Source organism: Myxococcus dinghuensis, from assembly GCF_024198235.1.
Lineage (GTDB): Bacteria > Myxococcota > Myxococcia > Myxococcales > Myxococcaceae > Myxococcus > Myxococcus dinghuensis.
Genome location: NZ_JAKCFB010000001.1, coordinates 230,687 through 692,059, shown reverse-complemented (window position 1 = coordinate 692,059; position 461,373 = coordinate 230,687). Strand labels below are relative to the sequence as shown.

374 protein-coding genes (2 of these 374 only partly in view) are annotated in these 461,373 nt (G+C 71.3%); 195 read left to right on the top strand and 179 right to left on the bottom strand.

All coding sequences use genetic code 11. The features are described 5' to 3' along the window. From LZ198_RS02595 to LZ198_RS02530, 14 genes are all read left to right on the top strand, one after another. A protein-coding gene (locus LZ198_RS02595) for a hypothetical protein (RefSeq protein ID WP_253970235.1) crosses the window boundary here: on the top strand, window positions 1-266 show its end. Its footprint begins 322 nt before the window's first position; only the last 266 of its 588 coding nucleotides appear in the window; its start codon lies off the left edge, out of view; it ends in the stop codon at window positions 264-266. 213 nt (window positions 267-479) lie between these two features. Continuing rightward, a complete protein-coding gene (locus LZ198_RS02590; protein WP_253970234.1) occupies window positions 480-1,811 on the top strand; it encodes a hypothetical protein in 1,332 nt (443 codons plus the stop codon). Between the two features lie 17 nt (window positions 1,812-1,828). Further along, a complete protein-coding gene (locus LZ198_RS02585; RefSeq protein ID WP_253970233.1) occupies window positions 1,829-2,542 on the top strand; it encodes a VTC domain-containing protein in 714 nt (237 codons plus the stop codon). A 6-nt stretch (window positions 2,543-2,548) separates the two neighbouring features. Further along, window positions 2,549-4,261 carry a dTMP kinase gene (gene tmk / locus LZ198_RS02580; protein WP_253970232.1) on the top strand — a complete coding sequence of 571 codons (1,713 nt, stop codon included), beginning with the start codon at window positions 2,549-2,551 and terminating at the stop codon, window positions 4,259-4,261. A 13-nt stretch (window positions 4,262-4,274) separates the two neighbouring features. Beyond that, window positions 4,275-4,979 carry a DUF4956 domain-containing protein gene (locus LZ198_RS02575; protein ID WP_253970231.1) on the top strand — a complete coding sequence of 235 codons (705 nt, stop codon included), beginning with the start codon at window positions 4,275-4,277 and terminating at the stop codon, window positions 4,977-4,979. Continuing rightward, a complete protein-coding gene (locus LZ198_RS02570; protein ID WP_253970230.1) occupies window positions 4,976-5,746 on the top strand; it encodes a hypothetical protein in 771 nt (256 codons plus the stop codon). Before LZ198_RS02575 ends, LZ198_RS02570 begins: the two co-directional genes overlap by 4 nt. 128 nt (window positions 5,747-5,874) lie before the next feature. Further along, a complete protein-coding gene (locus LZ198_RS02565) occupies window positions 5,875-7,554 on the top strand; it encodes a metallophosphoesterase (RefSeq protein WP_253970229.1) in 1,680 nt (559 codons plus the stop codon). Between the two features lie 141 nt (window positions 7,555-7,695). Then, window positions 7,696-9,120 carry an RsmB/NOP family class I SAM-dependent RNA methyltransferase gene (locus tag LZ198_RS02560; protein ID WP_253970228.1) on the top strand — a complete coding sequence of 475 codons (1,425 nt, stop codon included), beginning with the start codon at window positions 7,696-7,698 and terminating at the stop codon, window positions 9,118-9,120. A gap of 32 nt (window positions 9,121-9,152) precedes the next feature. Beyond that, window positions 9,153-10,934, top strand: coding sequence for a M61 family metallopeptidase (locus LZ198_RS02555; RefSeq protein WP_253970227.1), 1,782 nt, complete (start codon window positions 9,153-9,155; stop codon window positions 10,932-10,934). Between the two features lie 12 nt (window positions 10,935-10,946). Further along, entirely contained in the window at window positions 10,947-12,422 is a 1,476-nt protein-coding gene (locus LZ198_RS02550) for a hypothetical protein (protein ID WP_253970226.1), read from the top strand. A 115-nt stretch (window positions 12,423-12,537) separates the two neighbouring features. After that, complete coding sequence (locus tag LZ198_RS02545) at window positions 12,538-12,849, top strand: carboxypeptidase-like regulatory domain-containing protein (RefSeq protein WP_253970225.1); 312 nt, start codon at window positions 12,538-12,540, stop codon at window positions 12,847-12,849. A 279-nt stretch (window positions 12,850-13,128) separates the two neighbouring features. Beyond that, window positions 13,129-14,010: a ribonuclease HII gene (locus LZ198_RS02540; protein ID WP_253970224.1), complete on the top strand. Its 882-nt coding sequence runs from the start codon at window positions 13,129-13,131 to the stop codon at window positions 14,008-14,010. After that, a complete protein-coding gene (locus tag LZ198_RS02535) occupies window positions 14,007-14,642 on the top strand; it encodes a hypothetical protein (RefSeq protein WP_253970223.1) in 636 nt (211 codons plus the stop codon). Before LZ198_RS02540 ends, LZ198_RS02535 begins: the two co-directional genes overlap by 4 nt. Window positions 14,643-14,704: 62 nt before the next feature. Further along, on the top strand, window positions 14,705-15,334 hold the full coding sequence (locus tag LZ198_RS02530; RefSeq protein WP_253970222.1) for a histidine phosphatase family protein: 630 nt from the start codon (window positions 14,705-14,707) through the stop codon (window positions 15,332-15,334). A gap of 51 nt (window positions 15,335-15,385) precedes the next feature. Here LZ198_RS02530 and LZ198_RS02525 read toward each other — a convergent pair whose 3' ends face one another. The 3 genes from LZ198_RS02525 to LZ198_RS02515 form a co-directional block, all read right to left on the bottom strand. After that, on the bottom strand, window positions 15,386-16,672 hold the full coding sequence (locus tag LZ198_RS02525) for an aminotransferase class I/II-fold pyridoxal phosphate-dependent enzyme (protein WP_253970221.1): 1,287 nt from the start codon (window positions 16,670-16,672) through the stop codon (window positions 15,386-15,388). Between the two features lie 344 nt (window positions 16,673-17,016). Next, window positions 17,017-18,972, bottom strand: coding sequence for an acetate--CoA ligase (gene acs, locus LZ198_RS02520; protein WP_253970220.1), 1,956 nt, complete (start codon window positions 18,970-18,972; stop codon window positions 17,017-17,019). A 68-nt stretch (window positions 18,973-19,040) separates the two neighbouring features. Beyond that, on the bottom strand, window positions 19,041-19,520 hold the full coding sequence (locus LZ198_RS02515; protein ID WP_253970219.1) for a hypothetical protein: 480 nt from the start codon (window positions 19,518-19,520) through the stop codon (window positions 19,041-19,043). A 70-nt stretch (window positions 19,521-19,590) separates the two neighbouring features. On the opposite strand from LZ198_RS02515, the gene LZ198_RS02510 reads away from it, so the two are divergent. The 3 genes from LZ198_RS02510 (at window position 19,591) to LZ198_RS02500 (ending at window position 23,372) form a co-directional block, all read left to right on the top strand. After that, on the top strand, window positions 19,591-20,013 hold the full coding sequence (locus tag LZ198_RS02510) for an NUDIX domain-containing protein (protein ID WP_253970218.1): 423 nt from the start codon (window positions 19,591-19,593) through the stop codon (window positions 20,011-20,013). Between the two features lie 16 nt (window positions 20,014-20,029). Next, window positions 20,030-21,943 carry a site-2 protease family protein gene (locus LZ198_RS02505; RefSeq protein WP_253970217.1) on the top strand — a complete coding sequence of 638 codons (1,914 nt, stop codon included), beginning with the start codon at window positions 20,030-20,032 and terminating at the stop codon, window positions 21,941-21,943. 772 nt (window positions 21,944-22,715) lie between these two features. Beyond that, window positions 22,716-23,372 carry a hypothetical protein gene (locus LZ198_RS02500; protein WP_253970216.1) on the top strand — a complete coding sequence of 219 codons (657 nt, stop codon included), beginning with the start codon at window positions 22,716-22,718 and terminating at the stop codon, window positions 23,370-23,372. Between the two features lie 3 nt (window positions 23,373-23,375). Here LZ198_RS02500 and LZ198_RS02495 read toward each other — a convergent pair whose 3' ends face one another. From LZ198_RS02495 to LZ198_RS02440, 11 genes are all read right to left on the bottom strand, one after another. Continuing rightward, window positions 23,376-24,050, bottom strand: a complete 675-nt coding sequence (locus tag LZ198_RS02495; protein ID WP_323381838.1) for a molybdenum cofactor biosynthesis protein — start codon at window positions 24,048-24,050, stop codon at window positions 23,376-23,378. After that, a complete protein-coding gene (locus LZ198_RS02485) occupies window positions 24,047-25,879 on the bottom strand; it encodes a PKD domain-containing protein (protein ID WP_253970215.1) in 1,833 nt (610 codons plus the stop codon). Before LZ198_RS02485 ends, LZ198_RS02495 begins: the two co-directional genes overlap by 4 nt. A 6-nt stretch (window positions 25,880-25,885) precedes the next feature. Then, window positions 25,886-26,626 (bottom strand): MXAN_2562 family outer membrane beta-barrel protein, encoded by a 741-nt coding sequence (locus LZ198_RS02480; protein ID WP_253970214.1) that lies wholly within the window; start codon window positions 26,624-26,626, stop codon window positions 25,886-25,888. After that, window positions 26,623-27,519, bottom strand: coding sequence for an MXAN_2561 family MXYO-CTERM-anchored protein (locus LZ198_RS02475; RefSeq protein WP_253970213.1), 897 nt, complete (start codon window positions 27,517-27,519; stop codon window positions 26,623-26,625). The genes LZ198_RS02480 and LZ198_RS02475 overlap by 4 nt, the downstream gene beginning before the upstream one ends. Window positions 27,520-27,644: 125 nt before the next feature. Beyond that, on the bottom strand, window positions 27,645-28,673 hold the full coding sequence (locus LZ198_RS02470; RefSeq protein WP_253970212.1) for an aspartate-semialdehyde dehydrogenase: 1,029 nt from the start codon (window positions 28,671-28,673) through the stop codon (window positions 27,645-27,647). Window positions 28,674-28,728: 55 nt separating this feature from the next. Next, a complete protein-coding gene (tsaB, locus tag LZ198_RS02465; RefSeq protein WP_253970211.1) occupies window positions 28,729-29,466 on the bottom strand; it encodes a tRNA (adenosine(37)-N6)-threonylcarbamoyltransferase complex dimerization subunit type 1 TsaB in 738 nt (245 codons plus the stop codon). 10 nt (window positions 29,467-29,476) lie between these two features. Next, the gene (locus tag LZ198_RS02460; RefSeq protein ID WP_253970210.1) at window positions 29,477-29,959 is read right to left on the bottom strand and encodes a septal ring lytic transglycosylase RlpA family protein; all 483 of its coding nucleotides are present in this window, start codon (window positions 29,957-29,959) and stop codon (window positions 29,477-29,479) included. Between the two features lie 7 nt (window positions 29,960-29,966). Further along, entirely contained in the window at window positions 29,967-31,607 is a 1,641-nt protein-coding gene (gene rseP / locus LZ198_RS02455; RefSeq protein ID WP_253970209.1) for an RIP metalloprotease RseP, read from the bottom strand. A gap of 84 nt (window positions 31,608-31,691) precedes the next feature. Then, window positions 31,692-32,522 carry a phosphatidate cytidylyltransferase gene (locus LZ198_RS02450; RefSeq protein WP_253970208.1) on the bottom strand — a complete coding sequence of 277 codons (831 nt, stop codon included), beginning with the start codon at window positions 32,520-32,522 and terminating at the stop codon, window positions 31,692-31,694. Next, window positions 32,519-33,310 carry an isoprenyl transferase gene (locus tag LZ198_RS02445; protein WP_253970207.1) on the bottom strand — a complete coding sequence of 264 codons (792 nt, stop codon included), beginning with the start codon at window positions 33,308-33,310 and terminating at the stop codon, window positions 32,519-32,521. Before LZ198_RS02445 ends, LZ198_RS02450 begins: the two co-directional genes overlap by 4 nt. A gap of 155 nt (window positions 33,311-33,465) precedes the next feature. After that, window positions 33,466-34,458 (bottom strand): SDR family oxidoreductase, encoded by a 993-nt coding sequence (locus LZ198_RS02440; RefSeq protein ID WP_253970206.1) that lies wholly within the window; start codon window positions 34,456-34,458, stop codon window positions 33,466-33,468. A 58-nt stretch (window positions 34,459-34,516) separates the two neighbouring features. Here LZ198_RS02440 and LZ198_RS02435 point away from each other — a divergent pair, with 58 nt between their 5' ends. Further along, window positions 34,517-35,530: a helix-turn-helix transcriptional regulator gene (locus tag LZ198_RS02435; RefSeq protein WP_253970205.1), complete on the top strand. Its 1,014-nt coding sequence runs from the start codon at window positions 34,517-34,519 to the stop codon at window positions 35,528-35,530. Here the strand turns inward: LZ198_RS02435 and LZ198_RS02430 are convergent. Continuing rightward, entirely contained in the window at window positions 35,509-37,509 is a 2,001-nt protein-coding gene (locus tag LZ198_RS02430; protein WP_253970204.1) for a serine/threonine-protein kinase, read from the bottom strand. The genes LZ198_RS02435 and LZ198_RS02430 overlap by 22 nt on opposite strands. A 131-nt stretch (window positions 37,510-37,640) precedes the next feature. Between LZ198_RS02430 and LZ198_RS02425 the strand changes: the two genes are divergently transcribed. Further along, a complete protein-coding gene (locus LZ198_RS02425) occupies window positions 37,641-38,765 on the top strand; it encodes a serine/threonine-protein kinase (protein ID WP_253970203.1) in 1,125 nt (374 codons plus the stop codon). Beyond that, the gene (locus tag LZ198_RS02420; RefSeq protein ID WP_253970202.1) at window positions 38,762-39,724 is read left to right on the top strand and encodes an RluA family pseudouridine synthase; all 963 of its coding nucleotides are present in this window, start codon (window positions 38,762-38,764) and stop codon (window positions 39,722-39,724) included. Before LZ198_RS02425 ends, LZ198_RS02420 begins: the two co-directional genes overlap by 4 nt. Before the next feature lie 57 nt (window positions 39,725-39,781). Here the strand turns inward: LZ198_RS02420 and LZ198_RS02415 are convergent, their stop codons facing one another. After that, window positions 39,782-40,195 carry a secondary thiamine-phosphate synthase enzyme YjbQ gene (locus LZ198_RS02415; RefSeq protein ID WP_253970201.1) on the bottom strand — a complete coding sequence of 138 codons (414 nt, stop codon included), beginning with the start codon at window positions 40,193-40,195 and terminating at the stop codon, window positions 39,782-39,784. An 85-nt stretch (window positions 40,196-40,280) separates the two neighbouring features. Between LZ198_RS02415 and LZ198_RS02410 the strand changes: the two genes are divergently transcribed. After that, window positions 40,281-40,877, top strand: a complete 597-nt coding sequence (locus LZ198_RS02410; RefSeq protein ID WP_253970200.1) for a hypothetical protein — start codon at window positions 40,281-40,283, stop codon at window positions 40,875-40,877. Window positions 40,878-40,920: 43 nt separating this feature from the next. Here the strand turns inward: LZ198_RS02410 and LZ198_RS02405 are convergent, their stop codons facing one another. Continuing rightward, a complete protein-coding gene (locus LZ198_RS02405; protein WP_253970199.1) occupies window positions 40,921-42,144 on the bottom strand; it encodes an MFS transporter in 1,224 nt (407 codons plus the stop codon). A 93-nt stretch (window positions 42,145-42,237) separates the two neighbouring features. Between LZ198_RS02405 and LZ198_RS02400 the strand changes: the two genes are divergently transcribed. Beyond that, window positions 42,238-43,119 (top strand): LysR family transcriptional regulator, encoded by an 882-nt coding sequence (locus tag LZ198_RS02400; RefSeq protein ID WP_253970198.1) that lies wholly within the window; start codon window positions 42,238-42,240, stop codon window positions 43,117-43,119. Window positions 43,120-43,126: 7 nt separating this feature from the next. Here the strand turns inward: LZ198_RS02400 and LZ198_RS02395 are convergent, their stop codons facing one another. Next, entirely contained in the window at window positions 43,127-43,729 is a 603-nt protein-coding gene (locus LZ198_RS02395) for a hypothetical protein (protein ID WP_253970197.1), read from the bottom strand. Between the two features lie 139 nt (window positions 43,730-43,868). Between LZ198_RS02395 and LZ198_RS02390 the strand changes: the two genes are divergently transcribed. Beyond that, window positions 43,869-44,882 carry a hypothetical protein gene (locus LZ198_RS02390; protein WP_253970196.1) on the top strand — a complete coding sequence of 338 codons (1,014 nt, stop codon included), beginning with the start codon at window positions 43,869-43,871 and terminating at the stop codon, window positions 44,880-44,882. Window positions 44,883-44,946: 64 nt separating this feature from the next. On the opposite strand, the gene LZ198_RS02385 is transcribed toward LZ198_RS02390, so the two are convergent. Both LZ198_RS02385 and LZ198_RS02380 read right to left on the bottom strand, forming a co-directional pair. Then, window positions 44,947-45,300, bottom strand: a complete 354-nt coding sequence (locus LZ198_RS02385) for a hypothetical protein (RefSeq protein ID WP_253970195.1) — start codon at window positions 45,298-45,300, stop codon at window positions 44,947-44,949. 142 nt (window positions 45,301-45,442) lie between these two features. Then, window positions 45,443-46,087 (bottom strand): HAD-IA family hydrolase, encoded by a 645-nt coding sequence (locus LZ198_RS02380; protein WP_253970194.1) that lies wholly within the window; start codon window positions 46,085-46,087, stop codon window positions 45,443-45,445. A 186-nt stretch (window positions 46,088-46,273) separates the two neighbouring features. Between LZ198_RS02380 and LZ198_RS02375 the strand changes: the two genes are divergently transcribed. Both LZ198_RS02375 and LZ198_RS02370 read left to right on the top strand, forming a co-directional pair. Continuing rightward, complete coding sequence (locus LZ198_RS02375; RefSeq protein ID WP_253970193.1) at window positions 46,274-47,233, top strand: quinone oxidoreductase family protein; 960 nt, start codon at window positions 46,274-46,276, stop codon at window positions 47,231-47,233. 218 nt (window positions 47,234-47,451) lie between these two features. Beyond that, window positions 47,452-48,663 carry a DNA polymerase IV gene (locus LZ198_RS02370; protein WP_253970192.1) on the top strand — a complete coding sequence of 404 codons (1,212 nt, stop codon included), beginning with the start codon at window positions 47,452-47,454 and terminating at the stop codon, window positions 48,661-48,663. A gap of 11 nt (window positions 48,664-48,674) precedes the next feature. Here the strand turns inward: LZ198_RS02370 and LZ198_RS02365 are convergent, their stop codons facing one another. From LZ198_RS02365 to LZ198_RS02330, 8 genes are all read right to left on the bottom strand, one after another. After that, complete coding sequence (locus LZ198_RS02365; protein ID WP_253970191.1) at window positions 48,675-49,592, bottom strand: DMT family transporter; 918 nt, start codon at window positions 49,590-49,592, stop codon at window positions 48,675-48,677. Next, window positions 49,589-51,307: a polynucleotide adenylyltransferase PcnB gene (gene pcnB, locus LZ198_RS02360; protein WP_253970190.1), complete on the bottom strand. Its 1,719-nt coding sequence runs from the start codon at window positions 51,305-51,307 to the stop codon at window positions 49,589-49,591. The genes LZ198_RS02365 and pcnB overlap by 4 nt, the downstream gene beginning before the upstream one ends. A 598-nt stretch (window positions 51,308-51,905) precedes the next feature. After that, window positions 51,906-52,949 carry a phosphatase domain-containing protein gene (locus LZ198_RS02355; RefSeq protein ID WP_253970189.1) on the bottom strand — a complete coding sequence of 348 codons (1,044 nt, stop codon included), beginning with the start codon at window positions 52,947-52,949 and terminating at the stop codon, window positions 51,906-51,908. Further along, a complete protein-coding gene (gene plsX / locus LZ198_RS02350; RefSeq protein ID WP_407667372.1) occupies window positions 52,946-53,992 on the bottom strand; it encodes a phosphate acyltransferase PlsX in 1,047 nt (348 codons plus the stop codon). The genes LZ198_RS02355 and plsX overlap by 4 nt, the downstream gene beginning before the upstream one ends. 1 nt (window position 53,993) lies before the next feature. Continuing rightward, window positions 53,994-55,289: an MFS transporter gene (locus LZ198_RS02345; RefSeq protein WP_256559211.1), complete on the bottom strand. Its 1,296-nt coding sequence runs from the start codon at window positions 55,287-55,289 to the stop codon at window positions 53,994-53,996. 84 nt (window positions 55,290-55,373) lie between these two features. Then, window positions 55,374-57,431 carry an adventurous gliding motility protein GltC gene (gltC, locus tag LZ198_RS02340; RefSeq protein WP_407667371.1) on the bottom strand — a complete coding sequence of 686 codons (2,058 nt, stop codon included), beginning with the start codon at window positions 57,429-57,431 and terminating at the stop codon, window positions 55,374-55,376. Beyond that, on the bottom strand, window positions 57,428-58,222 hold the full coding sequence (locus tag LZ198_RS02335; protein ID WP_253970186.1) for an outer membrane beta-barrel domain-containing protein: 795 nt from the start codon (window positions 58,220-58,222) through the stop codon (window positions 57,428-57,430). Before LZ198_RS02335 ends, gltC begins: the two co-directional genes overlap by 4 nt. Next, window positions 58,219-59,043: an outer membrane beta-barrel domain-containing protein gene (locus tag LZ198_RS02330; RefSeq protein ID WP_253970185.1), complete on the bottom strand. Its 825-nt coding sequence runs from the start codon at window positions 59,041-59,043 to the stop codon at window positions 58,219-58,221. The genes LZ198_RS02335 and LZ198_RS02330 overlap by 4 nt, the downstream gene beginning before the upstream one ends. A gap of 268 nt (window positions 59,044-59,311) precedes the next feature. On the opposite strand from LZ198_RS02330, the gene cglC reads away from it, so the two are divergent. The 5 genes from cglC to ybaK all read left to right on the top strand — a co-directional run bounded on the left by cglC (window position 59,312) and on the right by ybaK (window position 64,127). Beyond that, entirely contained in the window at window positions 59,312-59,839 is a 528-nt protein-coding gene (cglC, locus tag LZ198_RS02325) for an adventurous gliding motility lipoprotein CglC (protein WP_253970184.1), read from the top strand. An 84-nt stretch (window positions 59,840-59,923) separates the two neighbouring features. Further along, window positions 59,924-61,357, top strand: a complete 1,434-nt coding sequence (locus tag LZ198_RS02320; protein ID WP_253970183.1) for a vWA domain-containing protein — start codon at window positions 59,924-59,926, stop codon at window positions 61,355-61,357. Between the two features lie 649 nt (window positions 61,358-62,006). Then, window positions 62,007-62,504 carry a 5-(carboxyamino)imidazole ribonucleotide mutase gene (gene purE / locus LZ198_RS02315; RefSeq protein WP_253970182.1) on the top strand — a complete coding sequence of 166 codons (498 nt, stop codon included), beginning with the start codon at window positions 62,007-62,009 and terminating at the stop codon, window positions 62,502-62,504. After that, the gene (purK, locus tag LZ198_RS02310) at window positions 62,501-63,646 is read left to right on the top strand and encodes a 5-(carboxyamino)imidazole ribonucleotide synthase (RefSeq protein ID WP_253970181.1); all 1,146 of its coding nucleotides are present in this window, start codon (window positions 62,501-62,503) and stop codon (window positions 63,644-63,646) included. Before purE ends, purK begins: the two co-directional genes overlap by 4 nt. A 4-nt stretch (window positions 63,647-63,650) precedes the next feature. Beyond that, window positions 63,651-64,127 (top strand): Cys-tRNA(Pro) deacylase, encoded by a 477-nt coding sequence (gene ybaK / locus LZ198_RS02305; RefSeq protein ID WP_253970180.1) that lies wholly within the window; start codon window positions 63,651-63,653, stop codon window positions 64,125-64,127. Between the two features lie 6 nt (window positions 64,128-64,133). On the opposite strand, the gene LZ198_RS02300 is transcribed toward ybaK, so the two are convergent. Next, window positions 64,134-65,162, bottom strand: coding sequence for a zinc-binding dehydrogenase (locus tag LZ198_RS02300; protein WP_253970179.1), 1,029 nt, complete (start codon window positions 65,160-65,162; stop codon window positions 64,134-64,136). 74 nt (window positions 65,163-65,236) lie between these two features. Between LZ198_RS02300 and LZ198_RS02295 the strand changes: the two genes are divergently transcribed. Both LZ198_RS02295 and LZ198_RS02290 read left to right on the top strand, forming a co-directional pair. Next, a complete protein-coding gene (locus tag LZ198_RS02295) occupies window positions 65,237-66,439 on the top strand; it encodes a hypothetical protein (protein ID WP_253970178.1) in 1,203 nt (400 codons plus the stop codon). A gap of 134 nt (window positions 66,440-66,573) precedes the next feature. Beyond that, on the top strand, window positions 66,574-67,785 hold the full coding sequence (locus LZ198_RS02290; protein WP_253970177.1) for an EAL domain-containing protein: 1,212 nt from the start codon (window positions 66,574-66,576) through the stop codon (window positions 67,783-67,785). Window positions 67,786-68,357: 572 nt separating this feature from the next. Here the strand turns inward: LZ198_RS02290 and LZ198_RS02285 are convergent. The 4 genes from LZ198_RS02285 to LZ198_RS02270 form a co-directional block, all read right to left on the bottom strand. After that, window positions 68,358-70,025, bottom strand: a complete 1,668-nt coding sequence (locus tag LZ198_RS02285) for a hypothetical protein (RefSeq protein ID WP_253970176.1) — start codon at window positions 70,023-70,025, stop codon at window positions 68,358-68,360. A 29-nt stretch (window positions 70,026-70,054) separates the two neighbouring features. Continuing rightward, a complete protein-coding gene (locus LZ198_RS02280; protein WP_323381827.1) occupies window positions 70,055-72,406 on the bottom strand; it encodes a PhoX family protein in 2,352 nt (783 codons plus the stop codon). A 150-nt stretch (window positions 72,407-72,556) separates the two neighbouring features. Then, window positions 72,557-73,120, bottom strand: a complete 564-nt coding sequence (locus tag LZ198_RS02275) for a DUF192 domain-containing protein (RefSeq protein WP_253970175.1) — start codon at window positions 73,118-73,120, stop codon at window positions 72,557-72,559. Then, entirely contained in the window at window positions 73,117-73,518 is a 402-nt protein-coding gene (locus LZ198_RS02270; RefSeq protein WP_253970174.1) for a TIGR02266 family protein, read from the bottom strand. The genes LZ198_RS02275 and LZ198_RS02270 overlap by 4 nt, the downstream gene beginning before the upstream one ends. Window positions 73,519-73,543: 25 nt before the next feature. Between LZ198_RS02270 and LZ198_RS02265 the strand changes: the two genes are divergently transcribed. The 3 genes from LZ198_RS02265 (at window position 73,544) to LZ198_RS02255 (ending at window position 77,038) form a co-directional block, all read left to right on the top strand. Then, window positions 73,544-75,904 (top strand): tetratricopeptide repeat protein, encoded by a 2,361-nt coding sequence (locus LZ198_RS02265; protein ID WP_253970173.1) that lies wholly within the window; start codon window positions 73,544-73,546, stop codon window positions 75,902-75,904. Window positions 75,905-75,971: 67 nt separating this feature from the next. Further along, the gene (locus LZ198_RS02260; protein WP_253970172.1) at window positions 75,972-76,499 is read left to right on the top strand and encodes a DUF2505 domain-containing protein; all 528 of its coding nucleotides are present in this window, start codon (window positions 75,972-75,974) and stop codon (window positions 76,497-76,499) included. Between the two features lie 71 nt (window positions 76,500-76,570). After that, window positions 76,571-77,038, top strand: a complete 468-nt coding sequence (locus LZ198_RS02255; protein WP_253970171.1) for a DUF4440 domain-containing protein — start codon at window positions 76,571-76,573, stop codon at window positions 77,036-77,038. A gap of 12 nt (window positions 77,039-77,050) precedes the next feature. On the opposite strand, the gene LZ198_RS02250 is transcribed toward LZ198_RS02255, so the two are convergent. Continuing rightward, on the bottom strand, window positions 77,051-78,022 hold the full coding sequence (locus tag LZ198_RS02250; RefSeq protein WP_253970170.1) for a homoserine kinase: 972 nt from the start codon (window positions 78,020-78,022) through the stop codon (window positions 77,051-77,053). A gap of 91 nt (window positions 78,023-78,113) precedes the next feature. Between LZ198_RS02250 and LZ198_RS02245 the strand changes: the two genes are divergently transcribed. Continuing rightward, the gene (locus tag LZ198_RS02245; protein ID WP_253970169.1) at window positions 78,114-79,694 is read left to right on the top strand and encodes a tetratricopeptide repeat protein; all 1,581 of its coding nucleotides are present in this window, start codon (window positions 78,114-78,116) and stop codon (window positions 79,692-79,694) included. A 3-nt stretch (window positions 79,695-79,697) separates the two neighbouring features. Here the strand turns inward: LZ198_RS02245 and LZ198_RS02240 are convergent, their stop codons facing one another. Genes LZ198_RS02240 through LZ198_RS02230 form a run of 3 tightly spaced genes read right to left on the bottom strand, consistent with a single transcriptional unit; the run spans window position 79,698 to window position 83,711 of the window. Next, window positions 79,698-80,192 (bottom strand): hypothetical protein, encoded by a 495-nt coding sequence (locus LZ198_RS02240; protein ID WP_253970168.1) that lies wholly within the window; start codon window positions 80,190-80,192, stop codon window positions 79,698-79,700. A 7-nt stretch (window positions 80,193-80,199) separates the two neighbouring features. Further along, the gene (locus LZ198_RS02235) at window positions 80,200-81,531 is read right to left on the bottom strand and encodes a cyclic nucleotide-binding domain-containing protein (RefSeq protein WP_253970167.1); all 1,332 of its coding nucleotides are present in this window, start codon (window positions 81,529-81,531) and stop codon (window positions 80,200-80,202) included. 50 nt (window positions 81,532-81,581) lie between these two features. Further along, window positions 81,582-83,711 carry an FHA domain-containing protein gene (locus tag LZ198_RS02230; RefSeq protein ID WP_253970166.1) on the bottom strand — a complete coding sequence of 710 codons (2,130 nt, stop codon included), beginning with the start codon at window positions 83,709-83,711 and terminating at the stop codon, window positions 81,582-81,584. 173 nt (window positions 83,712-83,884) lie between these two features. On the opposite strand from LZ198_RS02230, the gene LZ198_RS02225 reads away from it, so the two are divergent. The 19 genes from LZ198_RS02225 to LZ198_RS02135 all read left to right on the top strand — a co-directional run bounded on the left by LZ198_RS02225 (window position 83,885) and on the right by LZ198_RS02135 (window position 105,836). Continuing rightward, complete coding sequence (locus LZ198_RS02225; RefSeq protein WP_253970165.1) at window positions 83,885-85,366, top strand: TldD/PmbA family protein; 1,482 nt, start codon at window positions 83,885-83,887, stop codon at window positions 85,364-85,366. A 24-nt stretch (window positions 85,367-85,390) separates the two neighbouring features. Continuing rightward, a complete protein-coding gene (locus LZ198_RS02220) occupies window positions 85,391-86,737 on the top strand; it encodes a TldD/PmbA family protein (RefSeq protein ID WP_253970164.1) in 1,347 nt (448 codons plus the stop codon). 129 nt (window positions 86,738-86,866) lie between these two features. Then, window positions 86,867-87,883, top strand: a complete 1,017-nt coding sequence (locus LZ198_RS02215) for a ParB/RepB/Spo0J family partition protein (protein ID WP_253970163.1) — start codon at window positions 86,867-86,869, stop codon at window positions 87,881-87,883. Between the two features lie 31 nt (window positions 87,884-87,914). After that, window positions 87,915-89,306 carry a sigma-54-dependent transcriptional regulator gene (locus LZ198_RS02210; protein WP_253970162.1) on the top strand — a complete coding sequence of 464 codons (1,392 nt, stop codon included), beginning with the start codon at window positions 87,915-87,917 and terminating at the stop codon, window positions 89,304-89,306. Between the two features lie 197 nt (window positions 89,307-89,503). Continuing rightward, a complete protein-coding gene (gene gspC / locus LZ198_RS02205) occupies window positions 89,504-90,415 on the top strand; it encodes a type II secretion system protein GspC (RefSeq protein ID WP_253970161.1) in 912 nt (303 codons plus the stop codon). Between the two features lie 23 nt (window positions 90,416-90,438). Next, a complete protein-coding gene (gspD, locus tag LZ198_RS02200) occupies window positions 90,439-93,021 on the top strand; it encodes a type II secretion system secretin GspD (protein WP_253970160.1) in 2,583 nt (860 codons plus the stop codon). Continuing rightward, on the top strand, window positions 93,018-94,832 hold the full coding sequence (gspE, locus tag LZ198_RS02195; protein ID WP_253970159.1) for a type II secretion system ATPase GspE: 1,815 nt from the start codon (window positions 93,018-93,020) through the stop codon (window positions 94,830-94,832). The genes gspD and gspE overlap by 4 nt, the downstream gene beginning before the upstream one ends. A 40-nt stretch (window positions 94,833-94,872) precedes the next feature. After that, the gene (gene gspF, locus LZ198_RS02190; RefSeq protein ID WP_253970158.1) at window positions 94,873-96,129 is read left to right on the top strand and encodes a type II secretion system inner membrane protein GspF; all 1,257 of its coding nucleotides are present in this window, start codon (window positions 94,873-94,875) and stop codon (window positions 96,127-96,129) included. 10 nt (window positions 96,130-96,139) lie between these two features. Continuing rightward, window positions 96,140-96,295: a hypothetical protein gene (locus tag LZ198_RS02185; protein ID WP_253970157.1), complete on the top strand. Its 156-nt coding sequence runs from the start codon at window positions 96,140-96,142 to the stop codon at window positions 96,293-96,295. Between the two features lie 64 nt (window positions 96,296-96,359). Continuing rightward, window positions 96,360-96,785, top strand: a complete 426-nt coding sequence (gspG, locus tag LZ198_RS02180) for a type II secretion system major pseudopilin GspG (protein WP_253970156.1) — start codon at window positions 96,360-96,362, stop codon at window positions 96,783-96,785. Window positions 96,786-96,823: 38 nt separating this feature from the next. After that, the gene (locus LZ198_RS02175) at window positions 96,824-97,276 is read left to right on the top strand and encodes a type II secretion system protein GspG (protein ID WP_253970155.1); all 453 of its coding nucleotides are present in this window, start codon (window positions 96,824-96,826) and stop codon (window positions 97,274-97,276) included. After that, on the top strand, window positions 97,261-98,004 hold the full coding sequence (locus LZ198_RS02170) for a type II secretion system protein (protein ID WP_407667373.1): 744 nt from the start codon (window positions 97,261-97,263) through the stop codon (window positions 98,002-98,004). Before LZ198_RS02175 ends, LZ198_RS02170 begins: the two co-directional genes overlap by 16 nt. Continuing rightward, on the top strand, window positions 98,001-98,912 hold the full coding sequence (locus tag LZ198_RS02165) for a type IV pilus modification PilV family protein (RefSeq protein ID WP_253970153.1): 912 nt from the start codon (window positions 98,001-98,003) through the stop codon (window positions 98,910-98,912). The genes LZ198_RS02170 and LZ198_RS02165 overlap by 4 nt, the downstream gene beginning before the upstream one ends. Then, entirely contained in the window at window positions 98,909-99,580 is a 672-nt protein-coding gene (locus LZ198_RS02160) for a type II secretion system protein GspJ (RefSeq protein WP_253970152.1), read from the top strand. Before LZ198_RS02165 ends, LZ198_RS02160 begins: the two co-directional genes overlap by 4 nt. 3 nt (window positions 99,581-99,583) lie before the next feature. Further along, the gene (locus LZ198_RS02155) at window positions 99,584-100,966 is read left to right on the top strand and encodes a type II secretion system minor pseudopilin (RefSeq protein ID WP_253970151.1); all 1,383 of its coding nucleotides are present in this window, start codon (window positions 99,584-99,586) and stop codon (window positions 100,964-100,966) included. A gap of 1 nt (window position 100,967) precedes the next feature. Beyond that, window positions 100,968-102,572 (top strand): pilus assembly protein PilM, encoded by a 1,605-nt coding sequence (gene pilM / locus LZ198_RS02150; RefSeq protein WP_253970150.1) that lies wholly within the window; start codon window positions 100,968-100,970, stop codon window positions 102,570-102,572. A 2-nt stretch (window positions 102,573-102,574) separates the two neighbouring features. Then, window positions 102,575-103,129, top strand: coding sequence for a type II secretion system protein GspM (gene gspM / locus LZ198_RS02145; protein WP_253970149.1), 555 nt, complete (start codon window positions 102,575-102,577; stop codon window positions 103,127-103,129). Between the two features lie 3 nt (window positions 103,130-103,132). Then, window positions 103,133-104,107: a type II secretion system protein GspN gene (gene gspN, locus LZ198_RS02140; protein ID WP_253970148.1), complete on the top strand. Its 975-nt coding sequence runs from the start codon at window positions 103,133-103,135 to the stop codon at window positions 104,105-104,107. An 88-nt stretch (window positions 104,108-104,195) separates the two neighbouring features. After that, the gene (locus LZ198_RS02135; RefSeq protein ID WP_253970147.1) at window positions 104,196-105,836 is read left to right on the top strand and encodes a sigma 54-interacting transcriptional regulator; all 1,641 of its coding nucleotides are present in this window, start codon (window positions 104,196-104,198) and stop codon (window positions 105,834-105,836) included. 74 nt (window positions 105,837-105,910) lie between these two features. Here the strand turns inward: LZ198_RS02135 and LZ198_RS02130 are convergent, their stop codons facing one another. The 4 genes from LZ198_RS02130 to LZ198_RS02115 all read right to left on the bottom strand — a co-directional run bounded on the left by LZ198_RS02130 (window position 105,911) and on the right by LZ198_RS02115 (window position 115,229). Continuing rightward, window positions 105,911-106,162 (bottom strand): hypothetical protein, encoded by a 252-nt coding sequence (locus LZ198_RS02130; RefSeq protein ID WP_253970146.1) that lies wholly within the window; start codon window positions 106,160-106,162, stop codon window positions 105,911-105,913. A gap of 108 nt (window positions 106,163-106,270) precedes the next feature. Beyond that, the gene (locus LZ198_RS02125; protein ID WP_253970145.1) at window positions 106,271-106,702 is read right to left on the bottom strand and encodes a hypothetical protein; all 432 of its coding nucleotides are present in this window, start codon (window positions 106,700-106,702) and stop codon (window positions 106,271-106,273) included. Window positions 106,703-106,728: 26 nt separating this feature from the next. Further along, window positions 106,729-113,544, bottom strand: coding sequence for an RHS repeat-associated core domain-containing protein (locus LZ198_RS02120; protein WP_253970144.1), 6,816 nt, complete (start codon window positions 113,542-113,544; stop codon window positions 106,729-106,731). A 119-nt stretch (window positions 113,545-113,663) separates the two neighbouring features. Beyond that, the gene (locus LZ198_RS02115; RefSeq protein WP_253970143.1) at window positions 113,664-115,229 is read right to left on the bottom strand and encodes a hypothetical protein; all 1,566 of its coding nucleotides are present in this window, start codon (window positions 115,227-115,229) and stop codon (window positions 113,664-113,666) included. A gap of 348 nt (window positions 115,230-115,577) precedes the next feature. On the opposite strand from LZ198_RS02115, the gene LZ198_RS02110 reads away from it, so the two are divergent. Continuing rightward, window positions 115,578-116,123, top strand: a complete 546-nt coding sequence (locus LZ198_RS02110) for an RNA polymerase sigma factor (RefSeq protein WP_253970258.1) — start codon at window positions 115,578-115,580, stop codon at window positions 116,121-116,123. A gap of 225 nt (window positions 116,124-116,348) precedes the next feature. After that, complete coding sequence (locus LZ198_RS02105) at window positions 116,349-117,323, top strand: lytic transglycosylase domain-containing protein (RefSeq protein ID WP_253970142.1); 975 nt, start codon at window positions 116,349-116,351, stop codon at window positions 117,321-117,323. Window positions 117,324-117,400: 77 nt separating this feature from the next. On the opposite strand, the gene LZ198_RS02100 is transcribed toward LZ198_RS02105, so the two are convergent. Genes LZ198_RS02100 through LZ198_RS02090 form a run of 3 tightly spaced genes read right to left on the bottom strand, consistent with a single transcriptional unit; the run spans window position 117,401 to window position 120,550 of the window. After that, window positions 117,401-117,700 (bottom strand): hypothetical protein, encoded by a 300-nt coding sequence (locus tag LZ198_RS02100; RefSeq protein ID WP_253970141.1) that lies wholly within the window; start codon window positions 117,698-117,700, stop codon window positions 117,401-117,403. Between the two features lie 10 nt (window positions 117,701-117,710). After that, window positions 117,711-118,373 (bottom strand): high-potential iron-sulfur protein, encoded by a 663-nt coding sequence (locus tag LZ198_RS02095; protein ID WP_253970140.1) that lies wholly within the window; start codon window positions 118,371-118,373, stop codon window positions 117,711-117,713. After that, on the bottom strand, window positions 118,373-120,550 hold the full coding sequence (locus LZ198_RS02090; protein WP_253970139.1) for a S46 family peptidase: 2,178 nt from the start codon (window positions 120,548-120,550) through the stop codon (window positions 118,373-118,375). The genes LZ198_RS02095 and LZ198_RS02090 overlap by 1 nt, the downstream gene beginning before the upstream one ends. Before the next feature lie 134 nt (window positions 120,551-120,684). Between LZ198_RS02090 and LZ198_RS02085 the strand changes: the two genes are divergently transcribed. Then, a complete protein-coding gene (locus tag LZ198_RS02085; RefSeq protein WP_253970138.1) occupies window positions 120,685-121,422 on the top strand; it encodes a M50 family metallopeptidase in 738 nt (245 codons plus the stop codon). Window positions 121,423-121,510: 88 nt separating this feature from the next. After that, window positions 121,511-123,664, top strand: coding sequence for an InlB B-repeat-containing protein (locus LZ198_RS42820; protein ID WP_256559172.1), 2,154 nt, complete (start codon window positions 121,511-121,513; stop codon window positions 123,662-123,664). Between the two features lie 63 nt (window positions 123,665-123,727). On the opposite strand, the gene LZ198_RS02070 is transcribed toward LZ198_RS42820, so the two are convergent. Both LZ198_RS02070 and LZ198_RS02065 read right to left on the bottom strand, forming a co-directional pair. Further along, window positions 123,728-124,360 (bottom strand): CHRD domain-containing protein, encoded by a 633-nt coding sequence (locus LZ198_RS02070; protein ID WP_253970137.1) that lies wholly within the window; start codon window positions 124,358-124,360, stop codon window positions 123,728-123,730. A gap of 126 nt (window positions 124,361-124,486) precedes the next feature. Next, the gene (locus LZ198_RS02065; protein WP_253970136.1) at window positions 124,487-125,143 is read right to left on the bottom strand and encodes an MBL fold metallo-hydrolase; all 657 of its coding nucleotides are present in this window, start codon (window positions 125,141-125,143) and stop codon (window positions 124,487-124,489) included. Between the two features lie 103 nt (window positions 125,144-125,246). Between LZ198_RS02065 and LZ198_RS02060 the strand changes: the two genes are divergently transcribed. The 12 genes from LZ198_RS02060 (at window position 125,247) to LZ198_RS02005 (ending at window position 143,740) form a co-directional block, all read left to right on the top strand. Further along, window positions 125,247-125,918 (top strand): hypothetical protein, encoded by a 672-nt coding sequence (locus LZ198_RS02060; protein WP_253970135.1) that lies wholly within the window; start codon window positions 125,247-125,249, stop codon window positions 125,916-125,918. 450 nt (window positions 125,919-126,368) lie between these two features. Then, on the top strand, window positions 126,369-128,744 hold the full coding sequence (locus tag LZ198_RS02055) for a DNA gyrase/topoisomerase IV subunit A (protein ID WP_253970134.1): 2,376 nt from the start codon (window positions 126,369-126,371) through the stop codon (window positions 128,742-128,744). A gap of 12 nt (window positions 128,745-128,756) precedes the next feature. Further along, window positions 128,757-130,688 carry a DNA gyrase/topoisomerase IV subunit B gene (locus LZ198_RS02050; RefSeq protein WP_253970133.1) on the top strand — a complete coding sequence of 644 codons (1,932 nt, stop codon included), beginning with the start codon at window positions 128,757-128,759 and terminating at the stop codon, window positions 130,686-130,688. Between the two features lie 109 nt (window positions 130,689-130,797). Continuing rightward, window positions 130,798-132,315, top strand: coding sequence for a PEGA domain-containing protein (locus LZ198_RS02045; protein WP_253970132.1), 1,518 nt, complete (start codon window positions 130,798-130,800; stop codon window positions 132,313-132,315). 56 nt (window positions 132,316-132,371) lie between these two features. Continuing rightward, a complete protein-coding gene (locus tag LZ198_RS02040; protein WP_253970131.1) occupies window positions 132,372-133,583 on the top strand; it encodes a PEGA domain-containing protein in 1,212 nt (403 codons plus the stop codon). Between the two features lie 48 nt (window positions 133,584-133,631). Further along, window positions 133,632-136,109 (top strand): signal peptide peptidase SppA, encoded by a 2,478-nt coding sequence (gene sppA, locus LZ198_RS02035; RefSeq protein WP_253970130.1) that lies wholly within the window; start codon window positions 133,632-133,634, stop codon window positions 136,107-136,109. 260 nt (window positions 136,110-136,369) lie between these two features. After that, a complete protein-coding gene (rho, locus tag LZ198_RS02030; protein WP_253970129.1) occupies window positions 136,370-137,935 on the top strand; it encodes a transcription termination factor Rho in 1,566 nt (521 codons plus the stop codon). 52 nt (window positions 137,936-137,987) lie between these two features. Next, a complete protein-coding gene (locus LZ198_RS02025; RefSeq protein ID WP_253970128.1) occupies window positions 137,988-138,254 on the top strand; it encodes a hypothetical protein in 267 nt (88 codons plus the stop codon). A 3-nt stretch (window positions 138,255-138,257) separates the two neighbouring features. Then, window positions 138,258-140,159: a DUF4129 domain-containing protein gene (locus tag LZ198_RS02020; RefSeq protein WP_253970127.1), complete on the top strand. Its 1,902-nt coding sequence runs from the start codon at window positions 138,258-138,260 to the stop codon at window positions 140,157-140,159. Next, window positions 140,152-141,441, top strand: coding sequence for a DUF4350 domain-containing protein (locus LZ198_RS02015; RefSeq protein ID WP_253970126.1), 1,290 nt, complete (start codon window positions 140,152-140,154; stop codon window positions 141,439-141,441). The genes LZ198_RS02020 and LZ198_RS02015 overlap by 8 nt, the downstream gene beginning before the upstream one ends. Continuing rightward, the gene (locus LZ198_RS02010; RefSeq protein WP_253970125.1) at window positions 141,438-142,436 is read left to right on the top strand and encodes an AAA family ATPase; all 999 of its coding nucleotides are present in this window, start codon (window positions 141,438-141,440) and stop codon (window positions 142,434-142,436) included. The genes LZ198_RS02015 and LZ198_RS02010 overlap by 4 nt, the downstream gene beginning before the upstream one ends. After that, on the top strand, window positions 142,433-143,740 hold the full coding sequence (locus LZ198_RS02005) for a DUF58 domain-containing protein (protein WP_253970124.1): 1,308 nt from the start codon (window positions 142,433-142,435) through the stop codon (window positions 143,738-143,740). Before LZ198_RS02010 ends, LZ198_RS02005 begins: the two co-directional genes overlap by 4 nt. 13 nt (window positions 143,741-143,753) lie before the next feature. Here LZ198_RS02005 and LZ198_RS02000 read toward each other — a convergent pair whose 3' ends face one another. Both LZ198_RS02000 and LZ198_RS01995 read right to left on the bottom strand, forming a co-directional pair. Next, the gene (locus tag LZ198_RS02000) at window positions 143,754-144,191 is read right to left on the bottom strand and encodes an inorganic diphosphatase (protein ID WP_253970256.1); all 438 of its coding nucleotides are present in this window, start codon (window positions 144,189-144,191) and stop codon (window positions 143,754-143,756) included. A 59-nt stretch (window positions 144,192-144,250) separates the two neighbouring features. Continuing rightward, a complete protein-coding gene (locus LZ198_RS01995) occupies window positions 144,251-145,267 on the bottom strand; it encodes a stage II sporulation protein M (RefSeq protein ID WP_253970123.1) in 1,017 nt (338 codons plus the stop codon). 72 nt (window positions 145,268-145,339) lie between these two features. On the opposite strand from LZ198_RS01995, the gene LZ198_RS01990 reads away from it, so the two are divergent. Beyond that, window positions 145,340-146,875 (top strand): tetratricopeptide repeat protein, encoded by a 1,536-nt coding sequence (locus LZ198_RS01990; RefSeq protein ID WP_253970122.1) that lies wholly within the window; start codon window positions 145,340-145,342, stop codon window positions 146,873-146,875. A 69-nt stretch (window positions 146,876-146,944) separates the two neighbouring features. Here the strand turns inward: LZ198_RS01990 and LZ198_RS01985 are convergent, their stop codons facing one another. After that, entirely contained in the window at window positions 146,945-148,504 is a 1,560-nt protein-coding gene (locus LZ198_RS01985) for a bifunctional metallophosphatase/5'-nucleotidase (RefSeq protein ID WP_253970255.1), read from the bottom strand. A 209-nt stretch (window positions 148,505-148,713) separates the two neighbouring features. On the opposite strand from LZ198_RS01985, the gene LZ198_RS01980 reads away from it, so the two are divergent. Continuing rightward, window positions 148,714-150,531, top strand: a complete 1,818-nt coding sequence (locus LZ198_RS01980) for a coiled-coil domain-containing protein (protein ID WP_253970121.1) — start codon at window positions 148,714-148,716, stop codon at window positions 150,529-150,531. A gap of 9 nt (window positions 150,532-150,540) precedes the next feature. Here the strand turns inward: LZ198_RS01980 and LZ198_RS01975 are convergent, their stop codons facing one another. After that, entirely contained in the window at window positions 150,541-153,666 is a 3,126-nt protein-coding gene (locus LZ198_RS01975) for a cyclic nucleotide-binding domain-containing protein (protein ID WP_253970120.1), read from the bottom strand. A gap of 180 nt (window positions 153,667-153,846) precedes the next feature. Here LZ198_RS01975 and LZ198_RS01970 point away from each other — a divergent pair, with 180 nt between their 5' ends. Continuing rightward, window positions 153,847-154,644, top strand: coding sequence for an RDD family protein (locus LZ198_RS01970; RefSeq protein WP_253970119.1), 798 nt, complete (start codon window positions 153,847-153,849; stop codon window positions 154,642-154,644). A gap of 3 nt (window positions 154,645-154,647) precedes the next feature. On the opposite strand, the gene LZ198_RS01965 is transcribed toward LZ198_RS01970, so the two are convergent. After that, window positions 154,648-155,166 (bottom strand): hypothetical protein, encoded by a 519-nt coding sequence (locus tag LZ198_RS01965; RefSeq protein WP_253970118.1) that lies wholly within the window; start codon window positions 155,164-155,166, stop codon window positions 154,648-154,650. A 102-nt stretch (window positions 155,167-155,268) separates the two neighbouring features. Between LZ198_RS01965 and LZ198_RS01960 the strand changes: the two genes are divergently transcribed. Then, on the top strand, window positions 155,269-156,330 hold the full coding sequence (locus LZ198_RS01960) for a tetratricopeptide repeat protein (RefSeq protein ID WP_253970117.1): 1,062 nt from the start codon (window positions 155,269-155,271) through the stop codon (window positions 156,328-156,330). Window positions 156,331-156,361: 31 nt separating this feature from the next. Then, a complete protein-coding gene (locus LZ198_RS01955; RefSeq protein WP_253970116.1) occupies window positions 156,362-157,411 on the top strand; it encodes an FHA domain-containing protein in 1,050 nt (349 codons plus the stop codon). A gap of 64 nt (window positions 157,412-157,475) precedes the next feature. Here the strand turns inward: LZ198_RS01955 and LZ198_RS01950 are convergent, their stop codons facing one another. From LZ198_RS01950 to LZ198_RS01815, 28 genes are all read right to left on the bottom strand, one after another. Next, window positions 157,476-158,012: a tetratricopeptide repeat protein gene (locus tag LZ198_RS01950; protein WP_253970115.1), complete on the bottom strand. Its 537-nt coding sequence runs from the start codon at window positions 158,010-158,012 to the stop codon at window positions 157,476-157,478. A 51-nt stretch (window positions 158,013-158,063) separates the two neighbouring features. After that, a complete protein-coding gene (locus tag LZ198_RS01945) occupies window positions 158,064-159,191 on the bottom strand; it encodes a DUF1521 domain-containing protein (protein WP_253970114.1) in 1,128 nt (375 codons plus the stop codon). A gap of 140 nt (window positions 159,192-159,331) precedes the next feature. Next, a complete protein-coding gene (gene sctV, locus LZ198_RS01940; protein ID WP_253970113.1) occupies window positions 159,332-161,455 on the bottom strand; it encodes a type III secretion system export apparatus subunit SctV in 2,124 nt (707 codons plus the stop codon). Window positions 161,456-161,568: 113 nt separating this feature from the next. Then, window positions 161,569-162,042 carry a tetratricopeptide repeat protein gene (locus LZ198_RS01935; protein WP_253970112.1) on the bottom strand — a complete coding sequence of 158 codons (474 nt, stop codon included), beginning with the start codon at window positions 162,040-162,042 and terminating at the stop codon, window positions 161,569-161,571. A gap of 90 nt (window positions 162,043-162,132) precedes the next feature. Continuing rightward, the gene (locus tag LZ198_RS01930) at window positions 162,133-162,579 is read right to left on the bottom strand and encodes a hypothetical protein (RefSeq protein WP_253970111.1); all 447 of its coding nucleotides are present in this window, start codon (window positions 162,577-162,579) and stop codon (window positions 162,133-162,135) included. Between the two features lie 182 nt (window positions 162,580-162,761). Continuing rightward, window positions 162,762-162,980 carry a hypothetical protein gene (locus LZ198_RS01925; RefSeq protein WP_253970110.1) on the bottom strand — a complete coding sequence of 73 codons (219 nt, stop codon included), beginning with the start codon at window positions 162,978-162,980 and terminating at the stop codon, window positions 162,762-162,764. Window positions 162,981-163,139: 159 nt separating this feature from the next. After that, window positions 163,140-163,736: a hypothetical protein gene (locus tag LZ198_RS01920; protein WP_253970109.1), complete on the bottom strand. Its 597-nt coding sequence runs from the start codon at window positions 163,734-163,736 to the stop codon at window positions 163,140-163,142. Between the two features lie 116 nt (window positions 163,737-163,852). Continuing rightward, entirely contained in the window at window positions 163,853-164,320 is a 468-nt protein-coding gene (locus LZ198_RS01915) for a SycD/LcrH family type III secretion system chaperone (RefSeq protein WP_253970108.1), read from the bottom strand. A 4-nt stretch (window positions 164,321-164,324) separates the two neighbouring features. Beyond that, entirely contained in the window at window positions 164,325-164,804 is a 480-nt protein-coding gene (locus LZ198_RS01910; protein WP_253970107.1) for a hypothetical protein, read from the bottom strand. Window positions 164,805-164,850: 46 nt separating this feature from the next. After that, window positions 164,851-165,135, bottom strand: a complete 285-nt coding sequence (locus LZ198_RS01905) for an EscU/YscU/HrcU family type III secretion system export apparatus switch protein (RefSeq protein ID WP_253970106.1) — start codon at window positions 165,133-165,135, stop codon at window positions 164,851-164,853. 46 nt (window positions 165,136-165,181) lie between these two features. Further along, window positions 165,182-166,264 carry a type III secretion system export apparatus subunit SctU gene (sctU, locus tag LZ198_RS01900; protein WP_253970105.1) on the bottom strand — a complete coding sequence of 361 codons (1,083 nt, stop codon included), beginning with the start codon at window positions 166,262-166,264 and terminating at the stop codon, window positions 165,182-165,184. Between the two features lie 24 nt (window positions 166,265-166,288). Next, complete coding sequence (locus LZ198_RS01895; RefSeq protein WP_253970104.1) at window positions 166,289-167,107, bottom strand: flagellar biosynthetic protein FliR; 819 nt, start codon at window positions 167,105-167,107, stop codon at window positions 166,289-166,291. Continuing rightward, window positions 167,104-167,367 carry a flagellar biosynthesis protein FliQ gene (fliQ, locus tag LZ198_RS01890; protein ID WP_253970103.1) on the bottom strand — a complete coding sequence of 88 codons (264 nt, stop codon included), beginning with the start codon at window positions 167,365-167,367 and terminating at the stop codon, window positions 167,104-167,106. Before fliQ ends, LZ198_RS01895 begins: the two co-directional genes overlap by 4 nt. Window positions 167,368-167,381: 14 nt before the next feature. After that, window positions 167,382-168,209 (bottom strand): type III secretion system export apparatus subunit SctR, encoded by an 828-nt coding sequence (sctR, locus tag LZ198_RS01885; RefSeq protein ID WP_253970102.1) that lies wholly within the window; start codon window positions 168,207-168,209, stop codon window positions 167,382-167,384. Window positions 168,210-168,222: 13 nt separating this feature from the next. After that, window positions 168,223-169,020: a FliO/MopB family protein gene (locus tag LZ198_RS01880; RefSeq protein ID WP_253970101.1), complete on the bottom strand. Its 798-nt coding sequence runs from the start codon at window positions 169,018-169,020 to the stop codon at window positions 168,223-168,225. A 99-nt stretch (window positions 169,021-169,119) separates the two neighbouring features. After that, complete coding sequence (gene sctQ, locus LZ198_RS01875; protein WP_253970100.1) at window positions 169,120-170,526, bottom strand: type III secretion system cytoplasmic ring protein SctQ; 1,407 nt, start codon at window positions 170,524-170,526, stop codon at window positions 169,120-169,122. Beyond that, complete coding sequence (locus LZ198_RS01870) at window positions 170,523-171,413, bottom strand: flagellar hook-length control protein FliK (RefSeq protein WP_253970099.1); 891 nt, start codon at window positions 171,411-171,413, stop codon at window positions 170,523-170,525. Before LZ198_RS01870 ends, sctQ begins: the two co-directional genes overlap by 4 nt. A 33-nt stretch (window positions 171,414-171,446) precedes the next feature. Next, window positions 171,447-171,935 carry a type III secretion system stalk subunit SctO gene (gene sctO / locus LZ198_RS01865; RefSeq protein ID WP_253970098.1) on the bottom strand — a complete coding sequence of 163 codons (489 nt, stop codon included), beginning with the start codon at window positions 171,933-171,935 and terminating at the stop codon, window positions 171,447-171,449. A gap of 53 nt (window positions 171,936-171,988) precedes the next feature. Continuing rightward, window positions 171,989-173,302 carry a type III secretion system ATPase SctN gene (gene sctN / locus LZ198_RS01860; protein WP_253970097.1) on the bottom strand — a complete coding sequence of 438 codons (1,314 nt, stop codon included), beginning with the start codon at window positions 173,300-173,302 and terminating at the stop codon, window positions 171,989-171,991. Between the two features lie 18 nt (window positions 173,303-173,320). Then, on the bottom strand, window positions 173,321-173,995 hold the full coding sequence (locus tag LZ198_RS01855; RefSeq protein ID WP_253970096.1) for a FliH/SctL family protein: 675 nt from the start codon (window positions 173,993-173,995) through the stop codon (window positions 173,321-173,323). A 24-nt stretch (window positions 173,996-174,019) separates the two neighbouring features. After that, the gene (locus LZ198_RS01850) at window positions 174,020-176,101 is read right to left on the bottom strand and encodes a hypothetical protein (protein ID WP_253970095.1); all 2,082 of its coding nucleotides are present in this window, start codon (window positions 176,099-176,101) and stop codon (window positions 174,020-174,022) included. Between the two features lie 73 nt (window positions 176,102-176,174). Next, window positions 176,175-176,999, bottom strand: a complete 825-nt coding sequence (locus LZ198_RS01845) for a type III secretion protein (protein WP_253970094.1) — start codon at window positions 176,997-176,999, stop codon at window positions 176,175-176,177. A gap of 104 nt (window positions 177,000-177,103) precedes the next feature. After that, the gene (locus LZ198_RS01840) at window positions 177,104-177,655 is read right to left on the bottom strand and encodes an ATP-dependent helicase HrpB (protein ID WP_253970093.1); all 552 of its coding nucleotides are present in this window, start codon (window positions 177,653-177,655) and stop codon (window positions 177,104-177,106) included. After that, window positions 177,537-178,373 carry a sigma-70 family RNA polymerase sigma factor gene (locus LZ198_RS01835; protein ID WP_253970092.1) on the bottom strand — a complete coding sequence of 279 codons (837 nt, stop codon included), beginning with the start codon at window positions 178,371-178,373 and terminating at the stop codon, window positions 177,537-177,539. The genes LZ198_RS01840 and LZ198_RS01835 overlap by 119 nt, the downstream gene beginning before the upstream one ends. 7 nt (window positions 178,374-178,380) lie before the next feature. Beyond that, the gene (locus tag LZ198_RS01830; RefSeq protein WP_253970091.1) at window positions 178,381-178,776 is read right to left on the bottom strand and encodes a hypothetical protein; all 396 of its coding nucleotides are present in this window, start codon (window positions 178,774-178,776) and stop codon (window positions 178,381-178,383) included. A 22-nt stretch (window positions 178,777-178,798) separates the two neighbouring features. Further along, window positions 178,799-179,233 (bottom strand): tetratricopeptide repeat protein, encoded by a 435-nt coding sequence (locus LZ198_RS01825; protein WP_253970090.1) that lies wholly within the window; start codon window positions 179,231-179,233, stop codon window positions 178,799-178,801. Window positions 179,234-179,324: 91 nt separating this feature from the next. Continuing rightward, the gene (locus tag LZ198_RS01820; RefSeq protein WP_253970089.1) at window positions 179,325-179,894 is read right to left on the bottom strand and encodes a hypothetical protein; all 570 of its coding nucleotides are present in this window, start codon (window positions 179,892-179,894) and stop codon (window positions 179,325-179,327) included. 143 nt (window positions 179,895-180,037) lie between these two features. After that, on the bottom strand, window positions 180,038-180,313 hold the full coding sequence (locus LZ198_RS01815) for a hypothetical protein (RefSeq protein ID WP_253970088.1): 276 nt from the start codon (window positions 180,311-180,313) through the stop codon (window positions 180,038-180,040). 276 nt (window positions 180,314-180,589) lie between these two features. Between LZ198_RS01815 and LZ198_RS01810 the strand changes: the two genes are divergently transcribed. From LZ198_RS01810 to LZ198_RS01775, 8 genes are all read left to right on the top strand, one after another. After that, on the top strand, window positions 180,590-181,186 hold the full coding sequence (locus LZ198_RS01810; protein ID WP_253970087.1) for a hypothetical protein: 597 nt from the start codon (window positions 180,590-180,592) through the stop codon (window positions 181,184-181,186). A 252-nt stretch (window positions 181,187-181,438) separates the two neighbouring features. Next, entirely contained in the window at window positions 181,439-181,939 is a 501-nt protein-coding gene (locus LZ198_RS01805; protein ID WP_253970086.1) for a GbsR/MarR family transcriptional regulator, read from the top strand. Next, complete coding sequence (locus LZ198_RS01800) at window positions 181,936-182,685, top strand: ABC transporter ATP-binding protein (RefSeq protein WP_253970085.1); 750 nt, start codon at window positions 181,936-181,938, stop codon at window positions 182,683-182,685. Before LZ198_RS01805 ends, LZ198_RS01800 begins: the two co-directional genes overlap by 4 nt. Window position 182,686: 1 nt before the next feature. Next, window positions 182,687-184,798, top strand: coding sequence for an ABC transporter permease (locus LZ198_RS01795; protein ID WP_253970084.1), 2,112 nt, complete (start codon window positions 182,687-182,689; stop codon window positions 184,796-184,798). 3 nt (window positions 184,799-184,801) lie between these two features. Further along, a complete protein-coding gene (locus LZ198_RS01790; RefSeq protein WP_253970083.1) occupies window positions 184,802-186,103 on the top strand; it encodes an ABC transporter permease in 1,302 nt (433 codons plus the stop codon). Window positions 186,104-186,108: 5 nt separating this feature from the next. Continuing rightward, window positions 186,109-186,891 (top strand): outer membrane lipoprotein-sorting protein, encoded by a 783-nt coding sequence (locus tag LZ198_RS01785; protein WP_253970082.1) that lies wholly within the window; start codon window positions 186,109-186,111, stop codon window positions 186,889-186,891. Continuing rightward, window positions 186,888-188,540, top strand: coding sequence for a hypothetical protein (locus LZ198_RS01780; protein ID WP_253970081.1), 1,653 nt, complete (start codon window positions 186,888-186,890; stop codon window positions 188,538-188,540). Before LZ198_RS01785 ends, LZ198_RS01780 begins: the two co-directional genes overlap by 4 nt. A 172-nt stretch (window positions 188,541-188,712) precedes the next feature. After that, on the top strand, window positions 188,713-190,497 hold the full coding sequence (locus LZ198_RS01775) for a serine-rich family protein (RefSeq protein WP_253970080.1): 1,785 nt from the start codon (window positions 188,713-188,715) through the stop codon (window positions 190,495-190,497). 42 nt (window positions 190,498-190,539) lie between these two features. On the opposite strand, the gene LZ198_RS01770 is transcribed toward LZ198_RS01775, so the two are convergent. Next, the gene (locus LZ198_RS01770) at window positions 190,540-191,994 is read right to left on the bottom strand and encodes an LVIVD repeat-containing protein (protein ID WP_253970079.1); all 1,455 of its coding nucleotides are present in this window, start codon (window positions 191,992-191,994) and stop codon (window positions 190,540-190,542) included. A 192-nt stretch (window positions 191,995-192,186) separates the two neighbouring features. Between LZ198_RS01770 and LZ198_RS01765 the strand changes: the two genes are divergently transcribed. After that, a complete protein-coding gene (locus tag LZ198_RS01765; protein WP_253970078.1) occupies window positions 192,187-195,678 on the top strand; it encodes a tolB protein precursor protein in 3,492 nt (1,163 codons plus the stop codon). A gap of 74 nt (window positions 195,679-195,752) precedes the next feature. Here LZ198_RS01765 and LZ198_RS01760 read toward each other — a convergent pair whose 3' ends face one another. Beyond that, window positions 195,753-196,220 (bottom strand): hypothetical protein, encoded by a 468-nt coding sequence (locus tag LZ198_RS01760; protein WP_253970077.1) that lies wholly within the window; start codon window positions 196,218-196,220, stop codon window positions 195,753-195,755. Between the two features lie 321 nt (window positions 196,221-196,541). On the opposite strand from LZ198_RS01760, the gene LZ198_RS01755 reads away from it, so the two are divergent. After that, window positions 196,542-198,326 carry a CotH kinase family protein gene (locus tag LZ198_RS01755; protein WP_253970254.1) on the top strand — a complete coding sequence of 595 codons (1,785 nt, stop codon included), beginning with the start codon at window positions 196,542-196,544 and terminating at the stop codon, window positions 198,324-198,326. A 74-nt stretch (window positions 198,327-198,400) separates the two neighbouring features. Here the strand turns inward: LZ198_RS01755 and pbpC are convergent, their stop codons facing one another. Together pbpC and LZ198_RS01745 are read right to left on the bottom strand one after the other, a co-directional pair. Beyond that, complete coding sequence (gene pbpC, locus LZ198_RS01750) at window positions 198,401-200,773, bottom strand: penicillin-binding protein 1C (protein ID WP_253970076.1); 2,373 nt, start codon at window positions 200,771-200,773, stop codon at window positions 198,401-198,403. A gap of 1 nt (window position 200,774) precedes the next feature. Next, window positions 200,775-206,510: an alpha-2-macroglobulin family protein gene (locus LZ198_RS01745; protein WP_253970075.1), complete on the bottom strand. Its 5,736-nt coding sequence runs from the start codon at window positions 206,508-206,510 to the stop codon at window positions 200,775-200,777. Between the two features lie 265 nt (window positions 206,511-206,775). Between LZ198_RS01745 and LZ198_RS01740 the strand changes: the two genes are divergently transcribed. Then, on the top strand, window positions 206,776-207,498 hold the full coding sequence (locus LZ198_RS01740) for an RNA methyltransferase (RefSeq protein WP_253970074.1): 723 nt from the start codon (window positions 206,776-206,778) through the stop codon (window positions 207,496-207,498). Here LZ198_RS01740 and LZ198_RS01735 read toward each other — a convergent pair. After that, window positions 207,495-207,743 carry a hypothetical protein gene (locus LZ198_RS01735; protein WP_253970073.1) on the bottom strand — a complete coding sequence of 83 codons (249 nt, stop codon included), beginning with the start codon at window positions 207,741-207,743 and terminating at the stop codon, window positions 207,495-207,497. The two genes, LZ198_RS01740 and LZ198_RS01735, sit on opposite strands and share 4 nt — an antisense overlap. A gap of 98 nt (window positions 207,744-207,841) precedes the next feature. Next, entirely contained in the window at window positions 207,842-208,831 is a 990-nt protein-coding gene (locus tag LZ198_RS01730) for a DUF1028 domain-containing protein (protein WP_253970072.1), read from the bottom strand. Between the two features lie 122 nt (window positions 208,832-208,953). Between LZ198_RS01730 and LZ198_RS01725 the strand changes: the two genes are divergently transcribed. Further along, complete coding sequence (locus LZ198_RS01725; RefSeq protein ID WP_253970071.1) at window positions 208,954-209,121, top strand: hypothetical protein; 168 nt, start codon at window positions 208,954-208,956, stop codon at window positions 209,119-209,121. A gap of 22 nt (window positions 209,122-209,143) precedes the next feature. Here LZ198_RS01725 and LZ198_RS01720 read toward each other — a convergent pair whose 3' ends face one another. Then, complete coding sequence (locus LZ198_RS01720) at window positions 209,144-210,136, bottom strand: hypothetical protein (RefSeq protein WP_253970070.1); 993 nt, start codon at window positions 210,134-210,136, stop codon at window positions 209,144-209,146. 260 nt (window positions 210,137-210,396) lie between these two features. Here LZ198_RS01720 and LZ198_RS01715 point away from each other — a divergent pair, with 260 nt between their 5' ends. Both LZ198_RS01715 and sthA read left to right on the top strand, forming a co-directional pair. Further along, the gene (locus LZ198_RS01715) at window positions 210,397-211,206 is read left to right on the top strand and encodes a pseudouridine synthase (protein WP_253970069.1); all 810 of its coding nucleotides are present in this window, start codon (window positions 210,397-210,399) and stop codon (window positions 211,204-211,206) included. A gap of 331 nt (window positions 211,207-211,537) precedes the next feature. After that, complete coding sequence (sthA, locus tag LZ198_RS01710; protein WP_253970068.1) at window positions 211,538-212,944, top strand: Si-specific NAD(P)(+) transhydrogenase; 1,407 nt, start codon at window positions 211,538-211,540, stop codon at window positions 212,942-212,944. 23 nt (window positions 212,945-212,967) lie between these two features. Here the strand turns inward: sthA and LZ198_RS01705 are convergent, their stop codons facing one another. Together LZ198_RS01705 and LZ198_RS01700 are read right to left on the bottom strand one after the other, a co-directional pair. Next, entirely contained in the window at window positions 212,968-213,258 is a 291-nt protein-coding gene (locus LZ198_RS01705; protein WP_253970067.1) for a hypothetical protein, read from the bottom strand. 61 nt (window positions 213,259-213,319) lie between these two features. Further along, the gene (locus LZ198_RS01700; RefSeq protein ID WP_253970066.1) at window positions 213,320-213,682 is read right to left on the bottom strand and encodes a nuclear transport factor 2 family protein; all 363 of its coding nucleotides are present in this window, start codon (window positions 213,680-213,682) and stop codon (window positions 213,320-213,322) included. Between the two features lie 213 nt (window positions 213,683-213,895). Here LZ198_RS01700 and fusA point away from each other — a divergent pair, with 213 nt between their 5' ends. The 3 genes from fusA (at window position 213,896) to LZ198_RS01685 (ending at window position 219,504) form a co-directional block, all read left to right on the top strand. Then, the gene (gene fusA, locus LZ198_RS01695; protein ID WP_253970065.1) at window positions 213,896-216,010 is read left to right on the top strand and encodes an elongation factor G; all 2,115 of its coding nucleotides are present in this window, start codon (window positions 213,896-213,898) and stop codon (window positions 216,008-216,010) included. Window positions 216,011-216,095: 85 nt separating this feature from the next. Further along, window positions 216,096-218,024, top strand: a complete 1,929-nt coding sequence (locus LZ198_RS01690) for an ABC-F family ATP-binding cassette domain-containing protein (protein WP_253970064.1) — start codon at window positions 216,096-216,098, stop codon at window positions 218,022-218,024. An 85-nt stretch (window positions 218,025-218,109) separates the two neighbouring features. Then, complete coding sequence (locus LZ198_RS01685; RefSeq protein ID WP_253970063.1) at window positions 218,110-219,504, top strand: fibrinogen-like YCDxxxxGGGW domain-containing protein; 1,395 nt, start codon at window positions 218,110-218,112, stop codon at window positions 219,502-219,504. A gap of 49 nt (window positions 219,505-219,553) precedes the next feature. On the opposite strand, the gene LZ198_RS01680 is transcribed toward LZ198_RS01685, so the two are convergent. Then, entirely contained in the window at window positions 219,554-222,031 is a 2,478-nt protein-coding gene (locus LZ198_RS01680; protein WP_253970062.1) for an ABC transporter permease, read from the bottom strand. 301 nt (window positions 222,032-222,332) lie between these two features. Here LZ198_RS01680 and LZ198_RS01675 point away from each other — a divergent pair, with 301 nt between their 5' ends. Next, a complete protein-coding gene (locus LZ198_RS01675; protein WP_253970061.1) occupies window positions 222,333-223,238 on the top strand; it encodes a flagellar motor protein MotB in 906 nt (301 codons plus the stop codon). Window positions 223,239-223,248: 10 nt separating this feature from the next. Here the strand turns inward: LZ198_RS01675 and LZ198_RS01670 are convergent, their stop codons facing one another. The 3 genes from LZ198_RS01670 to LZ198_RS01660 form a co-directional block, all read right to left on the bottom strand. Beyond that, a complete protein-coding gene (locus tag LZ198_RS01670) occupies window positions 223,249-225,135 on the bottom strand; it encodes an OPT family oligopeptide transporter (protein ID WP_253970060.1) in 1,887 nt (628 codons plus the stop codon). 127 nt (window positions 225,136-225,262) lie between these two features. Next, on the bottom strand, window positions 225,263-225,748 hold the full coding sequence (locus LZ198_RS01665; protein WP_253970059.1) for an FKBP-type peptidyl-prolyl cis-trans isomerase: 486 nt from the start codon (window positions 225,746-225,748) through the stop codon (window positions 225,263-225,265). A gap of 67 nt (window positions 225,749-225,815) precedes the next feature. Beyond that, window positions 225,816-227,093 carry a dicarboxylate/amino acid:cation symporter gene (locus LZ198_RS01660; RefSeq protein ID WP_253970058.1) on the bottom strand — a complete coding sequence of 426 codons (1,278 nt, stop codon included), beginning with the start codon at window positions 227,091-227,093 and terminating at the stop codon, window positions 225,816-225,818. Window positions 227,094-227,198: 105 nt separating this feature from the next. Between LZ198_RS01660 and LZ198_RS01655 the strand changes: the two genes are divergently transcribed. After that, window positions 227,199-227,837, top strand: coding sequence for a hypothetical protein (locus tag LZ198_RS01655; protein WP_253970057.1), 639 nt, complete (start codon window positions 227,199-227,201; stop codon window positions 227,835-227,837). Here the strand turns inward: LZ198_RS01655 and LZ198_RS01650 are convergent. The 5 genes from LZ198_RS01650 to LZ198_RS01630 all read right to left on the bottom strand — a co-directional run bounded on the left by LZ198_RS01650 (window position 227,816) and on the right by LZ198_RS01630 (window position 234,160). Beyond that, window positions 227,816-228,595, bottom strand: a complete 780-nt coding sequence (locus LZ198_RS01650) for a DNA-methyltransferase (RefSeq protein WP_253970056.1) — start codon at window positions 228,593-228,595, stop codon at window positions 227,816-227,818. The two genes, LZ198_RS01655 and LZ198_RS01650, sit on opposite strands and share 22 nt — an antisense overlap. A 75-nt stretch (window positions 228,596-228,670) precedes the next feature. Then, a complete protein-coding gene (locus tag LZ198_RS01645; protein ID WP_253970055.1) occupies window positions 228,671-229,579 on the bottom strand; it encodes a DUF2381 family protein in 909 nt (302 codons plus the stop codon). 10 nt (window positions 229,580-229,589) lie between these two features. Beyond that, window positions 229,590-231,629, bottom strand: a complete 2,040-nt coding sequence (locus LZ198_RS01640; protein ID WP_253970054.1) for a serine/threonine protein kinase — start codon at window positions 231,627-231,629, stop codon at window positions 229,590-229,592. 192 nt (window positions 231,630-231,821) lie between these two features. Next, complete coding sequence (locus LZ198_RS01635; protein ID WP_253970053.1) at window positions 231,822-233,018, bottom strand: TfuA-like protein; 1,197 nt, start codon at window positions 233,016-233,018, stop codon at window positions 231,822-231,824. Beyond that, window positions 233,015-234,160 (bottom strand): YcaO-like family protein, encoded by a 1,146-nt coding sequence (locus LZ198_RS01630; RefSeq protein ID WP_253970052.1) that lies wholly within the window; start codon window positions 234,158-234,160, stop codon window positions 233,015-233,017. The genes LZ198_RS01635 and LZ198_RS01630 overlap by 4 nt, the downstream gene beginning before the upstream one ends. Before the next feature lie 363 nt (window positions 234,161-234,523). Between LZ198_RS01630 and LZ198_RS01625 the strand changes: the two genes are divergently transcribed. Then, window positions 234,524-235,006 (top strand): peroxiredoxin, encoded by a 483-nt coding sequence (locus LZ198_RS01625; RefSeq protein WP_253970051.1) that lies wholly within the window; start codon window positions 234,524-234,526, stop codon window positions 235,004-235,006. Between the two features lie 12 nt (window positions 235,007-235,018). Here LZ198_RS01625 and LZ198_RS01620 read toward each other — a convergent pair whose 3' ends face one another. Beyond that, window positions 235,019-235,597, bottom strand: coding sequence for a TIGR02265 family protein (locus LZ198_RS01620; protein WP_253970050.1), 579 nt, complete (start codon window positions 235,595-235,597; stop codon window positions 235,019-235,021). A gap of 174 nt (window positions 235,598-235,771) precedes the next feature. Here LZ198_RS01620 and LZ198_RS01615 point away from each other — a divergent pair, with 174 nt between their 5' ends. From LZ198_RS01615 to LZ198_RS01595, 5 genes are all read left to right on the top strand, one after another. After that, the gene (locus tag LZ198_RS01615) at window positions 235,772-236,407 is read left to right on the top strand and encodes an RNA polymerase sigma factor (protein ID WP_407667370.1); all 636 of its coding nucleotides are present in this window, start codon (window positions 235,772-235,774) and stop codon (window positions 236,405-236,407) included. Beyond that, complete coding sequence (locus tag LZ198_RS01610) at window positions 236,407-236,949, top strand: zf-HC2 domain-containing protein (RefSeq protein WP_253970048.1); 543 nt, start codon at window positions 236,407-236,409, stop codon at window positions 236,947-236,949. Before LZ198_RS01615 ends, LZ198_RS01610 begins: the two co-directional genes overlap by 1 nt. A gap of 2 nt (window positions 236,950-236,951) precedes the next feature. Then, a complete protein-coding gene (locus LZ198_RS01605; protein WP_253970047.1) occupies window positions 236,952-237,455 on the top strand; it encodes a hypothetical protein in 504 nt (167 codons plus the stop codon). A 145-nt stretch (window positions 237,456-237,600) separates the two neighbouring features. Continuing rightward, a complete protein-coding gene (locus tag LZ198_RS01600) occupies window positions 237,601-238,185 on the top strand; it encodes a DUF4136 domain-containing protein (protein WP_253970046.1) in 585 nt (194 codons plus the stop codon). A 92-nt stretch (window positions 238,186-238,277) separates the two neighbouring features. After that, the gene (locus LZ198_RS01595; RefSeq protein ID WP_253970045.1) at window positions 238,278-239,414 is read left to right on the top strand and encodes a chemotaxis protein; all 1,137 of its coding nucleotides are present in this window, start codon (window positions 238,278-238,280) and stop codon (window positions 239,412-239,414) included. Between the two features lie 27 nt (window positions 239,415-239,441). Here LZ198_RS01595 and LZ198_RS01590 read toward each other — a convergent pair whose 3' ends face one another. From LZ198_RS01590 to uvrA, 3 genes are all read right to left on the bottom strand, one after another. Further along, complete coding sequence (locus LZ198_RS01590) at window positions 239,442-240,425, bottom strand: DUF5996 family protein (RefSeq protein WP_253970044.1); 984 nt, start codon at window positions 240,423-240,425, stop codon at window positions 239,442-239,444. 197 nt (window positions 240,426-240,622) lie between these two features. Next, window positions 240,623-241,219, bottom strand: coding sequence for a glutathione peroxidase (locus tag LZ198_RS01585; RefSeq protein ID WP_253970043.1), 597 nt, complete (start codon window positions 241,217-241,219; stop codon window positions 240,623-240,625). A gap of 68 nt (window positions 241,220-241,287) precedes the next feature. Then, window positions 241,288-246,603, bottom strand: a complete 5,316-nt coding sequence (gene uvrA, locus LZ198_RS01580; protein ID WP_253970042.1) for an excinuclease ABC subunit UvrA — start codon at window positions 246,601-246,603, stop codon at window positions 241,288-241,290. 181 nt (window positions 246,604-246,784) lie between these two features. On the opposite strand from uvrA, the gene LZ198_RS01575 reads away from it, so the two are divergent. From LZ198_RS01575 to LZ198_RS01565, 3 genes are all read left to right on the top strand, one after another. Then, on the top strand, window positions 246,785-247,783 hold the full coding sequence (locus tag LZ198_RS01575) for a S1 family peptidase (RefSeq protein WP_253970041.1): 999 nt from the start codon (window positions 246,785-246,787) through the stop codon (window positions 247,781-247,783). A gap of 380 nt (window positions 247,784-248,163) precedes the next feature. Further along, on the top strand, window positions 248,164-250,065 hold the full coding sequence (locus LZ198_RS01570) for a M12 family metallopeptidase (RefSeq protein ID WP_253970040.1): 1,902 nt from the start codon (window positions 248,164-248,166) through the stop codon (window positions 250,063-250,065). A 253-nt stretch (window positions 250,066-250,318) separates the two neighbouring features. Then, window positions 250,319-251,071 (top strand): hypothetical protein, encoded by a 753-nt coding sequence (locus LZ198_RS01565; RefSeq protein ID WP_253970039.1) that lies wholly within the window; start codon window positions 250,319-250,321, stop codon window positions 251,069-251,071. Between the two features lie 10 nt (window positions 251,072-251,081). On the opposite strand, the gene LZ198_RS01560 is transcribed toward LZ198_RS01565, so the two are convergent. After that, the gene (locus LZ198_RS01560) at window positions 251,082-251,726 is read right to left on the bottom strand and encodes a DUF2378 family protein (RefSeq protein WP_253970038.1); all 645 of its coding nucleotides are present in this window, start codon (window positions 251,724-251,726) and stop codon (window positions 251,082-251,084) included. A gap of 289 nt (window positions 251,727-252,015) precedes the next feature. On the opposite strand from LZ198_RS01560, the gene LZ198_RS01555 reads away from it, so the two are divergent. From LZ198_RS01555 to mdoH, 4 genes are all read left to right on the top strand, one after another. Then, window positions 252,016-254,148: a PAS domain S-box protein gene (locus tag LZ198_RS01555; RefSeq protein ID WP_253970037.1), complete on the top strand. Its 2,133-nt coding sequence runs from the start codon at window positions 252,016-252,018 to the stop codon at window positions 254,146-254,148. A gap of 331 nt (window positions 254,149-254,479) precedes the next feature. Continuing rightward, window positions 254,480-256,027, top strand: a complete 1,548-nt coding sequence (locus LZ198_RS01550; protein ID WP_407667369.1) for a glucan biosynthesis protein — start codon at window positions 254,480-254,482, stop codon at window positions 256,025-256,027. A gap of 5 nt (window positions 256,028-256,032) precedes the next feature. Beyond that, on the top strand, window positions 256,033-256,518 hold the full coding sequence (locus LZ198_RS01545; protein ID WP_253970252.1) for a hypothetical protein: 486 nt from the start codon (window positions 256,033-256,035) through the stop codon (window positions 256,516-256,518). Window positions 256,519-256,542: 24 nt separating this feature from the next. Continuing rightward, a complete protein-coding gene (gene mdoH / locus LZ198_RS01540) occupies window positions 256,543-258,567 on the top strand; it encodes a glucans biosynthesis glucosyltransferase MdoH (protein WP_253970036.1) in 2,025 nt (674 codons plus the stop codon). A 16-nt stretch (window positions 258,568-258,583) separates the two neighbouring features. Here mdoH and LZ198_RS01535 read toward each other — a convergent pair whose 3' ends face one another. The 3 genes from LZ198_RS01535 to LZ198_RS01525 form a co-directional block, all read right to left on the bottom strand. Further along, on the bottom strand, window positions 258,584-259,492 hold the full coding sequence (locus tag LZ198_RS01535) for a spermidine synthase (protein ID WP_253970035.1): 909 nt from the start codon (window positions 259,490-259,492) through the stop codon (window positions 258,584-258,586). A 95-nt stretch (window positions 259,493-259,587) separates the two neighbouring features. Continuing rightward, a complete protein-coding gene (locus tag LZ198_RS01530; protein ID WP_253970034.1) occupies window positions 259,588-260,898 on the bottom strand; it encodes a M18 family aminopeptidase in 1,311 nt (436 codons plus the stop codon). 45 nt (window positions 260,899-260,943) lie between these two features. Beyond that, a complete protein-coding gene (locus LZ198_RS01525) occupies window positions 260,944-261,750 on the bottom strand; it encodes a hypothetical protein (protein WP_253970033.1) in 807 nt (268 codons plus the stop codon). Window positions 261,751-261,866: 116 nt separating this feature from the next. Here LZ198_RS01525 and LZ198_RS01520 point away from each other — a divergent pair, with 116 nt between their 5' ends. Continuing rightward, window positions 261,867-262,601 carry a hypothetical protein gene (locus tag LZ198_RS01520; RefSeq protein ID WP_253970032.1) on the top strand — a complete coding sequence of 245 codons (735 nt, stop codon included), beginning with the start codon at window positions 261,867-261,869 and terminating at the stop codon, window positions 262,599-262,601. Window positions 262,602-262,805: 204 nt separating this feature from the next. Here LZ198_RS01520 and LZ198_RS01515 read toward each other — a convergent pair whose 3' ends face one another. After that, on the bottom strand, window positions 262,806-263,753 hold the full coding sequence (locus LZ198_RS01515) for an acyl-CoA dehydrogenase family protein (protein ID WP_253970031.1): 948 nt from the start codon (window positions 263,751-263,753) through the stop codon (window positions 262,806-262,808). A 286-nt stretch (window positions 263,754-264,039) separates the two neighbouring features. On the opposite strand from LZ198_RS01515, the gene LZ198_RS01510 reads away from it, so the two are divergent. Continuing rightward, entirely contained in the window at window positions 264,040-264,327 is a 288-nt protein-coding gene (locus LZ198_RS01510) for a hypothetical protein (protein ID WP_253970030.1), read from the top strand. 84 nt (window positions 264,328-264,411) lie between these two features. Here the strand turns inward: LZ198_RS01510 and LZ198_RS01505 are convergent, their stop codons facing one another. Next, window positions 264,412-265,065 (bottom strand): SET domain-containing protein, encoded by a 654-nt coding sequence (locus LZ198_RS01505; protein WP_253970029.1) that lies wholly within the window; start codon window positions 265,063-265,065, stop codon window positions 264,412-264,414. Window positions 265,066-265,159: 94 nt separating this feature from the next. Here LZ198_RS01505 and LZ198_RS01500 point away from each other — a divergent pair, with 94 nt between their 5' ends. Beyond that, window positions 265,160-265,534 carry a DUF423 domain-containing protein gene (locus tag LZ198_RS01500; RefSeq protein WP_253970028.1) on the top strand — a complete coding sequence of 125 codons (375 nt, stop codon included), beginning with the start codon at window positions 265,160-265,162 and terminating at the stop codon, window positions 265,532-265,534. A 7-nt stretch (window positions 265,535-265,541) separates the two neighbouring features. Here the strand turns inward: LZ198_RS01500 and LZ198_RS01495 are convergent, their stop codons facing one another. Further along, window positions 265,542-265,850, bottom strand: coding sequence for a hypothetical protein (locus LZ198_RS01495; RefSeq protein ID WP_253970027.1), 309 nt, complete (start codon window positions 265,848-265,850; stop codon window positions 265,542-265,544). Window positions 265,851-266,020: 170 nt separating this feature from the next. Here LZ198_RS01495 and LZ198_RS01490 point away from each other — a divergent pair, with 170 nt between their 5' ends. After that, window positions 266,021-267,298: a metal-dependent hydrolase family protein gene (locus LZ198_RS01490; protein ID WP_253970026.1), complete on the top strand. Its 1,278-nt coding sequence runs from the start codon at window positions 266,021-266,023 to the stop codon at window positions 267,296-267,298. Here the strand turns inward: LZ198_RS01490 and LZ198_RS01485 are convergent. Together LZ198_RS01485 and LZ198_RS01480 are read right to left on the bottom strand one after the other, a co-directional pair. Continuing rightward, on the bottom strand, window positions 267,286-268,518 hold the full coding sequence (locus tag LZ198_RS01485; RefSeq protein ID WP_253970025.1) for a glycosyltransferase 87 family protein: 1,233 nt from the start codon (window positions 268,516-268,518) through the stop codon (window positions 267,286-267,288). The two genes, LZ198_RS01490 and LZ198_RS01485, sit on opposite strands and share 13 nt — an antisense overlap. 192 nt (window positions 268,519-268,710) lie before the next feature. Then, window positions 268,711-269,649: a 1-phosphofructokinase family hexose kinase gene (locus LZ198_RS01480; protein WP_253970024.1), complete on the bottom strand. Its 939-nt coding sequence runs from the start codon at window positions 269,647-269,649 to the stop codon at window positions 268,711-268,713. A 215-nt stretch (window positions 269,650-269,864) separates the two neighbouring features. On the opposite strand from LZ198_RS01480, the gene mug reads away from it, so the two are divergent. Beyond that, entirely contained in the window at window positions 269,865-270,365 is a 501-nt protein-coding gene (gene mug / locus LZ198_RS01475) for a G/U mismatch-specific DNA glycosylase (RefSeq protein ID WP_253970251.1), read from the top strand. Window positions 270,366-270,368: 3 nt separating this feature from the next. Here the strand turns inward: mug and LZ198_RS01470 are convergent, their stop codons facing one another. Further along, entirely contained in the window at window positions 270,369-271,202 is an 834-nt protein-coding gene (locus LZ198_RS01470) for a 3'(2'),5'-bisphosphate nucleotidase CysQ family protein (protein ID WP_253970023.1), read from the bottom strand. Between the two features lie 231 nt (window positions 271,203-271,433). Here LZ198_RS01470 and LZ198_RS01465 point away from each other — a divergent pair, with 231 nt between their 5' ends. Together LZ198_RS01465 and LZ198_RS01460 are read left to right on the top strand one after the other, a co-directional pair. After that, complete coding sequence (locus LZ198_RS01465) at window positions 271,434-271,925, top strand: DUF3592 domain-containing protein (protein ID WP_253970022.1); 492 nt, start codon at window positions 271,434-271,436, stop codon at window positions 271,923-271,925. Between the two features lie 174 nt (window positions 271,926-272,099). After that, a complete protein-coding gene (locus LZ198_RS01460; RefSeq protein ID WP_253970021.1) occupies window positions 272,100-272,603 on the top strand; it encodes a GNAT family N-acetyltransferase in 504 nt (167 codons plus the stop codon). A gap of 20 nt (window positions 272,604-272,623) precedes the next feature. Here LZ198_RS01460 and LZ198_RS01455 read toward each other — a convergent pair whose 3' ends face one another. Beyond that, window positions 272,624-273,256 (bottom strand): response regulator, encoded by a 633-nt coding sequence (locus LZ198_RS01455; protein ID WP_253970020.1) that lies wholly within the window; start codon window positions 273,254-273,256, stop codon window positions 272,624-272,626. A gap of 157 nt (window positions 273,257-273,413) precedes the next feature. Between LZ198_RS01455 and LZ198_RS01450 the strand changes: the two genes are divergently transcribed. The 6 genes from LZ198_RS01450 (at window position 273,414) to LZ198_RS01425 (ending at window position 278,564) form a co-directional block, all read left to right on the top strand. Then, the gene (locus LZ198_RS01450; RefSeq protein ID WP_253970019.1) at window positions 273,414-273,806 is read left to right on the top strand and encodes a hypothetical protein; all 393 of its coding nucleotides are present in this window, start codon (window positions 273,414-273,416) and stop codon (window positions 273,804-273,806) included. 109 nt (window positions 273,807-273,915) lie between these two features. Next, complete coding sequence (locus LZ198_RS01445) at window positions 273,916-274,575, top strand: hydrolase (RefSeq protein WP_253970018.1); 660 nt, start codon at window positions 273,916-273,918, stop codon at window positions 274,573-274,575. Window positions 274,576-274,680: 105 nt separating this feature from the next. Next, entirely contained in the window at window positions 274,681-276,537 is a 1,857-nt protein-coding gene (locus LZ198_RS01440) for an amidohydrolase (protein ID WP_253970017.1), read from the top strand. Continuing rightward, window positions 276,527-278,185, top strand: a complete 1,659-nt coding sequence (locus tag LZ198_RS01435) for an MFS transporter (protein WP_253970016.1) — start codon at window positions 276,527-276,529, stop codon at window positions 278,183-278,185. The genes LZ198_RS01440 and LZ198_RS01435 overlap by 11 nt, the downstream gene beginning before the upstream one ends. Next, window positions 278,182-278,409, top strand: a complete 228-nt coding sequence (locus LZ198_RS01430) for a XapX domain-containing protein (protein ID WP_253970015.1) — start codon at window positions 278,182-278,184, stop codon at window positions 278,407-278,409. The genes LZ198_RS01435 and LZ198_RS01430 overlap by 4 nt, the downstream gene beginning before the upstream one ends. Further along, window positions 278,406-278,564 (top strand): XapX domain-containing protein, encoded by a 159-nt coding sequence (locus tag LZ198_RS01425; RefSeq protein ID WP_253970014.1) that lies wholly within the window; start codon window positions 278,406-278,408, stop codon window positions 278,562-278,564. Before LZ198_RS01430 ends, LZ198_RS01425 begins: the two co-directional genes overlap by 4 nt. Window positions 278,565-278,609: 45 nt before the next feature. Here LZ198_RS01425 and LZ198_RS01420 read toward each other — a convergent pair whose 3' ends face one another. Next, window positions 278,610-279,782, bottom strand: a complete 1,173-nt coding sequence (locus LZ198_RS01420; RefSeq protein WP_253970013.1) for a hypothetical protein — start codon at window positions 279,780-279,782, stop codon at window positions 278,610-278,612. Between the two features lie 183 nt (window positions 279,783-279,965). Between LZ198_RS01420 and LZ198_RS01415 the strand changes: the two genes are divergently transcribed. Further along, window positions 279,966-280,184 (top strand): hypothetical protein, encoded by a 219-nt coding sequence (locus LZ198_RS01415; RefSeq protein WP_253970012.1) that lies wholly within the window; start codon window positions 279,966-279,968, stop codon window positions 280,182-280,184. Window positions 280,185-280,370: 186 nt separating this feature from the next. Here the strand turns inward: LZ198_RS01415 and LZ198_RS01410 are convergent, their stop codons facing one another. Together LZ198_RS01410 and LZ198_RS01405 are read right to left on the bottom strand one after the other, a co-directional pair. Then, window positions 280,371-282,059 (bottom strand): glutamine--tRNA ligase/YqeY domain fusion protein, encoded by a 1,689-nt coding sequence (locus LZ198_RS01410; RefSeq protein WP_253970011.1) that lies wholly within the window; start codon window positions 282,057-282,059, stop codon window positions 280,371-280,373. Window positions 282,060-282,209: 150 nt separating this feature from the next. Beyond that, window positions 282,210-283,364 carry a glycosyltransferase gene (locus LZ198_RS01405; RefSeq protein WP_253970010.1) on the bottom strand — a complete coding sequence of 385 codons (1,155 nt, stop codon included), beginning with the start codon at window positions 283,362-283,364 and terminating at the stop codon, window positions 282,210-282,212. A 182-nt stretch (window positions 283,365-283,546) separates the two neighbouring features. On the opposite strand from LZ198_RS01405, the gene LZ198_RS01400 reads away from it, so the two are divergent. Beyond that, window positions 283,547-284,446, top strand: coding sequence for an alpha/beta hydrolase (locus LZ198_RS01400; protein WP_253970009.1), 900 nt, complete (start codon window positions 283,547-283,549; stop codon window positions 284,444-284,446). A gap of 21 nt (window positions 284,447-284,467) precedes the next feature. Here LZ198_RS01400 and LZ198_RS01395 read toward each other — a convergent pair whose 3' ends face one another. Beyond that, the gene (locus LZ198_RS01395; RefSeq protein ID WP_253970008.1) at window positions 284,468-285,229 is read right to left on the bottom strand and encodes an arginyltransferase; all 762 of its coding nucleotides are present in this window, start codon (window positions 285,227-285,229) and stop codon (window positions 284,468-284,470) included. A gap of 217 nt (window positions 285,230-285,446) precedes the next feature. On the opposite strand from LZ198_RS01395, the gene LZ198_RS01390 reads away from it, so the two are divergent. The 3 genes from LZ198_RS01390 (at window position 285,447) to LZ198_RS01380 (ending at window position 288,181) form a co-directional block, all read left to right on the top strand. Continuing rightward, the gene (locus LZ198_RS01390) at window positions 285,447-285,698 is read left to right on the top strand and encodes a hypothetical protein (protein WP_253970007.1); all 252 of its coding nucleotides are present in this window, start codon (window positions 285,447-285,449) and stop codon (window positions 285,696-285,698) included. 177 nt (window positions 285,699-285,875) lie between these two features. Further along, a complete protein-coding gene (locus tag LZ198_RS01385; RefSeq protein WP_253970006.1) occupies window positions 285,876-286,727 on the top strand; it encodes a glycosyltransferase family 2 protein in 852 nt (283 codons plus the stop codon). Next, complete coding sequence (locus LZ198_RS01380) at window positions 286,724-288,181, top strand: type III PLP-dependent enzyme domain-containing protein (RefSeq protein WP_253970005.1); 1,458 nt, start codon at window positions 286,724-286,726, stop codon at window positions 288,179-288,181. The genes LZ198_RS01385 and LZ198_RS01380 overlap by 4 nt, the downstream gene beginning before the upstream one ends. 58 nt (window positions 288,182-288,239) lie before the next feature. Here LZ198_RS01380 and LZ198_RS01375 read toward each other — a convergent pair whose 3' ends face one another. Together LZ198_RS01375 and LZ198_RS01370 are read right to left on the bottom strand one after the other, a co-directional pair. Then, on the bottom strand, window positions 288,240-289,538 hold the full coding sequence (locus LZ198_RS01375; protein ID WP_253970250.1) for a carboxylate--amine ligase: 1,299 nt from the start codon (window positions 289,536-289,538) through the stop codon (window positions 288,240-288,242). A gap of 460 nt (window positions 289,539-289,998) precedes the next feature. After that, window positions 289,999-290,814, bottom strand: coding sequence for a methylase (locus LZ198_RS01370; RefSeq protein ID WP_253970004.1), 816 nt, complete (start codon window positions 290,812-290,814; stop codon window positions 289,999-290,001). Between the two features lie 92 nt (window positions 290,815-290,906). Between LZ198_RS01370 and LZ198_RS01365 the strand changes: the two genes are divergently transcribed. The 3 genes from LZ198_RS01365 to thrS all read left to right on the top strand — a co-directional run bounded on the left by LZ198_RS01365 (window position 290,907) and on the right by thrS (window position 295,279). Beyond that, a complete protein-coding gene (locus tag LZ198_RS01365) occupies window positions 290,907-291,890 on the top strand; it encodes a hypothetical protein (protein WP_253970003.1) in 984 nt (327 codons plus the stop codon). Window positions 291,891-291,950: 60 nt separating this feature from the next. After that, on the top strand, window positions 291,951-293,816 hold the full coding sequence (locus LZ198_RS01360) for an OPT/YSL family transporter (protein ID WP_253970002.1): 1,866 nt from the start codon (window positions 291,951-291,953) through the stop codon (window positions 293,814-293,816). A 260-nt stretch (window positions 293,817-294,076) separates the two neighbouring features. Further along, on the top strand, window positions 294,077-295,279 hold the full coding sequence (gene thrS, locus LZ198_RS01355) for a threonine--tRNA ligase (protein ID WP_253970001.1): 1,203 nt from the start codon (window positions 294,077-294,079) through the stop codon (window positions 295,277-295,279). 73 nt (window positions 295,280-295,352) lie between these two features. Here thrS and LZ198_RS01350 read toward each other — a convergent pair whose 3' ends face one another. Next, window positions 295,353-295,769 (bottom strand): CBS domain-containing protein, encoded by a 417-nt coding sequence (locus tag LZ198_RS01350; protein ID WP_253970000.1) that lies wholly within the window; start codon window positions 295,767-295,769, stop codon window positions 295,353-295,355. 202 nt (window positions 295,770-295,971) lie between these two features. Between LZ198_RS01350 and msrB the strand changes: the two genes are divergently transcribed. Beyond that, window positions 295,972-296,394, top strand: a complete 423-nt coding sequence (gene msrB / locus LZ198_RS01345; RefSeq protein ID WP_253969999.1) for a peptide-methionine (R)-S-oxide reductase MsrB — start codon at window positions 295,972-295,974, stop codon at window positions 296,392-296,394. Between the two features lie 1,195 nt (window positions 296,395-297,589). Here msrB and LZ198_RS42815 read toward each other — a convergent pair. The 6 genes from LZ198_RS42815 to LZ198_RS01320 form a co-directional block, all read right to left on the bottom strand. After that, window positions 297,590-297,724, bottom strand: coding sequence for a hypothetical protein (locus tag LZ198_RS42815; RefSeq protein WP_256559170.1), 135 nt, complete (start codon window positions 297,722-297,724; stop codon window positions 297,590-297,592). 185 nt (window positions 297,725-297,909) lie between these two features. Then, entirely contained in the window at window positions 297,910-301,821 is a 3,912-nt protein-coding gene (gene purL / locus LZ198_RS01340) for a phosphoribosylformylglycinamidine synthase (RefSeq protein ID WP_253969998.1), read from the bottom strand. 256 nt (window positions 301,822-302,077) lie between these two features. After that, window positions 302,078-303,265: a Rossmann-fold NAD(P)-binding domain-containing protein gene (locus LZ198_RS01335; protein ID WP_253969997.1), complete on the bottom strand. Its 1,188-nt coding sequence runs from the start codon at window positions 303,263-303,265 to the stop codon at window positions 302,078-302,080. Window positions 303,266-303,360: 95 nt separating this feature from the next. Next, a complete protein-coding gene (locus tag LZ198_RS01330; protein WP_253969996.1) occupies window positions 303,361-304,659 on the bottom strand; it encodes a phospholipase C/P1 nuclease family protein in 1,299 nt (432 codons plus the stop codon). A 98-nt stretch (window positions 304,660-304,757) separates the two neighbouring features. Beyond that, the gene (locus LZ198_RS01325; protein ID WP_253969995.1) at window positions 304,758-305,603 is read right to left on the bottom strand and encodes a metal-dependent hydrolase; all 846 of its coding nucleotides are present in this window, start codon (window positions 305,601-305,603) and stop codon (window positions 304,758-304,760) included. 34 nt (window positions 305,604-305,637) lie between these two features. Beyond that, window positions 305,638-307,101, bottom strand: coding sequence for a hypothetical protein (locus LZ198_RS01320; protein ID WP_253969994.1), 1,464 nt, complete (start codon window positions 307,099-307,101; stop codon window positions 305,638-305,640). Between the two features lie 717 nt (window positions 307,102-307,818). On the opposite strand from LZ198_RS01320, the gene LZ198_RS01315 reads away from it, so the two are divergent. Together LZ198_RS01315 and LZ198_RS01310 are read left to right on the top strand one after the other, a co-directional pair. Continuing rightward, a complete protein-coding gene (locus LZ198_RS01315; protein WP_253969993.1) occupies window positions 307,819-308,379 on the top strand; it encodes a DUF2378 family protein in 561 nt (186 codons plus the stop codon). Window positions 308,380-308,406: 27 nt separating this feature from the next. Next, window positions 308,407-309,501 carry a hypothetical protein gene (locus LZ198_RS01310; protein ID WP_253969992.1) on the top strand — a complete coding sequence of 365 codons (1,095 nt, stop codon included), beginning with the start codon at window positions 308,407-308,409 and terminating at the stop codon, window positions 309,499-309,501. Between the two features lie 13 nt (window positions 309,502-309,514). Here the strand turns inward: LZ198_RS01310 and LZ198_RS01305 are convergent, their stop codons facing one another. Further along, window positions 309,515-310,312 carry a hypothetical protein gene (locus LZ198_RS01305; protein WP_253969991.1) on the bottom strand — a complete coding sequence of 266 codons (798 nt, stop codon included), beginning with the start codon at window positions 310,310-310,312 and terminating at the stop codon, window positions 309,515-309,517. 188 nt (window positions 310,313-310,500) lie between these two features. Further along, complete coding sequence (locus tag LZ198_RS01300) at window positions 310,501-310,938, bottom strand: DUF2383 domain-containing protein (protein WP_253969990.1); 438 nt, start codon at window positions 310,936-310,938, stop codon at window positions 310,501-310,503. Between the two features lie 729 nt (window positions 310,939-311,667). Here LZ198_RS01300 and LZ198_RS01295 point away from each other — a divergent pair. From LZ198_RS01295 to cysI, 7 genes are read left to right on the top strand one after another with little or no spacing between them, the layout of a single operon-like run. Then, on the top strand, window positions 311,668-312,417 hold the full coding sequence (locus LZ198_RS01295; protein ID WP_253969989.1) for a phosphoadenylyl-sulfate reductase: 750 nt from the start codon (window positions 311,668-311,670) through the stop codon (window positions 312,415-312,417). A gap of 8 nt (window positions 312,418-312,425) precedes the next feature. Beyond that, complete coding sequence (locus LZ198_RS01290) at window positions 312,426-313,079, top strand: precorrin-2 dehydrogenase/sirohydrochlorin ferrochelatase family protein (protein ID WP_253969988.1); 654 nt, start codon at window positions 312,426-312,428, stop codon at window positions 313,077-313,079. Next, window positions 313,076-313,879 (top strand): uroporphyrinogen-III C-methyltransferase, encoded by an 804-nt coding sequence (gene cobA / locus LZ198_RS01285; protein ID WP_253969987.1) that lies wholly within the window; start codon window positions 313,076-313,078, stop codon window positions 313,877-313,879. The genes LZ198_RS01290 and cobA overlap by 4 nt, the downstream gene beginning before the upstream one ends. Further along, a complete protein-coding gene (cysD, locus tag LZ198_RS01280) occupies window positions 313,872-314,789 on the top strand; it encodes a sulfate adenylyltransferase subunit CysD (RefSeq protein WP_253969986.1) in 918 nt (305 codons plus the stop codon). Before cobA ends, cysD begins: the two co-directional genes overlap by 8 nt. Next, the gene (locus LZ198_RS01275; protein WP_253969985.1) at window positions 314,789-316,522 is read left to right on the top strand and encodes a GTP-binding protein; all 1,734 of its coding nucleotides are present in this window, start codon (window positions 314,789-314,791) and stop codon (window positions 316,520-316,522) included. The genes cysD and LZ198_RS01275 overlap by 1 nt, the downstream gene beginning before the upstream one ends. Then, window positions 316,519-318,369 (top strand): assimilatory sulfite reductase (NADPH) flavoprotein subunit, encoded by a 1,851-nt coding sequence (locus LZ198_RS01270; RefSeq protein ID WP_253969984.1) that lies wholly within the window; start codon window positions 316,519-316,521, stop codon window positions 318,367-318,369. Before LZ198_RS01275 ends, LZ198_RS01270 begins: the two co-directional genes overlap by 4 nt. A 25-nt stretch (window positions 318,370-318,394) precedes the next feature. Next, window positions 318,395-320,116 carry an assimilatory sulfite reductase (NADPH) hemoprotein subunit gene (cysI, locus tag LZ198_RS01265; RefSeq protein WP_253969983.1) on the top strand — a complete coding sequence of 574 codons (1,722 nt, stop codon included), beginning with the start codon at window positions 318,395-318,397 and terminating at the stop codon, window positions 320,114-320,116. On the opposite strand, the gene LZ198_RS01260 is transcribed toward cysI, so the two are convergent. After that, the gene (locus tag LZ198_RS01260) at window positions 320,062-320,670 is read right to left on the bottom strand and encodes an HD domain-containing protein (RefSeq protein WP_253969982.1); all 609 of its coding nucleotides are present in this window, start codon (window positions 320,668-320,670) and stop codon (window positions 320,062-320,064) included. The genes cysI and LZ198_RS01260 overlap by 55 nt on opposite strands. Window positions 320,671-320,801: 131 nt before the next feature. Here LZ198_RS01260 and sitA6 point away from each other — a divergent pair, with 131 nt between their 5' ends. Then, window positions 320,802-321,473, top strand: a complete 672-nt coding sequence (sitA6, locus tag LZ198_RS01255) for a SitA6 family polymorphic toxin lipoprotein (protein WP_253969981.1) — start codon at window positions 320,802-320,804, stop codon at window positions 321,471-321,473. 6 nt (window positions 321,474-321,479) lie between these two features. Then, on the top strand, window positions 321,480-322,202 hold the full coding sequence (sitI6, locus tag LZ198_RS01250; protein WP_253969980.1) for a SitI6 family double-CXXCG motif immunity protein: 723 nt from the start codon (window positions 321,480-321,482) through the stop codon (window positions 322,200-322,202). A 21-nt stretch (window positions 322,203-322,223) separates the two neighbouring features. Here the strand turns inward: sitI6 and LZ198_RS01245 are convergent, their stop codons facing one another. Both LZ198_RS01245 and LZ198_RS01240 read right to left on the bottom strand, forming a co-directional pair. Continuing rightward, the gene (locus LZ198_RS01245; RefSeq protein WP_253969979.1) at window positions 322,224-323,276 is read right to left on the bottom strand and encodes an SDR family oxidoreductase; all 1,053 of its coding nucleotides are present in this window, start codon (window positions 323,274-323,276) and stop codon (window positions 322,224-322,226) included. Further along, window positions 323,273-324,463, bottom strand: coding sequence for an MFS transporter (locus tag LZ198_RS01240; protein WP_253969978.1), 1,191 nt, complete (start codon window positions 324,461-324,463; stop codon window positions 323,273-323,275). Before LZ198_RS01240 ends, LZ198_RS01245 begins: the two co-directional genes overlap by 4 nt. A gap of 106 nt (window positions 324,464-324,569) precedes the next feature. On the opposite strand from LZ198_RS01240, the gene LZ198_RS01235 reads away from it, so the two are divergent. Continuing rightward, window positions 324,570-325,475, top strand: a complete 906-nt coding sequence (locus LZ198_RS01235; RefSeq protein WP_253969977.1) for a LysR family transcriptional regulator — start codon at window positions 324,570-324,572, stop codon at window positions 325,473-325,475. Between the two features lie 12 nt (window positions 325,476-325,487). Here the strand turns inward: LZ198_RS01235 and LZ198_RS01230 are convergent, their stop codons facing one another. Continuing rightward, complete coding sequence (locus LZ198_RS01230; RefSeq protein ID WP_253969976.1) at window positions 325,488-326,351, bottom strand: NAD-dependent protein deacetylase; 864 nt, start codon at window positions 326,349-326,351, stop codon at window positions 325,488-325,490. Between the two features lie 144 nt (window positions 326,352-326,495). On the opposite strand from LZ198_RS01230, the gene LZ198_RS01225 reads away from it, so the two are divergent. Both LZ198_RS01225 and LZ198_RS01220 read left to right on the top strand, forming a co-directional pair. Continuing rightward, the gene (locus tag LZ198_RS01225) at window positions 326,496-328,754 is read left to right on the top strand and encodes a tetratricopeptide repeat protein (RefSeq protein ID WP_253969975.1); all 2,259 of its coding nucleotides are present in this window, start codon (window positions 326,496-326,498) and stop codon (window positions 328,752-328,754) included. A gap of 38 nt (window positions 328,755-328,792) precedes the next feature. Continuing rightward, entirely contained in the window at window positions 328,793-329,260 is a 468-nt protein-coding gene (locus LZ198_RS01220) for a GNAT family N-acetyltransferase (protein WP_253969974.1), read from the top strand. 10 nt (window positions 329,261-329,270) lie between these two features. Here the strand turns inward: LZ198_RS01220 and coaA are convergent, their stop codons facing one another. Continuing rightward, window positions 329,271-330,221 (bottom strand): type I pantothenate kinase, encoded by a 951-nt coding sequence (coaA, locus tag LZ198_RS01215; protein WP_253969973.1) that lies wholly within the window; start codon window positions 330,219-330,221, stop codon window positions 329,271-329,273. A gap of 75 nt (window positions 330,222-330,296) precedes the next feature. Continuing rightward, window positions 330,297-331,028: a M90 family metallopeptidase gene (locus LZ198_RS01210; protein WP_253969972.1), complete on the bottom strand. Its 732-nt coding sequence runs from the start codon at window positions 331,026-331,028 to the stop codon at window positions 330,297-330,299. A 138-nt stretch (window positions 331,029-331,166) separates the two neighbouring features. Here LZ198_RS01210 and LZ198_RS01205 point away from each other — a divergent pair, with 138 nt between their 5' ends. From LZ198_RS01205 to LZ198_RS01190, 4 genes are all read left to right on the top strand, one after another. Next, window positions 331,167-332,525 carry a BamA/TamA family outer membrane protein gene (locus LZ198_RS01205; RefSeq protein WP_253969971.1) on the top strand — a complete coding sequence of 453 codons (1,359 nt, stop codon included), beginning with the start codon at window positions 331,167-331,169 and terminating at the stop codon, window positions 332,523-332,525. A 144-nt stretch (window positions 332,526-332,669) separates the two neighbouring features. Beyond that, window positions 332,670-335,741 carry a poly(A) polymerase gene (locus LZ198_RS01200; RefSeq protein ID WP_253969970.1) on the top strand — a complete coding sequence of 1,024 codons (3,072 nt, stop codon included), beginning with the start codon at window positions 332,670-332,672 and terminating at the stop codon, window positions 335,739-335,741. A gap of 119 nt (window positions 335,742-335,860) precedes the next feature. After that, the gene (locus tag LZ198_RS01195) at window positions 335,861-336,349 is read left to right on the top strand and encodes a hypothetical protein (RefSeq protein WP_253969969.1); all 489 of its coding nucleotides are present in this window, start codon (window positions 335,861-335,863) and stop codon (window positions 336,347-336,349) included. A 141-nt stretch (window positions 336,350-336,490) separates the two neighbouring features. Then, the gene (locus LZ198_RS01190; RefSeq protein WP_253969968.1) at window positions 336,491-337,411 is read left to right on the top strand and encodes a hypothetical protein; all 921 of its coding nucleotides are present in this window, start codon (window positions 336,491-336,493) and stop codon (window positions 337,409-337,411) included. 9 nt (window positions 337,412-337,420) lie between these two features. Here LZ198_RS01190 and LZ198_RS01185 read toward each other — a convergent pair whose 3' ends face one another. The 4 genes from LZ198_RS01185 to LZ198_RS01170 form a co-directional block, all read right to left on the bottom strand. Then, window positions 337,421-338,212: a nucleotidyltransferase domain-containing protein gene (locus LZ198_RS01185; RefSeq protein ID WP_253969967.1), complete on the bottom strand. Its 792-nt coding sequence runs from the start codon at window positions 338,210-338,212 to the stop codon at window positions 337,421-337,423. Continuing rightward, window positions 338,209-339,504 (bottom strand): DNA polymerase beta superfamily protein, encoded by a 1,296-nt coding sequence (locus tag LZ198_RS01180; RefSeq protein WP_253969966.1) that lies wholly within the window; start codon window positions 339,502-339,504, stop codon window positions 338,209-338,211. Before LZ198_RS01180 ends, LZ198_RS01185 begins: the two co-directional genes overlap by 4 nt. A gap of 78 nt (window positions 339,505-339,582) precedes the next feature. Beyond that, entirely contained in the window at window positions 339,583-342,357 is a 2,775-nt protein-coding gene (locus LZ198_RS01175; RefSeq protein ID WP_253969965.1) for a PAS domain-containing hybrid sensor histidine kinase/response regulator, read from the bottom strand. A 167-nt stretch (window positions 342,358-342,524) separates the two neighbouring features. Beyond that, window positions 342,525-343,220: an EF-hand domain-containing protein gene (locus LZ198_RS01170; protein ID WP_253969964.1), complete on the bottom strand. Its 696-nt coding sequence runs from the start codon at window positions 343,218-343,220 to the stop codon at window positions 342,525-342,527. A gap of 442 nt (window positions 343,221-343,662) precedes the next feature. Here LZ198_RS01170 and LZ198_RS01165 point away from each other — a divergent pair, with 442 nt between their 5' ends. Beyond that, the gene (locus LZ198_RS01165) at window positions 343,663-346,107 is read left to right on the top strand and encodes an RIO1 family regulatory kinase/ATPase domain-containing protein (RefSeq protein ID WP_253969963.1); all 2,445 of its coding nucleotides are present in this window, start codon (window positions 343,663-343,665) and stop codon (window positions 346,105-346,107) included. A 69-nt stretch (window positions 346,108-346,176) separates the two neighbouring features. Here LZ198_RS01165 and LZ198_RS01160 read toward each other — a convergent pair whose 3' ends face one another. Beyond that, on the bottom strand, window positions 346,177-347,190 hold the full coding sequence (locus tag LZ198_RS01160; protein WP_253969962.1) for a zinc-dependent alcohol dehydrogenase family protein: 1,014 nt from the start codon (window positions 347,188-347,190) through the stop codon (window positions 346,177-346,179). A gap of 76 nt (window positions 347,191-347,266) precedes the next feature. On the opposite strand from LZ198_RS01160, the gene LZ198_RS01155 reads away from it, so the two are divergent. Both LZ198_RS01155 and LZ198_RS01150 read left to right on the top strand, forming a co-directional pair. Continuing rightward, window positions 347,267-348,262, top strand: coding sequence for a cytochrome c family protein (locus LZ198_RS01155; protein WP_253969961.1), 996 nt, complete (start codon window positions 347,267-347,269; stop codon window positions 348,260-348,262). Beyond that, on the top strand, window positions 348,259-349,794 hold the full coding sequence (locus tag LZ198_RS01150) for an NADase-type glycan-binding domain-containing protein (protein ID WP_253969960.1): 1,536 nt from the start codon (window positions 348,259-348,261) through the stop codon (window positions 349,792-349,794). Before LZ198_RS01155 ends, LZ198_RS01150 begins: the two co-directional genes overlap by 4 nt. Here LZ198_RS01150 and LZ198_RS01145 read toward each other — a convergent pair. After that, window positions 349,770-350,243 (bottom strand): putative toxin-antitoxin system toxin component, PIN family, encoded by a 474-nt coding sequence (locus LZ198_RS01145; protein WP_253969959.1) that lies wholly within the window; start codon window positions 350,241-350,243, stop codon window positions 349,770-349,772. The two genes, LZ198_RS01150 and LZ198_RS01145, sit on opposite strands and share 25 nt — an antisense overlap. Window positions 350,244-350,294: 51 nt before the next feature. Between LZ198_RS01145 and LZ198_RS01140 the strand changes: the two genes are divergently transcribed. The 5 genes from LZ198_RS01140 (at window position 350,295) to LZ198_RS01120 (ending at window position 356,025) form a co-directional block, all read left to right on the top strand. After that, on the top strand, window positions 350,295-351,311 hold the full coding sequence (locus LZ198_RS01140) for a serine/threonine-protein kinase (protein WP_253969958.1): 1,017 nt from the start codon (window positions 350,295-350,297) through the stop codon (window positions 351,309-351,311). Between the two features lie 36 nt (window positions 351,312-351,347). Further along, window positions 351,348-352,340: a VWA domain-containing protein gene (locus LZ198_RS01135; protein WP_253969957.1), complete on the top strand. Its 993-nt coding sequence runs from the start codon at window positions 351,348-351,350 to the stop codon at window positions 352,338-352,340. Next, the gene (locus LZ198_RS01130) at window positions 352,337-353,725 is read left to right on the top strand and encodes an adenylosuccinate synthetase (RefSeq protein ID WP_253969956.1); all 1,389 of its coding nucleotides are present in this window, start codon (window positions 352,337-352,339) and stop codon (window positions 353,723-353,725) included. Before LZ198_RS01135 ends, LZ198_RS01130 begins: the two co-directional genes overlap by 4 nt. A gap of 81 nt (window positions 353,726-353,806) precedes the next feature. Next, window positions 353,807-354,712 carry a VWA domain-containing protein gene (locus tag LZ198_RS01125; protein WP_253969955.1) on the top strand — a complete coding sequence of 302 codons (906 nt, stop codon included), beginning with the start codon at window positions 353,807-353,809 and terminating at the stop codon, window positions 354,710-354,712. Window positions 354,713-354,771: 59 nt separating this feature from the next. Beyond that, window positions 354,772-356,025, top strand: a complete 1,254-nt coding sequence (locus LZ198_RS01120; RefSeq protein WP_253969954.1) for a DEAD/DEAH box helicase — start codon at window positions 354,772-354,774, stop codon at window positions 356,023-356,025. Between the two features lie 67 nt (window positions 356,026-356,092). On the opposite strand, the gene LZ198_RS01115 is transcribed toward LZ198_RS01120, so the two are convergent. The 7 genes from LZ198_RS01115 to LZ198_RS01085 form a co-directional block, all read right to left on the bottom strand. After that, window positions 356,093-356,974: an alpha-ketoglutarate-dependent dioxygenase AlkB gene (locus LZ198_RS01115; protein ID WP_253969953.1), complete on the bottom strand. Its 882-nt coding sequence runs from the start codon at window positions 356,972-356,974 to the stop codon at window positions 356,093-356,095. Window positions 356,975-357,340: 366 nt separating this feature from the next. Beyond that, complete coding sequence (locus LZ198_RS01110) at window positions 357,341-358,978, bottom strand: LysM peptidoglycan-binding domain-containing protein (protein WP_253969952.1); 1,638 nt, start codon at window positions 358,976-358,978, stop codon at window positions 357,341-357,343. 265 nt (window positions 358,979-359,243) lie between these two features. Further along, entirely contained in the window at window positions 359,244-359,969 is a 726-nt protein-coding gene (deoD, locus tag LZ198_RS01105; protein WP_253969951.1) for a purine-nucleoside phosphorylase, read from the bottom strand. Between the two features lie 37 nt (window positions 359,970-360,006). Beyond that, on the bottom strand, window positions 360,007-364,266 hold the full coding sequence (locus LZ198_RS01100; RefSeq protein WP_253969950.1) for a coiled-coil domain-containing protein: 4,260 nt from the start codon (window positions 364,264-364,266) through the stop codon (window positions 360,007-360,009). A gap of 52 nt (window positions 364,267-364,318) precedes the next feature. Next, window positions 364,319-368,425, bottom strand: a complete 4,107-nt coding sequence (locus LZ198_RS01095) for a hypothetical protein (RefSeq protein ID WP_253969949.1) — start codon at window positions 368,423-368,425, stop codon at window positions 364,319-364,321. Between the two features lie 34 nt (window positions 368,426-368,459). After that, complete coding sequence (locus LZ198_RS01090) at window positions 368,460-368,867, bottom strand: TonB family protein (RefSeq protein WP_253969948.1); 408 nt, start codon at window positions 368,865-368,867, stop codon at window positions 368,460-368,462. 10 nt (window positions 368,868-368,877) lie between these two features. Then, entirely contained in the window at window positions 368,878-370,011 is a 1,134-nt protein-coding gene (locus LZ198_RS01085; RefSeq protein ID WP_253969947.1) for a carboxypeptidase-like regulatory domain-containing protein, read from the bottom strand. A 160-nt stretch (window positions 370,012-370,171) separates the two neighbouring features. Here LZ198_RS01085 and LZ198_RS01080 point away from each other — a divergent pair, with 160 nt between their 5' ends. Further along, on the top strand, window positions 370,172-370,879 hold the full coding sequence (locus tag LZ198_RS01080) for an abortive infection system antitoxin AbiGi family protein (RefSeq protein ID WP_253969946.1): 708 nt from the start codon (window positions 370,172-370,174) through the stop codon (window positions 370,877-370,879). Window positions 370,880-370,999: 120 nt separating this feature from the next. Continuing rightward, window positions 371,000-372,730, top strand: coding sequence for a CotH kinase family protein (locus tag LZ198_RS01075; protein ID WP_253970249.1), 1,731 nt, complete (start codon window positions 371,000-371,002; stop codon window positions 372,728-372,730). A gap of 13 nt (window positions 372,731-372,743) precedes the next feature. Here the strand turns inward: LZ198_RS01075 and LZ198_RS01070 are convergent, their stop codons facing one another. Together LZ198_RS01070 and asnS are read right to left on the bottom strand one after the other, a co-directional pair. Further along, on the bottom strand, window positions 372,744-373,916 hold the full coding sequence (locus tag LZ198_RS01070) for an alkaline phosphatase PhoX (RefSeq protein ID WP_253969945.1): 1,173 nt from the start codon (window positions 373,914-373,916) through the stop codon (window positions 372,744-372,746). Between the two features lie 133 nt (window positions 373,917-374,049). Beyond that, a complete protein-coding gene (gene asnS, locus LZ198_RS01065; RefSeq protein WP_253969944.1) occupies window positions 374,050-375,450 on the bottom strand; it encodes an asparagine--tRNA ligase in 1,401 nt (466 codons plus the stop codon). 262 nt (window positions 375,451-375,712) lie between these two features. On the opposite strand from asnS, the gene LZ198_RS01060 reads away from it, so the two are divergent. The 4 genes from LZ198_RS01060 to LZ198_RS01045 all read left to right on the top strand — a co-directional run bounded on the left by LZ198_RS01060 (window position 375,713) and on the right by LZ198_RS01045 (window position 379,651). After that, a complete protein-coding gene (locus tag LZ198_RS01060) occupies window positions 375,713-376,741 on the top strand; it encodes a coiled-coil domain-containing protein (RefSeq protein WP_253969943.1) in 1,029 nt (342 codons plus the stop codon). A 91-nt stretch (window positions 376,742-376,832) separates the two neighbouring features. Next, entirely contained in the window at window positions 376,833-377,945 is a 1,113-nt protein-coding gene (locus LZ198_RS01055; protein WP_253969942.1) for a Kelch repeat-containing protein, read from the top strand. A 32-nt stretch (window positions 377,946-377,977) separates the two neighbouring features. Next, window positions 377,978-378,787, top strand: a complete 810-nt coding sequence (locus tag LZ198_RS01050; protein ID WP_253969941.1) for an SAM-dependent methyltransferase — start codon at window positions 377,978-377,980, stop codon at window positions 378,785-378,787. Between the two features lie 162 nt (window positions 378,788-378,949). After that, entirely contained in the window at window positions 378,950-379,651 is a 702-nt protein-coding gene (locus LZ198_RS01045; RefSeq protein ID WP_253969940.1) for a hypothetical protein, read from the top strand. Between the two features lie 24 nt (window positions 379,652-379,675). On the opposite strand, the gene LZ198_RS01040 is transcribed toward LZ198_RS01045, so the two are convergent. From LZ198_RS01040 to LZ198_RS01030, 3 genes are all read right to left on the bottom strand, one after another. Further along, a complete protein-coding gene (locus LZ198_RS01040; RefSeq protein ID WP_253969939.1) occupies window positions 379,676-381,130 on the bottom strand; it encodes a hypothetical protein in 1,455 nt (484 codons plus the stop codon). Window positions 381,131-381,312: 182 nt separating this feature from the next. Further along, entirely contained in the window at window positions 381,313-383,097 is a 1,785-nt protein-coding gene (locus LZ198_RS01035; protein ID WP_253969938.1) for a DUF4215 domain-containing protein, read from the bottom strand. A gap of 253 nt (window positions 383,098-383,350) precedes the next feature. Continuing rightward, window positions 383,351-384,811, bottom strand: coding sequence for a M20 family peptidase (locus tag LZ198_RS01030; RefSeq protein WP_253969937.1), 1,461 nt, complete (start codon window positions 384,809-384,811; stop codon window positions 383,351-383,353). Between the two features lie 199 nt (window positions 384,812-385,010). Between LZ198_RS01030 and LZ198_RS01025 the strand changes: the two genes are divergently transcribed. Further along, on the top strand, window positions 385,011-386,789 hold the full coding sequence (locus LZ198_RS01025; RefSeq protein WP_253969936.1) for a glycosyl hydrolase family 18 protein: 1,779 nt from the start codon (window positions 385,011-385,013) through the stop codon (window positions 386,787-386,789). Between the two features lie 60 nt (window positions 386,790-386,849). Here LZ198_RS01025 and LZ198_RS01020 read toward each other — a convergent pair whose 3' ends face one another. Beyond that, complete coding sequence (locus tag LZ198_RS01020; protein ID WP_253969935.1) at window positions 386,850-389,063, bottom strand: M3 family metallopeptidase; 2,214 nt, start codon at window positions 389,061-389,063, stop codon at window positions 386,850-386,852. 263 nt (window positions 389,064-389,326) lie between these two features. Here LZ198_RS01020 and LZ198_RS01015 point away from each other — a divergent pair, with 263 nt between their 5' ends. The 8 genes from LZ198_RS01015 to LZ198_RS00980 all read left to right on the top strand — a co-directional run bounded on the left by LZ198_RS01015 (window position 389,327) and on the right by LZ198_RS00980 (window position 398,754). Further along, on the top strand, window positions 389,327-390,352 hold the full coding sequence (locus LZ198_RS01015; protein ID WP_253969934.1) for a hypothetical protein: 1,026 nt from the start codon (window positions 389,327-389,329) through the stop codon (window positions 390,350-390,352). A gap of 95 nt (window positions 390,353-390,447) precedes the next feature. Beyond that, window positions 390,448-391,977, top strand: coding sequence for an acetyl-CoA hydrolase/transferase C-terminal domain-containing protein (locus LZ198_RS01010; RefSeq protein ID WP_253969933.1), 1,530 nt, complete (start codon window positions 390,448-390,450; stop codon window positions 391,975-391,977). A gap of 6 nt (window positions 391,978-391,983) precedes the next feature. Continuing rightward, a complete protein-coding gene (locus LZ198_RS01005) occupies window positions 391,984-392,706 on the top strand; it encodes a tetratricopeptide repeat protein (protein ID WP_253969932.1) in 723 nt (240 codons plus the stop codon). A gap of 167 nt (window positions 392,707-392,873) precedes the next feature. Then, on the top strand, window positions 392,874-394,358 hold the full coding sequence (locus LZ198_RS01000) for a DUF5066 family protein (RefSeq protein WP_253969931.1): 1,485 nt from the start codon (window positions 392,874-392,876) through the stop codon (window positions 394,356-394,358). A gap of 201 nt (window positions 394,359-394,559) precedes the next feature. Beyond that, window positions 394,560-395,498 carry an arginase family protein gene (locus LZ198_RS00995; RefSeq protein ID WP_253969930.1) on the top strand — a complete coding sequence of 313 codons (939 nt, stop codon included), beginning with the start codon at window positions 394,560-394,562 and terminating at the stop codon, window positions 395,496-395,498. 9 nt (window positions 395,499-395,507) lie between these two features. Further along, window positions 395,508-396,074: a CGNR zinc finger domain-containing protein gene (locus tag LZ198_RS00990; RefSeq protein ID WP_253969929.1), complete on the top strand. Its 567-nt coding sequence runs from the start codon at window positions 395,508-395,510 to the stop codon at window positions 396,072-396,074. Between the two features lie 412 nt (window positions 396,075-396,486). Further along, complete coding sequence (locus LZ198_RS00985) at window positions 396,487-398,448, top strand: hypothetical protein (protein WP_253969928.1); 1,962 nt, start codon at window positions 396,487-396,489, stop codon at window positions 398,446-398,448. A gap of 156 nt (window positions 398,449-398,604) precedes the next feature. Continuing rightward, window positions 398,605-398,754, top strand: coding sequence for a hypothetical protein (locus tag LZ198_RS00980; RefSeq protein ID WP_253969927.1), 150 nt, complete (start codon window positions 398,605-398,607; stop codon window positions 398,752-398,754). Between the two features lie 3 nt (window positions 398,755-398,757). On the opposite strand, the gene dusA is transcribed toward LZ198_RS00980, so the two are convergent. After that, entirely contained in the window at window positions 398,758-399,756 is a 999-nt protein-coding gene (gene dusA, locus LZ198_RS00975; RefSeq protein WP_253969926.1) for a tRNA dihydrouridine(20/20a) synthase DusA, read from the bottom strand. 158 nt (window positions 399,757-399,914) lie between these two features. On the opposite strand from dusA, the gene LZ198_RS00970 reads away from it, so the two are divergent. The 5 genes from LZ198_RS00970 to thrA all read left to right on the top strand — a co-directional run bounded on the left by LZ198_RS00970 (window position 399,915) and on the right by thrA (window position 406,064). Then, window positions 399,915-400,829, top strand: coding sequence for a LysR family transcriptional regulator (locus LZ198_RS00970; RefSeq protein ID WP_253969925.1), 915 nt, complete (start codon window positions 399,915-399,917; stop codon window positions 400,827-400,829). Between the two features lie 121 nt (window positions 400,830-400,950). Continuing rightward, the gene (trxA, locus tag LZ198_RS00965) at window positions 400,951-401,277 is read left to right on the top strand and encodes a thioredoxin (RefSeq protein ID WP_253969924.1); all 327 of its coding nucleotides are present in this window, start codon (window positions 400,951-400,953) and stop codon (window positions 401,275-401,277) included. Window positions 401,278-401,486: 209 nt separating this feature from the next. Then, window positions 401,487-402,113 carry a DUF47 domain-containing protein gene (locus LZ198_RS00960; RefSeq protein WP_253969923.1) on the top strand — a complete coding sequence of 209 codons (627 nt, stop codon included), beginning with the start codon at window positions 401,487-401,489 and terminating at the stop codon, window positions 402,111-402,113. A gap of 1 nt (window position 402,114) precedes the next feature. After that, the gene (locus tag LZ198_RS00955) at window positions 402,115-403,140 is read left to right on the top strand and encodes an inorganic phosphate transporter (protein WP_253969922.1); all 1,026 of its coding nucleotides are present in this window, start codon (window positions 402,115-402,117) and stop codon (window positions 403,138-403,140) included. Window positions 403,141-403,610: 470 nt separating this feature from the next. Then, a complete protein-coding gene (thrA, locus tag LZ198_RS00950; RefSeq protein WP_253969921.1) occupies window positions 403,611-406,064 on the top strand; it encodes a bifunctional aspartate kinase/homoserine dehydrogenase I in 2,454 nt (817 codons plus the stop codon). Here thrA and LZ198_RS00945 read toward each other — a convergent pair. Beyond that, window positions 405,986-408,523 (bottom strand): PAS domain S-box protein, encoded by a 2,538-nt coding sequence (locus LZ198_RS00945; RefSeq protein ID WP_253969920.1) that lies wholly within the window; start codon window positions 408,521-408,523, stop codon window positions 405,986-405,988. The genes thrA and LZ198_RS00945 overlap by 79 nt on opposite strands. Before the next feature lie 348 nt (window positions 408,524-408,871). Here LZ198_RS00945 and LZ198_RS00940 point away from each other — a divergent pair, with 348 nt between their 5' ends. Together LZ198_RS00940 and LZ198_RS00935 are read left to right on the top strand one after the other, a co-directional pair. Further along, the gene (locus tag LZ198_RS00940) at window positions 408,872-410,479 is read left to right on the top strand and encodes a hypothetical protein (RefSeq protein WP_253969919.1); all 1,608 of its coding nucleotides are present in this window, start codon (window positions 408,872-408,874) and stop codon (window positions 410,477-410,479) included. A 38-nt stretch (window positions 410,480-410,517) separates the two neighbouring features. Next, entirely contained in the window at window positions 410,518-411,018 is a 501-nt protein-coding gene (locus LZ198_RS00935) for a hypothetical protein (RefSeq protein ID WP_253969918.1), read from the top strand. A gap of 413 nt (window positions 411,019-411,431) precedes the next feature. Here the strand turns inward: LZ198_RS00935 and rsgA are convergent, their stop codons facing one another. After that, window positions 411,432-412,526, bottom strand: coding sequence for a ribosome small subunit-dependent GTPase A (gene rsgA / locus LZ198_RS00930; RefSeq protein ID WP_253969917.1), 1,095 nt, complete (start codon window positions 412,524-412,526; stop codon window positions 411,432-411,434). A 317-nt stretch (window positions 412,527-412,843) separates the two neighbouring features. On the opposite strand from rsgA, the gene LZ198_RS00925 reads away from it, so the two are divergent. Further along, entirely contained in the window at window positions 412,844-416,464 is a 3,621-nt protein-coding gene (locus LZ198_RS00925) for a serine/threonine-protein kinase (RefSeq protein ID WP_253969916.1), read from the top strand. A gap of 12 nt (window positions 416,465-416,476) precedes the next feature. On the opposite strand, the gene LZ198_RS00920 is transcribed toward LZ198_RS00925, so the two are convergent. Together LZ198_RS00920 and LZ198_RS00915 are read right to left on the bottom strand one after the other, a co-directional pair. Beyond that, window positions 416,477-416,986: a hypothetical protein gene (locus LZ198_RS00920; RefSeq protein WP_253969915.1), complete on the bottom strand. Its 510-nt coding sequence runs from the start codon at window positions 416,984-416,986 to the stop codon at window positions 416,477-416,479. Between the two features lie 89 nt (window positions 416,987-417,075). Further along, window positions 417,076-418,653, bottom strand: coding sequence for a sigma 54-interacting transcriptional regulator (locus LZ198_RS00915; protein WP_253969914.1), 1,578 nt, complete (start codon window positions 418,651-418,653; stop codon window positions 417,076-417,078). A 217-nt stretch (window positions 418,654-418,870) separates the two neighbouring features. On the opposite strand from LZ198_RS00915, the gene LZ198_RS00910 reads away from it, so the two are divergent. Further along, window positions 418,871-419,455: an RNA polymerase sigma factor gene (locus LZ198_RS00910; protein ID WP_253969913.1), complete on the top strand. Its 585-nt coding sequence runs from the start codon at window positions 418,871-418,873 to the stop codon at window positions 419,453-419,455. Here the strand turns inward: LZ198_RS00910 and LZ198_RS00905 are convergent. The 5 genes from LZ198_RS00905 to LZ198_RS00885 all read right to left on the bottom strand — a co-directional run bounded on the left by LZ198_RS00905 (window position 419,437) and on the right by LZ198_RS00885 (window position 425,923). Beyond that, window positions 419,437-420,798: a TAXI family TRAP transporter solute-binding subunit gene (locus LZ198_RS00905; RefSeq protein ID WP_253969912.1), complete on the bottom strand. Its 1,362-nt coding sequence runs from the start codon at window positions 420,796-420,798 to the stop codon at window positions 419,437-419,439. The genes LZ198_RS00910 and LZ198_RS00905 overlap by 19 nt on opposite strands. 138 nt (window positions 420,799-420,936) lie before the next feature. Further along, window positions 420,937-421,857: a TolB family protein gene (locus tag LZ198_RS00900; RefSeq protein WP_253969911.1), complete on the bottom strand. Its 921-nt coding sequence runs from the start codon at window positions 421,855-421,857 to the stop codon at window positions 420,937-420,939. A 296-nt stretch (window positions 421,858-422,153) separates the two neighbouring features. Then, window positions 422,154-422,957 carry a LytR/AlgR family response regulator transcription factor gene (locus LZ198_RS00895; RefSeq protein WP_253969910.1) on the bottom strand — a complete coding sequence of 268 codons (804 nt, stop codon included), beginning with the start codon at window positions 422,955-422,957 and terminating at the stop codon, window positions 422,154-422,156. 73 nt (window positions 422,958-423,030) lie between these two features. Beyond that, window positions 423,031-424,155: a sensor histidine kinase gene (locus LZ198_RS00890; RefSeq protein WP_253969909.1), complete on the bottom strand. Its 1,125-nt coding sequence runs from the start codon at window positions 424,153-424,155 to the stop codon at window positions 423,031-423,033. A 109-nt stretch (window positions 424,156-424,264) separates the two neighbouring features. Next, window positions 424,265-425,923 carry a M14 family metallopeptidase gene (locus LZ198_RS00885; protein WP_253969908.1) on the bottom strand — a complete coding sequence of 553 codons (1,659 nt, stop codon included), beginning with the start codon at window positions 425,921-425,923 and terminating at the stop codon, window positions 424,265-424,267. 122 nt (window positions 425,924-426,045) lie between these two features. Here LZ198_RS00885 and LZ198_RS00880 point away from each other — a divergent pair, with 122 nt between their 5' ends. After that, window positions 426,046-426,504 (top strand): YaiI/YqxD family protein, encoded by a 459-nt coding sequence (locus LZ198_RS00880; RefSeq protein ID WP_253969907.1) that lies wholly within the window; start codon window positions 426,046-426,048, stop codon window positions 426,502-426,504. Window positions 426,505-426,518: 14 nt separating this feature from the next. Here LZ198_RS00880 and LZ198_RS00875 read toward each other — a convergent pair whose 3' ends face one another. Beyond that, window positions 426,519-427,979, bottom strand: coding sequence for a glycoside hydrolase family 6 protein (locus tag LZ198_RS00875; protein ID WP_407667368.1), 1,461 nt, complete (start codon window positions 427,977-427,979; stop codon window positions 426,519-426,521). 180 nt (window positions 427,980-428,159) lie between these two features. Then, a complete protein-coding gene (locus tag LZ198_RS00870) occupies window positions 428,160-429,830 on the bottom strand; it encodes an amidase (RefSeq protein WP_253969906.1) in 1,671 nt (556 codons plus the stop codon). 192 nt (window positions 429,831-430,022) lie between these two features. Here LZ198_RS00870 and LZ198_RS00865 point away from each other — a divergent pair, with 192 nt between their 5' ends. Further along, a complete protein-coding gene (locus LZ198_RS00865) occupies window positions 430,023-430,919 on the top strand; it encodes a PilZ domain-containing protein (protein ID WP_253969905.1) in 897 nt (298 codons plus the stop codon). Between the two features lie 307 nt (window positions 430,920-431,226). Then, complete coding sequence (locus tag LZ198_RS00860; RefSeq protein ID WP_253969904.1) at window positions 431,227-432,048, top strand: mechanosensitive ion channel family protein; 822 nt, start codon at window positions 431,227-431,229, stop codon at window positions 432,046-432,048. On the opposite strand, the gene LZ198_RS00855 is transcribed toward LZ198_RS00860, so the two are convergent. Next, on the bottom strand, window positions 432,020-433,111 hold the full coding sequence (locus tag LZ198_RS00855; RefSeq protein WP_253969903.1) for a saccharopine dehydrogenase family protein: 1,092 nt from the start codon (window positions 433,109-433,111) through the stop codon (window positions 432,020-432,022). The two genes, LZ198_RS00860 and LZ198_RS00855, sit on opposite strands and share 29 nt — an antisense overlap. 136 nt (window positions 433,112-433,247) lie before the next feature. On the opposite strand from LZ198_RS00855, the gene LZ198_RS00850 reads away from it, so the two are divergent. Then, complete coding sequence (locus LZ198_RS00850) at window positions 433,248-434,138, top strand: LysR family transcriptional regulator (protein ID WP_253969902.1); 891 nt, start codon at window positions 433,248-433,250, stop codon at window positions 434,136-434,138. Window positions 434,139-434,153: 15 nt separating this feature from the next. On the opposite strand, the gene LZ198_RS00845 is transcribed toward LZ198_RS00850, so the two are convergent. Next, on the bottom strand, window positions 434,154-435,095 hold the full coding sequence (locus LZ198_RS00845; RefSeq protein WP_253969901.1) for a hypothetical protein: 942 nt from the start codon (window positions 435,093-435,095) through the stop codon (window positions 434,154-434,156). 427 nt (window positions 435,096-435,522) lie between these two features. On the opposite strand from LZ198_RS00845, the gene LZ198_RS00840 reads away from it, so the two are divergent. Then, window positions 435,523-436,344, top strand: coding sequence for a hypothetical protein (locus LZ198_RS00840; protein WP_253969900.1), 822 nt, complete (start codon window positions 435,523-435,525; stop codon window positions 436,342-436,344). A 97-nt stretch (window positions 436,345-436,441) separates the two neighbouring features. Continuing rightward, window positions 436,442-437,833: a di-heme oxidoreductase family protein gene (locus LZ198_RS00835; RefSeq protein WP_253969899.1), complete on the top strand. Its 1,392-nt coding sequence runs from the start codon at window positions 436,442-436,444 to the stop codon at window positions 437,831-437,833. Between the two features lie 37 nt (window positions 437,834-437,870). Here the strand turns inward: LZ198_RS00835 and LZ198_RS00830 are convergent, their stop codons facing one another. Together LZ198_RS00830 and LZ198_RS00825 are read right to left on the bottom strand one after the other, a co-directional pair. Continuing rightward, window positions 437,871-438,431, bottom strand: a complete 561-nt coding sequence (locus tag LZ198_RS00830; protein ID WP_253969898.1) for a hypothetical protein — start codon at window positions 438,429-438,431, stop codon at window positions 437,871-437,873. Next, the gene (locus tag LZ198_RS00825) at window positions 438,428-438,991 is read right to left on the bottom strand and encodes a hypothetical protein (RefSeq protein ID WP_253969897.1); all 564 of its coding nucleotides are present in this window, start codon (window positions 438,989-438,991) and stop codon (window positions 438,428-438,430) included. Before LZ198_RS00825 ends, LZ198_RS00830 begins: the two co-directional genes overlap by 4 nt. Window positions 438,992-439,234: 243 nt before the next feature. Here LZ198_RS00825 and LZ198_RS00820 point away from each other — a divergent pair, with 243 nt between their 5' ends. Further along, window positions 439,235-439,999 (top strand): RNase H family protein, encoded by a 765-nt coding sequence (locus tag LZ198_RS00820; protein WP_253969896.1) that lies wholly within the window; start codon window positions 439,235-439,237, stop codon window positions 439,997-439,999. Window positions 440,000-440,046: 47 nt separating this feature from the next. Here the strand turns inward: LZ198_RS00820 and LZ198_RS00815 are convergent, their stop codons facing one another. Next, a complete protein-coding gene (locus LZ198_RS00815) occupies window positions 440,047-440,817 on the bottom strand; it encodes an SDR family NAD(P)-dependent oxidoreductase (RefSeq protein ID WP_253969895.1) in 771 nt (256 codons plus the stop codon). 124 nt (window positions 440,818-440,941) lie between these two features. Here LZ198_RS00815 and LZ198_RS00810 point away from each other — a divergent pair, with 124 nt between their 5' ends. Continuing rightward, window positions 440,942-441,352, top strand: a complete 411-nt coding sequence (locus tag LZ198_RS00810; RefSeq protein ID WP_253969894.1) for a winged helix-turn-helix transcriptional regulator — start codon at window positions 440,942-440,944, stop codon at window positions 441,350-441,352. 212 nt (window positions 441,353-441,564) lie between these two features. Here the strand turns inward: LZ198_RS00810 and LZ198_RS00805 are convergent, their stop codons facing one another. Both LZ198_RS00805 and LZ198_RS00800 read right to left on the bottom strand, forming a co-directional pair. Further along, window positions 441,565-442,554 (bottom strand): class I SAM-dependent methyltransferase, encoded by a 990-nt coding sequence (locus LZ198_RS00805; protein WP_253969893.1) that lies wholly within the window; start codon window positions 442,552-442,554, stop codon window positions 441,565-441,567. 110 nt (window positions 442,555-442,664) lie between these two features. Continuing rightward, complete coding sequence (locus LZ198_RS00800; protein ID WP_323381847.1) at window positions 442,665-444,869, bottom strand: M4 family metallopeptidase; 2,205 nt, start codon at window positions 444,867-444,869, stop codon at window positions 442,665-442,667. A 288-nt stretch (window positions 444,870-445,157) separates the two neighbouring features. On the opposite strand from LZ198_RS00800, the gene LZ198_RS00795 reads away from it, so the two are divergent. Next, window positions 445,158-445,997 (top strand): hypothetical protein, encoded by an 840-nt coding sequence (locus tag LZ198_RS00795; protein ID WP_253969891.1) that lies wholly within the window; start codon window positions 445,158-445,160, stop codon window positions 445,995-445,997. Between the two features lie 12 nt (window positions 445,998-446,009). Here the strand turns inward: LZ198_RS00795 and LZ198_RS00790 are convergent, their stop codons facing one another. Then, entirely contained in the window at window positions 446,010-446,906 is an 897-nt protein-coding gene (locus LZ198_RS00790) for a DMT family transporter (protein WP_253969890.1), read from the bottom strand. Window positions 446,907-447,051: 145 nt separating this feature from the next. On the opposite strand from LZ198_RS00790, the gene LZ198_RS00785 reads away from it, so the two are divergent. From LZ198_RS00785 to LZ198_RS00775, 3 genes are all read left to right on the top strand, one after another. Next, on the top strand, window positions 447,052-447,954 hold the full coding sequence (locus LZ198_RS00785) for a LysR substrate-binding domain-containing protein (RefSeq protein WP_253969889.1): 903 nt from the start codon (window positions 447,052-447,054) through the stop codon (window positions 447,952-447,954). Between the two features lie 247 nt (window positions 447,955-448,201). Beyond that, the gene (locus tag LZ198_RS00780; protein WP_253969888.1) at window positions 448,202-449,446 is read left to right on the top strand and encodes a carboxypeptidase regulatory-like domain-containing protein; all 1,245 of its coding nucleotides are present in this window, start codon (window positions 448,202-448,204) and stop codon (window positions 449,444-449,446) included. A gap of 214 nt (window positions 449,447-449,660) precedes the next feature. Beyond that, window positions 449,661-450,275 (top strand): PH domain-containing protein, encoded by a 615-nt coding sequence (locus LZ198_RS00775; protein ID WP_253969887.1) that lies wholly within the window; start codon window positions 449,661-449,663, stop codon window positions 450,273-450,275. Here LZ198_RS00775 and LZ198_RS00770 read toward each other — a convergent pair. Next, on the bottom strand, window positions 450,265-451,221 hold the full coding sequence (locus LZ198_RS00770; RefSeq protein WP_253969886.1) for a LysR family transcriptional regulator: 957 nt from the start codon (window positions 451,219-451,221) through the stop codon (window positions 450,265-450,267). The two genes, LZ198_RS00775 and LZ198_RS00770, sit on opposite strands and share 11 nt — an antisense overlap. Window positions 451,222-451,300: 79 nt before the next feature. Here LZ198_RS00770 and LZ198_RS00765 point away from each other — a divergent pair, with 79 nt between their 5' ends. The 3 genes from LZ198_RS00765 (at window position 451,301) to LZ198_RS00755 (ending at window position 454,123) form a co-directional block, all read left to right on the top strand. Continuing rightward, window positions 451,301-452,782: an alpha/beta fold hydrolase gene (locus LZ198_RS00765; protein WP_253969885.1), complete on the top strand. Its 1,482-nt coding sequence runs from the start codon at window positions 451,301-451,303 to the stop codon at window positions 452,780-452,782. Window positions 452,783-453,023: 241 nt separating this feature from the next. After that, entirely contained in the window at window positions 453,024-453,242 is a 219-nt protein-coding gene (locus LZ198_RS00760; protein WP_253969884.1) for a hypothetical protein, read from the top strand. Then, complete coding sequence (locus LZ198_RS00755) at window positions 453,239-454,123, top strand: hypothetical protein (protein ID WP_253969883.1); 885 nt, start codon at window positions 453,239-453,241, stop codon at window positions 454,121-454,123. The genes LZ198_RS00760 and LZ198_RS00755 overlap by 4 nt, the downstream gene beginning before the upstream one ends. 63 nt (window positions 454,124-454,186) lie before the next feature. Here LZ198_RS00755 and LZ198_RS00750 read toward each other — a convergent pair whose 3' ends face one another. The 6 genes from LZ198_RS00750 to LZ198_RS00725 all read right to left on the bottom strand — a co-directional run. Beyond that, window positions 454,187-454,456 (bottom strand): DUF2277 domain-containing protein, encoded by a 270-nt coding sequence (locus tag LZ198_RS00750; RefSeq protein ID WP_253969882.1) that lies wholly within the window; start codon window positions 454,454-454,456, stop codon window positions 454,187-454,189. A 51-nt stretch (window positions 454,457-454,507) separates the two neighbouring features. Continuing rightward, window positions 454,508-455,950: an FAD-binding oxidoreductase gene (locus tag LZ198_RS00745; protein WP_253969881.1), complete on the bottom strand. Its 1,443-nt coding sequence runs from the start codon at window positions 455,948-455,950 to the stop codon at window positions 454,508-454,510. Next, entirely contained in the window at window positions 455,934-457,727 is a 1,794-nt protein-coding gene (locus tag LZ198_RS00740) for an ATP-binding cassette domain-containing protein (protein ID WP_253969880.1), read from the bottom strand. Before LZ198_RS00740 ends, LZ198_RS00745 begins: the two co-directional genes overlap by 17 nt. A 95-nt stretch (window positions 457,728-457,822) precedes the next feature. Next, window positions 457,823-460,594 (bottom strand): type 2 lanthipeptide synthetase LanM family protein, encoded by a 2,772-nt coding sequence (locus LZ198_RS00735; protein ID WP_253969879.1) that lies wholly within the window; start codon window positions 460,592-460,594, stop codon window positions 457,823-457,825. 129 nt (window positions 460,595-460,723) lie between these two features. Further along, window positions 460,724-460,912 carry a DUF6229 family protein gene (locus tag LZ198_RS00730; RefSeq protein WP_253969878.1) on the bottom strand — a complete coding sequence of 63 codons (189 nt, stop codon included), beginning with the start codon at window positions 460,910-460,912 and terminating at the stop codon, window positions 460,724-460,726. Window positions 460,913-461,167: 255 nt separating this feature from the next. Beyond that, window positions 461,168-461,373, bottom strand: partial view of an RNA polymerase sigma factor gene (locus LZ198_RS00725; RefSeq protein WP_407667367.1) — the 3' end only. The gene runs 1,072 nt beyond the window's last position; the window shows 206 of its 1,278 coding nt (coding positions 1,073-1,278); its start codon lies beyond the right edge, outside the window; the stop codon is at window positions 461,168-461,170.

The window sequence follows — 461,373 nt, the reverse complement described above, 5'->3', positions numbered from 1 at the left end:
TCGGTTGGGGGCTGGTGGTGGTCGGCGCCGGCGCGGTGCTCGCGCTCGGAGTGCGCGGCGCGGTGCGGCGCCTGCGTCCCGTGGAGCCCCCTCCCCGGGACGCACTCCCGTCCCAGGAGGTGGTGGCCCCCGCCGCGCCCGTGACGGGTGACGCCACGCCTTCCGGACCGGCGACTCCGGAGGCCGCCACCGCGGCGCCTGCGACAGGGAACACCGCCCCGGACGAGGCCCCCGCCCCACCGGCGGATGCCACGTCCAACCGGTAACTCCTTCCACCGCGCCGAAGACATTCGTACAGGCCCGGCTGGTCGCGCCGTGGAACTTTCGTTCCCTGTGACGAACCCGTCACGCCCCGGTCACGGCGATCCACCGGCCCTTCCCGCCCCATTCGTGTCCACCGGCGTCCGCCAGCCGACGTTCAGGGTTCGGGCACCGCAGTTGCACGAGGCCTCTTCCGGCGGCGACGGGGAGGCGGGGACATGGGCGGGTGGCGGTTGGATGAGGTGGGGAGGCGGGGTCTCCTCGTCGCGGTCCTCCTGAGCGGACCGGCGTTCGCGCGGCAATCCGCGGCGGGCGGGGGCACGTCCCCCGACTCCGTCGAGTGGCGCGGCGAGGACGACCTCTCCGGCGGCGTGGTGGATGGCGTGGAGGCCCCCGACAGCGGCCCCCCGGAGGGCGCCGAGCCCCTGGAGCCCGCCGTCGCGGCGCCCGGCGGACTGCCGGAAGAGGCGCTCGCGCAGGCGCTGCCGCCCCGCATCCCCCCGGGTGACGCGGCGGCGCCGGAGACGCCCTCCGTTGCGCCCCCGGGCGCGCAGCCTCCGCCCGAGCCCTCGAAGCAGGGCAAGAAGAAGAAGGCGAAGCCGGGGACGCAGCCGGAGGACTCGCTGGGCGAGGACAGCACCGCGCTCGACGACACGCCGCCGGAGGAGGTGCAGACGGTGCGCGTCTTCGGCCGCGTCTACGCGCGCGCCAGCGCCGACGAGCGCGCCGAGTACCAGCGCAATCTGAGCATCCCGTCCGCGCGCGTGGGCGTGGGCACGTCGCTGCCCAACCTCGAGGCCGAGGTGAGCGCGGACCTGGCGGACAAGTCCCTGCTCAAGGACGCCTTCGTGCGCCTGGCGGACGACAAGAAGCGCTTCCGCCTCTATGGCGGTCAGTTCAAGTCGCCCTTCCTCCAGCGCCGGCTGGAGGGCTCGTGGAACCTGCCCATCCAGGGACGTGGACTGGTGGACGACTACCTGACGGACGTCTACGAGCTGGGCGGTCGGCGGCTCGGGCTCATGGGGGAGGTGCGCCTCAAGGGACTGTGGGACGTGCGCGTGTCCGCGGGTGTCTTCCAGGGCGCCAAGGACGAGCTGGGCGTGCGCACGAAGGAGGACCTCGCCGGACGCATCAGCGTGTCTCCGCTGAAGAAGCGGCTGACGCTGGGCGTGAGCACCTATGTCGCGGAGGCCCTGGACCGCGCGCGGCGGCACGCGGTGGCCGCGGACGCGGAGCTGAGGCTGGGGGACCTCAGCCTCTCCGGAGAGGTCGTCACCGGACGGCTGCCCGTGGGCCCGTTCACCGCGCAGTTGATGCTCGCGAGCTGGCTCATCCCGGTGAGCGCGGCGTGGGCGCTGCAACCCGTGGTGGGCGCCGAGGGGCTCCAGCTCCGGGGCGACGTGGAGGGACGTGGCCACTCCGTCCTCGGGGGCCTCAACGTGCTCCTGGGCAACCGGTTCCGGGGCCAGTTCCAGGTGGAGCGCGCGCTGCGGCCGGGGGACGCGGCACCAGGACTCGAATACTCACTGCAACTCGCCACCCGCTTCTAAGAGTGGAGACACGCGGAATGCTGTCGTTCGCCGAGGGGGAAGTCACCAGGCTGCGGCGTGAGTTCAAGCTGGTGATGGAGGAGACAGAGGCGTTGGCGCTGTGCGCGCGGGTGTCCCGGGAGCTGGGCGGACACGCGCCCCAGCCCACGCGCATCGTGTCCGTGTACTTCGACCGGCCCGGCTGCCCGCTGGCGTTGCGCGCGCTGCGCTCGCCGGAGGATTGCCTCAAGGTCCGCACCAAGGAGTACCAACCAGACGTGGGCGCCGGGGGCGTGGAGCGCGTGGTGCTGGAGGTGAAGCGCGAGCGCCATGGCCTGACGCAGAAGCGGCGCGTCTGGGTGCCGCGCTCGGAGCTGGGGCGCGTGCTGCGGGGTGGCGCGCGGCTGCTGCCGCTCATCACGGGCGGCAGCCTGCTGCCCGTGCTCGCCGTGACGTACCAGCGGCATGTCTACCAGGCGTCACACGCGTGGCGGGTGACGGTGGACCGGGACATCGGCTACCACCAGATTGCCCCGGAGCTGGCGATGTCACAGCTTGCCCTGACGGCGGAGCGGCTGGGGCCGCCGTCGGCCGTGGAGCGGCGCGTGGTGGTGGAGGTGAAGCATCTGGGGCACGAGCTGCCCGACTGGCTCGCGTCGCTGCATCCGGGGGGCGCGCCGGCGTACAGCAAGTTCGCAGAGGGGATGACGAGGGTTCACGCCTTCGTCGTGGATGGGGTCGCGAGGGGATAGGGCACCGTGTTCATCGACTTCGAGGGAATTGACGGCAGCGGCAAGACGACGCTCTCCAACCTGCTCGCGGGGAGGTTGAAGAAGCTCGGCTACCGGGTGGCGCACGCGCGGGAGGGAGGCGAGCTGCAGGCGCCCACGGCGCGGAGGGTGCGGGAGCTGACGCGCGACGCGAGGCTCCTGGAGATGTCCGCGCGCACCGAGTTCTTCCTCAACCTGGCGCGGGACGCCCAGCAACTGGAGGAGGTGGTGGCGCCCGCGCTCGGGCGCGGCGAGGTGTGCATCACCGACCGCTATCTGTACTCGCAGCTCGCGCTCAGCGGCGGCGGGCGCGGCCTGCCCATGGACGAGCTGCGGCCGGCGGTCGAGCTCGCCGCGCAGGGGCTGTGGCCGGACCTGGTCATCCTGGTGGACGTGGACCCGGACCTCGCGCGCTGGCGCAAGCGCCTGGGCAAGGCCCAGGGAGGGCGCGCGTCGGACGGAGACAGCCGCAAGGGGCTCGTGGGCGCGGGGCTCGCGGTCCGCGTGCGCCAGGCCTTCCTGGAGCTGGCGCGCCAGGACCCGCGCCGGTGGATCATCCTGGAGAACGACGACGTGCCGCTGCGCGTGCTGGAGCAGCGCCTGGTGGACGCCGTGCTGGCGCGACTGGAGGGGCGCGAGACGCCCGTGCAGCGCATCGCGCCCCTGCCCGTGGCGCCGCCGACGGGCCCCGCCTGCGTGGAGGACGTGGAGAAGCGCTTCCTCGAGGCGCTCGACACCGTGGAGGCGCGCGAGCCCGCCCTGGCGGCGTGGATGCTCGGTGGCCTCCCCGGGCTCGCCGCGCACCAGCGCCGGCTGGGGCTCGTGGAGTTCTACCCCGGCCTCGTCGCGCGCGGGCTGTCCGACCTGGACGACGCGCCGGCCTGGACGCTGCGCGAGGTGCTCGCGCCGCGGGCCCCCGCCCAGGTGGCCCAGGGGCTGGGGAGCATCTCCGGCCCGCGGGCGATGATGATGCGCGAGCGGCTGTACACACAGGTCCCCGCGGAGGTGCTCACGGGCCTTCGCCGCGACGACTCGCCCCAGGCGTGGGCCCTGCGCGAGCGCGGCGTGAAGGACGGGAAGCTGGCGGAGGTGCTGCCAGGCCTGGGAGGCCTCGACGGCGACGAGGCCTGGCTCCTGCGCGAGGCGGGCATGCAGCGCGGGCTGTACTCCGCGGTGGCCCGCAGCCTGGGGGGGCTCGACTCCGAGCGCGCGGACGCCCTGCGCGAGGTGCTGCTGCCGCAGGATCGGCTCGCGGTGCTGCGCAGCACCACGGGGCTCGACACGCCGGTGGCGCGCGGGCTGCGCGAGGCGTTGGAGGACAAGGCCCTGAAGCTGGTGTTGCGTTCGCTCTGCGGGCTCGTCACCGACGAGGCCTGGGGCCTGCGCGAGCGCGGCGCGCCCCTCACGAAGGAGGCGCTGGACTCCCTGGACGGGCTGGACGATCCGCGGGCGTGGAAGCTGCGCGTGGCGCACGCCGGGCGGTGGCCGGCCACGGCGCTGTCCTCCCTGCGAGGGCTGCCCCTGGGCCCCGAGGCGCGGGCGCTCATCACGCGCGTGCTGGAGGCACATCCACGGCGGCTGTCCGTCCTGCGCAACGCGTACGGCGTCATCGCCACCGCGCGCGCGCTCGCCGCGCATCCGCCCTCCGCCCGCGCCAGCCGCGGGGTGACGGAGTCCTCCGCGCAGCAGGTGGAACGCTAGGAGCCCCCAGGCCATGGATGCCTCGTTTCCGGGACTGCTGGAGAGCGCCAAGGAGGAGCTGGGCGCGCTGTCCATCACGGTGATGCTGCCGCGCATGCTCGCGGCGGCGCTCATCGGCACGGTGTTGTCGCTGCGGCCCTGGCGGCTCGTCATGCGCCGACCGCTGCCGAAGTCGGACATGATCCAGGCGCAGGTGCTGCTGTGCGCCGCGGCGGCGGTCATCACGGCCGTCATCGGCGACAGCGTGGCCAAGGCGTTCGGCCTGGTGGGCCTGGGCGGCTTCGTGCGCTTCCGCTCCGGGCTGAAGGACCCGCGCGACGCGGCCATCCTCTTCCTGATGATCGGCCTGGGCATGGCGTGCGGGCACGGCAGCCTGGGGCTCGCCGCCGTGGGCTCGCTGTTCGTGGCGAGCCTGCTGTTCGTGCTCGACCTGTTCAACCGGGAGCCCGCGCCCGCGCCGAGGCAGCGGCTGCTCGTCTCCGCGCAGGCGGACGACCTGGTGGGCGCGGAGCAGTCGCTCCGCACGGCGCTGGGCGAGCGGAACGTGCTGGTGAAGAGCTGCGCGCTCGACTTCGACGGGCGGCGGCTGGAGTTGGAAGTGGAGGAACCGGTGCCCGGCTCGCTCACGGCGGCGCTGGGCCGGGCGGAGGGCACGCCCCTGCGGGGGCTGCGATGGACGGCGGTGAGCCCCAAGGGGCCTCGGGAGGAGCTGACATGACGCGCAGGTGGAGGGCCGCGCTCGCGGCCGGGTGGATGCTGGTGGGGTGCGGCGGCAGCAGTCTTCCGGCCACGGGCGGCCCGGGGACGGGCACCCCGCCGGACGGGAACGTGGGCCTGCCGCCCACGGGGACGGACGAGCCGGACACGCAGGGCGGCTCGCTCTGGCCGCTGACGGCAGGCTCCGTCTGGGTCTACGACATCCTGGACCCCGTCCATGGCGCGTTCCAGAAGCAGGTGACCATGGAGGGAGAGAAGGAGGTGCCGGGGATGGCCGGGAGCCGCGGCATGCTCGTCCACAGCAGGCAGGACCGCGTGGCCACGGGCGTGCTCTACGAGGAGTACTCGTACCAGGCGGAGCTGCCCAACGGCCTCGTCGTGCGGCTGCGCGAGGAGGACCACCGCGACGGCGTGCTGGTGCGCACCACGACCTGGAACCCCGCCACCGTGAAGTCGCTGGCGCGCGCGCCCTCGGCGCTGCCCTGGTCCTACCAGAGCGCGGTGCAGGAGTTCACGGTCCTGGGCGACGGCTCCCAGGAGGACTCCGACCCGACGTATACGTGGCGCGTCGTGGAGATGGACGTCACCGTGCAGACCAAGGCCGGCACCTTCACCAACGCCATCAAGGTCCGCCGCGACAAGCTGAACGACGCGGGCGAGGTGAAGGACGGCAAGGAGCGCACGTACTGGCTGGTGCCCGGCGTGGGCAAGGTGCGCGAGGAGGGCGAGCGCACCGAGGAGCTCGTCCGCTACGACATCAAGAAGTGACGCCCGGCCGGGCACGCGCGGGGCGCGCGGGCGCTCGCTCCCGCGCCCGCCTCCGGCGGCACGGCAGGATGAACGTCGGAGAATGAACCGTTGGGCCTCCGTCCCGAAATGGCTCGGGAGGAGGCTCAATGCACCGAAAGAGACGCTTCACCCCACTGCCCCTGGCCCTGGGGCTGACGCTGCTGGCGGGCGTGGCATCCGCGGGTGTCCTCGCTCGCGACCCGTACCTCCAGAAGGTCGGCCCGGACACGGCCCTCGTGGCGTTCCGGCTGGCGTCCAGTTGCTCGCCCGAGGTGCGCTACGGGCAGGGCTCCGCCAGCCAGGTCGCCCGCTCGGAGAACACGGGGCGCAACCACGCGGTGGTCCTCACGGGGCTGAAGCCGGGCACCGAGTACACCTACGAGGTGAGCGCGTGCGGGTTGAAGACACCGGCCCGGACGTTCAAGACGGCCCCCGTCCCCGGCACGCGCAGCGTGCACTTCGCGGCGGTGGGGGACTTCGGCACGGGCGGCTCGGACCAGAAGGACGTGTCCGCGGACATGCTGAAGCGCAAGCCGGAGCTGTTCGTGGCGCTCGGCGACAACGCGTACCCGGACGGCACCGAGGCCGACTTCCAGGACCACCTGTTCGCCCCCATGGCGGAGCTCCTGTCGCAGGTGCCGCTGTTCGCCTCGCCCGGCAACCACGAGTACGTGACGAACCAGGGGCAGCCGTACCTGGACAACCTCTACATGCCCACCAACAACCCGGCGGGCTCGGAGCGCTACTACTCGTTCGACTGGGGCCACGTGCACTTCGTGTCGCTCGACTCGAACTGCGCCATCGGCCTGGCGTCGGCGGACCGGTGCTCGCTGGCGGCGCAGAAGGCGTGGGTGGAGGCGGACCTGGCGGGCACCACGCAGCCCTGGAAGATCGTCTTCTTCCACCACCCGCCCTGGTCGTCCGGCGAGCACGGCTCGCAGATGACGATGCGCAAGCAGTTCGGTCCCCTCTTCGAGAAGTACGGCGTGGACCTGGTGCTCACCGGGCATGACCACAACTACGAGCGCAGCAAGCCGATGAAGGGCGACGCCGTCTCGAACGCGGACGGCATCCCCTACCTCGTGGTGGGCGGCGGCGGCGCGGCGCTGCGCGGCTTCGCCACCAGCCGGCCGGACTGGAGCGCCATCCGCGACAACACCCAGCACGGCTTCCTGGACGTGGAGGTCGTCGACGGCGTGCTCACGGCGAAGCTCCTGACGACGTCCAACACCGTGCTGGACAGCCTCACCCTGCGCAAGGACCTGCCCCCGGTGGAGCAGCCGCCCCCGGCGGACGCGCTGTCCGTCACGGTGGAGGGTGAGCGCGGCGTGGCCCCGCACCGCGCCCTCTTCCGCGCCACCACGTCCCAGGACGTGCCGGTGACGTGGGACTTCGGCGACGGAGGCGCGGCCGAGGGCGCCACCGCGGAGCACGTCTACACGAAGGCGGGCCAGTACACGGTGACCGCCACGGCCACCTTCGGCTCCGTCCCCCGGACGGCCACCGCCCTCGTGACGGTGAGCGCGGACACGGGCTCCGGCAACGAGGGGGACGGCGGCACCACCCCGCCGACCACCACCCCGCCGCCGACCACCCCCCCGCCCACCACGACCGACCCCGACCCGCAGCAGCCGGGCACGTCCAACCCCGGCGTCATCGACTCCGGCGCGGACAATGGTGGGGGCGGCGGCGGCTGCGCGGCGACCCCGGCCACGGCGATGCTCCCCGCGGCGGGCCTCTTGCTGGCCGCCCTGCTCCGCCGCCGGCAGCGGGCGTCCCGCGACTGAGCGGGCCCCCACGGCCCCGTCGTTTCCATCCTGCTGGAACGGACCCGGGTACTCCCGGGGGACACTCACGTCCCCGGGATGCCCGGTTTCGTTTTCCCCGCTTGTCATCCCACCCCGGGAATGCAAAGGCCCCTTCCCGCCATGTCCGTGAAACACAAGCCCCGCCCGGCCTCGCGGCCGTCCTCGAAGAAGTCCCCCTCCTCCGCCGGGAAGAAGCCCGCGCCCTCCGAGCGCGAGCGCGCCCAGCGTCCGCTGCGGGAAGACCTGGTGCTCCAGGCGTGCCTGGAGGCATACGGGCTGGTGCGTCACGAGGGGCGCCTGTCGGACCGGGCGCTGGACTTCACCCTCCGACGCAAGGCCAACCTCTATTCGTCGGAGCGCCGCGCCGTCGCCGAGCGCGTCTATGCCCTGCTGCGCCGCCAGCGCACGGTGGACTTCCTGCTGTCCCGGGCGTCCCCGCGCTTCGACGCCCTGGACAAGACGCGCCAGGACGTGTTGCGCCTGGCCGCCTCGCGCGTGCTGCACGGCGAGCCCATGGCCGACGTGGCGAGGACCTCGTCCCTGCATCCCCAGGACGCCCAGGCCCTGAACAAGCTGCCCGAGGCCGCCGCCGCCCTGGAGGCCCTGCCCGAGCACAAGCGCTTCCCCATCGCCGCGTCGCTGCCGGACTTCCTCGCCGAGCACTTCCTGAAGCTGTACGGCGCGGACGCCCCGCGCGCCGCCGAGGCGATGAACGAGCGCGCCCCCCTCACCGTGCGCGCCAACCTGCTGAAGGAGGACCGCGACGCGCTGGCCCGCCGGCTCGCGGCCGAGGAGGTGGAGGCCACGCCCACGCCGCTGTCCCCCCTGGGCCTGCACCTGGAGACGCGCCTCAACGTCTTCGCGCTGGAGAGCTTCCGCGAGGGCTTCGTCGAAATCCAGGACGAGGGCAGCCAGTTGCTCGGCCTGCTCGTGGACGCGCCGCCCACCCGCGTCGTGGACGCGTGCGCGGGCGCGGGTGGCAAGACGCTCCAGTTGGCGGCGCAGATGAAGAACCGGGGCGACCTGCACGCGCTGGACGTGGACGAGCGCCGGCTGGACGACCTCAAGAAGCGCGCCCGCCGCGCGGGCGTGCACAACGTGCGGGCCCAGAAGATTCCCGCCGAGGGTGCGGAGGCCGAGACGGCCCTCGACGCGCTGCGCGGCAAGGCGGACCGCGTGCTGGTGGACGCGCCGTGCAGCGGCACCGGCACCTTCCGCCGCAAGCCCGACGCGCGCTACCGCCTCACGCCCGCGGACCTGGACATGCACGTGGCCCGGCAGAAGACGCTGCTCGAGCGCTTCTGCGCCCTGGTCAAGCCCGGCGGACGCCTCATCTACGGCACGTGCAGCGTGCTGCGCGAGGAGAACGAGGGCGTCATCGAGGACTTCCTCTCGCGGCACCCGGACTTCAGCGTGCGGCCGGTGGCGGAGCTGCTGGGCGCGGAGCTGGGCGGCAAGGTGGGCCCCGGCCCCTACCTGCGGCTGGCGCCGCACACGCACGGCACGGATGGCTTCTTCGGCGCCGTCCTGGTCCGGGCGAAGTAGCCTCCCGTCGCGGAGAGGAGAAAGGCCCGGCCATGTCCCACACCGTCCGTTACCGCGTCTCGATGCCCCGGCCCCACACGCACCTGGTGGAGGTGGAGGCCACCTTCCCCGGCGGCCCCGCGTCCCTCGAGGCGCGGATGCCGGTCTGGACGCCGGGCAGCTACCTGGTGCGCGAGTTCGCCCGCCACGTCCAGGACGTGACGGCGCGCGCGGGTGACGGGACGCCCCTGACGGCGCGGCGGGTGGACAAGCGGACGTGGCGGGTGGACGGCGCCGCCGGGCGGGACGTGACGCTCACCTACCGCGTCTACGCCAACGAGCTGACGGTGCGCACCAGCCACCTGGACGCGTCGCACGCGTACCTCAACGGCGCCACCGTCTTCCTCTACACGGAGGAGACGCGCGGCCTGGAGCACCACGTCGCGGTGGAGGAGCCCGCCGGGTGGCGGACGTCGTGCGCGCTGGAGTGGCGCGACGGCGCCTTCGTCGCCCCGGACTACGACACGCTGGTGGACAGCCCCTTCGAGGTCGGCCCCCACCGCCCGCTGACGTTCGTCGCCGCGGGCGTGCCGCACGAGGTCGTCGTGTGGGGGGACACGCTGGCGGACCCGGAGCGGCTGTGTGGCGCGCTCCAGCGCATCTGCGAGGCGCAGGCGAAGGTGTTCGGCGGGCTGCCCATGCCGCGCTACCTGTTCCTGCTGTACCTGACGGACAAGGGCCGCGGGGGACTGGAGCACCAGGCCAGCACCGCCCTGCTCTTCCCCCGCACCGCGGTGGCCTCCGGGCGTGGGTGGGAGGACCTGCTGACGCTGGCCGCGCACGAGTACTTCCACCTGTGGATGGTGAAGCGGGTGAAGCCCCGGGCGCTGGTGCCCTTCGACTACTCGCAGGAGAACTACACCACGCTCCTGTGGGCCTTCGAGGGCACCACGGCCTACTACGACAACCTCTTCGTGCGCCGCGCCGGGCTGATGTCCGCGCAGCGCTACCTCACCCGCCTGGGGGAGACGCTCACCACGCTGCACTCCACGCCGGGGCGCCGCGTGCAGACGCTGCTGGAGTCGTCGCTGGTGAGCTGGGTGAAGCACTACCGCCCCGACGAGAACTCCCCCAACAGCGCCATCTCCTACTACCTCAAGGGCGAGGTGATGTCGGCGCTGCTGGACCTGGAGCTCCGCCGCGCCACCGGCGACGCGCGCGGGCTGGACGACGTGCTGCGGCTGCTGTGGCAGCGCCACGGCGACGGCTCCGGCGTGCCCGAGGACGGCGTGGAGGCGGCGGCGAGCGAGGTCGCCGGCAAGGACCTGACGCCGTTCTTCGACCACGCGCTGCGCACCACCGAGGAGCTGGACTACTCCGTCTTCGCGCACGTGGGCCTCGAGGCCTGCTTCCGGCCCCGCGAGTCCGCCGGTGACAAGGGGGGAACGCCGCCGCCCAAGGGTCGGGCCGCGGACGCCAAGCCCCGGGGCTGGATGGGCATCACCTTGAAGGGGAACGCCACCGTGGCCACGGTGATGGACGGCTCCCCCGCGCAGGAGGCGGGCCTGTACGCCGAGGACGACGTGGTGGCGCTGGACGGGTGGAAGGTGGATGGCGCGTCGCTCCTGGCCCGGTGCGAGGAGAAGTGGCCGGGCGAGAGCGTGCGCGTCACGCTCTTCCGGCGGGACCGGCTGCTCGAGGTGCCGGTGACGCTGGGCGCCAAGCCCGCCGAGGCCGTCTGGCTGGCGCGCGTGGACAACCCCACCGACGCGCAGAAGGCCGCGTACCAGGCGTGGCTCGGCGCCCCCTGGGACGAGGCCCCCGGCGCGGCATAGGCTGGGCGGGCCATGCCCGCCGCCGAGCCCGTCATCGAAGAACCCATCCTGGGTCCCCAGTCCGCGCCCGTCCGCTGTCGGCAACACCCGGGAGAGCTCGCCGGCTGGCGCTGCCAGGCCTGCGGCGCCGCGCTGTGTCCCGAGTGCGCCGAGGAGCGGCGCGTCCAGACGGTGGAGCTGGTGGCGTGCGGGGCGTGTGGAGGCACCACCCAGCCGTTGCTCGTCCACCGGGGCGTGGTGCCCCTGACGCGGCGGCTGCGCGGCATCTGGCGCTATCCGTTCACGTCATCCGGGCTCCAGTTGCTCGTGGGCGTCAGCCTCTTCCTCGCCGCGGTGGCATGGATGACACGGGTGAGCTTCCCCGTGGCGAGGATCCCCCTGGTGGTGCTCTACGGTGGCGTGTTCTGGGCGACCTTCTTCGGCGTGGTGCGCGGCAGCGCGCGCGGCGACACGTCGCTGGAGGCGCCGGACTTCAGCGACATCTTCCGGGACGCGCTGCTCCCGGGCCTGCGCGGCCTGGCCACCTTCGCCATCGTGTGGCTGCCGGCGCTCGGCTACGCGCTGCTCACGCAGCGCGCCCCGAACGCCGCCCTGGGCATGTTCTACTGGTACATCGAGTGGAGCCTGCCCCCCGCGCTCGTCGCCGACCCGGTGTTCTGGGTCCTGGTGGTCATGGGGGCGCTGTGGCTGCCCATGGCGCTGCTGATGACGGCGGCGGGTCAGCCGCCGTGGGCCATCGTCGACCCCCGCCTGGGCTGGCGGCTGCTCCAGGGGTTGGGCCGCGACTACTGGGTGGCCACCGGCGCCCTGGCGGTCCTGGGGGTGCTGCACGCGGTCGCCCACGGCGTGGCCACCGGGCTGCGCCTGCTGGACCTGACCCTCATCTCCGACCTGCTGGCCGAGGCCGTCACGCTGGTGGTCCCCCTCCTCGCCGCCCACGTGCTGGGCCTCCTGCTCTACGTCCGAGGAGACAGCGTGGGGTACGGCGTGGCGCGCGACTACGTGGAGCCGGTGCTGGGTGGCACGAGACCTCGCCGCCGGGTCGCGCCGCTGGGCGAGGCGATGCCCACGGCCCAGACGGCGCAGGTCGTGGAGGCGGCGACGGAGGCGAGGGCGACGTCCGCCCAGTTGGCGGACCTGGGCGCGGCGGTGGAGGCGCGCGACGTTCCCCGGGCGATGGCGCTGTATGCCGAGCTGGGGCAACTTCCTGCCCTGCGAATCCCTCCCGCGCACCACCTGTTCGTCGGCCAGGTCGCGGCGACGGAAGGAGACTTCCCACTGGCGGTCCAGGCGCTGGAGCGCGCCGCGGACGTGGCGCCCGACGACCCCACCGCGCCCCGCGCGTTGGTGCTCCTGGCGCGCGTGCTGGGCGAGCGGATGAACGACGTTGCACGCGCGGAAGAAGTCTACCGCTACGTGCTCCACCGCTACCCGGACACGAACGCGGCGCGCTTCGCGAGCGAGCGCGTGCGGCCGACCTCCGGATGAGCAGGCATTGCCGCGCGAACATCTCGTCCTCATTTTCCAGGACATGATTCGGGCGCGGTGGTGCGCAGTCCTCATCGGAATCGGGCTCCTGACCGGCTGTGACGACGCTCCCCGCGTGCAGCGGGGCGTCGATGACTGCGAGGCGGAGCTCATGGCGGTCCACGTGGAGGTCGTGTCGGCGGATGGCGCGCGGGTGCGCGGCGCCACCGTCACCGGCACCAACACGAAGTCCGACGCCAGCATCACCGGCGTCACCGACGACCAGGGCGTCACCACCGCCATCAACGAGACGCTGGCCCCCAGCGCCGTGCGCGTGGTCGCCACCGCCGGCACCAAGGTCTCCCCCGCGGCCCGCGTCGAGTGGGTGTGTGACGGCTGCAACTGCCTCCCCGAACCGGCCGAGCTCCGGCTCCAGTTGAGCCCCTGAGGACGGCCAAACTCCTCGACTTTTCCCAACCTGACGTGGAATTCAGGTCGGAAGCGCACCAGGGAGGTTGTGCTCGGGGCGTCGGCTGCGGTACGGCTTGAGGCATGCGCGCGACCTGCCCGCCTGCCCCCCTCCAGTCCCTTCCCGTCGTCGGAGCCAGCCACCTGTCGGGCGCTCCCATGTGTACGGTGCAGGGGACGTGTCGGGGCTGGCGCGGCGTTCCCCCTTCGGGGAGTGCCCCACGTACTACCGTTCCGGTAGGTCCTCGGGTCCGCCAGCATGTCGACCGATAGCCGGGAACATTGGCTCCAGTGCGCGCTCGGGGAGCTGACCGAGCGCTTCGTCACCCAGGCACACCCCGTCCCCGCCGGACTGCTGGAGGCCCTCGAGGCCGACCCGCGGCGCGGCGCCCAGCAGCTCGCCCGGCGCATCCGCGCGCGCCAGGAGCGCAACCGCTCCGAGGGGCAGCGACTGCGGCACCTGCTGCGCTTCGAGACGGATCTGTGGGAGCAGGGGCACACGCACGTGGCCGGCGTGGACGAGGCGGGCATGGCGCCGCTGGCCGGGCCGGTGGTGGCCGCCGCGGCGGTGCTGCCCAAGGGCTTCCGGCTCAAGGGGCTGGATGACTCGAAGAAGGTGCTCGACGCGCGCAAGCGCGAGGAGCTGGCCGTCGCCATCAAGCAGGGCGCGGTGGCCTGGGCGGTGGGACGCGCGGAGGTGGAGGAGATCGACCGCCTCAACATCTACCACGCGGGCCTGCTGGCCATGCGCCGGGCGGTGGAGGGCCTGGGGCTGACGCCGGACTTCGTGCTGGTGGACGCGCGGAAGATCCCGGAGTGCCCCGCGCCCCAGCGCGGCATCATCAAGGGCGACTCGCTGTCGATGAGCATCGCCGCCGCGTCCATCCTCGCCAAGACGACGCGGGACGCGCTGATGGCCGAACTGGACGCGCGCTTCCCCGGCTACGGGCTGGCGGAGCACAAGGGCTATCCGACGGCGAAGCACGTGCAGGCGCTGCGCGACAAGGGGGTGCTGCCCATCCACCGGCGCAGCTTCGGCCCGGTGAGAGAGGCGCTGGGGCTCGTGTCCCCCGCGTCCGACGCTCCCGTGCAGGCGGAGCTGTTCGCCGCCATGCCATCCGCGAAGAAGGGCGCCCTGTGAGCACGGACCGAGACATCGACGGTTGGCTGGCCGAGCGGGGAATCACCCTCGGCGACTCGAGGGCCCGCGCCCGCGCGCTGCTGGAGGCCGCGGGGCTCACCCGCCCCGGCAAGGCGCGCATGAGCGACCCGAAGCTGGCCACGGCGGCGAAGCTCCTCGCGGAGCGCTTCTTCCCGGTGTGCGCGGACGGCGCGTGCCTCAAGGTGGCGCAGGCCACCGGCCGCGAGCCGCTGCGCGTGGAGCCCCGGAGCCACTGCGAGGGCTGCGGTGGCTCCGCGAACCACCGCGCCGAGGTGGCCTTCGTGGAGAGCTGCCACCGCCACGGCGTGCGCAAGGTGGTGGTGGTGGGCGGCTCGCCCGCGGTGCGCGAGGAGCTGGAGGCCAAGCTGGGGCGGCACATCGCCCTGCGCATGGTGGACGGCACCGAGCGGCGCACGTCCGACCGCGCCCGGAGCGACCTGGAGTGGGCGGACCTGGTGCTGGTATGGGGCGCCACGGAGCTGCACCACAAGGTGAGCGGCCACTACACGCACGGCGGCCCGGCCTACAGCCACAAGGTCGTCCACGTCGTGCGCCGCGGCGTCGCGGCCCTGCTCGAGGAGGGCATGACGCACATCGAGCGGGCGCACTGAACCCGTCAGGCCCCGCAGACCGGCCTTGCCCCCGCGGGGGTGGGCCGGTCACGCTGCCGCCCATGAAGACCGAGCTCATCTTGTTGAGGCACGGTGAGACCGAGTGGAACGCCCTGGGGCGGCTGCAGGGCCACCAGGACAGCCCGCTGAGCGCCGAGGGCCTGCGCCAGGCGGACGCGCTCGCCACCCGACTGTCCACCCTGCCCTTCACCGCGCTGTACAGCAGCGACCTGGGCCGCGCGCTGCAGACGGCCCAGCGCATCTCCCACCGCACCGGCCACTCCGTACGCTCGGACGCGCGCCTGCGCGAGCGGGGCCTGGGCATCCTCGAGGGCCTGACGCGCGAGCAGGCCCGCCAGCGGCACCCGGACGTCTTCGCCGCGTACGCGACCAACGCGCCCGACTTCGTCGTCCCCGGCGGGGAGAGCTCGCTCCAGCGGCTGGGCCACGCGGTGGCGTGCCTGGGCGAGCTGGGCGCGCGTCACCCCGGGGAGCGGGTGGTCATCGTCACCCACGGCGGCGTGCTCAGCAGCTTCTTCCGGCACAGCCTGGGGATTCCCGCCGACACGCCCCGCGCCTTCTCCGTGCTCAACGCCTGCTGGAACCAGTTCGACTACCACGACGGCGGCTTCCGGCTGGTGACGTGGGGCGACATCAACCACCTGCGCGACGACAGCCGCGACGACACCTGAGGCGAGGACCGCCCGAGCGCGCACGCGCCCGGGACGGACACGGGCGTGGCGTCAGACGTCCGCCCGCCCCCGCGAATCCGAGGCCCCCATCGCGCCGCGCAGGGGCGCCCGCGTCCGCTCGCAGTCCGACAGGAGCCGCCCGGCCTCCGCGATGGCGTCGAGGACGACGGTGGCGCCGTGCCGCATCTGCTCGACGGTGTGCGACGACATCACCTGCATGCGGAAGCGCGACTCGCGCAGGCGCACCGCGGGGTACTCCACGAGGTTGGGGAACACGCCGCGCTCGAACACCAGCTTGGACGCGATGCGCGCCAGCTTCGGGTCCCCCAGGGGAACGGGGACGACGTTGGAGGGCTCGCCCAGACACTTCACGCCGCGCTCGGCGAACGCGCCCCGCAACGCGACGATGTTCTCCAGGGCCCGCGCGCGCAGCGCGTCTCCCTCCTCGGAGCGGATGATGCGCAGCGACTCCCGCGCCGCCGCGGCCTGCACCGGGAGGATGGCGTTGGAGAAGATGTGCGGTCCGCCCATGACGCGGACGAACTGGCGCACCGCCGCCGAGCGCGTCGCCACGAAGCCGCCGTTGGACGAGAACGTCTTGGAGAACGACCCCACGACGAGGTCCACCTTCCCCAGCATCTCCTGCGCGCCCAGGCTGCCCGTACCCCGGGGGCCCAGCGCGCCCAGGTCGTGCGCCACGTCCACCAGCAGCGTCGCGCCGTACTCGTGGCACAGCGACTGGAGCTCGTCGAGGCGCGGCACGTCCGAGTCCATGGAGAACAGGCCCTCGGTGACGACGAGGATGCCGTTGGACGTGTCCTGCGCGCGGATCTCCTGGAGCTTGCGGCGCATGGCGCGCGCGTGGAGGTGGGGAACCCGCGTCACCTTCTGCGTGGCCGCCATGGCGCCCTGCTGGAGGCTCGCGTGCGCCAGCGCGTCCAGCACCACGTGGTCCTCCGGCCGTACCAGCCCGGCGATGGCGCCGAAGCACGCGCCCCAGCCGGTGGCGAACAGCGCCACGTAGGGCATCTCCAGGTGCTCGGCCAGCGCCGCCTCCAGCTCCAGCGACGGCGGCGTGTTGCCGCTGAACATGCCGGAGCCCGCGCTGTGCAAGCCGAAGTCACGGATGGCCCGGTGCGCCGCCTCCACCACCGCCGGGTGCGTGGACAACGCCAGGTAGTCCTGCGAACCGAAGTTCAATCCCTGTCGCGCCACACCCATCTCGCTGCGCACCGCGCACTCCGCGGCGGGCGCGCCATCCAGGCTGCGCGAGTACGGCCACAACCCTGTCTGCCGTCGCGACTCCTGCCATTGGAAGAACGGCTCTGTTCGACCCAACAGGTCGGGTCCCGTGGGATGGGTGTAATTGGCGATGAAATGGGTAAAGAGGGGGGAGTCGAGTTGATCGCAGAAATCCATGAACACTTCCGAGGGGGGAGGGGACGCTGGAATTACAGGAGCGTCGCGCTCTGGGGGGAGAGCGCGCCTTTAATGCTCTTGCATCTTTCCAGTGTCAATGGCCACGGAGTGTTCAGTTGTTTCCGATTATTTCATCCTGACAGGGTTCACCACGTCGGATGCAATCGCATCACCAAGACAACCTGATTGCTCCTATCGCCGCGCCCAATCCCAGACGGGGAGCGGAAGGCCCGGGTGGGCGCTCCGCTCCCGCGTGGGGAGCGCTACTCGTCGTTCTGGCGCAGGGCCGCGAGGACGTTGAGGTCCTCCAGGGTGGTGGTGTCCTGGGAGGACTGCTTGCCGGCGGCCACGTCGCGCAGCAGGCGGCGCATGATCTTCCCGGAGCGCGTCTTCGGCAGCGCCTCCGCGAAGCGGATCTCATCCGGGCGGGCGATGGCGCCAATCTCCTTCGCCACGTGCTGGGCCAGCTCCTTCTTGAGCTCGGCGGAGGGCGCGTGGCCCTGCTTCAGCGTGACGAAGGCCACCAGCGCGGTGCCCTTGAGGTCGTCCGGCCGGCCCACCACGGCGGCCTCGGACACGCGCGTGTGGGCCACCAGCGCGCTCTCCACCTCCGCGGTGCCCAGGCGGTGGCCCGCGACGTTGACCACGTCGTCCACGCGGCCCATCAGCCAGAAGTAGCCGTCCGTGTCCGTGCGCGCGCCGTCGCCGGTGAAGTACTTGCCGGGCAGCTCGCTGAAGTACGTGCGCACGTAGCGCTCCGGGTCGCCGTACACCGTGCGCAGCATGGAGGGCCACGGGCGGGTGACGAAGAGCAGCCCGCCCTGCCCCTTCGGCACGGGGTTGCCCTGCCGGTCGAGGATCTCCGCGTGGATGCCGGGCAGCGGCAGCGTGGCGGAGCCGGGCTTGGTGGGCGTGGCGCCCGGCAGCGGCGAAATCATGATGGAGCCGGTCTCCGTCTGCCACCACGTGTCCACCACGGGGCAGCGGCCCTGGCCGATGACGTCGCGGTACCACATCCACGCCTCGGGGTTGATGGGCTCGCCCACGCTGCCCAGCAGGCGCAGCGACGACAGGTCGTGCTTGCGCGGGTGCTCGTCCCCCAGGCGCATGAAGGCGCGGATGGCGGTGGGCGCCGTGTAGAGGATGGTGGCCTTGTAGCGCTCGATGATGTCCCAGAAGCGGTCCGCCGCCGGGTGCGTGGGCGCGCCCTCGTAGATGAGGGTGGTGGCGCCGTTCATCAGCGGGCCGTAGACGACGTAGCTGTGGCCCGTCACCCAGCCCACGTCGGCGGTGCACCAGTACACGTCGTCCTCGCGCAGGTCGAACACCCAGCGCGTGGTGAGCGACGCGTTCACCGCGTAGCCGCCCGTGGTGTGCAGCACGCCCTTGGGCTTCCCGGTGGAGCCGGAGGTGTAGAGGATGAACAGCGGATGCTCGCTCTCCACCCACTCCGGCTCGCAGACGTCGGACTGGCCCTTCACCAGGACGTCCCACGCCACCAGCTTCGGGCCGGACAGCGACAGCGCGTCACCGGTGCGGCGCGCCACCACCACCTTCTCCACCGACGGCATGTTGGGCAGCGCGGCCTCCACGTTCTTCAGGAGCGGGACCACCGCGCCCTTGCGCCAGCCACCGTCCGCGGTGAGGACCACCTTGGCGCCCGCGTCGTTCATGCGCTCCTGGAGCGCCTCCGCGGAGAAGCCGCCGAACACGACCGAGTGCACCGCGCCGATGCGCGCGCACGCCAGCATCGCCACCGCGGCCTCCGGCACCATGGGCAGGTAGATGCCCACGCGGTCCCCCTTCTCGACGCCCAGGGACTTGAGGCCGTTGGCCAGCCGGTTCACCTCCACCGCGAGCTCGCCGTAGGTCAGCTTGCGCCGGTCCATGGGCTCGCCCTCGAAGAGGATGGCGGGCTTGTCCCGGCGCGTGGCGAGGTGGCGATCCAGGCAGTTGTAGGCCAGGTTGGTGCGCCCCTCGACGAACCACTTCGCGTGCGGTGGCTTCCAGTCGAGCACCGTGCGGAAGGGCTCCTTCCAGTACAGCTCCTCGCGGGCCCGGTCACCCCAGTACTTCTCCGGGTCCCTGGCGGCCTCGTCCCAGAGGCGCTGGTAGTCCGCCATGCTCTTGAGATGGGCGCGCTGGGAGAACGCCTGGGGCGGTGGGAAGACGCGGGCCTCGGTCAGGACCGAGACGATCTCTTGCTGCGTTTCAGCCATGGGCTCCTCCGCAGAGTGGGTGACGACCCCTCTGTTCTAGGAACCCACGAGCTTCTGCTCAAGCAGACTCAGTCGCAGCGCTGGTCGCCCTTGACCGCTTCGTAACGCATCCACAGCTCGCAGCCGCACTCGGCCGGGCGCAGCTCCGTCGCGTAGCGCACCCGGAGCACGCCGTCGAACCGCGTCTTGCACTGCGTCGTGGCGTCCATGTGGATGCTCACCTCGTCGAGCAGGCACGACTCGCCCCGGACGTCGGCGACGGCGTTGATGATGCTGCCGTCGAGGGAGAAGTCATCCCCTTCCGCGAGGAAGTAGCCGATGAGCTGCGAGTCCAGCAGGCCGAAGTCCAGGCGGACGACGCGCCCGGTGACCTGGAGGGTGCCGAAGAAGCGGTCCTTGTTGGCCTCGAACAGGCCGCACTCGTCGCGGAACACCTCGACGGGCGTGAAGGTGTAATCCCCCCCGTCCTGGTCGAAGGGCAGGCAGCCCGCCATGGCGCTCACGAGCAGCGCGGGCACGAGGAGGCGGAAGCGTCTCACGGTGGACACGGCGCGCACCATAACCCACGAACGAATCGAGTGCAGTGCGCTCGTCGCCGTGGAGGGTAGACTGGGTGGCATGCCCGAATATCGCAACCCCAAGCCCACGGTCGACTGCATCATCGAGCTGCCGGGTGGACGAATCGTCCTCATCCGCCGCGCGAACCCGCCCATCGGCTGGGCGCTGCCGGGCGGCTTCGTGGACGAGGGCGAGCCCCTGGACGCCGCGGCCATCCGCGAGGTGAAGGAGGAGACCGGACTGGACGTGAAGCTGGTGGAGCAGTTCTTCACGTATTCGGACCCGAAGCGGGATCCGCGCCAGCACACCCTGTCCACCGTCTACATCGGCACGGCGCAGGGCGAGCCGGCGGGCTCCGACGACGCGGCGGAGGCGCGGACGTTCGCGGTGGACGCGCTGCCCCAGGACCTGTGCTTCGACCACGGCACCATCCTCTCCGACTACCTGACCTACAAGCGGACCGGTCAGCGGCGGAAGCTGTAGGGAGCCGCGGGTCCGGATGCAATACGCGCTCGTCCTGCTCGCCCTCGGGGCCCTGCTGGCCCTGCACGAGCTGGGGCACCTCGTCGCCGCCCGGCTGCTGGGCGTACGGGTGCCCCGGTTCGTCTTCGGGTTCGGCCCTCCGCTGATGTCCTTCCGGCTGTGGGGGACCCAGTTCATCGTGGGGGCGGTGCCGCTCGGGGGTACCGCGCACATCCAGGGGATGAACCCGCACCGCGCGGACGCGGCGGAGTCCGCGAGCTTCCGCGCGCTCGGCCCCTTGCGGCGTATCTTCATCATCCTGGCGGGGCCGGCGACGAACTACCTGGTCGCGCTGGGCATCCTCTTCGCGCTGTACACGTCGGGCACGCACGTCGTGGTGCCGCTGACGGTGGGCACGGTGACGCCGGGCTCGGAGGCGGCGCGGGCCCAGTTGCTGCCGGGCGACCGCATCGAGACGGTGGATGGGCAGCCGCTGCGCAACTGGTCCGACTTCGTGGAGAAGGTGGCGGTGGGCGTGGGCAAGTCGCTCGAGCTGAAGGTCGAGCGGCACGGCGAGTCCCGCGTGGTGACGGTGCGCCCGCGTGCGGACGAGCGGGGCGAGGGTCGCATCGGCGTCAGCCAGCAATACGTCTACCGCGCGCATTCGCCCCGGGAGGCGCTGGGGCACGCGTTCGTGCACACGACGAAGCTCGCGTCGGAGGGCGTGGCGTTCTTCCTGCGCGTCGTGAAGGGCGAGTCGCGTCCCGGCACCGTGGCGGGCCCCGGCGCGCTGGTGCGGCAGGAGTCCTCGGACGCCATCTCCTCGGGCGCGGACTCGGTCCTGCGCGCGTTGGTGGCGGCGTCGGTGGCGCTCGCGCTCCTGACGCTGCTGCCCGTGCCCGGCCTGGATGGAGGGCGGGTGCTGTTGCTGCTCGTGGAGGCCGCGAGCGGACGCAGGTTGCCTCCGCGCGTGGAGACGGTGGCGCAGACCCTGGGGTTCCTCGCCATCTCCGCGGGCATCGTGCTCGTAGCGGGGACGGAGATTCGCGGCGCGATTCCCGAGCGATTCAGGATGGGAGGAGTCCTTCCCTCGGGGACGTCCGCACAGGCGGGGACCGCGACCACGACGGGGGGCGACGCGGGCACCGCGCCATCGGCGACACCCGGTCCGGTGCCGGGGCCCCCCGTCGTCCCCGCCGCGGGAACACTGCCCACGGGAGTGCTCGCGACCCCCGCCTCGGGCACCCTGCCCGCAGCGACGGGAAGCGCGCTGGTGTCAGCGGATGCGGGGTCGAAGGTCTCTGCGCCCGTCGCGACCGTTGGGCTGTCCGATGCGGGACCAGCAGGGGTCATCGCCTCGGACGCGGGCAGTCTCCCGTCCGTCGCGGTGAGCCAGGACGCGGGAGCGACAGGCCCGACGAGCGGCGGCACACCGGTGTCACCGGACGCGGGCACACAGCAACAACCGCCCAGCACGCAGATGTCCGCGGATGGGGGGACCGTGGCGCAAGCCCCCTCCCCTGTTTCGGTTGCACCGACCTCCGGCACACCGACGGCCTCCTCGGCTGCGGTGACGCCGGAGCGAACCTCCGGCGCGGCCCCGGGCACGACCATGTCCGCGACCTCGGATGAGGGCACTCCGGCGCAACCGCCCAGCCCAACCCCAGGCGCGACCACCTCCGCGACCTCGGACGCGGGGACTCCCGTGCGACCGCCCAGCCCAACCCCAGGAGCGACCACCTCCGCGACGGCGGATGCGGGGACTCCTGTACGAACGTCCAGCGCGGCCCCAGGAGCGACCACCTCCGCGACGGCGGATGCGGGGACTCCCGTGCGAACGTCCAGCGCGGCCCCAGGAGCGACCACCTCCGCGACGGCGGATGCGGGGACTCCCATGCGAACGCCGATCCCGACCCCAGGCACGACGGCGGAGGCAGGGACGCAGCAGTGAGCAACCACGCCGGGCCCAGACACGACCACGCTCGCTGTCTCGAACGCCGGCTCCCTGGTGGTGATGACGCACAGGACGACGGTCCTCGACGCTGAAGCATCGGCCTCGCCGCGTCGACTCGGCCATCCGAGAGTTCCCTCGCGATGCATGGCCACCGTACGCGCTGTCGGTCAGCCATCCGACGAGATGACGGCGCCCTGTCATGGCGCCCCACGGACAAGCTGGGCTCGGCGTCCAGCAAGCACGGTGTCGCGCCCACGCACGGCGCGAGCTGCTCGTCGTTCATGCGCGCCATGCCCCGATGTCCACAGTGGACGAGGAGCACCCAGGCGCGCCCCGAGGCCCACCACGCCGAGGACGTGGACCAGGTAGCACCGAGCACAGGGAGGGATTCTCGGGCGAGCCTCGGGAGTCCCCCAGAGACTCGCGCGACCGCCTGCGGGCACGAGACGCATCGAAGTGCTCGCCCCTCATCGAGGCGTGATGCTCACGCCTGTTGGCGGCGCGAACCGAGCGCGGCGCGACGCTGGATACGTCGCCTGCGACTCCTCGGCCTGGAGCCACGCGCGAGGGGTCCCACCTTCCGTAGTGCTCGCCCCTCGCCTGACCAGGCGGCCGGTCGACCCGCCGCGCCGAGGCCCTGCCCCGTACGGGAACCCGCCGTACATCCGGGGTGTCGGGTAGCCGGGCGGACGTTTCGTGTCGAACATGGACGTTCGAGAGGTCGATGGAGGGGCCGAAAGCCCCCGGGACGCTTATGCTTGCGCGCGCGATGAGCAACAAGGTGGCAGGTGGGCTGTACTTCGAGCTGTATTGGGGCGAGAACCTCGCCGAGGCGTGGAGCTACGGCATCGAGCAGACGAGCATCCACGCCGCACCCGATGAGAAGGCAGTGCTCCCGCTCTACGGCTTCACGCTGCCCGAGGAGCCCTTCCTCATCGCCGAGCGCACCGAGCGGGGTTGGCTCATCCATCTGCCACCCAAGGCCCAGGTCGAGCACAAGACGAAGGGCACGGCCTATGGCCCCGTCCCCGACACGCAGCTCCATCTCCAGCCCGGGAAGACGTCCGTGGAGCTGATGGAGGGCTCCACCCTGCGCCTGTCGGAGGGGCAGCTCTTCCTCCAGGTGCAGGGCTCCGTGGTGAAGGAGCGCATCGGCCCCATCGATTGGAAGGAAATGGGCTGGCTCGCCATCGTCGGGCTGCTGTTCCTGAGCCTTCCGTTGGGGTTCCTCATCGCGGGGCCCTCGCCCGAGCGCGCGGCGGAGAACAACGCTCGCGCCCTCCAACAGGCCGCGGAGAAGGAGGCCGCGCGGCGCAAGGGCATGGGCCTGGACACGCCCATGCGCCCCATCACGGACGCGGAGCGCTCGGCGAAACCGGACGCGGGCTCCGGCGTCAACGTCCCCGCGACGTTCCGCGTGTACTGAGCCTCACGGCCCCAGGCCGACCCACACCTCCCCATCCTCGAAGAACTCCTTCTTCCAGATGGGGACGTCCTGCTTGAGTCGCTCGATGGCGTACTCGCAACCGCGGAAGGCCTCCTGCCGGTGGGGCGCCGCCGCCGCGATGACCACCGCCAGCTCTCCCGGCACCAGCGTGCCCACCCGGTGGACGATGGCCAGCCTGACGCCGGGCCACTTCGCCGTCGCCTCCGCGCCGATCTCCGCGAGCTTCTTCTCCGCCATGGGCGCGTAGGCCTCGTACTCCAGCCGCAGCACGCGCCGCCCCTTCGTCTGGTTGCGCACGGAGCCGCTGAACGTCACGAGGCCGCCATACGCGTCCCCCCCCACCGCCTCGACGACCTCCTCCAGGCGAAGCGGCCGGTCCACGACGGAGAACACCCCCGGTCCTCCCCCCGCCACCGGTGGAATCAAGGCCACCTCGGCGCCCGGACGCACGGGCGCATCCACACCCACGAACGCCTGGTCCACCGCCACGCGCAGGTGCGGCAACAGCCGCTCCAACCCCGGGTGTCGTCCAGCCAGCAGGCGCAGCACCTCCGCCACGCTCGCGCCCTCGGGGACCTCCACCACCTCGCGGGCACACCCCGCCCGCTCGCGCGCGGCGGCGAAGTACAGCACGGTGATGGACGTGCCCGGGCTCACCGCATGGACTCCCAGCCGTCGTCGCGCACCGTCAGCCGCCCCTTCACGCGCGCCCCACCCTCCACGAGCGAGAAGTCCAGGAAGCCGAGCTCCAACGGCGTGAGCTGCTCCAGCAGCGCACCCATGAAGGACTTGGCCGTGACGAGCTCCGCCGTGGAGACGCCGGGCACCGCCTTCGTCGCCCGCAGGTCCGCGCGCAACTGCCCCAGGTCCACCATGAGCGAGACATGGCCCGCGCCGAACGCCTCGCCACCGAAGCGCTCACGCAGCGCGGCGCCCACGTCGCCCCGGGGCCGGCCCTCCAGCACCTCCCCGGCCACCAGCGTCGCCCGCTCCGGGCCCACCTTCAGCTCCACCGGCTGGCCCTTCAGCAGCGTCCGGTAGACCTTGCCGCCCGCCACCTTCTCCGCCTGGTAGCGCAGCGGCGAGGCCTCGAGGTGCTCGTCGATGAGCCGCAGCACCGGCTCCGCCGACGTCAGCCCCGCGTCCACGAGCACCGAGCCGCGCACCTCCGGACTCTTGTTCTGGATGAGGTGCTTCAGGAACGCCGGCGCGTCGAAGTAGACGAGCATCGCCACGTCGCCGCGCAGCGCCTTCAGCAGGGCCTCCGCGTCCAGCCCGCGCTCGCGCCAACGCTCCAGCGTGCGCACCCGCCGCTCCGAGCCCGGTGAACCGAAGGCCAGCTTCGCCAGCTCCTCGGGCGGGATGGAGAGCTGCGCGGCGGCCACCGGACCCAAGGCCGTCTGAGACAGGAGCGCGGACGCCGGGGCGCTCGCGCCCTGGAACAGGGGCCGCGTGGACGACATGAACCCATCCAGGTCCACCCGGTCCGGCTTCACCGACAGCGAGGCGAACACCCCGCGCAGCGGCGGCGGCTCCTCGCCATCGTCCGCGGGAGGCCCCGAGTACAGGTACACGCTGCCCTCGGCCACCTTCGCGCGCAGTTCGTGCAGCAGCGGCTCCTCGGACAACCCCGCGCCCGTCAGGCCCGTCACCACCTGGCGCGGATACGCCATGTCCGTCGTCGGCGCGGGCGGCACCACCGCCATCGCCTGCACCGGCGCGCCGTCCTCCGGCACCTCCGGCGACTCCGGCACGACGAGGTACAGGTAGCCCCGGTCGGTGAAGAGCAGCATCTCCTCGCCGTCCTCGGCGGAGCGCAGCCGCGCGGCGCCATCCTCCAGCGGCGACACCTCGTGGCCCGCCTCCTGGGCCGCCCGGAGCACCGCCTCCATCGCCGCCTCGGGCTCCGTCACGCCCACCAGCGCCACGGTGCCGTCGAACTCCGGCAGGAAGAAGAAGCCCGCGCCCTCGTCGGGGTCCACGACGCTCGGGCCCCCGTCGATGCCGCGCAGCAGCAGCGCCATCAGCGGCGTCGCCTCCAGCTCCTGCCGCGCGTTCTCCGCGCCGATGAGGCGCTCGTAGAAGTCGACGAGCGGCTCCAGGTTGCCGCGCAGTCGGGGAATCCACAGCACCGAGCGCGCCTGGGCGGGCACGGCGCGCAGCACCGGCCGGGGCACCACGGTGAACTTCACCCGCGCCACCTCTTCACCGGAGACGAGCGCCCGCGCGGTGTACGTCCCCGCGCGCGCATAGGCATGGGACAGGCGCGCGCCCTCGAACGTCGGCGTGCCGTCCCCCGGCTCCCACGTCACCTTCGGAGCGCCGGGCTCCTTCGAGCCCAGCTCCACCGGGACGCCCGCCTCGACGGTCCGGTCCTCGCCCAGGTCCACCCGGACGGAACGATGGCAGCCGGTGGCCCAGGGGCCCACGGCGACCATCAACCCCAACGTCACGACAGCGCGGAGACGACTCGGAGCGAGCGGCATGCGCCGCTAATAGTCCAGCGTGAGTCCGAACATCCAGCGCCGGCTGGACAGGTCCAGCCCACCTGCGCCGAAATTGTCCACATCCGCGTAGGAGTACTCGGCGAACAGGTAGCTGTGGTTGACGCCGAGGTCGGAGTCGAAGTCGCGCGCGAAGCGCGGCTGGAGCACATCCAGCAGGAAGGACACCCCGGCCGTGGCGGCCCATCCCCACTTGCCACCCGAGCCCTTGATGCCCTGGGCCGTGTTCGTGCTGTCACCCTTCGTGACCCACCACGGGGTGTAGACAAGGCCCAGCTTCCCGTAGGGAACCAGGGGGATGCCCCATTCGAACGCCGCGTAGTCGAACTTGTAGAAGCCGTTGAGCTGGAGTGGCACCAGCTTCAGCGCCGTCTTCTCCGCCGCGTTGCCGCCGCCCGCCAGCTTCGCCGCTGCGTACTTCTCGCCGTAGCCGGCCGACAGGCCCACGCCCGCCGTGCCGATGCCCTGGTAGAAGAAGCGCTGCATCTCCAGTTCGATGACGAGCAGCGACGACTCGCCGAAGGTGTCCTTGTAGGGCGTGGCGCCGTTCAGCGCCTTCTCCTTGTCGATCTCCGGTTTGTACCCGCCCGCGCGCACGACGATGGCACCGCTGCGAGGGGATTCAATCGGCCCCTCGGGCACCACGACCGCCTGCTCTTCCTGTGCCCAGGCCGGGAGCGCCGCGCTGGCGCACACCAGGGCCACACCCAGGGCTGTTGCCCGCTTCATGACTGCTTCCTCCTCGACGTCACCCAGAAGCCGAGAGCCGCCAGCACCGCCCCCAGCGCAATGCCACCACCGCCCGCCCCACACCCGCCCGTCTCCTTGCCGCCCGCGTCGATATACGCGTCCCAGAACCCGTTGCTCGGGATGGGCGTGCCCGTGGAGAGCGCCGAAGCCGGGCTCTGGTTGCCCGCCTTGTCGAAGGCGAAGGCCCGCACGCCGTACTGGACGCCGTTCTCCAGGTTGTCCATCCGGAACGTGGTGTTGTCCGTCGCCTGATCCTTCGAGCTGACGACATCCCCCGCCGTCGGCGTGCCGCCGTCCTCACCCGCCACCAGCGACACCACCTCCACCCGGAGCTGCGTCGCGGTGCTCGGCACCGACACCGACACGCTCAGCGCGCCGTCCAGCCCCGTCACGCTCGGCGCGTCCGGAGCGACCGGCGGCGAGGGGTCGAAGATGAACGACACGGAAGTCGTCCCGACGTTCGAGTCCGTGTCCTTGCACTGCCCCAAGGTGTCCACGGTCTTCGTCGTCGCGCACAGTTTGAAGGTCTTTTCGGTCGTCTGGCCCTCGCAGGTCAGTCCACCCTTCGTGAGCGCATCACTCATCCGCAAGGTCAACGTGCCGGTCAGCGACACCGTGTCCCCCTGGGAGATCTCCTTGAGGGTCAGGTCCCCGGTGCCCGGGGTCCCGGTGCAGTTCTCGTCGGACAGCCAGATGAAGAGCGTGTCGCAGGCGACGTTCCCCGTCCGAGTCCAGGTCACCTGTTTGGGGGTGGCGCAGTCGGCCTTCGAGACGACGATCTCGTTGCTCTGGATGGCCGTGCCGGAGAAGGACACGGACTGCCCCAGGGCGGCCGATGCGAAGAGCAGGGAGACAGCGAGTGTGAGGCGCATGGGTGAGCGGAGGCTAGCAAGCGGGAGGCCACTCACAACTGCTTCCCGCGGGCCGGGTTTCGGCCACTTCCCGCCGTCTCCTCGCGCCAAACAGGCAGGCCCCCCTCCCGCCGTGTGCCAATTTGTCAGGCGGGGCGCTCGGCCAGCTTGAGGCCGGTCTCCACCAGGTTGAGGGCGGCCCCCCGGGTGGCGTTGTCCACGGCGGCGAACAGCGTCACCCACTCCGGGGCCTGGGGGAACGCGCGCACGCGGCCCACATGCACCGTGGGGTCGGACGTGACGAGCATGGGCATGGGATAGACGCGCTCGCCCGGGGCGTCGAGCACCTTGAGGGCGGGCGACGTCTTCAGGGCCGCGCGCACCTGCTCCACGGGGCCCGCCTTCTTCAACTGCACGTTGAGGGTGAGGCCGTGGCCGTAGAAGCTGGGCACCTGCACCGCCGTGCCGGCGATGACGGGCACCTCGCCGCGGCTCGAGAACAGGCGCGCGGACTCCAGCGTCCAGCCGCCCTCCTCCTCCGTCCACGGGGAGTTCACCATGAAGCCGCCCACCTGGGGCACGAGGTTGAAGCCCACGCGGTGGGGGAAGGCGTGGGGATCCGGCTCCCGCCCGGACATCAGGTCCGCCGTCTGCTTCTCCAGCTCCGCCACGCCGCGCACGCCCGCGCTGGACACGCCCATCAGGGCCGTCAGCTGCGCGCGCGCCACGCCGAAGGCCCGGCGCAGCGGATCCACCACGTGGACCGCGGCGGTGGTGACGGCGCCCGGCAGGCACACCATCCGGCCCTTGAAGGCGGCGGACAGCGCCTCCGTGTTGAAGCCCGGCAGGACGAGGGGGACGTTGCCGTCCCCCCGGAAGGCGGAGCTGGCGTCCACCACCCACGCGCCCGCGGACTGCGCGGCGGGGGCCAGCGTCCGGGAGACCTCCGCGGGGGTGGCCAGCAGCACCAAGCCCGCGCCCCGGAGGGCCTCCGGCGTGGCGCGCTCCACCTCGAGCGAGTCCTCCCCGTACTCCACCTCCAACCCCTTGGAGCGCTCCGAGCCGAAGGCCCGCACCTGCTCGGCGGGGATGTCCCGGGCATACAGCGCGGCCAGCACCTCGCGGCCCACCACGCCGGTGGCGCCCACCACGGCAATCTGAAAATCGTCCTTCATCGGAGTGTCCTTTCGCCTCCCCCGGACGCGCGGGCGCGCGCCACGGACGGGGGCCTCAGTCTTCCTTCAGCCGCGCGGTGGGCACCGGGCCCGGCAGCGGCGGGAACTTGGGGTTGCGCTCCGGCTCCGACGCGCGCACGTAGTGCGGCTCCATGGCGAAGAGCGCCTGGAGCGAGAAGTCCTCCGGGAAGCGCACCAGCCGCGCCAGCTCCACCGCGGACGGGAACGCGGGCCCCGGCAAGAGCCGGTGCGGCGCCACGCCGTGCTTCTCCAGCGCCGCGCGGTAGTCCACCAGCGCCGGCCCCAGCGCCACCGCCCGGGGCTCCGCCGCCAGCCGCGCGGCGACCTCCTGGGGCGACATGGCCGTCTCCGGCTCCAGCGCCTCCACCGCGCTCCCCCGGCGCACGTAGGCGCCCAGGTACAGGTCGTCCTTGCGCGCCACGGCCAGGCAGTACAGCGGCACGTCCTCGGGGCCCTCCAGCGCCACCGCGGCCAGCGACGAGGCGCCGGCCACCTTCAGGCCCGCCGCATACGCCAGCGACTTCACCGTCGCCAGGCCGATGCGCAGCCCGGTGAACGAGCCCGGCCCCAGGCCCACGGCCAGTCCCTCCAGCCGCGCCAGCGTCACACCCTGCCGGGCCAGCAGCTCCCCGACGACGCCGGGCAGCACCTCGCTCTGCTTCGCGGGGGGGCCCACCACGACGTGCTCCACGGTCCGCACGGCACCGTCCGGACCGCGCTCCACCAGGGCGAGCGACAACGTCAGCGTGGAGGTGTCCAGCGCGAGGAACATGGGCGGCTCACTACACCGGCGCGGCCCACATTGCTTGGGGAATCTCCGACACGGCGTCGCGGCAGCGGTACAGCCGCACGCGCACCACGCCCTTGTCCAGCATGTCCAGCTTCGAGGCGGCCGCGCGCGACACGTCGATGATGCGCCCCTCCACGAAGGGCCCCCGGTCGTTCACCCGGACCTCCACCGAGCGGCCGTTCTCCATGTTCACCACCCGCAGGCACGCGCCGAAGGGCGCCTTGCGGTGCGCCGCGGTGAGGGCGTGCTGGTTGAAGCGCTCGCCGCTGGCGGTGGGCCGGCCGTGCAGGCCCGGGCCGTAGAACGAGGCCAGCCCCTCGCCCACGTACGAGCGGGGCATCTGCTCGCGCCGCGTCACCCGGGGCGAGCCGGGCGCCGGCGCGTCCTCCCGGGCCGCATCCGGCTTCGCCGCGCGCGAGGCACAGGCGGTCGTCAGTCCCAGGCCCAGGAGGAGGACGGCGGTGCTCGCGCGCATGAGGCCTCTAGCGGGTCAGGTCGTTCTTGAAGACGAGCAACATCAGGAGGAACAGCAGCGCCAGGCCCACCATGTTCGCCACCTCCCGCACCCGCACGGGGATGGGGCGGCGGCGGATGCCCTCCCAGACGGCGGCCAGCAGCGCGAAGCCGTCCAGGATGGGGATGGGCAGCAGGTTGACGACGCCCAGGTTGATGGAGATGGCCCCCATCAGGTCCAGGAACGCCTCGGACCCCATGGCGGCGGTGCGGGCGGCCAACTGCGCCATCATCACCGGCCCGCCGAGCTGATCCAACGGCACCGTGCCCACGAACAGCCCGCCCAGCGACTTCACCGTCTGGGCGATGAGCTGCGGCACGCGCAGCGAGGCGCGCCGGAGCGCCTCCCCGGGCGAGTACTGGATGGAGACCTTGTCCTCGAAGCCCCGGTCCGCGGACGGCGGCAGGTAGCGCGCCGCGCCGAGGATGAGCGGGGAGGACTTGTTGCCCATCACGTCCTCGAACTCGACGCGCGCCTGGGTGAGCCGCTGCGTCTGCTCCGCGCCGTCCGCGCCCCGCCACGACAGGGTGAAGGGCTCCTCCTTGAGGGTGCTCAGCCTCGCCTGGAGCGAGGAGAACGACTCCAGCTTCTCGCCGTTGAGGGAGAGGATGCGGTCGCCCGCCTGGAGGCCGGCCCTGGCCGCGGCGCTGCCCGGGAAGACGGTGCCGATGTACAGGTTCGAGGACTCCGCGCCCAACGCCGCCAGGCCCGTGCCCGGCTGACGCGCCATGGTCGCCTCGACGACCTCCGGCATCGCGCCCGTCACCGCGCCCGCGTCCACCGGCACCATGCGGCGCACCACCAGCTTCAGCGGCGTGCCCTCCGGCAGGTGGTTCAGCTCCCGGTAGAGCGCGACCTCGTCCGCGACGTGCACGCCGTTGATGGACAGGACGCGGTCGAACGTGCGCAGCCCCGCCGCCTGCGCGGCCGACCCCTGGGGCACACCCACCGTCGGCGGGAAGGGGGCGGGATACACGCCGATCATCCCCCGCTCCACCGTGTCGATGACGGACGTCTCCACCGTCTTGCGCGGCGTCACCGTCAGCGTCAGCGGCTTGCCGTCGCGCTCGACGACCAGCGGGATGGGGCGCTCGAAGCGCCCCTCGAACGCGTCCCGCATGTCCTCGAACGAGCGCACCGCCACCCCGTCCACGGACGTCACCCGGTCGCCCGGCTGCACGCCCCCGAGCGCCGCGGGCATGCCCGGGTCCAGGGAGCTGACCAGCGTGGAGGTCGTCTGGTGGGGGCTGATGAAGACGAAGAAGTAGACCAGGACGGGGAAGATGAAGTTGAAGGCCGGGCCCGCCAGGACGATGAGGCCCCGCTTCCACGGGGGCTGGGCGAGGAAGCCCCGGCTGGCCTCCTTCGGGTCCAGCTCCTCGTGCGGCAGGTCCCCCGCCATCTTCACGTAGCCGCCCAGGGGCAGCAGCGCGATCTGGTACTCGGTCTCACCCTTCGTGAAGCCCACCAGCTTCGGACCGAAGCCGATGGAGAACTTCAAGACCTTCACGCCACAGGCCTTGGCCACGAGGAAGTGGCCGAGTTCGTGGACGGTGACGAGCACCCCCAACAACAGCAAGAACGCCCCGATGCCCTGGAGTGAAAACATGGGGGCAAGAGTAATCGTGCCCCTCGGGCCGGACAACGCACATCTGGGCCCGGCGGGCGTCCGGGCGAGCGAAATCGCACGCTTCTACGGCAACAGGCCACGCACGAACTGCACGTAGACGAACACCAGCGGCGCGTTGAACAGCAGCGCGTCGATGCGGTCCAGCACGCCGCCATGCCCCGGGATGAGGAACCCCGAGTCCTTCACGCCATAGGCGCGCTTGAGCATGGACTCGCACAGGTCGCCGATGGGGCCCAGCACGCCGCCGGCGAGCCCCAGCAGCACACAGTCCCACACCGTGAAGACGGGGAAGAAGAAACCGCGGGCGATGAACATGCCGCCCACCGAGCCCAGCATGCCGCCGAAGAAGCCTTCCCACGTCTTGTTCGGGCTCACCTCCGGGTAGAGCTTGTGCTTGCCCAGGAAGCGGCCGAAGAAGTAGGCGGCGGTGTCGTTGGCCCAGGTGATGGTCAGCGCGCAGATGACCCAGGCCAGCCCGTCCCCGGGGAACAGGCGCAGCGCGGACAGGGCCGTCAGCCCCACCGCGCCGTAGAGGAAGCCGTTGACCAGGTGCGCCGTGCGCGTGGGGGCCTCCGCCAGCGGGCCCTTGAACAGGTGGTAGATCCACGCGAAGAAGGCGAAGACCACGGTGAGCCAGAAGGCCGTCTCCCCCGTGCCCGCCGCGTTCTTGAGCGGCAGGAACGGCATCACCGCGGCGAAGGCCATGCCCACCCAGGAGGCCACCGTCAGGCGCTTCTGGACGATGAGGTAGTACTCGCCCACGCACGCCGCGGCGGCGAACCCGAGCAGGCCCGCGCTCCAGACGCCGCCCAGGAGGAGCAGCAGCAACACGAGCGGCAGGAGCGTCACCGCCGTCACGATGCGCACGACGAGGTTTCTGTTCTTGTCGTTCACGCCTTGGCCTGTTGAGGGGGGTCCTCCCGCTTGACCTGGGCGGAAGTGAGCCCGAAGCGCCGCTCACGCTGCTGGTACTGCGACACGCAGCGGAGGAACTCCTCGGTGCGGAAGTCCGGCCAGAGGGCGTCGGTGAAGCACAGCTCCGCGTACGCCATCTGCCAGAGCAGGAAGTTGGAGATGCGCAGCTCGCCGCTGGTGCGGACCACCAGGTCCAGGGGCGGCAGCCCGTGCGTCCAGAGGAAGGACTCGAAGTCGGACTCCTCCGCCTGCGCCGCGGACAGCTCCCCCTTGGAGATGGCCTCCGCCATGCGCCGGACGGCCTGGAGGATCTCCTCCCGGCCCCCGTAGGAGAGCGCCAGCGACAGCACCATGCCGGTGTTGTGGGCCGAGTCGGCGATCAACCGGTCCAACGGGTCGCGCACATACCGGGGCAGACGTCCGACATCTCCCACCGCGTTGAGGCGGATGCCGTTGTCGAGGATCTCCGCGCGCTCCCCTTCCAGGTACTCACGCAGCAGGTCCATCAGCCCGGCGACCTCCTCGGCCGGGCGGGCCCAGTTCTGGGAGGAGAAGGCGTACAGGGTCAGGGCCTGGATGCCCAGGCGCCGGGCGGTGCGGGTCACCTCCCGCACGCTGGAGCTCCCCTCGCGGTGGCCCTCGAGCCGGTCCAACCCCCGCGACTCCGCCCACCGGCCGTTGCCATCCATGATGATGCCCACGTGGCGCGGCACGGGCCGGGCCTTGACCTGACTTTCGAGGGCGGAAACCACTAGGGGGCGTTCCATTCGAGCCGCGCACCCTACTGGTGACGCCGCGTCGCGTCCACGCCAGCGTGGCTCAACAGTCACTCCGTCCCCCTGGGCGGTCGCCTGGAACCGATGAGTGGTCCCAGGCCCCGCACCCATGTAGGCCAAGGTGGGCAGCGACGGACCTCAGGGCCTCAATAGAGGGGCCACTGGGGCCGGACGATCTCGATGGGGCCGTCCAGCCAGGGCTCGTAGGCGGCCGCGTCGGCCACGCGGTAGGGCTTGCCGTAGGCGCGTTCGAAGTGCTCGGCCCAGTTCGGCTGGCTCCCGTCCAGGTCCGTGAAGCCGTACTCGCGGGCCAGTCCCCAGGAGCTGTGGACGCGGCCCGCCTTCGCGGCGACCCGCGGGTCCGCGGCGAGCGCGGCCACGGCCCGGCCGACGTACGCGGGGGTCTCCGAGGCGATGAAGTCGGGCTCGTTCTTCACGGCGTCGCGCCAGGTGGCCTCCGTGACCCCGAAGTTGTCGAGCATCTCCTCGGAGCGCAGGAAACCGGGCGTCACCGCGAGCGCGGTGAGGTGGGTGCGACGCAGCTCGCGGGACATGGCGAAGGCCAGCCGGATGACGGTCATCTTCGTCAGGTCGTACGGGAGGCTGCCCCGGTAGCCGAACGAGTCCCCGTCCGTGATTTCGATGAGGAGGCCGCGCTCCTGCGGGAGCATGACCGGCACCGCGTAGCGGCTGGTGACCAGGTGGGTGAAGACGGCGCGCTCGAACATGGTGCGCGCCAGGGCCGGGGACTGCTTCCAGAACGGCACGCCGAACTCGGAGATGGCGTCGCAGCCCCAGATGTCGTTGACCAGCACGTCGATGCGCCCCGCGTCCTTCTGGATGCGCTCGCAGAGGGCGGCGACCTCCTCCTCCACCGTGTGGTCCACGCGCAGGGCGATGCCTCGCCCCCCGAGCGCGGTGACCTGCTCCGCGGTCTCCTCCAGGACCTCCGGCCGGTTCGGCCCGGACGCGGGGTTGCCGCGCACGCTGCGGCCCGTGCAGTACACCGTCGCGCCCGCCGCGCCGAGCATGGTGGCGATACCGCGTCCCGCGCCTCGGGTCGCGCCCGCGACCAGCGCGATACGTCCTTCGAGTGGCTTCTCCAGGGTGGACCTCCTCCAGTCAGTGCTGGCGGCCACCCTACGCGGCCAATCCTGACACCTCCTGTCATGATTGCCCCGCTACAGTGGGGGCACCATGCGCGCGGACCGGCTCGTCAGCTTGATGTTGCTCCTGCAGACGCGCCCGCGGATGACGGCGGGCGACCTGGCGCGCGAGCTCCAGGTCTCCGAGCGGACCATCCACCGGGACCTCGACGCGCTCTCGCGCTCCGGCGTGCCGGTGTACACGACGCGCGGGGCCGCCGGCGGCGTGGCGCTCGTCGAGGGCTGGCGCACCCAGCTCACCGGGCTGACGCGCGCGGAGCTGCACGCGCTGGCCGCCATCAGCGGCGCGCCCGGTGGGCTGGGAGCCCTGGGCCTGTCCGCGCCGCTGCGCAGCGGGCTGGTGAAGCTGTCGGCCGCGCTGCCCGCCCTGCAGCAACCCGCGCTCGAGTACGCGCGGCAACGGCTGCACGTGGACGCCGCGTCGTTCTTCGCGCAGGAGGAGGACGTGCCCCACCTGGGCGTGCTGCGGGACGCGACCTGGCAGAACCGCCGTGTCTCGCTCGGGTACCGGGACTTCGACGGGAAGGCGGGGCGCCGCGTCGTGGAGCCCTACGCGCTCGTGCTGAAGGCGGAGCGCTGGTACCTGGTGGCGGGCACGGACAAGGGCCCGCGCGTCTACCGCGGCTCGCGCATCGAGGCCGTGCGCCTGCGGAGGGAGACCTTCGAACGCCCGGCGCGCTTCGACCTGCTGGCCTTCTGGAGGGACTGGTGCGCGCGCTTCGCCGGGCAACGGCCGCGCTACGACGTGACGCTGCGGCTGACGGCCCAGGCGGAGGCCACGCTGCGGCGCATGCGTCCGCCGACGGACACGGCGCGGTTCGACGCGGGACGGAGGGAGCGCGACGGTCGGCGCACCGCCACCGTGGACTTCGAGCGGGAGTCCATCGCGCTGGCCCAGGTCCTGGAGGCGGGCCCCGGCGTGGAGGTCGTGGAGCCCGAGTCCCTGCGCGCGCGCCTCGTCGACCTGGCGCGCGCGGTGCTCGACACCCACGGCAGAGACGCGTCGCACGCGACGCGTCCGCGTCACTCCTCCATGAAGTTGTGACGGATGGGCGTGGTCTTCCCCGCCTTGATCTCGACGACCTTGGTGACGTCCTTGCCGAGGTCGGCGTTGGAGAGCTTCAGCGTGTGCTTGCCCTCGGTCAGCTCGACGGGGTCCAGGGGCGTCTGGCCGTACGACTTCCCGTCGATCTTCACCACGGCGTACGGGCGCACGCGAATCTCCAGGAACCCCTTCGCCACGGGCGCCCGCACCGCCACGCGGGGACGCGCGGGTTTGGTCGAAGGCTCCTCCGACGACTTCGCCGACGCCGCCTCCCGCGCGGGCTCCGACTCGACCGGGGCCGCCGGCTCCACCTTCGCCACGACGACGGGCTCCGGAGGCTTCGGGTCCTCCGGCGGTGGCGCGGAGGGCTGCGTCGGCGCCACCGGGGCGTCTCCCGTCGCGCCCGGACGCGCGGCCTCGGCGACGGGGCGGGCCTCCGCGACGGGAGTCGGCTCGCGCACGGGGGGCGCCCCCTTTCCTCGCGAAGCCTCGCCCGCGCCCACCGGCAGGGGCTTCACGTCGACGCTCGGCGCGCGCTCGGGCCACAGCAGCGCGACCCCCGCCACCGCCAAGACGCCGCCCAAGGCCAGGGCCGCCACGAGCATGCCCCGGCCCTTGGTCACTCCGGAGGAGACCTGCACGCCGGTCGAGATGTGGTCCTCGTCGGGCCCGGCGACCTCCGACTCCGTCCCATCCTTCTTCGCCGTGGCCAGGGGCGTCGTGGCCAGGGGCGCCGTCACCGCGGCCATGCGCGAGGAGTTCCACCCACCCCCTCCGCCCGCCCCCGCCTCCATGGGCAGGCCCGCCTGCGGGGGGAGCGTCGTGCCCTTGCGACGCGCCGGGGTTCGAGCCGGCGCGCCACCTCCCAGCACCGCGTCCACCGCCAGCGGCGCGGGCGTCGTGGGCGCCGTCACGTCCACCGCGTCCGGACGTGGACGCTCCAAGGGCGCGGACGGCGCCGCCATCGACCGCGACGCGCTCAACGGCTTCGGCCCGCTGCCCGCCGGTCGCGGCGCCCCACCGCTGCCCACCACGCCGTGCGCGGGAGAGCCCATCAGCGGCCCCGTCGAGGAGTCGCCCATCACCTTCGTCACGAACTGCGAGAGCTGGTACGCCCCCACCGCCTCGCCCGACGACAGCACGAAGTGCTCGAGGTCGGACTGCAACGCGCGACAGTCCGGGTAGCGCGCGTCCCGGTCCTTCGCGAGCGCGTTGTCGAGAATCACCTGCAGCATCGGCGGCACGTCCGCGCGCCGCGCCGTCACCGGGATGAACGGCTCGAACAGGATGGCCTGCATCGTGCTGGCCTCGGTCGTCGCGTCGAACGGACGCCGCCCCGACAGCAGCTCGTACAGCACCACCCCCAGCGCGTACACGTCCACCCGGCGGTCCAACGGCAGCGTGCGAAGCTGCTCGGGCGGCATGTACGCCACCTTGCCCTTCACCACGCCCGTCTGCGTGCGGTGCCCCTGCCCGGCCACCTTCGCCACGCCGAAGTCCACCACCTTCACCGCGCCCTGCCGCGACACCAGGATGTTGTCCGGGCTCACGTCGCGGTGGATGATCCCCAGCGGCGAGCCCGTCTCCGGGTCGCAGAAGTCATGCGCGAACGCCAACCCCTCCGCCGCCAGCGACACCAGCTTCGCGCACACCACCGGCGGCAACGGGACCTCCGCCGCGCGCTTCACCAGCTTGCGCAGCGTGGGCCCGTCGATGAACTCCATCGCCAGGAAGTAGCTGCCGTCCGCCTCGCCGAAGTCGAAGATCTGCACGATGTTCGGGTGCTCGAGCTGCGCGGCCAGCCGCGCCTCGCCCAGGAACATCTCGACGAACGCCGGGTCCTCGGCCAGATGCGGGAGGATCCGCTTCAGGACGAGCGTCTTCTCGAACCCCATGGGGCCGGCGGCCTTCGCGAGGAAGACCTCCGCCATGCCCCCCGAGGCCAGCTTCCGGACGAGTTGATACTTCCCGACTTGCATGCGCTCCAGCGTTCTCCCAGGTTTTCCCGGAAAAGTGAAATGAGCGCGCGAATGTTCTGCCTTGGACCATGCAACCAGGCGTCACGGAGTTTGACCCTGGTGCGACGTGCTCCGTAGGATCCGCGGCACGCATGCCCCCGAAGGTCATCGGTCCCTACCGCGTCCTGGAGACGCTCGGCAGCGGCGGGGCGGGAACCGTCTATCGGGCCCTGGACCGCCGCACCAACGACGAGGTCGCGCTCAAGCTCCTGTCGGCCGGACCGGCCCTGGACGAGCGGGCCGCGAAGCGACTCGTGCGCGAATTCGAGACGCTCGCCGACCTCTCCCATCCGAACGTGGTGAAGGTTTTCGAGGCGGGTGTACACCAGGGCTGGCCCTATCTGACGATGGAGCTCATCGAAGGGCTCACGCTGCGTCACTACCTGGACATCCGAGGTGACGACCTCGTGTCGCCCAGCAGCAGCAGCGTGCCGCGCAGCCCGCTGTCGGTGCGCCGCACGGAGGACGACGACTTCGGTCCGGGCAGCGACAGCATCTCGGACTCGATGGGGACCTCCTCGCCCGGCGCGGGGCTGTTCAGCCTGGACGCCTTCAACGAGGAGGCGCCGAGCGAGGACATGGGCGGCTTCGGGGGCATGGGAGACGACAGCCCCGACTCCGACGACTCACTGGAGGGCTTCGACCTCCCGCCGCCGCCCCCGCCCCGCAAGCCCGCGGACGACGGGCGCCTGCTGCGCGAGGAGGAGCTGAACCGGCCCGAGCGCATGGGGCGCCTCAAGGACACCATGCTCCAGTTGTGCGAGGCGCTGGCCTACATCCACGGCCACGGGCTGGTGCACCGCGACCTCAAGCCCTCCAACGTCATGGTGGACGAGGACCGCCAGGTGCGGCTGATGGACTTCGGCCTGGCGAAGTTCCTCGCGGACGACGTGGCCATCACGGAGGCCGGCAAGCTGGTGGGCACCTACCGCTACATGGCGCCCGAGCAGATCCTCGGCGAGCCGCTGGATGGACGCTCGGACCTGTACAGCCTGGGGGTCATCCTCTATGAGCTGCTCAGCGGGCGGCCCCCCTTCGAAGCGAAGACGCCGCACGAGTTGTGGCGGCAGGTGCTGGAGACAGAGCCTCCGCCGGTGCTGGCACTGAACCTTCACGGGGACCCGCAGTTCGCGCGCGTCGCCCACCGCCTCATCCGCAAGGAGCCGGACGACCGGTTCCAGACGGCCGAGGAAGTCTACGAGGCACTTTCCGAGTGAGCGCTCCCAAGCTGCACACCTTCGCCGTGGCCGCCGACAAGGCGGGCCAGCGGGTGGACCTGTTCGTCGGTGACGCGCTGAGCCTGTCGCGCGCCCGGCTCAAGCGACTGTTCGAGGCCGGCGCGGTGAAGGTGAATGGCCGCCCCGCGAAGAAGGGCCTGCTGGTGGCCGCGGGCCAGCAGGTCGCGGTGGAGCTGGAGGAGGAGACGCGCGAGGCCGTCCCGGACGAGGACTTCCCCCTCGTCGTCCTGCACGAGGACGCCGCGCTGCTCTTCGTGGACAAGCCCGCGGGCAAGCCGTCGCATCCGCTCCAGTCCGGCGAGACGGGCACCGTGGCCAACGCCCTGGTGGCGCGCTTCCCCGAGTGCGCCCAGGCGTCCGTCGACCCTCGCGAGGGCGGGCTGTGCCACCGGTTGGACGTGGAGACGTCCGGGGTGCTCGTCGCGGCGCGAACGCGCGCGGCGTGGACGACGGTGCGAGATGCCTTCGGGGAGCGCGCCGTGGACAAGCGCTACCTGGCGCTCGTGACGGGGCCGCTCGCGGACGAGGGCGACATCGACCTGCCCCTGCGCCACCACCCGCGACATCCGGACCGCGTGGAGCCGGCTCCGCACGGCGCCGAGGACGCGCGCGAAGCGGTGTCGCGATTCCGGGTGCTGGAGCGCACGGGCGAATACAGCCTCGTGGAGGTGCGCATCTTCACCGGCGTGCTGCACCAGGTGCGCGCGCACCTGGCGGGAATCGGCGCGCCCATCGTCGGCGACACGCTCTACGGAGGGCGCGAAGCCCCGGAGCTGGGGCGCTTCTTCCTGCACGCCCGGGCGCTCGGCCTGGCGCATCCGGAGACGAAGCGCCCCATGCACGTGACCAGTCCCCTGCCCCCGGAGCTGCGCGGGGAGCTGGAGCGGCTGGGACTGCGCGTGCCCGGCCAGCGGCCGGAGCCCTCCAACGAGGCCTGAGCGGCAGGCACTCGACGCCGATGAAGGGGCTGGAGCCGCATCGCGGGGTGGGCGGGACTATTCGCCCATCACCTTCACGATGACGCGCTTGCGGCGCTGGCCGTCGAACTCCGCGTAGAACACCTGCTGCCATGGCCCCAGGTCCAGCTTCCCCGCGGTGACGGGGATGATGACCTGGTGATGGACGAGCATCGACTTGAGGTGCGCGTCGCCGTTGTCCTCGCCGGTGCGGTGGTGGCGGTAGTCCGGCCCCTCGGGCGCGAGCTGCTGGAGCCACGCCCAGATGTCCTCGTGGAGACCAGCCTCGTCATCGTTGACGAAGACGCCCGCGGTGATGTGCATCGCCGACACGAGCACCATGCCTTCCTGGATGCCACTCTTGCGGACGAGCGACGACACCGTGTCCGTGAGGCGCACCAGCTCCCGGCGCTGCTTCGTCTCGAACCACAGGTACTCGGTCAGGGTCTTCATCGGTGCGGGCGACCTCCTCGCCCGATTCTCTCACCGACGCGGCGCCCCACCAGCGCCGTCTGGGCAACCTGCATAGACTGTTGGGATGACCTCACGCGCCTTGTTCGTGTTCATGCTGTGCATGTCCGCGCCGGTGCTGGCGCGGGAGCCCGAGTCCCGCCCCTTCGACATCGTCATCGTCGGAGGAGGCAAGAGCGAAGCCGAGGCCCGAACCGCGCTCGACACACTCGCGGCCCGGGTGACCTGGGTCCGGGTGGCCAACAGAAGCAGCGGCGTGGGGGTGAGGAAGTCCGACGACTTCCCGGGCCTGACGAAGGGCCAGTACGTCGCGGTCCTCGGCCTCTGTCCCCGCGGGGGGAAGGCGAGGCCCGCCCCTCTGCTGAAGGCCGTGCAGGGCCACGCGCCCGGCGCCTACGTCAAGCACATCCAGGGACGGTACGACGACTCCTGCCCTCCCCTGGAGGCATTCCAACCTCCGGGAGCCAAGGAGAAGCCGCTCCTCGACCGCATCCAGCGGGAGCCCACCTCCGCCAAGGCCTATGTCGCGTACGGGGAGTTCCTCAAGGACCAGCGACGCTTCGACGAGGCGGCGGCCATGGCCAGCCACGCCCATGACCTCGACCCGGACGACCCCATGCCTCCGGTCCTGCTCACGCTGATTGAAGCCTCGCGCCCGGACTGAAGCGCTCCGAACCCGCACCAGCCCAGGCGAGGGCTCGACCGCGTCACCCCCTGCTCATCGCGGGCGGGAAACCATGACGCCGCGCCCGCCACACGACCCACGACGTGGGCACGAGCAGCAGCACGAGCGTCCAGGGGAACGCGCGGACCCCCACCGTCTCCAGCAACACACCGCCCAGGAGCCCACCGCCCGCGATGGCGATGTTCCACACCGTGACGAGCATCGACTGGGCGACGTCCGCCGCCTCTCCCGCGGTCTTCGCGGACGCCGTCTGGAGCAGCGTGGCCACGCCCCCGAAGGCGAGCCCCCACGCCGCCATCCCCGCGTAGACCACGGCCGGCGTGCTCCCCCAGAGACCGAGCAGCACGCCCACGCCGAGGAACAGCGCCGTGCTGCCGAGCATCAGCTCCCGGAGCCACCGGTCGATCATCACCCCGATGAGCCAGATGGAGACGAGCGCGGACACGCCGAAGACGAGCAGGACCACGTCGATGCGCTCCGCCAAGCCGGACGGGACGATGAAGGGCGCGACGTACGTGTAGAGGACGTTGTGCGCGAGCACGAACGCGAGCGTGGCGAACAGGACGGAGCGGACTCCCGGCAACGTGAAGACGCTCGCGAGGGACAGGCGCTGGTCCGCCGCCTGCCCCGGGAAGTCCGGGAGCTTCGCGAGGACCCAGCCCACGAGGAACACCGTGAGCACGCTCATGATGCCGAACGTGGAGCGCCAGCCCACGGCCGCCCCCAGGAACGTGCCCGCCGGCACGCCGAGCGACAGCGCCAGCGGCGTGCCCACCATGGCGACCGCCATCGCGCGGCCCTGGAGATGCGCGGGCACCATGCGGGCCGCGTAGCCCGCGACGAGCGCCCACAGGAGCCCCGCGAACACGCCCGCGAAGAACCGCGCCGCGAGCGTGAGCACGAAGTGCGTGGACACCGCGGTGAGCGTGTTGACGACGGCGAACCCGGCGATGGCGACGAGCAGCAAGGGTTTGCGGCGCCAGCCCTGCGTCGCCGCCGTGAGGGGAATCGCCGTCAGCAACGTGCCCAGCGCGTAGAGCGTGACGAGCTGCCCCACCATGGACTCCGACACCGCCAGGTCCACGCTCATCCGGGGAAGCAGGCCCGCGGGCAGCGCCTCCGTGAGGACGGTGATGAAGGCGGCCATGGCCAGGGCGAGCAGGCTCGGCAGGGGGAGTCGTTCGGAGTGGGCCGCGCCGCCCGAGACGTCGGGCGAGCGCGCGGGAGCGGTCGGAGTGGAAGTCATGGCGCGCAAGGTAAAGCCGTCGCCGGGTTCCAACCACGAGGCTAGAGTTCCGGACACATCGGACATCGATGTCCGGAATCATGGAGGGCACGGATGGACAGCCTCGGCTCGCTCAACGCGTTCGTCCAGGCGGCGGAGACGCGCAGCTTCACGCTCGCGGGGCGGCAGCTCGGGGTGTCGTCCTCGGCGGTCGGCAAGGCCATCGCACGACTGGAGGCCCGGCTGGGCGTGCGCCTCTTCCACCGCTCCACGCGCACCATCACCCTGACGCCCGAAGGCGCGCTCTTCCTCGAGCGCTGCCGCCGCATCTTCTGCGAGGTGGAGGCCGCGGAGCTGGAGCTCGCCCAGACCCAGGGCGCGCCCCGGGGGCGGCTGCGCGTCAGCATGCCCATCGTCGGCATGTTGATGATGCCGACGCTGAGCGCCTTCATGCGCGCCTATCCCGACATCGAACTGGACCTGGACTTCACCGACCGCGTCGTGGACGTCATCGACGAGGGCTTCGATGGCGTCGTGCGCGCGGGCGAGGTAGGCGACTCGCGGCTGATGAACCGGGTGCTGGGCACGTTCCGGCTCATGCTCGTCGCCTCCCCCGACTACCTCCGCCGCAAGGGAGCGCCGAGGAAGCCGGAGGACCTGATGGCCCACGCCTGTCTCCACCACCGCTTCGCCACCAACGGCAAGCTGGAGGCGTGGCCGCTGCGCAAGGGGCGCAAGGAGCTCACCCTGCCGACGACGGCGGTGGCGAACACCATCGAGCCCCTCATCTTCATGGCCGAACAGGGCCTGGGCATCACCTGCCTGCCGGACTTCGCCATCCGCCGACAACTGACGCAGGGCACGCTCGTGGAGGTGCTCGACGGCCAGACCCATCACCGGGGGACGTTCCGGATGTTGTGGCCGTCGAGCCGCTATCTCTCGCCCAAGCTGCGCGTGTTCGTGGACTTCATGGCGAAGCACCTCTTCGCCACGTGAGCCCCCGTCAGTACGCGTAGAAGACGGCCGGCGTCGTGCTGGTGAAGTAGTTGTAGTACGTGGCGACGTAGTTGCTGCCGCTGCCCGTCTCGCCCGGGAGCGGCCCCGTCTTCTGGCCATAGGCCACCAGCGTGGTGCCCGCGTCCGTCTGGTCCAGGTTGCAGCTCGTGACGTTTCCCGCGCCGAAGTTCACCACGATGGCGTCGCGCCGCACGTCCCCGAGCGTCGCGGGGTCGATGTGGATGACACGGCATTGGGTGTTCCCGCTGCCGCTCGGCGAACCCTTGAAGGAGAACGACGCCGCCAGTCCGATCTGCGTGGCGATGACGGCAATGAATGGCGTGTTGTACGAGCGTCCCAACTCCACGCTCGCCGCCGCGTAGGGACAGGTCGCGGAGGCCTGTCGCGTCAGGTTGATGGCATTGACCGGCGGATTGGGCAGGGGAATCAGGGTCGAGGTGATGGTGTACGTACAGCCCTGGAACGTCGCCGTGGTCAATCCCGCGCGCTGCTCCGAAAGGGACTCCTGCTCGGGCGACGACTCGGGAAGACCGCAGGCAGACAAGGACACGACGGCACCAAGGCAGGCGATGCGGGCGAAGACTTGCATGAGGTGTGGGCTCCAGTAGGGAGGAATGGACAGCCTATCCCAAACCCGACAAAACCATCACAAGGCACGCCCATCCACGTGGCGCGTGTTGGACCCTCCCCATGATGAAAGGCATCCATCCTGCCTTTGGAGAGACGACATGCCGCCCGTCCGTGGCCCCTCACGTCCGCGCTCGAACTCCTTGCAGTCCAACTCCTCCGCCAACCCCACCGCCGCCCCTGCTCGGCCCACGGGGACACCCCGCACGCCGAAAGCACCCGAGTCGAGCGGCCTCCACTCCCATCAGAAACAGGACACGACGGGAGGCTCCAAGTACACCATGGACCTGATGGAGCAGCCGCAGCGCAAGCATCCGGCCGTCAACCTCACCCCGCAGCAGGCGGCAGCGCAGGCACCTCCGCCCCCGCCTCCGCCCCCGGGCCCTCCCCCGACCCTCCAGACCAGCAACGCCGTCGCACAGGCGCGACCACAGCCCTACGTCAGCCCGTTCAACGGCAACAACCTCCAGGGCTCCTCGGGGTACGTCCGTCAGTCGAACATCGCGCGTGAGCCCGCGCTCCCCCAGTCCATCGCGGTGGACCCCCACTCCCAGGAACTCTTCCGCAATGGGAGCAAGGGCAACGTCTTCTCCGGCGTGATGAACCTGAACAGCGGACAGATCCACCTGACGCCCCTGGTCCCCAGGGATGGCGGGCCGAATGGCCCCCACTTCCCCCTCGACAAGCTCGCCCAGGCGAAGACCGGGACGGAGGCAGGCGGAGCGAAACCCGCCATTCCGCTCCTCCATACGAACTTCACCCAGCGGTTCGCCAACCTCCAGGCCCAACAGACCGCCCAGGCTCCGGCGGGTCAGGGACAGACGCCAGCCTGGCTGGCGGAGAAGAAGCGCCGGACCGACATCTCCAGCCACCAGCAGCTCGTCGAGCGGGTGGGAGGCAATGAGTCGGACTACGTCGGCTTCTCCGTCCACCGGGGTGAGAAGGGCGACATCAGCAGGATGTCCTTCACCTCGCGCTCGCTGAACAACCCTCACTTCGAGACGCGCCCCACCGCCACCAGCCACGGCATCCCCACGACCTCCGCGGACGGCAGGCTCTCGGAGCGGTTCGCGAGCGAGGTCCTCAAGGGCCTGAAGCGGGACCTCGAGCCCTGAACCAGACGACTCCGCTGGCGGCGGACATGCCCGTCAGCGGAGTCTTCGAGGGACGGAGCGGCGGCTACTTGTGGACGAGCATGTAGTTGGCCGAGCCGGTGTACCAGGTTCCATGCGGCGCGTTGGAGTACCGGTACTTGTATTGAGCGACGACCTGCCACGTGTATTGGTTGATCTGCACCACGTAGCAATCGATCCTCAGCAAGGCATTGTCCCCCTCGGAACCGGGCTCCTCCATCCCCAGCCGGTAAGGCGAGACATGGAGGACCCAGTCGCCAACCGTGCCGTAGGGGACGGTGATGAAGTCCCCGTGATTGACGACACCGCCCTGCGCGTTCTGCGCGTGGCTTTCGCCGGCGTACAGACACGAGAGCAGCGCGAGTACCGCGAGGAACGAGAGCGGATGACTGCGAGACATGGAACCTCCAGGGGTGTCGACACGGGCGGGATGGCGCCGTGCCGGGGCAAACCCTTGTCGGAGACGCCGCGCGACTTCAACCAACCCACCCTCGGGGCTGAGTCATCCAGCGGCCATCCCGTCATTCAATGACAGGGATTGGTCACCGCCCCGGCCCACCGGGCAGGAGCATCGCCCGCAGGTCCTCCACCGCGTGGAATAGATAGACAGGCCCGCGCCGCGCCAGCGCGTCCGCCTCCGTGTAGCCCCAGCTCACCGCCGCCGCCGCGATGTCCGCCTCGCTCGCGGCCTCCAGGTCGCGAATCTCGTCGCCGACGCAGAGCGCCTCCTCGCGCCGCACGCCCGCGCGCTTCACCATCGCGCGGAACTTGGCGGCCTTGCCGAAGAGTCCGGCGCCACAGTCGAAGTGGTCCACGTGGGTCACCAGCCGCCCCAGCACGGCGCGCACGGAGGCCTCGCTGTCCGAGCTGACGATGGCCACCGACTTCCCAGCCGCCTTCAGGTCCACGAGCAGCTCCGGGACGCCGGTGAACAGACGCGTGGACGCCGCCGCCGCGAGCTTCTCCCGGCGCATGTGACTGATGATGAACGGCAGCTTCCACGCGGGGACCTTCATCCTCGCCATGATTTCGCGGCCGGAGAGGCTGCGCATGGACTCGAACTCCTCCGGCGACAGGCGCGCCAGCCCGAACCGCTCGGCCACGCCGTTGAACACGGCACGGAACCACGGAAACGTGTCGGCGAGGGTGCCGTCGAAGTCGAAGATGATCAGGCGGTATGCGGGCATGCGCGGCTCCCGGGAGTACCACGGTCGACGCCGCGACGGGGACCACGCCCTCGCGCCCCGGGCGCGTGTCCGCCCGCCAGCAGGAGCCGTCCGCGCTCCGCGTTGTCGCTGGCCCTCCCCCGCCGGGCGGGCGAGAGTCCGGGGCCTCCCGGGGCCGCGTGGCTCCGGGCCTGGAGGGAGCACGGAATGAAGGCGGCAATCCTGGAGGTGCTCGGGCAGACGCCCCGGTTCGGAGACTTCGACGAGCCCACGGCCGAAGCGGGCGAGGCGCTCGTCACCGTCGAGGCGGCCTCCATCAAGCAACTCGATCGCGCCATCGTCGCGGGCACGCACTACAGCAGCCCCCGGAAGCTGCCCGTCGTCTGCGGCACGGATGGAACGGGGCGGCTCGCGGACGGCACTCGGGTCTACTTCTCCACCCACCGCCGGCCGTTCGGCGCCATGGCCCAGCGCGCGCCCGCGACCTGGACGGTGCCCATGCCGGAGGGCCTCGACCCGGCCCTGGCCGCCGCCATCGTCAACCCCGGTCTGGCCGCGTGGCTGCCCCTGCTGTGGAGGGGCCACCTGCGTCCGGGCGAGTCCGTCCTCGTGCTCGGCGCGACGGGCGCTTCGGGGAGGCTCGCCGTCCGCGCCGCCCGGCTCCTGGGCGCGGGGCGTGTCGTCGCGGCGGGGCGCCGGCAGGACGTGCTGCGCACGCTCGGCGCGGACGCCACCATCGACCTGCGGCTCGGCCGCACGGAGCTCCAGCAGGCCTTCGCCGCCGAGGCCGCGAAGGGCCTCTCCATCGTCGTCGACTACGTCTGGGGACCGGCGACGGAGGCGTTGATCTCCGCGCTGGTGAAGTCGGACCTCGGCACGGAGGACACGCCCGGTGAGGGGACCCGCATCGTCTCCGTGGGCGCGATGGCGGCACCCGACATCACCCTGCCCTCCGCGGCGCTGCGAGGCTCGCGCCTGTCCCTCATCGGCAGCGGGACCGCGAACTTCCCGCCCGTCGACCAGATGAAGCCCATGGTCGCGGACATCCTTGCCCGCACCGCCCGGGACGAGCTGTCCCTGGAGGTCGACCGCGCCCCGCTGTCCAGCGTCGGCGAGGTCTGGGCCCGCTCCGACGACCCCGACCGGCGCCTCGTGCTCACCCCGTGAGGGCAATGCCTCTCACGTTCGCGCGGGCCCACGAGGCCAGCCAGACGCACCACGTCTGGCTTCGCCCGGAGGGCCGCTCCACGCCCCGCCGACGCGATGGGAGGGCCGCTGGCCGAGGGGAGATGGCGGCTCCGGTTGCAGGCGCATCCGGGGTGCGCTCGCGACTTCACCTCCACGCACTTCAAGCGTCAGAGGGAGTCGTTAGAGTGACTCTTGCGATGCGAGCCATCATCCACTTGGACATGGACGCCTTCTATGCGTCCGTCGAGCAGCGGGACAACCCGGCCCTCAAGGGCAAGCCGCTCATCGTCGGCGGGCACGCCCAGCGCGGCGTGGTGGTGGCCGCCTCGTATGAAGTCCGCCCCTTCGGCGTGCGCAGCGCCATGCCCATGTCGCGCGCGCTGAAGGCCGCGCCCCACGCCATCGTCGTCAAGCCGCGCTTCCCCGCGTACGCGGAGGCCAGCGAGCAGGTGTTCGCCATCTTCGAGCGGTACACTCCGCTCATCGAGCCGCTCTCCCTCGACGAGGCCTTCCTCGACGTCACCGCGTCGGTGGGCCTGTTCGGCACGCCGGCGGACATCGCGCGGCGCATCCGCAAGGAGATTTCGGAGGAGCTGGACCTGCCGTGCTCCGCGGGCATCGCCTCCGCGAAGTTCGTGGCGAAGATCGCCTCGGACCTGGCCAAGCCCAACGGGCAGCGCGAGGTGCGGCCCGAGGAGACGGTGGCGTTCCTCGCGGGCCTGCCCGTGTCCCGGCTGTGGGGCGTGGGGCCCAAGACGGAGGAGTCGCTCCAGCGCGCCGGGCTGAAGACGATTGGCGACGTGGCCAAGCGCGACGTCGAGTGGCTGGAGGCCCGGCTCGGCTCCAGCGGCCGGCACCTGTGGGAGCTGTCGCAGGGCATCGACACGCGCGAGGTGGTGCCGGACCGCGCGGCCAAGAGCGTGGGCGCGGAGGACACGTTCGAGGAGGACCTCACCGGCGTGGACGCCCTCAAGCCCCACATCCACGCGCAGGCCCTGCGGGTGGCGCGGCGTCTTCGGCGCGCGAACCTCAAGGGCCGGGTGGTGCAGCTCAAGCTGAAGCTCTCCGACTTCACCCTCCTCACGCGGCGCACCACGCTGCGCGAGGCGACGGATGACGGACAGACGCTCTACCGCGCCGCGCTGGAGCTGCTCGAGCGCGCGCACGAGGGCAAGCCCATGCGGCTGACCGGGGTGAGCGTGCAGTTGGACGAAGCGCCGCCCCAGTTGGGCCTCTTCCCCGCCGCGCCGCCCCGCACGGCGAAGCTGAACGCCGCGTTGGATCGCATCGCGGACCGCTTCGGCAGCAAGGCCATCACCACGGCGGACATCGCGGGCACCAGCGGCGCCGCGGACGCGGAGGAGCACCGGTCCGAGCGCCCCGTGGAGAAGAACAAGCCGCGGCGCTGAGGCCGTGCCCGTCAGTCCGCCGCCGGCACCAGGTCCGGGGGTGGCGGCTGGCGCGCCGACTCCTCGCGCGACATGAGGACCACGCCCACGAGCGCCAGCGCGCCCCCCGTCAACTGCACCCAGTCCGGCGTCTCGGCGAGCAGCGCCGCCGCCCACACCGTCGACAGCACGGGCTCCCCCAACGCGGCCACCGCGACGAAGGGCGCGGACAGGTGGCGCACGGAGGCGTTGAGCAACGAATGGCCGATGAGCTGCGGCACCAGCGCCAGGGCCACCAGCACGCCCCAGGTGCGGGGCGGGAAGCCCGTCAGCGGCGCGTCCACGGCGCCGTGCGCGGCCACCAGCGCCACGGCGGCGACGGCGTAGACGACGCCCACGTAGGAGCCCAGCGACAGGGCCTCCCGCACGCGCCGCCCCACGACGAAGTACACCGCCGCGAGGATGGCGCCGACCACCGCGAGCACGTCCCCCCAGAGCGCCGTCCCGCCCGCGGCGAAGTCCCGCGCGCCGATGAGGACACTCCCCGCGAGGCACAGGAGCAGGGCCACCACGCCCCGCCTGCCCACGCGCTCGGACAGCGCGAGCCAGGCGAAGAGCGTCACCCAGACGGGCTGCGTGGTGACGAGCGCCACGGAGCTGGCCACGGTGGTGTACTGGAGGGAGGCGATCCACGTCGCGAAGTGCAGCGCCAGGGCCACCCCGGACAGCACGAGCCAGCCCCAGGTGCGGGCGGACAACGCGGACAGCTCCTCGCGTCCCCGCCACAGCGCGAGCGCGAGCAGGGGCACGGCGGCGAAGACGAGGCGCCAGGCGGAGATGGCCAGCGACGGCGCCTCGGCGAAGCGGATGAGGGGCGCGGCCCAGGAGACGGCCACCACGCCCACCACGAGCCCGCCATACACCCGGGCCCGTGACTGGGAGGCGCTCACGCCTCGCCGGCACCCGAACCGGAGGAGCCCGCGGACGCGGAACCCTCCCCGGAGGAACGGCGGCGGCGGCGGCGGCGGCGGCGCTTGCGCTGGCCCCCCGGCTCCGAGCCCTCGCCGTCAGCGGACTCCGCGCGCGGAGACGGCACCTCGCCGGCCTTCCACGCGTCGAGCTGGTCCCGCCCCTCGCCGGTGGCCTCCACCGTCATCTCGTAGACGGTGAGCGCCTCTCCGAACAGCGGGTGGCGACGGAAGGCGGCGCTCTTGCGGCGGCGCTCGCCCGACAGGGTGCGCTGGGCCAGCAGCAGCATGCGGCAGCGCTCGGCGATGCGGCGGGGCAGGCGCGCGGTCTGCACGAAGCCCGCGAGCAGCTCCTCCACCACCTGCGACACGGAGGGGCGGCCCCCCTCCTGCGGCTCGGCCGGCGGCGTGGAGCGGCTGATGGGCACCAGCAGCGCGGCCAGGAGGATGGCGTCGTCCAGCGACTCGCCCGCCCTCACCCGCCGGTCCAGCGACTCGGCGAACGCGTAGAAGGTGCGCTCGCCCTCCTTGCCGTGATGCTTGAGGTACGCGTTGACCGGCGGCAGCAGCAGCTTCAGCGCGTCCAGCGCGTCCAGCAGCTTGAGGGCCGGGGCGGAGACGCCGCCGCGGATGAGGCGGAAGGTCTCCTCCAGGAGGCGCGCGGGCGCGCAGCGCGGCAGGTCCTCCACCGCGCCCTCCATCGCCGCGTAGGTGCGCGACTCGATGTCCAGGTCCAGCTTCGCGGCGAAGCGCACGGCGCGCAGGATGCGCACCGGGTCCTCGCGCATGCGGACCTCCGGGTCGCCGATGGTGCGGATGAAGCGCTCGTCCAGGTCGCGGCGCCCGCGGACGTAGTCGATGACCCGTCCCTCGCTCACGTCGTAGAACAGGCCGTTGATGGTGAAGTCCCGGCGGCGCGCGTCCTGCTGCGCGGTGCCGAAGACGTTGTCGTGGGTGATGAGCAGGTCATCCTCCCCCGCCTCGTGCTCCTCCTCCGGCGCCGCCGCGCTCTCCAGCTCCGTGGGGTTGGCGCGGAAGGTGGAGACCTCGATGATCTTCCCACCCTTGAAGTAGACGTGCGCCAGCCGGAAGCGCCGACCGATGAGGCGGCAGTTGCGGAAGATGGCGCGCACCTCGTTGGGGTGCGCGCTGGTGGCGACGTCGAAGTCCTTGGGCTTGCGACCCAGCAGCAGGTCGCGCACGCAGCCTCCCACCAGGTACGCCTGGTGTCCGTGCTGGTGCAGGCGCAGCACCACCTTCAGCGCGTCAGGGTCCAGCTCGTCCGGGTCGATCTCCGCCGGCTCGCCCGAGGCGCGCAGGTGGGGCGCGTGCAGCTCGCGCTCGAAGGGCGTGGGCTCCGGCTCCGGCTCGAGCACGGTGGGCACCTGCTCCACCTCGTCCTCGCGCGCGGCGGCGTCCGCGGCGTCCTGCGCCTCGGCGGCGGCGAGCACCTCCGCGGCCCCCAGGACGGCCTCGTCGAAGCCGTTCTCCAGGCCGTCGGACTCGTCGTCGTCCTCCTCGTCGTCCTCCGCGTCGTCGTCGACGTCGGGGGCGAGCAGGCGGGCCGGCGCATCCATCGCGGGGAGGGGGCGCTCGGCTTCGGAGACGGGTGTGGAAATCGTGGGTTCAGCGGACACGGGCTCGGAGGCGTTCGCCTGTTCCGAGGGCGGAGCTGTCAGCTCCAGATTGGAAGACATGGAAACCTCTTGTTCGCCGCGCTCGGAGCCCACCGCCGCCTCGAATGAGGTCACCTCGCGCGCGTCGAATTCGGGCGCAGGTGGCGGGGGACCGCCGGCAGGCGGCGTTTCAGTCAAAACTCGCTTCATCACCTTGGACACCCCGACCCGGGGTGCTTCAGGGGCAGCCGTCTATAGCGCATCCACCCATGGGGGGTGTAGCGCACTTTGTGCGGGCCCTCCTGGAGGGTGGAGCCGTCGTACCCCACCCGGCGCGTCCCGGGCGAAGGGGGGCCTGGCCAGGCGGTCGGAGAGGGGGCGAAGGGCATCCGGTTCGGGGCGCGCTCCAGGGGCGGCGGAATGTGGCACTCACGCACGAGTATCCACCTCGTGACCGGAAGCCCGCGGGGTCGCCGCCCTCCCGGATGACTCTGTTCCCCATCAACACTCCGGTGGCCCGAAACGTTCTGGGAACAATCCGTCCCGGCCCCCCGCCCGCCTGGAGGGTCCCCCCGACAGACGGCACACCGGGGAGGGCACGCCCGGGAGCCCCGGGGGCGACCAGGCGACCCCCATCCCCGCCGAGCCACCCCGGAGGTCGGGCGGCCTGGGGTGGACCTCAGGGGGAGGGCTTGGTGCGGCCCTTGTGGTTGCGCGGCAGGGCGTGGTGGATGAGGGAGACGTAGTCCACCGCCTGCACCGGCGGGGGCGGAGGCGGCGTGCCCAGCGCGGCCAGGCGCTTGCTGAAGGCGGAGAGGATGTCGGGCATGGGCCGCATCGCCGCCAGGAGCTTGTTGGGCCCCTCCAACGCCTGGGACAGCGCGATGGCCGCCTGCTGCAGCGGCAGGCCCCGGCGCAGCAGGTCCTGGAACGAGTTCGACAGGGTGATGATGTTGTGCCCCGCCGTCTGCACCATCTCCACGGCGATCTTCAGCACCTGGGGCGCGGACAGGTGGCCGTCCGCGAGCAGCACGAGCGCGGCCTGGAAGTAGTTGAAGATGGGCACCACGCGCGGCCCGTAGGGCGTGAAGTGCGCGGGCGGCGTCAGCTTGTCCAGGTGGATGAAGATGCGCCGCACGGGGTCCGCGACGGCGATCTGCTTCCACGCCGCCCGCACGCGCTCCGCGTCGTCCGGGTACACCCCGCCCGCCTCCAGCACCTGCGACAGCACGCGCTCGTCCACGCGCCCGGCGATGAGGTCCGCGTAGAGCGAGTAGATGAACGCGTCCGCCTCCGCGTCGTCACCGAAGAGCACCTCCTCGGCCTCCACCGGCGCGTGCACGCGGCTCTCCAGGATGGCGGGCAGCTTGTAGCCCACCTGCCCGCGCAGCGCCCGGAAGCGCCCGCGCAGGAGGTTGCCCACGTTGTCCTTGAGGACGAACTCGTCCCACCGCACCCCGTCCAGCTTGAGCTTCTCCTCCAGCACCGCCCGCATCTGCTTGGGGCTGCCGGAGACGATGCACAGCCGCGAGTCGCCATTCTCCGACAGCTCGCGGATGAGCGCGCTGGCGCCCGGCACCGCGACCTTCTCGTGGGCCTTCTGGAAGGCGGTGCGCAGCAGGTCCTTGAGCGAGTCGAAGTCCGTCTGGAGGTACGTCTTGTCCAGGTCCCAGCGGTAGATGCGCCGTGGCGGACGCGGATCGATACGGTCCGGCAGACTCACTTCTGGAGGCCTTCCCGGATGGCCTGCCCCAGGTTGTTGGCGACCACCTTCGCCGCCACCTTGCCCGCGTTGGCGATGGCGCGCGCCTTCGACCGGCCGTGCGCCTTGATGAAGATGCGGTCGAACCCGAGGATGGGCGCCCCGCCGTACTGGTTCCAGTCCGTGATGTCCTTGATGCGCTGGATGCCGCTGGACAACATGGCCAGGCCCGCGCGCCAGCGCAGGCTCTCCTTGTAGGCGTACTGGGCCAGCTCCACGACGGTCTCGTGCACGCCCTCCAGCATCTTCAGGCACACGTTGCCCACGAAGCCGTCCGTGACGATGACGTCCGCGGTGCCCTTGGGGATGTCGATGCCCTCCACGTTGCCGATGAAGTTGATGGCGCCCATCTCCGACAGGCGCGCGTGCGCCTCCACCACGCGCGGCGGGCCCTTCTGCGGCTCCACGCCGTTGGAGAGCAGCGCCACCTTGGGCCGCTCGTTGCGGGAGATGATGCGCGCGTACGCGGAGCCCATGACGGCGAACGTCACCAGGTCCTCCGCGTTGGCCTCCACCGTGGCCCCCACGTCGAGGATGAGGGAGAAGGGGTCCTCCTTGGCGCCGCGCACCGAGCGCGTGGGGTACACCGTGGCCAGCGCCGCGCGGCGCACGCCGGGGATGAGCTGGAAGTGGCGCGCGCACGCCAGCACGCCCGCGCCCGTGTTGCCCGCGGACACCAGGGCCTGGGCCTCGCCCTCCGCCACCAGCCGCGCGGCCACGGACACGGACGCGTTGGGCTTGCGCGCCAGCGCCTCGCCCGGCTTCTCGTCCATGCCCACGAAGTCCGCGGCGTGCTGCACGGAGATGCGCTCGCCGTTGTGCTTGGTCTCCGCGAGCGCGTTGTCGATGAGGGTGCGGTCCCCCACCAGCAGCGCGTGGATGTGAGGGGAGTCCAGGGAGAGTTGCGCGGCACCGCGCACCACCTCCGCCGGGCCGTGGTCCGTCCCCATCACGTCGAAGGCAATCGTCACCGGCTGCGGCTGCTTCCCCACCATGGCCTCCATCTTACGACCTTTGTCCGGCCCTGGCGCCTGACATTCTCGCCTGGAGCACCAGGGAGGATGCCAGCAGCGCCCCCAGTCCCACCATCGCCGCCGCCGTCCCATACGGCGCCGGGGGGCCCATGCGGGTGAACAGCCACCCGCCCAGCGCCGGCCCCAGGATGCGCCCCAGCGAACCGGAGGCCTGGTAGGCCCCCAGCACCGCGCCCAGCCGCTCCGGCGGCGCGTGCAGCGACACCAGCGCGGACAGGCACGGGTTGGTCAGCGCCGAGCCCACCGCCAAGAGGCCCATGACGGGGAACAGCCACCCGTAGGTGGGCGCCATGGGCAACAGCCCCAGGCCCAGCGCGGTGAAGACGAAGCCCGCCGTGGCCACCTGGGCCTCTCGCGCGCCGCCGCCCTCCCCGCCCACCAGCCGCCGCACGAGCCCGCCCTGCACCAGCGCGCTCAACACCCCCACCGCCGCGAACAGCCACCCGGCGCGCAGTGACGCCTCGCGCAACACCGCCGCGTCCGTCACCACCGGGTGCAGGAACAGCCCGCCCTCCAGCGCCACCGGCCCGCTCGAGAGGAAGCGCGTCAGGAGGTACACGGAGAAGGTGCCCTCCATCTGCGAGAAGGCCGTGGTGTAGGCCAGCACCAGCACCAGGCAGCGCGCCACCACCGGCAGCCCCAGCGCCACGCCCACGCCCTTGAGGGTGCGCGCGTGCCCCGCCGGGGCCCCGGGCACGCGGGACTCCGGGAGGAAGAACCAGGTGCACGCGAGGTTGACGGCCACCAGCGCCGCGGCGAACAGGCCGATGGCGAGGTTGCCGCCCCACGCGCCCAGGAAGCCTCCCAGCGCCGGCCCCAGCACGAAGCCGATGCCGAACGCCGCGCCGATGACGCCCATCCCCTTCGCCCGCTCCTCCGGACGGGTGATGTCCGCCACCACCGCCTGCGCGGTGGCGATGTTGCCCCCGGACACCCCGTCGATGACGCGGGCCAGGAACAACAGGGGCAGCGAGTGCGCCACGGCGAACAGCAGGTAGCCCACCAGGGAGCCCACCTGGCTCGCCAGCAGCACCGGCCTGCGGCCGTACCTGTCGCTGAGGCGGCCCAGCACCGGGGCGGCCACCAGTTGCATCAGCGAATACACGGAGATGAGCAGCCCCACCGTGAAGGGCGAGGCTCCGAACTTCACTCCGTACACGCCCAGCTGCGGAATCAGGATGCCGAACCCGATGAGGTCCAGCGACACGATTCCGAACACGACGCGCAGTGACGCCGTCCGGCTCACCCGCTGCTCCTTGCTCTCCAGAAAGAAAAACCGCCGGAGCGCGCAAGATAGCGCCCCGGCGGTGGGAATGCGCGGGAGGTGGAGGCCTCCCCGGACGATTCGACGCTACATCGCCTCGGCGGACTGCATGCTGCGGTTGGCGGTGTCGCGCTCGATACAGCCCTTGGTCAGGGTGTACTGGTAGGTGCCCAGCTCGTCGCGCCAGTACTCGCCCTCGTACGGCCAGTAGAGCTGGTCGTCCGCCACGGCCACGGAGTACCGGTACTTCTTGACGATGGCCGTGCGGCCACCCGCCTTGAGCTGCTCCTCCAGGAACTCCTTCTCCTTCGTCGTCGTCTCGAACTTGATGCGCAGGCCGTTGGCGAGGAGCTGCTTGAGGGCCACGAGCTCCGTCTCCAGCTTGCCCTTGGCCATGATGCCCGCCTTGGAGATGAGCGCCACGCGCTGCACCTTCAGCTCCTCCAGGAGCTGCTTGCTCAGCTCGGAGTACTTGAAGGTGTCACCCCGGCCGGCGAAGGCGTCCATCTCCCCCTCCAGCTCGAGGATGGAGTCGTTCGTCTTGCGCAGGTCCTGGTCGGTGAGGGCCAGGCGGAGGATGCGCTCCAGGATGAAGTCCGTCTGGTTCTTCTCCAGGCCCTCCTTGTTCTTCTTCTGCACCTCGGAGAGCACCGAGTAGTACTCGCTGGCCTCCATGTTCTTCTTCACGAGCGCCTCCAACTGGTCGTGCACCGGCAGGTAGGTGCGCTCGAAGTCCTGGAGGATGATGTTCGACTCGCGGTAGCGGCAGTTCTCGTAATAGATGACCGCCTTGAGGATGAGCGCCTCCGGGAAGTACTCCTCGCGGAAGAAGGGCGACGAGAGCGTGATGAGGTTGCCCAGCGCCTGCTCGTACTGGCCCACGCGGTAGTTGGCCCAGCTCGCCTCGAAGAGCGACTCCAGCCACTGCGTGTTCCCGCGCTCCACCTTGCCCAGGTAGAACAGCGCGTAGCGGTTCTGCTGCATGCCGTAGTGCGTGCGCGCCAGCTGCATGAAGGCCAGCTCGCGCAGCGACTTGTCCAGCTTGGCCTGCTCGGCGGACTTGCCGGGCATGGGCCGCGTCAGGCGCACCACTTCCTTCATCGCCTCCACGGAGGCCAGCATCTCCCCGTTGCCGCGCTTGGACGCCGCGTCCTTCTGGCGGCTGCCGTTGCGGAACGACGCGATGCCGTCCAGGTAGCGGGCGCGCGGATAGAACGGGTCCTCCTTCGGAATCAGCAGCGTCAGGCGCTTGACCTCGGAGAAGCTCTTGTCGGCCTCCGCGGGCTGCCCCACCTGGTCCAGCGCCCGGCCGCGCACGAAGTGGTAGCGCGCCAGCAGGTAGCGGAACTCGTTGCGGTACTTCTCCGGGAACTCCTGGTTCGCGTGCCGGGCGATCTCATCGAGGATGACCGTCTCGTTCTTCGTCTTGCGGCTGATGAAGAACAGCCACTCGAGGCTCGTCTTGAAGAACTTCGTGGACGGGCCCAGGGCGAGCAGCTTGGAGAACTCCCCCAGCGACGAGTGGTACATGCCCATGCGGTAGAGCGACTTGGCGAGCACGTAGCGCGCCTCCGTGTGCAGGCCCGCGAGCTTCGGGTCCGCCAGGAGTTCGTGAGAGGCCATGGCGGCCTTCTCGTACTCGTCGTTCTTGAACAGGCTGATGGCGATCTCCAGCCGCTGGCGGTCCGCCGTCTTGCCGGACACGTCCACCGCCTCGAAGGACATGGTGGGCGCGGCGGGCTTGGGCGACTCCTGCGTCAGGTCCAGCCCCAGCCCACCGGAGCTGGCCGGAGGCGAGGCGGGCGTGGGCACGGGGGTGGCCGGGGCCTGCTGCACGGACGTGGCGGCGGGCGTGGACTCCACCGGCGTGCGCTCCGCGGGCCCGGAGGCCTCGGCCTCCGAGGCAGACTCCTCCTCCTCGGCCGGAGCGGTCGCCTTGCCGCGCGAGCTGGCCTTGCCCTTCTTCTTCTTGCTGCTGCTGGACTTGGCCGACGTGGTCTTGCCCGACGACTTCTTGCCGCCGCGCTTCTTCTTGGACTGGCTGCCGAGGTCCAGGCCCTCGAAGCTCTGGGCGAAGCTGGGGGCCGTCCACGCGAGCACGAGGCCGAGGACGGCGAGACGGATGAGCCGGAAGGAGCGCATCATGACTCGGGATTGGACGAGGGGAAGAAGAAGGACACACCCAGCTCGAACAACAGCTGGTTGCGCAGGTAGTTGGCTTTGTCCGGGTTGCCGCTCTTCTCGACGTAGATGAGGTCACGCACCTCCGTGCGCAGCGTCATCCAGCGGTTGAAGAAGAAGCGCAGACCGACGCCCACGTTGCCACCCGGGGTCAGGTAGTTCTTCGCGGGGGCCGTGATGGCCAGGGTCGGGTCGAGCTCCGGGCCGCGGTACTGGACCACGCTCGCGCCGGCGACCCCGTACAGGTCGAAGTGGACGAACTTCTCGGCCAGCAGCGACAGCTTGCCGTAGATGGGCGCCCACTGGACGTCCACGCCGCCCAGCAGCTTGAGCTGCCCGGGGGCCTTGCCATCCAGCTCCTTCATGGAGGGCGAGGCGCAGCCGCGCGTGCCGCCGTCCGTGCCGTCGGAGAAGGTGCAGATCTGCGCCGCGCCCGCCACGGAGTTGACCGCGTAGCCCACCCGCAGGCTGACGCCGAGCGTCTCCAGGGGGTGGTACGTCAGCGTGCCGCCGAAGAGGTACTTGGTGAAGAACGCGTCGCGCAGCGACACCGTCGCGGACGGGCTGAACTCGAAGCGGCCCTTCTTCAGGAACAGGTGCCCGGAGACCGGGGGGACCCGCTCGCGCAGGGGGCCGAGCCGGTCCTTGTCGACCTCGGAGACGTCGCCGGCCTCCTCCTCCTCGGAGGACTGGGCGCGCGCCAGGACGGGGGCCGCGAGGCACAGCGTCAGGAGCAGTCGGAAGAGGGACTTCATTCCGCGTCCCTCCCCGTCGACCGGAAGGGCAGGAACAGCGAGATGCCGGCGTTGAGCGTCATGACGTTCTGGACGGCCCCCTTCGCGCTACCCAGGGGCTGATCCACATAGGAGGTGTTGATGAGCGCCACGTTCACCGCCACGAAGTCCTTGGCCACGAAGCGCATGCCCAGGCCCAGGTCCGCGGCGGGGTTGAGCCCGCGCCCCGGCAGCGACGAGGTCTCCGTGTTCACCACGCCCGCACCCGCCAGCAGGTAGCCGTCGAAGTGCAGGATGGAGTTGAGGAAGGCCACCTTGCCGTACAGCGGGCTCCACTCCACGTCACCCATGGCGGACCAGTTGGGCACCGAGTTGTAGATCTTGCTGTTGAAGGTGCGCTTGGCGGTCCGTACGTCGTCGGACGGCACCACCTGCATCCAGGAGCCGCGGGCGGAGATCGCCAGCGTGTCCGCCAGGTAGTAGGCGCCGCGCAGCGACGCGCCCACCTTGGAGTAGAACGGATCATTCACCGACACGGTGATGGCCGGGGTCAGCTCGAAGCGCCCCTTCTTGCGGTACACCTTCCGCTGGAAGCTCTTGACCCGATCCTCCTGGGTGATGTCCGTCAGGGGTGGGAGCGCTTCGGGCGGCGGAGCCTCCTCCTCCACCGACTTGGAAGCCACGGCGGGCGTGGCGTCCTCCGCCGGCGGCGGCGTGGGTGATTCGTCCGACGACTTGGGCTGGGTCTCTTCCGTGAGGTCGAGTCCCATGCCCTCCTGGCTCTGGGCGGGTGCCAGGGCGGGCACCAGACACAGGGCGAGCAGCAACGTGTGGCGGTTCAAATCCGGGGGCTCCGTGGGGGGAGGGGGGAAAGACTCCACCGGGGGTTCAGCGCGACTCTTCGCTCCGCCATCCTATCGGTCGCATCCCCGCCCAGCAACCGCCCCGAACATGCCTGGTCACGTTGTATCTCTCCGGTATTCCTGCACAATTCCATACCCGACACCCGCGCTCACGGCCGTTGGCAGTCCAGGGTGCTGTGCTACCCTGAAAGGACGATGTCGCGGGGCCCCCCGTCGTCCCGCGCCCCTCCCCCTTCGTCGAGGTCTCATGAAGAAGTTCGTTCGAAGCGCCCTCATCCTCACGTCCACCGCGCTGTTCCTGGGCGGGTGCAAGGTGAGCAGCGAGATTGGGAAGCCCTGCAACCTGGTGCGCAAGGCGACGCCAGAGGAGCTGGCGCAGGGCTCCGACAAGACGGTCGACATGCTCGAGAAGGAAGTGACGTCCACACAGGACGTCGTCTCCTTCGGGGCGGTGGAGTGCGAGGACCTCATCTGTATCCGGGACTCCGCGTACCCGCGCGAGCTGGGGCCGGACGGCAACGTCAACGAGAACGCCATCGCCCGCGGCTACTGCAGCAAGCCCTGCGTGGAGGGCTCCAACGCGTGCGAAGTGAAGGACACGAGCGACGTGGAGCCGAACCTGCCGGGCCGCATGGCCTGCCGCCCGCTGCTGTTGGATCAGGACACGCTCGACGCCATCCGCTCCGCGGACGAGGCCTTCTACCGGCGCATCTTCGGCGAGAACAACTCGCCCTACTTCTGCGCGGGCGCGCTGCCCGGTTCGCAGGGTGGGTGACAGTTTCCGACGCGGGACATAGACCTTTTCCCGCGTTTCGTTCGTAGAGGCAGGGCCCGCGTCACCGCGCAAGGAGCCCTGCCCATGAACCGAACGGTCGTCTTCCTCTCCCTGGCCGGAAGCCTCGCCCTGGCGGCACTGGTGCTGGGGCTCCCCCAGGTGAAGGGCCCTCCCGCGGGGCCCGTGCCGGTCATCGCGGACCCGCTCCCCACCCCGCCAACGCCTCCCGTGCCCCCCATCCAGGGGGTGCCCGGTTCGCTCACGATGACGAGCCGGCTGTCGCATCCGTACGTGCCGATGGGCGCGTCGGAGGTGTTCGCCACGGTGGACCTGACGGGCGCGGAGGTGCCGGGGGCGAAGCGCAGCCCGGTGAACCTCGCGCTGGTCATCGACCGGTCCGGCTCCATGAGTGGCTACAAGCTGGCGCAGGCGAAGCAGGCCGCGCGGCACCTGGTGGGCCTGCTGCGGGAGGAGGACCGGCTGGCCATCATCCACTACGGCTCGGACGTGCAGAGCCTGCCGTCCATGCCCGTCACGCCGGGCAACCGGGAGCGGATGCTCCAGTACGTGGACGGCATCTGGGATGACGGCGGCACCAACATCGCGGCGGGCCTGAACGCGGGGCGCTTCCAGTTGGCGTCCGCCCACGGCCAGTTCAAGGTCAACCGCCTCATCCTGATGAGCGACGGGCAGCCCACCGAGGGCATCACCGACGACGAGGGCCTGAAGCAGCAGGTCCGGGAGATTCGCGCCAGCGGCGTCACGGTGAGCGCCATCGGCGTGGGCACGGACTTCAACGAGGACCTGATGCAGGCCTTCGCCGAGTTCGGCGCGGGCGCCTACGGCTTCCTCGAGGACGCGGGCAAGCTGGCCGTCCTCTTCCAGAAGGACCTGCAGCAGGCCGCCACCACCGTGGCGCGCGACGTGACGCTGACCTTCACCCTGCCCGCCGGCGTCTCCCTGGGCGAGGTGCTCGGGTACAACGCGCGCCAGTCCGGCAACCAGGTCCACGTGGCGCTGCCGGACTTCTCCTCCGGTCAGCTCGAGCGCGTCGTCGTGCGGCTGGTCGTCAACGGCGACTCGGTGGGGCGCTCCGTCCGCGTGACGGACCTGAAGCTGGGCTACACGGACCTCATCCGCAACGTGGGCGTGGAGAACGGCGCGGCCCTGTCCGCGATGGTGACGGACCGCGACGAGGAGGTGCTGGCGAAGCAGGACAAGGACGCCACCGTCTACGCGGCGCGGGCGCGCAGCGCGGTCAACCTCCGCAAGGCCGCCGAGGCGCTGCGCGACGGGCGCCGCGAGGAGGCCAAGGGCTACATCCGCGACAACCAGAACCTCTTCGAGGCCGCTGGCGCGGTGGCGAGCCCCGCCGCGGTCGCCGCGGACCAGGCCGAACAGCAGGCGACGCTCGAGGAGTACGAGCGCGCGGCGAGCGACGAGGAGATGCGCTCGGCGGTGAAGACGTCGAAGGTCAAGGCCCTCAAGAGCTTCGGCCGGCTCGGCTCCACCTACTGACCCGCGCCTCGCGCCACTCCCCCACCCCGCTCCCGGCCCTGGCTGGAAGCGGGGTGGTTCGTTTCAGGGGGACGGCGTCGGTCGCAAGCAAGGGGGTTGTCCGCCCCCCTCAGGCGGGTCGGCGCCCTCCACCCACGCGGCCCCCTCGGACCGGAGCGACGCGGTGGAGGGCAGGCAGAGGTCGTTGTCGTCCCACGTCGTCGACGCGGGCGCCTGCCGTTCGGTGATTCGCGTGCAGCGCGCGTCACGGGCACGTCACGCAGGTGCGCGAGGACCTGCGCCCGACGGCCGACCCCGCCGAGGGCGCGGCTGACCGCACGGGCCCCGACGGTGCTCCCGACACCGCGCGCTGGCGTTCTCGGAAGCCCTGCGAGAGGACCCGATGCGACCGCGCGCGGGAAGACACACCCTGAAGAGGGGCCGGGCCTTCGGAAAGAGCAGCCATGACGGGATTGCGGGCGACCCGACGCACGGCTGATTCCGTTCGCGGGTGGGTGAAGGAACGGAAAGAACCCATGGAGTGGCCCCACCACCACACCCGGGGTCGCGCCGACTTTCCAAGTTGACCGTTGGAATCGCCCCGCCCTATCTCCGCGTTCCTCCTGCCCTCGGCCGGAGGGCGCGTGGGCGCATTGGAGGCGTGGACCGAATGGCGAGCGGAAACACCCCCTGGGTCGGGGTCATCATGGGCGGGAAGAGCGACCTGGAGCACCTGCAGCCGGGCATCGACATCCTGAAGGAGCTGGGCATCCCGCACGAGGTGCGCGTGGTGTCCGCGCACCGCACGCCTGACTGGATGATGGAGTACGCGTCCACCGCGGAGTCGCGCGGCCTGTCGCTCATCATCGCCGCCGCGGGTGGCGCGGCCCATCTTCCAGGGATGGTGTCGAGCAAGACGCTGCTGCCGGTCATCGGCGTGCCCATGCCCACCACGCTGCTGGCCGGCATCGACGCGCTGCTGTCCATCGTGCAGATGCCCAAGGGCGTGCCCGTGGGGACGCAGGCCATCGGCAAGCCGGGCGCCGCCAACGCCGCCCTGCACGCGGCGTCCATCCTGGCCCTCAAGTACCCAGAGCTGCGCGAGCGACTGGCGGCCTGGCGCAAGGCGCGCACCGACGAGGTGCTGGCGCATCGGGAGTTGTCATGAGCGACAAGCGCGTGGTGCTGCCCGGCGGCACGATTGGAATCCTCGGGGGTGGGCAGTTGGGCCGGATGATGGCCCTGGCCGCGCGCACGCTGGGCTTCCAGGTGCAGGCGCTCGACCCGGATGCCACCTGCCCCGCGCGCTCCGTCGTCGACCGCTGCCTCACCGCCTCGTTCGGGGACGTCGCCGCCGCCGAGGACCTGGCTCGCGGCTGCGACACCGTGACGCTCGAAATCGAGAAGGTTCCGCTCACCACCCTGGAGGCCGTGGCGCGGCACGCCCCCATGCGCCCGGGGGCGCCGGTGCTCCACGTGGTGCAGCACCGCGGACGGCAGAAGGGCTGGCTCGCGAAGGGCGGCTTCCCCGTGGGGCCGTGGCGCGAGGCGCACTCCGCCCAGGAGCTGGCGGAGGCCATCCAGGCGCTCGGCGGCCGCTGCTTCGTGAAGTCCAGCGAGGGCGGCTACGACGGGCGCGGCCAGGTCGAGGTGAAGAGCGCGACCGAGGCCGCGACGGCGTGGAAGGAGCTGGGCGAGCGCTCGGTCGTCGTGGAGGCCGCGCTGGACCTCCAGTCGGAGCTGTCCGTACTGGTGGCGCGCAGCCCGAAGGGTGAGCTGGCCGTGTACCCGCCCGCCTTCAACCACCACGAGGAGCGCATCCTCGCCTGGTCGCTCCTGCCGGGCCCGCTGCCGGCCCAGGTCTCCGCGAAGGCGACGGAGCTGGCGCGCGGCATCACCGAGGCGCTCCAGGTGGAGGGACTGCTCGTCGTGGAGCTCTTCCTCCTGCGCGACGGCACGGTGCTGGTGAACGAGCTGGCGCCGCGCCCGCACAACAGCTTCCACTCGACGGAGGTCGCGTGCCTCACCTCCCAGTTCGAGCAGGCCGTGCGCGCCGCGTGCAACCTGCCGCTGGGCTCGGTGGAGGTCGTGCGTCCGGCGGCCATCGTCAACCTGCTGGGCGACCTGTGGCTGCGCGAGGGAGGCCCGCGCTTCGAGGACGCCCTGGCGCTCCCGGGCGTGCGGCTGCACCTGTACGGCAAGCGCGACGCGCGCAAGGGGCGGAAGATGGGCCACCTGTCCGCGGTGGGCACCACCCCCGAGGACGCGCTGTCCCGGGTGCAGGCCGCCGCCAAGGCCCTGGGAGTCTGAGGCGATGAAGACCAACGCCGCCCGGCTGCTCGACTCGCTGGGCGTGAAGTACTCGCTGCGCGACTACGAGGTGGACCCGGAGGACCTGTCGGCGGAGACGGTGGCCGCCAAGGTGGGCATGCCCCCCGAGCAGGTCTTCAAGACGCTCGTCGCGCGCGGCGACCGCACCGGTGTGCTGATGGCGGTGGTGCCCGGCAACGGGGAGCTGGACCTCAAGGCACTCGCGCGGTTGTCGGGGGACCGCAAGGTGGACACCGTGCCGCTGAAGGAGCTGCAGCCGCTCACCGGCTACGTCCGGGGAGGTTGCACGGCCATCGGCGGCAAGAAGGACTACCCGGTGTTCGTCGACGAGACGCTGGAGCTGTTCGACGAAGTGGCCGTGTCCGCGGGCGTACGGGGCACGCAGCTGGTGCTCGCCCCGGCGGACTACCTGCGGGTGACGAAGGCGAAGGTCGGCCCCATCTCCCGCGACAAGGCCTGAGGCCCGTCAGGTCGACGCGCCCTTGTCCGGCATGAAGAGCACCTTGCCGGACGTCATGTCCGCGGAGGCGATGCGCACCGCCTCGCCCGCGGACTCCAGCGGCAGGCACGCGCGCACGGGCAGCTCCAGCGCGTTGCCCAGCAGCGTGGGCACGCCCATCAGCGCCTTGAGCTGCTCGCGGCCGAAGCCCCGCCGGGCCCAGTCCGACAGCGAGAAGCCGTCCACCGACTTGCGGCCGAACATGACGTCCGCCGGGTCGATGCGGCTCTCCTGCTCCGACAACGCGCCATAGACGGTGACGCGCCCACCCTCGGGCAGCGCGCCGAGCATCTGGCCGGTGAGCCGTCCCGCCACCGCGTCGAAGGCGAGCGACACCTTCAGCTCGTGACACAAGAGGCGCAACCGCTCCTCGAACTCCGGCTCCTCGCTGCTGAGCACGTGCTCCGCGCCCACCTCGCGCAGCCGCTCCACCTGCTCCGTGCGGCGCACCACGTGCACCATGGGCAGGTTGCGCCGCCGCGCCAGCGAGGCCAGCATCAGCCCCACGCTGGTGGCCGCCCCCGTCTGCGCCAGCGCCGCGTGACCGCCCTCTCTCGCGCGCTCCATCAACACCCACGCGGTGCAGGGGTTCACGAAGAGGCTGGCGCCCTGCTCGTCGGAGATGTGGGCCCGCAGGGGGATGCACTGGTGCAGCGGCACCACCGCGTACTCCGCCCACAGCCCGTCCCCGCCCACCGGGGCCACGCACGCCACGCGGCGCCCCACGAGCAGCTGCCCCGCGAGCCCTCCGGCCGCCACCACCGTGCCACTGCCCTCCAGGCCCGGCACCACCGGCAGCGCGTTGCGCGGCCCATGACGCCCCCGGACGAACTGGAGGTCCGACGGGTTGATGGGCGAGGCCGACATGCGCACCAGCACCTGACCGGAGGTGGGACGGGGCACGGCGCGCCGCATCACCTGGAGGGACTCGGGGCGCCCGTCGTAGGCGGTGAGCACCAGCGCGCGCATCTCCGGGGGAACAGGGGGGGCTCTCATCCAGCAGACCTTTTAATTCGCCGGTACGTGAAAGGGGGAGAACTGTCTTTCCGCCGCCCGGCTCCGGGGTGTCGATGAACGCCACCATTTTGCAACTCCACCACCGCGAAGCCTTCGAACACACCGTGACCCGCGCGGTGGTGGCCGGCGCGGGCGCGGGGCTCGTGCAGCTCGTGTCCACCCGCGTGGGGCTGTCCCTCCCACTGTCGTGGCTGGTGCCGGCGGCCGTCGTCCTGGCGTGCGCGCGCGGGGACCGTTGGGACCGCATCCTGCTGGGCGGCCTGGGCGTGGTGCTCACCGCCCTGCCCTACGCGCTGGGAATGGCGCCGGCCTGGACGGTGGCCTGCAGCGCGGCGGCGGCGGGGGCGCTGCTGGTGCGCGCGCGGTTGAGCGAGCGTGGCACGGAGGGACAGGTCGCGGAGGCGCGCCCCACCCTCGTCCATTTCGGGCTGGGCGGCGTGCTGAGCGCGGGGCTGTGCCTCGCGGGGCTGGAGATCGCCCGCGTGTTCTCCGCGCGCCTGTCGGACGTGGCGACGCCGGCGCTGCTCGCGGCGTGCGTGACGGGCGGCATCCTGGGCCTCTTCGTGGGCCTGAGCGCGGTGGCCGCGCACCTGGCCCTGTCCGCGGACCCCGTGGAGGCCCGCGCCGAGGAGCTCATCCCCCGTCTGGCCGGCGACTTCCGGACGCAGTGCGAGCGCGCGCTCTCGCTGTATCGCCAGTGTGGCCAGTCGTTGGCGCTCCTTCCCCGCGAGCCCGCGCGCGAGGAGCTGGCCCGCACGCTCGCCCGCATCACCCGCGACGCGGTGGAGCTGGCCTCCGAGTGGGCCGGCGTGGAGGCCCAGTTGGAGGAGCGCGCGCAAGCGGAGCTCCAGGCGGAGCGCGAGGAGCTCGAGCGCAACGCGAAGGCCACCACGGACCTCGTCGCGCGACGACAGCTCGAGGGCGCCGCCGCGTCGCTCGCCGAGGAAGTGGAGCGGCTGGGCGAACTCATGCGCCGCCGCGAGCGCATCCTCGCGAGGCTCCGCGCGGAGGTCGCCTTGCTGGAGCGCGCGCGCGTCGCGCTGCTGTCGCTGCGCAGCGGTCAGGCGCAGCTCAAGGCCGCCGAACTCTCCGCGCTCGCGCGCCGCTTCCGGGCCCTGTCCTCCGTGCAATGGGAGGAGGGACAGACCCTGGACACCGTCGCCACCCAGGCCTCGCTCGCCCAGGTCCCCCCCATCCAACCCGCCGAGGAGGGGTCCTCTTTACCGGTCGGAAATTCCCGAATTCGAGATTCCTGAGCCGGACAAACGAGCCTTCCCGGACAGTCAGCGAGCCAACGGACCGCCTTTCCGCACGCTGAGTAGTGGTTGTTACGGTGAGCAGTAGGCATGAACTGTAGACGTGGGTACCGTCAGGTAACATTTGCCACGTCATGACCCGCCCCCTCGTCCAACAACCTGGCCCAATTCCCCTCTGGTTGTGGAATGGCACCGAGCCCGGGGTCTCCTCGGCCTTCCAACCCATCGTGGATCTGCGCAGCGGCGAGGTCATCGGCTACGAGGTGTTGTCGCGTGGCCAGGGCTCGCTGGAGTCGCCGCTGGAGCTGTTCTCGCACGCGCGGCTCGCGGGCTACACGTGGGAGCTGGAACGCGCGTGCTGGACCTCGGCGCTGCGCTGCATCGCGTCGCTCTCGCCTGAGCAGCGTCGCGCGCCGTTCTTCTTCAACGTGAGCCCGGATGTGCTCAGCGACCCGCGCTTCGGTGATGGGTCCACGCTGGCGCTGCTGGAGCGGCACGGGCTGACGCCGCAGCACCTGGTGCTGGAGCTGACGGAGAAGGCGGTCATCGAGGACGGACAGCTCTTGCAGCGGTTGACGCGAGAGGTCTCCGCGCAGGGCTTCGGCCTGGCGCTGGACGACTTCGGCGCGGGGCACTCGGGCCTGGTGACGCTGGTCAACTGTCTGCCGCGCTTCATCAAGCTGGACCAGGCGCTGGTGCGCGACGTCCACCTGCATCCCTACCGACAGCACCTCGTGAAGTCGCTGGTGGACTTCTCCGCGAGCGTGGACGCCATCCTCATCGCGGAGGGCGTGGAGACGTGGGACGAGATGATGGTGCTGCTGCGGCTGGGCATCCGGCACGCGCAGGGCTACCTGCTCGCGCGCCCGGCCCCCTCTCCAGGTCGCCCCACCGACTCGTTCGAGAGCCGCCGTCGCGAGGTGATGCGCGCGCTCGAGTTCCACGAGGAGGAGCGGGACGCGAGCGTGGGCGCGCTCGTCATCCGTCGCGCGAGCGCGGAGGCCACGGCGTCCGACGAGGAACTGGGGCGCATCTTCCGCGAAGCGCCGCAGGTGGACCACGTCGTCCTGCTGGAGGGCTCGCGGCCCAAGGCGCTGGTGACGCGCAAGCACTATGCAGCCTGGACGGAGGGGTCCGCCGCGCGCCCCGCCGACCTGCAGCCGCTCATCATCGAGGACCGGATGGCGGTGACGGCCCTGGTCGGCCTGGCCATGGCGCGCGGCGCCGAGGCCGTCTACGACCCGGTCATCGTCACGGACGACCAGGGCCACTTCCTCGGCACGGTGACGATGAAGCAGATCCTCCTGCGCTCCACCGAACTCGCCGGCCGCCCGTCGACGAAGTAGCGCCGGTTCGACCGGCTCCCGGCGTGGGATGTCGTCCCCACCGGAGCCGGTTCGTGGGGGGTTCGAGAAGAGGGGCTTCGCGCCCTGCATCCGGAGCCACGGCGCCGCGATTCATTTCTGGCACACGTGCGGCGAGCCGGGTTCGGAGCGGAAGGCCCAAGCCTCCTGACGCGGCGCCGCTGGAGATTCGCGCGACGTCAGTCACTCAGCGGCGACTCACCCTCAATGCAGATGCAGCCGGCCGTCCTCGAAGAGGAGGCCCGAGCATCCTGACGCGGCACCGCTGAAGATTCGCGCGACGTCAGTCACTCAGCGGCGACTCACTCCCAACGAAGGTGCAGCCGGCCGTCCTCGAAGAGGAGGCCCGAGCATCCTGACGCGGCGCCGCTGGAGACTCGCGCGTCCCCTCCGACCTCAGCCGCTCAGCGGCGACCCACTCCCGACACAGGTGCTGCCACCCGTCCTAGCAGCGGAAGGTCCGAGCGTCCTGATGCGGCACTGCTGGAGACTCGCGCGCCCCGCCCTGCATGACGGAGCGCGCGCCCCACCGGCCTCAGCCGCTCAGAGGTGACTCACTCCCATGTCAGGTGCAGCCGGCCATCCTCGAAGAGGAGGCCCGCGGCCTCCAGGTCCGTGGAGCCGTTCTCCACCGCGGGCAGCACGTTGCGCGGCGGAGCCAGCAGCGTGTCCCGGCCCTTCACGAAGCCCTGCTCGCGCACCAGCACCATGTAGGCCCGGCCCAGCGCCAGCGCCCGCTCGCGCGACGGCGTCAGCAGCCACGCCAGGTCCCGGTCTCCCCCCGGCGCCGCGCGGCGCACGGCCGCCTCGTCCACCGCACCGCCCTTCCCGAAGAAGCGCGCGAGCAGTTCATCGTTGGCCCGGAACTCGTCGCCGCCCTTCACGCGCTCGAAGTACGTCAGCACCTCGGGCTTCGCGTGCCCCGCCTGCGGGACGTCCGGGATGCCGCGCAGATCCTGGTGCCGCCACCCTTCGCGGCCCGGCACCTTGCGCGGGAAGCCGAACGTCTGGTCCACCGTCACGCCCAGGTTGGTGTGACACCCCATGCAGAAGGCGTGCTCCTCCAGCGTCTGGAGACGCAGTCGACCCTGGGCGTCCTCGATGAAGCCCTGCAGACGCCAGCCGAACTCGTTGATGAGGCCCAGCTCGGGCGTGCCCGGGAACGCGGGCAGTCGCCCCCGGTTCTTCTTCTCCTGCTCCTCCGCGTAGAACACCATCACCTGCTCGTTCGAGTACTCCTCCGCCTTGCGCGAATAGCGGACCTCCTTCATCCGCGTCGACAGCAGGGAGGGCGCATCCGGGTCCACGTACCGCACCGTGTGCAGGAACTCGACGCCGCGCGGATAGAACGCCCGGCGCACCGGCACCTTCGCCGCCCCGCCGACGTACGTCCGCGGCAGGCCGCGCACCTCCTCCACGCGCGAGGACAGGACGCCGTCGCCATCCAGGTCCACGCCGCCCGCGCGCTCATCCACCGGCTCCACGCGGCGGCGCCCTTCTTCCGGCCGCGACAGGCCAGGGTCCATCGTCATGGCCGCCTCGAGGATGGCCAGGTTCAGACGATACACCTCCCGCGAGGCCCGCCCGTCGGCGTCCGTGCGGAACTCCACCGGCAGCCGCACGAAGATGTCATCCGTGCTGCCGTTCGTCGGCCAGAACGTGCCCAGGAACGGCTTGTAGCGCACCGCGCGCCAACCACTGCCGTCCCTCGCGAAGCCCTCGTCGTCGAAGCCACGCGTCAGGTCCAGGTCCGGCACCCAGCCCTTGTAGCCGCCCACGCGACGCAGCAACGCGTCGCGCAGCGGCGTGTAGTTGTCCTGCCGGAGGTACGTGAGCACGTCCTCCTCGGACAGCTCCGCCATCTGGGCGGAGCGGTCCGTGAAGAGGTTGCTCCAGTGGTTCGTGAGGCCCACGTCGCTGAAGGCGTACTCGGCCTGCAGCGACTCGTCGTCCATCACGTTGAAGCCGACGCCCCCCGTGTGACACGTCCAACACGGGTTCGAGACGCCCTCGGTCTTCGTGTAGCACATGGACGGGATGGGGGCCTCGCGGTTGGCCACCGTGCTCCCGCTCGCCAGGGCCTGCGCGAGCGGGTCGAAGGGCGGCTCCGGAGCGGGCGGAGGAACGTGCGTCCTCCACACCGCCGCGGATGCGAGCATGCCTCCCAGCGCGAGGAGCACGACGACAACGCCTCGCGCGCCAGCCTTCGTGACAGCGGCCATTCGCGGTGTCCCTCCCGTCCCGGTGCCGACTACGGCCAGACGCTGTAGTTGTCCTCGCCCGGATGCTGGACGCTGACGAACAACGTCTTCATGTCCGAGCTGAACGCGGGGCCCGTGGCCTCCGCGTCGCTGGGCATGGACAGCACCCGGAACGCGCGGCGGAAGAACGGGTTGCCTCGGTGCGCGGGCTTCTGGTTCAGGTAGTAGACGCCGTCGGCCGCCTTGTTGACGCCGAAGTTGCCGTCCGTGCCGAACCACACGCCACCGTCACGGTCGATGACGAGGTTGTCCGGCTTGGCCGCCGAGTACTCCGGCGCCGCGCTCAGCGACGCCGTCTCGCCCTTCCACACGCGGAAGAAGCGGAACGTGCGCGAGGAGGCCGGCGCCGCCGTGTTCTCCTCACGGATGCCGAAGATGGAGCCCACCTTGTCGACGGACCGGTTGTCCGTGGCGGCGCGCGTCTTCGCCACCCACGCCCCGCTGCCGTCCCGCGTCGCCGTGGCCACGCGGCCCTGGCCGTCCAGCGCCGTGGGGTCACCGTGCTCCGTGAAGGCCACGTAGAGCAGCGGCGAGCCGCTGGGGTCCTTGGGGTTCCACTCCAGGTCCTCCGGGCGGTTGAGCTCCATCACGCCCACCTTGTTCGCCGCCGTCCACAGCAGCTTGCGCACCTGGTCGTCGTCAGAGAAGCCGCCGATGGCGTTGTAGCTGGCGTCGCGCAGGGCCGCGCCCACCGTCAGCGTGGGCTGACCGAACGCCTCCGCGTTGGGCGCCACGTCCGCGCTATCCAGGCTCAGCCGCACCCAGCGCCCCTGTCCCGGCGCCTCCTCGGTGGGGACCGCGCCCGTCGCCAGCGTGTCGCCCGTGCTGTTGTCCAGGCCCGCGAAGTGCGCCGCGTACACCACGCCCTCGTCGAGCAGCGCGCGAATCTCCGCCCGCGACATGCCCTCCGTGTACGGCCGGCTCGTCACGTACTTGAAGATGCGGCCACCGCGGCGGTCATCGCCCGCGTAGAGGACGATGGGCTGCCCGGCGAGGAGCTTCCAGTTCGCGTCCACCACGAACGCGGCGTTCTCCCAGTGCGCGCGGCCCATGCCGCCCAGCTTGCGGTGCCCCACGCCCGGCTTCGCCGCGTCCTTGCCGTACCAGTGCTCCGCCGGCTGCCCCGGGTCGACCTCCGTCAGGAAGCCGAACCCGTCCTTGCGGTGCGACGAGTTGACGTCCGTGCTGATCATGTCGCCCGACGCGGGCGCGGAGAAGTCCGGCGCGAGCGGCGCGCCGGGCGCCATGCCGGGCGCGTTGGGAATCCAGTCGTTCTTCCCCGTCCACAGGCTCCCCTCGGGGTCACCGTAGACGCCCTGCACGTTCTCCTCGCCGGAGAAGATGGTGCCCCACGGCGTCTGGCCACCCGAGCAGTTCGAGTGCGTGCCCGGCACCACGCCCTCGGGCAGGGCCGCGCCGCTGTCGTCGCGCTCGGCGCCGGACAGCTTCACGCCCACCACCCGCGCCAGCGTCGCGCTGGAGGCGTCGTAGCGCAGGTTGGCCGAGTTGCGGTCCACCGCCCACTCACCCGTGGCCGGGTCCTGCACCACGCGCAGCCACGAGCCCCCCACCTGCTTCTTCCACTCCTTGTTGTAGGCGACGAGCGAGTCCTCCTGCCACGTCGTCCCGTCCGACACCGCGTTGGAGAGCGTGCCGGTGTTGCGCAGGAAGCGCGCGAAGTCGAGGTGCTGGCCGATGGGCGCCGTGCCCACGCGGGGCTTGGTGCCGGAGATGTACTCGTGGTTGACCCACAGCCAGCCCGCGCCGCCGTTGCCGTGGTACTGGGGCGCGTTGCCGTTGGACGACCAGCCGTCGCCGAAGTACGCGACGTAGTCCGTGTTGCCGCCGAAGCGGGCCCCCGCCTTGCTGAAGGTGAGGGGGTCCATCCACTTGACGACGGTGGAGGAGAACAGCCCCGGCACCGTGCGCACCGTGTCCGTCGACGCGGGCGGCAGCGGGAACACCAGCGGCGAGGGCAGGCTGCCCGCGACCACCTGGTCCACGCGCGCCTTGACGTACTCGGCCAGGTTGGTCGCCCCCGTGCCCAGGTCGCCACGGAAGGTGACGGCGATGAGCGAGGACAGCGGCGTGCCCTGCTCCACCCCGGGCGCGCGCGTCACCGCGCCAGGACCGGGCTGCCCCAGCGTCCCGGGCCCCGTCGGCCCGGCGGGCCCCTGCGCGCCATCGTCACCATCGGTGCCCGGCGCGCCCGGGGTGCCATCGTCGCCCGCGGGCCCCTGCGGGCCGGGCGGGCCTTGCTCTCCCTCACAGGCGGTGATGGACAGGGTGCTACCCAGCAGCATCGTGCTCGTCGCGAGCCGCAACAGACGAGAAGCCTTCACAGCACTACCTCCAGGGGTTGTGCGCCGGGCCAGGAGGCTCCCGGACGCGCGCACATCCTGAGGAGGTGGTGTGGCAGCGACTTGTTCAGTGCGTCACTTCTTCATCACGCCACGCTCGCGCGGCGTCACGCACACGAAACAGGTGCGGCCTCACGGGACGATTTCAATCCCGGAGACACCCTCGAACTCCACGGTGGCGCCCTTGCGCACACCGACCTTCTCCGCCCATCCACCGGGGACCTCCAACACGTACTGGCTGGGCAACCCCACCGAGCGCGAGTCGAACGTCCGGGGCGCCGCGCGCGACACGATGCCCGCCACGTGCAGGTCCGAGGTGATGAACAGCATGTCCAGCGGGATGAGCGTGTTGCGCATCCAGAAGCCCTGCACCTCCTGGTGCGGGAACAGGAAGAGCATGCCCTTGCCGTCCGCCAGCTCCGTGCGCCACATCAGCCCGCGCTGACGCGACGGAGGCGTGGCCGCCACCTCCACCTCCACGCGGTGCACGCCCCCGAAGGCGTCCTTGAGGCGCACGTGCGCGATGGGCAGCGGTGGGCCTGCGTAGTCCTTCGCGGTGACGTCGGTGACGGGGGTGCGCACGGGAGCGGCGGGGGGCGGGGGGGACGGCGGGGGCTCACGCCCCTCGGCCTCGCGCTGGCAACCGGCCAGCAGCAGCGTCGACAGCAGGGGCGTCAACCAGCGGGGCGCGCTCATGGGTGCTGGGGGTGCAGCGGCTTGTTGAGCAGCTTCTCGGTCAGCTCGGGGCCCAGGCTGTCGGACATCAGCCGCTCCACCACGGTCTCGAAATCCACCCGCTGGGTGTCGCTGCTGTAGATGAAGCGGATGCCCATGCCGGGCTCCTCTCCGTCGGCCTTGGACCAGACGACCTCGCCCAACAGTTCGAAGGGCGCCTCGCGATGGGGCACCGTCAGCTTGAAGAGGAAGCGCGTGCCGATGGGCAGCGGCTTCTTCGTCTTGATGAAGGTGCCGCCCTTGCTGATGTTCTTCGTGTAGTCCGCGAAGAACGAGTTGAGCTTCTTGTAGTCGACCTTCAGCTCGATGGGCGCGCGCCCGTGCTGGCGGTGCTCGGGACCTGTCTTCTGTTCGGACATGCGGCCCGGGAGTATAGGGGAGCGCATGGAGCAAGTCCTCACCCGTGCCCTGGCGTTGTCACATCGCCCGGCCGTCCTGGCCGTCCTGCTCCTCCTGGCGGGCGGCGGCGCGGCCCTCGTCCTCCTGCCCCTCTTCGGCGTCCCCGGCTTCGAGCTGGGGCTGGCCATGGCCATCGCCGTGGGGCTGCTGGGAGGGGGGACGGGCGTGGCCGCCGCCGCCCAGGAGCGCCGGCTGCTGCTCGGCGAGGACCCACACCCGGCCCGGGCCACCCGCGCTGGAAGTGCCGGTGGCGCCACTGCCCGGGCCCTGGGCGCCGCCGTCCTCCTCAATGTCGCGGCGCTGGTGCCCCCCTTCGTGACCTCCACCCTGTTCGCCTGGCTGCGAACCGCGTGCGACCCCTTCGAGCTGGTGGGCTTCTATCCCATGTTGGCGCTGCCCTCCGCCCTGCTCGCCTCCGCCTCCGGCGTCCTGTGCGGCTTCGCGGCCCGGCGCCCCTCCCGCGGGGTGGGCCTGCACCTGCTCCTCGTCCTGGCGTCGCTGGTGCCCACCGTGTGGCCCATCGTCGCCGGCCCCCAGGTCTTCGCCTTCAACCACTTCCTGGGCCACCTGCCCGGCCCCCTGTACGACGAGGCGCTGGAGCTCACCCCCGCGCTCGGCTGGTTCCGCCTGGAGACGCTGTTGTGGGTCTGGGTGCTCGCGGGGCTGTGCGCGGCGCTGCTGGACGTGCGCACCGGGCGGCTGACGCGCGCGGGCGCGCGGACCTGGGGGCTGCTGGGGCTCGCGCTGCCCCTGGTCGCCATCGCGTTCCTGGAGGCGCGCGGGCCGCAGTTGCGCACGCGGATGACCGACACGTACCTCGCCCAGGAGCTGGGCGGGGTGCGGGACACCGAGCACTTCCAGTTGCACTACCCCCGCGGCAAGTCCCGCGAGGAGGTGGACCGGCTGGCGCGGGACATGGAGTTCCGCTGGACGCAGGTGCACCGCTTCCTGGGCGTGGCCCCCGCCGAACGCATCCGCGTCTGGCTCTACCGCGACGAGGCGCAGAAGCAGCGCCTGGTGGGCGCGGGCCGCACGCAGTACGCCAAGCCCTGGCGCGTGGAGCTGCACATCCAGGACAAGGCCTTCCCCCACTCCACCCTGCACCACGAGCTGGCCCACGTCATGGCCGCCCCCGCCGGCAGCGGCCCGTTCCACGTCACCACGCGCCTGGGGCTGTGGCCGCTGATGGGCGTCATCGAGGGCTTCGCGGTGGCGGCGGACGGCCCCGCGCAGGGCGACCTCACCCTGCACCAGTGGGCCGCGGGCATGCGCCGCCAGAAGCTGGCGCCGGACATGCGCAAGCTGATGGGCCCGGAGGGCTTCTACCAGTCCGCGCCCGCGCGCGCGTACACCGTGGCCGGCTCCTTCCTCCTCTACCTCGCGGAGACGTACGGCGCCGACAAGCTGCGCGCGCTCTACGCCCACGCCGACTTCGACGAGGCCTACGGCCGGCCGCTCGACGAGCTCGTCACCGAGTGGGAGCACTTCGTGGACGCCCTGCCCCTGGACGAGGCCGCCATCGCCCGGGCCTTCGCGCGCTTCCGCGCCGGCAGCCTCTTCAGCCGCGCCTGCGCCCGCGAGGTGGCGCGGCTGACCGAGTCCGCCCGCGCCTCGCTCGCCACCGACCCGGCGGACGCGCTGGAGCGCTACACCCGCGCCGCGGCGCTCCAGCCCGAGGAGCCCGGCTTCCGCCTGGGCGCGGCCGCCGCCCTCTCCTCCCTCGAGCGCTACGACGAGGCCACCGCCGTGCTGGAGCAGCTCACCGCCAAGGTGAAGGGCCAGGTGGTGTCCGAGGCGGAGGTCGCCATGGCGCGCGCGGACGTGGAGGCGCGCCGGCAGCAGCCCGCCGCGGCGCGCGCGTACCTCGACGCCGTGCTCGCCCTGGACGCCACGCCCGAGCTCACCCGCACCGCCCAGGTGAAGCAGGCCGCGCTGGACTCCACCGCGCGCCGCGAGCCCATCGACGCGTACTTCCTCGCGCCGCGCGAGGAGCTGCGCCTGCTCATGCTCTCTCGCGCGCTCCAGGCGGTCCCCACGGACCCCTTCCTCAACTACCTGCTCGGGCGCCGGCTCCAGCAGGTGGGCTCCCCCGCGCTCGCCAACGAGTACCTCCAGCGGGCCCTGGCGGACGAATCGCTGCCGCCCGCGCTGCGCCGCGAGGCCCAACGTCTGAAAGTGGAGGCTTCCTACCTCTCCGGCGACTGCGGCGCGGTGCGCCACGAGGTGGGTGTCCTCCCCGACTTCGGCCCCGCCTTCAAGGCCACGGCCCTGGAGTGGGTGGAGCGGTGTGATTTCGAGGAGAAGACCTTCCGGGGGCCCCTCGTGCCACGACAGGCTTTCCGCTAGCCGAGCTTTCCGCTAGGCAGGCATCCGACACAGCGGCGACGAGCCAGGACATCCCAGGAGGGAATCGATGCGGTTCGAGAGCAGGCAGCGGATCCAGGGGACGGTGGACGAGGTGGAGCGCGCGCTCCTCGACGAGCGGTACTTCGAGTTCCTCCTCAAGCACCACGGCGTCCTGCTGGAGCTCCAGCCCCTCGAGGTGAAGGACGAGGGCGACAAGGTGCGCCGGCGCGTGCGCTACCGCCCCAAGCCGGTCATCGAGAGCATCGGCCCCAAGCGCGTGCCCCCGGAGTGGTTCGCCTTCATCGAGACGTCCACCTACGACAAGCGGCGCAAGGAGATGACCTTCTCCAACGTGCCCACCTCCCACACCATCTCCAAGATGCTGGTGAACACCGGCACCATGCGCTTCCGGGACCTGGGCGCCGGCCAGACGGAGCGGACGATGGACGGCGAGGTCTCCCTCAAGCTGCCGTTCCTGATGAAGCCGCTGGCCCTCATCGGCGAGAAGATCATCCAGGGCGAGGGCTTGAAGATCCTCGACAACGAGCTGCCCGTCCTCAACCGCTTCATCTCCGAGGTCATCCGCAAGGGCTGAGGCACGCGATGTGCAGGCGGGGCCTGGGGAGAAGGGTTGACTCCTCCGCATTGTCTTCGTAAGGCCCCGCCATGCTCATCCGCCTCTCCGCCCTCTGCGCCCTGTCCCTCCTGGCCGCCTGCGCCGCCAAGCGCATCCCCGGCACCGACATCGACGACACGTCGGAGACCCGTGCCATTTTGGCAGTGATGGAGCAGTACCGGTCTGCCGTCGAGGCGAAGGACGCCGCGGCGGTGGCGTCGCTGGTGTCGAAGGACTTCCACGAGAACGCCGGCACGCCCAACGACCCCGAGGACGACCTGACGGCGGAGAACCTCGCGCAGTACCTGGAGTCGCTGTTCGCGCAGGTCCAGTCGCCCAAGGTGGAGCTGGAGGTTCGCCGCATCGAGGTGGGCCGCGACCTGGCCACCGCCGTCTACTACTGGAAGGCGAACTGGCGCATGACGCAGCTCACCTCGCGCCTCCAGAAGGAGGCGGAGCTGGAGCGCATGGTGCTGCGGCGCGAGGGCAACACCTGGAAGATCGTCACCGGCATCTGACGCCGGGCGCCCTCACAGGCCCAGCAGGCGCGCGTAGCCCTCCGGCCCCATGGCGGACAGCGCGCGCGCCCGGGCCAGGTAGGTGCGGTAGTCCTTGCGCACCAGCTTGTCGGCCGGCAGCGGGGACAGGTGGTAGTCGCGGATGCGGCTGGCCGTGAAGCGCACCGCCCCGAAGAGCGCGTGGCCGAACAGGTTCGCGCGCTCCACCGGCGCGAGGGGCCGCACGTCCTGGTAGCCGCGCACCAGCGCCCGGCACAGGTCCGGCAGGTACTGGCCGCCCTCGAAGCACCACGCGTTGAGGGTGATGACCACGTCCAGCCCGTAGGCCTCCCGGCAGGCCATCTCGAAGTCGAAGAACGAGCCGACCCGGTCCCCCAGCCACTTCACGTTGTCGGTGAAGAGGTCCGCGTGGATGACGCCCAGCGGCTCCAGCCCCTGGCGCAGCGCCTGGGCCCGGTCCAAATCTCCCTCCAGCCCCTTCGCCACGGACGCCAGCTCCGCGTCCGGGTGGCGCGACAGCCCGTGCAGCCACCCGCGCACCACCTCCGGGCTGTACGGGTTGGCGCGCGAGCCGGTGAAGGATTGCGTGTCGCGGTGCAGCTTGCCCAGCTCCGCGCCCAGCCGCTCCAGGTGGTCCGCGGTGAGGCCGGGGTGGCGCAGCTCCTCGCCGGGAAGCCAGTGGAAGACCGTCACCCGCCCGCCCTCCAGCTCCACGAAGGGCGCGCCGTCGCGCGTCGGCACCAGCACCGGCGACGGGAAGTGGTAGGCGGCCAGGTGCGTCAGCAGCGCGGCCTCGAAGCGCAGGTCGTCCGGGGAGCGCACCGTCGTGTGGCGGACGAAGTAGCGGCCGGTGGCCGTCTCCACGCGGTGGTTGGTGTTGATGGAGCCCTGGGGAATGGGCGTGACGCCCTGGAGCTGGCCGAGCGCGAAGGTGTCCGCGATGCGCGTGAACGTCGCGGGGGACAGCACCGTGTGAACCGCCATTGCTCACTCCTCCATGCTCCGGGCCGCGTCCGTTGACACCCGGGAGGGCCGTACCTAATAGCATCCAACTCCAAGCCTGGGAGACAGATCCATGAGCACCGAGGGTCATGGCGACTGGAAGCAACGGGAGAGCTGGCGGAGCGCCCTGGCCCAGGTCGCGGTGGTGGCCGTGTTGCTCGGGGGCGCGGTGACGTATTTCGTGCACCGCGGGGGCGTGCGCCAGCAGGCGGAGGAGCACCTGCGCGCGGCCCGCGCCGCGGCCCTGCGCGGCAACCCCGGCGACCTCGAGCGGGCGGTGAAGGAGCTGGACGCCCTCTTCCAGGTCGACGAGGACTCCCGCGACGCGCAGGCGCTCGCCGCCGACATCCAGACGGTGCTGTGGCTGGAGCACCGCCAGCCCGGCGCGGACGCCCGCGCGCGCGAACACCTGTCGCGCGCCGAACAACTCGAGTCGCGCTCCGGGGAGCGCTACGGCGCCCGCGCCCTGCACCTCATCGCCGAGGGCAAGGCCGCGGACGCGGAGACGTACCTCGCCGACCTGCAGGCCCAGGGCGCCACCAGCCCCCGGCTGACGCTCGCGCTGGCCTTCACCCTCCAGGCCCGGGGTGACCTGCCCGGCGCCCGACAGGCCTTCGCCCGGGCGGCGGAGGTCGCCTGGAGGGATCCACGCTTCACCACCGCCTACGGCGAGGCGCTCCTCGACGAGGGCCAGTACGCCCAGGCGGTGGAGGCCTTCCAGCGGGCCACCAGCGTCAACCCGGACCACCTGCTGGCCGTGCTCGGCGAGGGGCTGGCCCAGGCGTACCAGGGCAAGAAGCCGGAGGTGTCCCGACGCGCGCTCGAGCTCGCCCGGCAGCGGCAGGCGGAGCTGACGCCCGTGCTGCGCGCCCGCGCCAGCGCGCTGCGGGCGGAGCTGGCCCTGGTCGGGGGCGCGCTGGACGAGGCGGTCCAGGCGTCCGACGAGGCGGTGAAGAGCGTGCCGGACGACGTCTACGCCCTCTTCTCCCGGGCGCGCGTGCTCGCGGCCCGCAAGGCCCCGGAGGCGCGCGCCGCCTTCCAGGCCGCCGTCACCCGGCGCCGCACCGCGCCGCTGCTGTACCTGGACGGCGCCCGCATCCTCCAGTCCGCCGGGGACGGCGCGGGCGCGCTCTCGCTGCTGGACGCCTACGAGAACACCTTCCGCCCCGTCCAGGTGACCACCGCGGACGGGAAGAAGGTGGGCCTCCTGGAGCAGGACGGCCGCTACTGGCTGGCGAGGGGCCAGTTGTTGCTGACGGCGGACCGCCAGGACGACGCGCTGGCCGCGTTCGACAAGGCCATCGCCGCCCGGGGCGTGGGCCTGGCGCGCGCGCAGTACGCCAAGGGGGCGCTGCTGGTGGCGCGCAAGGACTACGAGGGCGCCAAGGCGCTCCTGACGCTCGTCGCGCCGGACACCGGCGCCGGCACCCTCCCGGAGGCGTACGCCGCCATGGGTGACGTGCTCTTCGCCCAGAGCGCCTACGCGGCGGGCTGCCAGCACTACTACTTCGGCCTGATGCGCGCCCATGCCCAGGGCGCGCCGCGGGAGGAGCTGGCCGCGCGCATCGACTCCGTGAAGAAGGGCCTGGAGGCCGCCGGCCAGGGCACCATGGCCAAGGCCTGGGTCAGCGAGACGGGCGCCCTGCTCCAGTAGACGCTACAGCAGCTCCGCGGCGTCCAGCGGACGGTACTTCGCGCGCACCACGCGCCAGGTGCCGTCCTCCTCCTTCTCGAACGTGCCCTCGATGAGGTAGGCGTTCAGCACGCTGTCCGCGGCGAGGTCCTCGAGCTTCTCCGCCTGGGAGCGGCCGAAGATGAAGCGGCCCTGGAAGTCCCCCTGCGAGGGCGACACCTCGTGGACCTCCAGGTGGGTGGTGAAGACGCGGACCCACTGGCCGCGCAGCACCTGCGCCGTCAGCACGCCGCGCAGGTCCTGCTTGGACCAGCCACTGTCGGACTTGAAGCGCTCGGACACGCCCTCCATCACCCCGCCGACGTTCTTCGCCTCCGCGGCGCGCGTCAGGGTGACGACCTGCCGGGTGATGGCCTCCACCACCCCCGGCTGCTTGCGAGGCCAGAAGTACAGCACCGCGCCGGCCACCCCGAGCGCCAGCAACACCCCCATCACCCGCGAACGTGACAACGTCACCATGGCCTCCTCACGCCGCCTCGGGCTCGAGCACCAGCTCGTCCGCGTCGATGATCTCCGCGGGACGCAGGGCCTCGCCAATCTGCTTCAGCCGCCGGTCCGACAACTGCTCCAGGTACGTGCGGATGTGCGGGAAGGCGCGGACCAGCTCGTGGAAGGCGTTGCGCTCCAGGAAGGCCGCCGCCGTCTTGCGCGTGGCCACCACCGTGGCCGTGGCGCGCAGGCCCGTCAGCAGCGAAATCTCCCCCGCCACGTCGCCCTCGCGCAGCACGCCCAGCGTCACCGTGCCGCCGGCCGGGTCCTCCTTCTGCACCACCAGCTCTCCGGCCAGCACCAGGAACAGCCCCGGCGAGTGCTCGCCCTCCACCAGCACCTTCTCGTGTCCCTGCAGCGCGCGGAACGCGAAGCGCTGCAGCAGCGCGCCGCGCTCGGACTCCGGCAGCGTCTGGAACATGGGCGAGGTGGCCATGAGGTTGCGCGCCATGCGCTGCTGGGCGAAGTCCGCCAGCACCTGCGGCGCCGTGGGGTGGTTCTTCGCCACCGCGTTGAGGTGCTCGCGGCGGATCTCGAACACCTCCGTGTCCGACACCGCGCTCACCGTCGCCGTGGGAGGCGCGCCCGTCAAGAGGGCGATCTCCCCGAAGATGGAGCCGCCGCCCAGGAAGCCCAGCGTCCGGGCCTCGCCGTCCATCTGCCGCGTCACCTCCGCCTTGCCCGCGACCAGCACGTAGAGGTGGTCGGCGGGCTCGCCCTCGCGGCTCACCACCTCCTCCGGACGCACGCGGCGCCACACCATGAGGCGCACCAGGTCGATGAAGGAGTCGCGGTCCAGGTCCGCGAACAGCGGCAGCGGCGGCCGGCTGTTGGGGTCCGCAACGCCGCCCGGGTCCGGCGCGGCGAGCACCTCGATGGCGCGGTTGGACAGCTCCTCGCCCACCAGGCCCATCAGGTCGGTGTCCACCTTGCCGTCGTACAGCGTCTCCGGCGGCAGCGGCGGGGGCACCACGGCGCGGCCCGGCGCGCTGCGCACCGCGCGCGAGTGGACGCGGATGAGCGTGTCCTTCAACCGCCGCTCGTTCGGGGACAGGTCCAACGCCAGCTTGCACGCGGCCATCGCGGACAGGAGGTAGTCGCGGCGCAAGAGCCCCTCCGCGCACGCGTGGTAGGACGTGACGGCGCGCTCGCGCTCGCCCAGCTCCGCCAGACACCGGGCCGCCATCATCCGCGACCGGTGGTCCGCCGGCACCCGCCGCACGGCCTCCGCGAACACGGCGAGCGCCCGCTCGAACTGGCGCTCCTCGATGAGGTCCATCCCGAGCTCACGCAGCGACGAATCGCTCATCCCGTCCATCCTCCATCATGCAGGGGCCTCGCCAAGGCGCGACATGCGCCTCAGGGCTGCAGCTCGCCCAGGTACATCTCCGCCTTGCGCTTGACGTCCGAGCCCTCGGAAGCCGTCTCGATGACGACCTTGAACTTCTCCGCGGCCATCTGCGGGTCCCGGTCCTTGATGACATAGGCCTGCATGTAGAGCTCTTCCACCTTTTTCTGGAGGGCGTCGAGCCCGTCCCGCGCCCGCCCCTCGGAGGGGTTGAGCCGCAGCGCCTCGCGGAAGTTGAGCGCCGCGCCCGCCAGGTCGCCCTTCTTCAGCTGCCCCTGCGCCGCGGCCAGCGCGGAGGTGGCGAGCTGCTCGTCGAGCGTGTTGCCCAGGGAGCCCCGGAAGCCGATCTGCCGGTACAGCTCCGTCGCGCGGCGCAGCGGCTTGGCGGCCGACTCCAGCGCGTTGGCCTGCATCTTCCGCTGCGCGTCGTCCAGGACGACCTGGAACTGGGGGATGAGCTTCTGGAGGGAGCGGGCGCGGTCGCGCACGTCCTTGTCCGCCTTGTACTTCTCCACCACGCGGTCGCACTCGAGCACGGCGCGCTTGTAGTCGCCGCCGTTGAAGCGCCGCTCCACGTCGATGAACGCCTCCTCGATGAAGAGCTTGCGCTGCTCCTTGGCGTTGAGCGCGGCGCGCTCCCGGGCCGCGCGGTCGCGGCGGGCGTCGTCGGTGGCCTCCTTCGCCAGCTCCGCCTCCAGGTCCGCGAGCTTCTGCTCGAAGGCCGGCCGGTTGAGGGACGGCAGCCGGTCCAGCAGCGGGCGCACCTGCTCCGGATCCCTGGCCGCCAGCGCCGCCTCCACCTGCTGGACGCGGAAGACCGTCTCACGCTCCTCCAGCTCCGCCTCCAGCTTGCGCCGCGTGTCGTCCGTCTTCGCCGTGCCCTGGGGCGTGGCCTTGAGCTTCGCGCGCGCCTCGTCGAACTGCTGGCTGTCCATCATCGCGCGCACGGCCTGGAAGGACTCGGTCACCTCCAATTCCTTGCGCGCCGCGCGGCCCAGCCCCTCCTCGTCGACGCCGGGGATGAGCTTCTCCGCCTCCTCGACCAGCCGCACCGCGTTGGCGTAGTCGTCCGCGCGCACCGACTCGCGCGCCTTCTGCATCAACAGCCGCGTCCGCTCGACGTTGGGGTCGACCGGAGGCGGCGGCGGCGGCGCGCTCGGCGACAGCAGGAGGAACAGCATCAGCAGGACCACCACCCCGCCGCCCACGCCCACCAGCAGCTTCACCTTGGAGTCCATGCCGCCGCTGGCCCCACCGCCGCGCGCGGGAGGGCGCGGACGGGGGATGGCGATGGCGCCCTTGCCCCGGACGGGCGTGGGCCCCGCGTCGTTGCGCGCCTTGAGCTCCTCCGGGATGCGGTAGTTGGCGTTGGTGGCCTCGTTCAGGCGCGGGTCGCTCGGGTCCACGTCCGAGCCCCGGGCCGCGCCCGCGTTCTTGCGCGCCTCCTGGCGCTCCTTGGAGGACTCCTCGCGCTCGCGCTTCTCCTCCTCCTCGCGGGCCTCCGCCTGGGCGCGCAGCTCCTTGATCTGCTCCGCCTCGTCCACGAAGCGCAGGCGCGTCTTGCCGATGGAGATCTCATCCCCGTGCTTCAGGACGCACTCGTCCACCCGCTGGTCGTTCACCTGGGTGCCGGAGATGCTCCCCAGGTCCCGCATCACCACGCCGCTCTGGCCGTAGACCAGCTCCAGGTGCCGCCGCGACACGGACTGGTCGTCCAGCAGGAAGTCGCAGTCCTTGCCCCGGCCCACCACCATCCGCACGCCCTGGAAGCGCTTCTTGCGGCCCCGGTCCGGCCCGGCCAGCACCAGCATCTGCACCGGGGGCCCGGCGCGCGTGGACTCGGAGTTGTCCTCCTCCTCGTCGCGTCGACGCGGCGCGTCCTCCTCCCGGGACTCCGGGATGGAGCCGACGCGCGTCTCGTCCGTGCGCGAGCGGGGCGGCTCGGCGTCCCCGTACAGCTCCGGGTTGCCGGCGCCGTCGTCGGACTCCTCGCCGCCCGGGGGCGCCGCGAAGTCCTCGTCCGCGGAAGAGGCCTCGTTGGAGGGGCGGGCGCGGGACCTCGCGGGTCTGGAGTCCGCTCCCGAGCCACCGCCGGAGCGGCCGGCGCCAGAACGGGAAGAGGGAGGAGGACGAGCAGGCATGGGGTGGGGTCCAGGTTCGAAGCGGCCGCGCATCTTAGAGCGGCGCCCCCACGGTGGGAATGCGACAAGCCGGCCAGCGGGGAAAGAAGCGCGGTCATTGTCCGTTGCTCCCGGCAATGGCCCCTCCTATGTAGGTGCCCACACCCCAACGCTTCACCGCGGGAGTCCCGAAAATGCCCCGAGCGTCCGCGCCCACCCGGCGCGCCACTTCCTCGCAGCTCGCCCCCCTGGCGGCCCGACGCCCCACCCCCGCCCCCCTGCTGCCCCAGCCGCTGCTCGAGCGCCTGCTCGCCGTGGCCATGGCCCGCGGCGGGGACTTCGCGGAGGTCTACGTCGAGCGCACCCAGACGACGTCCGTCTCCCTGGAGGAGTCGCGCATCAAGAGCGCCCAGACGGGCCTGGTGCAGGGCGTGGGCGTGCGCGTCATCTCCGGCGCGAAGGTGGGCTACGCCTACTCCGACGACTGGGACGAGCCGGCCCTGCTGCGCGCGGCGTCCACCGCGGCGATGATCGCCCAGGGCACGGGCGCCGAGCGCGCCTTCCCCGTCTCCCGGGTGGCGGTGCCCAGCCACTTCCGCATCCCCGCCTCGCTGGCGGACGTGGAGGTGGCGCAGAAGGCGGCGCTGCTGACGCGCGCGGACGAGGCGGCCCGCGCCTTCGACTCGCGGGTGACGCAGGTCAACGGCGCCTACGTGGACAACACGCGCCGCATCGCGGTGGCGAACACGGAGGGCCGCTACACCGAGGACACGCTGGAGATGTGCCGGCTGTTCGTGCAGGTGGTGGCGCAGGGCAAGCGCAACGAGCGGCGCATGGGCCAGTTCGGCAGCGGCGGCCGCGTGCCCTTCACCCACTGGCTCACCTTCCCGCCGGAGGACGTGGCGCGTGAGGCCGCGCGGCAGGCGGTGGCCACGCTGGGCGCGGTGGACTGCGCGGCCGGACCGCAGACGGTGGTGCTGGCCCCCGGCTGGAGCGGCATCCTCCTGCACGAGGCGGTGGGCCACGGCCTGGAGGCGGACTTCATCCGCAAGGGCACCTCGCTCTTCGCCGGCAAGGTGGGCGAGAAGGTGGCGTCGGACCTGGTCACCGTCATCGACGACGGCACGGTGGCCGGCAACCGGGGCACCCTCAACATCGACGACGAGGGCAACGCCGCCGAGCGCAAGGTGCTCATCGAGAACGGCGTGCTCAAGGGCTACCTCTACGACGGCCTCAACGCGAAGCTGATGGGCCAGCGCTCCACGGGCAGCGGCCGGCGCGAGTCCTTCCGCCACCTGCCCATGCCCCGGATGACGAACACCTTCCTGGCGCCGGGCAACCACCACCCCGAGGACATCCTCAAGGAGGTCAAGCGCGGCCTGTACTGCGCGACGTTCGGCGGCGGCCAGGTGGACATCAGCAACGGCAACTTCGTGTTCGAGGTGAGCGAGGCGTATCAAATCGAGGACGGGAAGCTGGGCCGCCCTGTGAAGAACGCCATCCTCATCGGCGTGGGGCCGGAGGCGCTGAAGAACGTGTCGCGCGTGGGGTGCGACCCCATGCCCGACCCGGGCATGGGCACGTGCGGGAAGAACGGCCAGAACGTCCCGGTGGGCGTGGGCCTGCCCACCGTTCGCATCGACAACGTCACCGTGGGCGGCACCCAGGTCGGCTGAGCCAGAAGGGCACCGGAAGACACCATGGACTACCAGAAGCTCGCGAAGAGAATCGTCCAGCGCGCGGAGAAGAAGGGCGCCCGTCAGGCGGAGGCCTTCCTCGAAGTGGGCCGCCAGAGCAACGTGCGCGTGCGCGACGGACAAATCGAGGACCTCACCCAGTCCACGTCCAAGGGCGTGGGCCTGCGCGTCGTCGTCAAGGACCGGCTCGGCTTCGCCTTCACGTCGGACTTCGAGCCCGCCGGCCTCGAGCGGCTCGTGGACCAGGCCGTGAAGCTGGCCGAGGCCGCCGCGCCCAGCAAGCTCAACGGCCTGCCCGGCCAGAAGGACCTGGGGCGGTACGCGGACACGGGGGACCTGTTCGACCCCGCCGTGGCCAACCTGCCCGGCGACTGGAAGGTGAAGGCCGCGCTGGAGGCGGAGAAGGCCGGCCGGGAGGTCGACCCGCGCATCGCCACGTTCAACGCGGTGGGCGCCGGGGACTTCGTCTCCGAGGTCTACGTCGCGTCGTCGGAGGGCATGTCCGGCGGCTACTCCGGCACGTACGTGTACCTGTACGCCATGCCGGTGGCCTCCGAGGCCGGGCAGCTCCAGAAGGGCTACTGGCTGGACTACAAGCGCTTCCTGGCGGACCTGGAGGCCCCCGAGTCCATCGGCAGGGAGGCCTCGCGGCGCGCGGTGCGCATGCTCGGCGCGAAGCGGGTGAAGACGCAGCAGGTGCCGGTGCTGTTCGACCCGCTCGTCGCCGCCTCGTTCATCTCCGGCATCGCCGACGCGGCGGACGGCAACTCCGTGTACCAGAAGGCCAGCGTGCTCGCGGCGCACCAGGGCAAGCGGCTCGCCGGCGCGCACGTGACGCTCGTGGACGACGGGCTGCTGCCGCGCGGCCTGTCCACCGCCCCGTTCGACGGCGAGGGCGTGCCCACGCGCCGCACGCCCATCCTCGAGAAGGGCGTGCTGCGGAACTTCCTCTACGACGCGTACACCGCGCGCAAGGCGAAGGCGCGCCCCACGGGCAACGCCACGCGCGGCTACAGCTCGCTGCCGGGCATCGGCACCAGCAACCTGTACCTGGAGCCGGGCACGAAGTCGCCCGAGGAGCTCATCCGCGAGACGGGCCGGGGCTTCTACGTCACGTCCCTGCTCGGCCACGGCGCGGACCCGGTGTCGGGCGAGCTGTCCGCGGGCGCCAACGGCCTGTGGATCGAGGACGGCGAACTGACGCACGCCGTGCAGGAGGTGACGGTGGCGGGCAACCTGCTCACCATGCTCCAGGACCTGGACGGCGTGGCGAGCGACCTGCAGTTCCGCGGCGGCTCCACCGGCGCCCCCACTGTCCGCTTCCGGCAGCTCACCCTCTCGGGCGAGTAGCCCCACCCCTCGCGCCCTCCTAGCCTGAGGCGGGCGCGGGGGACGCCTCCCCCCAGGGGGAGGCCGCGTGTCAGGGCCTCCGGCTACACCCCTGTCGTCGATTCCGCAGGTCGAGGAGGGCGTACCGCCATGGCAGCCAAGTCCGCACGAAAGACGGCCGCGAAGAAGCCGAGGGCGAAGTCGGCCACGCCGCGCAAGCCCCGCCGCAAGAAGGCCGAACCCAAGTCGCGGGGACTCACCCCGGCCGACGTGGCCAGCGACTCGGTGGAGTACCCCACGGACATCCTCGAGGGCATCCGCGGCGACGGCGGCGAGGTGCTGGGCGTCTACCGCGAGCCCCTGGGCGGCCACCCCGTCGTCCTGGCGGTGCTGCCCATCGACAAGGTGGAGCCCACCCCCTACCAGCGGGACTTGTCCGAGCCGCACGTGAAGCGGCTGGCCAGCGCCATGGAGCGGTTGGACCGCTTCCTCGACCCCGTCATCGCCGTGCGCAAGGAGGGGCGCTACTGGACGCCCAACGGCAACCACCGGCTGCACGCCAGCAAGCTGCTGGGCGCCAAGTCCATCGTCGCGCTGCTGCTGCCGGACGAGGACGTGGCCTATCAAATCCTCGCCCTCAACACGGAGAAGGCCCACAACCTCAAGGAGCGCTCGCTGGAGGTGGTGCGCATGTACCGGGACCTCGTCGGCGCCCGGCGCGAGGGCGCGGAGACGGGCTTCGCCCACCTCTTCGAGGAGCCCGCCTTCATCACCCTGGGCGCCGCCTACGAGAAGCGCCCCCGCTTCTCCGCCGGCGCCTACCACCCCTTCGTCAAGGTGGTGGAGGGCTTCCTCGACCTGCCGCTCGCCCAGGCCCTGCCCCTGCGCGAGGCCCGCGCGGACAAGCTGCTGGAGCTGGACGACGCCGTCGTCTCCGTCGTCGACGCCCTCAAGGCGCGCGGCCTGCAGAGCCCCTACCTCAAGAACTTCGTCGTCGCCCGCGTCAACTTCCTGCGCTTCCGCAAGGACGGCGGCAAACCCGACTTCGACGCCACCGTCGAGCGCATGCTCGCCAGCGTCCACACGTTCAACGTCGACGCCGTCAAACGCGAGGACATCGGCCGTATGGGCGGCGGCCCCGCCGACGGTGACGAGGAGCACGCGTGAGGCCCGGGGATTGCAAGAGGCGTCCCCCACCATGACCGGCCCCACCGTCCTGGTCGTCGACGACGACCGCGCCAACCTCGACTCCGTCAGCCGCATCTTCCAGCGGGAGAACATGGCCACGCTGGCCGCCACCAACGGCACGGAGGCGTTGGATCTCCTGCGGCGGCCGGAGGTCACGGTGATGGTGACGGACCTGATGATGCCCGGCATGGACGGGCAGGAGCTCCTGCGCGCGGCGCGCACCATCCGCCCGGACGTGGAGGTGGTGTTGATGACGGCCTACGGCACCGTGGAGACGGCGGTGGCGGCGATGAAGGACGGGGCCTACGACTTCATCACCAAGCCGCTCAAGCGCCACGCGCTGGTGAAGGCCGTGCAGAAGGCGCTGGAGAAGCGGGCGCTGGTGTCGGAGAACCAGACGCTCAAGGCGAAGCTGGCGGAGATGAGCGCCGCGGGCGGACGCACCATGGTGGGCCAGTCCCCCGCCTTCCGCGCCATGCTGGACACCATCCGCCAGGCCGCGCCCTCCACCGCGACGGTGCTGCTCCTGGGCGAGTCCGGCACGGGCAAGGAGCTGGCGGCGCGCTCGGTGCACGAGTACTCGCAGCGGGCCAAGGGCCCGTTCGTCGCGGTCAACTGCGGCGCCCTGCCGGAGAACATCCTGGAGGCGGAGCTGTTCGGCGTGGAGCGCGGCGCCTTCACCGGCGCGGTGGCCCGGCGCGAGGGCCGCTTCGAGCGCGCCCACGGCGGCACCCTCTTCCTCGACGAGGTGGGCGAGATGCCCCTGCCCGCGCAGGTGAAGCTGCTGCGCGCGCTGGCGGAGGGGGAGATCGAACGGCTGGGCGGCACGCAGACGGTGAAGGTGGACGTGCGGCTGGTGGCCGCCACCAACAAGGACCTGCAGAAGGAGGTCGCGGAGGGCCGCTTCCGCGAGGACCTCTACTACCGGCTCAACGTGGTGGAGATCCGCGTGCCCGCGCTGGCCTCGCGCCGCGAGGACATCCCGCTGCTGGCGGACGCGTTCCTGCGCCGCTTCGCCGCCAAGAACGGCAAGGCCCTCCGCGGCTTCTCCCCGGAGGCGCTGCAGACGCTGGAGAACTACGCCTGGCCCGGCAACGTGCGGGAGCTGGAGCACGCCGTCGAGCGCGCGGTGGTGCTGGCGCGCGGCGAGGTGCTCGAGGCCAGCGACCTGCCAGAAGCCGTGCGCAAGGGCCCGCTCGGCGCCGCCAGCCAGCTGGTCATCCCCATCGGCACGCCCATGGAGGAGGTGGAGCGGCGGGTGATCCACGAGACGCTGCGCCACACCAAGGGCGACAAGACGCTGGCCGCCCGCCTGCTGGGCATCGCCGCCAGGACCATCTACCGCAAGCTGGAGCGCGAACAGTCCACCGGCGCGGAGGCCCCCGTCGGCTCGGACGACTGACAGGGCGTCACAAAAGCCCCCGCCCGGCTTTGACAATTTGTCCCACGCGCCGGCGCCCCCTGCTCCCCTGCCCGCCGCCGTCCCTCATTCCGGAATAATTTCGAGTGCTTGGCCGTCCCCCAAGGATGGCCTGCCTGTCCCGGCCGGTGGCACCTGCCTTGCTCCACCCGGGCCCGGCTTTCTTCATGGAAGCGTGGATGGAAACCTTCTTTCGCAAATACTTCTGGACGGTGAGCCTGCTGTTCATCCTCCTCGTCGCGCTGCTGGCGGCGAAGACGGTGAACCTGTTCGTCGAATCCTCCATCTCCCCGGTGCCCAGCGCCGGGACGGCGGCCCGCGCGCCCACCAACCCCCGCAACGAGCAGGCGGGGGCGCTGCCGGACATGCATGAGCTGTCGCGGCTGACGGGCATCAAGATTCCGGAGCCCGAGGTCGCGGTGAGGGAGCCGACGACGCCCACCGTCGACCCCAACGCCGCGCCGGTGAAGAGTGGCCTGCGGGTGAAGCTGCTCGGCACGCTGGTGGCCGGCAACCCCGACTGGTCCTTCGCCTCCATCCAGGACATGGTGACCCAGCGCTCGCAGACGTACATGGTGGGCAACAACATCCAGGGTGCCACCATCGAGTCCATCGAGCGCGAGCGGGTCATCGTGCTCAACAACGGCCGCCGCGAGTTCATCGACGGGCAGCCGGGTGACGGCGCCCAGGCGTATACGCCGCCCACGCCGCCGGTGGCGCAGGCCAACACGGCGCCACCGGGCAACGGCAGCGGCATCCGCGCCGTCAGTGACAACGAGTACGAGGTTCCGCGAGCGGAGATCGACAAGACGCTCAACAACCTCAACGACGTGGCCATGCAGGCGCGCATCGTCCCCGCCTTCAAGGACGGCCAGGCCGTGGGCTTCAAGCTCTTCTCCATCCGCCCGGATTCCATCTACTCGAAGATCGGCGTCCAGAACGGCGACGTCATCCGCCGCATCAACGGCTTCGACCTCAACAGCCCGGAGAAGGCGCTCGAGGTCTATTCCAAGATGAAGGACGCCTCCCGCATCGAAATCGAGATCGAGCGCAACGGAGCGCCGATCCGCAAGTCCTACAACGTTCGCTAACCCCACGTCGCGCCCGCTCCTCCATGAAGACGCTCCCGTCCTGGATGCTCTGCCTGTGCCTCGCGCTCGCCGTCCCCGCGCAGGCCCAGCGCCGCCCCCCTCCGCCCGGCTCCTCCGCGACGCCGGGTGAGCGGACCATCACCCCTTCGTCTCCGCCCGCCGGCTCCGTCGAGGAAGCCAACCAGGGCCCGCGCCGCACGCCCACCTGCGAGGAGGCCCGTCGCAACGCGCGCTACGGCATCTACTTCGACAAGGTGGAGATCGAGAAGCTCGTCCAGACGGTGGCGGACGCCACGTGCCGCACGTTCATCCTCCCGGAGAACGTGCGCGGGAAGATCTCCATCATCGGCCCGGAGAACGGCCGCGTGGAGGTGGACGCGGACGCGTTCTACTCCGCGTTCCTCGCCTCGCTCGACGCCAACGGGCTCGCCGTCTACCAGTACGGCCGCTTCATGAAGATCGTCGACAAGCGCTCGGCGAAGCAGAACCCCATCCCGACGATCACCGAGCCGGGCCAGCCCTACACCACCAACGAGCAGATGGTGACCAAGCTGTTCCGCATCCGCAACGTGGAGGTGGAGCCGCTGCGCGGCGTGCTGCAGCAGCTGGTGTCCAAGGACGGCGACACCATCCCGTACCCGCCGGACACCATCATCGTCAACGACGTGGGCTCCAACATCCACCGCCTGGAGCGCCTCATCGACCAGCTCGACACGCGCGCCGCCAGCGACGAGCTGCGTGTCATCCAGGTGCAGTACGCCTCCGCCCAGGAGATCGCCAACACGGTGCAGCGCCTGTTCGAGTCCAAGGGCTCGCGCCCCGGCCAGCGCCCCGGCACCTTCACCCAGGGCGGCACGCCCACCCCCGGCGTCCCCGGTAGCGAGGCCGCGCAGGTCGCGTCCGGCGGTCCGGAGTCCTCGAGCGGCCCGGTGACGCTGTCGCAGATCATCCCGGACGAGCGCACCAACAAGCTCATCATCGTCGCCAGCCCCGCCGCGTTCGACCGCATCCAGGACATCGTCGCGCAGATCGACATCCCCTCCGGCACGAGCGGGCGCATCAACGTCTACTACCTGGAGAACGCCAACGCGGAGGAGCTGGCCAGCACGCTCCAGTCGCTGGCGCAGGGCACCGCCAACCGCCCGCGCGCGGGCGGCGCCCCCAACGTGCCCCCGGGCGTGCCGCGCCCCGCCGGCGGCACCCAGGCCGCGGAGCTGTTCAGCGGCGAGGTGAAGATCTCCGCCGACAAGGGCACCAACTCGCTGGTCATCGTCGCCAGCCAGGCGGACTACAAGAACATCGTCCAGGTCATCCAGCAGCTCGACGCGCCCCGCCGCCAGGTGTTCGTGGAGGCCGTCATCATGGAGGTGAACCTGGACCGCAACGCCGAGTTCGGCGTCAACGTGCACAGCGGCTTCTCGCTCAACTCCAGCGAGGGTCCGGTGCCCGGCCTCGTGGGCACCAACAACGGAGGCTCCGGCCTGCCCCCGTCGCTGAGCCTGGGCAACCTGGCGCAGTTCGGCGGCTTCCTCGCCGGCCTCCAGGGCCCCGTCATCCCCGCGCTGGAGAAGCTGGGCCTGGACATCCCCGCCTTCGGCGTGGTGCTCCACGCGATGCAGCAGAGCTCCGACGTGAACGTGCTCTCCACGCCGCACATCCTCACCAGCGACAACGAGGAGGCCGAAATCACGGTGGGCCAGAACGTGCCCTTCCAGTCCGGCTTCAACCCCTCGTCGCTCGGCTCCAGCGTGGGCGGCACCGGCACCACCGGCGGCCTGAACACCTCCATCCTCGGGAGCCTGGGCGGCCTGGGTTCGCTGTACGCCCCCATCCAGCGCCAGAACGTGGAGCTGAAGCTGACGGTCAAGCCGCAGATCAACGACAGCGACTACATCCGCATGGTCATCACCGAGCAGACGGAGGAGATCGCCTCCAACGACCCGGTGCTCGGCCCCACCACCAGCAAGCGCAGCGCGAAGACGACGGTCATCGCCAAGGACCAGGAGACGGTGGTGCTGGGTGGCATCATGCAGGACCGCACCATCGAGTCCGTCAACAAGGTGCCCATCCTGGGTGACATCCCCATCATCGGGAACTTCTTCCGCGACACCTCGCGCCGCAAGACGAAGACCAACCTGCTGCTCTTCCTGACGCCGTACATCATCCGGGGCCCGGAGGACTTCCGCATCATCTTCGAGCGCAAGATGAAGGAGCGGCAGCAGTTCGTGGAGCAGTTCTACGGCCAGGTGCCGGGCCACGACGTGGCGGTGGACTTCAGCCGCAAGCCCGGTCCGCTGTCGCGCATGAACCAGGCGGTGCTGCGCGAGCGCCAGCGCGTGGAGAACGGCGGCCCCGGCGTGCAGGGCGAGCGGGTCATCGGCCCGTCGTCCGGCCGCGCCTCCCCCGCCCCGTCCTCGCAGCCCCCGGCCGCCACGCCGCGTGAGCCCGCGGTGAGGGAAGTCGCGCCGCCGCCGGCGGGTTCACAAGAGTCCACCCCCGCGACCGGGACCCCGCCGGCGCCCACGGCACCCGCGCCGGAGTCTTCTCCGGACGCCTCGCCCGAGCGCCTGCGTATCCAGCCCGAGTCGGGGAACCAGAGCCCATGAACGTGACCGCCGACCCCACCCTCACCGCCGCCTCGCCCGACGCGGCCCCCGTCCGGAACGACGCCACCCAGCTCGTCTCCCACGGCCAGGCCTTCCTGTGTGGAAGGCCGCTGGGGGAGATCCTGCGCGCCATCGTCCCCTCGCTCACCGAGGAGAAGCTCCAGGAGGGGCTCGCCGCCCAGCAGGAGAAGGGCGGGCGCATCGGCGAGGTGCTCGTGGGGATCAAGGCGGTCAGCGCCGAGGACGTCGCCAAGGCGCTCGGGCACCAGCTCGACCTGCCCTACCTGGCGCGCATCTTCACCGAGGAAGTCGACGCGGACCTGGTCAAGCGCATCCCCATCAACTTCGCCAAGCAGGCGCACGTGCTGCCCCTGTCCATGGAGGGGGACTCCGTCGTCGTGGCGGTGGCGGATCCGCTGGACACCTCCGCCCTGGACCACACGCGGCTCCTGCTGGGGCAGAGCATCAGCCCCCGGCTCGCGCTGGAGTCCACCATCGTCGACGCCATCAACAGCGTCTACGACCGCTCCGTCAACGAGGCCGAGCAGCTCGTGGACGAGATGGAGACGCAGGACCTGGACAGCATCGCCCACGAGCTGGACGAGCCCCAGGACCTGCTCGACGTGGACGACGAGGCGCCGGTCATCCGGCTGGTCAACTCCGTGCTCTTCCGCGCCGCCAAGGAGCGCGCGAGCGACATCCACATCGAGCCCATGGAGCGCGAGCTCCTGGTGCGCTTCCGCGTGGACGGCGTGCTCCAGGAGGTCATCAAGCCGCCCAAGCGCTACCAGAACGCCATCGTCAGCCGCGTGAAGGTGATGGGGCAGTTGAACATCGCCGAGAAGCGCCTGCCGCAGGACGGCCGCATCCGCATCAAGCTGGCGGGCCGCGACATCGACATCCGTCTGTCCACCATCCCCGTCACCAACGGGGAGCGCATCGTCATGCGTCTGTTGGACAAGTCCGCCACGCTGCTGGACCTGGCGGAGATCGGCATGAGCCAGCAGACGCTCAACTCGATGGAGAGCGTCATCAAGCGCTCGCACGGCATCGTCCTCGTCACCGGCCCCACGGGCTCCGGCAAGACGACGACGCTCTACGGCGCGCTGTCGAAGATCAACACCCCGGACCTCAACATCCTCACCGTCGAGGACCCGGTCGAGTACCAGCTCAAGGGCATTGGCCAGATGGCCATCAACCCGAAGATCGACCTCACCTTCGCCCAGGGCCTGCGCGCCTTCCTCCGCCAGGACCCGGACGTCATCATGGTGGGTGAGATCCGCGACAAGGAGACGGCGGAAATCGCCATCCAGGCGTCGCTGACGGGCCACCTGGTGCTCTCCACGGTGCACACCAACGACGCCGCGGGCGCCGTGACCCGTCTGGTGGACATGGGCGTGGAGCCCTTCCTCGTGGCCTCGTCGCTCACCGGCATCCTCGCCCAGCGCCTGGTGCGCCGGGTGTGCCCGGACTGCCGGCTGGCCTACGAGCCCACGGACGCGGAGCTCAAGGAGCTCAGCCACACGCGCGCGTCGTTCAAGCAGCGCTACGGCACCCTGCGCATCTACAAGGCGACGGGCTGCCCGTCGTGCAACCGCAACGGCTACCGCGGCCGCACGGGCATCTACGAGTTCCTGCCGGTGGACGACGACGTCCGCCAGCTGGTGCTCAAGAACGTGGACGCCTCCACCATCAAGAAGTCCGCCATGGCCAAGGGGATGACGATCTTGCTCGAGGACGGCGCGCGCAAGATCTCCCTGGGCGAGACGACCATCGCCGAGGTCCTGAGCATCACCCAGGAGGACATGTAACCGTTCGCTCCTCCCTGGGAGGGGCCGGGGTCATCGAGCCATGCCGGTCTTCGAGTACAGAGGCCTCAACGCCGCCGGGAAGCAGGTCAAGGGCCTGCTCGAGGCGGACTCGCCCAAGACGCTGCGCTCCAAGCTGCGCGCCGACGGCATCTTCCTCACGGACGTGCTGGCGCAGGCCGAGGGCAGCCGGGGCGCGGTCACCAAGGGCGCCAACGCGGCACTGGTGGCGCGCGACATCGACCTGCGCAAGCTGGGCCGCGGCCGCGTCAACACCGACGACGTCGCCATCTTCACCCGGCAGCTCTCCACCCTGCTGGGCGCGGGCGTCACGCTCGTCGAGTCGCTCTCCGCCCTGGTCGACCAGGTGGAGAAGGAGCGCTTCAAGCGCGCCCTGTCCGACATCAAGCAGCGCGTCAACGAGGGCTCGTCGCTCGCGGACGCCATGGGCCAGCATCCGAAGATCTTCCCCGCCATCTACGTGAACATGGTGCGCGCGGGCGAGGCCTCCGGCGCGCTCGACGCGGTGCTCACCCGCCTGGCGGACTTCACGGAGAACCAGGCGCGGCTGCAGCAGAAGATCCTCAGCACCATGCTCTACCCCGCCATCATGATGGTGGTGGGCGGCGGCATCCTCGTGGCCCTCATGGTCTTCGTGGTGCCGAAGGTGACGAAGATCTTCGAGACGATGAAGCAGACCCTGCCGCTCAACACGCGGCTGCTCATCGCCTCCAGCAACTTCTTCCAGAACTGGTGGTTCATCGTCGTCCCGATGATGGCGCTGGGCGCGTGGCTGTTCGTGCGCTGGACCAAGAGCGCCAAGGGCAAGCCGAAGTGGGACCGCTTCACCCTCAAGGCGCCCGTCATCGGCAGCCTGGTGCGCCTCTTGGCCATCTCCCGCTTCGCCCGCACGCTCTCCACGCTGCTCAAGAGCGGCGTCCCGCTGCTGGCCGCCATGGACATCGTCAAGGCCATCATGACCAACAGCGTCCTGGCGGCCGTGGTGGAGAACGCCCGGGACTCCATCCGCGAGGGCGAGAGCATCGCCGCGCCCCTCAAGCGCTCCGGGGAATTCCCGCCGCTGGTGTACCACATGGTCGCCATCGGCGAGCGCTCCGGCCAGTTGGAGGACATGCTCACCAACGTCGCGGACAACTACGAGACGCAGGTGAACGTGCGCATCGGCGCGCTGACGTCCCTCCTGGAGCCGTTGCTCATCGTGGCCATGGGCGCGGTGATTGCATTCGTCGCGCTCTCCATCCTGATGCCGATCCTCCAGGTGAATTCGGCCATCCGCTAGAGGCGACGGAATGATGAACGACACCCTCGACCGTTGGGTACAGCGTGTGACGCTCGTGGCGATGCTCGCCGTGGCGGCGGCGCTGGTGACGGTGGGAGCCCGGCTGTACGGGCCCCGGGCGAATCCGACGCCCCCGGGCGTGGTGGGCGGGGCCCGGGCGCCCTGACAAGACGACACGAAGACTCAGCGGTGGCTTGCCAGAAAGTCACCCCAACAAGGTGAGAAGAGACATGAGCCAGACGACGAACAAGCAGCAGCAGCGCCGCCGCAGCCGCCGGGGCATGACCCTCATCGAAATCATGGTGGTCATCACCATCCTCGGCCTCATCGCCGCCGCCGTGGGCGTGGCGGTGATTCCGCAGCTCGAGGCGGCCCGCAGGGATCGCGCCTCCCTGGACATCAAGAACATCCAGAGCGCGCTGAAGCTCTACTACACGAAGAAGGGCAAGTACCCGGACACCGCCACGGGCCTCAACGGGCTGGTGGAGGTCCAGGCGCTGGAGGCGCTGCCCAAGGACCCGTGGAACAACGACTACGTGTACCTCAACGAGGGCGGCAAGCCGGTCATCATCTCCTACGGCGCGGACGGCACCGCGGGTGGCGAGGGCAACGACGCGGACATCTCCTCCGCGGACACGGGCTCCGCCCACAAGTGAAGAAGTAGACCTCCCCACGTGTTGACAGGGCTTCGGGTATGAACGAGCACGCCTCCACTCCATCCCAGATGCCCTCGTCCACGGGGGCCCCCCCGGCCCGGCCCGCCGCGCTGGGGAAGCTCATCCTGGCGACCGTCTTCCTGGTCGCCACGGGCCTGGCCTTCGGGCTGGTGTTCGCGACGGAGGACCGGTCGCTCTCCACGGACCAGCGCCGGGCCCGCACGGAGATCCGCCGGCTGGAGGGCCTGTTCAAGGCGCACCACCGGCTCATGGGCCACTTCCCGTCCAAGGAAGAGGCTTTCACGCCGCTCATCGAGGCGCACCTCATCGAAGCGGTGCCGCTGGACCCGTGGGGTCACCCGTACGTCTACTGGATGGACGGGAAGAACGGCGCGGTCGTGTCGTACGGGGCGGACGGGGTCAAGGGCGGCAAGGGCGAGGACGCGGACATGAGCAGTGGAGGCGTCCTGGCAGACTGGGGGCAGCCGTGACGAGGACCACCCCGCCGCGCCACCGTCGCCTCGGCCGGGCGCAGCGCGGCCTGACGCTCATCGAGATCTCCATCGCGCTCATCATCGTCGCGCTGCTGTTCTCCGCGGCGGTGATGGGCATCGGGACCATCACCGGCGCCAAGGCGAAGGGCGCGGCGGCGGAGCTGGCGGGCACCATCCGCTCGCTCTACGACTCCGCGGCGCTGCGCGGCAAGACGTGCCGGCTGGTGTTCGAGATTCCGGAGGCCAAGGAAGAGAAGGCCACGCGGTATCATGCCGAGTGCGCGGAGAGCGCGGTCACCACGTCCAGGGACCGGGACACGGCCCTGCGCGACGAGAACCGCGACCGCGAGCAGACGCGCCGCTCGCGCCGCACCGGTGACCGCGAGGAGCGCAGCTACCTCGCCTCCGGCGGCACCGCGCCCACCACGGACGAGCTGATGGAGGGCGAGAAGCTGCGCGTGGAGAGCGCCTCGCGCTTCTCCTCGTTCACGTCGGAGGAGCTGGCCGCCCGCGACCTGCCGTCCGACGTGCGCGTGTCCGTGTGGACGCGGCAGCAGAAGGAGCCGGTGGAGAGCGGCGTGGCGTACCTGTACTTCTTCCCGCAGGGCTACACGGAGAAGGCCTACGTCTACCTCTCCCAGGGCGACAACACGTGGACGCTCGACGTGTCACCCCTGACCGGCAAGGTGAACATCGCGGGCGAGGCGCTGGAGGTGCCGCGATGAGACGCAACCAGGGATTCACGCTGCTGGAGGTCGTCGTCGCCCTGGCCATCCTGGGGCTGGCGCTGATGGCCATCTTCGACCTCAACGCGGGCGCGGTGAACAACCACGTCTACACCAAGCGGCTCACCGTGGCGTCGCTGCTGGCGCGCTCGAAGATGACGGACGTGGAGCAGAAGCTCTTCGACGACGGCTTCAACGCGGACGACGACGAGGAGTCCGGCGACTTCTCCGACGACGGCTGGCCCAACTTCAAGTGGAAGGCCCGCGTCATCGCCCCCAAGCTGGACGGCGTGACGCCGGACCAGCTCATCGGCGCCATCTTCAACCTGCCCATGGGCGGCGACTCGAGCGACCCCATGAGCGGCATCGCCAGCCTGTTCAGCGGTGGCGCCGGTGGCGGCAAGGACGGCGCGTCCTCCAACGGCCCCACGCAGGCGGGCGGCGGCATCGGCGGCGCGGCCATGGGCATGGCGCAGCCCATGTTCACGCAGATGGTGCAGCAGCTCACCCAGACGGTGCGCGAGGTGCACCTCACGGTGTACTGGCAGGAGGGCTCCACGGTGGAGAGCATCGACCTGGTGACGCACGTCGTGTCGCTCGGGCCGGGCTCGGACCGCAACGGGGGCTCCACGCTCAACCAAGCCGGCGGCAACACCGCGGGCGCCAACAACCAGTGGGTGGACCCGGACACGGGCGCGCTCGTCGCCAACCCCATCCCCGGCCCCGACAACCAGATGCTGCACCCGCAGACGCGCCGGCCCCTGATGAACCGCCAGGAGTGGCTCAACCGCATGAACGGCGGCCAGCAGCGCTCCGGCGGTCAGGGCGGGCTCATCCCGGGCGGCATCCAGGGTGGCGTGCGGCCCCCGTTCCAGGGGCTGCCCGGCTTCCAGCGGAGGGACCGATGATGCGGCGCTCGCGCGGCTTCACGCTGATGGAGGTCATGGTGGCCGTGGCCATCACCGCCCTGATGGGCACGGTGGTCGCCATGGCCTTCCAGACGGGCCTGGCGGCGAAGGACACGGTGGAGACGGAGGCGGACCGCTACCGCCAGGTGCGCGTGGCGATGAACCGCATGACGCGGGAGATCGGCTCCGCGTTCGTCAGCGCCCGGTACGACCCCAACCGCTTCCGCGACCAGCAGGACCGGCCCACCAACTTCGTCGGCGAGGGCGACCGGCTCCTGTTCACCACGTTCGCCCATCAGCGCCTGTACACGGACGTGAAGGAGTCCGACCAGGCGGTGGTGGAGTACTTCGTGGAGCCGTCCTCGGACAAGCAGGCCAAGGGGCGCATGGACCTGATGCGCCGGGGCAACCCCAACGTGGGTGACCGGATGGACCGCGGCGGCACCACGGACGTGCTGCTGGAGGGCGTGAAGAAACTGGAGTTCGAGTACTGGAACACGGAGAAGAAGGAGTGGGATGACGAGTGGGACACCCGGCGCACGGAGCAGAAGTCCATCCTGCCCACGCGCGTGAAGGTGACCGTCTACCTCGTGGACGAGACCGGGAAGGAAGCGCGCTACACGACCCAGGCGCGCATCATGCTGAACACCGAACTGCCGAGGTTCTGAGCCATGCCCCTGCCCTTCTTCCAGCAGGCGCCCCGGAGGCGCCGCCCGCGAGGCGAGGCCCCTCCCCAGGGCCAGCACGCGCGGCGCTCGCGCGGCGTGGCGCTCATCATCGCCATCGTCTCCATCGCCCTGCTCACCGTCATCGCCACCGAGTTCGCCTACAACACCCGCGTGGACCTGCAGCTCGCCGCCAACCAGCGGGACGAGGTGCGCGCGTACTACATGGCGCGCTCCGGCGTGGCGCTGTCCCGGCTGTTGCTGCGCTTCCAGAAGCAGGTGGACGCGACGCCCATCCCCAACCCGGCGTCGCTCCTGAGCCAGTTCATGGGCGGCCAGAGCGGTCAGCAGGGCAACACGCCCCAGCCCAGCTCGCTCAACATCCAGTTGTGGCGGATGGCGCGGGTGGACTGCCACCTGCTCAAGGGGCTGGTGAAGAGCGAGGGCATGACGGACGGGGACGGCCCGCCCCCCCTCGAGGACGAGGCCCAGGATCCGGGCTTCAAGATGGACGGCGAGGAGGACCCGGCGTCGCGCGCGATGTCCGCGCAGATGACGCGCCGCTCGTTCGGCGGCTTCGAGGGCTGCTTCCTGTCGACCATCTCCGACGAGGAGGAGAAGCTCAACGTCGCCCGCCTGCTGTCCGGCGGTGGTGACGCGCTGCCCACCGCGCTGCGCATGATGGACCTCTTCGGTGACAAGCGCTTCGAGTTCCTCTGGGAGCGCGACGACGCCAACCGCGTGCGCAGCAACCCCCAGGACGTGATGCTGGCCATCAAGGACTGGGAGGACGAGGACAAGACGGGCTCCACCATCAACCCCACCGACCCCGTCAACCCGCTGCCCAACGGCTTCTCCGACGAGGGCTCGCCCTACAGCCGGTACGAACCGAACTACGAGCCGAAGAACGCTCGCTTCGACAGCGTGGACGAGCTGTACCGGGTGCACGGGGTGAACGACCAGTTCATGGCGGCGTTCCGCGACCGGCTCACGGTGTACCCGAGCGTCAACTCGAAGCCCAACATCAACACCGACGACCCGGTGATGATGGGCCTGGCCATCATGTCCGTGGCGGACCCGGCCCGGCCGGACCCGCGGCTGAAGGACCCGGTGTTCCTCAACGAGCTCATCACCCGCATCCGCTCGGCGCGCATGTTCAGCTTCTTCGGCATGGCGGTGCAGGACTTCGTCGCGGTGGTGGAGAGCGCCGGCGTCGCCGTCAACCCCGCCGTCAAGTCCAACGTCGCGGGCAACCGCCTCGTCAGCGACAAGAGTCAGACGTTCACCATCAAATCCGTGGGAGAGGCGGGCAACGTGCAGAAGACGCTGACCGCCGTCGTCCAGCTCGACAACGCGCTGGGCACCCTCCTGTATTGGAGAGAGGAATAGCATGGCCCGCATTCTTGGCCTCGACCTGGGCAGCCACTCGGTGAAGGGGGTGGTGCTGGAGTCCAGGACGAAAGGACACGCCACCCGGAGCTACGTGGAGGTCCGGCGCGCGCAGGAGGGTGAGCGCGCCGACACGCTGCGCGCCGCGGTGCAGGAGCTCGTCGGCAAGCTGCCCCCGGGGCACTCCGACCAGGTCGTCATCGCCCTGCCCGGCCCGGCGCTCATCACCCACACGCTGGGCCTGCCGTTCTCCGACGCGCGGCGCATCGAGGCGACGCTGCCCTTCGAGATCGGCAGCCAGCTGCCGTTCGACATCTCCGAGGTGGTCTACGACTACCAGGTGGTGGGCCTGAAGGACACCGACGGCAAGGAGAAGGCCAGCGAGCTCCTCGTGGGCGTGGTGCGCAAGGAGGAGCTGCGGTCGCTGCTCGCGCTGCTGGGCGAGCTGAAGCTGGACCCGCGCATCGTCACGCACCCGGCGCTCGCCTACCAGAACCTGCTCCAGCAGGCCGCGGGCCTCTTCGAGGGCACCGGCGAGGGCGGCGTGGTGGCGGTGGTGGACATGGGGCACGAGCGCACGTCGGTGGCCATCGGCCGGCCGGGCGCGGGCGTGCAGTTCGCGCGCACCTTCGCCGGCGGCGGACGCGACCTGAGCAAGGCGCTGGCCACGGAGTTCCAGACGTCGCTGGCGGAGGCCCACCACTGGAAGGAGCAGCACGGGGCCATGGCCAGCGCGGCGCAGGGGCCGGACGCGGAGCGCGCGGCGGCGGCGTTCGTGCGCGGCCTGCAGCCCATGCTGCGCGAGCTGCGCCCCACGCTGAAGGCCTTCACCGCGCGCAGCCGCCAGCAGGTGGGCGCGCTGGTGCTGTGCGGCGGCAGCGCGCGCATGCCGGGCCTGGCCGAGCAGTTGTCGAAGGACCTGAACCTGCCGGTGCGCGTGCTCGCGCTGCCCGCGGACACGGCGGAGGCCATCGAACCCGCCGCGCAGCCGTCCGCCGCGCAGGCGTACGCGCTGGCGCTGCGGGGCAACGCCACGGGCGCGAAGGCGCCGCGCTTCAACTACCGGCGCGGTGACTTCGCCTTCAAGGGCGACTTCGACTACGTGAAGGACAAGCTGGGCCTGATGGCGGCGTTCGCCGCGACGCTGGTGCTGCTGCTCGTCGCGTTCGGCGTGGTGCGCAACTCGGTGCTGTCACGGCGCGAGGCGCAGGTGGACGCGGCGCTGTGCGAGACCACGCAGCGCATCCTCGGCCGCTGCGAGAAGGACTACAACCGCGCGCTCAACCTGCTCAAGGGCGTGGAGAGCCCGGCGGCGGCGCTGCCCCGGCTGTCCGCGGTGAACCTGCTGGCGGAGGTGACGCAGCGGGTGCCGCAGGACCTGCCGGTGAAGTTCGACCGCATCCAGATCGACACGGAGCGCGTCATCCTCCAGGGTGAGACGGATTCCTCCAAGCAGGTGGACACGCTGTCCAACGCCCTGCGCAACCACGCCTGCTTCAAGGACGTGAAGCAGGGCAAGGTGGAGCGCAGCCGGGACGGGCAGAAGGTGACCTTCCGGTTGGACGTGCAGGTGCAGTGCCCCGGCACCGAGGGAGGGGAGAGCTAGTCATGGCCAAGCTTCAGGAAGCCTTCGCGCCGGCGCAGCAGTGGTTCGAGCGGCTGAGCGACCGCGAGCGTCGCATGGTGTCCATCGCCGGTGCGGCGGTGGCGGTGTTCGTCGTGTTCGCCATCCTCATGTCGTTCGCCAACAGCGCCTCCGGCTACCGCAAGCGGACGCAGGACAAGCTGGCGAAGCTGCAGGAGGTGCAGGCGTTGGCGGCCAGCTACCGCGAGGCGCAGACGGCGCGCCAGTCCGTGGAGAACCAGCTGACGTCCAGCAACGTGCAGCTCATCTCGTACATCGAGGACAAGGCCACGGCGGCCGGGCTGCAGGTGCCGAACATGACGCCCAAGGGCGACATCCCCATCGGCGACGGGAAGATCCAGGAGAGTTCGGTGGAGCTGACGTTCACCGACGTGGACCTCCGCAAGCTGACGGACTTCCTGCGCACGGTGGAGAGCGGGCCGGGCGTGGTGAAGGTGAAGTACCTGCGCATCGAACCGCGTCCGTCGGACACGCTGGCGGCGTGGACCACGGTCGCCACCTACCGGATGAAGCAATAAGCCATGGCGACGGACAGCAAGGCGGCGCGTTGGAAGGTCATCGTGGGTTACGGCGCGTTCGCGGTCGTGGCCTTCATCCTCTGTCTGATGTTCACGTTCCCGTACGACATGGTGCGCACGCGCCTGGTCACGGAGGCGGCGCAGGCGGGGTTCGCGGTGCGCATCGGGGCGCTGCGGCCGGGCCTGGCCGGCGTCACGGCGACGGACGTGCGGGTGAGCAAGCCTCCGCAGCCGCTGAGCGCGGAGACGGTGGCGGCGCTGGCGCGGGGCGAGGGCGGGATGCTCGGGGCGGCGGAGCTGGGCGAGGCGGTGGTGCTCGACAGCGTGGCGCTGCGCCCCACCCTCTTCCCTCCGGGCGTGGCGGTGCGCGCGTCCATCATGGGCGGCACTGCGACGGCCTCCGTGGGGTGGCTGGGCGACATGACGGTGCGCGCGGAGCTGAACAAGCTCAAGGCGAGCGGCGGCAACCTGCCGAAGTTCACCGGCGTGGACATGGACGGCGAGCTCAGCGGCGTGCTGTCGCTGTCCGTGCCCAAGGGCAAGAGCCCGGAGCCGGACCTGTCGCAGGCCAACGGCGAGCTGTCGCTCGACACGCAGAACCTCATCATCAAGGGCGGCAAGGCGTCGCTCCCCATGGGCGCCGGGCAGTCCATGGCCATGGACCTGCCGCAGGTGGCGCTGGGCGGGCTGGTGGGCCACATCCTGTTCGAGAAGGGCATGGGGACGGTGAAGGAGCTGAAGCTCAAGGGTGACGACGTGGAGCTGCTGGCCACGGGCACGCTGAAGCTGGGCAAGCGGCTGGAGTACAGCGAGCCGGCCATGGAGGTGAACGTGCGGCTGGACCCGGAGGCGCAGAAGCGCCTGGGGCTCCTGGCGGCGGGCCTCACCATCCTCCCTCCGGACAAGAAGGACCCGTCGTTCCGGGCGGCGAAGCTGGGCGGCTTCCTGAACCGCCCCACCTTCCTCCCCCGCCGGTAGCACCCCGCTCCGGGGCCTGGGGTTGAAAGCGCCGCGCCCGGGCGTGTAAAGCGCGGGCGCAACGTTTTTCCGCGCTGGAGGGCTGGGGATGCCGGAGCTGGTGTTTTTCCGTCGTGGCGAGGAGGTGTTGAGGGTGGGAGTGGACCGGGCACGGTTGGTGCTCGGGCGCGGCGAGCACAGCGACGTCGCGATTCCCGACCCCGAGGTGAGCCGGCAGCAGGTCGCCCTGCACTGGGACGGCGAGCGCTGCCTGCTCGAGGACCTGTCCGGCAAGGGCACGGTGGTGGCCGGGGAGAGCGTGGCGCGCGGTGAGCTGGCGGACGGCGCGGACCTGGCGCTGGGCCAGTGGCGCGCGGTGTTCCGGGTGCGTGGCGGGAGCGAGGGCTCCGACGTCACCACGGAGGTGGGCCACACCACCTCCATCCAGCCGAGAGACCCCCAGACGGTGCGTTGGGTCCCGGCGCAGGTGCGGGTGAAGCAGGGCCTGAACGAGTCGGTGCACCGGCTCACGGGCGAGGGCTTCACGGCGGGCAAGGACCCCTCCTGCGAGCTGGTGCTCCAGGACCGGTTCGCCTCCAGCAAGCACCTGAAGGTGACGCGGCGGGACGGGCTGTTCCAGGTGGTGGACCTGCGCTCGACGAACGGCACGTGGATCGGCCCCGTGCGGATCTTCGAGGCGGAGGTGCCGCTGCCCACGACGCTGCGCGTGGGCGAGACGGAGCTGGTGCTGGAGGCGGCGCCGACCGGGCCTCGCAAGGAGGTCGCGTCGTTCCACGGCATCATCGGGAACGACGCCGCGGTGAAGGGGCTGGCGGACCTCATCGAGCGGGTGGCGCCCTCCACGGCGGCGGTGACCATCCTGGGTGAGTCCGGCACGGGCAAGGAGCTGGTGGCGCGGGCGCTCCATACGTGCTCGCCGCGGGTGAACAAGTCGCTCATCCCGGTCAACTGCGCGGCCATCTCCAAGGAGCTCATCGAGAGCGAGCTGTTCGGCCACGAGAAGGGCTCGTTCACGGGCGCGGCGAACGCGCGCAAGGGCGCCTTCGAGGAGGCCGACGGCGGCACCCTCTTCCTGGACGAGATTGGCGAGCTGCCGTTGGATTTGCAGGCGAAGCTGCTGCGGGCGCTGGAGAGCGGTGAAATCAAGCGCGTGGGAGCCAGCCGGCCCATCAACGTGGACGTGCGGGTGGTGGCGGCGACGAACGTGGACCTGCTCGCCGCGGCGCGAGAGGGCACCTTCCGCGAGGACCTGTACTACCGGCTCTGCGTGATTCCGCTGCACCTGCCGCCCCTGCGCAGCCGCAAGGGAGACGTGCCCGCGTTGGCCGAGCACTTCCTGAAGCTCTATGCCCCTCGGGGCCAGACGGTGCGCTTCTCCCCGGCGGCGGTGGAGCGCCTGCAGGGCCACGCGTGGCCGGGCAACATCCGCGAGCTGCGCAACGTGGTGCACCGCGCCCTGCTCTTCCGCAAGGGGCCGGTCATCGACGCGGGCGACCTGTCGTTCGACCAGGAGATCAACAAGGAGACCGGCATCGCGGTGCCGGAGCTGCCGCCCGGGATGACGCTGGAGCAGATGCTGGAGAAGCTCGAGCGGCAGATCGTCGAGGCCGCGCTGCGCCGGTACAACAACAACCGCGAGCGCGTGGCCCGCGAACTGGGCGTGGCCCGCTCCACCCTCTTCAAGCGCCTGAAGGACTGGGGCCTGACGAAGCAGGACGAGCAGGAGTAGCGCCCGGAACTCGCCGCAGCCGACCTCCCGGGAAGGGGGCACGCATCCCATGATGCGCCCCCTCCCATGAGGAGTCAGGTCACGTCGGGCATTCGCACGTGGGTCCCGTAGAAGACTCCATCGGTCCACGGCTTCGGGAAATACGGAGCACCCCCTTTCGGAGGAAGGGCTCGCGGGTAGATGAGCACCAGGAGCGCGAAGTTGCCTGCGTGGGCCGAGGCCAGGATGTGCGCCTCCAGGCGTCGCCTGCCGAGAGAGTCCATCCCGGCCTCCTGCACGACGACGATGTCCGCAAACGAGGCGGAGATCTCGAAATCGAGGAGCACCCTCTCGAGGAGACGAAACGCTCCCCGCCGCCAATTCGATGACGCTCGCTACCTTATCGACGTTGCCGCCTACCACCTCGCCGTCGCGCCCGCTGGAGCCACCCTCGTTCAATCCGGCAGAATCGGCGGCCCGACGTAGGAGCCCGATGCTTCCAGCACTTCCACCAGGCGCCGGAACTCTTCGTATCGAGCCCATGCGTGCAAATGCTGCCGGTGGAAGTGCAGGTAGTTGAACTCATACAAGGGCGACGAGGGATCCCCGGACAGGTACCACGTGTTGTACCAGTCCGTGTCGATCTCCTCACCGCAGACCACACATCTGCGGTGAGGCTCCTTCACCTTCTCGAGGTACTCCTCGCTTCGCCGCTCCGCCAGCTCACGCAAGGGATGGTTCTCGAAGCACGCCTCATGGAACGCCAGTCCGGAGAGCGGGAAGAGAGGGTCCAGTCGATTCCGCACGAAGTGCGGAAGACGCGCCCCAGGTCTGCCCTCAATCGGTTTTCCGCAGATTCCACACGGCATGCCTCCGACGAACACCATGCGCACTCCTCCGGCTACCTCGGCCCCTACTGAGAGAATATCGAGAAGTTCTCAGGGAACGGATGGTCCACCTCGATCAGGTATGAGAACCGCTGACGCAGGCTACTCAGCGCCGCGAAGTCTGCTGGCGAGGGACCAGGCTCGGAGCCTCTCGTATGGGTGTGCATTATCAGCCTCCGGAACGACCCTGGGGCGAAATCGATCCCATCTCGACCGCCGGAGACAATCCACCGTTGCCTGCCGCCCAACGAGATGACGGCATGCTCCTCATTCAACGCCCGAGTCAACCCATCGAGTTCTTCGGCAAGCCCGATGAGAGACTCGCCATGCTCGACCTGTCGGATGTACGTCGGCGGCCGGTAGTCCTGGCCATTCGAGCGTCCGTGAACACTCACGGCGGGACTTGAGCGGAACGTCGACTGAACCTTCGAGATGGCCTGCTGGCCATGTGCCTTGCCCGTCAGCCGAGCCGCCTTGGCGAACCTCCCGCTCGCCAGTCCTCCGACCACCGCTCCGACTCCATAGAAGTCAGCCGCCGTCCCTCTCCCATCCAGGATGCGCGCCCCGCTCTCCCAGAGCGCCTGCCCCCCACCGTTGACGAGGTGGTAGATGCCGTAGGCCGTCATGCCCAGGCCCAGTGCGAGCGCGCCAGGAGGAGAGAACGCCGCCACGACGCCGAGGCCATAGGCCGTCCCCACCCCCATGCCCAACCCCGACAGCACACCCGCCAGCGCGTAGGCGCCGGCTTCGACACCCGATACCCGGCTGCCGTTCGGGTCCGCCGCGCCCGCATCCGTCTTGCTGGCCGCCGCCGCTGCGGGCACCCAGAAGTCGTACTCCCCCGGTGCAAAGACCGATGACGTCGTGGTGAGCGTCTGCCCGCCGGTCGCCTTCACGAGCTCTGGCTCCGGGCGCCCCGCCACGATGACGTCCGGCGTGAAGTCCTCCTCGAAGAACTCCGTGGACGGCGGTCCCTCCGCGCTCAATCCCGTGGGGTCCGTCAAGGTGAGCGGATTGTTGAGGACGTAGCTGTACCGGTTCAGGGACTGGCTGAAGAGCGGCGCCTGGACGATCGGATCCGGGCTCAGGAAGCGCCCGAGCCTCGGGTCGTACATGCGGCCCTTCATGTTGACGAGCCCCAGGTCGTCGTCCTCTTCGTGGCCCGTGAAGCCTAGCTGGGACGCGAGCGCGCCTCCCGCATGGGGCAGGGCCGGGTTCGACGCGTTCTTGCGCAGGCCGAACGGGTCGTACTTGTAGCGGCCTACAATCGCGCCGCCGCTGCCCGTGACGGACTCCACCGACCCCAGGTGGTCCGTGTGCAGATACGCCACCGACTCCGCGCCGGGCGCCGGCACGTCCGACCACTCCACCTGCGCGGCGACACCATCCCCGCCGGGCACGTAGAAGACGTGGGAAATCGTGGTGTCCGGCCTCGTCCGCCGCTCGTACAGGCCGCCGATGTACACCGTGCTCGCGCCCTGGTTGTCCTGCTTGAAGGTGCGCCGCTGGTGGGCGTCGTAGCCGAACGTCCACTGACGCGTGCCCTCGGTCACCTGGCTGGGCAGGTTGAAGTACGTGTACGCGAGCTGTCGCAGCGCCCCACCCGCCAATTGGCGTTGGCGGAGGTTGCCGTTGCCGTCATAGGCGTAGGCATCCGCGCCGACGCTCGTGACCGCGTGAGGCCCCGCGGAGCCCGCGCCATAGACATACGTCCGCTCCTCGAAGGGCGCCTGGCTGGTGGTCCCCAGCTTGGAGGAGCGATACGTGAGGTTTCCGAGGACGTCGTAGCCGTACTGGAACAGGGCGTTGTTGCAGCCCTTGTTCACCTTCCACTGCGTCAGCCGGTTCAAGGCGTCGTACTGGAAGTCCTCCGTCACCTGCGCGAGCCGGTCCACGCGGCTCTTCAGGTTCCCGTTGTCCTCGTACACGTATGCGAGCTGCTGGACGCTCCCCGCCGCGCCCGTGGTGTCGATGAAGCGCAACTGGTTGAGGGCGTCGTAGCGCCGGGTCGACGTGACGCCATTGCCGAACGTCTCCCCCGTGAGCAACCCCGCCGCGTTGCGCGCCGTCGCCGTCCAATAGGCATGGCCCGTGTTGACGTTGCGCACGGCGGCCAGATGCCCGAAGGCGGTGTAATCGTAGAAGACGCCCATGCGGGCGCGTCCCGCGACCTCCGGGTAGCCCAGCGTCTGGAGCCGGCCCAGGGCGTCGTACGTCATGCTCAGCCGGTACTCCTGCCCCTGGACGTTCCACCGCTCATGCGCGGGGCGGCCCAGGGCGTCGTACTCGTAGGTCTGGACCACGCCGTCCGGAGACGTGGCCTGGTGCAACGCCCCCAGGCCATTGAGGGCCGTATCCCAGCTCAGCGACGTCACCTGGGCGGGGCTCCCGGAGGCGGCGGGCTGATTCGAGATGGAGGTGGCGCGTCCCAACCCGTCATAGGTGCGCGTGACGGTGTTGCCGTTGCCATCCGTCTGCGTCCGCACCTGTCCGAAGGCCGAGTACCAGGCCCGGCGCTGCCCGGCGTCCGGGTCGTCCAGCAGCGTGCGACGGCCCAGCCGGTCGTACTCCACCAGCGTGTCGTTCCCCTGGTCGTCGATGATGCGGCGGGGCAGCGAGAACGGTCCGTACTCGTACCGCGCGATGACGGTCCCGGTCGCAGTGACGTTGCCGCTCCGGATGTTCCGCCCCAGAGAGTCCTGGAGGAGGTAGCCGGCGTTGCGCTTCTCGTCCCAGGTGAGCGTCTTCAGGCCCTCGTACTTGCGCTCCTGGAAGGTGCCGTCCGGGTGGATCAGGGTGAGCAGGCGCCCGCGCCGGTCATAGGTGAAGCGCTCGTTGAGGATGGGGCCCAGCTCCGTGCGGGGCATGGACCGGGTCTCCACGCGGCCCAAGGCGTCGTACGTCGTCTCGACCACGGACCAGCCGCCGTCGAACCCACGCGTCTTGCGGCGCACCTCCCGCCCCATCATGTCGAAGGCGACCTGGGATTCCGTCCCGTTGCGCGCACAGCTCGACAGGTTCGGTCCCACCGTGGCCGGGCCGCACGACGCGAAGTCCACCTCGCGGAGGTCGACGAGCGGGCGCTCCGCGTCGACCCCATAGCTCACCACCACGTCAGCAGAGTCCGGGCCATCCTCGGCGCGCTGGCGGCCGAAGGCGTCGTAGTACCAGCGGGTCTGGGTACCGACGGGGCTCTGCTGCACCGTGGGCACGCCCAGGCCCCGGTCATGGGCCAGGTCCGTCCGGAGGACGGGGGCGTTCGGGTCATCCGGCGACGGGTACTCGAGCTGCGCGGAGACGAAGAGCCGCTCCGCCGCGTCGTATTGCACCTGCGTCCGTCGCTTGCGCGCCGCGGTGTCCGTGCTCTCCACGCGCGTCACCAACCCCAGCGCGTTGTAGGTGAACTCCGTCTGCAGCCACACGTCGTCGCGCTCGGGTGAGGTCGCGCCCGGCTCCACGGTGACGCGCCTGGGCAGGTTCGTCGTCGGCAGGCAGCCCACGCCGTCGCAGTACTCGTACCCCGTGGTCCGGGTGACGGAGGGCAGGCCCGGAACGGTGCTCGTCACGCTCCGGTTGCGGAGCAGGCCCAGCAGGTGGGCCCCCTGCGTCGGGTAGTTGTCGTATGCATCGACCGTGACCGTTGTCGACCCGTCCTGCGCGGTCTCCTCGTGACGCGTGATGTTCCCGTAGCTGTCGTAGGTGTTGGTCGCCGAGTGCTGGCGGATGACGCCCACGTCACCCGCCGTCTCGGTCTCCGTCACCGTGTACGTGAACGGGAAGACGACCTTGTTCCCGGCCTTCGCCTGGTACTGGTACGTGAGGTTGCGCTGGAACGAGTCCTCCAGCCCCGAGGCCATGGTGACCGAGGTCTTCTCCTCGTAGGGGCGGTGTGCCTCCAGGTAGAAGCCCAGCGTGCGCCGGTCGTTGTGGTAGCGCGTGGTGGTGCGCTTGAAGGCCTTTTCATCGACCTGGGTCCGCTCGGAGAAGCCCAGCCAGCCGCGGCCCAACAGGTCCGTCCTGCCTCCGGCGTAGGAGTACGTGAAGTTCCGAACGGGTGAATCCCAACTCTGCTCCGAGTGGAGGGTCACCAGCCACTGCGCGCGCAGGTTGCACGACTGCGGATAGGTACAGACAGCGGACGCGTGGTGGTTCGCGGTCTTGGAGGGCGAGGTGAAGGTCGTGGCCTCGTAGGAGACGTCCACCCGGTTGCTGAGCCCGTCCACCACGGCCTTCAAGACGTCGGTCTTGTACCCGTTGCGCAGGTACAGCACGAGCTGACCGCCCTCCATCTGGATGATGTCCGTCAGGCCATCACCGTTGGCGTCCAGCAACTGCGTCAGCTTCATCCCCCAGCCGGAGCCCTTCATCGAATACTTCGAGGGGTCATCCGAACTGACACTTTGGACGTTGCCCCGTCCCGGGAGCTGGCCCACGGGGATCGCCAGCGTCCGCACGTTGAAGCCGGTGCCGTTCGACTCGAGCACCACATGGGTGGTGCGCGTGCTCACGCCGTAGCCGTAGTCCGTCAGCAGGAGGTCCTGGCGGCCATCCTGGTTGAAGTCCAGCACGCGCACGCCCACGTCGGCGAGGCGGTGCGAGGGATGCAGCCTGCCGAAGCTCACCTCCGCGCCCTCGGGCATCACCTGCGTCACCGGCGGAGCGAAGCCATTGCCGGTGTTGATGGAGATCTCCAGGTTGCCCGCCCCCTGCAGGCCCTGTCGCTCCCGCTTGGCGCTCACCGAGTCCGGCAACCCGTCGCCGTTGATGTCGATGAACCAGTGCTGCCGGTAGATGTACGGGTTGTAGCTGTTGGGCACCGGCAGGGTGGAGAGCGTCGTGGTGAGCTTCTTGCCGACGACGCCCGGGCCGGTGCGCCCCAGCGCCACGAGGAACCGGGAGTAGCCATCCGCGGGGCCCGACTGGGGCTCGCGAACCAGCAACTCCGTGGCGCCGTCTCCGTCGACGTCCACCGCGTAGCCGGCGTGGTCCAGGCCCGCGCCCACGGCGGTGCGCTGGTTGGCCGCGGGGAACACGGGGCCACCGGAGGTGTCCACATCGGTCAGTCGGGCGCCCCACTCGTAGGGGAGCGAGCTGCCCGTCGTCCGCGTCAGGCTCCGTACCGCGTCGGGGTAGCCATTGCCGTCGAGGTCCGCGAGGTGGAGGCTGGGCACCCGCGCGGGCTGCGTCTGGTCGAACCAGAAGTCGAAGATGTCGTTCTGCCCGGCGGCGAAGCCCGTCCCGTTCGAGAAGTGGAACTGGTAACGCCCGTTGGTGCCCGTCGTCACATCCGGCAGGTACAGGCCGACGACGTCGACCTTGCCGTCGTTGTTCAGGTCGACGGTGCGCAGGTCATCCGCCGTGTCGCCGCTGCGCGCCTCGGGGAGGTTGGGCAGTTCCACGGGCGGGCCGAAATCACGCCCGTTGGTGTTGAGGCGGACATACCAGCGCGGCGGCTGCAACCGGAGCCCCACGGAGCGACTGAAGCGATACATGATGTCGTCGCGGCCATCGCCGTTGATGTCCAGGGTCTGGAGCGTCCAGAAGTCCGGCGCGGAGGCGAACCCCTCGCTGTCGGGGATGCCACCGTTCTCCGCCGGCGACGGCGTGGCCGCGGACACCGGGACGCGCAGGAAGAAGTCATCCCCGCCCGCGGGCAGCAACTCGCGGCCGACACGCGGTCCACTCAGCTCCCAGGTGAACGTCGTGGGACGCTTGCAAGCCCCCTGCGCGTCGCACTCCTGGAGGGTCGACAGGAGGCTGCGTCCGGAGACGCTGTCGTTGCGGTAGGTGAAGCTGTAGCTGCGCAGCGGCTGCGTGCTGCCCGGTCCGAGCATCCGGATGGTCTTCATGCGCCGGGCGCTGACCAGCTTGAACCCCGACACGAAACGCTCCGTGCGGTCCGGACGCTCGGAGACCTCGTCGTAGTCGAACCACACCACGCGCTGCGGCGTCCCCACGGAGGCATCCGTCGTGGAGCCCGTGTAGCGGAGCGCCCTCGGCAGTTGCTCGTAGCCGTATCCCTCCTGGACGCCGCCACCGCCGTGGACACGCAGCTCGTACTCGACGGACAGGTAGTTGCCTTGCCGGTCTCGGAGACGCGACAGCGACCAACCCAGGCGCACGGTCTGGGAGGTGTGGTCCGCCACCACCGTGGCGTCCGCCAGGTTGCTGGAGCCGGGCACGAAGTGCATCCGGTAGCCCTCCACCCGCGAGGCGCCGTCCCGACCGAACTCGAGGACGAGTCCGTTCTTGAGCTGCACCTCGAACCACGAAGGCCCCTTCGAATCCTCCTGGCGGGCCACGACGTGGGAGAACTCCTCCACCTCCGTGGTGAACGTCCGCTCGCCCGAGCTGGTGCTCCCCACCTGAACCAGCCGCTTGCCATCCAGGCAGAAGGCATCCGAGGCATCGAACATCACCGGCGCCGGTGCCCCGTCCTGCACGGACGTCTTGTTGCAGCGGGAGATCTGCGACAGACCGCCCAGGCCCCACCCCACGCCCAGCAATCCGTTACCCGAGCGGCTGTGGTAGTTCAGCGACAACGACGGCTGGATGCCGGCACGCCCCGGTGGCACCCACAAGGGGACGTGGTAGGTGGCGGCCCCGTCTGCGGTGACCTCGAAGCTCCCGGGAGTCGTCCCCGGCACGAGCCCCGTGCTGTCGCGCTCACTCGGGACGATGGCGCCAGCCAGGGGTGGCAGCTCCTGATCTCCCGAGAGCGCTGAATGGGTGGGCAACGGATCCGACGAGGAGTCCCACACGGACTCCACCGTGGGACCGCAGGACACGACCAACTGGGTGAAGTACATCCACAGCGTCAGCAACGAGAGAACGCGTTTCATCGAGACACCTCGCAGGAAGGCCGCGCCAGGACTCCGCGCGCTCCCTGCTCGAAGTGGAAATGGTCAGGAGTCCCGCGTTCCTCGCGGCGGGTTGTGCCGCGAGGAACGTGGACACGAGGTCAGAAGCCGCCGGGCGTTCCCTGGCAGATGCCGTTGCCCTTGCACGTCATGCCCGTGGGGCAGGTCCCGCAGGCCACGAGTCCGCCACAGCCATTGGGGGCGTTGCCGCACTCCCGCTCACCGCAGACCTCGTAGGCCGGATACGGCGTGCAGCCACACACGTTCGGCGTCCCGCCGCCACCGCAAGACTGGGGGCTCGTGCAAGTGCCGGTGGAGCCACAGGTGTAGGTGCCACCACAGCCGTTGGACACCGTGCCACAGTTCTTCCCGGCGCAGGCCGTCGCCTGGGGGATGGACGTGCAGCCACACACGTTCGGCGTCCCGCTACCGCCACACGTCTGCGGGCTCGTGCAGGTGCCCGTGGGGCCACAGGTGTGGAAGCCACCGCAACCGTTGGGCACCGTGCCGCAGTTCTTTCCGGCGCAGGCGAGGTCGCGAGAGGACGGCGTGCAACCACAGACGTTCTCCACGCCGCCACCGCCACACGTCTGGGGACTCACGCACCCACCACAGTTGAAGGACGCCGTGCACCCATCCGAGACGATGCCGCACTTGCCCTGACAGGCCTGGGTCTGCGTCATCGGCGTGCACGCGCCGCTGCAGACATTGGGAACCCCGTCCCCGCCGCAGGTGCTGCTCCCCGAGCACGCGCCACAATCCAAGGGCCAGCCACATCCATCGTCGATGACGCCGCAGTTCTTGCCCTGCTGGGCGCACGACCTGGGGGTGCACTGACAGACGGCCGAGTCCGTCCGGCACACGTCGTTCTCGTCGATGGCGCCGTCGCAGTCGTCATCCGCGCCGTTGCAGGTCTCCGCCGGTGCCGTACACGCCCCCCAATAGCGGACACCGTTCGTGACGTTCAGCATGCACGTCTGCGACGAGCCCAGACACACGCCCGCGCCGCTCTGACACTCGCGCGTCAGGCTCCCGGTCGGCTGCCCGGGCAGGTTGTCCTCGATGCCATCGTAGTCGTCGTCACAACCGTTACAGTCCTCCGGGCCCGGCGTCGGAGGCTGACAGGCCCCACGGGAGCCATCGGCGCGGCATGCGGCCGTGGCTCCGTTGCAGCGGTCCTCATAGCGGTCGGAACAGACGACACGCGCGCCCACCTGGTACGAACACTGGAACGCACCGCTGGTGCACACGCTCGTGCCAGGACACCCCACGCCGCTCTGGCAGGAGCCATTGGTCAGTGGGCCGTTGTTGGTGGGGTTCTCATCCACCTGCCCGTCACCATCGTCGTCGCAGCCGTTGCACAGCTCGGAGCGATACGCCGAACAGGAGCCGGCGATGCGGACGCCGCCCCCTTCGTCCGCGGGCCCCACCGTACAGGTCTGGGTCCCCGCCCGTCCGCAGACGGAGCAGGAGGTGCTGGAGCTGCCGTCGAACTGACAGGGCCCGAACTTCGTCCCCTCACAGGACCGGGACCCGAGGCAGCCGTTCAACTGACAGGCCTCCACCTGGCCGTCCTCGCATGCCGCGCGAGCCTCGTTCGACAGCAGCAGCGCGACACATGACAGGGCGAGAACCAGACATCGATTCAGGGGATGCGGCAGCGACATGAGGTCGACTCTGAGCAGGCACGAGGAGACACGCCGGACCCCGGCCTGCCCCTGTCGCGCGCGGATGGATGTTCACTTCCATCCGAGCTACGGAACGAGCCGCACATCCTGGTCGCGGAGGAAGCACCTTTCTCTGAGGCCGCGCTCTCGGATTCTGCGAAATGGCTCGACCCTGGAGGGCCCCTCCCAGGTCGGACCCGCAAATCCACGGCCCGTTTCCACCCTCACTGGGTCGGAGACGACGAACCGTGAAATGTGCGCCCGCCTCGCGGGGCGATAGACCCATTTCGGGCGTCATCCGTTCCAACGGGGGTCCCCGACACCGGGGTGTCCAGGAGCCCACCCGTGATTCACGCCGCCGTCGTCGATCTGCCTCCCCTCACCCAGCTCTACAACGAGCACCGGGCCCGCGCGCTGGCCATCGCCCGGCGCATCGTGGGTGACTCCGACGACGCGGAGGACGTCGTGCAGGACGTCTTCACGCGGCTGGCGTGGAAGTCCCCCGGCTATGGCGGACGCGCCGCATGGACGACGTGGCTCCATCGCGTCATGGTCAACAGCAGCATCAACTGGCTGCGCGCGCGCAAGCGTCGCGAGCGACTCAGCCACGAATCCTCCGAGCCCCTCACGCCCGAGGCCCAGGCCGTGGGCGCGGAGATGAAGCGCCACTTCACCTCCGCCATGGCGGAGATCAACGACCAGCAGCGCCAGGTGCTCTACCTGCGCGAGATGCGCGGCCTGAGCTACCCGGAGATCGCCCGCCTCCTCCAGATTCCCGAGGGCACCGTGAAGAGCACGCTCCACCGCGCCCGGCAGCGCACCTTCGGCCTCATGGCGGAGCGCGGCCACCAACCCGAGGACCTCCCGCTCCACGCGGAGTCGGGCACGCCCTAGACGCGAGCGCCCCCCGGCCCACGGTCGCCGTCCCTGATGACGAAGAACATCGACTGATGACGGCAGACACCAGGGACGGAGGTTCCCGCACGCCTCACTGCCCGAGCGCCCACGTGGAATATCCAGGGTTTGGCGGCGCGGAGGGCCAGCGCCCGAGGTGGCACAGCGGATGCTCTAGGGGGTCGTGTCGCATCACTTCCTCCGCCTCCCCCAGGAGCCGCCGCCATGAGCCTCTCCCCTCTCTCCAGCGCCACCCGGTCCGCCGCTCGTCCCGCCACGTCGTCGCCGTCGCTCCAGGCCACGCAGCAGAAGACGGCCCTCCAGTCGCCGACCCAGGCGTCGGCCGGACGGCGTCCCTCCGCGCTCCAGCAGGACGGCTTCGACGCGGGCGGCAGCCGCGCCGCGAACCTGGGCAAGCTGCTGGAGGGCACGCTGTCGGTGATGAACACGCTGGTGCAGATGATGTCCCAGCTCGCCGCGAATGGCGGCGCACAGGGCGCCAGCGGCGCGCCGCTGGGCTCCGCGGCCTCCCCGTCGTCGTTCGGCTCCAGCGGCTTCTCGCCCTGCGCGTCCGGGAGCAAGCCACCCGTGGAGCTGAACCCGGGCGCTTCCGCCGCGGCCCCGGTGGCGGGCCCGAGCGCGGCCCCCGTGTCGAGCGCTGTCGCCGCTCCGGTGTCGAGCCCCGGCGTGACCTCCACGTCGAGCCCGTCCATCACGGGTGACGCGAAGCTCGGCGGCAACCTGCCCCCCGGCCTGGAGAAGTACCGCGGCGCCATCGAGTCCGCCGCCGCGAAGGCCGGCGTGCCCGCGTCGATGATCGCCGCGCAGATCTGGCAGGAGTCCCGAGGCGACCTGAGCGCCGCCACCACCAACGGCGGCAACGGCCTGACGGACACCGGCCTGATGCAGGTCAACCCCAACACCTTCAAGGAGCTCCAGGCGAAGCACCCCGAGCTGCAGGGCAAGGACCTCTCCGACCCGGCGACCAACATCCTCGCGGGCGCCTGCTACATGAAGGACATGAAGGAGCAGTTCGGCAGTTGGGACCTCGCCCTGCGCGCCTACAACTCCGGCCCCAACGGCGTGGACCGCGGCAACCCGGATGCGATTCCCGCCGGCACCGGTGACGCCACCTACGTGCAGAAGGTGAAGAGCTTCGCGAACACCCTCGCCACGGGCCAGGGCACGCTGCCGGCGTGACGGTGGCCGCGGGAGACGTGGCGCCCCCGGGCCTCGTGCTCGCGGGGCGTCCATGAGCCACCGTGGTGGCTCGCGAGCTAGCGAGGCGCGGTCTGCGGAGGCACCACGCGCCGAGGGGCATCGTGGCCGCGCGGGAACCAGACGCCGCGCTCGCGGACATCCCCCAGGTTCGGCAGCACGTGCCCGGCATCCAGCGTCGACACGTCCACGTCCTCGACGAGCCGGAGGACCCGGGGCAGGTCCGAGCCCTGGAACACACGCTCGCGGAGGAGCACCATCGCATCCTCCGCGTCGCGAGCGCTGACGCCACAACCGAGCCGGGTGCCGACGGGCAGCGCGTCACCCGACTCGAACTCGAACCAGAACCTGCGCCACATATGCGGGATACTACTCCTCGCCCTTCGCGCCGATGAACTGGTCGCCCTTCTCCTTGAACAGGAGGTTGAAGCTGGTGAGCGAGCCGTAGACGCGGGTGATGTAGCTCTGCATCTCCACCTTCTCCGCGTCGCTGAGCTTCGGGTGGGCGTTGAGCTTCTGCTCGAGCACGCGCAGACGGTCCCGCACCATGACCACCTTGTGGAACAGGTTGTCGATGGGGAGGTCCTTGGCCTGCAGCTCCGCGTTGCCGGGGACGAGGCGCACGGTGCCGCCCTCCCACTTGCCCGCCAGCGGCGGCGCATCTGTCAAACCGGACGCCTCCCGGAAGATGTCCATCAGCTCTTCACGCGTCATGTTCAGCCCTTCCAGGTCCACCACTTCGTTGGGGTCCGCGCGGCGCCGGACGACCACCGGCGCCACGCTCCTCGCGCTCCGCTCGCGCGAGGCCGGGGCCTTCGCCGCCAGGGGCGTGGCCGTGCCTCGGGGCGCGTACTTGTCACAAATGGGCGCGGACGGAGGGAACAAGCCGCGAGAGGCCTGGAGACGACACGGCCCCACCCACCCCCGCCGCTCGTCCACCGAGTGCGGGCTCCACAGCTTGCAGTTGCCGCACACCTGCTCTTCCGGCCGGAAGGTCGGAAGCGGCGGTGAGGCGTCCCCCGGGTCCGTCATCAGCGCGTCTCCCCCGCCACTGGCGGGCCCTTGCGCACGCCCAGCTCCCGCAGCAGCGCGTCCGCGTTCTCCACCTGGTCCAGCATCCACAGCACGTACCGCACGTCCACGTTGACGTTGCGGGCCACCTCCGGGTTGTAGCCGAAATCGTTGGCCACGTTCTCCCAGACGCGGTCGAAGTTGACGCCCACCAACTGGCCGCGACCGTTCACCGTGGGGCTGCCGGAGTTGCCACCCGTCGTGTCCGCGTCCGCCAGGAAGTTCACCGGCACGTCCTTGAGCTTCTTGTCCACCCAGGGGCCGAAGCGCTTCGCCGCCGCCACCGAGGACACGCGCTCGGGCACCACGAAGGGCTCCTCACCCGTCTCCTTGGCCAGCATGCCCGCCAGCGTCGTCTGCGGCGTGGCCACCAGGCCGTCACGCGGCGCGTAGCCCTGCACCTTCGCGAACGTCACCCGCAGCGTCCCGTTGGCGTCCGGCGCCACCGGCTTGCCCGCATGCGCCATCACCGCCTTGCGCCACTCCGGCCGCAGCCGCAGCACCGCGCCCGCGCGCCGGTCGCCCGCGTCGTCCATGGCCGCCTGCTCCTTCGCCAGGTCCAGGCCGAACGCCAGCAGCGGGTCCTTGCGCGCCTCGAGCTGCGCGAGCGACTCACCGGCCATCTTCATCCGCTCGGCCAACGTCAAGAGCTGCGTGCCCGCGTACATCGCGTCCACCTTCGCGGCCACCGCCTTCGCGTCGAACGTGGCGCCGAAGTGCGTGTCCACGGCGGCGATGCGCTCGTCCGGTCCCAGCGCCTGCGCGCGCTTCACGAAGGCCGCCAGCAGCTTCTTCTCCGCCGGCACGAACAGGTTCTTCTGCTCGCGCTCCAGCCGGTCCTTGATGCGCGTCAGCTCGCGGTCCATGTACTCCGGACGACGCTCCAGGTCGGGCTTGACGCGCTCGGCCGCCAGTCGCCCCAACGTCGTCCCCATCGCCGGCCCGCGGGCCAGCCGCGTGGACGCGCCGAGCAGGAACTCGCGCTCGAACACCTTCGCGTTGGACTGCTGCTCGGCGAGCAGCGCCTCGCGCGCCGCCAGCGCCCCGCCCCACTTCGCGCCGGACTTGCGCGCCCAGGCCTCCACCGCGGCCTCCGCCTCGCGCTGCTTCTCCACGATGTGGCCGCGCTTGAGGCCGGCGAGCTGCCCGCCCGCGTTCTTGTAGACGTTGTGCAGGCCCTTGAGGTTGGAGGCCACGGCGATCTTCCCCGCCGGGTCCTTGTCCCCCTCCTCCTCCATGATGCGGATGGCCTCGCCGTACACGTCGCGCATGCGCGGGTACGCGCGCGCCTGACGCTCCGCCATCTCCTCCGCCAGCAGCGCGCGATAGGTGCGGCCCGGGTAGCCGAGCACCATCACGAAGTCGCCGGGCTTCACGCCGTCGGTCGCGAGTGGGAAGAAGAACTCCGCCTTGTAGGGCACGTTCTTCTCGCTGTACTGCGCGGACGCGCCATCCGGCGCGCTGTAGGCCCGGAGGATGGCGAAGTCGCCGGTGTGGCGCGGCCACATCCAGTTGTCCTCCTCGCCGCCGTACTCGCCCACCGCGCGCGGCGGCGCGTAGACGAGCCGCACGTCCTGCAGCTCCACCGCGTCCACCAGCGTGAAGTTCACGCCCCCGTCGAACGTGGCCACCTGACAGCGCGTGGCCGGGCGCTTCTCGCACCCGGCGACCAGCTCCTTCTGCTTGCGCTCGATGGCCAGGTAGCGCGCGCGGTCATCCGCGCCCTGCGGCACCGCGGCGAGCACCTGCGCCGTCACGTCGGTGAAGGCGCGCGGGACCTGCACGCGGGCGCCCTTGCCGGGCAGCTCGTCCTTGCGCTCGGTGGCGGTGAAGCCCTGGGTGATGAGGTCGCGCTCGGGCGTGCTGTGCTCCTGGATGACGCCGAAGGCGCAGTGGTGGTTGGTGATGACCAGGCCCGTGGAGGAGATGAAGGCGCCGGAGCAGCCCCCCACGTTCACCGTCCCCGCCAGGAGGCCGGTGCCCCGCTTGGGGTCCCACAGCTTCTGGGGCGCCAGTTGGAGCCCCTGGGCACGAAGCCACGCCGGGTCCAGTTCGAGGACCTGCTGGGGGGTCCACTTGCCTTCCCCGGCCAGGACCGGGGTCGCCACGAGCGACAGGAGGAGGAGCGTCTTCTTCATGACCTCCCTCCCTACCCCGTCCGACGCCCGCACGCGACACCCTCCTGCATGCGACGCTTCGCGGCAAGAACGGGAGTTTCCTGGGAAGATGGACCGCATTTAGCTGTTCGAGCGTCCAGGACCGGAGGGAACGGATGAAGACCGCCAGCGGTGCACAGCTCGACACGGGCCGACTGGTCCTCCTCGTCTCCATGCTCGGGGTGGGCTGGTACTTCTGGTACTCGCCCGTCTTCTGGCCGCTCAAGCTGCTCGTGGTGATGATGCACGAGAGCGGGCACGCCCTGGCCAGCCTCCTGGTGGGGGGCTCCGTCGACCGCATCCACCTGGCGGCCAACGAGTCGGGGGAGTGCCTGTCGCGGCTGCCGCCGGGGGTCCTCCGGCAGGTGGTCGTCTACTCGGGGGGCTACCTGGGCAGCGCGGTCGCCGGCGCCGGGCTGCTGCTGGCCACCTTCCGGTTCCAGCTGCGCCGCTGGGTGCTGGGCGCCGCGTGTGTGTGGCTCGTGGTCATGGGGGTGATGTACGCGGGAGACGCCTTCACCCTCGCCTTCTGCGTGGGGACCGCCGTGGTGATGGGCGCGAGCGCGAAGTGGCTGCCCGACGGGGCGGTGGACTTCCTCAACCTCTTCATCGCCGCCTTCACCGCCCTGTACGCCGTGTTCGACCTGCGCGACGACCTGTGGAACAGCGCCGTGCGCTCCCGCAGCGACGCGGCGCTCCTGTCCGACATCACCTACATCCCCGCCATCGTCTGGGCGGCGCTGTGGACCCTGCTCGCCGTGGCCCTGCTCGCCATCGCCGCCTGGTGGTCCATGCACGGCCGGCCCCGCAACCTCCAGATGCCCCCCGTCTCAGCCCGGATGCGAAGAACGTAACCCAAGCAACAAAAGAAACTCAGATACAAAAACAGGACACTCCCGGTAGAGTGGGTTGCGCAGCACCCCACCTTCGAGAGGTGTTCTCATGAGAAGCGTCGTCCTGTCCGTCTTCGTGGCGGTCCTCGCGGCGTGTGGTCCTGGCGCGGAAGAGGCGTTCGCCCCCGAGTCCGGCACCCAGAAGTCCGCGATCAGCATCACCGCGGAGGACCAGATCGTCACCCGGATGCCGAGCAGCTCCGGGGCCACGCTGGGCTACTCCGAGTACCTGCCCCCCGGGTACCTGACGTCCACCGAGCGCTACCCCACCATCATCCACCTCAACGGCATGGGGGAGCTGGGCCGGGCGACGACGCAGAGCGAGCTGTACACCATCACCACGAAGCACGGCGCGCTCAAGCACATCCGGGAGAGCGCCACGTGGAAGACGTACTTCGGCCAGAAGAAGGCGATGGTGTTCGCGCCGCAGGGCTACGACAACTACTCGCCGGAGGAGCTGCGCCCGTTCATCCAGTTCATCGTGGCCAACTACCGGGTGGACCCGACGCGCCTCTACCTGACGGGCCTGAGCATGGGTGGCTGGGGCACCTGGCGCTACGCGCGGCTGTACGGCAACGAGCTGGCCGCCATCGCGCCCATCGCCACCAACATCGGCGCGCCGGGCGACACGCTCACGCTGCTCGACGGCGCGGCGGTGTGGGCGGCCAACAGCTTCAACGAGCGCGGCGCGAACATCTCCTGGCTGCTGAGCTTCACGAAGCTCTACGGCCAGAACTCGGCGATCAATCCGCCCGCGTCGGAGGTGGATTCGACGAATACGTACCTCTTCGACAAGACCACGAAGGCGTGGACGTCGCAGGCGGGGTTGATCGGCACGGGGACGGCCGTCGCCCGAATCGTCAACTTCAAGGGCGAGGGTCACTTCGGCTGGTCGGAGACGTACAGTCAGCAGTCCTTCTGGAACTGGATGTTCGCCCAGCAGCGCGGCGGCACGCCCACGCCCACGCAGTACACGCTCACGGTCAACAGCGGCTCCGGTGACGGCAGCTATGCCTCCGGCACGCAGGTCACCATCACCGCGGATGCCCCGGCCTCCGGCTACGTCTTCGACAAGTGGACGGGCGCCACCGTCACCAGCGCCACCTCCGCCACCACCACGCTGACCATGCCCGCCGCCGCCACCACCGTCACCGCCACCTACAAGCTGGCCACCGCGCCGACGTACGTGCTCACGGTCAACAGCGGCTCCGGCGACGGCAGCTACGCCTCCGGCACGCAGGTCACCATCACCGCGGACGCCCCGGCCTCCGGCTACGTCTTCGACAAGTGGACGGGCGCCACCGTCACCAGCGCCACCTCCGCCACCACCACGCTGACCATGCCCGCCGCCGCCACCACCGTCACCGCCACCTACAAGCTGGCGAGCACGGGCGGCGTGTCCATCACCACGGAGAACGAGGTCATCGGCCGGCTGGCCACGACGACCGGCGCGCCCTTCCCCTATGCCGAGTACCTGCCACCCGGCTACCTGACCTCGCCCACGACGACGTACCCCGTGGTCCTCCACCTGCACGACTCCGGCGAGTCGGGGTCGACGAGCACGGAGGCCCAGCTGGTGGAGGTGGTGTCGCGCTACGGCCCGCTGAACCTCATCCGGACCAGCGCCACCTGGAAGACGTACTTCGGCCAGCAGCAGGCGATGGTGTTCGCGCCCCGCTCCACGGGCGGCACGTGGGACGCCGCGCAGCTCGACACGCTGGTGAGCTTCCTCAGCACCCACTACCGCGTGGACCCAAAGCGCATCTACGTCGCGGGGCGGACCATCGGTGGTCACGGCGCCTGGAGCTACGGGTACAGCTTCGGCGACCGCGTCGCGGCGCTGGCGGCCATCGGCTCCAACCTGGGCGGCCCCGGCCCCGCGCTGACGAAGCTCGCCAACGTCCCGGTGTGGATGGTGGACGGCTGGGTGACGTCGTCCACGTGGACCGGCCAGCACTCGTGGCTGCGCGGGCTCACCAAGGTCTACGGCTGGGACCAGTACCTCACGTTCGACAACCCGGCCGCGGCGCTGACGTACGTGTTCAACGCCACGACCAAGACCTGGTCCACCCAGGCGGGCGCGTACGCGACGGGCACCTCACCCATCCGCTTCACGGTGTACCCGCAGGGCGCGGACTTCGCGACGCCCACCTACGAGAACGCGGCGTTCTGGGACTGGATGTTCGCCCAGCAGCGCCCGTAGTCGGCCGACGCCACCGGGCCTCCCTCCCCTCCCGCGAGAGGCCCGGTGGATGGAGTCCGCGAGTCAGTCCTGCGCGACGGAGAGCTGGCCACGCATCTCTCCGTAGTAGGTATGCGCCTTGGTGTGCAGGTTGAAGTAGAGCACGCCCTTGCGCGCCAGCCACTCCAGCCCGGCGATCGTCTTCGTCTGGACGGGCAGCCCCGGCTCCACCGGGCAGCTCTCCGGCAACATGGGCTTGAGGCCCGGCGCATGGTCCACGAACTTCACGTTCTCGTTGGACAGCTCCGTGGAGAACGTCCCGTCCACGAACAGCTTCGACGCGGCGGTGTGGTGGCCGAAGTCCACGATGATGGGCCCGAGCATGCCCGGGGGCCCGCAGTGGACGTGGAACATGAGGATGTCCTCCGGGTTCACGCCTTCGATGCGCACGTCGACGTAGGCCTTGCTCAGGTCCTTGGCGAAGCGGATCTGCCCGTAGCCCCGCGACTTGCGGCTGGCCCGGGGCGTCGAGGGCGCCGTGGCGCCCAGGCTCTTCTGGAGGAGCTTCGGGGTCTCCGACTCCTCGCCGGGCTCCTGCGCCGGGCTCAGGAAGGCCTCGTAGACGGTGAAGGTCTTCGAGCCGAGCGCGGGCTCCTTGGCGAAGGCGGGCTGGACGGACAGGGCGAGGAGGGCCGCGAGGGCCGTGGGCGTGCGCATGGAGGAGTTCCCCCTTTGAGAGAGGCCTCCATGGGTAGCGCGAGACGCGGGCGCCGTGCTGCCCGCAGGCGGCCAGCGGGTGGCCGGTTCCTGTGCACCGCGCGCGTTCCGCGGTGGGACGCGGCCTCACTTCCTCGGGCGCATGCGGAACGCGACGAACGACGCCACGTCCGGAAAGGCGAAGTAAGGGTTGTGCCGCCGCACGTCCCCCATGGGCGAGACGGGCACGTCCGCGTAGTCGTGGCCCGGCCACAGCCGCGTGGTGTCCGGCACCTTGAGCAGCACCTGCGACAGCGAGCGGTACATGTCCTCCGGGTTGCCGCCCTTCAGGTCGCACCGCCCGCACCCGCTGATGAACAGCGTGTCCCCGGACACGAGCGAGTCACCGGCCAGCAGGCAGTGGGAGCCCGGCGTGTGTCCCGGCGTGTGCAGCGCCTGGAAGGTCTCCGCGCCCACCGGCACCGCGTCCCCCGGCCCCAGGGGACGCAGCGCGTCCTTCAGCTCGCGCAGCTCCTCCGAGAAGTCGACCTCCGCGCGCTGGGCGTAGACGGGCACGTCGTGCCGGGCCAGCAGGTCCGGCAGTCCGTTGATGTGGTCGAAGTGGCAGTGCGAGACGAACGCGCCCACTACGCGCTTGCCGTCCTCCGTCACCGCGCGCTCGATGGCCGCCACGTCCCAGGCGGGGTCCACCACCAGGACCTCCGGTGAATCGGCGGCGCCCACGAGGTAGACGAAGTTGTCCATGGGTCCCAGCTTGAGCTGGCGTACGTACGGGTTGCGCATGGTCCTGCCTCCCTTGGAACGCCTCAGTCTAACGCCGAGGACTTGATGCGGCCGCGCCTTCCCTCTTGAATGGGTGGCTTTCCACCCTGGAGGACCACGCCCCGTGAAACGCGTCCTGCCACTGCTCGTCTGCACCCTGCTCGCCGGTTCGAGCGCGCTCGCCAAGCCCAAGGAGCGCTCCACGTTCCGGTACACCGCGCCCGCGGATGGCGAGCGCCCCGTCATCGTCGACGCCGTCATCGGCCCCCAGGGCAGTGACTTTGCCATGCGCCTGCGCTTCGACAAGGAGCCGTGGGGCGAGGCGTGCAAGAACCGCTGCGCCAACACCACGCTCCTCATCGACACGGACAACAGCAAGCAGACCGGCCTGAAGCTGGCCGCCGGCGCGCCTGGCAACGGCGCCGACCTGGCGATCATCATCCAGGGAATGAGGGACCACGCGCAGGAGGGCGGGAGCGCCCAGACGTGGCTGCGCGTCAAGGTACGCCTGCTGGGCAACGAGGCCAGCAGCGTGGACGACGGCGAGCTGCTCGCGGAGCTCAGCCACCGCCAGGACACCGACCGCATCCAGTCCGACGACAAGACCGTCTACCTGCTCATCGACGCCACCAGCGCCTCCCTCCCCTCGGCGCGCAAGGCGCGCGTCGTCTACCAGCCCCCCGGAGGCAAGCCCATCCAGGTCGCCATCTCCGGCATGATTGGCGGCGGGGGCGGCAAGGGCGTGCGCATCTTCAAGGACGGCAACTGGGGCCGCGCGCCCACCGCGAATCCCTGAGCCTCACGACGACGCGGGCGGGCCGAGGTGGACCTTTCGGGTCCCGCCGACGCGGGAGGTCCTCCGGCCGTATCCCACCTCCACGCCCGCCATGACGTGGCGCGTCCTGGAATCCCCCAGAAGACGCGCTTTCGCGGCCAGCCTCCCGCTTCGGACCAGGCGCCCTGTCGCCTGTCCGCCCACACCGGCCGTGCCGCCTCCGAACCCTCCCTGCAGGTCATCCGCCCCGGAATTTCGCGGGGTTGGAGGTCGGTTCCATTTGGACGGAGAACTATACGGGCGTATAGGTGGGACGTCTCCGAGTATGCGCAACCCCCCGAATTCGTTCCAATTGTCAGGGGGCCATGGTAGTCCCGCCGCTTTGTTACAGAGTCCCGACCCCGTGTAGCGGAGTGAGTGAGTCACGCACCGCGTTCGGGTACGAGACGTTCTCACCTGGGTTCGACGAGCATGCGCGCAGAAGCCGAAAAGAAGACGTCCAAGAAGCAGGGAGCCTCGGGCGGCGGAGGCGGAGCCTCGGGCGCGGCGGGTGGCGGCGGCGAGGGGTTCGTGCCTGCCTCCCTGGCTGAGGAGGCGCGGCGCCGGTATCTCAACTACGCGGTGTCGGTCATCACCTCCCGCGCCCTGCCGGACGTGCGCGACGGCCTCAAGCCCGTGCAGCGCCGCATCCTGTACGGCATGTGGAACGACCTGAACCTGTCGTTCGACACCAAGTACCAGAAGTGCGCGCAGGTCGTCGGCGCCATCATGGGTCGCTACCACCCGCATGGCGACGCCTCCATCTACGACGCGCTCGTGCGCATGGCGCAGGACTTCTCGCTGCGCTACCCGCTGGTGGACGGGCACGGCAACTTCGGCTCGCTGGACGGCGACTCCGCCGCGGCCTACCGCTACACCGAGTGCCGGCTGGACAAGCTCGCCACCGAGATGCTCCAGGAGCTCGAGCGCAAGACGGTGGACTTCCGGCCCACCTATGACGGCACGCGCAACGAGCCCATCGTCATCCCCGCGCGCGTCCCGCAGCTCCTGATGAACGGCACCACGGGCATCGCCGTGGGCATGGCCACCAACATCCCGCCCCACCACCTGGGCGAGCTGGTGGACGCCCTGGTGGCGCTCGTCGACAACCCGGAGCTCCAGACGAAGGACCTGCTCAAGTGGGTCAAGGGTCCGGACTTCCCCACCGGCGGGCAGATCCTCAACGACAAGAAGGAGCTGCGGGAGATCTACGAGTCGGGCCACGGCTCCATCCGCATCCGCGGCGAGTGGGACACCGAGGAGCTCAAGCGCGGCGGCACGCAGATCATCATCACCTCCATCCCCTACACGGTGAACAAGTCCACCCTGGTCGCCAAGATCGGCGAGCTGGTGCGGGATCGGAAGCTGCCGCTCATCGTCGACGTGCGCGACGAGTCCACCAAGGACGTGCGCATCGTCCTGGAGCTGAAGAAGGACGCCAACGCCGAGCTGGTGATGGCGTACCTCTACAAGCACACGCCGCTGCAGACGACGTTCGGCGTCAACCTCACGTGCCTGGTGCCCAGCAAGGACAACCCGGACGTGGGCACGCCGGACCGGCTCGACCTCAAGCGCATCCTCCAGTACTTCCTGGACTTCCGCTTCGGCATCGTCACCCGGCGCTTCCAGCACGAGCTGGGCGAACTCCAGAAGCGCGTCCACCTGCTCGAGGGCTTCGAGAAGGCCTACGACGCGCTGGACGAGATCATCCGCATCATCCGCCAGTCCGAGGGCAAGCAGGACGCGGCCCAGAAGTTGATGGCCCGCTTCAAGCTGGACGAGCTCCAGGTGGACGCCATCCTGGAGATGAAGCTCTACAAGCTGGCCCGCCTCGAAATCCTGGTCGTCCAGAAGGAGCTCAAGGAGAAGCGCGCGGAGATCAAGCGCATCGAGGGCATCCTCCGGGACAAGAAGAAGGTCTGGGGCACCGTCAAGGACGAGCTGGGGGAGATCAAGGGCCGGTACAACGACAAGCGCCGCACGAAGATCGGCGGCGCGGGCTCGGAAGAGGTGGAGTTCAACGCGGACGCGTTCATCGCGGACGAGGACGCCCACGTGGTCGTGACGCGCGACGGCTGGGTCAAGCGCATGCGCGAGGTGAAGGACCCGGCATCCACCCGTCTGCGCGAGGGCGACGCGGTGATGACGGTGCTCGCCGGCAGCCTGAAGGCGAACCTGGTGCTGTTCAGCAACTTCGGCACCGCCTACGTCACGCGCTTCAACGACATCCCCGCGTCCACCGGCTACGGCGACCCGGTGCAGAAGCTGTTCAAGTTCGACGACGGCGAGCGCATCGTGGCCTCGCTGTCGCTCGACGCGCGGCTGCCGCGCCCGGCGAAGCTGGTGGGCGTGACGAAGCACGGCCTGGGCATGCGCTTCCTGCTGGAGCCGCACCTGGAGGTCTCCACGCGCGCGGGCCGGCGCTACGCCAAGACGGGCGAGGGCGACGAAATCATCGGCGTGCAGCCGGTGGGCGAGAAGGACCTGCTCGCCGTGCTCACCCAGAAGACCAACGCCCTGGTGTGCAAGGTCGCCGAGGTGAACGAGCTGGCCGGTCCGGGCAAGGGCGTCACCGTCATCAAGGTGGACGAGGGCGACCAGGTGGTGGACTTCCTCGCCGTCGCGCCCAACGACAAGGACGCGAAGCTGGAGTTCGAGACGCAGAAGGGTCGCAAGCTCTCGCTGGCCCCCTCCAAGTACGGAGTGACGGGCCGCGGCGGCAAGGGCCATGAGATGTCGAAGCGCGACACGGTGGAGAGCGTGGCCCGGCCCGTCGTCTTCATCCAGTTGCCCGAGAAGAAGGACTAGCCAGAGGACGCCATGGCGACGAAGAAGGGAAGCTACACAGGCGAAGACATCCAGGTCCTCGAGGGCCTGGAGCCGGTCCGCAAGCGCCCGGCCATGTACATCGGCGGCACCGACAGCACGGGGTATCACCACCTGCTGTGGGAGATCGTCGACAACTCGGTGGACGAGGTCATCAACAACTTCGCCACCCAGGTCGACGTCACGCTCCACAAGGACGGGCGCAGCATCACCGTGGTGGACAACGGGCGCGGCATCCCCGTGGACACGGTGGCGAAGTACAAGAAGCCGGCCCTGGAGGTCATCTTCTCCACCCTGCACGCCGGCGGGAAGTTCGACCAGGGCAACTACGTCCACTCCGGCGGTCTGCACGGCGTGGGTACGTCCGTGGTCAACGCGCTGTCGCGCAAGGTGCTGGTGGAGATCAAGCGCGACGGCAAGAAGCACGTGCAGACGTACTCGCGTGGCAAGACGACCAGCCCGCTCAAGTTCGAGGGCCCGGCGCGCGGCAGCGGCACGTCGATCACGTTCGAGCCGGACCCGGAGATCTTCGGCGACAAGCAGAAGTTCGACTCGGAGCTCATCCGCGACCGGCTGGAGGCCAAGAGCTACCTGCACAAGGGCATGATCGTCGTCTACAAGGACGAGACGGCCAGCCCCGCGGTGACGCACACCTTCAAGCACGACGGTGGCATCGCCGAGTACCTGGGCAAGCTGGTATCGGACCGGCAGAAGGCGCTCGTCCCGGCGGGCAGCGCGCCCTTCTACCACTCGCGCGACAACGGCGTGCGGCTGGAGGTGGCGTTGGCGTGGACGGAGGCCACGGACGAGTCCGTCCGTTCCTACGTCAACGGCATCCCCACGCCCATGGGCGGCACGCACGAGGCGGGCCTGCGCAGCGCCATCGTCAAGGCGGTGCGCAACTACATCGAGACCCACGAGCTGACGCCCAAGGGCGTGACGCTCACCGCGGAGGACATCCGCGAGGGCATCATCGCCATCCTGTCCGTCTACGTGGTGGAGCCGCAGTTCCAGGGCCAGACCAAGCAGCGCCTCAACAACGTCGAGGTCAACAGCCAGGTGGACGGCGTGCTGCGCCCCGCCCTGGAGAAGTGGCTCAACGACAACAAGAGCATCGCCGAGGCGGCGGTGGCCCGCATCGTCCTCGCCGCCCGCGCGCGTGAGGCCAGCCGCGCCGCGTCCCAGGCCGTCAGCCGCAAGTCGGCCGTCAGCCACCGGCTCAACCTGCCGGGCAAGCTGGCGGACTGCTCGTCCACGGACCCGAACCAGAGCGAGCTGTTCCTGGTGGAAGGTGACTCCGCAGGTGGCTCCGCCAAGCAGGGGCGCGACCGGCGCACCCAGGCCATCCTCCCGCTGCGAGGCAAGGTGCTCAACGCGGAGCAGGCGTCCACCGACAAGGTGGCCACCAACAAGGAGCTCCAGGACATCGTCAGCGCCCTGGGCTGCGGCATCGGCACGGACTTCGACATCACCAAGCTGCGCTACGGCCGCATCTTCCTGCTGATGGACGCCGACAGCGACGGCCACCACATCGCCACGCTGCTGCTCACGTTCTTCTACCGGCACCTGCGCCCGCTCATCGAGAGCGGCGCCGTCCACATCGCCCAGCCGCCCCTGTTCCGCGTGGACATCGGCAAGGAGACGTACTGGGCGCTGGACGAGGCGGACCGCGACCGCATCATCCGCGAGAAGGCCAAGGGCAACGCCAAGCCCAACATCATGCGCTTCAAGGGTCTGGGCGAGATGACGGCCGACGAACTCAAGCAGACGACGCTGGACCAGAAAAACCGGATGAGCCTGCGAGTCACGATCGACAACCCGTTGGAGACGGACCGCGTCATCAACGACCTGATGGGCCGTGACGTGAGCGCGCGCTTCAAGTTCATCATGGAGCGCGCGGGCGAGGTCGAGGCGCTCGACGTCTAGCCATCGGTCAGGCTGCCGCGCGGCGGGGTCCTCCCCGCCCCGGACCTGCGGGTCGGTTCAGGGCGGGGGCTCGTGACGGGGCCCCCCCGCTCGGCTAGCATCCGGCGCCGTGACCACGTTCCGCAGACTCGCCCTTCTCCTCTCGCTGCTGCTGGCCGTCCTTCCCGCCCACGCCCAGACGGCGCGGAAGAAGTCGACGCGCAAGAAGGCCGTGACGACGAAGGTGTCGAAGAAGAAGCCGGGGAAGGCCCCGAAGCAGAAGACGCCCCCCGAAGAAGACGACGTCCAGGAGACGGACGAGGTCGACTCCACGGAGCCCATGGTGTTCGGGGACTCGGAGGACACCGGCGACGCCAGGCCGACGCCGAAGCCCCCTCCCCCGGCCGTGGCCCAGCCCAAGGCGCCCCCCGCGGCGACCGAGCCCGCGAAGCCCACCGTCGCGCAGCCGCTGACGCGGCCCTCCGTCGCGGCGGCCGCAGGTCCGCTCGCGCTCTTCTCCGTGGCCCGCACGCCCGACCTGGCCGACGCGGCGCAGAAGCTCGAGGGTGAGCTCACGCACCACCTGAAGAAGGGCGGCGACGTGCAGTTCGTCGACCTGGCCCTCGCCTTCCCCGCGCAGGAGCCCGTGGTGCTGACGAAGGCGGACGGCCTCTACGAAGAGGGGCGCGCCGCCTACGACAACCTGGACCCCGAGGCCGCCGAGTCGCGCTTCCGCGCGGCGGCCGAGGCGTACGAGAAGGCTCCGGCGGACCTCCGCGTGGAGCGATTGGGCGAGACGTACCTGTTCCTGGGCGCCTCGCGGATGCTCAACGGCGACACGGCCGGCGCCCGGGAGGCCTTCCTGCGCTCCGTGGTGGCCGACCCCGCCGCGCGCCCGGACGCGGCCCTCTTCGGCCAGGACGTGCAGAAGGCCTTCGACGAGGCGCGCGCCGAGACGAAGGCCCGCGCCGCGGGCACGCTGATGGTCCAGTCGCAGCCCGAGGGCGCCCAGGTGCGCGTGCACGGCCGGGACGTGGGCGTCACGCCCCTGGCGGGCGTGGCGGTTCCCGCCGGCCACCACCCGGTGCTGGTGGTGATGCCCGGACACGAGCCGTATGCCGAGTACGTGGAGGTGAAGCCCTCCGGCGCCGCCACCGTGAAGGCCTCGCTGGCGCCGGTGCCGGGGCTCGTCGCCCTGCGCGAGTCCGCCGCGCGCTCCGCGTCCGCCGCGGCGTTCGAGGCGGAGGCCCCGTCGACGGAGACGCTGGGCGTCGCGGATCGGCTCGACGCCCGCTACCTGGTGCTGACGGCCGTGTCGCACGACAAGAAGGGCCGGCTCCAGGCGGAGCTGCAGGCGTGGGACGTGCTCACCCGGGCCCGGCTGCGCGGCGTGAGCATCGACCTGACCGGGCGCGACCCGAAGAAGAGCGCCGCGGCCGCCGCCGAACAGGTGCGCACCTTCATGAAGGGGGAGCTGGCCCCCAAGGCGGGCCAGGGAAGCCCCGTCGCCAGCGACTCGGTGCTGCGCAAGCCATGGTTCTGGGCCGTGGTCGGTGGCGCGGCGGCCGTCACCGCGGGCGCCGTCTTCGTGGCGACCCAGGACAAGGGGCGCCCGTTCAACCCCGTCTCCGGCGGAATCGGATTCTGAGGCGCGGGTTGAATGCCCGGCCCGTCGCTCGCGTCGCCCGTTTCAGAGGTCACCCCATGAGAGCCCTCCTCCTCGCCCTGCTCCCCACGCTCGCCCTGGCGGCACCGCCCGCGCAGACGCGGCGTGTCACCAGCATCCTCGTGCCCATGGATCCGGACTCAGAGGCCGGCAGTGTGCAGATGGAGAGCTACATGAACGACGCGCTGGGGAACTTCGCCGGCTTCACGGTGCGCAAGCCGGAGGAGATCTTCGGCCTGCCCGGCGACCCCAACGCCCAGTCCGCGCTGGAGCGCGCGCGCAAGGGCTACACGGAGAGCGCCGCCGCCTTCGACAAGAAGGAGTACGACGACGCGGAGGCGAAGATCCGCGCCACGCTGAAGGAGCTGTCCGGCGCGCCGGCGGCCATGCGCGGCTGCTCTCCCCTGTGCGAGTCGCTGGCGCTGTACGCCGCGGTGCTGCACCTGCGCGGCGACGTCGAGGAGGCCAAGCTGGTGCTCATCGACCTCATCGCCGTGTCGCCCACCTTCGAGCTCAACCCCAAGCGCTTCAGCCGGGACTTCATCGCCCTGCGGGTCCAGGTGGCCACCGGCCGCTCGTCGCTCCTGCGCGGCAGCGCCACGGTGAAGTCGCGTCCGGCGGGCGCGCGCGTCTACGTGGACGGCGACCTGGTGGGCTACACCCCGGTGACGATTCCCGCGCTGTCCGTGGGCAAGCACCTGCTGCGGCTGGAGCGCCCGGGCTTCCGTCAGTACGGCCAGCTCATGGAGGTGACGCCGGACGACGTGGAGGTGAGCGCGGACCTGGCGCCCACGGCCGCCTACAAGTCCTTCGACGGGCAGTTGGACCGCGTGGCCAGCGAGGTGTCCCGCGGCATCTCCCAGGCCAACGGCGTCTCCAGCCTGGGCAAGTCGCTGGGGCTGGAGCGGGCGATGCTGGGCACCATCAAGGCGGCCGGCGAGGGCTCCGAGGTCATCCTCGGCTACTACGACATCCGCACCGGCAAGAAGCTGGGCGGCCGGCGCGTGGTGCTCCAGGGCGACGAGTTCGGCCAGCTCAAGCAGGAGATGGAGCGCATCGTCAATCAGCTGGTGAACAACGCCGAGGGCGGTGGGGAGAAGGTCGTGCGCAGCGCCGACCCGCTCGACGGCAAGGGTGGCATGGAGGACTGGGGCGCGGAGGACCGCGGCGGCAAGACGCGCTCCCAGGACAAGAAGCGCAAGGCGGGTGACGACCCGCTCGACGGGGTGTCCGGAACCGAGGACTGGTGACCCGAGGCGCTTGTCCCGGGACGGGCAATGCCTAGAGTCCCGGGTCTCATGCGCCTGCTCGCCCTCCTGCTGCTCCCGTCGCTCGCGCTGGCCCAGACGAGCAACATCGTCCAGCCCCCCGTCCCCACGCGGGGCATGACGCTGCCGCCCACGGGCGCGGCGCTCATCGACGAGGCCCCCGCCCTCTCGCTCAACCCCGCGGGCCTGGGCTTCGTCGACTCCGCCCAGCTCTTCTACCTGCACGAGCGCAACCTCGAGGAGGACAGCCTGGGTGACGGCGTCTTCCTGGGCGCGCGCCTGTTGGGCCTGGGGCTGGGCGCGTCCATGGAGTGGATCCGCGGCCACGACGAGCCGCACTACCGGCGCACGACGCTGGGCCTGTCGCTGGGCACGCGGACGCTGCAGTTGGGCGCGTCGTGGCACGCCTTCAATTCGGACGACGCCGACATCGACGCGCTGGACACCTTCGACGTGGGCTTCACCGCGCGGCCCATGCGGGCCTTGTCGCTGGCGGCGGTGGCCAGGGACCTCAACGCCCCGCGCGAGGGGGCGTTGAAAATCAAGCGCAGCTACGACCTGGGCCTGGGGGTGCGCCCGCTCGGCGAGCGCTTCACGCTGGGCATCGACTGGCTGTTCACCGAGGGCGCCTTCCGCGAGGGACAGGCCACCTACACCCTCCAGGCGGAGGTCATCCCCGGCCTGCGGCTGGGGGCCGGCGTGTCCCACGGCTTCGTGGACGCGGTGCCGGTGGCGCTCCAGGTTTCGGCGACGGTCGACAGCCGACACCTGGGCCTGACGTACGCGGTCGGCGGCGGGAGCGACGGCACCGACCACGTCATCGGCGTGCGCCTGTCCTCGGAGAGCTACCGCTCGCTCAGGGCCTCGGGCGGCGTGGTGACGCTGCTGGACCTGAACGACGCGCTGTCCGGCGGGGGCACCGCGCTCTCGACGCTCCTGGGCATCAGCGCGACGGACCCGTACCTGCGGCTGTCGCGCTGGCTGGACCTGGCGGAGAAGGACCCGCGGCTCGCGGGCGTGGTGCTGAAGATGGAGGGCCTGCCCGACGTGGACTGGGGCAAGGCGGAGGAGCTGCGTCAGGCGGTGCTGAGGCTGCGCGCCGCGGGCAAGCGGGTGATGGCGGTGCTCCTGACGGTGGACGACCGGGGCTACTTCATCGCCTCCGCGGCGGACCGCATCTACGCGGTGCCGGAGTCGTTCCTTCAGGTCAACGGCCTGTCCGCGCAGCTGCTCACGGCGGGCGGGACGATGCAGAAGCTGGGCGTGCACTGGGACGTGGCGCGCGTGGGCAAGTACAAGACGGCCCCGGAGCAGCTCACCCTGGACGTGGCGAGCGACGCGGCGCGCGAGTCCGCCAACGCGCTCCTGGACACGGAGGTGGCCTGGTACGAGCGCGCGGTGACGGAGGGCCGCAAGGTGCCGCTGGAGAAGCTGCGCGAGCTGTGGGTGGAGGGCCTGCCCACGCCCAGGCGCGCCCAGGAGCTGGGCTTCATCGACGGCATCATCGCCCCGTCGGAGCTGGACGCGAAGGTGCGCGAGCTGGTGCCCCGGGGCCACTTCAGCACGACGTACGGCCCGCGCGACGAGCGCGAGGGGCGCTGGGGTCGCCGCCGTCGCATCGCCGTGGTGCCGGTGCTCGGCAACATCGCCGGGGGGCGCAGCCGCGAGGACCCGCTGGGCTTCAGCCGCATCGCGGGCGCGGAGACGGTGGTGCTCGCGCTGGAGGAGGCGAAGTCGGACCCGTCCGTGGTGGCCATCGTGCTGCGCGTCGACTCCGGCGGTGGGGACGTGCTGGCCTCGCACCTCATGTACCAGGCGGTGCGGGACGCGGCGAAGGCCAAGCCCGTCATCGCCTCCATGGGCGACACGGCGGCCTCCGGCGGCTACTACGCGGCCATGGCGGCGAAGGAGATCTACGCCCTGCCCACGACGGTCACCGGGAGCATCGGCGTGTTCTACATCAAGCCCGCGCTCCAGGGCCTGCTGGGCGACAAGCTGGGCCTCACCGTGGAGAGCCTGCCCCGCGCGCCCATGGCCGACCTCTTCTCCATGTGGCGCCCGTGGACACCGGAGGAGCAGGTCACCGCCCAGAAGTGGGTGGACGCGTCCTACGACATGTTCATCACGGAGGTCGCCCAGGCGCGGAACATGGACAAGGCCGCGGTGGACGAGGTGGCGCGGGGCCGCGTGTGGAGCGGCAGCGACGCGCTGGCGCGGGGCCTGGTGGACCGGCTGGGGGGCCTGCACGACGCGGTGGCGTCCGCGCGGCGTCACGCGGGCATCCCGGACAGCGAGGAGCTGGACCTGCAACTGATGGGCGAGGCCCGGGGCTTCTTCTCCGGCGCGGGCGGGGAGCCGGGGGTCCGGGCGGCGCTCGCCCTGCTCCCCCAACCGCCCCAGGCCCTCCCGCCGTCCCTGGTGGAGCTGGCCCGGGAGGCGGGGCTGAGCGTGGAGATGCTGACACCCGGGATGAAGGCGATGCTGCCCTTCACCCTCACCATCCGCTGACGGCGCCGGGAACGGGCGGGAGGTCCGGCCCCCAACACCGGGCCGAAAAAACCGGGAGCGCGCCGCGCTTCCTCTGTTAGTGTTCCACATGCACCCCGGTCGGCTTCCGGGCCGCCAGGGTGCTCCAGGGACCGGCGGTTTCGGCCTGCGTACCCAGGGCCCCGCGCCCGGTTCCCTGTCCCACAGCCTGAGTCACCTCGCGTCCCCCCGCCATCCCCTCGGGACGGCCCCGTGTGGGACGCCATCGGTCTGGAAACCCCATGAGTGAAAATTCCGACAACCGCGACCCCCGTGATGCCCCCCCGATTCCGGCGGCAGCCCGCCCCGCGCCGCCTCCCGAGGTGGACGACGAGGGGGGCGACGACGGCGACGACGACGGGGGTGACGAGGGCGAGGGCGCGGGCGGCGGTTCCGCCCCCGGTGGCGGCCCTGGTGGACAGCCCGGGCAGGCGGGCGGCCGTCGCCGTCGCCGCCGCCGCCGTCGTCGTGGCGCGCAGGTGCTCTTCACGCCGGACGGTCAGGCCTACCGGATGACGGCGGGGCCGGACGGCCAGCAGGTGCAGGTCTTCCTGACGCCGCAGGAGCTGGAGCAGTACCGGCAGCGGCAGGCCCAGCAGCAACAGCAGCAGCAGCAGCAGCAGCAGACCCCGGGCGGCGGCGGCCAGCAGCAGCAGCACCCGCGCCAGCAGCACCACGGCGGCGGACAGAACCAGGGCGCGCAGCAGGCGAACCTGACCCCGGTGGAGGGCGTGCTGGACACGGAGGCGAAGGGCCCCAACGCGTTTTTGCGTCAGCTCAAGCGCAACCTGCTGGCGGCGCCGGACGACCCGGAGCTGCCGAAGAACCTGGTGCAGAAGCTGCGGCTGCGGCAGGGCCAGTACCTCACGGCCTTCGCGCAGATGCGCGGCCACAAGGGCGTCATCCAGCGCGTGGACACGGTGGACGGCCGGCCGCTGGACGGCGCGCCCCGCCTGCCCCACTTCGCGGACCTCACCTCCGTGGACCCGACCGACCGGCTCAAGCTGGAGAACGGCCACAAGGAGATGGTGACGCGGGTGCTGGACCTCGTCTCGCCCATCGGCAAGGGGCAGCGCGCGCTCATCGTCGCGCCGCCGAAGACGGGCAAGACCATCATGCTCCAGCGCATCGCCCAGGCGGTCATCTCCAACCACCCGGAGGTGCACGTCATGGTGGTGCTCATCGACGAGCGCCCCGAGGAAGTCACGGACATGCGCCGCAGCATCAAGGCGGAGGTGCTCGCGTCCAGCTCGGACCGGCCCACCGGTGACCACCTCAAGGTGGCGGAGCTGGCCCTGGAGCGCGCCCGCCGCCTGGTCGAGGCCGGGCGGGACGTGGTCATCCTGCTCGACTCCATCACCCGCCTGGCGCGCGCCTACAACAAGGAGACGGACAACTCCGGCCGCACGATGACGGGCGGCGTGGACAGCCGCGCGCTGGAGCGCCCCAAGCGCATCTTCGGCGCGGCGCGCGCGACGGAGGAGGCCGGCTCGCTGACCATCATCGGCACGGCGCTCATCGACACCGGCAGCCGCATGGACGAGGTCATCTTCGAGGAGTTCAAGGGCACCGGAAACTCCGAGGTCACCCTCGACCGGCTCCTGGCGGAGAAGCGCGTCTTCCCGGCCGTCAACATCTCCCAGTCCGGCACCCGCAAGGAGGAGAAGCTCTTCAGCATGCGGGAATACGAGAAGGTGAAGAAGCTGCGGCAGATGCTCTTCTCCGTGAAGCCGGTGGAGGCCATGGAGGCGCTCGTCAAGCGGCTGTCGCGCTACACCTACAACGACGAGTTCCTCGACGAGCTGTAGCCCCTCGTGGTGGCAGTGGTGCAACGGGCCCTGGATTGCGTAAGGTGGCGGCATGATTCAGGGCTCGGGCCGCTGCCACTACCACCCGGAGCGCGCCGGCCTCGGCGTCTGCGTGGAGTGCCGGCGCGTCATCTGCCGGGAGTGCACCACCCAGTTCGAGGGCATCAACCGGTGCGCGTCGTGCCTCTCCACGCGGCTCAAGGCGCTGGAGGGGCCGGGCGAGCGGCGCGAGTGGACGGTGGGCAACGTGCTGCTCGCCGTCGTGGGAATGGGCATCGTCTGGGTCGGCATGCTGGCCCTCGCGGCGGCGGTGAGCTGACCCATGGCCGTCTCCGCGCTCGAGCTCCGCCCCCGCTCCGCCCTGGCCCTGTTGGACGCCGCGCTCCGGCTGTGTGCGCGCAACACCGGCGTCTGGGCCCTCACCCTCCCCGGCGGCGTGGCCGTCATCGCCGCCGTGCTGTACGTCGTGGAGGAGGCCCGGCTGGGGCACCCGCTGTTCGTCCCCGCCCTGGCGCTCACCGCCGCGTGGTACCTGCGGGGCCTGTGCCAGGGCGCGGCGACGCACCACGTGCAGGCGCTGCTGCTCGACGGCGCGGCGGAGCCCTCCATCGGGGCGTCGGTGAAGGCAGCGCTCCAGCGGCTCCCCGGCCTCCTCGTCGCGGTGGGCTACCTCTTCGCCTTCAACTGGCTGGTGCTGCTGCTCACGCTGGGCATCGGCTTCTTCCTCTTCGCCGCGCAGGGCGTGGGCTACGCGGTGGTGATGCAGGGGCGCGGGCGGCTCCTGGGCCTGTATGGGCTGTGCACGCGGCAGTTGGGCCCCGCGCGCGGCACCGCGCTGCAGGTGCGCCTCCTCATGGCCGTCCAGGTCCTGGTCTTCGTCAACCTGCACGCGGGGGCCAACTTCCTGCTGTTCCTCCTGCGCAAGCTGGTGGGCATCGACCTGACGTTCGCGGAGCGTTTCGCGTCGCTGGACAGCCCGCCGTGGCTGCTGTTCCTCGCCTCCCTCACCTTCGCGCTCTTCGAGCCCGTGCGCGCCGCGACCGCGACGCTGCTGCTGGTGGACGGGCGTGTGCGGCAGGAGGGCCTGGACCTGCTCGCCGCCGTGCAGCAACTGCCGGCGCGCAACACGGGCAAGCCCCTGGGCTCGCGCCACGCGGCCGGGCTCGCGCTGGTGCTCGTGGCCGGCGCGCTCCTGACGGCCCCGCCCGCGCGCGCCGACGACACCCCGGCCCGCCCCCCCGTCGCCTCCGGCAAGGACGCGGCGAAGCGCCTCGAGGCCGTCACCACCGCCTGCTCGGACGAGGAGCATCCCCCGACCCGTGACGCCCGGCTCGACGTGCTCGGGGAGCTGGGCCCCGCGGAGCAGGGCAAGCTGCAACGGCTGGTGCGCGCCGTGGAGCGCACCGCCTACGACGAGGAGGACTGCGACGCCGCCATGTCCCTGCTCGAGCACGGCCTCGTCCAGGGCGCCGCGACGGCCGGGCCCTCCTCCGGGACGGACGCGCGGGCCGCGTCCTCGAGGGCCCGCGACATCCTCGCCCGCGCCGAGTTCGCGGTGGCGCCGCCCAAGGAGGTCGCGCCCAAGGAGGAGGCCCCGCCTCCCGAAGTCCCGGGCTGGTTCCGCCGCTTCCTCGACTGGCTGGGGGAGCTGCTCAAGAAGCTCTTCGAGCGCGACGCGGCGCCCGAGCCCTCCGACCCGTCTTCCTCCTTCGTGAGCGCGAACACCGTCGCCAACGTGCTGGTGATGCTGCTGGTGACGGCCACGCTCGTGTTGCTGGGCGTGGTGCTCATCCGCGTGCTGGGGGGCCCCCGGAAGGCGCGGGCCCAGGAGGCGCTGGAGGTGGCCACGCTCGACACCCGGAGGCTGGCCGGAGACCCGATGCACGCGCTGTCGCGTCCCCCCGAGGGCTGGGCCCACCTGGCCGACGAGCTCGCGGCGAAGGGGCAGTACCGCGAGGCCGTGCGCAGCCTGTACCTGGCGCTGCTGTCGCGGCTGCACCGCGACGGGGCCATCCTGTACGACGTGACGCTGTCGAACTGGGACTACCTGCGCCAGTTCAAGGGGCGCGCCGAGTGGAAGCCGCGCTTCCGCGAGCTGACGCTGCGCTTCGACTTCGCGTGGTATGGCAACACCCCCGTGGGCAGCGCGGGCTACCAGGAGTTCCGCACCCTCACCGCGCCCATGCTCGCGGCCGCGCCCACGCCGGAGGCCGCCGGTGCGTGACCGTTTCCCATGGCTGGTGGTGGGCCTGCTGGTGCTCACCGGGGTGCTCGGCACGTACCTGGTCCAGGGCGCGCGCCGTGGCGAGTTCGCCGACACGCTCTCCACCTTCCGCGCGCAGGAGGACGGCGCTCGCGCCCTCTACCTCTTCGCGGAGGAGAGCGGCCTGCCCGTCACGCGCCGCATGTCGGACCTGCGCGTCATCTCGAAGGACGCGCCCGCCCTGCCCGTGCTGCTGGCGGTGGAGGTGGCGGGCGCGCGCGAGGACGACCTGGAGCAGACGCAGCTGGCCTCCGACGAGCCGGACGCCGGCCTGTCCGACGAGGACGTGCCCCGCACGGGCTTCAATACGCTGCGCACGAGCGCCCTGGAAGACAGCGAGGTGACGCAGGTGCTGGAGCGCGTGGCCGCGGGGGGCTCCCTGGTCTACGTGCCCTGGGGCTCGCGGGAGAACCCGCTCCTGGACGCGCTGGGCGTCAAGCTGATGAAGGCGGACACGACGCTGCCCATGCGCACGCTGGTGCCGCCCATGCCCACGCCCTACACGCGCGGCGTGGAGCGCGTGGAGGTGAAGGTGCAGGCCTTCTTGGAGCTGCCCGCGCCCGCGGTGCCGGTGCTGGAGGACGAGCGCCTGGGCTTCACGGTGGCCGCCGTGGTGCCGCACGGCCAGGGGCGGGTGCTGGTGGTGGGCGCGCCCGAGCTGGCGATGAACCGGGGGCTCGCGCGCGCGGACAACGCGCAGTTCTGGCTGAGCAGCCTCGCCGCGCTGGGGCCCGGCCCGTACGAGTTCGACGAGTTCCACCACGGCTTCACCAACGAGCGCTCGGTGGTGGACTTCGCGCGGCGCTACGGGCTGCAGTTCGCGGTGCTCCAGTTGTTCGCGGGCGTGCTGCTGTGGTCCCTGGCGCTCAAGCGCTTCGGCCGGCCGCAGCCCCCTCCCGAGTCCGCGCGCGTGGGCGCCACCGACGCGCTGTTCGCCATGGCCCGGCTGTACCGCGAGGGCCGCCACCACGGCTTCGCCGCGAAGCTCGTCTCCCGCGGGCTGACGCAGGAGCTGGCCTTCCACGCCGGGCTCCCGGCGCACGCCTCCCCCACGGCCACGTGCGAGGCGCTGGCCGAGCGCGGACGCAAGGACCTGGCCCAGGGCCTGGGCGACGTGACGGCCCTCTCCGAGACGGCGGCCAGCGACGCCGACATCCAGCAGCTCGCCGCGATGGCGGCCCGGCTGCGACAACGCATCCACTCCGCCGGCAACGCCCGGCGCAGCACTCCCGGAACCTCATGAACGCGACCGACTCCCTCCATTCGCTCGTCCCCTCCGGCTCCGCCGTGCAGGCCGCCAACGCCATCCGCGACGGCGTGCTGTCCCAGGTGCGCAAGGCCGTGGTGGGGCAGGACGAGGCGCTGGAGCTGATGCTGTGTGGCCTCATCGCCGGTGGCCACATCCTGCTGGAGGGTGTGCCCGGCGTGGCCAAGACGCTGATGGCCAAGGCGCTGGCGCGCGGCATCGGCGCGGACTTCAAGCGCATCCAGTTCACCCCGGACCTGATGCCCGCGGACATCCTCGGCACGAGCGTCTTCGACCTGAAGTCCCAGGCCTTCGTGCTGGTGCGCGGCCCCATCTTCACGGACCTCTTGCTGGCGGACGAAATCAACCGCGCGCCCGCCAAGACGCAGTCCGCGCTGCTGGAGGCCATGCAGGAGCGCGGCGTGTCGCTCGAGGGCCGGCACATGCCGCTGTCGCCCCTCTTCACGGTGTTCGCCACGCAGAACCCCGTGGAGTCCGAGGGCACCTATCCGCTGCCCGAGGCGCAGCTCGACCGCTTCCTGTTGAAGATCGACGTGGGCTACCCCTCGCCGGACGAGGAGGACGCCATCCTCGCGTCCGTGCACCGCGGCTTCGACGCGGGCGACCTGACGCGGGCGGGCGTGGGCCCGGCCGTGACGAAGGACGGCATCCTGGCCGCGCGCGCCGCGGTCAACGAGGTCAACGTGGAGCCGCCGGTGCTGACGTACATCCGCAAGCTGGTGGCGGCCACGCGCGCCTCGGGCCGCATCCGCCTGGGCGCGGGGCCGCGCGCGGGCGTGCACCTGCTGCTGGCGGCCAAGGCGCTGGCGGCGCTGCGCGGGCGCAGCTTCGTCACGCCGGATGACGTGCGCTTCCTGGCGGGCCCGGTGCTCAAGCACCGCCTGCTGCTGTCCCCCGACGCGGAGCTGGACGGCGCCACGCCCTCGGAGGTGCTGCGCGAGGTGGTCCAGTCGGTGGAGGTCCCGCGGTGATTCCCACGGGGCGCCTGTGGGCCCTGGTGGCCCTGCTGGCCGTGCCCATGATGGCCGCGGGCTTCATGCCGGGCCTGGGCGGCGCGGTGCTGGCGCTCGACGCGCTGGCGCTGGTGCTGGCCGGCGTGGACTTCCTCGTCGCGCGCGCGGCGCGGGTGGAGGTGCTGCGCAGGCTGCCACAGCGGCTCAACGTCGGCGTGCCCAACAAGGTGGAGCTGCGGCTGGTGCACCGGGGCACGCGCGCGGTGGAGCTGCGCGTGAAGGACAGCGTGCCGGAGTCGTTCACCGCCGCGCCCGACGAGGCCTGGCTGGAGGTGGCCCCCCAGAGCGAGACGCGCTGGGTGTACCGGGTGACGCCGTCCAAGCGCGGGCGCTTCGACTTCGGGGACATCGCGGTGCGCGTGCAGGGGCCCCTGGGGCTGGTGCAGCACGAGCGCGCCATCCCGGCCGCGCAGGCCATCTCCGTGTACCCGGACCTGCGAGGCGCCAACCGCATGCTGCTGTCCGGGGCCATGCTGGACCTGGTGAACCTGGGCCTGCGGCAGCTTCGCCGGGACGGCCGGGGCAGCGAGTTCGCCCGCCTGCGCGACTACGCCCAGGGCGACAGCGGGCGCGACGTGGACTGGAAGGCCACGGCCCGCCGGGGCAAGCCGGTGACGCGGGTGATGGAGTCGGAGCGCTCGCAGTCCATCCTCATCTGCGTCGACGCGGGCCGCTCCATGGCCGCCCAGGTGGAAGGGCTCACCAAGCTGGACCACGCGGTGAACGCGGCGCTCTTCCTCGCCTTCGTCGCCGTGCGCAACGGGGACCGCGTGGGGCTGGCGGTGTTCGCGGACGGCGTGAAGACGTACCTGCCCCCCGCGGCCGGACGCGGGCAGTACCGCAAGATCGTCGACGCGCTCTACTCGACCACGCCGCACCTGACGTACGTGGACTACCTGGCGCTCTTCAAGGAGCTGAACGTCCGCCTCACGCGGCGCAGCCTGCTGTGCGTCTTCACGGACTTCCTCGACGAGGAGCAGGCCGCCACCATGGTGGCCCCGCTGCAACGGCTGGCGCGGCGCCACGTGCCCCTGTGCCTGTCGGTGAAGGACACCGCGCTCCAGAACCTGCTGCGCACCCCACCCTCCGGTCCCGAGGAGGGCTTCCAGCACGCCGTGGCGTCGGAGCTGCTCGTGGACCGCGAGGCCCTCAAGGCCCGGGTGAGCCAGGGCGGCGTGCAGATGCTCGACGTGCAGCCGGATGACCTGAGCCTCGCGGCGGTGAACCGCTACCTCGACATCAAGGCCCGGGGCGTGTTGTAGCCCCCGCGCGTGCTCAGGAGGCGAAGGACGCCGACGGTGGCGGCAACCAGCCGACGAAGCGCGTGTCCGGCACGTCGCCGCGCACGCGGTGCAGCCCGCGCTTGAAGAAGGCGTAGACCCGGAAGAAGGTCTCCAGCCCGGCGCGCTCCGCCTCGCTCAACGGCGCCATGGCGCAGACGACCTTCGGGTCGCCCCGGCCCGCGTCGATGAAGCCGAGGACGCCCTGCACCGGCATGCGCACGCGCAGCCCTCGCGCCAGGCGAGGCCCCATCACCACCGCGTCGAGCGGGTCGCCGTCGTCCGACATCAGGCCCGGGATGCTGCCGTAGTTGTACGGGCAGGGCAGCGGCGACACGAAGTCCACGGAGCCGTCCGCGCGGCGCTTCACGAAGGAGAAGCGCGGGCACTCGATGAGGACCTCGGGACTGGGGGGCAGCGGGGGCAGGGACATCGGCTCGGGCACGGCGAACGGGTGTAGCACGCCGCCGCGACGTCCGGAGGGCCCGCCCGTCAGGGGGCCGGGGCGGCGTCCAGCGCGCGCGACTTCTCCCGCGCGCCGCGCAGCCAGTCCGACAGCAGGTAGGCGTACACGCCCGCGCCCACCACGAGCGCGAACGTCACCTTGAACGCCACCGACAGCTTCGGCGGGTGGATCTGCGACACCGTGCCCTCGATGCAGCCGGCGAGCACGAACAGGGCGAGCGTGCCGAACAGCAGCTTCACCGCCGTCACCGACTCCTTGCGCAGCGCCTGTCCCCGGGGCAGGCCCTTGGGCGCCACCAGCCCGCGCGAGATGACGAGCCCCGCCGCGCCCGCGATGCAGATGGCGGTGATTTCGGGGATGCCGTGCGGGAGGATCCACGCCCAGAACCAACCGGCCAGGCCCTTGGCGGCGTACACCTGCGCGAGCGCGCCCAGGAACAGGCCGTTGACGAACAGCATCACCGCGGTGCCCAGGCCCAGCGTCACCCCGAGCGCGAAGGCCAGGAACGCCACCTGGATGTTGTGGGTGAAGAGGTACGAGGAGAACATGGCCTGCTGGCCCGTCGTCATCCCCTCCCCCGACGCCTCCGTGGCCGCGCGCTTCACCGGGTCCAGGTCCAGGTGCTCGGCGGGCACCAGGAAGTGCGCGGCGTCCGGGTCCACCAGCATGCCCAGGTAGCCGAACCCCAGGCCGGCGAGGAACAGCAGGAGCGCGGCCGCGTACATGCGCCACTCGTGGTGAAGGAGCGCCGGGAAGCCCCGGGACACGAAGGCCCAGACGTCCGCGAACCTGGGCCGCCGTCCCGGGTACGTCAGGGCGTAGGCGCGGCCCACCAGGTCGTTGAGATAGGCGCTCACGTCCGCCGAGCCGCTGCGGGCCCTCACCCAGAGCAGGTCGCTCGACACGGCGCGGTAGAGCTTCCCGAGCGAGCGCGCCTCCTCGAGGCTGAGGCCCCGCAGGCCTCGCAGCTCTGACGCGTCGAGCAGGCGCTCCAGTTGCTCCCACCGTGGCCGCCGCGACTCGATGAACTCCGCCATCTCCATGCCCCCACTCTAGCTCAGGCGACGGGCGTCCCCACCCTGCCCGAAAAGCGGCGGTTGTGGGAAAACAGGCCCATGACGTGTCGGATGGCGTTCCTGGGGATGGTCCTGGCCCTGCTCTCGGGGTGCAGCTCCATGCGAGCCCTTTGCCCGGCGGAGGGAGGTCGCCCGTGGGTGGAGGCGCGCAGTCCCCACTTCAGCATCCGCACCGACCTGGACGTCGAAACCGCCGAGGAGGCCGCGCAAGAGCTGGAGATGCTCCGCCAGGGCCTCTTGCAGGCCTGGGGCGGCAGCTTCGATCCCCCGGGCACGGTGGAGGTCATCGTCCTGCGAAACCGGCGCGAGCTGTCCGAGTTCACCAACGTCGCCATCGAGGGCTTCTCCGCCACCACGACGGACGGCCCCGTGCTGGTGATGGCGGGCAACGGCTACGCGCTGAGCGAGGACCCCACGGACATCTCCATCCAGGCCCACGAGCTGACGCACTACCTCTCGCAGTTCGCCCTGGTGCGGCAGCCGCGCTGGCTGGCGGAGGGGCTGGCCACCTATCTGGAGACCATCTACCTCAAGCCGGAGAAGCAGGAGGTCGTGCTGGGCACGCTGCACGCCCACTTCTTCGACCACGTGCGGCGCAGCGGCTGGCGCACCCTGGACGAGCTGTGGGAGTGGGACCGCAAGGGGCTGTTGGGCTCCGCGGAGTCGCGCCAGTACTACGCGTCCGCGTGGCTGTGGGTGCACTTCTTCATCAGCCAGCACTCCGAGCGCTTCGAGCGCTTCCAGAAGCGCCTCATGCGCGGCGAGGAGCCCCGCCTGGCGTGGGAGCAGTCCTTCGCGGGCGTGAAGGACCTCGCCGGACAGGTCCACGCGTACGTGCATGGCGGGCGGCACGTCTACTACCCGAGCATCACCGCGCCGCTCTTCCCCGTGTCCGGGGTGATTCGCATCCAGCCGCTCGAGCCGGCGGAGGTGCACGCCATCCGCGCGCGCCTCATCCTGATGACGCCCGGCGCCGCGTCCCCCGAGGAGCGCCAGGAGAAGGCCGAGCGGGAGATGGCCCAGGCCATCCGCGAGGACCCGTGGAACGTGTCGGTGGCCCTGCTGCGCATCCGCTCCGCGACGGACCCGGCCACCCGCCTGGAGCGGGCACGGCAGTTGGTGGAGCGGCACCCTCGCAGCGGCCAGGCCTGGGACGCGCTCGCGCGGTCCCTGGACGCCATGGGCGACACGGGAGAGGCGCAGGAGGCGGCGTGGCAGCGCGCGGTGGAGCTGCTGCCGGACAGCGTGGGGGCCCAGAACGGGCTGGCGCTCTTCTACGCGCGCACGACGCAGCCGGAGAAGGGGCTGGCGGCGGCGCAGCAGGCGCTCGCGCTGGCCCCTGGCAACGCCAGCGTGCTGGACACCTACTCCACCCTGCTCTTCCAACTGGGCCGCTGCCGCGAGGCGCTGGCCGCGCAGCAGCTGGCGGTGGAGATGCTCTACGAGGGCGTCCCCGACCGGCTGCGCCAGACGGTGCACGACACGCTGGCGCGCTACGAGGCGGTGTGTGGCTCCAACGAGGCCACGTCGTCGACGCCGCGCGGCGCGCCCGACACACACGAAGGGGCGCCCTGAAACGGCGAAGCGCCGGCGGTCCGCGAAGGACCCACCGGCGCCTCGTGCCTCCCACGGAGGGGATGCGGACTACTTCCTGAGCTGGTTCTCGAGCGGCTTCTTCTCGTTCGTCTCGAGCGACTTGGTCCAGTCGACGACCGGCGTCTGCCAGGCCATGCCCGTCTCGGTGGGCTCCGGGGCCAGCTTCTCGAACTCGAAGTTGTCGCCGCCGAAGTAGAGGTACTCTACCGTCGCCACGGAGTACTCCTTCTTGGGGTCGAGCGGCTTGCCCTTGGCGTCCTTGAACTTGTTCTTGCCCGCGGCGGAGAAGCCGGCGACGAGCGCCTGGGGGTTGGCGAGCTGCCGGGCCAGGTCCTCGCCCTTGAGCTTCACGACGACCAGCGAGTTCTCGAACGGCATGACGGAGTAGATGTTGCCGCGCGTCACCGCGCCGGCCGGCAGGTCGCCGCGGATGCCACCCCGGTTGAGGATGGCCACGTCGGTGCCGAGCGAGTCACGCACCGCGCCCGCCACCCACTGCGCCATCTGCGGCGAGCCCTGCTTGATGCCCGCCTTGGAGAAGCCGATCTGCTGGCCCAGCGCCTCGTCGAGCTGCGCCTTCCACTTGGCGATGAGCTGCGCCGTCTCCGCGTCCGGGGCGCCGCCCGTCGCGTCGACCAGCTTGCCCTCGACGGTGGTGATCTTGTCCGCGGCGGCCTTCGCCGGGTCGAAGGTGATGTGCGCGCGCAGGTAGCGGGAGAAGCCGCGGTCCAGCGACGCGAAGATGACGCCGTTCTCCTTCGAGTAGACCGGCTGGGGGCAGCGGCCACCGGCCACGACCGCCAGCTTCCACTCAGGGTGCTTGCCCACGACCGGCTGCAGGTCGGTGACGCAGGCGTCGGCCAGGACGACGAGCGTCTCGGCGCCGGCCTTGCGGGCCTCGTCCACCGCGCTCGTCAGCGCCTCCTCGTACCCCGTCACCTCCAGGCCCTCCGCGCGACCAGCCATGGCCGTGCGCACCGTCTTCTCCGACGCCAGGCCCACCACGCCGACCTTGAGGCCGCGGCGCTCGAACACCTGGAACGCGGGCAGGGACAGGTCGCCCGCCAGCGCGGGGTCCTTCACGCGGAGGTTCGCGGCGAGGAACGGGAAGCCGCCCACCGAGCGGTTCTTGATGAAGGCGTCCTTGCCGAACGCCAGCTCGTGGTTGCCCATGGCGGACGCCGCGTAGCCCATGCGGCCCATGACCTCCGCCGTGGGGGCGCCCAGGAAGAAGGACGACAGCGCGGGGCCGTTCCAGTGGTCACCCGTGGCGAGCGCCAGCGTGCCGGAGTCGGGGCACGACGCCTGACCCTCCTTCACCGGGCCGGGGCAGTGCTTCTCGTCCTTCACCCACTGGCCGAGCAGCTCGGCCGCGCCACCCTTGCCGTCGACGGGCTGGAGCTGACCGAACGCGCCGCCGGTGATGAGCAACGTCACCTCGCTGGGGACCGCGGGCTTCGCGGGGGCGGGCGCCGGCTGCTCTGCGGCCGGAGCGGCAGGGGGAGGACTGCTCTTCTCGCAGCCGGCCAGGGCGCCGAGCGCGAGGACCAACGCGCCGGACAGACGAGACTGGCGGAAGGGACGGGGGCGGTAAGGAGGGTTCGAGATCACGACAGCGCCTTTAGCACAACTCGAGACGTGATACTGTGAGAGCCGTGCCGGATCGCCAGGGCCCCGAGGGCTCGTCCTCATCACGAGGCGGGCAAAAGCAGGATGCGCGGAGCGAATCCCCCTCCCTTGGCCAGGTCCTGGCACAGGATTTCTTGGAAGACCTGAGAAAGGGCGCGACCCACTTCCAAGAGCATGGGGGCGGCCCCATGCCGACCGGGCCGGTCCGCCAGTTCATCCACGGGCTGAGCCTGCCGTTCCACATCGGGCGGGCGTTGCTGGCGGATCCGGTGGCGCGGCGGCAATACCTGCGGGTGGCGTGCCTCCAGACCTTGGCGGCGCTGGTGCTCGCGTTGACGTGCATGGGCTCCGCCCGGGAGGCGAGCAAGCCCAAGGCGGACGAGGAGTCGCGGCAAGAGGCGAAGACGTCGCTGGCGGAGAGCATCGAGGACATCGCCAACGCGGTGGCGCAAGAGACGGACGACCCCTCGGCGAGGGGGAAGGCGTTGGAGGTGGCCCGGCGCCTCGAGGCGAAGCGGACCGCGCGCGAGGCCGTGGAGCGCGTCCTGGCGCCGAGCCTCCAGCAGAGTGACGCCGCGCACGACAAGGCCCGGCAGGACCTGGAGCGGAGGCTCCAGGAGGGTGAGGCCGCGAGGAGCCGCGCGCAACGGCTCCTGGAGCGGACGCGCGAGGGTGGCGCGGCCGGGGGGGGTCCCACGACGGCGGACGCGAGGCCGGAGGGCTCCCCCACGCCGTCACCGACAACGGGTGAGCCCGCCCTCCGGCAGTCGTCGCCCCCGGAGCAGGAGACGCCCGCTCCGGCGACAGCGCAGGCGCCCGCCCCGGCCGCGGATCCGGGCGAGGTGGCGGCCCATGGAGAATCCGACCCCACGGCATCGCCGGCGGCCAACGAGGAGGCCCAGGTCTCGGAGGCGTTGGACTCCCTCGACGACGACGACCTCGAGGAGCTGTCCCCCGCGCTGCGGGAGCGCATCCGCGACCTCCAGACCGCGGCGAAGGAGGGCAAGGACCGCAAGGCGGTGGCCCAGGCCCTCGCGGCGCTCTTCGTGGAGCTCAACCGGGGCGAGGACACGCCCGCCTCCGGAGCGCCGCCCGCCTCCGCGAACGAGGCGACCACCGACGCCGAACCCGCGAAGACGACCGTGAAGACGAAGACCGACGCGCGAACCCGCAGCTCCTCGCGCGCGCCCAAGGTCCGGACGAACATCGACACGGACGACGACGAGGGCGAGGGCCGGGGCTGGTTCGCCCGTCGCTTCTCGTACGGCATCATCGCGTTCTGGGTGGCGCTGTTCGCGGCGCTCCAGCTCGCTCAGTGGGTCGTCCTCGCGTTGTCGCGCGACTATCACGACGTCGTCTCCCGGAACGCGAGCCTGCTGACGGGCGTCGAGCCGGAGGACGAGGCCCTCCGGCCGCGCTTGCGCATCAACTTCCAGTGGCTCCAGAAGAAGGTGCGGCGCCGCTGGCGGGCGATGATCCTCTTCGCCGTGGGCGTGCCGGCCGTGGCGTTCCTGGCCTCGCCCTTCTTCTGCTTCGGCCTGAGCAGCCCCGTCTTCACCGCCATCTCCTCGCTGTGGGGCATGTGGTGGCTGGTGGTGTTCACCGCCGCGAAGAGCGCGCGGGCCTGGGAGCCGGTCGCGTCGCAGACCGCGCCGTGGTTCCTGCGCGGCTGGACGTGGCTCACCACCCGCGTGCCCGGGCTGCGGTGGGGCGTGCTCCAGCGCTACGGCGCCACCTGGAACAAGCGCTCCGCCGAGCTCTTCGCGCCCATGGCGAGCGTGGAGCGCCACCCCTACGCCTACGCGGGCCTCGCGTTCGTCCGCTTCGTGGGCTCGTTCGCCCCGCTGAAGTTCTTCGTCCGCCCGCTCATCCCGGTGGCCTCGGCGCACATCCTCGACCTCGAGCACCACGCGCGCCGCGAGGCGGCGGAGGCCCGGGGTGACGAGCCGCCCCAGACGCCCGCTCCGGGGCACGGCGGCACCGAGGAGGCCATCCGCGTGGGGTGAGCCCCCGCGTCACGCGTCGCCGCGGGAGCGGCGCGGCACGTCGGGAGACTCGGGGGTGTCGGAGACGGGGCCCGTGGGCAGGGGCGGCGCGGCGGGAGGTTGCGGCGCGGTCATCTCCAGCCGCTCACCCGTCTCGCGAGAGTCCGGCAGCGCGATGAGCGCCTGGAGCTGGAGGCTCACGGCGCGGAAGAAGCCGGTGAGCAGCTCCGGGCGGTCCGCCAGCAGGTCGAGGAAGTCGCGCCGGTCGATGATGAGCACGCGCGTGTCCACCGCGGCCACCATGTCCGTGGGCCGGGGCGCGCCGTCCAGGAGACTCACCTCGCCGAAGGCCTGCTTGCCCTGGAAGCGCAGGACGTGCTCGCCGTCGTGGAACGCGTCGATGGCGCCCTCGACGATGACGTAGAGCGCGTCCCCCGGGTCTCCCTGGGCGTAGATGCGCTCACCCGCGAGGAAGGAGCCCTCGCGCGCCACGGCGGCGATGGCCGCGATGTCGTCCACGTCGCTCTGCGAGAAGACGCTGACGCCCTCCAGGGCGAACATCCGTTGGACAATGCGGTCGCTCAACTCACCCTCCTGCGGGAGCACGTCCAGCCCGTTGACCCGCGCGATGTGACGCGCGCACGCGCGCAGCACCACGTCCTCGCTCTGCACCAGCGCCGCCAGCCGGCGCCACAGCCGACCCGACGCGCCCGGAGGCAGCTCCTTGTGGTGCGCCTCCACCTGCTCCATCACCAGCTCGCGGACGTCCTCGGACAGCAGGTTGTCCAGGAGCTCCAACGCCAGGGCCCGCCGCCGGGGGTCCTTGCCCACCAGGTTGTAGTGGATGCCGCGCATGCGATGCGACGCGTCCAACAACCCCAACAGGAAGAAGGAGATTTCGAGCGCCTGGTCCAGCCGGTCGCCCACGGCCCGGGTGAGCAGCGAGCCGTCGCCCAGCGCGGCCCGGACGTCACGGTACGCCCCCACGAGCGAGCGGTAGACGTCGCGGCGGCGCCCCAGCGCCTCGTACACGCGCTCCACGTCCACCGGGTGCTCGGGGTGCTCGTCGCGCAGCCGCGACAACTGGGCGCCGATGCGGAAGTGCAGCGACGCGTCGTCACGGACGTTGGAGAAGAGCAGCGCGTCCTGCGCCGCCGGCGTGCCGATTCCGCGCAGCACGCGGGGCAGTTGCAGGCGCATGGTCAGGGGCGCCCGCTTGTTGTTGAGCTGCTCCTCGACCAGCGGCGTGACGTCGTCCCCCAGCGCCACCAGCGCCTCGCGCGCCGTCTTGCGCTCCTCGCGCCAGGTCAGGAACGGCAGCACCCGGGGCGCCAGGTCCACGTAACCACCCTGCCCCACCGCCGCGAGCGCCACGCGCCGCACCGTGCTGTCCCCGTCATCCAGGTAGCGCGCCAGCGCGGCGCCGAAGCGCTTGTCCTGCAGGCGCCCGAGGAGCTTCGACACCTCGCGCCGCTCCGCCACGGGCGCGCCCTCGCCGCGCGCCAGCAGCTCCTCGAGCGAGGCCAGCGCCACCGCGCTGCCCGTCGTCTTCACCAGCGCGCCGATGGCCGCGCAGCGCAGGCCCACGTCCGGGTGCTGGAGCAGCGGCGGCAACAGCCGCGTGGCGCGCTCCGGCGACAGCCGGGCCAGGGCCCACACGGCCTGGTCTCTCGGACGGCGCGGCCCCTCCTCCACCAGGCGCTCCAGCACCGGCGCCAGCTCGCGCGCGTCCAGCTCCAGCGCCAGCGCCACGCCGCGCTCCAGCACGCGCTCGCTCGGGTGGCGCAGGAGCGCGGGCAGGTGCGGGCGCAGCGGCACGTTCGCCTGCTCCATCATGTCCACCGCGCGCAGCACGCGGTCGGGCGCGGGCGCCGCCAGGGCCTCCGCCAGCAGGCGCTGCTCCTCCTCGCCCTCCAGCGCCACCTCCTCTTCCTCCGGCGCCCCCACCTGCTCCCCGAGCGCCGCGACGTACGCGGGCTTCAGGCGCACCAGCAGCAGGCCGAGCGCCGCGCACATGCCCACCACCGCCGCCGCCATGGTGACGCCCGTGGCCGTGCGTCCCGCGCCGATGAGCAGCAGGCCCGCCACCACCACGCCCGCCTTGCGCAACAACCCGTCCACCGCCGAGCGCAGCCCCTCGCGCTGGTCGTCCGGCACCGCCGCGTACAGCAACTGGATGCCCACCGGGAGGATGGAGTAGCTGACCGCCGTCTCCACCAGCCGCAACAGGTGCACCGGCCACAGGCTCGGGGTGACCAGCGTCGCGCCCGCCAGCGGCGCGAGCACCAGCGGCACCAGCGCGACGTAGCGCAGGAGGCCCAGCCGCTTGAGCAGCCGCTGCGTCAGGAGCAGCTGGAACGCCACGCAGAACAGGCCGATCCACAACTGCAGCGAGCCGAACAGCGCCGCGAGCGCGTCCTCGCTCAGCGTGCCCTCCAGCCGCAGCCGGAAGAGGTAGTCCACGAACGACGACAGCACCGCGAAGGAGATGCCCACCGCCGCGAGCACCTGCGCGTAGGGGCTCTCCGCCAGGTAGCTCCACGCCATGAACGACGTGGCCGCGGGCCGCCGCTGCGGGGGAGGAGGCGGAAGCCCCCGGTACAGGTGGTGGAAGATGGCGCCCGCCGCCAGCAACCCGAGCGCGCCGCTCACCACCATGGCGGGCGTGCCCAGCCGCTCCGCCAGCCCCTGCACCAGCAGACCGCCGACGATGCCTCCGCCCATGGCGAAGCCGTTGAGCGCGGTGAAGGCCCGCCGCGCCTCGCGCGCGTCGAACGCCGCCGCCATGCGGCCCCAGAAGCGGAACGACACCACCGTGGAGAAGGTGTCCGCGAAGAGGTACAGCGCCAGCGCCGGCGTGCGCTGCCCCGCGGACAGCGCCGCCGCGAGGATCAACGACACCACCCCACCCAGCCCCGTCAGCACGCCCGGAGACTCCAGCGGCGAGTCCGGCTTCGAGCGCGGCAACACCGTCAGCGCCGCCGTCATCAACGCGCCCAGGAGGTACAGGTAGGGCAGCACGTCCGACTCGAAGCGCGACAACACCAGCGCGTTCGCGGCGGTCTTGAGCTGCGTCACCCCGGCGATGAGCGCGAACTGGAAGGCGGCCGCCGGCCAGAGACGGCGGTCCCATGAGGATGTGTCGGAGGCGGCCACGATGCGCGAGGGGCGGGGAGACTACCCCACCACCCCGACAGCCATGAATAACACAGACGCCCGTCCGCCCGCCTCTCCCACGAGGCGGCCCCACGGGTCGGGGGGCGCCTCCCCCTGCGGGGCGACCCGTGGTGCGCGGGAGGTCGCCCGCCGGGCGACGGACGCGGCTAGACTGCGCGGGTGACGACCGCGACCGACACGCTGCTGGACGGCACCCACACGGTGCTTACACCGGAGTACGTGGAGTTCCGCTTCACCCTCGCGGGCATCTACTCGCGCTTCCTGGCCTGGCTCCTCGACACCGTCATCGTCGGGGCGCTGACGGCCGCGGCGCTGTTCTTCCTGAACGTGGTGATGATGGCCTTCCCGGGCGCCGCCAGCGCGCTGGGAATCGTCGTCTACTTCCTGATGGACTGGGGCTACGGCATCACCCTGGAGACGGCGTGGAGTGGACAGACGGTGGGCAAGCGCGCCCTGGGCCTGCGGGTCATCCAGGAGAGCGGCGTACGCATCGGCTTCTACCACGCCGCGTTGCGGAACCTGGCGCGTGTGGTGGACCGGCTGCCGCTGCTCTACCTCGTGGGTGGGGTCTCCGCGCTCGTGTCCGGCTCCCAGCAGCGGCTGGGGGACATGCTCGCCGGCACCATCGTCGTGCGCGAGCGCCGGCTGAAGGTGCCCTCCGCGCTGGGGGCCTCCGCCGAGGACGGCCTGCTGGCGGATCCGCTCTTCGTGTCGCGGGTGAAGCGGCTGACGACGGAGGAGCGGGAGCTGGTGCTCACCGCCGCCCTGCGCCGCGAGGAGCTGCGCATGGAGGCCCGGCTGCGCCTGTTCTCCGCCCTGGCCGCGCGGCTGCGCGACGCGCTGGCGCTGGAGAAGCCGGACCACCTGTCCGACGAGAAATGGGCGCTGCTGGTGGCGGCCGCCCTGCTGCCGCCCCCCGGCTCCCGCGCCCTGCCCGCCCGGCTCCGGGCGTCGTAGCGGCTAGAAGTACGCCGCCGCGCCCGCCGACAGCGTCAGCGTCGTCTGCGTCTTCTCGTTGAGCGCGATGTAGAAGTTGTACTGCCCGCGCACGCCCAGGCTCACCGAGTCCGACACGAAGAAGTCCACGCCCACGTTGGGCCCGATGCCGATGAAGTTGCTCGTCGTGCTCTTGAGGACGATGAGGTAGCTCACGTCGGAGCCGATGTAGGGCCGGATGCTCTCCTCCATGAACAGGTAGCGCAGGCCCAGCGACGGGGCCAGGCCCACGACGCGCTTCTGGCGCGGGTCCGTCGTGTCCTTGGGGAAGGCGATCTTCGACAGCGAGACGACCTCGAAGCCATTCTCGATGTAGAGGCTGGCGTCGATGCCCACGAACATCGTGTCGTCCAACCCCTTGGTGTCGTTGAAGTCCATGTAACCCAGCGACAGCCCCAGGCTGCGGTTGGCGAACTGGGCATGGGCCGGCGCGGCCCCGAACAGGGCCAGCGTGAAGACGACGGTGCAGAGCAAGGTACGCATGGGCGGTCACTCTAACCGCTGCAACCCTTGGAAATCAGCACGGATTCAGCCCGAGCCCGGGCGTTGCGCCCGCCGGGGTCGCTCTCCTACACTCCCCCGGCCATGCGTTCGAGCCGCTTCGCCCTGTCGCTGACCCTGGTCTGTGCGCTCCCCCTCGCCGGGTGTCTCACCACGCCCCCACCGCACGAGCGGGCGCTCATCAACAACGAGCTCTGCACGCAGGAGCTGCACAAGGGCGACCTGGTCCGCGCGGAGGTCTACTGCGACCTGGGCCTGGAGTTCTCCCCCCAGTACGCGGACCTGTGGGCCAACAAGGGCATCATCGCGCTGTCCGCCGGACGCACCGAGGACGCCAAGAAGCACTTCATCAAGGCGCTGCGCTACAACCAGGAGCAGCTCCAGGCGTACCAGAACCTCGGCTACATCTACCTGCAGGAAGGCGCCTACGGGAAGGCGCACGACAACTTCCGCCGCGCCCTCAAGGTCAACCCGGACAACCTGGACACGCGCTACAACCTGGCGCTGACCTTGATGAAGATGAAGAAGCTGGAGGCGGCGAAGAAGGAGCTGCGCACCCTGCTGGCCGTCAACCCGAGCCTGGCCGCCGCGCACCACACGCTGGGCGTCATCGCGTACGAGGAGGGCCAGTACGAGGACGCCATCGAGAGCATCGCCCAGGCCACCTCGCTGACCCCGGACGCGCCGGAGATGTGGCACGACCTGGGCACGGCGCTGCTGGAGGTGGCCCGGTTCCCGGAGGCCCGCGAGGCCTTCGCCAACTGCGTCCAGTTGGACCCCAAGGCCACCAGTTGCATCAACAACCTGGCCCTGGCCCAGCGCAAGGCGGCCCTCACCGACGCGGGCATGAAGGAGCTGCGAGACACCCAGCAGGCGGAGAACTCCGCCCCCGCGCTCTTCATGCTGGCCCGCCAGTACCGGGAGAAGGGCCTCCTGGCCGAGGAGGAGTCCACCTACAAGAAGTGCGTGAAGCTGGACGCCAAGTTCGCCCCGTGCCACTTCGGCCTGTTCCAGCTCTTCCAGGACGCCGACAAGCACGAGCACGCGCAGGTGGCATGCAAGAACTTCATGAAATATGCGACCGCGGAAGAGTTCCCCACCGAGTATCAGTCGTGCGAGAAGTACCTGAGCAACGCGACGTTCTGATGCACGGCGTCCCCCTCCAAGCACCTCCTCGATGAGCGTCCGCCTCACCGTCACGCAACGCAGCGAAAAAGGGGCCCAGGGCACCGAGCACGTCCTTGCGGACTCGGTCATCACCCTGGGAAGGGACAAGTCCTGCCAGGTGGTGCTCCCCCAGCAGGCGGTGTCGCGCAACCACGCGCGCATCTGCCAGGAGGGCAACCTCTTCTTCCTGGAGGACCTGGGCAGCGCCTTCGGCACCCAGCTCAACGGCAAGCCCCTGCCCAAGGGCGAGAAGCGCCTCCTGCGCAACGGCGACGTCGTCGCCATCGCCCAGTACGACGTGCGCTTCGAGAAGATGACGGAGCTCAACGGCGACGTCACGTCGGAGAAGACGTCCTTCATCGCCCGCGGGAACCTGAAGGACGTGATGCGGGGGCTGTCCGGCGCCGAGGAGCGCTACCTGCGCATCATGAACGGGCCCCGCGAGGGCGAGCGCATCGAGATCGCCGACGCGTCGGAGCTCCTCATCGGCCGGGACGAGAAGGAGGTCGACATCCTCCTGCAGGACGACCTCATCTCGCGCAAGCACGCCAAGATTCGCCGGGACTGGTCCGGCACCCACGTCGAGGACCTGGGCAGCCGCAACGGCATCAAGGTCAACAAGAAGCGGATCAACCGCAAGACGCTCAAGGACAACGACGAGTTGGAGGTGGGCGCGACGCGCTTCCTCTACGTGGACCCGTCCGAGCCCGCCGAGGAGCCCGTGCAGTTGGCCCCGGAGGCCAAGGCCTCGCCGCCCCCGTCGCCCCAGCGCCCCGCCCCCCCGCGCCGCGAGCCCAAGGTCGAGGAGCCTGAGCCTCCTCCGGAGCCGGAGCCCGCCCCCGTCCAGGAGGCCGCCGCGGAGGAACCCGCCGTCGAGGAGAACGCGGCCGAGGAGCCCGCCCCGCCCTACGTCGAGCCGGCCCCCGTCGAGGAGGAGCCGCCGGCGCCTGGCAAGTTCGACGCGCTCAAGGACAAGCAGAAGCTCGTCCCGCTCATCGTCATGGCCACGGTGGGGCTCTTGTTCCTGGGGCTGATGATCGCCGTCTTCGCGGGCGCGTGAGCGCTCCGGAGGGCCACGGGCCTTCCGGAGGGAGACGCGGCCTGACGGTGACGGGAACTGCCGACTACTTCCGGGACGTGGAGCCTGGGCGGGCGGCCTTGATCTGATCCGCCTGCTTCTTCAGGCCCAGCAGGGTGCTGCGCGCGCGCTGGGTGGAGCGCTTCTCGAGGCCCGGGTCGCACTCGATGGCGCGGCTCAGGTCCCTCAGGCCCTCCGGGATGTTGCCCCGGCGCAGGTGCACCTCGCCCCGGCCCACGAGCGCGTCGACGTGCGTGCCCAGCAGCTTCAGGGCCCGGTCATACGCGCCGAAGGCGTCATCCAGGCGCTCGAGCGTCAGGTACGTGGCGCCCAGTTGCGTGAGGAAGACGGGGTCCTTCGGGGCGGCCGCCACCAGGCCCTCGAAGATGTCGAGGGCCAGGCGCGTGCGGCCCGCCTGCAGCATGCCGTGGCCCGCGGCCGCGTACTCGTAGAGACGCTCCCGGCTCAATCCCAGGAACTGGGAGAGCTGGATGTCACCCCGGATGACCTGCTCGGCCAGGTCCTTGGGCACCTGGACCTCATCGGGGACCTGCGGCTCCGCACGCTCGGGCTTGCTGCTCACGGCCACCTCGGGAGGGACCCGTCGCCGGGTCCCCCGTCCTGCGGGTCAAGGTCAGAAGAAGACGTTCCGGGTCTTGACCATATCATTCAGCGACTGGATCTCATCCACCGCGCGGAAGAGCTTGGAGATGTTCTTGAAGCGCGTCTCCAGCTGCTTGCGAGCCTCCGCCTTGTCCGCCTTGACCTCGTCCTTCACGCCCTTGAGCGTGTCGAACACGCGGCCCAGGGCCTCGGAGATCTTCGACAGCAGCGCGTCGCGGGTGGAGGCGACCTCCTGCTTGGTCGGCTTCTTCGTCGCGGGCTTGGTGGAGGTGGAGCTCGTCGACTGGGCCGGCTCCTCCTTGGTGCGCTCCGCCACCTTGCCCAGCGTCGGGTACAGCTCGCCGCGGACCAGGTCCTTGCCCGTCTTGAACTTGTCGCCGCCACCCTCGTCGCCGGTGACTTCCTTGCCCAGGTGCGACCAGTCGTCGGACTCCTGGCCCATCACCAGCAGGTTGGCGTCGGTGTTCTGGAAGTCGTCCCAGCGGAAGCCGACCTTGGCCTCGTAGCCATCCTTGGTCAGCTCACCGACCTTGCCCTTGCCCTTGTCGATGTCGGTGACCTTGATGTGGTCGTCGCCGTTGGTGATGCTCAGCTCACCCGTGACGGTCATCCCGTTGCCCCAGGGCTTGGTCGTCACGTGGATTTCCGTGCCGTCCGGCAGGGCGAACGTGGTGTTGCGCTTGAAGTCGAACTTGCCGCCGTCGCTCTCGTCGACGTGCGGGTCGCCCCAGACGCGGGTGCTCTTGCCGTCCGGACCGGAGATCTTCCACTCGAACTGGCCCAGCTGCTCGATCTTGTACCCGCCCGGCGTGGTGATGGTGCCGTTGGAGTCGACCTTGAGCTTGTCCGCGGTGCGCAGCGGGTCACCGGCGATGACCGGCTCCGGCTTCTCCGTGGGGAAGCAGCCACCCGAACCCGCCGCGAAGCCCGTCTCACCCGCGCGCGACTCGGAGGTGAACGAGTTCTCGCCGAGCTGCTTCAGGGACTTCACCGCAGACTCGATGTCCGCGAGCGCGCGGTCCACCGTCTTCTCGATGAGGCCCAGGTTCTTGGTCAGCTCCGCCTCGCTCAGGCCGACCTTCAGGTTGCTGGCGGTCGTGGTGCGCGGCGTGGATCCGGCTTGGGTGATTCCCGTCATGACTACCTCCCGAAAGTTCGCGGAACCAGGCGCCCGAAAGCCCACAATCCCGCTGTCTTTCGATTGTCGGGCGCCCGCAGCGAAAGTTGCGCTGGAGGACGACGATTCCGATCAGACGGGACCTGGGTCAGGCCGCACCGCTACCGGGTGGAGATGCGCGCCACGGGCTGGATGTTCAGCTCGGGCGACAGCTCCTGATAGCTGAGCACGGAGAACGAGGGGTTGAACTCGTACTCGAGCAGCTTGCGCACGTAGCGCCGGATGTCCATGGCGGTGAGGATGACGGGGCGCTGGGCGCTGGGCGGCAGGTGGCCACACTCGGAGCGGACGGCCTGGACGATCTCCTGGGCCAGCTCCGGCTCGAGCGCCAGGTGGGCGCCGGCGGAGGTGCGCTTGATGGAGCCGCGGATGGCCTCCTCGATGTTCGGGTCCAGCAGGTAGACCACCAGGGTGCCGCTGCCGCGCGCGTACTTGTGGGAGATGTAGCGGCGCTGCGAGGCGCGGACGTGCTCGGTGAGCATGACGTTGTCCGCCTCCACCTGGCCGTACTCCGCCAGGGCCTGGAGGATGCCGCGCAGGTCGCGGATGGAGATCTCCTCCTCCACGAGGCGCTGGAGGATGTCCGTCAGCTTCAGCACGTTGACGACCTTGGGGATGACCTCCTTGACGATGGCGGGGAAGGCCTTCTCCAACTGCTCGAGCATCGTCTGCGTCTCCTGGACGCCGATGAACTCGCGCGCGTTGCGCCGCAGCACCGCGGCCACGTGCAGGATGATGTAGCCGGGCACGTCCCACGTCGTCAGGCCCGCGGCCTCCAGCGTGTCGCGGTGCTGCTCGGGGACCCAGGCGGCGGGCTGACGGGTGGCCGGGTTGATGGCCTCGAAGCCCTGGATGTTCATCAACCGCAGGCGCTCCACCGTGTCGTTGACCAGCACGTGGCCCAGGGTGGCCTGGCCGGTGACGACGGGCACCTCGTTGATCTGGATCTGGTACGCCCCCGGCGGCAGCGACGCGTTGCCGCGCGCGCGGACGCCCGGGAAGCGCACGCCCAGCTCGACGAAGAGGCCGTCGCGCATGAACGGGATGAGCTCGAAGAGGAACTTCCCGTTGTCCTGGCGCGAGTCCACATAGGGCACCAGCGCGTCGGAGACCTCCAGGACGATGGGCGTCACGACGGGGATGAAGAGCTCGGAGTCCGGGTTCATCGGCTCCTTGGGCGCCGGCTCCGACGACATGGGCGTGCCCAGGTCCGTCTCCATGGCCGGGCCCGCCTCCTCCACCATCTCCGACTCCTTCTGCTTCTTGAGCATCGACCACGCGCCGAAGCCCGCGCCCGCGCCCAGCAGGAAGAAGGGAATCTTGGGCAGACCCGGCACCAGGCCCAGCACGATGAGCATGCCCGCCGCGATGGCGATGGCCTTCGGGTAGGCGGTGAGCTGGCTGCCCATGTCCTTGCCCAGGTGGGCCCCCTCCTCCTCGCCGCCCACGCGCGTCACGATGATGCCGGCGCAGGTGGACACGAGGATGGCGGGAATCATGCCGACCAGGCCGTCACCGATGGTGAGCAGCGTGTACTTCTGCGCCGCGTCCGCCGCGGACATGCCCTTCTGCGTCACGCCGATGACGAGACCACCGACGATGTTGACGACGGTGATGATGATGCTGGCGATGGCGTCGCCCTTCACGAACTTCATGGCGCCGTCCATGGCGCCGAACAACTGGCTCTCACGCTCCAGGTCGCGGCGCTTCTTCTTGCCCTGGTCCTGGTCGATGGAGCCCGCGCGCAGGTCCGCGTCGATGGACATCTGCTTGCCCGGCATCGCGTCCAGGGTGAAGCGCGCGGCCACTTCCGCGACACGCTCCGAACCCTTGGAGATGACGATGAAGTTCACGATGACCAGGATGATGAAGAGGATGGCGCCGACGACGAAGTTGCCCTGCACCACGAAGTTGCCGAACGCGACCACCACCTCGCCCGGATCGCCCGTCAGGAGGATGAGGCGCGTGGTGGAGATGGTCAGCGACAACCGGAACATCGTGGTGATGAGCAGCAGTGTCGGGAACACCGACAGGTGCAGCGCCGCCGGCACGTAGAGGGACACCAGCAGCAGCACCACCGAGATGCTGATGTTCAGCGTCAGCAGCACGTCCAGCAGCAGCGTGGGCAGCGGGACGATCATCATCCCGACGATGCACACCACGACCACGGCCAGGACGATGTCGGAGTACTTCGAGAGGAAGCTGTTCGGATTGGAGGCGGACATCAGCGGGGAGCCATCCTAGTCCGCCCCCGGCCCCCAGCCCAAGGGGGGCCTCGCGGGGCCCGACCGGACCGGGTTCGGGAATCAGGAGGAGAAGAAACCGCCGGGACGAGGGACTAGCGCCGCTCGGAGCCCGGCTCGGAGACGCCCTGCGCCTCCTCCACGCTCTCCAGCGCGGCGGCGGCCAGCATGCGCGCCCGGGCGCTGAGCGGATCCTTGCCCTCGGGGTCCAGGGAGACGGCGTGGTTGAAGTCCCGCGCGGCCTCCATCACCTTGCCCTGGCGCAGGTGGACCTCTCCCCGGTTGACGAACGGCGTCAGGTCCGTGGGGTCCAGTTCGATGGCCCGGTCGAAGAAGGCCTCCGCCTGGTCCAGGTCCTCCAGCGCCAGGTGGCAGGCGCCGAGCGCCGTCTGGAAGTAGGCCTCCGAACCATCCGAGGCCGCGAGCTGCTCGAAGACGGCCAGGGACTCCTGGAAGCGGCCGTCCTGGAAGAGGTTGAATCCCTCGGTGGCCCGCTCCAGCAACTCCGGACCGGACAGCGGCTTTCCTTCAGTGTTGGAGACCGGCGCCTTGGCTTGGGTCGTCGTCATCTGGACTCATCCCCGGGGCGAGTTCGGAGGCGGCCGGGAGTCTAGCCCGCCTCCGCCGGCCCCACCAGTCAGGTACATCCTTTGTCGCGCTCAGCGATCCCAGCCGTCCTTGGCGGCCTCGAGCCGGGCCAGCATCTGCTTGATCGCGTTGTCGATGGCCATCTTCCCCACCACGGTGTTGGAGAGATGGGACTTGAAGCGCTCCGTGACGTGCTTCTCGATGTCGGCCAGGGAGGCGTTGGGGTTCGACTTCAGGAAGCTCGAGATGTCCGCATCCAGCTTCTCCGACATCTTCGTCACGGAGCTCTGGCCGAAGAAGCCGAGGAACTCCATGTTCTCCAGCAGCTTGTCGGTGCCCGCGGCGTCCGCGAAGGCCTTGCGGTCCGCGGCGGTCAGCTCGGCGGCGGGCTTCTTCTTGATGTCGTCGAGGATCGCCCGCTGCTCCTGGCGAGCGGGGCTCAGCGGCTGGGTCGCGGGCGCGGCGGCGCGCGGGGCGGCGGCTGCGGGGCGAGGACCATTCGTGACAGGCGGGGCCATGTGACGCACTCTCCGAAGGGGTGGGTTCCCCGGGATTCTCGCACGCACCGGGCAGAAAGTTTCGACTCGCGGACGGAGCGCGCGCCCCCGGTGGGACGCCGAAAATGAACCAGCCTCGCAACAGCTCCAGGAGCTGGTGCGAGGCCGGGGATGAAGCATGAGGCTGAGAGCTAAGAGACTGCTCAGCGGCCCATGTTCTGGATGACGGAGTCGGCCTGCTTGCCGAAGGAGGCGATCGCCTTGCTGATCAGCTGGGTGATCTGCTCCTCCTGCTGCATCTTCTGCTGCGCGCGGAGGAAGTCCTGCTGCTCCGGCGGGGCCTTCGCGATCATGTCGTTCATCGCGGAAGAACCCTGCATGATGCTGCTGACCGCGGAGTTGAAGTTGGCAGAGATGCTCATGACGTTCTCCTGTGATTTGGTTCGGTTGATGCTGCGGGGCGGAGTGCAGCGCCGGCTACAAACAGATTATCGGGGCGAGGGCTCGGGAGTTTCCTGCGACTTTTCCGGGATCATTTCCGGCATTTTCGCCGGCCCGGGCCCGGTGGGGAAAACGGGGAATCAGCCCTTCAACTTGCCCAGGCTGGGGTTCTTCATCCAGGCCTTGAAGGACTCGAGCTGCTGGGCCTCCTTCGGGGGAGACGCCGGGGGCGGCGGGCTGGCCTCCGGGTCGAGCGACAGCCCGCGCCGGTTGGAGGAGCCCTCGAAGCCGTCCTTGGTGGCGACCCCCGTCGCGGGGCGGGGAGCGGCCGGTGCGGGCGCGGGAGCGCCGCCAGCGGCCTCGGCCGGAGGCGTGAAGGCCAGCTTCGCCGCCATCTCCGGGTTCATCTCCTTCACCGCGTTCTGGATGGTGACACCGTAGGTGTTCAGGCGGTCCTGGAGGTAGGACACCGCCAGCCCCAGCACGGCGGGAACCGGGAGGATGGGGTCCTTCATGAAGCGGTTGAGGGCGCCGGTCACGTCACCGTACAGCTTCTCGTCGAAGGGGGCCGACGGGGAGGTGGAGGAGACCAGCATCTTCATCGTGCGGACGACCTGGAGGAACGTGCCCTGGGCCGTCTTGGTCTGGGCCTCCAGCTCCGCCAGCAGCTTCTCGCGCTTCTCCACCAGCTCCGAAGGCTCCGGCGGCAGCGGGAGCTTCTTCACACTCGTGCTCATGAAACCTCTCCACCTCTCCACATCGAGGGTTGGGGTGAACGAAGCGAGCCTAGCAGACTGTTCCAGGCTCACCTACCCGGCGCCATCCCCCGGCCGGGTATAGAAATGTGCTGAAATCAACGGCGTCCGAGCGCGGTCAGCATGGCCCCGGCCTTCCGGACGACGGGGTCCTCCGGGGGCGTCATGGCGGCGGCGCGGCGGAGGTCCTCCATGGCCTGCTGCTTCTGGTTCAGGGCCAGCTTGACCTCCGCCCGGCCCACGTAGACGGACGGGTCCTGGGGGGCGAGCTTGGCGGCGACGTCGAAGGCGGCGAGCGCGCCCTGCCCGTTCCCGGCGGCCATCTCCACCACGCCCAGCGCCTTGGCGAAGTACGCGTCCGTGGGGTTCACGGCGTACAGCCCCTGGAAGAGCGTGCGGGCCTCGTTGATCCGCCCCTGGTAGAAGAAGAAGTACGCCGTCTTGGCGATGGCGTAGAGCTCGTCGTTCGAGTAGCCGCGCACCTCGCGAAGGGTGGCCTTGCCGTCCGCCCAGCGCTGGAGGAGTGCCGCCAGCTTCGCCTCGTCCTGCGAATCCTCCGACGGCATGGTGCTAGTAGCCCTCGTCCTTCTGTTCGGCCCACATGCGCCGGATGATCTCCTTGGTCTCCTCGTTCACCTGATCCACCAGGGTGAGCATGGAGGACTCGCGCTGGAGCAGCGCCTTGAGGCGCTCCAGGCGCTCGGGGGGCGCGTTCACCCGCGCCAGGCCCCGCTCGAGCATGCGGCGCTCGTCGTCACCGCCGCGGCCGGCCACGCTGGCCAGGTGGGGCCGGTCGCTGAAGCCCTCCAGGTCCGCGTCGTGCCCGCCCGGGTGCGGCGGCAGGGGCAGGCGCAGCTCCTCCGAGGAGTGGGCCGGGCCGATGAAGTCCAGCAGCGCCGAGGACGCCAGCGCGGGGTTCTTGGGGTTGCCCGTCTTGCGCAGCTTCTTGCGGTCGACCTGGGACGGGTCGACGAGCCGCTCACGGACGCTGCGGGGTCCTCCCCAAGGCCACAGCGGCGCCTTGGGGGGCTGATTGTTGATTCTGGCCATCGTGGGTCCCAAGCTCACCCCAGGAAGGGGGGAGCCGTAAAGCCCCCTACCGCTTTCCGGACGCGGCCGCCTGTTCGCGCTGCAGCTCGTAGATGAAGTTGAGGACCTCGGCGACGGCGTCGTACAGCTCCTCCGGCACCTCCTGCCCCACCTCCACCCGGTACAGCGCGTTGGCCAGGGGCACGTTGCGCATGATGGGGATGTTGTGCTCCTTGGCGATGGCGCGGATCTTCTCCGCCTTGAGCCGCAGGCCCTTGGCCACCACGCGCGGGGCGCTGTCCTTCTCCTTGTCGTACTTCAGCGCGATGGCGATCTCGGTATCGTCACTCATGGGGCGCTCCAGGGCGTCGTGGTGATGATAGCCGCACCCGCGTCCCTCATGCGCGGACCTGGGGCCCGGGCGCGCCGTGCTTCAGTCCGTAGACGAAGTTGAGGACCTCCGCGACGGCGTCGTACAGCTCCTCGGGCACCTCGTGCCCCACCTCCACGCGCAGCAGCGCGTGCGCCAGCGGCACGTTGCGCAGCGTGGGCACGTCCTGCTCGCGGGCGATCCCCTTGATGCGCTCGGCCTTGTGGTCGATTCCCTTGGCCAACACCCGGGGCGCGCCGTCCTTCTCCCGGTCGTACTTGAGCGCCACCGCGACGTGGTCCGGGTTGGTGACGATGACGTCCGCCTCGCGCACGGCCTCCATCTGCGCGCCCTCCATGATCTCCTGGTGGAACTCCTTGCGCTTGGCCTTGTGGTGCGGGTCGCCCTCGCTCTCCTTGTATTCCTTCTTCACGTCGTCCTTCGACATCATCATGTCCTTCATGTAGGACTTGCGCTGCCACCAGACGTCGAAGATGCCGAAGAGGACGAAGAGCAGCGCGACGCGCGTGGCCACCCGCGTCACCAGCTCCCCCATGATGACCATGATGGTGCGCGTGTCCTGGCGGACGGTCTCCAGGACCAGGGGCATGGCGTCGCGGGCCACGCCGTAGACGACGTAGGCGGTGACGGAGATCTTGATGAGGTTCTTCAGGAGCTCCACCAGCGACTTCTTGCTGAACATGTTCTTCAACCCGCCGAGCGGGTTGAGCTTGTCCAGCTTGGGCATCAGCGGATCCATGGTGAACAGCGAGCCCACCTGGAGGAACTCCAGCAGGCCGCCGACCACCGCGCCGGCCACGAGCACGGGCAGGGAGATGATGAGCAGCGCGCGCACGGCCAGGTAGAGCAGCTGGCCGGTGGCGACGCGCAGGTCGTCGCCTCCGCGCGTCATGTGGTCGAAGGTGAAGGTGAACAGGCTGGAGACCTCCGTCTCCAGCGTCCCCCAGGACGCCTTGAGCGCGGCGAGGCCCACCACGAGCACCGCCACGCCGCTGAGGTCCTTGCTCTTCCAGACCTGGCCCTTCTTGCGCGCGTCGTCGAGCTTCTTCTGCGACGGTTCTTCTGTCTTGTCTCCACCGTCATCCGACATGGGCGCGTGTCCGGGTCAGGCGGCTCAAGCCAGCAGCTTGAGGGCGTCGTTGAGCATGCGCAGCATCGAGGCCATCTCGTCCTGCATGCGGCCCAGCAGCGCGCCGAACACCAGGAAGGTGATGAGCACGGTGACGAGCGGCTTGATGGACATGGAGATGAAGAACACCTGGATTTGAGGCGCCACGCGGTTGATGGCGCCGAGCGCCACGTCGGTGAGGAAGGCGGCCAGCATCGCCGGGGCCGCCAGGGCCATGCTCACCCGCATCATGCCGGCGAAGACCTTGATGATGAGGTCGAAGAAGGACCAGGAGCCCGTGCTGAAGCGGGGGAAGCCGTCCAGCGGCACCAGCACCAGGCTGTCCGCCAGCGCCTGGATGACCAGGTGGTGGCCGTTGAGGGTGAGGAAGAGCACCACCGCCAACTGCACCTTGAGGTTGGTGAACAGCGAGACCTGTTGCCCCAGCGCGGGCACGTACAACTGCGCGTTGTTGCTGCCGGCCATGGTGTCCACCAGCGTGCCCGCCACGCGGGCCGCCTCGAACACGGTGTTGACCACGAAGGCCATCACGAAGCCGATGAAGACCTCCTTCGCCATCAACGCGATGTACGGCAGCGCGCTCAGGGGGATGGTGGTGATGACGCTCGAGATGGACGGGTACAGCACGATGGACAGGGTCAGCCCCACGCCCATCTTCAGCTCGGTGGGGACCACCTCGCCGCCCAGGAACGGGCTGAAGATGAGCACGGGCATCACCCTGCACATCAGCAGGGCCACCGTGAAGATGGCGGCGGAGAGGTTCGCCCGAGCGGCCAGCTCGGACACGATGTCCGCGACGTTCATTTGATGAGCGCGGGGAACCGGTCGAAGACGTGGAAGGTGAAGCGCATCAACTGGCTGCCGATCCAAGGTCCCGTCATGGCGAGCACGCCGAAGACGATGATGACCTTGGGCGCGAAGGTGAGCGTCTGCTCCTGGATCTGCGTGGTGGCCTGGAACAGGGAGATCATGAAGCCCACCAGGAGGCTCATGAGCACCGGGGGGGCGGACACCACGAGCACCAGGAACAGCGCCTCCTGGGTGATGAACGTGAGCTGGTTCATGGGGTGTCTTCCTCCTACAGGTAGCCGACCACGAGGCCCTTGGCGATGAGGTACCAGCCGTCCACGAGCACGAACAGCAGCAGCTTGAAGGGCATGGAGATGGTGGTGGGCGACAGCATGTGCATGCCCAGCGCCAGCAGGATGTTGGCCACCACCATGTCGATGACGATGAAGGGCACGAAGAGCAGGAAGCCGATCTGGAAGGCCTCCTTGAGCTCCGACACCACGAAGGCGGGGATGATGACCATGAAGTCGTCGTCGTTCACCGCGTCGCGGTCCTCGCCCTGCCGCATCTTCTTGGCGAGGTTGTAGAAGAGCGAGCGGTCCTTCACGGTGACCTTCTTCATCAGCCACGCGCGCAGGGGCTCCTTGGACTTGTTGGCGGCCCCCAGCAGCGAGCCCACCGTCTCCGAGGAGAACACCCCGGGGCCCTTGGCCCAGACGTCCACGCCCGCCTCGCGGTACATGGCCGTGCCCACGGGCGCCATGATGTAGACGGTGAGGATGACCGCCAGCCCGGTGATGACCTGGGTGGGCGGAATCTGCTGCGTGCCCAGCGCCGAGCGGACGATGGAGAGCACGACGGAGATCTTCACGAAGCTCGTCACCATCATCAGCGCGAAGGGCACCAGGCCCATGGCCGCCAGCGCGAGGATGAGGATGAGCGGGCGCGACGTGAAGGAGTCGCTGTTCACCGCCTCGTTCGCGACGGACTCCGGGATGGCCGAGCCGCCGCGCTTCTTTTCCGCGAGCGCGATGAGGGGATGGAGCGACACCGCGGCCGCGAACAGCCAGGGCGACACGCGTGGGAGGAAGGTTCGGGCGGGGGTCGGGGCGTTCACGGGAAGGGTGTCATCAGGCGCCAGGGGGCTGGGACGACGAGCCACCGGAGCGACGGGAAAGGAGCTTCTGGAGGAAGGGGCTCAGGGGAACCACGGGAGGTGGGGAGGCCTGCGCGCGGATGCGCTCCACCGCCTCCGTGTCCAGCTTCGACAGGAGCTGGAGGCCGGACTCGCCGCCGCCCACCAGCAGGTATTCGTCCGCGGCCTTCACCACGAAGAGCGAGCGCTTGGGGTCCAACGTCAACCGCTCCACCACGGAGACCACGGTCTGCCGCCCCGGCGTGGCGCCCTGCAGCCCCATCAACCGGCGCAGCCCCACGTTCAGCGTCAGGTAGATGGACGCGACGACCGCGCCGAGCACGAACAGCGTGCGCACCAGCATCCACCCCATGCTCTCCGGCTCTTCCGACGCGGCCTCCGAGGACAGGTCGTCGCTCCACGGCGGGGGCTCCGTGGCGGACTTCGCGGCCTCACCGGGCCGGGGCGCCTCCTCGACGGCGGCCGGGGCCGGCTGGGCGGGCCCTCCCGCGGAGACGGCTGGCGCGGCGCCCGTCGGGACCTCGGACGGCCCGGCGCCGCTGGGGGACGGGGCCGCGCCCGAAGACGGCGCGCTCGTGGCGGGAGCGGGCTTCACCCCACCCTGCTCCGGCCGTCCGGTGCTGGTGGGGTTCGGGGACTCCGCGGCAGGCGCGACCTGCTGGGGCGGAGTGGATGCGGCGGAAGTCGGGGCCTGCGCCACGGCGACGCCGGGCGCGAAGGCCAACACGGCGCCCAGGGACAGGCGGATGAGGGGGTTACGGATGACTGCCATGGCTCGGGGGGCGAGGCTAGTGCATCGGCCGGAGGACCGCCACGGGCCCCCGTCAGGCCGCCCGCGCTCTCCCGCCCGCCCCTCGCCGCGAAGGAGGCCTCAGCTCGCCAGGGTCGTGACGCGCACGCCCAGCTGCCCCTCCAGCTCCACCAGCTCGCCGCGGGCGACCACCTTGCCGTTGACCGACAGCTCCACCGGCTCACCGGGGCCACGGCCCAGGGCGATGACCTCTCCGGCGCGCAGGCCCACCACCTCCTCGGCGGTGATGGGGATGCGGGCCAGCTCCACGGCGATCTGCAGCGGAACGTCGCCCAAAAGGTCGCTTCCGTCCGGCTTGTTCACGTCGTCCAAGGCCGCCCCTTCGGCATCCGGAGGCACATCCAGCTCCGGGTTGGTGAATTCCTCGTCCTCGTCCCCGCCCTCCTCCGTCGCCGAGCGGGGGTTCCCCGGCTCCCCGGGGATGATCTCGATGATGCGCGCCTGGTACTGCCCGTCCTCGAGGTACAGCTCGGCCTCGGCCCGGCCCGCGCGTCCCGGCCCCAGCAGCAGCCGCGCGGTGCCGTTCTCGCCCCGGTCCGGCCGCGCCGACAGGGCGTCCACCAGCACCACGTCCTTGACGCGCAGGCTCGCCAGGTCGAGCGCGGTCAGCTCCGCCGTGCCGATCTCCGCCCGGAGCCACCCGCGCACCGCCGACAGGCGCCGGGCGTTGGTCGCCAGGTCCCCCTTGACGCGGGCGCGCCGCTGGATGCTGTCCACCGCGGGCTCCGCCGCCTCCAGCACCGCCGCGGGCACCACCAGGCGCACCATGCCGCGATGCGGCCCCAGCGTCGCGTTGAGGTGCACCGTCAGCATGGGGCCGTCATCCCCCAGGCGCGCGGACACCTCGTCGACGCCCCGGGCCACGCCATCCAGCCTCGGCCTGGGGACCCCCGGTTGGAGCGCGGGGACCAGCACCCGCAGCGCCTCGAGGATGACGTAGCCCATCACGCCCTCCTCGATGTCCGTCAGCGGCCTCAGGCCCACCGTCTCCCCGGCGCCGCCCAGCAGCAGGTCCACCGCGGAGTGGGCGAGCGTCAGCTCCACCTCCATCACCGCCCGGCCCGGCAGCGCGCCCGGCGCCAGCACGGCGAGGAAGGTCGGGTCCCCGAGGAAGCGGCGCAGCTCCGCCATGGGCCGCACCTGCACGGACTCCACCGACAGGCTCACCTCTCCGTCGAAGAGGCCCTTGAGGCGCGTGGACATCGCCGCCAGCGTCCCCTCCGTCGGCGTCAGCCAGCGCAGGCGCTCCGCCAACAGGCCCTGCGCGCGGGAGACCTTCTCCAGGTTCTTGAACGTGAACGGGCGCCAGGCGCGCTGCGACTCGGCGCGCGACGGCTCGACGCGCTCGGAGCGCGGCGCCGGCTCCGCCCGCTCGGCCTTCTCCGGCCGGGCCTGCAGCTTGCGCAGGTCCACGAGCATCGTCCGCTCGTGGACGCCAGGACCTTCGTCCTCCGGCCCCACGCTCATGTCTTGGCCTCGAAGCGGATGTTCTCCAGCTTCAGGCCGCGGCCACCCAGGGCGGTGCGCAGCCCCTCGCTGTGCTCCTCGAGCAGCTTGAGCGTGTCGCGGTTGGTGCCGGAGAAGGTGGCGGAGATCTTCCCGTTGCGGGCGCTGACCTTGATGGACAGGCCGTTGAGGACGTCGCCGCGCAGGTCGATCTGGAACTCGGCCATGCCCGCGGCGTTGGTGCCCACGCGCACCCGCTCGACGATCTTCTGGGCGATCTCGCTCGCCATGGCCCGCAGCCGCTCGGAGCCCGCCGTGTCCTTGGGCTTGGCCACCGGCACCGGCGCCATCAGCGCGGGGTTGAACCGGAAGCCGGGGGCCATCTCCGCGCCGCCCTCCTTCTTGTCCTTGCCGCCCCCGCCACCACCGCCCTTGCCCCCGCCCGCGTCGGCGTCCGCGCGGATGGCGGCGCCCCGCTCCGAGTTGACCTGGCCCAGGGAGGACTCGGCGCTGCTCATGTCCGAATCGCGGCCCTCGGCGGTGCGGCGGTCGTCCTTGGCGTCCGCCGAGCGGGCCTGGGCGCGGTTCTCCGTGGCGCCCGTGTCCGCCCTGCGCTGCGTCTGGGCCATGCCCTGCTGGGTGTTCTGCTGGGGCTGCTGGAGCCGCTCGCCGAACGTCTTGCCGTCCTGCGTCGCCTTGGCCAGCACCTGGCGGGCCAGCCCGCCGCCCGGCGTCTGGGGCGTGGGGGTGGGCGTCGTCGCCTGGGGCTGGGCCTGCGGCTGCATCAGCTTCTGGAAGGCTGAGGCCCCCTCCTGTCGCTTCTTCGCCTGGCCCTCGGCGAGCTTCTTCTCCTGCATGAGGCGCTCGGCCAGGCGCGCTGCATCACGGTCGTCGTCGACTCGGCTCATGACATCTTTCCCGAGGGAAGGGGTGGCGGCAGGTTACTTGCGCTGACGCGCCAGGAACAAGGCATTGCCAATCTCTTCCTGGTTCAGCTCCTCCCGCTGCTGGCGCTCGGCGCGGACCTGCTTCTGCCAGGTCTCCTTGTGCTTCTCGATGGCCTTGAGCTCCTTGGCGGCCTCCGCCATCTCCCGGCGGCGCTGCTCCACCAGCCGCTCGGCCACCTTCACCGCCTCCCGCTGGCGGTCCACCTCCAGGGCCACCTGCGCCTCCTCGTCCTTCAGGCGATCCTCGAAGCGGCTCATCATGTTGAGGCCGTTGATGCCGGCCCCCTTGGCCATGATCTCCTTGAAGTAGGCGGCGACCTTCTCCTTGCGCTCGCGCTTGCGGCGCTCCAGGTCGTCGATCAGCCGCTGGAGCTCCGCCTTCTCCTTCTCCAGCGCCTTGATGGCGTCCGAAAAGGCGCGCTCGGCCTCCTCCTTGGCCCTCGAGCGCATCTCCAGCAACGTTTCCAACCGGTACGCGGGCATGGTCCCCCCATCCTACCCCGGAATCCCCGGGACGCACCCCCGTCCCGGGCGGACTACTCCTCGAACAGGGCGATGAGCTTCTCCACCGTCTCGTCGAAGCCCGAGTTCGAGTGGGTGTCCTGCTTGAGGAAGTCGATGATGGCGTCGTACTTGTCGATGGCGTAGTCGGTGCGGGGATCCGTGCCGTACTGGTAGGCGCCCAGCAGGATGAGGTCGCGCTGCTTCTCGTACGTGGAGAGCGTCTCGCGCAGCTTGCCCGCGGCCTTCTTGTGCTCCTTGGAGACGATGCCGCTCATCACGCGGCTGAGGCTGGCGAGCACGTCCATGGCCGGCCACTGGTTGCGCTCGCCCAGGGCGCGGTTGAGGATGAAGTGGCCGTCGAGGATACCGCGGACCTCGTCCGCGATGGGCTCCTCCATGTCGCCGCCGGCCACGAGGCACGTGTAGATGGCGGTGCACTTGCCCTTCTGCGAGTTGCCCGTGCGCTCCAGGATGCGGGGCAGCATGGAGAACACGCTGGGCGGGTAGCCCTGGCGGGCCGGGGGCTCGCCGATGGCCAGGCCGATTTCACGCTGGGCGCGGGCCAGACGCGTCACCGTGTCGAGCATGAACAGCACGTTGCCGCCCCGCTCGCGGAAGTACTCGGCGATGGCGGTGGCCACGTAGGCGGCGCGCAGGCGCACGAGGCTGGGCTGGTCGGACGTGGCGCACACCAGCACGGAGCGCTTCATGCCCTCCTCGCCCATGGCGTCCTCGATGAACTCGCGCACCTCGCGACCACGCTCGCCGATGAGGGCCACCACGCACAGGTCCGCCTGGGTGTTCCGGGCGATCTGCCCCATCAACGTGGATTTGCCCACGCCGGAACCGGCGAAGAGGCCCACGCGCTGGCCCTCCCCCACCGTCAGGAGCCCGTCGATGCAGCGCACCCCCAGGGGCAGCGGCCGCTCGATGCGCTGGCGCGTGAACGGGTCCGGGCAGTCGCGGTCCACGGACCAGTCGACGAGGCCCTCGTCCGGGAGCGCGCTGCCGTCCATGGGCTCGCCGATGCCGTTGAGCACGCGCCCCAGGAGCGCCTCGCCGCACTTGATGCTCAGGGGCTTGCCGGTGGGGATGACCTCGCTGTCCGGGCCGATGCCGTACAGCTCGCCCAGGGGCATGAGCATCACCTCGTCGCCCTGGAAACCCACCACCTCCGCCTTCACCGCGCCCCGGGCGCGGCTCTTGATGAGGACGAGCTCGCCCACGCGCACGTTGGGCACGCTCGCCTTGATGATGAGGCCGGTCAGCTCCGTGACGCGGCCGCGCACGCGCACCGTCTGCGCGTCCTTGATGAGGTCGAAGTAGTGGGAGAGGTCGATGGCCATGGGCGTGACTCCCCGGCGCTAGGCCGGCCCTTCCTTGCGGCCGTTGACGTCCGGCAACAGGACGTTCTGGAGCATCTCGAGCTGGGTGGGCAGCTGGGCGTCCACGGTGCCGAACTCCGTCTGGACGATGCAGCCCACGGGCGCCACGTCCGCGTCCTCCTTGATGGCCAGGTCCACCGCCCGGCCGATGAGCTCCATCAGCACGGGCTTGCGCGCCCGCAGCACCGCCGCCGTCTTCGGGTGGACGCGGAGGATCATGGACCGGGCGCTGCGCAGGTTGTCGATGGCCGCCGCGCACAGCTCCACCATCAGGTCCGGGTCCTTCTCCAGGCTGCGGCCGACGATCTTCTCCGCGATGCGCAGCCCCAGGGCGATGACGTCCTGCTCGTAGTTGCCGAGGATCTCCCCCGCCTGCATCTTCGCGCGGAGGATGACCTCCGTCGCCTGGGCGAGGCCCTCCTCGCGGCCCTGCTCGCGGGCCTTGGCGAGCAGCTCCTCCTTCTCGCGCAGGGCCTCCGCGAGGATGCGCTCCTTCTCGCGCTGCGCATCCTCGAGGATGGACTGGGCGCCCTGCCGGGCCTCGAAGACCTCGGCGTTCATCACGCCCGCGCGAGGGGGGCGCAACACCGGGCGGTCCGCCACCAGGGACGGCTCCGCCGTCCCGTCACCTTTGATCACCTTGCCGATCGCCATGGGCCGCTCCTTGCGGGCCGGATGCTAGCGCGTTCCGCCCTTGGGTCCACGCCCCCCGACGCCGGGTGGCACCGGCCTGTCCGACTCGGACGGGGCGCGAGGCCGACGCTGCACGGACGTCCCCTCTCCGCCCGAGGGCGCTGCGGGCGTGGAGGACGTGGCGGCCCGCCCGGCCAGCACCCGGGGAGGCCGGGCCTCCTGCTGCGGCGGCCGCGCGTCCCGGGCCGGGTCGAGCCGCACCGCGCTGATGCTCACGGACGAGCGCGAGCGGAAGACGCGCGAGCCCTCGGGCTCGTCCTGCGCCAGGGATGGCTCCGGACGCGCGCGCGCCTGCTGGACGCGGGAGGACTCACCCGCGCCCACCCGGGAGCGCTCGCGCACGGCGGACGCCTCGGGCGCCGGGTCTCCCGCGGAGCGGGCGCCCCGGTTGCCCAGTCGCGACGGCGGAGGCCCGATGCGGGCCCCGTCCGGGGCTGGACGCGCCGGGCGGCTGGGACGGGGCTCGCCGCTCCCCGGCTCGCGGTTGGACGGCGCCCCCGTGGAGGTGGGCTCGCGGCGGGGAGGGACGCGGTGCACGGCCGAGCCGTCCGCGGCGCCCTCTCGCGCGGGCCGGGCCACCTGGGACTCCTCCCGCTCGCGGTTGGACACCGCCCCCGCGCGGCGGGCGGCGCGTTCGGCCATGAAGTCGCGGCGGCCCCCCGGCTCGGCGTCCGGTGGACGACGGCTCGTCAGGCCTCCTCGGGGCGGCGCGTTCACCGCAGACGCCTCGCGCCCCCCTTCCGCCTCGCGCGACGACGACCCACGCACCGCGGAGCCCTCTCGAGCAGGTGGGCTCTGCCGCACCGCGGAGCCGTCCCGCGCCTGGGGTGGGCGCACCGTGGAGCCCTCCCGCGCGGACGGGACCTGCCGCACCGCGGAGCCGTCCCGCGCCTGGGGTGGGCGCACCGTGGAGCCCTCGCGCGCGGACGGGACCTGCCTCACCGCGGAGCCGTCCCGCGCCGGGGCCTGCCGCACCGCGGAGCCCTCCGCGGGCACGGGGGCCTGGCGGATGGCGGAGCCGTCGCGCGCGGGGGCGGGGGCGGCTTCGCGGGCAGCGGCCTTGCGCGCGCCGGGCGGAGGCGGGAGCACGGCGGACTGGCGCGGGGGCGGAGCCGTGGCCAGCCGCACCGGCCGGGAGATGAGCCCCCGGCTCGCCAGGCGCTCCAGGTCCATGACGATGTCGGTGCGCCCGCCGTCGCCGCGCGCGGTGGGACGGATGCGCTCCTCCCGCACCCACTTCGCCACGAGGCTCCCGAACTCGCCTCGGTACTTCTCCAGCATGCGCGCGGCGAACTCCGGCGACTGCGCCACGCAGGCGCGCGCCAGCCGCTGCACGCCCGCGCTGCGGATGGCGCCGGCGGGGTTGCGCAGGCCGTCATGCAGCTCCAGTTGCGCGCGCGCGTCCTCCTCCGGCAGCTTCCGGGGCGCGTTGGCCGCCACGGCCTTGGTGGCCAGGAGCTTCAGGTCCGGCGGCAGTTGTTCGACCAGGCCGTCCCGCTCGCCGTCCTGCAGGCCCGCCAGCGCCGGCCCGAGCACGCGCGCGCCCAGTCGATCACACATGGTGAGCAGCTCGCGCTGCTGCAACTGGAGCACGTCGGCGAACTTGAAGCCGGCGGACTGGGACGCGCCCGATTCACGCGCCAGCGCCTCCTCCAGCTTCCACCGCACGATGTCCAGCACCTGGGGGCGGACCTCGCGCCCCAGCTTGATGCGCGTCGGCGGCAGGTGGGCCCGCACGGCCTCCGCCAGGGAGGCCGGCAACGCGCGCAGGACGATCTCCACCAGCGCGCCCCGCTCACGTTGCAGCAGCGCGGCCAGCCGCTCCGGCTCCGCGCTCCAGAGCTGGCCGCGGCGCTCCTTCACCAGCCGCTTGATCTCCTGCACGAGCGCGGGGATGCGCTTCTCGCGGGGAATCTGCAGGAGCTCCTGCGCGCGGTGGCGCAAGAGGTCCCCCTCCTCCGACGGGAGGTGCTCCATGACGCCCACGCTCTCCTGACCGCCGAAGGTCACGGCCGTCAGGAGCAGCATGCTCTGGCGCTTGTTGAGCGAGGTGAAGAACGAGTCCAAACGTCACCTCGCGGGCCCCACGGACGCCCGCTGGGAGGAAGAAGGACGCCCCACCGGGAGGGGCGCGAAGGCCTCAGGACTCGGGCGGACGGACGCGGGGACGGGAGCCTCCACGCGCGGCCGGGGCGCCACCCGCCGCGCCACCGCCACGCGTGAACGACCAGAACGTCAGGCCCATCATGGCCAGCACCAGCACCGACACGCCGCCCAGCATCATCCGGAACTGGCTGGCGCTGGCGGCCGTCATGCGCAGCCCCAGCACGTCCTGCTGACGGTTCTCGTCGGTCCTCTCCGCCTTGGGACCGAGCGCGGCCGTCATCAGCACCGTGACGGCTTCCGTGCGCAGCTCCGGCACCGCGGTGGCCACGAAGGCCTTCACCGCGGGGATGTCGATGGGGGGCTTGCCACCATCACCCGGCCTGAACTTGATGAACACCGACGCGGACGGCATCGGCTTGTTCTCCGGCTGCGTCAGGTCGTTGTTCTCCGGGATCATCACGATGGCGCGAGCCTCCAGCACGCCGTCGATCTGGTTGAGCGCGTTGGAGACCTCGCCCGCCATGGCCTTGAGGAGCATGGCGCGCTCCTCCGTGGCGGTGGGGACCATGCTGCCCTTGGCGAAGTGCGACAGCCCCTTCTCCATGGGCCTGGGGAGCGAGTTGAGCTTGAGCAGCTCGGCCGCCTCGGTGGCGTCCGTCTTGGGCACGGTGATCATGAACCGCACCTCGTTGCCGCCCTCCTCCTTCTCCTTCTTCGCGTTGATGCCGTTCTTGCTGAGCAGGACGTAGATTTCGTTGGCGTCCGCTTCGCTCAGGTCGTGCTGGAGCTCGATGTGACAACCCGTCACGAGCACGAGTGCGAGGAGCGGGGCGGCGAACGCTTGCGGTCGGCGAATCATGGGCGTGGGGAGCTTACTAGGCCACCGGAAAACGCGGAAGGGCGCCCCCTCCAACCAGGAGGAGCCGCCCTTCGTCAAGCGCCACCGGGGACGGTGGACTGCAATCAGACCTGCGTCTTGACGACGTCCTTCAGGCCGGTGGTGGCCTTCTCCACCACCTTGCTCGTCAGGTCCAACTGCTGGGTGTACTGATACATGGACGCCTGGAGCGACAGCAGCTCGGCGTTGGTGAACTGCTTGCCGCTGGAGGCCTGGGCGATGATCTTCTCCAGGTTGCCGGCGCCCTTCTCCAGGTCGCCGACCACCGCGGACATCATGTCCGTGGCCTTGCTGGACTTGTTCAGCTCCGTCTTCGCGGCCACGGGCTCGGCGGCCTTCGCCGTCACGGGCTGGGAGGCGGCGGCGCTGACCTTGTTCAGGCCCGCCTTCTCCGCCTTGTTGACGGTCTCCACCTGGCGCACGGCGTCCGTGCGCTGCGTGGCCTGGGCCTTGTTCACGCCCTGGGCGGCGTCGACCTGACCTGCGCCCTGCGCCTTGTCAGCGAGAACTCCGTCGAACTTCGACGCGCCCGCCTTGTTCGTCTGCTGGACGCCCTGATCCTGCAGCTTTTGCTGCGCCACCTGCGCCGCGGAGATGCCCGCCATCGGACCCGCCATGTGACAGCCTCCTTGCATCCGTCGAGGTCGGAGGGAGTTCCTCCTCCTCGTTCAAGAGTTCCTTGAGCCGATCGATGGCCCGCGCATGCAGCCGCGACGCCCAGCTCTTCGACTGCCCGATTTCCGCCCCCGCCTCTTCCAGCGTCCTGCCCTGGAAGTAGTACCCCTGGAGCAGCTTGCGCTCCTTCTCCGGGAGCTTCTCGATCGCCGCCCGCACCCGCGTCTTCAGCTGCTCCAGCTCCAGCCGGACATCCACCGGCAGGGACTCGTCGGTATACCCCGCGCTGTCCGCCCCCTCCAGGCTCGAGGCGAACACCATCGCCAGACCCTGGACCGCATCCGAGATGTCACTGACATCATCGTCGAATGAGCTGCCGCGGTTGCTTGAGCCCGACTCGCGATCCGACAGATTCCCCAGATACGCCGCCGCCCGCTCCCCCACGAACGCGTTGCGGGCGTCCGAACCCCGCAGGATGCCCATCTTCCGCAAGCCGTCGAAGATGGCGCCCTTGATGCGGTAGTGGGCGAAGGTGAGGAAGTTGGCGCCCACCTTGGGGTCGAAGCGCTCCGCGGCCTCCAGCAGTCCTATCTGGCCGTACGACACCAGCTCGTCCAGCTCGAGCTGGGCGTTGAACTGCTTGCGCACGGTCGCCGCCAGCGACCGCACGTAGGGGCCGTACTTGCTGAGGATGGCCGTCCTGTCTTCACCCAGAGGCAAGTGCCGCTCACTCGGCCTTGGACCACAGCCGCTCGAGAACCTGGTTCAACCGGGGATCTTCCTGCAGGGCATCCGCGATCCGGTGCGTCAGGGCCGCGGACTTCATGCGCAGCTTCTCCTTCAGGACTTCGGCGACGAGCGCCTTGGTCGCCTCCTCCTTGTTCTTGAAGCCTCCGTTCTTCAACTGCCGGGCAATGGCCTTCGCCTGGGCGGCGACGGGGTCCGCGGCCTGCGGGCCCTGGACGTTGCTGGAGCCGACCAGCCCCGACGGCCCGACGAGGGACTCGGCGCGATCGACCCGGGCGCCGAATGCGGCTCCGCCCGTGGGTCCCGCCGGCGCGGCGCCCTTGGCACCACCCGCCCGCCCCTTTCCTCCGCCGCGTCCAACGCCACCGACAGCCATCGGCCTACCCTCCCTCCTGCTCCTACTTCTTCGCGGGAGGCAGCACCCCTGCCTCCTTCGCCTGGATGAGCGCCTGTGCGAGACGTGCCCCATCGCCATCGGGCTCCAACTCCAGGGCGGCCTTGAGCTCCTTGAGAGCCTCCGGGACCTTGCCCAGGAACAATAGTGCCTCGCCCACGTGCGCCCGGGGCAGGGCCGCGTTCGGCGCCAGCCGCTGCGCGGAACGATATGCCTGCAACGCCTTGTCGTGACGCCCCTGCGCGAACTCCACCGCGCCCAGCCCCAGCTGCGGGACCTCGCTCTTGGGCATCAGCGCCGCGGCGCCGGAGAAGATCTCCTTCGCCTTGTCGAACCGTCCCATGTCCAGCCACAGGTAGCCGGCCTCCAGCAACACCATGGCCTGCTGGCGCCCGAGGGGGACCAGGCTGTTCGAAATCTCCGAGACGCTCTCCGACATGGACCTCGCTCTTCCTTTCCCCACCCGGCGGTGGACGGGAGCGGCGCCGCTCCCACCTCCGCCGGGTCCGGGTCCGCCTCGCTACGACAGCTTAGCGGACGTTGCTGATGGAGTTCTTGATGCTGTCCGCACGGGCCTTCATCACGTTGGAGATGGCCGTGAAGGTCTGCGACTCCTGCTGGATGGCCGCCTGCAGGTTGAGCAGCTTGGAGTTCTCCTCGGCCATCTTGTTCAGCGAGAAGTTGCCGTTGACGGTGTCCGTGGTGCTGTTGTTGACCGTCACGTTGCCGCCCACGCCGCCGGCGCTGCCGACGCTCACGCCACCCACCACGCCGGAGAGGCCCGTCGCCGCGCCGCCCACCGAGGCGCCGACGGACGTGCCGCCCACGCCCACCGCGGTGCTCATCACGCCCGCGTACGGCGCGCTGCCCGAGCCCGTCGCGCCGCCCAGGGTGTGCATGGAGGAGACCGCCGCGGAGACGATGCCGCTGGCGGGCGTCATGCCGGCCACCGCGCCCACGCCCGTGCCCAGCGCGCTCGCGGCGCTGCTGATGCCGTTCTGGAGCCGGGCGCCAAAGCCCGTCTGCGGGGTCTGGCGCGCCGTCGTGACGTGGGTCGAGAGCCGGATGTTGGGGCCCATCATGTTGTCGATCTTCGCCATTGCATCCTCCAGGCGCTGCTTTCAGCGGGGAAATTGACAGGGCTCCCGGATGATCCCGGTGCCCACTCCCCCATTATCGACCCACCCTCGCGACAGTTGCCTCCCGGATCGCGAAAAAATCGGGGTGGGCCGGGAAAAACCCGTCATTTCCGACCCTTGGGCCCCTTCGCCTCCGCGATCAGCCGCTCCCGGGTCTCCACCAACACCTCCAGGAGCTCCTCCACGTGGCCGACGGCGGCCTGGACCTTCTTGCCCAGTTCGACCTTGGGGCCCTTGAGGACGGAGAGCCCGTCCTTCACGGGGGAGAAGAGGGCCCGGATGTCCTCCGTCGGCGTCCCCTCGAGCAGGGACTCGATGGCGGGGTACGAGAGCGCCGGCAGCTCCTGTGCGGGCGGGGGCGACTTGGGGGGCGGGGGCATCGCGGAAGACAGCTCCTGTCGGGCCAGCGGCGGCCTGGGCCGCTGGGCGCTTGTATTCCGGACGGTAGGGGAAAGCCCGGCAACCATCAAGCCGCCTGCTCCCCTCCCCCGGGGCGACCGTCCCCCCGGCCCCACCGGCAGGGGAGGGAACGGGCACGTGGCGGCCTGGTGGTGCAAGCCCTGGCCGCTGCCCGGGTCGCACCTAGCTTGTGGGTCAGCGGGGGGAACCACGAACCACGCACACCCCTCCGTCGCACTCACACAGGAGATTCTCCCATGAAGAAGCTGGTTGGGGTTTTCGCGGCGATGGCGATCCTGGGGTCCGGCGCGGCCCTGGCGGATGACAAGACCAAGACCCAGCAGGACACGTCCGCGCAGGGTGGCTCCGGCACGTCCGGGAGCGGGAGCATGCAACACGACAGCTCCTCCATGGGCGGCTCCGGCTCCGGCTCCATGATGGGCTCGTCCTCCATGGGACAGAAGGAGCTGAGCGGCAAGGTCGTCAAGACGGAGACGAGCAAGGTCTTCGTGCAGGACGCGCAGGGCGCGGTGGTGCCGCTCGACATCGACCGGACCACACAGTTCACCGACCCGAACCTCAAGAAGGCCAAGGACCTCAAGGAGGGCCAGGAGATCCGCGCCAGCTTCGAGGTCCGCGAGACCAAGAACATGGCCAAGAGCATCTCGCTCTCCGGCACGGGCGGCGCGGGCACGGACGTGATGTCGCCGGACTCCTCCATCAACCAGGGCACCGGGACCACGGGCAGCCCGGATGACCAGGGCACCGGCGGCTCCGGCATGGACAAGAGCAAGGACTCGTCCACCAACAGCTCTGGCAGCGACAAGAGCACCAACCCGGACAACACGTACTGACGTTCCCCGGGCACCCACGTCCATGACGGACATCCGGCCTCCCCAGGGGGCACCAGGGCCCGCGGCCTCCAGGTCGCGGGCCCTTCCCTTTCGTCCACGCGCCCACCCTCCCGCGGCGCCGCCGTCCGTCACCCTACGTTCACTCCATTCAGCATTGACTGAATGAAATGAACGAACTAAACGACCCCGCGCCCCACCGGGCCCGCCGCGACACGAACGCCGGCGGCCGGGCGGACGACACGGAGGCCGTGAATGAAGGACCTGGGCGTCGCCGAGCAGCGCTTCATCGAGTCGATGGGGCTGTACTTCGAGCGACAGGGCAGCACGCGCATCGGCGGGCGCATCCACGCGCTGTTGATGCTGGCGGACGAGCCGCTGTCGCTTCAGACCATCGCGCGCATGCTCAAGGTGAGCCCCGCCTCGGTGTCCACCAACATCCGCGCCAGCATGGCCATCGGGTTGGTGGAGCCCGCGAGCATCCCCGGCGACCGGCAGCACTACTACGTCGTCAACACGGATGGCTGGGAGAGCCGGCTGCGCACCGCGGAGGAGAGCGTCAAGGCGTTCGTCCGCGTGTGCCAGGAGGCCATGTCCGCCCCGCAGATGGCGAACAAGCGGCACCTTCGCGACGCCGCGGACTTCTGTGACTTCTACCTGGCCGAGATGGCTGGGATCGCCGAACGGTGGCGCGCCACGCGCGGCGCCCGCCCCACACCCCGCACCCCCAAGGCGTCGAAAGGACGTTCCGCATGAATTCCGGAGTCGCGCAGTCCCCCATCGTCTCCATCTCCCAGGTGACCAAGGACTACACCCTGGGCAAGGTGGTGGTCCCGGCGCTGCGAGGGGTGGACCTGCAGGTCCACCCGGGCGAGTTCATCTCCATCGCGGGCCCGTCCGGCAGCGGCAAGACGACGCTGCTCAACCTCATCGGCTGCGTGGACACCGCCACCGCCGGCGTGGTGCGCGTGGCGGGCCAGGACACCAAGCAGCTCAGCGAGCGGCAGTTGACGAACCTGCGGCTGCACACCATCGGCTTCATCTTCCAGAGCTTCAACCTGGTGTCGGTGCTCAGCGTCTTCCAGAACGTGGAGTTCCCGCTGCTGCTGCAGCGCAAGCTGGACAAGGTCCAGCGGCGCGAGCGGGTGATGCAGCTGCTGGAGCAGGTGGGGCTCGCCCACCACGCGAAGCACCGCCCCAACGAGCTGTCCGGTGGCCAGCGCCAGCGCGTGGCCGTGGCGCGCGCGCTCGTCACCCGCCCCCAGTTGGTGCTGGCGGACGAGCCCACGGCCAACCTGGACTCGGTGACGGGCCAGAACATCATCGACCTGATGAAGGAGCTCAACCAGAAGGAGGGCACGACCTTCATCTTCTCCACCCACGACGCGAAGGTGATGAACCACGCCAACGCGGTGGTGCGGCTGGCGGACGGGAAGATCCTCGACCGGCTCACCCCCGCCGAGGCCACGCGCGCCATGGCGGCGGGCGCGGAGGCGCACTGACATGGGCGGTCACCTCCGGTTGTTGATGCAGGTGGCGTTCCGCAACCTGTTCACCAGCAAGATCAACCTCCTCATCGGCGGCATCATCTTCTTCGGCACCCTGCTGGTCGTGGTGGGCGGCGCGCTGCTCGACAGCATGGACGACGCCATGAGCCGCAGCATCATCGGCAGCGTCGCCGGCCACCTCCAGGTCTATTCGGACGAGTCCAAGGACAACCTCAGCCTCTACGGCGACTGGAGCGGCGAGCCGGACCTCACGGTGCTGGACGACTTCAGCCGCCTGAAGCCCGTGCTGGAGAAGCACCCCAACGTGAAGACGGTGGTGCCCATGGGCACCAGCGGCGCGATGATCACCTCCGGCAACACGGTGGACCTGACGCTCGCCCGGCTGCGCGACCTGTACAAGCAGCGCGCGCAGAAGGGCGAGTCCCCCGCGCTGCGCGAGGGCATCGACAGCGTCAAGGCGCACGTGCAGCAGATGGTGGCGCTGATGGAGCAGCAGAAGGACAAGAGCCGGGAGCTGCTCAGCGACGCGGCGGTGGACCCACAGGAGACCGAGGCCCTGGCCCGCGCCCGCTCGGACGCGTTCTGGAACGGCTTCGAGCAGGACCCGTTCGGCTCGCTGGAGTTCCTGGAGAACCGCATCGCCCCGCAGCTCCCGGACGGCGACCTGCTGGACCTGCGCTACGTGGGCACGGACCTGGACGCGTTCCAGAAGTCCTTCGACCGGATGGAGATCGTCGACGGGCAGCGCGTCCCGCAGGGCAAGCGCGGCATGCTGATGTCCAAGTTCTTCTACGAGAACTTCCTCAAGCTGAAGTCCGCGCTGCGCCTGGACAACATCAAGCAGGAGCGCGACGTCAACCACAAGCTCATCGCCGAGGATCCGCAGTTGCAGCGCTGGGTGAAGGAGAACCAGACCCAGACGCGGGAGATCCTCTTCCAGCTCGACCCCATCAAGGCGCGCATCGCCACCGAGCGGCTGCAGAAGGCCCTGGGCAGCCAGGAGGCCTCCCTGGAGAAGCTCCTGTCGGCGTTCTTCACCACCACCGACGAGAACTTCGACGAGCGCTACCAGCGCTTCTACCAGGACCTGGCGCCGCTCTTGGAGCTGTACCGGCTGCGCATGGGGGACCCCATCACCATCACCGCGTTCACCCGCTCCGGCTACGTGCAGAGCGTCAACATGCGGGTCTACGGCACCTATCAGTTCAAGGGCCTGGAGAAGTCCGCCATGGCGGGCCTCATCAACCTGATGGACCTGATGTCCTTCCGCGACCTGTACGGCTACCTCACCGCGGACAGGAAGGCGGAGATCGCCGACCTGCAGAAGGGCAGCGGGCTGCGCGAGGTGTCTCGGGCGGACGCGGAGGAGTCCTTGTTCGGCGAGGGCAGCGGCAACACGCTGGTGGCGGACGCCACCCCAGGCCTCATCGAGGACTCGAAGCCCTTCGAGGGCGGCATGGGCGCGCTGCGGCGGGAGGACCTGGCCGCCCGCGTCTATTCGCAGGATGAAATCGAGAAGGGCGTCGCGCTCAGCGCGGCCGTCATCCTCAAGGACCCGGAGAAGCTCCAGCAGACGCTGCAGGAGCTGAAGCAGGCCGGCACGGACGCGGGGATGAAGCTGCGCGTGGTGTCGTGGCAGACGGCCGCGGGCTTCATGGGGCAGTTCGTGCTGCTGGCGAAGATGGTGCTGTACTTCGCCGTCTTCATCATCTTCGTGGTGGCGATCGTCATCATCAACAACGCGATGATGATGGCCACGCTCCAGCGGGTGCGCGAGGTGGGGACGATGCGGGCCATCGGCGCGCAGCGCTCCTTCGTGCTGAGCATGGTGCTGGTGGAGACCGTGGTGCTGGGGCTCGTCTTCGGCGCCGGCGGCGCGCTGCTGGGCAGCGGCATCATGGCGGTCCTCAACAGCGCCGGCATCCCCGCGGGCAACGAGGCGCTGTACTTCTTCTTCTCCGGTCCCCGGCTGCACCCCACCCTGAGCGCCGGCAACCTGCTTGCCGCGTTCGTCATCGTCCTCGTGGTCTCCGCCATCTCCACCCTCTATCCCGCGTTCCTCGCGACCCGGGTCTCGCCCCTCCAGGCGATGCAGACGGACGAGTGAGCCATGTTCCAGCTCTTCCTCATCGCATTCCGAAACCTCGGCACCCACCGGCGTCGCACGCTGCTGCTCGGCGGCGCCATCGCGGGCGTCACCACGCTGCTCGTCATCCTGATGGGGCTGTCCACCGGGATGAAGGAGTCCATGCTCCGCTCCGCCACCACGCTCGCCACCGGGCACGTCAACGTGGCCGGCTTCTACAAGGTCACCGCCGGGCAGGCCGCGCCGGTGGTGACGGGCTACCCGAAGATCATCGAGCAGATCCGCCAGGACGTCCCGGAGCTGGACTACGTCGTCCAGCGCGGCCGTGGCTGGGCGAAGCTGGTGAGCGACACCGCCGCCATGCAGGTGGGCGTCGGCGGCATCGACGTCCAGAACGAGCCGGGCTTCCGGCGCGTGGTCATGGTGAAGGAGGGCTCCCTGGACGCCCTCTCCCGACCGGGCACCCTGCTCATCTTCGAGAAGCAGGCCAAGAAGCTGGGCGTCAAGGTGGGCGACACCCTCACCATCGTCGCGCCCACCATGCGCGGCACCAGCAACACCGTGGACGTGACCGTGGGCGCCATCGCCGCCAACGTGGGGATGATGAGTGACTTCAACGTCTTCCTGCACGCGGCGACGCTGCGCTCGCTGTACCAGCTTCGCGACGACACGACGGGCGCCATCCTCGTCTACCTCAAGGACCTGAGCCAGGTGCCGCACGTCCAGGCGCGGCTGCGACAGAGCCTGGAGAAGGCCGGCCACATCCTCATGGACAACGACCCCCGGGCCTTCTGGTTCAAGTTCGAGGTCGTCAACCGCGAGGGCTGGACGGGTCAGAAGCTCGACATCACCAACTGGGAGGACGAGATCTCCTTCATCAGTTGGACGCTGACGGCGCTCAACAGCCTGACGGGCGTGCTCATCTTCGTGCTGCTGGTCATCATCGGCGTGGGCATCATGAACACGCTGTGGATCGCCATCCGGGAGCGCACGCGGGAGATCGGCACGCTGCGCGCCATCGGGATGCAGCGCCGGCGGGTGCTCCTGATGTTCCTCTTCGAGGCCATGACGCTGGGCGCGCTGGGCACGCTGGCCGGGGCGACGGTGGGGCTCGGGGTGTGCCTGGGGGTCAACGCCGCCAACGTGACCATGCCGGACGTGGTGGCGGTCTTCATCATGTCGGACAAGCTGAACCTGGCGGTGAACGCGGGCTCGGTCATCGGAGCCATGGTGTTCATCACCGGCTGCACGACGCTCATCTCGTTGATTCCCTCCTTCCTCGCCGCGCGCCTCAAGCCCGTGACGGCGATGCACCACATCGGATGACCCACATGAGTCTGAAGACCCTGCTGTCCGCCGCGGTGCTGACCACGGCCCTGCTGTCCGCTCCCGCCGCGCTGGCGCTGGAGCCGGCGGCCATGACGGAGCTGCTGGCGACCATCGACGACCGGCAGCGCAATGGCGGCGACTACAAGGCGCTCGTCTACCTGGAGCAGAAGGAGAAGGACAAGACGGACAACGTGCGCGAGGCGTTCGTGTACCGGCGCGACGCGGACGACAAGCTGATGATCCTCTTCAGCAAGCCCAAGACGGAGGCCGGCAAGGGCTACCTCCGGCTGGACAAGAACCTCTGGAGCTACGACCCCAACGTGGGCAAGTGGGAGCGACGCACGGAGCGCGAGCGCATCGCCGGCACCGACAGCCGGCGCGCCGACTTCGACGAGTCCCGCCTGGCCGAGGAGTTCACCCCCAGCTACGACGGCGAGGGGAAGCTGGGCAAGTACACGGCCCACCGCATGACGCTCAAGGCGAAGGACGGCATGGACGTGGCCTACCCGGTGGTGAAGCTCTGGGTGGACAAGGACTCGAGCAACATCCTCAAGCGCGAGGACTATGCGCTGTCCGGCCGGCTCATGCGCACCGCCCTCTACCCGCGCTGGAAGAAGATCTTCAGTGAGTCCAAGAAGGCCGACGTCTGGTTCCCCGAGGAGATCCGCATCTACGACGAGGTGGAGAAGGCCAACTCCACCATCATCCTCATCAAGTCGGTGGACCTGCGTCCGCTCGAGGCGAACCTCTTCACGAAGGCCTGGCTCGAGAGCAAGAGTCGATGACCCCCCGCACCCTCACGTTGGCCGCGGCGCTGGCCGCGGCCCTCGTCGCCCCGCCCACGCTCGCGCAGGCCGCGCGCCCGGACGAGGACGCCCTCTTCGGTGGAGGCGACGAGAAGCCCGCGCAGGGGGACACGCCCTCCTCCGCGGAGCCCTCCCAGGGCGAGCCGGCCGCGCCGAACCGCCCCAGCGAAGAGGACCTCTTCGGGGGCGACGAGGCGAAGGGCGCGGACGCCCACGCGGCGGGAGAGGCCGCGCGGCAGCAGCCCGCGCTGGTCGTGCCCCCACCCGAGCCCGGGGACCGCGACACGGAGGCCCTGTCCGGGCCGATGACCCGCAGCGCCTTCGACTCCGAGGAGGCGGTGGATGACCCGCTGAAGATCGGCGGCCAGTTCTACCTGCGCGGCTACGCGGCGGCGACGCGGGACTCGTCCTTCGGCGACACCAACTTCGCGGCCCCCACCCTGGTGGACGGCTACTTCGACGCGCGCCCCACCGACCGCCTCCGGGGGTTCGTGGTGGGCCGGCTCAGCTACGACCCGACCATCTCCTCCGCAGGCGTGACGGCCGCGGGCCTGCCCGCCACCGCCAACCCGCGCGTCCTGCTGGACCAGGCCTGGCTGCGCTTCGACATCGACCGGACCGTCTTCCTCACGGTGGGCAAGCAGCACGTGAAGTGGGGCACGGGGCAGATCTGGAACCCGACCGACTTCCTGTCTCCCCAGCGGCGCAACCCGCTCGCCTTCGTGGACCTGCGCACGGGCGTCTACATGGTGAAGGCCCACGTCCCCTGGGAGGCCCGGGGATGGAACGTCTACGCCATCGCCGTGCTGGACGAGCTGAGCTCGGACTCGGGCGCGCTCATCGACAACGCGGGCAATCCCACGAACGCTCCGGCGGAGAAGCCCGTCAACAGCCTCGGCCGCATCGGCGGAGCCCTGCGCGCGGAGGTCGTCCTGGGCCCCGCGGAGCTGGGCCTCAGCGCCGTGGCCCAGCGCGACCGCAAGCCGCGCTTCGGCTTCGACCTGTCGTCGGCGCTCGGGCCGGTGGACGTCTACGGCGAGCTCGCGCTCAAGAACAGCACCGACAGCCCGCTGTACCGGCTCCCGGAGGGCGCCACCGTCGATGACATCATCACGGAGCCGGCCCAGGTGGAGGAGTACTTCCCCTCGGGGCTCACGCCGCAGGTCACCGGTGGCGTCAGCTACAGCCTGAAGTATGGGGAGAACGACGTCGCGGTGCTGGGGCTCGAGTACTTCTACAACTCGACGGGCTACACCAGCGCCATCGGCTATCCGTTCCTGCTCTACCAGAACGCGTTCCAGCCGCTGTACGCGGGGCGCCACTATGGCGCGCTGTATCTCTTCCTCGACCGACCGGGCTCGCTCGAGCGGACGAGCTTCAACGTCTTCACCCTCTCGAACCTCTCGGACAAGTCGTACATCACCCGGCTCAACATGACGCACCGGGTGCTGAGCTATCTCACCGTCGAGGCGTACGGCGCCGTGCACTACGGACACGAGGGCGGCGAGTTCCGCTTCGGTGGCTTCTCCGTACCGGAGCGGCGGATCAACGACAACCTGACGATTCCGGGGTACTCGTTGTCGGTGCCGACGTTCGAGCTGGGCGCGGGACTTCGCATCGCCATCTGACGCCGCGGAAGTGGATGCATCGCATGGGGCCGCGCTTCCCTCTCGGGGGGCGCGGCCTCGTCGCGTTCGGGGAGATCGAGCGCCCGGGGACGGGCTGGCCCCCGAGCAGCCCGTCGAGCGCCATCCCGCGCTGCGAGGTGCCGGAGAATCCAGGAGTGAACACCCTTGCGACATGTCACCGTGGATTGCCCTCGCCGCTGGTTTGAGCCTCGGACAGGTCTCGGGGCAGACGACCTATCCCTCGCCGCTGGATCCGAACAATCGCGACCCGGCGGCGACAGCGCTTCGCAACGCGAACCAGCAGGCCGCCGAGGAGGCGGAAGGCGCCTGGCTGCCGCCCAACTACACGCTCCAGGGAGGCGAATCCGCCGCCCCCTACGCCGGCGGCCCCTACTACAACATCACCCCGGTGCTCCCGAACGGTGATGCCCCCGCCAGCTCCGGCGATGTCGCCGTCGAGGAGACCTACCCCGTCTATTCGCCCATTCCCTCGGCGAACGAGGCCCGCTCGGCGCAGGGCTCCGAGGAGGCGACTGGAGGCGGAGGGTACGCGGGGACGGGGCAACAGCCGCTCCCGACCGAGGCCTACCCCACTTCGAACTCGTACCCGTCTCCAGCCGAGACCGGCACGGGTGACGAGACGGCCTCCGGCTACACGTCTCCCTACGCCGCGACCTCCGAAGCCGAGGGCCCGGCGGAGGGTTATCCGGACGTTCCCCCCAGCGACTCGGACACCGGGGAGACGGACGACATCAGCGCGGCGCAACAGGGACCTCCCGCGGGCACCCCTGCCCCCGCTGCCGGAACGGGCGGAGGCGCGCAGTACGGCACGTCGAACGACCAGGGCAACACCGACGGCACCGGCACATCGAACAGCACGTCCGCCGATCAGACCAGCGTCGGTGGCGCGGGCACCTCACAACAAGGCGCTTCGTCCTCGGATACTAACGACACGGGCAGCGCAGGGTCGACTCAGCAGAGCGCTTCACCCTCGGACACGAGCGGTTCGCCCTCCGCACCGTACGACACGAACGGCACCGGCGGGTCGGGGGCGGCACCGCAGGGCGCTTCGTCCTCGGACATGAGTGGCACAGGCGGCTCGGGGGCGTCTCAGCAGAGTGCTCCGTCCTCGGATACGAGTGCCACCGGCGGCTCGGGGTCGACTCAGCAGGGCGCTCCGTCCTCGGATACGAGTGCCACCGGCGGCTCGGGGGCGTCTCAGCAGAGTGCACCGTCCTCGGACACCAATGGCACGGGTGGCTCGGGGTCGACGCAGCAGCCGGCGTCCTCCACGTCTCCGAACGACACGGGGAACGCGGGCACCTCCGCGGCCCCGAGCGGAAACACCTCCACGCCGGAGAACGGGAATGGCACGGGGGGGGCCGGCTCCGCCTCCACGACGAGCACGAACGCCAACGTGGGCTTCGGCGGCGCCGAGCCCGCCGCGACGGGCGACACCACCTCTCAACAAGAGGCCGAACTGAAACGGCTGCGCACCCAGGTGGAGCAGATGGAGGCGGAGCAGAAGGCCCGGAACGAGCAGCTCGACCAGTACTCGCAAGCCACCCAGCAACAGGTCGACACCTTCGGCGAACGCGCCGCAGAGACGGAGACCGCCCGGCAGGGCCGACTCTCCGACCTCCAGGCCGCCGGCGAATGGATGCTCGCCGCGGATGCCGCGCTCCAGCAGGGGGAGGACGACGTCGACAACGCGCTCGATATCGCCGACAGCGCCTTCGCCAACATCCGCGACAGCGCCGCGCAGTACGGTCAGGGCAGCGTCATCGTCCACGCCGACCGCGCCCGCGCCCAGCTCAACCTCGCTCGAGACGCCGCGGGCCGCAGCGACACCTACGCCGCGCGACTCGCCCTCCAGAACGCGGGCTACGAGCTCGCCCAGGCGCGCGGCGCCACCCTGGGCAGGTCCGGGACCGGCAACTCCCTGCTCAACCCCTGAGCCCGCACCGGGGCGCCTCTTCCGCGAGGCGCCCCGCCTTCTTCAGTTCGTCTCGCGGAAGATCATCAGGCCACGCGACGTCTCCGTCGCGTAGATGTAGCCGTCGCCGGGAACGGTGATGTTGCTCAGGCCCTCGAAGAACGACAGGCCGCGCCCCGTGTCCGCCTCACGCCAACTGTTGTAGTACCCCACCTGCCGCGGCATGCTCGGGTTGCTCACGTCCAGCACCCGCAGGCCGTCCTGGTAGTACGCCACATACAGCTTCGTGCCCGACAGCGTCGCCGTCGCGATGGAGACCTGCGGACGGATGCTGAACCCACCCACCTGGAGCACGCTCGCCGCGTTGCCCACGTCGAGCACGCTCACGTGCGCGCCCCAGTCCTCACCCGCGTCGAAGGCGTACGTGCGACCGTTGATCACCCCCACCGTCGCGGTGCGAGAGGTGCTCCCCGCGAAGCGCCCCAGCAGCTTCGGATCCGCCGGGTTGGTCGCGTCCGACACCGAGAGACCGAACGTCCAGTTGCTCACGTACAAGCGGTTGTTCAGCACCGCGACGTCCATCGGGAGTTCGCCGTTGGCGGGCAGCGCGCCGTCGACGTAGTACCGGTCGATGAGCTTGGGCTGGGTCACCGTCGTCAGGTCGAAGATGAGCACCTCGCCATTGGGCGAGGACGACGCGGCGTAGAGGGTGTTCCCGTCGATCGCCAGCGAGGTGGTCGCCAGGGCCACCGACGTGTCCGGCACCGAGCGGACGCGCGCGGGCGCCTTCGGATCCGTCACGTCGAACACCACGACGCCCACCTTCTGGCTGGCCACGTACAGCGTCGAGCCCCGCACGAGCAGGTCGTTGTACGCGTCGTCGGAGGGCTTGGCCGTCGCCACCCTCGTCGGCTGCGCGGGGTTGCTCACGTCATAGACCAGGAGCCCCTCCGTGCCGGCCGCGAGGTACGCATAGCCCCCAGCGACCGCCACCGCGCGCGCCGCGCCCGCCGTCAGCGCGGCCTCACCCACCAGCTCCACACCCGAGGCCTCCGTCTCCTCGCCGTTGCGACCGACACGCATCGCCTCGAACGTGCCCTGCAGGTCCATGGAACCGTCGACGCAGCGACGGAACACACCGGTCATCTTCCCCGCGCCATCCGCCTCGCACGCCGCGAAGGCGAAACGCAGCGTGCGGTCGTACGTGTCCATCACGTCGCTGGCCAGATACACGGTGTCCTGGGAGATCTGCTGGTCCGTCACCGCCAGCCCCAGCACCTTCGCCCCGGTCCCACCCGCGCCCGACAACTTGAACGCACCCGCGGAGCCGCTTCCGTCCGACAGCTCGACGTTCACGTTCCACACGCCCGTGGGCTGAACGCCCGCGAGCGTCGAACGCTGACAAGAGGACAGGTTGATGGCTTCGACATGACACTCCCGCTTGTCTTTGGAGTTGTCATCCTTGCCGCAGCCCAGGACCAGGACCAGCGTGCTGCTCAGTACGAAGAAGCGTCTCATGGCCCGCATCCATACCGGGCGTCGGCACTCAACGAAAGCCCTACTCTCTTCCCCGGAGGGCGGGCACGAACGACCCCCGCCCGGCAAGTAAACCGAAGGAAATAAACCAGGCGCTTGTGTACGCTCGCTCCCCGGAGCGAGCCTCCCCAGAAGTCCCTGCCTCGCTCGCCTACCACCCAAGAGGTGACCCCCGTGAACCCCCGTCTCCTCGCCGCAGCCGCGCTGGCCATGCTCGTACCCGAGCTGGCGCTGGCCCAGGTCTTCGTCGTGCCGCGCCGGCCAGGCAAGACCCCGGTGAACAGCTTCGAGTTCGCCTGGCGGCACGTCGACATCCTTGTCGGCCCGGAGGCCACCGGTGAGGCCAAGCCGCCGGACAGGACCGCCCACGACCAGCCGCCCGGTGCCCCTCCGGGCGCCCCCACCACCGAACCGCAGGCGAGCACCCCCGCCGCGCCCCCCTCCAGCCTGGCGCCCGAGGCACGTCCCCAGGCCGCCCTGCCCTCCACCGCCGAGGACGCGGGCACGCCCGCCGCGGTGGCCGGCGCGAATGACGACGCGGGCACGCCACGCCTGGGCGCGCTGGCCAGTGATGGCGGCAGCGACGGCGGCACCTCGCTCGCGGGCAACGTGTTCGACACGCCCGCGGACGGCGGCACGAGCGACGGTGGCTTCAACTACACGTACGCGAAGTCGCTCGGTACGAAAGCGGGCGGTGTGCGCTTCTACTTCTACGAGCGCGAGCGCGTGGTCGCCGAGCGCGCCGCGCCGCTCATCGAGGAGGCGTACCGCTACCTCGTGAACGAGTTCCAGTACGTCCCCACCGAGACGTTCCCGTACATCCTCTACAGCAGCTACCAGGAGTTCCTGCAGACCAACCTCTTCCCGCTGTCGGAAGGGACGCTGGGTGTCACGAGCACGGAGGACCTGAAGCTCACGCTGCCGTACCTGGGGGACCACCGCCTCTTCGAGGAGATCAGCACCCACGAGATGGCGCACCAGTTCACCATCCAGAAGACGCGCACCGTGGCCCAGCAGGCCAAGGTGTTCGGGGACCCGCTCCAGTCCATGCCGCTGTGGTTCATCGAAGGTCTCGCCGAGTTCTACGCCAAGCGAGGCATGGACCCCGAGGCGGAGATGCTGGTCCGCGACCTGCTGGTGAACCCGGACCTGTACAAGGGCTACGCGTTCCTCGACTTCTTCTCCCCCGGCCCCTACGGCTACCTGTGGATCTACAAGGTCGGCCAGGTGCGCGTGGCGTTCATGGAGGAGGAGTACGGCAAGGGCTTCACGCAGCGGGTGCTCGAGGAGTCGCCGCGGCTGGCGGGCGGCTCGAAGGATTCGCCGTCGCTCAAGTTCGAGGAACTGCTGGAGCGGCTCACGGGCGACGACCCCAAGCGCCTGTCCGCGCGCTTCGAGAACTGGCTGAAGCGCCGCGCGTACAAGTCGTACCTGGGTTCGGAGCAGTCCGCGCCGGCGCTGGACCTCCTGGACAAGGCGCCCGGCTACATCACGTCCTTCACCACCTCGCCCGACGGGCAGGTGCTGGCGATGCGCACCATCGTCCCGGAGACGGGCGAGAGCCGGCTGTACCTGATGGACCCGCGCGTGCCGGACAAGACGGTGAAGGTGGCTGGAGACGGTGTGCCGGGCGTGGAGTCGCTGCACCCCATCTCCGGACGCAGCTTCGCGTTGTCCAAGGACAAGCTGGCCTTCGTCGCCGAAATCACCGGGCGCGACATCATCTACGTCCAGGACTACGTCCACTCCGCGGAGAAGCGCGCCAACGACGTGCTCGTGCGCCGCAACCCCATCCGCACCGGCATCGACCGGGAGGTGGGCACGTCGGTGAAGCTCGAGCTGGGCGAGCGCAAGGCGTACCGCATCGACAAGCACGGCTTGCTGGCGGCGTACTCCCCCGCCATCTCCCCGGATGGGCGGTACGTGGCCTTCATCGGCATCCAGGACGAGGGCCTGCGGGACATCTACGTCATCGACCTGAACGCCAGCACCGACGCCAAGCCGCTGCAGCTCACCGACGACGTGTTCTCCGAGCGTCAGCTCACCTGGGGCCCGTCCGGCATCATCTTCACGTCGGATGCGACGTCACACCGCATGTTCAACCTGTTCCGCGTGAAGCTGGACGCGCCGCGACAGGTGGAGCGGCTGACCAGCGAGGAGCGCGACCACGCGGACCCGGTGGCCCTCGCGGATGGCCGCGTGTTCTTCACCGCCTTCAACAACAGCAGCTCCGACCTGCACGAGCTGATGGCGGATGGCCGCATCGTCCGCCGCACGGACCTGACGACCGGCGTCTTCGAGCCCGCTCCGGGGCCGGAGGGCAGCCTGTGGATGTTGTTCCACGTCTCCGGTGAGCGCCGCCCCGCGGTGCTGCGCCCGCCGCGCATGCTCGCGCTCGACGTGGCTCCGGAGCCTCCGCCCGAGCCTCCCAACCCGCTGGCGGTGCGGCCGCTGACGGACGCCACGGCGTACCGTCCGCTGTCGCGGCAGAACCTGGAGTTCGGTCCCATCTTCGGCTTCGCGGGCGCGGGTGGAGGCGGCTTCGTCGGTCAGTTGTTCGCCGCGGCCAGCGACCGCATGCGCGACCACCAGTTCGTCCTCACCCTGGCGGTGTACGGCAGCTTCGACCTGACGGACGGATACCTGCTCTACATCAACGACGAGGGCCGCACGACGTGGGGCGGGGGTCTGTTCCAGTCGCTGCGCTTCCGCGACGACCAGACCTTCAAGGGGCTGCCCGTCTTCTTCACGTCCGGCGAGCGCTTCTTCGGCGTGCTCGGCAGCATGCGCTATCCGTTGAGCACGTTCCTGTACCTGCAAGGCGACCTGAGCCTGGGTGGCACCAAGTACTTCCTGGACGACCCGACCGAGTTCTACCTCTTCTTCCCCGAGCGCAACCTGGCCAACCAGGAGCTGCTGTCGCAGTGGAACGCGCGCAACCGCAAGGTGCGGTTCCAGACCGAGCTCAGCGGCCAGGTGGGCTACGACAGCCTGAAGTACCACTACGCCACGGGCCCGCTGTCGGGCAGCTCCGCGCTGCTGGAGGTGACGGTGGGCGTGCAGCCCTTCGACGACGAGGCGTACGGCAACCTGCGCCTGGACGTGGAGCGCTACTTCCCCATCTACGGCCGCACGAACGTCTTCGTGCGCGGCGGCGCCGGGACCACGCTGGGCGGCCGTTACGCGCGCTCCTACTTCCTGTCGTCCTTCGACACGCTGCGCGGCGTGAACTTCGGCGACGAGAGGTGGCTGCTCGGCCGCAACTTCTTCTACTCCACCATGGAGCTGCAGCTCCCGCTCAACGACATCATCCGGGTCGCCTTCCTCAGCGACCTGGAGGCGGTGGCGGGCCTCGACTTCGGCGGCGTGGGAGATGGTTCGAGGGACCTGTGGAACCACCGCGTGCTCGACGCGGCCATCGGCGTCAACGTCGCGCTGGGCCCCCTGCTCCTGCGCCTGCACTTCGCCCGGCCCATCAACATCGGCGCGCCGGAGGGGAAGCCGGACCCTGGCTGGGTGACGAACTTCTCGCTCGGCATCGCCGGCCTCAACGGCTTCTTCGACCAGGGCAACACGGGAGCCAACGGTGGCGGCGCCGCGCCGCAGCCCATGTCGCCCGCGTTGATGCCGGCCGTGGGCGGGGGCTACACCGGACCTCGTCACTGACGAGGCCGGACACGAGCGCCCCCCTGCCCGCCCACCGTGCCGGGCAGGGACGCTCGCGGGGGGGAATGCGCCGCTCAGGACTGGGCCGCGACGAGCGCCGCGTTGGCGCGCGCCATGGGGCCTCCGTCGTTGGGGATTCGCTCGAAGTCGCCGCGCAGCGCCTTGATGGCGAACTTCTCCAGGTCGATCTCCCGGCGCGTGCGGATGCCCAGCGCGCGCAGCGGCCCGGACAGCGGACCGAAGCCGAAGACGGCGTGCTGGACCAGCAGCCCGCAGGCGACGCCGGCCAGCGCGCGCCACCTGCCGCCGTCCCGGCTCCCGAGCAGCAGGCCGAGCGCGCCCAGCGCCGACGCCCCCACCATGACGGCGCGGTTGAGGTCCCACTCCTTCTCCAGCTTCTGGAGGTAGCGGCTCATCTCCGGGCGGTCCGCGTGCGTCGCCATGTGCCGCACGCAGGCCTCCACGTGCGCGTCGATGCGACGGTTCACCATCAACGGCGTGTGGATGCGAGCCGAATCGGCTGACTGGTTCCAGGTCTCCATGGCGGGCGTCTCCCCTGTCGCGGCGCTCCTCCACATGAAGCTAGGCCCGACACCCCGAGGCGGGAACGGTGCGAGCGGACTCCCCGCCCGCCCGCCTGCCCCTCGGGAGGCACACGACCACCTCCCACCCGGGGCCGTGGCCCGACACACGGGCCGACGGGTCCACTGCCCTTCAGGGTGGTGAGACTGACCGACTCATGAAGGGCAAACCCTTTCATCGTCCGGACCCGACGATGCGCCTCGAAGGGGGTTGCTCCGTCCATTCCCCGACACGGTGAGTTCAGGTGCGACGAGGCACGCGCCTTGCTCAGTCGTCCCGCGATGACACGCTCACGACTCTTGTTCTGTCTTCCCGTGATGTGGCTGTGGGCTTGTGGCAACGGGACCACGACGCAGGTCGAGGAACCGACTCCGCAGGTGGAGAATCCGTCCGCCCCCGAGGCGCCCGTGGATCCACCGCCCGTGGACCCGCCCCCCGTGGATCCACCGCCACCCGTGGACCCACCGCCGGTGGAGCCGCCGCCGGTGGAGTCGGAGGTGGAGCGCGTCTTCAAGCTGCCCGCGCTCCAGACGTCCGTGCCGGAGTACGAGCTCATCATCCCCGAGGAGGCGATGAAGCTCTTCGCAGAGGACCTGTATGCACCGGAGCAGGACGCCGTCTTCAAGGCCGGAGGCACGGTGTACGCGGTGAAGGTGCGGCTGCGCGGCGCGTCCGCGCGCACCTTCCCGAAGAAGAGCTGGAACGTCAGCTTCGAGAAGAACGCGCGCTTCCAGGGGCGCACGTCCCTCAACCTGGTGGCGGAGTACGCGGACGCGTCGATGCTGGCGGAGAAGATGGCCTTCGACCTGCTCGCCGCGATGCGCGTCCCCGCCTCCAAGGCGACCTTCGTCCGGCTGAAGATCAACGGCCACTCCGAGGGCGTCTTCCTCGAGATCGAACAGGTGAACAAGGCCTTCCTCAAGGCCCATGACTTCGCGGACGACGACGCGACCATCTACCGGTGCGGCTGGAAGGACTGCGAGTTCAAGACGTGGCAGGTGCCCTACCAGGGGGACTGGACGAAGAAGACGAACGAGCAGCAGCCGGACGACGAGCTCCTCGCCATGCTCGACGTCATCAACCACACGCCGGAGCCCGACTTCGCGCGGACGTTGGACAAGCACCTCCAGTTGGAGCACTACCTGCGCTCCATGGTGTTGGACGCGCTCATGTCCAACAACTACGTGGAGGACTCGGAGAGCTACTTCCTCTACGACCGGGCGGTGGCGAAGTGGTCCTACGTCCCGTGGGATTTGAACAACGTGGACGCGCGCTGGTGGTACCCCGTCGCCGTCGAGGACATGCGGCTGAGCAGCAACAACATGCGCCACCCGCTGTTCAACTTCACCCTCACCGACGCGTGGGTGGAGAAGATGTACCTGCAGCGCAAGTCGGAGACGCAGGCCTATCCGGGCTATCTGCCCGTGTTCTCCAACCTGGGCACCCGGGTGCTGCTGAACCCCGAGCTGCGCGAGCGGCTGGGTGAGCGGCTGGAGAAGGCGCTCGACGAGCTGTTCACCTCCGCGGTGATGGACCCGTACATCGACGCGCTCCACAAGCTCATCGAAACGCCCATGCGCGCGGACCCCTACATGGATTACGGCCGCTTCGCGGCGGGCCGCGACTACCTCAAGCGCTACGTGAAGGAGCGCCGCGCCTTCGTGGAGAACGAGTGGAAGCGCATGGGCGCCCTGGACTCGACGCTGGTGTTCGAGGCGTTCGACCCGCGCGCGGGTTGGGTGGAGGTGGGCAACCGGGGCACGGCGCCCGTGTCGCTCGGGGGCATGGTGCTGACCACCAACCTGCGGGTGAGCCTGGCGCACAGCGACCACACGCCCACGCAGGTGCGCACGCCCGTGGGCGCGGTGCTGCCCGCGGTGACGGTGCCTCCCGGGAGGCGCGTGCGGCTGAAGACCTCGGAGCTGGGAATCCAGCTCGCCCCGCGGGGGGAGCTCGGCCTGTTCGACGGGAAGTCCGTGGTGGGCGTGAAGGACCTGCTCTTCTACGGCCAGCTGGCCACCGGCCAGCAATACGAGCGCGGCGCGCGGGGCTGGGAGGTGCGCTGACGCCCGGGCCACCGGACACAGGACGGGAGGAGAGGAAGGCCCCGGGGACGTGAGCGTCCGGGGCCTTCTTCGTTTCAGCGTCGCTCGCGGACCACCACGGTGCGCTTCGAGGTGAGGCCCCGGTCGTCCGTCACCAGGATTTCGTGCGTGCCCGGAGAGGGCGTCCACCACACGCGCTCGTCCGCGCGCGCGCTGGCCAACAGCGCCCCGTCCACGAACCAGGACAGCACACGCTCGTGGGAGGCCTCCGCCTCCAGCGGCACCTCCTGCTGGTCCGGCGCCACGCCGGGGATGAGCAGCACCACGTGGCCCGCGGACGGCGAGACGATGCCTGGCGCCACGCGCGCGCCCCCGGGCTCGCACCCCGGCGCGGCCGAGGGCGGCTCCGGCAAGCGGCGATGCTGCTCCTCCAGCCAGCGGCGGATGGTGGCCGGCCAGGTGACGAACACCCGCGACTCCGTCTTGCGCCCCGCCCTGCACGCGGGCCCCACGGCGAGCCCCGAGGCGACGTCCACCTCCACCCGCTGGTGGTAGGGGCACGACTGGGTGGGCACGGCCTCGCGGCGCGCGAAGACGTGCTTGCGCTGGGGGCACGCCTCCGTCGGCAGGTGCCCGGAGTACGCGCACACCTCCACGCGGATGAGGTCGGCCGGCGGATGGAGCTCCGACTCCGGCACCTCGGTGCCCTTCGGTCCCACGCCCTCGAGGATGTCGAACAGGAGCGGCGCCGCGGACTCCGCGCCCACCAGGTGCACGCTGGGCGAGTGGTCGAAGTTGCCCAGCCACACCACCGCCGTGTGCAGCGGCCCCGAGCCGGCCGCCCACGCGTCCCGGTTGCCGAAGCTGGTGCCCGTCTTCCAGTGCACGCGGGCGGGCATTCCCGTCAGTCGACGTCGCTCGGGGAAGTCCGGCCGGTCGCGCAGCGACAGCGCCTTGCGCGTCAGCCACGCCGCGCCCGGGGACACCACCCGCGCGGGCTCGCTCGCGGTGGCCCCGTCCGCCAGCAGCCGCAACGTCCGCGCGCGGCCATCTCCCGCGAGCGCCACGTACAGCCCCGCCAGCTCCAGGGGTGTCACCTCGATGCCCCCCACCGCCGCCGACAGCCCGTAGTACCCCGGCTCCGGCACCAGGCTGGTGACGCCCGTCGAGCGCAGCGCCGCGAGGAAGCGCTCCACGCCGAGCCGCTCCAGCAGCCGCACGAAGGGCGTGTTGAGCGACTGGGAGAGCGCATACTCCATCCGCACCAGCCCCTGGAAGCGGCCGTCGAAGTTCCTCGGGGCATAGCCCCCGTACGTCATGGGGATGTCCGCCACGAGCTGCTCCGAGCCCACCAGGCCCTGGTCGATGCCCATGGCGTACAGGAGCGGCTTGAGCGCGGAGCCGGGCGAGCGCGGGGTGGCGAAGCCGACGATCTGACCGCCGTGCGCCTCGTCGAAGAAGTCGAAGTTGCCCACCAGCGCGAGCACGTCCCCGCGCTCGCGGTCCACCACGATGGCCACGCCGTTGTGGATGCCCCGGGGCTTCAGCTCGCGCGACGCATCCCGCATGAGCCGCTCCACCAGCCGCTGCGTGCCCTGCTCCAGCGTGGTGCGCAGGCGCGGCGCGTCCGGCCGCTGGGCGCGCAGCCAGACCGCCACATGGGGCGCGTCACGCGGGAAGGCCACGAGCTCGTCGGGTGCCCGCGTGGCGCGCACCTCGGCGAGGACCTGCGCCGGCGTGACCTGCGCGTCGTGAGGCCCCCGGGGCAGCGCGTCCGCGTCCAGCAGCCGGCGCGCGACGTCGTCACGGGCCGCCGTCAGCCGCTCCACGTTGGCGGACACCGGGAAGCGACGGTTGGGGTTCTGCGGCACCGCCAGGAGCGTGGAGATCTCCGCCGGACTCAGGTGGGCGGCCGTGTGGCCGAAGTACGTCAGCGCCGCGGCCTCCACGCCCTCCACGTTGCGGCCGTAGGGGACGAACTGGAGATAGGCCGCGAGCACCTCCTGCTTCGACAGCCGCAGCTCGAGCTGGAGCGCCCGGAAGGACTCCACCACCTTCGAGCCGAAGGTGCGGGGCCGGGGCTCGAGCATCCGGACCAACTGCATCGTCAGCGTGGACGCCCCCGACACGCGCCGCCCACGCGTCACGTTGAGCAGCGCGGCGCGCGCCACGGCCAGGGGGTCCACGCCCGGGTGCGTGAAGAAGCGCTTGTCCTCCAGCGCGAGCAACGCCCGGAGGTAGGCCGGGTCGATGCGCTCCGTCGAGGTGGCGATGCGCCAGCGCTCGTCCGGCGCGAGGAAGACGTGGGCGGGCGTGCCGTCCCGGTACTCCATCACCACCGACGGTGGCGCGTGGAGCCGGGCCGGCAGCGGCACCCACCAGGCCAGGCCCACCCCCACCGCCGCGAGGGCCAGCAGGGCCCCCGCGGCGAGGGTGAACCTCTTCACGATGCGGCGGGAACGACGCATGTCAGAGCAGGCTGTCCTTCCACGGACCGGACACCTGCACCGTGCCGCCCGCCGCGCGCGCCCACTGGCGCGGGTCGTACATGGCCTCGACCTCCGCCGTGGGCAGGGTGAAGGCGCCCGCCGTCACCGCGCGCACCGCGTAGACGACCTTCTTCGACTCCCGCGCGTCGAGCGCCCCGAAGACCTCCACCCGGTCGTCCCGGAGGTTGACGTAGTCCGCCGCCCACTGCGACTCCGCGGTGGCCCAGTCCACGCTCCCGCCCCGCCCCAGCCGCGCGTTCTCGATCTCCCAGCCCGCGGGCAGGCGATCCACGAGGGCGATGTTCTGGATGCGCTCGGCCGTCGTGTTCTTCAGCTCCAGCTCCACGTAGATGAGGTCGGCCAGCGCCACCGGAGAAGCGCCCAGGTTCAACGGCGTGCCATCCTGCTCGCGGTAGGTGCGGGTCAGCTCGAGGCCCTCGCCGCCCACGCGCGGCTGGCCGTCGTTGCGCACGCCCTCGCTGCTGAGCACCAGGTACACCTTTCCCTTGTCCCGGCCCTTCAGCTCGAGCGTGAGGCCCTGCCGTTCACTGGCCCGCGCCAGCGCCCAGGTGCGGTCGGACGCGCGCGCATTCTTGTCCTGGACGGGCGTCACCTGCTTGCCGTCCGCCGTCAGCACCGCGGGCGTGAAGTGGGCCGCGCTGTCCTTCACGCGCTTGCCCAGGCCGGTGATGCCCCAGACCAGCTCCTGCGTCGTGTACCAGTTGCTGGAGTGCGTCTCGAGCGCGGACGCCACCATCTGCGCGAGCGGCTCCCCTCCGGCGTCACTGCCGAAGAGGTCCTGGTACGTGCTGAGCATGAAGCCCCGCCGACGACGGTCCGAGTAGAACGACCACGAGTTCCTGCGCTCGTCCGTGACGGGCGACAGGTCGGGGTCGCGCAGCTCCTTCTCGTAGCGACGGTCTCCGGAGAGCCACAGCGCGGCCTTGAGCATGTAGTCCGCCTCGCGCTCCTCGCCGGTGAGGGCCCGCGCCGACGCCTTCTGGGCGAACGTGTCCACCAGCTTCTGGACGCGCGCCTTGCGCCCCTTGCCGCCCAGGGCGAGGACGTAGTGGATGTAGGCCTCCTCGTTCCCGTGGTACCCGTCGTTGGAGCGCGTGCCGCCCTCGTACGAGGCCAGCCGGTTGCCCATCCACGTGAGGGCGTCGTTCAGCCGGTCCTGCGGCACGGTGTACTTGAGCTTCTGCGCGTCCAGCAGCATGTGCGTGGCGTAGGCGGTGCCCCAGTCCACCGGCACCATGCTCCCGGGCCAGTAGCCGAAGCCGCCGGAGGGCGTCTGCATGGACAGCACGCGGTTGATGCCCGCCTGCGCCATCTCCCCCACGCCGTGCCCCTTCGTGAGCGTGGGGTCCACGTCCTCGATGAGCTCCGACACGAACAGCAGCGGGCGCGTGGAGGACGTCGTCTGCTCGATGCAGCCGTAGGGGTATTGCACCAGGTACGACAGGTGCTGGAAGGACTGGCCATAGGGGTTGGCCGTCACCCACAGCGTGGAGCGCTCCGTGGTGGGCACCCACCCCTTGAGGAACTGCGAGACGTCCGTCACGCCGTCCGCCAGCTCGACGCGCCGCACGCGGCGCTCCTTCGGGCCCGAGGGCGACAGCGGCACGTCCAGCGACTCCTTCGACGTGTACCCTCCGCCCTCCACGGTGACGCTCAGCCGCGCGGCGCCCACGGACTGGGTGGCCCTGGCCTGGAAGACGAAGGTGGTGGACTTGCCGTCCTCCACCCGCGCCCGGCCCTCGCTCTTGCCGAGCAGCTTCAGCGGCGACTCGCCGCTCGCGGGCAGCAGCAGCCCGGGCACCGGGAGCATCTGCGCGTCCAGCGTCACCTTCACGTCCTGCGCCTTGCCGGACAGGTTGGTGACGAAGACGGGGACCTGGACCTCATCGTTCTGGGAGAGGAAGCGCGGCAGCGTCGTCTGGAGCACCAGCGGATCCCTCACGAGCACCTGGGCGCTGGCGCGGCCCACGCGCTGCGGCCCGGCCGTCACCGCCATCACCCGCACCGCGCCGCGGTACTGCGGCAGCGTGAAGGGCACGCGCAGCTTGCCGTTGGCCGGCACCGGCACCACGCCGCTCCACAGCGCCACGGGCTTGACCGGCTGCACGCGTCCCGCGGCGCCCCCTTCCGCGTCGCCACCCGTGGAGCGCGAGTTGCCACCCGGCGGCACCAGCAGCGTCCAGCCGATGGTCTCGTAGGTGTCCACGCCCAGCGCGCGCTTGGTGAACAACTGCTTCATGGGGTCCGGGCTCTGGAAGCGCGTGAGCGACAGGATGCCCTCGTCCACCACCGCCACCGTGGCGAAGGAGGGGCCCTCCATGGGGCCCAGCTCGAGCTCGACCGCGAAGGTCTCGTTGGAGCGGACCTCCTTGGGCGTCTTCATCGTCACCGCCTGGGTGTAGTCCACCGGCTCCAGCGTGACGCTGCCCACGCCGAACGCGCGGTCCGGCATGAAGGCCTCGGCCGACTCCAGGTGCGGGTCCTTCACCAGGAAGGCGCTCACGTAGACGTTGGGCGCGAAGACCGAGGGCGTGAAGCTCCACGTCGCCTCGCCGGGCTCCACGCTCTTCCACTCCGTGGCGAGCACGCGGTCCGTCTCCGCCGTGAACAGCACGCGGCCCTTGTAGGGCGCCTTGAGCTTCACCGCGATGGCCTGCCCCACACGACCCTGCGCCGGCAGCGCCAGGTCCAGCGAGGTGGGCTTGAGCGGACGCGGCGTCTGGTCCACGCGCGAGTCCTCGCCCCACCAGTAGTAGCGGCCGTCACCCGCCAGCTCCAGGTCCGTCTGCGCGTTGCCGGAGCGCACGCGCACCAGGTAGCCGGCCGAGTAGCGGCCCGGGGTGATGGTCAGGCTGAAGCGCCCGTCCTTCACCGTCACCGTCTGGCGGCTCTCGCGCTGCGGACGCAGGTAGCGCTGGTAGCGATCATACCCCTCGTCCTCGTCGTAGTAGGAGCCGTACTCCTCCTCGAGCGACACGGCCTCCACCTCCACGCTCCGGGGGGCCTGGGAGGTGAGCAGCTTGCCGTCCCAGTCCACCACCACGCCGTTGACGGTGAACGGCTTGCCCATGCCCACCTTGGACACGTTGGACTGGAGGCCCACGTAGTAGCGCTCCGGGTGGACGGGCGACGAGGCCTCGTTGACGGTGGCGCGTCCGCTGCCGGACTCGAAGACGGAGGCCAGCGCGCTCAGCCGCGCGGCGCCGCGCAGCGCCCCCGTGGCGCCCTGGGACGGGCAGTTGAGCAGCGCCTGGCCCTTGGCGTCGAGCGTGCCCTTCACCGTGCCGAGCGTCACCGGCGTGGGCTCCTTGCCGCCCCGGACCCACAGGCCATAGGTGTACTGGGCGTTCTCCTTCGGCTTGAAGGAGGACGGCACCAGCCGGCAGCTCAGCTCCACCGGGCTGCCCTCGGCCGAGCCGCCGAAGAGGTAGGCCGCCTCCACGGCCACGGGGATCTCCGTGCCCTGCGCGTAGCCGGAGGCCTGCGCCACCTGGGCCGTCACCTTCATGCGCTCGGGGACGAACTCCTCCACGTTGAAGGCGTAGGAGGCCACGTCGCGGTTGGCGACCTTCAGCGCCACGCGGTAGTGGCCCGTGTCCTGGAAGGCCTCGAAGCGCACGTCCAGCGCCACCAGGCCCGCCTCGTTCGTCTGGAGGGTGGCCTTCTTCATCTCGCGCTCGCGCGGGTCCACCACCACCAGCTCCACCGGCATGCCCGCCGCCGGAGCCTTGTCGTCCTGTCCGCGCAGCACGGCGGCCAGGTGCGCGGTGTCACCCGGGCGGTACACGCCGCGGTCCGACCAGATGGAGGCGCGGTAGGCCTTCTCCGACCGGTACGGCTCACCCTGCACGTCCGCGTTGGCGATCTCCGCCTTCAGCTCGTTGTACTTGAGGTACGTCATCTCCTCGCCCTGCCGGGCGATGAGGGCGAACGGCGCGCTGTCGTCCACGCCGGGCGCGGGGACCTTGATGACGCAGCCCTCCGAACCCTTCGTGACGCAGCGACCCACGGACTGCCCGCTCTTCTTCAGGAGCGACACCTCGACGCCGGACACCGGGTCCGTGCTCTCGATGCCCAGCGCCCACACGTGGACCTCGCCGGCCTCGTTCGCGCCGGGCGCGGGGCCCCCGCGCTTGGCGACGAGGCTCAGGTCGGTGAGGAGGATGCGCGAGGCGGCGGACCAGCGGTCGTTCCGGACGGAGACCTCCACGAGGCCCCGCGTGGACGGAGGGACGAGGCTGCCCACGTCCACGTAGGTGGTGACGAGCGTGTCCGGCGTGGACGGGAGCTGGAGCGTCTTGCGCACCAGCACGTTGGAGGTGCGCTCGTCGGCGGACTCCTGGTCGTCGTTGCTCATCCAGAAGACGAGGTTCTCCGGCGGGACGTGGCGGACGACGAGGTCCACGGAGGACAGGTTGAGGTGCTGCAGGGGCAGGTTGCGCCACGCGCTCCGGGGCAGGTAGCGGCCCGTGGACGAGAAGCCCAGTTGCGGCTGGCGCGCGGGCACGGAGACGGCCTTCTCGAAGTCGGAGAGGAGCACGCCGCCGCCCTCGGACATGGCGCCGGACGCGACCCGCACCGAGTAGGAGCCGCGCTTGAAGTCACCGAAGATGCGGAAGCCGCGCCGCGTCTGGGCGATGGAGAACTTCACGGCGGGGGTCAACCGGATGGCGTCCGCCGCCACCGCGTCCGACAGCATGCAGCCCCGGATGTTCGAGTCCCAGTAGTACGAGTCGTATTCGACGTTCTCGCGCGGGCTGGGCGGCGCGTCGCTGGCGACGTCCCGGCAGCTCACCTCCAGGAAGTAGCCGCTGTTGCCCGAGCCCCGGCTGATGCCGGTGATGTCCAGGCGCTTGCCGCCCCGGACCTCGAAGGACGCCTCCGCGAAGGGCGCGGTCTCCGTGCCGCCGGTGGCGGTCTTCAAGCCCGGCTTGAGCTTGAAGGCCACCAGGGTGCCCGCCTTGAGCCCCGGGTGGGTGAACTGCGCGATGACGATGTTGCGGGCGGTGGGGTGGCTCTTCCACTTCACCGAGGCGGCGGAGTTCCCGACCAGGAAGGAGGCGCGGGCCCTCACGGCGTCGACGCCCACCGGTCCGGAGAAGACGACGTCCGCCTCCACCTGGCCCTTGGAGATGTCGAGCTGCTTGGGCACCAGTTGCACGAAGCGGAACGACGGCGTGGTGAACTGGTAGGACCAGGCGCCCTCGGTCGGAGGCTTCACCACGCCCGACGCGGTGCCGAGCGCCTCGAGCGACACCGCGTACTCGGTGTCCGGGAGGAAGCCGGGCGCCTGCGCGGTGAAGGTGAGCGTGGAGTCACTCGTCCACGTCAGGCGGCCCTGGACTCCGGGCCGGACCCGGAGGACGGTCTCCTCCCCCACGCTTCCCCGCGCGAGCACGGGCCGCGACAGCTCGATGACGAGCGTGTCGGGGATGATGCCCTCGGCGGCGACCTCGCGGATGACGGGCGTGAGCGTCTCCACCACGATGGGCGCGGGGGTCGTCGCGCCAGGGCTGCCCGCGTCCTGCGCCGTGGCCGCCGCGGTGGGCGCGGGAGTGCCCGACGGCGTGGGCGTGGTGCCCTGGGATTCCTGCTTGCAAGCGGTGAGCGTCGCGCCCAGCAGCAGCGCAGCGATGAGCCAGCGCGCGCGGGGGGATTGGCTCGGTCCTGGTGTGACGGGGGTCTTCGGACCCATGGTTCCTCCGGAAGGTACGGCCCGTTCTTCATGCGGCGTGCCGAGACGGCACACCCGGTGTGGGGGGATTCTGTGGCTGGTCACCCACGGCCCGGGCGCGTCCCCCGCGCGTCCCCGGACCCACACGGTGTCTGGGGAGCCACACCCGACGTGGGCTCCCGAGCTCCGCGCGAAGCGGTCGGTCGCCACAGGCTATAGGAGGGCCGAGGGGGGCGGTCAACGGCCGAGGGACTCGCGCCGGGAAGGCGCTAAGGTGCCGCGGGTCATGGTGCAGCCCGTCCGTTTCGTCCTGATGCGACCGCGCAACGCGGAGAACCTGGGTGCCGCCGCGAGGGCGCTGAAGAACTGCGGCCTGTCGGACTGGGTCTGGGTGACGCCCGAGGTGGAGGACCTGGCCCCCGCGCGCAGGCTGGCGGTGCACGCCGAGGACGTGCTGGACGGCGCCCGCCGGGCGGCCACCCTGGACGAGGCCGTGGCGGACTGCGTCTGGGTGGTGGGGACCAGCTCGCGCAAGGTCGAGGGCAAGCGCCGGCTGCCGCCCCGCGCCGTGGGGGAGGAGCTGGTGTCCCGCTCGACGCAGGGCACCGTGGCGCTGGTGTTCGGCGACGAGCGCAGCGGCCTGACCAACGCGGAGGTGGAGCGCTGCCACGACCTGTCCGCCGTCCCCACCGCGCCCGAGCAGCCCTCCATCAACCTGGCCCAGGCGGTGCTGCTGTACGCCTACGAGGTGCGGGTGGCCACGCTGGAGAAGACGGCGCCGCCTCCGGGTCCGCTGCCGGTGGCCGCCACGGACACGGAGCTGGCGCAGGTGGAGTCGACGCTCGGCACGGTGCTGACGGAGGGCGGCTTCCTCGTCGACGAGCAGCCCGGGCGCACGGCGCTGAGGGACCTGTTCGCGCCCCTGCGCCGCTCACGCCTCACGCGCAAGGAGGCGCGGCTGTGGCTGGCCGCGCTCCACACCCTGCGCAAGCACCGCGCCGGAGGCTAGGCGGAGCGCGCGGGCCGGCCGTGGCGCCGCGGCCCCCCCGGTCCCGGAGGTGGCCCCCGCCGCTTGCGGGCCAGGCGCACGGCCACCCAGGCGAACACGGCCGCCGCGACGACGAGCAGCGCCACCCAGAGCCAGTAGCCGTGGCCGCTGGCGTTCGCCTGCTGGAGGTCGAGGCGTTCGGGTGCCTGGGCCAGCGCCAGCGCGGGGAGGAGCAGCGCGAGCAGCGGGGATGGGGACGTGCGCATGGGGGTCCTTTCTCCCGGAACCTCCGCACCCCGCGCCGGCGTCACAACCCCGGGCCCTCCCCCGAGGGCCGCCCCGCCCGCCCGCCGTCCAGGGCGGCCTACTTCTTCACGGCCTTCGCGCCCGTGAGCCGCGCGAGGAGCTTGGGGTCGTCCGGGAGCAGTCCCGCCCGGGGAAGGCGCAGCACCAGCTCACGCCAGCGCGGGTCGGCCTTGTACGTCCGCTGCAGCAGCGGCACCGCCTCGTCCACCCGCCCCACGCCCACCAGGGAGATGGCGTGCCAGAAGACCATCTCCGCGTTGTCCGGGACGAGCTTCTCCGCCGCGCCGTAGGCCGCGAGCGCGCCGTCGGTGTCCTTGCGCTCGAGCGCGAGGTCGCCCTCGTTCATGGCGTTGTAGGCGCGCTGGAGGGTGAGCAACCGGCGCAGCTCCACGAGCGGCTGCGCGTGGTCGTCCACGCGCAGGTCGAACCGGCGGTCCACCCACGGGCGCCCGGTGGACTTCGCGGACACGACCACGAGCGCGGCGGACTGCCGGCCCCGGATGTCGCCGCCCTGGGCCTCGGCGGCCTCGAGCGCCGCGAGCATGCGCTCGGCCAGGTCACCCTTCGCCTCGCGGAACGCCTTCGCCATGGCGGGCCACACGGTGTCGCGCTCCATCATGTTCGCCTGGACGGAGAAGCCCTCGCCGACGACGTGCCCCGCGGCGACGATGCAGCGGTCCCCCGTGTGCGCGGCCACACGCCCCTGCGCGTCCACCATGGCCACCTGCCGGACGCCGGGCGCGCCGTCCGCGGCGAGCAGGCCCGCCAGCGACTCCTGGGCGGAGCGGCCCGCGCGCATCATCTCCAGGCCCAGCCGGCCATACGACGGGTCGACGAAGGACTGGGTGGCGACCGCGCCGACGCCCGCCTCGGCCCAGGGCACGGTGGCGCCCACGGAGAACCAGTGGGACTGCACGGCCACGCCCAGCTCCCCGGTCACCGGGTCCCTGGCGACGATGGAGTAGGTGTGGACGGGGCGGCGGGGCGCGGGCTCGGCGGCGAGGGCCGGGAGCGCGAGCAGGACGAGGCAGGCGACGAGGCGCGACATGGGGACCTCCGACGGACAGAGGTCGGCAGGGTGAGGGAGCGGGCGCGCCACCGCAAGGCCCGGCGCGACACGCACCCGTGGCGCGTCCCTATCTTCAGGGCGCACACGGACGGAGGCCCGACATGGACCACATGCCCTACGAATCCATGGAGATCGGCGACGAGGAGCCAGGCGGCGGCACGCACTACTCCGGCGCACCGCAAGAGGACGAGGCCCGCCGGCAACCTCCCGCGGACGAGGAGGAAGGGGGAGCGGAGGTGGAGCGGCCTCCCCCTCCGCAGGACGCGTGACGCGAGCCGAGCGTCGGCGCGCTCAGCTGTCCCGCCAACCCTTGCGCTCGAGGAAGCCGGGGTCGATCACCCCGGCGCGGCGCAGCAGGGTGTACGCCATGAAGTCCGCGCTGGTGAGCAGCAGCGCCGGGTCCGCCCGGGCCCGCGCCACCGTGGTGCTCTCCGAGCCCGTCACCCAGCGGCGGATGTACATCGCCCGGCGGGGGAAGTCCTTGCCCACGTTGTCGCGGGCGTTGGCCCAGCAGTGGCTCATCTCGTGGATGTACGTGAAGAGCAGCTCGTCCGGGTTCGCGTCCGGCTGGTCGACGAACCCTCGGACCCGGAAGTGGACCATGCCGCTGCGATAGGGGTTCGAGCCCTCCACGTGCTCCCGCACGAGGCCATCCGGGCCCTGGGTGAAGGTCTGGCGATGGAACCAGGCCTTGGCCGACTTCAGCGTCGCGAGCGTCCCCTCCACGACCTCCGAGGTGATGAGCGACTCGCCCTCGCGAATGCGGACGTAGCCGACGTCCGACTCTCCGTCCGGGGCGCCCTCGTAGGTCGTATAGGGCTTGAGGTAGACGGCCTCGAACTGGAGCGAGCGGGCGGTGCGCGTCAGCATCAACTGGCAGAGCTGGAGCAGGGGCATGGGCGCCACGAGCGCGTCGCCGGTGAGCTCCTTGAAGCAGGCGTGAATCGGCTCGACGTCGACCAAGTCCTCATTCGTCCAGCCCGACTTCGTCCCCACGTCGCAGCCCCGCGCGACGATCTCCGCGAGCCGCGCCTCCACGAACGTTCCCTTCAGCGCCGGGACGTCCAGCCACTGGACATCCTTCTTGTCCTTCCACTTCGCGAAGGAGTTGATCGAAGGGTCCCATTCGACGACGTGGTAGTGGTCCTTCTCCGGTTCGGAGGCCGCACCGAAGTACGGGGGATAGGGCCCCGTGCGGACGAACTGGCCGCTCCACTGCTCGCCGCTGACCAGGTGGACGAGCTGCGTGTCGTTGGCCGCCTTGAACGACAGGTGGACCTTCATGTGACGGTTCCCCCGAGGACCGCGAGTCCCACGGGCGGCGGTGCGTTTCATCCGGCGTGCCAATCCCTCCGCGCCTCTCGGGGTACCAGGAGGGCCCACCGGGGACGCGGCCCCCCAGGACGCACGCGCGTCCCGGTCCGACGCGGGACGTCCCCTTTTCCACGTCACACGGCGGGCACCCCTTGTGTCGGAGACCGGGTGACGGGCGCCGGAAACTGGTAGACGTGCGGCGCAGCACGCCTCCGCCCCCGAAAGCAGCCATGCCCCGCAAGCCCGACAAGCCGAAGCCGCCGCAACACCAACGCTGGGAGGGCAAGGAGAAGCCGGACTGGTTGTCGCGCGCCCTCGCGCGGGCCGGCGTGTTTCCGCAGAAGGAGGCGGAGGACGCCATCCGCGCCGGACGCGTGAGCCTCAACGGCCGCGTGGCGAAGATGGCGCTGACGCCCGTGCCTCCGGGCGCGACGGTGCGCGTGGACGGCAAGGTCGTCTCCCTGGGGGCCCCCGCCACGCGCGTGCTCGCGTTCCACAAGCCCGCGGGCCTGCTCTCCTCCACCGTGTCCCAGCACCGCACGAACACCGTGTTCGAGGTGCTGCTGCCCCAGCTCCCCGCCGACCTCGCCGGCTACACGTGGCACGCCGTGGGTCGGCTGGACGTGGACTCCACGGGCCTGCTGCTCTTCACCAACGACGACAAGCTGGTGGCCCACGCGACGTCGCCGGACACGCACCTGCCCAAGCGCTACGTGGCCACGGTGTTCAGCATCGCGGACGACGCGCGCGTGGAGCCGCTGCGCCGGGGCATGACGCTCGACGACGGGCCCGCCCGCCCCGCGACGGTGCGCGTGCGCGACGAACACACCGTCGAGGTGACGCTCACCGAGGGGCGCCACCACCAGGTGAAGCGCATGCTCGGCGCGGTGGGGCTCCCCGTGCGCGCGCTCCACCGCGAGGCCGTGGGCGGCATCGAGCTGCAGGGCATGCCCGAGGGGACCTTCCGCCTCCTCACCGACTCCGAGGTCCGCGAGGGCCTGCGCTACACGGGCCGGTCGACCGCGGAGCCGAAGGACTGACGCCCCCTCGCGGTCTTCACGCCGCGCGCGCCAGACGGTTCGACGCCGACCGCGACAGGCGCCCCCCTGGGCGCCCATGAAGGAGGCGCGGGTTCTTCGAGCGACGGCGTCCGTCCCCCGAGGGAGCGCGCCGGCCTGGACACACGCGAGCCGCGCGCGCCCGTGGGCCCGCTGACGCTCGTGGACATGCCCGAGGCGTCCCGCGCCCTCGAGCTCACCGAAGACGTGGAGGGCGCGCGGGAGACCCCGCGCCAGGCGGGGCGCTCCTTCGAGGAGCACCTGTTGCCTCGAGTGGCTTCAAAGGGCCCCGGGCCTCGCGTACCTTCGCCCCATGGCGGACTTCGACCTGGTGGTGATTGGCTCCGGCCCGGCGGGTGAGTGGGGCGCGGTGCAGGCGGCGTTGGCGGGCAAGCGCGTGGCGGTGGTGGAGAAGGAGCCGGTGCTCGGCGGCACCGCGGCGAACACGGGCACCCTGCCCTCCAAGACGCTGCGCGAGACGGCGCTGCACCTGTCCGGCCTCAAGGCCCGAGGCCTCTACAGCGTGGAGACCACCCTGCGCCACGAGGCCACCGTCTCCGACTTCCTCTATCGCGAGCGGCGCGTGAAGGGCATGGAGCGCGAGCGCATCTCCGAGAACCTCACCCGCCACGGCATCCAGGTCGTCCGGGGCACCGGCTCGCTCACGGACGCGCACACGGTGTTGGTGCGACACCAGGACGCGCCGGACACGCGCCTCACCGGCGACGTCATCCTGGTGGCCACCGGCTCCTCGCCGTACCGCCCGCCGCTGTACCCGTTCGGGGACGTGCGCGTGCACGACTCGGACGAGGTGCTGGAGATCGGCCGACTGCCGAGCTCGCTCGTCGTGGTGGGCGGCGGCGTCATCGGCTGTGAGTACGCGTGCATGTTCGCCGCGCTCGGCATCCCCGTGACGCTGGTGGAGGTGAAGCCGGAGCTGCTGTCGTTCCTCGACGACGAGTTCTCCGCGCTGCTGGCCCGGCGCATGGAGGCGCTGGGCATCCGCCTGCGCTTCGGCCAGACGGTGGAGAAGGTGGAGGTGCCCGCCGGGTGCGAACAGCCCATCCGCCTGACGCTCGCCTCGGGCGAGGAGGTGGACGCCGACCAGGTGCTGGTGGCCTCCGGCCGCTCGGCGAACACCACCGGCCTGGGCTTGCAGGAGCTGGGCGTGAAGCTGGGCGCGCGCGGCCAGGTGGAGGTGGGGCCCGGCTTCCAGACGACCGTGCCCAACATCTACGCGGTGGGAGACGTCATCGGCTTCCCCGCCCTGGCCTCCACCTCCATGGACCAGGCGCGCATCGCCGTGGAGCACGCCTTCGACCTGGAGGGCCCGCTCGCCATGGCCCCCGTGCTGCCGTACGGCATCTACACCATCCCGGAGGTCTCCATGGCCGGTGAGACGGAGGAGGACCTGCGCAGGAAGGGCGTACCCTACGTGGCCGGCCGCGCCTCGTTCTCCACCAACCCACGCGGGCAGATCATCGGGGAGATGCACGGCCGCTTGAAGCTGCTGTTCCACCGCGAGAGCCTGAAGCTGCTCGGCGTCCACGTGCTGGGCGAGCAGGCCTCGGAGCTGGTGCACGTGGGGCTCGTCGCCATGCTCACCGGCTCCAGCGCGCGGCTGTTCATCGAGACCTGCTTCAACTACCCCACGCTCTCCGAGGCCTACAAGTCGGCCACGTTCGACGCGCTGGACCGCCTCAAGCACGGCCTCACCTGAGCGGTGGGGCCGGGGCCCGCCCCTCAGCGTCGGAGCTTCTCCACGGGGGTGCCCCGGAGGTTGCCCACCGTGAGGCCCACCAGCACGGGCTCGTCGCGCCGGGACGCCTCCGCCGGGCCACCGGCCGCGGCGCCCTGGGCCCCCTGGAGCAGCGCCTGGATGCGCTGCCAGCGGGCCTTCTCCTCCGACATGAGCCGGGCCAGCTCCTCCCGGGCCGCGGGGTCCGGAAGCCCGCTCGCGGCGGCGGCCACCCGGTCCAGGAAGGGCATGAGGTAGCCGAGGTCCTTCTCGAAGGCGCTGGGATTGGTCGCCACGTGCGTTCTCCTGATCCGCGTCGCCTCGAACCCTACCCCAGGCCCCGGCCGGCGCGCCCGCTCAACCGTGGTACACGCGCGAGGCGACGATGCGGCCCCCCCGGACCTCCAGGACCTCCGCCACCGGCATGGGGGCCTCGCCGGGCGCGTGGCGCAGGTACTCCATGAAGACCCGCTCCCCGTCCGCCGTCAGCGCCGTCTCCTCGTAGCGGAGGCCAGGCAGCCGGGCGATGGCCTCCCTCCACCACTTCGCCAGGGCCGGCCGGCCCACCAGCTTCCCGCCCGTCTCCGGGTGCAGGACCCGGATCTTCGGCGACGTGTGGGTGCAGTCCTCGGCGTAGAGCGCCACCAGGGCGTCCACGTCATGGGCGTTGAAGGCGTGCAGCCAGGCTCGGGCCACGGAGAAGTTTTCGCTCGCGCTCATGGTTCAAGACCCTCGGAAGAATTCGGCCCCGCGCCTCTCGACAGCGAAAGCCGGGGCCGCCTCTTATATAGGATGGGGCCCAGATTGTAGGAGAAGGTGGGAGTATTGGACTCCACCGTCATGCGGATTTGGCTGGAAACCAAGTCCCGTGGGAAGTAAGGGCCCCGCCTGCTCTGTTCCGTCAGGCACATTCAAGAAAAGAAGGACCGGATCGTGGCCGCCAACGCACCCATCGAGAAGATTCGTAACATCGGTATCTCCGCCCACATCGACTCGGGCAAGACGACGCTCTCCGAGCGCATCCTGTTCTATACGGGCAAGATCCACGAGATCCACGAGGTCCGCGGCAAGGACGGCGTGGGCGCGATCATGGACTCGATGGACCTGGAGCGTGAGAAGGGCATCACCATCCAGTCCGCCGCGACGTACGCGATGTGGGGCGAGTACAACATCAACCTCATCGACACGCCGGGACACGTGGACTTCACCATCGAGGTGGAGCGCTCCCTGCGCGTCCTCGACGGCGCCATCCTGGTGCTCTGCTCGGTGTCGGGCGTCCAGTCCCAGTCCATCACGGTGGACCGGCAGATGAAGCGCTACCGCGTTCCGCGCATCGCGTTCGTCAACAAGATGGACCGCGCCGGCGCGAACTACGACCGCGTTGCCGCCCAGTTGAAGGAGAAGCTGAACCACCACCCGGTGAAGCTGCAGCTCCCCATCGGCGCGGAGGACCGCTTCAAGGGCCTCATCGACCTCATCCAGATGAAGGCGTTCTACTTCGACGGTGAGAACGGCGAGAACGTCCGCGAGGAGGAGATTCCCGCGGACATGCTCGACGAGGCCAAGGCCCGTCGCCAGCAGATGATCGAGGGCGTGGCCGAGGTCGACGACCAGCTCGGCGAGCTGTTCCTGTCCGACGCCGCCATCCCCAACGACGCCATCACCGCCGCCGTCCGCCGGGCCACCATCGCCCTGAAGATGACGCCGGTCATGTGCGGCTCCGCCTACAAGAACAAGGGCGTGCAGCTCCTCCTCAACGCGGTGTGCGGCTTCCTGCCCAACCCCAAGGAGGCGACCAACGAGGCGCTGGACCAGAAGAACAACGAGGCGAAGGTCATCCTCGAGTCGGACCCGGAGAAGCCCTTCGTCGGTCTGGCGTTCAAGCTGGAGGACGGTCGCTACGGCCAGCTCACGTACATGCGCATCTACCAGGGTCGCGTGACGAAGGGTGACTTCATCGTCAACCAGGTGAACCAGAAGAAGGTCAAGGTTCCCCGCATCGTCCGCATGCACTCCAGCCAGATGAACGACATCAACGACGCGACGGCCGGCGACATCGTCGCGCTGTTCGGCATCGAGTGTGCGTCTGGCGATACGTTCACCGACGGCTCGGTGAACTACACGATGACGTCCATGCACGTCCCGGACGCGGTGATTTCGCTCGCCGTGGCGCCGAAGGACCGCTCCGCGCTGGCCAACTTCTCCAAGGCCCTCAACCGCTTCACGAAGGAAGACCCCACCTTCCGCGTGCACCGCGACGAGGAGTCCGGGCAGACCATCATCCGCGGCATGGGTGAGCTGCACCTGGAGATCTACATCGAGCGCATGAAGCGCGAGTACAACTGCGAGGTCCAGGCGGGCAAGCCGCAGGTGGCCTACCGCGAGACCATCAGCCAGAAGGGCGAGTTCGCGTACACGCACAAGAAGCAGACGGGTGGCTCCGGCCAGTTCGCGCGCGTGTGCGGCTACATCGAGCCGCTGCCCTCGGACGCGGTGCAGCAGTACGAGTTCGTGGACGACATCGTCGGTGGCTCGATTCCCCGCGAGTTCATCCCGGCCTGCGACAAGGGCTTCGCCGAGGCGGTGAAGAAGGGCAGCCTCATCGGCTTCCCCGTGGTGGGTGTGCGCGTGGTCATCAACGACGGCGCGTTCCACGCGGTGGACTCGTCCGAAATGGCGTTCAAGACGGCCGCCATCATGGGCTTCCGCGAGGGCTACTCCGCCGCCAAGCCCATCATCCTCGAGCCGATGATGAAGGTGGAGGTCCAGGCGCCCGAGGACTTCCAGGGCTCCGTCGTCGGTCAGCTCAACCAGCGCCGCGGCACCATCCTCTCCACGGAGACGGCCGAGGGCTACGTCACCGCGGTGGCCGAGGTGCCGCTGAACACGATGTTCGGCTACTCCACGGACCTCCGCTCGGCGACGCAGGGCAAGGGCGAGTTCACGATGGAGTTCGCCCGCTACACGCCGGTGCCGCGCAACGAGTCCGAGGCCCTGATGGCCGCGTACAAGGAGAAGCTGGCGGCGGAGCAGGCTGCTCGCAAGTAGTCCGCCCGCGACAGGCTTCCAGGTTGTAAGGAAGGCGCTCCTCATCAGTGAGGGGCGCCTTTCGCCTTTTCAGGAGTCGACCACCGTGACGCTGCTCCGTGCCGCCAACGTCCAGCTCGCCTTCGGCAGCCGCACCGTCTTCCAGGACCTCACCTTCACCATCGAGGAGGGTGAGCGCGTGGGCCTGGTGGGTGTGAACGGCTCCGGCAAGTCGTCGCTGATGAAGATATTGGCCGGCGTGTCGCGCGCGGACACCGGTGAGCTGCAGTTGCGCCGGCAGGCCCGCGTCACCTACCTCCCCCAGGAGCCGGAGTTCGCCGTGGGCGCCACGGTGGCCTCCGAGCTGTCCGTGGCCCAGGGCCCGCTGCGCGAGACGCTCGCGGCCCACGCGGACCTGTCCCGGCGCCTGGAGTCCACGTCCGCCGACGCGCAGCCGAAGCTGCTGGAGCAACTGGCCGCCCTGTCCGACCGCATCGAGCAGATGGGCGGCTGGGACACCGAGCACCACGCCAAGACGCTGCTGGACCGGCTGGGCGTGAAGGACTGGGACCGGCCGGTGGCGCAGCTGTCCGGCGGCCTGCGCAAGCGCGTGGCCATCGCCCGGGCGCTGCTGACGCGGCCGGACCTGCTGCTGCTGGACGAGCCCACCAACCACCTGGACGCGGACACCGTGGACTGGCTGGAGGAGGAGCTGGACAAGCTGCCCGGGGCGCTGCTGCTCGTCACGCACGACCGCTACTTCCTCGACGGGCTGGTGGACCGCATCGTCGAAATCCAGCCCGGCGGCGGGCTGACGTCGTACCCGGGCAACTACCAGGCGTACCTGGAACAGAAGCTGGTGGCGCAGGAGAACGCCGAAATCGCGCAGCACAAGCGCGAGCGGTGGATCGCCCAGGAAGTGGCGTGGCTGCGCCGGGGCCCGGAGGCGCGACGCACCAAGAGCAAGGCGCGCATCGACCGCGCGCAGAAGCTGATGGCGGAGAAGGGCTTCACCCGCCCCAAGGTCGCGGACCTGCGCGTGGCCGCCGCGCCCCGGCTGGGCCACACCGTCATCGAGTCGGAGGGGCTCGAGAAGTCCTTCGGCGACCGCAAGGTGCTCTCCAACGTGGAGTTCCGCCTCCAGCGCGGCGAGCGCGTGGGCCTGGTGGGCCCCAACGGCGTGGGCAAGACGACCTTCCTGCGCGTGCTGCTGGGCGAGCTGCCGCCGGACGGGGGCAAGCTCGTCATCGGCAAGAACACGAAGGTCGCCTACTACGACCAGAACCGGGCGCAGTTGGACCCGGAGCTGACGGTGTACGACGCCGCGGCGCAGGGCGAGGACTGGGTGGAGCTGGGCGACGGCAAGGTGGCGATGCGCGACTACCTGGACGACCTGCTCTTCCCCGTCCCCATGCAGCGCATGAAGGTGAAGGCCCTGTCGGGCGGCGAGCGCAACCGGCTGCTCCTGGCGCGCCTGTTCCTGGAGGGCGCCAACGTGCTGGTGCTGGACGAGCCCACCAACGACCTCGACATCGTCACCCTCAACGTCCTGGAGCGGCTGCTGCTCGACTTCGGCGGCAGCACGCTGCTCGTCACGCACGACCGCTACTTCCTCGACAAGGTCGCCACCAGCATCCTCACCTTCGAGGGCGAGGGCCGCGTCGTGCGCTACGAGGGCAACTACGCGATGTACCGCCGGCTCAAGGAGCAGGCGGACGCGCGCGCCCAGGCCGCCGCTCCCGCCGCGAAGCCCGCCCCCAAGAAGGAGGAGCCGGCCCCGGCCGCCAAGGCGGCGAAGAAGCCGGGCAAGCTCTCCTACAAGGACCAGCGCGAGCTGGACGGCATGGAGGCCGCCATCGAGGCGGCCGAGGCGCGCAAGGCGTCGCTGGAGGCGCAGCTCGCCGACCCCACCGTCTACAGCCAGAGCAGCAAGGTGGCCGAGGTCCAGAAGGACCTGGAGACCACCACCTCCGAGGTCGACCGGCTCTACACGCGCTGGCAGGAGCTGCAGGACCTCGCGGCCGGGACGGCGTGACCTTCATTTCGTGAATTCAGGATAAAACTCGGACTCTCATCCCCTCGGCGCGCGCGCGGCGCGCCGTCCCCCGGGAGTCCCAGACATGTCCCCCATCCGGAGTTCCCCGGCGCCCCGCCGGGTGCTGCTGTCGCTGTGTGCGTCGTTGGCCGTGGGCTGCGCGTCGAGTGACGGCGTCGCGGAGGAGGCGAGCGCGTCGCTCGGCCAGTCGCGCGCCGCCGTGGAGGACGCGCCCCCGGAGAACCTGCCCGCGGGCTTCCTCCAGGACATCGCGGAGGCCCTGCCCGCGAACCAGTCCGTCCCCATCCACCACCCCGAGTTCCTCGACGGGGGTCTCGACCCCAGCGTGCGCGTGGTGGCGGAGTCCGACGTCTGGGTGACGTTCGTGTCGGAGGCCGCCACCTTCCTCAACAGCTTCGGCTACTTCACGTACCCGGACGGCGCGCCGCCGGCGTCCGCGGCGAGCGTCGAGAAGCACCTCGTCTTCGAGAACGCGTCGGGCTGGGGCTCCGGAGGCGTGCTCACGGCCGGCGAGCGCAAGTACCTGGGCCGCTTCCCCGCCGGCACGCGGCTGGGGTTCTTCCTCGTCTCCAACGGCTGGAACTGGACGGAGGTCGACTACGGCCGCACCACCTACTACTCGCTGGACGCGCTCAACCCGGAGCCGCTCGCCGCGCAGCGCCGCCACGTCGTGTCGCTGTACCACCCGGGCACGCAGCGCCGCGTGCTCGCGTTCGAGGACTTCGACCGCGCGCACGAGCAGGCCAGCAACAACTTCTCCGACCTCGTCGTCGCCCTCAGCAGCAACCCGGTGTCGGGCACGGACCCCTCCGGCCCCACCCTCCCCGCCCGTCCGTGCCCGTCCGTGCCCACGACGTGGCCCGTGTCCTGCCGGCAGCTCCACCAGTACTGCCCCGCCCTGCCCAGCGGCGTGTACCAGCTCGATCCGTGCGGCACGGCGCCCGCCACGCACTACTGCGACATGGAGACGTCCGGTGGCGGCTGGACGGTGGCGGGCTGGCAGCCCGCGTCGGCGAAGACGGACCTGGGGATCAGCTCGCGCGGCACCGCGGGCGGCGCCAACTGGTCGCGCAGCCTCGCGTGCATCGCCTTCAGCGAGATCCGCGTCTTCAACCGCACCTACAACGAGTCGTTCGCCGAGTCGTACCCCCTCCAGACGTGGACGTACACCTCCACGAACATGGCCATCGGTGCGGCGGGCACCGCCTTCAAGCAGGGCACCTACGGCCCGAGCAACTCGGGAATCATGATGGGCTGCGTGGGCTACAACTACGGAGGACAGGTCTATCCCCAGTACGCCTGTGACAGCGACCGGCAGGGCGGGACGCGCGGCCACCTGGCGGACTACGCGGGCGAGTACTGCCCGGGCGGCCGGCTCGACGGGACGTGGGCCTGGAGCGACGGCGCCACCTGCCGCTACCGGAGCACGCCGTACGACTGGGGCTTCGCCATCCGCTGACGCCCCCCGACACGACGGGCCCGTGTGACGGCTCACGGGCCCGCCATGCTCAGTCGTACTTGAGCGCGATGATGGGGTCCACGCGCGAGGCGCGCAGCGCGGGCACCGACGTGGCCACCAGCCCCACGCCCAGGAGCACCAGCGGCGCCAGGACGAAGGACAGCGGGTCCAGGGCGCTGACGCCGTGGACGAAGCCGGACACCACGCGCGTCAACGCCAGCGCGCCCGCGCACCCCAGCACCACCCCGCCCGCCACCGAGCCCATGCCCTGGCGGAGCACCAGCTTCACCACCTCGAGCCGCGTGGCGCCCAGCGCCAGCCGCACGCCCATCTCCCGCGTGCGCTGGCTCACCAGATACGACAACACGCCGTAGATGCCCACCGCCGCCAACGAGAGCGCCAGCGCCGCCATCATCCCGAGCAGCACCATGTTGAAGCGCTCGGAGCCCAGCGAGCCCTCGACGTGGTCCTCCAGCTTCAGCGTCCCCATCACCGGCTGCTGCGCGTCCACCGCCCACAGCTCGCGCTGGACGGCGGCGACGACGTCCGCGTGGCCGCCCCGGGCGCGCACCAGCAGGTTCTGCGGCATCATCCGCACCAGCATCGACGCGAGGCCCTGCGAAATCTGCCCCGGCGCCACGTACATCACCGAGGGAGGCGCGTCGTCCAAGCCGTCCTCACGCACGTCCCGCACCACCCCCACCACGAGCCGGGCCACCTTGTCCCCCAGGGACGGCACGGACGGGGCCACCTTGATGCGCTGGCCGATGGGGTCCTCCCCCGGCCAGTACTTGCGCGCCGTGGTCTCGTTGATGACCACCACCGGCTCCGAGCCCGCCACGTCCGTCTCCGCGAGCAGCCGCCCACGCACGAGGCCGATGCGCATCGCGCCGAAGTAGCCCGGCGTCACCGGGCGGTACTGGCCCCAACCGGCCCCGGGCCCGTTGTCGTCCCCCGTGTACTTGCCTTCGATGGTGAACGACATGCTCGGCCCCAGCTCCATGGGCAGCGTCGTGGTGAAGCCCACGACCTCCACGCCCGGCAGCGTCCGCACGCGCGCCTCCACCTGCTGCTGGAAGCGCTCCAGCGCCTGCAACGCGCCGTAGCGCCCCTCCGGGAGCGACAGGCGCAGGACGTGGACGCCGCGCGGGTCGAAGCCCGGCTGCACGTCCCGCAGCGACGAGAAGCCGCGGATGAGCAGCGCCGCCCCCACCAGCAACATCACCGCCAGCGCCACCTGCCCCACGACCAGGAGCGTGCGCGTACGCCCCCCCCCCGGCCCCATGGTCGCCCGCTGCGCGCCCTCGCGCAGCGCCGTCTGGAGGTTCGTGCGCGACGCCTGCCACGCCGGCAGGAGCCCGAACAGCAGGCCCGTCAGGAGCGACGCGGCCAGCGTGAACCCCAACACCGCCCCGTCGATGCCCACCTGCGCGCCCCCCAGCCCCCCATCCCTGGGGAAGAGCGAGCCATCCGGCGCGAGTGACAACAACCCCGGCAGCGCCGCCGCCGCCAGGAGGACACCGAGCCCACCACCCGTCACGGACAACAGCACGCTCTCGGTGAGCAACTGCCGCACCAGGCGCCCCGGCGCCGCGCCCAACGCGGCGCGCACCACCAGCTCCCGGTTGCGCGCCGCCGCCCGGGCGAGCTGGAGGTTGGCCAGGTTGACGCACGCGATGAGCAACACCAGCGCCACCGCGCCGAGGAGCACCCAGAGCGCCAACCGCAGGTCACCCGCGAGGAACGTCCGCAGGTCCTGCGCGACGAACTCCTGGCCCCCGTCGAGGATGTCCGCGTTCTCCATGCGCACGCGCCCGCCCAGCGTCTTGAGCGCCGCCTCCGTCCCCTCGGACGTCATGCCCGGGCGCATCCGCGCGGTGACGAACAGGAAGTTGGAGTCGGTCCGGTCGGTGAGGTCGAGCTGGAGCGGCGTCCACAGGTGCACGCCCTTGGGGTACGCGAACGACGCGGGCGCCACCCCCACCACCGTGTACGACTCGTCGTTGAGGACGATGGAGCGGCCCACCACGTCCGGCGCGCCGCCGAAGCGGCGCCGCCACAGGCTCTCGCTCAGGACGACCACGCGGGGGCCGCCCACCACGTCCTCCTCCGGCAGGAACCCCCGTCCCAACGCGGGCCGCATGCCGAACGTCTCGAAGAAGGTGCCCGTCACGCGCATGCCCGGGAGCCGCTCCGGAAGCCCGTCCCCCATCACGTTGAAGCCCGAGGGCAGCACCTCGTACGCCGTGGCTTGGGAGAAGGGCGAGCCCTCCGCCGTCATCCACACGTAACCGGCGACGGACTGGGACGTCGAGCGCCCGTGTTCCTTCGACATCCGGACCACCTGCACCAGCCGGTCGGGCTCCGGGTACGGCAGCGGCCGCAGCAGCACCCCGTTCACCACGCTGAAGATGGCCGTGTTCGCCCCGATGGCCAGGGCCAGCGTCAGGACCGAGACAAGGGCGAATCCCCGGCTCTTGAGCAAGAGCCGGACGGCGAAGCGGACATCCTCGAAAAGAGCGGACACGGGGGGACCTCGGGGGGCGTGTGTCCGTCCTACGGCACACACCGAACGCCATTGCATCGATGCGGGTCATTGCATCTGCGTCGCACCCGCCATCGCGTTGAAACTCGTGAAACATGATTATCTCGCTGACTCGGGAGACCCGAGGGCGAGGCAACGTCAAGTCATGTGTCTCGGGGTGCCTGGATAGTTGCCTGGGAGTGGAGACTTCCGGCTGCGCTTGCGTGTCGTGTTCACACCATGCGACGTCTTCGCGCACGGGAGCAGTGGCACCTCGCGCCGCGCTCCTCATCAAGGAGTCGATGTGCCGTCACGCCTCGCGCTCGTGTTGCTTTCCGCGCTGTCCACCGTCGTCGTGCTGTCCCCCTCCAGCGCCTCCGCTCAAGCCCTCCCGACCTTCAACCTGCAGCGCTTGGAGCTGGACCCGGCCGCGCTGGGTTCGCTGGTCGTGAGCACCGGACGCGTCCTGCCCCAGGGCATGGTCCGCGTGGCGCTCCAGGGCCATTACGAGTACCTGCCGCTCCACTTCCAGACGCGCTGGGAGCCGGGTGGTGGCATGGGCCTGGTGGAGAACAAGTTCACCGCGGACGTCACCATCGCCGTGGGTGTCCTGCCGTGGCTGCAGTTGGACGCGGAGATCCCCTACATCCTGGCGCAGGGCGGGACGGCCTTCCGGGACGTGCCCGCGCCGAAGGGCTCCGGGATGGGCTCGCCGTGGGTGGGCGCGCGGGTGCCGGTGCTCAACCCGGACCTCGGCCTGCACCTGGCCGTGGACGTGTCCACGCAGTTGCCCGTGGGCGACAAGGCCCTGCTCGCGCGGGACGACTTCGCGCTGCACCCCAGCCTCCAGGTGGGCTACCTCGCCGAGGGCTGGCAGGTGGGCGGCCAGGTCGGCGTGCTGGTGCGCACGAAGCGCGACCTGAGCTCGCTGTCCGCGGAGTCGAAGGACGTCATCGGCGACGAGCTGCGGGTGGCCGCCACCGTGACGTCCCGCGCGGGCGAGCTGACGCGCGGCGAGGTCAGCGTGCTGACGGGAATCCCGCTCCAGGGCGGCCGCATGGGCGCGGAGCTGCTGGTGGCCATCCGCCGCCACGCCACGTCCTGGCTCGACCTCTACGTCCTGGGCGGCCCGGGCGTGGGCGCGGGCATGGACACGCCCACCTTCCGCTTCATCGCGGGCGCGTCCTTCTCCACGTCCCACGTGGACTGACGTCCTCCGGCTACTTGGGCATCACCTGCGCCGCCTTCGCGATGGCGATGGCGATGCCCAACACGCTCTCCCCGGCGATGAAGCCCGAGGAGACCGGCAGCACCGCCGCCTCGGACAGCTTGGGCTTGAAGCGCCGCAGCAGCGCCGCGATGGCCGAGCCGAGGAAGAACGAGATGGAGCTGGAGGCCGGCAGGACGATGGCCAGGCCGAAGGACGAGGCCGACGGCACGAAGGCCTTCAGCTTCGGCGGGGCCCAGCGCTCCAGCAGCACCAGGACGATGCCCAGGCACGCGCCGCACACCGCGCCATAGCGCGCGGTGATGGGCAGCGCCTCCACGCCCGCGGCCAGCAGCTTGGACACGCCCGCCCACACCATCACGGCCGGCGCGGGGAAGTCCACCGAGCCGAGGGTCTCCGCGTTGGGGATGAGCAGGTTGAACACCGGCACCACCACCGCCGCGCCCGCCACCACGCCGAACAACTGCGCGATGAACTGCTGACGCGGGTTGGCCCCCAGGAGCCAGCCGGACTTCAGGTCCGTGAGCAGATCCGCCGCGTGCAACCCCACGCCGCCGGTGGCGTTGGCGCTCATCACGTTGGCGGTGATGTTGCCCGGCGCCAGGCCTCCGAAGATGAGCTGGGTGATGGGCCCCAGCGCCTTGGTGGGCGTGGTGTCCGTCTCACCGGTGACGCGGCTGGCGATGACGCCCATCACCACCGCCAGCGGCAGGGCCAGCACGCCCGCCCACCAGGGAATCTGGAAGAGGTAGGCCATCAGGAACACGGCCACCGGCCCCAGCACCGCGAACCCCAGGGGGAACCACGCCGGGGGACACTCGATGCCCGCCAGCGGATCCTCCTCCTCCGTCTGCGACGACTTGCGGCCGAACAGCGACGACAGCTCCTTGAAGGCGCGCGCCACGCTGCGCCACTGGAAGGCGAACGACAGGAGGCCGGACGACACGAGCACCGAGGCCCCCGTCCACACCGCCCAGCTGTTGATGGCCTTGTACGTCACCTCGGGGATGGCGCCCCGGGTCACCATCTCCGGAGCCAGGAAGCCGTACGTCAGCACCGCGCCCAGCAGCATGGACCAGCCCGTGCGGAAGCTCACCAGCGCGCCCGCCCCCACCAGGAGCAGGCTGAAGTCGAAGGACAGCGTCCACGCGGAGGCCTTCTTGCCCAGGATGCTGAACGGCAGGCTCATCTTCTCCGGGAGGTTGGTGAGCCACGAGAAGCGCGCGTCACGGGCGATGGCCAGCAGCGCGCCGACGACGCCCGCGCCACCGAGCAACTGGGCCTTGGCGCTCGCCCCCTCGCCGTGGCCGTGCAGCGCGCGGATGGTCTCCGCGGTGGCGGTGCCGGTGGGGAACGGGAGCTGCTCGAGGTTGATGAGCTGGCGTTTGATGGGGATGGCGGCGAAGACGCCCAGCGCGGAGACGACGGCGAACCACACCACCAGCCAGCCCGAGGGCGGCAGCGCGCCGGTGAGCATCAGCAGCGCGGGCACCGCCGCCATGTTGCCGCCGCCCGTCATGTAGCCCGCCGCCGACGCCACGGACCCCATGGCGTTGTTCTCCAGGTCGGTGAAGTCCTTCTTCAACACGCGCAGCTTGCGCAGCGACCCGAACACGCCGAAGGCGAGGATGCAGGAGGTGATGGTGACGCCCAGGCTCCAGCCCGTCTTGAGCACGACGAACAGGTTGGACAGGCACATCACCGCGCCAATCACCATGCCGGCGATGACGGCGCGCACGGTGAGCTGACGCGAGCCCCCCTGGTAGACGTGCTTCAGCCAGTAGCGCTCCGGGTCCTTCGTCGGGGACAGGCCCGCGTCGTCGGGCTGGAGGCGAAGCCCGCTCGGGCTCGGAGTCTGGGAGGGGGAGGACTGGCTCATGGGGGCGGCCAAGATAGAGCATGCCCCCGGCCCTGGAGAAACGTTCGCGACAGCAACCAGGCGGGAAACCCGGGTCTTCGAGACCTCGGCCTCCCGCCCGGGCGCCGCATGGCGTCGAGCGCCGGCGTCAGCCGTGGTCGTGACCACCCGCGCCGTGGACGTGGCCGTGCGTGAGCTCCTCGTTCGAGGCGGCGCGCACGTCCTGGACCGTGACGTCGAAGTGCAGCGTCTTGCCGGCCAGCGGGTGGTTCAGGTCGATGACGATGTCCTCGCCGCGCACCTCCTGGATGCGCAGCGGGATGTCGCCCTGGTCCGTCTGGGCCATCAGCGTCTGGCCCGCCTGGGGCGCGAAGCCCGGGGGCAGCATCGAGCGGGGCACGGTGCGCACGCCCTCGGGGTCGTGCTCGCCGTAGCCCTGCCCCGGCTGCACCACCACCTGCTTGCTCTCGCCCTTGGACATGCCCTCGAGCGCGCCCTCCAGGCCGGGGACGATCTGCCGGTGTCCGTGCAGATAGGCGAGCGGCTGACCGGGAGCGCTCTGGTCGATGACCTGTCCGTCTCCGAGGTGCAACCGATAGTCCAGCGAGACGACTGAATCCTTGGCGACCCTCATGCGGGCTCCTTGGCGGGTGCTGCGTGGAACTGCGCTGCGGTGAAGGTGGACCGGGAGGGGCCCGGCGTCAGGGGGTACTGGGGTCCGGTTCGCGCTCGGCGGCCGGGCGGGGGTGCGGCTCCCCGCGCGCCACGTACACCGCGGCGGCCAGGTCCCCGGTGACGTTGAGCGTCGTGCGGCACATGTCCAGGAAGCGGTCCACGCCGAGCACCAGCCCCAGGCCCTCCACCGGAATCTTGAACATGCCCAGGATCATCGCGATGACGGGGATGGAGCCGGCGGGGACGCCCGCGGTGCCGATGCCCGCCAGGATGCAGATGAACATGATGAGCGCCTGCTGCCCCATGTCGAGGGGGACCTCGTAGACCTGGGCCAGGAACAGCACGGTGACGCCCTCGAAGAGCGCGGTGCCGTTCTGGTTCATGGCCGAGCCCGCCGTCAGCACGAAGCGCGAGACGTTGGGCGGCAGCTTGAGGTTCTCCTCGGCCACCTTGAGCGCGGTGGGCAGCGTGGCGCTGGACGAGGACGTGGAGAAGGCGGTGACGATGGCCAGCCGGCACTCCCGGAAGAAGGTGACGGGGCTGAGCCCGCCCAGGAAGCGCACGGACAGCGAGTAGACGACGAACATGTGGATGGCGAGCGCCAGGAGCACCGTGCCCACGTACGCGGCGAGCTGTACGAGGATGCCCAGGCCCAGCTTCGCCGTCATGGTGAACAGGAGCGCGGCGACGCCATACGGCGCCAGCCGCAGCACGCCGTCGATGAGCTTCATCATCACGTCGTACAGGCCCTGGATGGTGTCGCGAAGCTGCGCCACCGCCTTGCCCGGCGTGAGCGCCACGCCCAGGCCGAAGATGAGCGAGAAGACGATGAGGCCGATCATGTCCCCGTCCGAGGCGGCCTTGAGCGGGTTGGTGGGCACCATGGAGGTGAGCACCGCGCCGAACGACGTGGACGAAGGCGGGGGCGCGGCCTGCACCTGCTGCCCCTGCTTCGCCAAGGCGCGCGCCTCCTCGCTCAGCGACGCGCCCGGCTGGATGAGGTTGACCAGCACCAGGCCGATGAGCACGGAGATGGCGGAGAAGACGATGGTGTAGCCCAGCGTCCGCGCGCCCAGGCGCCCCACCTGCTTGAGGTCCAGCTCCGCCACGCCCATGACGAGCGCGGCGAAGAGCAGCGGGACCACCAGCATGAGCAGCAGCCGGATGAAGATCTGCCCGACGGGCGCGGTGAGGTTGTTGACGGTCCAGTCCAGCCACGCCGCCTTCTGCGCGAGGGCGTTCGCGGCGAGCCCCGCCACCGTTCCGGTGACGATGCCGGTGAGCATCTTGTGGTGGGCCTTCATCGAACGGTCTCCGAGCCCTCCTGCCCGGAGGGGGTTGGGCCGCGCAGCCTACCGGCAAAGGAAGGTGGCGCCCACCCTCCGCATGGGACAAAGCTGCGTCCCCACGTGGAACCACTCGTCCAGCTCACCGAAGGCGCCGTCCCCCCCGCCCTCTTCCGCCGGCTGATGCGCCGGCTCGGACGGGTGGGCCGGGAGCGGCTGCGAGACACGTACCAGACGACGTTCTGGTACGACTTCGGCCCTCCGGCCAACGTGGTGGAGGAGATCATCACCACGCTGCGTCCGGGCATCGCCGGGCGCAGGCGCGTCGCCGGCGTGGAGTGGTGGCTGTCGCGCATGTACACCACGGACGTGCGGGTGGACTTCCACCAGGACCGCGACGAGAAGCTCGCCAGGCGCACCGGCGAGCTGGTGCACCCGCGCATCGGCTCCGTGCTGTTCCTCAACCGCGTCCGGGGCGGCGCGCTGGTGGTGACGCGGGAGCTGCCCGAGGAGGGCAACCCGTCCCTGGCGCCCTCGAGGATGGACACCGCGGACGTGGTGGCGCCCCGCCCCAACCGGCTGGTGGTGTTCGACGGGGCGCTCACCCACGGCGTGCTGGACGCGGAGAACCGCATCCCCGACGGGAAGCTGCCGGGGCGCTCGCGGCTGCGGCGCACGCTGGTGATGAACTGGTGGGCCCACCGCCCCACGGACGTCCCGGCGTGGGCCCAGACGCGGCACTACCGGGCGCTGGCGGGCTGAGCCACCTCGGAGGCCGTCTCGCGCAGGCGGTGGGTGACGCGCTCGGCCCACTCCGGTTCGATCTCGAGGCACGCGGGCACGCGCCCCAGGCGCACCGCGGCGGCCGGATGCGAACCGCTGCCCGCGAAGGAGTCCAGCACGGTGTCGCCCGGGCGGCTGTACGCGCGCACCAGCGGCTCGACGACGGAGAAGGGCTTGTGGTGCGGGTGGCTGCCCCAGCGCGCGGCCTCGCCGTCGTCGTCGTAGCCCCCGACGACGGCCCAGGGGGTGGGCAGCGCGGCGGGGTCCAGCGGCGGCTCGGGGGTGCGCGCGAGCACGAGCGCGACCTCGTAGACGCGCAGCGTCTGCTCGTTGGCGTTCTTGTCCGTGGTGCGCTTGCCCCAGACGTACTCGCCGCGCAGGTGGGTGAAGCCCAGGCCCCGCGCGGCGGAGACGATGGGCTCCTTGCCCAGGAGGTTCGTCCAGATGACGAGCGGCGCGTCCGGGGTGAGGTGCGGCACGGCCCGGGAGAGCCAGGCCTCGGAGAAGACGCGGTAGTCGCGCACCGTCTCGAAGCGGACGATGGGGTTCTGGTCGATCTTCTTGTGCGCGCGAGGGTCGCGCAGGTCCCCGCCCTTGCGGCGCCGGGTGAGCAGGCAGTACGGCGGGTCCGTGAGCAGCAGCGAGGCTTTGCGCCCGCCGAGGGCGGCGACGTAGCCCTCCGGCTCGCGGGAGTCGGCGCGGATGCAGCGGAGGGCGTCGGGAGGCAGGGCGGTCATCGTCCGGGGCCGCACCCTACACGGCGGGCCGTGGGGCTCAAGCGTGGAGGTGCCGCGGCCCGCCCCTCGGCGGGCTCAATACAGGGGCACGCCCTCCAGGGTCACCGCGCGTCCGCGCGCGTCCCACAGGCGGAGCACGTAGCGGCCCATGGGCGCGCCCTTCAGGTCCGACGCCATGACCGTGACGGCCTCGTCCCGGTCCGCGCGCAGGGGGCTGGACTGCCGGGGAGGCATCAGCACGAGCGTGTGCCCGCTCGTGCTCGTCAGCGTGCCCCCCGTGGCGACCCACCCCGCGGTGTCGCCGTGCGCGCGCATCATCAGGCGCACCGACAGCCACTGTCGCTTCAGGGACAGGTGCCGCGCGCTGAGCACGGCCAGCTCCGGGTGCGTGCCCGCGGCCGCGCCCCCGAGCTTGCCGATCGACAGGTCGTCGGCGGTGCTCACCGACGACACCAGCACGTCCATGGCGTCCTCCAGGGACGCCGAGGACGGGCACGCCGACCGCGGCTCGGACTCCAGGCGCGCCAGCCGCGCCCTCAGCTCCTCCACCTCCTGGCGGTACGACTCCGCCGGACGGACGCGGCGGTAGACCTCCACCTGGGGTTCGGACCGGGAGAGGTCGACCACCAGTTGGAAGAGCCCCCGCTCCGGCGCCCCGCCTCCCTGGAAGCGGACCTCCATCCGCAGCCGCTCCCCGTCCCGGAACGAGCCCGACGGGACGAGGACCAGGTGGTCCTCGGAGAGACCCAGCCGCTGGAAGCGCTCGCGCCCGTCCAGGATGAGCTGTTCGGGCAGGATGCGCGCGTCGAAGATGAACGTCGTCGCGCGCCCGGGCGCGATGCGCACCTCCTGTGGGGCGCCCTTCGCGTCCGTCCCGACCTCGAGACGACGCACCGGCGGCAGACTGCTCGGGAGCGCGGGCGCCGAGACGTCCGCGCCCAGGGACACCATCACACCCCAGACGAGCGCGAGCACCGAGGACATGGACGGGAGGTCACAGCCGGCCGAGGCGCTTCGTCGCCGCGAAGAAGACCTGGGGGGAGATCAACGGCCGCTCCGGCGTGCTCCCGGGCTCGTAGGGCATGCCCAGCTCCGTCCGGTTCGGGTCCGTGATGTTCGCGCAGAGGGGCAGGCGGCGTCCGTCGGGCAGGATGATTTCGGTGATCCAACCGAAGAGGCGATCCTTGCCCCAGAACACCTTGCCACGGAACTTGCTGCCCACGGGTACGCCCGGGCCCATGTAGCCGTCGATGTAGGGACGCTCACCGAAGGTGTTGAGCGTGAGGGTGCCCCCGTCCGGCGGCGCCGGCTGCGGGTCGATCTCCAGGCGGTGGAGCATGCCGATCTGGAACTCGCTGCCGATGAGCTTGGGCGGCGTGAAGCCCACCTCGTTCATCACCGCGAGGGTGGCCGCGGGGCAGTCCTGCACGGGGGGCTCGTCGCGCAGCGGGGCCGGGCCTCCGGCGCACGCCCCCGCGAGGCAGGCCGCCACCGCGGTCTTCGCGACGGCGCTCCTCGCCGAGGACCGCTTCCGCGCCACGGACGGGACCTGGGCGGCCTCCGTCTCCAACGTCTTGTCCTCGGATGCCTTGTCCTCGCCATCGACCGTGGCGGTACGAGCGACGACCTCCGGCAGGTCCCCCACCTCGCGAGGGTGAATCGGTGAAGGCGACGGGGTTGTCTCAGGGGTGCTGGGGGAACGACTCGTCACGACAGGACTTCCTTTCTCTGCGGGAGGCGGGGGGGGGATGGCCGCCTGCTCGGGGCTCGCGGGCCGCTCGTGGGACACGAGGCCCTGCGCGAAGACACCCAAGGCCAGGAGCAGCATCGCCCCCAGGCCCAGGGCCACGGCGCCACGCCGACGCGCCGGGAGCGGCGCCCCTTCCCCCCTCGAGGGAAGAACCGGCGCGGCGCCCTCCAACCGCTCACCCGGGACGTCTGCGTCCCGCTCCGGCGCGCGCGGCTCCACGGGCGCGAGCGTGGGCGCGGGGGCCACCTCGGGCTCCTCGGAGGGCGCGTGGTCCAGCTCCGGCACCACGCGCACGCGCGGCAGCGCCTCCTGTTCGGCCCCTTCGGGAGCGCCAGGCGCCTCCGGAGGCCGGTCCAGGGAGACCTTCCACGCCGGCTGCCGCTTCTCCTTGGCGACCTCCCACAGCGCCTGCAGGAGCGCCTCGGTCCCCGCGTAGCGGTCCTCGGGGCGCTTGGCCAACAGCCGCATCGCCACGTCGCCCAGCGCCGGGGGCACCTTGGGGTTGATGAGGTGGGGGGCGCGCGGCGTCACCGTCTCGATGGCCGGCAGGAGCCGGTCGTACGGCAGCCGCGGGTCGAACGCGTAACCATCCGTGAGCGCCTCGTACAGGAGCGCGCCCAGCGCGTAGAGGTCGCCCGGCACGCCCGCGTCGAAGCGCGCGCCCTGCGCCCAGGAGCCCTCGCGCAGGAAGGCCACGCACTCGGGGGGCAGCAGGTGGGGCGAGGCCGGCGCCACGCCCACGGTGAGCGTCGTCGCGCCGGGCAGGCGCACCGTGCCCAGGTCGATGAGGAAGGGCCGCTCGTCCTCGCGGCGGATGAGGAGGTTGTCGCCCTTCACGTCCCGGTGGTGCAGTCCGCGCCGGTGCAGGTCCGCCACCGCGCGCACCACCTCCGTGAACACCGTCAGGAGGTGGGCCGCCGACGGCTTCACGCGCCAGCGCCACTCGTGGAACGTCTCGCCGTCGATGAAGTCGGTGACGAAGTACAGGTAGCCGTCGGGCGGCTCCGGCCAGCGGTCCACCGTGTGGACCCGCGGCAGGTTGGGATGGGGCGCGCAGGCCAGGAGCGTCGCCACCTCGTGCGACAGCCTCCCGTTGATGTCCTCCTCCTCGGAGGCCTGGGGCCCCGCGGGCCGCAGCGCCATCTTCATCGTGAAGAAGCGCCCGCCGCGCTCCACCTTGAAGACGCGCCCGAAGCCGCCGGCGCCCAGCGACGCCACCACGCGCCAGGGGCCTACCTCGCCGCCCGGCTCCAACTGGTCGGGATGGAAGGGAGACGACCTCACGCCGGCCCACCTCCGCCGGGCACGTCAGCCCACGCCGCCGGCCCCGAGCGGCGCCAGGAGGGCGCACGCGTCGCGAGAGGCTCGGTGACCACCCAGTGAACGGGGCTGAACAAGGGCAACCTCCAGGGTTGACCCTACCCCTTCTGGGAGGTCTGTCACGTTTTTACCGACCCTCCGGGTGATGTTCCGGGCTCAGTCCGACCCGACGTCCCCGGTCGGGCGCCGCGTCGGCGACGCCCGGCGTCCCGGCGCGGAGAGGGCGCGGGCGGCCTCGGCCCACAGGCCCCGCAGGCGCGCCTCGGAGGCCAGGGCCTCCTCCCAGGACGGCCCGTCCGGGAGCATGCGCGAGGCGGAGGTGAGCAGGAGCCGCTCCAGGGCCAGGTCCTCGCACAGCCGGCGCAGGCCCGCGTCGTCCAGGCCGTTCTCCTCGAGCCACGCGGCCCGCCGGCGGACCGGCACGCCCCGCTCCGTCCACCACGCCTCGCGCATCGCCTCGATGTCCGCGGCGCCGACGGTCAGCCCCTGGGAGCGGGCCCAGCCCACCAGCAGCGCGCGCCGCAGCCCCGCCTCCGCCAGCTCCGTGGCGTCGGGGTGTTCGCTCAGCGCGGCCACCACGCGCCCGGAGGAGACGAGGTGCCCCCCCGCGCGGCCCACGTCCTCCATGAGCCGGCGGCGACGCACCAGCGATGACGGCTCGCGACGCGCGCCGACGGGCGCGGGCGCCCCGGAGCGCACCCACGCGGACGCGGCGTCCAGGCACGCCAGCGCGTCCAGCCGCTTGAGGTCCTCCTTCCCCGTCGGGAACCAGGCGCGCCAGGCGGCGAGCGTCGCGGCGGACCAGTGGGAGGACACCTGCTCCAGCACGCGGGCCCAGGTGCGCTCCTGGTAGAAGATCGCCCGCGCCACCGCCACCAGGGCGCGGGCCGCGCGGGCCTCCAGCACGCCCGCCTCGCGCGCCCGGTCCGCCAGGTGGCGCACGTTGACCAGCGGCACCGTCAGCGGTCGCCAGCCGTGCTCCGCGTCGGCGTGCAGCAGCGCCACCTCCGCGTCGTCGGACACCACGCCGTCGCGATACCAGCCGAAGATGCGGCCCACGCCCACCATGCCGTGTGGCGCCAGCTCCACCGCCCGCAGCGCGCCCATGCTCGAGCCGCCGAAGACGGCCACGCCCGCCTCCAGCGCGGCCAGCAGCTCGTGGTGCCACACCGAGGGCTGGGCCTCGAAGACGCCGTCCACCAGCGCGATGGCCCGGGGCCGCAGCGCCAGCGCGCGCCACACGTCGCCCTGGCGCGCCGGGGGCAGCACCGTGCAGGGCACCCGCTTGCGCGCCTCGTCCGCGGGCAGCGACGGCCCCAGGAACACGACCAGTTCGTCCGCGCGCCGCTTCACAAGAGCTCCGAGATGCACATGCCCGGCACCACCACCTTGCGCACGGCCAGCTCCGCCACCGGCGCATCGAGCGAGACCGCCGCCACGCGCGTGAAGCCCGCGCGCCCCAACCGCGACAACACGGCGCTCACGGCCCGGGACGCGGAGCGTCCCTCCGCCGTCAGGTCCGGCACGTCCTCCACCTTCCGCCGGGCGCGCACGCTCGCGCACGCGCGGCCGAACTCCCGCGCGGCCTCCCGGTCCACCGCGGCCACGTCCTCGCGCGCGCCGTGGATGTCCGTGAGCCGCGACTGCGCCGCCTCCAGCAGGGCCTTGAGCAGGGCCTCGTCGCGCCCGAGCGCGCAGGCGTAGCCCGCGGTGAGGGGCACGGGCCCCTCCTCCAGGTCCACGAGCACCGCCGCGCCCACCGGCAGCCCCACACGGCCCCGTGTCCGCGCCGCGGGCGTCGCGTCGAAGAGGTACACGCCGAAGCCGCGCGCGCCCAGGTGCTCCGCCAGCTCCGCCGTGCGGGGAGCCCCCAGCGCCAGCTCCGCCGGCCGCAGCATCCGCCGCGTCACCGCCTCCTCCGTCCAACCGTCCGGGAAGGCCCGCGCCAGCTGGTCCCGCTCCGTGGCCTCCAGGAGCGCGTGCAAGAGCGCGCGGGCCGGCTCCACGTGCGCGCCGGAGCCGTTGCTGGTCCACGCCGTGGCCACGGGTCCCAGCGAGGGCCCTCGCGCCGGAGGCACGTACACGCCCTGGGCGGGCACCCACACGGGCGTCCCCGAGTGCAGCTCCACCGCCTCCCGCCACGCGCACCGCACCTCGTCGCTCCACAGCCGGGGCTCCACCAGCGCCCCCGCGGACCCGAGCGCGTCCGCGCCCCACGTCGCGCCCAAGCGCCCCTCCAGCTCCGCGCGCGAGCCCCACCGGAGGGCGGCCGGCGCCACCGTCTCCGCCGCCCACAGCTCCGCCGTCTCCAGCAACGCGCCCCAGGTGGCCGCCTCGGCGGTGAGCCCCTTGCCGTTGCAGACCTGGAGCACGTGCCCGCCCGGTCGCACGGCGCACGCCACCTCGACGCCCGTCCGGTCCAGGCCGGTGATCCGGGCCACGCGGGTGACACCCATCGCCCGGGACAGCCGGGCCTGGAGCGCCAGGGAGAACATGACGTCCCGGGTCTTCCGTCCCGGGGGAGATGACCGTCTTTGTCGAGCCACGGCGGGCGGATATCACCCCACCCCCGGTCCGGTCAGCTCGCATGCGCTCCCGGGCGGCCGCGACTCACCCGACCTGGGGAGGCCACCTGGCGCCTGGACGGGGTACGAGCCTGCGCGCGCCTCAACATTACTTAACACCCCCTGGCGCCGAACAATGAGATGGAGCACGTGCGCCTCGAGGGCTTCCGGGACGGACCGTCCCGCCGTCCTCGGGCGAACGGGTCGGCGACGCGAGGAAGGGTTCCTCCGGGGCCGCGCCGGAAACGCGCCACCGGTGGGCCGCTCGTGGCCCCCAGGAAGGAAGCCGTCCGCATGCCCGCCATCGGAGACCTCGCGCCGGACTTCTTCGCCGCGGACTGTCACGGCGCCCCCGTGCGGCTGTCCGCGCTGCGCGGCCGGCGCGTCATCCTCTTCTTCTACCCGAAGGCCTTCACGCTCGGCTGCACCATCGAGAACCGGGCGTTCCGGGACAACCACGAGCGCATCCGCGAGCTGGGCGCCGAGCTGGTCGGCGTCTCCGTGGACACGCAGCGCACCCAGTGCGAGTTCGCGGAGAAGGAAGGCATCCACTTCTCGCTGCTCGGAGACCCGGACCGGACCATCAGCCGCGCCTACGACGTGCTGTGGCCCGTGGTCCGCGTGGACCGCCGCGTCACGTTCATCATCGACCCGGAGGGCCGCATCGAGGACATCATCCGTCACGAGATGCGCGTCTACCGCCACCTCGACGACGTGCTGCGCTTCCTCGAGACCCACCCGCCGGCGGACGCGTCCGCCTACGGGACGGCGGCCTGAGGCGCCGCGACCTCAATCCCACTCGCAGAGGTATTCGCAGTGCGGCGCGCCTCGCGCGCGACACATGGGGTGGCTGACGCGCACTCGCACCCCGCCGCACAGCTCGATGGCCCGCTGGTGCCAGCCGACGATGGTGCAGCAGTCGGCCTCGGTGACGTTCTCCGCGCCGAAGGTGCGCAGCACCGCGGAGCGAGGCCCCGTGTGCTCGTACGTGCGCGAGCCCACGGCGTAGTAGTAGCGGTAGATGCGCGCCGCCTGCCCCAGCAGGAAGTGCGGGTCCCCCGGCCGCACGAAGACGTGCTGGGCCCCGTGGAGCGCCTCGTCCGCCGACGCGCGCCCCATCTCCACGAACGCCCGCCGCTCGTCCTCCGGCGACAGCACCGCCGCGATGGCCGTGTCCAACCGCAGGTTGAGCTCCAGCGGGTACCAGGCGACCGGCAGCAGCATCTTCCGCAGCAGCGCCTGGTCCGCCGGGGGCAGCCGTCCGAGGACGGCATCGACACACACCTGCCCACCCTGCTGGCGCAGCATGTTCAGGCGGGAGATGAGGACGCCCCCCTTGATGCGAGAGCCCGAGTCTTCCGTCATCATGACCGGTCCGTGGGTTGCACCAACGGCGGGTATTGTGACAGCGAGCGTGAGAATCGGGCAACAACCCACGCCGCCGGTGTGCCCCCGGGTGCCGTCTTTCCAGCACTCCCCTGGGAGGGGGCCGGGGAGGCGGGGCGAAAATAACCTTCGCCGGCCTCGGGGGTTGAAGGGTCCGTGAGCATCAGGGAGACAGGCGGCCGGGTCGTGGCGATGCCGTCTCGGCGGATGGCCCTCGAACAGGCCCCGGACGAGGTGCTGTGTCGCGCCTTCCTGGACGGGGAGGAGACGGCCTTCGAGGTGCTGGTGACGCGACACCAGGCGCTCGTCTTCTCCCTGGTGCGCCGCTACGTGTCGCGGCCGGAGGACGCCGCGGATCTGGTCCAGGGGGCGTTCCTGCGCGCGCTGGAGGCCTCGCAGCGGGTGTTCGCCCGCTTCACGCGGCTGGGGCCGGCGCCGTTCCGCGCGTGGCTGGTGCGCATCGCCTTGAACCTGGCGAAGAACCACGCCCGGCAGGGGCAGCGGTGGCGGCCCGTCCTGGTGGAGGCGGTGGCGGACGACGTGGCGGAGGCGCCCGGGGAGTCCGCCCAGGAGGCGCTGGAGCGGGCGGAGCGGGAGCGGCGGGTCCGGGCGGAGGTGCTGGCGCTGCCGAGGCGTCAGCGCGAGGTGCTCACGCTGCGGGTGGACGGCGGCCTGCCGTTCAAGGACATCGCGGAGACGCTCGGCATCTCCGAGAACAATGCCAAGGTGCAGTTCCACCTCGCGGTGAAGCGCCTCAAGGCGCGCGTGAGTGGACCGGAGGAGAGGGGCTGATGGCTGCGTGCGCTGACCAGGAAGAGCGGCTGGACCTGCATGCCGCGGGCGCGCTCGACACGACGGAGACGGTGGTGCTGCTCCAGCACCTGGAGTCGTGCGAGGGCTGTCGCGACGCGCTCCGGGCGTCCATGGAGGTGTTGTCGCTGGCGGCGCTCCCGCCCCCCTCCCCCGCGGAGCGGTCCGCGCGGGAGGCCCTGCCACGGCGGGCCCTGTCCGCGTGGAAGCGGGAGCAGACGCGGCACGCCCTGCGGCGGCGCACGCTCGGCTCCCTGGCGGCCGTGGCCGCGGTCGCCGCGGTGATGGTCCTGGGGCCGTGGCGCCCCGCGGTGTCGACGAACCGGACGCCGGACTCGCCCACGGCTCCGGTGGAGAACCTCCAGGCCAGCGCCGCGACCGACGAGCAGACGATGGCGGACTTCGAGGAGTGGGCGGGGCTGGAGCCGCTGGAGACCACCGACGTGGCCGCGCTGGACGACGACGCGCTGTTCGACGACGTCGACGCGTGGGACGACGACTTCGAGCTGGGAGAGACGCTGTGACGATGACGAAGCGGATGCGAGGCGCGGCGCTGGCGCTGCTGCTCACCCCCTGGCTGGCGGCGGCCGAGCCCCCGCCCAGGCCGACGATGGAGGAGCGCATCACCGAGCGCCTCGAGCGCGCGGAGAAGCGCATGCGGCTGCGGCAGGTGCTGCAACTGTCCGACGCGCTGGAGCTGGACAACGCCCAGGCCCTGAAGATGGAGGAGACGCTGCGGCGCTTCGACGAGAAGCGGCGGCCCCTGCGCGAGCAGGTGCGGGACTCCGCGCGCGTGCTCCACCAGGCCTCGCGCGGCGACAGCGCGGCCCTGGCCCAGGTGGACAGCGCCGCGCAGCGCGCCTTCGAGGCCCGCGAGCGCATCGCCGCGCTGGACCGCGAGATGTACCAGGCGCTCGCCAAGGACCTGCCGGCGGAGAAGCGGGCGAAGCTCGCCCTCACCCTGGCGCGCGCCGAGGGGCGGATGAAGCGCGCCTGGCGCGGCGGTCCCGAGGCCGCCCAGGACGACTGAGCCCGCTCCGCGCGTCCGCTTCCCGTCACCAGGGTGCGACCGGAGGCGGACGCGGGCATGCCCTCCCGAGCCTGGGAGGGCGTCCGCGCATGACTACCCTCTGGAGGCCCAGGGCGCGCATCGCGCCGGGACCGAGGAGGTTTCCATGCGGCTTCTGCCACGACTTGCTCCACCGCTGCTGGCGCTGCTGTTCGCGGCCTGCAGCAGCATCAATGTCAACACCAACTACGACCCGGGCGCCGTCCAGCAGCTCGACAGCTACAAGACCTACGCCTGGATGCCGCAGCCCACGGGCAGCGACAAGCGCGTCTACAACCCCATCGTCGGCGCGCAGGTCGAGAAGGCCACCGACCAGTACCTCCAGTCCCGCGGCTACCAACGGGTGGACCCGGGCTCCAATCCGAACTTCCTCATCGGCTGGCACGGCGCCATCAACGAGAAGCTGGAGGCGGATACGGTCAACTCCTACTACGGCTATCCGTACGACCCGGTCTGGGATCCGTTCTTCCTCGGCCCCGGGCCCGTGGTGCCGGAGACGTACGTGCGCCAGTACGAGGAGGGCACCCTGCTGCTCGACATCGTGGACGCGTCCTCGCAGAAGCTCGTCTGGCGCGGCACGGCCAAGTCGGAGCTCAAGGAGAACGCCGACGCCGAATCGCAGCAGAAGCGGATCTACAAGGCCGTCTCGAAGATGCTGAAGGACTTCCCGCCGAAGGAGAAGAAGAAGTGAGCCGCGCGCGGGCCGCGTTCCCGGGCGGACGGCCCGCTGCCCCCGGGGACGCTCGGCCCGTCCGCGACGCGTGAGCACCTTCGGCGGGCTCCATGTGCCGCCACCGCCACGTCCCCGTCCTCGCGCTGCTGCTCGCATGGCTCGCCGGGTGTGCGACGACGGAACAGAAGACGGAGCTGGCCCGGCGCGTGGGCCGCTCGGACCTGTCCGTCGCCGCGCTGCGCACGCGCGTGCGTGACATGGCGCGCCGGTTCTCCGGCCTGCTGGAGGTCTCCGCGGACGACATCGCCGCGAAGGCGGGCACGCCGTCCGTGCGCGACGCGATGACGACCTTCAAGCTCAACGCCATCCCCGCGATGCAGGGCGCGCTGCTCCAGCCCGACCCGGTGGCGGCGCTGGTGGATGCCTGGGCCCTGCTCGCCCAGCTCCAGATCGCCCTCCCCGAGCGGGCCGAGCGCGCGGGCGCGACTCCCGAGGTGATGACCGAGGCCAGCCGCCTCCTCCGGGAACAGGAGGGAGAAGTCGAGGCGCTGTGGCGCGAGCTGTCCGGCCGGCAGGACGTTTCGCACGCCCGGGCGCGGGTCTATGCGTGGGCGAAGGACCACCCACTGATTGGCCCGCTCGTGGCCCGCCAGTCCACCGTCCCGCTGCTCGCGGACCTGACGGACCAGTCGAACCTGGGGGCGCTGCGCAGGGCGGCCTCGCTGACCGAGGACGTGCGCGACATCACCACGCGGGTGGACCTGTACGCCGCATCCCTGCCTCGACAGGCGCGGTGGCAGGTGGAGTCGATGACCCAGGAGGCCCTGAGGGCCCTTCCCGCCCGGGAGGCGATGGAGGAGCTGCGCCACGCCGTGGCGGCCCTCGACGCGGTGGGCGCCCTCGCCTCGACGACGCCCGCGATGCTGGCCCGCGAACGCCAGGCCGTGCTGACGGCCCTGGATGCCGAGCGCGAGGCCCTCCAACGCTTCGTCGAGAGCGAACGGCGGGCGCTCACGGAGACGCTGCGCGGCGAGCGGCAGGTGGTGCTCGCCACGCTGCGCACGGAGCGCATCGAGGCGCTCCAGCAAACCGAGCACATGGGCCATGGCCTCGTGGACCACGCGTTCGACCGGCTCACCACGCTGGTCGACCGCGTCCTGTTGGGAGTGCTCGCGCTGGGGGTGCTGGGCGTCGCCGGCGCCATCGCCATCGCCGCGCTCGTCCTGCGCGGCTGGCGTGGGGGCTGAGCCCGGCGGGCCCGGGAGCGGAGGCGCCTACTCCCCGGCCGTCGCCCCCTCGGTGGCCCGGGTGGCCTTCACGCTCTCCGGCAGGATGAGCGGCCGCTCGAGCCGCTCGCGCTCCCAATCCCCCAGGTCCGCGCAGGCCTCATAGGTGCTCTGGAAGAAGTCGAGCAGGAAGGCCCGTGGGTCGTCCGCCTGGCGCACCGCATCGTACGACAGGAGGAACTCCTTGAAGGTCGTGTCGTAGCGGGCCGCGGACGGGCGTGCCGTCGCCTTCGAGAAGCCCTCGGGCTCCGGCGAGGCGTAGCAATAGAAGGCCGCGCCGCCCAGGGACTCGGTGCCGGGCCAGAAGCCCGCGCTGCACACCTCCTCGCAGTAGGCCTCCAGCGTCACCGCGTCCGCGCCGGGGCGGTCCGGCGCGGGGCGTCCACCGAAGCGCGTCACCGCCAGGTCGAAGCTCCCCCAGAAGAACTGCACCGGGCTGCACTTGCCGGTGAAGCGCGAGCGGAACTCCTCGAGCACGACGTCGGCCTGGAGCATCGCCCGCCACCAACGCCGGGCCTGCTCGGCGTCATAGGTGGAGTGCCGCTGGTCCTTGCTGAAGGGCGTGGTGTCGTCCGGAATCTCCACCGGCCGCTCCCAGATGCGCACGTCGATGCCCAGCGAGCGCAGCGTGGCCATGACGTCCCGGTAGAACTCCGCCACCGGGCGGGCCGCCAGCTCCATCACCCGCATGTCGCCCTGGCTCGTCTCGAAGCGCAGCTCGCTGGAGAGGAAGTCGAACTCCGCCTGGAAGGCGCTCTCCTTGTAGGGGATGAGCCGGGTGGTCAGCCCCCGGGGCGTCAGGCGGAACGACACGTTCCACCAATGGTTCTCCGGCGGCGTCAGCGCCAGCCGGACCTTGCCGAGCACCTGCGTGTACCGGTGCAGCGTGGCGAGGGTGTCCTTCCACTCCGAGAAGGAAAGAGCCGGCCAGGCCTCCTCCCGGGTCTCCGTCATCGTCGACGCGATGGCCATGCGGCTCCCTCCTCCAGGGCCAACGTCCGACCCTCACGGTGGGGCCCGGACGTCACGCATGCCACGCCCGTCGCTGGGGCCGCACGCAGGGAAGCCGGAGGACGGAGCGAAGGTCCTCGCGAGCCCCCACGGGCCACCAGGCGACGAAGCGCCGGACCGGGTGGACGCCCGGACCGACGCAGGTCACCTCCGGACGACTACTGCGCGAGCGCCGCGTCGATGGCCTTGCGCAGCTCGTCGCTCTCCGGCGTCACCTTGCTGGGGAAGCCCGCGCGCACCTGGCCGTCCTTGCCCACCACGTACTTGTGGAAGTTCCACTTGGGCGCCTCGTGGTCCTTGGAGAGGAAGGCGTAGACGGGGGACTGGCCCTCGCCCTTCGTCTTCACCTTCTCGAACATGGGGAAGGTGACCTTGAAGCGCAGCTCGCAGAACTGCTTGATCTGCTCGGACGTGCCCGGCTCCTGGCCGCCGAAGTCGTTGGACGGGAAGCCGACGACGACGACGCCCTTGTCCTTGTAGTCCTGGTACAGCTTCTCCAGGCCCGCGTACTGCGGCGTGTAGCCACACTCGGACGCGGTGTTGACGACGAGGACGACCTTGCCCTGGAAGTCGGAGAGCTTCTCGGGCTTGCCGTCGAGGCGGTTGGCGGTGAGGTCGTGGAAGGACATGGGCTTCTTCTCGCTCGGGGGCTGGGACTTCGCTTGGGTCGTCGCGGGCTTCGCCGCCGGTCCGCCGGCCAGGGCCGGGGTGGCGGCGAGCGCGGTGACGACGCCGATGACAGAGAGGGTCTTCATGGCGGCGACAGCATGCCGAAGGCCCGCCCGCATTTCACGGCCTTCTGTCGGCCCCGCGACACGGCCCCCTACCCGTGACGCGCGCCCCCCACGCCGCGGCGGGAACTCCGGGATTCCTCACCGGAGAAGTACGACTTCAGCACACGGCCCGTCGCCGTCTTGAGTTTCGAGACCTCGCGAGGCGTCCCCGCGCCGACGATGAGCCCGCCGTCGTCGCCGCCCTCCGGCCCCAGCTCCACGAGATGGTCCGCGGCGCCGATGACGGACGGGTGGTGTTCGATGACGACGAGCGTGTCACCGCGGTCCACCAGCCGGCCCATGAAGGTGATGAGCTTCTCGACGTCGCCCAGGTGCAGGCCGGTGGTGGGCTCGTCGAGCACGTACAGCGTGGGCACGTGCCGCGACGACGCCGTCAGCTCCGACGCCAGCTTCAGCCGCTGCGCCTCGCCGCCGGAGAGCGTGTTGGAGCCCTGCCCCAACTGGAGGTAGCCCACGCCCAGGTCGGACAGGCACTCCAGCGGCGCGGACACCTTGGGCAGCGCCTTGAAGACGTCCTTGGCCTCGTCCGCGGACAGGCGCAGCACGTCGCCGATGGACAGCCCGTGGTAGCGCACCTCCAGCGTCGCCGCGTCGAAGCGCGCGCCGCCGCACGCCTCGCACGGGGTGACGACGTCGGGCAGGAAGGACATCTCGTGGGAGATGGCGCCCTGCCCCTCGCACGTGGTGCAGCGCCCGCCGCTGGCGGTGTTGAAGGAGAAGCGCGCGGCGGAGAAGCCGCGAATCTTCGCCTCGGGCGTGGCCGCGAAGGCGCGGCGCAGCTCGTCCCAGATGCCCAGGAACGTCGCGGGCACCGAGCGCGGCGTGCGGCCGATGGGCGACTGGTCCACCGACAGCACCCGCTTGACGGGCTCGACGCCGCGCAGCGAGTCGAACGGCCCGGGCTTCACGGACACCCGCTCCAGCGCCTCGCGCAGGGCCGGGTACAGCACCTGGCGCACCAGCGTGCTCTTGCCCGAGCCGGACACGCCGCTGACGACGTTGAGCCGCCCCAGGGGAAGCCGCAGGTCCACCCGCTTCAGGTTGTTGGCGCGCGCGCCCTTCAGCTCCAGCCACTCCTTCGGCTCACCCCGGCCGGAGGGCGGACGCACCTGCGCGGCCCTGAGGGCGGCGGCGGTGGGCGAGTCGCTCTGGAGCACCACGTCCGGAGGCCCCTCCGCGATGATGCGGCCCCCGCCGCGACCTCCCGTCGGGCCCAGGTCCAGCAGGTGGTCCGCGGCGCGGATGGTGTCCGAGTCGTGCTCCACCACCAGCACGGTGGAGCCCGTGGCCACCAGCGCGCGCAGGTTCTCCAGGAGCCGGTGGGTGTCGCGCGGGTGCAGCCCGATGGTCGGCTCGTCCAGCACGTACATGGCCCCGGTGAGCCCCGCGCCCAACTGGGCCGACAGCCGCAGCCGCTGCATCTCCCCGCCCGACAGCGAGGCCGCGTTGCGGTCCAGCGACAGGTAGCCCAGCCCCACGCGCTCCAGGAACTCCATGCGCCGCAGCAGCTCCTGTCGCGACGGCTCGCCCAGGAGCGCCCGGTCGCCCTTGAACTTCCACCCACGCACGCGCGTGAGCGTCGCCGCGACGGACTGCTGCACCACCTCGTGGTAGCGCGCGCCCTCCAGCCGCACGCCCCGGGGCACCGGCGCCAACCGGCTGCCGCCGCACGCGCGACACGCGGCCGTCTCGCCCTCCGCCATCGCCGTGGGGCCGCCCTGCACGCCCGTGCCCTCGCACGACTCGCAGGCGCCCTGCTTCGTGTTGAAGGAGAACCAGCGCGGGTCCAGCTCCGGCACGGCGGTGCCGCACTTGGGGCAGGTGCGCTCGGTGGACAGGAGCGTCTCGCCCTTCGCGTCGCGGACCTTCAGCGCGCCCTGGCCCCAGCCCAGCGCCTTGTCGAACACGTCGCGCGGCAGCTTCGCCAGCCGCCCCTCGTACATGACGAGGTCGATGTCGTGCTCGCGCGTCTTGGCCAGCCGGGGCGGATCGTCCGTGGAGGCCACCTGTCCGTCGACGATGGCCGTCGTGAGGCCCGCGCGGGCCGCCGCGGCGAACACGTCCAGGTAGGTGCCCTTGCGCGAGCGCACCGCGGGCGCCAGCACCGTCCCCTCGCCCTTCATCGCGGCGAGCTGCGCGTACAGCACCTCCGGCGTCGTCGCGGTGATGGGGGTGTCGTCGCGGGGGCAGTGCGGCTCTCCCAGCTTCGCGTACAGGAGGCGCAGGTAGTGGGCGACCTCCGTCACGGTGGCCACGGTGCTCGTGGCGCCCGCGCGCGACGTGCGCTGCTCCAGCGCCACGGACGGCGGGATGGAGCTGACGCGCTCCACGTCCGGCCGGGGCATGGTGGGCAGGAACTGCCGCGCGTAGGGGCTGAGCGTCTCCAGGAAGCGCCGCTGCCCCTCCGCGAACACCACGTCGAAGGCCAGCGAGCTCTTGCCCGAACCGCTGGGCCCGGTGACGACGGTCATCTTGCCCAGGGGGATGCGGCACGAGACGTCCTGGAGGTTGTGCTCGCGCGCGTGCTCCACCTCGATGGCGGGCGGGGCCTCCTTGCCTCCTGCCTTGCGCGGCTTCACCGGGCGCCCCAGCGGCTTGCGCTCGCCCCGCAGGGCCACGGCCGTGGCGCCCTGGCCCCGGGCCACCGCGTCGGGCGTGCCCTCGGCCACGAGACGACCGCCGTCGCGGCCGCCCACCGGCCCCAGGTCGATGAGCCAGTCGGACGCCTTCATCACCGCGACGTCGTGGTCCACGACGATGACGCTGGCGCCCTTGTCCACCAGCGCGTGCAGCGCGGCGATGACGTGGCGCACGTCCTCCGCGTGCAGCCCGGCGCTGGGCTCGTCGATGAGAAACAGCGTGCCCTTCGCCTCGCTCGCCAGCGCGCGCGCCAGCTTCAGGCGCTGGGCCTCGCCGCCGGAGAGCGTGGACAGGGGCTGTCCCAGGGGCAGATACCCCAGGCCCAGGCGCGCCGCGGGGCCCAGCGTGCGCTGGAGGGCCGCGTCGCTCCCGAAGTGCTGGAGCACCTCGTCCACCGTCATCTCCAGCACCTGCGCGACGCTGAAGCCCTGGTGACGGACGGCGAGCACCTCCTCCTTGAAGCGCCGGCCGCGGCACACCGCGCACAGCAGCGCCACGTCGGCGAGGAACTGCATCTCCACCGTCTCGTAGCCCTCGCCCGCGCAGGCCTCGCAGCGGCCCTTGTCCACGTTGAAGGAGAAGTGCGCCGGCGTCAGGCCCCGCACCTGCGCGTCCGGCTCCGCGGCGAAGCGCTCGCGCAGCCGGTCCCACGCCTTGGTGTACGTCGCGGCGTTGCCGCGCGAGGTGCGCCCCAGCGGCGACTGGTCCACGAAGGTGACGGCCTCCACCGCCTCCGCCCCCTCCAGCGCGTCCACCGCGCCCGGGGCCTCCACGTCCTTCACGCACAGGCGGCGCGCCAGGTGCCGGTAGAGGATTTCATCCACCAGCGTGCTCTTGCCGGAGCCGCTCGGCCCCGTCACGGTGCACAGCACGCCGAGCGGCACGCCCACCGTCAGCGCCTTCAGGTTGTGCTCACGCGCGCCTCGCACGCGCAGGGCCCCGGTGCGCTCACGCGGCGCGCGTTTCGCCTCGTCGCCGCCCGCCAGCAGCCGCCCCGTGGGCAGGTCCTTGCGTCGGGCCAGCGTCTCCGGCGGGCCGTCGAAGCACAGCGTCCCGCCCTCGCGTCCCGCGCCGGGCCCCAGCTCCAGCACGCGGTGCGCGGAGCGGATGACCAGCGGGTCGTGCTCGATGACCATCGCGATGTTGCCGCGCTCGGCCAGCTCCGCGATGGCCTCCGTCAGCGGCGGTACGTCCCCGGGGTGCAACCCCACGGTGGGTTCGTCCAGCACGAACAGCGAGCCCGTCAGCGACGTGCCGAGCGCCGCGGTGAGCGACACGCGCTGCGCCTCGCCCCCGGACAACGTGCGCGCCTGACGGTCCAGCGTGAGGTAGCCCAGGCCCACGCGCAGCAGATAGCCCAGCCGGTTGAGCAGCTCTCGCCGCGCCAGCTCGCCCTGCCCCGTCCTCGCGCGCAACGCCTCCAGCCGGGACACCGCCTCGCTCAGCTCCAGGCCGTGCCACGCGGGCAGGTCCAACCCGCCCACGCGGTACGCCCGCGCCTGCTCGTTGAGGCGCGCCCCGCCGCAGCTCTGGCACAGCGTGTAGGCGCGGTAGCGCGCGAGCAGCACGCGCACGTGCATCTTGTACGTGCGCGACTCCATCCACCGGAACCACGCGCGCACGCCCGGGTAGGCCCGCCCCTCGTCGTAGTCCCCCGCGCCCTCCAGCACCGACTCGCGCTGCGCGGGTGTCAGCGCCCCCCAGGGCGCGTCCATGGGGATGCCCTGCGAGCGGCACCAGCGCTGGAGCATGGTCCGCTCCCACTCGGACGACTTGCCCGACCAGGGCCGGATGGCGCCCTCCGCCAGGCTCAGCGCGGGGTTGGGGATCACCTTGTCCCAGTCGATGCCGATGGTCCGCCCGAAGCCGCGGCACGCCGCGCACGCGCCCACGGGCGACTGGTAGCTGAACAGCCCGGGACGTGCGGGCTCGAACTCCCGGGCGCACTTCGGGCACACCAGCCCCCGTCGCACGCGCCGCGCCTCCTGGCCCTCGACGAGCACCACCGCGTCGCCCTCCGCGCGCGCCCACGCGTCCTCCACCGCCTGCGTCACGCGGGACAGGTGCGCGTCCGTCAGCTTCACGCGGTCCACCAGCACGCGCGCGACGCCCGCCGGGTCCGTCGCCTCCGAGGGGCGCAGCGACTCCAGCTCCTTCACCTCGCCGCCCACCAGCAGCCGGTGGTAGCCGTCCTTGAGCAGCCGCGCGCGGATGCCCAGGAACGACGCCGTGTCGGGGATGCGCAGCGGGAAGGCGATGAGCGCCGTCACGTCCGGCGTCGCGGCGATGAGCCCCCGGGCCGCCGCGCGCGCGTCGGTGTGTACGGCCTCCACCCCGCACTTCGGACACACGGGCATGGCCTCGCGCGTGAAGAGCGCGGACAGGTACGGCTCCGCGTCCGCCAGCGTGGCCACCGTCGAGCGCGAGCTCTTCACCGGCGCGCGGCGATCCACCGCGACGCCCGCCGCCACCGGCTCCAGCGCGTCCATGGGCGGACGCTCCAGCCGCTCGAGGAACTGCCGGGCGTACGGGCTGAAGCTCTCCACGAAGCGCCGCTGGCCCTCGGCATACAGGGTGTCGAGCGCCAGGCTGGATTTGCCCGCGCCGGACACTCCCGTCACGACGACGAGCTCCCCTTCCGACAGGTCGACGGAGAGGTCCTTCAGGTTGTGGGTGCGAGCGCCGACGAGGTGGGTCTTGTGCATTCGGGTCGGAGGTTTAACGACCTGACACTCCAATGCCATCGCCAAGTGAATCGGAATGGCCGGCGGCCCCCCACCGGGTTGGGAGTCGGGCGGGCGGCTTGATACAACGCCAGCGCGTGGGCGCTCGGAAGGCGCCCGTCCCAGGCGTCGGAGCACCCCCATGTGAAGCAGGAGGGCAGCCATGGCCGAGGGCAACGACAGGTCTCCTCCCCGCGAGGTGCTGGTCCACGCGACACCGTCCCTGGTGTTGCTGGAGGTCGACGGACGCGTCGCCTCGGGCTTCGTCGCCAGCACGCAGGGACATCTGGTCACCAGCCTCCACGCCGTGGCCGGCGCGCGCGTCATCCACGCGGTGATGGCGGACGGCGTGCGCGCGGAGGTCGTCCAGGTGGCCGCCCTGGATGAACGCAGGGACCTGGCCGTCCTGCGCCTGCCCCTGCCGGACATCGCCCCGCCCCTCTGCCTCCCCCGCGCGCCCCTGCCCGGCGAGGGAGACACCGTCTATCTGCTGCGTGCCATGGCCGGCCCGTCCCCCGAGGTGCGCAGCCAGCAGGTGCGCGCGGTGCAGGTGCTCGGCGACTGGCTCACGCTGCTGGAGCTCACGCGCACCCTCCCCGAGGAGTCCTCGGGAGGCCCCGTGCTGGATGCCCAGGGAGGCGTGGTGGGCGTGGCCACGGCGGCCCTCGCCAACGGCCGCGCGCTGGGGCTGGTCATCCCCACCCGCTACGTCGCCCCGCTGCTGCAGGGCCAGGGCACCGCGCCGCTGTCCACGCTGGAGATGCCGCGCCGCCGCGCGAGCCGCGTGCGACAGGTGCCCCAGCACCCGCTGAGCCTGCTGGAGGGCGCGTCATCGGACGCGGTGGAGTCCATGGCCACCACGCTCGGCCAGGCCATCAACGCCGGGGCGCCCGCGTACAACCGGGGCGACGTGGACGGCTGCTATCGGCTCTACGTGCGCACCGCCGAGCGCCTCATCGCCGCGTGCGGCGACTGTCCGGGGGCCCAGCGCGCGCTGCGCGAGGGCCTCAACCGGTGCGTGGGATTGGCCGACTCGGACGACCGCGCGTGGGCCCTGCGCGACACGTTCGACGGCCTCCTCGACGTCATCGGCCGGTGGCTCCAGGTCCGCCCCCTCCGTTCCGCCAAGACACCTCCGCCCCCCAAGACCTACTTCAACTGAGCCCTCCAGGTTCTCCGTCGGCCTCATCGAAATACAATCACGAGGCAACGATCAACCACAAAGCTTGACCAGTACATTGAAACATCGAAGGCGGGCCAGTGAAGTGCGACTGAAACGGACGGTGGCATGTCACCGCCACGTGTTAGGAAAATCCTCGCGACGCGACAAGAGCGGAGCGGCAGGACGAGTAAGGATTTTCGATTGACCGCGTCTACATGGATGACCTCTTGTTCAGCGTCGAGACCGGGCCGCAAAGACTGCACTCCATCTCCTTCATACGAACAACGCCTCGACACGACAACCACGGCAGGCAACACACCCTCACGTCGCGTGCCTCGCCTCGATTCCGTCCGCAGCGAAATAAGAAATCCTGAACCACCATGAAAAACATCCTCCCCCCTGTGCATAGACAGTTCATCCGACACGCACTCGTCACCACCACCATCCTGGTGGGCTGCAACGCATCGGAGTCCACGCCCCCACCACCTGCAGTGTCCGAGGCCGCTCAGGAAAACCGCGGGATCCCAGCCGACGCCCCTGTGAGGACGACATATTTGCGCATCGGTTCGAACCCTACCCTCCATGAACTGACGTACTCTGAGGTCAACGGGACAGCCATCTTCGAAGGAGACATCATCCTGGGACGCGTCTCGGACCTTCCGAAGTACCCAGGCGAGGTCTCCGCGCAGGGTATTGCCATCACCGGCGCCGGCTTCCGCTGGCCAAGCTCGCTGGTGCCCTACACCATCGATCCCAACCTCCAGAACCAGGAGCGGGTGAACGAGGCCATCCGACACTGGCAGGAACGCACCAACGTCCGGTTCATCCTAAGGGACGCGGCGGTTGCCGCGCTCTTCCCCGACTTCGTCACGTTCGAACGCCCTAACAACAACGATGTTTGCAGGTCACCTGCCGGAAGACAGGGTGGTCAGCAGATCCTTGAACTCGGGGACGATTGCACCACGGGGAACACCATCCATGAAATCGGCCATACGCTTGGCCTGTGGCACGAGCAGAGCCGCGAAGACCGCAACAACTTCGTGACCATCCTGTTCGCAAACGTCGAGGAAGGCCGCGAGCACAACTTCAATCAGCACATCTTGGATGGGGATGACCTGGGCACCTACGACTACAACTCCATGATGCACTACGGCACTCACGCGTTCTCGGCCAATGGCCAACCCACCATCCAGGTGCTCACACCGGGGGTCACCATCGGACAACGAACGGGGTTGAGCAGCGGGGATATCGACGCCACCCACGACCTGTATCCCACGCCCACCTATGCCATGGGCAATCGATTCTTCACGATGGACTACGACGGGGACGGGGACGACGACTTGGTCATCCGAGGTCCGGGGGGTGAGTTCTTCGCCTATCGCGCCAACGCTGGCACCTTCACCCGTGTGTCGGGAGACCTCATCGCCCTCCCCGATCTTTCGGACCGGCACGGCTGGTACAAGGAGAATCGCTTCTTCGTGGCGGACTACGATGGAGACGGCGATGATGACATCATTACCCGGAGCGCGAACGGGGAATTCGCCGCGTTGCGCTCCGAGCGCACACACTTCGTCAGCGCTGGTACCATCTTCAGCGACTCCTCCTTCTCAGATGCCAACAACTGGGCCACGGGCAACCGATTCTGGGTAATGAATTACGACGGAGATGGCGACGAGGACATCGTTGCCCGGTCCGCGAGCGGGAACTTCATTGCACTCCGCTCAGATGGCATCCACCTCACCAACGCGGGCGTCATCGCCACCACGAACCTCTCGGACTCTCAGGGATGGAACACCGGCCTGCGCTTCTTCCCGGCAGACTACGATGGGGACGGTGATGACGACCTCGTCACTCGCAACACGAGCGGGGTCTTCAATGCGCTGCAGTCGAACGGCAGCCAACTCGCCTGGACGGGGCCGCTCTACAGCAACGCAGGACTCTCGGACTCGAACGGATGGAACTCTGGCAACCGCATTTACGTCGCGAACTACGATGGAGACAGTGACGACGACTTGGTTCTCCGGTTCGGCAACGGCGAGTTCGGCGTGTTGCACGCCAATGCGGGCACTCTGGCGCTGATGAGCCTACACCCTGCCAGTACCCTGTCAGACGCGAATGCCTGGAACGATCCCCATCGATTCTTCGTCACGGACGCGGACGGCGACGGCGACGATGACCTCATCGCCCGCGACGCACTTGGTGTCTTCCGCCTCGTGAGTTCCTCTCCCATCGGGGTCACGCTCTACGGCAACGTCGCGACCACGACATTCCGCGACCCATGAGGTCGCTCGCGCCGGCCTGAAACCAGGCTCGGGTCGGCGCGGTCATCTTACACCCAGAGGTGACTCCACCTGCCAACGGGGACCTGGGTACCGACCAGACCCCGAGCTCATGGGGGAGTGCGCGTTCCATCCCCATGTCCACCGGGCTACGATGTCTGCAACCATGCCCGTCTGCCCTCGTTGCGCGCTGGATGAGCCCGGGAATCCTCCGGGCCTGTGTCCGCGGTGTTCCGATGAAGTCCTCGACGAGGGCATGGTCGCCTTCCTCGGACACGAGGGACGGGGCCGGGAGCGGCAGTCCGTGGTGGACGCGTATCGGGCCTCGCGGCTGCTCGTCCGGACCATCCCCCGGGTGTTCGACCACGAGGACGCCCGCTGGTCCTTCGCGGACGTCAACAAGGAGATGGAGTTCCACCAGAGCGCGGAGGGGTTCAAGGCGGCCTCGACGTCGCTCATCGTGCCCGGCGTCTCCCAGTACCTCTACCACGCGACCGGCATGCGCTACGGCTTCCTCTACAACGCCGAGACAGCCATCCTGCACAAGCTGAACACCGTCGACGCGAACAAGAGCGAGGACGACGGCAGGTCCATCATCGCCAACCCCACGCTGCCGCTGTTCAGGTTCGTGGGGCAGCTCAGGGGCAAGGGCTCGAACGAGCACAACGAAGTGGTCGCCACCCTCAAGCTCAAGGACCTGGTCGGCATCGTCCTGTGCAGGCTCGACACGAACAACCAGTCCGCGAACTGCGAGAAGATCGAGGTCGTCGCGCTGCGCGAATACCTCCGCACCATCCACGACGTCGCCGTCGACATCTATTGCTACGACGAGACGACCGGCGCCCTCGCCTGGTGGGACCCGGCCGGAGTGACCCTCTACAAGCTCAGGGCCACCCCCAAGCTGCCGGAGCCGGACTTCAGGGCCCTCCAGGAGCGCATCCTCAAGCGCAAGGAAGCCGCGGAGATGGAGTCGAAGGCGAGCTCGAGTTCGAGCTCGACCCACGTGTGAGCCGGGCCGCTCAGCCCGGGTCCTCCACCGGCGCGGGGTCCACGTCCGCGCCCCACCGCACCCTCAGCCGGTAGCCCATGGGCTGACGCTCCACCACCTCCACGCGGGGGCACACGCGCGTGCGGCGCAGCACCGCCGCCACCACCCCCGCGTCGAAGTCCGGCAGCGGGTCTCCATCCACCACCCGCACCGCCCAATCCCTCGCACCCAGCGGCTCCAGCGACATCTCCATGTCCTCACGGCCCGCCTTCAGGTACGTGGGCAGCCGCGTCAGGCACCGCTCCGTGCCCAGCAGTGGCGCCGCCGTGGCGAAGATGCGGCCCGCCAGCGTCCGCGCGAAACCCTCCACGTAATGCTGCCCCAACGCCCGGTTGGCCTGCTCCGGCGGCTGCCCCGCGCACGCGAAGCGCCGCGCCACGCCCAACGCGGCCCGCCATACCTTCAGCGGGTAGTGCGCCTGGGTCGCGTCCGGGTCATAGCCGATGTCCCGCAGCGACTGCGCGAACGCCCCCGAGGGCTTCAGTGCATGGTCGAACAATCCCTCGAAGTTGCGCCGCGGGACCTGCACCGCGCGCGACGGCGACCTCCGGACCTCCGCGACCCGCTCGTTCAGCCCCCGCCGGTCCATGCGCTCCCCCTCGAATCCATGGTCCACCCGTCACCCTACCAGCCCCTCCCGAGCGCCAGCCTCGCCACCTCCGGGCAATGAACGGCGGACCACACTTTTTACAACCCCGGGGCTCGTGCAACGATGGATCCTGAATGTGAGGAATTCCATGCGGGTCCTGATAGTCGCTCAGGGAGGGGCGGACCTGGCGCCACTGGAAGCCCAACTGGGTGCGAGGGGGCACACCGTCGTCCATGTCGCGCGCGACACGGAGGTGCCAGCGGCCTGGCGCTCCGGGCCGTGCGCGCTGGTGGTGGTGGACGCTCGGGACGAAGCCATGCGGGCGCCCCTCGTGCGCGCCCTGCGCAGCCTCCCGGAGGGCGCGGCGGCGGTGGTGCTCCTGGTGGGGCGCCGCGGCGCGCTCGCCGGCCTGACCGCCGCGCTCGAGGAGGGCGCGGACGAGGTGCTCGCGTGGCCGCTCGACGTGGACGAGGTGGACGTGCGCCTGGACATGGCCGAGCGCCGTCACGGCCGCCGCGAGTCGCGCGCGAACCTCACCTACGGCGACGAGCTGCGCGACACCATGCTGTCCGTCAGCCCGGTCCCCACCTCCATCACCACGCTGGACGAGGGCCGCGTGGTGGCCGCCAACGACGCGTACGTGCGGGCCTTCGGCTACACGCGCGAGGAGATGCTGGGCCGCACGACGGTGGACCTGCACCTGTGGGAGCGCTCCTTCGACCGCGCCCAGGTGGTGGAGCGGCTCAAGCAGCACGGCTCCGTGCGCGGCGTGGACGCGCGCTACCACACGCGCACGGGCGAGGTGCGCCACACGCTCCTGTTCATGGGCCTGGTCCCCTACAACGGCAAGCCCCACGTCATCTCCTTCTTCCCCGACATCACCCCGCTCAAGCAGGCCGAGGAGGAGGTGCGCCGCTCCGAGGTGAGCTTCCGCACCCTGATGCAGAGCCTGCCGGACCTGGTCGCCGTCTTCGGCCGCGACGCGCGCGTGCGCTACGCCAACCTCAAGGTGGCCCGCGCCCTGGGCTACACGGACGTGCGCGAGCTGGTGGGCAAGCACATCTCGGAGATGATTCCGCCGGAGGACTTCGGCTCCGCGGACGCGCGCATGCACGAGGCCATCCGCACCGGCCGCGCCGCGCTCCAGCAGCGGCGCATGGTGCGCCGCGACGGCTCCCTGCTGCACGTCGAGTCCACCACCTTCCCCCTGCACTTCGACGGCGAGGACTCCATCGTCTCCGTGGCGCACGACCAGACCGAGCGCCACCAGATGCAGGCGCGCCTGCTCCAGGCCGAGCGCATGGCGTCCGTGGGCACGCTCGCGGCGGGCGTGGCCCACGAAATCAACAACCCCCTGGCCTACCTCACCGCCAACCTCGCCTTCGCGCGCGAGGAGCTGTCCGGCCTGCCCACGCCCGCCGCGCCGGGGTTGGATCCCCGCCTGGCGGAGTCGCTCGCGGACGCGCAGGCCGCGCTCGCCGAGGCCCAGCAGGGCGCCGAGCGGGTGCGCACCATCGTCCGCGACCTCAAGACGTTCAGCCGCGTGGACGCCGTCGAGGACTCCGTCGTGGACGTGCGCCAGGTGCTCGAGTCCACGCTGAACCTGGCCACGACGGAGATCCGCCACCGCGCGCGGCTGGTGAAGACCTTCGACGACGTGGCCCCGGTGCGCGCCAACGAGTCGCGCCTGGGCCAGGTGTTCCTCAACCTCCTGGTCAACGCCGCGCAGGCCATCCCGGAGGGCGTGCCGGACCGCCACGAGATTCGCGTCAACGCGCGCATGACGGACACCGGCCGCGTCGTCGTGGAGGTGACCGACACGGGCGTGGGCATCGCCGCCGAACACCTGCCCCGCCTGTTCGACCCGTTCTTCACCACCAAGGCCCCTGGCGTGGGCACCGGCCTGGGCCTGTCCATCTGCCACAACCTCGTCACGGCGCTGGGCGGTGAAATCCTCGTGCAGAGCGCCCCCGGCCGGGGCTCCACCTTCCAGGTGATTCTGCCCCCCGCCGAGCGCCCCCGCCCCGACCCGGAGCCCCTCTTCCCGCCGGAGCCGGAGCCCCCCCAGCCCGCCGAGCGCCGCGGGCGGCTGCTCGTGGTGGACGACGAACCCCTGGTCTGCACCGCCCTGGGCCGCACCCTGCGCCCCCACCACGACGTCACCCTCGCCACCCGCGCCCAGGACGCCCTGGAGCGCATCGAGGCCGGCGAACACTACGACGTCGTCTTCTGCGACCTGATGATGCCCGGCATGAGCGGCATGGACTTCTACGCCACCCTCGTCCAGCGCCACCCCGACCACGCCCGCCGGGTCGTCTTCCTCACCGGCGGTGCGGTGACCCCCGCCGCCCGCGCCTTCCTGGAATCCGTGCCCAGCCCCCACATCGAGAAACCCTTCGCCGGGCGCGAACTGCTCTCCCTCGTCCAGGAGCGCCTGGCGCGCGTCTGATCCGAGTCATTGTCCACCTGTGGAGGAATCGGACAGGCTCATGCGCTGGCTGTCCTTCAATTCCCCAGCGCGTCCCCGGGCTTTCCCAGGCAGCGTCCGACGCCGCCCGCGCAACCCCGCAGTCTGATTGAGCCCAAACAAATCACATTCCCCAACCCACTGGATTTCCAGGGGATTTTTCGACCGCCTGCTCGCCTGGGCGGGGCTGGTACGCGGGTTGCTCTGGGGCTGACGCGCCGCACCGTGATGGACACGGTGGACGGTGTGGACAAGCGGGAGGGGGTAGGTCCGACAGCCCCCCGGCCCGCGGCTCTCAGGGAGGAATCGGGGCGTGACGTCGCACGGCAACGGGTTCGAGAAGGCGCGCGCGCGGTGCGTGCGGTGGGTGGGAGTGGCGCTGGCGACCCTGTCGGGGACGGCCTGCGCGGCGACGCCCCCCGCCTCCGCGGCGACGGCGGCGTTCAGCGGTGACAGCGTGGTGCAGAAGGCGCGCGCGCTGGCGGCCCGGCCGTACCAGGAGCCGCGCTCGACGCTGCCGGAGAGCTACAAGACGCTCAACTACGACGCGTACCGGGACATCCGCTTCCGCCCGGAGAAGTCCTGGTGGCGCCAGGAGGGGCTGCCCTTCCAGGCCCAGTTCTTCCACCCCGGCTTCTTCTTCCTGCACCCGGTGGCCATGCACGAGGTGGTGGACGGCCGGGAGCACACGGTGCGCTTCTCGCCGGACTACTTCACCTACGGCCCGCTGGTGAAGCCCGGTCCGCTGAAGCAGGCGGACGGCTTCGCGGGCATGCGCCTCACCCACCCCATCAACCGCAAGGAGCACTTCGACGAGGTGGGGGTGTTCCAGGGCGCCAGCTACTTCCGCTCGCTGGGCGCCGGCAACCTGTACGGCCTGTCCGCGCGCGGGCTCGCCATCGACACCGCGGGGCCGCGGCCGGAGGAGTTCCCCTCGTTCCGCGAGCTGTGGCTGGAGAAGCCGGCCCCGGGCGACACGCGCGTCGTGGTGCACGCGCTGATGGACAGCCAGAGCGTCACCGGCGCCTACCGCTTCACCATCACCCCGGGCGCCAACACGGTGTTCGACGTGGAGGTCACGCTGTTCGCGCGCAAGCCCGTGGAGCAGCTGGGCGTGGCGCCGCTGACGAGCATGTACCTGTTCGGGGAGAACGACCGCGGCGACTACGACGACTTCCGCCCGGAGGTCCACGACTCGGACGGCCTGTTCGTCTGGACGAAGGGCGGCGAGCAGCTGTGGCGCCCGCTGCAGAACCCGCAGCACGTCAACGTCTCCAGCTTCCACGTGGACGGGCTGCGCGCCTTCGGCCTGCTCCAGCGCGACACGGCCTTCACCAGCTACGAGGACCTGGAGGCCCGCTACGAGCGCCGCCCCAGCGCGTGGGTGGAGCCGGTGGGCGACTGGGGCGCGGGCGTGGTGCGGCTGGCGGAGCTGCCGACGCCGGACGAGACGAACGACAACATCGTCGCCTTCTGGATGCCGGACCAGCCCTTCGGCCCGGGCGCGCCGCTGCGCCTCGCGTACCGGCTGCACTGGGGCTCGCGCTCGCCGTTCGCGACGAAGAACGCCTTCGTCACCGCCACGCGCGTGGCCGCCGGCGACACCAAGGGCGCGCGCCGCTTCATCCTCGACTTCTCGCCCTCGGACGCCGCGGGTGACGGCCCGGTGGAGGCCGTCGTCACCGCCGCGTCGGGTCAGGTGCTGCGCCCCACCGTCGCCCGCCACGAGCCCTCCGGCGGCTGGCGCGCCACCTTCGAGCTGCTTCCCACCACCCCCGCCGCCCCCACCGAGCTGCGCGCCTTCCTCAAGCGCGGCCCGGAGACCCTCACCGAGACCTGGAGCTACCTGTGGATTCCGTGACGACGATGACCTCCTGCCCTTCCGTCCCGTCCTCCATCTGGGCCCGCCCGCAGTCCCGCGTGGCGCTGGACTCCTTCTTCCGGGGCTTCGGCTTCACCTCCGAGGCGGACCTGTCCGCGCTCGCCGCGTGGGCGCTGGACGGCTACGCCGCGCACGGCGCCCAGCCGCAGTCCGCGCTGGGCCTGGCCCGGGCGCGCGTGGAGACGTGGCTCGCGGGCGTGCTGGGCACCGAGCACGTGGGCACCTCGCTGCTGTCGCGGGGCCGCGCGGCCTTCGTGCTGTGCGACGTCGCCAGCCGGGGGGCGCGCGTGCTGATGCAGCCGTCCGCGCCGGAGGAGCTCTGCCGGGTCATGCGCGCCGCGGTGCCGGTGCCCGCGCCCGCGCAGGTGACGACGGTGATGCCCGAGCAGCACCTCACGTTGTGGCCGTTCGGAGAGATGTTCCGCCGCTGGTTCCGTGGGGCGGCGCCGGACGTCTCCATCTCCCGCTGACGCGCGGGACCTGGAGGGGTGGTCATGGATTCGCACTCGTTCTCGCCCGAAAGCACGGGCCTGCGGCGCGCCGGGGTCCTGGGGCTGGCGGCCGCGTCCACCGTGGCGGGGACGCGGGAGATGCAGCGGCTGTTGAGCGCGCAGGGCACGTCCGCGCCGGAGGTGCTGCTGCTGGTGTTCTTCGCCCTGTGCTTCGGGTGGATCGCCCTCTCCTTCTGGACGGCGGTGGCGGGCTTCCTCCAGAGCGTGTTCGGTGAGCGGCTGCCCGGGCCGCGCTACCCCACCGTGGACGAGGAGGGCGTGCCGCTGCGCACCCGCACCTCGGTGGTGATGCCCATCCACAACGAGGACCCGGCGGCCGTCTTCGCCAACCTCCAGGCCACGTACGAGTCCGTGGCCGCCACCGGGTACCTGGACGCGTTCGACTTCTACGTGCTGAGCGACTCCACACGCGCCGAGGCCTGGGTGGCCGAGGAGCTGGCCTGGTCGGACCTGTGCCGCAGGGTGGGCGGCCAGGGGCGCATCTTCTACCGGCGGCGCACGGACAACACGGGCAAGAAGGCGGGCAACCTCGGGGACTTCTGCGAGCGCTGGGGGCGCCGCTACGACTTCACGGTGGTGCTGGACGCCGACAGCCTGATGGACGGCCGCACGCTGGTGAAGATGGCGCGGCTGATGGAGCTCAACCCGCGCACGGGCATCATCCAGGCGCCGCCGCTGTGCGTGGGGCGCACCACGCTCTACGCGCGGCTGCAGCAGTTCGCCGGGCGCGTCTACGGGCCGGTGGTCGCCACGGGCGCGGCGGCGTGGCAGCTGGGGGAGTCCAACTACTGGGGCCACAACGCCATCATCCGCACCGAGGCGTTCATCAACCACTGCGGCCTGCCGGTCCTCCCGGGCAAACAGCCCTTCGGCGGACACATCCTGAGCCACGACTTCGTCGAGGCGGCGCTGATGCGGCGCGCGGGCTACACGGTGTGGCTGATGCCGGAGCTGGGCGGCAGCTACGAGCAGCCCCCGCCGAACCTGCTCGCCTACGCGCAGCGCGACCGGCGCTGGTGCCAGGGCAACCTCCAGCACCTGAGCCTGGTGCTCGCCGGCGGCCTGCATCCGCTCAGCCGCGCCCACTTCCTGATGGGCGTGATGTCCTACGTCGCGTCCCCGCTGTGGCTGCTGTTCCTCCTGGCGGGCCTGGCGGCGGCGCTGCACGACCGCTTCTTCCTGGACGTGCACCTCCTGGAGCAGCCGGGGCTCGCCTACGACGCGCCCGGGGCGCTGCGGCTGTTCGCCATCTCGATGGGGATGCTCTTCACGCCGAAGGTGCTCGGCCTGACGCTGGCGCTGACGCGCAAGGGCGAGGCGGCGCGCATGGGCGGGCGGCTGAAGCTGGTGCTCAGCGTGCTGGCGGAGAGCGTGCTGGCGTCGCTGCTGGCGCCGGTGATGATGCTGTTCCAGTCGCACTTCGTCTTCGGCACGTTGCTGGGCTACCGGGTGAACTGGTCCAGCCAGCAGCGCGAGGACGCGGACCTGCCCTGGAGCGAGGGCCTGCGGCGCCACGCGGTGCACATGGCGGTGGGCGCGGGCCTCTTCGGCGCGGCGCTGCTGGTGTCGCCCGGGCTGGCCGCGTGGCTCGCCCCCGTGGTGGTGGGCTTGCTGCTGGCGGTGCCGCTCACCGTGCTGACGGCGCGCGCCTCGCTGGGCACGTGGGCCGCGCGCAAGGGGCTCTTCCTCATCCCCGAGGAGACCGAGCCCCCCGGCGTGCTGGAGCGCGCCCAGGGAATCACCGAGGAGTTCGCGGTGGAGCCGGTGCCGGACGCGGTGGAGCGGGTCCTCACCGACGCGAAGGCGCATGCCCTGCACATGGCGCTGCTGGAGTCCCAGCCCGGCCTGTCCCTGGACACCCCGCCCGCGGCGCTCGAGTCCGCGCGCCGCAAGCTGCTGGGCGGCCTGGCCGAGCCGCTCTCCGCCCAGGAGAAGGTCGCGGCCCTGCTCGACGCGGGCACGCTCGCGGAGGCGCGGGAGCAGCGCCTCACCCGCTCCGTGTCCTGAGCGCCACGGGACGGCCTCACCCTTCGGGGTCGACCCGCCCCGGAGTCTCGCCCCTCACCGGGGCTTCGCGCGTCGCCGTGCCCTTGCGGACCGAGCGGTCCTCGAACCTGCGGGACATCAGGCCGCGCACGTTGAAGCGCGCCACGCGCCCCAGCCGGGCCGCGCGGGACTTCAGCTCCGCGCGGGACACCTTGCGCGCGTGGTCCAACCCCACGAACACGCGGTTGGCCGTCGTCCGCGCGTCGAGCCCGTGGAGCTGCGCGAAGCTCGCGCGCCACGTCTCCTGCATGGAGGGGTACAGCGGATTGGGGGTGCGGTGGACGTTCGCCACCACGGCCCCGAGCGGCGCCAGGCGCGCGCGCGCCGCCAGGAGGAACTCCCGCGTGGCCAGCGCGCTGGGGACACCCTTCGGGCCGAAGGCGTCCAGGAAGATGACGTCGTAGGCGTCCCCCGGCGCCTCGATGAAGGCGCGTCCGTCCGCCACGTGCGCGCGGAGGCTCGCGTCCTCGTGGAACCCGAAGTAGCGCCGGGCGACCTCGAGCACCTCCGGGTCATTGTCCACCGTGTCGATGTGCGCGCCGGGCAGCACCGCCCTCAGGAACATGGGCAGCGCGCCGCCGCCGAGCCCCACCACGAGGACGCGGCGGGGGTCGGGCACGAAGGCCAGTCCCGCCACCATGAGCTGCGTGTACTCCAGCTCCAGGCGCAGCGGCGCGCCCGGCCCCACCACGCTCTGGTACGCGCTGTCCCAGCCGAACTGGAGGTAGCGCCGGCCCTCGCCGTCCTCGCTGACGATGCAGCGGTCGTGACCGGGCCGGCCCACGTACAACACCCGCCGGGGATGCCGCAGCCAGCGCGCGGCCCGCGCCAGCATCGTCCGCGCGCGCCAGGCCCGCGACTGGGGAAGCAGCGCGCGGGCCGACACCTGGGGAGCCGTGCCCCTCCTCCACGGAGGTTCACCGAACCAGGGCCCTCCTGCGCGAATCCATGTCACGCGGACAGGTCTACCACCCGTCGCCGCTAGGCGAACAGCCGCCGGAGCACCGCGACCATGGACGCGATGTCCGCCGCGCACGCCATCTCCCGGATGGAGTGCATGGACAGCATCGGGTTGCCCACGTCCACGGTGCGGATGCCCAACTGCCCCGCGGAGATGGGGCCGATGGTGCTGCCGCAGCCCAGGTCCGTGCGGGTGACGAAGTGCTGGGGCGTGACGCCGGCCTCGCGGCACAGCGCGGTGAAGAACGCCCAGGACTCGCCATCCGTCGCGTAGGACTGGTTCACGTTCGACTTGATGACCGGGCCCAGGCCCATCTGCGGCTGGTGCTTCGGCTCGTGCAGCGACGCGTAGTTGGGGTGGATGGCGTGCGCCATGTCCGCGCTCACCAGGAACGAATTGGCGATGGCGCGGTGGAACGCGTCCGGGCGCCCGTCCGAGTGCGACAGGGTGATGCGCTCCAGGAGCGTGCGCAGGAACGGCGACGCGGCGCCCTGCGCGCTGCGGCTGCCCACCTCCTCGTGGTCGAACAGGACGACGCCGCTGGTCGCCTCGCGCGGCGCGGCGCTCGCCAGGAGCGCCGTCAGGCTCGCGTGGCAGCTCGCCAGGTTGTCCAGGCGCGGCGCATGGAGGAACTCCTGATGCGCGCCCGAGCGCGTGGACGGCTGGAGGTCGTAGAGACACAGGTCGTAGCCGAGGATGTCGGCCGCGTCCGCCTTCACGTTCCCCTTGGCCAGCTCCTGCACCAGCAGCGTGCGCAGGTCCACCGCGCCCGCGCTCTCCAGGCCCAGCACCGGCACCATGTGGTCCTGGGCGTTGAGCTTCAGGCCGTCGGTGTTGACGCCGCGGTTCAGGTGGATGGCGAGGTTGGGCACGCGCAGCAGCGAGCGGCGGAAGTCCACCAGGTGGCCCACCGGGCGCCCGTCCTTCAGCGTGACCACACGGCCCGCCAGCGACAGGTCACGGTCCGTCCAGGTGTGCAGCAGGACGCCGCCGTAGATTTCGACGCCGAGCTGCTGGTAGCCGTTCTTCGCCACCTGCGCGTTCGGCTTGAGTCGCAGGTTGGGCGAATCCGTGTGCGAGCCGACCAGCCGGAAGCCCGCGCGGTCCACCGGCGCGGTGCCCAGTTGGAAGGCGGCGATGCTCGTGTCGCCCCGAGTCACGTAGACGCGGTCGCCGGGCTTCAGCGACCAGGACTCGCGCTCGTCGAGGGCTCGATAGCCCGCCTGCTCCAGCCGGCGGGCCGCCTCGCGCACCGCGTGGTACGGCGTGGGCGAGGCGTCGATGAAGTCGAGCAGGTCACGGGCCAGGGAATCGGTGTCGGTGGGGCTCATGTGCGCCCGAAGCTAACTCCGACCGGCCCCGCCGCCACGCCCGAATCACGCGCGCGGGCCCGCCAGGCGACGCTCCGGTGCCCCCGGCGGCGCGACGGTGGAGCCCTTCCGGGCGTTCGGCGCCGCGTCCAGGAACGTCCCCAGCAACACCCACCGGCGGCACGAGGCCTCGGCGCCCCGCCGGGCGAGCAGCGGCGTCGTGTAGTGCCAGAAGGGCAGCCGGTACACCGTCATGCCCCCCACCGTGCTCACCTTCGTCATCTCCGTCAGGTGCCCGTCCTTCTCGTAGACGAGGTACTGGTGCTCCACGCCCGGCATGGTGAGGCTCAGGTGCATGTCCACGTAGCCGTCGCGCGCCTCCTCCTCCTCCGGGTGGTGGTCGTTGTGCGGCCCCGAATAGTCACCCGGGCCGTAGCACAGCACCTGGATGCCCCAGTTGCGCCGCAGCGTCCGGCCGCTCACCGCCGCCGCGAACGCCGCGAAGGTCTCCGAGTGCAGCATCGCGACGAGCCCCACCTGCTCCGCCGCCTTCCACGAACGCGTGCGCCGGTTCTCCAGGAGCGCCGTGCGCACGCGCACCGTCTTCGGCAGCAGCTCCATGTAGTTCATCGTCATCCCGGAGATGGAGTCGTGAGGGATGGGGTCCTCCATGGGCACCAACGTTTCACGCAGTGCGGCATCGAGCAGGTCGCGACACCGCGTGGCCTTCGTGACGTCGACGACCCCCGCGAGTGACACGAAGCGTCGAGCCGGGTCGAGCAGCACCCCTGTCACGGACGCGTCCTTGCCGTCGAGGATGCGGCGGCCCTTGGGCGTGAGCAGATCGGCGAACTCATTGGGAAATCGCTTCATGGTCGCGCACCATAGCGGCCCGCGCGCGGACTGCACGGGCCTTGAGTCCAGGCAGGCACAACCTTTACCGGCTTCCTGCGATAATTCCGCGATTCGTCGATTTTGGAGACTCCCCCTTGAGCACGAACCCCATCCGCAGCGGCCCCCGCATCGTCTCCTCGAATCTCTCCACGGCTACGAAGCTCCAGCCGCAGGCCAGCGCGCAGCAGGCAGCGGCGACGACGAAGACGGCCGCGGTGGGTCACGCGCAGTTGAGCACGTTCGAGGCGAAGGCGGCGCCGGTGCAGGCGGCCATCACCCAGCCCACGCCGGGCTCGTGGCGTGGCGGGCCGGACACCGAGGTGGGTCGCGCGGTGCAGGCCATCTGGCAGCGCATGCAGAACATGCCGGGCAACGACATCAGCATCAAGGGTGACACCCCCGCGTCGCTGCTGGGCCGCGCCATCCTGGACGGCAAGAAGGTCACCAACGAGCAGATCATCGCGATGTCCAAGGTGACGCTGGACCAGTTGGCCACCGACCCGGAGACGCGCGCGAAGGTGCTGAAGAAGGTCCCCAACGCGCGCGAGCTGGACGTGCACAAGTTCACGGTGGCCATGCTGTCGGCGGCCACGGGCATCGACCCGGCGAAGCTCTCCGAGGCCTGCCCCGACCTGGGACTGACGGGTGCGCCGAACACGCCGCTGCTCTTCGCGGCCAGCGGCGAGGGCCTCCAGCGCTCCACCGCGCTGCACGACTTCACGGACTACCTGCGCGGCGCTGGCGTCAAGGGCGTGAACAAGGCCGTGTGGGGCGTGGAGAACCGCATCCTCTCCGCCATCGTCTCGGCGGTCGGCGGCGGGCGCTACTGAGCGACGCCTCGTCGAGGTGACAGGGCCGTGGTCCCTCGAGGACCACGGCCCTTTTTCGTGGCCGAGGACTTTGCGGCACGCCCGCTGGCTCGCGAGTCGCCCATCGCGACGTCGCCCTGGACGCAGCGCCTCGTGGCCGGCGGGACGACGTGCGCGGCCGGACCCACGTGTGCGCCGTGGCGCGAGACGCGCCGAGGCTTCGTCTCAATCCGTGGAGGACGGCCCGGTCGGACCACTCGCGATGCGGGCCCGGGCGACCTCCAGCCGCTTGGCGCGCACCTTCCCGGCGACGCCCAGCAAGCGCCGGTCACGCGCCCAGCGCTCACGCGTGGATGCATCGACCGAGGTCCACAGCGGCTCGCATCGCTCCAGCGCCTGACGCGCCAGCTCCAACGCCCCGCCGAGCGCGAGGTGGGTCGTCGCGTCCTCGGGGTCCGCCAGCGACAGGCCGCGCATCAGGATGACGAGCGCGAGCAGCTCCTCGCGCACGGGCTCCGGCCACCCGCTGCGTCGCGCGACCTGGAGGAGCCACCCGAGCAGGGCGAGGTGGACGTGGCAGTCCTCCACCGTGCGGAACGGCTTGAGGTAGCGGACGTAGCCGTCGCCTGGGAGGACCTCGTCGGGTGACACGAGGACGTCCTCGAACTTCACCTCCGCGTGAGGGACCTCGGGAACGAAGGGCAGCTCGGGCAGCGCGGTGACGTGGACGCCCGCGCGCTTCGCGTCCACGACGACCAGCCGCAAGCGGTTGCGGCCCTGGGGGTCCTGCCCCTCCGAGGCCACCACGAGGAGCAGCTCGGCCCGCGTGCCCAGGGTGACGAAGGACTTCTCCCCGGTGAGCTTCCACTTCGAGCCCACGCTCGCCAGGCGCGTCTGGATGGCGGAGGGATGCCCACCCATGGGTTCGGTGGCGCAGAGCGCGGTGGGACGGTCCGCGGGGAGACGGGGGAACAGGGAGCGCAGCGCGGCGTGGTAGCCGGAGGCGAAGGCATACCCGAGCCGGTCCGCGCGGAAGCCCCCCGCCAACGCCAGGTCGGCGGGGACGGAGTAGCGCCGGGTCAGCTCCAGGTGCTGACGCCACCACGCATCGACCGAGTCGAGCACGGGGGGCGTGACGGACCCGGCCACCAGGAAGGAGAGGACGTCGTTCACGACGGGCACTCTATGCCGGAGGAAGACCCGAGCGTCGTCATTCACGAAGAAGCGCCGAACCCGTGCCCCGGGGCCCCTGCGACCCTTGCACAGCCGGTACGACACTCGCGGACGCAAACCCATACCGGCATGGACCTCGCCTCGACGGGCGCCCAGCCCTGTGATTGAGGCGGCATCTCGAGAGAACCCTCGCACGGTCCCCACGCCCGCAATGGAAGACGGCACGCGCGCCCGGTAAACTCAGACAACCCAAGACCGGGGTTCCACGCAAGGAGGCACCATGCAAATGAAGCAAGGCATTGCCGTCTGGCTGTGCACGATGGGTGTCATCGCGGGCTGTGGGGGCGCCGAGCCGGAAAGCGATTCTTCCCAGACGTCCACCCTGACGGGCGAGCAGGTTCCTCCCGCGCTCTGCAGGTCGGCCTATGTCACCACCTACTATGGTGATGCGGCCCACACCATCTGGTGGGGCAGGGAGACCTGCGTGTGCGGCTCCCCTCCAAGCCTCGAGAAGAAGACGAGCCCCTTCGCGGTCACCATCTTCCAGGCCCCCTGCAACGACAGCCCGGACTGAAGCGCCCCTCGCGAATACGCGCCCAACGCAACGGGCCCGGCGGGAGCACCTCCCACCGGGCCCGACGCGATGAGACCTGGGACCTCAGCGCGCCGGACGCTTGCGTCCGCCCGCCGGGGACTTCTTCCGCCCGCCGCCCTTCTTCGCGGCGCGGGACCCGGACGCGGCCTTCTTTCCCTGCGTCTTCTTCGCGACCTTGGCGCCCGACTTCTTCACGCCGGACTTCTTCTTCGCCGAGGCCTTCTTCTTCCGGGCGGGCGCCTTCTTCTCGGGGGCGAGGATGGTGCCCCGGCAGTTGGCCGCGCCGCACTTGCAGACGTACAGCGACTCGGACTCCGGCCCCATGTCCGGCGTGCGCTCGTAGGCGTAGTCGTAGACCAGCTCCTCACCCACGGCGATGGCCTTGCGGGCGAAGATGTAGATGTGCCCCTCGTCGACGAGCGCCTCGCAGTTGGGGTCACACGAGTGGTTGATGTAGCGCGACTCGTTGTGCAGCGTGCCCGCGTCGAGGACCGTCTTGTCGTCCAGGTTGAAGAGGAAGGTGTGGTGCCGCCCCATCGCCTCGTCGTCGTAGCGGACGTCCGCCTCTTCCTGGGTGATGCGCTCACCGATGTACTCGATGATGCGCTTGCCCTTGGGGATTCGGCGGGTGGCGAACGCGCCCGTGCCCTGGATGGAGGACGGACGCAGCTCGAAGGGGAGCGGCTGGGGAGAAGGAGTAAAAGTGGGGGATGTCATTCGGGAGGGAGCGGCCCGGAGTTCACGTCGGCCGGGACGCTCCGTCAACGGCGGTGTAGCGTGCATCAGTCGGACTTCCGATGAAAGGCGCTCGATGATGCGGTGGTGGCTCGTCCTCGGTGCGGTGAATGCGTTCCTGGCGGTCGCGGCGGGCGCCTTCGGCGCGCATGGCCTCAAGGCCCGGCTGTCTCCCGACCTCCTGGTCATCTTCGAGACCGGCGCGCGCTACCACATGTACCACGCGCTCGGACTCGTGGCCGTGGGCCTCTTCGGCGCGCTCCGGCCCTCGTCCCTCCTGTCCGGCGCCGGCTGGGCGATGCTCGTCGGAATCGTCCTCTTCTCCGGCAGCCTCTACGCGCTCGCGCTCACGGGCGTCCGCGCGCTCGGCGCCATCACCCCGCTGGGCGGCATGGGCTTCCTCGTCGGCTGGGTCCTGCTCGCCGTCGCCGCCTGGCGCGCCGCGCCCTGACCCCGCGTCACTCCCGGATGCGGGGCGGCATCGGGAACAGCAGGTCCATCTCGGTGTGGTTGCGCACGCCACAGGCCTCGCGCTGCACCATCAGGTACCAGCGCTGCGTCTCCGCCTCCTGGCGCAGCTCGGTGTAGCGCCGGAAGCGCGTGGCCCGTCCCGCGGCCCCCACCGGCCCCAGCGCCGCCTCGGCGCTCGCCAGCGCCGCGAGCGCCTGCTCCAGCTTCTCCCCGGTGCGGCGCAGGCCCTGCGCCTTCTCCTTCTGGAACTCGGCCTCCACGGGCAGCAGGGCCGTCACGCTTGCGTTTCGCGCCATGCCCCCTGTCTAACAGCCAGCCCCCTCCCGCGCCCGCGGCACCCCGACGAGGCCCACCCTGCCCCGTCCACGGCGGGACTCGCCTCTCCGTCCACGGGGCAGCGGAGTGACGGCCCGCCCGCCTCCAGGCCATCATCCTCGCGCCGGCCCACTCCCTCCCCACCCCACCCATGCGCCCCCTGCTCCTCGCCCTCCTCGCCCTCGCGTCCACGGCGATCGCCCAGCCCGTGGCCCCGTCCCCCAGGTCGTACCTGCTGCGCCCCGCGCGCGTGTTCGACGGCGTCACCCCCAAGCCCCACGAGGGCTGGGCGGTGGTCGTCACCGGCGAGCGCATCGTGGCCGCCGGCCCCTCCGCGAGCGTGAAGGCCCCGGAGGGCGCGGAGGTGCTCGACCTGCCGGACACCACGCTGCTGCCCGGCCTCATCGAGGGCCACTCCCACCTGCTGCTCCATCCGTACGACGAGGCGAACTGGAACGACCAGGTGCTCAAGGAGCCGCTCACCGTGCGCATCGCCCGCGCCACCAACCACGCGCGGGACACGCTGTTGGCGGGCTTCACCACCGCGCGCGACCTGGGCACGGAGGGCGCCGCCGAGGCGGACGTGGGCCTCAAGCAGGCCATCCAGCAGGGCATCATCCCCGGCCCCCGCCTGCTGGTGGTGACACGCGCGCTCGTGGCCACCGGCAGCTACGGCCCCAAGGGCTTCGCGCCCGAGTGGCACGTCCCCCAGGGCGCGGAGGAGGCGGACGGCGTGGACGCGCTGGTTCGCGCCGTGCGCGGACAGATGGGCCGGGGCGCGGACTGGATCAAGGTCTACGGCGACTACCGCTGGGGCCCCGGCGGCGAGGCGCGGCCCACCTTCTCCCTCGAGGAGCTGCAGCGCATCGTCGCCACCGCGCGCGACGGCGGCCGCCCCGTGGCCGTCCACAGCAGCACCCCGGAGGGCATGCGCCGCGCGGTGCTCGCGGGCGCGGAGAGCATCGAACACGGCGACGGTGGCACGCCGGAGGTCTTCCGCCTCATGGCCCAGAAGGGCGTCTTCCTGTGCCCCACGCTCGCCGCGGGCGACGCCCTCTTCCGCTACCAGGGATGGAAGCGGGGCGTGGACCCGGAGCCCGCGCCGCTCCAGGAGAAGCGCGCCAGCTTCCGCGCCGCCCTGGCCGCGGGCGTCCCCATGTGCGCGGGCGGAGACTCCGGCGTCTTCGCGCACGGGGACAACGCCCGCGAGCTGGAGCTGATGGTGGAGTACGGCATGACGCCCGCACAGGCGCTCCAGGCCGCCACCTCCGGCAACGCGCGCATGCTCCACCGCGAGGACCGCCTCGGACAGGTGAAGACCGGGCTCCTGGCGGACCTCGTCGCCGTGGAGGGCGACCCGACGCGCGACATCACCGCGCTGCGCCGGGTGCGCTGGGTGATGAAGGGCGGCGTCTTCTACCGCCGCTGAGTCGCGCCGTCGCCCTCGGGGAGCACCGCGGCCTGCAAGGGCAGGTACTCCACCGCAGCCGGAGCGACGGCGGGAGCGGGGCTCGGCTTCACGCGGCGCAGGGTGTCGCGCAGCAGCAGGCACCCGGCGGCGAACAGCATGCCGTTGCGCGCCAGCAGGAGCAGCGTCTGGGGGATGCCCAGGCCCGTGCGGTACGTCGTCCCGACGAAGACGCCCCGCGAGCAGATGGCGGCCACCAGGATGAGCACCGGCACCGTGCGCGAGCCGGACAGGAGCGCCAGCGCCGCCGCGCCCATCACCCACGTCAGGAACTGCGGGCTGAGCACGGGGTTCAGGATGATGAAGACCACCAGCGGCCCGAGCACCAGCCGCGCCAGGTCCTCCACCTGCTCGGGCGGCCGCCGCCGCACCGACCACATGCCCACCGCGGCCATCCCGAGCGAGCCCACCACCCACAGCCACCGGCTCACCGCGCGCACGCCCGCCGCCGCCACGCCGTGCAGTTCGTACGCCGCCGGCGCGTGGATCCACAACACGCCCTGGACGAGCCCCAACTGGTGGGCCGCCCACAGGAGCGACGCGCCGAGCGACTCCACCTGGAGGCCGCGGTCGACGTGGAACGTCGCGAAGCCCCACCACGGCCACACGGCGCTCAAGGGCAGCAGCGGCGCCACGCCCAGGGTCAGCCCCACCAGCAGGCGCGCCAGCGTGCCGCGCTTCCAGCAGACCATCACCGCCAGCGGCACCAGCACCACCGGATACAGCTTCGTCACCACGCCCACCGCCAGCGCCAGCCCGGCCAGCGTGTCGCGCCTGCGCGCCAGCGCCAGCAGCGCGACCATCGTCAGCGCGGCGGGGATGAGGTCGTAGCGCTTGAGGTAGTAGAGCGCCGCGGCCCACGACGTCAGCGAGTACGCCACGCACGGCACGAACGAGCGCCACGTCCGCCCCCAGCGCCGCGCGCCCTCGACCAGCAGCACCCACTTGATGAACGCGTCCATCACCGCCAGTTGGAGCCCGAAGACGGGCACGAACTCCCACTGCGTGCTGCGCAGCCACGCCGCCGGCACGAACCACAGGAGCGCGTAGGGCGGATATTCGAAGCGGAAGTCCTGGTTCGGCGTCGCGCCGGCGAGGAAGGCCCGCGCCGTCTTGAAGTAGAGGTCCAGGTCACCGACGCGCGGGGAGAACGCGTACACCACGAGGGGTGTCACCCCCACGAGGAAGGCAATCCAATGCCAGGGCCCGAGGCGGGGGGAGGACGACGGGAAAGGTGTGGAAGCGGACACGCGGGCGCACTCTGTCCGTTTCAGGCCTTGCTTGTCGCGAGGAAAGAGTGACGGAGCCCTCCTCCCCCTGGCCGCTCCCCGGCTGGTGAGGCGGCGACAACCCGGGGCCGCCGGAGGCCGCGGCTAGACGGGCACCGCCGTCACCTGGGTGAACAGCCGCTCCGCGTCCGCCCGCTTGCACAGGTCGGTCCCCTGGGAGAGGAGCGCGGCCGTGCCGGCGGCGATGCCCCAGCGCAGGGCCTCGTCGTGGGGCCGGCCCCGCGCCAGCGCCAGCGTCAGCCCCGCGACGAAGCTGTCACCCGCGCCCACCGAGCTGCGGGGTTCCACCGGGGGCGTCGTCGCCCGCAGTTGCCCGTCCCGCGTCGTCAGGAGCGCGCCCTCCGCGCCCATGGACACCGCCAGCAGCTGCGCGCGGCCCCGGGCCACCAGGTCCCGAGCGGCCTCCGCCTGGGTGGCCACGTCCTCGGCGGCCACGCCCGTCAGCTCCCGCAGCTCCCGGCGGTTGGGCTTGGCCAGGTAGACGCCCTCCGCCAGCGCCAGCGCCAGCGGAGGACCACTGGTGTCCACCACGGCGCGGACGTCCAGGCGCCGGGCCAGCCTCACCACGCGCGCGTAGAAGTCCTCGGGCACGCCCTGCGGCAGGCTGCCGCTGGCCACGATGAAGGCGGCGCCCACGGAGACCTCGGCCACCGCGTCCAGGCAGCGCTGCCACTCGCGCTCGGACAGCACGGGGCCGGGGAGGATGAAGCGGTACTCCCGGGCGCTCGTCCCCTCCGCCACGGTGAAGCTCTCGCGCGTCGACCCCTCCACGGGAATCGAGCGGCGCAGGAGCCCCTTGTCCTCGAGCAGCTCCTCCAGCAGGAGCCCGGTGGCGCCGCCGCGCGTGTAGACGGCGATGGACTCGCCCCCCAGCTCCCGAACCACGTGCGCCACGTTGATGCCGCCGCCCCCCGGGTCCCTGCGCACGGAGCCGCAGCGCAGCTTGTGCTCCGGGGTGACCACTGGCACGGACGTGGCCACGTCGATGGCCGGGTTGAGCGTCAGCGTCACGATGTGCGGCATGTGCCAGGCTCCTCGGAGCACGGGGTGGACCGCCCCGGCAGACGCGGGACGGAACGCCGAGCCTGCCCCACCCGGCGTCCCCCCGCCAGCCGCCCGAGCGCCCCCACCGCGCCCATGAAGTCGTTGCCTTCGTCCCGGGCGCGCGGCGATATCCCCCCATGACTCCGTCTCGCGGACCCACGCGCGCGCAGCTCGACGCCGCCATCGGCCGCACGATGCCCGACATCATCGCCCCCGGGCTGCGCGTCCTCTTCTGCGGCATCAACCCCAGCCTCTACTCCGTGGTGATGGGCCACCACTTCGCCCGCCCCGGCAACCGCTTCTGGCCCACGCTGCACGCCGCGGGCTTCACCCCGCGACAGCTCCGCCCGGACGAGCAGGCCCAACTGCTCGAGCGGGGCCTGGGCATCACCAACGTCGTCGACCACGCCACCGCGACGGCCGACCAGCTCGACGCGGCCGAGCTGCGCGACGGTGGAAAGCCCCTGGAGAAGAAGGTGCGCCGCTACCAGCCACGCTTCCTCGCCGTGCTCGGCGTGGGCGCCTACCGCACCGCCTTCGCGCGCCCCAAGGCGGAGCTGGGGCTCCAGCCGGAGACGATGGGCGACACGCGGCTGTGGGTGCTGCCCAACCCGAGCGGCCTCAACGCGCACTACCAGTTGGCGGACCTGGCGCGCCTGTTCGGCGAGCTGCGGCGCACGGCCGACCTGGGCTGACGCCTACGCGAGGAGCCCCGCCTCGCGCGCGAAGGCCGCGACCACGGGCTGCACCTGGGGGAAGGCCGCGGCGTTGCAGGCCAGCAGCCCCCGCTTGTTCTGGAGCTCCACGCCGTCGTAGCGGTAGGGCGCGCCGCCCAGGTCGGTGAGGACGCCGCCGGCCGCGCGCAGCACCGCCTCCGGGGCGCAGTTGTCCCAGCGGTAGCTGCGGTCGCTCACGTGGAGGTACAGGTCCGCGGCGGACTCCGCGAGCAGGCCACACTTGATGCCCACCGACCCGGCCTCCTGCTCGTGGGTGATGCCCAGCCGCGCGACCACCTGCTGCGTCAGCGTCGAACGGTGCGAGCGGGACACCATCAGCCGCAGCCTCGACGGCTCGGCCACGTCCGACACGCGCAGCACCCGGCGCTCGCCGTCCACCTCCACCTCGCCCCCCTGCCCCACCACGCCCGAGTAGAGCCGGTCTCCCACCGGCCGGTAGACGACGCCCAGCGTCGCCGCGCCCCCCACCGCCAGGCCGATGTGGATGGCGAACTCCCCGTTGCGGTTGACGAACTCCTGGGTGCCGTCGAGCGGGTCCACGAACCAGCAGCGCACGGACCGGCGGGCCTCCGCGCCGTTGTCCGACTCCTCGGCCACGACGCCGTCGCCGGGGAAGGCGCGCCGGAGGGCGGAGACGATGAGCTCGTTGGCGCGGGTGTCGGCCTCGGTGACGGGCCCCAGGCCGCCCGCCTTGTGCTCCACGGCGAAGGGGGTGGCGTAGACCTCCAACAGGAGCCTGCCCGCCTCACGGGCGATGCGGCGGGCGGTGTCCAGTTCGGTATCGAAGGAAGGCATGCGTGGGTCAGTCTGCCCCCGATATCCGTTCACGGGGAGCCCGCATGGTGACAGGCGGCGGGCGTCCGTGGGGCGGTTTGCCCCACGCGGGGCGAAATGCCCCAGCCAGGACGCATTGCCCGAGACGGAACAGGGGTGGCGCGCTCCATGCACTGCACGAAGCGAACCACGCGAGCCCGCGGGGGGCCTGGACGCGGCACGGCCCGCTCCGGATGAAAAGGACCAAGCGCGATGATGAAGGTGCTGATGGCGGGACTGATGCTGCTCTTCGGGGCGATGCTGGCGTTCGGGGGCGGACGCATGCTGTATCGGGCCCACGCGAGCCAGCGCTGGCCCGTCGCCGAGGGCACGGTCGTGTCCTCGACGGTGGAGACGATGCACAGCCGGCGCAACACGCGCTTCCACCCGGAGGTCCGCTACGCGTACTCGGTGGCGGGCCAGCCCTACACGGCGGACACCATCTCCTTCGGCGGCAACGACACGGGCGCGCTGAACGAGGCCCAGCGGCTGACGCACAAGTACGCGACCGGGACGAAGCTGCCCGTGCACTTCGAGCCGGATGACCCGACCATCGCCTGCGTCGAGTGTGGCAACGCGGGCATGTCCAGCTACGTCGTCACGCTCGGCGGCCTGGCCATCCTCGGAATCGCCGGCGCGGGCATGGTGGACCTGCTCCGCTCGGAGTTCCGCTCCCGCCGCCGCGGGCCGCAGTTCGCCCGCTAGCCCCGGGCGTCGTCTTCCGGAGCGGCGGGCCTCCAGGGGTCCGCCACCGGACAGGGGAAGCCCCGTCCCGCCGACACATCCGCGCACGCCGCGGAGGCATCCTCGCCGCGTCGGTTGTATGAGGGGCGCGTCGGCCCCGCGCCCCGCGCGGCGGCCCCGCACCGGAGCCTGTCCATGCCCCTCATCATCCGCGCCGCGAACGCCACCGACGAAGCCGCCCTGGGACGCATGGGCGCCGCGCTGGCCCGCAAGCACCACGAGTTCGACGCCCAGCGCTTCATGCTCCCGGACGACGTGGAGTCCGGCTACCGCGCGTGGCTGGGGCGCGAGGCGCGGCGCAAGGACGCCGTCGTCATCGTCGCGGAGCTGGACGGCCAGGTGGTCGGCTATGCCTACGGCCGGGTGGAGCCGGTGGACTGGAACGCCCTGCTGGACCGCGCCGGCGCCTTCCACGACCTGTGGGTGGAGGAGAAGGCCCGCCGGGGCGGCGTGGGCGCCCTGCTCGCGGAGGAGATGATGCGCCGGCTCACCTCGCTCGGCGTCCCCCGCGTGGTGCTGCACACCGCCGCGAGGAACGAGCCCGCGCAGCGGATGTTCGCGAGGCTGGGCTGGCGCCCCACCATGGTGGAGATGACGCGCGAGGCGCCCGCCCACACCGAGCCCATCAGCGAGCGCTGAGCCCCACGCCCGCGGCGGCGTCAGATGTCGATGATGCCCCGCTTGAGCGCCATCACCACCGCGTGCGTGCGGTCCTTGGCGCCCAGCTTGGTCAGGACGTTCTTCATGTGCGTCTTGACCGTCTCCTCGGAGATGCCCATCTGCGCGGCGACCTCCTTGTTCGCGTTGCCCGCGGCCACGCGACAGAGCACGTCGCGCTCGCGCGCCGTCAGCTCGTCGTCCGCCATGTGCTCCGCCATCTCCGACGCGATGTCCGCGGAGATGCGGCGGCGCCCCGCGTGGACGCTGCGGATGGTCTCCACCAGGTCCTTGCGCAGCATGCTCTTGAGCAGGTAGCCGGACGCCCCCGCCTTGATGGCGCGCAGCGCCTGCGCATCCCCCCGGTACGTCGTCAGCACGATGATGCGCGCCTGGGGGAACTCCGAACGGATGGCGGAGATGGCGTCGATGCCGCCCATGCGGGGCATCTGCACGTCCATCAACGTGATGTCCGGCTGGTGGGCACGGAAGGCCTGCAGCGCCTGCTCGCCATTCTCCGCCTCGGCCACCAGGGTCATGTCGGGCTGGCCGGCAATCATTCCGCCGAGCCCCTCGCGCAACAGCGGATGGTCGTCGGCCACCAGGATGCGGATGTTCGCGTCCATCGCGGTCATGTCTCGACGATACCATCCGCCACGTCACGGCCGCCACGCGCGCATCGGCTCGTGGCCCCCCACCAACGACACGCCGTTGTCCTCCCTCGAATTGGGGAGCCCCCGCTCCCTGGATGCAGCCTGATTCCAGACGCGCGACAGGGGTTACGCTGCCTGGGTGCAACGTCTCTTCTCGATGTTCCCGTCGGGCGCCGCGGGAATCGGTCTGCTCCTGCTGCGCCTGTCCGTTGCATGCTCGCTCTGTCTCGACCCCGCCGGCGCCTGGTCGACCCAGACATGGCTGGCCATTCCGGGCCTGGGCCTCTGTCTGGGAATCCTGACACCCGCCTCCGTGCTCGCCAGTTGCCTGCTCCTGTTGAATGCAGTCCATGGCATGCCTGGGATACCCGGCCCCATGACGGCCGTCCGCCTGCTCACCGCCTGCGCCCTCGCGTTGCTCGGTCCGGGCGCCTATTCGGTGGACGCGCGCCTGTTCGGCAGACGCGTCGTCGCCTTCCCTCCCTCCAAAGACAAGACCCCGCACGCGGATGAGCCGCGCCGCGAGGACTGAGCGCGGAAGACATCCCCTGTTCGGGTGAGTCTTTCACGGCTCTTCCGGGTGTTTCCAACTCCACGTGGCGCGGACACCATGGCGTTCCACCCCAGCCACGGGAAACACCATGCCCAATGCCAAGCCGACTCCTGGCAAGAACCTGCTGACCCCGGACGACCACGCGCTCATCCTCATCGACCACCAGTCGCAGATGGCGTTCGCGACGCGCTCCATCGACATCGCGTTGCTGCGCAACAACACGGCGCTCATCGCCAAGGCCGCGGCCGGCTTCCGCGTCCCCACGCTGCTCACCACCGTGGCGGAGAAGAGCTTCTCCGGCCCGCTGTTCCCGGAGCTCACGGCGGTCTTCCCGGAGGCCCAGGTCGTGGACCGCACGACGATGAACGCGTGGGAGGACGCGAACGTCACCGACCAGGTCAACCGGTTCGACAAGGGGCGGCTGGTCATCGCCGGGCTGTGGACGAGCGTGTGCATCGTCGGCCCCGTGCTGTCGGCCATCGACCAGGGCTTCCAGACCTACGTCATCACCGACGCCTGCGGCGACGTGTCGGACGAGGCCCATGAGCGCGCGGTGCAGCGGATGATCCAGGCCGGCGCCGCGCCGCTGACGAGCGTGCAGTACCTGCTGGAGCTCCAGCGCGACTGGGCGCGCGGGGCCACGTACGCGCTCACCACGGGCATCGCGGCCACCCACGCCGGCGGCTATGGCATCGGCCTCCAGTACGCGAAGACGATGTTCAACGCCTCCGAGGGCGGCGGACACTAGCCCCGCTCCGCCTCACCCATCCTGGGGATGCGGCCCGGCGCGTCGCGCCGCATCCTCCACCCCACGTCCCGCCCCCTTCCCTCCGCACCGGGAGCCCCCTCGCCCATGGCCGACCTCATCGTCCACAACGCCCGCGTCACCACCCTGGACCGGGACCACCCCGACGCCACGGCCCTCGCCGTGGAGAAGGGCCGGGTGAAGGCCGTGGGCGACGACGCCGCCATCCTCGCGCTCGCCACGCCGGGCACGCGCGTCATCGACGCGGAGGGGCGCAGGCTCGTCCCCGGCCTCGACGACAGCCACACGCACCTGATCCGCGGCGGCCTGAACTACAACATGGAGCTGCGCTGGGACGGCGTGCGCTCGCTGGCGGACGCGATGGCCATGCTGCGGGCCCAGGTGGACCGCACGCCCGCGCCGCAGTGGGTGCGCGTGGTGGGTGGCTTCAGCGAGCACCAGTTCTCCGAGAAGCGCCTGCCCACGCTCGACGAGCTCAACGCCGCCGCGCCCGAGACGCCCGTCTTCATCCTCCACCTCTACGACCGGGCGCTGCTCAACCGCGCCGCCCTGCGCGCGGTGGGCTACACGAAGGAGACGCCGGAGCCCCCTGGCGGCCACATCCAGCGGGACGCCGCCGGCAACCCCACGGGCCTGCTGCTGGCCAGCCCCAACGCGCTCATCCTCTACGCCACGCTCGCCATGGGGCCCAGGCTGCCGCCGGAGTACCAGCTCAACTCCACGCGCCACTTCATGCGCGAGCTGAACCGGCTGGGCATCACCTCCGTCATCGACGCGGGCGGCGGCTTCCAGAACTACCCGGATGACTACGGCATCATCCAGAAGCTGCACGCGGACGGCGAGCTGACGGTGCGCATCGCCTACAACCTCTTCACCCAGAAGAAGGGGGGCGAGGTCGCCGACTTCGAGCGCTGGACGAAGATGCTCACGCCCCGCGAGGGCGACGACATGATGCGCCACAACGGCGCGGGCGAGATGCTGGTCTTCTCCGCGGCGGACTTCGAGGACTTCCGCATGCCCCGTCCGGAGCTGCCCCAGGGCATGGAGGGGGAGCTGGAGGCGGTCGTGCGCGTGCTCGCCGAGCGCCGCTGGCCCTTCCGCATCCACGCCACCTACGACGAGAGCATCTCCCGCGTGCTCGACGTCTACGAGAAGGTCGACCGCGACCTCCCGCTCGACGGCCTGCACTGGTTCATCGACCACGCGGAGACCATCTCCGAGCGCAACATCGAGCGCGTGCGCGCGCTCAGCGGCGGCATCGCCGTGCAGCACCGCATGGCCTATCAGGGCGAGTACTTCGCGGAGCGCTACGGCCAGGACGCCGTGCGCCGCACCCCGCCGGTGCGCAGGATGCTGGACCTGGGCGTGCCCGTGGGCGCCGGCACGGACGCCACGCGCGTGGCCAGCTACAACCCCTGGGTCTCGCTGTACTGGCTCGTCACCGGCCGCACCCTCGGCGGCCTCGCCATGTACGGCGAGGACAACCAGTTGGAGCGGGAGGAGGCGCTGCGCCTGTGGACCCACGGCAGCGCGTGGTTCTCCCACGAACAGGACCGCAAGGGCCTGCTCAAGCCGGGCTACTTCGCGGACTTCGCCGTGTTGTCCTCCGACTACTTCCAGGTGCCGGACGCCGCCATCCAGGACATCACCAGCGTCCTGACGGTGGTGGGCGGCCGGGTGGTGCACGGCGACGGAGAGTTCGGCCCGCTCGCGCCCCGGTTGCCCCGGCCCATGCCGGACTGGTCGCCGGTGAACCGCTTCGGCGGCTACCAGGGAGGCACGCTCGCGCAGGCCCGCGCCCGCTTGACGGCGACGGCCCATGCGCACGCGCCGGGCACCTCCTGCGCGGTGCACCCCCACACCCACGCCTCGCGCCACGCGACGCCCGCGGGCGACGACGCCGGCTTCTGGGGCGCGCTGGGATGCCTCTGCTATGCGTTCTGAGGCCAGCGTCGCGGTGACGCCCCCCGCCCCCGCGGCGCCCCCCGTGGGCGCGTGGGAGCCCCTGCGCCACGGCACCTTCCGCGCCATGTGGCTGGCGGTGCTCGCCAGCAACGTCGGCACCTGGGTGCACGACGTGGCGGCGGCGTGGTTCATGTCGGAGAAGACGGGCTCGCCGCTGATGGTCGCGGCGGTCCAGTCCGCCACCACCCTGCCCACGGTGGTGTTCGCCCTGGTGGCCGGCACCCTGGCGGACATCGTCGACCGGCGGCGCTACCTGCTCGCCGTGCAGTGCTGGATGCTGGTCATGGCCGTGGCGCCGGCGGTGCTCGCGCTGCATGGCTCGCTCGAGCCGTGGAGCCTGCTGGGCCTCACGTTCGCGCTGGGCATGGGGTCCGCCATGGCCATGCCCGCCCAGGCCGCCACCACCGCGGACCTGGTGCCCCGGCCGCTGCTGGCCCCCGCCGTGGCGCTCAGCTCCATCGGCATCAACATCGCGCGCGCGCTCGGGCCCGCGCTGGGCGGGGTGCTCGTCGCGCGCTTCGGCGTGGGCTCCGCCTTCTCGCTGGACGCCGTCTCCTACCTGGGCGTGCTGGTCGTGCTGTGGCGTTGGCGCTCCACCCGGGCCACCACCACCCTGCCGGCGGAGCCCTTCGGCGTCGCGTTGCGCGCGGGCCTGCGCTACGCGTCGCAGGCCAGCGACCTGCGCTCGGTGCTCGTCAAGGCCGCGTGCTTCTACACCTTCGCCAACGCGCTCAACTCGCAGCTCGCCATCGTGGTGCGCCAGGAGCTGGGTCAGGGGGCGGGGACCTACGGCGTGCTGCTCACGTGTGTCGGCGCGGGCGCGGTCTCCGGCGCCATGGTGCTCCCGCGCCTGCGCGCCCGGCTGGGCATCGACGCGCTGGTGTTCGCCGCGTCGCTCGTCTACGCGGCGGTGATGCTGACCGCGGCCCACGTGCGCGACGTGGGCGTGCTCGGCGGCGCGCTGTTCGTCAGCGGCGTGGCGTGGATCACCGTCCTGTCCTCCCTCCAGACCGCCGCGCACGTCTCCGTGCCGACGTGGGTGCGCGCCCGCGCCCTGTCGCTGTACATCGTCGTCTTCTCGGCGGGCATGGCCGGCGGCAGCCTCCTGTGGGGGTCGGTCGCCCAGCGCTTCGGCACGCCCCTGGCCCTCTCCGTGGCGGCGGCGACGGTGGTGGTCGGCGCGCTCGTCTCGCTGCGCTTCCGGGTGGGCGCCGCGCTGTCCCGCGACACCACGCCCTCCGGCCACTGGCCCACGCCCGCGGTGTCCGACGACGTGGAGCGCGACCGGGGACCGGTGCTGGTGACGGTGGACTACACCATCGCCCCGGAGGGGCGCGCGGAGTTCCTCGAACTGGTGGCGCGGCTGGGGCGCACCCGCCGCCGCGACGGCGCCGTCCAGTGGGGCGTGGTGGAGGACACCGCCCGCCCCGGCGGCTTCCTCGAGTACTTCGTCGTCGGCTCGTGGCTGGAGCACCTGCGCCAGCACGAGCGCGTCACCCACGAGGAGAAGGCGCTCCAGGAGCGGCTCACCGCGCTCCACCAGGCCGCGCAACCTCCGTCCGTCCGTCACTTCGTCGGCGCCACGCCGACCCTGCCCCGTCCCCTCACCCCGGAGAACGACTCGTGAATTGGAGATTCTGTGTGGGCGTGCTGCTGGCGCTCGCCATCGGTGCCGGCTGCCGCTGGTTGGGCGTGCCCGTGCCCGCGCCGCCGGTGCTGGTGGGCGCGCTGCTCGTCGTCGCCATGACGAGCGGCTACACGCTCACCGACAAGGTCCTGGCCTCGCGCCCCGCGCGCAACGCGGTCAACTGCGGAGGCCCCACCGGCCAGACGCAGGGGTCCCGCTCATGACGCTCGCCCTGCTCGGCCTCGCCCTCGCCCTGGCCATCGGCGCGGGCTGCCGCGTGCTCGACATCCCCCTGCCCGCCCCGCCGAAGCTCCAGGGCGCGCTGCTCGTCGTCGCCATGACGGTGGGCTTCCTCATCAGCGACAAGCTGCTCGGCTGACCCGCTCCTCCCCGGCGCGGACACGTCCGGCCCGGGGCCCGCGGCTCACAGCCTGCCGTGGGGCACGCGGCCCTGTTGGAAGGCGTCCACCTGGAGCCAGGTGAAGGGCTGGTCGTAGAGGAGCCGGTCCTGCTGCCGCGCGCGGTACAGGTCGACGAGGAGGTTCATGCGGTCCGCGAGGCTGCCCCAGTCCCTCGCGCCGCGCTCGGCCCTGTCGTCCGGCGCCCGCCCCAGCGCGGCCATCAGCGCCACCAGCTCCGGGTGCTCCAGACGCTCCAGCGCCGGGGGGAAGTCCCGCTCCACCGCGAGCGTGGGGCTGTCCTCCCCCAACCGCAGCGTCACGTCCGGCAGCTCCAGCCGCATCAACATCCGCGTCGCCAGCTCACGCCACAGCCGCTCCAGCCGGGTGGCCAGCGGGTTGAATGCCTCGCGCAGGCCCCACTCGGACATGTCGCGCGCGCGCATGTTCGCGTCCGCGTGGGCGAAGGACACCAGGCTGTCGAGGAAGACCTCCTTGAGAGGGGCGTTGAGCGCGGAGACGATGGGCCCCTGGAGCCGGGCCTGCTCGTGGTAGCCCACCAGCGCGTTGGCCAGGAACACGAGCTCCGCGCGGGCCCGCGCGTCGGACGCCAGGCGCGCCTCGTGGTAGTGCCTCACCGCCTGGATGAGCAGGTCCTGTCCGCCCTCGGACACCGGGCCCGGCGTCAGCCTCGCGAGCACCGCGTCGAGCGCGGCCACGTCCGGCCGAGAGGGGCCGGAGAAGCGCTCCAGGAGGTCCACGTAGAGCGGCGCCAGCTCCTCGAACACCAGCAGGTTTCCACGCGCCATGTGGTGGGACACCTCGTCGAGCACCTCGTCCAGCGCGCGCGCCAGCACGGAGGGCACGACGACGGAGGCCCCCCACGCCCCGAGCAGCCGCTCCTGGAGCTCCGCAAGGCTGCGCGTCAACGCGTCCGCGCGCGCCATCAGCTCCGTCAACAACTCCGGCAGCACGTCCTTGCGGATGAGGACACCGGCCGTCTTCGACGTCCACGTGGCGAAGCCGCACCAGCTCACGTCGTCCTCGCCGAACACGTCGGTGAGCGCCACCTGGAGCTGGTGGTACGTCTGGGTGACGTGGAGGTTGCGCAGGACGGGGTCCTCCAGATGGACGACGGCCTCCACGTCCGCCCGGGTGGGCGACGGCCACAAGCGCGGAAGCGAGCCACGTGACGCCATGGTCCACGGGCCTCCAGTGCCCTGGGACGGCCTGTCCCTCTCCCGTGAGTTCGGGCGCCGGACGGCCGCGTTCAACGCGCGTGCGGGCGCTCGACAGGCGCGCCCCCCCGGGCCCGCCGGGAGGGTGGAGCGTGGACAGGTGGGCTTCCCACCCTCCCGCGCGCACGGGTAGCCTCTGCCGGCATGGTTCCCCTGAACGACCGGGCCGCCCTGGCCCCCGCGCGACGCGAGGCCCTCGCCCGGGACGTGGCGCCGCTCGACCTGCTCCAGGACGTGGTGCGCTGGGGCTTCGCGGCGACGCCGCCGCGGGACGTGGTGGAGGTGGTGGTCCAGGACGAGTTCACCCACGACGTGGTGATGCCCTGGGAAGACGGGTGCTACCTCGTCTTCGACACGACCTGACTGGGCGGAGTCCTCTCGGTCTCCGTGTGGGACCGTCGACCCAGCGCGGATGAGTTGCTCGACGCCCGGCTCTCGGCTGGCTGGGCGCCCACGCCGACGAGCACCGTCGACGGGGACGTCGTCCTCGGCCACGCCGCGTGCCGGGTGCCGCCCTCGAGGAAGGCGGCACCCTAGGCGCGTCACGCGCTACTTCTGCTTGCCCTGCTCCTTCACCCACGAGTCCTTCAGGGTGACGGTGCGGTTGAAGACGGCCTTGCCCGGCTTCGAGTCCTTCGGGTCCGCGAAGAAGTAGCCCAGCCGCTCGAACTGGAAGCGGGACTCCGGCGCCACCTCCGCCAGCATGGGCTCCACGCGCGCGTCGGTGATGACCTGCAGGCTGTTGGGGTTGAGGAACGTGGTGAAGTCCGCCGCGTCATCCGCGTCCGGGCTCTCCACGGAGAAGAGCCGGTCGTAGAGGCGCACCTCGGCGGTGGGCGCGTTGCCCGGCACCCAGTGCAGCGTGCCCTTCACCTTGCGGCCGTCCGGCGAGTCCCCCCCCTTGGTGGCCGGGTCGTACGTGCAGCGCAGCTCCACCACGTTGCCGGAGGCGTCCTTGATGACCTCCTTGCAGGTGATGAAGTACGCCGAGCGCAGGCGCACCTCCTTGCCCGGCGCCAACCGGAAGAAGCCCTTGGCGGGCACCTCCATGAAGTCGTCGGCCTCGATGAACAGCTCCCGCGAGAACGGCACCTTGCGCGAGCCCATCTCCGGCTTCTGGGGGTGGTTCTGCACGTCCAGCAGCTCGACCTGGCCCTCGGGGTAGTTCTCCAGCACGACCTTCAGCGGGCGCAGCACCGCCATGGCCCGGGGCGCCGTCTCGTTCAGGTCCTCGCGGATGCACAGCTCCAGCACGCCCATGTCGATGAGCTGCTGCGTCTTGCTGATGCCCGCGCGCTGGGCGAAGTCGCGGATGGAGGCCGGCGTGAACCCGCGGCGACGCAGGCCGCTGAGGGTCATCATCCGCGGGTCGTCCCAGCCGGAGACGTACTTCTCCGTCACCAGCTTGAGCAGCTTGCGCTTGCTCATCACCGCGTAGTTGAGGTTCAGCCGGTTGAACTCGTACTGGTACGGCCGCTCCCCCCGGATGAGGTTGTCGACGATCCAGTCGTACAGCACCCGGCGGTTCTCGAACTCCAGCGTGCAGATGGAGTGGGTGATGCCCTCGAGGGCGTCCGACAGACAGTGCGCGAAGTCGTAGAGCGGGTAGATGGGCCACGCCTCGCCGGTGCGGTGGTGGTGCGCATGGCGGATGCGGTAGATGGGCGGGTCGCGCAACACGGGGTTGGGCGACGTCATGTCGATCTTCGCGCGCAGCGTGTGCTTGCCGTCGGGGAACTCGCCCGCGCGCATGCGCGCGAACAGGTCCAGGTTCTCCTCCACGGTGCGGTTGCGGTACGGGCTGTCACGCCCCGGCGTGGTGAAGTCACCGCGGTACGCGCGGATCTCCTCCGCGGACAGGCTGCACACGTACGCCTTGCCCTGGCGGATGAGCTCCACCGCGAAGTGGTACAGCTTCGGGAAGTAGTCCGACGCGAAGAACTTGCGGTCGTCCCAGTCGAAGCCCAGCCACTTCACGTCCCGCTGGATGGACTCGACGTAGTCGGTGTCCTCGGTGACGGGGTTGGTGTCGTCGAAGCGCAGGTTGCACAGGCCGCCGTATTGGCTCGCCAGCCCGAAGTTCAGGCAGATGGACTTGGCGTGGCCGATGTGGAGGTAGCCGTTGGGCTCGGGCGGGAAGCGGGTGAGCACGCGACCGCCGTGCTTCCCCGCGCGCCGGTCTTCCTCGATGAGCTCCTGGAGGAAGTTCAGGCCCTGCGTCTCGTTCGTCGTCGTCATGGTGGGGGCGAATCCTCGTGAAGCCGCCCGGGGCCGGCAAGGGATTCCTTGCCTTCGCGTCGCCCACCGGCGGCCACCCGGAGACAACACCCGGAGGCCGTCCGGGCTTCCCCCCGGCCAGCCAGGACCACCGGGCGCGGCCCCGCCCCCTCAGAGGGACGACAGGAGCGTCTCCCACGCCCCCAACGCCCGCTCCGAGGACAGGTCCTCCGCGCGCGCCCGGGCCCGCCGGGACAGCTCCCGCTGCCACGCCGCGTCCGAGACGACACGCTCCAGCGCCGCCGACAGCGCCGGGGCATCCTCCACCGGCACCAGCACCCCGTGCTCGCCGTGCGCCAGCAGCTCCCCCGGCCCGGAGGGGCAGTCCGTGCTCACCACGGGGCAGCCCAGCGCCAGCGCCTCCAGGAGCACCATGGGCAGCCCCTCGAACCGCGAGGACAGCGCGAAGGCCGCCGCCCGCCGCATCAGCGCGTGGGGGTTGGACGCGAAGCCGGGCATGAACACGCTGGACGCCACCCCCAGCGACTCCGCCAGGGCCTTCAGTTCGTGTTCCAACGACCCCACCCCGACGATGAGCAGGTTCGCGTCCACGCCGCGCTGGCGGGACAGGGCATGCGCGCGGATGAGGACGTCGAAGCCCTTCTGGGGCTCCAGGCGGCCCACGGCGACGACCACGGGCTTCTGGAAGATGGGGACGGCCCAGTCCGGCAGGGGGGCCTCGCCCGCCGCGCGCACCGTCGCGCCGTCCACGAAGTTGGGGATGACCTGGAGCTTGTCGGACGGCACGGGCACCAGCTCCTGGAAGGACCGGGCGGTGTCGTGGCCACACGCGACGATGCGGCTCATGCGCGGGTAGAGCAGCCGCAGGCCCCAGAGCTGGCGCCGGGGCTGCTCGCGGTGGAAGGCGCCCCAGTCGAAGTGGATCATCCCCACCACGGGCTTGCCCAGGATGCGGCCCGCCAGACACGCCAGCAGCGCCGCCCGCCCCTCCTGTCCGGCGACGATGACGTCCGCCTCGCGCGCGTGGCGCACCAGGTGCCAGAGGTAGAGCGGCAGGTTCTGCCGGTGGTAGTCGTACGAGTCCGTCGCCCAGGAGACCTGGGTGTTGCGCGGCAGCCGGTCCTCGCGGTCCGGTGGCGGGCGGTGGTGGAAGAACAGCCGCGTGGAGAAACGCCGCGGATCCAACCCCGCCAGGACGTTGCACACGGAGCGCTCGATGCCGCCCGAGCCCAGGAACACGAGCGTGAACAGCACGCGCTTCCGCTCGGTTCGAGGTGTGGCTTCTGGCTGTACCGGAACGAGCATCAGCCCCACTCCCCCGAGGCACGGACACCGTAGCCCAATGTAGGAGAGACGCCAAGGTTGAGGCCACAAGTTCCAGGGCCCCCCGCGGACCCTGTCGCGTGGTGAGCATGCGGACGTGGCCCTCGTCCCCCCGCGTTCTCGGCTACGCTCCTTGGGGCTGCCGACGCTCCTGGACGACTCCCGTGCGAACGCGACCCCGACCCCTCCTCGTGGCCCTCCTGGTACCCCTGCTCGGCGCGCTGGCGTCGGGCGGCTATCTCGCCCTGCGCGGCCACCGCATCGGCCAGGGGCTGCTGCACCCGCCGCACGTCCCCGTCCAGCGCCCCGCGGCGCAGGAGGAGCTGGCGGGGCTGGAGGACGTGTCCTTCTCCAGCGCGGACGGCCTGACGCTGAAGGGCTGGTACGTGCCGTCGCGCAACCGCGCGGCGGTGGTGCTGGTGCACGGCTTCGCGGACAACCGCTCGCAGCTGCTCTTCGAGGCGCGCTCGCTGGCGCGCGCGGGCTACGGCGTGCTGCTGTTCGACCTGCGCGGCCACGGCGAGAGCGGCGGCGACCTGGTGACGTGGGGAGACCGCGAGCGCCGGGACGTGACGGCCGCGCTGGACTTCGTCTCCCGGCGACAGGACGTGGACGCGGCGCGGCTCGGGCTGTTCGGCTTCTCCATGGGTGGCACCACGTCGCTGCTCGTGGCGGAGAAGGACCCGCGCGTGAAGGCGGTCGCCGCGGCGGGGGCCTATCCCGCGCTGGAGGCGGACATCTACTCCGGCTACGGCCGCTGGGGCGCGCTGAGCGCGGCGCCGGTGTTGTGGACGCTGCGCGGCGCCGGCGTGGACGTGGACGCGGTGCGCCCCATCGACGGGATGTGCCAGCTCCAGGGGCGGCCGCTGCTGCTCGTCAACGGCGACGTGGACCCGGACGCGCCCGCCAAGCTCCAGGCCAGCCTCTTCCGCGCGGCCTGCGAGCCCAAGGCCCTGTGGGTCGTCGAGGGCGCCGGGCACGGGGAGTATGCCCGCGTGTCGCCGGACGAGTACGCCCGCCGGCTGCGCGAACACTTCGACCGGGCCCTGCTCGGCTCGGGGTAGTCGGGCGTCGTCAGGCAGGGCTCACGCCTCCGGTTCGGGGCGCTCGGGGGCGGGGCCCCACTGCGGCGCCGCGTCGAGCGCCGGGCGCTGCTCCAGCACCTCGTGTGGCCGGAAGTTGCCCTTGTAGCGCAGCGACGCGCAGCCCTCGACGCGGTAGCCCAGGTACACGTGGGGGATGCCGCGCTCGCGGGCCAGCTCCACCTGGAACACCACGCTCGCCGTCCCCAGCGAGCGGTGCGCGTAGGCCGGGTCGTAGAAGAAGTACACCGCGCTCCACGCCCGCGGCGTCTCGTCGCACAGGCCCAGCGCCACCAGCCGCGGCCCGTCCTCCGCGTCGTCGTCGTACCAGGCCACCTCCCGCGCGGACGGGTGCGGGAACGAGAACTGGAGCGAGTAGTCCCGCACCGTCAACGGCGAGGGCCCCCACTCGCGGGACGTCTCGCGCTCCGCGTGCCACGCCCGGTACAGCGCCATCCGCTCGTCGTCCACGCGCGGCGTCCCCACCTCCACCCGCAAGGAGGCACACGCCGCCCGCGCGCGCCGCTGGCTGCGATTGGGCCGGAAGTCCGCCACCGGCACGCGCACGGACACGCATTCCCGACACGTGGCGCAGGCGGGCCGGAAGTAGACGGGGCCGAACCGCCGCCAGCCCCGCACGAGCAGCTGCTCGTACTCCTCCGGGCTCACGTCCCGCAGCACCAGGTTCTCCAACGACGCCTGCCGCTCCGGCAGGTAGTTGCACGGACGGGGCTCCTCGACTTCGTGTGCCAGCAGGATGGCCATGGACTCCTCCGTTCCTGTCCGGCGAGAGGGCCCGCGTCAAGTCGGACTCACAGCCCGCATGGAGGGCCACCGGCGGGGCGCACCGCCCCGGTTCAAGCCTGCCCTCCGGGGAGGTGCCCCGAGGACCCAGGGCTACCTGGGTCCACTCCCTCTGAAAGCCGCATGGCATGGCGACTGCAAACAATCCTGCACGACCCCTATGAGAAGGCGGTAGCAGATGGCCCGTGACAGCCTGCAACCCTGGACCGACCGGTTCGCACATGTGGAACTGGAGGCGACAGCGGCCTCCCCCCGGTTCGCGTTCGGTTGGAGCGAGTGGGATGGCCAGGATGTCACCGCGCGCGCGCCCATCTCCGAGAAGCCGCTGACTCCGGACATCCATGTCGTACCGCCGTCGCGCTTCACGGAGGTCGAGGGCGACACCGGGTGGGACGCCGACGACTTCGAGTTCGCCGTCGCCAGCTTCTGAGCCGAACCCCGCGTCGCGCGCGACGACGCGGCGTCCCGAGCGGACGCGCCTTCTCAACCTCATCGAGTCCGAGAATGCGCGCGCCGCACTTCCTGCGCCTCCGAGCAGGCGGGCACGCACGATTGGCGACCGAGTGGTGGCTTCTCAGGCCCCGTCGCCAGCGCGTATAAGTCAGACATGTCCGCAATCGACGTTTCGGTGGTGATGCCCACCCACCGACGAGAGAAGGAAGTGGTGGAGGCCATCCGCTCGGTGCTCCGCCAGGAGGGGGTCCACGTCGAGGTCATCGTCCTCGACGACACCCCCGAGGGCACCGCGCGCGCCGCCGTCGAGGGACTCAACGATTCCCGCGTGCGCTACGTCATCAACGATCCTCCGTCCAAGGGCCGCCCCGCGCTGGTGCGCAACCACGGCGTGACGCTGGCCCTGGGCCGCTACCTCCATTTCCTCGACGACGACGACATGCTCGCGGAGGGCGCGCTGCACGCCATGGTGAGCGCGCTGGACGCGCGTCCGGACGCGGGCGTCGCGGTGGGCTGGGTGGTGCCCTTCGGAGACGACGCGGACTGGCTCAAGGACAAGAGCGAGTACTTCCAGTGGGCGGCCAAGGTGGGCGCCAGCACGCCGAACAGCGCGTGGACGGTGGCGCACATCCTCTTCCGCGGCACGCTCTACGTGAACTCGGCGTGCATGATCCGCCGCGAGCACTTCGCCCCGCTGGGCGGCTTCGACGCCACCATCCCCGTCTACGAGGACGTGGACTTCTACCTCCGGGGCATCCGCGCGTACGGCCACGTCTACGTCGACCGCCCCATCCTGCACTACCGCACCGGCCGCCCGTCGTTGATGCACAACCTGGGCAAGGACGGCACGCTGGTGATGCAGTCCAACGAAATCATCCACGGCAAGTACCGCCAGACGAACGGGGAGCTGGAGTACCGCATGATCCAGTTGATGATGCGCACGCTCCCGTTCGACCTCGCGAAGCGGCTGCCGCTGCGGCTGCCGAAGCAGGGCCGCGTCTCATGAGCCTCAAGAGCCGGCTGGTCGGGACGGCCAAGCGCCAGGTGAAGCAGACGCTGCGGCCGGTGCTCCAGCGGGCCATGGCGCCCGCGCGCACGCAGATTCCCGCGGCCTACTGGGGCCTGGAGAGCCGCCACGGCCAGGGCCTGTGCCTGGAGGGCGTGCCGCTCAAGGAGCTGACGCGCCGCTGGGGCTCCCCGCTGCACGTGGTGCACATGGCCGCGCTCAAGCGCAACGTGGAGCGCTTCACGGCGGTGCCCGCCGGACGCACCGCGGGCTGCGAGGTCTTCTACTCGTACAAGACGAACCCCATCCCGGGGGTCCTGGGCGCGTTGCACGGCCTGGGCGTGGGCGCCGAAATCATCTCCGCCTACGAGCTGTGGCTCGCGCTGAAGCTGGGCGTGGCCCCGGAGCGCATCGTCTACAACGGCCCGGTGAAGTCGGAGGCCTCCGTGCGCGAGGCCATCAGCCGGGGCATCCAGCTCCTCGCCGCCAACCACGCGGAGGAGCTGGGCACCTTCGCGCGCATCGCCGCGGAGGTGGGGCGCAAGCCCCGCGTGGCCCTGCGCGTGAGCACCGACAGCGGCTGGTCCGCGCAGTTCGGCACGCCCATCACCGGGGGCGCGGCGCTGCGGGCGTACGCGCAGGCGCGGGCCTCCTCGCACCTGGACGTCGTGGGCCTGCACGCGCACCGGGGCGCCCTCATCCGCACCGAGGGCGAGCTGACCGGCTTCGTGGAGGCGGTGCTCGCCTTCACGGACACGCTCTACCAGGAGCTGGGGCTGGACCTGGAGGTGCTGGACCTGGGCGGCAGCCTGTGCACGCCGTCGGCGGAGCACATCGACGAGCGCGACTGGCGCCTCAACCTCACCTTCTTCCGCGACCTGCCCGCGCCGGACCCGCACGCCGCGCTGGGCATCTCCCGCTACGTCGCGCTCGCCGTGGAGCTGGTGGAGGCGCACTACGCGCGCCGGGGCCGCCAGCGCCCGCGCATCTTCCTGGAGCCGGGCCGCGCCATGACGGGCGACACGCAGCTCCTGCTGGGCCGGGTGCACACCCTCAAGGAGGGCGAGGACCGCACGTGGGCGGTGCTCGACATGGGCGTGAACCATGCCGAGTGCGTGCGCAACGAGTACCACCAGCTCTTCCACGTCGACCGGCCGGACGCGCCGGCCTCGCGCGTGTACACGGTGGTGGGCCCCATCTGCACGCCGGGCGACACGCTCTACCACGCCAAGCGCCTGCCGGACCTGGAGGTCGGCGACACGCTGGCCATCATGGACGCGGGCGCGTACTTCGTGCCCTTCGCCAACTCCTTCTCCTATCCCCAGCCGGCCATCATCGCGCTGGAGGACGGACACGAGCGGCTGCTGCGCCGGGCGGAGACGTTCGAGGACCAGGTGGCCCTCGACGTCCCCACGGGAGAGGCGCCCGCCTCGGAGAAGCCGGCCGCGGCGTGAGCGGCCTCCCCCGCCCGCTGGCCGCGCGACACCACGCGGCCAGCGCGAGCGGCGCCCGCTACCGGTTGAGCACCATCATCCGCACGAAGGCGCGCGGGTGGCGCGCGGAGCCGTAGAGGATCTGCGCCAGCTCCACCGCGGTGGGCATCAGGTCGTCCGCGTCGATGAGCGGATCCACCGCGACCTCCCTGTTCTGCCCCAGCCACCGCCGCCACTGCCGGGCCTCCTCCACCGGGAGCGCGCCCGACAGCCGCTGGAGGTTGAGCAGCATCTCCAGCGCGATGCGGTTGCAGAACACCTCGCCCCGGCCCTTCCACGCCCGCGCGTGCTCGACCTCGCGCTGGAGCGACAACTGGTCGCCGACCGCCGCGTGGTAGGCGAGCAGCGGCAGCGGCAGCCCCCGGGCGATGTCGAAGCCCATCTGTCCGTAGTAGCGCGGGTTGAAGTCGATGAGCAGGAAGTCGTCCTTCGTCTGGATGAACTCCACCTCGAAGACGCCGTGGTAGCCCAGGCGCTTGCACAGCCGCTGGAGCCCCTCCGCCAGGTCGTCGCGCACCGGCGCGGACTCGAAGCACACCCCCACGCCCAACCGCCGGGGCCGCTGCAGCACCTTCATGGCGCCGCGCACCTCGAACAGCTCGCCCGTCTCGTCCACGAAGCCCGACAGGCTGTAGATGCCCTGCGCCGCCTCCGGGTGGAACTCCTGCACCATGGGCCGCGCCACCGCCGGGTCGAACTTCACCAGCATGGGCGCGTACCCGTCGCGCGCGAAGGCCCGGTACTCCTCGACCAGTTGCGACGGCTCCGCCACCGGCAGGCCCTTGCGGTGCGTGGAGTAGAGGATCTGCGTCGTCGGCTTGATGAGCACCGGGAAGCGCGCCTCGCGGGAGATGGCCTCCAGGTCCTCCTCCGACTCCGGGAACCAGGTGCGCGGCAGCTTCAGCCCCACCTCCTGGCCCGCCTCGAAGAGCTTGCGCTTGTTGAGCAGCCCGTAGACGGCCGCCACGCCCGGGTCGTAGAGGTGGAAGTAGCGCTTGAGCTCCGCGGCGTGCACGGACACCAGCCACGCCAGCTCGTCGCTCGTCGGGTACAGCACGTGCTGGAACGGCTCCTGCCGGCCGAAGTCCAGCAGCCAGTCCATGAAGGCCTCGGGCTGGGACTCCGGCGGACACTGCACGCGCCGACCCACGAAGCGAGACCAGCTCGCGGGCCCCAACCGGCCCGGGTCCGCCACCGTCACGGCGATGCCGTTGCGCCCGAAGCACCGCGCCGCGGCGAGGGTCCCGTAGAAGCTCGCGGAGAACAGCAGCGCGGACGGACGACCCTCCACGCGGGCCCGGGCCGCCGCCTCCACCATGACGTCTTCTGACTCCACCTGATGTGTCTCCAGTTCCTCGGCCTCCTCGAGCCGACGGGGACGCGGGGGCGTCCTGCGAACCGAGGCCGCGGCATTCGTAGCGGCGCCCGTTCCCGGGTTCGGCGCCGACATCGCGGAGCTCGCGGCGAGCCCGGCGGTGAGGAGGGAGAGGATGTGCCGTTTCATACGTTCAAGGGGTGCGTCGCGCGCGTTGGCGCGGAAGCCACCGCGTGCTCCCGGAGAAAGGACCGCCGGCAGAATACCCGCCCACCCCGCCATTTGCCCCTCCCCACTTGTCCTGGAAGTCGCCCGGGGCACGAATTCCCGCCCCGCTGGGGGCGCGCCCACCCGGGTGGGGTCCGCCGCGACGACCCCCCGCGGCGCGCGCCCACGGACGCGTCCTCGTTGGAACCCACACGGGCCTTCGCGCCACCGTGGCGCGACGGGCCAGCCGCGCGCGTCAGGGGGGGACACCCCCCTCGGGACGCCACACGAGGTAGCCCGCCTCGAGCAGCCACCGGTCCACGACCACGCCCCCCATGCGCGCCCCGAGCCTCGCGACGGACTCACCGAACGCCTCCGCCGGCGCGGTGTGCCCCGCCGCGCGCGCCTGTCGCCACGCCTCGGTCCATTCCTCGAAGAAGACGTGGATGGGCTCGCCGGGCCTCACCCGGCGGCGCAGGTCCCTCGGCAGCCAGTCCCGGAAGAGCACGGGCGCGAAGCCCTGCGCGAAGTCCGTCTGGAACAGCAGCGCCTCCCGCGCCGGAGGCGCGCCGGCATCCTCACCGCGACGCAGCAGGTGCGCGGTGAGCACCGAACCCGTGGGGTCGCAGCTGCCCTCCACGACGAGGCCCGAGGGCAACACGGGCCGGGCCAGCGACTGGTGCGCCTGGGGCACGCGCTCGGGAGGCCCCTGGCGCAGCAGGTTCATGGCGCGCACGAGCCGGGCGGGCTCCTCGTCGGAGAGCGGCAGCGTGAAGCCTCCCTCGCGGAAGTGCGTGCGCGCGTCCGCGTGGACCTGGGCCGCCCGGGCGCGCGCCGGGTCCAGCTCCACGCCGACGACGGCCAGCGTCGGGTGCAGCGCGCGGAACGCCGCGGCGCTCTCCAGCGTCGTCCACGGATGTTCGCCGAAGCCCACGTCCACGAAGGCGGCGCGCGCCCACGGCCCGTCGACGCGCGACACGAGCTCGCGCTCGAAGCGGCACAGGTAGGCGTCGAGCGCCCTCAGGCGACCGGGCGCGGTGCGCCCCCGCGTCCTGGCATCCAACGTGGACATGCCCCGCTCTTCGACGAGCCCCACCCTCCCCGTCAAGCACCCCCACCCCGTATTCCAACCGGTGCGCGGCCCCCGCTAGGCTGCGGGACACCGTGAGCACCGCCGTCCCCACCTGCCCTGGCTGCCAGGCGCCCCGTGTCTCGGGGCCGGAGTGCCCCCGCTGCGGCGTCATCTACGCGCGCGCCGAGGCCCGGGCCGCGCGGCTCGCCGAGCAGGCGCGCGCCCGTCCGACGCCCGCCCCCGAGCCGCCTCCCGCCATCGACCCGGCCTGGCTGGCGCCCCCGCCGGACCTGCGGCCGGACGTGCTGCCCGCGCGGACGGCCGACTGGGACGTGGCCGCCGACGACGCGACGCTCGAGCTGAAGCTGCGGCTGGCGGCGCTCCCGGTGGCGCTGCTCGTCGGCCACGTGCTCGCGACGGGCTCGGCGCGCTTCGTCGCCCGGCTGTTCACCATGCCGCTGCACGAGCTGGGGCACGCGGTCTCCGGTTGGCTGTGCGGCCTGCCCTCCATGCCCACGCTGTGGGTCACGTACACCGCGGAGTCGCGCTCCTACGTGTTCGCCGCGGTGCTGGCCGGCGCGCTCGGGGCCCTCGCGTGGTGGGGCTGGAAGCTGCGCCGCCACGCGTGGCTGGCCTGGGGCGCCAGCCTCCTCGGCCTCCAGTTGGGGTGCACGCTCATGCCGCTGTGGCGCGCCGAGCAGCTCGTCATCTTCGGTGGGGACGCGGGGATGATGGTGCTGGGCACGGTGCTGATGGCCAGCTTCTACGTCCGGGAGGACGGCTACGTGCGCCGCCAGGGGCTGCGCTGGGGCTTCCTGCCGCTGGGCGCCCTCGCGTTCTGGGACGGGTTCCACACCTGGTGGTCGGCCCGCACGGACCCTTCGGAGATTCCGTTCGGGGAGATGGAGGGCGTGGGGCTGAGCGACCCGAGCAAGCTGGTGGAGGACCACGGCTGGGCGGAGGCGGACCTCATCCGGCGCTACCTCGTCGTGGGCGGGCTGTGCCTGGGGGTCCTCCTCCTGCTCTATGGAATCCAGGTCGCCCGCGCGCGGCCCTGGCTCACGGCCCGCCGCTAGGGTCGCGACGACGTCCCGGGTTGTGACACGGCCCGGGAACACCGCTACCCTGCCGGGTCCATGGCTCAGTCCGCTCCACAGCTCCCCCGGGAGCCTGCCCCCTCGTCCTCCGCTTCCGAGTCCAACGCCGTGCAGACGCGCTTCGCGTGGCTGCCCGAGGTGGGCACCTGGAAGTACCACCTGCTGCTGTCCGCGGTGGCGCTGCTCATCCTCGGCCCGCTGGGCGGCATCGCCGCCTCGTACATGAACTTCAGCGTGGGCTTCTTCGTCGGCGGGCAGGTGCTGGCGGGCATCCTGGGCAGCGCGGTGACGTACGGCTACGGCACGGAAGGCAAGCACGGCGCCAACTACATGCAGACGATGGCCGCGTCGGTGGCCTCGCTGTGCGCCATGTCGGTGCTCATCCAGGCCATGGTGTGGATGGGCATGCAGCTGCCGCCCGCCTGGCACCTGATGCTGTTCGTGGGCTGCGTGGGCATGTTCGCCGTGGGCGTGGGCATGCTCTACACGCCGCTGCTCGTGGACCGCCTCCAGCTCGACTACCCGTCCGGCTACGCGGTGGCCAACATCCTGCGCGCGCTGACGGACAAGCGCCTGCTCAAGATCTCCATCTCCAAGCTGGGCGGCGGCACCGCGCTGGGCGCGCTGGCGGCCTGGGCGACGGAGAAGGTCGCGGTGGTCGCCTCGCTCGGCACCAGCGCGGCCACGGTGGGCGCGGGCATGATCGTCGGCAGCCGCATCACCGTGCCCGCCATCCTCATGGCCGTGGCCGGCGCGCTGTCGCTGCCCACGCTGCGACAGATGGGCTGGCTGGGCGCGGAGGACCCCTTCCGCAAGGTGGGCTTCCTCATCGGCCTGGCGATGATCTGCGGCGCGGCCGTGGTGGACCTGTCGGTGCTCGCGGTGCAGTACACGGCCCGCGTGCGCGCCCGCGCCTCGGAGGCGAGCACGGGCGAGGAGCCGGCGTGGAAGAAGGTCAACATGCCGCGGCTCATCGCGTGGATCCTCCTGTGGGGCGCGGCCACGCTGGTGGTGGGCACCACGGTGCTGGGTCAGCCCGCCGGCTGGCTCCTGTTCGGCATGGCCCTCGCCCTGCTGTTCGTGCTCATCAACGGCATCTCCTACGGCATCACCGACCAGAACCCCATCTCGAGCGCCTTCGTCAGCTCCATCATGTTGATGTCGCTGATGGGGCTGAAGAACCCGCTCGTCGCGCTGATGGCGGCCACCATCCTGCTCATCTCCACCTCCGTGGGCTGCGACATGCAGCAGGACCGCTCCACCGGCTGGCGCCTGGGCACCAACCGCAACATCCAGTTCCGCTACCAGGTCATGGGCGTCACCATGGGCGCGCTGCTGTGCGTGGGGCTCGCCAAGGTGTTCATGACGGCCTACCCCGCGCTGACCATCAACCAGCTCGACAACCCCAAGGCCGAGGTCGGCCAGTGGGGCTCGGCCATGACGTACAAGCTGGTGGGCGCCATCCGCGACCTGGGCTCGCTCTCCGACGCCAAGGTGCAGGCGCTGCTGTTCGGCCTGGCGATCGGCTTCGTCGTCCAGGTGCTGCGCAAGCTGCTCCAGCGCCACCAGGGCTACCAGCGCTACATCCGCGGCTCCAAGGCGGGCTTCGCGCTGGGCTGGACCATGGACTCGCTGCTGCTGGCCAGCCCGTACGCGTCCTCCTTCGGCGGCTTCGTCGCCTTCCCCGTGGCGCTGTGGTTCGGCGGGGGCGGCATCATCGCCTCCCTCTTCAACACGTTCACCCAGCGCGGTGACGCGGCGAAGGCCGCCGGCAGCCCCGGCGAGGGCGAGGCCCTGCCCGAGGACATGAGCACCATGTCCCTGGTGGGCGGCGGCCTCATCGCCGGTGAGTCGCTCTTCTTCCTCATCGCCGGCCTGATTGGACTCGCCTCCCTGCTCGCCTGAGCGCGGGCGTCGTCCCGGAGGTCGACTTGACTTTCGCCGGGCTCGCGCGCACCTTGTTGCGCGTGAGCCTCGTCATCTTCACCACCACGACCACCCGCACCACGACTCGCTACGGCGGGTGTGGAGCGGTGCGCGTCGCGAGGTGAGCTGACGACCGCACGGCTTCCTGCCCCGCCAACTCCGGCCGGGGCAGCCGTGCACTCACTCAGTGCTCCGTCCGGACTGGTGTTCCACCCATTCCACGACACGGAGACACTGAGATGCTCGACGAACACGACCACCGCGCGCTGGGCCAACGCCTGGACCTCTTCCACCTGCAGGAGGAGGCCCCGGGCATGGTGTTCTGGCACCCGCGCGGGCTGATGCTGTACCGCATGCTGGAGGAGCACGTGCGCCAGCGCATGCGGCGCGAGGGCTACGAGGAAGTCCGCACGCCGCAAATCTACGCGCAGCCGCTCTGGGAGCGCAGCGGCCACTGGGAGAACTTCCGGGAGAACATGTTCCTGGTGGAGGACGGCTCGCGGCACCTCGCCGTGAAGCCCGTGAGCTGCCCCGGCCACATCGAGCTGGTGCAGCGCATGAACCCCAGCTACCGCGACCTGCCCCTGCGCCTGGGCGAGTTCGGGCTGGTGCACCGCAGCGAGCCCGGCGGCGCGCTGCACGGGCTGTTCCGCCTGCGCCAGTTCACGCAGGATGACGGGCACATCTTCTGTGCCGAGCCCCAGGTGGTGGACGAGGTCGTCGGCTTCGCCCGCTCGCTGCGCGAGTTCTACGCGGACTTCGGCTTCGACGACGTGCAGGTCGCCTTCTCCGGGCGGCCCGCGGCGCGCGCGGGCGGCGACGACGTCTGGGACAAGGCCGAGGCCTGGCTCCTGGACGCCGCGAGGCAGGCGGGCCTCGAGTGCAGGATGCAGCCGGGCCAGGGCGCCTTCTACGGGCCCAAGCTGGAGTTCGTGCTGAAGGACCGGCTGGGGCGCGAGTGGCAGTGCGGGACGATCCAGCTCGACCTCGTGCTGCCCGAGCGCTTCGACCTGCGCTACGTGGACGCCTCCGGCGCGAGAGTCCGTCCGGTGATGCTTCACCGCGCGCTGCTGGGGAGCCTGGAGCGCTTCATCGGCGTGTTGCTGGAGCACCACGGCGGCGCGCTACCGGCGTGGCTGGCCCCGCTGCAGGTGGTGGTGGCGCCGGTGGGAGAAGTGGCCCAGGACTCCGCGCGGCGCTTCGCCGAGCGGCTGCGGCGGGCCGGCTGCCGGGTCCAGTTCGACGGGCGGGGCGAGTCGCTGTCGCGCAAGGTGCTCGACGCGCGCCAGGCCGCCGTCCCGTTCGTGGTGGTGGTGGGCGAGCGCGAGGTGCAGGCCCAGCAGGTCCGCCTGCGCCTGCGCGACGGCGCCCAGCGCGACGCGGGTTGGGATGACGCGCTCGCGGAGCTGGTGTCGGCGTGCCGCCCGGCGGCGGACGCCTGAGCTGACTCGACGGGGTGGAGCCTGGCTTCCCGCCGGGCTCCACCCCGGACTCCCGTGAGGAACACGGCCAGGGCTAGGCGTGTCCCAGGTGCTCCAGCACCGCGCCCGCGCGAAGGACCTCGGTGGGAACGGTGGCCAGGTCGTCCAGGCTGAGGATGCCCAGCGGCACCCGGTCGCCATCCACCACGACCAGCCGACGCACCATCTTCTGTTCCATCAACTGCTCGGCCTCGTCCAGCGTCGTGTCCGGCGAGCAGGTGATGAGCGCGAACGTCATGCACTCGCGCACGCGCGTATGGTCCGGGTGTTGTCCCAGCGCCGTGGCGCGGACGGTGACGTCCCGGTCCGTGAGCATTCCCACCAGTTGGCCACCCTCCATGACGGGCAGCGCGCCGATGTTGCATGTGCGCATCCGCAAGGCGGCGACGCGCAGGGTCTCGTCCGCCTCGATGGTCTCCAGGTTCTTGGTCATCAGCTCATCGACTCGCATGACACCTCCGCTGATGGGGGGCCTCCGGCTGCAATCTAGGAGTCGGGGTGGCTGGGATGCCCGGAGCCACGGAAGGGCTGGAGGAAGGGGAGGCTATCGGCCGGGCGGCCTCATTCCGGGTTGGCCAGCGAGCGCGACGCCCGGGCAGGATGCGCATCTGAGAGATTCCCGGGTACGGCCCGGACAGAAGGAGCCAGACGGCATGGTCGACAAGCTCAACCTCACCGACGCGCAGTGGCGCCAGCGCCTCACGCCGGAGGAGTACGACGTCCTGCGCAGGCACGGCACCGAGCGCCCCGGCTCGGGCTGCTTCCTGGGCACCAAGGAGCCGGGCACCTACGTGTGCGCCGGCTGCCACAACCCGCTCTTCAAGGCGGGGACGAAGTTCGAGTCCGGCACGGGCTGGCCGTCGTTCACCCAGACGCTGGGCCCGGACTCCGTGCGGGAGATCGAGGACCGCACCTACGGCATGGTCCGCACCGAGGTGCGCTGTGCCCGCTGCGACGGCCACCTGGGGCACGTCTTCCCGGACGGTCCCCCGCCCACCGGGCTGCGCTACTGCATGAACTCCGTGGCGATGAAGCACATCCGCGAGGGCGAACCCATCCAGCTCGTCCAGGCGTGAGGCGGGCCCCGAACCCGGGGCACTGGAACGCCACGGGCCCGGCGATGGACTCCAGCGTCGGGCCCGTCGTGCATCGATGGGCAACTCGGGGTTCGCACCCGACGGTGGTATCGCTTGTAGACGGCCTTCCAGTTGCCAAACCGCTCCGAGAGGTCCCACCACGGCCCCCGGTCTTCACGCGATACATCACCGCATTGATTCGGACCTCCTCCATCTGCGGGGAGACACTCGCGGCGAGCTAATGCCCTTGGACCTGAACCCTGCGCCTGAGGACCGGGGCTGGAGACACCGACGACTGGGGCGAGGTCAGACCGTTCCCCGGTCACATCTGCATGTCGGAATAGACCAAGGCTTACAGAAACAACGCAGTTCTTGAATACGTTCCCAAAGAACAGGATCCGGACGTTCCCACGGACGCCGGCCCCTCGAAGACTCGATACGCTGCCGGTTCATGGAACCAGCGAACATCGTGGTCGTAATACGCATCTCCCCGCTCACGCATCCCGGCCTCCCGAGCCTACGACCTGCTGAGCTGGCTACGCCAACGTGGGTAATCGCGAAACAGGCTCCATGTACTCCTGCGCTCCGCAGCACCAGCATATTGCCGCTGCGCCGCTGGCCCATTGTTGGGGACGAGCTATCCGCGACTGAAGACCTCATGGGGCCGGCAAAAGCAGCCAGCTTTCAATACACAAAACCAGAGCAGCCAGACTCCGGGTGCTGAAATCCCGAAGCGGATTCTCCCAATCGTGCCCGCGAATAAGCACTGCACGATATACCCCGTCTGGATCTTCTCCAGGATACCACCCAGCGTCGACCAGTAGCTGCCGTCGTGGAGCCCGCAGCAACACAAGATCCTCTTGGAAATGAATCCAGAATCCAACGTCATTGGCAGCCCCTCCGGGCTCAAGCTGCACGAGTTCGTTGAATTCAACCATCCACCCTCCGGGAATTCTGAGCGCCTGACGCAGAGGCTGGCCCGTCGTAGTGTTGAACGAAGTCACAATCTCCATCCCCGCTCTCGTGCATCTCCGATGACCCACCGGACCTCTGACGATGAGGCTCGCGTAGTCATTGTACGGCACCGGATTTTCGAGACACCAGACTGGTCGTAATCAGGATGCCAGTTTCGAGAGCAGCAGCTTCCAGGCCTGGAGCTGCGTCAGGACTCCCCCTACACCAGGATCTTCTCCCGTCACTCGCACAACACCACCGCCGTGGCGCCCGTCTCCCGTGGGAGCACGTCGAACCCCTCGTTCTCGAGCAGCCGGAGCACAGCTTCCCTCCTGCCGAGGTAGGCAGCACGTTCCTCGTCCAGCGGGGCATTCATTGACTGCCCTTGTCCACGTCTCAGTCCAGGAGGTACGCGGCTTCCTCTGGGCGCTCCACCTGCGCACCACCGTTCCGCTGGCGCACGTCCTCTCATGGAGTCACTGGCGACGGCACCACCAGGCCGTCGCCATGATGCGCCATGACCGGTCCCGTGGGACTCGACTCGAACTACGACCGGAGGACTCAGCCCAGCCAGGCGCGGGCGTTGCGGAACATCCGCATCCACGGGCTGTCGTCCGCCGTCCACTCCCGGGGCCGCCACGAGTGCTGCACGTTGCGGTGGACACGCTCCGGGTGAGGCATGGTCACCGTGAAGCGACCATCCCGCGTCGTCAGCCCGGCGATGCCGTGGGGCGAGCCGTTGGGGTTGGCGGGGTACGTGCCCGCCACGCGGCCCTGGTTGTCCACCCACCGCGTGGTGACGAAGCCCAGCCCGTCGACGCGCGCGGCCTCGGCGGCGTCCGGGAACTCCGCGCGTCCCTCGCCGTGCGCTACCGCGATGAGCAGCCGGCTACCCTCCATGCCCCGGTAGAAGAGCGACGGCGTCTTCGAAATCTCCACCGTCCCCAGGCGCGCCTCGTACTGCTCGGAGGCGTTGCGCACGAAGCGCGGGAAGTGCTCGGCGCCCGGGATGATGTCCTTCAGGCCGGACATCATCTGGCAGCCGTTGCACACGCCCAGGCCGAAGCTGTCCGGCCGCGCGAAGAAGGCGGCGAACTCGTCCCGCGCGCGCGGGTTGAAGAGGATGGACTTGGCCCAACCACCGCCCGCGCCCAGCACGTCGCCGTAGGAGAAGCCACCGCAGGCCAGCACGCCCTGGAAGTCCTTCAGCGACACGCGGCCGGCGAGGATGTCGCTCATGTGCACGTCCACCGCGAGGAAGCCCGCGCGGGTGAACGCCGCCGCCATCTCCTGCTGGCTGTTGACGCCCTGCTCGCGCAGCACCACCACCTTCGGCCGAGCCCCTCGGGCGACGTACGGCGCGGCCACGTCCTCGGCCGGGTCGAACGTCAGCACGGGAGACAGGCCCGGGTCGGCCGGGTCGCACTTGGCCGCGTACTCCTGCTCGGCGCAGGTGGGGTTGTCGCGCAGCTTCTGGATTTCGTGACTGACGCGGGACCAGGTGCGCCGCAGCGCCATCGTCCCCGCGGACAGCACCACCGCCGCGCCGCGGCGCACGCGCACGTCCAGCCCGACCGTGGGCCGGCCCAGCGCGTGGCAGTGCGGCGCCAGGCCGTGCTGCCCCAGCACCTCGCGCACCCGCGCCTCGTCCGCGGCGCGCACCTGCACCACCGCGCCCAGCTCCTCGTTGAAGAGCGCGGCCACCACGTCGCCGCCCAGGGGCGCCACGTCCACGTCCAGGCCGCAGTGGCCCGCGAAGGCCATCTCGCACAGCGTGGCCCACAGGCCGCCGTCGGAGCGGTCGTGGTACGCCAGCACCCTCCCCTCCGCGTTGAGCGTCTGGAGGGCGGAGAAGAAGCCGGCGAGCAGCGCCGGGTCCTCCACGTCCGGGACCTCCGGGCCCACCTGCGCGTGGGTGTGGGCCGCGACAGAGCCGCCCAGCCGCTGCTTGCCGCGCGCCAGGTCGACGAAGAGCAGCCGCGTGTCGTCACCGGGCGACACCAACTGGGGCGTGAGCGACTTGCGCACGTCCAGCACGGGGGCGAAGGCGGAGATGATGAGCGACACCGGGGACGTCACCGCCTTGCGGGCGCCGTCCTCCTGCCACACGGTGCGCATGGACATGGAGTCCTTGCCCACGGGGATGGTCAGCCCCAGGGCCGGGCACAGCTCCATGCCCACCGCCTGCACCGCGGCGTAGAGCTGGGCGTCCTCGCCGGGACTGCCCGCGGCGGCCATCCAGTTGGCGGACAGCTTCACGTCGGACAGCTTGCCGATGCGGGCCGCCGCGATGTTGGTGAGCGCCTCGCCCACCGCCATGCGCGCGGACGCCGCCGCGTCCACCACCGCCAGCGGCGTGCGCTCGCCCATCGCCATGGCCTCGCCGGTGGTGCTCGTCACGGAGGACAGCGTCACCGCGCAGTCCGCGACGGGCACCTGCCACGGGCCCACCATCTGGTCGCGCGCCACCATGCCGGACACGGAGCGGTCACCGATGGTGATGAGGAAGGACTTGTCCGCCACCGTCGGGTGGCTGAGCACGCGCTCGGCCAACGCCGGGACGTCGGCGGGCAGCGACAGCGGCGCGGGCGACAGCGGACGCGACTTCGCGTCGCGGTGCATGCGCGGCGGCTTGCCGAACAGCACGTCCATGGGCAGGTCGATGGGCGCCTCGCCCAGCCGCGAGTCCGACAGCTTCAACACCTGCGCCTCGGTGGCCTCGCCCAGCACCGCGAAGGGCGCGCGCTCGCGCTCGCAGAAGGCGGCGAAGCGCGCGAGGTCCTCGGGCGCCACGCCCAGCACGTAGCGCTCCTGGGCCTCGTTGCACCAGATCTCCACCGGGGACATGCCCGGCTCGGCGTTGGGGACCGCGCGCAGCTCCAGTTGGCCGCCCAGGTCGTTGTCGTGCGCCAGCTCCGGCAGCGCGTTGGACAGGCCGCCGGCGCCCACGTCGTGGATGGAGCGGAGCGGGTTCTGGTCGCCCAGCGCGCAGCACAGGTCGATGACCTGCTGGCAGCGTCGCTCCATCTCCGCGTTGTCACGCTGCACGGAGGCGAAGTCGAGGTCCGCCGCGCTCGCGCCCTGCGCCATGGAGGAGGCCGCGCCGCCGCCCAGGCCGATGAGCATCGCCGGGCCGCCCAGGACGATGAGCTTGTCCCCCGGACGCAGCCGCCCCTTTTGCACGTGGCCCGCCCGGATGTTGCCCAGGCCTCCGGCGATCATGATGGGCTTGTGGTAGCCACGCACCTCCACGCCGTCCGGCGTGGACACCTGCGCCTCGTAGCTGCGGAAGTAGCCGGCGAGGTTGGGCCGGCCGAACTCGTTGTTGAAGGCCGCGCCGCCCAGGGGGCCGTCGACCATGATGTCGAGCGCGGAGACGATGCGGTCCGGCTTGCCGTAGGGCTGCTCCCACGGACGCTCGTAGCCGGGGATGCGCAGGTGGCTGACGGTGAAGCCCGTCAGGCCCGCCTTGGGCTTCGCGCCCCGGCCGGTGGCGCCCTCGTCGCGAATCTCGCCGCCCGCGCCCGTGGCCGCGCCCGGATACGGGGAGATGGCGGTGGGATGGTTGTGCGTCTCCACCTTCACCATGATGTGGGCCGGCTCACGCACCGTCCCCCACTCGCCCGTGTCCGCGTCCGGGAAGAAGCGGTCCGTCTCGTAGCCCTCGATGACCGCCGCGTTGTCCTTGTACGCGGACAACACGCCCTCCTTGTTGCGGGCGTAGGTGTTCTTGATGGCCTGGAAGAGCGAGCGCTCCTGCGGCTTTCCGTCCAGCGTCCAGCTCGCGTTGAAGATCTTGTGCCGGCAGTGCTCGCTGTTGGCCTGCGCGAACATCATCAACTCGACGTCCGTGGGGTTGCGCTTCAGCTCGGTGAAGCGGGCCACCAGGTAGTCGATCTCGTCGTCCGCGAGCGCCAGGCCCAGCGCGCCGTTGGCCGCCGCCAGCGCGGCGCGGCCTCCGCCCAGCACGTCCACCGTGGTGAGCTTGCGCGGCGAGTGCTCGGCGAAGAGGACGGCGGCGTCCTCCATCCGGCCGAGCACCATCTGCGTCATCCGGTCGTGGAGCACGGACGCCAGGGACTCGGCCTCCGCCGCCGTGAGCGCGCGGCCCTGGGGACCGGCCACGAAGTACGCGGTGCCCCGCTCCAGCCGGCGCACCTGGTCGCCCAGGCCGCAGTTGCGGGCGATGTCCGTCGCCTTCGAGGACCAGGGGGAGATGGTGCCCGCGCGGGGCACCACCAGCAGCAGGCTGCCGGAGCACTCGCGCACCACCTCGCGCGGGCCGTACTCCAGCAGACGGTCGAGCTTCGCCTGCTCGTCGGACGACAGGGCCGCCGAGGCGTCGAGGAAGTGGACGAACTCCGCGTAGACGGACGACACGGAGGGCACCTGCTCGCGACACCGGGCGAGCAGCTTGGCGAGCCGGAACTCAGAGAGGGCGGGAGCGCCGCGCAGGATGTGCATGCTGGACATGGGATAGGGGGGTGTGGCCCTGGGTAACAGCCGGGGCGTCCTTATCACCGTGTCTCTCGCGGGCGGGGACAGACTTCGCGCCGGGCCGCTCGCTGTCCGGACGGACAGGGGGCACGGTGGGAGTCACCCACACGTCAGAGCCTGCACGACCTCCCACGAGAGGCAGGGAAACACGGCAACCCGCACGGTCCGCCGGGTCGCCGTGTCACGAACCGCTCACACGGGCTCATGTCTCCGAGAAGCCCCCGGGGCCGCGCTACCCGCCCTTGCCGGCGGCGGCGGGCGCGGCGGCCGGAGTCGACTCCCGGGCCTTCGCCCACAGCGCCAGCAGCTCCGCCTCGCGCTCCGGAGGCAGGCCCGCACGCGGCCTGGCCCTGCGGTCCTCGGGCAGGCCCTTGAACCACGCCAGCGTGTCTCGGACGGTGACGTCGACGGGACGGAAGCGCAGGCCCGCCTTCACCGCCTTCGCGTTGGCGCGCAGGTGGGTCCCCGCGCTCGCGCCGGCGGGCGGCATGTAGATGGGCAGCCGCACATCGCCCGTCTCGCCATTCTTCTCGAGGAAGGCCGCGGGCACCCACGTCACCTTCGTGTCCTTGCCCGACACCTTCCGGCACGTGTCGAGCATCGCGCCCATCGTCCACGCCGGCCCCGGCCCCACCGCGTTGAAGACGCCGGTGACGTGGCCCTCGATGAGCAGCACCAGCCATTCGGCCAGGTCCCGCACGTCGATGATCTGCAGCGGGTCCTCCGGAGTGCCGGGCGCGAGCATCTCCCCTCCCCGGTCGAAGCGCACCGGCCAGTAGGTGAAGCGGTCGGAGCGGTCATCCGGCCCGACGATGTAGCCCGGGCGGATGTTGGCCACGCGCCCCGGCATCGCCGCCTCCGCGGCCTCCTCGCACGCGCGCTTGAGCCCGCCGTAGAACTCGTAGTCCTTGCCCATCTCCTCCACGGTCGGGTCCGCCAGCGTCGCCGTGGGGCCGGACTCGTCCTCGTGGGGCGTCTTGTCGCTGGCGTACGCGGAGACGCTGGAGATGAACAGGTACTGCTTCACGCTCGGCGCGAGCAGCGCCGCCGACGCGCGGACGAGGCGCGGGTAGTAGCCGGACGTGTCCACCACCGCGTCCCACTTGCGGTTGCGCAGCGCCTGGAGCCCCTCGTCCTTGTCGGGGTCCCGGTCTCCTCGCAGCTTCTCCACGTCGGGGAACAGCTCCGGGCGCGTCTTCCCCCGGTTGAAGAGCGTCAGCACGTGGCCCCGCGCCCGCGCCGCCTCCACCACCGCGGGCCCCAGGAAGCCGGTGCCTCCGAGGATGAGGATGCGCTTCTTCGGCCCCTTCCGAGGCGAAGCGGCCTTGCCGCCGGACGCGGCGTGGACGACGGGACGCAGCGCGAGCAACGACGCGCCCGCGGCGAAGTACTGGAGGAACTTCCTGCGGGAAGTGGACATGGCGACACGGCCTCTGGGGCTGCGGTGCACACGGGGGGACGTGCGCCACAACGCGCGTCACCGCCGCCCATTCCCGAGCCGCCCACCGCGTCCGCTCAGGAGTCGCCCCACGCCATGCCGAGCCCCAGCGTCCACGCGACCCCATGGCGCCATGGCCCCGTCGGTGGATTCAGTCCCAGGTAGCGCACGTCGAGGCTCGCGATGAGCGGCGCGTTCAGCAGCGCGTGGACCCGCAGCCCCGCCGGAACCCCCAGGCGTGAGCCACTGCTCCACGAATACAGCCCCACGCCCGCGACGGCCCGCATGTCCAGGGCCAGCTTCGGCCCCGGCCGCCAGGTCCACAGCGGCGGCGACAGCAGCGACAGCGACGTGGACGACTCCGGCCGGGGAGCAAGCCCGCCGCTCGCGTCCTTCATCCAGTCCAGCGACAGGCCCAGCGCGTGCGGCAGGGGCATCGACGCACGCACGCCCACCATGTACGAGCTGCCCACGGAGTCCCGGCTCAGCCCGCCGATTCCCTGCACCGACAACTCCGGGGCCGGACGATAGGGCCGCGCGGGAGGCGCGACGGAGCCGGGCGCGGCGACCGCCTCGAACTGCCCCGCGGCCCACTCGAGGAAGGCGCGCGTATAGGCCACCGCCGCGGCGGCCCGGTCCGCCATGAACGCGTCGTAGACCTCGCCGGACACGGGATGCCGCTGGCCCCGCCAGTCCACCGCCGCGCGGCCGAAGGCGTTGCCCACCGCGCCGTAGTCCCCGAACGCGCCCGGATGACCCGGGGCGGGCTCCGCCCAGAAGGCGCTCCAGGGAATCGACACACCGTCGTCCGTCGTCAGGGATTGGGTCCGCACCGCCTCCAGCGTCTCGCTCGCGTGTGCGTGCTGCGCCTCCGCGCCGGACATCGGCGCCAGCTCGCGCGGGGGGAGCCGCGACAGCGCGTAGCGCAGCCCCCAGTCCTCGAAGCCGTCCGACGCGGCGTGGCTCACCGGCACGACGTGCGGCGGCGAGCCCACGTCCTGGATGTGGTGGGCGAGGTGCCCGACGCGGTCCCACGCGCGCGGCAGGTTCCCCTCGCGCGCCGCCTCCAGCGCCTCCTCCCAGAGCAGGCGCACGCGGGCGTCCGCGCCCTCCCGCACCAGCGAGGGGAGCGGCCCGTCCGGGCGGTAGTAGTGGTGCCAGCCCGTCCACTTCACGTGGAGGTTGAGGTCCTCGGCCGTCGCGCCGTGCAGCACGGACGTCCGGTACACCTCGAGCGCGCGGGGCCCGCCGGCGTCGAGCGACCGGTCGATGGCGGCGCGCATCAGCGCACCGTGGTCCTCGGTGGAGAACGCCCGCGCGCCAGGCGACAGGCCCAACGTCACGACCAACACGAAGAGGGACGAGAAGCGAAGCACGGGAGCGAGCAAACCACGTCCGGGCACCCGCGCGCTCAGGGAAGGAGGCCCCCGCGTCCGCTCGCCGGCCCCCCGCCGGCGACACCACGACGGAGGCCCTACGCCGCCTCCGCCTTCGGCTGGGGCGCGTCGTACATGGCGAGGTAGGCGCGCGCGACGTGGAGGTTGTCGTCATCCAGCGGGTGGAAGGAGGGACGGAGGTACTCCTTCAAGCCCCGCCACAGCACGCGCTGGAGCACCGGGTCCTTGCGGTGGGCCTGGCGCAGCTCGCGCGTCACCCCCACCCAGCCCAGCCCGGGCTCCTGGCGCAGCAGCGTCACCGTGGCCAGGAACCAGAAACCGAACAGGGCCGCGACGCCGATGAGCATCCCCAGCACCCGCAGCCCGTAGCCGGGCGCCACCTTGCGCAGCACGTCGAACGCCACGGACTTGTGTTCGATTTCCTCCGCCGCGTGCCACTCGATGAGGGCGCGCATGGCGGGGTGGCTGTCCGCGAACACGCCCAGCGTCAGCGTGTCCGAGCCCATGATGGCCGTGTAGTGCTCCAACGCGGCGGTGATGGCCAGACACAGCGCGGGCGGGAGGTAGCGGTGGATGACGTCCCAGACGATGCGGTGGAACACGCGCATGAAGCCGGAGACGTCGAACCCCTGCGACTTCAGCAACTCGATGTAGTCCTGGTGCTCGTGGGCGTGCTTGCCCTCCTGCGCGAAGAACGCCTTCACCTGCACGCGCAGGTCGGGGGTGTCGTCCAGGCGGGGGAGGTAGTGGTTGACGCTGCGGATGAAGAACCGCTCACCCTCCGGGAACAGCATGTTGAGGCCGTTCCACAGGTGCGTCGAACCCACGCCGTTCTTGTGCCAGATGCGCGGATAGTCGGGGGAGAAGGGGAACTTGAGATGCAGTCTCGGGAGGATGCGTGCAGGGTCTGGGGGGGCGACCATGTTGGGGGACTCCTGCTCCGGGGGGGACGGAGGGTTACCGCAACGACGGGGGAGGGGGACGGGTCCTGCGGAGCACCTGGGGCGCCAGTTCGGCGCGGAAGGCGACGAGTCGCTCGCGCGCCGTGAAGGGCCCGCTGCCGGCGACCGCCGCGAAGAAGCGTTTGCGCACACCGTTGCGCGTCCTGCACAGCACCTCCGTCACGCAGAGGGCCACCCCTCCTCCCACCGCGGGGAGGGGGCGCATGGTGTTGAAGTAGATGGGCGTCTGCGCCGCCAGCGCCGCCTCGTCCTCCACCTCGACGGTGATCTTCGACAGGAGCGCGTTGCCCGCCAGCGCCGTGGCCACCTGGCGCAGGCCCGGCGTGAAGGCGAAGCCGTGCGTCGTCATCGACGGGAGCCACCACGGCAGCGACGGCGAGTACAGCGTGGAGAAGATGTCGTCCAGCACGCCCCCCGCCCCCCGCGTGCGCGCCAGGAGGGTGGACACCTGCTCCGGTGAAATCTCCCCGTCGCGCGTGCGCGCCGGCACCACCGCGATGCGGATGCGCCGCCACGCGCGCTCCACGTGCGCGGGCGAATCCGGCAACACCGGCACCAGCATGGTGGGGTTCTGGCTGCGCAGCAGGCCCGCGCCCGAGCGCTCCAGGGCCGTCAGCGTCGCGCACGCCAGGTTGCGGAAGTCGATCCGCTCCGGCAGCTCCACGCGCAACAGCGGCGTGGGGTCCTGGGGGCCCGTGAGCCACTCCCCCGCGTCCTCGCGGTCCGCGCGACGCGGCAGCGCGGCCGCCACCCGCCGTGACAGCTCCATCATCGCGGAGCCATCCATCACCAGGTGGTCGAAGGCCAGCTCCAGCGACCCCGTCGTCGGGTCCACCCGCGCGCCCAGCCAGGCGCTCGTCGTCAGCAGGTGTGACGTCCAGGCGCTGTCCCCGCGGCCCGCCACGTCCACCACCACCTGGGGATGCAGCCCGTCCCGCCGCGCCTCCGACAGCGAGCACGGCGCCACGGCCGTCAGGCTCGCCGCCACCGCCTCTGGCGTCAGCGCCGCGTCCTCCAGAGGCAGGCGCGCCACCACGAAGCCCCCGCTCGCGTGCGTGAGGGCCACGGTGAGCACGCCGTCGTCGGTGGCCGGCTGACGCGGATCCAATCCCTCGCGCTCCAACCCCGCCAGCCAGACATCCGTGGACTGGTTGTAGCGCAGCCCCCGACTGTCCCGGTGCCAGCGGGCCACACACGCCAGGAGCGCCGGTGCCCACGCCTCCCCGGCCGTGTCCACGCCCAGCGGCTGCACCGTCATCATGATGCGTCGCGAGCGAGGCTCCGTGGACAGGAAGCGCTCCCACGTCGTCAGCGACTCCACGACGCTCGACGGACGGCTCGCGGGGAACAACTGCTGCACACCGTCGCAGAAGCCCACCAGCGCCGACAGCGAGAGCCGGGCCACCGGGAGGAAGTGCGGGAACTTCTGCGACACGGCGTCACGGATGCGCGTGAGCACATCCTCACCGCGGAGCACAGCGAACGAAGGGAAGGAACCGGAACCGTCCATGGCACGTGTCCCGCGCAAGCCCGCCGTTGGGATGACCCACCGCATCGGCCGTGCATTCTAGCGGACACTCTCCTCTCGCGGTGAGGCTCTCTGACGAGAAGCGCGCCCACGGGTGATGAGCGACTCATGCCTTCACGCCCTCCCACCTGGCGTCCAGGTGAACCTCGTGGATTGCGGCGCGGAGTCTCACCACGACGCACGCGCAGCGAGGCTCACGTCGCTCCAGCGCGCCTCGGCGCAACGTGGTCAGAGACTTCCACCCTCAACGGCTGGGGCCGCGCGCCCTCCGCCATCAAGCGCACGCAACAAATGCACGCGCACGCGACGCATGCCGCTGGAGCACCGCGCCACGGCGAGGTGTCCGGTTCCACGACCGGCCCACGCCTCCAGCGCCTTGGCCCCAGGTGCCCGTCTCCAATCACAGCCGCGCCCGCGCGCCGAGGTGCCTCCTGGCGGCCATGGCCACATGTCGCATCCATGCATCGTGGATGAGCCTGCATCGCGGCGCGAGCACGCGTGGTGATGTCGACATCCCGGACGCGTGCTCGCGCGAGGCGCCCCACCCCCCAGGGCACGTCGAGAGGACTGGCCTCCGGACGTCGGCTCCGTGGAGAATGCGCCGCCGCTGGGGGGTGGGTCCCCCGGTCTCATCGGGGACACGAGCGCATGAGCCAGGAGCGCGTCATCTTCGGCAACACCGTCGACAGCCTCTACCTGAAGACGCTCGACAGGGACCTGTCCTACGAGCTGCGCTCCCAGTTGAGGACGCTCGGGATGGACCTGGATGGGCCGCTCCAGGCCGCGTATCCGCACACGGTGTGGGTGGCCTGCCTGGACGAAGTAGGGCGCACGCTCTACCCGGACCGTCCCCTGGAGGACGCACGGAGGCAGTTGGCGCGGCGGATGATCGAAGGCTACGCCCAGACGGTCATGGGCGCCGCCGTGCTCACGCTCGCGCGGGTGCTGGGCCCCATGCGCTCGCTGGGCCGCATGACGCACAACTTCCGCAGCGGCAACAACTTCACGGAGACACGCGTCACCGTCGTCACCCCCACCACCGCCGAGCTCTGGTTCAACGAGCCGGAGGCCACCGAGGGCTTCGTGGAGGGCGTGCTGGAGGAGGGGCTGCACCGCATCGGCGTGCGGGGGCTGACCATCACCCGGACCCGCCACGACCCCGAATCCTGCACGTACCGGTTGGAATGGTACGACCCGTCGGCGCGTTGAGCGCGCCCCTTCCATCAGGAACGCCGCATGCCTCGTCTCATCGACACCCTGCCCGCGCTGTATCGGGACCTGCTCCCCGCCTTCTACCGACAGGACGTGCCCGAGGAGACCAAGGCCACCTGCTCCCACTGCGCCATGTGCCGCGACTCCGCCACCGGCGCCGTCGACGCGGTGGATGGCGTCAGCCGCTTCTTCCGCGCCGACACCAAGTGCTGCACCTACTTCCCGCGCCTGCCCAACTACCTCGTCGGCGCGCTCCTGTCGGATGACCGACCGGAGCTGGCCGAGGGGCGCCGCCGCATGGAGGCGCGCATCCAGGGCCGCGTCGGCGTGACGCCCCAGTGGGTGAAGCCCCCGGCGAAGTTCAACTTCCTCTACAAGAACGGACACCAGTTCTTCGGCCGCGCCGCGTCCCTGCGCTGCCCGTACTACGCGGAGAAGACGGGCGGCTGCACCATCTGGCCCTACCGCGAGGCCGTCTGCTCCACCTTCTTCTGCAAGTACGTGGCGGGCGCGGACGGGCGCCGCTTCTACATGTCGTTGAAGACGTACCTGACGCTGGCGGAGATCCAACTGTCGCGCTGGACCGCGCTCCAGCTGCTGCCTGACTACATCCTCTCCGGCAAGGACCGCCCGGAGCTCCAGCCCGCCCCGCTCGAGGTGGAGGACCTCGACGACGCACCCCCGCCCCCCCGGACGTACGCGGCCCTGTGGAAGGAGCACGAGGGCAAGGAGCTGGACTACTTCCGCGCCTGCTACCGACTGGTGCGCGAGCTGCCCGCGGAGGGGCTGGAGAAGCTGCTCGGGCTGGATGGCGTCATCGAGCAGCGCACCGTCGAGAAGCTGTTCGAGACGGCCGTCTCCCCCACCCTCCCACGCACCCTCAAGTTCAACCCGGACGCCACGGTGCAGTGGCTCCCGGATGGCTCCGTCGCCCTGGGCGCGTACAGCGACTTCGACGCCGTGGCCCTGCCGGGCGAGGCCTACGGCCTGCTGGTGGAGTTCACCGGCCGCGTGCCGGTGGAGGCGGTGCGCCAGCACCTGCGCGAGCACAAGCAGGCGGACCTCTCCGAGGACATCCTCCTGGAGCTGCACCGCCAGCGCATCCTCGTGGAGCCCTGAGGACGGGAGCGCGCTACCGGGGGCTGGAGAGCGCGCCCAGCTCCTGGAGCAGCCGGCTGGAGGCGTGCGCCTCGCGCCACGCGGGCACGGACGCGGAGAGGTGCTCCGCCAGCCACGCGCAGAAGCCCGGGTCGCCCGCGCCCAGCCACGCGGCGGACTCGGACAGCTCCGCCTCGGCGGACTCCCACGCGCGGCGGTACGCGCTGGCCGCGGCCATCACCTCCGTCACCGCGTGCGTGAAGGCGTCCAGCGCCGCGCGCAGCTCCAGCGCCGCGCCGGGCTCCGTGCCGCGGGACTCGCGCAGCCGCCCCAGGTGCAGCAGCAGGCCCTGCTCGAGCGCCGCCGTGGTGCCCAACCGCGCCTGGGCGCCACGCAGCAGCAACTGGAGGTCCTCGTTCAGCTCGCGCTGCAGCTCCTCCGTGGAGCGCGCCACCGGACGCCCCAGCCGCGTGCAGACGGCCTGCCACAGGTTGCTGAACGCCTGCAGCTCGCTGACACCCCGGCGCACGTGCGGAGGAATCCGGTCCAGGAACTCCAGCGACGCGGCGCGCGCCGCGCCACTCAGCGCCCCCGGGCCCTTGGCCAGTTGCAACAGCTTCCACGCCCACGGCAGCACCTGCTCGGTGGCCCGGAACAGCGCCTCGCAACTGGCGCTCAGCGCCCCCGCGTGGCTGCCCTCCTTGAGCGCTGCGGGCGACTGTTCGGAGTCGCTGCCCGACGGTGTCGCCTCGGTCCGTGTCACCCGCTCCTCCGGGCGCGAGCCCTCACCGGAGCCCTGGTCGCGATCCGATGAGCTGTCGTCCAGCCACATGCATCTCCTCCAGCCTCGTCGGCGGACTGCCGGTTATTGCACGCCGTCCCACCAACCTCCAGGCTCCACACCGTCTGGACGCGGAGTTTGGCCCCGGACACAGGGCCGACGGGCCGCTCCTCGACCAGACGATGTGGGCGGGACTGGAAGATGAGGCCCTCAGCGGAATGCGGAAGTGGCCCACGCGCTCAGTGAAGCGTGTGTTTCAGGTGGCTGAGCTTCTTGTGGGTGCTCTTCTGCGCGGGCAGCAGCTCCATGCGCACGAAGCGTCGCAGGTCTCCGTGCACCTTGTCCGCGTCGCGCTCGTAGTCATGGAGGCCGTGGTCCTCGCCCTCCTCCAGCGCGGAGATGGCGGCGTTCTCCCCCAGCACGTCCGCGCCCCCTTGGACCAGCTTGGAGAACGTTCCCCAGACACCAGAGCCATGGGCCGGTTCGCCATCGAGCTGCCGGATTCGCTCGCGCAGCGCCTCGACACGCCGCTCGTGGTCCCGCTGACACTCCTCCAGGGTCCGCCGCCGCACGTCGTCGGAGACGTGGGGCATCGCCATCCGGTACGTCTCCACGGCGGAGATCTCCCCCCGGAGGAAGGAGTTGAGCGTATCGACGTCCTTGCCGGTCTGCGCCATGAGTGGGCTCCTCTCGGTTCGTGGAACGAGTCCTGGAGGCAAAGGTGGTGTCCGCCCCGCGCCCGGCAACGAGGGCTCCCTTCCCCGCCCTCTCCCTCCAGGTCCGCGCGCCGTCCACTCCCGCGCACACGCCGCCCGACCCCATGTCGGGGAGCGTGCATCGCGAGGGCCCCGTCCAGGTCCGGGCTGCGTCGAGGTGGGATTCCCCACGTGCTCGTCCGAGGGGGTCGGGTTGACGGCTGGAGGTCTCCACCGGTACCTTGCGTTCCGTGACGACGCCTTCCACCCCGACCGCCGCGCTGCTCCGCTGCCGCTGTCGGGCGTGTGCCTGTCGTGCCCCCATGGGCCTGGGCTGTTGAAGCGCGCGCCGGAATCTCCCTGAGTCCTCGCGCCTCTCCGCCGGCCCTCCCTCCTCCCGAGGTGCTGGTCTTCCCGCGTTCCGTCCTTCCGCCGCCCCGTCCTCCATGTCCCCTGCCGTCGCCCCGTCCTCGTTCCCACTGATGCCGAGCCCGGCTCCGGGCGCGTCGTGGACGGGTGCGCGGCACGGCGGTGAGGCGCGGACGCACGCCCTCGGGTGCTGTCTGTCGTGTGCGTGTCCCGTGTGTCCGCCGCCTGGCGGGTGCCGAGCATCGCGGAGCGACTAGCAGTCTCCTCCCCGACCTTCCCTGCTCGCGCGGCCCGCCCTCGAAAGAGGCGCGGGCCGTTCTCGTTTTCCCCCTGGAGCCCCGCATGTCCCCGCCAGTTCCATCTCCCACCCCCGAAGCAGGGGCCCCCTCCGAGGCGCTCGTCGCCGAGGCCCTCGCGCTGCGGGACGCGCCCGCCGAGGAGCTGCTCGCGTGGGTCGAGCAACGGCTGGGCGCGCGCGCCGCCATCGCCGCCAGCTTCGGCGTGGAGGACATGGTCCTCATCGACCTGGCGCGCAGGCACGCGCCGAGCATGCGCGTCTTCACGCTCGACACCGGGCGCCTGCCACCGGAGACGTACGAGCTCATCGAGGTCGTCCGCAACCGCTACGGCGTCACCGTGGAGACCTACTTCCCGGAGCGGGCGCGCGTCGAGGCGCTGGAGTCGACCCAGGGCTACTTCTCGTTTCGACGCAGCCTGGAGGCGCGCAAGGAGTGTTGCGCCATCCGCAAGGTGGAGCCGCTGCGGCGCGCGCTGCACGGCCGCGACGCGTGGGTGACGGGGCTGCGACGCGAGCAGTCCCAGAACCGCGCGGCGGTCGCCACCGTGGAGCACGACCGCGAGCACGGGGGCCTGCTCAAGCTCAACCCGCTGGCCGCGTGGACGCGTCAGCAGGTCTGGGAGCACGTCCGGGTGAACGCCGTGCCCTACAACGCGCTGCACGACCGCGGCTACCCCTCCATCGGCTGCGCCCCCTGCACGCGCGCGGTGAAGCCCTACGAGGACGAGCGCGCCGGGCGCTGGTGGTGGGAGTCGCGCGAGCACACCGAATGCGGCCTGCACCCGGTCCGCTGACACGCGCCATGGGGTCCCATGTTCCTGACTACCCGGTGTGCCTGCGACTCGCGGGACGCCGGGTCCTGCTGGTGGGTGGCGGCAACGTCGCGGAGGGCCGCGCGCTGGCGCTGGTCGACGCGGGCGCGAGGGTCCACCTCATCGCCCCGGAGGTCACGGCGGCGCTGCGCGCGCTCGCGGCCACGGGCCGCCTGGAGTGGGAGCCCCGCGTCTACGCGCCGGGCGATGCGCGGGGCCATGCGCTGGTGCTGGTCGCGACGGACGAACCGCGGGTGGGCCTCGAGGTGGCGGACGAGGCCCGGGCCCTGGGGCTCTGGGTGAACGTCGCGGACGAGCCGGCGCTGTGTGACTTCACGCTGCCCTCGGTGGAGCGGCGTGGGCCCATCACCGTCGCCGTGTCCACCGCGGGGCTGGCGCCCGCGCTCGCGCGTCACCTGCGCCGCGAGCTGGCCCGGCACGTGGAGCCCCATCACGTCTGGCTGGCGCGCCTGAGCGGCTGGCTGCGTCGGCACCTGCCCCGGGGAGCGGAGCGTCAGCGGCTGCTCAAGCGACTGGTGGACGGAGACATCGGCGCGCTGTTGGCGCGCGGAGAGCGCGCGGCCGCCACGGCGCGGCTGCGCACGGAATTGAAGCACTGGAAGTCGTCGGGAGAGCCCACATGAAGGAGTCGTCGAGGGGTCGCGTGTACCTGGTGGGAGCGGGGCCGGGAGATCCGGAGCTGCTCACGCTGCGCGCGGCGCTGCTGTTGAGACAGGCGGACACGGTCGTCCACGACCGGCTCATCCACCCCGGGGTCCTGGAGCACGCGAGGCCCCGCGCGCGCCTCATCTACGTGGGCAAGGAGGGCGGCGGCGAGTCCGTGCGCCAGGAGGACATCCACACCGTGCTCATCGCCCAGGCCCGCCTGGGGCGCCAGGTGGTGCGGCTCAAGGGCGGCGACCCGTTCGTCTTCGGCCGGGGCGCGGAGGAGGCGCTCGCGTTGGAGGCGGCGGGAATCGACTACGAGGTGGTGCCCGGGGTGTCCGCGGGCATCGCCGTGCCGGCCTCGGCGGCCATCCCGGTCACCCACCGCGACGTCGCCAGCGAGGTGACGTTCGCCACCGCGTTCCGCGCGGACGGCGCTCCCGACTGGTCGTTCCTCGCGCGCGCCCAGACGCTGGTGCTGTTCATGGCGGGCCGTCGGCTGGAGGAGGCCACCCAGGCGCTCATCGACGCGGGCCGCGCGGCCTCGACGCCCGCGGCGGTGGTGGAGGCGGGCACCTGGGAGCACCAGCGCGTGGTGGAGGGGACGCTGGGCGACATCGCCACGCGGGCCCAGCGGTCCGCTGTCGGCACGCCCTCGCTGCTCGTCATCGGAGAGGTGGTGTCGCTGCGGGCGAGGCTGCCGTCGCTCGCGGCGAAGGGAGGAACGATGGAGGGGGCGCGCGCTCCCGTCCGCGTCGCGGAGGTGGGCCATGAGTGACGTCGTCCAGGCACACGCCCCGCACCTCGCGGAGCTGGAGGCCGAGAGCATCCACATCCTGCGCGAGACGGTGGCCGAGTTCGCCAACCCGGTGATGCTCTACAGCATCGGCAAGGACTCACAGGTCCTGCTGCACCTGGCGCGCAAGGCCTTCCACCCGGCCCCCCTGCCCTTCCCGCTGCTCCATGTGGACACGACGTGGAAGTTCCGGGACATGTATGCCTTCCGGGACGCCTTCGTGGCGAAGCACGGGTTCCGGCTGCTCGTGCACCAGAACCGGCGGGCGCTCTCCGAAGGCATCAACCCCTTCGACCATGGCAGCCAGAAATACACGCACGCGCTGAAGACGCAGGCGCTGCTGGAGGCGCTCGCGCTGCATGGCTTCGACGCGGCCTTCGGCGGAGCGCGGCGGGACGAGGAGAAGTCGCGCGCCAAGGAGCGCGTGTTCTCCTTCCGGGACCGGCACGGCCAGTGGGACCCGAGGCGGCAACGGCCCGAGCTGTGGAACCTCTTCAACGGCCGCGTGGACGCGGGCGAGAGCATGCGCGTCTTCCCGCTCTCCAACTGGACCGAGCTGGACGTGTGGCACTACATCCTGCGCGAGCGCATCCCCGTGGTGCCGCTCTACTTCGCGGCGGAGCGTCCGGTCATCGACCGCAACGGCACGCTGCTGATGGTGGATGACGAACGCATGCGCCTGCGTCCGGGGGAGCGGCCCACGCCGCGCCGGGTGCGCTTCCGCACGCTGGGGTGCTACCCGCTCAGCGGCGCCATCGAATCCTCCGCCACCACGGTGGAGGCCATCATCCACGAGATGGTCCACGCCCGGCAGTCCGAGCGGCAGGGCCGCCTCATCGACCACGACGAGGAAGGCTCCATGGAGCTGAAGAAGCGCGAGGGGTACTTCTGATGGACACCGCACTCCAGTCCCCGCCCCCGCTCGACGTCCAGCAGCTCCTCGACGAGCACTCGCGCCGCGAGCTGTTGCGGCTGGTCGTCGTCGGCTCCGTCGACGACGGGAAGTCCACGCTCATCGGCCGCCTTCTCTATGAGTGCGATGGCCTCTTCGAGGACCAGATCGCCGCCGTGCGCCGCGCCAGCGCCAAGCGGGCCGCCACGCGCACGGAGGTGCCGCCGGAGCTGCTCGCGCAGGGGCTCAAGGCCGCCGCGGGCGCCGAGCCGGAGGAGCTGGACTTCTCGCTCTTCACCGACGGCCTGCGCGCCGAGCGCGAGCAGGGCATCACCATCGACGTCGCCTACCGGTACCTGTCCACGCCCCGCCGCAAGGTCATCATCGCGGACACCCCCGGACACATCCAATACACGCGCAACATGGCCACCGGCGCCTCCACGGCGGACGCGGCGGTCATCCTCGTCGACGCGCGCCTGGGGGTGCTGCCGCAGACCCGGCGGCACGCGTACATCGCCTCGCTGCTGGGCATCCCCTACCTCGCGGTGGCGGTGAACAAGATGGACCTGGTCGACTTCGACCGCGCCACCTTCGAGCGCATCGGCGCGGAGCTGGTGGACTTCGCCCTCACGCTCGGGTTCGAGGGGGTCCGCCTGTTCCCCGTGAGCGCCAGCCGGGGCGACAACATCACCCGGCCCAGCGCGCGCACGCCCTGGCACGAGGGAGGCACGCTCCTCGGGTGGCTCGAGTCGCTCCCCCATCAGCGGCGGCGCGACGGCGCCCCGTTCCGACTCCCCGTCCAGTACGTGCTCCGGCCCCACCAGGACTACCGGGGCCTCGCCGGACAGGTCGCCTCCGGGACGGTGCGCGTCGGCGATGAAATCCAGGTGCTGCCCTCCGGGCGCCGCACGCGGGTGGAGGCCATCGACACCTTCGATGGCCCGTTGACGGAGGCCTCCGCCTCCATGTCCGTCACGCTGCGGCTGGCGGATGAGGTGGACGCGAGCCGGGGCGACGTGCTGGCCCATGTGGCGCATCCGCCGCTGGCGCTCCAGCACCTCGACGCGATGGTCGTGTGGTTCTCCGAGCAGCCGTTGGACGTCACGCGTCGCTACCTCGTGAAGCAGACCACGCGCACCGCCCCGACGCAGGTGGAGCGGGTGGTGTGGCGCAAGGAGCTGGAGGACCTGTCGGAGCAGCCCGCCGAATCGCTGTCGCTCAACGACATCGGGAAGGTGCGGCTGGTGTGCCGGCGCCCGCTGATTTGCGACGCGTACCAGGACAACCGGAGCACGGGAGCGTTCATCATCATCGACGCCCTCACCCACGACACGGTGGGCGCGGGCATGGTGCTGGGGCCCGCCGAGGCCTCCTCGAGCCAGGGGGTCGAATCCCTCGTGACGACCGCGGAGCGACGCGCGCGGCTCGGTCAGCACGGCGCCATCGTCCTGCTGCCGGCGGGCACCGGGGCCGCGAGCCAGTCGGTCACCCTGGAGCGCAGGCTGTTCGACCTGGGGCGCCATGTGGCCACGACCAGCGGCGACGTGGAGGTCGCGCTGGCCCTGGCACGAGCGGGACTGTTCGCGTTGGTGCGAGCGGACGCGCCGCAGGTCCGACGCGCGCTCCGGGAAGAGGCGCGTGACGCGGGGACCAGTTGGCTCGAGCTCGACGAGGGCGAGTCGTTGGAGCGCTGGGTGGAGCGCATCGGCGTCCTGCACGGGAGCAACTCATGAGCGCCACGCCCTCCGGAGGGGCCGCCCGGTCGACGCCGGCCTTCATCACCGCGCTGCTGGGCGAGGAGCGTGGGGCCCAGTTGCTGAAACTCCTCGACGGACTGGACGCCGCCTCGCTGCACTGGGTGAGCGGCTATAGCGCGGGGCTCGCCGCGCGCGCGGGGACACCCGCTGCGCTCCAGCCCCAAGCCCCCGTCGCGACGCCTTCCGCCGCGACGGCGTCCCCGCTCACCATCGTCTACGGCACGCAGACGGGGAACAGCCGGTTGCTCGCCGAGCGCCTGAAGCGGCAGGTCGAGAGCACGGGGCTCCCCGTGAGGCTGATTCGGGCCAGCGAGTACCCCGTGAAGGACCTGGCCAAGGAGCAGTTGCTCGTGTTGGTCATCAGCACCCAGGGAGACGGAGACCCGCCCGACGACGCCCGGGGCTTCTGCGAGCACCTCCTGGGCAAGCGCGCGCCGAGGCTCGAGCGCCTGCGGTACGCCGTCCTGGGACTGGGTGATTCGAGCTACCCGAAGTTCTGCGAGGTGGGCCGCGTGCTGGATACGCGGTTGACGGAACTGGGGGCGACGCGGCTGCTGGAGCGGGCGGACTGCGACCTCGACTTCGAGCCGGTCGCCGCGGGCTGGCTCGACCAGGCGCTCGCGAAGACGCGTGAGGTCCTCGAGCGGGAGACGCCGTCCGTCGCCACCGTCGTGCCGTTGCGAGGCACGACCAGCACGGTGCCGTCCGTGGGCAAGGAGTCCCCGTTCACCGCGGAGGTGCTGGTCAACCAGCGCATCACCGGTCGAGGCGCGCTCAAGGACGTCCGACACGTGGAGCTCTCGCTCGCGGGCTCGGGCCTGGAGTACCTGCCTGGCGATGCCCTGGGCGTCTGGGCGCCGAACCCACCGGAGCTGGTGGACGCGGTGCTGTCGCTCCAGCAGCTCAGCGGCGACGAAGCCGTCACGCGCGACGGGAAGACGCTGCCGCTGGCCCGGTGGCTCTCCGACGAGTTGGAGTTGACGCGGCTGAGCCGACCCTTCCTGGAGCGACATGCCGCGCTCGCCTCGAGCTCCGCGCTCCAGGCGGTGCTCGCCCCTGGCGCTGCGGAGGCGTTCCGCGCGCTGCTCGAGAGCCATCAGGTCATCGACGTGCTGCGCGAGCACCGGGCGCGCTGGGATGCACGGGAGCTGGTGCTGGCCCTGCGCAAGCAGACGCCTCGGCTGTATTCGATTGCCTCCAGTCCGAAGCGCGTGGGGGAGGAAGCACATCTCACCGTCGCGGTCGTGGACTATCAGGCGTTCGGGACGCGCCACTTCGGCGCCGCCTCCTCCCACCTCGCCACGCGCGTGGCGGAGGCCGAAACGGTGCGTGTCTTCGTGGAGGCCAACGAGCGGTTCCGCCTTCCAGAGGACGGGGACCGCGACGTGCTGATGATCGGCCCGGGAACGGGAGTGGCCCCCTTCCGGGCCTTCGTGCAGGAACGGGCCGAGACGGGGGCTCGCGGGCGCAACTGGCTCTTCTTCGGGGAGCAGCACTTCCGGAGCCAGTTCCTCTATCAGTCGGAGTGGCAGGAGGCGCTCAAGAAGAAGACGCTCCATCGGCTCTCCCTGGCCTTCTCCCGGGACACCGCCGAGAAGGTCTACGTGCAGCAGCGGCTGCGCGAGGCGGGGCGCGACGTGTTCGCGTGGCTGGACGGCGGCGCCTCGCTCTACGTGTGCGGAGACGCGAAGCGCATGGCCCCCGACGTCCACGCGGCGCTGGTGGACATCGTCGCCACTCATGGAGACCGGAGTCGCGAGGCCGCCGAGGACTGGCTGAAGGCGCTGCGGGACGAGCGCCGATACCTGCGGGACGTCTACTGAATCCTTGTCGAACGAGAGCACTGACATGAGCACCCAGCCCAAGCCCCTCACCGAGGTGGAGCACATCAAGGCGCAGAGCCGGCTCCTGCGAGGAACCCTGGCCGAAAGCCTCGCGGACCCGGTGACCGGCGCACTCGCGTCCTCGGACACCAGCCTCATCAAGTTCCACGGCAGCTACCAGCAGGACGACCGGGACCTGCGCGAGGAGCGCCGCCAACAGAAGCTGGAGCCGGACTACAGCTTCATGCTCCGCACCCGCCTCCCGGGTGGCGTCTGCACGCCGGCCCAGTGGCTCACCCTGGACGGGCTCGCGCGCACCCACGCCAACGGCACGCTGCGAATCACCACGCGGCAGGCGTTCCAGCTCCACGGCATCCTCAAGGGCGACCTCAAGCCGACGATCGCACGCATCAACGCCACGCTCATCGACACGTTGGCCGCCTGTGGCGACGTCAACCGCAACGTGTTGTGCAATCCCAACCCCGTGGACTCGCGCGTCCACGCGACGGTGTATGACTGGGCGGTCCGCCTGTCCGAACACCTGCTGCCGAGGACCCGCGCGTACTACGAGCTGTGGCTCGACGAGGAGAAGGTCGGCGGGGGCGAGGAGGAGCCGCTGTATGGCCCCACGTACCTCCCCCGGAAGTTCAAGGCCGCGGTGGCGGTACCTCCTGAAAACGACGTCGACCTGTTCGCCCAGGACCTGGGCTTCGTCGCCATCATCGAGGACGGCGCCTTGCGTGGCTTCGACGTCGCGGTGGGTGGCGGCATGGGGGCGACACACGGCGACACCAACACCTTCCCCCGGCTGGCGGATGTCATCGGCTTCGTGGCGCCGGAGCGGATGCTCGCGGTGGCGGAGGAGGTGCTGAAGATCCACCGCGACCACGGCGACCGGACGAATCGCAAGCGGGCGCGGTTGAAGTACGTGCTGGAGGACCGGGGCGTGGCGTGGTTCGTCGAGGAGTTGGAGCGGCGGCTCGGCTTCGCGCTGGAGCCGGTGCGCCCGTTCGTCTTCGAGCACAACGGAGACCGCTTCGGCTGGAAGGAGGGACATGACGGACGCTGGCACCTGACGTTGCACCTGGACAGTGGACGGGTCGCGGACCAGCCCGGCGCCACGCACCTCACCGCGCTGCGCGAGATTGCCCGCATCCACACGGGTGACTTCCGGCTGACGCCCAATCAGAACCTGGTCATCGCCGGCATCGCACCCGAGACACGCGACGCGGTCGACGCCCTGGTGCGGGCCCATGGACTGGAGAGCTTCCGGACGGCCAGTCCGCTGCGGCGCCACGCGCTGGCCTGCGTGGCGCTCCCGACCTGTGGCCTGGCGATGGCCGAGGCCGAGCGCTACCTGCCCTCCTTCGTCGAGCGCGTGGAGGCACGGCTGCTGGCGCATGGACTCCAGGACGCCAACATCCTGCTGCGCATCACGGGTTGCCCGAATGGTTGCGCGCGGCCGTACCTCGCGGAGATCGGCCTCGTGGGCAAGGCGCCGGGTCGCTACAACCTGCACCTCGGCGGAGATGCGCGAGGCCAGCGACTCAACCGCCTCTATCGAGAGAACATCGACGAGGCCGCCATCCTCGCGGCGCTGGATCCACTCTTCGCGGCCTACGCGACCGAGCGGCGGCCGGAAGAAGGGTTCGGGGACTACGTCGTCCGGGCCGGCCACGTGCCGGCGCCGGTTCAGGCGCCGAACCAGCCCTTCGCGCGGGCCTCGTCGAGCTTGCCCTCGAGGTAGGTCCACAGGGCGGGGCAACCTTCCTGGATGGGGGCGGCGATACGCCCCACCACGCGGGCGTGGCTGATGCCGTTCTCGCGCCAGCTCTGGCCCTCGTTGGCGAGGTTGAGGAGGACGGGCATGGCGCGGTCCACCGCGTTGGCGAAGCGGGCCTCGGGGGACTCGCCGCGCTCGAACTCCTGCCACAGCTCCAGGAAGGGCGCACCCTGGGTGCCGGGGAGCAGGCCGAAGATGCGCGTCACGGCGGCCAGCTCGGCGGCCTTGCGCTCCTTCCACCCTCCTTCGACGTAGACGAGCGTGTCACCGGTGTCGATTTCGCCGATGTCGTGCACCAGCAGCATGCGGATGACGCGGTTGACGTCGATGTCGGAGGGCGCGAAGTGCGCGAGCGACGTGGCGAGCAAGGCAATCTGCCAACTGTGCTCGGCGGAGTTCTCGTAGCGCGTGAGCCCCAGGGGCCGCGTCTTGCGCGTCACGCCCTTGAGCTTGTCCAGCTCCAGGATGAAGCCGATGATCTGCTGCATCCCATTGCCCGCAATCTGGTTCGCGTCCACTGGCGTCGCTCCTGGCAGTCCGCCCACACTCCTATCGCCAACCGGGGACGAGGGGAACGCTTCCGCGCATCGCCAGTGTCCCCCGACCTCGCGGGCCCGGACGAGCGAGCGACCTGGTAGCTTTTCCTTTCATGCGAGCCATTCCCGGTTTCTGGCTTTCTCTCCTCGCAGTGAGCTGGTTGGGCTGTGCCTCCGCGACCAGGCCCTCCGTGCAGGCAGCATGGGATGGAGCGGAGGTCGAGTGTGACGACCCTGGCGAAGACGCGTGTGTCACCCTCGTGTGCCTGGACGATGTCTGCGGCTTCTACCGCTGCGAGGAACTCCCAGCGGACGTAGAGCAGGCACGATTCCCGCCCTCACGCCCGCCTGCCGCCGCGGCAGCACCTGGCAGTGGGCCTCGAAGGAACTGGGGGGCCGCGCAGCAACTCCCCCCGGGCTCGGTCATGACGTTCCCCAACTGGAATGGGGCACCGTCACGAGTCATCCCGCCTTCGCACCGGCTCACGCCAGGACGCTGGGAGAAACATCACATCTTCCCGCAGGCGTCCGACCTGGCGCTGTGGTTCGAGCGCCAAGGCGTGAAGATCCACGACTACACCATGCCCATCCCGCTCGCGGTCCACCGACGGATCCATGACGGTACTGCACGAGGAGGCGCATGGAATGATGCTTGGCGGCAATTCCGGCGGGCGAACCCGGATGCGTCGTCGGAGGCGATCTTCAAGCATGCGGGAGAACTCATCTACCGCTTTCAGCTCAGCGGAGACCCCATCCGGCCCTACTATTCGAAGCCCGGCGCTTGAGGAGACATGAGGCGATTCTTTTGGGTGGATGAAGACGACGCGGTCGTCGCGCGGTACGGCGGGTGGGTCGAGGCCGCCCACCGGTGGGGCTTGCCTGGCTTGAAGGGCTGCCCCACTTGCCTCCTGACCTGGAGCAGCACAGGTCACGACTACCCCGGCATCGACCTCTCGCTCATTCCAGAGCACCACGAGTTCGAAAGAGCCAGGCCAGAGCCGTTCCCCGAGTTCTCGCGACTGCGTGAGCTCGTCCGCCCACTGGCCCCTCCGAATGCATGGCTTCCTCCTGGCACCGGGTTCGGCCCCCTGGAAGGAAAGTCCGCCGGGAGACTGCCTGACTTCATCTGGATGACTTCGGTGCTGCTGGCTCACCAAGAAGCGCTGGAGCGACTCCAGGCAACCGGTGTGCGCGGCATGACGGGCCATCCCACGGCCGTGAAGTTCCGCCAGAAGCCAGCGCCAGCGCTGCGAGAGGTCCAGCTCGAGCACCGAGGGGCCCTGCACCCCGACTGCATCCCCGTGGAGACGCCCCCTCCCTGCCCCACGTGTGGCCGCCATGGGTTCAGTCGCCCGGACGAACCCGTCCTGGCCGCGGCCATCCTCCCGACGGAGCTGGACCTGTTCCGCCTGGGCAACTTCGCCACCATGCTCATCGCCACGGAGCGCTTCGTGGACGCCGTGCGCGCCCTGGAACTGGAGGGCCTCACCTTCCGCGAGCTGCCCACGCGTTGACGCACGCGTGGGTCGCTCGGCTCACGGAATGACCCGGCGCCTGCGCAGGTCCTCGAAGATGCGCAGGAACATGGCCTCCGTGTCGACGAACTCATGGAAGCCGAACCGGCGCGCCTTCGAACCATCCGCGAACATGTCGTAGTTCCACGAGAAGACGAAGTCACCGAAGCGCCACGACGAGACCTCCTCGTACGAGTGGCCCGCGAGTCCATGCCTCCGGGTCATCTCCTCCCAGAGCGGACCCTTGTCCGCCATCACCACGTCCAGCGACATGGGCAGCGGCGGCGCGACCTCCAGCCCGAAGGAGCGGGCAATCTTCGGCCACAGCTCGCTCCAGCGGAACAGGTCCCCGTTGTTGATGTTGAACGCCTGGTTCGCGCAGCGCGGGTCCGTGGCCGCCCACACCGTGGCCTTCGCCAGGAGCCCCGCGTCGGTCATCTCCAGCAGGGAGTCATAAGCCCCCGGCTTGCCCGGGAAGCGCAGCGGCAGCCCCAGCTCCTTCGAGATGGACGCGTAGACGGCGATGACCATCGCCAGGTTCATCGGGTTGCCCAACGCGAACCCACACACCACCGAGGGCCGCAGGGCCGACCACGTCCACGCCTTGCCCCGCTGCCGCTGCTCCAGGAAGCGCTGCTGGTCCACGTTGAACTCGGGCGGCATGTGGTCCGGGTCCGACTCCCGCGCCGGCGTCTTGAAGGGCCCCAGGTGCGCGCCATACACCTTGTAGCCCTGCATCAAGCTGACGTGCTCCAGCCCCGTCGCCACCGGCTCGAGCGCCTCCACCACGTTGACCAGCATCGCCACGTTGGGCGCGACCAGCTCCGCCCAGCTCGGCCGGTCCTGGTACGCCGCATAGAACACGTGGGTCACCCGCCCCAGCTCCGAGAGCTTCCGCCGGCAATCCTCCGCGTCGAGCAGGTCCACCGCCACGTGCCGCACCCGCTCCGACGCCGCGCCCGCCCGCCGAGACAGGCCGATGACCTCCCAATCCCCCAGCGCCACCAGGTGCTCCACGAGGTTGCGGCCGATGACACCCTGCGCACCCACGACGAGGGCGACCTTCCGGCTCATGACGCGCGCCTCCGCATCGGTGACACCTCGACGGCCCTCGCCCCCGACTCCAGGCGCAGCGCGACGAGCACCACGACGATGGCGGCCAGGGGCACCAGCGCCGCGACCCATGGGACGGCCTGGAGTCCCGGCCCCCGTGCAATCACCTCGCCCCCGAGCCATGCCCCCAGCGCGTTGCCGAGATTGAAGGCCCCGATGTTGAGGCTGGACGCGAGGCTCTGCCCCGCCCCGGACGCCTTCTCCAGGACCCACATCTGGAGCGGCGGCACCGTCGCGAAGCCCGCCGCCCCCAGCAGCGCGACGAACACCACCGCGCCCACGCGGTCATGCACGCCGAACGTCATCCCCCCGAGCACCAGCACCAACGCCGCGAGCGAGCCCAGGATGGTGGGCACCAGCCAGCGATCCGCCAGCTTCCCGCCCACCAGGTTGCCCACGACCAGCCCACCGCCGAAGACGAGCAGCACCGGCGACACCGCCGACGCGGAGAACCCGCTCAACTGCGTCAGGAGCGGCGCCACGTACGTGAAGACGGCGAACACGCCCGCGAACCCCAGCACCGTCGTCAACAACCCGAGCAGCACCGGTCGCCGCGACAAGGCCTTCACGTCGTCGCGCCAGTCGCTCGACTCCACCGCCCCCGCGTCCCGGGGGACGAAGAAGGCAATCACCAACACCGCCACCAGGCCGATGCCCGCCACCGCCCAGAACGTGGCGCGCCACCCCAACCCCTGCCCCAGCCACGTCCCCAGCGGCACCCCGAGGATGTTGGCCACCGTCAGCCCGGTGAACATGAGCGCGATGGCCGAAGCCCGACGGTCCGGCGACACCAGCCCCGTGGCCACCACGGAGCCCACGCCGAAGAACGTCCCGTGAGACAGCGCCGTCAGCACCCGCGCCGCCATCAACGCGCCGTAGCTGGGTGCGATGGCACAGCCGATGTTTCCCAGCGTGAAGAGGACCATCAACACCAGCAGCACGCGCTTGCGGGGCCACCGGCCGGTCAGCACCGTCAGGACGGGCGCCCCCGCGACGACGCCCAGCGCGTAGCCGGAGATGAGCAGGCCCGCCGTGGAGATGGACACACCCAGGTCGGTGCCCACCTCCATCAACAAGCCCATGATGACGAACTCCGTGACGCCGATGCCGAAGGCGCCAGCGGTCAATGCGAACAAGGCCAGCGGCATGGCTTCGCTGTCCTCCATGGAAGAGTGGAATGGGGCCTTGTATGGTCGGCGCGCGTCCGCGGCGGTAGAGCGCCGTGTGGAACAGCACCTGTGAATCGGGCTCACGATGGCCAGACCAGACATCAACCGCTTCGGAGAGATGGAGGTGTTCGTCCGGGCGGTGGACCTGGGCGGATTCTCCGCCGCCGCCCGCGCGCTGCGCATGACGCCCTCCGCGGTCAGCAAGCTGGTGGCCCGCCTCGAGAAGCGACTGGGAGCCCGGCTGGTCAACCGCTCCACCCGCGCGCTCCAGCTCACCCCCGAGGGATGCACCTTCTATGAGCGCAGCGTGCGGTTGCTCGCACAGCTCGAGGAGGCCGAGCGGGGCGTGTCGACCAGCGACGAGCCCGTGGGGCGGCTGCGGGTCAACACCAGCTCGGCGTTCGGCCGGTGCTTCCTCATCCCCCACCTTCCGGCGTTCATCGCCCGCTACCCCGCGATGTCGGTCGACGTCATCCTGACGGACCAGATCATCGACCTCATCGACGACCGGACCGATGTCGCCATCCGCGCCGGCCCCATGAAGAGCTCACAGCTCGTCACGCGCAAGCTGTTCGAGACGCGGATGGTCATCGTGGGCGCCCCCGCCTATCTCGAACGCCACGGCATGCCACGCGCCCCCTCCGAGCTGCTGACCCACCAGCGGCTCGGCTTCAGCTACACGCGCGCCGTGGAGGGGTGGCCCCTGACGGAGAACGGCGCGACGCTCATGGTCCCGCCCTCGGGTGGCCTCCAGGCGAGCGAGGGAGAAGCCCTGCGCCTCGTCGCGCTCGCGGGCGGCGGGCTCGCGAGGCTGGCGCACTTCCAGGTGGCGGAGGACCTCGCGGCCGGGACGCTGCTGCCCGTCCTGGAGGCGTTCAACCCCGGCGACACCGAGTCCTTCCACGCCGTCTTCGTGGGCCAGGGCGGACAGTTGCCCGCGCGCGTGCGCGTGTTCCTCGACCACCTCACGGCCACCGTGCGCTGGCGCTGAGGTGCGCGGGCCTCAGCTTCGCGCGAGCGAGGACACGAGCGCGGGGAGCACCTCGCCCGCCTTCGCCTCCACGCATACGTCCGCCAGCTCCACGCCCCGGCACTCGCCGATGTTGAGGATGCCGATGGGCATCCGCCGCTCCGACGCGCGCACCAGGAAGCGATAGCCGGAGAAGATGGCCAGCGACGAGCCCACGACGAGCAGCGCGTCCCCCTCTTCCAGCAGCGCGAACGCCTCGTCCACCGTGGGACGCGGAACGTTGTCGCCGAAGAACACCACGTCCGGCTTCAGCGTCCCCTGGCAGCCCAGGCACGCGGGGACCTGGAAGGAGGACAGTTGCTCCGACGTCAGCTCCGCGTCGCCGTCCGGACGCAGCTCCAGTACCTGGTGGGAGAAGCCCGGGTTGAGCGCGAGCAACCGCTGCTGGAGCCCGTCGCGGCCCTCCATCGCCCCGCAGTCGAGGCACCGCACCCGCGCCAGCGCGCCGTGCAGTTCGATGACGCGAGAGCTGCCCGCCGCGTGGTGCAGCCGGTCCACGTTCTGCGTGATGAGCCCGAGCACCCGCCCCTCGCGCTCCAGCGCCGCCAGGGCATGGTGCGCGGCGTTGGGCGTCGCGGAGGCGAAGCGGGGCCAGCCGAGCAGGCTGCGCGCCCAGTAGCGCGCGCGAATCTCCGGCTGGCGGAGGAACTCCCGGTGCTGGATGGGGTTGCGCGCGCGGGCTCGGGTGCCGGGCCCTCGATAGTCGGGGATCCCTGACTCGGTGCTGCACCCCGCGCCCGTGAGCACGACGGCGCGGCGCCCACGGAGGAGCGAGGCCAGGGCGTCCACGCCGGGAGGGGACGCGGGGACGGTCGGAGGATGCGACAGGGAGCTCATGGCGGCCTTCCTATAATGGCACGCCGAGTCCCGCGCCCAGGTGACCGACCGTCCAGCCCCCGGTGCGAGGGCAGGCGCGTGTCGGTGGCTCGGTCGGCCGGCGTGTTACAAGGCGGACATCCACAGGGGGGCGCCGCGGGTTCCATGCATTCACTCGTCCTGACCTTGTTCCTCGTCTTCCAGGCTCCATCCGCGGGGCAGGCGGCTCCCGAGCCCCATCCCCTGGGCCCGGAGCTGGAGGCCGTCTACGACGCCGCCATCGCGGCGTTGAACGCCAAGAAGCCCGACGACGCCGCGCCCCACGTCAAACGACTCGAGGACGAGGCCCCCGACAATCCTCGCGTCGACCGGCTCATGGGCCTGCACCATTCCGCCCTGGGGGACAAGGAATGGGCGGAGAAGCACTTCAGGGACGCTTTGGAACATGGAGTCGCCGGCCGGTGGAAGGCGGATGTCCTGAACAGGCTGGCTGGCTTCGAGCTCGAGCGGGAGCGGCTACCCGAGGCGGAGAAGCTCCTCACGGAGGCCCTGAGCGTCGAGCCCAACCATGTCCGGGCGCTCGAGAACCTCGCCTTCGTCGCGCTCATCCAAGGTCGACTGGAGCGTGCCCGGGACCTGTATCACCGGGTCCTGGAGCTCACCCCCGAGGGCACGGATCCCCATCCGCATCTGATGCTCGCCAGTACGCTGACCCAGCTCGAGGAGCCCGACGCGGCGCTGGAATCCCTCGAGCGCGCCTATGCGCTGGGCCTGGAACCCGAGGACCTGTCGAAACGCGTCGAGAAGGTGTCCCGGAAGCTCCAATGGCGACGGCGCCTGTGGCAGTGGCCGCTGGGCATGGCGCTGTTCCTCGGACTGGGGTTGTTGCTGTCCTGGGGCGCGGGACACGCGCTCTCCTCCATGCAACTGGGACAGTTGCGCGCGGACGACCTCCACCTGCTGCGCGCGGAGCAGACGAGCCGGGAGCGCTGGGTGGACCGGCTCTACGCGGCGGTCCTCTGGTTCGCGTCCCTGCTGTTCTACGTCTCCATCCCGATGATGCTGGTGCTGACGGTGGCCATCGCCGGTGGCCTCGTGCTGCTCATCGCGATGATGCCGGTCATCCCGGTGAAGCTGCTGTTGATCGTCGGGTTCGTGGGCCTCGGCGGCCTCTTCGCCATCCTCCGGGGTGTCTTCTCGGGCTCCGAGCCACCCGAGGAGGGCCGGCTGCTCCGCCCCGAGGAGGCGCCCGCCCTCTTCGACGCGCTGGAGGAGGTCGCGGAGGTGGCGAGGTCGCGCAAGGTGGACCGGGTGCTGCTCGACGCGGGCACGGGCATCGGCGTGCGCGAGGCGGGCGGGCGGCTGAACGTGCTGTTCGGGCGGGGCGAGCGCATCCTCCACCTGGGGATGGGCGCGCTGCGCGGCCTCACGGTGACGGAGCTGAAGTCCATCCTCGCGCACGAGTACGGCCACTTCTCCCACGGCGAGACGCGGCTGACGCCCATCATCGGGCGCATCCAGACGCAGGTGCTCCAGGTCGTCCAGAGCATCGCCGAGATGGGCGGAGGCGCGTTCAACCCGGTGGGCTGGTACCTGCGCGCGTACTTCTTCGTCTACCTGCGCATCACCGCCGGACATGGGCGCCGCCGGGAGCTGCTCGCCGACCGGGTCTCCGCGCTCGCCTATGGCGGCGACACGTTCGGCAGCGCCCTGTCGAAGGCGGTGGAGAGCAGCGCCACGTACGACCGGGGCCGCCTGGTCGCCGCGCGGCTGCGGCAGGCGGGGCGCCCCGCCCGGGACCTGTTCCGCACGCTCGACTCCGTGGAGCGCAACACCCCGCCCGTCCTCCAGTCCCTCATCCGCGAGGAGCTGTTCTCGCGCCCCGTGGACGCGTACGACTCGCATCCCCCACCGTCCGAGCGCATCGAGCGGGTGAAGGGACTGCCGGGCCAACGCCCCGTGGAGGCCGAGCCCGCGCTCACGCTGTTCGAGGCGCCGGAGCAGCTCTCCGCCGAGCTGGGCACCAAGGTCCTGGAGGACCTGGACGCCAACCTCGAGCTCGATGGTTACGAGGCGCCCCCCACCGTCGCCACGACGGACGACGAGCAGGAACGGCTCGCCAGCGCCATCGCCCTGCAGACCTCCGCGCTGGACCTGGGCGAGCGCAACCACGCCGATGCCTATCGCCTCCTCCAGGAGTCGCTGTGGCACCTGGAGCGCACGGCGGGGGCGGACGACCCGTACCTCGTCCCGACGCTCGTCGAGCTGTCTCGCCTCCACCTGGACCACGAAGCCCCCGAGGACGCGCGCCAGGCCCTCCAGCGTGCCATCGACATCGTCCAGGCCCAGCCCGACCACCCGCGGCAGCAGGTGGACGCGCTCCGGGAGCTGCTCTCGCAGGTCCCCGAGCAACACGCGGCCTGAGGCGCCCCCGGCGCGTCTCGCCGTGATAGAGGCTCCGCATGCCCGTCTGGAGATGGAAGGCGTTCCAGGAGCTGACGCTGGACGAGTTGTACGCGGTGCTCGCCCTGCGACAGGAGGTGTTCGTGGTGGAGCAGCGCTCCATCTACCAGGACGTGGACGGGCTCGACCCGAGCGCCCTCCACCTGCTGGGCTTCGGGGAGGAGGGGTCGAAGCCGTGGCTCGCGGCCTACCTGCGCATCCTGCCCCCGGGCGTGAAGTACCCGGGCGCCGCGAGCCTGGGGCGCGTGGTGGCGTCACCCCGCGCGCGAGGCCGGGGGCTGGGGCGGGAGCTGACGGAGAAGGGCATCGCCAGCTTGGAGGAGCGCTTCCCCGGCGTGGACATCCGCATCTCCGCGCAGGACTACCTGCGCGGCTTCTACGAGAGCCTCGGCTTCGTCGCGGAGGGAGACGTCTACGACGAGGACGGCATCCCCCACGTCGAGATGGTCCGGGTGACGCGGCGCTGAGGGCGGATGACTACATCTTCCGCAGGCGCACGCGCTTCACCTTGTGGTCCGGCCCCTTGAGCAGGATGAGGCGGGCGCGCGTGCGCGTGGGCGCGATGTTCTGCGCCAGGTTGGGGCCGTTGATCTCCGACCAGACGTTCTCCGCCATGGCCACGGCCTGCTCGTGGGTCAGGTCGGAGAACCGCCGGAAGTAGCTGCGCTCGTCGCGGAACGCCGTCTGCTGCAGCCGCAGGAAGCGGTCCACGTACCAGCGGCGGATGTCCTGCTCCGTCGCGTCCACGTAGATGGAGAAATCGAAGAAGTCGGACAGGAACGTGGCGGGCATCCGCTGCGCCGCGCCCGCTCCCGCCTGGAGCACGTTGAGCCCCTCCAGGATGAGGATGTCCGGCTGGCGGATGACCTTCGCCTCCTCGGGCACCACGTCGTAGACGAGGTGCGAGTACACCGGCGCCGTCACCTCCGCGCGCCCCGACTTGAGCTCCGCGAGGAAGCGCACCAGCGCCCGCCGGTCATAGCTCTCCGGGAAGCCCTTGCGCTTCATCAGGCCGCGCTCGGTCAGCACCTTGTTCGGGAACAGGAAGCCGTCCGTGGTGACCAGCTCCACCCGCGGGTGGTCCGGCCAGCGCGCGAGCAGCGCCTGGAGGATGCGGGCCGTCGTGCTCTTGCCCACCGCCACGCTCCCGGCGATGGCGATGATGAAGGGCACCTTGCGGGTGGAGCCCCCCAGGAACGCCTGCTGCTCCATCCACAGCCGCTGCGCCGCGGCCACCTGGAGGTTCAGCAACCGGGACAGCGGCAGGTAGACGTCCGCCACCTCCTCCAGGTCCAACTGCTCCCCCAGGCCCCGCAGGCCATCGAGGTCCTCCGCCATGAGGGTCAGCGGGGTGGACGCTCGCAGCGACCGCCACGCCTCGCGCTCCAGGTCGATGAACATGGATGCCCCGGGGGAGGCTGCGGTCATGGGGTGACTCTCCTCGGAAAACCTGTGGACCACCGCGCCTTGCGCCTACCACAGCGCGACCGTTCGCGCGCGAACTCATGTACCCGAGGCGGGGTCCCAGCCATAGAATCGCTTCAGTTCTTCGTACAAATCGGGGGTCAGCTCACGCATCCGGTGGGGCCGCTCGAAGAAGGACTCGGTCGCCACCGCGAAGAACTCCGCCTCGTTGACGGCGCCGTAGTCATCCATCACCTGGCGCTCCACGCTCCGCCCCTCCTGGAGCGCGTGGAAGTGCTCGCTCATCACCACCGCCCACGCGCGGTAGTGCGAGTAGCTGCGCAGCTTCGGCGTCCCATCGAAGGCCCCGTCCGCGCGGTCCAGCACGTGCGCGAACTCGTGGGTGGCCGTGTCGTGGCCGTCCTCCGGGTCCTGCAGCCCGGAGAGCACCGCCTGCCACGAGAGGATGACGGTGCCCCAGTTCTTCGCCTCCCCCAGCACCACGCCGGTGCGGTCCGGCAGCAGGAAGGCATCGGGGTAGACGATGACCTCGCGCAGCCGGTCGTAGTACGACAGGTCCAGGTGCACGACGAGCTGCACCGCCGTGGCGGAGACGACCGCGCGGACCTCGTCGGTGATGACCATGCCCCCCGCGCCGATGAACTCCTTCTCCCAGGCGAAGAGCTTCAGCTTGGTGAGGAAGTCCTCGCGCAGCGCCGGTGACAGCCTGGCGAAGAAGGGCACGCGCGCGTCGAGGTAGCCGAGCCAGTCGGGAGGGAACGGGCGGCGAGCCAGGCGCCTGCGCCGGAGCTGACGGAAGAGTCCGGTCATCGACGAGCCGAGGCATAGCAGATGTCCCGGGGCCGCGCCCTCGCGGTCGAATCCCCCGGGAGCCCCGTCTGGCGGTAGGGTGGGGGCCCCCAGGGCGCTGGCCGGCGGCCCCGAGGGCATCACGGGCGTACACGAGACATGAGCGGACGAGCGGTGAAGGGGTGCGCGGTCCTGGTCCTGCTGGCCGGGCTGGCCGGCGCGCAGGAGCCGGGACCGGTGGTGGACGAGGTGGTCGTGCGGGGTCCGGAGAAGACGCGCCCCGGCACCGTCCAGGCCTACTCGCGCGTCGACGCCGGGGACCGCCTGGCGCCGGACGAGTTGGAGAAGGTGGAGCGGCGGCTGTTGGCCACGGGCCTCTTCCAGGAGGTCCGGGTGAGCACCGAGCCCACGGGCCCCGACCGCGTGCGCGTCGTCCTGGAGGTCGAGGACAAGGCCTCCTGGGTGGTCGCCCCCACCTTCGCGCTGTCCGCGGCCAACGTGGGCGGCGGCTTGCTCTACGCGGAGAACAACCTCTGGGGCCGCAGCAAGAAGTTCGCGACCGCCGTCCAGGTGAGCACCGCCGAGAGCGGGTTGTTCGCGGGCTACCTGGACCCGAACCTCTTCGGCCTCCCCCAACTGCGCTTCAGCCTGGAGGGCCAGTTGCGCAGCGACCGGGTGGACGAATATCGCCCCGGCGCCGGCCAGGCGGACCCAGCGGTGGTGCGCCGCACCCGGCTCAACTCCGCCTCCATCGCCGCGGAGCTGGGCGTGATGCTCTTCGAGCGCGTGCGCGCCGCGGCGAAGTACCGGCTGATGAGCATCGACGCGAAGTCGCCGGACGACGCGGAGGAGGTCACCACGCCCGCCTTCTCCACCGGGCCGTCGCAGCGGGACGCCTCGCTGCGGCTCATGGTGGGCATCGACACGCGACAGAACCTGCACGCGGTCATGGAGGGCATCAACCTGGAGGCCTCCTACGAGGTCTCCAACCCGGGCGTCTGGAGCGACTTCCGCTACAAGCGCTTCGGCCTGCTGTACCGGCACGGCCTGCGCTTGTTCGAGGAGCACAACCTGGTGCTGAGGGGCGAGGCCGCCGCGGGCGTGGACCTGCCCTTCCACCAGGAGCTGGTGATGGGCGGCAACTCGCTGCGAGGCTTCCTCCACCGACAGTTCCGGGGCGACACGCGCCTGTCCTTCACCGCCGAGTACCACTTCCCGCTCTTCACCATCCGCTCGCTGTCCTTCCGGGGCGTGGGCTTCTCCGACACGGGGTTGATGATGTGGCGGGACCTGCCCTCCGGCGACGCGCTGCTCGACGTCGACGGGCGGATGGTCCGTGGGTACCTGCCCGACAGCCGCGGCGGCCTGAAGGGCGCCACGCTGGCCCAGGGCGTGGGCGCGGGGCTGAGGCTGTATCTGCGCAACCTCGTCCTGCCGCTGGTGGGCGTGGACGCCGCGTATGGCGTCAACTCCGGCGAGTTCCGCTTCTACCTCGTGGCCGGCGTCAACCCGTCCTGAGGCGGGTGTCAGTTGCCCGTCGGGCCTCGCGTCAGGTCGGCGCGTGCGAGGCCCGTCACGACGCGGCCCGCATGGATACGATGGGGCGGGGCTCGTCGAGTCCGTCCCCGGTCCACCTTCCCTCCTCCCGAGTGAGTCCGCGCCATGTCCCAGGAACGCTTCACGACCAGCCGCGAGGTGTACCACCGCATCCGCTGGGACCCGCGGCTGGACGCGCGTGAGTTCGTCATCGGCTACGACACGCACGGCGAGACGCTGGAGGAGATGCCCTTCGAGGCCTTCGTCCCCGACGGCGAGATTCCCTGGCACCGTGTCTGGTACTTCAAGCGCGGGCGCCAGAAGGTGTGGGACCGCAAGGAGCGCCTCGACCTGCTGAGCCAGCCCAGGCCCACGGAGACGGAGCCATCCCCGCCCGTCTCCACGCCGGCACGCCCGGGCCCGCTCCCCGCCGGGTTCAGCGCCCTGCCCGCGCATCGCTTCGACGCGGGCCTCGGTGAGTGGGTCGGTACACCCGCCACCGCCTCCGTGACGGCGGCGCCCTCCGCGCTCACGGTCGCCACCTTCAACGTCCTCTTCGACCTGTACGACGCGGAGCTGCTGGCCACCGAACGGAGGACGCCGGCCGCGCTCGCGCTCCTCGCCGAGCAGGACGCGGACGTCATCGCCCTCCAAGAGGTCACGCCCCCCTTCCTGCGCGCGCTGCTCGCCGAGCCCTGGGTGCGCGAGCGCTACCACGTCTCCGAAGGGCCCTCCGCCGACACGGTGACGCCCTACGGACAGGTGCTCTTGTCGAAGTGGCCCTTCGCCGCCCTGTCGCAGCGCGTGTTCTCGCGGGACAAGCGGCTCATCGCCGGCCAGCTCGCGTTCGAGGGGGGCCCGTTGTGGGTGGCCACGCCGCACCTCACCAGCAACCGGGACCCTTCGGGGAGCGCCGCGCGCACCGCCCAGGTGCAGGCCATCATCGAGTGGGCCCAGGCAGTCGGCACACACCAGGAGCAGGGCGCACCGGACCTCGTGCTCGCGGGTGACTTCAACCTGTCGGACGGTGAGCCCGAGGCCGACCGCTTCGTCCAGGCGGGCTTCGTGGACGCGTGGCCCGAGCTGCGCCCCTCGGAGACGGGCGAGACGTACAACCCCCGCCTCAACGACCTCGCGGCGCTGACCACGACCTCGGGACGACTCCAGCGGCTGGACCGCGTCCTCGTCGCCTCCGGTTCGGGTCGTCTCGCCCCCGACACCATCGCCCTCTTCGCGGAGGCGCCGTTGGAGGGAGCCCCCGCCCCCGACGGCGGCCCTCTCTTCGCGTCGGACCACTACGGCCTGTCCTGTGTCTTGCGTCGCGGACCAGCGGCCACCACCGGAGCGACAGGCGCTGGGACCACGCGCCGCGTCCACCACACCGCGGTGGTGCTCATCCCGCCCGAGTCCTCCTGGGGCCCCATCCAGGCCCTGCGCAAGAAGCACGACGCGAAGTTCGAGCGGTGGATGCCCCACGTCACCCTGCTCTACCCGTTCCTCCCCGAGGAGGACCTCGACGCGGCCGAGGCGGTGCTCGTCGATGCGCTCCGCCAGGTGGAGCCCTTCGAGGTCACCCTCGCCGGCTTCCACCACTTCGAGCACCGCGTCAACGCGACGGCCTGGCTGAAGCCCGAGGACCAGCCCCAGGGCGCGCTGGCCGCGCTCCACGCGAGGCTGGAGCAGGCGCTGCCGGAGTGCGCCACGCCGGCGGGCCACGGCTTCACGCCGCACCTGTCCGTGGGCCAGCTCCCCCTCTCTCGTGACGGGCAGCTCGAACGCACGCTCTCCCAATGGGAGCGGACCTGGCGCCCCGTCACGTTCGAAGCGCGAGAGGTCTGCATCATCCGACGCGTGGGCGACACACCGTTCGAGGTCGTCCGCCGCATCCCCTTGGGGCGTCCCAAGGTCCTGGATGCCCACCAGGAAGACGTCCTGCTCTATGCCGCGGTCGCCCAGGTCCAGACCGCGCCCTCGCGAGTGCCGCGCCCTCGCGAGGAGGTCATCGAGCGGCTGCGTGGGCTGTGTGAGCAGTCGGGCGCCACGCTGCACCTGTATGGCTCGTCCCTGCTGGGCACGGCGGGCGTAGACGGTGACGTGGACGCGGTGGCCCTGGGCCCCTCGGACCTGTCCCGCCAGGACTTCGCGCGCGCGCTCACCGACCTCGTCGCGGCGCGGCGAGCGTCTCCGCTCGACTCCGCCCGCTTCGTCGCCGATGCCGCCATCCCGCTCGTGAAGCTGTCACTGGGCGGGCTGGGGATCGACCTCACGTACGCGAGCCGGCCTGAAGGCATGGATGCCGATGCCCCTCCCGAGCTGCTCGCACGACAGGAAGAAGGGCTGGACGTCGCGGGGCAGCGCGCGCTGCTGGGCCTGCTCGACTCCCAGGAGCTGCTCGCGCACGTCTCCCGCGAGGAGGGCGAACTCGAGCACTTCCGCGCCCTGCTGCGGCTGGTGAAGACCTGGGCGAAGGCGCGCGGCCTCTACTCACACGCGCTCGGCTATCTGGGCGGCTTGTCCTGGGCGGTGATGGTTGCCTGGGCGCGCACGCGCGCGCCGGGAGCCGCGTCCACCTCCGACGCCGCCCGACTCGCCCACTTCTTCCAGACCTTCGCCGCCTGGCCCTGGCCCCAGCCCGTGGGCCTCACGCCCGAGGCGACCCGCTATCACCCCGACGGGAAGCGCGACCTGTTCCCGGTCATCGCCCCCGCGATGCCCGCGCGCAACACCGCGCGCAACGTGTCGCGCTCCACCGTCCGCGTCCTTCGAGAGGAGCTGACCCGCGCCCTGGAGCTCATCACCCAGGCCCGACAGGACGCGAGCCCCGCCGCGTGGTCCGCGCTCTTCGAGCCCGTGGAGCCTCCGCGCATCGCCTCCACGCGGTTGCGCGTGAGCGTCTCCGCCCCTCGCTCGGACCTCGTCGTCGAACAGGGCTGGGTGCTGGGCCACATCACGGAGCTGGTGTACCGCCTGGAGGGCGACCGGCGCCTCGCCGTCCGGCCCATGTTCGACACTCCCGCCCAGGGCGCCATCGTCCTGGGCCTGTCCATCCGCGACACCCGGGACGCGGAGGCGCTGCGCTGGGTGCCGGACAGCCCCCTCTTCAGGGCCGTCGAGTCGTTCAAGGCCTCATTCCAGGCGTGGCCCGCACGCCCTCCCGACGCGGGGCTCCAGATAGAGCTGCTGCGCGGGGAGACGTGAAGCGAGGCCGTCCCGGCCGACCGCCACGCGAAAGACAGACACCCGCGCTCTTCACGCATCCGGCACGTCCCACGTGCCGCGCGATTGATAGGGTTCAGCCTCCTTTCCCAGGAGGCGACATGAATCGTTGGAGCGCGGTGGTGGTCACGCTGTCCGCCTGCGGTCTGCTGGCCTGTGGTGTGAGCCTGGAGCCGGCCGACCTCGCCACCACTCCAGGCACCGGAGGGACTTCCCAGGTCCAGCACGCCCTGCTGTGTGGGGACCGCATCTGTGAGGACGCGGAGCGATGGAGCTGTCCCCTCGACTGCGAGGGCCAGGAGGAGCCTCCCGAGGAGACGGACCCGGTCTGTGGCAATGGCGTCTGTGAGCTGGGAGAGACGCCCACCGTCTGCCCGCAGGACTGCCCCTGCTTCGGGACGACGCCGGGCACTCCCAATCCCCTCGGCTACTGCGGAGATGGCTACTGCGACTTCGGCGAGTGGGGCCGCTGCGCGCCGGACTGCGACGGCCGGGAGGATCCTCCCGAGGAGACGGACCCGGTCTGTGGCAATGGTCGCTGCGAATGGGGGGAGTCTCACGCCACCTGCCCCGCGGACTGCGGCTGCTGACCGGCGCCCCCCCGGTGCGTCGAGCCCCCCCCTCGCGGAACCCCGAGGGGCGGCGACGCCATGGACACCTTGGCGAGTCATACGAGCCATGCCTCCGAGCGGGATAGACTTCACCCGAAGTCACACCGCTCGGGGATTCCCATGTCAGACACCTACCGCGTCGCGAAGCTGCCCATCCGGCTTCGCGGTTATGTGGAGCCAAACACCCAGTCCCAGTTCGAGGGCTACGTCGAACCCGGCGACTACTTCGTCCTCGACGAGAAGCAGGGCTTCCCCACGCCGGACACGGACTACGCGCGGCTGGAGGTGCCGACGCTGGGCGCGCTCGACACGTGGATCTGCACGCGGTGGCGGACACAACGCTATGTGTCGCTCGTCAACCAGGCGAAGCCGCCGCCAGCGGTGCGGCTGCCCTTCGACGACGAGCCCATGGCCATCGCCGAGGAGCGACTCGTCAACCTGCTCGGCGCGTTCCGCGACTTCCGCTACGACCTGGACGAGGCCTTCTATCCCTGGGCCCTGCCCGGCATCCGCGTGCCCATGGCGCCGCCCCAGCGCAACAACTGCTGCACCTTCGTCGAGGCCCTGACGGTGAAGGCCTTCGCGGACGCACACGGTGACGCCCTCGCGTGGGATGCGCGTCGGCATCGCCAGATGATGATCGCTTCCTCGGAGGATTACTTCTCCCCGGTCACCGCCGCCGTGGAGAGTGGCATGGCCATCCCCGCGCCGTCCGACGACGTCGCGCCGCACCCGTGGACGCTCATCCAGGGGTGGCGCAACCAGTGGCGCTCCGGACACACCTTCCTCATCGTCGACCACCACCCGGAGACGGACAAGGTGCTGGTGCTCGAGTCCAACGCCGCCAACGGACTCGATGGCGTGGGCTACCGCGGTATCGGCAACCTGCGCGACCGGGGCGTCCGGCCCCCCGAGGAGTGGTGGACGCTGCCGGACGTGTGGACGTGGCGCCGCGTCTGCGCCACGTACCTGTTCCGGCAGCAAGCCTGGCTCAAGGTGAAGGACCGCTCGCTGTCGCGACTCTCCGAACTGTCGCCCTGAGCCCTCGAATCAGGCGGCGACGAACTTCCGTCGCCGCACGTCGAGCAGCCACGCCTCCAGCGCCTCCACCGCCTGCGCGGGAGGCTCCTCGGGCAGCACGGAGGCGCTCAGCGCCTGGTCGAGCACCTCGAAGGAGCGGGACACCTCCCTGCGCCAGGTCTCGCTCAGCGCGTCGGGCAGCTCGCTCTTCTCGCCCCGCCGCTTCTGCTCCACCAACGCGTGCGCCTCCGAGAAGCCGTACAGGTCCAGCAGCTCCGTGACGTCCGTCTCCAGCACGCCCGTGCGTAGCACGTGCGTCCCGGTGAGCGTGGTGCGCAGCACGTAGAGCAGCTTCTTCGCGGAGCGGAACCCGCTCTTCTCCCACTCCCGGAGCTGTCCGTGCGCGAAGCCCCGGTAGTGCCGGTGGACGCGACGCGACAGCACACCCGCCACCAGGGGCTGGAGCGCCGGCAGCTCCGGCGACGTCCGCACCGGGATGGCGCCGAGCACGCGCTCGAAGTAGTTGCCGTTGCCCTGGAGGAGCCCCAGGAGCACCGGGTGCAGCTCGTTGGACGAGTAGTCCACCTCCACGCCGTCCACCACCTGGAGGCGCTCGGCGGTGATGTGCCGCGGCTGCAGCCCCAGCAACGTGGCGGTGGACGCGACATGGATGGACTTCAGGTCCAGGTCGCTGTCGGGTGAGGGGAAGCCATAGGCATGCGCCCCCGACAACGCCACCACCAGGTGCTCGCGTCTGGTGGACTCCTCGTCGAGCACGCGGCTCGCGACCGCGTGCTCGTGCTCCGTCATCGTGCCCTTCATTCCGGATCCCTCCACTCCATGGCCGGGGGCTCCGGCGCGTCCCGGCCCAGCGGGCCCGGCGCCTTCGTCACCCAGCGGTGCGCCAGCTCCTCCCCCACGCGGCGCAGGAGGCGATCCGCGCGGGCGAAGTCCGGGTGCTCCGGCAGGCGGCTGTCGCGTTGCGCCGCTTCCAACTCCGGCGCCAGGGCCTCCGCGTCCCGCAGCACCTCCTCCAACGGCACCTTGCCGCCCTTGATGTCGAGCAGTCGCGCCTTCAGCGCGCCCGTCGCCTCGAAGGTGGGCTCGCCGTGCCGCAGCCAGCCCGTGGCCGTGGAGACCAGCCGGAGCAGGTTGTAGGCGTTCTTCGGGCGCAGCTCGCGCGCGGACGGCGGACGCTGCCCTCCCCCACGCGCGTACGCCGTGAGCGCCGCGAAGTCGTTGGCCGTCAGCAACCCCTGGTCCCACAGCGAGCGGTAGAGCTGCTTCACGTACGTCTTCGCGGCCAGCAGCGCGTTGTCCTCCGACGTGGCGCTCCGGGGAGACACCGCCGCCAGCCGCCGCGCCACTTCGTCCAGGTCGGGCGCCGGCTCCTCGCACAGCCACGCCAGGAGCAGGTCGCGGTGCTCGGCCAGGCGCTGGCTCCGCGTGAGCTTGTCGAGCTGGCTCATCGCATAGCGGCCGAAGCTGCCGAAGATGGCCTTGGACACGAACGCCTCGCGCTCCGCGAGCAACCACTCGCCGACGACGTCGAGCGCCCTCGCGCCGGGGACGAACAGCGTCTCCAGCGTGTTGGGGTCCGCGCGCAGCGCCTGCTCCACCAGCTTGCGCACCTCCCAGTACGTGGTGCTCCCGTCCGCGCTCACCAGGTCCACCGGGGCCTGCGTCAACCCGAAGGTCCACGGCAGCGGCAGCGCGAAGACGCCCCGCACGTCCACGTCCGAGTGCTCGTTGGCCAGTCCCCAGGCGTGGCTGCCCACGCGGGTCTCCAGCACCACACAGGGCGTCAGCGCGCTCCAGGCCGCCTCGCGGCGCCGGGCGAACTGCACCTGCCCCGGGCGACGGGGCACCAGCTCATCCCGCGCGAACCACACCTCGCCCACGCCGACGATCTGCACGTCGAACCCGCCGTCGTGCGCGCGCACCACCCGGCCCACCACGCCCTGGGGGATGCGGCGACCTCCGGAGGCCAGGCGCTCCACGCGCGTGGTGACCTCCGTGCCATGCGGCAGGGGCACCGACAGCCGGTCCACCTGCTCCAAGCCCCGGATGCGCGGGCCGTCCGCGCGCGGGGAATCCGTTGGAGAATCGCTCATCGCCTGCCTCCGGGTGTCACGGCGTCGCCCAGGGACGGAGGATGCCGCGAGGGGCTGACCGGCCCCGTCCGAGGAGTCTCACGAGCGGGGCGAGGGCGACAGCACGCTCTCGCGCAGCAGGGACAAGAGCCGGCGGGCCTCGTCCAGCTCCACGCTCGCCCGGTCCAACCGCTCCCGCAGGCCCGCGAGCTCCCCCCGGTCCGCGCGCAGCTCGATGTCGCGGCAGCGCACCTCCAGGGCGGAGAGCCCGAACCAGGCCGCGTTCGACTTGAGGGTGTGCGCCGCGCGCCCCAGGTCGTCCGCGTGGTCCCGGGACAGGGCCTCGTAGGCCTCCTCGAGCACGCCCGGCATGCTCTGCAGCGCGGTGTCGATGAGCTCCGGGAGGATCTGCCCCGCCTGCGAGCCCAGCTCCCGCCACAGCCTCGCGAGCGCCTCCGTCTGCAGCCCCGGGATTCGCGCCGACTGCGGCACGACGTCCACGTCCGCCGCGGGCACCTCCACGGGCGCCGGCTCCCGCCGGCCGCGCACGCCCCCCTCGGGGCGCGGCGTCTGGCAGCGCAGCAGCGCGGCGGTCAGCGACTCCACCCGGATGGGCTTGGTGAGGAAGTCGTCCATGCCCGCGGCGAAGCACTGCTCGCGGTCCGAGTCCATGGCGTTCGCCGTCATGGCGATGACCCAGGGCTGCACGTTGGGAGGCAGCTCCCGGCGCACCTGCCGGGTCGCCTCCAGGCCGTCCATCTCCGGCATCTGCAGGTCCATGAGGACCACGTCGAAGCGCATGCGCAGCGTCCACTGCACCGCCTCGCGCCCGTTGGCCGCCGTCTCCGCGCGATACCCGAGCCGGTCCAGCATCAGCGACGCCAGCCGCTGGTTGGTGGGGTTGTCCTCCACCAGCAGGATGCGCAGCGGGACGCGGTCCCCGGGCCTGTCGCGCGGAGGGGGCTGCCCCTCCACGGCCGGCGGGGCGACGCGCGCCACGTCCTGGGCGAAGCACGACATCAACGTGTCGTGGAGCTGGGAGGCCTTCATCGGTCGTGACAGCACGCCGCGGAACAGCCCCGGCGGAGGGACCGCGCGCCGCCCCGGTGAGGTGAGCAGCAACATGGGCAGCGCCCGGCCGTCCTCGCGCTCCCGGATGCGCGCGGCCAGCGTCGGCCCGTCGAGCCCCGGCATCTGGTGGTCGATGAGGGCCAGGTCGAAGCGCGTCCCGGACTGGAACTTCGTCAGGGCCTCCATCCCCGACCCCGCCTCCACCGTCTCCGCCCCCCACGACTGCAACTGCCGCCCGAGCAGCCGCCGGTTGATGGCGTTGTCGTCCACGATGAGCACACGGCGCCCCTGGAGGACCGTCGCCTGCTCGCGCCGGTAGCCGGAGGGGGCCTGGGACGCGGCGGTGACGATGAGGGAGAAGGAGAAGGTGGTGCCACGTCCCGGCACGCCCTCGCTCTCCACCCAGATGCGGCCCCCCATGGCCTCCACCAGCCGCTTGGAGATGGCCAGCCCCAGCCCCGTGCCGCCGAAGCGACGGGCCACCGACACGTCCAATTGGTTGAAGGGCTGGAACAAGCCCTTCTGCTTCTCCGTCGGGATGCCCGGCCCGGAGTCCTGCACGGAGAACGTCAGCTCCCAGGGCGCGTCCGGCGCCTCCGAGCGGCGCCCTCCGTCCACGGACACCACCGCCCCACCCTGCTCGGTGAACTTGAGCGCGTTGCCCACCAGGTTGAGCAGCACCTGGCGCAGGCGCGACGCGTCGCCCACCACCACCTGCGGCACGTGCGGCGCGATGTCCGAGCCCAGCTCCAGGCCCTTCTCGCTCGCGCGCACCGCGAGCAGCTCCAGCGCGGACTCCACGCACTGCCGCAGGTCGAACGGGAACAGGTCCGTCTCGAAGCGCCCGGCTTCGATCTTGGAGAAGTCGAGCACGTCGTTGAGCAGCGTGAGGAGCGCCTCGCTGCTCTGGCGGATGGTGGAGACGAACTCGCGCTGCTCGCCCGACAGGTTCGTGTCCAGCAGCAGCCCCGTCATGCCGATGACGGCGTTCATCGGCGTGCGGATTTCATGGCTCATCGTCGCCAGGAACAGGCTCTTGGCCTGGTTGGCGGACTCGGCCGCCTGGCGGGCGCGCTGCAGGTCGGTGATGTCGTGGTAGATGGCGATGAAGCCGAGCTGGCGTCCCCCCACCGACACGGGCAGCGCCAAGAGCTCCACGTCCACCACGGTGCCGTCCTTGCGCAGCCGCCGGGTGACGGAGTGCGCACGGCCGCGCTGGATGACGTCGCGCTGCGCCTTGCGTGCTTCCGGGAGGATGGTGTCCTCCGACGCGATCAACTCGAAGATGTGTTTGCCGAGCGCCTCCTGCGGCGTGTACCCGAAGAGCCGCTCGGCGGCGGGATTCCACGACAGGACGATGAACTGGCGGGTGATGGTGACGATGGCCACCGGGCTGTTGCGCACCACCCCCTCGAAGAACTCCTTCTGCTGCCGGATGGAGGCCTCCACCTCCAGGCTGCCCCGCATGTCGTGCAGTTGGAGCACCCAGCCCAGCGGCTGTCCCGCCTCGTCGAGCTGCGCCAGCGACAGCACCCGCAGGTAGTAGGCGCCACCCTCGCCCCCCGGGTGCTGTCCCGCCAGCTCCGTCTCGTGGGGCGGCTCCCCCGCGCCACGCGCCTCGGGAGCGCGCCAACCGGGGAGGACCTGCGCGACGGGCAGGCCCACCAACCCGGTCCTCGGCCCGAAGATGCGCTCCGCCGCCCGGTTCGCATCCCGGATGACGAGCGCAGCGTCGAGCACGAGCACCGCGTCGCGCGCGTACTCGAAGACCGTCGTATGGGCTCTGGACGCCAGGTCGGACAAGGCTCCCCCTGCCCCCTGGAGTCTAGGTCACCTGGGTCTCCCGTCACCAATGACGAATCCGGAACCCAGGAAGGCCCCCATTTTCTCGTGATTCCTGCGCTGGGAGCACGAGCCCGGGAGGACTCCCAGGCCGTGTCGCCCCCGGGTGTCCGGGCCGGGGACCCGACCTAGCGGCTGGTCCACCACGTCTTGAATTCGATCCAGGAGATCTTCCCGGTGCTGTCGGTGTCGACGATGTCGAGCGCGATTTCCAGCTCCTCGTCGGTGACGTTCTGCCCCAGCGCCTCCAGCAGGCGCGCGAACTCGGCGCGCTCGATGGAGCCGGTGCGGTTGCGGTCGTAGCGCTGGAAGATGTCGAGCAGCTCGTTGCCGGAGCTGGTCAGCTCGTCCACGGCGGCGTGCTCGGGCGCCAGGGGCTGGAGGCCCGCGGACGTGGTCTCCACCTGCTCGAGGTCGGGGTCGCCGGTGACGGGGCGCGACTCCCACGACACGGAGGAGAGCTCCACGTCGGGCGTCTCGCGCGCGACGGCCAGCCGGGGCGAGCTGGGGCCCGCGGTGCGCGTCGACTTCTTCGCCGCGGGAGCCTTGCGAGTCGTGCCCCGCTTCGTGGCGGACGCACCCGTCTTCTTCGCCGCCGTCTTGCGCGCGCCGGCCTTCTTCACGGCGGACGTCCGCGTGGCCGGGGCCGCCTTCTTCGCGCGGGCCTTCTTCGCGGCCGACTTGCGCGCGCCGGCCTTCTTCACGGCGGACTTGCGCGCGCCGGCCTTCTTCGCCGCCGCCTTCCGGGTGGTCGCCTTCTTCGCGGTGGAGGTACGCAGGGATGACTTCTTCGCAGCACTCGACTTGCGCTTCTTCGTAGCCATGGGTGAGTCCCCTCCTGGGCGGCGCGCATCGTAGCGCTCTCACGGTGCGGGTCGGCAGTCCCCCCGCGTCCGGGTCCTCGCGGCGGCCATGTGCCGTCCCCACCCGGAGCCCTCCCCTCCACCCCACCTCCCAGGTCCCCCGTCCCGGAGGCGATGATCCCTGTCGCCTGGTCGACGCCCGGGCAGCCCGGCGAGGCTCCGGAGAGATTCTCGATTGGTCAGCATTGACCCACCCCTCCCGGGGGGCGCTTGATGCCGGGAAAGCCCGGCCTCCAGACTGAGGGTGGGTCTGGCGCCAGTTCTCCTGGCCGCTCGTCCTGGTTTGGCGGTAGCAAGAGGGGCCTTCGAGATGTTCACATGCCGCCGCGCGCGCTGCGAGTAGGGCCGCCCCGCGCGCCATCTGGTTTCACCCGCCCATGATTCTTGGGACTTCCGCCTCTGAATGAATGAATCGCTAGAGACCCTCCTCGCCGACGGAATCATCGAGGCCGTCATCGGCCAGTTGAAAACCGGCAAGGAGGCAGAGGTGTGGCTCGTCCAGCACGCCGGCCAGGTGGTCGCGGCCAAGCTGTACAAGGAGCGCCACGAGCGCAACTTCCGCAACAACGTGGGCTACCGGGAGGGCCGCGAGGTCCGCAACTCCCGCACCCGCCGCGCCATGGAGAAGGGCAGCCGCTTCGGACAGGAGGCGGCCGAGGAGGCGTGGAAGAGCGCCGAATCGGACTCGCTCTACAAGTTGCACGCCCAGGGCGTCCGCGTCCCCACGCCGGTGATGTTCTACGAGGGCATCCTCCTGATGGAGCTGGTGCTCGACGCGGAGGGTCACCCGGCCCCCCGGCTCGTGGAGGCCCCCCCGGCGACGCCGGAGGACGCGCAGGCGATGTACCTGGACCTGCGGGCCCAGGTCATCCAGATGCTGTGCGCGGACCTGATCCACGGCGACCTGTCGCCGTACAACATCCTCATGGGCTCCGGCGGGCCCACCATCATCGACTTCCCGCAGACGGTGGCCGCCGCGCGCAACAACCGCGCGGAGTTCTACTTCCGGCGCGACCTGGACAACGTGCGCGAGTTCCTCGCGGGCTTCGCGCCCTGGCTGCGCGGCGCGCACGGCGACACGGGTGAAATCTGGCAGGCGTACGTGCGGCGGGACCTCACGCCGGAGTTCGTGCCGTCCGGCAACTTCCGTGACGCCCCCCGGCGCAATGGCCGGGGCGGGCCGCGAGGCAACCGCTTCGACGGAGGAGAGCCCCGCCGCGACTTCCGCGCGGCGCCGGTGGAACCCGTGGTCGAGGCCGCTCCCAAGCCCCCCATGACGCCCGAGGAGGCCGCCGAGGCAGAGCTGCTCGAGTTGGAGGCCCTGGTCCTGCGACAGGGCGGCGGCGAGCGCGGCAAGCCCCCCGCGGCGCCCGCGCCACGCGGAGGCCGCAACCGGGGACCCGGTGGACGTCCACCGCCGCGATTCGGCAACAACCGCCCGGCGCCCCAGGGCGCGCGCCCCATGGGTGGCAACGGGCCGCGCCCGGCGGGAACAGACGCGCGTGGTGGCGGCAACGGACGCCCCGCCGCCAGCAACGACACGCGTGGCGGCAACGGACGCCCCGCTCCCGGCAGTGACACACGCGGAGCCAACGGACGCCCTGCTCCCGGCAGTGACGCACGCGGAGCCAACGGACGCCCCGCCTCCAGCAACGACGCGCGTGGCGGCAACGGACGCCCCGCCTCCAGCAACGACGCGCGTGGCGGTAACGGACGCCCCGCCACCAACGACACACGCGGAGCCAACGGACGCCCCGCCCCCGGCTACGACACACACGGAGCCAACGGACACCCCGCCTCCAACGACGCGCGTGGCGGCAACGGACGCCCCGCCCCCGGCTACGACACGCACGGAGCCAACGGACACCCCGCCTCCAACGACGCGCGTGGCGGCAACGGACGCCCAGCCAGCAACGACGCGCGCGGCGGCAACGGACGCCCAGCCTCCGGCTACGACACACACGGAGCCAACGGGCACCCCGCCAGCAACGACGCGCGTGGCGGCAACGGACGCCCAGCCAGCAACGACGCGCGCGGCGGCAACGGACGCCCAGCCTCCGGCTACGACACGCACGGAGCCAACGGACACCCCGCCTCCAACGACGCGCGTGGCGGCAACGGACGCTCCGCCTCCAACGAGGTGCGTGGAGGCCAGAGCCCGAACGCGCCCCGCAACGGAGGTCCCCGTCCGCCCCAGATGGGACGCCGCGAGGGCGGCAACACGCACCGCCCCGCGAACGAACCCCGGCACACGAACGGCACGGCCAGCGCCCCAGACGAGCAGTCGCAGGGCACGTCCTTCGAGGGCAACGGTCGTCCACCGTCGAACCCCGGACGCAACAGCCGGCCTCCGCGTGGCAACGACGCACGGTTCAATGGCAATGGTCGCCCGCCCCGCGACGAGCGCCGCAATGGCGGCCCCCCCGCCAATGGCAACGGCCGTCCCGCGCACGACGCCCCACGCGGCGGAGACGCACCGTTCCGCGCAGAGGGTCCGTCGTCTCCGGACGCGCTCAACGGCAACCCGGGACATCCGGACACGCGGCGCCCAGTGGGTGACGAGCCGCGTGGACCGGGCAACGGCCGTCCTCCTCGGGGCGAGTGGCGTGGCAACGGCGGGCGGGGCAACGCGCCCGTCGTCGAGATGCGCTCCGCCACCAGCACCCCTCCCAGCGCCGGAGGCCCCTCCGAGCGGGAGTTCCGCCCCAACAACCAGGGTCCACGTCAGCCGCGCGGCAACGGCAATCGCGGGTCGGGAGGGCGCGGCCAGCGCTCCAGTCCCCAGGTCTCCTACGTCGCCCGGTCGAACAACCCGTCCGACCCGGGCCCCACGGAGACGGGCTCCTGAGCCCATCAGCGGTCCCACGGTCCCGCGCGCGGTCACGCGCGGGCCGTGTCTCCCCGGGCCGCGACGGGCTCAGCCCACGCGGATGACGACCTTCCCGAAGTGCGCGCCGCTCTTGAGGTGCTCGAAGGCGCGCACGGCCTCGGAGAAGGCGAAGACGTGGTCCACCACCGGCCGCACCGCGTGCAGCGTGAAGGCGCGCGCCATCGCCTCGAAGCCCTGGCGGTGCCCCACGAAGATGCCCTGCACGCGCAGGTTCTGCATCAGGATGGACGTGAGCGGCACCGCCCCCGCGCCACCGCTGAGCACGCCGATGACGGACACCGTGCCGCCGGGCCGCACCGCACGCAGCGACTTCTCGAACGTGCCCGCGCCTCCCACCTCCACGACGTGGTCCACGCCCGCGTTGCCAGTGAGGGCTCGCGCCGCCTTGTCCCAGTCCGGCGTCGTCGCGTAGTTGATACGCTCGTGCGCGCCGAGCGCCTTCGCCCGCTCCAGCTTGTCGTCGCGGCTCGACGTCAGGATGACGCGCGCCCCCAGCAGCCGGGCAATCTGCAGCGCGAAGAGCGACACGCCGCCGGTGCCCTGGACCAGCACCACGTCGCCGGCCTTCACCCCACCCTGCGTCACCAGCGCGCTCCACGCCGTGAGCGCGGCGCAGGGCAGCGTCGCGGCCTCCTCGTCGGACAGGTACGCGGGCGTGGGAAACACCCCGTCCTCGTGCAGCAGCATGAACTCCGCGAGCGCTCCATCCAGCGGTCCGCCCAGCGTGTTCATCTGCGCGGCGCGCGTGGGCTCTCCCGCCGGCCACGCCTGGGAGAACAGCGCCACCACCCGGTCCCCTGGCTTCACCTTCGTGACCCCCGGCCCCACCGCGTCCACCACGCCCGCCCCGTCCGAGTTGGGAATGAGGGGCAGCTTCTGCCTCGGGTTGTAGCGGCCCTCGACCATCATCAGGTCGCGGTAGTTCAGGCTCGTCGCCGTCACGCGCACCCGCACCTGGAAGGGACCGGGTGTCGGGTCCGGCCGCTCCCCGAGCACCAGCTTGTCCAGCCCGAAGCCATCGCGAATCTCGTAGGCCTTCATGGGGCCGGTTCTACCGCGCCTCGCCGTCCAGAGGGAGTCGCGCACTCAGGGTAAAGCCGCCTACACTCCATCGGCTTTGTCCGCGCTCCTGCTCCTCACCTGCTCGCTGCTGGCCACGGCCCCCAGCCCCCGTTTCCCCCAGGGCACGGCGCGCATGGAGGTGGGCGAGGCGCCGCATGGCCTCCCCGACTGGAGCGTGTCGCGCTGCGAGGGGTGCCACGCGGAGCAGGTGGAGTCCTGGCGACACAGCGGCCACGCCACCGCGCGCACGGACGACGTCTTCCAGGTGGCCATCACCGAGGACCGCCCAGGCTGGTGCGTCCAGTGCCATGCGCCACTCGCGCGCAACCTCGAGCGCGGCGCCCTGCCCCCGAACAGCCCCCCCGAGGAGCACGGCGTCACCTGCGCGGGATGTCACGCGCCGCTCGGCGCAGCGGCGGGCACTCCGGGCATGCCCTGCGCCGGGTGTCACCAGTTCGGCTTCCCGGTGTTCGACGGACGGGGACGGCTCCAGCGCCTGTCCGACACCCAATGGCAACAGGACACGGCGGGCGAGTGGCGCCGTTGGCGCGCGAGCACGGGTGACACGCGGCAGTGCGCCGACTGCCACATGCCCCGGGGTGACCATGCGATGGGGGGCACGCGCCGCTCCGAGGCCCTCAAGGCCGCGCTCGTCGTGGAGCCCTCCGCCAGCGCGCTGCGCATCTCCACGCGCGAGGTGGGCCACGGGTTCCCCTCCGGCGACGTCATGCGCTGGGTCAGCGTGGAGGTGGCGGACGATGCCCTCTTCGAGTCCGCGCGCACCGTGGCCACCTTCGGGCGGCGCCTCGCGCTCCGCGCCTGGCCGCCGGAGACGCTCATCCACCTGGGCGCCGTCGAGGACACGCGTTTGAAGCCCGGGGAGAAGCGCGTCGTCGCCATCCCGGGGAACGCCCGCTACGCCCGCGTCGTCTATCACCTCGTCGCCCGCGAGCAGGAAGACTCGGGCCTCTACCCCGAGGGGCTCTCGCGCCTGGTCTTGTGGGCCGAGCCCCTCCCACCCCGCACCGCCACCCTGGAGCGCAAGCCATGATCCTCCTGTCGCTCATCCTCGCCGCAGCGCCACCGGTCCTCCTCGAACCGAACGTGGATGGCGCCCACCGCCTCCATCCCCGGCGCGTCACGGCGTCCTCGTTCCTGGAGAACGGGTGGAACAAGCACGCGCAGAACTATCTGCCGCTCTACATCGCGGACGACGACCCGGCCACCGCGTGGGTGGAGGGCGCCAAGGGCCGAGGCGAGGGCGAGGCCCTCGAGTGGTGGGGCCCGGAGCTCCAGCAGGCGGAGGTCTTCCGCGTCTTCCTGCGCAACGGCTACCAGAAGTCGGCGAAGCTCTACCAGGCCAACGCCCGTCCCCAGAAGGTGAAGCTGGAGCCGCTCGTCCAGGGTGAGACCGGCCCCCAGACGACGGGGACCGCCGTGGAGGTGGAGCTGAAGGACGTGCTGGGCTGGCAGGAGGTGCGCGTGCCGGTGCCCACGAAGGTCCAGGGCGTGCGCCTCACCATCGTCTCCACCTTCCCCGGAACCACGTACGACGACACGTGCCTGAGCGACCTGCGCGTGTACGTCGTCGGCAAGGACCCGTACAAAGCGGAGGCGGAGAACGCCGCCTTCGAGCAGGTGCGCGCCTTCGCCTTCGAGCGCAAGCAGGCGGCGACGCGGACGGGCGCGAAGGCGGCCATCGAGTGGGCCCCCCGCTTCAAGCAGGAGACGCTGTTCACCCGAGAGAACAGCGATGAGCAGGCGGTCGTGTTCGTCGAACACGGTGCGTCCACGCGGAAGTGGCTGGACCAGTTCCCGGCGGGCAAGGCGTACCAGGCGGAGCTCGAGCGCGCGAAGGCCGCCGCCGCGCTCTACGACCGCGTCAACCTGGACCAGGACGGCACCGCGTCCGAGGCCCGCGCGAAGTGGACGCGCGTGAAGCCCGCCGAGCGCGCGGCCCAGAAGGCCGCCGCGACCACGGCGCTGTCCGCGATGGAGGACCCGGGCCTGGTGCGCGTCGCCGGCCTGCTCCATCTGGCGGACGCGTCGTTCTTCGAGTCGGACGCCGCCCAGTCGAAGCTCCAGAAGAAGCTCACCGCCGCACGCAAGGTGGAGGCCCGGGAGCAGGCCACTTGCGTCAAGAAGTGCGAGGCGGACCGGAAGGGTCGAGCGCTCGAGGAGTTCGAGAAGGAGTGCTCCTGCGTCGACTACTGCAACGGCTGCGACGAGCCGGGAGGGCTGAGCCTGAAGAGCGAGGAGTTCGCGCACCAGCTCACGGGCGGGGAGTTCGTGCAGGGCAGCCTGGCGAAGCCCACCGCCTTCCTCCGCGGCGTCACCGAGGACGCGGGCAGCCGCGCCTCGTGGCTCGTCTTCCGGCAGACGCTCGTCACCTATGACGGAGAGAAGGCCAGCACGGTGCTCATCGCGGGCGCCATGGAGTCGGAGGCGGGGGACCCCGTCTTCGTCCACGTGCTCGGCTGGAGCGATTCGGGCGGCAAGGCGAAGGTGACGTCCATCACCACGTTCGTGATGGGCATCGACGCGATTCGTGTCATCCGCTACGTGCCAGCCACCAGCGCCTGAGACGCCAGGCGCGCCACCGCCTGCCGAGGCGTGAGGATGGCGAAGGGGAGCCCGTGGCGGTCGGCCAGGGACAACAGCCGCTTGTCCTTGCTCACCAGCCACGCGGCCCCCGCGCGAGCGGCCAGACGCAGGAACATCTGGTCGTCCCGGTCGCGGCAGCGCGGCAGCTCCGGCACGGGCCGGCCCTCGCCCTCCGGCAGATGTCTCACGCGCTGATGGTACGCGGCGAGCGCACCGTCCCGCGCGGAGCGCTCCAGGCCCGGCTGGAAGTTGCGCGACGCGAGCACGAACCCCAGCTCGGCCAGCGTCGCGTCGTCCCCCCACGCGACGAGCACCCCCGCCTCCAGCGCGTCCAGGAGGGGCCGCGCCGTGACGTCCCGGAACACGTGCAGGTCCAGGACGACGTTGGTGTCGAGTACCACGGGGAGTGGGGCGAGGAAGGAAGTCATGGCGGCTTCGGCGAGTGCGCTATCGTGGGCCGTACATCATGAGGGGTGGAGATGGAAACGCGGCTCCTGAAATGTCCTGGCTGTGGCGCGAACCTGCCCCCTCCCTCGTCCATCAGCAGCATCCTCACCTGCGACTACTGCGGCGCGATGGTGTCCGCGAAGGGTGTCACCGTCTGGCCCCGCCCCGCGCGTCCCGCGGACGACCCGCCCTTCGCGCCGGACCGGCCCCGCGTGACGGTGGAGGACACCCGCTATGTCCTGCTCGGTCGGTTGGGGCGCGGGGACAGCAGCGACGTCTTCCTCGCCCGGCGTGACGCGCGCCTCACGGAGATGGTGGTCATCAAGGTCGCCCGGGCCCTCGCCGACGCGGACCTGTCGAGCGACGAGTACACCACCCTCGAGACGCTCCAAGGCAGCACGGCCCAGGGCGCCGAGCACTTCACGCGGCTGCTGCCCCAACCCGTGGCGCGGGGGCTGGCGAAGGAGGCCGGCGGTACGCCGCGCCCCGCCACCGTGTATCGCTGGGCGAGCGGCTTCCAGCACGCGTTCACGGAGCTTCGCGAGGTCTACGCCGAGGGCATCGACCCGCGCGCGGCGGTGTGGATGTGGAAGCGCGCGCTGGAGCTGCTCGGCTTCGTGCACCGCTCGGGCTACGTCCACGGCGCCGTCCTGCCGCCCCACCTGCTCGTCCACCCCAGGGACCATGGGTTGATGCTGGTGGGCTGGACCCACGCACTCCCGCGCGGCGGCCGAGGTTCGGCGCGCGCCCTCAGCACCGCGCACCGGGCCTTCTACCCCGAGGCGCTCTGGCGAGGCGGAGCCCCCTCCACCGCCACCGACGCGGCGATGTGCGCGCGCAGCCTCGTCTGGGTGCTGGGCGGTGACCCCTCCACGGGCACGACGCCCACGCGGGTCCCGCCTCCCCTGGCCGACCTGCTGCGAGCGCAGTGCGAGCCCGCGAACGACGACGTCGATGCCTGGGCGCTGAAGGAGCAGGTCTCCGCCGCCGCGCACGAGGCCTTCGGGCCGTCGCGCTTCACCCCCTTCACCCTGCCCGGGTGGCGTTGAGCGCGGCCCGGCCGCGCGTGGAAGGAGTGTCGGACCATGGGTTACGGGAGCTACAGCTACGACGCGCACGAGTCGCTCACGCGTGAGCGCGCCCACGTCCCGCGCCAGGCGTTGTTCCGGCAGGACCGCTGTCATCCCCTGATGGAGCCCCACGGCGTGCGGTTCCGGGAGAGCCGCGACAGCGACGGGCACCCGAACTCGCTGGGCATCGTCTTCGCCCTCGACGTCACCGGCTCCATGGGCCACATCCCGGAGCTGCTCGCGCGCCAGCGCCTCCCCGCCTTCATGAAGGCCCTGCTCGAAGCGGGCGTTGCCGACCCGCAGGTGTGCTTCATGGCGGTGGGTGACGCGCACAGCGACCGCGCGCCGCTCCAGGTAGGCCAGTTCGAGTCCTCCGAGCGGCAGATGGACCAGTGGCTCACCTCGCTCTACCTGGAGGGTGGCGGCGGGACCGAGGGCATGGAGTCGTACGAGCTGGCCATGTACTTCGCCGCGGCCCACACCGACCTCGACTGCTGGCGCAAGCGCGGACACCGCGGCTACTTCTTCATGACGGGCGACGAGCGCCCCTACGGCTACGTCTCCCGACGACAGGTGACCGACCTCATCGGGGACACGCTGGAGCAGGACGTCCCCATCCGCCACGTGCTGGGTGAGCTCCAGCGCGGCTACGAGCCGTTCTTCCTCATCCCCGACCTGGCGCGACGTCGGAAGTGCGAGCGCGACTGGCGCGAGCTGCTCGGCGACCGCGTCATCTGCCTGGAGGACGCCACGGACACCGTCGACGTCGCGGCGGGGCTCGTCGCGCTGTGCGAGGGCGCCATCCCTGACCTCGACGCGCTCGCCGGACACCTCCAGCGCGGGGGATTGGGGCGCGAGCGGCTGGGCGCGGTCATCCGCGCGCTCACCCCGTTCGCCGCGACGCTGGGACGCGATGGCACGCCCCATCCCCGCCTGGAGGACGAGCCCCTCCCCGAGCACGACTCGCCCTCCGGCCTCCAGCGGCTCACCGAGAACCCCCACCGATGAGCCCGGCCCGGACCGCCCACGTCGTCGTCGACCTGGGCTTCGGTGACGCGGGCAAGGGGACGTTGACCGACTGGCTGGTGCGGCGACACGGCGCGGGGCTCGTGGTGCGCTTCAACGGCGGAGCCCAGGCGGGCCACAACGTCGTCACCGATGACGGGCGACACCACACCTTCTCCCAGGTCGGCGCGGGCAGCTTCGTCGCGGGCGTGCGCACGCACCTGGCCCGCACCACCGTCTTCCACCCCCTGGCCCTGCGCGTGGAGGCGGACTTCCTCGCGAAGCAGGGCGTGCCCGACGCCATGGAGCGGGTGACGGTCAGCGAGCATGCGCGCGTCATCACTCCCTTCCATCAGGCCGTGGGCCGGCTGCGGGAGCTGGCCCGGGGGGAGCGCCGACATGGTACGTGCGGCGTCGGCGTGGGAGAGACGGTGCGCGACGCGCTCGCGAATCCGACGGACATCGTGTTCGCGGGCGAGCTGGCCCATCCCACCGCGCTCATCCGGAAGGCCCGCGCCGCCCAGGAGCGCTTGCGCGCGGACGTCGCGGCGCTGCGTCCCGTGCTCCGGAGGCTGCCGTTCGCGGAACGCGAGTGGATGCTCCTGGACGACCCAGAGGTCGTCGTTCGTTGGGCGGACGCCGTGCGGGCACTCGGGCCACGTCGGTTCGTGGTCGAGGACGCCTGGCTCGGTCATCGACTGCGCGCCTCGCACCACACCGTCTTCGAGGGCGCGCAGGGCGTGTTGCTGGACGAGTGGCGGGGCTTCCATCCCCACACGACCTGGAGCACCTGCACCTTCGACCCCGCGCTGGAGTTGCTGCGCGAGCACGGCTTCGAGGGAGAAATCCGTCGGCTCGGCGTGCTGCGCACGTATGCCACGCGCCATGGCGAGGGACCGCTGCCCACCGAGGAGCCCGCCCTGGCGCCCTCCGTGCCCGAGCCGCACAACGACGCCGGAGGCTGGCAGGGCTCGTTCCGGGTGGGCCACTTCGACGCCGTGCTCGCCCGTTACGCCCTGGAGGTCTGCGGAGGCGTGGACACGCTGGCCCTGACCCACCTGGACCGGCTGGCGTCTCGCTGGCCCGTGAGCAACAGCTACCGGGTCCCGACGACCACATCGGAGGACGACGCGCCCCTCTTCCTCGGGAGTCCGGACTCCGGGCACGTCACGGGGCTGCGGGCGGGACCTCGCGAGGACCTCGACTGGCAGGCGCGACTCACCGGGTTCCTCTCCCGCTGCGCCCCCTCGCGAGAGGCGTTGGACCTGGGAGGGACACCGGCCGAACGGACGGAGCGCTTCGTCGCCTGGGTGGAGTCCGCGCTCCGGGTGAAGGTGTCGGTGACGTCCCATGGGCCGGCGGCGCGGGACAAGCGGCCCCGGTGCTGACGTCCGGCGGGCCCACGGACTAGCCTGTCCCCCATTCGAGCGCAGTCCACGCGCCACGAGACGTGAGGGGGTCGCACCACCATGGGGTACGGCAGCTACAGCTACGCAGCACACGAGGCGATGACCAAGGCCCGCAGCGAACTTCCTCCCCAGGAAGTCTTCCTGCAGCAGGCCTTGCACCCCCGCATGAATCCGTACCGGGTGAAGTTTCGCGAGAGCCGGGACAGCGACGTCCATCCCCAGTCGCTCGCGGTCGTCATGGCGCTCGACGTGACGGGCTCCATGGGGAACATCCCCGAAATCCTCGCGCGGCAGACGTTCCCCTCGTTCATGAAGGACCTGATGGAGGCCGGCATCCCCGACCCGCAGGTGCTCTTCATGGCGGTGGGCGACGCCGTCAACGACGACGCCCCGCTCCAGGTAGGTCAGTTCGAGTCCTCCGAGCAGCAGATGGACCAGTGGCTCACCTGGATGTTCCTGGAGCGCGGTGGCGGCGGGAACGACTTCGAGTCCTATGAGCTGGGCATGTACTTCGCGGCCCGGCACACCGCGATGGACTGCTTCGAGAAGCGGGGGAAGAAGGGCTACTTCTTCATGACGGGCGACGAGCCCGCCGACGACGAGGTGTCCCGGACACACGTGGCGAACCTCATCGGCGACGACCTCGACGCCAGCATCGGCCTGACCGACGCCATCGACGAGCTGAGCCGGACCTTCCATCCCTTCTTCCTCATCCCGGACCAGCGCCGCCGCAGCCGGTGCGAGGGCTTCTGGCGCGTCTTCATGGATGACCGGGTCATCTGCATGGACCAGCCCGAGGACACCTGCGCCGTCGCCTCCGCGCTGGTGGCCCTCACCGAGCGCGCCGTCCCCCACACCGACGCGGTGGCCCGGCGCCTGCGGGATTCGGGCATGGCGCCGGACCGTGTGAAAGGCATCATCCGCGCCATCACCCCGTGGGCGGAGCTGGTGGCGAAGGGGACCTAGTCGCGGCGTCCACGCGAGGCCCTTTCCCATGGGGCCTCGCGACGTGATAGCCGGGGGGGGTGAGTGATTCCTTCGACCGGCTCGGGCTGTCGCGAGCCACCCTCGGCGTCCTGCGGCGCGTGCGCTTCGCCCAGCCCACGCCCATCCAGCAGCAGGCGATCCCCCCGGCCCTCGCCGGCAAGGACGTCATCGGCTGCGCGGCCACCGGCACCGGCAAGACGGCGGCGTACGTGCTGCCCATGGTCGAGCGCTTCACGGGGCGCGCGGGGACGCTCGGGCTGGTGCTCGCGCCCACGCGGGAGCTGGTGCAGCAGATCGCCGAGCCCGTGCGGCTGTTCTCGGAACCCCACGGGCTGAAGCAGGCGGTGGTCATCGGCGGCGAGGACATGGCCGCCCAGGTCGAGGCCCTGAAGGCCCAGCCCACGTTCGTGCTGGCCACGCCCGGTCGCCTGGTGGACCTGCTGGAGTCCGGGAGCGCGGCCTTCCCCCGGCTGGAGGTCCTCGTGCTCGACGAGGCGGACCGGATGCTCGACATGGGGTTCCAGCCCCAGTTGGAGCGAATCCTCTCCTCGCTGCCGCGTCGCCGGCAGACGCTGCTGTTCTCCGCGACGATGGGCGCGGACGTGGGGCGCTTCGCCCGCGAGCGCCTGTATCGCCCCGTGCGCGTGGAGGTCACCCGCAGCGGCACCCCGGCGGAGCGCGCGGAGCAGCGGCTCTACATCGTCACGCCCGAGGAGAAGTCCGCCCTGCTGCTCGCCCTGCTCGCGCGCGACGAGGCCACGGCGCTCATCTTCACCCGGACGAAGGAGCGCGCGGACAAGGTGCTCCGCACCCTCCAGCGCGCCGGCCACAAGAGCGCCGTGCTGCACGCGGACCGGACGCAGAACCAACGGCGCCAGGCGATGGAGGGCTTCCGGGAGGGGACGTACCGCTGCCTCGTCGCCACCGACATCGCCGCGCGAGGGCTCGACGTGGAGGACGTGGGCCACGTCATCAACTACGACCTGCCGCACGCGCCCGAGGACTACGTCCACCGCATCGGCCGCACCGCCCGGGCCCAGGCCAGCGGCGTCGCGTCGACCTTCGCCACCCAGCGCGACAAGGACGTGGTGGCCGCCATCGAGCGCATCATGCGCACGCAGATTCCGCGCGTCGCGGTGCCCCGCGAGGACCCCGTCTTCCAGGAGGCCTGGACGCACTTCCTCGCCTCACAGAAGGACCCGGGTCCTCCCCAGAAGGACAACGCCCCCAAGCCCGCGACCGGGACGCCGGGGCGGCACGCGCGCACGCACGGCAAGCGGCGGCCCACGTAGTCCGCGTGGAGCAGGCGGCCTTCGCGTGGTGGCGCACCCGCTTGCGCCCGCGGATGACGCCGTCGAATCAGGGCGCCGGAGTCGAGGGTTCCCGGTCCAGTTCCGCGCGGAAGAAGGCGCTCCCCTTCGCGAGCTGCTCCATGTACGGCCGCACGTCCTCTCGCGCTTCGGGCGACAGCGCGGCGAAGGGCGTCACGTGGAGGTCCGGCACGTAGCGGAAGGTGAGGTTGATGCGGCGAGTCCGGAAGTCCGGCAGCTTGGGCGCCAGGTCGTGGCCAGCGCGCGTGTCCACGCGCTGGACGCGGTGGAACGTCTCGTCCTTCCACCGCGTCCCGCCGAACAACTCCAACGCGCCGTCGTCCAACCACTGCTCCAACACCACCGCGTCCCGCTCTCCGGGACGCGAGGAGGTGACGAACTGGATGAGGGCTCGCTCGCCGAAGGAGAGTGACGCCACCGGCCCGGGCTCGAAGTCCTTGTGCTCACCGACTCGGGCGGTGTCCACCCAGCGGCCGTCCTCCAGGCGATTGCCGTAGAAGTTCACCAGGCAGGTGTTGAGGTGCCAGCCCTTGGGCATGTCCGGCCCCCGGAACATGCGCCGCGCCAGCTCCTCGATCTTCGTCACCTGCCGCTGGAGCACCGCGGGGAAGGGCTCCGCCTTCACGCACCGGTTCCACACGCCCTTGGGCGGACGGTAGTAGTCGAGGCACGCGAACTGCCAGTTGCCCAGCCAGTACACGGGACGCAGCAGTCGCCGCTGGGACTGGCCCGGGGGCGGCGGGAAGTGCTTGGAGTAACGCTCCTCCCACAACGGATGGAGCGCACCGAGCCACGTGAGGATGGCCTCCCGGTCCATCGAGGACAGGAAGCTCGCGTTGTAGTGGTGGCCTGGAGTGCGCTGACGGGCCTTTTGCGCCAGCGCGGGGCCTCGGCGAGGGGGAAGAGCCATGGGCGGCCCCGTGCTACCACACCCCTCGCGCCCCTGCGTATCGCTCGGTGCGCACGGGGCAGATGGCGCTCCGACTCAGCAGCGGACGGACGGGGCGGCGCTCCCCCGCTTGCGGCGAGGTGGGCCGCGCGACGAACACCCATCGCCGAGGAGAGGCACACCGCCCACTCTCGCGTCGCCGATGGAACGGGGGACACCGGTACGCAGACCGGGCGTCACGCTCCGGTGCATGACCCGAGGAGCCATCGAAGCGACGAAGGGCGATGCAGTGTCCCGACCGAAGCCGGTCACACTCCGGTGCATGACCCGAGGAGCCATCGAAGGCTCCCCCTGGGTTCCCGCTGGAGCCTCGAGGCGGAGGTGCCTTCAGCGCGCGTGGGTGATGCCCGCCGAGGAGCCCCCCGCCGACTCCTTCGCGGAGACAGGCGGAACCGGAGCCGGCGACGTGGGCGTCACGGACACGGCCTCAACGGTCGTCGCGGACGGAGCCGCCTTCGTGGACGCCGCCTGGATGGTCGCAGCCGCTGGGGCGGCGGTCCCCGCCACGGACTGGACGACGGACTCACTCGGCGCGGGCTTCGCGGACGTGGCCGGGGCGGCAGCCTCAGCGGTCGAGGCGCCCGACACAGTCTTCGCGGAAGACGCCTGGACGGCCTGCGCACCCGACGCGGGCTGGCCCGTGACCGCATCCTCCGCCGGCTTCGCGGACGCCGCCTGGACGGCCTCCGCACCCGACGCGGGCTGGCCCGTGACCGCATCCTCCGCCGGCTTCGCGGACACCGCCTGGACGGTCTGCGCATCCGACGCGGGCTTCGGGCACGCACGCGTCGCGGTCGCCGCGGCGTCGATGGCCCCCGCGGCGGCAACCGCCGGCGCCTTGGGCTCGGGCGGCAACATGCGCTGCGGCAGCACGACCGGAGGCGGCACCGGGCAGTGCGTGCACGGCCCACGCAACGGCACCGACACCCGCTGACCGATGCGCAGGAAGCTGCCGCGCATGTGGTTGGACTTGCGAATCATCGCCACCGTCGAGTTGTACTTGAGCGCAATCCCCCCGAGCGTGTCGCCCGAGCGGACCCGGTGCACCGTCACGTTGTGCTCGGGCTGGAGCGCCAGCAGCGGCTGCACGCGGCGCCCCAGCTCCTGTGCGCGCGGAGTCCAGAAACGCAGGTGGAAGTGGTCGCGGTGGCGACGCGCGTGCTTGATGATTCCGGATGGCCCGTCGTTGAACAGCGAGTCCAACCAGGCCTTGTCCTCGCCCACCGCCAGCGCGTGGTCGTACAGCACCTTCTGGACGCGACGGTCCACGAGGATGAGCTGGATGTCCGTCTTCGTCACGACGGCGCGCACGAAGGCCCAGTTGAGCGCGACGTCGATGACCTTCTCGCGCTCGCGCTCACGGATGGGGTCCACCGTCGGGTAGTAGAAGCCGACGTCGATGTCCCGGCCGTTCTGGTGGCTCTTGTGAGGGCGCATGTAGCCACCCTCCTTGTTGCTCATGCCGTTGACACGAAGGGGCGGCGCCAGGGGGAAGCGGGCACGCACCTCGCGGATGGCCGTGGCCAGATAGTCCACGCTCTCCTGCGTCGCGTAGGCCCCTTCCGGCGACACGACGATCCACTCCGGCCCCTTGGGGAACTGCACCGAGTTCACCAACCGGCCACTGTGCGCGAAGCCCACCGCCATCGACCCGAGCGAGGTGATGTCGTCCTTCCACCGCCGCGCCAGCTCATCGTCGGAGATGTCCGCCGAGTACAACGGCCCCGTCGGGACCTCGCCCGAGGAGACCACCGGCGTCTCGCCTTCGCCGTCGTCGCCCTCCCCTTCAGCGGCCTCCGCCGTCTCGTCCTCCGACTCCAGGTCCTCCGGAGCCAGCGCGCACGCGCCCTCCGCGGAAGCAGCCGGGGAGCCGACCGCCTCCGCGGCAGTCACCTCCGACGACGCGGCGGCGACGGCGCCTGAAGCCGCGACGGACTCGGACGATGCAGGCGCGGCGGAAGGCACCGCCTCCGCGCTCGCCGAGACCGGAGCTTCCGGACGGACGGCGGCCAGGGCCGGCGTGGAGCCGGCATTGGGAGAAACGCGTCCGGCACAGCCGGCGCAGACCAAGAGGAAAAGGACGGGGTAACGCACCGGGGCGAAGGATGGCCCGAGATTCGTTCGAGCACAAAGCCCCGCCTGGACTTTTCGACAACCCACCTGCCCGGAGGGGTGCTCCGGGCATCAGCGGCTCACACTTCGCGCGGGGGTTCGAGGCCCCCGCGGCCCCTCACGGCTTGGAGGCGGGAACCTTGAGGGCGACGTCCAGCGCCAGTTCGATCATCTCGTCGAACGACGTCTGGCGGTCCTGCGGCGACAGCGCCTCGCCCGTCTGGAGATGGTCGGAGACGGTGAGCAGGCCGAGCGCACGCGCCCCGTACTCCGCGGCCACGCCGTATAGCCCCGCGACCTCCATCTCGATGGCCAGCACGCCCATGCGCACCAGCGCGGCGGTGAGCTGCTCCTGCGGGTGGTAGAACAGGTCGGAGGAGAAGACGTTGCCGGCGCGCACCGCCTTGCCCCGACGCTCCGCCGACTCCATCGCGTGCCGCGCCAGCTCGAAGTCAGGCACCGCGGCGTAGTCGTGCCCCATCAACCGCATCCGGTTCACCTGCGAGTCGGTGCCCGCGCCCGTGGCGACGATGACGTCGCGCAGCTTCACGTCCGGACGGAGCGCGCCACAGCTCCCCACGCGGATGAGCACCTTGGCGCCGTACACCTTGATGAGCTCGGTGGCGTAGATGGAGATGGAGGGGATGCCCATCCCGTGCCCCATCACCGACAGCCGGCGCCCCTGATAGGTGCCCGTGAAGCCGAACATGTTGCGCACGGAGGTGACGCCCTGGGCGTTCTCCAGGAAGCGCTCGGAGATGTAACGCGCCCGGAGAGGATCGCCGGGCATCAGCACCACGTCTGCGAAGTCTCCGGGTGCCGCGGAGATATGGGGAGTTGCCATGGGGGCGCACCATAGCCGCCCAGCCGGCGCACCGCGATTACCAACTCGAGCTTCCGAACCCGGAGCCGCTGCCCGAGGAGCCCTTGTCGTCGGACGAGTCCCCTCCTCCGAACGAGGAACCGGAGAACCCGGAACCGCTGCCACCGGAGTCCCTCGACGAGGACGAGGACGAGGACGACGAGGAGAACAGCGAGCCCAGCCCCGTGCCACGCCCCGAGGACGAATCGTCCCGGCCCCCGAAGAGCAGCGCCCCGCCGCTACCGGCGTGATGAGACCCCTGCCCGGTGCGACGGCGTGCCGCTTCCATGCGGCGGACGTAGGCCTCCTCCTCGAGCTTCCTCCGCCGTTCATCCTCCCGCTGGGCGGCCTCGATGGCGGCCTTGGCCTGTCGCGTGGACTCGCTGGCGGCCCGCCGGGCTTCCTCGTACTCCCCTCGCTCCAGGTGTCCGCGCGCGACGATCAACATGCCGCTTCCCGCGCGACGTCCCCCACAGGCCGCGCGCTGGACGGCGCTCGCGGCGGACTCGACTTCACGGGCGGCGCTCGCGGCGGACTCGACCTCGCCCCGAAGGTCCGCGGTCCGCGCCGCCAGCTCCGCCAACAACCGGCCCGCCTCCTGGTCCAGGGCGAGCCAGTCCTCGTGGGTCCGGCCCAGCGTCTCGAAGGCCTTCTCCATCTGCTGCCCGAGCTCACGGATGGCGCGGATGGCCGCTTCCGTCGCCCGGCTGTCCGTGACGCCATCCGACGCGGACGTGGCGACCCAGCGGTCCGCCGCGGCGTAGGCCCCCTTGACCGCCGCCAGGCCCTGCGTCGCCTGTTCATGCAGGAGCCGGTCGGATTTCGCGTCCTGGCGGACCCGGTCGAGGGCCTCCATCAAAGCGCCCCGCTGGCGGACCATCTCGTCCAGGTCCAACGGCCGACGCGCCGAGGCCTCTCGAAGCGAGTCGAGGCGCTGACGCGCGGAGGCGAACGCGCCCAGCGTGGCGCGCGTCGTCCGGGTGTCTGCGACCTCGGCGTCACATCGCCGGGCCAGCTCCTCCGCCGAATGGAGTCCTCGGGTGTGCTCCGCCTCGGCGGACTCCAGTCTCCGCGCCAATCCCGCGAGGACATCGAACAGGGCCTGGACCTGGCGCTGCCCGGCTTCGACCTGGGCCAGCAAGCCCTCGGACTCCACCAACCGAACCTCCGAGAAGGCCCGCTCCGCCGAGGTGAGCTGTGCGCGGGTTCCGGTCCACAGCCGAGCCATGCTCGCGGCGTACTCGGGCGCCGTGTCGCCATCCTCGGGGCGGAGGCGCTCCCCCGGCAACAGCGTGAGCGTGGAGACGGCATGACGTCGCGTCAGCGACTCCACGAGCCCCGAGCCCTCCGCGACCAGCACCTCCAGGCGCGTGGACTGCGCGAGGCAGACCTCGCGACGGGACGTGAAGGTCCGCACGACGCCGAGGCTCCGTGCCAGCAACGCGTCCTGCTGCTTCACCCGGTCCGCGCACGCGGCGAGGGCCGTCCGCGCGACCTCTACGTGTCCTTCGCCCAGCGCGGCGCACGCCTCGCCCAGCGACGACTCCGCCTGGGCTTGGAGCTCCGACGGGTCATGCCCCTTCTCCCGAAGCACCTCCCTCGCCGGTCGACCCACGACATGTCCAACCTCCTCACGCGCCGCCTCCTGCGCGCGAGCGGTCCGGTCCACCTCGCGCCTCGCCGCCATCACCCCGTCCACGAGCTCCCGAGCGTCGAGCATCTTCTCGAGCAGCGCCCGGAACGACGCATCCAGTCCCTCCACCGGTCCGGCCGGCGTTCGAGAGAGGTTCGTCAGCCCCGTGACGAGGCTCAAGCCTCCCACCGCCCCGTGAGCCGAGCCCCCGCCGCCTCCCAGGTCGGCGACCACCAGGGCCATCCCCATCAACCCCAGCGCATCGGGAGACTGGGACGCCGTGACCACCGAGGCCGCGTCGAGGCGTGGAGCATGCGGTGGTGAAGCCAGCGCGCGTCCCTCCTCCACGGCGCGCGAAGTGAGGTGGGCCAGGGCTTCATCCAACCAGCGCCGAGGCAACCCTGCCCCCACGAGCGCGGCGCCCGTCCTCTCGACCTCGGGCACCACGTCCTCCTCTGCCTGCTCCAGCACCGAGAGGAGCCTCCGTGAGTCCGCGTCGAGGCGAAGCCCCCGCGCGAGCGGCCCCTCCAACGCTCCCAGCGGGTCCGCGGCGAGCAGCGAACGGGCCTCGACCAACAGCGCCTCCAACGCGCCCCGTACTCCCGAGACGATCTCCCGGGTGCGCAGGACCTCGGGGCCCGCCTCGAGGCCACGCAACCCGATGACGCCGCGCTCCAGTGCGTCCACCTGCGAGGACGCGCGCTCGGGCGACTCCTCCAGCGCCTCCAGGTCCTCCCGCGCGCGACCGGACCGGGAGTCGAAGGCGTCCCACAGCGCGCCGAAGGTCAGCGAGAAGGGCGCGATGGCGCCGGTGCCCCCCGAGTCATCCTTCCGGGGACCTCGCACCACGGCCTCCACTCCGTCGTCGGAGTGGAAGACGATGGGCGCGTCCCGAAGCAGCGCGAGGAGCGCGTCATAGCGCGCCGTCGAGACCTGCGAGCCCAGCCAGTCCCACGCGTCCTTCGGGGTGAGCACCGCCTCCGCGCGATGGAGGACGCGCGAAGCGGCGGCGGACAGGAGGAACAGCTCGTCCACTCCGGAGACCAACCTCGCCGCCCGCTCACGGGAGACGCCGACGAAGCGCCGCTCGGTGGCCTCGTGGGAGGCGCCGGCGGCCACGTGGGTCCGCTCCTGGAGGACGAACAGGGCCTGGGTCCCCCCGTCCACGGCGGAGCGGCGCCGGGCATGGAGCGCCAGCGCCGCGCGACGCCGCTGGTTGCGACGCCTGCGCACGAGGTAGCCCGCGAGCACCACTCCCGCCCCGCCCAGGACGAGCCCCGCCACCATGGCCACGAACGCCTGGCGTGCCGCCTCGACCGCCGACACCGCGCTCGCACAGAGCACCTCCGCCTGACTCAGGCGGGTGGCATAGGCCGCGTCGTTCCGCTCCAGCGCCGCGCGAGTCTCGTCGAGCGCCGCGCGGGCCTTCGCCAGGTCGCCCCGGGCCTTGCCGGCATGAGGGCTGCGCGCCGCGACGTCGAGCTGGTCCGAGAGCGACTGGACTCGAGCCCTCGCCCGCTGGGCCTCCCCCAACGCCGTCTCCACCTTCGCGAGCGCTTGTGCAGCGACGGCGAAGTCCTGCTCACGCGAGGGCGACAGGTCCCGCGCCGCCCGCCTCGCGGTCACCATGGCGGCACGAGCCGCCTCCAGCTCCGCGCTCGCGAGCGCGGCGTCGGCATGCGAAGAGGCCTTCTCCAACGACGACTCCAACGCCTTCAGTCGCGAGGCCGCCGCCTCCGCGGAGGCCAGCACCTGCTCGGCCGCCTCGAGCTTCTGACGGACCGCTTCGTCCGTCGCCCGGAGTCGCACCTGGTTCTCCGGCGTCGGCTGCTCGGCGAGCACCAGCGCCTCCGCGAGCCGCTGCTGGAGCCCTTCGACGTCGAACACGTCGGGCGACACAGCCGCGGGGAGCGCCTCCCCGAAGGTGGTCCACCTGCGCTCGACGAGGAGCCGCAGGCGGGACTGGAGTTGCAAGAGGGGCGTCCGCGCCGCCTCCCGCGCCTGGGCAAGCGCCACCTCGGCCTCGGCCTGGCGCCGGGCACGCTCCGCCTCTTCCCGGGCCAAGGCCTCCCGCTTCTTCTGGGCCTCCTCCGCGAGGATGAGGTCCAGGCGCTCGTCCACGAACTGCACCGTGCCCATCACCGCGTCGACGAGCCGCCCGCCTCCACGCATGGCCTTGACGGCGCTCTGGTCGAGATTGCCCGCCCACTCGTCCTCTCCCAGCCCCCGCCGGTCCTGCGCATCCGAGCCGAAGTAGGACAGCTTGCGCTCGCGCAGCGACACCACGAGCACGGTGCCATCCGTCTCTCCCGTCTTCGCGTGCGTCAACGCGCCGAAGCGGGTGCGGTTCGAGAGCCCCTTGCCCAACGCATGCAGCACGGCCTCGCTGTCGGAGAAGCCCTTCCCCTCCGCGTCGACGAAGCGCTCTCCCTGGGAGGACTCCAGGAGCACCACCGTCCAGTGCGGGGCATTCGCCGTGAGCCAGGACTCCAGCTCCGCGAGCCGGGTGTCGGAGACGCCGACGTCCCCCTTCACGTAGAGGTGCTGGGAGTCGGACCAGACCTTCACGACGTCCGTCGCGTTCGCGACGCGCCGGGGTCTCGTCCCCGCCTCGGCGCGGGGCACGACGAGGAGCAGTGCCAACACGAGCCACCACCCCACGCCTGGACGATGTCCGGACCGCGCAAGTCGCATCGAGCTACCAGCTCGAGCTCTCGAAGCCGGACCCACTCCCAGAAGAGCTTCCATCGGACGAGTCTCCCCCAGAGTCGGAACTGCTCGAGTGACTCGAATGCGTCGAGTGACTCGAGGAGTGCACATGCACATGACGCGTGTGGTCATGATGGTCGTGGTGGTGGTGGCGATGGGAAGAGAACCACGACGAACCGACGGCCAGCGAATTCACGGCGCGGGCGAGTTCGCGGCGGGCCTGGGCCGCCTCCTCGCGCTTGAGGCGAGCCCGCTCCAGGCGCGCGAGTCGGGCCACCTCCTTCTGCTTGCGGCGGACCTCCTCCGCGAGCGCGCGCCGCTCACCGGCCTCGTTCGCCGCTCGCGCCAGGTGGATCGCCGCCAGGGCCGCCTGCTGTGCCTCCAGATAGCGGGCGCGAGACAGCAGCTCGCGAGCGCTCGACAAGTGCGAGCGGCCATCCCGGCGGTCCCACCTCGCCCCTTGCCGCAGGACGAGCTCCGCCTCGCGAATGAGCGCGACGGCCTTCTCCGCGGCCTCCACTTCGCCGCGAACGACCGCCGCCGCGCGCGCGACCTCCGACTCGATGCGGTGGACCTCCTGCGCCTGTGCGTGCCAGTCCCCGTGGGGCCGGGCCAACTCCGCGCGCACCGCTTCGATGGCCTTGGGGGTCGAGGCCAGGGCCGCGACGGACGCCGCCGGCGACTGGCTGGCCCCGTCATCCACGCCGACCCGCTTGCCCACCCAGACGTTCGCGTCGCGGAGCGCTTCCTCCACGGAGGCGAGGTTCCGCGTCACCTGCTCATGCATCGACACGTCGGCCTCCGCCCCGCGCCGCGCCTGTTCCAGGGCTTGGGTGACGGTGGCGAGCCCCCGCGCCAGTTCGTGGGGGTCCACGCGAGGCTGCCCCGCTTGCTCGCGAACCGCCCGCGTCCCCTCCCGCGCCGAGGCCCACGCCTCGAGCGTGGCGCGTGGCACGCGGACGTCCTTCATGACCCCATCGCCCTCGGCCTCGAGCTGCTCGAGCGTCTGGAGCGCCCTCTTGTTCCGCGTGTCGAGGAGCTGCAGCCGTCGGGCCTTCTCCTGCAGCTCCTCGCGCCGGGTCACGACGAGGACCTGCGCGGCCTCGGCCTCATCCAGCAGCTTCTCGACCGCCAGCAACCGGGCCTCCGAGCAGGCCTCCTCGGCCTCCGCGAGCAACCGCCGGGACTGCGCCAGATGCCCGGCCATCTCGTGGGGGTTGTCCTCGACGGTGCCGTTGGCCTCCGGGCGCACCGGGTCGTCCGGACGCAGCACCAGCGCGGACTCGAGGTAGCGCCGCGTCAGCCCGCCCACGAGATTGGAGGCTTCCTCCACCAGCTTCTCCAGGTGCTTGGACTCCGCGAGGCACGCGTCGCGGCGACCCTCGAACCGGCGCAGGGTCTCCAGGTTCCGGGACACCAGGGCCCGCAGCGACTCCAGTCCCGAGGACGACGCATCGACCGCGGCCCGAGCCTCCTCCAACGCTCCCCGCCCCAGCGCGACCTGCGCTTCGTCCAGCGTCGCCCCCACCCGCGCCAACTGTCCGTAGACGTCCCCTTCGTCCTCGCGGAACACCCTCGACGCGGGGGCATGGAGGTACGCCCCGACCTCCGCGCGAGCGGTGTCCACGGCGCGCCCCGTCTGCTCCAGCATCGCCCGGGTCCTCGCCACGCCGGACACCAGCGTGAGCACCCGCACGGCCTTCTCGCCCAACGCCTCGAGGGACGCCTTCATGCTCGCGAACCGTGAGTCCGTGGGGGAGGAGAACTGCGCCCGGGCCTCGTCCACGACGCTCGCGGCCAGGACCGTGCGCGCGGTATCGAGCCATTCCCGGGAGAGCCCCGCCCCCGCGAGCGCAGCCCCCGCCCTGTCGATCTTGGCCCGGACGTTCGCCTCGGTGGACGCCAGCATGGCCCACCACTCCCGCAGGTCCGCCTCGAGCCGCTGCCCGCTCACGAGCGGGCCTTGCTCCACGCCCAGCGGGTCCGTCACGCGCCGCCGCCGCGCCTCCTCCAGCGTGGCCTCCGCCGCCGCCACCGCGCACGCGAGGACCTCCGCGCCACGGGGGACTCCCGCCTCCACCGGGAGCCCTCTCACGCGCGTCACGAGCGCCTCCAGGCGCTTCACCGTCGAGTCAGCGCGGGCTGGCGCGCCCTCGAAAGCGGCGAGGCCTTCCTGGACCCGCGCCACCTCGGCGTCGATGGACGCAACCAGGGCGGGAAACGACAGTGAGAAGGACGGGGGGCGACCGCCCTCTCCCAGGAGCAGTTGGACCTCCTTGCGCAGCCCATGGAGCACCGCCTCCACGCTCTCGTCGGGATGGAGGGTGATGAGTTCGTCTCGCAACAGCGCGCTGGCGGCTTCGTAGGGCGCCGTCGACAGTTGAGACCCGGCGGCCGCCGACAAGCGCCTGGGCGCGAGCAACACGTCGGCCCGCTGGAGCACCCGAGCCGCCGCGGCGACGCGCAGGAACAACGCGTCCACCTCGGCGGCGAGCCGCAGCGCCTCCTCGCGCGAGGCGCCCTCGAAGCGCCGCTCCAGCTCCTCGCGCGATGCGCCCATCGCCCGATGGGCGTGTTCCTGGAGGGCCAGGAGGCGCTGGATGCGCTCGTCGAGGGTGCCACGCCACGTCGTGTGCAGTTCGAGCGCCTGGCCCCGGCTTCGATTCCTGCGACGGCGCGCGAAGAAGCCGGCGGCGAGCAGCCCCAGCCCGCCCACCACGCCGCCCGACAGCCCCAGGCCGTGAGCCCACCGCGCCAGCTCCACCGCCGACGACGCCTGGGCGGCGCGTGCCTCGCCCTCCTGGAGCAGGGCGACATAGGCCGGGTCCTGTCGCGCGAACGCCGCGCGGGCCGAGTCCAGTGCCTTGCGCGCCGCGGCGAGCGGCTCCTTCGCCGCATCCGCGTGGGGCCCCGCCTCCGTGCCATCGAGCAGGCCGGCCAGCGCGTCCATGCGTCGCTGGTCCGCCGCCACCCGGGTGAGCACTCCCACCACCGCGTCCCGGGCCCGCTCCGCGGCGGCGAGCTGCGCCGGATGCGTGGGCCCGAGGTCCCGCACGCCCGCGCGAGCAGACTCCAACGTCGCCCTGAACGTGGCCAGCTCGCTCGACGCGAACGAAGCCAGGGGGTTCGCGTCGGCCACCCGAAGCGCCTGCTCCAGGGACGACAGTCGCCCCCGAGCGGCGACGACGGAGTCGAGCCACCGCTCCATCACCTCGAGGCGCGAGCGGACGCTGACCTGCGTCACCCGGGCCAGGGCCAATCGCTGCGGCGTCGGCTGCTCCAGGAGCGTCAGCGCGGAGAGGAGCCGTTGCTCCAGCCCAGGGACATTCATCACCTCCGCGTGCACGCCCGGAAGAGGCCCCTCGGCAGTGGCGACGCGCAGGCGCTCGGAGAGCCGGGCGACGCGCTCCTGGAGGCGCAGCAGCGGCGCGCGGACGGACTGCCGCGCCAGCTCCAACGCGGCCTCGTCGAACCCCCTGGCCTCGGCCTCCTCGACGAGCTTCGCGCCCAGGCGCCCGTCGACTTCGTGAATGGTGCCCATCACCGCATCGACGACCCGCCCCCCGTCGCGCATGGCCTTGATGGCGCGCTGGTCGAGGTCGCCCTTCCACGACGCCTCGCCCAGGCCGCGGAGGTCCTGCGCGTCCGAACCGAAGTACGACAGGTCGCGGTCGCGCAGTGACACCACCAGGATGGTGCCATCCTGCTCGCCCGTCTCCGGGTGTCGCAGGGAGCCGAAGCGGGTGCGGTTGGAGAGGCCCTTGCCCAGCGAGTGCAACACGGCCTCGACGTTCGAGAACGCCGTGCCCTCGGCGTCCACGTACCGCTCCCCCCGAGCGCTGTCGACGAGGACCACGGTCCAGTGCGGCGCGTTCTCGGTGAGCCAGACCTCCAGTTCGGCGAGCTGCTCGCCGGAGACGCCGACGTCGCCCTTCACGTAGAGGTGCTGAGCGGGAGACCAGAGCCCCACCACGGAGGTCGCGCTCTGGACGCCGCGCGGCCGCGTCCCCGCCTCGACGTCCGTCGCCGCGAGACTCAGTGTGAGGAGGAAGCAGAGCTGCGAAGACAACGAGAACAGGTGTCCCGGAAGTCTCATCAGGAGGTCATGGACGACGGTTCAAGGGGAATGGTCACGACCCCGCGACCCACGCGAAATGGAAGTGGGCGTCCATGGTCGGAGGACTAAATGACTTGGGCAGCGGAGGAAAGGGCGCGGCCTTCTTCACCGCCGCGAGCGCCGCGTCGTCCCACGCCTTGGAGCCGGACTCCGTGGACACCACCGCGGAGATGAGCTTGCCGTCACGGCCAATCACCGCCTGGACCACCGCCTTGCGCCCCACCGCGGGGAGGCCCTTCTTCCCGGGCTGCTTCCACTTCACGGCGACCTTCCCGTAGGCCTGTTGCTGGTACGTCGCGTCGGTCAGCTCCGGCTGGAAGTAGGTCTGGAGCTGGGGAGTCCCCGAGGCGGCCAGCGCCAACGGCGCCAGGAGGAGCAGGCAGACTGCGGGCACGGACGACAGGGAGCGGAGGCGGAGCATGGGCCGGATGCTATTCGGCGCGTGTGCCCGCGTCGCCAGCCAACTGGGACGGGGTGAGCCAATCGTCCCTCACGATGTGCTCCACGACACCCCGCTTGGGAATCTTCAGGTCCGCGCGCTGCACAGCGACCAGGGTGCCCTCGTCCAGGTCGATGACGAAGAGGGTATAGGGCCCGGGCAGCAGGGGGCCGAAGGTCTCGACGCGCCCCTCGACCTCCGCCTTCGAGTTCGGGTCGGGAGGGTTGGAGCGGAGGCTCATGTAGGACGCCTTCCAATAGGCCGAGTCGTCCAGGGGCGTCGGTGCGCGGCCTGGCAGCAACACCAGCGAGGGCACGCGCCATGCGGGGTTGTCGCAACGCACGCGCAGCCGCGCTCCATCCTTCTTCACCCCCAGGAGCGCCCATGTCTTGAAGTCCAGCGTGACCGTCTCCCCCGGCGTGAGCTGGAGGTACTGGGAAGGAATGTCCGGCGTCGCAAACGCGTCGCTCGTGCCATCGACGGAGGCGACGTAGTTCCCGGGCGGAACCCCCACCTTCTCGAAGCCGCCCTCCTTCACGGGAATCAGCCCTTCCTCATAGGTCAGGCGCGAGTCCTCGTTGCGCAGGACGAGCTGCAAGCCCCGCGAAGGCACGCCGCGCACGGTGCCCCGCACCGTGGCCCCCGGCTGGAGCGCCACCTGGACCGGCGCGTCCGGGGCGAACTCGGTCACCTCCACCGGCACGTACGTCGGATGCGTCACGACGAGGGCCTTCGACGACATCACGCCCGCCGGAATCTCGAAGCGCCCCTCCCCATCCGTGACGACCGCGCCCTCCCCCTTGAACGCGGACTCCCAGTCGCGCGCATCGACCAGGTAGAACTGGGAGGCCTCCACCCACGAAACCCGCGCGCCCCGCAGCGCGGCCCCCGTCAGGGCATCCTTGACGACGCCGCGGAGGGCTGGCGCCCGGGGCGCGGTCGCGATGGCCGCGTCGGCCTGCGACGAGGCGGGCGCCGTCGGAGTGGCGGCGTCTCGCGCCGCGCGAGCCCCGACCTCCGGCGCCTGACAGCCGGACACCCAAGCCCAGGCCAGCAGCGCCACACCCCGACCGAGCCACACCTTCCCGCGCGTCGCTGTCCCTGCCAGCCGGCACTCCCGCTCCATTCCCTGCCTCCTCTCGAGGACGGTGCTCCGTCTCCCCGAGCTCCCACGCTGCACCGAGCCCCCGTCCCGCCGCTCGTCCAGGGAGCATGCCACTGTGACGCAATCACAGCCAGGTTGCATCTTCCGCCTCACTCCGGGACATTGCTCCAGGAGTAGGAAGATGCTCGGCTACCAGGCGAATCCACAGTGGCGCGACATGTCCGACTTCGTGGTGCACTTCACGAAGCCGGGGCCGCCCTACGGTGACGCGTACCAGAACATGATGAACATCCTGGGGACGCGGACGCTGATTCCCGGCGCGGAGGGCTTCGGCCTCGCGCGGCGGGAGGCCCTCGTCGCCGAGCGGCACCGGTCGGTCTGCTTCAGCGAGATTCCGCTCGACCAGCTCAAGCGACTCGTCCAGCGCCGGAGCCTGTATGGCATCGGCTTCAGCCGGAGCTTCATCCTGTCCCAGGGTGGCGGCCCCGTCTGGTACGTCCAGTACGCCTCGCCCGCGCACCGGGCCCTGAAGCACCAGGTCGACGCCGCGCTGGCGAGCCGGGAACCGGAGCAGCATCCGCTCTGGTCCATGACGCCCTTCGTGGACATCCAGGGCGACACCCACAACGCGCCCTACAGCTACCGCTTCGACTGGGAGCGCGAGTGGCGCGTGCCGGGGCTGCTGCGCTTCACCGAGTACGACGTGGCCGTGCTCTTCCTTCCCGAGGAGCAGCACGGCATCGCCCGCGACTTCTTCGCCTGGGCCGTGCAGGAGAAGGCCGGCCCTGGCTACTTCTGCCCCTGTCTGGATCCCCTCTGGTCGTCGGAGCAGATTTCCCACGCGCTGGCCCAGCACGACACGCAGCACGCGCGGCTCCAGGCGGGCTGAGCCCACCCCGGCGTCCATGAACGAACAGGCCCCGCGCCCCGGAGCCTTCCGTCCGCTCCGGCGATGACTACTCCTTCCAACCCGACGTGAGGACGCAGTCGGACCCGAGGGAGTGGCGTGATGGTCGGTCGTGGCATGGGGCGGGGGCTTCTGGCGGGGCTCGTGTGTGCGTGGATGGCATGTGGGGGCGCATCCTCCACGACGCCCGTGAGCGTGGACGACCCGGGCACACCTCCCGAGACGCCAGGGACGGGCAGCCCACCTCCCTCGTCGCAAGGCGATGAGGACGCGGGGACGCCCGACGCGGGCCCGGCGGAACCGGACGGCGGCGCGCCGGACGCGGGCCCCGTCCCCATCGTCTGCGCGCCCACCGCGGGCGAGACACGCTGGCTCCTCGAGGGAGAGGCGCTGACGGCCACCGTCCGGTGCTCGACAGGCCTTACGGGAGCGCCCCTGCGCTTCGGCGTGGAGGTGCTGCCGCCCGGCGCCACCTTCGACGAGGCCACCGCCACGCTGCGCTGGACGCCCGCCAGGAACCAGGCCGCGGTGTGGCCCCTGCTCCTGCGCGAGCACTCCACCGGCGAGACGGGCCGCCTCACCGTGGGCGTGGTGGACAACGACGCGCTGCCCGGCAAGGTCCCCATCGCCGACCCGCTGACGTACACGGAGGAGTACGGCCTGCCCGTGTTCCACCTGTACTACCCCAACCCGCCCAACCTCACGTCCGGCAGCTACCGGCCCGCGCAGCTCGTCTACCGGGGCCGCCGCTACGCCATCGAGGCGAAGTTCCGGGGCGCCACCTCCGGCGCGTTCCCCAAGCGCAGCTTCACGCTGAAGTTCGAGGACGAGGACTTGTTCAGCGAGCCCGTCTTCGGCGACGGCTTCACGGCCCGCAAGCGCGTGGCGCTCATCTCCACGTTCAACGACAACTCTTACGTGCGCGTCCGCCTGGCGTTCGACCTGTGGAACCGGATGTCGCCGGACCACATCCAGATCAAGACCTACAGCGCGGTCGTCTTCGTCAACAACCGCTATCACGGGCTCTATACGGTGGCGGACCTGCCCCACAAGCGGCTGATGGCGGACCACGGCCTGGACAAGGATGCGGACCTGTTCAAGGCCGTGGAGAACGACGCCAACTTCACCCGGCTGCGCAAGAACGGCGAGCCGAAGGAGTACCTGCGCGAGGGCTTCGAGAAGAAGGTGGGCAACCCCGAGCAGGGTCAGCCCCGCGCCTTCGTCACCCTGGACGAGTTCGTCGCCTTCGTGGCGGACGCGAACACCGCCACCTTCCGCGAGGGCTTCCCGAAGCGCGCCCACCTGAACGACTACGCGGACTGGTGGATCTTCAACACGCTCCTCCTGGGCACCGACTCCCACTCCAAGAACGCCTACCACGCCTACGACACCACCACGAAGGGCCCCTGGCGCTACATCCCCTGGGACCTCGACGCGACGCTGGGCCAGACGTTCGACACCACGCGCACCGGCGCCACCACGCGCACGACCTTCGCGGAGCGCAACCGCATCTTCCAACTGCTGCTCGCCGACCCCACCTTCGCCGCGCCCATGCGCGAGCGCTACCGCAAGCTCCTGGACGACGAGCTGAAGGTGGAGACGGTGCTCGGCCTCGTCGACGGCTACGTGAAGGAGACGGCCCCTTCCGCGCGGCGCGACTGGGCGCGGTGGCAGCTCGAGTACCGCGCCTTCGGCGCCCCCGGCACCGTGGGCGCCGGGAACTTCCCCATGTGGTACGCGCGCCAGGACTTCCTGTCCTACGAGGAGGAGCTGGCGTACGTGCGCCAGTGGATCCGCACCCGCTGGCCCGCGTTGGAGTCCCAGCTCCCCTGAGCGCCCGCCTCCGTCAGCGGAACGGGCCGCTCACCTCGAAGGTGATGCCGCCGCTGCTCGACCCGGACGTGCCGCGCTGCGAGCTGAAGTACAGCCGCCGCCCGTCCGGGCTGAACGCCGGCCCGGTGATTTCGGAGCTGGAGTGCCCCGACAGCCGGAGGAACGGCGCGACCACCCGCTGCGGCCCCGGGGTGATGAGGCAGATTTCGAGGTTCCCCCCGTCCTCCGCGACGAAGAGGTCCCCGGAGCGGGACACCGTGACGTTGTCCACTCCGGTCAGCGGAGAGTCGGCGAACAGGCTCGCGTCGTAGATGACCTCGAGCGCCCCCGTCGCGGGCGTGTGGGCCCACACGCGGTTGTCACCCTTGGTCGTGAAGTAGACGACGCCGCTGTCGAACCAGCAGCCCTCGCCGCCGTTGAACACGGTGGTCCTCGACGCCACGGAGGACTGCTGCGACGCGGGGCTGGTCGCCGCGCACGTCACCCAGGTCAGCGTCGCCGTGCCCGCCAGCGGGTCCCCGTTCACCTTCGCCGCCTCCAGGGTGCCCGCGCCCAGCGAGGGCCAGGCGGACGGCGTGAAGCGATAGAAGCGCCCGCTGGTGCTGTCCTCCGTCAGGTACAGCCTCAGCCCGCCGGGGTCCGCCGCCACCGCCTCGTGGGAGAAGGTCCCCATCGCGCCGCGCACCACGCCCTGCGAGGCCTGCGTCGGATCACACTCCCAGACCCGTCCTCCGCTGTACTCCTCGCACGACAACCACGTGCCCCAGGGCGTGGGCCCTCCCGCGCAGTTGCTGCGCGTGCTGGAGAGGATGCGGTACGCGCCCACCACCGCGCCGCTACCGTCGAAGCGCAGCGCCCCCGTGCCTCCTCCCGACGACACCTCGCTGTTGGACGTGTACACCCATCCCCCGTCCGACAACGCGAAGCACGCGCCACCATCCGGCGCGGCGTGCCACGTGTAGCCCGTCCCGGCCACCACCTGCCCCGAGCGGGCGACGATGCGCGACGCGAAGCCCGCGGGCAGCCTCACCCCATTGGCATCCGCGGTCCCCGAGAGGGCCCCATACGGCCCCGGCCCCGGCTCCGCCGGCGCGGCGTACGCCGCCCTCCAGAACCCGGGCCCCAACGCCAACGTCCCCCCACCCAGCGCGGAGAGACGTAGGAAGTCACGACGGTCCAGACGCATCCAGGCACCTCCTCTGCGAGAGGCCTGGCATTAGCCGCCTAGTCGGATTTGACCGCAAATCACGAAATAATAAGAAATCCCTGACGCCCGCGTCACAGCCGCGGGGCGCCAGGGATTGTGTCCGGCGGCACGTTCAGAACTGCGCCCAGCCTGGAACGCGCGGGTAGGGGATGGCGTCGCGGATGTTCTGCAGGCCACACATGTAGACGATGAGCCGCTCGAAGCCGAGCCCGAAGCCCGCGTGGGGCACGGTGCCGTAGCGGCGCAGGTCGCGGTACCACTGGTAGTGGGCGGGCTCGAGCCCGAACTTCTTCATGCGCGCGTCGAGCACGTCCAGGCGCTCCTCGCGCTGGCTGCCGCCGATGATTTCACCGATGCCGGGGGCGAGCACGTCCATCGCGGCGACCGTCTTCCCGTCCTCGTTGATGCGCATGTAGAAGGCCTTGATCTCCTCCGGGTAGTTCATCACCACCACGGGGCGGCCCACGTGCTCCTCGGCGAGGTAGCGCTCGTGCTCCGTCTGGAGGTCCTTGCCCCAGACCGGCGCGTACTCGAACTTCTTGTTCGCCTTCTGGAGGATGTCGATGGCCTTCGTGTAGTCGATGCGCTCGAAGCTCGACTGGATGAACTTCTCCAGGCGCTCCGTGACGCCCTTCTGCACGCGCTCCTCGAAGAACTTGAAGTCCGGGGCGCAGTCGTCCAGCACGGCCTTGAAGACGGACTTGAGGAAGCGCTCGGCCAGGTCCGCGTCCTGGTTCAGGTCCGCGAAGGCGATCTCCGGCTCGATCATCCAGAACTCGGCCAGGTGGCGCGTGGTGTTGGAGTTCTCCGCGCGGAACGTGGGGCCGAAGGTGTAGACCTTCGACATGGCCAGGCAGTACGCCTCCACGTTGAGCTGGCCGGAGACGGTGAGGTAGGCCTCCTTGCCGAAGAAGTCCTTGTGGTAGTCGATCTTCCCGTCCGGCGTCTTGGGCGGGTTCACCGCGTCCAGCGTGGAGACGCGGAACATCTGGCCCGCGCCCTCCGCGTCACTGGCGGTGATGATGGGCGTGTTGACCCAGAAGAAGCCCTCCTCGTCGAAGAAGCGGTGGATGGCCTGGGCCGCCCGGTGACGCACGCGAGTAATCGCGCCGAAGGTGTTGGTGCGCACGCGCAGGTGCGCCACGTCGCGCAGGAACTCCAGCGTGTGCTGCTTGGGCTGGATGGGGTAGGTGTCCGGGTCGTCCACGAAGCCCAGCACCTGGACCTCGTCGGCCTGGACCTCGAACGCCTGCCCCTTGCCCTGGGACTTCACCAGCGTGCCCCGGGCGACGACGGAGCAGCCCGCGGTCAGGTGCAGGATTTCCTTCTCGTAGTTCGGCAGCGAATTGGGGGCCACCACCTGGATGGGGTCGAACGTCGAGCCATCGCTGACGTTGACGAAGCTGATGCCCGCCTTCGAGTCGCGGCGGGTACGCACCCAGCCCCGGACCTCTACCTTGGCCCCCGCCTCCACCGCGCCCGCGAGGACCTGCTTCACACTGACGACCTGCATTGACGCTCTCCCTTGAGCGGATTCTGGACGGCGGAGTTAGCCGGGCGGGCGCCCCGAGGACAAGCCCGGTGTTGCCTCCCGGGGTCCGCCCACCCCCATCCAGGCCCCCGCCCGGAGGCCCGGAAACCGGCCAACCATGTCAGACCCCACAGGTATCTTGCTCTCATGGTCGCCCGGAAGGGGGCCATCGAATCCCACACCACCGCCACGTCATTCGTGGGCCTCCCGGCCCGCCGTGGCCATTTCCTACCTGGAGCGTCACATGGCTTCTCGGTCCGTTTCCACCCGCAAGTCCGCCTCCCGCAACCGTTCGTCGGAGGCCACCAAGGCCGCCTTCGAGGACCTGGCGCGCAAGGCCCGCAACAAGCCCGTGGTGCCCGCCAAGGAGCAGGAGGCGCGCGACACCCACGCCAAGAGCGTCCTGGCGGAGGTCTCCACCCTGTCCGCCGAGTCCGCGGTGAAGAAGGTCACCGAGGCGGGCCTCACCATCAACCGCACGCTGGCCGGCATCAACGAGCAGGTCGTCGCCCTCGTCGAGGAGATGAAGCAGTTGGACGAGGCCATCCAGCTCAAGACGCAGGAGCTGGCGGACCTGCACGGCCGCGACGTGGCCGCCAGCGCCGTGGACGTGCTCGTGGCCGAGTACGACAAGCGCAAGGCGGACCTGCAGGCGGAGATGGAGCAGTTGCAGGAGGACATCGCCGAGCGGCGCGAGCGCGCGGACGCGGACCTGTCCGCCGAACGGGAGACCGCCGAGGTGACCCGCCGCCGCGCGGAGGAGCAGTACGCCTACGACACCCAGAACCAGCGCAAGAAGGAGCAGGACGCCTTCGCGGAGGGGCTGCGCGTGCAGGCCGCCGCCGAGCGCGACCGCAAGGAGAAGCTGGAGAAGGACTGGGCCACGCGCGAGGACGCGCTGAAGCTGCGGGAGAAGGAGCTGGAGGACCTGCGCAAGCAGGTGGCGGAGTTCCCGCAGGTGCTGAAGAAGGAGACGGACACGGCGTCCGCCATCGTCGGCAACCGGGTGAAGTCCGACTGGGAGCTGAAGTTGACGCTCGCCACCAAGGACGCGGAGACGGCCCAGCGCGTGGCGGGCATGGAGATCGCCTCGCTCAAGGACACCGCCACCAAGCAGGCCCAGAGCATCCAGGCGCTCCAGACGGAGCTGGCCGAGGCCAAGCGCCAGGTGCAGGCCATCGCGGAGAAGGCGCTCGAGTCCGCCTCCGGCGCCCGCGCGCTCGCGGAGGTCCAGGGCGTCATCGCCAGCCGCGAGTTCGGCAAGGCGAAGTAGGCCCACCCCGGCCGGACCTCGTGGCCGCCGGCCGCACGCATCAGCGGTCTTCCGGATGCGGAAGCCACCGGGTGGCGCGTACGATGGCGCGATGACCCGAGGCCCCTCTTCCACCGCCCGCAGACGCGTGCCCTACGCGGGCGCCTGGCTCGACCAGTACACCCTCACGCCGGTCCCCGGCGGGGCGCTGCTCGCGGGCGGGCAGGGCTGGCACCCGGAGGGCGGGGGCACCACCTCCCGCACCTCCGCGGGCGCGGCGTTCTGGGACACCGCGCGCGAGGAGTGGCTGGAGCTGCCCGCCCTGCCCGCCCCGCGCCAGGACCACGCCGCGGTGGCGCTGCCGGACGGGCGCGTGCTGCTCGTCGGCGGGCGGGACATGCAGGTCACCGAGCTGGGCTCGACGGTGTTCTTCGACCCCGAGTCCCGGCGCTTCACCGAGGGCCCGCCGCTCATCGCCGCGCGCTCGCGCCCGCTGGCCGTGGCGCTGCCGGATGGCGCGGTCCTCGTGCTCGGCTCGGACCCTGACGACGACCTGTCGCGCGGCACGCGGGCGGAGCTGCTGCGCCCGGGCTCGAGCGCGTGGGAGCCCGCGGGACAGACGCAGCGCATCTTCCACCCCGGCCCCGTCTGCGTCAGCGGTGGGCGCGTGGTCATCGCGGGCGGACGCGACAACGGCTTCGGCTTCGCCGTCATCGACGGGGTGCACCTGGCCCCGCCGCTCGACGTCAGCACGGAGGTCTGGGAGCCCGCGGGCCGCGCGTGGCGCACGACGCCGCATCCCCTCACCGAGGTCCGGGACGACGCGGCGGGCGTGACGCTGGCCGACGGGCGCGTCCTCGTCGTGGGCGGCTGGCACCAGGGACAGGTCCTCACCAGCGCGGAGGTCTGGGACCCGCGCGCGGAGACGTGGAGCGCGACGGGGAGCCTGGCCGTCGGTCGCTCCAGCTTCACGCTCACCGCGCTCCCGGATGGACGGGCCGCCGTGTCCGGAGGCCTGGGCACCGGCCCGTCGTTCGACGCCCTCCCCACGGTGGAGCTGTGGGACCCGGCCACGGGCGCGTGGAGCCCCGGCATGCCGATGGCCGTCGGTCGCGCGGGCCATCACCTCGTCCGGCTGGGGGACGGCGCGTTCCTCGTCGTGGGCGTCTCCCGCCCCAGGCCGGACGCCATGCCCGAGACGACGTCCGAGGTCTGGCGCCCCTGAAGTCCCCTTCCCCCACCCCTGGAGGTATCTTGATGACCGCACCCGACCTGGCCCGAATCCCCGGCGTCGACCCCAACGTCCCCGACGCGGCCCGCATCTACGACTACACGCTGGGCGGCACGCACCACTTCGAGGCGGACCGGCAGGCCGCCGAGTACATGTTCTCGCTCGTCCCCTCCACGCGGAAGTGGGTGCGCATGCTGCGCGACTGCCTGCGCGCCGCCGCGCAACAGGTGGCGCGGGATGGCTACCACCACTGGGTGGACTTCGCGTCCGGGCTCCCCACGGAGGACCACGTGCACGCCGTGCTGCCCGGGGTGAAGGTGCTCTACAGCGACATCAACCCGCTCACCATCGCCACCGGACAGCAGCTCCTGGCCCATCACCCCGACACCCGCTACCTGGAATGCGACATCCGCGCCGCGGGCGACTTCCTGCGCCGGCCGGACGTCGAGGCCTTCCTCGGGGGTGAGCGCCGCGTGGCCTTCGGCGCCAACGGCATCACCGTGTTCCTCGCCACCGAGGAGAACCGGCGGTTCTTCCGGGCGCTGTACGACTGGGCCGCGCCGGGCTCGAAGCTGTTGGCCACGTTCGAGACGAAGGCGCCGGGCCTGACGACGCCGAGGTGGGAGGAGTTCGTGGGCATGTTCCAGAAGATGGGCGAGACGTTCTCGCTCTACTCCCTGCCCGAGTACCTGGAGCTGTGCGCGCCCTGGACGCCCGTCGCCGGGGGCGTGAGGACGGTGCGCGAGTTCCTCGGCCTGCCCGAAGGGCACATCACCGAGGAGGACCGCGAGGGCATCGGCATCGAGTTCTACGCCGTCATGTTCGAGAAGCGCTGAGCACGCCCGCCCATCGTCCGGCCAGCCGGGAGGGGATGGCCCTCGCCCGCCCCCCCGCCGAGGGCCCGCTCGGGGGCGGCGCGTGCCGGCTGCTCCGGTCCAACGCCGTGCCTACCGTCAAGGGCAAGCATGGTTCCGAAACGGACACGGAGAGGAGCGAACATGTTCCAGGCAACGAGGCACCGGGTACTCGCGGGTGTGGTGCTGGGCACGGCCCTGTCGGTACTCGGCGGGTGCAGCAGCACGTCGAAGTCCTCCAAGGCCCAGGTCGACGAGTCGTGGCTGGCGCGCGTCCCCGAGGAGCAACTCGGCGGCGTCCGCGACGCGCAGGCGGAGCGCACCCGGGCCCAGGACGCGGTGACCCGGGCCGATGTCGCGGTGAAGGACGCGGAGCGGGAGGTCACCGTCGCGAAGCAGCAGTCGGAGGCGGCCAAGCACTCCATGGAGGCGAGCAAGAGCGCCGTCGAGGCCGCCCAGGCCACCGGCCGGAAGCCGGGCATCGACGAGGCGAACTCCGGGCTGAAGCACCGGGAGACGCAGTACTCCGCCGCCCAGGCGGAGGTGCAGTGGCGCGAGCGCGCCATCGAGACGAGGAAGGCGGAGAAGCAGTTGCGCGAGCGCGAGCTGGACCTGGCCAACGCGCGCCTGCGCCAGGCCGAGATGCGGACGATGAAGGACAGCGACGACGTGCGCGCCAAGGACCTGTCGGAGAGCGAGTTCCTGGCCGCGGTCGCCGACGCCCAGCGCCAGACGGAGGAGGCCCAGCGCGCGGTGGACACGCGCGCCCGCGAGGAGCGCGACGCCCACGCGCGGTTCGAGAAGCTGCGCGGCTACGGCGGTAGCGGCGACTCGTCGAACGACTGACGCACGCGCGGCGCCCCGCCCGGACTACTTCGGAGGCCGGAAGACGTACTGGAAGACGGGCTCGTCCCGTCCGGGCGGGTACTCCGCGTCCATGAAGGCGAAGTACGCGTGGCCCGCGATGAGCGGATCCCTCAGGCTGTCGTAGAGCACGGACACCCGGGTGGCGCGCCCCGACTCGTCCACCTGGACCTGCAGCTTGAGGTTGCCCTTGAGGTCCGGCACCTCCTTCAGCCGCTCCATGTAGAGGGCCACCAGCCCCAGCGACACGCGGTTGTAGAGCTTGTCCGCCGTTCCCTTCGCCGGCGTGGCCGGCAGCCGGAAGCGCTTCACGAGCGCCTCCGTCTCCGCCGGGGCCTCCGGCACCTTGCGCTCCGGGGCCGCGAGCGCCGCGCGGTAGGACACCAGCGCGTCCTGCCAGCGCTCCTGCTTCACGCACAGCCGCGCGCGGCGCACGTGGATGTCGGAGCGCTCGGGGGCGCGCTCGGAGGCCTGGACCAGGAAGGCCTCGGTGGCGGCGGCGTCCGCGCGGGCCTCGGCCAGTTCGGCCAGCCGCAGCAGGGGCTCCGGGTCCTTCAGCTCCACCTCGATGAGCCGCGTCAGGGCCCTCTCCTCGTCGGCCGCCCGGCCCAGCTCCGCGTAGACGCGGGCGCGCACGGCCAGGGGCGCCGGGTCCGCGCCGCCCAGCTCCACGTAGCGCTCCAGCGAGGCGGCGGCCTTCTCGCGCTCCGAGGCCGCCAGCCACAGGTCCGCCTGCGCGCGGTGCGCCTCCCGGTCCGAGGGCTTGAGGGAGACCAGCTTCTCGCCCGCGGTGGCGGCGGCGCGCACGTCCTTCGCCGCGTGGGCCAGCGCGGCCAGCCTGCGCAGCGCCTCGGGCTGCTCCGGCCAGGCCTCCACGGCGCGCGTCAGCTCCGCGCGCGCCTCCACCTCGCGCCCCGGCAGCGGCGCCAGCAACAGGCCCAGCGCCGTGTGGACCTGGGCCGCGTCCAACGTCGACAGCGCCGCGCGCAGCCGCGCCTCCGCCTCCGCCGGCTTGCCCTCCGCCTGGAGCAACAGCCCCTCCGCCCACAGCGCGGGCGCGAACCCCGGCGACAGGCGCGACGCGGTGGCCAGCGGTCCGGCCGCCTCCTTCAGCAGGCCCCAGCGGATGTAGATGAGCCCCATGCCCAGGTGGGTCCAGGGGTTCTCCGGGTACAGCGTGGAGAGCGCCTTGAGCTCGTTCCAGCAACTGTCCGCCGGGAAGGCGAGCCACGCGCGGTAGATGCGCGGCATCGCGTCCCTCGGGCGCGCGCGGCCCTGCTCCTCGAACTCGCTGTCGAGCGCGCGCGACGTGCCCCGCACGCGGGCGGTCTCCACCCGGCGCAGCACCGCCATCACCTCGTCGACCGCGGGCAGCGCCTCCCGCGTCGCCGCCGCGCTGACGGGGAGCGCCAGCAGCAGCGACAGGAGCAACGACACGCGCGACGGGAGGAGGGACGCCATGGAGTCGCGCGGAAGATACCAGACGGCTCCGGGCACGCAGCCCGGGACGAAGCCAGGCCGCCTGCCCTCCTGCCGTTCGCGGTCACCCGCTACCCAGGGCCTGATTCACGCCTGGGTGCGGGCTCCTGCTCCGGAGCCGCCCCGGCCCTGTCCGGGCGCGGGGCGGTCCGGGAACCACCGGCTCAGCCGATCTCGACCTCGCAGGTCGAGCTGCAGCCGTCGCCGTTGCGGGTGTTGCCGTCGTCGCACTCCTCGACGTCGCCCGGCGTCGACGAGCGCGGCTGGATGCGACCGTCGCCGCAGCGCGGGCCGTTGACGCAACCCGGGGCGCACTTGTTGTAGCCACCGGCGTTGATGCCGTCGTCGCACTCCTCGCCCTGGTCGACCACGGCGTTGCCGCAGGTGGCGCGGCACACCGTCGTCTCGGTGCTGAAGTTGCCGAGCGTCAGCCGGTACGAGGAGCCCGACGTGTGGCGCTCCGCCTGGAACACCACCGCCTCGTAGATGCCGTTGAGCTTCAGGCCGAGCGCCGTGGCCTGGTTGGAGACGTTGACCGTGCCGCTCGCCGGGCCGTGCACGCCGCCCAGGTCGAGGGCGAGCTTGCCGTTGATGAACACCCACACGTCGTCGTCGCCGCGGAAGGTGAGCGTCTCGCCGCCCTTGTACTGGAACCAGTAACGGACCTCGCTGGTGAAGCTGAAGTTGTGGGGCTTGCCGTCGTTGGCCTGGCGCGTCTGCTCGTTGCCGGTGGCGATCCACCCCTTGCCGTCCAGCGGGAAGAAGTACTCGGTGTCGAACACGTACGTGCCGGACTGGCCCGTGGGCACCGGCTTCTGGAGGTTCAGCGTCAGCGTGGTCACCACCGTCTTGTTGACGTTGGCCACGTCGCGGTACCACTGGCGGAAGGCCGCGCCGCCGTTCGTGTTCGCGGACTGGACGCCCTCCTTGTTGTACTCGGGCTTGCCGTCGGCATCGAGGTTCGCCTTCACGATGCCGTCCTCACGGCCACCGTTCTTGTTCTCGAAGTCGATGTGGCCCCGCGGCAGGGCGCCCGTCGCGAGCAGGTCGTAGCCGCGGAAGTCGCGGTAGACGACGGGGATGGCGGTGGTGTCCGGAGGCGCCCCGGAGCCCACGTTGTCGCAAACGAAGCCCTCTTCCTTCTTGCAGGACGAGGAGCAGCCGTCGTTGTCGCGCGTGTTGCCGTCGTCGCACTCCTCGGTGCGGACCTCGGGGGGCAGGAGGATGCCGTCGCCGCACTTCTCCTGGCACGCGCCGTCGGTGCAGCGCGGCTCGAGCTTGCAGAGCGGCGAGCAGCCGTCACCCATGTCGTTGTTCTTGTCGTCGCACTGCTCGGTGCCCTCGACGATGCCGTCACCGCACGTCGTCTGGGAGCACGCCTGGCCGACGGTGGGGCACTTCCAGCCCTCCTCGAGGCGGCAGGTCGAGCTGCAGCCGTCGCCGCTGTTGGTGTTGCCGTCCTCGCACTCCTCGTCGCCCACCTTGAGGCCGTCGCCGCACTGCGCCGCGTGGCACCGGCCACCGGCGGCCGGGCAGTTCCAGCCCGCCTCCACCTTGCACTCCGAGTTGCAGCCGTCACCGTTGGACGCGTTGCGGTCGTCGCACTCCTCGCCGGCCTCCACGCGGCCGTTGCCACACCCCGCCACGCGCACACAGGCCTGGCCCGGGAGCTCGCAGGCCCAGCCGGTCTCCACCGCGTCACAGGCCGCGGTGCAGCCATCACCGCTTATCTGGTTGCCGTCGTCACAGGCCTCGCCGGGGTCCGCGACGCCGTTGCCGCACGTCTTCGGAATGACGACGGGACCATCACCCGAGTCCGGCACCGGGCCAGGACCGCTATCCGGCTTTCCGTCGCCTCCGCTGCCTCCGCAGGATGCAATGATCGAGATGAGTATCGAAGCGAGTACGAGACTCGCGAGCCGCTTGCCAGAAGGGGGGACGGTCGCCATGACCCCAGATGCTGAGAGTGTGCGCGATGCGTGTCAACGCGCTCGCGCATCAATCGTCCACACCCCATGTGAAAATGCAGGAAATGCGCAGATGTGAAGGAGCGGTGGATTGAAACCCGATGTTTCAAGCCGACTGCATACATCCGCCGCCATGTGGAGTCTGGTTGCTCCTCTGTGACTCGCCTGCCCTGACCCCGCGCTCGGCCAGGGAGTCGGGCGCGCGCGGTCCCGGGTACGCAAGGAGGGGCGCGGATCAGCGGGCGACGTTGCGCAGATACTGGGCGTAGAACCGAATCACGTCGACATACCCCGCCACGGCGATGCGCTCGTCCTTGCCATGCACCCGCGACAGGTCCTCCCGCTGCAGGTGGACGGGGAAGAACCGGTAGATGTTGTCGGACAACCCGACGAAGTGGCGCGAGTCGGTGGCGGCCACGTTGAGGTACGGCGACACGAGCACCTGTGGGAACACCTGCCGGATGGTGCGCTCCAGCGCGCGGAAGTCGTCGGAGTCGGCGGGAGAGACGGGAGACGGCTCGCTCTGGAAGGCGAGCGTGGACACCTTCACCCGGGGCTCGTCCACCACCTCGCGCACGTGGGCGAGCACGCCCTCCACGCTGTCGCCGGGGAGGATGCGGAAGTTGACCACCGCGCGCGCCCGCGACGGCAGCACGTTGTCCTTCACCCCCGCCTGGAACATCGTGGCGGCGGTGGTGGTGCGCACGGCCGCGTTGGTGGTCGGCTTGGAGGTGAGCTGCGCCACCACGAGCGGCTCGGTGAGCCACAGGTTGGCGAAGAGCACGCGCATGCCGAAGGACATCTCCGGCCCCACCCGCTCGAACAGCTCGCGGCTGCCACCCTGCAACCGCGTGGGCATGGGCCGCGCCTCCAACCGCGCGATGCCCTGGGAGAGGATGCCCACCGCGGTGCGCGGCGGCGGCATGGAGGAGTGCCCCCCCTCCTCCTCCACCGTGAGCTCCACGCTGACGAAGCCCTTCTCCGACGTGCCCACCAGCGCCACCGGCGCCTGCACCCCCGGCACGGTGCCGGACATGATGACGCCGCCCTCGTCCAGCACCGACTCCAGCCGGACGCCGCGCTCCGACAGGAGCTTCGCGATGGCCACCGCCCCCTCCCGGCCCCCGACCTCCTCGTCCGCCCCGAAGGCCAGCAGCACCGTGCGCCGGGGCGCCTCGCCCGCGGCCAGCAGCGCCTCCACCGCCTCCAGGATGCCCAGCACGCTGCCCTTGTCGTCGAGCGCGCCGCGCCCCCAGACGAAGCCCCCGTCCACCACGCCGTCGAACGGCGGCTTCGCCCAGGACGCCTCCGTGCCAGGGACCACCGGCACCACGTCCAGGTGCCCCATCAGCAGCACCGGCCGCAGCGAGGCGTCCGTCCCCGGCCACGTATAGAGCACCGAGTGCGGCCCCACCGGCTCGCGCTTCAACGCCGCGTGGACACGCGGGAAGTGCCGCGCCAGGTACCCATGGAGCCCGTCGAAGGCCGCGTCCTCCCCGGGACTCCCATCCGAGGCCGCCACCGTCTTGAATCGCAGGGCCCCCGCGAGCCGCTCCGCGGCGGCGTCCGCGTCCACTTGCAGCGCCGCGGGAGGCTCCGGCGTCACCTGCCGGGTGGAGAATCCGAGGGTCCGGACGCACAGGACCCCGGTCAGGAGCAACAGTCCGCCAAGGATGAACAGGAGCAGTCGTTTCATCGGGTGTGTCCCGCAGGGTACCAAACCCACCCCCAGGGACGGAGCGTACGTCCTGCACCCAGCTTTCGGTTTCTCGGATTTCGAGACCGAGCCACTTGCTTGTCGCGCGCCAATCACATGCAGTACTGCTAGATAATTCCAAAAATAGGAATGTCGGTCTTCTCCGTAATATCCGTTGCCAAGTCCAAGAGGTGAGCAGGTGAAGAAACGACTCGCAACGCAGTGGAGGCTCGTCGTCCCCGTGCTGGTGTTGTGGGGGTGCGGCGGGGGCGGGAAGCCCGGCGACGAGACGGGGCTGCCGGGGGCACCTTCGTCGGTGGAGGCGCAGGCGGCGGACGCCCAGGCGCTGGTGACGTGGACGCCCCCCACGACGAACGGGGGAAACCCGCTCCTCTACTACATCATCCGGTGCGAGCCGGTCTGCGGGGGCGCCATCGTCAGCGCGGGCGAGCGGCAGGCGACGGTGCTGGGGCTCAACAACGGCTTTCCGTACCTCTTCAAGGTCTCGGCGGTGAACGAGCGGGGCGAGGGCCCGGCCTCCGTCCCGTCGGAGTCGGTGACGCCGGTGGCGGGTGCGTCCATCCCGCAGCCCACGGTGCCCGGACAGCCGCGCTCGGTCCGCGCGACGCCGGGCAATGGCCAGGCGTACGTGAGCTGGCTCGCGCCGGCGAGCTTCGGCGGGCGCAAGCTGACGAAGTACGTCATCACCGCGCAGCCCGGCGACGTGACGGTGACGGTGGAGGCGCCGGCCGCGAGCGTGAGCATCCCGGGCCTGGAGAATGGCCGGCTGTACGCCTTCTCCGTCGTGGCGCACAACGAGGTGGGCGAGGGCCCGGCCGCGCTGGCCGCGCCGGTGACGCCGCGCACGGGCGGGGCACCGGCGAGCTGGGTGTCCGGCTATTACGTGGGCTACCAGCGCGCGCTCCTGCCGGTGGAGTCGGTGGACTTCTCCGGGCTGACCCACCTGATGGTGGGCCGCGTGCGCCCGCGCTACGACGGCACCGTCCACTCGGACTTCGACGTCACCATCTACGAAGGCCCCATCATGGCCCGCGACCTGGCGAAGCGGGCGCACGACGCCGGGCGCAAGGCGCTGCTGATGATTGGCGGCTTCGGCGAGCACGACGGCTTCGTGCAGGCCTCCACGGGCGAGAGCCGCCCCATCTTCGTGCGCACCCTCATCAAGCTCATGGACGAGCTGGGCTACGACGGGCTGGACATCGACTGGGAGCCCATCGACCTGCCGCCCGCGGGCAACGACGGCGAGCTGCTCCTGGCGCTGCTCGACGACCTGCGCGCGGCGCGCCCGGACATCATCCTCACGGTGCCGGTGGGCTGGCTCAACGCCAACTTCAAGATGACGCACCAGGAGGCCGCCTTCATGGCCCAGCTCTCCGCGCGCGTCGACCAGCTCAACATCATGTCCTACAAGATGAGCGGCAACTGGGGCAGTTGGGAGAGCTGGCACACCAGCCCGCTCAAGGACGAGACGCCCGGGCGCCCCAGCTCCGTCGCCAATTCCGTGCAGGGCTACCTGGACGCGGGGGTCCCCCGGGGACGGCTGGGCATCGGCATCGGCTTCTTCGGCACGTGCTGGCAGGGCGTCACGGAGCCACGCACCCCGCTCGACGGCCGCCAGGACGTCTACGAGGGGCAGAGCGACAACGCCATGAGCTACACCAACATCATGGAGTCGTACTACGAGGCGGAGGCGCGCCGCTGGGACGACAAGGCCAAGTCCCCCTACCTGTCGTTCCCCTCGCCCACCGGGCCGGGCCACTGCAACTACATCTCCTACGAGGACGGCCAGTCCGTCGCGGTCAAGGGCCAGTGGGCGCGCGCCGAAGGGCTGGGCGGCACCATCATCTGGACCGTCAACCAGGGGCACCGCCCGCGAGAGCCCCAGGGCGAGCGCGACGTGCTGCTCCACCAGGTCAAGCGCGCCTTCCTCGACCCGACGGGCCCCACCCTCCAGTGAGCCGGGGGCACGGCGCGAGAGGAGGCCACGCGGGCCCTCCCCTCGCTCACGGCGCCTGGCTCAGTGCGACGACTTCGTCTGGGCGCTGGACGCGGCCTTGAAGCCGCGCTTGCGCATCAGCGCGTCGATGCCCGCGTCGCGGCCCCGGAAGGCGCGGTACGCCTCCGCCGGCTCCACGGTGTTGCCCACCGCGAAGACGTGCTTGCGCAGCAGCTCCGCCACGTCCTTGTCGTAGGCGCCCTTGCCCTCGGTGAAGCGCTCGTACGCGTCCGCCGTCAGCGTGTCCGCCCACAGGTAGCTGTAGTAGCCCGCGGAGTAGCCGTCGCTGGAGAAGACGTGGCCGAACTGCGGCGTGCGGTGCCGCATGACGATCTCCTTCGGCATCCCCAGCGCCTTGAGCGTGTCGCGCTCGAAGGCGTCCGGGTCGATGGTGGCGTCGCCGGCCAGGTGCAGCTTCATGTCCACCAGCGCGGCGGACAGGGCCTCCACCGTGGCGAACCCCTGGTTGAAGGTGGACGCCTTCTCGATGCGCTTCACCAGCGCCGGGGGGATGGGCTTGCCAGTCTGGTAGTGCAGCGCGTAGGTGTTGAGCACCTCCGGCGTGGCCAGCCAGTGCTCGAGCAACTGCGAGGGGAACTCCACGTAGTCGCGCGCCACGTTGGTGCCCGACAGCGTGGGGTACTCCACCGCGGAGCTCAGGCCGTGCAGCGCGTGGCCGAACTCGTGGAACAGCGTGGACGCGTCCTCCCACGAGACGAGCACCGGCTCACCGGGCGCGCCCTTCACGAAGTTGGAGTTGTTGGAGACGATGGTCGTCACCTCGCCCCGGAAGCGCTCCTGGTTCCGGTACGCGTTCATCCACGCGCCGGAGCGCTTGCCCTGGCGCGCGTACGGGTCGAAGTACCACAGGCCCACGTGCTTCCCGGTGGCCTTGTCCTTCACCTCCCAGACGCGCACGTCGGGGTGGAACACCGGCACGTCGTCCACCTGCGTGAAGCTGAAGCCGAGCAGCTCGCCGGCCACCCAGAACATGCCCTCGCGCAGCCTCTCCAACTGGAGGTAGGGCTTCACCTCGTTCTGGTCCAGGTCGTACTTCGCCTTGCGGACCTTCTCCGCGTAGTAGCGGTAGTCCCAGGGCTCGATCTTGAGCTTCGCGCCCTCCTTGTTCGCCAGCGCCTGCATGTCCGCGACCTCCTCGCGCACGCGCGCCACGGAGGGCTTCCACACCGCCTCCATGAGCTGCATCGCGCGCTCGGGCGAGCCGGCCATGGAGTCCTCCAGCCGCCAGTGCGCGTGCGTCGCGAAGCCCAGGAGCTTCGCCCGCTCGGCGCGCAGCTCGAGGATCTCCGCGATGATGGCGTTGGTGTCGCGCGCGTCGCCGTTGTCGCCGCGGTTGACGTAGTTGCGCCACACCTTCTCGCGCAGGTCGCGGCGCGCGGAGTACGTCAGGAACGGCTCCATGGAGGAGCGCGTGTTGGTGACGACCCACTTGCCCTTGAGGCCCCGGGCCTCGGCTGCTGCCGCGGCGGCGGCGCGCAGGGAGGCCGGCAGCCCGGCCAGGTCCGCGTCGGACTCCAGGACGACGGTGTAGGCCTCCTCGTCACCGAGCACGTTCTGGCTGAAGGTGGTGTAGAGCGAGGCGAGGCGCTGGTTGATGGCCACCATGCGCTGCTTGGCGGCCGCGTCCAGCCGGGCGCCGGAGCGTACGAAGCGCGTGTAGTAGTACCAGGTCAGCCGCTGCTGCTCCGGCGTCAGCTTCGCCTTGTCCGGCGACTGGTAGACGGCCTCGATGCGCTTGAAGAGGGCCTCGTTCTGCATCCGCTCGTCGCGGAAGGCCGCGAAGCGCGGCGCCAGCTCCTGCTCCGCCGCCTGGAACTCGGGGCTGCTCATGGACGAGCCCCAGATGTCGAAGAGCACCTCCATGTCGTTGAAGCGCCGGCCGGCGTCCTCGTACGCGGCGATGGTGTTCTCGAACGTCGGCGGCGCGGGGTCGTTGGCGATGACGGCCACCTCGTGGCGGAACTCGTCCACCGTCGCCTCGAAGGCCGGCTTGAAGTCGGCGACCTTCACCTGGTCGAACGGCGGGACGCCGCCGTAGGGGCCGGCCCACTTCGAGCTCAACGGGGAGGACGGGGCCACGGGCACCTCGGGGGTGGTGGGGGGAGTGGTCGCGGCGGGGGCCTCGGCATGGGTGTCCGAGGAGGTCGAGGTCGTCGCGCAGCCCGCGGAGGCGAGCACGGCCACGCCCGCGCCGACGAAGAGGATGTTGCGCATTGGAGTGTAGGTCTCCCAACGAAGAGGGATGGGGGGGTGCACCAGAACACGAAATCGGGGCGCCCAACACGTCCACCGTCGCACCTCTTCCCGTCCCCGGACGACATCCGCCCTCCAGTCCGGGTGAGGGAGCGCCCCCGTCCGGCTAGAGCAGGCGCGCGCGGACGAAGGCCCCACTCGGGGTCCGGGCCGCGAGAGGGCAGGCGCGCATGGGGTCAGGGCTGGGGACGTACCGGAGGGAAGGCTGGGCGGGGTGGCTCCGCATGTTGGGGGTCGCCGCGCTGCTCGTGTCGGCGGGGGCGCGCGCGGAGTGGCTCGTGGACAACAACTCCCCGGCCACGCTCTTCCTGGAGCGCACGTACGTCTTCCTGTCGCCCAACCGCATCCACCGGTTGGGAGATCCCCGCTCGCCCGAGCACCTGTTCTTCGAGGCGCAGCTCGCCCCCCACTTCTTCTTCCCGCAGTACCACCGCGGCAGCTTCCGCGACCCGGGCGGGGAGTACTTCTTCACGGCGGTGGCGACGCCGTACATCCAGCTCCGGCTCCTGGACACGTCCAGCCGCCCCATCATCCCCCCGTCGTACATGCCGCAGCTCACGTTCCAGGTCGCGCACCTGCGGCTGTTGCCCCACTCCGCGCGGGAAGGCAGCCCCATGCGCGGGCTGGCGCTCGCGGCGAACTTCATCGTGGGGCACCACTCCAACGGCGAGGACGGGTGCTTCTTCGCGAACCAGACGGGGACCGACCCGGACTGCGTCCCCAGCGAGGGGACGCTGCCGCTCAACGAGGTGACGGGCAGCTTCGCCACCAACTTCCTGCGCGGGGAGCTGTACGCGCTCGTCGCCTTCGACGTGGAGCAGGACCTGGACAGCGCGTGGCTCGTGGGCGGGGGCTCGTTCCTGGAGATCAACTCCTCGCTGGGCATCGGCGGGCTCACCTCCGAGGAGCGCGCCGTCTACGGCGACGGGTTCTGGGGCTTCAGCGTGCAGGCGCAGCGCATCTGGCACCGGCACCGCTTCCTCTTCGAGGGCACCCTGTCGCGGCCGTTCGGAGAGAAGCCCCACCGCCGGACCAACCTGAGCGCGGAGCTCTCCGCCCTGCCGTGGTGGGGCGCGGGCTTCGGCCTCTTCACCCGCTACGTCCATGGCCAGGACTCGTACAACATCCTGTTCCTGGAGAAGCTGAGCCAGTGGCAATTCGGGCTCGTGTTCGAGCTGCCTCCGGGCGTCCGCCTGCGGGAGGAGGCCCGGGAGCAGGAGGCCCGGAGACGCCTGCCCGGCTTCCACTGAGAGGGGGCCCGGAAGGAGCCCGGGCGGGCGTCCGGACACGTCATCCTCCGCCCCCGCGACGCACGGTGTGACATCCTGCCGCCGCGAGAATGCCCATGAACGCCCCGAGCCCCCTGAAGGACCGCATCCAGAATCCCGAGCTGCTGGCGAAGGTCGTCCCCGTCGAGGAGGCCGTGCAGCACGTCTCCGACGGCCACACCGTGGCCATCAGCGGCTTCACCAAGTCCGGAGAGCCCAAGGCCTTCTTCCCCGCCCTGGCGAAGCACCTGGCGCTGACCGCGCCGCGCACGCGCCTCACCCTGCTGTCCGGCGCCTCGCTGTCCGAGGACGTCGAGGGCCCCATGGCGCCGTTCATCGCGAAGCGCGGGCCCTACATGTCCTCGTCCGCCTCGCGCCGCCGCATCCACGCCGGGGAGATGGACTTCACGGACGTGCACCTGTCCGCCTTCGCGCGCAACCTGATGTACGGGTTCTACGGCGACATCGACGTGGCGGTGGTGGAGGTGTCGCGCATCCGCCCGGACGGCAGCGTCGTGCTCACCTCGTCGGTGGGCATCAGCGCGGAGGCGCTCGCCCGCGCGAAGAAGGTCATCCTCGAGGTGAACACGTCCGTGCCGGACTACACCGGGTTCCACGACATCGTCCTGCCGGCGGTGCACCCGCACGTGGGCTGGCCGCTGCCGCTGGTGAACGTGCGGGATCGCATCGGCACGCCCTACGTGGAGTTCGACGCGCGCAAGGTGGTGGCGGTGGTGGAGTCGCGGACACCGGACCACCCGGTGCCCTTCAAGACGGCGGACGACACGGACCGGCGCATCGCGCGGCACGTGGTGGACTTCCTGCTGCGGTGCCGGGACGCGTACCGGTGGGGCAAGCGCCTGCCACCCATCCAGTCCGGCGTGGGCAACGTGGCCAACGCCATCATCGGTGAGCTGTACGAGTCCCCGTTCCAGAAGATCCGCTTCTGGACCGAGGTCTTCCAGGACGGGATGCTGCGCTACGTGGAGGACGACGCGAAGTTCGAGTACGCGTCCGCCACGGCGGTGTCCTTCTCCTCCGAGGGGCGGCAGAAGTTCCAGCAGTTGTTCGAGCGGGCGAAGGACCGGCTCGTGCTGCGGCCCATGTGGCTGTCGAACAGCCCGGAGATCATCAGTCGCCTGTTCGTCATCGCGATGAACACCCCCATCGAGGTGGACATCTACGGCCACGTCAACTCCACGCACATCGACGGTTCGCGCATCGTCAACGGGCTGGGGGGCTCCGGGGACTTCTTCCGCAACGCCTACCTGAGCATCGTCCACACCCCGTCCGTGCGGAAGCTCAAGGACGGGCGCACGGTGAGCTGTGTCATGCCGTACGTGCGGCACATCGACCACACCGAGCACGACATCAAGTGCGTCGTCACCGAGCACGGCTACGCGCTCAACATGGACATCCGCTCCCCCCGCCGCCGCGCGGTGGACATCATCGAGAAGTGCGCGCACCCCTACTTCCGCCCGCTCCTGCACGCCTACCTGGACATGGCGGGCCCCGGGGACGAGCCCCGCGCCACCGACATGAAGGCGCTGGAGGGCTGGTGGCGCGACTACGACGCCGCCTGCCGGGCCTTCCCCCAGGACGGCTGAGTCGCCATGGAGCGCAATGGACGCGAGCCCTGCCCGCCGGAGATCGCCGAGCAGCTCCGGGAGGTGGACCGGCTGCGCCGCAGCGGGCGCTACGCCACCGCGCTCACCCAGGTGCGGGCGCTCGCGGACGCCCACCCGCGGCTCACCCGGGTACTGCTGGAGCTGGCGATGACGCTCGGCATCTGGGGCGGCGCGCCCGCGGAGGCGCTCCCCTGGTTCGAGCGCGTCCTGGCGCTGGCGCCCGGGCACCGCACCACGCGGCTGCACCGCGCGCTGTGCCTGGCCCGCCTGGGAAGGCACGAGGAGGCCGTGGCGGACTTCGACGCCCTGGTGGACGGGGGCTACCGCAAGGCGCTGGTGCTCCACATGCAACGCGCCGCCTCGCTGGAGGTGCTCGGCCGGCACACGGACGCGGAGCGGGACTGGACGCTCGCGCTCGAGGAGGACGCCGGCAACCCCTGGCTGCTCCAGCAGCGCGCCGCCGCCCGGGCCCGGCTGGGTCGCACGCAGGAAGCCGTCGCCGACCTCTCCGCCGCCCTCGGCCAGCAGAGCGGTGAGCACGTCGACCCGGAGCTGCTGCACGAGCGGGGCCTGCTGCGCGCCCGGATGGGTGATGCAGCCGGGGCTCGCGCGGACTTCCAGGCGGGGCTCGGAGCCCTGCGCCGTGGCGACCCACCTTCGCTCCCCGACGCGCTGGGCCAAGCGCTCCGGGACCTCGACCGCGCCTGACACTCCCGCGCCTGCCTTGAAATCGCCAAAGCGACTGGGCCGGTTGCGTCCTGGCCCTGTCTTCCGCGCAGCCCCTGAACGAGGGCCGCCTCCACACGACGCTCCTCGGCATGACGCCATCGCGGTGAAGCTCCTGCGCCGTTACCTCGTGCGCTAGCCTGACCGTCATGACCAAGAAGGCACCCACCTCGCTGAAGCGAGACGACATCCAGAGAAAGGTCGCCGAATACCTGGAGCTCGAATCGCCCGCGAAGAAGCTCGCGCTCCTGGAGTGGATGGCCGCGCTGGAGCCGGCGCAACGCAAGCACCTGCGCCGTCCGCACGGGGGTGGCCTCATCGTCCCCGAGTCGCAGATGAGCAGCACGCGCTTCCTGCTCGCGACGTCTCTCTTCGCGAAAGAGGACCGCAAGTACTGGGCCCAGCACGATCCCGCTGCGTCCCCCTGGGTTCCGAATACGACGCTCGGCGACGCCATGGCTCCGTCGCGGAGAGCCATCGAAGCCGCGACGAAGACCTGGCACCCCAAGAAGGACAAGGGGCATCCGGACTACGCCGAGGCGAAGCGGATGCTCGAAGAGCTCGCGGCCGACGAGGGCTCGGGCGTGAAGAGGGATGCGACGTGCGTCCTCGCGGTCATCGCGCTGAGAGAGGGCCAGCCGAAACAGGTGTTCGCGCGGCTGGGCATCAAGCGGGGCGAGGTCCCTCGAGACAACGCGCTGCATGCAGGGGCGGCGTACTTCGCGCTCGGTGACATGGAGCGCGCGCTCGCCTGCTACACCGGCAGCGACGTGAACCAGGGCTTCCTCGCCGAGGCGCGTGGCGATTTCGCGGCGGCGGACCGGTTCTATCGTGCGGGCCTCCAGGCCAGTTGGTGGGCGATGCGCCCCTACGCGAAGCTTCGCTGTGCGCGTCTCGCGCAACGCCTCGGCAAGCGCGAACTCGAACGCCTGCGCGCCAGCGAGAATGACGGCAAGATCGTCCTCGAGAAGGTCGCCGATTTTCATGCGCGGTTTCCCGAGATCGCCGATGCGCTGCGCAAGCGCCTCCGCATCACGAGCAAGAAGCAGCCGCTGTCCGATGCGGAGATCGACGAGATTCGCCTCGCGACGAAGCGCCGCGGTGGCGGCGAGAGCGTCGGGCTCCCCGAGAGCGCGAAGACGATCCTCCGCTACGACCGGAACTTCACGCTGTTCGAGAATGCAACGCCGTTGCTAACGCCGCTGTGGAAGGCCGCGAAGAAGGGCGTCACGTCCGCCGACGTCGAGAAGCTCGTGCGCAGCGCGGCAAGGCAAGACAACTCGACCGGTCTGCGCGCGCTATCGAAGCTGCCGAAGGACATACCCGTGTGGAGCGACGCGCCGGACCTGCCCGCGTGCATCGCGCTCGCGAGCCCCGGCGACCAGGAGCTCTTCCTCTACATGGGCGTCGCCGACGCAGACGGCGAGTACCCCGTCGCGCGCTTCGACGACCAGCCGGAGCTGTGGGTCAGCGATGCGTCCCTGGTCCACTACATCCTCGATGCCGCCAACGATGTGGTCGAGTGCAAGAGCGACCTCGTCAAAGCGAAGAAGGCCGCGCAGAAACGCAACGCGCGTCATCGCGAGGGCTGGAGCGCACATCCCAAGGTGCAGGCCGCGCTCGCCAGATTGTGACAGCGGCTCGGGAACGACGAGACCGCGGATGCATGCCCCCTCCAGAAGCTCCGCGTCTGGACCGGGAACTCCCAGGACAGAGGCCACACTCCGTGGAAGGGAACTGGACAAGAAACCACTCAATTCACTTCAGTGGTTGCATCTGGCCGGTCCGGCCCCTACCCTCCATGAAACCACTGAACAGCCAAAGAGGGTTACACCATGACCGGAAGGCCCTTCCCCATCGCCTTGCTCGCCGCGCCCTCGGACCTGGGGTTGAGCCGGCCGGACGGACGCATTCCCCGGGTGGACCTGTTGCCGGAGGCGCTGCTGGAAGCCGGGCTCGGCCGCCGGCTGGGCGCGCGGCTGGAGCACACGGTGACGCCCGGGCCCTATGAGGCCCGCAGGGACCCGGTCACGAAGGTCCTCAACCCGCGCGCCATCGCGGACCTGTCGGTGCGGCTCGCGGACGACGTGGAGCGGGTGCTGCGGGCCGGGCGCTTCCCCCTGGTGCTGGGAGGCGATTGCAGCATCCTGCTCGGCTGCCTCCTGGGCGTGAAGCGCACCGGCGCACGGGCGGGGCTGGCGTTCATGGACGGGCACACCGACTTCTGGCCACCCGAGGCGTCCCCACTGGGCGGCACGGCTGGCATGGACCTGTGGCTCTCCACGGGGCGGGGCCCCGCGGTGCTGTCGGACCTGGAGGGACTGGGCCCGCTCGTCCGCGACGAGGACGTGGCCATCCTCGGGGTGAGGGACCCGGACGTCTGGGGTGTCCCGGTCGAGGCCGAGCACGCGCGCGACACGCGCATGACCTGGCTGGACCTGGAGATGCTGCGTCGCGACGGCATCGCGGCCTGCGCCGAGCGGGCCCTCACACGGTTCCGCGAGTCAGGAGTCCAGGGCTTCTGGATGCACCTGGACGCGGACGTCATGCACGACGACGTGATGCCCGCGGTGGACTCGCGCCAACCGGACGGGCTGCGCGTGGAGGAGCTGGCCGAGCTGCTCTCCCGGTTGGTGGGCTCCGGCATGGCGCTGGGAATCGACGTCACCATCTACGACCCGAGCCTCGACCCCGAGCGCCACGCGGCGCGTGCGCTGGTGGACACCCTCGTCGCCGGACTCGGAGGGCTGGTCGACGCGCCACGGACGCGATAGGCCCGGGGCATGGCCTCCGCTCACAGCCCGGGACTCCCGCCGGACGTCGTCCTGCTGCTCGACTTCGTCAACACGCTGGACGTGGAGAAGCTGACCGACGAGGTGCCCTCCCCCGCCGCGCTCACCCCGTGGTTCCGCGCGCGCGGGTTGCTCGGGGCCGCGGAGACGGTTTCACCGGACGCCTTCGCGGCGGCCATCGAGGTCCGGGAGGCCCTGCGCCTCGTGCTCCAGCTCCACCATGGCGAGCCTCCGCCCGCGGCGGAGCTGCGCACGCTGGAGCGACGCGCGGCGGAGTGTCCCCTCGCCGTCACCTTCGCCCCCGACGGAGCCGTCCACCTGCGCCCCGCCGGCGAGGGCGGATGGAAGGCCCTGGGCGCGCTCTTCGCCGCCATGGTGACGACCCAGCGCGAGGGGCACTGGGCCCGGATGAAGGTATGCCCCGCGGGGGACTGTCAGGCGGCCTTCTACGACACCTCGAAGAACCGCTCCGGCCGGTGGTGCTCGATGGCCGTGTGCGGGAACCGCACCAAGGTGCAGCGCTTCCGCGGCACGCCCGCCGCTCGCTCGCGACGCTAGAGCGCAGCACCTCGCCCCGAGCCGTTCGTCCGAACCGCACCCACGAACGCGCTCAACCGGGAACGTCCACGCGGGACTAGCGAGCATCGACTGGCGCGGGTGTCTCCGGCACGCCGACGCGGAAGCCCCCCCCTCGTCATGAGCACGAGACGCGTGGGAACGCCCGGAGTCGTGGTGGACCTGACGCGACCAGCCCTCCTCGCAGACACCCTCGTCGCCGGCTGAGTCCAGTGGACCGGGACTCAGCGCCGAGGTGGCCCCTCCAGAATTCACTCCAAGTCCAATCCAGCCTCACCCACGGCGGGATTCGCAGGGCTCCCGCTCGCCCCGACGCAACCCCGGACGTCATTTCCCGAGAATCGAGAATCGATTTTCGCGGGCGGCAATGACGCCCGACGTCGGAGGACTCCTCATGGGGACTGAACGCGTAGGTCAGGGTGGGAACGCGGCGGAGCTGGCGCGCCAGGCAGCGGAGGCGGCTCGTCGCGCAGCGGAGGCCGCGGCCAGGGCGGCCGCTGAAGCGGCGGCCAAGGCGGCCGCGGAGGCCGCTGCCAAGGCCGCGGCGGAGCAGGCGGCCGCGAAGCCGAGCGTGGCGGCCCGGAACGACGTCTCCACGTTCGAGGCTTCGGGCCCGAAGAACACGCTGAACCTGGACGGCCAGGGCAAGGCGCCCGCGTCGTCGCTGCTCACGGAGAACGCGCGGGACAACCAGGTCAACTGCCTCGACAAGGCGGCGGACTTCGTCAACAAGAGCTCGCCGGAGCTCCAGGCCCGCTCGGAGATGGTGTTCCTGAAGGACGGCCGCGCCGGCGCCGAGGGACAGACGGGCCACGTCGTCGTGCGCCAGGGCGAGCGCGTGCTCGACCCGAGCAGCGGCAAGTCCTACGACGACATGAAGGCGTACCTGAAGGAGCAGCCGCACTACTCGGAGGCCGGCTCGCTCCCGGGCACCACCGCCGCCAAGGTCTTCTCCACGAAGGCCGGCTCGCCCGAGCGCGCCCAGGCCCTGGCCGACGCCAAGGTCTCCCCCGAGCTCCAGAAGATGATGGTCGCGGACTATCCGGCGGACGTGGGGGGCGTGCCCAACCCGGCCACGGTGGAGCCGCACGAGACGACCATCCCCGGCCAGGCCGGCCCCGTCTCCGTCGAGTTCAGCGACACGCTCGAGAAGGACGTCAAGAAGGAGGACGGCTACGTCACGGTGAAGATCAACGCGGAGACCGCTGTCTCCGCCGAGGGCACCGTCGAGTTCAAGAAGGCCAAGGTGGGCGCCTCCATCACCGGCAGCGTCGAGGCCGGCAAGTCGATGGAGTACGAGGTGAAGATGAAGGAGGCCGACTTCGAGAAGCTGAAGAAGGGCGAGATTCCTCCTCCCCACCCGCTCAACCCGGAGACCATCCCCGACGGCGCCTCCATCAAGCTGGAGCAGAGCAAGTTCGCGGGCTACGGCCTGGACGTGGGCCTGAGCTACCACGCCGCCGAACTGGGCATCTCCGGTGACGTGAAGCAGGGCAAGGGCATGTCCATCGAGGTCAGCCGCGAGGGCGACAAGCTGAAGATGACGACGGGCCCCACCGAGTTCATCGAGAACAACGGCAAGGTGAGCCTGGGCGTCGGCCCCGTGTCGGTGAGCATGAGCCGCGAGGACACGCTCAAGGAGTACAAGCTGCGCACCGCGGAGTTCGACCTGTCCAACGCGGAGGGCAAGAAGGCCTTCGAGTCCTTCGCCAAGGACGGCCGCATGCCGGAGAAGGAGGGCCCGGGCGTCTCGAACACGCTGCGCTTCGACAAGGTCCACTACGAGTCCACGGGCGGCAAGGTGGACATCGACGTGGGGCCCTTCAACATCGGCACCGACGGCACCACCAACACGGGCGACTACCTCATCACCCACCACCCGGACGGCACCAAGTCGCTGACGTCGGACATCACCTACGGCGGCGACCACCCGGACGTCACCATCGAGCAGAAGTACGACAAGGACGGCAAGCTCGTCCCCGGCTCCGAGAAGTTCGCCATGAAGTTCGACACGAAGGACGACAACGCTCGCGAGCTGCTCGTCTACTCGTACACGGGCGACGCGCAGAAGGCGAAGGCCGCGCGCGAGAACGACGACCCCATCACCCTCAACCTCACCGCCAGCGACATCCGGGAGATGCAGCGCCGCTCCGGCATCCAGGCGGAGAACGGCGGGCACATGGGCATCAACGTCCTGCTCACCGACTACGACGGCAAGCCGAACGACCCGCTCATGGCCGTGCGCAACATGGCCTGCTCGCCGGCCTACAACGAGTACAAGCTCGCGCAGAGCTACTTCGGCCTCTTCCAGGACGCCGGCAAGAAGCCGCTGCCGGGCGAGCTGGTCATCGGCTGAGGCAGCCGTGAGCCGGCGGTGAGGAACCGAGGCCCGGGCCCCCGCGAGGTGACCCGGGCCTTCATCGTTCCCCGCTTCAGGGGTGGCCCGGAGGCGTGGACATGGACAGCTCGAGGGGAGAACGTCCACCAGCCATCTCTCGGGGAGCATCGCTCGATGTCACGAAGCCACGACGCGGGACACGGCCCCTTCAGCGAATTTCCGCTGGCGTCCACGGGGACGGGCCCCTACGGAATCACCGCCGGTCCAGATGGCGCCCTCTGGTTCACGGAAGAGGTCGGGCGCATCGGGCGCATCGCGCCGTGAGGCTCAGGCCGCGACGACCGCCTCCGGCTCGCGGCGCACCTTGGCCAGCGCGGCGACGACGACCTCCGGCCCCGCGCCCGGCTTGTGCGCGTTCTCGCTCAGATGACGGCGCCACGCGCGCGCGCCGGGCAGGCCCTGGAACAGGCCGAGCATGTGCCGCGTCACCGCGCTGAGCGGCGCGCCGCGCTGCCGGCTCCGCTCGATGTACGGCAGCATGGCCTCCACCACCTCGTGCCGCTCGCGCGGGCGCTCCTCGGAGCCGAAGAAGCGCCGGTCCGCGTCCGCCAGGAGGTACGGGTTCTCGTAGACGGCGCGGCCAATCATCACCCCGTCCACCTTGCCGAGGTGCTCGGCGGCGGCGTCGAGCGTCTTGATGCCGCCGTTGATGCTGATGTCCAGGTGGGGCAGCTCCTCCTTGAGGCGGTGCACCAGTTCGTAGCGCAGCGGCGGGACGTCGCGGTTCTCCTTCGGGCTCAGCCCCTGGAGCCACGCCTTGCGCGCGTGGACGATGAAGCGCGTGCAGCCCTCCGCCGCGACGCGCTTCACGAAGCGCTCCAGCGTGGGCCACTCCTCCATCTCGTCGATGGCGATGCGCGACTTCACCGTCACCGGGATGCGCACCGCCGCGCGCATGGCCGCCACCAGCCGCGCCACCAGCTCCGGCTCCGCCATGAGGCACGCGCCGAAGCGGCCGGACTGCACGCGGTCGCTCGGGCAGCCCACGTTGAGGTTCACCTCGTCGTAGCCCCAGGACTCGGCGATGCGCGCGGCCTCCGCCAGCGCCTCCGGCTCCGAGCCGCCCAGCTGGATGGCCACCGGGTGCTCGGCCGCCTCGTAGCCCAACAGGCGGTCACGGTCCCCGTGGATGACGGCGCCCGTGGTCAGCATCTCCGTGTACAGCAGCGTGTGGCGGCTGATCTGCCGGTGGAAGTACCGGCAGTTCCGGTCCGTCCAGTCCATCATCGGCGCGACACACAACGGGATGGGGCGAAAGGGCGTCATGGCGAGAATCCAGGCGAGGCGGCCCCGTGCATCTACCCCGGGTCCAGCCCTCGTGCCCACCCCTCAATGACGCCCGGGCGCCCGAAGAGGGAGGAGCCGGACACCCCGCCCCCGGTTAGGCTGCCCACGTGCCCCCCGGTCCGCCCCTGCTGGATGACATGTTGCTGCTGGTCGAGGTCGTCGCCGCGGGCGGAATCACGGCCGGCGCCGAGCGGCTCGGGTTGCGCAAGTCCACCGTGAGCCGGCGCCTCTCCGCCCTGGAGGGCCGGCTGGGGGTCCGGCTGCTGGAGCGCAACACGCGAGGGCTGCGCCTCACCGAGGTGGGGCGCGACTACCACGCGCACTGCGCGCGCATCGTCGCGGAGGCCCGCGAGGCCAACCGCGCCCTCGGCGAGTCACGCGCCACGCCCCAGGGCACGCTGCGCATCGCCACCCTGTCGCTGCTGGGCGAGCTGCTCACGCCCCTCATCTCCGAGCTGCTCCTGCGCCACCCGCTCCTGCGCGTGGAGGTGTCGCTCGCCGAGGCGCACGTGGACCTCATCGCGGAGGAGTACGACCTGGCGCTGCGCACCGGCCCGCTCGCGGACTCGTCGCTGGTGGCGCGCAGGCTCGGCCGGCTGCGCACCGGCTACTACGCCAGCCCCGCGTACCTCGGCCGCCAGGGCACGCCCCGGACGGCGGCGGAGCTGGAGGGCCATGCCTGCGTCCTGCTCGCGGAGCGCGGCACCGACGAGGTGTGGTTCTTCGGCGAGGGGCGCGCCGCCCGCAGCCTGCCGGTGGCGGGACGGCTGCGCGTGCCCAGCCTCCGCGCCGGACAAGCCGCCGCCCGCGCGGGACTGGGGCTGGTGCGGCTGCCCGCCTCCCTCGTCGTCGACGACGTACGCGCGGGCCTGCTCGTGCCGGTGTTGGAGGCGCAGACGCCGCCGGGCATCCCCGTCTTCGCCGTCTACCCGAGCAGCCGGAACCTGCCCCTCAAGGTGCGCGCCTTCCTCGACCTGCTGTCGGAGCGCGGCGCCTCGCTCCCGTGGGACTGCACGCCGGAGCCCCCGCCCGCGAGGGGCCGCGCGCGGTAGGGGCCTTCACGCAACGCAGTGTTGCGCCCCGGCCTCTCGTCCCCACCCGCGCTCGCCATTACACCTCCCGCAACCACACGGCCCGGCGTCGGACGACCCGGGCCCTCCGAGGAGGACGGACATGGCGGGAGAGGTCATCGAGCTGAGCGACGCGGCGTTCCACCACGAGGTGCTCGAGTCACGCGAGCCGGTGCTCGTGGACTTCACCGCCACCTGGTGCCCCCCGTGCCGCTTCATCGCCCCCATCATCGAGGCGCTGGCCGTCGAGTACCGGGGACGGATGAAGATGACCAGGCTCGACGTGGACGCCCACCCGGAGACGGCGAGCCAGTACGGCATCCGCGCCATGCCCACGCTGCTCATCTTCAAGGAGGGCAAGGTGGTGCGACAGCTCGTCGGCGCGCTCCCCCGCGCGAAGCTGGAGCAGGAGGTCCTCGCGCAGCTCTGAGCCGGCTCACCCGGGCCGGGTACCGGAGCACACATCGACAGCGTGTCCCCCACCCCGGCCCGGTGGCTGGTTGCAAGTCAAAAAGGAAGGCTGGCGATTCTCTCCAGGTGAGGTACTCACGGGCCGCCGCGGAGTGTCACGAACCGGTGACACCCTCCGCGACGACCTGAGCCCGTGTCTCGCGGGCGATACCTCCGGGAGAGGGAGCGATGCTCGAAAGGCTGATGCCCAAGTCGGACGAGTTCTTCGACGACTTCGACAAGCAATGCGCCGCGACCGTCAAGGGCGCGAAGATGCTGCACTCGCTCTTGAGCGACTACCGCGACGTCCCCGAGCGGGTGCGCGCGCTCAAGGACGTGGAGCACGAGGGCGACGAGGTGACCCACACCGCGTTCAACCGCCTGCACCAGCAGTTCATCACCCCGTTCGACCGGGCGCAGATCCACTCCCTGCTGTCGCGCATCGACGACGTGCTGGACCTGACCAACGCGGCGGCGGCGCGGCTGCACTACTACGAAATCCAGTCCAGCCTGCCGGACGCGACGGAGCTGGCGCGGCTGCTGGTGCTGTCGACGGAGAAGGTCCAGGAGGCGGTGGCGGCGCTGCGGCTCATCAAGAAGCCGGAGCAGATCCTCTCGGGCTGCAAGGAGATCAAGCAGTTGGAGTCGCAGGCGGACGAGGTGCTGCGCGCGGGGCTGGGGCGGCTCTTCAAGAGCGGGGGCGACACCCTGACCATCATCAAGTGGAAGGAGATCTTCGACCTCATCGAGACGGCCACGGACAAGTGCCAGGGCGTGGCCAACGTCATCGAAGGCGTGGTGCTGGAGCACTCCTGAGATGCTACTCGCCGCCGTCATCCTCATCGTCGCGGTCGCGCTCGTCTTCGACTTCATCAATGGATTCCACGACGCGGCGAACTCCATCGCCACCGTGGTGTCCACCCGGGTGTTGTCACCCAACCTGGCCGTGGCGTGGGCCGCCTTCTTCAACTTCGTGGCCGCCTTCAGCGGGGGCGTGCACGTCGCCAACACGATGGGCAAGGGCATCATCAACTTCGACATGCTCCGGGCCGAGGGCTCGGCGGCGGTGCTGGCGGTCATCTTCTCCGCGCTCATGGGCGCCATCGCCTGGAACCTGCTGACGTGGTGGTGGGGCCTGCCGTCGTCCTCGTCCCACGCGCTGGCGGGCGGGATGATTGGCGCCACGCTGCCGGTGCTCGGGTTCAAGGGGCTGGTGGGCGCGGGCATCGCGAAGATCGCCGCCTTCATCGTCCTGTCGCCGCTCATCGGCATGTTCCTGGGAACGACGCTGATGATCGTGAGCACGTGGGTGGTGCACAAGCAGACGCCGCTGCGCGTGGACACGTGGTTCCGCAGGCTCCAGCTGCTGTCGTCCGCCATCTTCTCCTACAGCCACGGCACCAACGACGCGCAGAAGGTGATGGGCATCATCGCCGTGGTGCTCTTCGGCACCATCTGGAAGGACCGGCCGTTCCACATCGACTGGTGGATGATCATCTCCTGTCACGCGGCCATCGCCCTGGGCACCTTCTTCGGCGGCTGGCGCATCGTGCGCACCATGGGCCACAGCCTCACCAAGCTGGCCCCCATCGGCGGCTTCAGCGCGGAGACGGGCGGCGGCGTCACCATCATCGCGCTGGCGGAGCTGGGCATCCCCGTGTCCACCACGCACACCATCACCGGCGCCATCGTCGGCGTGGGCTCCACGCGCGGCTGGCGCGCGGTGAAGTGGGGCACCGCCGGCCGCATCATCTGGGCCTGGGTGGTCACCATCCCCGCCGCGGCCACCGTGGCGATGCTCGTCTACGGCCTCACCCAGGTCGTGGTGAAGCTGGCCTCCTGAGTCGGCCTCCCGCTTCCGCTCGCGCGCCGGCGCCCGGCGGCCCGCGCGAGCGGGAGGGGCGTCCCACCCTCCACGTCCCAGGCGACGGGGGGAGCGTCTCGTCGCCAACCCCCTGTCACCCGGGGGGTGGCTTGACTCGAAGGCGCCACTTCAGTCAGCGTTCCACCTCGTGAGCGGCTCGAACCCCGACATCGCGCGCAACGCCGGACGGACGACGTCCCCGGCCCTGGCGCGCGCGGCGACCGCCACCCGCACCACCACGACTACGACTACCACCGCGACTCCTCACGGAGCGCGGCCGGTCTAGCTCGGAAACGTCGTCCCGCCTTTTCCGACCCCGGCCCCGCGCTCTCCAGCGCGGGGCTTTTTCGTTTTCCCACCACCCCGAAGGAACCCGACATGCGGACCTCGAAGACGCCTCCCTCCCGCAGCCTCCCGACGTCCTCCTCCTGCCGTGGCGAGGTGTCGTCATGCGGGTGATGAAGTTCGGTGGGACGAGCGTGGGGGGCGCGGCGCAGCTGCGCCGGGTCGTGGACCTGGCGGCGGAGGCGCGCCGGGAGACGCGCGTCATGCTGGTGGCGTCGGCGGTGTCCGGCATCACCAACCTGCTGGTGGACTCCGCGCGCGCGGCGCAGGAGGGCGAGTCGGTGGAGGAGGCGCTGTCGCGCTTCGAGCAGACGCACCTGTCCATCGCCCGGGAGCTGGCCGCGGAGGTGGGCACGCTCGCGCCGCTGGAGCTCGCGCTGGCGGCCGTGTCCATGGAGCTGCGCGGGCTGCTCCAGGGCGTGGGCCTGCTGCGCGAGTGCTCCCCCGCGGTGCTCGCGCACCTGTCCGGCCTGGGCGAGCGCGCCTCGTGCCTCATCCTGGAGGCGCTGCTGGTCGCCCGGGGGCTCGCGCCCCACGCGGTGGACCCGCGCCAGGCGCTCATCTGCACCGGAGACCCGCTCCAGGCCACGCCCCGCATGGACGAGATTCGCGCGCGCTTCGCGCCGCTGCGCGAGGCGGGCGGCCCCGGGCTCATGCTGATGCCGGGCTTCTTCGGCGGCAACGAGCGCGGCCGGACCATGTCGCTGGGCCGGGGCGGCTCGGACTACTCGGCGGCGCTGGCGGCCGCGGCGCTGGACGCGGACCTGCTCGAAATCTGGACGGACGTGGACGGCATCTACAGCGCCGACCCGCGCATGGTGCCGGAGGCCTTCCCGCTGCCGGAGGTGAGCTTCGAGGAGGCCATGGAGCTGGCCTACTTCGGCGCGAAGGTGCTGCACCCCAAGACGATTGCCCCCGCGCGCGAGCGCGGCATCCCGGTGCGCGTCTGCAACAGCTTCCGGCCGGACCACCCGGGCACGCGGGTGACGGCCACCGCCGCGCCGCCGCCCCACCCCGTGCGCGGCCTGTCCTTCCTGAAGGACGTGGCGCTGGTCAACATCGCCGGCGCGGGCCTCAAGGGCGTGCCCGGCACCGCCGCGCGGGTCTTCGAGGCCATGGCCCGCTCCGGCATCTCCGTGGTGCTCATCACCCAGGGCTCCAGCGAGTGCTCCATCAGCTTCTGCGTGCAGCAGGGTGACTCGTCGGCGGCCGTGCGCGCGCTGGAGTCGGAGTTCGAGGTGGAGCGCGAGGCCGGCAAGGTGGACACCATCGAGCGGCAGGGCGACCTGGCGGTGCTCAGCATCGTCGGCGACGGCATGCGCCACCGCGTGGGCGTGGCGGGGACCTTCTTCAGCGGGCTGGCGGACGTGGGTTGCAGCATCGCCGCCATCGCCCAGGGCTCCAGCGAGCGGAGCATCTCCGCCGTCATCGCCGAGGCGGACGGCCCGCGGGCCATGGCGCACGTGCACCACCGCTACTTCGGCACCACGGAGGTGGTGGAGCTGCTGGTGGCGGGCGTGGGCAGCGTGGGCGGGGAGCTGATGCGCCAGATCGCCCAGCAGGCGCCGAAGCTGCGCGCCCAGGGCGTGGAGCTGCGCGTGTGCGCCGTCGCCAACAGCCGGCGCGGCGTCATCGACCCGGCGGGCCTGCCGCTCGACGCGTGGAAGGCGCGCCTGGACGCGGCGAGGGAGTCGTCGCTGCTGGAGGGCTTCCGCGAGCAGACGCGGGCGCGACGGCCGGGGCGGCCGGTGTTCGTGGACTGCACCAGCAGCGAGGACGTGGCGCTCGCCTACCCGTCGATGCTGGCCGCGGGCCTGCACGTCGTCACCGCCAACAAGAAGGCCAACGCGGGGAGGATGGCGCACTGGCGCGACATCCGCGCGACGGCCGCCCGCCACCAGCGCCGCTTCCTGTACGAGACGAACGTGGGCGCGGCCCTGCCCGTCATCGACACGCTGAAGAACATGCTGCGCACGGGCGACCGGGTGCTGCGCATCGAGGGCATCCTCTCCGGCTCGCTGTCGTTCATCCTGGGCCTGACGGAGCAGGGGGTGCCGCTGTCCCGCGCGGTGGGCACCGCCATGGAGAAGCGCTTCACGGAGCCCGACCCGCGCGACGACCTGCAGGGCACGGACGTGGCGCGCAAGGTGCTCATCCTCGCGCGCGAGCTGGGCCGCGACGTGGAGCTGGAGCAGGTGACGCTCGAGTCGCTCCTGCCCGCGGACTTCGACGCCACGGGCCCGCTCGACGCGTTCCTCGCGCGCCTGCCGGAGGTCGACGCGGCGTTCCAGCGGCGCGTGGAGCGGCTGCGGGACGAGGGCCAGGTGCTGCGCTACGTGGGCAGCGTCACCCCGGAGGGCTGCACCGTGGGCCTGAAGGCCGTGCCGCTGGACAACCCGCTGGCCGCGGTGAAGGGCGGAGAGAACGCGCTGAGCTTCCTGTCGGAGCGCTACAGCCCCACGCCGCTCGTCATCCGGGGCTACGGCGCGGGCGCGGCGGTGACGGCGTCCGGCGTGCTGGCGGACGTGCTCAGGTTGGTGGAGGGGCCGCTGGCGTGAGTCCACTGGGGCAGCTCGACGACGAAGCGGGCGCCCCGCCCCGGCTCGCTCTCCACCCACACCCGTCCGCCGTGGGCCTCGGCGATCTGCCGGGTGATGAAGAGGCCCAGGCCCAGGCCGCCGTAGTTGGCGGACGCGGCGCGCTCGAAGCGCTCGAAGATGCGCTCCTGTGACTCCCGGGGGATGCCCATCCCCTGGTCCTCCACGCTCAGCCACACGCGCCCGTCGTGGTCGGCCAGCCGCATCCACACCGGCTGGCCCGCGCCGTACTTCACCGCGTTGGACAGCAGGTTGAACATCACCTGCTCCAGCCGCAGCCGGTCCCACCGCCCGGTCAGCACGCGCGGCGCGTCCAGCTCGAACACGCAGCCGGCCTTGTCCAACTGCTCCTTCAGGTGCGCCGCCACGTCGCGCGCGGCCTTCACCAGGTCCATGTCCTCCAGGTGCAGCGCCAGCCGCCGCTCGTGGATGCGGGACACGTCGAGCAGGTGCTCCACCAGCCGGGACAGGCGGGTCAACTGGCTCTCGCAGACGTGCAGCATGCCGGACAGCTTCGCGGCGAGCGCCCCGTCCGCGCCGTGGCGCGAGAGCAGCGAGCCCATCTGCTGCATGCGCAGCTTCATCGACGTCAGCGGCGTCTTCAGCTCGTGCGAGGCGATGGAGAGGAACTCGTCGCGCACGCGGATGGCCTCGCGCGACTTGCCGTAGAGCTGTGAGTTGTCGATGGCGTAGGCCGCCCGCAGGCCCAGCTCCTCCGCCAGGGCCAGGTCGTCCGCCGAATAGGCGTGGCCCGGCCGCAGGGACAGCAGCGTCAACACGCCCAGCCCCCGCCCCCGGGCCCGCAGGGGGACGCTCAGCGACGGCCGGCGCGCCAGCTTCCGCACCCGGGCCCAGCGCGCCGAATCCAGCCCCTCTCCCTCGAGCAGCCCCCCGGGCAGCCGGCTCGACTCCGCGCGCCCCGTCGCCAGCACCCGGGCGGGACCGGCGCGCGCGTCCGCCCGCGGCGGGTGGGCGGCGAGCAGCGCGCGGACCTCGGCGTCCAGGCCGGGCTCGGTCGTGGCGATGGCCACCGGGCGCAGCGCCGTGCCCTCCTCGCCCACGAACACGATGCACACGTCGCCCAGCCGGGGCAGCGTCAGCTCCGCGACGCGCTGGAGCGTCGTCTCGTAGTCCAGCGACGTGCCCAGCACCCGCCCCGCCTCCGCGAGGAAGCGCTGCGTCTCCTCCATGCGCTTGCGCTCGGAGATGTCCGTGGAGATGCCGCAGATGGCATAGGGCTCTCCGGTGGCGTCCAGCAGCGGGAACTTCTGGGTGATGTGGGTGTGGATGCCGTCGTCGTACGGCACGCGCTCCTCCTGCGACTGGGGCTCCCGTCGCTCGAGGACCACCTGGTTGAGCGCGACGAACGCGTCGGCGATCTCCGGGGGGAAGAGCTCGTGGACCGTCTTCCCCATGACCTCCTGGCGGGAGTGGTGGAACAGCCGCTCCCACTGCCGGTTGACGAAGATGTACCGGCCCCGCGTGTCCAGCAGGAAGAAGACGGCGGAGGCGTTGTCCAGGATGGAGCGCAGGCGCTTCTCGCTCTCCTGGAGCGCCTTCTCCGCGCGCTTGCGCTCCGTCACGTCGATGAGGACCGCGAGCGACCGCACCAGCTTCCCCTGCGCGTCCCGCTCCGCGATGGCCGACAGCAGCACGTCGATGCGCCCGCCGTCGCGCTTCACCAGCTGGTATGGGATGTCGCGGCTCCACCCCTGGCGGAAGAACTCCGGCAGCGCCACCTCGCGCGCGAAGCGGGCCGACTCCGGCGTGAGGAAGTCCACCGAGTCGCGCCCCAGCACCTCCTCGCGCGTGTACTGCAGCGTCTGGAGCCAGGTGTCGCTGACGCTCACCAGCCGCCCTGCGGGGTCGATGGAGTGCATCATCACCGGCGTGTTGTTGTAGAGCGAACGGTACTGGGCCTCGCGGTCGAGCACCGCCTCGTCCGCCCGCTTGAAGGCGGTGATGTCGTTGAAGACGGCGAGCGCGCCGCGGGGCCCGCCCGTCGCGTCCGTCACCGGCCGGGCGTTGACGAGCAACCAGGTCCCCGGGGACCGGGGCTCGCGGCGCATGAAAATCTCCACCTGGTCCACGGACTCGCCGCGCAGGGCTCGCGCCAGGGGCAGCTCTCGCGCGGGATACGGCGTCACCTGGTCCGGCAGGAACAGGCCATACCGCTCCGGCCACGAGGACACGTCCGTGCCGGACGCCCCCTGGCCCAGCAACTGCTCCGCCTTGGGGTTGAAGTACACGAGGTGGCCCTGGGCGTCCGCCACCACCACGCCCTCCCCCATGCTGGAGAGCACCGACTGGAAGAGGGCCTGCTCGCTCCGCGCGGTGGACGCGGGGGCGCCGCTCCGCGTCGACGTGTCGACGGTCGGGTCGCACGGTGCCGGCTCCATGCTGTCGAAAGGGCGGGCCATGGTGATGGGTGGCGACTTCGCAGGGGTCCGCTCCCCTGGGTGCGTCCTCGCGCGCGGGCAGGCCCTCCGCGCGGACGAGGTGACCCACGAACGTTGACTCCGCGTCCCCTCCGCGCCAACCCACCTCGGGCGCGGGCCAGGTGCCTCCCGTCGTGTCTGGCACACCCGGGAACGACGGAGCGAGCCCCTCCTTCGCCGGAATCACCGGGCACCGAGCGCTCTCCTGCCTTCCCAGGCGACGGGAAACGCGCGCCGGCAACCACGACACGCCGGTCGCGTTTGCTGTTCGGGGACGACCCGCCGAGAATGCGGCGCACCCATTCACGCGAAAGGCAGGGGGAGGACGGAATGTACGTGTCTCGCAAATCAGCCGGGTTCCAGGCCCGCACGGTGCTGGCGCTCGCGCTCGGCCTGGCGCTGGTCGCCTGCTCCGGTGACGACAAGAGCCCCGATGGGGACGGCGGCACCGGCGAGGACATCACCACCACCGTCAGTGGCAAGGTGACGTTCGACTTCGTCCCCGCGACGTACTCGCCCACCACGCGCAGCGGCACGCTGGCCTTCAACCAGTCGACGGAGAAGCCCGTGCGCAAGGGCGTCGTGCAGGTGCGCAAGGGCACGACCCTCATCGCGGAGACGACGACGGACGAGCAAGGCAACTTCTCGCTCACCTACACCGCGGAGGCCGACAGCAGCGTGACGCTGTACGCGCTCGCCAAGACGCTCACCCCGGCCATCCAGGTGGAGGACAACACCAACGGCAACGCCATCTGGGCCCTGGGCACCCCGCTCACCGTGGGCACCACGAGCAAGAACATCCACGCCACCCACGGCTGGACGGGCCGGTCGTTCAACACCAGCCAGCGCTCGGCGGCGCCGTTCGCCATCCTGGACAGCATGTACACCGCGTCGCGCGCGTTCATGGACGTGCGCCCCGTCACCTTCCCGGCGTTGAAGGTGAACTGGAGCCCCAACAACGTCCCGCAGAGCGGCAGCACCGCGAGCGGGAACATCGGCACCTCGCACTACAACTCGCGGGAGAACGAGATCTACGTGCTGGGCAAGGACGGCGTGGACACCGACGAGTTCGACGACCACGTCATCGTCCACGAGTGGGGGCACTTCTTCGAGTCGAACCTGTCGCGCTCGGACAGCATCGGCGGCTCGCACGCCAGCGGCGACGTGCTCGACCCGCGCGTCTCCTTCGGAGAGGGCTACGGCAACGGCCTGTCCGCCATCCTCCTGCCCAGCAGCATCTACGCGGACACCTCCTGGGGCGGCGGCGCGCTGGGCGCCTTCGGCTTCGACATGGAGTCGGCGCCCACGCCCAACGACGACACCAGCCCGGGCGTGTTCTCCGAGCTGAGCGTCATGCGCTTCCTCTACGACCTGTATGACGCGCCCACCGTCGGCGAGGCCGCGTACGACCAGGTCAACCTCGATCTGGGCATCATCTACGACGTGCTCGTGGGGCCGCAGAAGACGACGCCCGCCTTCACGACCGTGGGCTCGTTCATCCACGGCCTCAAGGCGCAGCTCGGCGTCGACAACGCCGCGGTGGACCGGCTCGCCGCGCACTACAACATCGGCTCCATCCGCTCGCCGTTCGGCGAGGGGGACTCCGCCCTGGCGGCCATGTACACGAACGTGACGGTGCCCTACAACGCGACCCCCGTCCTGACGGGCGGCGACATCTACAACAAGCAGGTCCAGAACCGGTACTACGTCTTCTCCGGCACGGGGCGGACCATCACGGTGAAGGCCTCGTCGAACTACGACGTGGGCATCGAGGCGCTCGGCAATGGCACCCAGGTGGGCGCCGCCGACGACTTCGTCTCCGGCGCGGAGACCTTCAGCTTCGCCAGCCGCGCGGACATGCAGTACGTGCTGGTGCTGACGGGCTACACCGAACAGGCGAAGTCCTACATGGCCACGCTGTCCATCACCAGCCAGTGAGCGGACATGCGTCCCCCCTTGCGCAACCAGGAGCTTCCATGACTCGCATCGCCCCCGCGGTCCTCTCCGGCCTCCTCGCGCTCATGGCGCCGGTGGCCTGCACCTCTCCCTCGAAGAACGCCCCCGCCGACGCCGCGCACACCACCGCCAAGCCCGCGGCCCCGGTGGGCGTGTCCGCGACGCTGGAGGACGGCAAGGCGCACGTGAAGCTGCGCTTCGACACCTCCGCCAGCGACGTCCAGGTGGACATCTCCGGCGTGGACGGGCTGGCGGTGACGAGCGCCGCCACGCCGGTGCGTGGCGCGAGCTTCGACAAGGCGTCCACCTCCGAGTTCGACGTGGCCTACAACCCCGGCGTCGGACGCTCCCATCTGGTGGTGGCCATCCGGGGCACCTTCCAGGGCAGCTACATGACGAAGGTGGCCAGCTTCTCCACCGGAGCGCCCACCGTCGAACAGCAGAAGTCCCAGGGTTCGGTGCTGACGGGTGACGAGGGCGAGCGGCTCATGGTGCTGCCCGCCGCGCCCGAGGCCCAGTAGCGGCCTCTCCCGTCCGGGGCCCGGGATGTCGCCGGGCCCTGAAAAGAACCGCGGGGAGCGCGCCCCCTCGACGCGCTCCCCGCCGTATGTGGACTGCTCGAATTCGTACCTCCGGTGTGAACCAGGCCGCCCCTCGGCAGCCCCTCCGGAAGCCACGCCCCTCCCCAGGGGCGCCCCCCTACTCGAGACAGCGAGCCCCCCGGCTCGCTCCCTCATCGAACGCCGTGCGTCCGAAAACTCGAGTGCCGGCGGACCGCCCGGACACTCCCCCCCGACCCGCCCTTCAGACGCTCTGCGTCTGAGTGCCTTGGACTCCGCGGCTCTGCCTCGGTGTCCCCACCTTTCGAATCTTTCAAACGCGACCTGCCCGAATCCTTGAGCGGGGAATTTTCCGCCGAATTTCGGGAGCGGATTCAGCCCTTCCGGCGCTTGGGGCGGCCGCTCTCCCAGGCCGTCAGGGTGCGGCTCTTGTCGAGTTGGCGGTGCTCACGCTGCCCCGCGGGGCTCGTCTGGCGGGCTTGGAAGGCCTGCTCCCGTCGCAGCTTCTCGAAGCTCGAGAGCCGCGCCGCCTCGAGTGTTCCCGCGGTGACGGCGGCGCGCACGGCGCACCCGGGTTCACGCTGGTGGAGGCAGTCGCGGAAGCGGCACGTGTCGGCGAGCGCGAGGATGTCGGCGAAGGTCTGGTCGACACCCTCGTCCTCGTCCTCGCCCCACAGGCCCAGCTCCCGCATCCCCGGGCCGTCGATGAGCAGCCCGCCGTGGGGGAGGACGAAGAGCTGGCGGTGGGTGGTGGTGTGGCGCCCCTTCTCGTCCTGGGGACGGACGTCCTGGGTGGTCAGGCGTGTCTCGCCCAGCAGCCGGTTGACGAGGGTGGACTTGCCCACGCCGGACGAGCCGAGCAGCACCGCCGTCTTCCGGGTGGGGAGCAGCTCACGCACCGCGTCGAGCCCCTCGCCCGTCATCGCGCTCATCGCCAGCACGGCGACGCCCGGGGCCAGGGATTGGACCTCGGCGACGATGTCCTGGGCCTCGACGAGCAGCAGGTCCGCCTTGCTGAGCAGGATGACGGGCGTGGCGCCGCTGGCCCAGGCCATGGCCAGCGCCCGCTCGATGCGGCGGGGGTTGAAGTTGCCGTCCAGGCCGGCGACGAGGAACACCACGTCGAGGTTGGCGGCGATGAGCTGCCCGTCGCGCTCGCTGCCCGCCTCGCGGCGCTTGAGCACGCCGCGCCGCGGCAGCACGGCGTGCAGCATCCCATCTCCCTGGCCGGGAGGGACGACGAGGGCCACCCAGTCCCCCACGGTGGGCAGCGCCTCCGCGCCGAGGGCGTGATGGAGCAGCCGCCCCGAGGTGCGCGCGCGCAGGGTACGCTCCGCGGTCTGGACGGTGAGGAGTCCCCGCTCCTGGCGCACCACGCGACCGGGGACGAGGGGGACGGTGGACTGCGAGACGACGACGGCGAACGACTGGGCCAGGTCAGGCCCCCAACCGAGGGTTTCGAGAGACACGAGAGGAAGACTCCGGACAGAGCGGTGCCTGTGGCGCACCTGGTTCTTCAGGGCGCCCGGGGGTGAGGGACCGCGCTGTGACGGGCCTTCGCACGGGCCCTAGCGGGTCCGCGTCCTCCGGGCGAACAGGACTCCCACCGCGACAAGATCAAGATCGGCGTGCATGGGGCGGCCTCCACGGAACTCGAGTGGGACGACGCCCCCTCCATATCAACGCCCCCGGGCGCCTGCCCAGGGGGTGGTGGCGGGCCCCGGTGCTAAACCTGGGGATGGTTGAATCCCGGAAAGGTCCGGGAGTCGACGGGGCGGGAGCGCCGATGCGCGAGGACCACGACGCGGAATGGAGGGCGGTGCTGTTCGAGGGGCTGCTCTCGGAGGCGGAGGTCGAGCCCCTGCGCGAGGAGGCGGTGCGCCGGGGGTGCTCCCCGCTCGAACTGCTCCGCGAGCAAGGGCGGCTGTCCGAGCGGACGCTGGCGTCGCTCGCGGCCATGGCGCGGGCCGGGGGGGAACCGGGGTTGGAGGGCGCCTCCACCGCGGAGCCGGGAGCGCCTCGCCCGGAGGAGGCGCCCGCCCCGGACGGGACGCCGGCCTTCCCGGTGTCGGAGTGGACGCGCTACGTGCCCCTCCGCTTCCTGGGGCAAGGGGGCATGGGCCGGGTGTTCCTGGTGCACGACCCGGTGCTGCGGCGACACGTCGCGCTCAAGTTCGTCCGGGACGACGCGCCGGACCGGGTGCGGCGCTTCATCGCGGAGGCCCAGGCCCAGGCGCGCGTGGACCACGAGCGGGTGTGCAAGGTGTACGAGGTGGGCGAGGTCCGGGGCCACGCCTATATCGCCATGCAGTACGTGGAGGGGCAGCCGCTGCACCTGCTGGCCGGGCGGTTGTCCCCCGAGCAGAAGGCGTTGGTGCTGGCGCAAGCCGCGGAAGGGGTGCACGCCGCGCACCGGGCGGGGCTCATCCACCGCGACCTGAAGCCCTCCAACATCGTGGTGGAGCGCACCGCCGACGGACAGTGGAAGCCGTACGTCATGGACTTCGGGCTGGCGAAGGAGCCCACCGAGGGGGTCACCGCCACGGGCTCCATCCTCGGTACGCCCCACTTCATGGCGCCCGAGCAGGCCCGCGGCGAGGTGGGACGGTTGGACCGCCGCGCGGACGTCTACGCGCTGGGCGCGACGCTCTACGCCTTGCTGGTGGGCCAGCCTCCGATTCCTGGGGGCAACGCGCTGGAGGTCCTGCACCTCATCCCCACGCGGGAGCCCACGCCGCCGCGCGCGCTGGCGCCCGACGTGCCCGTGGACCTGGAGGCCATCGTCCTCAAGTGCCTGGAGAAGGACCGCGCGGACCGGTACGACTCGGCGCGGGCGCTGGCGGAGGACCTCCAGCGCTTCCTCGATGGCGCTCCGGTCCAGGCGCGCATGGCGGGCGCGGGCTACCGGCTGTCGCGCCTGGCGCGCAAGCACTGGCGCGTGCTGGCGCTGGTGGCCGTGGCGGGCGTGCTGGTGCTGTTCGCGAGCGCGCAGGCCCTGCTCGCGCGCCGGGACGCGGACCTGCGCGAGCACCTGGCGCGCCGCTTCTCCGAGCTGGCCGTGTCGGTGGAGGCCCGGGCCCGCTACACCGCGCTGGCCCGGCTCCACGACACGCGCGCGGAGCGGCACGCGTTGGAGGCGCAGTTGGCGGACATCACCCGGGAGATGCGCGAGGGCGGTGAGCGCGCGCTCGGCCCCGGGAACGAGGCGCTGGGAAGAGGCTGGCTGTCGGTGGGCGAACCGGCCCGGGCACGCGAGCACCTGGAGGCCGCCTGGGAGCATGGCACCCGGACGCCTCGCGTCGCGTGCGCGCTGGCCCTGGCGTTCGGGCAGCTCTACCAGGAGCAGTTGCGCGCCCACGCGCACCTGCCCGCGACGGAGCGACAGGCGCGCCGGCAGGAGCTGGCGACACGCTACCGGGAGCCCGCGCTGGCCTGGCTGCGGCGGGCACGAGGCGCGGACGTGCCCCCCTCCGAGTACGTCTCCGCGCTGCTCGCCTTCCACGAGGAGCGCCACGACGACGCGCTGGCGCGGCTCGACGCGCTGGGTGACCGACTGCCCTGGTTCTTCGAGGCCCCGCTGCTGCGCGGCGACGTCCTCGTGGCGCGCGCCACCAGCCTGTGGGACGCGGGCCAGCGCGAGCGCGCGCTCGAGGACCTGGACGCCGCCCGGCGCGCCCATGCCCACGCGGCCTCCATCGCGGAGAGCCTGCCGGAGGCCCACCTCGCCCTGGCCGGCGTCGAGCAGGTGGCGCTGCGCATGGGGCTCTATGGACAAGGGGACGTGGCGCCGCACATCGAGAAGGCCCTGGAGGCGCTCGGGCGGGGCCTCACCGCGTCGCCCCGACACGTCCCGTCCCTGGTGCGAAAGGCCCACCTCTACCGCCGGCTCGCGGAGTACCAGGGGCGCCAGGGCGGAGACGCGGCGCCCGCGCTGAAGGAGGCGCTGGAGGCCGCGCGCGCCGCGCTCGCGGTGGAGCCGGAGCGCAGCGACGCGAAGCACGCGCTGGGGCTCGCCCTGTGGCAGGCCGCGCGGGACAAGCAGGCCCGCAGCCAGGACCCGAGCGAACTGTTGCGCCAGGCCATCGACGCCTTCGAGGGCGTGGCGCCCGGCGAGCGAGGCTACGACTACCACTCCAACCTCGGCCTCATCTTCAAGGTCTGGGCGGACTACGAGGACTCCGTCGGCGAGGACTCGCTCGCGCACCGGGGGCGCGCCATCGACGCCTACCTCACGGCCATCGGCATCGACGAGCGCGTGCCGGACGCGTGGATCAACCTGGGCAGCGCGCTCTTCAAGCGCGCCACGCATCCGCGCACCGTCGACCCCACGTCGGACCTCGAGCGGGCGCGACAGGCGCTGGAGAAGGCTCGCGCGCTCAACCCCAAGAACCTCGTGAGCCACTTCTACGAGGCCCAGGTCCACGCCCTGCGAGCGTCCCGGCTGCGGGACAGCGGCGGTGACGCGCGACCGGCCCTGGAGCAGGCGCTCGCGTCCTACCAGAGCGCGCTCGCCCTCAACGACGCGGTGCCGCCCCTGCATGGAGGCCTGGGGTTGCTGCGGTTGGAGCAGGCGCGAGACGCGGCGCTGCGCGAGGAGGACGCACTGCCGCTCCTGACACTCGCGCAGACGTCCTTCGCGCGGGCCGTGGCGCTCGCGCCGAACCAGGGGCTGCCGCACAGCAACCTCTCCGAGGCGCTGTCGGCGCGGGCCGAGCACCACCTCGCGCGCGGCGACGAGGCTCGCGCCCAGGCGGATGCACGCGCCGCGCTGGCCGAGGCCCGGACGGCGCTCGCGCGGGAGCCGGAGCTGGCGGCCGCGTGGGCCAACCTGGGACAGGCACACGGCCTGCTCGCGCGCGTCGCGTCCGGGCGCGGCGGGGCTTCTCAGGAGGAGTTCGACGCCTCCGTCTCCGCGTTGACCGAAGCGCTGAAGCGCAATCCACGGGACGAAGAGGCGCGTCGGCACCTGGCGCGGACTCGCGACGCGCTCGCGGCGTGGAGCGCGAGGAAGACCTCCGACACGGAGGCCGACTTCGAGCGCGCGGCCCGGGCCCACGACGAGGTCCTCGCGGTGACGTCACGCCCCCGCGACGACCGGCGAGACTTCGCGCGGCTCTACCTCGATTGGAGCGTCACCCGCGCCGCGAGCGGTCGTGACGCGAGGGACATCCTGACCCGCGGCCTCGACCTGGCGACCGAGGTCCTCACGGCCCGGCCCGGTGACGTCGAGGCCCAGGCCCTCCACCTCGCGCTGGAGCTCGCCCGGGCACGCGCGTTCCCTAGCGAGCACCCGGGAGACGAGGCCCGTATCGGTGCGGCGATGAGAGACCTGCTCACTCGATACCCACGGCTGGCGCGCGTCTCCGGAGCGCGACCCACGCCCTCCGCGCGCACGCCACCGCCGTGAGCGGGCGGCGGCTCACTCGTCCTCGTTGGGGTCCCTCACCACTTCCAGCTCACCGGGCTGGCCCTCGGGGAGCCCCGACGAGACGCGGAACCAGTGGTCCTCCACCTTCGCGTCCTTGCGGACCCTCCCGCACCACTGCCTGCCGGCGCTGGAGCCCAGCTCGATCTTCGTCGAAGGATAACCCTCGAAGAGGTAGTCGTCGGTGCGATTGCCGAAGGAGAGGATGGACTCGGGCACTCCGTCGGCGAGGTGGAACACCAGCCACTGCCCCCGGGTGATGCAACTGGTGGCGGGCTTCACCGGCAGCGCCCCCGCCGTAATCCAGATGCGACACACCCGCCCCGGGCCCGAGGCCGGACAGCGCCCCTCGCCGTCGAGCTCGCAGTCGTCCTCCACTCGCCCGAGACAGCCGCCCTCCTCGACCAGGGGTGCCGACTGGGCCAGGGGCTCTGCGGAGCGCGTCTCCGGCGCGCAGGCGGCCCCCAACAGCAGCATCCCCCACAACACTCTTCCGTGGCGCATCGCGGTGTGACCCTCCCGTCGGCCGGCGCTCGGAGCGGTTCGTCGGCCCGGACGACCCGGCGGGAGGAAGCATGCCACGCCCTCTCGACTCACGAGTCGTGGGCCTCCAACCCCAGCTCGCGCACCCGGCGCTGGAGCGCGCGCCGCGACACCTCCAGCCGCCGGACCATGGCGTCGAGGTCGCCACCGCAGGCGTGGAAGCAACGGGTGATCTCCTCCGCCCCCAGGTCCCTCACCGTGCGGATGTCGGGGCTCCGGTCGACCAGGTTGTAGAGCGACGCCCGGGTGATGCCCAACCGCTCCGCCGTGGCCTTCAAGTCCCACGAACACTCGCGCAGCGCGGACAGCAGCTCCGCCTCCGTCACCTCCGAGGGACGCCTGCGCGACGATGACACCAGCGTGGCCAGGCCCACCTCCCGTCCCGGCGTGAGCCCCGCCTCCAACGCCGCATCCGCCTGGAGCCGGGGTTGACCCCGGCCGCTGATGACGAGCTGTCGGGCCACGTTGCGGAGCTGGCGGACGTTGCCCGACCACTCGTGGCACAGCAGGCGCGTCGCCAGCGCGGCGGGGAGCCACGGCTCCGCGTACGGGTCCTCGGGAGACAACCGCCCCGCCTCGCCGAGCGCCTCCAGCTCCCGACGCGCGAAGTGGTGGAACAGCAGCAGGAGGTCCTCTCGGCGCTCGCGCAGCGGCGGCATGTGGATGGAGTAGCCGGAGAGCCGGTGCAACAGCGGCGCGCGGAAGCGTCCCTGCGCGATGAGCTCCTCCAAGGGCGCGTCCGTCGCCGCGACCAGGCGCACGTCCGTGGCGATGGGCGCGTGGGCCCCCACGGGGAACACCTCGCCCGTCTCCAGGACCCGCAGGAGGGCCACCTGCACCTCGGAGGACGCCTCGCCCACCTCGTCCAGGAAGAGGGTGCCGCCCTGGGCCGCGCGGAAGAAGCCCTCCCTGCTGCGCGACGCGCCCGTGTACGCGCCCCGCTGCACGCCGAAGAGCTCCGCGGAGGCCAGCTCCCGGGCGAGCGTGCCCAGGTTCACGCTGACGAACGGGCCGTCACGCCGGGGGCCGTGCAGGTGGAGGGCACGCGCCACCAGCTCCTTGCCCGTACCCGTCTCGCCCCGGATGAGCACCGGGACCTCCAGGTCGGCCACCTGACGCACCCGCGTGCGCACCCGGTTCAGCGCGGGCCCCTGCCCCACCATCCCCAGCGTGTCGGTCGTCCCCAGGTCGTCCTGGGCCACGCGGTGCAGCCACAGGACGACGCGCCCGGCCAGCTCCAGCGACACGCCGGCGGCCAGGGCCTCCGGTCGGAACTCCCAGCTCACCCCCGCCATGCCTCCGGCCACCACGCGCGTCCCGTCCGGGTCGCCCTCCAGCCGCACGCCCCCATCCGAGCGCGCCTGGAAGCGCAGCGGCTTGCGGCTGACGAACGGGTCTCCCAACGGGCGCCCCACCGCCTCTCCGACCTGCGTGAAGAGCGGGGCGTTGCGCGACACCGCCACCTCCCGCCCGCGCGGGAGCGCGTCGAGCACGAGGCGCTCCCCGACCCTCGAGGCGAGCGGGTGCGAGACGATGGTCAGGGCCGGCACGAACACCGCCGCCTGGCTCTCGCCACCCTGCCTCCGAGGGCTGGCAGTGGAGACATCGTCGAGAGGTCTGTGCTTCATGAGGGGGCCCCCGGACCCACCACCCGGGTTGTCCCCACAGGGTACACGAACCCAGGCGCGCGACGCGTCCTCCCCTCCTCACGAGCGCGTCACGGGCGGGTCCGCGCTGACATGTCAGCGTGTGACACTGACATGCCAGCGGACACGGCCCGCCACACCGAAGACCGCGTCCGCGCAGGGGAATTCACGGGCATGGGCGTTGCTCTCGGGACGGGGCGTGAGCACCAAGCCCCTCGTCGACCTGCCCCCTTCCGCCTTCTGGACGCTGTGGCTCGAGCACCAACCGCGGCTGCGCGTCCGGAGCCTGCGCCACATGCACGGCCACCGGAGCGACGCCGAGGAGGCGCTGGGCACGACCCTCCTGAGGGCCGCCGAGTCCTTCGCCCGCGCACGCGCCACCCTGCGCGACCCGGAGGCATGGCTGCAGCGCATCCTCCTCCACGCCTGCGTGGACCAGCACCGCCACCGCTCGCGCCACGAAGGGCTCCGCGAGGCCGGGCCGCACATGACCGTGGAGGGTCGGGACGCCGAGCCCCACGCGCCTTCACCGGAGCAGGAGGTCCTGGCGCGAGAGCAGACGCGGCTGTTGAGTGGCCACGTCGCGCGACTGCCGGAGCCTTTGAAGGTGGTGTGCCGGCTGCGCCTCGAACGCGACCTGGACGGCCGGAGCCTGGCCCGGGAGCTGGGCCTCTCCCACGTCAACACCCGCCGCAGGCTGATGCGCGCCACCCAGTTGCTCCGGCGCGCGCTGGGCGCACCGGAGCCCCGGCGGCGCTCGCGAGGTCAGGCGCTCGCGTGTTGAGCGTGCCCCTCGCGGTTCTCCGTCCCACCCGACAAGCGTCGGACGAGTCGCCGGCGGACGATGTCGATGTGCTCGCGGAAGAAGTAGAGGTTCTCCGCGTAGGCCAGCGGCATGGGGATGCGGTTGACCTCGCGCTCCGCCTCCTCGAGCCGCCGCAGCATGTCCTCGAGCATCTGCGGCCCGGGGTTCTCGTCGAGCTGGATTTCAATCTCCTTCAGCCGCGCGTACCAACGGACGATGCGCGAGCGGATGCGCCACTGGTACAGCGCGGGCACCGCGCGGAAGAGCGGGACGACCACGGCGATGATGGGCACCAGCATCACCCACAGGCGGTCCACCAGGTTGGCGGCCCAGAACGGCAGGTAGCGTTGGAGCAGCGGGACCCCGGCGTCGTAGTAGCGCCGCGCCTCGCTGCTCAGGGGGAAGCCCGTCTCCCGGGGCGCGGGGAACTCGCCGGCCCCATCGAGCAGGCCCGCGTTGCCGTGGACCTCGCTGGCCGCGCGCATCAGCAGATACGCGAGCGCCGGATGCAGCGAGTCGCGCGCCACCAGGTTCGCCGTGGGCGCGAGCACCACCACGTCCTGCTCCGGGACGTCCGCCGCCAGGTCGAACACGCCCCGAGGCACCACCTTCCGGGACAGGTACGTGAAGCGGCGCGCGTACGCCTCGCCCCGCGTGAAGCTCAAGAGCCGGATGCCCGGCACCGCCGCCAGCTTCTTGATGGCGGGGGACTCCGCGGGCGAGATGAGGAAGATGGCGTCGAGCGTCCCCTGCTTGAGCTGCTCGATGGCCGCGTCCCGCTCCAGGGGGAGCAGCTCCGTGGGCGCCGCGTCCGCGTTGTTGGCCTTGAGGAGCGTGAGCGCGAGCGAGCGGGTGCCGCTCCCCTCGGGCCCCACGGCGACGCGCCGCCCCTTCAGCGCCCGGACGTCGTCGATGACGTCGCCCCGGTAGAAGACCCACAGCGGCACGTACGACAGGCTGCCGAGCGACACCACGTTCTGGGCCTTGTCCCCCGCCGCCGTCCCGCTCTGCACGAAGGCCACGTCCACGCCCGAGGACTCGTCGGCCAGCAACTCCACGTTGGCCAGGGACCCCGACGTGTTGCGCAGCTCCAGGACGATGCCGTGCTTCTTGAGGAAGTCCTGGTACTTGCGCGCGTAGTAGCGGAAGCCGCCCTCGTCCGGGGACAGCGCCAGCACCACCGTCTTCGGCGGCGCGGGCTTGATGAAGTAGAAGGTCGCGGTGAACGCGATGCCCACGAGGAGAATCGCGGGCGCGAGCGTGAGCCACAAGTCACGCCGCAGCGTGCGCCGGAGCTGGGTCTTCAGGGAATCCGCCGTCATGGTGGGCGCGCAGTATAGACCGCCACGCGCGCCCGCCACCGTCACACGCCCGTCCCCAGGCCATGCGGGCAGGCGGCGTCGGGGGCCACGACCTGTCGGTCCCCCAACTTCTCCACCGGACGCCCACTGCGACCGGGCTCAGCGCCCCACGCCACACTCCGCCAGGAGGCGGCCGGCGCGCACGTGGAACATCTCCCCGGGCAGGAACGGCTCGTACTGGTGGCGGATGAAGTACAGCGTGTCGTGGTCGGGCGAGAGGACGGGGTGGTACTCGTCCAGCGCGGTGTTCACGGTCGGGCCCAGGTTGCGAGCCGGCTGCCATCCGCGCCAGGTGCGCGACGCGACGTAGAGGTCACCGGAGCCGAAGCCATCCGGGCGGTCGATGGACGCGAAGAGCAGCGTGTCGCCATCCGGCAGGACGTGGGGGTTGAACTCCCAGTACTCGGTGTTGATGGCCGGGCCCAGGTTCTCCGCGGGGCCGTAGGAGCCATCCGGACGGAGGAAGGCGCGGTAGAGGTCCCAACCTCCGTAGCCCCCATCCCGGTCCGAGCCGAAGTACAGCGTGCCGGCCGCGTCCACGCTCGGATACAGCTCGTCCGCCGAGCTGTTCACGGCCGCGCCCAGGTGACGGGGCGTGCCCCAGCCTCCGTCCCGTCGACGCTCGACCACCCACAGCTCCACGTCCTCTCGGGCCACACCGTCCACGGGGCGGATGGAGGAGAAGTAGAGCCGGCGACCATCCGGGGAGATGAAGGGGTCGATGTCCGAGTGCACACCGGAAAAGGGCGCCACGCGAGGCTCGCTCCAGCGTCCGTCGCGGAACTCGGAGAAGACGATGGTGGACTGCCGGGAGATGGGGAAGAAGTCGAGGCTCACGCCCCAGTAGGCCGTGCGTCCATCGGGCGTGAAGGCGATGCGGTACTCCTCCTGGTCCGGGAGCGAGACGAAGCCTGGCGCGAAGACTTCGGGCGTGCGGGGAGCAGAGGCGGACGCGGACGTCGCCAGGGACACGACGAGCGCGGCGAGCACTGCGGAGATGCGGCGAAGCGACGATGACATGACGGTCTCCTCGGGATGTGACGGGGCGAGCCGGGCTCGCGTCCGTCATGCATCCAGAGGTACGCCCGCGCGACCGTGCTTGTCCGTGAAGCGGGGATGAAGCGCGTCGCGACGGGGACAGACCGACGAGGCGTGGGGACGGCGCTCGTCTTCACGACGGTGTCGGGCGTGGTGGCCCTTCGAGCGAGGCTGAAGCCCCCCAGACGGAGACGCCCCCCGGGGCGTGCGGACGGCTCCCGGCGCGAAGCCCCCACGCGGGTCCCTGGCGAGGCACGTGCGCTGCGTGGGACTGCCCCTCAGCGCGACGTCGGGACGTCCGTGCCCAGCCCCAACGCGGCCTCCACACGGGCGCGGTGGCTGCGCCCGGTGCGCACCGCCGTGCCCGCCGTGCCCACGACCAGCAGGTACTCGCCCTGCGTGAGCGGCTCCGCCTCGCGTACCTGGTCCACGTTGACGAGCACGGAGCGGTGGACACGCAGGAAGCGGCGCGCGTCGAGTCGCTCCTCCAGTCGTGTCAACGTCTCGCGGAGCACGTGCTGCGAGCCCGCGGTGTGGACCCGCGCGTAGTTCGCCTCGGCCTCGATGTGGGTGATGGCGGCGCAGTCGATGAAGCGGATGCGACCATCCTCCTTGACGGGCAGTCGCCGCAACGGCGCCTCCGCCATCGCGAGTCCGGAGAGCAATGCCTCCTGTCGCGCGGAGGACCCACCCCGTCGCAGCAGGCGCACCTGCTCCCGGGCGCGACCGAGCGCCGCGCGGAAGCGCTCTCGATCGTAGGGTTTGAGCAGGAAGTCCAGCGCCTGCGCCTCGAACGCGCGCACGGCATGCTGCTGCCAGGCCGTGACGAAGACGACCACCGGCAGCACCTCGGCGGGGAGCGCGCGCAACACCTCGAAGCCGTCTCCCGCCGGCATCTCCACGTCCAGCATCAACACGTCCGGCTTGGACGCGAGCACCACGCGCACGGCGTCCGCCCCATTGGAGGCCTCGCCCACCACCTCCACGTCCTGCTCCGCCCCCACCAGGGCGCGCAGCCGCGCCAGCGCCAGTGGCTCGTCATCCACCACCACCACGCGCAGAGGCGACGCCCCACCCCTCATGTCTCCCCCTTCATCCGCCCTGTCCCGGCCCCCCCACGCGACGCCAGCCTTCGCGCGAGCCACGCCGCCGCGCTCATGCCGGCACCGGCCCGGGCGGCACGTCGAACGGCACGCGCACCTCCACCACCGTTCCCCGGGACACACCAGGACGCAGCTCCACACTCGCCCGCGCGCCATGGAGCGTCGCGAGGCGAGCGCGAAGATTCGACAGGCCCACCCCGCCGCTCCGTCCCAGGGCCGCCGGCTGAGGCGGAGGCCCGATGCCGTCGTCCTCCACGCGCAGGCGGAGCGCGTCCCCGTCCCGCTCCGCGGAGATGTCGATGCGCCCGGGCTCCGCCCGCGGCGCCAGCCCATGGCGGATGGCGTTCTCCACCAACGGCTGCAACGCGAGATACGGGACGCGCACGTCCAGGACGTCCGGCGACAGACGACACACCACGCTCAACCGGGCACCGAAGCGCGTGCGCTCGATGTCCAGATAGGGCGCCAGCGCCTCCAGCTCCTCGCGCAGCGTCACCTCCTGGCGGCCTTGCGAGTCGAGGCTGTGTCGCAACAGGTCGCCCAGCCTCGCCAGCATCCGCTCGGCGGCGTCCGGGTCCACGTGGACCAGGGACGCCACCGCGTTGAGGGCGTTGAAGAGGAAGTGGGGACGCAGTTGGGAGGACAACGCCTGGAGCCGGGCCTCGGCGAGCTGCGCCTGGAGCTGGTCCGCGCGCCGCTGGCGGACGTGGGCGCGGCGCGCGAGCCCCAGCGCATGGGCTCCCGCCGTCAGCAGGATGAAGGGCAGCAGGTTGTTGACCACGCTCTGCGCCAGCACCTCGCGCACCCGAGGCATGCGCTCGTACCAACCGATGAGGTCCTGCGTGAGGACGACGAACGTCGCCCGCCCCAGCACCACGAGCACGAGCGCCCCCAGGTGGGAGCCCAGCGCGCGCGCCCACCGCTCGCGCGTCAGCGGCACTCGCTCGGACAGGCGCACACACATCACCGTGATGGGCACCCACAGGAGCGAGCTGGCCAATGACATGCGCCACAGCTCCCCGCCGGACACCTCCGCCTCGCCGATGCGCTGGAGCAACTGCACCTGGCTCACGGAGATGAGGGCATCCGCCCACCACCACCCCAACGCCCCCCACCAGACGGCCCAGGCCGGCAGGGGCTCCACCTCTCCGGGACGCACCACTTCCGGCTCACGCATGACCAGCGAGGCTAGCGGGCCCGACAGCCACCTTCCATGCGAGCCGGGACGAACGGGTGCCGGGCGGGGACGAACCGAAGCCCCCGCCCTGCCCGGCGGCGCCCCCGTGCTACTCGGCCTTCTTCGGCGCGGTGGCGGGGCTGACCACCCGGTGGACGGGATACAACCCGCCCACGTCCACCAGCTTGTCGACGAACTGCCAGCGGCACAGCCCGTCGTCGGAGGCCGGCTCCAGCAGGTACACCGCCAACGTGCCGGCGCGCTGCGCGGTGGGGATGTACAGCGTGCCCTGGGGGAACTCCCGGGTGATGCGCTCGGGCGACACCGTCAGCACCGTCTCGAAGCGCACGGGCTTGGGCTTCATGCTCAGCGGCACCTCGGCCTCGCCGATGGGCGGGACGTTGGCGGCCACGTCCGGGCTGAAGGTCTCCTCGCGCCGGGCCACGCGGTAGCTGTCCACCGTGAAGGCGCGCGGCTTGGGGAGCACCTCGAACCGGATGCCATGGCCCTCCAGCCGGGCGGCGAGCTCCGGCGGCGCCAGGTACGCGGTGGGCGTGCTCACCGACTGGGTGGGGATGAAGGTCCGGTGGTGCGGCACGCGGTAGACGCGGTGCTTCTTCCCCGGGTAGCGCCGCTCCAGGATGCTCTTCTCGTCGTACGCCATGACGCGAGCGGTGTCGCCGGGCTTCGCGTACGCCGGGTACTCGAAGGAGAGCGCCCCCTGCGCGTCGCGCGTGGCCACGCCGTAGTTGATGCCCACCAGCACCTGCGGGTCCGGCGTCTCCCCGCGCGCGACGATGGCCCGCTGCTGCGCCTCGGTGACGGCGCGGAACGCCTTCGCGCTGCGGGCCGCCTCGCGGATCAACTCCAGGAGCCAGGCGCGCATCACCGCGCACCGGCGCGGGAAGTCGATGTAGCTGTAGGTCTCCAGCAGCACGTCCAGCCGCCCGAGCAGCCCCCGGTAGTGGCTGCCGAAGCGCGGCAGCGCGGGGTACGTGTGCCAGCCGGAGGTGGGCACGTCCTCGTCGCGGTAGTTGCCGTACCAGAAGCTGTCGAAGCCGTGGCGCTTGCTCACCGCCTCGGAGACGCGCTCCAGCATCGCGCGGTTGTAGTCGCGCAGCTCCTGGAACAGCGGCTCGTTCGAGTGCGACGTGTCGAAGGTGAGGTCGAAGGCGTGGATGCTGCCGTCCGTGGTGTGGCAGTCGATGAACAGCTCCGGCCACCAGGCCTGGTGCAGCTTCGCCAGGGCGCGCGTCTCCGGCGCCTCCTGCTTGGTGTTGTCGCGGTTGAGGTTCCAGCCCTCGCCCGTGTAGCGCGTGCCCACGCCGCCAGCGGGGTTGACCTGCCCCTCCAGGCTCTTCAGGTTGAGCTTGCGGTTGTTGGGGCTGATGCGGTCGTTGCCGTCCGGGTTGAAGTTGGGGACCAGCACGAGGCACAGCTTGTCGAGCAGCCTGTGCCCCAGCTTCGTGAGCGTCAGGTCGCGCGCCAGCGCGAGCAGCGCCTCCTTGCCCTCTACTTCCCCTGCGTGGATGTTCGCCTCCACCATGACGACGACCTTCTTCTGCTTGCGCGCCAGCTCCGGCGTGAAGCAGTTGCGGTCGCTCACGATGAGCGCCACCAGGGGCTGGCCCTCGCCGCTCGCCCCGAAGTCCACACGGCGGGCGAGCTTCGTGCGGCGGCACAGCTCGTCCACGAAGGCGAGCACGTCGGAATGACGCGAGGTCTCTGCGTAGTTCGTCGCTTCGGCGCGGGTCAGCAGCTCGGACATGGTGGCGCATCCGAGCGCCGCCCCCGGGGGCCGTCAAGCACTTCGACACCCCACGTCGGATACCCGGCGCCGCGCGCACGGAAACCCGGGACAACCCCGGCGGATGCCGCGAGGATGGGGGCATGCGAATCTGGGTCGATGCCGATGCCTGTCCGGGCCCCGTCCGGGACATCCTCCTGCGCGCGTCCCAGCGGCTGCAGGTCCCGCTCGTCTTCGTGGCCAACCGCGCCCTGTCCCTCCCCCGCTCCGACCTCGTCTCCACCGTGCAGGTGGGCGCCGGGCTCGACGTGGCCGACCAGCACATCGCCACGTCGGCGGCGAAGGGCGACCTCGCCGTCACCCAGGACATCCCGCTCGCCGCGCTCCTCGTCCCCCGGGGCGTGGTGACGCTGGACCCGCGCGGCGAGCTGTTCACCGAGGAGAACATCGAGGAGCGCCTGTCCGTGCGCAACTTCATGCAGGAGCTGCGCGAGAGCGGCGTGCAGACGGGCGGCCCGAGCAGCTTCTCCCCGCAGGACCGCCAGCGCTTCGCCGCGACGCTCGACCGCGAGCTGACGCGCCTGCTCCCGAAGGCGCGTTAGCCGGCGGGCGCCCCTCACGTGCCGTCGATGAGCCGGACGGCGATGTCCGGACTGAAGGTGCCGGCCGGCACCGTGGGAGCGATGCCGCACGGGCCATCCGAATCCCCCGGGACCTTGAGCCACAGCAGCAGGTCCGCGCCGCCGCCCACCTGCGACGTCGCGCCCAGCTTGCGGCCCGCCGGGTTGCACCACTCCCCGTTGGAGCCATTGCCGTTGCGGCTGGTGTCCACCACCCAGGGCCGGGTGTAGCCGTAGCGCGTATTCAGCGCGGCGCTCACCGCGGCGCCGTAAGTGTTGGACTGCGCGGTGGGGATGTAGTTGGAGACATTGAGGGCGAAGCCCCGGATGTTGCGCACGCCGCCCGACTCCAGCCGCTGCGCCAGGGTGTCCGCGGCGATCCACGTCGCGTTGCCACCGTCCAGGTATGCCCAGGTGTTCGGCGCGCGGTCGCGAAGCTGTTCGGTGGCGTAGCGCAGCAGGCCCAGCCGCGTCTGGCGCTCGGTGTCGTTGGGGAGGCAGTCGAGCTGCGCGACGGCGTCCGGCTCGAGGATGACGATGGCGGGCTTCGAGCCCAGGCCGGTGACGAAGGACGAGATCCACGCGCGGTACGCCTCGGGGCTGCCCGCGCCGCCGCTGGAGTGGCTGCCGCAGTCGCGCCCCGGGATGTTGTAGGCCACCAGCACCGGCAGCTTGTCCACCGCGTCCGCCGCGTTCACGAAGCCGGACACCGCCGCGGTGATGTCCCCGCTCCAGTTGCCGAACCAGCGCGCGCCCGGCTTGCTCGCGATGTTCGACTGGATGCGCGCCGCGCGCGAGTCCCCGCTGTTGTTGCGCGCCCAGACGGCCGGGTTCGAGTTCGGGTCCACGTAGAAGCCACTCGTCATGGAGACGGGCCCCGAGCCCGTCTCCGAGGTGAGCGAGATGTCGTCCAGGTAGAGCGTGAAGGCTCCGGAGCCGCCGAACTGGAACGTCACCTGTCCCAGCGCGGTGTCCAGCGACGACGTGAAAGAGAACGTGAAGCGGCGGGCCGTCCCGTCCAGGGTGACGGCCTGGTCCAGCGTCGCCGTGTAGGGCGACGGCTCGAGCTGCACCGTCGCCCGCATCGGCACGTTCGCGGAAGCAGACGCGGTGAAGGCCAGGGTGTAGGGCCGCCCGCCCACCAGCGGGATGGCACTCTGGCCTACGAGCGCGTCCCAGCGATTGACGGTCCCTCCCGCCACGTTCACCCGCAACCTCCCGCCCTCCACGAGCGACTGGGTGTTCGCGCCGCTCCACCAGGGAGCCGTCACGCCGGTGGAGAACGTCCCGTTGACGACCCACTCCGTCAGCGCGGCGCGCGACGTCTCCGGCTCATCCCGTGGCGCCCCGGAGCCCCCGGGCGCCCCACACCCCAACCACGAGGAGGCCACGAGACACATCGCGACGGAGACGGAAGTCTGAAGCACGGCCGGAATGGACTGCGCTCGAGGTTGCACGAAGCACTGCCTCCTGCCCCGTGTCCGGACGCCAGGAAATGACATCCCCGGGGCCCTCGTGCCCTAACCCCAGTCTCCGCGCGCTTCACGAAGAACCGACATCCCTTCCAAACAGGCGAAACCTCCACAACCCGTGCGGGCGCTCCGATACGCCGGGACCGCCCGGTCCGGGTCCGCGACTCAGCGCAACGCCGTGACGTGGATGGGGGGCGTCCGGTGGGGTGTCGCGCGCTCGACCACGCGGCCCAGGCGCAGCAGCAGGTGCTCCTCGTAGGGGCGCCCCATGAGCTGGAGCCCCACGGGCAGCCCTGCGCCGTCGAAGCCCACCGGCACGGAGAGCGCGGGGAAGCCGGTCAGGTTGCCCTGGCGCACGTAGCGCATCAGCGCGTCCACCACCGGGAGGTTCGACTCACCCTCCGGCAGCGTCGACTCGGGGATGGCGGGCGCGGTGATGGCCGTGGCGGGCGTGACGAGGACGTCCACGTCCGCCATCACCGCGAGCAGCTCGCGGGTCAGCCGGTGCCGGTGTCGCAGCGCGTGGACCAGGTCCGTCGCCCGGAAGTGACGACCGATGGCGAGGTTCGTTCGGGAGTCGAGCCCGAAGTCCTCCGAGTGCTCCTTCGTGTGCGGGAGCATCGCCGTGGCCATCTCGCTGAGGATGATGCAGCTATGGGTCCACAGGACCGTGTTCAGGTCGGGCGCGGGCACCTCCACCACCTTCGCGCCGGCGTCCGTGAGCACGCGCACCGCGTCCCGGCAGCGGGCCACCACGTCCGGCGCGGCGTCCTCGAAGTAGGGCCAGCAGATGCCGAGCCGCACGTCGGACAGGTCCCCGCGCTCGAGGCCCGACAGGTGGTGTCGCGGCTGGGTCTGCGAGACGAGGTCCTTTCCATCCGGGCCCGCGACCAGCGCGTACATCGCGGCCACGTCGTCCACGGTGAGCCCCATGGGCCCCACGTGCCCCACGTTCCAGCACAGCGCGGGAACCCCCGTCTCCGGGATGCGGCCCCACGTCGCCTTGAGCCCGACGATGCCGCACAGCGCCGCGGGGATGCGGATGGAGCCGCCCCCGTCCGCGCCGATGCTCAGCGGACACAAGCCCGCGGCCACCACGGCGGCCGAGCCGCTGGAGCTGCCTCCGGTGATGTGCGCCCGGTTCCACGGGTTGCGCGCGGCGCCGTGGTGCGGATTCAACCCGATGGGGTTGATGCCGATCTCATTCATGTTGGCCTTGCCGAGGATGAGCGCCCCGGCGGCCTTCAGCCGCGCCGCCACCGTCGAATCCACGGGCGCCACCTCGTGGCGGAACTTCGTCCCCAACGTCGTGGGGAACCCCGCCAGGTCCACCTCGTCCTTGAGCACCACGGGGACGCCGTCCAGGACGCTCAGGGGCGTGCCCGCGCGCAGGCGCGCCGCGGAGGCCTCGGCGGCGCGCAGCACCTCGTCCGGCTTGCGCGCCACGAAGAGCCCCATGCGCTCCTGCCCCTCGAGCCGCTCGATGGCCGCGTGGATCCGACGCACCACGGCCACGGGCTCCGCGCGGCCCTCCTGGTACGCGCGGACGTAGGCGCCCACCGTCTCCCGCTCCGGGGGCCGGGGCTGCGTGGCGATGGCGCGCGCCGCCTGCTGGACGGGGGACTCGTCCTGCGTGGCGGGAGCACCGGGCGGCAGCGGATGTTGTAGGGGCGGCGCGTCCCCCGGTGACGTGTCGCGCCACGCGGTGATGCCGCTGTCTCGCACCAGCTTCTCCAGCACCGGCGCGCCCAGTCCACTCTCCAGCGTGTTGACGAAAGCCCGGAGCGCGAAGCCGGACACGCGGGGCGCCTTCACGGGGTTGCGTTGATAGGCCATGACCCACGAGCCTAGCGCCGCGAGCGCTCGCTTGCAGGCACGCGCGGCGAGGAGGCGCGCCTGGAGGAACGGACGGGCGGGCGTCCCCGCCCCAGCGGCTGGGTGTACGCACCATGACAGGGTGGAAGGGGACATCTCGCGCGAGTCACATGCCCATGGCAGGCTCGGCGGGCGTCCATCCGGGGGGCCGACATGGGAAACCCGCGCGTCAACGCGCTCGAGGAGTACAAGGCACTGTGCGAGCAGCAGCGCGTCCAGCCGCTGGGGCCGGATGAGGCGCAGCGCCTGGAGCTCCTGCGCGACGTGCTGCTGGAGCTGGGGGCGCTGCCTCCCGAGGGCAGCCCGCTCCCCACCCGGCCCGTCCGCGCGGACGCGGTGCTGGAGCTGACGTTCGCGACGCAGGACGACGTGGTGCGCGCCTACAGCAGGAACATCGGCGCGGGTGGGCTCGCCATCCGCACCGCGCGCGCCCTCCCCGTGGGCAGCACGCTGGAGCTGCGCCTGTCCCTCCCGGACGCGCCCCACCAGCCGCTCGTCGCCCACGCCCAGGTGGCCTGGTCCCGCGAGGACGGCATGGGCGTGGCCTTCACCCAGCTCGCGTCGGAGGCGGAGCGCCGCCTCAAGTCGTTCCTGGCGGACGACGCCTCGCTGCTCAAGCGCGTGCGCAGCGTCCTGAGGACGGACGTGCGCGAGCTGCTGACGACGGACGTGCGCGAGCTGGGCAAGGGCCCCGCGCCGCAGGCCGCGACGGCCGTGGAGGTGGACACACGCGCCCCGGTGCTCGTGCGCCTGACGGAGCCCCGGCTGATGACGCTCGTCACCGAGCTGTTCCTCCAGAAGGGCGTGCGGCTGGCGACGGACGGCGACAAGCCCACCCTCCTCGTCGTCGACACCGGCTCCGCGCTCGACGTGCTCAGCGCCTTCGGCCGCCCCGGCACACGCACCATCATGGTGAACGTGAGCGGCCCGGACTCGCTGATGGGGCGGCTGTCGAACCTCACGCCCGCCGCCTTCGTGAAGCACCCGGCCACCGCCGCCGCCGTGCTCCACGCCGTGGAGAAGCTGCTGTCGACCGCCGCCCCCCGGTGAGTCATCCGCGCGGACCGGGTCCCTTCCACCCTCGAGTCAAGCGCGGGGCCCGGGATTCGACGCCGTGCCCGGGCCCGCCTCGGGCGAGTGTCCGGTTCCTCACGGGGACCCCGTGCTGACGCGTCAATGACAGCCCCTGACGCGTCCGACCTAGAGTCGACCCACCCTCCTTCCGGCCACTCCAGATTCGACGTCCCTGTCTTCGCGGGCTTGCCGCGCGCCGTCTCCTGGCCCACCCCATGCACATCCGCCGCCGCGAAGCGCGTCCCCCAGTCCGACCTGGAACCCCGGCCGCTTCAGGAACGCCATGGAAGCCATCATCACGCAGTTGCAGACGCTCGCATTGACGGATGCCCTCCCCTTCCTCCTGAAGGCGATGGGCGCACTGGTGCTGTGGTTCATCGGTCGCGCGGTCATCACCGGCTTCCGCCGGGTGCTGAACCTCGGCCTGCAGAAGCGCCAGTTCGACTCCACGCTCATCCGCTATGTGGAGTCGCTGTTCAGCGGCTCGCTCACCATCCTCCTGTTGCTCGGCATCCTGGGGATGATGGGGTTCGAGACGACCTCGTTCGCCGCCCTGCTGGCCGCCGCTGGTATCGCCATCGGCACGGCGTGGTCCGGCCTGCTGTCCAACTTCGCCGCGGGCGTCTTCCTGCTCGTGCTGCGGCCCTTCCGCGTGGGCGATGAAATCAACGCCGCGGGCGTCAGCGGCATCGTCCAGGAGATCGGCCTGTTCGCCACCACCATCGACACGGGCGACAACCTGCGCATCTCCGTGGGCAACAACCGCCTGTTCAGCGACAACATCACCAACTTCAGCCACCACCCCCACCGGAAGGTCGTGGTGAAGCTGCCGCTGATACACGGCCAGGACGTCCATGGCCTCATGGAGGCCCTCAAGGCGCGAGTGGCCGAGGTGCCGGGCGTGCTCGCCAAGCCCGCCCCAGGCATCGAGGTGGTGGAGTTCACCGCGCTCGGCCCCGTCCTCGCCATCGGCGCGTACGTCGTGCCGACCCAGGCCGGCCCCGTCACCGGCGCCATCGCGCTGGCCACCGAGGAGACGCTCATCGCCTCCGGCTACATGGTGGCGCCACCGTCGCTCAAGGACTCGCTGGCCAAGGCGGGATGAACACGCGCGTCCCCGGGTTCGCGTCCGCCACGCGCTGAAGGAGCGCGTCCCGTCCCGGCAGCCGGTCCAGGTGCAGCACGCCACCCGGCCGGTTGCCGCCCAGCAGCTCCCGGCAGACCTCCACCAACACGCTGCCGGTCAGCGCGGCCTCGCGCCGCCCCACGAGCGCGCACTCCCGCGTCGCGTCCCCTCGCGCGTCCTGCCCCCGGGCCCTCGCCACGACGGCGCAGGCCTCCGAGCCCACCCGGACGTGGTGCAGGAGCCACGTCACGCACCGCCGGACCGTGGGGACACGGAGCACCCGCCCCAGGCCCAGGCGCACCGCCAGCGCCACGAGGCCGGTGAGCCAGGGCGGGTCCAGGCACAGCCACGTGGACACGGTGGGGATGCCCAGCGTGCGCGCCACCACGTGCTGGTCCGGGAAGGCGAAGCGCCAGCCCGCGCGGGGGCGTGACTCCTCCGGGAGCCGCACCCAGGCCCGCTCGCCGAAGCCCCGGACGCGCCGGGCGCGCCCCCCTTCGAGGACCTCGAACGGCGCGTCGAGTTGGTCGAGCGTCCACGCCACCGCCGCGTCCCCATGGACGTCGCCCGCCCCCAGCAGGACGAAGAGGTCCATCCGCTCCACGCGCGCGAGCCGTTCTGCCGCCATCGCCGCCAGGACGTTGCTCACGCCGGGCGCCAGCCCCACGCTGAGGACGGCGGTGCTCCCCGCCTCGCGCGCCAGCACGTCCAACCGCTCGAAGGCGACGAGCGACGCATGGCGCGCCGTCACGTCCACGTAGTCGAGGCCCGCCGCGAGGCAGGCCCGGACGAAGTCGTCCCGCGTCTGGTCCACGCACATGACCACCAGGGCCGCGCCGTGGAGCCGGTCGACCGCCGCCGCGTCCTCGACGTCCAGCGCCATCCCCCGGACGCCGTGCCCGAGCCGGGCGGCGAGCGCCTCCGCGCGCGCCTGGCTCCGCCCGGCGATGACCACGCGCCCGGGGAACTCCGGCGCCAGGGCCCGGGCCACCTCCCGCCCCACCTGTCCATAGCCCCCCACGATGACGACCTGCCTCGACATGACACCTCTCCCGCGCGCCGAGCCGACGGCGCCTCACGTCCTCCCCCGGGTTGTGCCGTCGACTCCGCTAGAGTGCGAGTGAGGTCCGGGAACGACATCCGTGCGCCCCGGGCACGAATGCCTCACGGGAAGGGTCATGCACTCGCTCGCCAACATCGACGCCTTCGTCCGGGCCGTGGAGGAGGGCGACTTCACGCGCGCCGCGCGCAAGCTCGACGTGACGGCGTCCGCGGTGAGCCGCCGCATCTCCCGGCTGGAGGAGGAGCTGGGCGTGAAGCTCTTCCACCGCACGACCCGCGCCCTGCGCCTCACCGAGGACGGCCGCGACTTCCATGCGCGCTGCCAGCGCATCCTCGCGGAGCTGGACGAGGCCAAGGAGTCCCTCACCCGGGCCCGCGCCAGGCCCACGGGCGTGCTGCGCGTGGAGGCGCCCCAGGTCATCGGGCAGCTCGTGCTCGCCCCCGCCCTGCCCCGCTTCCTCGCGCGCTACCCGGACCTGGAGGTGCGGCTCACGCTGAGGGACCAGGTGGTGGACCCGGTCTCCGGCGGCGCCGACGTCCACCTGCGCCTGGGGCCGCTGGAGGACTCCACGCTGATCGCGAAGAAGCTGACGGTGGCGCGCCTGGTGGCCTGCGCGTCCCCCGGCTACCTGGAGCGCCACGGCGTCCCGGTGACGCCCGCCGACCTGGCGCGCCACGACTGCCTGGGCTTCATGCGCGACGAGCGCCCCATGCCCTGGCTCCTGCGGGAGGGCTCCGCGCCCCTGCAGGTCCAACCCCGGGCCCGCGTCCACACCAACCACGGGGCGACGCTGCGGGACCTCGCGGTGGCGGGGCTCGGCATCGCCTGGCTCTTCGACTTCATGGTGGCCCGGGAGCTGGCCTCCGGCGCGCTCGTCCCCGTGCTCGAGGCCCACGCGGGCGAAACGCGCCCCATCCACGTCCTGCATCCCTCCGGGCGCCACCTGCCCTCACGCGTGCGCGTGTTCCTCGACTTCGTCGCCACGCTCTTCACCGCCGCCCGGTGATGCGACCCATGCGCGTCAGCGCGCGTTCAACGCCGCGTTGAACGCATCCGCCGCGGCGAAGCTCCACCGTCGCGCGACCTCGACGTAGCCCGAGGCATGGGTGAAGGGCGGCAGCTCCTCCTCCGAGGTCCACTCGTTGCGCATGCTCAGCGGCATGATGTCCTGCGACGCCCGCGCCAGCCGCACCGCCCGCCACGACGCCCCCGCCGCCTCCATCACCCGCAGGTAGTCGTCGCGCTCCAACCACTTCGCCGCGTTCGCCAGGAAGATGGGTCGCATCGCCCGCGTCGCCGGCTGGACGGGATGCCACGCCCTGGCGCGGCGCCGGTACTCCTTCAGCTCCGCCTCGCGCAGCGCGGCGAACCGCCGCTGGAACCCGGCCTCCGTGTCCTGGAGGAGGTCGAGCGAAAAGCGCCCCATGGCCGCGTAGAACAGGTCCGTCGACTCGTCCCCGCGCGCCCGGGGCTCGACGAACGCCACGTAGTCCCGGGTGGCCGCGAGCAGCTCCCGCTCCGCCACCTCCAGGGGCACCAGCGTCGCCGGCCGGGACTCCCCCGGCACCGGCTCGAAGCGCTCCTCGAAGGGGCCGGTCGGGGACTCCGACCGGAGCGGCGAATACGCGTGTCGATACCAGACGACCGAGTCCTCGAACACGAGCGCGAGCTCCGGCAGCCGGGGCTGGGGAGGTGGCGGGGTCGTGAGCACCCAGTCCGCCGGGTCCATCGCACGCAACGCGCGCACGGCCTTCAAGCCCCGCTGACGCTGGAGCTCCACCCACGCGTAGAACGAGGGCTCGAAGTTCCCATCCCATGCGAAGCCGCGAAAGACGTCGTGGCTCGGGTAGTTCGACGCCACGTCCGGGTCGTCCAGCATCAGCGCGCGGAGCTCCTGCCCCCCGAGCCGCGCGTTCCCGACGATGGCCGCCTGCCACACATAGAGGTGGACCGGGTTGATCATCCCCTCACCATCCCGGGTCCGCGCCCCTCCTGACAACCCCCTACCCGCCGTACGGGTCGACCTGGACAGTGACCTCCGCCGCTACAAGCGCCGGCCCGCGAAGCCCGGGTTCCCCGCGTTTCGACACATGGAAATCACCCGCGCCTTGACCCGGGTTAATGACTTTCACCCCCAGGGAAGGCCACAAAGACATCCAGCCTGGGCTGTTGCGTCCAACGACACACGGACCTTCGACGCCGTAACGACAGGCTCCACAAACCACACCCTGAAACATCGCCTCCTCCGAGCAACACAGAGGGGCGATACATGAAACACGTCGCTTGGCTCGAACGGTGCAGAAGACGCGAACGCCGTCGCGAGGCGCCGTGGGTCCGGCGCGATGCCTCCGAACGGAAGCAGCACCTTCCCATTCATGAGGTGGAGAGACATGCAGTTCAAGATGACGAGCCGACTGCTGGCGGCGGTGTTCATGTGCGTGACGGCGGGCTGCGCGGGTGACGAGACCCAGCCGGGCGAGGGCACGCTGGAGGCCCAGGAGGCGAACGCCGAGTCCAAGTGCGTGAAGAAGTTCGACGGCATCACGAGCTGCGCGACGGGCAACGCCGCGCTGGCGAGCTCCGAGCGCGGGCTGGCCGTCACCGGCCTGAAGAACGTGAAGTCGGACGGCCTGTCGAGCACGTTCGGCCGCGCCGCGAGCTGGCGGCAGACGTCGCAGATGAAGCTGGGCGCGGGGGGCGCGCTCCAGTTCGACGCGCGCTCGGGCGACCAGGTGGTCAGCACCCTGAGCATCCTCCCGGGCCGCGAGCCGAACTCCGCGCGCGTCGCGCCCATCTTCACCGGCGCGCCGGGCGGCTCCGGCTACCGCATGAACATCTACCGCGACGGCGTGCTCCAGGGCACCCAGTCGAACCCCGCGAACGCCTACATCTCCTTCACCAACTGGCGGGACTTCCTGCGCTGGCTGGTGGCCGTCGCGGACTTCTACGAGCTGGACATCATCTGGACGAAGACGGGCGACAAGCCCGCCGCGCCGGACAACGTGGGCGCCTGCGGCTGGCGCCTGAACACCGGGAAGGACACCTTCAACGTGACGCTGGCTGACGGCAAGGTCATCACCGGCGACACCATGGAGTTCGTCGAGGAGATCGAGGACGGCCACTACCCGTACACCGGCTTCACGGGCATCGACGTGAAGGCGGCCGGCGAGGGCATCCTGGTGCAGAGCGAGACCTTCGTCCCGGCGAAGTAGTCGGCTCGTGGTCTCCGACGCCGGGCGGGAGCAGCCCCTCCCCCGCCCGGCGTCGGTCGTTCCCAAGTCCCAGGCGCGCTCTCCCGGAGAAACCTCGATGCGACGGCGGATGTACTGGCTGGGCCTCCCCCTCGGCGTGCTCGTGCTCACCGCGGTCTGGGCGGACACGCGGCGTCGCCCCGAGCTGCTGGAGCTGGGACCACTCGACGTCACGGTGGAGCCCGGCGAGGAGCTGTCCGGAGGGAACGCCACGGTGGTGGAGGCGGGGAGGAACGCGTTCGGCCGCTCTCCGCCGAACATGGCGCGCGCGAAGTGGCCGGAGTTCCACCTGGGCAAGCGCGTCTTCGACCGCGACTGGAGCGAACCCACGCACGTCGCGCCCCAGGTGGGCCCCTTGTTCAGCGCCGTGTCGTGCATGACCTGCCACGTGAAGGACGGGCGCGGGCGGCCTCCGGAGACAGCCGCCGAGGAGCCCGTGTCGCTCGTCTTCCAACTGGGCGCGCCCGGCGGACGTGGTCCCCATCCCGAGTACGGCAAGCAGCTCGACCCCCACCGGCTGGGCGGGGGCCGGGGTGAAGGCCGCGTCGAGGTGACGTTCGAGGAGGTCGACGGGGAGTTCGCCACCGGCGAGTCCTTCACGCTGCTGCGTCCGCGCTACCGGTTCCTGGACCTTTCGGGCGGTCCGCTGGGCCCGGACGTCCCCTTCTCCGCGCGGGTGGCCCCCGCCAACTTCGGCCTGGGCCTGCTGGAGGCCGTGCCCGAGGAGACGTTGCTCGCGCGCGCGGACCCGGACGACCGGGACGGCGACGGCATCTCCGGGCGGGCCAACCACGTGGACGACGTGACCGAGGGGCGCAAGCGGATGGGCCGCTTCGGCTGGAAGGCCAACCAGCCCACGCTGTCGCAGCAGGTGGCGCACGCGCTCGTGGTGGACATGGGGCTGACGTCGGAGGTGTACCCGCGCGCCCCGGAGCCCGGCGCGGCCGAGGCCGCCGCGAAGCCGGAGGTGGAGCCGTACGACCTGGAGCGGCTCGTCCTCTACAACCGGCTGCTCGCCGCGCCCAAGCGGAGGAACTGGACGGACCCCACCGTGCTGCGAGGCAAGGGCGTCTTCCGCGCGCTCGGCTGCGCGGCCTGCCACGTGGACCAGGCGATGGAGACCGGCGACGTCCCGGGCTTCCCGGAGCTGTCCGGACAGCGCATCCATCCCTACTCCGACCTGCTCCTGCACGACATGGGCGAGGGGCTCGCGGACGGCAGGCCGGACGGCGAGGCCACCGGACAGGAGTGGCGCACGCCGCCGCTGTGGGGGCTCGGCCTGCAACACACGGTGAACGGTCACACGCGCCTGCTCCACGACGGCCGGGCACGCAACGCCGAGGAGGCCGTGTTGTGGCACGGTGGCGAGGCGGCCCCCGCGCGGGAACGCTACACGCGGTTGCGACGCGAGGACCGACAGGCGCTGCTCGCGTTCCTCGACTCGCTCTGAGTCGCCCGGTGACGAGGGACTCGACGGACGGGGGCGCTCACCCGCGAGAGGGCGCCTGCGCCATCGGAAGCAGCCTCGTCGACGGACCGCCGTGCGCGCGTGAGTCGTCGGCGCACCGCCGTCGCCCCACCCGCCACGCGACGAGGAGCGCGGGCAACGCGAGCAGGTCCGTGACGTCGACCACGTGCGCCACGGGGACGACCGCGGGGACGCCGCGCCCTGAGGCGAGCGCCCACGCCGCCCGGGCGGGCCACTGCAGACCGCCGAGCGCCCAGCGCCAGCCGTCCCCCGCCGTCTGCGACACCTTCACGGCGCCGAAGCAGGCCGCCGTCAGCAGCACGCACGTCAGGAGCACCCTCGACGACGGCCGGAAGCCCCGCGCGCCCCGCGCCCGGACCTGCTCCCACAGCCCCTGGAGCACGAGGGGGAACATGGCCAGCCCGGCGACGTCGGACAGCTTGCCCGTCCACCACGACGCATACCGCGCCTTCAGGACATGGTCGTTGAGGATGAGCACCAGCACCGCGCCGAACACCAGCGGATGCAGCAGCGCGTCCCCGGGCACGGGCCGGGACGGCGTGACGTGAGCCCCGCTCATGGCAACCCGAGCGTGAACGTGACGTCCGGCGGCATGTCGAGTCCGTCCTCGAAGCCCAGCTCACCGAGCGCCACCCAGTCCACCTCGACGACGCCGGGCCTGGGTTCCCCCTCCCACTCCACCTCGAGCACCGCCTCCACACGACAGTCCTCCCGCAGGGAGCACTGCTCCTGCGGGAGGTCGGTGCGGAGCTCGGTCGGCGTCTCGGCGTTGGCGACCAGGGGCCCCGAGCTCCTCCACGTCGACTGGGAGCGCCCCAGGCTCATCCGCGCCCGGACCACCCCCGAAGACGTGTCCCGCGCATCGTCCGGGACCCAGCGCGCCTGGAGCAGCGCCCCCAGCCCCACCGTCACCGTCTGCTCGGGGTGCTTCGGCGCGACGACCCCCACGACGAAGACCTGGCGCGACCGCGTCGACGTGCTCGACAGGCGGAGGTGCTGGACCGAGGACGTGGCCTCCAGCGGATCCGGCCCCGGGTTGCTCGACGCCACCGACGCCACACACGCCACCAGCAGCGCGGCGCGCGCGACCCAGCGGCGCGGGAAGAAGCGGGGACTCACGACTCCGGACGGAGAGACGGTGGGGCGCGGCGGCGATGACATGGACGAAGGAGACCTCTCCCTCGGATGCTGCCGGCCCAACCCGAGATGGCAGGCAGCCAAGCAAGCGACATACCAGTTTCCGGACAGAGCGGGTGGAGCCCTCGCCGCGCGTGGAATCGTGACTTTCGTGTCAGCCCGAAAACCCGTGCGGCGCGCGTCATCCTGGCCGGAGGCGTGGAGGGGCGCGTAGGGTGCGCCTCCATGAAGAGCCAGCGCATCTTCGTCTTCGCCGACGGCGCCTGCTCGGGCAACCCGGGTCCGGGGGGCTGGGGCACCCTCATCGTCACGCCGGACGGCCAGGTGACGGAGCTGGGCGGACACGAGCCGGAGACGACCAACAACCGGATGGAGCTGACGGCGGTGGGCCGCGCGCTGCGCCACCTGGAGGCCACCCCGGGGCCGCTGCACATCCACACCGACTCCACCTACGTGATTCAAGGCATCACCCGGTGGGCGTTCGGCTGGAGCAAGCGCGGGTGGAAGACGGCGGATGGCAAGGAGGTGGCCAACACGCCGTACTGGAAGCGGCTGATGGCGCTGATGGCCCAGCGCCGGGAGGCCTTCTCCGGCGAGGCCGCGGCGGTGGAGTGGCACTACGTCCGGGGCCACGTGGGGGTCCCCGGCAACGAGCGCGTGGACGCCATCGCCGTGGGGTACTCGCGCAGCAAGGCGCCCCGACTCTACGTCGGCCCGCTGAGCGGCTACGAGGTGGACGTCTTCGACGTGCCCGAGGACACGTCGCTGCCCGAGGAGAAGCCCCGGCAGAAGGAGGCCCCGGCCAAGGCGTACTCGTACCTGAGCCAGGTGGGGCGCTCGGTGAAGCGCCACTCGACGTGGGCGGCCTGCGAGCGCCGGGTGAAGGGCGTGTCCGACGCCCGCTTCAAGAAGACGAAGAGCCCGCAGGACGAGGCGAAGGTGCTGGAGGACTGGGGCGTGCGCCTGGAGGACGTGCAGGCGGAGGACTGACGCACATCCATTGCGGCGCTTCGGCCCCGTGCTGCGGCGCACCGTCGTCAGAGCCGGTAGCCGCCGGTGACCTCGATGCGTTGCCCGGTGACCCAGCCCGTCTCCGGCGCGAGCAGCATGGCGATGACCCCCGCGACGTCCTCGGGCTGTCCCAGGCGCCCCATGGGCGTCTGTTCGGTGACGGCCTTCTGGAGCACGGGGTCCTTCATGACGCCGCCACCGAAGTCCGTGACGATGCCTCCCGGCGCGACGGTGTTCACGGCGATGCGCCGCCCGCCCAGCTCGACGGCGAGCACCCGGGTGAGCACCTCGATGGCGCCCTTGGCCGCCGCGTAGACGGACAGCCCCGGGTGGACGTAGCGGGCCAGCCCCGTCGATACGTTGACGATGCGCCCGCCGTCGGCGAGCAGGGGCAGCAGCTTCTGCGTCAGGAAGAAGGGCCCCTTGAAGTGCACGGCGACGAGCTCGTCGAACAGGGCCTCGGTCGTCTCGACGAAGGGCGCGTAGCCGCCGGTGCCCGCGTTGTTGACCAGGGACTCGAAGCGCTCACGGCCCCAGGTCTGCTTCAGGGCCTCGCGGACCTGGGCCACGAAGGCGTCGAACGTGTCGGGCCTGCCGACGTCGAGCCGCAGGGCGACGGCCTTGCGCCCCCTGGCCCGGATGGCCTGGACGACCTCGTCCGCCTCCTCGCGCCCCGAGCGGTACGTGACGATGACGTCGCTGCCCCGCTCGGCGAGCGCCAGCGCGCTGCCGCGCCCCAGACCCCGGCTCGAGCCGGTGATGAGGGCGATGGGGATGTGCTTCGTGGCTTCGGACATGGGGGTATTCCTCTCGCGTGCCGGGTGATTGCTGGCCTGAGTTGTAAATACGCCCCGCTCCGGGAACTATAGACCTTTTCCCCCTCTACGGACGTCTTCGTTCCCAAGGAACCTGGAGGTAACCATGCCCATCGTGAAGGAGCTCCCGCTGGTGCCCGCGGAGCGCGCGCTGAAGGTGATTGGAGGGCGCTGGAAGATCTTCGTCCTGTACTACCTCTTCGAGGGACCCAAGCGGCTGTCGGAGCTGCGGCGGGTGATTCCCGGCGTGAGCCAGAAGGTGCTGGTGCAGCAGTTGCGGGAGATGGAGTTGCACGGCGTCGTCCAGCGCGAGGTGTTCGCGGAGGTGCCACCCCGCGTCGTGTACTCGGCCACCGCGCTCGGACTCAGCCTGCGGCCCATCGTGGACGCGCTATGTGACTGGGGCAAACGCCACGCCGCCGCGCTGCGCGCCCTCGACGAGCCCGTGCCAGCCCAGCCCCGTCGGCCCCGCTCCGTGCGGCCCGGCGCACTCGCGACCTCCAGGTCCGTGACCTGACGGCGGAGGTCGGCCGAGCCGCGCCGGTGGGAGTCCGCTGCCCGGGGATGACGCGACCGGCTCCCGGGGAAGGAGCAGGGACCGGTCGCAAGCGAGCGGCAGCGGCCCGGCGTCCGGCCGGGTGGCCCGCGCTGTCGGCCCACTCGCGGTGGCCGTCCAGGAGGCCGCCGAGGCCGTTACCCAGCGCGATGCAACGGGCTGGCGCATCGCGGCTATTCGGCTCCGTGCGACGGCTCACCGCCGTCGGAGCCGCCGCGCACCGCGGTGAGCAGCAGGTCGTACTTGCCCCCGAGGAACGTCCGGAACCCGTGCTGGTGCAGGTAGCGCCGGTAGAAGGACAGGTCCTTCACGAGCAGGGACAGGTCCGGTTCGCGCAGGTTGCGCACGCGGGCGCCGTAGACGACCTCGCCGTCGCGGAAGCGGGAGTTGGGGAAGCCCAGGAGCAGCGTGGCCTGGGGCTCCAGGTGCTGCTGGACCAACCGCCGCAGCAGCGCATGGTCGTCCACGCCCGGGCTCTGGAGCGTGCCCACGGACACCACCAGGTGGAAGCGCCCCAACCCCTCCGGCAGCGCGTTGAGGTCCGCGGCGAGGAAGTCGTGGCGCGCGTCCGGGAAGCGGGAGCGGGCCTCCGCCAGGGCGCTGACGCTGTGGTCCACGCCGACGAAGGAGACGTCCGGCGCGTCCTCCAGCCACGCGAACGCGGCCAGCTCGTCCCCCCGGTTGACGCCCAGGTCCAGCACGCGCGCTCCCGCGGGGAGCCGGACGCGGCCCAGCGCCTCCAGCCAGGGCATCAGGAAGCCGCCGTCCTCCAGCTTGCGCACCCGCGAGAAGTCGGAGTCCGCGCCGTAGCGCTCGTGCGCGGGCGACACCTCGTCCCGCGCGCCACCGGCGTGCCAGGACGCCTCGTCACCCAGGGCTTCGAAGGTGAGCGCGACGTGCGTGGCGTCGACGCCGCGGGGCGTGAGCAGTCGGCAGCCCAGCCCCTCCGCCAGGTCACACCAGCCGCGCAGCGGGCGGTGGACGAGTCGCGACTCGGGCCCCACCCGCTCGCCCGGGTACCGCCCCCGGCCCAGGTCCGGGTCGGGGACCTCGATGCGTGCGCTCCCTCGCGGCAGCAGGCCGCGCAGGTGCTGGACGATGAGGATGAGCGGTTCGTCGTGGAAGCGGCGCGCGGGCGCCGGAACATCAGCGGGGCTGGACATCGCGGGCGAGCCTACCGCGCCACGAGCCCCGCCCCGCTCCCGGAATCGACCGGGCGGCCCGGGCGCCCCGCCGCGCGACTGGCGGCGGGACACCCGTCGCGGGCCTCGCGTCAGCGATAGGTGACGATGACCGACGCGTTGGCGAAGCCACCCTTCGAGCCGTAGAGCCACACGTAGTACTTGCCGCCGTCGACGTACTTCAGGTCGCAGCGCTCGTCGCCGGACTCCTTCATGCTGCGGCAGTCGTACTCGCTGTGGGTCGGGATCGCGAGCCGGCGCACGTAGAGGTCCACGTTGCCGCTGGCGCCCTGGACGCGCACGGTGATGTTGCGCGTGCCACCGTCGTCGCGCTCCGGGATGTTCACGATGAAGCCCGTGGAGTCGTTCTGCGCCGCGGACAGCCCGCCCACCTCGACGCCGGGCTCGAGGGGCACGAAGCCGCCCTGGTAGGAGCCCACCAGCGTGGCGCCGGCATAGTTCGCGTAGGCGTAGATGGCCACGAACCATTTGCCGGCCGCGGGCGCGGCGAACGAGCACTCCTCGTTGTTCCCCGTCTTGAAGGGACGGCAGTCATAGGTTCCCGCCGTCGGGGCGTTGTTGTAGCGGACGTAGAGGTCTGCATCGCCCGTGCCCCCGGACAGCGAGAAGCGCAGGTTCTTCGCGCCCTCGGGGACACTCAGCGCGAAGTACCGCCACCTGCCGCGCAAATCGTCGACGGCGACCGGCACACCGTTGTCGAGGGGGAGGTCCTGGTGACGGACGACGATCCCCACGCCCACCGCCTCCCAGGCGGCCTTCACGGAGGCCACCGTGGCGGCGTCGTACCCGAGCTGGGCCGCGGCCGCTTCCGTGAGCGTCTTCGCCGACTCGAAGTTGGCGTTGGGCACCAGGAGGTCCGTGTTCGCCTTGTAGAAGATGCGCGCGGCCTTCTCGATACCGATGCCCACCACCGGCGTGGGCAGGGGGAAGCGGGGGTGCACTCCGCCCTCGGAGAGCAGGTAGAAGGCCAGGTTGGAGATGCCCGAGCTGTAGTGGACGTCGACGCCCGCCGAGTAGTCCTCGTAGCGGTCGAGCGAGCTGCCATCCCGCGTGGGGTTGTTCATGTAGCGCACGGCGTCCCCCTCGATGTCCGGCGTCCAGACGTCCTCGCCGAGCATCCACGTCGAGGCGGTGACCACCTTGCCCCGACTGTGCCACTCACAGACGTTCCCGAAGATGTCGGAGATGGACTCGTTCAAGCCGCCGGACTCGCCGGAATAGATGAGGTCCGACTCGAACTGCGTCACCGCATGCGTCAGCTCGTGGGCCGTCACGTCGGTGGAGAAGGCGAAGGGCCTGGCGAGGGAACCGTCCCCATCTCCGAAGATCATCTGCGTCCCGTCCCAGAACGCGTTCACGTAGTTCGCCCGGTAGTGGACCGTGGCGAGCAACGGCGCGCCCGCCCGGTCGTAGGAATCCCGCCCGAACAGGTCGAAGTAGCACTGGTAGGTGAAGCCCAGGTTGTCATAGGCCGCGTTGACGACGGGGTCCGCCACCGGCGGGTCCCCCTCTCGCCGGACCTCCGAGCCCGGGAGCGGCGTGCTGTTGTGACCATCGTAGATGACCCGATACAGCGCGGAGTGGATGCGGCTGATGCGCTCGAACGCGTCGCCATTGCGTGCGTTGACGAGCACCGTGTCGTCCACGCGCCGGCCATCCGCCCATTCGCCCGTCAGGTGCAACGCATACGCAAGCAGGAGCTGGCCGCCGTCGCGCCGGTAGAGGAGCTGGGGCGCGCCCTCGACGGTGGAGCGCGGCGGAGAGGCCTTGTCCCCCAGCGCCGAGGCGATGGCCTGCTCGGCCGAGATGGCCGCCCCCTGGGGCGCGGGCAGGTCTCCGCGCGCATCGCCGTTGGCCGCGAAGACCTGGCCGTCCCGCGCATGCAGCCGCAGCTCCGCGCCCATCACGACGAGGTCGTTCACCTTCACCCCGAAGCGGAAGTGCGAGTCTCCGTCGGAGCCGACATAGGCCCGCTTGAGGAAGAGCTGCTCCGGTGACACGCGGAACAGCGGCGCCACCTGCGCCAGCACGGGCGCCAACGCGTCCGCCTGGCTGGCCTTCACGGCGGCCGCCTCTCGCGGCACCGAGCCCAGGGCCCCCTTCACGTACGTGGCCGCCTGGTCCGCGTCCCTCGCGACGATTTCGTAGCCACCGGCCAGGGGCGCCGACGCCTTGCCCGCGGCCGGGGCAGGAGCCTCCTTCGGGGTGTTCGCGTCGGTGCATGCCCCCATTGCCAGACACAGCACCGCGACTCCCAACGACCCACGTCCTCGCATCAAGACCATAGGCTCCTCGACGAAACGAGAGGCCGACATGCTGAAACCAAACACACCCCGGTGACAAGCCGACAGCCGCAATTTCAACGGAATTCTGACCAATCAATTAAAACTTGCCGCGCCGTACCAGAATGGGGATTCACCAGCATTCACAGACACTTCCGCCCCCCGGCGGGCTGTCTGTCGGGCTCCGGACGCAACGCGCTGCGGGCTTCGGGACCGGACCTTGACCCTCCGCGCATTTCAAAATCTCATCGACGGATGCTAAAATCCCTCTCAACCCCGTGCTTGCTCCTGACCTCGACGCTCGCCTGCGGCGGCGGTGCGGAGGGCGGTGGCGACGAATCCCTCTCGTCGCGGGAGCAGGCGGCGTTCTCCGGCGTGAACGGCGAGTACTGCCTGGTCAGCCCCTACAACTGCAAGCTCCAGGTCTCCGGCGGCAACCGCGTGCCCACCAACGACCCGGCGGACGACGACTGGGGACTGGTGACGGGTGTGCCCATCCGGAACGGCCACGGGACGGTGGTGGGCACGAACACGCGCGCGAGCGCGGCCTTCAATCATGGGCAGACGCGCACCTTCGCGGGGGAGCTCCACGCCTTCGCGGTCTCCACGTCCAACTCGAGCGCGGGCTGGTTGCCCATCTCCGCCATCCTGGGGCGCACGTCCTTCGAGCAGAAGGTGGGCCACGTGTCGGCGCTGGGCGCGGGCCTGTCGAAGCTGGGCTGCTATGCCATCCGCGACGCGCACGACCCGGTGCTGGAGCTGAAGAAGGTCGTCTACGACAGCACGGCGACCCACGAGCGCGCGGGGGACTACCTGCCGCTGGTCCGCGCGAACGGCGCGCGCTCGGCGAACCTCATCTTCAACGTCCCGGGCATGGCGCTGGGTGGCCCCGCGGTGGACCACTTCCCCGCGGGCACGAAGTTCCAGCGCCTGGACGTCCCCACCGAGCATGGCGTGCCGTCCATCGACATCCCGCTCTGGGTGCAGGACGGCGCCGGGCGCTACCGGTTGCAGTCGGGCGAGATGAAGTTCCTCTATGGCTACGTCATCGCGGCGACGGGCACCAGGCGCAACGGGTGGATGGCCTACGACGCGCTCCAGGTGAGCGCGGGCTGTCCCTGAGGGACGGCGCCCTCACGTGGCCTTGCGCTGACCGAGCGCCACGCCGCCCAGGATGAGGGCGCCCGCCAGCGCCATGGTGGGCGTGAGCGGCTCGTCGAGCAGCAGCCAGGCCCACGCCACCGCGAACAGCGGCACCAGGTAGGTGACGGTGGCGGCGCGCGCGGGCCCCAGCCGCTGGATGAGCCGGTAGAACATCACGTAGCCGATGCCGGTGCCGAACACGCCCAGCACGGACGCCGCCCCCCAGGACACGGCGGGGATGGCGTGCTCGGGCCAGGTCGCGAGCGCGAAGGGCCAGACCATCACCGCCGCCAGCGCCAGCGTCGACGCGGCGGTGGCTCCGGGAGGAATCCCGTTCAGGTACCGGCGCGCCAGGTTCGCCGCCACGCCATACATGAAGGCCGCGGACACGCCCGCCGCCACCGCCCAGCCCAGGCTGGCCCCGGCCACCTTGCCGCTGGCCAGGACCACCACCCCCGCGAAGCCGGCGAGGAGCGACACCGCCCGCCGCGCGCCGATTGTCTCCCCGAAGAACAGGAAGGCCACCAGGGCGGTGAACAGCACCGCCAGGCTGTTGGTGATGGCGCCGACACCCGCGGGGGCCCGCTGAGCGGCCCAGGCGAACAGGGAGAACGGCACCGCCGCGTTGAGCGCCCCCACCAGCGCGAGCGCGGGCAACAGCCTGCGCGTCAGGCTCCCGCGGGCCCGCGCCAGCAGCGGCAGCAGCACCAGCGCCCCCAGGGTGAGCCGCATCGCCACCAACGGCAGCGGCCCGAAGTCCTTGGCCGCGACGCGCATCAACATGAACGACGAACCCCACATCGCGCCCAGCACGCCCAGCTCCACGGGCGTGAGCCAGGCGGCGGGCAGCGACGGGACGGCGGGACGGACCAGGGAGGGAGCGCTCATCGGGAGTCTCTCGCCCCGTGGGGAGGGGCCCGCGAGGAGCGCGAGCCTTCAATCCCACGAAGGGCTGCGCGTAATCTGCGGCCCCCCCATTTTCCTCACAAGCGCATCGTATTCTGGCCAGCCACAAGTAGGATTCGTGGCTCCCATGCCCATCCCCTCCGACTGGCTGCCCGCCCTGGCCGCGTTCGAGTCCGCCGCCCGGCACCAGAACTTCGCGCGCGCCGCGGAGGAGCTGCGCCTGACGGCCAGCGCGGTCAGCCACCATGTCCGCAAGCTGGAGAGCCTGCTCGGCACGGCCCTGTTCACGCGGCACGCGCGCGGCGTGGCGCTGACGCACGAGGGCCGCCAACTGGCGGACACCGCGGGCAAGGCCCTGGCGGACGTGGGCGACGTCCTGCGCGCGCTGGGGGACGTGCAGACGGAGCGCAACCTGGTGCGCGTCACCACCCTGCACTCGCTGGCGTACACCTGGCTGCTGCCCAGGCTCCCCTCCTTCACCGCGGCCCACCCCCACGTGCGGCTGCGCATCGACAGCGAGCAGGCCCTGACCCGCTTCGACGAGAGCGGTCCGGACCTGGGCATCCGCCTCGGACAGGGCCCCTGGCCAGGGCTGACGGCCCACCACCTCATGGACGAGACCCTGTTCCCCGTCGCCTCTCCCCGGATGGTGGGGCTCGACGCGGTGCGGGCGCCGGCCGACATCGCGCGGCTGCCGCTGGTCGAGGACCTGGCCCGCCAGGGCTGGCAGGACTGGTTCCGCGCCGCGGGGCTGCATGGCCTCCACCTCGACGTGCGCCACACGTTCAGCGACACCACCAGCGCCCTCATGGCCGCCGTGCTGGGGCTGGGCGTGGCGCTGGCGAGGGAGCAGCTCACCGCGCCCTACTTCGCCCAGGGCAGCCTCGTCCGCCTCCCCGGCCCCGCGCTGCCGGGCCGCACCGGCTACTACGTGGTGTATCCCGCCCACCGCCGACCCCGCCCCGCCGCGCGGGCGTTCATCGACTGGCTGCTGGACCAACCCAGACACCCCGCCCCTCCGCCCCCGTGACGGCGCCCACGGAAAAGACAGACACGAGGCGAGCGGGGTCCACGCCGACCTCGAATCCATGCTGACGCACGGGGCCGAGAGGTCACCGCCCACTCGGGTCGTCCCCGACGAATCGGCCCTGGACGCAATTTGTCGTCAGCGACGAAACCCTCCGTCCCACTGATATCCGCCCCAAAGCACAACATACAATGAGTGATTGCGACTCCACTCGGAGTCGTTCTCGCTATGACAACCTGGGGGTCCCGTGATGTCGTCTCGATTCGTGAGCAGACAGTGGCTGTCGTGGTACGGCGCGCTGGTGGGCGCCATGGTGGTGGGCGCGGCCTGTGGAGTCGCGGACGTGGAGCCGGAGGCCTCCGAAGCGCCTCAATCCCAGACACTCGCCACCTGTACCCGTGTCACGGGGGCCATCACCATCTGTGGCGTGGTCCGGACGCCGACCGGCGGGGTCCTGGCCGGCGCCCAGGTCGACTTCAACGGCGTGCGGACGACGACCGCCGCGGACGGCTCCTTCAGCGTGAGCTCGAGCACCACGATGGGCGCTCCGCTGACCATCCTCGCGCCGGGCTACATGCCGCACGTGGGCGCCGTCACGCGGGACGTGCTGGGCGCGGCGTTCGTGCTCCAAACGCTGTACCAGCAGACCTTCACGGGCGGCACCGCGGCGGTCACCGACCCGCGCAGCGGCGCGGGCATCACGGTCAACCTCGAGGCGCTGACCAGCGCCACGGGCCAGGTGGTGCGGCCCTTCACGGTGGGCGTCCGCCACATCGACACCGGCCTGCTCGCGATGCCCGGGGCCGACGGGGCCTTCAACACCTCCGGCCGCCCGGTGTTCCTGGAGACGCGGGGCGCCATCTACACGGAGGTCCGCGACGCCCGAGGCGCGCTCCTGAGCCTGCGCCCCGGCGCCACCGCCCAGGTGTTCATCCCCATCACCAAGGACATGGCCGGCGCCGCCCCCAGCGGCATCGCGCTGTGGTCCATGCCGGTGGGCACCAACCAGTGGCTCCAGCAGCCGACCACGGCCACCAAGACGACCACCCCCGGGGGATGCCAGCAATCCGACCGGGGCAGTTGCAGCGCGGACGATTGCGCGCGCCTCTCCGGTCAGCGCTACACGGGCCCCACCAACGAGATCGGCTTCGTCAACGCGGACATCGAGAAGGTCAACCCCGCGTGCCTGCGCATCGAGGTGGACACGGCCTCGCTCCCGTCCGGCACGACGCTGCCCATCTGCCTGGACCTGGAGATCGCCATCCCGACCGGCGGCACGCAGACGCGAACCATCTGCGTGGATGGCGGGACGGACATCGTCTACAACCTGCCCCCCAACGCCAACATCACCGTCAGCCGGTCCTCCGCCTACGGCTGCCCGCCTCCCCCCGGCACCAGCGTCAGCGTCAACACCGGCGCGCCCTGGGGCGGCACGAACGCCCCCTCCAGCCCCAGTCAATGCAACGGCGTGCTGAAGATCCCACCCCTGCCCTGACCCTCCGCGCCTCGACGCCCCCCCTGACGTGACGGGAGGTCCGGTGATGCGCTCGCCGAATCTCCGGTCTCCCAGGCGCGGACGCAGCGCGTCACCCGGGCCTCGTCCTCCCGGGCCTTTCGGTGCCCGCGCGGGCCGCTTAGGGCCCCGGACCTGACTCGCGGGTGGGCCGGCACACGGGCCCGCCCGCCCCATCGGAACCGGGAGACACCACATGTTCGGGAAGCTCGCCGCCGACGCGCTCGGCCTCAGTGACATCGGCACGGTCATCGCCCCCGCCGACTACGACAAGGTCGACGCCGACGACTACGTGATGCACGAGGACCAGGAGAAGATCTACTTCCTCATCAAGTCCAAGTCGGACGAGTACTGCTTCACGAACAAGGCGCTCATCCACCTGGACGGCACCAGCGCCGCCAGCAAGAAGCGCATGCTGCGCCGCTTTCCGTACTGCACGAACCCCGTCTCCAACGTCCTGCTGGAGACGGCCGGCACCATCGACATGGACGTGGAGGTCAAGTTCCGGCTGGGCGCGCGGGACTTCTCCATCGACGTCCACAAGAAGCAGTTGGAGCAGGTGAAGGACCTCTACAAGGCGCTGTTCCGCATCGCGGAGATGATGCACGAGAACGAACTCTCCCTCGCGCACGCCAAGACGAGCCTGGAGGTCGCCTCCACCACGCTCGGCCGTGGACAGGCCGGCGCCGCCCCCATCGTCGAGTCGTTCAAGGACCTCAACCAGGCCGCCTTCGCGTGGCTCGCCGGCGCCCAGCAGAAGTACTGGGTGAAGGACTTCGGCGCCGTCTTCGAGCGCTACATCAAGGCGTGAGCGCGCGCGGGCCGGGCGGCTGGACGGAGGAGAGTCGCCCGCGCTCCGTGCCCGTCGAGAGGGGCACCCCCGTCAGGCCGGAGACGATGTCCAGGCACGCCTGGAGCGTGGGCCCCGGGGGCGTCGGTCCCCGGCCCATGACCAGCTCCACGTGGCGGGACGCGTTGACGAAGGAGCGGTAGACGGCGCCCTCGCGCGAGAAGGTACACACCGACTCCGGCAGGATGGCGCAGCCCATCCCCGCCGCCACCAGGCTGACGATGGTGTACCAGTCCCCCGCCTCCGTGGCGAACGTGGGCGTGAAGCCCGCCTCCAGGCACATGCCGGTGATGGCGTCGTGCAGCGACGGCGCGGAGTCCCGGGGGAAGCCCACGAACTCCATCTGCGCCAGCTCCGACAACGGCACCCGCGTGCGCCGCGCGAGCCGGTGGTCCGAGGGCAGCACCAGGACGAGCGGCTCGCGGCTCAGCGTCTCCAGCAGGACGCCCGGCGCCGTGACGGGTCCCCGAACGAAGGCCACGTCCAACCCGCCCAGGCGCACCTCGTCCAGCAGCGTGGCGCTGTCCGCCTCGCGCAGCACCAGGTGGACCCGAGGGTGCTCGGCGCGCAACCGGCGCAACACCTGGGGCACGAGCGCGAACGACGCCGGGCTCAGGAAGCCGATGCGCAGGGGCTCCACCTGCCCCGCCGCGGCGCGCCGCGTGGCCTCCGCCGCGTGCTCCAGGTGCACCAGCGCGCGCCGGCCCGACTCCAACAACGTCCGGCCCGCCGGCGTCAGCTCCACCCGGCGGCGGTCGCGGCGCAGCAACTGACAGCCCAGCTCCTCCTCCAGGCGGCGGATGTGCTGGCTGAGCGCGGGCTGCGCGAGCCGCAGCCGCTCGGCCGCCTTGCGAAAGTGCAGCGTCTCCGCGACGGCGATGAAACAGGACAGGCGGCGGGCATCCATCGGCGTTGATTCCACTTCGTTATCACAGCGGTCTTTTTCGGTATTGGACGCGACTCGGAGCCTCGTGTCTAACGACTCCATGACCCCGTCCCTCGTCACGCTCGCCACCTGGACGCTCCTCGCGCTCGCGCCGCCCGCCCCCACCGCGGCGCTGCCCCGCTTCGAGCCCTCCGAGTGCCCCTTCCCCGTGGAGCCCCCGGAGCGCATCGAGTGCGGAATGCTGGTCGTTCCGGAGAACCGCTCCAAGCCAGACAGCCGTGAGATTCGTCTGCCCGTGAGGCGCCTGCGCAGCCGCTCCCAGACGCCCGCGCCGGACCCCGTGCTCTTCATGCCGGGCGGCCCCGGGGTGAGCGCGGTCGACGGCGTGCGCACGGGCCGCGGCAACCCGGTGCTGGACGAGCGGGACTTCATCGTCATCGAGCCGCGCGGGGGGCGACACGCCCAGCCGGCGCTGGAGTGCCCCGAAATCAACGCCCACAAGGCGGACGTGGCCGCCGGACGCATCCGCGGGGACAAGGCCCTCCAGGCGATGACGCGCGCCGCCGAGCGCTGCCGCCAGACGCTCACCGCCGCGGGCGTCGACCTGGACGGCTACACCACGGAGGCCACGGCGGACGACATCGACGACCTGCGCCGGGTGCTGGGCATCTCCCAGTTGAACCTCTCCGGCCTCTCCTACAGCACGCGGCTGATGCTGACCCTGGTGCGCCGGCATCCGGAGGGGGTGCGCAGCGTCGTGCTCGATTCGGTGATGCCGCCGGAGGTGGGCTACGACGAGGTCGCCAGCCACAACGTGTGGCGCGCGCTCAACGCCGTCTTCGACGGGTGCGCCATCGACGCCGAGTGCGGCAAGGCCTACCCCGACCTGCCCGGGCGCTTCGCCCGGCTCGTCGCCGCCGCGGACCGCAAGCCGTTGCCGTTGGGGCTGAAGGACGCCACCTCCGGGGGCGCCCCGGTGGAGGTGCGCGGCGCGCAGGTGGTGGACGCCCTCTACGGCGCGCTCCACGACCCGCGACGGATTCCGCACCTGCCCCGCGTCATCGCCAAGGCCGCCGCGGGCGACTACTCGGAGCTGCGCCCGCTGGTGGAGGCCAACCTGGGGCCCTCCCCCTTCACCTGGGGCCTGCGCCTGTCGGTGTGGTGCTCGGAGGAGACGCCCTTCGAGGACCCGGCGCGCATCGCCGCCCAGCGCTCGCCGGCCCGGGGCCTGGGAGGCCTCGACGGGGGCACCGCCGCCCTGGAGACCTGCCGCGCCTGGAACGTCGCGCCCGCCCCCGCCGCCATGAACGCGCCCGTGAAGAGCGACGTGCCCGCCCTCGTCTTCGCCGGCGAGTTCGACCCGGACACCCCGCCGGACTGGGGGCGCCAGGTGCTGGAGACGCTGCCCAACGCCTCCTACGTGGAGATGCGCGGCAAGAGCCACGGCGCCAGCTTCAACCGCTGCGGCGGTGGGATGGTCCTCGCCTTCCTGCGCAATCCCTCCACCCCGCCCCCCGCGGACTGCTCCCTCCGGGAGCGCGGCGCAGACTTCGGCCTCGCCGCCAGCCCCCCGGCCCCCTGAGCCGCCCGCCCGCCTGCCCGGGGGCGGAGCACCGCGCGTCCCCGCCCCTCGCACCAGTCGTCTGTCCATAGACATGCCAGCTCGGCAATACCGGCACAACCAGCCCCCAATCTTCGGGGCGGTCGTCGCCGGTACTCGTATGTCTTGGGGATTCGCTCTAGCGTAAGGGGCTCCACCTGGAGCGTTCACGATTCTGACCTCGTCCTCCCAGACCGCCCCCCCTGGCTGGCACGACATCCTCGTGCGCCACCTCGAACCGTTGCTCGGCGGCTTCACCGCCAAGATGGCCATCCACACGGCGGCGCTGCGCGCCCTCAAGCGCCCGCCCGAGCAAGTCACCGCGCAAGACCTCCCCCAGTTGCTCGAAGGCCTCAAACCGATGCTCAACACGTTCATTGGCGCGCTGCACGCCAAGGTCATCCTCGCGGAGATCGCCACCTCGCTGGAGAAGGTGCGATGAGCGCGGAGAGCACGGGTCGTTCCGCGTCCGTCGCGCCGTGGTTCGGCGCCGTCGTGGCGCTCCAGCTGGCCCACCTGGTCGCGGTCGCCACCAGCGCGCCGGAGCGGCTGCCCCTGGTCCATGACGTCGCGGGCTGGGGCAGCGGCCTGCTGGCCGTCCTCGGCACCTTCGCCGCGGCGAGCGCCTTCGGCTCCGGGGACTACCTGCGCAAGGTCTGGGGCGGGCTCGCGGCGGGCGCGGCCCTCTCCCTGGTGAGCGCGGCGCTGCGCAGCTACTGGCTGCACACGGTGCCGGACGTCCCCTTCACGTCGTCGCCCCTGCTGCCCTACCGCATGGTCGCCGTGGTGCTGGCCAACGTCTGCACCACCTATGCGCTCATCCTGCTGGCGCTGACCTACAAGCAGTCCGGCCTCCAGCCGGAGTCCACGCCGCGCACCACGGCGCTGTGGGCCGTGACGGCGGTGGCGGCGCTCGCGGTGGGCGTGCCCTCGCTCGTCACCGAGGTGCGCAACCTCGCGTCCGGCGCCGCGTCGCTGCCCTCGACGGTCATCGGCTTCGTCTCCACGCTCGCGGACATGACGACCATCTTCCTGGTCGCCCCCATCCTCCGCGTCGCGTACATGCTGCGCGGGGGCCGGCTGGCGTGGGTGTGGTGGGCCATGGGCCTGTCCGGCGCCACGTGGCTGCTCTACGACGCGCGCGTGTGGCTGGCGCCGCTGCTGCCCGGGGACTCCGCCCAGGCCGCGGAGCTGATGCGCTCGCTGCGCACCTCCGGCCTGGTCCTCCTGGGCCTCGCCGGCTGGCTGCAGCGCACCGCGCTGACGCCGCAGAAGTCCGTCGCCCCCGAGGCGTCGCTGCACGCCTCCGCGGGCGCGCCCTGAAGCCCCCCGGGGGCACGCCCCGCGCGTGCCCCCGCGGCTCCCGACGACGGGGAGGCGGCGTCCTCAGCGGGCGTCGGCCTTTCGATACTTCAGGCGCTTGAGCTCCTCGAACCGCGCCCGGTCCCTGGGCGGCGTCGAGGCCACCAGCCCATCCAGCATCCGTTTCGAGCTCAGGAAGATCTCCTCCACGGCGACCTCGAACGCGTCGGTGTTCTGCTTCGACGGCTTGCGCGTCCCGGCGATCTTCCGGACGAACTGCAGGGCGGCGGCGCGGATGTCGTCATCCGTGGCGGGCGGCGAGAAGTTGAACAGCGGCTTGATGTTCCGGCACATGCGTGGAGCGTAGGACACCGGACGGGGTGCGCGCGCCCTCCCCGGCCCCGGTCAGCCGGGACGGATGGACTGCGCGTGCTGGAAGACGCCCGTGGGGTCGTACTTGCGCTTCACCGCCTGGAGCCGCGCGTAGCGGTCGCCGTAGTAGGCCCCGGCCCAATCCCCCAGCCCCGTGTCGGCATACCCCTGGTAGACGCGGCCGTTGGCGAGCGGCTGCACGGCCGCCCGAGACGCCTCCACCCATTGCCGGACGTGGGCGCGCAGCGCGTCCGTCGAGCGCGTCCCCACCATGCCCGTGTGGCGAATCAACAGCCGCGCGCCCCGGTGCTGGAAGCAGGCGCTGCCGTCGTCGTGCGCGTAGGCGCCGCCCCAGGGGATGAACTCCACCTCGCGGGCCTCCGCGTAGCGGCGGTCCTCCCCCAGCCGCTCGACACAGTCGCGGAGGGCCTCGCGCGTCAAGCGCTTCTCGAAGAAGTCCGAGCGGGTGAACTGGAAGCCCGTGTCCGCGTACGGGAAGCTGGGCAGCCACGCGGGCTCCGCGACGTGGTTGAGCATCCCCACCAGGTACTCCGCCGCCAAGAGCGGTGGCAGCCGCCAGGTCCGCACGCCCGGGGCGAGCGCCCCCAGGTGTCGCTCCAGCAGCGCCAGCGACGCCTTCGCGCGCGCCTCCTCCCCCAGCAGGACACCGAAGAGCTTCACGAACGGCGGCGTCTCGTCGTCGTCCGCCATCCCCAGCCCCACCTCCAGGTTGATGTCGGGGTCCGCCTCCGGCGCGAACTCCTGCCACAGCTCCAGCAGCGCGGCCGCCTCGCGCAACGGCCACTCGCCGTGGCAGATGGTGATCGACGCCAGCGGGACGGTCCGCAAGGTCAGCTCCGTGACGACGCCGAAGTTGCCGGCCCCCGCGCCCCGCAGCGCCCAGAAGAGGTCCGCGGCCTCCTCGCGGCTCGCGTGGACCACCGCGCCATCCGCGCCCACCATCTCCAGCCGCTCCACCTGGTCCGCGACGAGCCCGTGCTTGCGCCCCAGGTAGCCGAAGCCCCCCACCAGGCTGATGCCGCCGATCGCGACGAGCGGACACCCTCCGGTGGGGATGGCGCGCCCCACCGCGGAGAGCGCCTTGCTGACCCGGGAGGCGTGGGCCCCCGGCCCCACGAAGACGCGCTCGCCCCGGGGCGCCACGTGGCGCAGGTCGGACAGGTCCACCACCGCGGAGTCGCTCGACGACAGGTCCGCGAAGCAGTGTCCGCCGCTGCGCACGGCGAACGGCAGCCCCCGCTCGACGAGGAACGCGAGCGCGCGCCGCACGTCCGCGGTGCTCCGGCAACGGAGGAGGGCGTGAGGGATGGGCAGGGGCCGTCCGGCGGCGAACTGCTTCTTGGCGAGCACCATGCGCGCGTCGCCGGAGACGATGACCTCCCCCTCCAGGGCGCGCTTCAGCGGGGCCCAGTCGACGTCCCGGGCGGACACCCCGGCCTCACTGCGCTTCGTCATCGAGTCCATGGAGTCGGGTCTGCAGACGATAGAGGCCCGCGTAGCGTCCATTCATCCGCATCAGCTCCTCGTGGGTGCCCTGCTCGACCAGGGCCCCGCGCTCCAGGAACAGGATGCGGTCGGCGTTGCGGACGCTCGCCAGCCGGTGGGTGATGAGAATCACGGTGCGGTTGCGCGCCAGCAGCCGCAGCGACTCGTACACGGCATGTTCCGCCTTCGCGTCCAACGGCGCCGTGGGCTCGTCGAGGATGACGACGGGCGCGTCGCGATACAGCCCCCGCGCCACGGCCAGCCGCTGCCACTGTCCACCCGACAGGTCCTGGCCGCCCTGGAACTCCCGCGACAGCAGGGTCTCCCAGCCCCTGGGCAGCGTCTGGACGACCTCGTCCGCGCGGGACAGCTCCGCGGCCGACAGCAACGCGCGCGAGTCCGGGTCCTCCCGCTGGTGGCGCCCCAGCCGCACGTTCTCCCGCGCCGTCCGGGGCCAGCGGATGGGGTCCTGGAGCACCATCACCACGCGGTCCGACACCGACTCCGGCACCATCCGCGTCACGTCCACGCCGTCCCAGTGGATGCGCCCCGCGCTGGGGCGGTAGAGCCCGCCGATGAGCCTCGCCAGCGTGCTCTTGCCGGAGCCGTTCTCGCCCACCAGCGCGATGCTCTGCCCCGCCTCGATGGAGAACGAGATGTCGCGCAGCGCCTGACGTCCGTCCGCGCCGGGGTAGGAGAAGCTCACGTCCTCGAGCGCGATGCGGCCGGGCACCGCCGGCGCGTCGACCAGCCCCTCGGCGAGCGGGCGCGGCGAGGCGAGGTCGATGAACTCCTGGTAGTCGCTGATGTAGAGGCCCTTCTCCACGAGCTGGTGGACCAGTTGCATCAGCCGGGCGATCGCCGCCGCCGCGCCGCGGATGGCGATGACGGCGGTCCCCGCCACCGCGAGCCCCAGGCCCCCTGCGTGCAGCATCCACCCCAGCGCCGCGAAGACGGCGACGAGCCCCACGCCCGACAACACCCGCCCCACCACCGTCACCCGCGCGCTGGCCATCCCCACCCGCACCAGGTGCTCCTGGAGCGCCAGGGAGACGCGGCGGTACTCGGACAACACGTAGTCCTGCGCCTGGTTGGCGCGAAGCTCCGGCGCGGGCTCCCGGTAGGTGGCCAGCGCCTCCAGCATCTGGACCTGCCGGGCCAGGGTGATGCTCGTCGGCATGCCGGCATACTGATACCGGGCGGATTGGAAGGCGGCCCACGCCTCCGGCAGCAGCGCCACGACCAACAGCGCCACGAGCAGCGGGTGCAGCCACAGCAGCGCCAGCGTCGCGCCGCCCACCGCGAACACCGCGCCGAGCGCCTCCGCGAGCAGCGCCGTGACGCCATCCAGGTGCATGATGCCCCGGTCCCTCGCCCGCATGAGCCGGTCGTAGAAGGCCGGGTCGTCGAACGCGACCAGGTCCACCTGGAGGCCGACCCGGAACAGCGCCTCCTCCGCCACCTGGTGGACGCGCGGCGTCAGGTACGCGGTCAGCGCCGTCGTCGCCGCCTCCATCCCCAGCCGCGCGACCTGCACCCCCAGGAGCAGGAGCAGCGGCGTCAGCGCCGCGCGGGGCCGCTCGGCGAGCGGCGCGTCACCGAGCAGGATGCCCAGGACCTCCGTCGTCAGCAGCAGCCCGGCCGCCGTCGCCACGCCCGCCAGGAGCGGCGAGACGAGGACGCCGAGCGCGGCCCGGGGCGCCGCCCGGCGCAGGACGGCGACCGCCGGGCGGAGGGCGCCCACCACGCGCCGGACCAACGCCCCCAGGCCCGCGCCGTCCCCCTCCTTCGCTTCCAGGTGCCAGTACGGCCGCTCGATCTCGAGTGGAGGGGTCTCGGTGCTCAGGACGCCGCGCCTCCCCCCAGGACGAGGATGGAGGGGAGCGCGTGTTCGGGGTGCGCGCGCAGCAGTTGGTACACCACGCCGCCCAGCCCCGGCAGCAGGCCCGGGACGAAGGCGTTGCGCGCGAGGCCGCAGGACGGCCCGTGGTCCTCGATGCTCGTGAGGATGGACGCGAGGAGCTGCTCCCGCGACACGCCCTCGGGGCCCTCGCCCAGGGCGATGGCCCGCTCCAGCAGCTCCCAGGCCCCCGTGTCACCATGGCAGGCGCAGTGGTTCCATCCGAGCCCCTGGCGATACGTGGCCCCCGCCGCCCGGCGCAGCATCACCCGCGTGTGCGGTTGGGACAGCGTGGGGTCCAGGTCCAGGTGGGCCAGGCCGATCCCCACCGCGCCATGGCACCACGCCGCCGCCGTCGGCGCCCCCTCGAGCCCGCGCAGGTCGCGCCAGCCCCGCGCCTGCTCGTCGTAGAGGTTCTCCTCGAAGGCGAACGCGGCGCGGGCCGTCTCCGCGTAGCGGCCCTCCCCGGTGGCGCGGGCCAGCAGGGTCAGCACCCAGCCGATGCCGGTGACGCCATGGACATAGCCGCCCACCCCCTCCGGCCACTGGTCCGCGTTGGGCCAGCAGGCGGTGTCCCCGTCGCGCCGTGCCCGCTGGCACAGCGCGTCCCCGAGCGCCCGGGCCATGTCGAGGTAGCGCGTGTTCCCGGTCCTGCGCATGAGCGAGAGGAGCGGGACGATGGCCCCCGCCTTGCCGGACAGGACGTCGTCGAGTTCGTCCTTCTCCGCGGCGGCGGGGATGCCCTCGGCGAGCGCCTCCGCGCGCGACAAGCCCTCCCCACCGTCCAGCGCCCAGTCGGCCAGCAGCAGCCGCGCCCAGATCTGCGACCCCAGGCCGATGTAGCCACCCGCGGTGGGAGGCCGGACGCGCACGCCCTTGAGCCCCTCGAGCATCGCCGCGCGCCGCTCCTCGCCCAGGTCCAGCGTGCGCAGGGACGCCTTCAGGAGCGCTTCCGCGCCCTCGACGCCGTCGGCCCTGCCCCGCGCGACCTCCCGCAAGTAGGCGCCCACGAGCACGGCGACCCCGGAGGAGCCGCCGTACAAGTCGGGCTCCAACGGCTGGACCGCCCAGCCCGTCTGTCCAAGGATGGGGGCGATCCACGTGACCGTTCCGTCGCCGCCGTGGATCGCCGTGGCGACCAGCCGGCGCATGATGTCCGCCGCGAGCTTGCGGCGGCGCGTGTCGAGCGAGTCCTCGCGCACGCGCCGGGGCCGCAGCGACAGCTCTTCCGGCATCCAGCCATCGTTGATGTACGCGCTGACCAGGGTGGACTGGATGACGTTGCGCTCGAGCACGAAGTCCCCCTCGCGCCAGTGCTTCAACGCCGCGTCCACCAGATCCGTCGGCGGCAGCCAGCGCGTGCCCCGGGGCCCCTCCAACCGGCCCTCGCTCGCCAGGGCGGTGAAGCAGGGGATGTCTCCCTCGAGCAGCTCCTCCACCTCGCCCGCGATGACGTCCGGAGCGGAAGGCGCGCTCGACACGTTGCCCGCCATCTTCGTCAGCAGGTCGTTGGCACGCGCCCGCGCGGGGCCGTCCTTGTGCAGCGACACCGGGTGCCACAGCATGCGGGCCAGCTCCGCGTACACCTCCGTGGCGCGGAGCACGACGCGGATGCGGCAGCGCTTGAAGGGAGCCAGCAGGTTCGCCAGCGCGCCCTCGGCGTCGAGCCGCCGCAGCGTCGCCGTCAGGGCATCGAAGCCCTCGAGCACCTGGGGCCAGTACTGGTCCAGCGCCGGCTTCTGGCTGGGGTGGTTCTGCGATGGGCGCATCTCCACCGGCGTCAGCCCCACGCGCGCGCGGTCCGTCCCCTCGTTGACGATGCCCGGCATCTGATACCGGGGCTGCTGGCCCGGCAGCATCCCCACCGACGAGTTGTCCACGCCGCGCCACCCCAACCCCATGCCCCGGCCAGGGAGCATGCCCGTCATCAAGACGGAGCCGTTCACCTGCTCGATGGCGCGGTCCATCGCCTCGCCCAACCCGGAGGGGAAGGCCTTCACCTTCGGCGTGAACAGGGTCTCGCAGTCCACCACCACGGGCGCGTCCCCCGCGGCGATGACGTTCTCCGCGTGCAGGTCGCTGCCACTCACCAACCGCATCACCGCCAGCCAGTGGCCCACGCCTCGGTAGAAGCCTCGGAGCTCCGCCTCCCCGTCCGAATAGCGATGCGGGATGAACTCCGCCCAGCCATGCGTCTCGCGCTCCAACACCCGGGGAACCCGGATGGACAGCCCCCCTTCGTGGTGGGGTGACAGCTCCAGCAGGAACTGGCGCAGCGCCGCGTCCACGGCCACCGACCGGGGCTTGTAGACCAGCCGCCCACCCTCGCACCGCACGAGCACCACCGTCTGGCCACCCAGGTGACTGTCGCCCGCGCCGAAGGAGACCTCCGTCAGCGCGCCCACGCTCCCACCCCACAGGGAGTCCAACCGCGGGCGGTCCTCCACCCAGCGCTGGGCGAAGCGGTGCGCCGCGTCGCACCGGTTGCGCACGATGCGCTCCACCCGGGGCAGCATCGTCGGATAGTTCGCGGCCTGCTCGTCCCAGAAGGCGCGCTGGGAGGAGAGCGCCACGAACTGGGCCCAGCGGCCCTCCGCGTCCTCGCCCTTCAGCCGTCCCGTCACCCGCGCGGCGTTGAGCTCCAGGAGGAGCATCCGGCCCAGCTTCCTGGAGAGCACCTCTTCCAGGGCGTCGCGCGTCGCCGCGACAATCACATCTCGCTCGCCCGTGGCGAGGCCAGCAATCCCTGTCAACCAGGATGCCAGCTCCTCCGCGACAGGGAGGAACAGGCACCCCAGAGACTTGTTGAAGGTGCTGGCGTCTGGATTAGACGCCATCACGTGTCAGCAACACATCAGGGTACGCGAACCCGAGCAAGCCGTGCCGCACTTGCCGGAACCCGTGGTCGTCTCACAGATGATGTCGGACTCCGCGAACTCGCCGCCGACGAACAGCGGGCCCGCGGGGTTGTTGTCGTCGGCCATGTTGCGCCACTGCTCCACCAGCTCGGCACCCTGAACGATTTCGCTCATGACTTCCTCCTGGTTAGCTTCAGTTGACAAACACAGACACATCGACTGCCGCGAACACCCGAGGCGAACAATCCGTCACGCGTCCCACGCCAATCGACCTGGCAACAGTACTTCCCGGCTTGCCGTCGAATCAAGGACGCCTAGAAATACAGGTGTATCAGGAGTCTACGAGGAGGGTGTGCATCCGAGACCAGGGGCTACGCTCCGCGTCAGGCGGCGCGCCCGGGGTTCTGGGAGGCAGCGCCGCGTGGCGGCTCACGCCTTGCCGCGCGCACAAGACGCGGCACGTTCGAGCAGGAGCTCGCGCTCGCGGGCGTTGCGGGTGAGCGACGCGGCGCGCTCGAACTCCACGCGGGCCTCGTCGAGCCGGCCGAGCTTGCGCAACAGGTCGCCGCGCACGCTCGGCAGCAGGTGGTAGCTGGCGAGCGACGGCTCCTTGACGAGCGTGTCCACCACGGCGA

Coding starts and splice junctions, on each gene's coding strand:
- LZ198_RS02010 (WP_253970125.1), top strand. CDS start 141,438: ATGAACGCGACCGACTCCCTCCATTCGCTCGTCCCCTCCGGCTCCGCC.
- LZ198_RS00995 (WP_253969930.1), top strand. CDS start 394,560: ATGACCGGAAGGCCCTTCCCCATCGCCTTGCTCGCCGCGCCCTCGGAC.
- LZ198_RS01525 (WP_253970033.1), bottom strand. CDS start 261,750: ATGAAGCGATTTCCCAATGAGTTCGCCGATCTGCTCACGCCCAAGGGC.
- LZ198_RS01555 (WP_253970037.1), top strand. CDS start 252,016: ATGCGGGCGCCCCTCGTGCGCGCCCTGCGCAGCCTCCCGGAGGGCGCG.
- LZ198_RS02590 (WP_253970234.1), top strand. CDS start 480: ATGGGCGGGTGGCGGTTGGATGAGGTGGGGAGGCGGGGTCTCCTCGTC.
- LZ198_RS02260 (WP_253970172.1), top strand. CDS start 75,972: ATGCGGTTCGAGAGCAGGCAGCGGATCCAGGGGACGGTGGACGAGGTG.
- cysI (WP_253969983.1), top strand. CDS start 318,395: ATGAGCACCCAGCCCAAGCCCCTCACCGAGGTGGAGCACATCAAGGCG.
- LZ198_RS00750 (WP_253969882.1), bottom strand. CDS start 454,456: ATGTGCCGGAACATCAAGCCGCTGTTCAACTTCTCGCCGCCCGCCACG.
- LZ198_RS01135 (WP_253969957.1), top strand. CDS start 351,348: ATGGGTTACGGGAGCTACAGCTACGACGCGCACGAGTCGCTCACGCGT.
- LZ198_RS01745 (WP_253970075.1), bottom strand. CDS start 206,510: ATGGGTCCGAAGACCCCCGTCACACCAGGACCGAGCCAATCCCCCCGC.
- LZ198_RS02565 (WP_253970229.1), top strand. CDS start 5,875: ATGCACCGAAAGAGACGCTTCACCCCACTGCCCCTGGCCCTGGGGCTG.
- LZ198_RS02530 (WP_253970222.1), top strand. CDS start 14,705: ATGAAGACCGAGCTCATCTTGTTGAGGCACGGTGAGACCGAGTGGAAC.
- LZ198_RS01380 (WP_253970005.1), top strand. CDS start 286,724: ATGAGCCTCAAGAGCCGGCTGGTCGGGACGGCCAAGCGCCAGGTGAAG.
- LZ198_RS00880 (WP_253969907.1), top strand. CDS start 426,046: ATGCGAATCTGGGTCGATGCCGATGCCTGTCCGGGCCCCGTCCGGGAC.
- LZ198_RS01445 (WP_253970018.1), top strand. CDS start 273,916: ATGCCCAATGCCAAGCCGACTCCTGGCAAGAACCTGCTGACCCCGGAC.
- acs (WP_253970220.1), bottom strand. CDS start 18,972: ATGGCTGAAACGCAGCAAGAGATCGTCTCGGTCCTGACCGAGGCCCGC.
- LZ198_RS01780 (WP_253970081.1), top strand. CDS start 186,888: ATGACCCCCCGCACCCTCACGTTGGCCGCGGCGCTGGCCGCGGCCCTC.
- LZ198_RS01955 (WP_253970116.1), top strand. CDS start 156,362: ATGAGCGTCCGCCTCACCGTCACGCAACGCAGCGAAAAAGGGGCCCAG.
- LZ198_RS01495 (WP_253970027.1), bottom strand. CDS start 265,850: ATGGCGCGAAACGCAAGCGTGACGGCCCTGCTGCCCGTGGAGGCCGAG.
- LZ198_RS01590 (WP_253970044.1), bottom strand. CDS start 240,425: ATGGCCATCGCGTCGACGATGACGGAGACCCGGGAGGAGGCCTGGCCG.
- asnS (WP_253969944.1), bottom strand. CDS start 375,450: ATGCAGGTCGTCAGTGTGAAGCAGGTCCTCGCGGGCGCGGTGGAGGCG.
- LZ198_RS01205 (WP_253969971.1), top strand. CDS start 331,167: ATGAGCGGACGAGCGGTGAAGGGGTGCGCGGTCCTGGTCCTGCTGGCC.
- LZ198_RS01740 (WP_253970074.1), top strand. CDS start 206,776: ATGGTGCAGCCCGTCCGTTTCGTCCTGATGCGACCGCGCAACGCGGAG.
- pcnB (WP_253970190.1), bottom strand. CDS start 51,307: ATGTCTTCCAATCTGGAGCTGACAGCTCCGCCCTCGGAACAGGCGAAC.
- mdoH (WP_253970036.1), top strand. CDS start 256,543: ATGGATTCGCACTCGTTCTCGCCCGAAAGCACGGGCCTGCGGCGCGCC.
- sctQ (WP_253970100.1), bottom strand. CDS start 170,526: ATGAGCGTGGGGCCGGAGGACGAAGGTCCTGGCGTCCACGAGCGGACG.
- LZ198_RS00775 (WP_253969887.1), top strand. CDS start 449,661: ATGTTCGGGAAGCTCGCCGCCGACGCGCTCGGCCTCAGTGACATCGGC.
- LZ198_RS02090 (WP_253970139.1), bottom strand. CDS start 120,550: ATGAAGAAGACGCTCCTCCTCCTGTCGCTCGTGGCGACCCCGGTCCTG.
- LZ198_RS01125 (WP_253969955.1), top strand. CDS start 353,807: ATGGGGTACGGCAGCTACAGCTACGCAGCACACGAGGCGATGACCAAG.
- LZ198_RS02255 (WP_253970171.1), top strand. CDS start 76,571: ATGCTCATCCGCCTCTCCGCCCTCTGCGCCCTGTCCCTCCTGGCCGCC.
- LZ198_RS00845 (WP_253969901.1), bottom strand. CDS start 435,095: ATGATCAACCCGGTCCACCTCTATGTGTGGCAGGCGGCCATCGTCGGG.
- LZ198_RS01630 (WP_253970052.1), bottom strand. CDS start 234,160: ATGTTCTCCCTGGCGCTCCAGGCCCGGCTGTCCCGGGCGATGGGTGTC.
- mug (WP_253970251.1), top strand. CDS start 269,865: ATGCCCGACATCATCGCCCCCGGGCTGCGCGTCCTCTTCTGCGGCATC.
- LZ198_RS01785 (WP_253970082.1), top strand. CDS start 186,109: ATGAGTCTGAAGACCCTGCTGTCCGCCGCGGTGCTGACCACGGCCCTG.
- LZ198_RS00955 (WP_253969922.1), top strand. CDS start 402,115: ATGCTACTCGCCGCCGTCATCCTCATCGTCGCGGTCGCGCTCGTCTTC.
- LZ198_RS02425 (WP_253970203.1), top strand. CDS start 37,641: ATGCCCCCGAAGGTCATCGGTCCCTACCGCGTCCTGGAGACGCTCGGC.
- LZ198_RS02470 (WP_253970212.1), bottom strand. CDS start 28,673: ATGAAGGACGATTTTCAGATTGCCGTGGTGGGCGCCACCGGCGTGGTG.
- LZ198_RS02430 (WP_253970204.1), bottom strand. CDS start 37,509: ATGCAAGTCGGGAAGTATCAACTCGTCCGGAAGCTGGCCTCGGGGGGC.
- LZ198_RS02115 (WP_253970143.1), bottom strand. CDS start 115,229: ATGTCGCTGCCGCATCCCCTGAATCGATGTCTGGTTCTCGCCCTGTCA.
- gspC (WP_253970161.1), top strand. CDS start 89,504: ATGGAAACCTTCTTTCGCAAATACTTCTGGACGGTGAGCCTGCTGTTC.
- LZ198_RS01770 (WP_253970079.1), bottom strand. CDS start 191,994: ATGAGACGCTTCTTCGTACTGAGCAGCACGCTGGTCCTGGTCCTGGGC.
- LZ198_RS02400 (WP_253970198.1), top strand. CDS start 42,238: ATGGACAGCCTCGGCTCGCTCAACGCGTTCGTCCAGGCGGCGGAGACG.
- LZ198_RS01275 (WP_253969985.1), top strand. CDS start 314,789: ATGGACACCGCACTCCAGTCCCCGCCCCCGCTCGACGTCCAGCAGCTC.
- LZ198_RS00850 (WP_253969902.1), top strand. CDS start 433,248: ATGCACTCGCTCGCCAACATCGACGCCTTCGTCCGGGCCGTGGAGGAG.
- LZ198_RS01085 (WP_253969947.1), bottom strand. CDS start 370,011: ATGGAGCGGGAGTGCCGGCTGGCAGGGACAGCGACGCGCGGGAAGGTG.
- cobA (WP_253969987.1), top strand. CDS start 313,076: ATGAAGGAGTCGTCGAGGGGTCGCGTGTACCTGGTGGGAGCGGGGCCG.
- LZ198_RS01600 (WP_253970046.1), top strand. CDS start 237,601: ATGCGGCTTCTGCCACGACTTGCTCCACCGCTGCTGGCGCTGCTGTTC.
- LZ198_RS01700 (WP_253970066.1), bottom strand. CDS start 213,682: ATGAGCGCGAGCGAAAACTTCTCCGTGGCCCGAGCCTGGCTGCACGCC.
- LZ198_RS02585 (WP_253970233.1), top strand. CDS start 1,829: ATGCTGTCGTTCGCCGAGGGGGAAGTCACCAGGCTGCGGCGTGAGTTC.
- LZ198_RS02175 (WP_253970155.1), top strand. CDS start 96,824: ATGAACGAGCACGCCTCCACTCCATCCCAGATGCCCTCGTCCACGGGG.
- LZ198_RS00770 (WP_253969886.1), bottom strand. CDS start 451,221: ATGGATGCCCGCCGCCTGTCCTGTTTCATCGCCGTCGCGGAGACGCTG.
- LZ198_RS01650 (WP_253970056.1), bottom strand. CDS start 228,595: ATGACCGCCCTGCCTCCCGACGCCCTCCGCTGCATCCGCGCCGACTCC.
- LZ198_RS01230 (WP_253969976.1), bottom strand. CDS start 326,351: ATGAGCTCCCTGTCGCATCCTCCGACCGTCCCCGCGTCCCCTCCCGGC.
- gspM (WP_253970149.1), top strand. CDS start 102,575: ATGGCCAAGCTTCAGGAAGCCTTCGCGCCGGCGCAGCAGTGGTTCGAG.
- LZ198_RS01030 (WP_253969937.1), bottom strand. CDS start 384,811: ATGAAACGACTGCTCCTGTTCATCCTTGGCGGACTGTTGCTCCTGACC.
- LZ198_RS00800 (WP_323381847.1), bottom strand. CDS start 444,869: ATGCGAGGACGTGGGTCGTTGGGAGTCGCGGTGCTGTGTCTGGCAATG.
- LZ198_RS01090 (WP_253969948.1), bottom strand. CDS start 368,867: ATGCTCCGCCTCCGCTCCCTGTCGTCCGTGCCCGCAGTCTGCCTGCTC.
- LZ198_RS01645 (WP_253970055.1), bottom strand. CDS start 229,579: ATGTCCTCGGTGCTCGCGCTCGTCTGGGGTGTGATGGTGTCCCTGGGC.
- LZ198_RS02125 (WP_253970145.1), bottom strand. CDS start 106,702: ATGGTGTTCGTCGGAGGCATGCCGTGTGGAATCTGCGGAAAACCGATT.
- LZ198_RS01565 (WP_253970039.1), top strand. CDS start 250,319: ATGGTCGCCTTCCTCGGACACGAGGGACGGGGCCGGGAGCGGCAGTCC.
- LZ198_RS01020 (WP_253969935.1), bottom strand. CDS start 389,063: ATGCGCAACATCCTCTTCGTCGGCGCGGGCGTGGCCGTGCTCGCCTCC.
- LZ198_RS01725 (WP_253970071.1), top strand. CDS start 208,954: ATGGACCACATGCCCTACGAATCCATGGAGATCGGCGACGAGGAGCCA.
- deoD (WP_253969951.1), bottom strand. CDS start 359,969: ATGGCAACTCCCCATATCTCCGCGGCACCCGGAGACTTCGCAGACGTG.
- LZ198_RS02380 (WP_253970194.1), bottom strand. CDS start 46,087: ATGCCCGCATACCGCCTGATCATCTTCGACTTCGACGGCACCCTCGCC.
- LZ198_RS02560 (WP_253970228.1), top strand. CDS start 7,696: ATGTCCGTGAAACACAAGCCCCGCCCGGCCTCGCGGCCGTCCTCGAAG.
- tsaB (WP_253970211.1), bottom strand. CDS start 29,466: ATGTTCCTCGCGCTGGACACCTCCACGCTGACGTTGTCGCTCGCCCTG.
- LZ198_RS02290 (WP_253970177.1), top strand. CDS start 66,574: ATGACCCGCCCCCTCGTCCAACAACCTGGCCCAATTCCCCTCTGGTTG.
- LZ198_RS02095 (WP_253970140.1), bottom strand. CDS start 118,373: ATGACGGACCCGGGGGACGCCTCACCGCCGCTTCCGACCTTCCGGCCG.
- LZ198_RS01915 (WP_253970108.1), bottom strand. CDS start 164,320: ATGCCGTCGGAGGATTCGCAGGACGAGGCGAAGCTGGCGGCACTCCTC.
- LZ198_RS02395 (WP_253970197.1), bottom strand. CDS start 43,729: ATGCAAGTCTTCGCCCGCATCGCCTGCCTTGGTGCCGTCGTGTCCTTG.
- LZ198_RS02135 (WP_253970147.1), top strand. CDS start 104,196: ATGCCGGAGCTGGTGTTTTTCCGTCGTGGCGAGGAGGTGTTGAGGGTG.
- LZ198_RS02025 (WP_253970128.1), top strand. CDS start 137,988: ATGATTCAGGGCTCGGGCCGCTGCCACTACCACCCGGAGCGCGCCGGC.
- LZ198_RS01115 (WP_253969953.1), bottom strand. CDS start 356,974: ATGGCTCTTCCCCCTCGCCGAGGCCCCGCGCTGGCGCAAAAGGCCCGT.
- LZ198_RS01060 (WP_253969943.1), top strand. CDS start 375,713: ATGGCTTCTCGGTCCGTTTCCACCCGCAAGTCCGCCTCCCGCAACCGT.
- LZ198_RS00925 (WP_253969916.1), top strand. CDS start 412,844: ATGCGCGAGGACCACGACGCGGAATGGAGGGCGGTGCTGTTCGAGGGG.
- LZ198_RS01415 (WP_253970012.1), top strand. CDS start 279,966: ATGGTTCCCCTGAACGACCGGGCCGCCCTGGCCCCCGCGCGACGCGAG.
- LZ198_RS01500 (WP_253970028.1), top strand. CDS start 265,160: ATGATGCGGTGGTGGCTCGTCCTCGGTGCGGTGAATGCGTTCCTGGCG.
- LZ198_RS01235 (WP_253969977.1), top strand. CDS start 324,570: ATGGCCAGACCAGACATCAACCGCTTCGGAGAGATGGAGGTGTTCGTC.
- LZ198_RS01530 (WP_253970034.1), bottom strand. CDS start 260,898: ATGAGCCCCACCGACACCGATTCCCTGGCCCGTGACCTGCTCGACTTC.
- LZ198_RS02480 (WP_253970214.1), bottom strand. CDS start 26,626: ATGAAGCGGGCAACAGCCCTGGGTGTGGCCCTGGTGTGCGCCAGCGCG.
- sctU (WP_253970105.1), bottom strand. CDS start 166,264: ATGTCGGATGACGGTGGAGACAAGACAGAAGAACCGTCGCAGAAGAAG.
- sctO (WP_253970098.1), bottom strand. CDS start 171,935: ATGCCCGCGTACCGGTTGGAAACGTTGCTGGAGATGCGCTCGAGGGCC.
- LZ198_RS01470 (WP_253970023.1), bottom strand. CDS start 271,202: ATGCCTTCCTTCGATACCGAACTGGACACCGCCCGCCGCATCGCCCGT.
- LZ198_RS02215 (WP_253970163.1), top strand. CDS start 86,867: ATGGCAGCCAAGTCCGCACGAAAGACGGCCGCGAAGAAGCCGAGGGCG.
- LZ198_RS02370 (WP_253970192.1), top strand. CDS start 47,452: ATGCGAGCCATCATCCACTTGGACATGGACGCCTTCTATGCGTCCGTC.
- LZ198_RS02230 (WP_253970166.1), bottom strand. CDS start 83,711: ATGCCTGCTCGTCCTCCTCCCTCTTCCCGTTCTGGCGCCGGCCGCTCC.
- LZ198_RS42820 (WP_256559172.1), top strand. CDS start 121,511: ATGAGAAGCGTCGTCCTGTCCGTCTTCGTGGCGGTCCTCGCGGCGTGT.
- gspE (WP_253970159.1), top strand. CDS start 93,018: ATGAACGTGACCGCCGACCCCACCCTCACCGCCGCCTCGCCCGACGCG.
- LZ198_RS01305 (WP_253969991.1), bottom strand. CDS start 310,312: ATGTGGCTGGACGACAGCTCATCGGATCGCGACCAGGGCTCCGGTGAG.
- thrS (WP_253970001.1), top strand. CDS start 294,077: ATGCTCGACGAACACGACCACCGCGCGCTGGGCCAACGCCTGGACCTC.
- LZ198_RS42815 (WP_256559170.1), bottom strand. CDS start 297,724: ATGAATGCCCCGCTGGACGAGGAACGTGCTGCCTACCTCGGCAGGAGG.
- LZ198_RS00840 (WP_253969900.1), top strand. CDS start 435,523: ATGCAGTTCAAGATGACGAGCCGACTGCTGGCGGCGGTGTTCATGTGC.
- LZ198_RS02295 (WP_253970178.1), top strand. CDS start 65,237: ATGAACGCCACCATTTTGCAACTCCACCACCGCGAAGCCTTCGAACAC.
- LZ198_RS00755 (WP_253969883.1), top strand. CDS start 453,239: ATGAGCGCGGAGAGCACGGGTCGTTCCGCGTCCGTCGCGCCGTGGTTC.
- LZ198_RS01195 (WP_253969969.1), top strand. CDS start 335,861: ATGAATCGTTGGAGCGCGGTGGTGGTCACGCTGTCCGCCTGCGGTCTG.
- LZ198_RS00815 (WP_253969895.1), bottom strand. CDS start 440,817: ATGTCCGAAGCCACGAAGCACATCCCCATCGCCCTCATCACCGGCTCG.
- LZ198_RS01420 (WP_253970013.1), bottom strand. CDS start 279,782: ATGGCGTCACGTGGCTCGCTTCCGCGCTTGTGGCCGTCGCCCACCCGG.
- LZ198_RS01965 (WP_253970118.1), bottom strand. CDS start 155,166: ATGCGTACCTTGCTCTGCACCGTCGTCTTCACGCTGGCCCTGTTCGGG.
- LZ198_RS02050 (WP_253970133.1), top strand. CDS start 128,757: ATGGCGACGAAGAAGGGAAGCTACACAGGCGAAGACATCCAGGTCCTC.
- LZ198_RS02105 (WP_253970142.1), top strand. CDS start 116,349: ATGAGCCTCTCCCCTCTCTCCAGCGCCACCCGGTCCGCCGCTCGTCCC.
- LZ198_RS00990 (WP_253969929.1), top strand. CDS start 395,508: ATGGCCTCCGCTCACAGCCCGGGACTCCCGCCGGACGTCGTCCTGCTG.
- gltC (WP_407667371.1), bottom strand. CDS start 57,431: ATGATGCGCTCCTTCCGGCTCATCCGTCTCGCCGTCCTCGGCCTCGTG.
- LZ198_RS02250 (WP_253970170.1), bottom strand. CDS start 78,022: ATGGCGGTTCACACGGTGCTGTCCCCCGCGACGTTCACGCGCATCGCG.
- LZ198_RS01350 (WP_253970000.1), bottom strand. CDS start 295,769: ATGCGAGTCGATGAGCTGATGACCAAGAACCTGGAGACCATCGAGGCG.
- rho (WP_253970129.1), top strand. CDS start 136,370: ATGAGTGAAAATTCCGACAACCGCGACCCCCGTGATGCCCCCCCGATT.
- rseP (WP_253970209.1), bottom strand. CDS start 31,607: ATGTTTTCACTCCAGGGCATCGGGGCGTTCTTGCTGTTGTTGGGGGTG.
- LZ198_RS01010 (WP_253969933.1), top strand. CDS start 390,448: ATGAACGCCCCGAGCCCCCTGAAGGACCGCATCCAGAATCCCGAGCTG.
- LZ198_RS01200 (WP_253969970.1), top strand. CDS start 332,670: ATGTCCCAGGAACGCTTCACGACCAGCCGCGAGGTGTACCACCGCATC.
- LZ198_RS01665 (WP_253970059.1), bottom strand. CDS start 225,748: ATGAGGGTCGCCAAGGATTCAGTCGTCTCGCTGGACTATCGGTTGCAC.
- LZ198_RS01800 (WP_253970085.1), top strand. CDS start 181,936: ATGAATTCCGGAGTCGCGCAGTCCCCCATCGTCTCCATCTCCCAGGTG.
- LZ198_RS02160 (WP_253970152.1), top strand. CDS start 98,909: ATGATGCGGCGCTCGCGCGGCTTCACGCTGATGGAGGTCATGGTGGCC.
- gspF (WP_253970158.1), top strand. CDS start 94,873: ATGCCGGTCTTCGAGTACAGAGGCCTCAACGCCGCCGGGAAGCAGGTC.
- LZ198_RS01830 (WP_253970091.1), bottom strand. CDS start 178,776: ATGGCTGTCGGTGGCGTTGGACGCGGCGGAGGAAAGGGGCGGGCGGGT.
- LZ198_RS01775 (WP_253970080.1), top strand. CDS start 188,713: ATGTCACCGTGGATTGCCCTCGCCGCTGGTTTGAGCCTCGGACAGGTC.
- LZ198_RS01325 (WP_253969995.1), bottom strand. CDS start 305,603: ATGGTCGCCCCCCCAGACCCTGCACGCATCCTCCCGAGACTGCATCTC.
- uvrA (WP_253970042.1), bottom strand. CDS start 246,603: ATGCACAAGACCCACCTCGTCGGCGCTCGCACCCACAACCTGAAGGAC.
- LZ198_RS00855 (WP_253969903.1), bottom strand. CDS start 433,111: ATGTCGAGGCAGGTCGTCATCGTGGGGGGCTATGGACAGGTGGGGCGG.
- LZ198_RS01980 (WP_253970121.1), top strand. CDS start 148,714: ATGCCGACCGGGCCGGTCCGCCAGTTCATCCACGGGCTGAGCCTGCCG.
- coaA (WP_253969973.1), bottom strand. CDS start 330,221: ATGACCGCAGCCTCCCCCGGGGCATCCATGTTCATCGACCTGGAGCGC.
- LZ198_RS01840 (WP_253970093.1), bottom strand. CDS start 177,655: ATGGCGGGTCCGATGGCGGGCATCTCCGCGGCGCAGGTGGCGCAGCAA.
- gspD (WP_253970160.1), top strand. CDS start 90,439: ATGAAGACGCTCCCGTCCTGGATGCTCTGCCTGTGCCTCGCGCTCGCC.
- LZ198_RS01880 (WP_253970101.1), bottom strand. CDS start 169,020: ATGGCAGTCATCCGTAACCCCCTCATCCGCCTGTCCCTGGGCGCCGTG.
- LZ198_RS01960 (WP_253970117.1), top strand. CDS start 155,269: ATGCGTTCGAGCCGCTTCGCCCTGTCGCTGACCCTGGTCTGTGCGCTC.
- LZ198_RS01730 (WP_253970072.1), bottom strand. CDS start 208,831: ATGTCGCGCCTCGTCGCCTGCCTCGTCCTGCTCGCGCTCCCGGCCCTC.
- LZ198_RS02570 (WP_253970230.1), top strand. CDS start 4,976: ATGACGCGCAGGTGGAGGGCCGCGCTCGCGGCCGGGTGGATGCTGGTG.
- LZ198_RS00940 (WP_253969919.1), top strand. CDS start 408,872: ATGTACGTGTCTCGCAAATCAGCCGGGTTCCAGGCCCGCACGGTGCTG.
- LZ198_RS01620 (WP_253970050.1), bottom strand. CDS start 235,597: ATGATGACGGAAGACTCGGGCTCTCGCATCAAGGGGGGCGTCCTCATC.
- LZ198_RS01425 (WP_253970014.1), top strand. CDS start 278,406: ATGACGCTCGCCCTGCTCGGCCTCGCCCTCGCCCTGGCCATCGGCGCG.
- LZ198_RS01245 (WP_253969979.1), bottom strand. CDS start 323,276: ATGAGCCGGAAGGTCGCCCTCGTCGTGGGTGCGCAGGGTGTCATCGGC.
- LZ198_RS02040 (WP_253970131.1), top strand. CDS start 132,372: ATGAGAGCCCTCCTCCTCGCCCTGCTCCCCACGCTCGCCCTGGCGGCA.
- LZ198_RS00905 (WP_253969912.1), bottom strand. CDS start 420,798: ATGACGGCGGATTCCCTGAAGACCCAGCTCCGGCGCACGCTGCGGCGT.
- LZ198_RS01805 (WP_253970086.1), top strand. CDS start 181,439: ATGAAGGACCTGGGCGTCGCCGAGCAGCGCTTCATCGAGTCGATGGGG.
- LZ198_RS02000 (WP_253970256.1), bottom strand. CDS start 144,191: ATGTCCCTGCCCCCGCTGCCCCCCAGTCCCGAGGTCCTCATCGAGTGC.
- LZ198_RS02065 (WP_253970136.1), bottom strand. CDS start 125,143: ATGCGCAACCCGTACGTACGCCAGCTCAAGCTGGGACCCATGGACAAC.
- LZ198_RS01160 (WP_253969962.1), bottom strand. CDS start 347,190: ATGAAGGCCTACGAGATTCGCGATGGCTTCGGGCTGGACAAGCTGGTG.
- LZ198_RS00885 (WP_253969908.1), bottom strand. CDS start 425,923: ATGTCCGAGCTGCTGACCCGCGCCGAAGCGACGAACTACGCAGAGACC.
- sctN (WP_253970097.1), bottom strand. CDS start 173,302: ATGGCCATCGACCTCTCCCACTACTTCGACCTCATCAAGGACGCGCAG.
- LZ198_RS01435 (WP_253970016.1), top strand. CDS start 276,527: ATGCGTTCTGAGGCCAGCGTCGCGGTGACGCCCCCCGCCCCCGCGGCG.
- LZ198_RS01625 (WP_253970051.1), top strand. CDS start 234,524: ATGCCCGCCATCGGAGACCTCGCGCCGGACTTCTTCGCCGCGGACTGT.
- LZ198_RS02385 (WP_253970195.1), bottom strand. CDS start 45,300: ATGTCTCGCAGTCATCCGCTCTCGTTCCTCGCGGTACTCGCGCTGCTC.
- LZ198_RS01825 (WP_253970090.1), bottom strand. CDS start 179,233: ATGTCGGAGAGCGTCTCGGAGATTTCGAACAGCCTGGTCCCCCTCGGG.
- LZ198_RS01855 (WP_253970096.1), bottom strand. CDS start 173,995: ATGGCGATCGGCAAGGTGATCAAAGGTGACGGGACGGCGGAGCCGTCC.
- sppA (WP_253970130.1), top strand. CDS start 133,632: ATGCGCCTGCTCGCCCTCCTGCTGCTCCCGTCGCTCGCGCTGGCCCAG.
- LZ198_RS02410 (WP_253970200.1), top strand. CDS start 40,281: ATGACCTCACGCGCCTTGTTCGTGTTCATGCTGTGCATGTCCGCGCCG.
- LZ198_RS02540 (WP_253970224.1), top strand. CDS start 13,129: ATGTCGACCGATAGCCGGGAACATTGGCTCCAGTGCGCGCTCGGGGAG.
- LZ198_RS01585 (WP_253970043.1), bottom strand. CDS start 241,219: ATGAAGACCCTCTCTGTCATCGGCGTCGTCACCGCGCTCGCCGCCACC.
- LZ198_RS01990 (WP_253970122.1), top strand. CDS start 145,340: ATGACGTGTCGGATGGCGTTCCTGGGGATGGTCCTGGCCCTGCTCTCG.
- LZ198_RS00890 (WP_253969909.1), bottom strand. CDS start 424,155: ATGCGTGAGCCGGAAGTGGTGCGTCCCGGAGAGGTGGAGCCCCTGCCG.
- LZ198_RS02485 (WP_253970215.1), bottom strand. CDS start 25,879: ATGCCGCTCGCTCCGAGTCGTCTCCGCGCTGTCGTGACGTTGGGGTTG.
- LZ198_RS01045 (WP_253969940.1), top strand. CDS start 378,950: ATGTTCCAGGCAACGAGGCACCGGGTACTCGCGGGTGTGGTGCTGGGC.
- pilM (WP_253970150.1), top strand. CDS start 100,968: ATGGCCCGCATTCTTGGCCTCGACCTGGGCAGCCACTCGGTGAAGGGG.
- LZ198_RS01720 (WP_253970070.1), bottom strand. CDS start 210,136: ATGAAGGTCCACCTGTCGTTCAAGGCGGCCAACGACACGCAGCTCGTC.
- LZ198_RS01845 (WP_253970094.1), bottom strand. CDS start 176,999: ATGATTCGCCGACCGCAAGCGTTCGCCGCCCCGCTCCTCGCACTCGTG.
- LZ198_RS01095 (WP_253969949.1), bottom strand. CDS start 368,425: ATGAGACTTCCGGGACACCTGTTCTCGTTGTCTTCGCAGCTCTGCTTC.
- LZ198_RS01505 (WP_253970029.1), bottom strand. CDS start 265,065: ATGACATCCCCCACTTTTACTCCTTCTCCCCAGCCGCTCCCCTTCGAG.
- LZ198_RS00920 (WP_253969915.1), bottom strand. CDS start 416,986: ATGCGCCACGGAAGAGTGTTGTGGGGGATGCTGCTGTTGGGGGCCGCC.
- LZ198_RS01735 (WP_253970073.1), bottom strand. CDS start 207,743: ATGCGCACGTCCCCATCCCCGCTGCTCGCGCTGCTCCTCCCCGCGCTG.
- LZ198_RS00860 (WP_253969904.1), top strand. CDS start 431,227: ATGGAAGCCATCATCACGCAGTTGCAGACGCTCGCATTGACGGATGCC.
- LZ198_RS01910 (WP_253970107.1), bottom strand. CDS start 164,804: ATGGCCAGAATCAACAATCAGCCCCCCAAGGCGCCGCTGTGGCCTTGG.
- LZ198_RS01150 (WP_253969960.1), top strand. CDS start 348,259: ATGATCCTCCTGTCGCTCATCCTCGCCGCAGCGCCACCGGTCCTCCTC.
- LZ198_RS02320 (WP_253970183.1), top strand. CDS start 59,924: ATGAACCGAACGGTCGTCTTCCTCTCCCTGGCCGGAAGCCTCGCCCTG.
- LZ198_RS02275 (WP_253970175.1), bottom strand. CDS start 73,120: ATGAGCGCGCCCCGCTGGTTGACGCCCCTGCTGTCGACGCTGCTGCTG.
- LZ198_RS01360 (WP_253970002.1), top strand. CDS start 291,951: ATGGCTCAGTCCGCTCCACAGCTCCCCCGGGAGCCTGCCCCCTCGTCC.
- LZ198_RS01240 (WP_253969978.1), bottom strand. CDS start 324,463: ATGCCGCTGGCCTTGTTCGCATTGACCGCTGGCGCCTTCGGCATCGGC.
- LZ198_RS02550 (WP_253970226.1), top strand. CDS start 10,947: ATGCCCGCCGCCGAGCCCGTCATCGAAGAACCCATCCTGGGTCCCCAG.
- LZ198_RS01945 (WP_253970114.1), bottom strand. CDS start 159,191: ATGACGGGAATCACCCAAGCCGGATCCACGCCGCGCACCACGACCGCC.
- LZ198_RS00785 (WP_253969889.1), top strand. CDS start 447,052: ATGCCCATCCCCTCCGACTGGCTGCCCGCCCTGGCCGCGTTCGAGTCC.
- LZ198_RS01755 (WP_253970254.1), top strand. CDS start 196,542: ATGACACGCTCACGACTCTTGTTCTGTCTTCCCGTGATGTGGCTGTGG.
- sitA6 (WP_253969981.1), top strand. CDS start 320,802: ATGCGAGCCATTCCCGGTTTCTGGCTTTCTCTCCTCGCAGTGAGCTGG.
- LZ198_RS02020 (WP_253970127.1), top strand. CDS start 138,258: ATGGCCGTCTCCGCGCTCGAGCTCCGCCCCCGCTCCGCCCTGGCCCTG.
- LZ198_RS00935 (WP_253969918.1), top strand. CDS start 410,518: ATGACTCGCATCGCCCCCGCGGTCCTCTCCGGCCTCCTCGCGCTCATG.
- LZ198_RS01300 (WP_253969990.1), bottom strand. CDS start 310,938: ATGGCGCAGACCGGCAAGGACGTCGATACGCTCAACTCCTTCCTCCGG.
- LZ198_RS01510 (WP_253970030.1), top strand. CDS start 264,040: ATGAAGCAAGGCATTGCCGTCTGGCTGTGCACGATGGGTGTCATCGCG.
- LZ198_RS02220 (WP_253970164.1), top strand. CDS start 85,391: ATGGACTACCAGAAGCTCGCGAAGAGAATCGTCCAGCGCGCGGAGAAG.
- sthA (WP_253970068.1), top strand. CDS start 211,538: ATGGCGGACTTCGACCTGGTGGTGATTGGCTCCGGCCCGGCGGGTGAG.
- LZ198_RS01820 (WP_253970089.1), bottom strand. CDS start 179,894: ATGGCGAAGATCGACAACATGATGGGCCCCAACATCCGGCTCTCGACC.
- ybaK (WP_253970180.1), top strand. CDS start 63,651: ATGAAGACCAACGCCGCCCGGCTGCTCGACTCGCTGGGCGTGAAGTAC.
- LZ198_RS01490 (WP_253970026.1), top strand. CDS start 266,021: ATGCGCCCCCTGCTCCTCGCCCTCCTCGCCCTCGCGTCCACGGCGATC.
- LZ198_RS00810 (WP_253969894.1), top strand. CDS start 440,942: ATGCCCATCGTGAAGGAGCTCCCGCTGGTGCCCGCGGAGCGCGCGCTG.
- LZ198_RS02100 (WP_253970141.1), bottom strand. CDS start 117,700: ATGTGGCGCAGGTTCTGGTTCGAGTTCGAGTCGGGTGACGCGCTGCCC.
- plsX (WP_407667372.1), bottom strand. CDS start 53,992: ATGGAGGCCATGGTGGGGAAGCAGCCGCAGCCGGTGACGATTGCCTTC.
- LZ198_RS00765 (WP_253969885.1), top strand. CDS start 451,301: ATGACCCCGTCCCTCGTCACGCTCGCCACCTGGACGCTCCTCGCGCTC.
- LZ198_RS01935 (WP_253970112.1), bottom strand. CDS start 162,042: ATGACGACGACCCAAGCCAAGGCGCCGGTCTCCAACACTGAAGGAAAG.
- LZ198_RS01920 (WP_253970109.1), bottom strand. CDS start 163,736: ATGAGCACGAGTGTGAAGAAGCTCCCGCTGCCGCCGGAGCCTTCGGAG.
- LZ198_RS00830 (WP_253969898.1), bottom strand. CDS start 438,431: ATGAGCGGGGCTCACGTCACGCCGTCCCGGCCCGTGCCCGGGGACGCG.
- LZ198_RS02085 (WP_253970138.1), top strand. CDS start 120,685: ATGAAGACCGCCAGCGGTGCACAGCTCGACACGGGCCGACTGGTCCTC.
- LZ198_RS01610 (WP_253970048.1), top strand. CDS start 236,407: ATGGCTGCGTGCGCTGACCAGGAAGAGCGGCTGGACCTGCATGCCGCG.
- LZ198_RS01385 (WP_253970006.1), top strand. CDS start 285,876: ATGTCCGCAATCGACGTTTCGGTGGTGATGCCCACCCACCGACGAGAG.
- LZ198_RS02285 (WP_253970176.1), bottom strand. CDS start 70,025: ATGGCCGCTGTCACGAAGGCTGGCGCGCGAGGCGTTGTCGTCGTGCTC.
- LZ198_RS02225 (WP_253970165.1), top strand. CDS start 83,885: ATGCCCCGAGCGTCCGCGCCCACCCGGCGCGCCACTTCCTCGCAGCTC.
- LZ198_RS01050 (WP_253969941.1), top strand. CDS start 377,978: ATGACCGCACCCGACCTGGCCCGAATCCCCGGCGTCGACCCCAACGTC.
- LZ198_RS02500 (WP_253970216.1), top strand. CDS start 22,716: ATGAGCAACAAGGTGGCAGGTGGGCTGTACTTCGAGCTGTATTGGGGC.
- LZ198_RS01930 (WP_253970111.1), bottom strand. CDS start 162,579: ATGGCCCCGCCTGTCACGAATGGTCCTCGCCCCGCAGCCGCCGCCCCG.
- LZ198_RS02265 (WP_253970173.1), top strand. CDS start 73,544: ATGGAGCAAGTCCTCACCCGTGCCCTGGCGTTGTCACATCGCCCGGCC.
- LZ198_RS01410 (WP_253970011.1), bottom strand. CDS start 282,059: ATGACGACGACGAACGAGACGCAGGGCCTGAACTTCCTCCAGGAGCTC.
- LZ198_RS01605 (WP_253970047.1), top strand. CDS start 236,952: ATGACGAAGCGGATGCGAGGCGCGGCGCTGGCGCTGCTGCTCACCCCC.
- LZ198_RS01480 (WP_253970024.1), bottom strand. CDS start 269,649: ATGCCGCACATCGTGACGCTGACGCTCAACCCGGCCATCGACGTGGCC.
- LZ198_RS01270 (WP_253969984.1), top strand. CDS start 316,519: ATGAGCGCCACGCCCTCCGGAGGGGCCGCCCGGTCGACGCCGGCCTTC.
- trxA (WP_253969924.1), top strand. CDS start 400,951: ATGGCGGGAGAGGTCATCGAGCTGAGCGACGCGGCGTTCCACCACGAG.
- LZ198_RS00730 (WP_253969878.1), bottom strand. CDS start 460,912: ATGAGCGAAATCGTTCAGGGTGCCGAGCTGGTGGAGCAGTGGCGCAAC.
- LZ198_RS02510 (WP_253970218.1), top strand. CDS start 19,591: ATGCCCGAATATCGCAACCCCAAGCCCACGGTCGACTGCATCATCGAG.
- LZ198_RS01035 (WP_253969938.1), bottom strand. CDS start 383,097: ATGGCGACCGTCCCCCCTTCTGGCAAGCGGCTCGCGAGTCTCGTACTC.
- purK (WP_253970181.1), top strand. CDS start 62,501: ATGAGCGACAAGCGCGTGGTGCTGCCCGGCGGCACGATTGGAATCCTC.
- LZ198_RS01375 (WP_253970250.1), bottom strand. CDS start 289,538: ATGGTGGAGGCGGCGGCCCGGGCCCGCGTGGAGGGTCGTCCGTCCGCG.
- LZ198_RS01460 (WP_253970021.1), top strand. CDS start 272,100: ATGCCCCTCATCATCCGCGCCGCGAACGCCACCGACGAAGCCGCCCTG.
- LZ198_RS01575 (WP_253970041.1), top strand. CDS start 246,785: ATGGCCGAGGGCAACGACAGGTCTCCTCCCCGCGAGGTGCTGGTCCAC.
- LZ198_RS01455 (WP_253970020.1), bottom strand. CDS start 273,256: ATGACCGCGATGGACGCGAACATCCGCATCCTGGTGGCCGACGACCAT.
- LZ198_RS02270 (WP_253970174.1), bottom strand. CDS start 73,518: ATGTCCGAACAGAAGACAGGTCCCGAGCACCGCCAGCACGGGCGCGCG.
- LZ198_RS00895 (WP_253969910.1), bottom strand. CDS start 422,957: ATGAGGGGTGGGGCGTCGCCTCTGCGCGTGGTGGTGGTGGATGACGAG.
- LZ198_RS01715 (WP_253970069.1), top strand. CDS start 210,397: ATGCCCCGCAAGCCCGACAAGCCGAAGCCGCCGCAACACCAACGCTGG.
- LZ198_RS01790 (WP_253970083.1), top strand. CDS start 184,802: ATGTTCCAGCTCTTCCTCATCGCATTCCGAAACCTCGGCACCCACCGG.
- LZ198_RS01545 (WP_253970252.1), top strand. CDS start 256,033: ATGACCTCCTGCCCTTCCGTCCCGTCCTCCATCTGGGCCCGCCCGCAG.
- LZ198_RS01080 (WP_253969946.1), top strand. CDS start 370,172: ATGCTCGGCTACCAGGCGAATCCACAGTGGCGCGACATGTCCGACTTC.
- LZ198_RS02185 (WP_253970157.1), top strand. CDS start 96,140: ATGATGAACGACACCCTCGACCGTTGGGTACAGCGTGTGACGCTCGTG.
- LZ198_RS02165 (WP_253970153.1), top strand. CDS start 98,001: ATGAGACGCAACCAGGGATTCACGCTGCTGGAGGTCGTCGTCGCCCTG.
- LZ198_RS01570 (WP_253970040.1), top strand. CDS start 248,164: ATGAAAAACATCCTCCCCCCTGTGCATAGACAGTTCATCCGACACGCA.
- LZ198_RS02435 (WP_253970205.1), top strand. CDS start 34,517: ATGCGCGCGGACCGGCTCGTCAGCTTGATGTTGCTCCTGCAGACGCGC.
- LZ198_RS01595 (WP_253970045.1), top strand. CDS start 238,278: ATGTGCCGCCACCGCCACGTCCCCGTCCTCGCGCTGCTGCTCGCATGG.
- LZ198_RS00870 (WP_253969906.1), bottom strand. CDS start 429,830: ATGGCCTATCAACGCAACCCCGTGAAGGCGCCCCGCGTGTCCGGCTTC.
- LZ198_RS01370 (WP_253970004.1), bottom strand. CDS start 290,814: ATGTCCACGTTGGATGCCAGGACGCGGGGGCGCACCGCGCCCGGTCGC.
- LZ198_RS01170 (WP_253969964.1), bottom strand. CDS start 343,220: ATGGCTACGAAGAAGCGCAAGTCGAGTGCTGCGAAGAAGTCATCCCTG.
- gspN (WP_253970148.1), top strand. CDS start 103,133: ATGGCGACGGACAGCAAGGCGGCGCGTTGGAAGGTCATCGTGGGTTAC.
- LZ198_RS00745 (WP_253969881.1), bottom strand. CDS start 455,950: ATGACGAAGCGCAGTGAGGCCGGGGTGTCCGCCCGGGACGTCGACTGG.
- LZ198_RS02555 (WP_253970227.1), top strand. CDS start 9,153: ATGTCCCACACCGTCCGTTACCGCGTCTCGATGCCCCGGCCCCACACG.
- LZ198_RS02460 (WP_253970210.1), bottom strand. CDS start 29,959: ATGCGCGCGAGCACCGCCGTCCTCCTCCTGGGCCTGGGACTGACGACC.
- LZ198_RS01995 (WP_253970123.1), bottom strand. CDS start 145,267: ATGGAGATGGCGGAGTTCATCGAGTCGCGGCGGCCACGGTGGGAGCAA.
- LZ198_RS01405 (WP_253970010.1), bottom strand. CDS start 283,364: ATGCTCGTTCCGGTACAGCCAGAAGCCACACCTCGAACCGAGCGGAAG.
- LZ198_RS02235 (WP_253970167.1), bottom strand. CDS start 81,531: ATGAGCGATTCGTCGCTGCGTGAGCTCGGGATGGACCTCATCGAGGAG.
- LZ198_RS01015 (WP_253969934.1), top strand. CDS start 389,327: ATGTTGGGGGTCGCCGCGCTGCTCGTGTCGGCGGGGGCGCGCGCGGAG.
- LZ198_RS01315 (WP_253969993.1), top strand. CDS start 307,819: ATGAGCCAGGAGCGCGTCATCTTCGGCAACACCGTCGACAGCCTCTAC.
- LZ198_RS01335 (WP_253969997.1), bottom strand. CDS start 303,265: ATGTCCACTTCCCGCAGGAAGTTCCTCCAGTACTTCGCCGCGGGCGCG.
- LZ198_RS00790 (WP_253969890.1), bottom strand. CDS start 446,906: ATGAGCGCTCCCTCCCTGGTCCGTCCCGCCGTCCCGTCGCTGCCCGCC.
- LZ198_RS01040 (WP_253969939.1), bottom strand. CDS start 381,130: ATGGCGTCCCTCCTCCCGTCGCGCGTGTCGTTGCTCCTGTCGCTGCTG.
- LZ198_RS01310 (WP_253969992.1), top strand. CDS start 308,407: ATGCCTCGTCTCATCGACACCCTGCCCGCGCTGTATCGGGACCTGCTC.
- LZ198_RS01390 (WP_253970007.1), top strand. CDS start 285,447: ATGGCCCGTGACAGCCTGCAACCCTGGACCGACCGGTTCGCACATGTG.
- LZ198_RS02375 (WP_253970193.1), top strand. CDS start 46,274: ATGAAGGCGGCAATCCTGGAGGTGCTCGGGCAGACGCCCCGGTTCGGA.
- LZ198_RS01815 (WP_253970088.1), bottom strand. CDS start 180,313: ATGCCCCCGCCCCCCAAGTCGCCCCCGCCCGCACAGGAGCTGCCGGCG.
- LZ198_RS00960 (WP_253969923.1), top strand. CDS start 401,487: ATGCTCGAAAGGCTGATGCCCAAGTCGGACGAGTTCTTCGACGACTTC.
- LZ198_RS02335 (WP_253970186.1), bottom strand. CDS start 58,222: ATGAAGTCCCTCTTCCGACTGCTCCTGACGCTGTGCCTCGCGGCCCCC.
- LZ198_RS02210 (WP_253970162.1), top strand. CDS start 87,915: ATGACCGGCCCCACCGTCCTGGTCGTCGACGACGACCGCGCCAACCTC.
- LZ198_RS01795 (WP_253970084.1), top strand. CDS start 182,687: ATGGGCGGTCACCTCCGGTTGTTGATGCAGGTGGCGTTCCGCAACCTG.
- LZ198_RS02390 (WP_253970196.1), top strand. CDS start 43,869: ATGCCGCCCGTCCGTGGCCCCTCACGTCCGCGCTCGAACTCCTTGCAG.
- cysD (WP_253969986.1), top strand. CDS start 313,872: ATGAGTGACGTCGTCCAGGCACACGCCCCGCACCTCGCGGAGCTGGAG.
- LZ198_RS01225 (WP_253969975.1), top strand. CDS start 326,496: ATGCATTCACTCGTCCTGACCTTGTTCCTCGTCTTCCAGGCTCCATCC.
- LZ198_RS01295 (WP_253969989.1), top strand. CDS start 311,668: ATGTCCCCGCCAGTTCCATCTCCCACCCCCGAAGCAGGGGCCCCCTCC.
- LZ198_RS01145 (WP_253969959.1), bottom strand. CDS start 350,243: ATGACTTCCTTCCTCGCCCCACTCCCCGTGGTACTCGACACCAACGTC.
- LZ198_RS02055 (WP_253970134.1), top strand. CDS start 126,369: ATGCGCGCAGAAGCCGAAAAGAAGACGTCCAAGAAGCAGGGAGCCTCG.
- LZ198_RS02445 (WP_253970207.1), bottom strand. CDS start 33,310: ATGGAACGCCCCCTAGTGGTTTCCGCCCTCGAAAGTCAGGTCAAGGCC.
- gspG (WP_253970156.1), top strand. CDS start 96,360: ATGAGCCAGACGACGAACAAGCAGCAGCAGCGCCGCCGCAGCCGCCGG.
- LZ198_RS01685 (WP_253970063.1), top strand. CDS start 218,110: ATGTCCCCCATCCGGAGTTCCCCGGCGCCCCGCCGGGTGCTGCTGTCG.
- LZ198_RS00900 (WP_253969911.1), bottom strand. CDS start 421,857: ATGTCATCGTCGCTTCGCCGCATCTCCGCAGTGCTCGCCGCGCTCGTC.
- LZ198_RS02405 (WP_253970199.1), bottom strand. CDS start 42,144: ATGACTTCCACTCCGACCGCTCCCGCGCGCTCGCCCGACGTCTCGGGC.
- LZ198_RS01760 (WP_253970077.1), bottom strand. CDS start 196,220: ATGGAGACCTGGAACCAGTCAGCCGATTCGGCTCGCATCCACACGCCG.
- LZ198_RS00970 (WP_253969925.1), top strand. CDS start 399,915: ATGTTGCTGCTGGTCGAGGTCGTCGCCGCGGGCGGAATCACGGCCGGC.
- sctV (WP_253970113.1), bottom strand. CDS start 161,455: ATGTCCGCCTCCAATCCGAACAGCTTCCTCTCGAAGTACTCCGACATC.
- LZ198_RS02505 (WP_253970217.1), top strand. CDS start 20,030: ATGCAATACGCGCTCGTCCTGCTCGCCCTCGGGGCCCTGCTGGCCCTG.
- LZ198_RS01140 (WP_253969958.1), top strand. CDS start 350,295: ATGGAAACGCGGCTCCTGAAATGTCCTGGCTGTGGCGCGAACCTGCCC.
- LZ198_RS02070 (WP_253970137.1), bottom strand. CDS start 124,360: ATGCGCACGCCCACGGCCCTCGCGGCCCTCCTCGCCCTGTCCGTCCAG.
- LZ198_RS01000 (WP_253969931.1), top strand. CDS start 392,874: ATGACCAAGAAGGCACCCACCTCGCTGAAGCGAGACGACATCCAGAGA.
- LZ198_RS01190 (WP_253969968.1), top strand. CDS start 336,491: ATGTCAGACACCTACCGCGTCGCGAAGCTGCCCATCCGGCTTCGCGGT.
- LZ198_RS02120 (WP_253970144.1), bottom strand. CDS start 113,544: ATGAAACGCGTTCTCTCGTTGCTGACGCTGTGGATGTACTTCACCCAG.
- LZ198_RS01165 (WP_253969963.1), top strand. CDS start 343,663: ATGAATGAATCGCTAGAGACCCTCCTCGCCGACGGAATCATCGAGGCC.
- LZ198_RS02575 (WP_253970231.1), top strand. CDS start 4,275: ATGGATGCCTCGTTTCCGGGACTGCTGGAGAGCGCCAAGGAGGAGCTG.
- LZ198_RS02475 (WP_253970213.1), bottom strand. CDS start 27,519: ATGCGCCTCACACTCGCTGTCTCCCTGCTCTTCGCATCGGCCGCCCTG.
- msrB (WP_253969999.1), top strand. CDS start 295,972: ATGGTCGACAAGCTCAACCTCACCGACGCGCAGTGGCGCCAGCGCCTC.
- LZ198_RS00780 (WP_253969888.1), top strand. CDS start 448,202: ATGTCGTCTCGATTCGTGAGCAGACAGTGGCTGTCGTGGTACGGCGCG.
- LZ198_RS01905 (WP_253970106.1), bottom strand. CDS start 165,135: ATGAGTGACGATACCGAGATCGCCATCGCGCTGAAGTACGACAAGGAG.
- pbpC (WP_253970076.1), bottom strand. CDS start 200,773: ATGCGTCGTTCCCGCCGCATCGTGAAGAGGTTCACCCTCGCCGCGGGG.
- LZ198_RS01185 (WP_253969967.1), bottom strand. CDS start 338,212: ATGAAGGGCACGATGACGGAGCACGAGCACGCGGTCGCGAGCCGCGTG.
- LZ198_RS00835 (WP_253969899.1), top strand. CDS start 436,442: ATGCGACGGCGGATGTACTGGCTGGGCCTCCCCCTCGGCGTGCTCGTG.
- fliQ (WP_253970103.1), bottom strand. CDS start 167,367: ATGAACCAGCTCACGTTCATCACCCAGGAGGCGCTGTTCCTGGTGCTC.
- LZ198_RS01130 (WP_253969956.1), top strand. CDS start 352,337: ATGAGCCCGGCCCGGACCGCCCACGTCGTCGTCGACCTGGGCTTCGGT.
- LZ198_RS02300 (WP_253970179.1), bottom strand. CDS start 65,162: ATGAGAGCCCCCCCTGTTCCCCCGGAGATGCGCGCGCTGGTGCTCACC.
- LZ198_RS00865 (WP_253969905.1), top strand. CDS start 430,023: ATGGGAAACCCGCGCGTCAACGCGCTCGAGGAGTACAAGGCACTGTGC.
- purE (WP_253970182.1), top strand. CDS start 62,007: ATGGCGAGCGGAAACACCCCCTGGGTCGGGGTCATCATGGGCGGGAAG.
- LZ198_RS01440 (WP_253970017.1), top strand. CDS start 274,681: ATGGCCGACCTCATCGTCCACAACGCCCGCGTCACCACCCTGGACCGG.
- LZ198_RS02240 (WP_253970168.1), bottom strand. CDS start 80,192: ATGGTGACGTTGTCACGTTCGCGGGTGATGGGGGTGTTGCTGGCGCTC.
- LZ198_RS01465 (WP_253970022.1), top strand. CDS start 271,434: ATGATGAAGGTGCTGATGGCGGGACTGATGCTGCTCTTCGGGGCGATG.
- LZ198_RS01895 (WP_253970104.1), bottom strand. CDS start 167,107: ATGAACGTCGCGGACATCGTGTCCGAGCTGGCCGCTCGGGCGAACCTC.
- LZ198_RS00820 (WP_253969896.1), top strand. CDS start 439,235: ATGAAGAGCCAGCGCATCTTCGTCTTCGCCGACGGCGCCTGCTCGGGC.
- LZ198_RS00980 (WP_253969927.1), top strand. CDS start 398,605: ATGTCACGAAGCCACGACGCGGGACACGGCCCCTTCAGCGAATTTCCG.
- LZ198_RS01210 (WP_253969972.1), bottom strand. CDS start 331,028: ATGACCGGACTCTTCCGTCAGCTCCGGCGCAGGCGCCTGGCTCGCCGC.
- LZ198_RS00915 (WP_253969914.1), bottom strand. CDS start 418,653: ATGAAGCACAGACCTCTCGACGATGTCTCCACTGCCAGCCCTCGGAGG.
- LZ198_RS00985 (WP_253969928.1), top strand. CDS start 396,487: ATGGGGACTGAACGCGTAGGTCAGGGTGGGAACGCGGCGGAGCTGGCG.
- LZ198_RS01870 (WP_253970099.1), bottom strand. CDS start 171,413: ATGAGCCGAGTCGACGACGACCGTGATGCAGCGCGCCTGGCCGAGCGC.
- LZ198_RS00805 (WP_253969893.1), bottom strand. CDS start 442,554: ATGTCCAGCCCCGCTGATGTTCCGGCGCCCGCGCGCCGCTTCCACGAC.
- LZ198_RS01925 (WP_253970110.1), bottom strand. CDS start 162,980: ATGAGCATCTCTGCCAACTTCAACTCCGCGGTCAGCAGCATCATGCAG.
- LZ198_RS01005 (WP_253969932.1), top strand. CDS start 391,984: ATGGAGCGCAATGGACGCGAGCCCTGCCCGCCGGAGATCGCCGAGCAG.
- LZ198_RS01290 (WP_253969988.1), top strand. CDS start 312,426: ATGGGGTCCCATGTTCCTGACTACCCGGTGTGCCTGCGACTCGCGGGA.
- purL (WP_253969998.1), bottom strand. CDS start 301,821: ATGTCCAGCATGCACATCCTGCGCGGCGCTCCCGCCCTCTCTGAGTTC.
- LZ198_RS01660 (WP_253970058.1), bottom strand. CDS start 227,093: ATGAAGGCCCACCACAAGATGCTCACCGGCATCGTCACCGGAACGGTG.
- thrA (WP_253969921.1), top strand. CDS start 403,611: ATGCGGGTGATGAAGTTCGGTGGGACGAGCGTGGGGGGCGCGGCGCAG.
- LZ198_RS02245 (WP_253970169.1), top strand. CDS start 78,114: ATGAGCACCGAGGGTCATGGCGACTGGAAGCAACGGGAGAGCTGGCGG.
- LZ198_RS01220 (WP_253969974.1), top strand. CDS start 328,793: ATGCCCGTCTGGAGATGGAAGGCGTTCCAGGAGCTGACGCTGGACGAG.
- sitI6 (WP_253969980.1), top strand. CDS start 321,480: ATGAGGCGATTCTTTTGGGTGGATGAAGACGACGCGGTCGTCGCGCGG.
- LZ198_RS02155 (WP_253970151.1), top strand. CDS start 99,584: ATGCCCCTGCCCTTCTTCCAGCAGGCGCCCCGGAGGCGCCGCCCGCGA.
- LZ198_RS01075 (WP_253970249.1), top strand. CDS start 371,000: ATGGTCGGTCGTGGCATGGGGCGGGGGCTTCTGGCGGGGCTCGTGTGT.
- cglC (WP_253970184.1), top strand. CDS start 59,312: ATGAAGAAGTTCGTTCGAAGCGCCCTCATCCTCACGTCCACCGCGCTG.
- LZ198_RS01395 (WP_253970008.1), bottom strand. CDS start 285,229: ATGGCCATCCTGCTGGCACACGAAGTCGAGGAGCCCCGTCCGTGCAAC.
- LZ198_RS01810 (WP_253970087.1), top strand. CDS start 180,590: ATGAAGAAGCTGGTTGGGGTTTTCGCGGCGATGGCGATCCTGGGGTCC.
- LZ198_RS01180 (WP_253969966.1), bottom strand. CDS start 339,504: ATGAGCGATTCTCCAACGGATTCCCCGCGCGCGGACGGCCCGCGCATC.
- LZ198_RS01055 (WP_253969942.1), top strand. CDS start 376,833: ATGACCCGAGGCCCCTCTTCCACCGCCCGCAGACGCGTGCCCTACGCG.
- dusA (WP_253969926.1), bottom strand. CDS start 399,756: ATGACGCCCTTTCGCCCCATCCCGTTGTGTGTCGCGCCGATGATGGAC.
- LZ198_RS01070 (WP_253969945.1), bottom strand. CDS start 373,916: ATGCGTCTGGACCGTCGTGACTTCCTACGTCTCTCCGCGCTGGGTGGG.
- LZ198_RS02415 (WP_253970201.1), bottom strand. CDS start 40,195: ATGAAGACCCTGACCGAGTACCTGTGGTTCGAGACGAAGCAGCGCCGG.
- LZ198_RS00945 (WP_253969920.1), bottom strand. CDS start 408,523: ATGGCCCGCCCTTTCGACAGCATGGAGCCGGCACCGTGCGACCCGACC.
- LZ198_RS01670 (WP_253970060.1), bottom strand. CDS start 225,135: ATGAGCCAGTCCTCCCCCTCCCAGACTCCGAGCCCGAGCGGGCTTCGC.